Source organism: Dyella sp. 2HG41-7 (assembly GCF_021390675.1).
Lineage (GTDB): Bacteria > Pseudomonadota > Gammaproteobacteria > Xanthomonadales > Rhodanobacteraceae > Dyella_B.
The window spans coordinates 1,263,918-1,725,290 of sequence record NZ_JAJEJV010000004.1 but is presented as its reverse complement, the minus strand read 5'-3'; the positions used below and the strand labels follow the sequence as shown (position 1 = coordinate 1,725,290).

The window sequence follows — 461,373 nt, the reverse complement described above, 5'->3', positions numbered from 1 at the left end:
AGTCATACGAACATCGCCTTCAAGCCCTTGTGGCTTTAACCCTAATGAGAGGGCATTGGCACGTGACATCGTGTTCAAAGATGCGCCGGTGTCAATCATGAAATGGGTATCTACGCCATTTATGCTCACCATGGTAATGGGTTGTCCATCGACCATTTCTACCGGCAACGTACCGAAATCTTTCAAGTGACAATCGGCAGCGAGTGCTTGGCTCGACAACAGAAGCACGCCGACTCCTGCGGCGCAAAAACGCAACAGATTCATCCCCTGTTTCCCTTTAAGCGAACACATGGATCCCTGCGGTAGTTTCGAGGGGTGCCTGATGCCCGTCAAGCTTAGATTTGAGGGCATTGAACGTGCCGCGTGATCCTAGAAATTTGGAGCTACTTAGGATCCGCCTCTAAGAACCGGAGTGAATCAAGAACCGCTTTTCTCAACGGTCTTCAGAAGTTCAGAACTGTCTGCAATAGGTCGGAAGCTGACATTTGATCGATCATTTCTGCCCAATGCTATCGGGCATTTCCCCGATGTTGGGCGGGCGAACATAAGGCCGCGATTGCTCGTCTGATGCGCCGAAGGAGCGATAGTTCAACCGTGCCAGAGTGAGGCTTACGCGATTAGCACCCCCGGCATAACTAGGGTCGTTCAGCTGCACATAGTCGTCCTCCCAAAAACAGACTGGGCAGATGACGTATGAACCAGGAAATGAACCGTCATCTGGCATTGTTAGATGTTCACAGCATGGACACGCAATGCTCATATCTCCCCCAATGATTCTCTGGCTTTTGATGTCCGCTTCGGGTCGGAAGCGGACGTTAGTGAATTACCGAATTTCGACGCGAGCCGCGCCATGCAATAGATCACTCCAGTTCGTGAATGCGGCCCTGCAGCTTTCCCTGCCACACCGGATCCTTCTCGGCAGCAAGCAATTGTTTCAGGGCGGCGATTTGCGCGACATCGAGCGCATTCTTTGCCGACGTCTTGATATCAGGGGCCACGCCAATGCCTTCCCAATCGCTTTGGGTAACGGGATTGATTGGCCGGCCGGAGGGAACGAACATCATGAAATGCGCATTCAGCCGGTGCGGACCGCCAGCATGGGCGCCGCCTCCAGTGGTTTCACCAACCACGGTGGCGCGATGATTGTTCTTCAGCGCGTAGGCGAAATCTTCACAGCCAGAAAACGTATCGTTGCTAGTCAGCAGGTAAATCTTGCGCTTCTCATCGTACTTCGCACCTGGAACGCTGGCCTGCGTCCAGCGTCTTTCGATGCGATTTTCGTCGCGCCAGTAGACATCATTGAGATGAGTGGGCTTGTCATACAAGTAGCTGGCGAACAACATCACGGATTCCGGGTCACCGCCCCCGCAGTGGCGCAAGTCGATGATCAAGGCTTTGGTATCCGAAAGCAGAGCCATTGTCGCGATGATCCGCGGCGCGACCCCTTGTAGTCGCCCGAACTGGTGCAGGTCGATGTAGCCGATGTCACCTTGGAGACGGTCGACGCGGCTGAAACCGAAATTGAAGCGACTTTCTTCGGCCATCTCCGCCGCTTTGTCGACCGGTGAGCCATCCTGAGCCGACTTCAACGGTATCGGATCAGCGAAGTAGCGCACCTCCAGGTGCTTGTCGTGGCTATCGCGTTGCAGTGCCTTGGTGAGTGCGTCTGCGAACCGGTCGGCACTGGTCACTGTGTCGAAATCACCGCGTTGAAGTTCGGCACGCAAATTCTTTTCCATCACCGCCGCCTTGTCAGGAAAGACATACGCGCGATCGAGATTGGCGATCACGCTGTCGATCACCGTTTCGCGGGTAGCTTTGTCTACGGCCATGTCTTTCTGTGGCGGATCGGATGGCCGTTGCATGCCGAATAACGCGAACGCCGTAGCGCCAAGCAGGCCGGCACTAGCCAGCACGGCAATGCGTGCCGCCATGGTTTTTCGTTTTGCCTTCATCTGCGCACTCCTCGTTAGGATTCCCGTCGGTAGCCGACGAACCCAGCGTCACAAGGAAATGTGGAGACATTGTGGGGGCCTGTGTCCTAAAGCTCGAATCGGTAGCCGAGCCCATACACGGAGTGGATCACTTCGGTGCCCGGCAGCACTGCGGCAAGTTTCCGGCGCAGATTCTTGATGTGGCTGTCGATGGCGCGGTCGGCGACATCCAGGTTGTCGCGGCTAGCCAGATCCAGCAATTGCGCGCGCGAAAAAATCACGCCCGACCGCATTGCCATCGCAACAAACAGGCTGTATTCCGTCGGCGTCAGATCGAGTGACTGCGCGCCAATGCGCACGCTGCGCGCCGCTTCGTCGATCTCGATCAGTCTCGCCTCCGCATCCTGCTTGCGCGAGCGCCGCAGAACCGCCTTGACGCGTGCGACAAGTTCACGCGGACTGAAAGGCTTGCAAAGATAGTCATCAGCGCCGATTTCGAGGCCCAACAATCGGTCGATTTCCTGCACCCTGGCGGTAACCATGATGATCGGCACCTCGGAAAATTCCCGCACTGCTCTGCACAACGCAAGGCCATCAAGGTTTGGCAGCATGATGTCCAGCACGATCAGATCGGGCACGCTGAGCCGCAGGCTGACGAGCGCTTCAAGACCATCGGCAATCACGCGCGCCGTGTAGCCCGCCACGGTAACGTAATCGGCCATCACCGAGGACAGGTCGCTTTCGTCTTCGACGATGAGAATGCTTGCACTCATCACGTTTCCAGCTGCAGTACGATCGTGGCGCGCAGACCACCCAGTGGCGATGCGGCGAACAGCAAACTGCCGTCGTGCGCCTCGATGATCTGTCGACTCAATGCCAGCCCGAGCCCTGCGCCGCCGAATTGGCGGTTGCGCGAGGATTCGACTCGGAAGAATCGCTCTCCCACACGATTGAGCAGTTCCGTGGGTACCGCTGGCGCCGAATCGTCGACCATGATGTGGAGCTCTTGACCGAATATCGCGCCACTAATTTCGATGCGCCCACCGGCATCGGTATAGCGCGCGCTGTTTTCCAGCAGGTTGCCGATCACCTGTCGCAGCCGTTCCGAATCGCCATGTACGATGCCGCGCGACGGTACGGCGCTTATCGAGGCGGACAGTGCCGCGATGCGAAATTTCTCGGCATAGTCCGCGAGCACATCCTGCATCAGCAGCCAAGCATCCATCGACACTTTGTTGTATTGGCGCGACCCCAGATCCGCACGTGCCAGTACGTAAAGTTCGTCGACCAGCTTGGTCAGCGACTGCACCTGCCGAAGCATTAATGCAAACGTGTCAGGCGTGGCGGTACGGATGCCATCCTGCAGCGCCTCCATCTGTGCTTGTAACACGGAAAGTGGCGTGCGTAGCTCATGCGATGTATCTGCCACCCACTGCTGGCGATCACGCTCCATATCCTGCAGCCGCATGGCGACCTGATTGAAGGTATCGGCGAGTTCGCCCAGTTCATCGCTGCGGCGTATTGATAGCCGCGTGGCGAATTGTCCCTGCCCCAGCAAGCGTGTGCCGTTGACCAGTCGCTTCACGGGCCTGCGGAAATGCGCCGCCAGCAAAGCAGCTGCAAGCACGCTGAAGAACACACTCGCCCCAGCAAGGATCAATAGATTTCTCTGCTGTTCAATCAGAAAGGCGACAGCTAGCTCGTCATCCGGATTCTGGGACTTGGCGACGACGAGGTAACCGGCAAGCCTACCGTCAACAATGATGGGCCGCTGGATCCGATCAATCGACGCCACGACCACCATGGCTCGGCTAGCGATCGCACCGGCCAGGTAACGTCCGTTGTCGTCCAGCAAGCCGATGCGATAAACCAGGCTTGGCGACCGCAGCGTGGCGCCGTTTTTTTGATCGCCCTGCACGTCCAACAGCGCATCGCGCAACCAGCGCTTCCGCTGCTCCAATGATGTTGGTAAGAACGACCAGTCGTGGTGATACCGATACTGCGTGGACAGCGCGCCCGCCAATTCGTCCAAGTGATCCATATCGTCGTGGGCGGCAGACGGCAATGCGTGGTCGGACAGCTTCCAGCGCACCAGTTCCACGCCGATCGCTGCCACCGCCACGATCGACAACAGCACCGCGAAGAACAAGCGTTTGCCGATAGAGACCCTCAGGCGCATCACCTCATGGCATTGGTCGGCGCAAGCTAGTGGAGATTGAAGTTGCTGGCAAGGCCGAGCCGGGCTGGTCGTATCTGTGCCCGGCATCAGTTGTCCATAATGACCCATCTCTAATCGCCCTGCTCTAACATCCGTTTTAGGCCGAAAGCGGACGTCATCCCTGTAAGAAATCAAAAATCTATGAGTTGCCCAAGATTGCGGCATCTGTAGGCCGATAACCTTCCAAATGAGGCGCGAGTTACTGCGAGACCGGCGCAGACGCCTACGGAAAAGGTCATTAGACATTCTTTGAAGATGTGTCATAAAGTGGCCCAGGGCTACTCAGGGACTAAATGCCGCCTCCATGATTCCGTTGCTTGCCCTCGGTTTCATCGTCTTGCACACCATATCAATTCTGCTGCTGCCTGGGCACGCCGTCGCTGCATCGTATGCATTTCTGGTGGCTGCGCCGCTGTTAGCAAGCGTCAGTGCATTGAGAAGTGGTTTGAAGTTTGGGCTAAGGCTCACCCAAGGCTGGAGCCTGGTCGCATTGAGCATGTTGTCGTGGACGGCGGGGATGTTGTGCAGCCTCTGCCAAGACCTCTTTTTCCACAATTTCAATATTGCCCCTGGCGCAACGATGTTGCTTTACACGCTGTATGGCGTGCCGATTTTCTACGCAGTAGCGACTGTCGGGGTGGAAAGCAGCTCGTACCTTCAGCGCGGAATCGACGCGATTCTTGCGGCGCTGCTCGGTTATCTGTATTTCGCCCTGATGTTTTCATGGACCACCCTGCAGGGCGTATCGAGCCACCAATCTGCGGAGATGATTGCGTTTATGTTCGACATGGAAAACGCATTTCTCACCGCCATGACGGCAACTAGGTTTTTTGCAGCCAATGCGCCTAACCAGCGCCGCCTTTTCGGTGCGCTCGCTTCATTCACGTGCGTCTATGGCATTACCGCTGCGTATTACAACCATCATATTGCGCTTGATATCGCGCCGGACTTCGGCACGGTTTACGACGTAATCATCGATGTACCATTTCTGGTTTTTATTCTTTTCGTTCTACAGATACGACAGCAGGCCGCTAGTGCGCCGAATCCGCCCGATAGCCTGGTACGTTTTGTTCGCATCGGCAGTCCATTATTACTGGCGCTGTCGGTCCTGACGATTGCACTGATGATCATGGTCTTGCATCAGCGGTTCGTACTCGGCGTTGTAGGTATTGTGACCGCCGTGGTTGGGTATGGCCTTCGTAGCATCCTCAGCCAGGTTCAACAGATCGAAGTGGCGGACAAACTTCGCAGCGATCAGAGCATGCTCGCCGAAATGGCGCTGATCGATAGCCTTACAGGCATCCCGAACCGGCGCGCCTTTGAAGAGGCTATCGAACGCGAATGGCGCCTTGCCTTGCGCACTCAGCAAGTTATATCCCTGCTCTTGATCGATGTGGACATGTTTAAACAATATAACGATCGATATGGGCACATCGCAGGTGACGTTTGCTTGCGCAAGGTGGCTGACACGTTGGCGCAAGCCATACATCGCCCAACCGATTTGCTTGCGCGCTATGGTGGCGAAGAATTCGTGCTCATCCTGCCATCCACACCGACCGCCGGTGCTATCGATGTGGCTGAAAGTCTTTGCGCATCAATCAACTACATAAATCTCCCCCAAGAAGACAATCCCGTCAAACACATCACGATTAGCATCGGGATCGCCAGCATGTTGCCCACGAATGACGCACTACCGAGTGAACTAATCAGAGCAGCCGATCACGCCCTTTATGACGCCAAACGCAAGGGGCGCAACCGGTTCGAAGTGGCCACATAAAGGGGTGTCGATCTCAGGGCGATTTGGCATAGGCGCACGGCAACTGACTCTATGACCCGGTGATGGCGGTCTGAGCGGACACGCCGCGAAAGTGGGTAGAGGTCACTCTCGAAATTGATGCGTACGTCACCCTCATTTCTCATTGCTCAGAAGAATGATTCGCTAAATTTCAAGGAACCGTCGATGCCTTTGACAACTTTTGAGTGGATGACAACGAAATCAGCTGTCAGCATCGAAGGTAGCAACGGACAGTGGCGTTCGTTCTAAAGTAGGCTTTTACCTTCCACGATTTGATCGACAGTTGGGAACGTAAGCACTGAAGCTCGGTACGTAGCGTCCGCTTTTGGTCGAAAGCAGACTTTAGACCTCTTGTTGATCGATCTGTTGAGGTGATACATCCACACGAACTTCTTGAGAAAGCACCGCCTTCGCGTACTTGAAGAAGATGACGCCCAACAAAAGCGCTAGTGTTTGGTAAGTCATATACCACGCGGAATGGGAGAACTCGCCTCCACGCAATAGCACCGCAAGCCATATCGAGGCTCCCCCGACGATGCAGATCGCCGACCAGATTCGAACGACGATATATGCCCAGGACCTTCGCGTCATGACGGATACAATGATCAATGCCTGAATCGTAATAGGTAATAGTGCGGTCCAGGCGCCGCCCGCCATCACCGAAATGTTGAACGCCAGAAGACTTCCAACCGTCGCATAGAGAGCCGGCACGTAGAACTTTTCGAATTCAATTTGCATGACATCATGCCCCACGACGAGCGATCACTTATTTTTCGGCAGGTACTTCTTTGACTGGACCAACGCGTTACTCATACGAACCTTCTGGGCGCCATCACGTTAACTGGCCGAAATTCGACCAAGCTCGTTCATCTTTTCAAAGACAGTCGTTGCCTCTGGCAGCCATTTCGGCATAAGTTTGTATGCGCGCCGATAGTCTTGCACTGCAGTGTCAAAGTCGCCTTTCAATTCAAAAACTGAAGCCCTTACGATTTCCATCATCCACGGAAATTTTGCGGATGTTGTCCGCAAAGCGCCAAGATCGGAGGGTTGCAATAGGTGCAATTTCCATCTGCGTATCAGATCGGTCGCGCGCGTATTATCAGTACCATCGAACCTCCAATGGCCACCCCCAATCCATGCCATTGATTCCCTGACATAAACACTCAGGTACGCGCTCAAAGCAAGATTAACATCCATCTTAGTCAACAGATTATTTATCTCTACGACTTTGTAGGGATCACCGAGATTAATGGCGCTTAGGAGATACCACGCAAGCTTGCACTTCTCACACCCAGCGCACCGACTGGTGTTTTTTCTAAATTTCGCCAAGCCAGCTTCAATGCCATGTATGTTCTCCAATAATCGCATCCGTAGAAACATTTGCACGAACACGACCAACGCACAGAAGAGAAAATTTCCCACAGAACCTCACTTCAACTAAGCGCGTTGGCACGCCATTAGCGTCCGCCTTTTGTCGAAAGCGGATCTCGAAAAATTAGGGGACAAGGTGATTTCGCCATCGAAGAAGCAACTTGACTACTTCGGCGTCATGCACCTGATTAGCCTCGAGACCCATATGTTCTGTACTTAACCAATGGAGGTATTCGGCAATATCCTGTCCGCCGGTGGTTGCTTTAAGCCGACGAAATATCTGAGGAACATAGTTTTCGTACTCATCGCGTGCTTGAGGTACGCGAGCCACCCCGATCGGATCCCATACGTAGAAAAGGATCTCGTCGATCCGGCGCAGAAGCTCCTTTTCTTGTGGCGAAAGACTCACTGATTTATCCCTATATCATTTCAAACTGTCTGCTTCGGCTCGAAAGCGGGCCTTAGCCGATAGGCGTTAAATCGCCAGGAAACTGAGAAGCCGCTTTCCAATCAGCATCTGTCAAATCTCGAGTGCTTCTCCACCAAGCTCTGTTCAGATGCGCGAACACGTGGCCGAGATCCATGCGAAGTTCTGTCTCGCCGTATTCCGGAGCGCTCTCGACATCCTTGATCAGTTTTTCAAGGTGCTCCCGAGCGTCTTCGAGTTCATACATGAACGAGGCCCACTCGACGGGTTGAAGCGTTTTGTCGATCATCAAGCGTTCCATTCGTCAGGTGGTTTTATGTTTCGCCAATCACTTTGCATCACAGCCGCACAATAAATCGGGCCACACAATAAATAATTCGGACGTTGATTCCACTAACGCGAATTTGATCATTGTGTGGCGGGAACATGCTGCACCATAAAAACCAACGCGATAAAACCTGCGGTGTAGACGACAATCCAAACGCGCATGACGTTGACCTGAAGCAGAAGACTTGTATCGCCGAGGCTTTCCGGTTCGCGGGTGAAGAGGAATTTGAGTGTGCGAATCGTGGTTCTCATATTGTTATTCAAGAACAACGATGGCTTGCCCATCTCCGCGTATTTAATGGCGTGACTCGCTGCGAGCCGCCGAAACAAAAACCACACAAGCACGAGCCAAGTGATGGCCATGGCGAACAATACGTAGAAAAGCGCGTCGTACGTAAATGGCACTCCTGTCCCCTTTTAATCGATACGCGCGTCACTAAAGACGCCGCATCGGCAACCACGTCCCGCGCCGCAGGCCACTGTGGCCTGCGCCCCTCGTTATCCGACGTAGCTGCCCCTATTCGGGCATACGTTAATGGAAACGGGCTAGCAGTGCCTTCGGCCCACACGCCGCAAGGCAAAACCCGTCAACGGATGGCTTGACCTCGAAGGGGGTCAGCCTTAGCTTGGTCATGTCGCTGCCAATTCAGCGACCGGGCGTAGGACCCCGAAATTCTCCAAGGCGCACGCGCCAAACGGCGCGCTCTTCATGCGCTAACACCCCCGCGTTTATGGCGGGCGTGCCGGGCAGGCTTTGGCCTGGCCGGTCTCTTGGAGAATCGGTTCCTACCCCGGCACGTCCGTCGCCCGCGCTTCGGCGGGCGGCGGTGTCTCCGTCGCGCAAAGGAACGTTCGATGAAAGAAAAAGATCCGGGAGCCTGGCTCACCCTTAGCACCAGTTATTACCCCGCGCCCATCGGCAGCCCGCTTGCGCTGCTGAGCGATGCTTATATGTTGCAGGAGCACGCGCACGGCATCGTCAATATCATCCGCGACGCGGCTCAGCTTTCGCCCTATATGAATATGCGCTCGCTCGCGCATGCGCTGCAGGCGGTGGAAGTGCTGATCGAGATGAGCGCGGGATCGACGGAAGCGGCGCATGTGCGTTTCGAACAGATCGGGGATGCGTGGGTTCCCACCGATTGACGAAGCGCCATTCGCCAGCCTGTATGATGAGCGGCGGCGTTATTCCGAAAATAACGCCACCCTCTTCTTCTACGAGATGTCCCGACGTGCCGCATTATTCCGGCCCCCTGCTCACGCGCCCTGTCGCCGAAACCTTGCTTGCCGCACGCGATGCCGCGGGTGAATGGAATGGTTCGCTGGATTTGGGACGCTCGAACGGCGCCGCCACGCTGCACGCGGAATCGTGGCAATGGAAGGGCCAGCACTACCCGTATCCGCCTAAATTGAAAGACCGCACGATTTATTACTGGGATGGCGATGCGTTTTCGCCGATCTCGCGGTTTTCCGGTTCGCTGATCAAATTGGTGCCGACCGAATGGGGTGCGCCGACGTTCGAAATCGACGGCATCAAGATGCTACCGACGTCGAAAGAATCGCCGGTCGACGATGCGCGTCGCAAAGTAGCGTTGGTGGAACCGCGTGGCAAAGTTGTTTTGGATACCTGCGGCGGCTTGGGTTATTTCGCCGCATGTTGTCTGGAGGCAGGCGTCGCGCGTATCCAGTCGTTCGAAAAAAATCCCGATGTGTTGTGGTTGCGCACGCTCAATCCGTGGTCGCCGGACCCGGATGCGCCCGAATACGGCGGTCGTTTGCAGCTTGCCAATGCCGATGTGTCGCAGGTGATTTCGCAGGTTCCCGATGCATCGGTCGATGCGTTGCTGCACGATCCCCCGCGCTTTGGCATTGCTGGAGAACTTTATTCGCAGGCGTTCTACGATCAACTGGCGCGCGTGTTGCGTCGTGGTGGGCGCTTGTTCCATTACACGGGAAGCCCCAACAAGCTCACCAGCGATCGCGATGTGCCGCGCGAAGTGGCGAAGCGTTTGGAGAAGGCGGGATTCAAGGCGCAGCTTGCATTGGATGGGGTGTTGGCGACGCGGCGCTGACTAAACTACCGAATGGTATGCTCCCTCACCGTCTGCCGACGCCGCCACGTCGCAGGCGGCACGCCATATTCGCGATGAAATGCGCGGCTGAACGCGGTATCCGTCTGATAACCGACATCCTCCGCAATGCGCGCCAGCGTGGCATTACTTCGACTTAGTAAATTGGCGGCGAGCAACATGCGCCATTGCGTGAGGTATTGCATCGGCGTGCTGCCGACCAGCGTATGAAAACGCACGGCGAGCACGGAACGCGATGTCGATGCGGCATTGGCCAATTCATCCAGCGACCATGGGTATGCGGGGCGTTTATGCAAAGCATTCAACGCCGCGCCTACGATGGGATCGCTCAAGCTTGCGAGCCATCCCGTGCGATCGTCGCTCCGCTCGTTCATATAAAGACGCAGCACTTCGATAAACAACACTTCGGCCAGCTTCGCTAATACGCCTTCCCCGCCCGGCCGGGGCGAACGCGCTTCGTTCAACGCATAGCGCACGGACGTTTCCAGCCAGGCGCCGGCATTCGATCCGCGCAGATTGACATGCACCAAGGATGGAAGACCGCCGAGCAACATGTGCGCAAGTCGCGCATCGCACGCCAAATATCCGCAGACGATGCGCGTGGTCGGTCCGCCGCCGCCGTAAGCAAGCATGCGCGGGCGGCGCGACAGCACTTCTTGCAATGGCGAGCCCCGGGCTGGTTGCAGGTTGAGTTCTGAACTCATGCGGTGTGCGTCGCCGCGCGGGAAAACCACCACGTCGCCCGCAATCAGATGCGTCGGTGGCTGATCGTCCATTTCGACGTAGCACATGCCTTCGGTTATCAAGTGAAAGATCACCACGCGCTCGGCGCCAGGCTCAAGCATTGGCGCAACCGTATCGGCGCGCGGGGACTGATAGCACCACGGCGCGGTGAATCGCGCCTGGATAAAAATCGCGCCGATCAGATGCACGACGCGCAGAATTTCCGATAGTGCATCCATGTTCGCAGCACTCACGTAACGTTGGCTTCGATATGCACCTGAATCGGCAATGCGTTTTCTATGGCGCAGGCCATCGGCGAACCGCGGCGGCTTCGGTCCACCAGATCGCACAGCTGCTCGGCGGTCGCGCCATGCGCGTCGATGCGAATATGCCAATGCATTTCGTAAGGACCGGCGAACACGGGCTCGCCGTTGACGTCGGCCATGCCGAGAATGCCGCGCGTATCGGTGCGACTGTGCACCGACACATCCAGCCGCGTCAGCGCAATGCCTTCCGCCGCCGCGTTCATGGCGATGCTAGTGCCAAGGCAAGACGCCGAGCCCGCACGAAATAGCCAGCCCGGCGTCACTTGATCACCGTTGCCGCCCACCTCCGGCGGCATATCGGTCAACACTTGCGTGCCGTGCGGATGGCTGCACACGAAGCGCAAACCCTGCTGCCAATGCGCGGTGGCCGGCGTGTCGTTCTGAAGACCGATGTGAGGCTGTCGTTGCAGCACGGCCCTGACGCGCTGCATAGCCTCGGCAATGCCCTGCACCATGGCGGGACCCTCCACCAAACCCGTGCGTCAACGCGTTCGGCCTAATCCCCTGAGGCGACCGCCGGCATATAAAACATCCGGACGGTTGAGCAAGTCGGAGCGACGCGCGGATAGGACGCTGCCGACCGCCTGGCGCCACAGTACACCCAATTGCACGCCCAGTCAGTCGCCGGGAAGCTGCTTTTTGCCAGGCGAACGGCCGGTTTCTGGTTTGCCAGCGCGCGCCGCAAAGGTCGGCGGGAGGTTCGTGTATGACTCGCTTGCTCAGCTTTATTTATGGCCTAGTTTGCTATCTCGCGTTCTTCGCCACCTTTCTTTATTTGATCGGTTTTGTGGGCAATGTGGCGGTGCCCAAATCCATCGATACGGGATCGTCGACGCCTTTGGCCTTGGCGATCTTAATCGACCTGGCGTTGGTCGCGCTGTTTGGCATTCAGCACAGCGTGATGGCCCGACCGGGCTTCAAAAGCTGGTGGACACGCTGGATACCGCCCACCATCGAACGCAGCACCTATGTGTTGCTGGCTAGCCTGACTTTGATTTTGTTGTTCGCGTTATGGATGCCGATGACGCGTGAGGTATGGCGCGTATCACCATCGTTTGCAGCGCAGGTGCTGTGGGTTTTGTTTGCGCTGGGATGGGTTTTGGTGTTGGCCAGTACGGTGCTTATCAATCATTTCGATCTGTTTGGATTGCGCCAGGTCTATTTGAATCTCAAAAACAAAACCTATACGCAGATCGGTTTCCGTATTCCGCTGTTTTATCGCGTGGTGCGGCATCCGCTACTGCTCGGTTTTCTGATCGCGTTCTGGGCGACGCCGCGGATGACGACGGGCCATTTGCTGTTTACCTTGGCGATGACGACATACATCCTGATCGCCGTGCATTATGAGGAGCGCGACCTTGTCGCAACCTTCGGCGAACGGTATCGCCAATATCAGCAACGCGTTTCGATGTTGATACCGTTTCTCACGCACCAAAAACACTTTGGCGATAAATCGTCGAGGCCAACGCTTCATTCGCATTAGCCATTAATGCGCTACGACACGCGAATAAATTTACGTGGGCCATCGCAGGAATCGATGGCCTACGCCGCTCTCAGGAAACCAGCCGAGACAAACTGTCGCCTGCCTTTCCAAAACACGATGAAAGTGCATTATTTCTTTACTCCTCGACCACTGCCGTTCTGTTTCGGGCTAAACACCTGCCCATTTACGACACTTTCGCGCTTATACCCACAGCAAACTGACGAAAAACGCCGTCTTCAGTACTAACCGTATTCCGCCGATAATTTGTGCTGGAAAAACAGTATTCAAATCGCGCGCGGAAGCTATGCCCAGTACCTATAACTCTTTGCTCGTCGTGGTATCGCTGATGGTTGCCACGCTTGCATCCTTCACAGCGCTCGATTTGGCAAGCCGCATTTCCATGCTGAAGCATTCGGCTGTTCGTCACGCATGGTTGGCCGGCGGCGCGACAGCGATGGGCGTCGGAATCTGGTCGATGCACTTTGTCGCGATGCTGGCGTTTTCGCTGCCAATTCCGCTTGGCTACGATTTGGCGATCTCCGGTTATTCGTTGCTGATCGCGATTCTTGTTTCGTGGTTTGCGCTCTACGTCGTGACGCGCGCGCATTTTGGCGTACTCGATATCGCGGTGGGCGGCGTGCTGATGGGGTTTGGCATCGCCGGCATGCATTACACCGGCATGGCTGCTCTGCGTATGAGCCCGGGCATCGATTACGACCCGACCCTTTTTATGGCGTCGATCGCTATCGCCATTGTGGCGTCGACGGCCGCGCTATGGATCGCCCGCACGCTAAGCGATATTCGGCAGCGCCACATTATCGTCAAGCGCATCGGCGCGGCGCTGGTGATGGGCGTGGCCATTACCGGCATGCATTACACCGCGATGGCCGCCGCCGATTTTATGCCCGGCTCGATTTGCGGCGCCGCTAATGGCGTGGATACGCGCTGGCTCGCCACCACCATTACGCTTTTCACGTTTGCGATTTTAACGGTGACGCTGATTTTGTCCCGCTTCGACGTGCGCACGGAATTGCTTGCCGGATCGGTAACACAGCTCAACGATCAGATCGTGCGCATGGTCAATCACGATACACTGACCGACCTGCCCAATCGCCGAGCGCTGGTGGAGCGCATCGAAACGGTGGTCCACAACGCAAAGCGCGCCGATACGATGTTCGCCGTGCTGTTTATGGACATCGACGGTTTCAAGACCATCAACGATTCGCTGGGCCACTCGACCGGCGACGAAGTGTTGAAGGCCTTCGCGCGGCGCTTGCAACAATGCGTGCGCGACGGCGACACGGTCGCGCGACTCGGCGGTGACGAGTTTGTGGTGCTGATCGAAAATCTGGCATCGCCGGATGAAGCGCAAGACCTCGCGCAGAGCGTGCTCGACCGCATGGGGCGCGGCCATTGGAGCGACGAGCAGCCGCTGCAAGCCGTACCAAGCGTGGGTATCGCTTTGTTTCCGCGCGACGGCGAAAGCGCCGACGCCTTGCTGAAAAACGCCGACGCAGCCATGTACGAAGCCAAGCGCGCCGGACGTGCGACGTGGCGCTTTTTCGAGTCGAGCATGAACGTAGCAGCGATGCGTACGCTGCAGATTCAAAATGCGATACGCGTCGCGCTGGACGAAGGCCATTTCTCGCTGCGTTTCCAGCCTAAATACGACGGTTTGAACAACGAGCTGGTGGGCGCGGAAGCGCTGATTCGGCTGGAACACCCCGAGCTCGGATTGCTGATGCCGACGGAGTTTATTCCTACCGCCGAACGTTCCGGCCTGATCGTACAAATTGGCGAATGGGTAGTTCGCGAAACGTGCCGCCAGATTCGGCAATGGCAAATGGCCGGACTGCCGGAGATGAAAGTGGCCGTTAATCTTTCGCCGAGGCAGATGATTCAGCCCGATCTGATCGACACCATGGTTTCGATCGTGCACGCCGAACACGTGCGCTGCGATCAGATTATTTTCGAAATCACCGAAGCCGTGGCGATGCACGATGCGCCGAAAACGGTCGATATGATCCAGGCATTTCAGGGCGCAGGATTCGAAATCGCCATCGACGATTTCGGCACCGGTTATTCGAGCCTTGCGTATCTAGAGCGCTTCCGCGTCAAGCAGTTGAAGATCGACCGATTCTTTACCAACGGTTTGGACGCGCAAGGCCACGAGGGTCGCGCGATCGTTTCGGCGATTATCGCGCTGGCGCATTCGCTCAACATGGAAGTGGTGGCCGAAGGCGTGGAAACGCCGTCGCAGTTGTCGGAACTGCAAGTGATGGCCTGCGATCAGATGCAGGGTTATTTGCTCGGCAAGCCGCTGACCGCCGGCGCATTCGCCACGTTGCTGGAACAGCAGATCGATATCGAACCGGCGTAACGAGCAGCACACTCTCCTGCTTCGGCGCTGTCATAATCGCAAGCCCGTTTACCGACACCGAGCCGCGCACCATGAAACCGGAAGATCTGCAGCGATTGGTGACCGTCACGATGCCGTACGGTAAATACCAGGGTCGCTTGATCGCCGATTTACCCGGCGCCTATCTCGCCTGGTTTGCGCGCAAGGGTTTTCCGCCCGGCGACCTGGGCAATTTACTGGCGTTGATGCTTGAGCTCGATCACAACGGATTGAAGTCGCTGCTGGATCCGCTGCGTAAACGCGGCTAAGCCACGGTATCGACAAACACGCCGCGTAGGCCGCTGATGCCGCTCTGACTGAAATGGCGCGCGAGTGTTTCCATAAACGATTGCAGGCTTGGCATCGTGCCATCCGAAGGCGCGCTGGCAGACATGCCGGACGACGCACCGAGCGACGTCCATAAGCTTTGAAACACCGAGGTCAGCTGACCGTCGCCACGCGATGTTTGCGACGTGCTGTTCGCGCTGGCGCTCAATGCCTGCGCCAAACTGGAAGACGCCGACGCCATGCTTCGATATTGCTGAATGTGCGGCGATGCGCTTTTCGACAGCGAAAGCGCGTCGATAGATTCGTTGCCAGTCGTCGCGGCATTCTCCGAATCCGCCGTGTTGGCGTTGGGGATCAGCCCAAGTTGCGTCAGAGCGGCGGCGATCGCCGAAGCGAGCGGTTCTGCACTGCCGGAATCCGTCGACGCGGCAGGTGTCGACGGCTTGGCTAGGCTGGATTCCTTTTTGTAATGACCGTAACGGTTTACATAAAGGCCGCTCACCGATGGCGACTGAGTGCTGACGATGCTTGGCAAACTCATAACCGGCAAAGCCCTTTATGAACGGTGAGCGCTCGACATATTACCTCGCCGCGCCAGTCGGCGAGAAACGGCCCGACCCGGGCCCGAAACGGAAGGCTAGGGCCTGTTCGTACTATTTGCGTGGCCCGCGCCGGGAGCTGTTTGCGCGCCAGCCAAGGAAGAGCGAGGGAGTGTACGTCCGTACACGACTAAGCGATGACGCGGGATGGCGGGCAAACAGACCCGGCCCTTCGGGTTGTCGATGAGTGGCCGCCATGCGGCAGCGCGCGGCTTGGCTTGACAGCCAGTCAAGCCGGCGCCGCACACTACCTCCTGTCGGCCACTCATCGACAACGCGGGCTACGTAAATAGTGCGAACAGGCCCTAGAGCTTGCCTGCGGCCGGCCGGACCAACAAGTGCTTCGGGCACGCCCTACCCGCTTTTCGCCGGCCTTACGGTTTGGCGCCCGCCGGCTAGCCCATTAGTCAGCGTTGCGGCGGCGGGGTTGTCATGTATACAGTGTATACATGACTCGCCTGACGACCACCGAAAAGATTCTCAAAGCTGCCAACGCCCTGTTCGAACGCGAGGGCGCCGATGCCGTGACCATGCGTCGCGTCGCCGATGCGGTGGGCATTACGCCCATGGCGATCTATCGCCATTTCCCCAACCGGGGTGCGCTGCTGAAAAAACTCTCCGACGACAGTTTTCAGAGCGTTGCGCACGAATGGAAATCGCGCTCGCGCAGCCGCGACGTGCTCAAGCGGCTGACCGCGTTGATGGAACCTTATTTGGATTACGCGCTGGCGCATCCGCATCTGTTCGATCACGCGTTTTCCGTACGCCGCGACGATGCGCGGCGCTATCCGGAAGATTTTCACGCGCGCCTTTCGCCCACCTTCAATGTCGCGCTCGACGCGGTTATCGAAGGCATGGCCCAAGGCGTGTTGAAACAGGACGATCCGCACGACGTCGCGATGACGATGTGGGCGCATCAGCACGGCCTGATCGCGCTCTATCGCGCGGGACGTTTCAGTTATGACGAGGCGCAGTTTCGCGCCTTCTACTTGCAATCCTTGAGGAGGTTGCTCGATGGCATCAAAGCATAGTTATTCCGCGCTGCTGACGTGGTTGGCAGCGACCGCCCTCTCCGCGCTGTTCTGGTGGTTCGGCAATGGCGTCCATGCGGTGTGGTGGCTGACATGGCTCTCGCCCCTGCCTGTGTTGTGGCTTGCGCCGCGCGTTCGCGCATCAATGGCTGCGTTGGCGTGTTTCGTTGCGTATGCCGCTGGCGCGTTGAGCACCTGGACCTATGTCCACACCTACATTGGGATGCCGTTGCCTTTCGAAATCTATGCCATCGGCATGGGCGGCGTGATGTTGATGTGCTGCGTGATGCTTTACCGTCGATTGTTGATGCGGGGTTATACGTTGGCCGCCGCATTGGCGGTGCCTGCGACGTGGGTCGCCATCGAATACGCCATCAATCGGCTTTCGCCGCACGCGACATTTGGCAATATCGCCTACACGCAGATGGACGCGTTGGCGGTCATTCAAATCGCCGCTGTGACCGGTCTTTGGGGCGTTGGTTTTCTAGTGATGCTCGTGCCCGGCGCGATCGCGCTGCAGGCAACGTCGCAGGCTTCCAAGTACGGTCGCCTATCGGTGGCTGCGTTGACCGCGTTGCTGCTGATCGGCACGTTGTCGTACGGCATGTGGCGTCTTCAGGCGCCCGCGACCGGAACGATGCGCATTGGCTTGGTATCGCTGCAAAAACCGACCCAGGTTCCGTTGAACGAACCCAAGGGGCAAGCGCTCGAAGCGCGTTACCTGGAAGCATTCGGTCGTCTTGCCAACGCCGGCGCGCATATCGTGCTGGCTCCGGAAGGGACATTCGGCACCGCGGATACGAGCATTCCCGCATTTTCTCAACTGTCGAATCAGCGCAATCTGATGGTCGGTTCTGGTATCGATTTTTCCGGCGATCCGCAAGGACATCGCAACATGCTGTTGGTGTTTCGACCTGGCGCCACGTCTCCGGCCACCTACATCAAACACCATTTGCTCCCCGGCATGGACCCGTTTATTCCGGGCGACAACTACACCATGCTTGAAGGCGACCCGCGCATCGGCATGGCGATCTGCAAGGACATGGATTTCCATGACATTGGCGACGCTTACGCCACGCGCCACGCGCAACTGTTGCTGGTGCCTGCTTCGGACTTCACCGTGGACGGCTGGTTGCACAGTCGCATGGCGATCATGCGCGGCGTGGAAAGCGGCTTCGCCGTCGCGCGCGCCGCGCATGCGGGCCGACTTACGCTAAGCGACGACCGCGGTCGTGTCGTGGCGGAAGCGTCCAGCGAGCGACGCGATGCCGAGCTGTTGGGTGATCTTCCGTTGCGCGACACGCACACGCTATATGCGCAATGGGGCGACTGGTTTGCATGGCTCGACGTCGCGCTGTTGGCGGCATGCCTGGTGCTGGCGTTTCTTCCGCGCAAAACGTCTCTGTAAACGGCGTCGTTGGCGTGGAGAAAATCGGGATGCGCACGATGCGCATCCCGATGAGGTGAATCACTTCTTCTTGCTTGTCGTCGTCGCGGCGCAAACCGGCGTCGGCAATGCGGCGTTGATCGCGCTGATATCGAAGCTACCAAGGCCCGTGGTGAAGTCCCAGCCGGGCGTCGCCGCATACAGGAAGTTATCGCCGAGCACGATGTCGTGAAAATCCACGGCAGCCGTGCCGAAGGGCTGGCCAAAGGTCGTATAGAGAATCGGCGCGGCGAAACCTTCGCAATTGTTGTGTGCCGTTTCCATACGCGCCCAACTGCCCACGGCAAGCGGCGACGCCAGACTTGTACCGCCCACGCCGATGTCCTGGCCGTTTACCACCACGTCGGCGGGCGCGATATTCGGGTCGGCATCCATCGCGATATCCGGCACGCCACGCAAGCCGCATGTGCTGCCGGTGGGCGGAATCACGCCATTGGTCCACGGGCCTGGCGATTCCCACAAACTGTTGCCGCCGCCACCCGAGATCCATGCGATCTCCGAGTTGTACGTATAGCCGGCATTGGTCAGCAACGACGTGCCGCCGACGGCGACCACGTATTCCGACGCCGCCGGATATTCGACCGCACTCAACACCACCGGCTCGCCCGCATTCGCCAGCACCTGACAGGATGCGCCACCGTCGCCGGAGGCGGCGAAGAACGTGATGCCTTCGGCCGCGCCTTGTTCAAACGCGAGATCCTCCATCAGCATCGCGCCGCTTAAATACTCCAGCGATTCGCAGCCACCGAAGGACATATTCACGGCCTTGACCTGATTGTCACCGACGATACGTTCGAACGCCGGAATAAGCGCCGCGTCCGCGAGCGAACCGGCATTATAAAAAACAATCTTTTGCAGATTGCCTGCCATGCCCGACGAGGACTGGCTATCCAGATCCCACTCATCGAGTCCCGAGGTATCGGTGGTCTGCAAACCGACCGGCACAACTTGATATGGCACCTGCGGCAGATTGAATTCCTGCTCGTACTGACGAAGGTCCAGCGGCACCTGCGTAATATCGCCTTCAGTCACAATGCCGATCGTCGTATTGCTGCCGGCAGGCGTGCCGCCGGCGTCATAGGCCGTCTGGAACTGCGGGCCGGAATAAGCCGGAGTCGTCAGCGGGTTTTGCGGCAGCGCGAGCTGCGTGCCCATCACGCCGACATTCTGCAACCCGACGACCACGGAGACGATGCTGGCGAGCGACAAAGGAACCTGCGCGGGTTGCGTGTTGGCGAATACATGGCGACCACCCAGATTGAACGACACGAGCTTGGTATTGAACGCGGATTCCACAACCTGCGCGCTACCGTCCGCGCTGACGGCAAGGTTATTGCCGGACACTGTAATATTGGTAAATCCAAGGCTGCTTAAATAATTTTCGACGGCGCTTACATCCGTCGCAGTCGGCGCATAGGTGGCGAGAAATTGTTGAGGCGTAATGACTTGACCGAACTGTGCATTGCCGGGCGTAGAAATCGCCGCAACCAAGGTATCGAGTTGCGCTTTATTGTGTGGCGCCAGGCCGACCACGATATGCATCGACTGACTGATATTAAGCGGAACCGTCACGATGCCCGACGGAATCGGCGTCGCCTGCGTAGCCGTATTAGCCCAAATGTCGCTTGCATAGGCGCCGTGCGGAACCATCAGCACGGTAGCGCCAACCAGAGCGGCAACCGTCAATGCACGATGAAGACGCGTAGAAACGAGACTACTCGAACGTAGCATTTCAAGTCTCCCAATATTAGATAACTATGTTGCGTAATAACTCCCCGTAAATGCGCACCCCTGTCGCACATCACGCGACGTATACAACCGAGCGTGTGCCTGCCACCTAAGCTAGGATCAGAACGGTGAGTTTGATGTGTAAAAAAAACGCGTCACTGCGCGCTAATCGTTTGCGATATCCATACCCACGCGTTATTCACGTATTTGCCGTTTAAAAGAGACCGAATACATGCCGCCATCGACCGTATCGGCAAGGCATGAATAACCAATCTGGCAATTTTGGAAGTCGAAAATGCGCGAACGCCGAGGGCAATAACCCTCGGCGTAGTTATCCGCACTCTCTTTTTTTAAAACGCGACGGCCCGCTACGTATTTTTGATCGTTGGGTTGCCCATCAACATAACGGGTTGGACTTCTTCCATTCTCAAGCCGGCTCTCGAAGGAACGATCAATATCGTCGAATAGATTTTTCCGCCGATCGTTGCTCGAAGAACGTAGGACCAATTTCCCTCAGACTCGAGTCCACGGTGGTTATCGAGAATGGTCATTTGATTAGGAGTGCGTGGATCGATCCTGAGATCGGTGAAGATCCCGACTTTTGGCGCGTTGCCAAGCCACGCAAAGCCTGGCTCTGGTTGATCGAGTGGGATGAACGATCCCGCTGCAGCGGCATCCTGCAACGTCCAAACGATGCGCTGCGGCTGCTTCGTATTTGGGAGGATTTCGACCGATTTGACACCGAGAGAGCACGGTGCGCCTGGTGGTTCCAAATAGACACTCAGCATGACGTCAAGACCGGGTTCCATGATGATCTCCTAACGATGAGAGATGGGTTTACCGTGACTTTCCCACTGCCATCCCTGCCTGCATTGCCCTGGCTTACTTGCCTTTGCCGGTTGCCGCCAGCGCTTTCTGCTGGAAGGCCGGATTGACGGGATAGGCGATACGCTGATGCTGTAGCGCGTCCACCAGCGCCACATCGCGGTAACCGCTGTCCCACAACTGTTGGATCAGGCGCTGTGCGTCGGGCTTTCTGTCCAACGCCAACAACGCTTCCACTTTCAGCGCCAGCAGGCGCGGATCGTTGCGCCCGCTCTTGACGCTTTGCATTGCGTTCAACGCGTCATGGCGCAAGCGTTGTGCGGCTTGCGCATCGACGGTCACGGCCGCGAGCAGCAACTTCCCATTCACGCTTGCCAGCAAGGTGGCGCGGTCGTCGGGTTGTTTGATTAACAGTGGATCGAGCATCGCCAGCGCTGCCTGTGCCTGCGCGAACGCGGCGTCGCTTTGGCCGGCGGCGCGCGATTGCGCGGCTTGCTCCAGTTTAGCTTCCGCGAATTCGCGTTGTACGCCGACGTTCGCCGGATCTTTTTTTGTCAAGGCGGACAAAATAGACAGCGATTGCGCAACCTGTTTCTGAGCGGTCGGCAGATCGCCGCTCAATCGATGGAGCCGCGCCGATTCCGACGAATACCGCGCAAGATCGTCCTGAAAGCTGGCGTTGTTCGGATCGATCGCCGCCAGTTGAGCGGCGATATCGACCGACTGCTGCACGTCGCGCATGCCTGTCTCGATATCGCCCGTGAGCGCCAGCGTGCGGCCGAGAATGGCGTGAACCTTCAGCATGTTCTCGCGCTGATCGTTGTTGCGCGGATCGCGTGCAACCAGCGCGTTCTCGATCGCGTCATCGGCTGTGTACTGGGCAACGGCCGATGCAAGATCGCCATCCATAAGCGCGAGTTTTCCAAGATTATTGTGCGCATCGCCCAATTGATCGGCCCAATCGGTTTTATCGGGTTTCGCCGCCACCAGTTTCTGGCACAGCGCCAGCGTGCTGCGGTACGGAGCAATCGCCTCGTCGAGCCGACCACGCGCTTCGAGCACATGCCCGATATCGTTGTCGATCATCGCCAATTCGTATTGCAGCGTGAGATCGCTGGCATGGTTCGGTTCGACACGCAGCAAAACCGTTTGCGCCGATTCGAAATATTTTTGCGCATCGTCAAGCTGTCCTTGGTACCAATGGACCATACCGACATAGGCCACGATGCGCGCGTAAGCGAGTTGTCGTTCGACGTCATCCGGCGCTTTTTCGGCCAAACCGGCGGCGAGTTTCGATGCGGCTTGAAACGATTCCATCGCCGCGGCCAATTGACCTTGGTCCAGTCGCACGCTGCCGATCTCCTCGAGCGCCTTGGCGCGTTGCGCCAGCGCGCCGTCGGTGACGTCCGTGGTCGGCAACGACTTGAAATACGCCATAGCGTGATCGTTGACCGTTTCCATGATGTCCAGTCGCGACACTTGCTGCAGCTTGTCGTTGAGATCCCCGAGCATAAAACCGACCAGATCTTCCGCCTGCTTTTGACGCCGCACAGCCGCCTCGCTCGCGACGACGGCGGCATGCCGCGCAATCATGGCCATAATCGCTAACGTGGTGGTCATCGCCATCACGATCAGCGCCAGCGTAGCCAGCGCGGCCATGCGTCGATAACGTCGTTTCAGCTCGCGTCGTTTCAACGCATCGAAATCGAGATCAAGCAGACCGGCGATTAATTTCAATTTGGCGTTGGTTTTGCCATCTTTGCCAGACCGCGCATCGGCGGCGATGGGCTCGGTGCGTTCGTCGGTCAATTGGCTGTCGCTGCCCATTCGATAGCGCAGCGCATGCGTAAAACATTCGTCGGCTTCGCGACCTTGAAGACCGCTTGCATTCGGTTCGCCTTCGACGATCAAGCAGAAAATGCGCTCGCTGCGGCCTAGTCGTTTGAACGCGAGCACCTCCTCATCGACCCAGCGCGAAGCGGCCGAGCGCGGCGAGCAGATCACGATCAGGTTTTCCGATTGCGCCAGCGCTTCGTTGACCTTACGGCCGAGATCGGTGGCGCTGGCCAGTTCGTCGCGATCGCGAAAAATGGGTGCGAGGCGTTTTGGAATAACGCCCGCCGCGGTGGTCGCGCCAACCAGCTGTTTCGGCAACGCGTACGTTTCCAGCGCCTTGTGCAGCCAACCCGCCCAGGCTTTGTCCTGGTGGCTGTAGCTGATAAAGGCCCTATATCGAGCGGCCGGCGTCGCGGAAACGGGGGTCATGGCGCACAACACTCCTTTTGAGTGTCGCGTTTTCCCTCGCGGGAATTTCCCCTGGGTGGAGCCAAATCAAGCGCTGCGGGCGGCCATGACCAGTGCTTGAACCTAGGAATTCGCCGACTCTATCATGGTTCCGCGCTGCCGGCGTGAGTCTCTCGCGCCTCGGCGTCCCTCTCGACCAACGCCTTATCGCGCGAGATTGAACCAGCCGAGAACGTGTCGCATCCATGCGTTTGCCTGATCGGGATTCCACACGAACGTCGCCACGCTTTCCGCCGGCATCGAATATTCGAAACGCGTCTGACCTTGTGCGACGGAAACAAGCCGCGCTTTCTCATTGCTATTGACCATCACCAGCACGATCGATCCGTCCGATGCATTTTGAAACGCCACATTGGCGATGCCTTCGTCGTCGAGCATCGTGGATTCCACGCGCACGGCGCCGGGCAATACAAATTTACTAAAGTGCGCGAACGCGTAGTATTCGTCGTTCCGTGTCACCGCACCGGTGTGCGAGTCGATCGTGACCACGCCCTTGCACAAGGCGCAGCCGCCAAAATGCGGACCGTGTTGTTCGTCGAGCACGATATTCCAATACACCACGCCACGCGCCCACTGCCGCGTTCCGGTGACCAGCAATTCGCGCGTAAACCACAATAGCTCGCCGTTGACGGCCGACGCCCAATCGCCGCCGGAACACTCGGTGATGTACGTATCTTTTTGTGGATACGCGCGATGGATGCGACCTTGCGCATATTGGCTGCCGTCGTAGCAATGCCATGCCACGGCGTCGATATAACGCGAGGCGTCAGGGTCGGCCAACATGCTCATCGGTTGATCGGGCTGATTCCAGTTGTGGTCCCATTCCCAGATTTGTGTCTTGGGACTGCGGCTCGCCAGTTTAGGACCGAGATACTGGCCGATGACGCGCGCACGCGTGGCCTCGGGCATTTCCATGCCGGGATACGTCACCGGCACGAAGCCCGGTTCGTTCTGCAAGGTAATGGCGAAAATCGGAATGCCATAACCGAGATACGCGTCGAGATATTTGACGAGATAATCCGCATACGCACTTTCGTACTGCGGCAATAATTCTCCGCCGATCAGATTTCCGCTGGTTTTCATCCATGCCGGCGCGCTCCATGGCGACGCCACGATAACCAGTCCCGGATCGATGGCGAGCACTTGACGCACGGTCGGAATCACATCGTGCACGGTGGGCGTGATGTTGAAATGCTGCAGTCCTGGATCGACTTGGCCGAACGGAACATCGTCCAACGTATAGGGCTTCAACGAGAAATCCGACGCGCCAACCGTCAGGCGCATCATGTTCAAACCGAGATTGGGCGGCGGCCCATACAACTCGTGCAAAAACGCCCGGCGCTGAAAAAAGTTCAGCTTGTTCTGGATCAACCACGCCGACGAATCCGTCATCGCCGCGCCAAAGCCGACCATGGTTTGAAACCGTTTCTGCAGATCGATCACCACATCGGGGGTCGACGCGCCGCGCGGAGTCATGTCGATATCCGGTTGCTGCTGCAACATCAGGCGACGATTCGCCGTGCTCAACCAGAGTTGAACCGTGGGCAGAATCGAGCGCGCCGACGCGGCGACTTGGGGTTTCGCCGCGGGAAGCGTAAAGAGCGGCGCGTTGAGAGCGACCAACGTAACGAGGACGAGCAACGCGACAAAGACGATGGTCGTGCGGTAGGAATCGGACCTGCGCTCGTTCATGGGGCCCGAGTCATCCGTGGCCGTCGGTGCGATTCATTTGGAACATGCAGCTTTCTGGCTCCGGCGAAAAAGGCGACATGCTTTTTCTACATGGGAAACGCGCCATGAGCCAGTCTTGTTTACGCCGACGGTTTCACGAATCGTCACAATCATTCTATCGAACGTGCCGGGTGGGTGATATCGCCATCACCCGGCACGAGAATCGCCGATGTTGCGAATCGGCCGGCTTTCGGCTGAAAGCCGGCCTCAAATACTAGGGCCCTGAGGCTGCCAGACCATATTTCGCGGCGCGCGTCTCGATATTCGGATCAAGCGCCTGTGCAGCGACCAGATCCGCTTTTCCAGCCTCAGCCTGTCCGCTACGGATTTTCGCCAACCCGAGCCCATAGCGCGACCATGCAGAGCGTGGATTTCCCGCTGTGGCTTGCTCGTAGGCTTTGATCGATTCGGGATAATGACCCAACCGCAATTGAACGAGGCCGAGGCTGTCGAGATAGGCTGCATTTTCTCCATCGCGCTTGATCGCCTTGCGGCAATCGTGCAGTGCGTCGTCCAGCATTTGGTTGCTCAGCGCCCTTGCCCAGCAGCGTTCGTTGAGCACCACGCCAAGACCTGAGTCGCTACTGTGCAGGCGAATCCAATCGTCGAGCAAAGGCAGCGCCGAGGCGGGTTGGTCGAGTTCGATGTACATGGCGGCCACCGCACGCGATCGCGACGATCCTGCGGGGGCCAAGGCGCTTGCCGCCGCTACGTCGGCTGCCGCGCCTGCACGGTCTTTGTGCATGAAGTGAACCCTTGCGCGCAGCAGCAAGCCATCGAGATTCTTGGGATCTAGGCTCAAGGCTTTGTTCAAATCGGTGAGCGCCGCATCGGATTGTTTGGCCGCGCCAAACGCTCGTGCGCGAGCGACGTAATAATCGGCCTGATCGGGCGCCAAACGAATCGCCTCATTCAAATCGGTAATGGCCGTCTGCGGTTCGCCGCGAGAAAGATCGGCTTCGCCACGCAACGCAAAGTCGGACGCATTTTTAGACGCCGCGCCGTTATTGTCCGTGGCAGTGCCGGCATTGGATTTGTCGCCGTCGCCCGTCGCATCCGCAAACGCGAACACGCGCCCACCGTTGTAAGTGAAATAGGCCATCTTCTGGCTATTGGAAATAAACATGTGATGGGCAAGGAGATAATCCAAGCCCAGCAGCATGTCGGTATTGATGTCGCCAAACGTGCCATCGATGACTTCCATCTCGCTATGCTGGATGGTTTCCGTGCCGACGGAAAACGAATCGACAGGCACTATCCACGTCTGGACCGTCTTCTGACCGATACCGGACGCGTAGCCTTTTTTCACATTCGGCGCATTGAGGTCCAGACCGGCTCGCTCAGCGGCATGACGGCTTATCAAAGTGGCCATGGAGCCCGAATCGAGCACGGCATGCACTTTCTTGCCGTTGATCATCACGTCGACAAACGTGCGTTGATCGAATCGATCGCCGGACGGTTCGAGCTTGACCATGAAGTAATCACGACCCGTCGCCCAATAGGACAGCGCACTGTTGTCGCAATTATCAACCTTAAAAAAACTCAACTTGCCATGCGCAAAATCGATTTCCAGGTCGGCGAAATCGAACAGATTCGCGCCAAGCAATCCTGTACCCGCGTCCGAACCACCGACGATGAAATCGATATTTTTGAGCGTCGTTCCGAGTATGCCGAATTCCTTGACGTGCGTGTATTGCGCGTTCGCGGAGCCGCCGACGCCGATGAGGCGGAAATTGTCGGGCAAGTCGCGCAGCTTGAGCCCCAGCGATGACGCATTGGCGCGCGACATGTTATTGAAAAACGCACCCGTATCAATAATGAAGTGCGTATCGGTTCCGTTGATTTTCACCACTGTGGTGGCGCGCCCGCCGACCAAGTCCACCGGCAACGTGCCGTAAAGCATCAACTGACATTTAGCGGCGCGCGCCTGGCTTGCGAGCAGCAAGCCGATACCCAGACAACACACACGCAAGATGCCGATTGCCAACCTACCTGCAACGAATCGCTTTTCACCGTTCATAACTATCCCTGAAAAAATGTTTCCGCCGCTATTCGCTCTTACGCACAAATGCCGGGCAGCCGCATTCGATCCGAAAAGGCAGACCGCCTCATCGAGCGAATGTGTCACATATAGAAAGTGATGGCGCAATGCGCCCCGAAATTCCCTTTCATGACCGCCCCTGATTCGGTCGATGCCCCTACAGCATCGTGAGGCGCGAAGCGGTCGCGGTCAAGATTGGGTTTGGCGCGCAAATCCTTGCGGAGCCGATAAAGGCCGCCCATTTGCGGTCAAGACAAATTGTCGCGTTCCAACGCGCGCGAACGATGGATCAATGGGCGAATTCTACTTTCGAGTTCAGGCGCCGATAGCCTGAAGCAGTTGCTGCCGACCGTCTTTCAAAATCTCGTCCGCTAGCGCCGGATCGGCGTCGGCCACAGCGCGCGAAAGCATGAGCAAGCCGACCATTTGACTGAAAAGCCCGATGGCCTTTTTTCTTTTTTCACGTGCATTCTTACCCTCGACCACGCTCGCCAACTGGTCGAAACTCCAGGACAGTCCTTGCGCATACGATTGCTGCGTTTCGTCCCCGAGTCGGCGCACATCGCCGGCAAACGCGGACATCGGGCAACCTGCCTCGATATCGGCGCAATGATCGGGCGACAAGTACCAATCAATATGCCGCTTCAGCGCTTTGGCCGCCCCGCCCTTCGATACGTCGATGTTGGCGATAAGTTGCGCTGCGCCGCCCTCTAGCGCCTTTTCCATCACCGCCTCGACCAGCGCGTCTTTCGATTTGAAGTGGTTATAGAAGCCGCCCTGCGTGAAGCCCGCTGCTTTGGTCAGCTCGGTCAAACCCACGGCGGCCACGCCGCGCTCGCGAAAGAGTTTCTCTGCGGCGGCGACGATAGCTTGTTTATTTTCAACAGCTTGCTGCTTGGAAACGCCCATTTGCCTGCTCCTGTCTAGCGACCTTTCAGGATTTCTATCAAATCACAATGGTGATCACCATTGACAATGATTTGGGATGGGTCCACTATAGCTCATGTCGATGGTGACCACCATTGTGATTGCTATCTTGCCTTAAACCGCTGAGCAGCCGGCGCTGGCAGCGACCTGAAGAGGAAACGACCATGTCCACGCGTTCGCCCGAACAAAACAAAGCGCTGGTGCTGGAAGCCTTCGACACGCTGTTCAACAAACGCGACTACGCGGCGGCCGAACGCTTTTGGTCCGACACGTATATCCAACACAGCGCGCATATCGAGCCGGGCCGCGACGGCCTGTTTAATCTGATTCGCAGCATTCCCAGCAGCCTGCGTTACGAGCATGGGCTGATCTTGGCCGAAGGCGATTACGTCATCGTGCACGGTCGCTTCTCTGGCCACGGCCGCCCCGCGGCCTGGATCGCCGCCGATGTCGTGCGCATCGAGAACGGCAAGCTCGCCGAACACTGGGACGTACTGCAAGACGAAGCCACGCAAGCCGAATCCAAGAGCGGATTGCCGATGTTCGGCAATCGCTTCCCTGCCTGAAATCTTCCACGGAGACATCTCATGAAACTCAATGGCAACACGATCTTTATTACCGGCGGCGGCTCGGGCATCGGCCGTGCGCTTGCCGAAGCGCTGCACAAGCTGGGCAACAAAGTGATTATTGCCGGCCGTCGGCGCAGCCATCTCAACGCGGTGATCGCCGCCAATCCGGGCATGCATGCGATCGAATTGGATGTCGCCGACATCGCCAGCATCGAGCGCGCCGCTAAAACCTTGATCGCCGAATATCCCGACCTCAATGTCTTGATCAACAACGCGGGCATCATGCAATTCGACTCAGTCGACGGAAAAATCGACGACGCGCTGCTGACGTCCACCATTACGACGAATCTGCTTGGCCCGATTCGCATGACGTCGGCGCTGATCGAACATCTTAAGACCAAAAACAACGCCGTAGTGGCTTATACAAGTTCCGTGCTTGCGTTCGTACCGCTTGCCGTCACCGGTATTTACTCGTCGACTAAGGCGGCAGTTCATTCTTATGTGTTGTCGCAGCGTTTCATGCTACGCAATACGGGCGTTCGCGTACTTGAAATCGCTCCGCCGTGGGTACGCACCGAACTCCTGAACAGCCAGGAAGCGGAACAAGCCATGCCGCTCGATCAATTTATCGCCGAAACGATGCAAGTTCTCGGCACCGATGCAGACGAGATCCTGGTCGAAGGCGCCAAGCAGTTCCGCGCCAACGTCGGCCCGGATGAGCACGGCTTCGTCAACGGTTTTAACGAGCAGGCCATTGCGTTGTTTGGCGCTGCGTAATGGTGTTGGTTTGTCGCCCCGACAACAGTCGGGGCGACAATATCCAATCAGTACGACATCGACAACGACGTCATCCAGGTTAGCGACGCTGGCTGTTTCGGCGTCGGAATCGGATTGACCGTATAACTGAGCTGATTGGAAAAATAGACGCCGCGCCGTACGCGGTAAACATACGACAGCGCATAGTTGCGGCTGAAATCCACCGCGCTAAAACCGTTTGCCTGTTGCAAGTGTTCAAACGATTTGCTCAATCGGTTGAACGTATAACTTAACGCGAACGCGTCATTCGGCCGCTCGAACGGGCCTAATACATAGAGTGTTGCGCCGACATCCCCTGCATAAACGTTACGATCGGGCGGCGCATAGTCGGCTTTTGCGTTGATATAAAAACCGCGAAACGGCTGCGCGTTGTCGGTCTGTACCAGTTGATAGTCGCCGACCAGATAATAGGCGTAGTTGTTGTTCGCATAACCGCCGTGGAAATCCGGGAACCGGCTTTCGTTGTAGATCACGCCCTGACGTATCCACATCATTTTTTGTTGGGGCGCGGCGTCGTTCGTGTAGCCAAGCTCATTGATATACAGCGCCTTGGCGTTGGGGATATGCCATTTCAGCCCCCAGAAATTGTTCGCGTCCCAATCCGCTTGCGGTCCATCCGGATCGACGCTGCGCGTGACGCCAAAACGCTCGTAAAAATGTTTGCTGGGCGAAGCTAGACGAACGTTGATCTCGGGGGCCGTCTTATTGAAGATGAAGCCGACTTCGTACGGGATGGAACTACCGACACCCGCGGGCGATGCGGTGGAACTGGTGCCCAAGGAAAACCCGTAGAACTGATTGCCAATCTCGTCGTATCCGTATTGGACCTGCAACCTTCCGTCGTAGAAACGCTGATTGATATAAAGACTATTGATGGCGAAACCGGTCGGGTTTTCTCCTTTATAGGAGAACGCCTGCACATTCGCGTTGAACACGAATAGCGATGCCCCGGCAAATCCAATCCGGGACAAATCGTAGGTGACATTGATATACGTGTTAGCCCGGTAAGTGGGGTCTTGCCCAATATAGAGCTGTGGGCGCGCCCCATGATTCAACATATCGAATGTGCCGCCGCCGAAAACGCCGCCCTGTATCAACCAGCCGTTTTCAGCCAGTTCTGAGCGAAATTTACCCAATTCGGGCGACACGGTATCGCAGGTGCTGATGGCCGGGTTGGTGGTGCCTTGCGGTTGCAAGGTGTCGTACCGATGGCAGGCAGGCACATCGGAATTGAAATTCGCATCGAGCGAATCGGATGGCAATAACAAGGTGGCGCGCGCGCTTCCGCAAGCGGCCGATAAAACAAGGACCAGACCTGCAGCAAACACCGGCGCGGTACGACTAGTCGTTTTTTGAGGCATAACCGTCTCTGGCGCCTTCGTTATTTGACGGGCGCATAAAATGCACATGGATTGTCGTGGGGAAAAAACGGAGCCTCGCTTAGTAACGTAGCGATGCAAGCACGCTATATACAGTGCCAGATGTCATACCTGGTTTAGTAACACGCAACCTGCGTGGCGCGCCGCATGATTAAAGCGAATTGGCTGCCGTGTCAGTTAAAACGATTAGCGTTCAAATGCATTGATAGGCATTTGTCAGCGTCGCGAATCTTTCTACTCAGAAACTCGGACGCCAACACTGAAAAATAAAAGGAAAACGGCGCACTCGGATAATCCAAGCTGCGCCGTTTCGTTATCTCGGACAGTCAGTCCGATGGATACTTCTGTCGCAATAGAAAGAACTACAACTGCATCCACGCGCCTTCATCGGCGGTGCCGTTCGCAGTAACGGTGGAAATCCCTTGCGTTGCGATATCCAGCAGATGCACCGACATATATTCGCCTTCCTGCGGTCCCTGGATGATGTAACGCGTGCGATCGAGCAGGATGTGCGATTCGTCGTCGGACCAGGCGACCGGATAGTAGTACTCGAAGGCCACCGGATGCGTGGTGATCTGGCGAACGGCGCTGCCGTCGGCCGGCATTACAAACACCGCGCCGAATGTACCGTAGCTGGAACCCGGCACATTGACGTTGTTGGAAAATGCCACGTAACGGCTATCGCGCGACCAGACTGGGGAGCTGCCATAAAAGCTTCCGAATTCGGAACCCTTGGTTTTGCCGGTGGTGAAGTCCACCACTTCCATCGCAGAGGTGGAATCCCACGCGTAAACGCCGTGCGTACCATCCGGCGAGATCGACAGATGCGCGACATCGCCAATTTCCAAATGCGAAACGCGCGTTGCTTTACCGCTTGCGACGTCGACGCGGTAGACATCCGAATACGCAGGCGGATTGACGCTCACGACGCCGTAATAATGAACTTCCACAAAAAGCTTTCTGCCGTCGATCGACCACTGCGGCGCCTGGAATACCGCGTCGGTCGGTCCGGGGCAGAACACGACGTGCTGATCGCCGCCGCTGGGCCTTACGAGCGCCAGGCACTGGTTGGTGTCAACGCCGCCGTCGATATAAGCAATCCAGCCGCTGGATCCCCAAACGGGAAGCTGGTGACGGCTCTTGCCCAGCGTAATTTGCTTCAGCTTTCCGCCGCTGCGATCCATGGTGTAGATCTGCGACTCCGTAAACCAATCCGCCGTCGCAACGCGCTCAAAAACCACATCGCCGCCGTGCGGAGACCAGCGCGCGCCAAGATCGAGCGTTCCCACGGTCAACGGCAGCAGCGTCGCCGCCGCGCCTCCGGCGGTCGATGCGCGATACAGCGCCGTGCCGTCGGGACTGTCCGACGTATCCACGTGCGTCTGCGTATAAAGAATTGAACCGCCAGGCGCCTGTCCGGCTGCTTGGACGCTGGATGCGAACGCCGCCACGCTTAAGCCGGCAACAACCAAGGAGAACGTCGCTCTAACGCGACGCGCTAGCTTTATTACTTTCATACGGAATGACCTCTGTGATCCCCTAACTACATCCCCTGTTTCGGGATGCTAGGAATACAGGTGTGAAGCTCTGGGGAAAAAATCGCGGCGTCGACACGTGCTTCATCTTGGTATTTTCTACCGCGATTTTTAGACCTTAACCCTCGATTGGAAGGGTCGTGATGCGTCCTGAATTTCCGCTATTCGAAATGAATCGCATTGGCCCAAACGCGCGCCGATAAAAACCCTTCTTTTGGCTTACAAATCGCGCTGCCTATCCGCAAGCGTCTGCCGTACACGATCCAGGCCGGTATCGACAGCAGTCCAAACGCCCTCTTCGCCCACAACCCGGCAAAAAAGTTCGTTAATGCCGCCCGGCGTGGCGTGCTCCCGCATCAGCGTTTCGAAATCGGAATTATGTCCGTGCAACGAAACAGCGATTTCCGCGAACATCGCCGACACATAATGCTGGGCTTCCGATTGAGCGACGCCGTGCGCTGCGAGCCAATTGCTGATCTGATTCAAATACAGGAAGTGCGCGGCGATCGTCGCTGTCGCGGCGGAGAAATGATCGAACGTCGTTTCATCCCTCGCCTCGACTACGGGACCCAAACGTTCGAACAGACGGCGCGCGAATTCGGTAGCGGGAAACAGAGGCGTGATACCGCGGCGAACCGCAACGGACGGTAACGGAATGGCGCGCGCAATATCTTTTGCAGGCGACGCGAGTTCACGCAGCAATGAAAGCGGAATGCCTGCCATCACACTTATCAGGCTTTGATTTCTAAATTGGAGCGCCGACATCACCGCGCGCGCATCGGCCGGTCGCACACACAAGAGCACGACGTCTGATCGGTCGACAACGGCTTGATTACTGTCCGCGATGCGCACATTCGGATACGCAGCGGCAAGTTTCGAAACAACACGCGCGCTGCGTGGCGAAAGCAAAATCTCCGGCGGATCGCTGCCTTCACTCAAACCCGTAACGATGGCAGCACCGATCGCCCCTACTCCAACAACACCAAGCATCGCGTGGGCTTCCTAATGGGCGTGTGGGCGCCAAGGCGTCGATTATGCGCCAGCTTAAGCGGACAGCGACAATGGCTTGGGCAGCGCAGGGCGGCTATCGGCGCGGCGAGACACAGCCATGCGGCACATCAGCCAGAAGCTGATGTGCCGCCGTGCAAATAGAATGACCGAATAACCGGACTCAAGGCGCGGCATATTTCACGCAATGCGGCGCCGAGATCATCGCGCCCCGTATGCCGCACGCGTTATGCAAGCTTATCCCTGCGGCGCAGCAGGCATCTGGCTGCCCTGATTGGGAACCGCAGGCTGCGCAGGTTGATCGGGCTGCGCTGGTGTCTGCGTGGGCGCTGCCTGGCTTTGAGCGCCAGCGAAATCCACCACCAGACTTACGCGACGATTGGGTTCGCCGTCATCGCCCGTCTTACCTTTCAGCACTTGGCGATTGGACGCCTTGCCATAGCTCACGGTGTGAAGCTGGTCCGCCGACATGCCGGCCGAAACCAGGTAATCGCGCACGGCATCGGCGCGTTTATGCCCGAGCTTCATGTTGTAACCCGCACCGCCCGCGGAATCGGTAAAGCCCTCCACGGTTACCACGGCTTGCGGATAGTTTTTCGACATGATTTTGGCGAAATCATCCAGCAAGGGTTTGTCTTGATCGCGCAGCGTGGAATCGTTGAAGGCGAAGTGGGAAACCGTGTCGACACGAATGCGGCCATTCATCTCAGCAATCTTCGCATCGTACTGAGCGAATTTTTGCTGCATCTGTTGCGTCAGACCGTCGATTTCCTGCTGCTGCTTCTGTTGGTCGGCTTTAATCTGACCAATCGCCGAGTCGAAATCGGCCTTCTTGACGTAACCATTACATCCGCTCAGTGCCACAGCCAGTGCGGTCAGCGACACATAAGCAATACGTTGATAGGAATGCATGAAAAGAATCCTCCTCGATGAAGCGGATGAAAACGGCGGCTTGGTGGAATAAAGGTCTTCTGCCGTGTATTGATCCATGTCATCGATTCGACTCTCTTCTACTGCATGCAGAGCATCTGACCGTTATCCGGGATCTGCCGTCTTCTTATAGCCGCCTTGCGCAGATCGATGACCGCTTTCGCGCGATCGATACGCAGTGAAACAAACGATATGAACCTCAAACACATCACCAGCAAACGCCATGGCGCGAGCCTTAGCGAGCTCGACTTTGCAGCGTTATGTGTTGCCATAGTGTGAACCCGATACACACAAAAACCGCGTAAAACGGTCTAACGGACACGACGGATGCGTTTGGCTTTTTCAAATCGACTTTGCGGCGTCGCGCGATTTCCCACTTGCCTTAGCGGCGTAAATCCAGGCATTTTTCAGCTATCCACGCTTCCTGATGGACTTCGCTCACTCCTGCTCTGCAGCATTTTCACGAAGTGTATGGAGCACGTTTCGCTCGACATGAACGAATGATTGATGAGCAAACGCGCATCAATCTTCAATGGCCTCGATACCTTGTCGCCGGGCGTTTTCCACGGCGTCGCGCATCGCATTCAGCCGTTCAGCCGAGTGACCTTGCCAGTCGGTGACTTCACCGATGATGCGAAGAGGACTGCGCGAACGGTACGATAGGGTGGGATTTCCAGGATATTTCTTATCCGTCAGGTTGGGATCGTCTTCGAAGAAACCGGTCGGTTCTACGATATATATCCGACCGCGCCCCTCGCCTATCGCCAACTCCGCGCCCCACGTCGCGGCGTCCAAGGTCTCTGTCAGATAAACGAAGGCAGCCAATTTTCGTTTGCCAAAATTCGAAGCAAACCCCGGCTCGATCATATCGCCCCGTTGAAGATCAGCCTTTGTGCCGTGGTAATACGTTCGCAAATCGCTCATTGCACTGCTCCGGTTTTTCTGTCGTCGCGACAGGCCGGCAATGCTGAACTATGCCATGGGACTTTCCGCAAGCCCCACCCTGTTGTATATATTGATAACGGGAGGCGCAATGCGCCTTTTTTATTTTTGACGTTCATAGCGGTTCTAACCGCTATGTCGACGCGATCAGCGTCAACCTTCCCCACCTTTCTTTGCTGCGATGAATCGGCTTTCGAGTCGCCGAAGAAACCATCGCACGACGATTCCCACCGCCATCACCGCAGCAAAAGCGCCGTAGCCATAAAGCGCAGGCATCACCTGCTTCCAGATACCGCCGCTTTCCCGCCCAAAATCCCCGACGTTTTGAATAGCAATATCGTCGAATGCGATGATGGCGCTACCATAAGCGAGGCCGAGCGCAATAAATATAACCGCGGCGTCGTAAAGCTTAAGAAGCCAGCCGACGCGATGGCGTTTCAGCACGGACCAATAAATCCACGCCAAAACCAGAAGCCAAGGGCCGAGAAGCAGCAGGGAAAGGTAGCGCATAAAGGGGGAATAATGAGTCCGCGCCCATCCTATAGCGTTTCGATGGAAGGCGGACGGCGCTGTGACATTGCGCCATGCCCGCCCAGCGACGATCAGGAGCGCGACGACGCCGAATTCTTTTCCATACCGGACGGCGTCCAGTGAAACACTTCGTCGATCTTTTTCCCGAACACATGCGCGATGCGAAACGCGACATCCAGCGTCGGAGAATATCGGCCCTGCTCGATCGCCGCGATGGTCTGGCGCGTTAGACCGACACGTTGCCCGAGTTCCGCCTGGGTCATGTCCTGCGCGAGAAAGCGCAGCAGACGTATTTCATTGGTCATCGTGTCAGTGGGCATGCTGCGGCGCCCGGCGATAACCGAGAACGATCAGGATATAGCGCATCGTTTCGCTGCATACAATAAAGAAAAGCGCCGTATTCACCAGTTTCCAACCGGTATCGGTGAACGGCATCACCACACCGACGATAATCAGCCCAGTAAGCATCAGAAAATACGCGGCGCGGCTTGCGCGTGCGTCGATCGCGTGATCGCGTTCGTCGGCAAATAAGTCCTGACCGCGCTCCTGGTATTTGAACATCGCGAAACCGACGAGATAAACCACCGCATGCAGCGTGGCGACAATCGCAAAGCTTCCGATGCGTTGCAGCGGCGTCATGCTGGCGAACGTATCGGGTACGGCGATCAGCAGACCGAAATAAATCAAATAGACCGGACACATGCTCCACAACGACAACCAGGCGCGCTTCTCGATCGGTGACATGGCCCACCCCTCCAGTTAGTCATGTTTTGCTGACATGATGTTAGTTATACATAACATCATGTCAAAGTCAACAGCCATGGGCCGCCTGGCCAAGCCGGGCGCCAGAACGTCCTACTGCTGAATATTCCATTTGACGATGGCCCTGACTTCGCGCTCGAAGCCAAGCACGCTGACTGTCGCCGTATCGAGCATAAGATGCGCACCCAGCGACGGTTTCCCCGTCGTCCAAACCGCGGCCAGCGTGCGCAGAAAATGCGCGTGCGAAAACAATGCGATGTTGCTCGCTCCACCACTCAGCAAGCGATCGATAAGCGCCTGCGCGCGCGCACCGATTTGCGCCGCGTTCTCGCCTTCGGGAACGGGCGACGACCACACCGACCAATCGGGCGCTTCGGCGCGAATATCCGCCGTAGTTAGCCCTTCATAGATGCCGTAGTTCCATTCGTGCAATTGGGGTTCGATCACGGCCTGATCGCCAAGGCCCGCGAGCTCGCACGTGTCGATGGCGCGTTGCATCGGACTCGTCAATACCACATCGAACGTCTGCGTCGCCAGAAACGGCGCCAGCGCGGATGCCTGCTTGCGCCCCTGCTCCGTCAACGCGATATCGGTACTTCCGGTGTGTCGGCCGGATTTGCTCCATTCGGTTTCGCCATGGCGAATCAGCCAAATACGCGTGGTAGGTTTCGACATGGCGCGGATCAACTCTATCGATAAAAAAACGAAGAGCCGTATTGTGCGCTATCGATCCCAGTGCTGTCCCCAAAACACGTGCGGATAATCTGCATCTGACATGCGGCGCAGCCGATACATGCGCCATTGAAAAAAAGCGTGGTGGATATAGTTGCCCCAACGCGGACGACCGCCGCCGAGATACGGAATCTCGGTAAATCCGTCCCAAGGCCCTGCGCCCGCGGCGGCGATTTGCACCTGACCGGCGCTGGCTTTAACAGAGTTGTTACTCCATGTAACGTAGGTTTTCCGTCCGCCCAAGTGCTTTTGCAACGCGCTCGAAGAATGCAGGGGAAACGTACAGCATTGCTGTTTGTTATTAGGCATTAAGCGCACTGGAGGACATTATGAGCAACAAGCCATCAATCGTATTGGTGCATGGCTTTTGGGGCGGAGCCGCTCACTGGGCGAAAGTCATCCTTGAATTGAATCGCCTTGGATATAAGGACATCCACGCTGCCGAGATACCTCTCACGTCTCTCGCGGAAGATGCCGAACGTACGCGCAAAATGATCGGCCAGATTAGCGGCCCGGTAGTGCTAGTTGGTCATTCTTACGGTGGCGCAGTGATCAGCGAGGCAGGCAACCTTCCTAACGTCCACGCCCTGGTTTATATCGCGGCTTTCGCTCCCGATACCGGTGAAAGCCCAGGCGGCATAACGCAAGAGAAATTACCGGAGGCCGCGCCAAATCTCGCCCCCGATAGCGACGGCTATTTGTGGCTGAAGGTGGAGAAGTTCCACGAAAGCTTTTGTCAGGACCTGACCGCCGATGAAGGCCTGGTGATGGCAGTCACTCAAAAGGCTCCACTCGCCAGCACATTTGGCGACAACATCACCGACCCTGCATGGAAGCACAAACCGTCGTGGTATCAGATCTCAAATCACGACAGGATGATCAATCCTGAAAATCAAAAAAAGATGTCCGAAAGGATGAAGGCTCGTAAAGTCATCAATTTAGACGCAAGCCACGCATCCCTTGCGTCGCAACCTGGCAAGGTGGCCGCATTGATTGACGAGGCCGCGTCATCTATCGGCAGATAGTTCGATAAATGTCGACCACTTCGTTGAGTGGTCGACCAAACGCAGCGACGTTGTCTTGAGAAAGAAAAGCGCCGAATGGCGCTTTTCTATTGCAACGTGATGTGCATCAAAGAACTAAATCAGATCAGCATCACTTCGCTGCTTTGCCCTGCAGCTTTTTCACATAACCAAGTTCATTAATGGACGTCTGATCTCCTGGCTTTATACGGAGGCAGTCCTGATACTTTTGAGCCGCGTCATCCAGCTTATGTAGCTCCACCAGCACAAAGCCTTGTCCACGCAAGGAGCGGCAGCGGAGCGGAATTTGTTGATCCGGTGGCGCAAACTCGGCGGCGCCTTCTGCGCTCTTATAGGTCTCCATGGCGGCCGACCAGTTCTTCTGAGTTTGGTAGGTATTGCCAAGCTCGGACAGAAAATGTGAATTGAACGGTGAGAGCGCGAGCGCTTGATTGAGGCTGGCTTGTTCTTTTGTCATGTCGCCGAGTTCGCCATACGCATAGCCGCGAAGGAAGTAAGCAAGCGCCCACGTGGGCTTAGCCAAAACTTCCGCTTCCTGATGATCTTTTGAGGCGGATCCTAGGTAGATCAGCGATTCAGTCATCGTTTCGGCACAATAGATTCGTTTCTTGCTATGCCCGTAGGCCGTTTCGTAGGTTTGAATAATCTGTGCAAGCGGACCGTCGATGGCATCGGCACTCTTGCCCGCTTGGATCTGCTCCATCGCTTGCTGCAAAAGCTTTTCCTGTGCATCGTCGTCGACCGGAGAATGTGCCTGTGTTTTAGTCGCCGATGTGCTGGCTGTCGCCTGCCCATAAGCCATCGACACCCATCCGGATGCCAAGATAACCAACCCCATACGTAAAACGACCGACGCCATAACGTGCCCCTTTCCTTGTCCAATGGATTAGTTCGCCAAACGAAGCAACCAAGTTCTACGGCGAAGTACAAGCGAACGATGTCAGCGTAACCCCATCAAATACGACAGCAACGGCCTTTCAACGAAAGCGGCTCATGTTTAAAGAGCCGATCCATAATCCTGGCCACGCTTTAGATCAAATAGGCACCATTTGCGAAGGCAAAAGATAGAGACTCAATCCCATAAGAGCGATGCCGAGTCCAACGCAAATGAGATTTCGCCAGGTCAGCGACCAATTCGTCGCTACGAACAGCGGATACACAACCGCCCACAACGCGACCATACCGGACAGCCAGACTATGGATTTGCGCTTAGCCAAGACAATCGACCAGATGAAGCCCGCCACCCAGAACAGCGCGCCCAAAGCACCCAAAAGGACGCTAAGCGCAGCGAGCAGATTCTGAAACAAATCGAGACCGTCGGACGGATCTTCCTTCAATTGAAACGCGACCGGCATGATTATCCACTGCGCTTCCGGTTTGCCGTTTTTCGTCGCAGGCGAAAACGACCACTGCGAAATGCTTCGCAACGCCGCCTCGTCCAAATCCGCGTGCCCGCTGGATTTGTCGATAGTCGCGCCAACGGCCCGACCATCTGTATTCACTTCGACTTTTACGAGGACCGTACCTTGCTCTCCGGCATTAACGGCGGCCGGGGGATATTCAATAGGCGCGTGAATCACTGCCGGATCGGTCGCGGCAGCTTGTGTCTGCGCAAAGCTGAGCTGGCTCATTGCAAGCAGACATAACGCTGCGACGAATACTCGCTTCATAAATCCTTTAGTCATTACACGTGCGCGATGAATCATTTCACCTTTTGCGGACATTGTTTCGTCACCCCGCGGCCGAGCCATGCCAGCGCCGTATGTCGGTGAGAAACGCTTCCCTCGATAACCCGCTCTGAAACGCCCGCTTAGGAATAAGCAATGCGTTGCCGGTCGTGCTGACAATGCAGATGACTTCGTCGTTGCTTCGAATAGAGCCGACCATGCGCCAGGTTCTGGAACCGCTCTTTTTGCCGATACGCGTTGACCAGCCCTCGGGCCCGACATCCAGCAACCGCTCTTGGCTTTTGAAAGCGATCTGTGGCCACGCTGCCATGACGACAACGACCGTCGGCAAGATCCATACGTATCGAAGCAGAAACGTAGACAGATGAAACGCGCCGCCTTGGGAATCCAACGTATCCCATGTGATGCCTGCAGCGATGAGCAGGTGCCACCACCCATATTTGGAACGCCACGCGCGCCAGTACCAGCGCCACACTTCTATGCGGCTTGAGCTATAACGAAGGGAATAGGTCGTATCGTTTGTGTCCACCTGTTTTCCCCAGACATGCAAAATCGACCTGTCGATACATAAGAAATGCTCGCTTTGCCCGGAAACGCGCTTTCCGGCTAACACGCCAAGGCGAATATTAGAACCGCCTAGGCCGCGCTCGTATCACTTATCCAGGCACTCAGGTTTGCACGGCCAAAGGAAGGGGCTGTACGGGCGCAGGAGCTTTTTTTCCTTTCACTTTTGCGTCGATAGCGGACACCACCCAGTGGACTCCCGCTCCCATAATGAAAACTGAAACCAAGAAGAAGACATAGTGCAGACTCTTTGGATCGATCGCCCAACCAAAAAAGTGGCGATACCATCCAACAAATCCCATGTGAATCAGGTACACCTCGAAGCTCATCGCTGTAAGTCGCGGCAAATGCCAGGGCAGCCGACCGAGAGCTCCCGCCACACTAAGCGTTCCAAATCCCATGAGGGGTTGAACCAACCAGACATATTTGTCGTTGGATACGAGCAACGTTCCGATCAATAGACACAGAACACCCAGTGGGATTGTGCGAATCAACCAACGGTCGGTCTTCTCCGGATGTTTCGCCAGCATGATGCCCACGTAAGCGCCAATCACAAACGACGCGCTCCACGCGAACGACGTGTACGCCATTCGAAATGGACCCAGATTCAGGTTCAAATAGCGGCTCACGACCGCCAGGACTAGACATACGATGAAACCCGCGACGCCGAATTTGTCGATAATCCGGAAGACAAAAGGAAAAACCAAATACAGCACCAGCAGCGACGGCAAAAACCAAAAATGCGTCGACAGCATCGTGTCCTGGGCTTGGGGCAATAAAAGAATATCTTTCAGCCACCCCGCCCACGTCGTCGGTATGACGAATAGCCGATCCCAGGTGCCAATCGAGTAAACCACACCCTGGTAGGCAAAAAGAAAGACGACAGCCGTCCAATAAGGGATGTAAATCCGGGCGGCGCGATCGACAAAGAAGCGCCCCCATCCTTTCCGATTGCGGGCCGCAGACAATCCCAGGCCTAAACCGCTGATCGCAAAGAAGAGAAAATCGGCCGTCCAACCGAGCTGAAACGGAATCGAGAGAATGCCGTGGGCGGAACGAAGCATCTCCAAAAGCGTCAGCCGCGGCTCGCCAAACTGCAGCCAAAAATGGAAGGACAAGACGCCCACCACCGCCAGCAATCGCGCGTTATCGACCCATTTCAGCTTGGACGTCACCACTAGCCTTCCTTCCCTTTGTTGACACTGCAACTCCCTATATTACCTCAGGAAGTCAATCCCAAACTTAGATTTCTACGATCTTCAGTCAATGCGCGCCAGCGCTCGAACCGAGATTTCCGTCAGACTCGCGATTCAACAAGACTTCAATGTCACGACGGCGTTTTCGCCATTGATTTTTTGCGCCGAAGTTCTCGCGCCGCGAATACGCTAACCAACAGCAATAGCCATATCGCGCCGATAAAACTTCGTATAAACGCCAAAAACGCGTATGCCGCGATGAGGGGATTGGCGGCGCCTCCGATAAACGCATCAACGGTGTACCCGGAAACAAGCTCGCCAATATCCCATTCCAAGAATTGGCATGGATGGATGTCGTTTTCTGCGGTGTTGCAACCAAGCCAATGCGCGCCCTCAATGACCAGCAGGTTTCCAACGATAGGTATCGCAAGAAGCACAAAGAAAACAAGCACGGGGATCGCTAGCCATTTAAGCGCAAGATTGAACGCCCGCAAATTTTGTTTTTTATCCATAGCTCCCCTCAGCCGGTCGGTTATCCGTAACTCTTAAAATGATTTCCGACATGTTCGGTTGTCCGCGATGGGAATCACCGGGCCGAAACCGCGCCATAAAACTATCGCGCCATAAAGCACCCAACAGCATCCCCCCTTACACCCGATGTCACCGGCGGGCTTCCCGAATAGGCGAGCAGGTAGCCTGCTTGCGAGGGGTCAAAATAAAGCTCGTAACCGTCCCCATCATCGGCGACCAATACGCAACGTCGAATCTCGTGGTCCGAAGCTCCGTACACCTGGTCATACGCATCTTGGACTCTAATATCGCGCCAGATCGGCGTTACTAATGCGGCGCGCATCTCCGTAAGCTGGGCGTCTACCCACTCACGCGGCATGGGGTCGCCAAACGCGTCAGGTTGAGTGCTATGGGCGAAGTTTTCGATTTCTAATTCGACGGCAACTCGCAGCGCTACTAAATCCATTTCCTCGCCCCCCTGTAAACCAACGTTAGGTTAAAAAGCGGAAATCCATCGCTCACCGCGTGTGCGGCTCATTACACGTTTGAAGCCTCAGCATTGTCGGGTTCGGCCTGTTTTGCAGCCAACGGAGACACCAGCAACGCGGAAATTTGCGCCGCGCCTAAAAGAACGACAAGGCCAACCGCACAACTCCCAACCCCGTGATTGACGTACGCCATGGCCGTGGCGGCAACGGGATAACTGCCGTTATGAACGTTATAAGCCGTAACGAAGTCGCGCAGGCCGTAAAAAATCTCCGAGACGGCGGCGTAGCGCAACACAAGCGTAAACCACATCCGAGGCGTCATTGTTTGAATCTCCTTACTAAAAATGCCTGACAATTAGGCGACCGCTCACAATCTCAAATGCCCCAAGCGAGCTACATCGCGCCAGGGTGATCAAGCGTCCGATTTGTGGCAAACCACTTCGATGTTATGTCCATCGGGGCCGATAACGAACGCCGCGTAGTAATCGGCGTGGTAGTTCGGACGCAGCCCGGGCGCGCCGTGATCACGACCACCCGCCTTAAGCGCCGCGTGATAAAAATCGTCGACTTGCTGTCGATTCTCGGCGACGAACGCCAAATGGAGATGCGCCGGCTTTTCGTTGGTTTGCAATAAACAAAGAGATACCTTTCCATCCGAGCTGAGCTCGATACCGCCTTCCTTTTCAGAAACAACTTCCAAGCCGAGCGGTTCGAGAGCTTTAAGGAAGAACTCCTTGCTCGCCGCATAGTCAGTGACACCGAATACCACGTGGTCAAACATGATTTCTCCTAGCGAACTATTGATTTTCCAGATCACGGCCAAGCAGCCGCACCATGGGTTTCGCCACTAACACAACGAGAAAACCAAGCAATACATAGGCTAATCCGCCAATGAGAGTATGTGCCGGGTAGTGCTGCACTTCTAAGCCAACCGCCATCTCGATCCAATAGAGAATCCACATGATGGCAAGGACGCCGGACCAGATGACTCCCAAGAGACGGAGAATCAGGACCATTATTCTCTGGTAATCAGGCATGCATCCTCCTTAATGGACAACATAAAAGACCAAGAACGACAGTGGATTTCGGCAATCACCGATATTCGACGCTCCCTCTTCAACTCGGCTCTTTGCTCTCTTCGGTTACGTAGCGTCCAAGCATCGCTTCGCTCTTGGAAAGCGCAAGATCGATGGATCGATTTGCTTCATGCGCGGCAATTTGAAGCAACCGCCTTGCCTCCTGCTCCGCCCCACTCAGATAAGCTTTCAGCGCCAGAAATCGATGCGACAAAGCGGGGCACAACTGCCTTAGATCGTTGGTCAATAGACATTCGTTCAACGGATCGTGTTTTCTCGTTACCATGGCTGAGGAAAAAGCGACTTCCGCCCGGACTTGCGCAATGAGCGTGTTGAATTCGGGCATTGGCTTTTCCCAAGCGCTCAATGCCGCTTCGAAATTCTCCCCAATTTGTTGTGCGTGAAACCAATCGGCGCGATTCTGCGCAGCCTTTAAGCGATACCACAGCGCAATAAGTGGCGTCGGCATCGGCTTGCTTTCCAAGTACTCGATATCCGACTCTTCCAGCTTGTCTGCTGTGGCGCCGAAGACTGAGCGAGAAATGAGCCTAATATGCGCAAGCTCTGGGGCTCCATCGTCTTTGTGTCGCCACCATTGCAGGAGCAAAGCGCCGTCGGATCTGCTCTTACCCGACCTGGGAAGCATATTGGCTAGCGCCATAACGCCGTTCATTGTAGCGAACGCGGATGCGGCGCCCTCGAGTTCTTGCACGTGCACAACCAACGCAATCAGCAACGAGAACACGCAGGCGATTGCGTTAGCTGTCGGCCCCATGATGACCAAGATTATCATTTGACGACGTAAGGAGCGCGCTGGATCGGGTGCAGCGTAGACAAGACCCGAATAATTGTTGCGATTGTTTGGCTTCCAACGTACCAGCCACCGACCTTGCCGTGGATAGCATTCCATAGCCAATACCCGCATCAGTAAAACTTTCATGCCTGAAAGTTTTGCACCGAGAAAATGGCCTCCTTCGTGCACCAAAACGCAAATTGCAAAAAGGATGGACGCCGCAAACCAGGCGAATATTGCTGGGATATGGATTGCATCCGTCACGCCAGTAAGACAGTTCGCCGCAACGACAAATCCAAAGCCCATTAAAAGGTTTTGCGCCAGATATATGACCCATTGCACCAATCCCTCGCCTGCCGGAGTCGCGTGGCGACCGTTACGAGTAGCGCCAGGAGACGCCACTACGCTACTGACGAGAAACGCAGTCAGCACAATGGTGATCGCGTCAAATGCCAAGGGGTCGGAGTCCTGCAAGTGCAGCTGGGACGCGATGGCAAATTGCGACGCCACGGTCAGCACAAGCAAAACAACAAGTTGCAAGAAGGGATACTTTACTGACCCTCGCCGAAACCAGGCAATGACCAGCCCCATAAGGATCAAACTCGCGAACCAGCCGTACCAGAAGTGCGGCATTGTGGCGTCGGAGGTCAATATTTCCGCCGCGTCAATTCGACCGTACGCCGCCCACGCTGCAATGCTCTTTGGCAACCAAAGAGCTATCAGCAGCAAGTACGTCGATGCAAATATGCGCGCGCCTCTCATTGCTCCTCCAATAAAACCAGCACTAAATCCTTTTCTTCTGTCTTTACGACTATGGTGGCGCGATAAGCCCTGCTAGGTTTGGCATCGCAAAAAGCCCCTCACCGATGTCTACGGCAATTCCCCCGGCTCGTACTTATACGTTTGAGAATTCCAGCGCGATGCGATGATCATGTTGTAGCCGTAGACGAGCCGAACGACGATGGTGGAATGTTTGGATTTTTCAGGATAGGCGGTTTGAATGACGCGGGCCGCTGCTTGTGCAACATCCGAATCCGACGTCATCGGCGCATCCAGCGTCAGTTCGGCCTGCAAGAAGCTGTGGGTTTCACTTCCGTGGCTTGAATAGAAGAACGATTTGCCATCCACAAATCCTGCATATTGCACATGGGGCTGCTGAAGGAGCGTGTGCTCGACGTCCACAATGGATTGGAACGTTGTGTGCCCCGCAATCAGCGCCGCTAGCGCTGGTGAGACAAGCGCAAACAGGGCAATCAACCAGACGACGGCAATATGTCCGCGCCACGTCGTAACCGGCGGCAAGCACAGTCCAGCGGGCTTGACGTTGACGACATAGGTTCCCAGCAACAGATCATGCAAACACTGCCGCGTTCGCCGATTGAATAGGAACAGGTAAATATTGCCCGCGACGCCGCCGAACAGAATGATCGAAATCAAGGTCGCGACAAAGGTCGGCGCAGTCTCAAAATCGATGGGCAGGAAATTTAAGAAGAACGGCAACCCAAGCAGGGTATATCGCAATAATGACCGCGGTAGAGAAATACATACACCGCGCCCATCGACAACGCGCAACCCGAACCAACGCTTCGCCAACGTCTGGCCATTGCCGATGCGGCTATTGAGTATGCCGAAATACGAGATCGCGATAATGAACCCGATAATGCGTGCATACGCGCCAAGTCTGGCAAGCGCGTCGAATAGAAATAGGCCAAGCACATAGCCAATGGCGCCGACGATTAACAGGTCGACAAATATCGCGCCCAGGCGCGGCCAGAATCTGGCGAACGTCAGCTGCGGCAGCTCGTGGGTCTGCCCTTCCCCCTGAAACGCTTCCATGTGCCCCTCCCCCTAGGTAACGGGGATTCTGCCGGAAGTCGCGTAAAAACGGGAAGCGACACTTTGCCTCTTCGGCTAAGCGCCCCACCGTTTAGCGTATTTTTGAAGCGCCGAGTTTCTGCAACGCACAAAAGCAGGATTAACGCTTACCTATCGCAAACCACGGCATGGCGCCATACGAATCCGCGACAACCCATCCGCTCGCGGTTAATACCCACGAGCAGACGCTTTCGCTGTTTTGGAAGGCGTTGGCGCCGGCAATCAAAATGGGGACCCACACGAAAAGCGTGAACGATGCCATCTGAACGGTGGAGAGCGTTGCGGCTATTCGCGCGCAGACGCCAATGAGCATGGCGATGCCCGCGGCGATATAAGCAGCACCCGTGAAGCCCGCCCACATCGTGTGCCACGGCAACCACGAAGGCACCAAAACGACCGTCTGTTGAAAATAGCGGAAATGGCCGATACCAAAGTAGATCATTGCCAGTGCGTAGAGGACTCTCGCAATGCGCTCGCCCGTGTCGCCGGTGACGAAATGAAGCGATTGCGGGATTTTCCAGCTTGTCGAAAACCATGCGAACAAAATCCAAGCGGCTGCAACGTAAACCGCGCATTCAGTGCTGCCGTACCAGGGATCTTGCGAGCCGTTGAAAAAATCGGGCACCCGAAATAGCAATAGCCAGGCGAGAAAATAGATAAACAGAACTAACGCCGCTTCGGCGCGCTTCCAAAGCAGACCGATGCCGCAGCCGAGCGTGATAAGCGCGCACAGATATGGCAGCCACGTGTTGCTGGGCGGGTTGAGGTCCAACGGTTGCCAGAGTGCCGCGTGGTGGCCGGTGATCAGGCATTGGATGCCTAGAGCGATCATGGTGACCGCGAAAACGGCGTGGCCTGGGCTTGCTATGCGCATGCGCTGATCCCCCGGTGATTTGGTTCAGTTTATGGGGTTTGCTGGGGAATATTGGGGCCAAATGGCGGGGTTTTGGTGCGGCCAATTTGGGGGGCGACCGCGAAAAAGCCTACGGCTTGCTCAGATTTGTTCGTCATTCCAGCGAAAGCTGGAATCCAGTGCCTTTCGTGCATTGAAGTCGCTGGATTCCAGCTTTCGCTGGAATGACGAGCATATAGGTTGGCGTCCGACGCTTAGATATGACCTAACGCAAAATCCACCGCCGCACGCGCGGCCGCAACCTGCGCTTGAATGCATTGCTCTGGCGTTGCACGCGGGCTATCGGGATAAACCTCGGTGGTTGTGGTGTATCGCGCACCGGTCACACTGGCGCAGAGGCCAAGCTTTTTCAGCGCGTACTCGATCACGCCCGGGGCAACCATCGGCGAGCCGATAATCTCGCCTTTCGCATCCGCGAGCGCGATATGCGTCACCTGCTCCACCGCCGTCAATACAGCTTCCTGGAATGCCGGCTGCGGATTTTCGGAATCGTCGACCAGATAGAAACCATCCGGCACGATATCCGGCTCGTAAACCTTGCCATCGCGCGCAGCGAGCGCAGGGCGGAATTCGGACTCGTCGCTATCGGTGGTTTCGTGCAAATCGATATGCATGATGAAACGACCGAGTAACGGCGCAACCAGTCGCATCAACGCCGCCGATTCGCCAGCGGGGCTATTTGCAACGAACGAACGGTTCGGATCGATGGCGTCAGGATTCCAACGCTGAATGCGCTCGTAGGCCCACGGACTGATGCAGGGCGCGATCAGCACATTGGCGCGCCCGGCATAATCGGCGGCGTGCTGTTCGGCGAAACGCAGCGCGCCGTGCACGCCACTCGTTTCATAACCATGCACGCCGCCGGTGATCAGCATGACAGGAAGATCGTCCCGCCAATCTTTGGTGCGAATGGCGAATAACGGAAAGCTGCCCTGCGCGTAATCCAGCCGACCGTATTCCGATACGTCGAAGCGGGCGCGGAGCCGATTAATGGCGCTGATTACATCGTCTTCGTAGCTGCGATGACGAATCTGCCGCGAAAGCCATTCGGTTTTTTCTGCCTTACCCCAGGCCTGCCCTGCGTGGCCGATGGGATACGTGTCGTTGATGTTTTTCATGCTTATGTCCTGCATTTTCCAAATTTTCGGCAATGGCTATCGCGTTTAGGCCATTCTATCAGCCCGAGTTCTTTCCTTTATAAAACAGAAAATTCCCCTCTCGATCTTTTTTCGGCACAACGATAATCGAAGCCGCCAATTGCTTGGCCATATCTTCCAACATCGCATCGGTCGATGTGAGATGGGTTTTCGAATCTTCCTGATATGTGTACGTAGCGATGGTCAACCCGTTCGAGGTATTCAGAACCCGTACGGCAACACTCGCGCGATTCGCGCGCAATCCGATATGCCCCGTGCGGGAATAATCCTGCACTTCGCCATTGACGATGTAGCGATAGCCTTTGGCTTTGCCATACGCGATCGCCGCGTCGTCACTGTACGAAGCCTTGGCTCCAACGGGCCTGGGCACCGACACGGCATGCAGACCGGGCCTTTCCGAAAGCACGCGAACAAAGATGGCGCTCGCATTGGCGCCGGAGCCGTCGCAATCGGTTTGCTTTGCGATTTGGCAATCCTCGAACATCACCACGCCAAGCGTCGATCCATGGGGAACGTGATGCGTGACGTTGATGGATGGGTCGGAGGCGCATCCGGCTAACAGCGTCGTTGCCATTAGCAGAGCGTAGGTACGCTTGGTCATGCCGACTGTCTCCAAACCCGGAAAGTGCCATCGCTACTGATCGGAAGAGCATATCAAACTGCTCCCTTTCCGCATCCATACGAGCCGCGCGCTTCCTCTCTACGTTCTTACGATTTCACCCCGTTCTGCCGCCGCGAATGGATGAGATGTCGATCCAATTTGCTTGCTATGCTCGGTGCACGGCGCGGGGGCGCCGCATAAGGGGAAAAACGGCATGACGACGCAATCCAAGAGTCCGTCGACTGGCTTTGAGTGGCTCAGCGACGGGTTTAGCGTGGGCTTTCGCCATCCTGGTCCACTGTTCGGTGGCGCCGCGCTGATGGTGGTGGTAACGGCAATTCCATTGCTCATCTCACTCATTCTGCAATTACATTTCGTTGTGCCCGGTACGCAACCATCCTTGAGCACGATGATTTGGGTATCGATATTCCCCATGCTTATCAATCTGCTTCTGGTGCCGCTGCAGGCGGGATACTTGCGCTTGGTCGACGCCGCCGAATGCAACTTGCCGGCGCGGGCCCTGGACATCTTCAAGCCCTATCTAAAAGGCGAAGCGCTACGCTTTATGGGCTATGGGCTGGTAATCATGGCGTTGTATTTCGCGCTGTTCGCACTGGTTGGCGTGGCGATGGGCGGCAGCCTCACAGCCTGGCGTTCGCAAGTGATGATGGCGCAACTTGGTCATCAACCGCCCCCGATGATGCTGCCCAGCGGCTTCTTGATCATGATGCCGATCTTTATGGTGTTCGGCCTCTTTATGCTCGGGTTCTTTGCGATCAGCCTCGGGCAGTTGGCGCTAAGCAAACGCAGCGTGTTTGGTGCGATCGGCGACGGCGCAATCGGCGCCCTCAAGAACTTGCTGCCACTGTTCATGTTTATGCTAGCGCTTGCAATTGGCTGGGTCATCACGATTTTCTGCGTCGGCATCGTTGTCTTTCTATTCGCCGTATTTGCCAAACTCATTGGCGCGTGGCTCATCGCGTTGCTGATTGTTCCGATTTACATCGCGTTCTTGATTATTTTATTCACGTCGATGTATGGAGTGATGTATCACATATGGTGTGACGTGTGCTGCGAAGACACTACACGGGGACCTAGCCAACAGGTAGCCGCTTAAATAGCGCGACAGACTCCGTTGTCGCGTAGAACATGCAGGGTCAGAGCGCGTTTTCGTTTTTGAAATGACGCTCTGACCCCGCTTCATTTTCCCCTTCCTTTTTTCTACTTTGCCGTGCCGGCGACATTTCATGCCGCCGTTGGCGGCGTATAGTCGTGCAGCTGCCTACAGCGAAGGCCTTGAATGCGTCCTGCGTGGCTGAGTAAGCAGCAATGGGGAAAATCGGAATGGGATTTCCCATGTCGGCCAACCGCCTACAACGCTTGTTAGCTGTCATGGAAGTCATATAGACGTCCGTCATCACGCATGACGGCATGATCTAAGCATGTAGTGCAAGGATGTCGGCGGCTGAAGAAAAGGCTTCGGTGGCGTAGCCCATCGTTGCGAGCGGCCTGCGTGCAGATTCGCGGGCTACGCGGTCATCACCAACGATGGAGAGGAAAGCTCGTAGTGCCAACATAACCTTGGGAGGATGTATGGCGACGACTACTTACCAAAACTCCTACTTCACGGCTCGCTTGTGCTTTTTGATTCTCAGTGCAGTGTCTCTGTTTACGTTCACGGTCTCGGCCCAAGAGTGCAAAGGCAACCTGGATGTTGGATGCCTTTCTCCGGGCGCCACGTGTAACGCGAACGGCGTTCAACATGGCATTTGCACGTCGTCCGCCAACCTTCCGAAAGGCGAGAGGGAATGCACCTGCAAATTTGCGGGGAATTTGCCGCCGGTCGTATTGCACCCTAAATACATTATCGCTTCGCTGGTCTACGCGCCGCCGGGATGCGCGGGCGCGACGCCTGGCGCGAAATGCGGCCAAACCGGATTGGTCGACTATTCCTCAGGCAGCTCCATGGGGACGAAGCTCGGCGTAACCAACTCGATGAAGGTCGGCACACAAGTCACTGTCGACGCCGGAACGCAAGCTGAGGGTGCATCGCTGAGTTTTGGATTTACGTTCTCCGAGAACGAAACACAAACCACCACACTTACAAAATCGGCCACCTACGAGGTGAAAGATCCCGGCCCCAACGAAGACGGCGTCGATCACGACCAGGACATGTTTATTATCCTGATCAACCCGACGGTAACGCTGAAGCAGGAAAGCAGCGGCGGCATCAATTGGTCGCCTGGATTCTCCGGGCAAGGCGCCGCGCCGCAGAACATATGGGTAAGCGAGTTACGCAACCCTGCCACGATGAACCCCGACAAGGCGAAACTTTTGAAAGATCTCGGCTTTACGGCCGAGGACTTTAAAACGATTCGATGCATGGACCCCTTCGCCGGTCCCGGGGTCAGAAACGGCCCTGGCGGCGCCGTGCCGGATCCTTGCCAAGAGTTGGTGAACTCAAACAACTCCACCGCTGTCGGCGTCAACACAAGACGCTACCGCGCCACCACCGAGATCATTCCGTACGACCCGCCGCCACAGAATGCCGGGTGTCCGAATGAAATCTATACGATAAAAAACGACTACCAAACCGAAGGTACGCAGACGGATGAAGAGGACTACACCGTCTCTGGGTCATTACAAGGAGGCATACCCGTATTTAGTTCTTTGAAGGTACAAAACACAATGACGTGGACAACCAGCACCTCGGACAGCACCACCAAGGACACCACCCAATCGTTGTCATATACAGCAGCGTGCCCGTCCGCCAACTACAACGGACCACTGGATTTCACGGTCTATATCGACCAGCTGTATGGCACCTTCGCGTTTGTGCCCTTCGACCCCACCACCATGGAATTGATTCATCAAGGAATGGTCACGCACAACAAGAAGCCGGTCGCCGGTCAAGCCGTGACGCTGCAATTCGCCGGTCACACGTTTCACACGTATACGTCTGCGCGCGGCAAGTTTGTGATCACGCGCCTGAAGACGACACCGCTCAAAGGTCACCCGACAGGAACACTTACTGTAGGGAAACATAAGCAGACGGTGACGATTGGGGGAAATGGCGTAAGCGATATCCAGATTTAACGCCGTCGCGAAAGCATCGTCGGAGTGCATTTCTCAAACGAGATAGCGCACTCCGACCCTGCTGCCGGCTATCTTAGATATTGGAAGACATACCAAACGCCAAAAAAACCGATGATCAAAATCGCAACGGTGTAGTACACATTGGTCGATGCTTTTTTAAGCAAATCGGCAATCCCGTCTTTCACGTCTTTTTCGTGCGTTGCGCCAAAGTTAGACACGTCGGGGAACGAGTAGATCTTGTCGATAAGGGGCACCATCTCCCTGGTCGTTGTGAAATCGAACTTCGACGTGACGTAGTTGACGACATCGATGCGCGAGTTCAGTGCTGGCAGTACGAACTTGCCCGCTTTAACTTTCGACTTAAAGCGGTATTCGTCGAACGTCATCTTTGCGCCCAAGGAACCCAGAATAAGCATCAAAAGCGCGAAAAATCCCACGACAATGGCCGTCTTGGTTTGAGAGTTGTCCTTGTCTTTCAGCGATTGTGGATTTGTATCGACCGTGATCTTCGACAAACCGGCGATCCTTCCGCTCGCGCTGAAATTCAATTTGCCCGCCTGATAAAGCGCGCTCAGCCAAACTCTGTCGCCCGGATTCAACAGCGGAAATTTGACATACGCACCGTTGAGCGATTTCTGATAATCCAGCTGCACGGTCACGTCCGAGGGTTCCACGCGACTCACTTTCAAGTCGATAAGCGGCGAATCCTTTCCGAACTGAATAAACAAAGGGGCTACGACCTCGCGCTCCAACAGCGGCGTTCTGCCTGAGTTCTCGATCAGGAGCGTTCCCTTGGATAACTCGCTTATTTCGTTGCCGCGATAATTGACTTGCAGGCCATCGAATTTTTGGCTTGGCCCGATCACCTGCGACGCATCGATCAGCGAAACGCGTAGTTCGTCTTTGGCCTTGATGTGGTCCCATACAACGGGACCTATCACACCCAAGATTCCGACGGCGAGGCTCGCGATGCCCAAGAAATCCCATTTCCGCAGCTTCATAGGCGCGTACTCCGAACGACTGCTTGATCCCCTGCGATGGCGGAGAAATACTCCGATGGCAGTTGGAATAAAAGGGGGCTGGCGGCCTTTCTCGATTGAAAAAAAGCGCGCCACCCTAGTATTCCCAATAAAAATTCGCTCCGACCTTTTTTAGAGCAACGCGTTAATCGGCTTGTATGGATATTTTCGACGCGCGACGCTCGTCTGAAACCGAACGAAACCAGGCGGCTACTCGCGGTGAGAATAAGAGCAACATCGCGAGCAACCCTGCCAGCATTGCAACAAGCACGAGCGGATTCATTGCATGCACATCGGAAAGTGCTTCTGGCCGGGTTGTGTGCACAATGAGCTGGAGAACCATTGCCAACGACATCCACCAAAGGAAAATCGTCCGCACCCAACTAATTCCCCGCCACAATCCATAAATAATCAGCGGCCTGACAACAATGATTGCCGCGTAATGCCATATTCTCAGCAGCGTAAGGGGCTGACCAGACGAGAGCTCCAATCTGAATCCAAGCACATAATCGGCAATCAGAACGATGCATTCGCACGTGAGTACGACGAGGGAAATCTTTAATTCAATGGGTCGCTTCATAGCCGCGCTTCCACTTTCCTTTTTATGAGCCTTGATGACAGAGCAAATCGTCGTTCGACAAAATGCTCGGAGTCAGTCCGTATAGCTCATCGTTCCAACCTCGACCTTCCACGCCGCCTCACCGTCATCCCAGCGAAAGCTGGGATCCAGTGACTCAAGCGCGGAAAGACGCTGGATCCCAGCTTTCACTGGAATGACGATCAAAAAGAAGGTGCAGAAAAAACTGAGACACCACATCCTTTGCGGTAAGTGCGCCCCATCAATTCCCACTCATCCCCTTCCCCTCCCCACTCCCCGCTTTCCCATCCGCCACGCTCTCCGGCGCAGGGCCAAGGTTGTTGGCGAGGAACGTCAGCATGTGTGTATAGAAATCCTGCTTGTTCGCAGGGTCGGCAAGGCCGTGGCCTTCCCATTCGTACGTCACGAATTCGGGAGGGCGGCCGACTTTTTTCAGCGCGGATCGCATGGCGGTGGCGTATTGGATCGGCACACGGCCGTCCAATTCGCCGTGCGCGAGGAATACGGGAATGGTGATGTCGGACGCGCGCGAGATCGGTGAGTTGGCGGTCAAGGCGGCTTTGTCTGTGCCGAGCACGACGTTCAAGTAATACGTGCCGTAATCGCTGCGATGGATGTCGCCCCAGCGATAGAGTTTGGACAGGTCGTAGGGGCCGGACACGCCGATGGCGCAGCGATAGAGTCCCGGTTCCCGTGCCGCGCCCATCAGCGCGGCATAGCCGCCGTAGCTTGCGCCGTAGATGCAGATGCGTTTCGGATCCGCGATGCCTTGTGCAATGGCCCATTTGGTGGCGTCGGTGACGTCGTCCTGCATGGCCAGCCCCCATTGGCGATAGCCAAGCTCCATAAAGTGCCGACCGAAATTCGACGAGCCGCGAAAGTTGACGTGCACCACGCTGTAACCGTGCGACGCCAGCAGTTGGGTTTCCTCGTCGAATGTCCAATCGTCCGCGACGAAGAACGGGCCGCCATGCACGACCACGACCGTAGGCGCCGGACCGTTGACGCCTTGGGCGCGCGTGACGAAGCCATGCAAGCTCAGCCCGTCGCGGGCTTTGAACTCGAACGGTTCCATCGCGGCCATATGGTCGGCGTCCAACCAAGGCCGTGCATGGAACAACAGCGTGGCTTTACTCGTCGTGCGGTCGATCAGATACCACGAGCCATCGTCTTTATCGCTGTAGGTAAACACGATAATCGTGGAACCGTCGGCGGTGCTACTCATCACGCTGACCACGGTGCCGGGAAACGCCTTGACCAGCGCGCGGTGCCACTTCGCGTCCACGCTATCGGGCGCCCAATAACGCGCTTGCGGGATGCCAGGGCCAAACCAGGCGCCAATGGGCTCCATGCCATCCATGGAACGAATGGTGACGAGCGGGTTCGACACTTTGTCGCTCAGCAGCTCGGTGCGCTTGCCGGTGGCGAAATCGTAGCTTTCGATGACATCCGGGCCGTCGGTGCGCTCGCGATCCAGGAAAGCGGTTTTGTTGTCTTCGGAAATACCGAGCGGAATCTCTTCGATATGCGTCGTGTCGCTATCGTTGAGCGAACTCCATTGCCCGTCGTCGCCTAGTACGGAGGTCCGGCTCCGCGAGGTTTTGCTCCACGACCAGGCGAACCGCACTTTGCCGCTGTGATCGACCATTAACTGGGCATCACCCAGCGGGGATTCGCCCATCAATTCGCCTTTATCCACCAAATGGTCGATGTCCAGGCGCCGAATGGCATAGCGGCATTCGTGGTCGTCGGAAAAGTCTTTGCATTCCTCGACCAGAATATGATGTTCGTCACCACGCAACGAACCGGCAAAATCCGACCCTAACGTCTGCGGGTGTTTTTGATGAATATCTACCAGATAAATAAAGGGGTTAAAAACCGGCTGGTGATAGGTCCCCGAGTCGCGATTGGCCGCGATCACCAAATGGTCGGACCCCAGCCACCTCAACGCTTCAATTTCCCCTCGCGTTTTCGAACCGATCTGCGCCACCACGCTCATATCCGAGCGTTTCAAAACCGTGACCGTGGTGCCTTCGTCTTCCCGATGCGATATCGCCAACATCGTTCCATCCGGCGAAATCGCTACCTTTTCGTATTCCGCGCTTTGCAACAACTCAATGGGCTTCTGCGCCCCGTCCGCCATACAGGCGCACGCCACCGAAACCAGCCAACACGCCAGCCAAAAACGTTTCATCGTGCATCCCCCGATGCGGTGAGTCCCCAGACACACAATACCTAAAAATCGGGCGTCGATGTTGGGGGACCCGCCCGCCCTGGCGAATGGGTCTTGATAACGGTAACCAATACGGTTATTCCGGCTTGGTCATATCGGATAATCGCGATACGGACTGAAGGAAATCCCCCCAATAATCTCCGACACGGATTGCCATGAATATCGATTTTCACTACGGCGTGATCTACATCGTTGCGCGCATCGCGGGCTTGGATGTCCCCGCTGCGACCACCGTAGCCCATGCCTGCCAATATATCGACGACTCCACGGTAGACGGCGTTCTTTACTTTTCCGGCGGCGAATCCTATTCGCGCGTTGCAAGCGCGCACTCGCTTTTCGATTACCAAAATGTTTTCGCCGCGCGCGACAAATTAGTGTGGGTACCGTTTCATTTTCTTCCCGGCGGCGAAGGCGAGACGCTCGAAGACAAATCCGTTTGCAGGCCTAACAGCCTTATTGCTCAGGCCATGGTGCGCGAAGGCATTCGCGATCCGCATGCCGAAAACGCGCTCCATCGCTTAGGCGTTACCCTGCATGTTTATATCGATACGTGGGCGCATCAGGGTTTTTCCGGAACGATCAGCAAGCACAATCAAGTGCACAATCTTTCCAGCCATCACATCGATACGAATTCGTGGCTAACACAACTCGAATCGTTTACCGAAGACGTGTCCAATCGAATCAAGTCGGAGACCATCGACCATCTGGAGCGGCTCGGACATGGCGCGGCGCTTCATCTCCCCGATCTGCCGTGGGCCAACTGGCAATACACCAATGGTCACGGCCTTAAGATCGAGCGGGATAATCTTCCCCAGTTTATAGAAGCGGCCGATATGGCGCACCGTGTCGTGCGGGGTTTTCTGCGCGGAAACGCCAACTTTATGGAGGAAGAAGGTCTGCCTGAATCTATCAAGCATGCGTTGGAAGAACTTCTTGGAAGCAATCGGGATGAAAACGCGAACAATCGACTTCATTCGGTGATGAGCGCCGTGGCGAGCGGCGCCATTCCGATGCTTCGCGAACCCGTTCCCGAATACATCGCCAAGGGCGTAGGTTCGTGGAAATATCAAGCAACAGGTATTACCAGCGATAAAGACGATGGCCCCACTAAGCCGGCGTGGTCCGAGAAATTCGAAAGCTCGGACTATCGCAAGTTTCACGATGCGGTGAAGGAACATCTTTTTATGGTGACGCAAACGGTTTTGCCGGCGCATGGCGTGCGATTGGTTTGACTCATCGACCGTTACGGCGCTTGGTACGTGGCGGTGTTGGGATTCGCATGCGCTCACCTCAACCTACGCGCTATCGATTTCTTGCTCGTCATGTCGGCGCATTCAGAATGCATCCATAACGAAATCTGTCCCGCCACAGCTAGCTGTTATCCAAGTTCTTGAGCAAGTCCGATAAGCAGCTCTTCCGGCCCGCGGATGTAGCAGAGCCGATACACGTCTTTGTATTGAACAACCTCGCCCACGAGCTGCGCGCCGTGTTTGAAAAGCCGCAGCAGCGTCTCGTCGATATCGTCCACGGTGAACATGACGCGCAGGTAGCCCAGCGCGTTCACGGGTGCGTTCCGGTGATCGGCCACGGTGGGCGGCGTGAGAAACCGGGAGAGCTCTAGCCGGCTGTGGCCGTCCGGCGTGCGCATCATGGCTATCTCGACGCTCTGATTGCCTAGCCCCGTAATGCGTCCGGCCCATTCGCCTTCGATGGTGGCACGCCCTTCGAGGTCCAGGCCGAGCTCGCGGAAGAATGCGATCGTCGTATCGAGGTCGTCGACGACGATGCCTACGTTGTCCATTCTTTTAAGTGTCACGTGTCCAACCTGCGCGTGATAAGGAAATTCGGTGAAGCCTACCAGCCTGGCTTCGTTTTTCCGTCCGCCCCTTACTACCTTCACATGAGTCGCATAACGCCTCGATGCTAATTTAAACCTATCGTCGACTTCGACCATCCAAAGCACGTAGCCCCGATTTGGAGTGCAAGCGACGAAGCCAGGCGCTACCGGAAAGGCGCCGCGGTTTACATGGAAGGCAAGTACATCGGCAGCGTCCCCACTGCCCTGACATCGATAAGCAGACCATCGCCGCGCAAGCGGACGAGCGGGTTTATGCGCCTGAAATTTCCCCGAGAAAACGTGAGAGCCCCCCGTATGAAAATCAATCAAATCATCGACATCAATCACCCGCAGAAGCGTGGCTTTAGCTTCGCGACCAAACTCACGTCGACCATCGCCATGGTTGCCATGGGTGTCATGACATTTACTGCTGCGCATGCACAGGACACCGATTCCAGAATCGGCGGCAAAGCGCCCGCCGATGCCACTATCGTTGCGCACAGCGATATCGGCATGACCAATCACAGCGTCGCTAACAGCAAAGGCCGCTACACCCTTGCCAGGTTGCGACCGGGAACCTACGTGGTGTCTCTGGAAAGGAACGGCAAAACGCTTGCCAGCGTATCCGGTGTACCGCTTTACGTAGGTGTTGCATCCGAAGTGGACTTTGCTTGCAACGGCGACGAGTGCACGGCATCGATGGCTCGTTGATCGCGCAGATAACGGCACAAAGAAAAGGGGCCGGAGGCAGTGTATGGAATAACTGCTTCCGGCCCCTTTTTCACGACACGGATTACGCGACTAAGTGTTTCCGTGCGTGATGCTTCGGCGTTTGTCGCATGGCCAAGGTTCTCGACGCCGACGAGTGAGCCTTCTTTACATTATGTGTCGATGCCAGGCCCTGGCTAATCGTTGACCGGATTCCGCCGGGGACCAACTGGCAGTGTTTGCCGTCGGCCATGGCGGCGCGTTTGCAATACACGTCTACATAGGCAACCGTGTTTTGGGCGTGGTCCATCAGCAGGACTCGTGTCGCGACGCCAGGGCCGATCGAGTTATCGATGGCAATGGCGACGAACGGTTGTGGCGCCATACCCTGCTTGCGCAAGGCTTCCGAACTTTCGGCCGCACGCTGCGCTTGCATGAACTGTCTGTGCGTGTTGCCGACTAAGGCCTTTAATCCGTATCCCGTGGAAAGGTCGATGGAATACGTCTCGTATTGGCCGGGTGATGCCGTAACGGTGTAGGTTTGAAGGTTAGTGGCGTGGCTTTGGTCTTGAGCGCTGATACTTGTAGCGCACGCCAAACAGACTGCGATGGTGGTGGGGATAAGCAGGAGCTTCATTGGGGGGACTCCTTGCGGACGCAGGTGACCGCAAGGTCATTCTCTGCTCGCAAGAAGAAATAAAACGAACAGAGTTCATTAAAAAAAATGGAGTTTTGGTATCGATTTTCTCGATGCGATTGGCGTCGTGACTAACGACATACAAAGCATCATGACTAATGGCATACGTAGCGATCCGACAATAAAAATACCTGCCATTGAATGGATTTTTTTTGATGAAACCGAAAGTGGTTGCGTAGGAAACAGGTTGTGTCATAACACGTCAATGTTGGGGTTCGCTTTCGCTCACCCCAACCTACGCGTTACTTCTCGTCACTTTCGCGGACCGATGCCTCCGTCAACACGACCTCATACAATTCGAGGCGACTTTTGGTTCGAACCGCCCACCATGAAACGATGTAAGTAGGTATAAGCAGACACAGAAGGCAATAACCTACCCAGTGAACATGATCGGTAATTCCCTTCCAATCACCGAATGACCAATCTTTGAATTGCAAGTACAAAGCAAGCAACAACGGAAGGACGCCAAATTTCTCCAAGCCACCACTAAGCACGCCGGCACGAAAGGTCAATCTGCTTTTTCGGTCGCGCACATAGCGTAGATGGGTGTCAATGACGGAAAGTGGGTAATGGCGTATGGCATCCACGACGTCGTTGTACGGCACCAGTTTCTCGTCCAGTCCGCGCGCAAAATCCGTGTGTTGCTGCTGATAGTCCCGCCAGGCTTGTCGAAGTGCGTTGAGTAAAGCTGTCATTCCGCACAGCAATTCCAGCGCAAGACCAACATATAGCAGGTGCAGTCCAAGCTGATTGCGTAGCGTCAACCCGGCAATCACGCCAAGACCGCCGAATAGAACCATTCCTGCGAGCGCAAATCGAACTAGCTTGTTGATTACGGGGTCATCATCGACCTGTACATACGGTGCTAGACGCGACTCCAACCAAGCAAAGCTAAACGCCTCAGACACGGGTGAAGCCCCTACCGCTTCCGCGACTGATGCAACATCCGTTACGTCACGCGATTCCCCTGCCATAACTCCCCCCTTTTCCCATCAACGTTCCATGCAGAATGCTGGGATTGCCATCCCAGTCTACCTATGTTGATCCCCTTTCACTCTCTGTCAGCTAATTCGCCGACGCAAGTTCGCGTCCGCTGACAGATAACCGATTCGCTTTGTGCGAAGGTTTGTAAGTCGGGTGTGCCTCTGTGCTAAAGACCCCGGCACACCCGACATGGGTGGAGTAGCGCGGATCGCCTGGGCTGGAACCCAAACGATCCGCTGGCCACAACCAACTGATAGGAAGTTGATCATGGTTATCCCCGATCATACGGCACGCGCGTCCCTACGCGCCCCCGCCACGCCGCGTTTACCCCTACTCCACCGCCGCTCATACTGGACGGCGTCGGGACCGACTGGGAACTAGTAGAGAAAGTAGTCGGATTAGTCCTCTACCTAGGCAGGATTTTTCCTGCAGCCCTTCTCGCCATGCGCAATGCATGGCGAGACCTAACGTTATGGATAAACGCCCATGAAAAATGTGCTCGAAGACGGCCCCTACGCAGGGTCCTATGTGGTGCCCGCGGACTATTACGATCAGTTGTGCGAAGTGCGCGACAAAGTGATGTTGATGGCGCAATTGGCAGGCACCGCATCGTCGCTTCGCGATGACACCGCCATATTGCATATTCGCCGATCACTGGTGGGACAGATGTTTGCTGATTTGGGTTTTCAGCTTAACGATGTGTTGGAGAGCATTGCGCATGTCACGCAAATTTCGGGTTTGGTGCAGGCCAATTCGGTGAACTAAACGTCTATTGCGTAGCTAGGCTCAATCACCTCCGCTCCCTTCCCCCCAGATCGCCGCTTGACGCGCGAAAAGAACTAAACAGGGGTCAGAGTGCACTTAACTCTTGAAAGTGCACTCTGACCCCTGTTTTGCTCCTGTTTTGCCGCTGCGCTCAACTATCTCCGCCCCTTCCTCAGACCGCCGCTTGAAGCGAGAAAGGGTTCTGACCCCTTTTTTTTCTTGCCTTTTTTTTCTATAAGTCGTTTTAGACCGGTAGCTCAGATAGGCAGAGCGCCCGCCAGATCAGCGGGAGGCGTGGGAGCGAAACCCACTCGGTAAAGAGCTTTTTTCCAGAGTTCTTTACCGAGTCGATTCCGTTCAAGTTAGTGAGCTATCAACCAACATTTTTTGGCCTCGGCTGCCGTTGCGCGCCATGTAATAAGTTCCCTGTAAGTGGGTCGCACATTTCGAAAGCTTCGTTGCGCCACTTGATCTGCATAAGGTTTAGTTCTGTCTGAGTTTTAACTCCAGAAACAAACCTATGCCCACCAGAGACAAATCCAATGTATTGGCCGCATGAACTTCGTTCAACGACCGCAAATTGAGGCATACCCCCAGTAAACGGGTCCTCGCTTTCTACAACGGCTTCAACGAAGCCGGAAAATATAGATCTACTCGTACCGCCAACGTCCGACTTCTTCCAACGATCTGCGACCTTCCGGACGTAGACAGCTCCCGAACCAAACGCCGCTATTGCGCTAGAGGACGTTGGAAGCGCGAGTGATTTCCGATCGAATTTACCTCCATCAGAGCACTCAAGCTGGCTGACATGGAAATGGCTTGCTTTTCGCAAGCCAGATCTAATGCCATGAACAATTGAAAACGCAGACTTCTGAGCCACAGGAAAATCATCATAAAGACGCTCGACTAAGTCAGCGACTTTTGCGAACCTTTCATCTGGCTGCTCATGACCAGCATACAAAACGCCTGCATCAATTAGCGAAACCACTTGAGATAGGGCAAGGCATGGAAATAAAACGTCTCCATAGAATGCGAATATCTCAGGTTCTTTCTGAGAAGCAAACACCTTTTTACATGAGTTCCAAACCTCGGAGTTAGCCCAGGTAATACGGCTATCGCTCGCGAAATACAAAGCGGATGGACCAGAGCTATCAACCGAGAGCCAAGCCAGAAGTGATGTCACGAACAGAAATCCTTATCTCTATAGATGAGCGACAGAAAAGAGAGGATCAGAGCATTTTTCGTCGATGAAAAAGTGTTCTGACCCCTTTTTTACTCTTCACCGATCACTGGTGGGGCAACTGTTTGCTGATTTGAGCTTCCAACTTAATGATGTGTTGGAGAGCATTGCGCATGTTACGCAAATCTCGGGCTTGGTTCGGGCGAATTAGGTGAACTAGAAAGAACAAAGAGGACCGTAGCGCTCTCCTCTCTTACACATTTTTGCCGCGCTTCTCTTTTCCAAAAATCAACTGCATCCCCCTTTTTGCGATTCGCACGAATAGCCAAGCGACAAAATAGAAGAATGCCCCCGCCGAAAGAGAATTAAGCAGAACTAGCCCGAAGGAAAAATAGGGCAACACACGATTCAAGCCAAGCAAGAAGCTAATTTGATTTAACGGAACACCCAAGATTGCATCGATCACACGACCAGTAGGAGTAATACAGGTCGGCAGATCCATGTTGCACTCGTACCGACCAGCGCGATCGACAAACACCGCAATCACGCAACAAAGGTGCACGAAGCTTATCGTCAGAATGATCCCTATTGCTTTCCACTTACGCATTGCGGGCAGCTCTCTCTGACTGGTAATAGACGCGCTCAAAGTCTGCACGGACCGGGGCGACTAAATCGATAGGAATTCAGAGCACTTTCTCTACTCTAAAAACACTCTTGCCCCTTTTTTCGCCCGCCTTTTTTTGCAACTACCTCCGCCCGCCTCCCCCAGATCGCCGTTTGACGCGAAAAAAGCGCGAGAAAGAGTACTGTCTTTTTCCCCCCACCGCTTTTTTGCCCTTTTTTTGCACCCTTTTTTTCGCGCCTCCACCCAACCTAACCTTCAGCTCAATCTGTCGTCACTTGCAGGATAGACACTGGACACGTATATTTTTGTCCATCTTAACATATTGAGATACATATGGACGGACAAAAGTCTCGTGAGGCGCTGCTCGATTTTCTGCAATATGTGGCGCAAAAAGGCCTTATGGCGCCAGCAACTGCTCGCGCCCGCAAGGCAGCGGTGGGTAAAGTCCTTGGAATTTTGGATGAGCGAGAATCTCGCGACGTAACGTCAATTGACCTCGACGCGGTAATGCAACGATTTGGACATTTGCAAGGCAAGGGATACACGCCGGATAGCTTAGTTACCTACAAAAGTAGGGTTAGATCCGCATTGGATGACTTTGCGAGCTACGTAAAAAATCCACTGGCGTTCAAACCAAACGTGCAGTCACGTGAGCGGAAATCATCAGCATCTCCAAAAACGACTGCGAACTCTCCGAAAAATATTTCAGAAGACCTCACCCCCGACACACCTCGCCAGTCGATTTCGGCAGTTGCGGGCCCGATGGCTAGTAGCATCCTGCCAATTCCGATAAGAGCGGACCTTACGATCTACATCCAAGGCTTGCCATTCGACCTGACTGCCTCAGAAGCGAAGAAAATAGCAAGCGTAGTTCAGGCAATGGCTAACCCTTCGGTCACTTAAAAATTAGCCATAGCCGGCATCGCACAGATCATCTCAGGCTCATAATTTTCGAGGAATTTATGGCAACGCATCCGTATATCTCTGGCGCCGGCAACATTACACAAATGATTGGCTTTCTCAGAAAAAATTTCCCTGCGGTCGTAAACTCAGACACAGTGAAAAAGCTAGGCATTGCACCCCAAAATGAAAGCTACGTAATCAATGCTCTTCAATTCATTGGAATTATAGATGAAGAGAGCAAGAGGACTGATCGGGGTCATAGTGTATTGACTACACATGATGAAGAAGCATTCAAAAGCGCGTTTCAAGGCCTGGTTCGAGAAGCATATAAAGATCTGTTCGATTTACGTGGCAACGACGCATGGACCATATCCAAGGATGAACTCATCGGATATTTCCGAAGCACGGATAAAACCAGCGACGTGATCGGCACTCGTCAAGCAGGCGTGTTTCAAGCATTTCGCGGACTTGCGGGTTATGAACAAGCCAATGCGCCAGGTACTAAAAACAACAAGACTTCAAAGACGCCTACCAAATCGTCAAACGCAAAAACAACCAAATCGGCCAGCAAACCTACCGTAGTGAATACCACGACGCAGGAAAATACTAACAAAAAAGACATGGCGCTTACGGTACGTATTGAAATCAATCTACCGGCGGAAGCCAGCGCAGAGACATACGACAACATCTTCAAAAGCATGAAAGCCAATTTACTAAATGACTAATCCATTCTCATCATTTGAACGCATCGCGCGGAGTGCAAGGCATATAGGCTTTCGCACGCCGCAATCATCTCGCGATGCCCATCCATTCGATGAACGCAATGTCCATCCAGATATCGCGACGGTGTCACTCAAGCTATTTGACGATGGCCATTATTCGCAGGCGACTTTCGAAGCATTCAAGCTTTTGGACAACAAGGTCAAAGACGTATCCGGCATACAGGACAGCGGCTATAAGCTCATGATGGCTGCATTCAATGAAGCCAACCCGAAAATCAAATTGAATGACCTTTTGACAACAAGTGACAAAGACGAACAAATGGGATTCAGGTACGTCTTTGCTGGATCGATGTCGGCAATACGCAACCCGCGGGGCCATGACATAAGAACGGACTCTATTGATCTGTGCCTGGATTATCTTTCATTTGCATCTGTTCTACTTCGAACATTTGAAGCTCGGCGGTCACCTTAATTTAAATGCCGCAGACCAACAATTAACAATATCGCTTGAGCTTTCGCGCTGCTAAATCGCATCTAATTGTGTAAATGCAAAAAAGAGATGCACAAAAGTAACGGCATCCGAAAAGAGATTGAATACCTGCAAAAAAAGCCCGCGGATCTGCGGGCTTTTTGTTGTCAACAATATAATCAATTGTCGCTCAGTTACATATTTCGACGATATTCCCCACCTACATCATAAAGCGCATGGGAAATCTGCCCCAACGAGTTGTACTTCACCGCCTCCATCAACTGCTCAAACACGTTCTTCCGCTCGCGCGCTGTGTTCTGTAGCGTTTTGAGGCTTTCCGGCGCCAGCGAGTTACGTGCTTTACCATACGCCTGCACGTTGTCGATCTGCTGACCTTTCTCTTCTTCCGTCGAACGAATGAGTTCGATTTCGGTGGCGATTTCGCCGCCGTGGTCTTTGGGGAGGAAGGTGTTGACGCCGATGAGTGGCAAACTGCCGTCGTGTTTCTTTTGCTCGTAGTACATGGATTCTTCTTGAATCTTGCCGCGCTGGTACATGGTGTCCATGGCGCCGAGCACGCCGCCGCGTTCGCTGATGGCCTCGAATTCTTTATAGACGGCCTCTTCCACGATATCCGTTAGCGCATCGACGATGTGGCTGCCTTGCCAGGGGTTTTCGTTGAAGTTGAGGCCGAGTTCTTTGTTGATGATCATCTGGATGGCTACGGCGCGGCGCACGCTTTCTTCGGTGGGCGTGGTGATGGCTTCGTCGTAGGCGTTGGTGTGCAGGCTGTTGCAGTTGTCGAACAGCGCATACAACGCTTGCAGCGTGGTGCGGATGTCGTTGAACTGGATTTCTTGCGCGTGCAGGGAACGGCCTGAGGTTTGGATGTGGTACTTCATCATCTGACTGCGTGCGCTGGCGCCGTAACGCTCACGCATGGCGCGCGCCCAGATGCGGCGGGCGACGCGACCGATAACGGTGTACTCCGGGTCCATGCCGTTGGAGAAGAAGAAGCTTAGATTCGGCGCGAAGTCGTCGATGTTCATGCCGCGCGCGAGGTAGTACTCAACGATGGTGAAACCGTTGCTGAGGGTAAAGGCGAGCTGGCTGATCGGGTTGGCGCCGGCTTCGGCGATGTGATAACCGGAAATGGATACCGAATAGAAGTTGCGCACTTTGTGGTCGACAAAGTATTGCTGGATGTCGCCCATCATGCGCAGCGCGAATTCGGTGCTGAAGATGCAGGTGTTTTGCGCCTGGTCTTCTTTCAGGATGTCGGCCTGCACGGTGCCGCGCACGGTTTGCAGGGTTTCTTCTTTAATGCGTGCGTAGGTTTGCGCGTCGACGAGTTGATCGCCGGAAACGCCGAGCAAACTTAGGCCAAGACCTTCGTTGCCTTTGGGCAGATCGCCGGAGTACGTGGGGCGCTTTTTGCCGGCGAAGAGTTCGTCGATACGCTTTTGCGCGGCGGCCCAGCGGGCGTCGTCGGCCTTGAGGTATTTCTCCACGTTCTGATCGATCGCGGTGTTCATAAACATCGCGAGGATGATCGGCGCGGGGCCGTTGATGGTCATGGAGACGGAACTGGTGGGCGCGCTGAGATCGAAGCCGGAGTACAGCTTCTTCATATCGTCGAGCGTGGCGACGTTGACGCCGGAGTTGCCGATTTTGCCGTAGATATCCGGGCGCGGCGCGGGGTCTTCACCGTACAGGGTGACGGAGTCGAACGCGGTGGAGAGGCGCGTGGCGGCGCCGCCCTGGCTTAGATAATGGAAGCGGCGGTTGGTGCGCTCGGGCGTGCCCTCGCCCGCGAACATGCGGGTGGGATCTTCCCCGGTGCGGCGATAGGGATACACGCCGCCGGTGTACGGGTAATGGCCTGGTAGGTTTTCGCGCATGAGGAAGCGCAGCTGGTCGCCCCAGTCTTTGGTTTTGGGCGGCGCGACTTTCGGAATTTTTTGGTGGCTGAGCGATTCGCGGTAGTTCTCGACGCGGATCACTTTGTCGCGCACTTTGTATTCGTTGACGTCTTCGGTGACGGATTTGTACAGCTTGGGCCAGTCGCGCAGCAGGTGCAGGGCTTCGTGGCTGAGTTCGCGCAATGCTGCGTTGTAGCGTTGGCGCAGTACGAGCAGCGTGCGATCGGCGTTGGCGTCGTGCGTGGCTTCGTGGTCGTAGCGCTCCAGCGTTTGCGGGAGTTTGTCGTCGCCGAGTTCTTTCAGCGATTCGTAGTAGTGCTGCGCTTTGCTGGCGAATTCGGCTTCGCGTTCGATTTCGCTGTTGATGCCGCGGCCTTGTTCGGCGATTTCGGCGAGGTAGCGCACGCGCGCGCCGGGGATGAGCACGGTGGCGCGGGGTTCTTTGAGGGAGGTGTCGAGGCTCGGCTTGAAATCGCAGTTGGGCGACTCGGCGGTGTGATCGCTGCCTTTGGCGGCCAGCTTGTTTTGCAGCAGGCGGCACAGGTTGGTGAACATCCAAGTGACGCCTGGATCGTTGAACTGGCTGGCGATGGTGGGATACACCGGCACGTCTTCGTCTTTGAGGGTGAAGGCGGTGCGGTTGCGCTTCCATTGTTTGCGCACGTCGCGCAGCGCGTCTTCTGCGCCACGTTTGTCGAATTTGTTGAGCACCACGAGTTCGGCGAAATCGATCATGTCGATTTTTTCGAGCTGGCTGGCGGCGCCGTAGTCGCTGGTCATTACGTAGACGGGGAAGTCGACGAGGTCGACGATTTCCGAATCGCTTTGGCCGATGCCGGCGGTTTCTACGATCACCAAGTCATACGGCTGCGCTTTGAGGAAGTTGATGCAGTCGTGCAGCACTTCGTTGGTGGCGGCGTTTTGACGACGCGTGGCCATGGAGCGCATGTAGACGCGATGGCTGCGCAGCGCGTTCATACGAATGCGGTCGCCGAGCAAGGCGCCGCCGCTGCGGCGACGCGTGGGATCGACGGCGAGCACGGCGATGCGCATCTGCGGGAAGGCGTGCAGGAAGCGCAGCAGCAATTCATCCACCACGGAGGATTTGCCGGCGCCGCCGGTGCCGGTCATGCCGAGCACGGGGGTATGTTTGCCGGCGAGCGACCACTCTTTGCGCAGGCGCGCGAGTTCGGTGTCGCTGACTTTGCCTTCTTCGATGGCGGACAGCATGTGGCCGATGCTGATTTCGTCATCGATGCTGATGATGCCGGGGACGACGTCGTCGTTCTGCTCACGCTTGGCGGCGGCGTTGCCGGCGCGGTGCATGACGTCTTCGATCATCTCGGCGAGGCCGAGCTTCATGCCGTCGTTGGGGTGGTAGATGCGCTCCACGCCGTAGGCTTGCAGCTCGCGGATTTCTTCCGGCGTGATGGTGCCGCCGCCGCCGCCGAACACGCGAACGTGCGCGGCGCCCTTCTCTTTCAGCATGTCCACCATGTACTTGAAGTACTCGACGTGGCCGCCCTGGTAGGAGGACAGCGCGATGGCGTCGGCGTCTTCTTGCAGTGCAGCACGAACCACGTCTTCCACCGAGCGGTTGTGGCCCAGGTGAATGACTTCCGCACCCTGCGACTGAATGATGCGACGCATGATGTTGATGGCTGCATCGTGGCCGTCGAACAGGCTGGCGGCGGTGACGAAACGCAGCGGAGTGGTTTCGGCCTGCGCAGCGGTGGCAGGGACGTGCTTGGCGGGGGAACTCATGGGGACTCCGAGAACAGGTGTTCTGAGCCGACCATTCTAGTGGGGTTGCCTGTTAAGCGCGCGGGTGGTGGCGGGATTGCGGCGTGGGCGTGGCGGCGCGGCGGGATGGTGACGACGTTGTAATAGGTGTGGGATTCGGAGACGTATAGCGGGGCGTAGTGGATGCCTTGAAGTGGCTGCCTCCCTCTCCTGCGCACCCTCTTACCTCGCGTCACCCCGGCGAAGGCCGGGGTGATGTGAGGTTTTTTTGGGGCTGCGATGTGTGGTTGGAGATTTCTAGGCGAGCCCGAACGGCAAGTTGGGCGATGCGACGATGCGATCGCCGACGTTTTCGCCGCGCACAAAAGCAAGCGTTGCGTCGATAACTTCCGCTGCATCCAAAATGCGGTGATGACCTAAGCCTTGCGTGGTCAGCAGACGCGAGCCGGGCCAATAACGCGCATAGCGTTCGCCCTCTTCCCACGGCACTTCGTGATCGTCCAGATCGTGCACCACCAAACCGGGTTGACCAAGCGACGGCACATGGTGATGCACTTGCAGCTCGCGCGCATGGATGCCGGTGCGTTGGTGGTACCAGGTGAGGAACGGTTCTTTCAAATGCTGGCCGAGATGTACGAAGCGCATAAAGCGATTCGCGGCGGCTTCAATATCGGCGGCGGGGGCAATCAACACCAGGCGATCGGCGCTCCAGTTTTCGTCTTGCGCCAAGGCAACGGCAGCACCGCCCATGGAGTGGCCGATGGCCAGCGCGGCGTGGCCAAAATGCTTACCGATGGCGCGGATGGTGGCGATGAAATCGGGCAGCGTGCAGAGCTTGCCAGTGCTTGCGCCGTGGCCGGGTTGATCGAACGTGACGACGGCGAAACCGAGCGCGCGGAGTTTTTCGATCCACGGCAAATAGCGAAGACCGAAGCTGGACCAGCCGTGTACGAGCAACACATAAGGTTGCGTTTTTGGATCGCCCCACACGTACGTGGTGATGGTTTCGCCGCGAATGCGCAGTTCGCCGCGTTGCATGTCGCTATCGGGCTTGGCGGCGTTTGCGCGAATGCGACTGCTGGCGAAGGGCGTGGCGAATAAACGCGCGGCGCGATCGACGGTGCGCGTGGGCGCGATGCGACCGCCGACGGCGAAACCCAGGCGTACGGCGCCGAGTTTGAAGGCGTGGTTCGACGAACGGCGATGCGTGGAGACGGTTTGACGTGTCATGGCGAGCTCCTGGGGGTTCAGGGCTGATAACTTGCGAAGAGACGATCGAGCGCCGCCCACGTGTGGCGGTACGCGTCGTCGAAACCGAACAGGCTGGCGTCGTGATGCAGGGCGAGCAGCAGCGCGTAGATTTCGAATGCGAGCTGTTCGGCTTGGGTGTCGGTGCGCAGATCGCCGACGTCGATGGATTGGCGCACGGATTTGATGAGCTCATCGCGCCAGCCGGATTGCTGTTGCTTGACGCGCGCGCGCAACGCGCTGTTTTCGCGGCCGTCGTATTCCATCACCGCGCTGATCAACACGCAGCCGCTTTGATGGATGCGGCCCCATTCGCACCAGCGCTCCAGAATCGCGCGCAATCGCTTGAGGCCACGTGGCTGGGTGATGGCGGGGAGCAAGACGAAATCGATAAAGCGTTTGGTGGTGGCGTCGAGCAGCGCGAGTTGCAGTTCTTCGCGCGAACCGAAATGCGCGAATACGCCGCTTTTGGACATGCCCACGCCGAGCGCCAGCGCGCCGATGGAGAGGCCTTCGAGGCCGTCCTGGCGCGCCAATTCGTAGGCGTGGTCCAGGATGAGCTCGCGGGTGGTGGCGCCTTTGCTGGGGGTGGTTGCTGCGTTCATGGCAGGCAAAATAGCACGACCGTTCGTTTTATTTCTAGAGGGAAAGGCGTGTAGAGGGTGTTAACCCGGCCGATGCACCCTCCCTCCCCTGCTTTCGTAGGGGAGGGAGTTGAAGATCTGCTCCCTCCCCTGCTTGCAGGGGAGGGTTGGGGTGGGGTTGGTGGGGCTGGCCGTGCTCTTTTAGGTTTCTCGCGAGTGCGAAGCGACCCCACCCCAGCCCTCCCCTACTTTCGTAGGGGAGGGAGACGGAGATCTGCTCCCACCCCTACTGACGTAGGGGTGGGAGCAACGCCGTCGCAAATATTTCTGCTGTTTCCTGAACAAGCGAAAGCAATCACGTCAACACATCGAAACATGGCTGCGTTTTTCCAACTGTCAGCCACCACGACTGTGGCTGCTTTTCAACAAGAGAGGGACACCATGATCAGCATGACTCGCAAACTGGCTTTGGTTGCAGGCGCTGCCCTTGCATTGGCCAGCGTGAGCTACACGCCGCCGGCTTCTGCGCAGGTAAGCGTTGGCGTCGGCATCAACGTTGCGCCGCCGCCTCCGCGTTTCGAACGTGTTCCGCCTCCGCGTCGCGGCATGATTTGGGAGCCGGGTTATTGGCGTTGGCAACCGCGTTTCCATCGTCACGTTTGGGTGCCGGGCATGTGGGTGCATGCGCGACCGGGTTATCGCTGGTATCCGGGCGCTTGGACGCAACGCGGTCCGGGTTGGTACTGGCGCGACGGGTACTGGGGTCGCTGATTACGCATGACGCAAAAACCTGCGCTTTATCGTGCGATTAAGTGCAGGTTCGCGTAACCCTTGCTGTGTAGACTCACCCACCGATCTGGCTTAACTCGTCAGGTTTTCGAACCACATATCTACTGGGGAAGTACCTATGTCATTGCGTATTGCAGCTGTGCTCGCGCTTGTCGGTATCACGGCGATTACCGCCGGTTGCGTGGAAGAACAACCCGCACCGCGTCCGCGTCGCGTGGTGTATGTCGAGCAACCTGCTCCGCCTCCGCCGCAGGTGGTGGAAGTGATCGCGCCGCAGCCGCCGCCGGTGGAAGTGGTGGAAGAAGTGCCGCCGCCGCGTCCGGGTTATGTGTGGGCACGTGGTTACTGGCATTGGGATGGCGGTCGCTATGTAGCGATGCGCGGTCACTGGGAACCGGTGCGCCCGGGTTATCACTACGAGCATCCGCACTGGGAACGTCACCAGGATGGTTGGCACTTCCATGTAGGTGTGTGGGTGCAGGGCTAAGCGTTCGCTCGCATTCGCATCGAAAAGCGCCCCGCTTCGGCGGGGCTTTTTTTGTGGGCGAAAATTTGCAAGAAATTTGCATTGCAAGTTTCGTTTAACGCGCCGTGGATTCGTCATGGCCGTTACCGAAATGACGATTTGGATCGACATATCCACGCATGCGTTTGCGCAACATCACCAAACGTTTGCGCCGTTGCCGATGTACGCATTGCGTGCACTGAATGGTTATCTGAGCACGCTGCAAACCGACGTTGTAGGGCGAAGCGAATAACGGTCGGGCCGCACGTTGTCATCACTTGTCCTGCACACGTCAACGGCAAAGGTTTTTTGCGATTGGGCCGGCCGGATTACGCAAAAACGCCTGTGTTTTCGCGGCTTTGCTGCGGCGCGTCAGCATCGGTTTTGGGAGTCGTACTAAACTTATGGGGCTAACTCATCACCCCAGCCCTCTTGCTGGGGTTTTGAGTTTTCGGGCGTCAGGTCCTTGGCGGGGCCCAAACGCTTCCATACCAGGCTGCCAACCCCGGCACCGTCATACGTGGAGTCAACGTTCCAATGATTTTTGAAACCCTTGCGAAAACAGGCCATGAAGAAGTCGTCTTCTGCCATAACAAAGACGCTGGCCTGAAAGCCATCATTGCGATCCATAACACGGTGCTGGGCCCGGCACTGGGCGGCCTGCGCATGTGGCCGTACAAGACCGAGCAGGATGCCGTGAACGACGTGCTGCGTCTGTCGCGCGGCATGACGTACAAGAACGCCGTAGCCGGCCTTAACTTGGGCGGCGGCAAGGCCGTGATCATCGGCGATCCGTCGAAAGACAAATCCGAAGCGCTGTTCCGCGCGTTCGGCCGTTTCGTCAACTCGCTCAACGGTCGTTACATCACGGCCGAAGACGTGGGCATCGACGTCAACGATATGGAATACGTGTTCCGCGAAACGGAATACGTGACGGGCGTGCATCAAGTGCACGGCGGTTCGGGCGATCCGTCGCCGTTTACCGCGTACGGCACGCTGCAAGGCCTGATGGCTGCGCTGAGCTTCAAGTACGGCAACGAAGACGTGGGCAAGTACAGCTACGCCGTGCAGGGCGCGGGCCACGTGGGCAGCGAATTCATCAAGCTGCTGCGCGAGCAAGGCGCGAAAGTGTTCGTGACCGACATCAACAAAGACGCCGTGCAGCGCTGCGTGGATGAACTGGGTTGCGAAGCCGTGGGCCTGGACGAAATCTACGACGTGAACGCGGACGTGTACTCGCCGTGCGCACTCGGCGGCACGGTGAACGAGCAGACCATCGACCGCATCAAGGCGAAGATCATCTGCGGCGCGGCGAACAACCAGCTCGCCAACGACGCGATCGGCGAAGAACTGCAGCGTCGCGGCGTGCTCTACGCGCCGGACTACGCCGTGAACGCCGGCGGCGTGATGAACGTGTCGCTGGAAATCGACGGCTACAACCGCGAACGCGCCATGCGCATGATGCGCACGATCTACTACAACCTGGGTCGCATCTTCGAAATCAGCAAGACGCAGGGCGTGCCGACCTACAAGGCCGCCGACCGTCTGGCCGAAGAGCGCATCGAAGCCATCGGCAAGATCAAGCTGCCGCATATGGGCAACGGTGCGCCGCGCTTTGCGGGTCGTATGCGCGGGCAGTAATCGCTGCGTTGCTTGGAATGAAAAAAACCGCCGGGATGCCGGCGGTTTTTTTATGGTTGCGGGATGGTCATTGTGTTGAGGGAACGGCAGACGGTAGCTTCGATTTCATCTGCGCGATCCACACTTGCTGATCGGGACCGTCGCCAAATCTTGCTTTGAAATCGGCGATCGTTTGATCCAGTCCATCGCGCGGCTGTCCTTTTTGAATGTCTGCGCGAAGCAGCCAAGCGCGCTGATCTTCGGGGTGAAGCTGGAGCACGCGATTGGTGACCGTCCAACCCTTGTCCCAATCGTGGGTTGTGTGCACGTAGATATCGGCCAGCGCCACCAAGGCCCAGGCATCATCCGGATTCAATTGCAACGCCTGTTGGTAGTCTTGTATGGCCCTATCGGTTTGACCGGACACTTCGTAGGCGCGGCCGCGCGCTTCGTAACTATTCTCGTCCTGCGGAGTAAGCGCTACCAGCGCATTTCCTTCCGATATCGCCCAATCCATCTGATCTAAGCCGGGCAATTCGAATGCACGGCTTTGACGAACTTGAATGTCATCGGATACGAAGCGAAGCGCCTCCGAGCGATAAATCGCCCCAAAATTGGATGCGCCTCGACTCTCTGCTGCCCAACCCGCTCTCGCAAGCATCCGCTCTGGTGCGGGCTCGGCAAAGAGTTGTTGGTACATCCTCTCCTCTTCAAGAGGATTGCATTGACAATTCTCGACATAGGATTCGCCGCCGGTACGTTCCGATAAAAGCAAGAGCAATAGCGGGTTCTCTTTCGCGTGTCGCTGGGCGCCCGCAACGATACGTGCCGTTTCAGAGGCCGCTCCTTCCCATTTGGGCTGCGCCATCCAAACCAATCGTCCATAGATCGAGAAATTGGCGGGATCGGCCGCGAGACCATGCTTCGCAGCTTCCACTCCATAAGCGACATCGCCGCTAAGGCCAGCGGCCCAAATCATGGTCGCATACGCCGAAGTCAGTTTCGGCTCTATTTGTACTGCTGCATCTAGATCCGTACGCGCTTGCTGGAGTAAACGGTTCATGTCATCGAATGCGGATTGCGGAGTTTTGTCTGCGTACTCGCCGCCTCTCGCATCCCAAGCCATGGATACATACGAGATACCGCTGGCAGCAAGTGCAAACGGACTCTTTGGATCTTGACGCTTCCATGCGTCCATCAATGCGCGATTGGCTTCCGAACTGCCGGAAAAATCGGCGTTGAAGGTCCGGTCCAATACGGCTTGCGAATTCGGTTGGGTGAGCTGTGCGTGCAAGATATTCGCGTAGCGGCGATCAAGCTCCGCGGTGCGTCCGGATTGTATGAAATCACGCGCCTCTTCCCGGCTGACCAGAGGATCGAGCACATAGTGGCAATAGGCGACCGTTGCAGCCTTGGACCAGTTCAGCCCCGGCGGATCGGGATAGGCCAAACACCGCTGCAACGGATCCTCAATCGTTTCCGCCTTTCTGGCGTCCACCATGAACTGCTGAAACTGCGCATCAGTGAAGGGAGGTTTCTGCGGTTCAAAGTGGGTAATCGCGTGGATCGGCAGTGGATGAGGCAACACCGCCATCGGCGGCTGCAGGATTCGAGGCAGTAATAAAGCAAATAGGCCGGCGATGCCGACCAAAGCGACTCCCACCAGCAAAAGCCAGCGCACACGCGTAGTCATATCGTGGATTCCCTGTCGATACGGGAAAACTTACATAGCTAACGGTAAAGGGCAAGCCATCGATCAGCGCCCGCCCAGAGTCCCTGAAAGCGATAGCGCGGCGTGGTTCTGGATCAAAACTGTACTTTTGAGTACTGAAAAATATCGGCCTTTCGGTCTGCGATTTCTTTCGCTTTGCCCGCCAACACCAAACACCAATCCGCAGCACTTCTGCTAGACTTTTCCAGCAAGAAAATACGCGGTAAGGCATTGCTTGCATTGGCAAAGCCGGATTTAGGGGGGCCCGCTCCGCGGGTTAGGAAAATGGGATGCTTTCACGGCCTGGCGTCATCCGGCTGCAGCGCTTTATCTGTTACAAGCGCAGCCGATAAACAGGCACGGGGAAGCTATGCAGGGCTGCAGCGCAGGCTGGTGTGTATGAACGCAATGATGAAAACCGGGATCAGCGACGAGGACATCCTGCTCAGGCTCAAGGATGTGCTGCACGAAACGTTCGAGATCGATCCCGTTCGAGTAACGCCTGACGCGCACCTGTTCACCGACCTGGAGCTGGACAGCATCGATGCCGTGGACCTGGCGATCCAGGTTCAAGACATGACTGGCATGCGCATCAAGCCTGAGGATTTCAAAAACGTTCGCACCGTGGGCGATGTCGTCGCCACCGTGCGGATGCTGCTGACTCGTTGATTGCAGGCAGAGTGCCTTATGCCGCATGCACCAGTCGCCGCGGGAGATTTTCATCCCTGCGCGCTGATTCCCATCTACAACCACAAGGACACCATTGCGGCAACGGTGCAGGCACTGCGCGCGCATGGGCTGCCTGTGGTGATCGTGAACGATGGCAGCGATGACGCCACGCGCGATGTGCTCGACGCGCTGGATTCGCCCGAAGTTCAAGTGATTCACCTGCCGCGCAATGGCGGCAAGGGTCGCGCGCTTTCTTGCGGCATGATTGCGGCGCGCGATGCGGGTTTTTCGCATGCGCTGCAAATCGATGCGGACGGCCAGCACGATGTCGGTGATGTGCCGCGTTTTCTTGCCGAAGGTTGCGCGCATCCCAAGGCGCTGATCTGCGGCCAGCCGATTTACGACGAAAGCGTGCCGCGCGCCAGGCTGTATGGACGCTATGTCACACACGTATGCGTGTGGATGGAAACCTTATCGTTCACGCTGCGTGATTCGATGTGCGGTTACCGTCTGTACCCGCTGGATGCAACGTGTGCCGAAATCGATCGCGCGCCCCTGCCCGCGCGCATGGATTTCGACACCGAGGTGGCGGTACGCCTGATGTGGTGCGGCGTGCCGGTGCGCAACGTGCCGACCCGGGTGATCTATCCGGAAAACGGGCTCTCTCACTTTCATATGCTGCACGACAACCTGCGCATTTCGGCGATGCATACGCGCTTGCTTTTTGGCATGGTGCTTCGCGTGCCGATGTTGTTGTGGCGCAAGCGGCGAAGGAGTGCGGCATGGGCGACCTAACGCAACAGCTCCCTCTCCCCTCCGGGGAGAGGGTTGGGGTGAGGGGCGAATCTTGCGACACGTCTTCATCGTTGCGCTGCGATCCGTTCGGTGCTTTGCCTGATATGCGTTTGTCGCGAGGGCGCCCCCTCACCTCAGCCCCCTCCCCAAAGGGGAGAGGGAGTTGGTTAGCGGTGCTGTTGATAGTGTTGTGTTGCTTCAGCTTTACGTCGCAGGCGCAAAACACAACGTCGTCGGATGTCCTGAAAGACGTGCTCGGCCAATTGAGCAAGCACAGCGCCGTGCGCGCGGCATTCGAGCAGCAGCGCAAGAATCCTGCGTTGATCGAACCACAAAACAGCAGCGGCCAACTGCTGTTCGTCACCGGCCACGGCATGCTGTGGCAAACGCAGAAACCCTATCAGCAAACGCTGGCGTTGACCGGCGCCAAGACGGTCAGCATCGATGCGGATGGGCGCATGCAAACAGTGCGCAACGAACGCGGCGTCAGTCAGATCTCGCAGATGTTGCAATCGATGCTTGCCGGGCAGATCGAAGCGGTGACGCGCCAATTCAACGTCAACGCCAGCGGTACGACGGGCAATTGGACGTTGAGCTTCACACCGAAACAAGCGCGCGTGGCGCAGGTACTTCGCAGCATCCAGCTCGATGGCGGAGCATTTCTGCAAGACATCCGCGTCGATATGCAGGACGGCGGTCAAACGATTATTCACATGACCGACACCCGCGACGCCGGCCCGCTCAGCGAGCTTGAAAAACACGCGCTCGGTTCCCCATGACGTCGCGCAACCTGTGGCTGCGCGCTGGATGTTTCGTGGCGGCGACGTTGCTGGTCGCATTGCTTGGCGCGTGGCTGCTGTTCGGGCGTAGCGGTTCCGCGATTGAAACCGATTTGCTGGCGATGCTGCCGGCCACCGAACGCAATCCGCTAGCGGAAGTAGCGGCGCAACGATTGGCGCATGCCAATGGCGATCGCGTGATTGTGGTGATCGCGAACGCCGACGACGATCGCGCCAAAGCTGCGGCGCGGGAATTGGGGCAACTGCTCGCCAAGGACGATGTTTTCGCCTCGGTCACGGCGGAATTGCCGCCGTTCGATCTGCAGCAACTGGTTACGCCATATTTGGCGCACCGCTTTACGTTGCTGACCGACACAGATCGCCAAGCGCTTTCTCAACCCGGTTACGATCCTGCACGTGCGCTGGCGCAACGCATCAACGCGCCGTTTGACACCGGCGTTGGAACGCGGCTTCAAGACGATCCGTTCGGTTGGTTGCAGCATTGGCTGGATCAGCAGCCGTGGAGTCGTTCGCCGCTGCTGCCGGAAGATAACTTACTGACGGCGCATCGCGACGATGGCACGTATGTGCTGATCACGGCGACGTTGCGCGGCTCTTCCTACGACGATGTCGTTCAACAACGCGCACTGAGTGCGTTGGATCAAGCCGAACGCACGATCGAACACGATCAACCCGATACGCGCGTGCTGCGCACGGGTGCATTGTTCTACGCCGCATCGGCACGTGCGGATGCGGAACGCGATGTGCATCGGGTGGGTTTGATTTCCACCGTCGGCATTGCGCTTCTGTTGCTAATGGTTTTTCGTTCGCCCGGGCCGTTGCTGTATGCGTTTCTCTCCACCGCTATCGGCATCGTCGCCGCCACAACGGTTAGCGTGCTGATGTTCGGCCATATCTATTTGCTGACGCTGGTGTTTGGCGCCGCCTTGCTGGGCGAAGCGGTGGATTACTCCATTCAATACCTGACGGCGCGCGCGAACGCTGGCGATGCATGGCAACCGATAAAAGGCTTGCATCAGGTGCGCATGGCCCTGCTGTTGGCGCTGGGCACGTCGTTGCTTGGCTACGCGCTGTTGGGACTGGTGCCTTTTTCGGCGTTGCGGCAAATGGCCTGTTTCGCGATGACGGGCATGACGGCCGCGTGCCTTAGCGTGTTCTTTTTATTGCCTGCGTTGTTGCAACGTTTCGCCAAGCCCTTGTCCGAGCCCTCGGTCCGCATTGCGCTGGCGTTGCAAGGCGTCGCGTCGCGGCTGGCATCGGGTTGGCGCGGCGTGGCCATCGCGGCGCTGCTGCTTGTGGCGTCGATACCCGGCTGGCTGCAATTGGGTCATGACGACGATGTGCATTTGCTGATCTCCCCGCCCGCGACGTTGATGGCGCAAGAAAAGCAGATTCGCGATATCACCGGCTTGGGCAACGCGACGCAGTTTTATCTCATGCAAGGCGCGGACGACGAGCAAGTCTTGCAACGCGAAGAAGCGCTGGAGCAACGACTGCAAGGGTTGGTTGACGCTGGAAAGCTGCAAGGCTGGCTTGGTCTGGCCGGCATGGTGCCATCGCTGCAACGTCAACACGTCAATCAAGCATCGCTTGCGCCCTGGTTTTCGCAACCGGATCGCATGCGCCAATGGTTGAACGCTACGGGTTTTCGCGACACCGATATCGAACGCTTTATGCAAGCGTGGCCGGGGACGCCGCTGACGTTGCAGGTGTGGTTGAAAACGCCACTCGCCGCGCCTTTTGGTTATTTGTGGATGGGCGACAGCGCGCAACATGGCGCCGCTTCGCTAGTTCTACCGCAGGGCGACGTATCGAGTGCGTTGCTCAAGCAAGCTGCCGACCATCTGCCCGGCGTAACGTTGGTGGATAAAGCGTCTAGCGTTTCGGATCTCTTTGGTCGCTATCGTCGCTACGCCAGCCTTTGGCTGCTCGCGGCGATCATGCTGATCGCGCCGGTATTCGCTTGGCGTTATGGCTTGCGCAGCGTGCCGCGCGTCATGGCGCCGCCGGTATTGGGCATGTTGTTTACGCTCGCCGTGCTCGGCTATCTGCATCATCCGTTGACGCTGTTTCATTGGATGGCGTTGATGCTGGTGCTGGGCGTGGGCGCCAATTACGCCGTTTTTCTGCGCGAGGGCGAGCCGCATGTGACGCATCGTCCTGGCGCAATGTACGCCAGCGTTCTGCTATCGGCGATTACCGCATTGCTGTCGTTTGGACTGCTGGCGTGGAGTTCGATGCCGGCGCTGCGCGAATTTGGACTTACCCTGCTGCTGGGTATCGGCTTCACCGTTTTGCTGGTTCCCGCCAGCGTGGCATCACAAACGTCTATGCGACTTACTTCTGCACGGAGCACCCGCCGATGAAACGCGTTGTCATCACCGGCATGGGCGGCATTACGCCGCTTGGACACGACTGGTCCGAGATCGAACCGCGCTTGCGTCAAGGCGGTAATGCGGTGCGCCGCATGCCGGAGTGGGATTTCTTTGAATCGTTGAACAGCCGTCTTGGTTGCCCCGTCGACGATTTTCAGATTCCCGATTGGCCGCGCAAACATCTGCGCTCGATGGGTCGCGTGGCGCAATTGGCGGTTGCCGCGAGCGAACGCGCGCTGCGCGACGCGGGTTTGCACGGCGATGCCAGCATTGCCGACGGTCGTATGGGCGTGGCCTATGGTTCGTCCGGCGGTAGCGTGGACCCGGTGCGCGTGATGGGTCGCATGCTGGAAACCGGTTCCATGCAGGGTGTGACGGCGACCAGTTATGTGCAGATGATGGCGCATACGACAGCGGTCAATGTCGGCGTGTTCTTCGGTTTGAAAGGTCGCATTCTGCCGACTTCCAGCGCTTGCACATCCGGCAGTCAGGCGATCGGTTTCGGTTACGAAACGATCCAGCAGGGTAAGCAGACCTTGATGTTATGCGGCGGCGCAGAGGAATTGTCCGGCCCTGGCGTCGCCGTATTCGATACGCTATTCGCCACCAGTACGCGCAACGATGAAGCGAATCTGACGCCCCGCCCGTTCGATCGTGCGCGCGATGGTTTGGTGGTGGGTGAAGGCGCCGCGACGTTGGTGTTGGAAGAATACGAACACGCTCGTGCGCGCGGCGCGCGTATCTACGCGGAGATTGTCGGCTTCGGCTGCAATTCCGACGGCAACCATATTACGCAGCCGACCAGCGAAACCATGTCGACCGCGATGCAGTTGGCGCTGAAGGATGCGCAGCTCTCTTCCGGAGCCATCGGTTATGTCAGCGCGCACGGCACGGCGACCGATCGCGGCGATGTGGCGGAAAGCCACGCCACTGCGCTGGTGCTAGGCAAGCGCGTGCCGGTGAGTTCGATGAAGAGTTACGTGGGCCATACGCTCGGCGCGTGTGGCGCGCTGGAATCGTGGTGGGCAGTGCAGATGATGCGCGATGGCTGGTTTGCGCCCACCATCAATTTGCACGAGCCTGACGCCGCGTGCGCGGAACTGGATTACATCGTGGGTTCGGGGCGCGTGATGGGCACGGAGTTTGTAATGAATAACAACTTCGCGTTTGGCGGCATAAATACGTCGCTGATTTTTAAGGCGCTGGGTTGATTCGCATGAATGTGCCAATCCCTTCCAGTCGTCATTCCGGCGAAGGCCGGAATCCAGTAAAGATTGACGTGCGAAGCACACGACATAAAAAGATTTTGTGTGCTTCGCACAACCTATTGAAACTGGATTCCGGCCTTCGCCGGAATGACACTCAGGCGTTGTTGAGGCTAAAGGTGATTTGATGCAGTTTCGCATCGAACAATGGCAAGCCTGGGCACCCGGTCTCGACACCGTCGAGGCCTGGCGTGCGTGGGCGCATCAACCCGTTCGAATCGATGACGACAACGCGCAGCCGTCGTGCGATTTTCTGCCCGCCATGCAGCGGCGCAGGCTTAGCCGATTGGCGCGCATGACCATGCACGTTGCTTGGCCGCTGTGCGCGGAAGGCGAACAACTGCCGTTTGTATTCGCGTCGCGTCATGGCGAAACACCGCGCACGTACGCGTTGTTGAGCGACGTGGCGCAGGAACAACCACTCTCGCCCACGCAATTCGGGTTGTCAGTGCATAACGCCATCGCCGGCCAATGGTCGATTCTGCGCGGGCAACACGGCGAATCCGTGGCGGTTGCTGGCGAAGCCGATACGTTCGAACACGCGATGGTGGAAGCCGCGACGCTGCTGAGCGATGGCGCACGTTCGGTGTTGGTGGTGATCGCCGAAGAACGGCCGCCCGCGGCGTACGACGAGTGGATCGACGACGTGCCGTTTTCGTATGCTGTGGCGCTGCGATTGGGGGGAATCGATTCGACATCGGGCACGCGCGACGGCGAACGTTGGCAGCTGCATCTCGAATCGCATCAGGGGCAATCCACCGTTAGCACGTGGCCGCACGCGTTGGATTTCGTGCGCGCCTTATGCAACGGGGAAAGCAAACTCGACCATGCATGGAAATTGCGTCAATGGATGTGGCAGCGAATTCCGTAAGTCGCTCTAGCGGGAGCAACTATCTCTGGCGGCTGATGGCCACCGGAGCGAGCTTCGTATGGTTCGGTCTGGGCGGCTTGGTACTGCGCATGATCATTCTTCCGTTGCTCGGGTTGTTGCCTGGCGATGCATTGACGCGCCGGCGCCGCGTTCGCATGGCGATCAGCAAAGCGTTTTATCTGCATGTGCAATTTATGTATCGCAGCGCCGTGCTGGAGTACGACTTTCAAGGTGCTGAACGCCTGGGTCGCCCAGGACAGATCGTGATCGCCAACCATCCGTCGTTGATCGACGTGGTGTTTCTGATCGCGCATATTCGCGACGCCAATTGCATCGTCAAAGAAAGCATGTGGCGCAATCCGTTTACGCGCGGCCCCGTGCGCCGCGCGCAATACATCAGCAACAACGGCAGCCCGGAAATGCTCGAACAGGCCGCCGATGCGCTGCGCGAAGGGCAAACCTTGATTGTGTTTCCAGAAGGCACACGCACCGGGCCGAATCAGCCTCCGGTTTTTCACCGCGGTGCGGCGGCTATCGCGCTGCGCGGTGCGCAGGTGATCACGCCGGTTTTTATCTCGGTAAAACCCACCACGCTGACGAAAGCCGAACCCTGGTATCGCATACCGGAACGGCGCGTGCGCGTGACGCTGCGCGTGGGGGCGGATATCGCGCCCGACACATTCAATGCTTCCGCGCCGCTGCCGATTGCTTCGCGTCGGCTCAACGAACATCTGCACAACCTCTTTCTTAAGGAGCTTTCGCTATGAATGCCCTGCAGCAGGACATCGCGCAATTGATCATCGACACGCTCAATCTGGAGGATGTGACGGTAGAGGATATTCCGCCCGATCTGCCCTTGTTCGGCGAAGGACTCGGCCTCGATTCGGTGGATGCGCTGGAATTGGCGCTGGCGTTGCAGAAACGCTACGACATCCGCATCGCTTCCGATTCGAAGGATGCGCGACAGCATTTCACCACCGTCGCCAGCCTTGCTGCCTTTGTGCAGGCACAGCGGGACGCATGCGCAAACTAACCTCCATCCTATTGCCGGTCGTGGGGGTGCTCTACCCCTTCGTGGTGTATTTCGGCATGGACCGCGTGCCGCCGCCGATGTTCGCACTGGTGTTGGGCGCGATCTGGCTGATCCGCGCCCCGAGTTTGCTGAAAGAACCGGGCGGACGCTGGATGCTGACGGCCGCGCTGGTGTACTGCGCGTTGCTTGCGCTGAGCGGCGAGGCTGCATTGCTGCGCTGGTATCCGACATTGATCAGCGCGCTGCTTTTGTGCGCATTTGGCTTGAGCCTGAAGTTTGGGCCACCGCTGGTGGAGCGCATTGCGCGCGTGCGCGAACCGGATCTGCCCGATGCGGCGATCCCGTATACGCGCAAAGTCACCTGGGTGTGGGTGGGATTCTTTGTGTTCAACGGCCTGATGTCCGCCGCACTGACAGTGTGGGCGCCGCTGAAATGGTGGACGCTCTACAACGGCTTGCTGGTGTATTTCATCATGGGCGTGCTGTTTGTCGGCGAGTGGCTGCTGCGCAAGCGACTTCGGGGTGCGACATGAGTACGGCTCGCGATCCCGTTCTTCTGAGCGAACGTCAACACGACGGCGTCTGGACGTTGGGATTGCGCGTGCCTAAGGATCTGGTCTATTTCGGCGGACATTTTCCGAAGGCGCCGGTGCTGCCGGGTGTCGTCCAGATTGCCTGGGCGCTCGCTTTCGCATCCCAGCGCTTCGGCACGCCTCTGCGCTGCACATCGATGGAAGCGCTGAAATTTCAACGATTGCTGCGCCCGGACGATCGTGTGGATCTGACGCTTCGTCATGACGTCGATCGTCACAAAGTACATTTCGCGTACCGCTACGGCGATATCGCCTATTCGTCGGGCCGGTTGGCATGGAGCGCCAAAGCATGAACGAACACGTGGTGCAGGAACGTCACTGGTCCGCGCACAAGGAACGCGGTAGCCTTTTTTTGATGCGACTGACCGCACTTAGCGTGCGTGTGTTCGGGCGTCGCCTGCTCGCGCCCGTGCTTTATTTGATCGTGCTGTACTTTTTCGCATCTGCTCGCAGCGCGCGACGCAATATTCGGCAATACCAAACATATCTGGCCGCATGGAGCGGCGACGCATCGTTGCGCCCGACCTTGGGCCGCGTGTTCGGTCAGTTCATGGCGTTTGCCGACAATCTGTTAGACCGGCTCGATGTGTGGCGCGGTCGATTGCGTTTCGAGCAGGTGCAACTGGTCGATCCTTCGGGCGTACGCGCACGATTGCTGCGTAGCCATCATGGTGGTCGTGGTGAAATGCTGGTGGTCACCCATCTGGGCAACCCGGATGTGTGCCGCGCGATGGCCGAATTGAGCGAGCAAGTGCCGCTGAATGTGCTGGTGCATAACCGTCACGTCGCGCAGTTCAATCGACTGTTGGGCGAAGCCGGCGACCGCAGCATGCGGCTGATTCAAGTCACCGAACTGGACACGGCGATGATGATGGATTTGTCGCAGCGTCTGGACCGCGGCGAATGGCTGGCGATTGCCGGCGACCGCGTGCCGCTGCATGACGGGCGACGCCTCAGCGTGGATTTTCTGGGCCACGCCGCAGCCTTTCCGCAAGGGCCGTGGCTGATGGCAGGCTTGCTGCGCTGTCCTGTCAATCTGCTGTGTTGCTTGAAGGTGCAAGGCCGCTATCGCATCTATCTCGACCCGTTTCTCGATCAGGCGCAGTGGTCGCGCGGCCAGCGCGATGCGACCATTCAGAACTGGGTGCAACGCTACGCGGATCATCTGGCGACGCAGTGCTTGATCGCGCCCCAGCAGTGGTTCAACTTCTACGCTTATTGGCAACCGGCCTCGCCAGCCTCGAACAAGGAGACCGCCGATGCGCACTAGCGGCGTTCTGCAAACGGAAGTCGACGTGCTTGTACCGTTCTTCGACGTCGACTCGATCAACGTCGTATGGCATGGCCATTACGTCAAGTACTTGGAAATCGCGCGCTGCGCCCTGCTCGACGATGTCGGCCACAACTATGTGCAGATGAAAGAATCCGGTTACGCGTGGCCGGTGATCGACATGCAACTGCGCTACGTGCAGGCCGCGCGTTTCGGTCAACGGCTGCGCGTACGCGCCGATTTGATCGAATGGCAGAATCGATTGTTGATTCACTACCTGGTGCGCGACGCCGAGACCGGCCAACGCATCACGCGCGCCAGCACCGTGCAGGTGGCTGTTCACCTCGCCAGCGGCGATATGCAACTGCTATCGCCACAAGTGTTTATCGATGCGGTCGAGCAGCGATTGCACCGCGCCTCTCAACCTTCCACGCCATCCGTCGCGCCATGAATTACGCAAGCCCTACTTACGTCGAAGAAACCCGTATCGGCTTCCATTTCTTGCGCACCTACACGTGGCAGCATCATGTGTTGCGCGTGGCGATCAACGATTTGAAGCGCCTGATCGGCGAGCCGTTGCCGCAAGGCGGGGCTCTGCTCGACGTCGGATGCGGACAAGGCAAATCGTTTCGCCTGCTGCGCGATGCATTTGCGCCGACGCATCTGCTTGGCTTGGACGCCGATCCGCATAGCGTGTCGCTTGCGCAGGCCGAAGCCGATCTCGAAGGCATTCCAGTCGAATTGCATACCGCCGATTGCGCGAAGATTCCGCTGTCGGATGCCAGCGTCGATATCGTGTTCTGCCATCAGACGTTTCATCATTTGGTGGAACAGGAACGCGCGCTCGCCGAGTTCTGGCGCGTATTGAAGCCCGGCGGCTGGTTGTTGTTTGCCGAATCCACCAAGGCTTATATCGACACCTGGGTGATTCGCTGGTTTTTTCGCCATCCCATGGAAGTGCAGAAAAGCGCGGACGAATATCTGGGGATGCTGCGTCAACAGGGTTTTGCGTTTGACGCCAAACAGGTTTCCTTCCCTTATCTTTGGTGGAGTCGATCCAAGGATTTCGGCCTGATGGAGCGCTGGGGCTTGCGCGCGCCGCCGCCGCCCGGGCAACGCGAGGAAACGCTGGTCAACGCCGCGGTATGCAAGCCGGCATGAACACGTATCTTCCTTCTCTGGGCATCGCTTGCAATCTCGGCGTCGGCAAAGCCGCTGTCGCCGAGGCGTTGTTTGCAGGCGACGACCGTTGTATCCGCCCAGCGCAAGGATGGATTCCCGGACATGTTCCGCCGCTGGGCGCGGTGGATGTCGCGCTGCCCGCGATTCCCGAGCCGCTGATCGATCGACGCGACAATCGTAATAATCGTTTGCTACTCATGGCGGCGCTGGAAATCGAAGCCGATATTCGTGCAGCCATAGCGCGTTACGGTTCCGCTCGCATCGGCGTGGTGCTGGGCACCAGCACGACCGGCATCGAAGAAGCTACGCAAGGCATCGACGCGTTTCGCCGCAACGGTACGTGGCCGGCCGATTATCGCTATGCACACCAAGAGCTTGCGGCGCCGGCGGAGTTTCTCGCCGAGTGGTTGTCGCTCGCAGGTCCGTGCTACAGCATTTCCACGGCATGTACGTCGGGCGCTCGTGCGTTGTTGAGCGCGCAACGCTTGCTGCGCCTTGGCTTGTGCGATGCCGTGCTGTGCGGTGGCGTCGACACGCTGTGCCGCTTGGCGATCAATGGTTTTCATGCGCTGGAAGCGGTGGATATGCAGCGTTGCGATCCGTTCTCCAAACATCGTCGCGGCATCAATATCGGTGAAGCCGCCGCGCTGTTCCTGATGACGCGCGAGTCGGCGGATGTGCAGTTGTTTGGCGGCGGCGCAAGTTCCGATGCATACCATATGTCTTCGCCAGACCCGCAAGGTACCGGCGCGTTGAAGGCCATGCGCGATGCGCTTGATCACGCAGGCTTGGATGCATCGCGTATCGACTACATCAATCTTCACGGCACGGCCACCGAGCACAACGACAGTATGGAAAGCCTCGCTGTGGCGAGCATGTTCAGCAACGACGTGCCCTGCTCTTCTACGAAATCGCTCACCGGCCACACGCTGGCCGCGGCGGGTGCGTTGGAAGCGGCATTCTGTTGGTTGAGCCTTTCCGACAAACGCGCGGAACGTCGCTTGCCGCCGCATCGGTGGGATGGCGTGGCCGATCCGTCGCTCCCCGCATTGAACTTCACGCATGTGGGCAGCCACCTTCCCGCAGATGGCCGGCGTTATTTGATGAGCAATTCCTTCGCCTTCGGCGGCAACAATGCGGCGCTCGTGCTCGGGGATGCGGCATGAAGTCTTGGCCGATTGCCGACGTCGTGCCGCACGCGGGCGACATGATTTTGCTCGACGGCATTGAAGACGTGAAAGACGAACGTATCGTCTGCACGCGCATGGTGCGCGCCGGCGACATGTTTGTGGATGCCGACGGTTGCCTGCCCTCGTGGGCGGGTGTGGAATTGATGGCGCAGGCTATCGCGGCTTGGGCCGGCTGTCGGGCGCGCGCTGAGCAACGACCCGTGCAAATGGGCTTTCTGCTGGGAACACGCCACTATGTTTGCAACGTCGATGCGTTTGCGGAAGGAGCGCACTTGCGCGTCGAGGCGGAGCGCTCGTTTCACGACGAACAGGGCATGGCCGTTTTCAACTGCCGCATCGAAGCGCCCGATGGTTACGCCGAAGCTCGGCTGAACGTTTATAGCCCTGCCGATATCGATACGTATTTCAATCAGATTGCCGGGGAGACATCGCATGACTGACACCGTTCTCGTCACCGGCTCCAGCCGCGGCATCGGCCGCGCCATTGCGCTGCGACTGGCGCAAGCGGGCTACGACATCGTTGTTCATTGCCGCAGCCGCCGCGACGAAGCCGAACAGGTTCGCGCAGACATTCAAGCGCTCGGCAGATCGGCGCGCATTCTTCAATTCGATGTCGCCGAACGCGCCGCATGCGTTGCCGCGCTCGAAGCGGATGTCGAAAAGCACGGTGCTTATTACGGCGTGGTATGCAACGCGGGACTGACGCGCGACGGCGCATTCCCCGCGCTTAGCGACGAGGATTGGGATCTGGTATTGCGCACCAACCTCGACGGTTTCTACAACGTGCTGCATCCGATCATCATGCCCATGATTCGTCGCCGTCAGGCGGGGCGTATCGTTTGCATCACCTCGGTATCGGGTTTGATCGGCAATCGCGGTCAAGTGAATTACAGCGCCTCCAAAGCGGGCGTTATCGGCGCAGCCAAAGCGCTGGCGGTGGAACTAGCCAAACGCAAGATCACGGTGAACTGCGTCGCGCCCGGCCTGATCGATACCGACATGACCAGCGACGACGTGCCGCTGGAGGAAATCTTGAAAATGATTCCGATGCAGCGTGCCGGCAACGCGGACGAAGTCGCTGCGGCGGTGCAATTTCTGATGAGCCCTGAAGCCAGTTACATCACTCGCCAAGTGCTCGCTGTCAATGGCGGTTTGTGTTGAACATCGAATGAAAGATGCGCCGCAAGGAATGCAAGCCGTTCTTTGCTGAAACCATTAAAGGGAGAGAAGGTATGAAAGCAAAGGCTCAGATTCTTATTGCGTTGATGCTCGCGATTCCATGCCTGGCATCGGCCAAAGACAAAATCGAACACTATCCGTTTGCAAACGCGGTGGCCGAAGCCACGCAGTCGGGCAAGCTGGATGGCACGGTGAAATTTTATCTGGCTGGCAATCAGCCCAATGGACAGGTCACCGTCGTCAAAGAGAATGTGAGCGTTAACCGCAAGACCAACGCGTTCGGCAAGAAAGATCAGCCGACGTGCGATTGGGCGCTGCAGTCGGCGTTGATCAGCCTGCAGGCAGAAGCAAAGGAAGCTGGCGCCAACGCGGTGGTGGGCATCGTCAGCGATTACGATCAGGAATATCGCGACGGCGAGAAATACGAATGTCATATCGGCTTTCTCATGTCCGGGGTCATCATGAAAGGCAATTTGGCGAAAGTGCAGCCGTAATTGTTTCCTTAAACCGGGGCGAGCGGACGCATACCCTGACCTACGCTGCGCCGCGTCAGGGTGTTAACAGCCGCCTGGGCTACAATTGACGGGCTAAAGCCCCTTTCCCCGGAGTTTCTTATGCGTCCGTTTCCGCTCGGTGAAGAGATCGATCTGCTACGCGAAAGCGTTTCCGCCTTCGCGGAAAAGGAGATTTCGCCGCGCGCCGACCATATCGATCGCGACAACCTGTTCCCGAACGATTTGTGGCGCAAGATGGGCAATATGGGACTGCTCGGCATTACCGTGCCGGAGGAATACGGCGGCAGCGGCATGGGTTTCCTCGCGCATATGGTGGCGATGGAGGAGATCTCGCGCGCTTCCGGTTCGGTCGGACTTTCGTATGGCGCGCATTCCAACTTGTGCGTGCAGAACATTTTCCATAACGGCAACGAAGCGCAGCGCCGCAAATACATTCCCAAGCTTTGCTCCGGCGAATACGTCGGCGCGCTCGCGATGAGCGAGCCGGGCGCGGGATCGGATGTCGTCGGCTCGATGACGTGCCATGCCGAACAGCAAGGCGACGTATGGATCGCCAACGGTTCGAAGATGTGGATCACCAACGGTCCCGATGCGGATGTATTGCTGGTGTATATGCGCACCGCGCCACGCAATGTCGGTAGCCGCTGCATGACGGCGTTTATCGTTGAAAAAGGCATGAAGGGTTTCAGCACGGCGCAGAAGCTGGACAAGCTCGGCATGCGCGGCTCCAACACCTGCGAGCTGGTGTTCGAGAATTGCGAGATTCCGTCCGAAAACATCGTGGGCGAAGTGAACGAAGGCGTGCGCGTACTGATGAGCGGCCTGGATACGGAACGCCTTGTTCTATCCGGTGGCCCGATCGGTTTGATGCAAGCGGCGATGGATATCGCGTTGCCGTATGTGCGCGATCGCAAGCAGTTCAATGCTCCCATCGGCACGTTTGGCATCATGCAGGCGAAGATTGCCGATATGTATACCAAGCTGCAGAGTTCGCGCGGGTTTGCGTATATGGTGGCCAAGGAATTCGATGCGGGCGTCAAATCGCGTATCGATCCGGCGGCGTGCTTGCTCAATGCATCGGAGAATGCGGTGCAGGTGGCGCTGGAAGCGATTCAGACGCTGGGCGGCAACGGTTATATCAACGAATATCCCACCGGGCGATTGCTGCGCGATGCGAAGCTTTATGAAATCGGCGCGGGAACGAATGAAATTCGGCGGATGTTGATTGGGCGGGAGTTGTTTCATGGCAGGCAGTAAGGCCTGCTTTGAATGAGCTTGAAGGGTGCTTTAAGACTTCAACTTTCCTGCAAGGTTGGCCCCTCACCCCGGCCCTCTCCCCAAAGGGGAGAGGGCGTAAAAGGCAATCAGAACCGCAAGCTGTAGTTAACCGTTCCCATCGTGGCGCGCGCATGTTGCGCATCGTATTCGTCCACGCCCATCGATAGATTCGAGCGCGGCGAGAACGTCCAATTCAACGCAAGGCCGGCGACACCGCCGTAACGCGACAAGCCGATACCTTCGATCGGCGAGAACTGCTGCAAAGCAGTGAAGCTGGCATTCGGCAATACGCCGCGCATGGCGAATGCATCCTGCCATAGCAATCGTGCTTGCAAGCTCAGACTGGTGCCGTTGGCCATCAACCATTGACGCGTACCGCGGAAGCCAAGCCCCGCCTGCCACCGTTGAATCGATTGCGAGCCGGACATCAAACCAAAGCCGTCGCCACCGAGTTCGTTGAATCCGTCGCGCTCGACATTGGCGTATTGCAGATTCGCGTACGGCGTGAATTTCCATTTGCCGACATTGAAGCGATAACCGCTTTCGCTGTACGCGACTTGGTAACGGCCGTTACTGAAACTGGAGACACCGGCGGTCTGGCCGCCGAGCAGCAGTTCACGACGCGTATTCTGCCAATCGTTACCAACGCCGAAGCGACCCATCGTGTACCAATCACCGTGCACGAAACCGCCGTAGATCATGCCTTCCAGCGCACGGCTGAAACCTTGGTCGGCGGTCTGCTGCAAGTTGCCCAAACCCTGGCTGTGACTGATCGCGTAACCGACGATGCCGCCGTTACCGAACATCTGGTCGCCGCCTACCATCTGCCCGTTGAGCTGGAATCCCAGGTTGTCGTAACCGCTGCGCGAATAGCTGCCCTGATAACCCAGATTCTGCGACCAGCTTTGGAATTTGCTGGCGCGGCTGAAGGCTTGCGGATTGTCGAGCAGACTGTCGAAGCGATCGGACAGCGCACGCGTATCAGCGTCGATGGCTTCGAACGTCATCGCGGCGCTGGCGGCATACATTTGGCCGGACAGGCTGTCGAGCGATTGCTTCAAAGCTGCTGTGGTTTGCGTCTGCTGAATGCTTGCCGCACCGCTTACGAAACTGCTCGGCAATGCCTGCGCCGCCGAGCCGCTCTGGATAGCGCTGCTGATCGTGTTGAACGCGCTTTGCGTGCGCGCCGCGCCGGCGAGTGTCGCCATCGAATATTGAATGCCGGTAATGGTCGTCAGGTTCGCGTTGGTGACGTTGAGGTACGCATCATTCGGGTCATAAACGAGCGTCGCGTTCAAGACGACCGATGGCGCAGCCAATGGGCTCGTGTTCGAGAATCGACCGGTGAGTCCCTGCGAGGCTGTAAGAACCATGGTCCTCGAATTGATGATGTATCCCGAATCGGCACCGTAAACGTACAACTGCGGACCGCTTGCAAGTGTCGCGCTGCCGGTCACCTGCAACGCCGATCCCAGCGGTACCGCCAGTCGTCCGCCCGTTTGCGTGTAGTTGCCCGTCATGGTCAGGTTGGAACTGCCGACGACCAACGTGCCGTTGCTTACCACGTTGCCGGATATCAACGGCGTCGTGACCCCCGCAGAATTTCCCGTGATGGCCAGCGTGCCGGCCGATCCGATGTTGACGCTCGAATTGAGCGACACGGCATTCAAGGTGCCCCCGGTAACGGTGGTACCGCCCGTATAAGTGGAAGGCTGACTAAGAGTCAGCGTGCCCGGCCCATCCAAGATCAAACCGCCCGCGCCCGAAATGGGATTGTTCCAACTCGACGTGCCGTTGAAACCGACTTCGACATTGCCCCAGTTGAATTGCTGGGGACCGTTTACCGCTGCGCCGACATTCAACACGCCGTAGCCGAATGTGGGATTAGGCTGCGAACCGCCGAGCGGCGTCGCGGTGCCCAGCAATGTCTGCCGCACAAGGCCGTTGCTGAAATACGGATACGCCTGCCATACCAGCGCCGCCGCACCCGACACTTCAGGCGCGGCGAACGATGTTCCTTCGACGATGTAATACGAGGGGTTGGTGGTGGACGCCAATGTGTCCTTGTCGAGCACGATCACATCGCCCGGCGCCGCAAGACAATAATTCATCGCGCTGCCGCACTTGTTCGAATAGCTGTCCAATTGCGTTGGACTGTTGCTATTGAGCGCCACGGCCACTAGCCAGCCCTTTTGCAGATTCGCGTCGGACCCTTGAACCACCGTCGGCAACATGGCGATCGTGCTTGGATTGCTTTGCGAATCGTTGCCCGCGGCAAACACAACCAGTCCGTTGTGTTGTTCGACGAAGGACGAATACGCCTGATCGAACGCTTGATTCAACTGCGCGTTGGTCGTGTCCCAGGTAATGCCGCCCCAGGAATTGTTCATGACCTTTACGCCGGAATTGATCATCTGGCCGGTGACGCTCTGAAAAAACTGCGCATCGGACGTGGTGACCTGCACAGGCGGCGAAGAGCCGTTATCGTCGGGCGCGTTGTCGTCGATGATGCGTGCCGAAACAAGCGTTGCGCCAGGCGCAATACCGCCAGCGAAACTGCCGAACGACTGACCGGCCGCAATCTGCGACACCCAGGTGCCATGGCCGACCACATCGGGAATGTTGACGTTGTTGGTCGACGGGTCGACGTCGATGATTTCTTGTTGAACTCGACCCGCCACCGCGGGATTGTTTGGCATGATGCCGCTGTCGACCACACCGATAGTGACGCCGGCGCCGGTGTATCCCTGGTTGTGCGCGGCGTAGGTGTTTGTCAGCGCAAGCTGTGCATTGATGGGCGGCTGGGGAACATTCGAACTCGGCGACGGCGTTGGCGTAGGCGTCGCCGACGACGACCTGACATTGCTGCTGCCGCCCCCTCCTCCGCATGCGCTCAATCCCAGAGCAAGACTGATCAAAAGCGCCATGTCTCGGCGGCGCCATGCCTGCGTCCCTATTGTCATATCCCTCACCCAGTGAGCCGTGCGTAATGTCTTCACCCTTGTAGGAACGCCATTACTCCCATAACGGCGTTCGCTCATAGCTTATTCGGATGGTTTGTAGGATTGCGAGAAAAATTCGTTCCGCCAAATGCGTGATTTCTCACGAAAAATCCGATTTGCTGCTTTGCATCGTAGGCTGCGATAATTCGCAAGTTATTTCCTCGGCGCCAACCGCCTCAAAGCTCCCCCGGAGATCCCCCATGTCGGACGTCAGCGTTGTTATTGCAGGTGCCAAGCGCACCGCCATCGGTTCCTTTCTCGGCCAGTTCACCGGCGTACCAACCCCTACACTCGGCGCGACCGCTATCCGTGCGGCGCTGGAGCAATCGGGCCTCGATGCCAAGGATGTCGGCGAAGTGATCATGGGCTGCGTGCTGCCGGCCAACCTCGGCCAGGCGCCTGCGCGTCAGGCGACGCTGCAGGCCGGGCTTCCCGCTGGCACCGGTTGCACCACCATCAACAAGGTCTGCGGTTCGGGCATGAAAGCCATCATGCTTGGGCACGACTTGATCAAAGCCGGTTCGGCCGCCGTGGTGGTGGCGGGCGGCATGGAGTCGATGACCAACGCTCCGCACATGGTCAACGCGCGCGGCGGCCTTCGCTATGGCGACGCCAAGCTTGTCGATCACATGGCGTGGGACGGTCTTACCAATCCGTATGACGGCAAGGCGATGGGCGTGTTCGGCGAACTGTGCGCCGACAAGTACCACTTCACCCGCGAGGAACAAGATGCTTTCGCCATCGAATCGGTAAAGCGTTCCCAAGCTGCGCAGCAGTCGGGCGCGTTCGCCGACGAAATCGCGCCGGTCACCGTCGCCGGCAAAAAGGGCGACGTGCAGGTCGATACCGACGAGCAGCCCGGCCGTTCCGACATCGGCAAAATCCCCTCGTTGCGTCCGGCTTTCCGCAAGGAAAACGGCACCATCACCGCGGCAAGTTCGTCGAGCATTTCCGACGGTGCGGCGGCAGTCATCCTGCTGTCGGCCGACGACGCCAAGGCGCGTGGGGTAAAACCGCTCGCACGCATCGTGGCCCATGCCACGCATTCGCAAGAACCGGAATGGTTCACCACCGCGCCGGTTAGCGCGATCAGCAAGGTGCTCGACAAGGCCGGCTGGAAGGTTGCCGACGTGGACTTGTTCGAAGTCAACGAAGCCTTCGCCGTGGTGGCCATGGCGCCGATGCGCGAACTGGGCATTCCGCACGACAAGCTCAACGTCAACGGCGGCGCCTGCGCACTCGGCCATCCGATCGGCGCGAGCGGCGCACGCTTGGTGGTGACCTTGCTCAACGCATTGAAAACGCGCGGTTTGCGTCGCGGAGTTGCCTCGCTTTGCATCGGCGGCGGCGAAGCGACCGCCATCGCCGTGGAGCGTTTGGACTAAGTCTCGCATTGCATCAAACGACCGGTCGGGGGCGTATCGACCCCGGCTAGGTTTAATGCGGCTTAAAAGTTGTTTGTTGAAACCGGTAGCGCAGAAAACGTGAAAGCGCTATTAATAATCTGCCAATTGGCATTCCACGGCTAAGGAGATCCACCATGAAGTTAACGCGTACCCTTCTCGCCTCTGCGCTCGTCGCGCTGCTGGCGGCTTGCAGCAACGGCGCGCAGGACAGCGCACAGGACGCGCAGAAGTCGGCTGATCAGGCCCAGCAAGCTGCTACGCAGGCTGCTGACCAGGCTCAGAAGGCCGCTGCTGCTTCCACGGCTGCCACCCCGGCTGCTGCACCGGCTTCGACCGCTGCTGCTCCGGCTGCGGCTCCGGCTTCGACCGCTGCTGCTGCTCCGGCTTCCACCGCCGCGCCGGCTGCTGGCGATGCGATGAAGGCTGCCGCTTCCGATGCGTCGCAAGCTGCTGGCAAGGCTGCCGATGCAGCCAAGTCCGCTGCGACCGCTGCGAAGGACGCCTCCAAGGGCGGCAAGTAATCCTTCGTACGAAGCTGCATGAAACCGGCCACCTTCGGGTGGCCGGTTTTTTTATGGGCACAGCTCGAGAGCTTCGGTACAGATCGGCAACCCGGCCGGCTATCATCCACGGTTTGCCCCGATGGTTGCATCCGACACCATGAGCGCTCTCCTCTCGCAAATCGATCCCCGCTCGCCCGAGTTTCAGGCAAGCAGCACGCAACTGCGCACCCTGGTCGACGACCTGCATCAGCAACTGTCGCGCACCGCGGAAGGTGGCGGCGCCAAGGCGCGCGAAAAGCACACCGCGCGCGGCAAGCTGCTGCCGCGCGAACGTATTCGCGCACTGCTCGATCCCGGCTCGCCGTTTCTGGAGCTTTCGCCGCTTGCGGCGCACGGCATGTATGACGATGCGGCGCCCGCCGCCGGCATCATCACCGGTATCGGCCGCGTGCATGGCAAGGAAGTGGTGGTGGTCGCCAACGACGCGACCGTCAAGGGCGGCACCTATTTCCCGATGACGGTGAAGAAGCATTTGCGCGCCCAGGAAGTGGCGTTGGAAAACCGCCTGCCCTGCATCTATCTGGTGGATTCCGGCGGCGCCTTCTTGCCCATGCAGGACGAGGTGTTTCCGGACAAGGAACATTTCGGCCGCATCTTCTACAACCAGGCGCGCATGTCGGGATTGGGCATTCCGCAGATCGCCGTAGTGATGGGTTCGTGCACCGCCGGCGGCGCGTATGTGCCGGCAATGAGCGACGAAACCATCATCGTGCGCGAACAAGGCACGATCTTCCTCGGTGGTCCGCCGCTGGTGAAAGCGGCCACCGGCGAAGTGGTAGACGCCGAAGCGCTCGGCGGCGCGGACGTACACACCTCCACCTCGGGCGTGGCCGATCATTTCGCCGAGAACGACACCCATGCGCTGTCGATCGCGCGCGATATCGTTGCCAGCCTCAATCGCACCAAACCTATGCCGCTTGCCGTGCAGCCGCCGGCGGAACCGCGTTACGCGGCGGAAGAACTCTATGGCGTGATCCCGCAGGACACGCGCCGTCCGTTCGATATCCGCGAAGTGATCGCGCGTATCGTCGACGGCTCCGAATTCCACGAATTCAAAGCGCGCTACGGCAAAACGCTGGTGTGCGGGTTCGCGCACATCCACGGCTACCCCGTCGGCATCGTCGCCAACAATGGCATTCTGTTTTCCGAGTCCGCGCTCAAGGGCGCGCACTTTATCGAGCTTTGCAATCAGCGCAACGTGCCGCTGGTATTTCTGCAGAACATCACCGGCTTCATGGTCGGCAAGAAATACGAGAACGCCGGCATTGCGAAAGACGGCGCGAAGATGGTGACCGCCGTCGCGTGTTCGCACGTACCGAAATTCACCGTCGTGATCGGCGGTAGCTTCGGCGCCGGCAACTATGCAATGTGCGGCCGCGCTTACGGCGCACGTTTCTTGTGGATGTGGCCCAACGCGCGCATCAGCGTCATGGGCGGCGAACAAGCTGCAAGCGTGCTGGCGACGGTGAAACGCGACGGCATGGAAGCGGCCGGTCAAAGCTGGAGCGCGGAAAGCGAAGAAGCGTTCAAGGCGCCGATTCGCGATCAATACGAACGCCAGGGCCACCCCTACTACGCTAGCGCGCGCCTGTGGGACGACGGCATTATCGATCCGGCCGACACGCGCCGCGTGTTGGGGCTCGCGATCTCCGCGTCATTGAATGCGCCGATCGAACCGCAGCGTTACGGCGTATTCCGCATGTAGTATTTCTCTGTCGCTCAACGATGAGCGACATGAGGCTCAAGGACGTTTCAGGGGGCAACACATGATCGTTGGCATCGATCTCGGTACCACGCATTCGCTAATCGGCTATTACAGCGAAGAAGGTCCGAAACTTTTCCGCAATGCGCTGGGCGACACTTTGACTCCGTCCGTCGTCAGCGTCGCTGACGACGGCCATATGCTAGTCGGCGCCGCCGCGCAAGATCGGTTGATCAGCCACCCCCAAGCCAGCGTCGCCGCGTTCAAGCGGTGGATGGGCACGGCGCGCGAAACGCAGTTGGGTCCGCGCGTATTCCGTCCGGAGGAGCTTTCCGCGCTCGTATTGCGTTCGTTGCTGGCCGACGCCGAAGCCGCATTGGGGGAGAAAGTCCGGGAAGCGGTGATCAGCGTGCCCGCCTATTTCTCCGACGCGCAACGCAAAGCCACGCGCGCGGCAGGCGAACTGGCCGGCATCCGGGTCGAGCGCCTGATCAACGAACCCACGGCAGCGGCACTCGCGTACGGATTGCAGGAACGCAAGGAAGGCAGCCGTTTTCTTATCTTCGATCTCGGCGGCGGCACGTTCGACGTGTCGGTGCTTGAAATGTTCGAGGGTGTGGTCGAAGTGCACGCCAGTGCCGGCGACAATTATCTCGGCGGCGAAGATTTTCTCGACGCCTTGCAAACGGCCTGCCTCGGCGATCTGAAATTGCGCGGCGACGATTTTTCACCCGTCGAGCGAGGCTTGCTGCGTCGCAAGCTGGAGCTTGCCAAGCGCACGCTGAGCCAACAGCTGGAAGTCCGCATCGAAGGTCTAATCGGCAAGCACGATATTGCGTGGCACATCGATCAAGAACGCTTTGCGCACTTGGCCGATCCGCTGCTGCAACGCATGCGCATGCCGCTGGAACGGGCTCTTCGCGATGCGCATTTGCGGCCCGAGCAGCTCGACGAAATCGTACTGGTCGGCGGCGCGAGCCGCATGCCGCTGATTTCCAGATTGATCGCACGCATGTTCGGCAAGTTGCCGTTGCGCCATGTCAATCCCGACGAAGCCATCGCGTTTGGCGCCTGCGTTGCTGCCGGCTTGAAGAGTCGCAATGCGAAGCTGGACGAAGTGATCCTTACCGATGTTTGCCCTTACACGTTAGGCATCGACGTAAGCCAACGCGGCGAGCAAGGGCATGTACAGCACGGGATCTTTTCGCCGGTCATTCAGCGCAACAGTGTGGTGCCGATCAGTCGGGAAAGCAGCTATTACCCGATAAGCGAACGACAAACCAAACTGACGTTGCAGATTTATCAGGGCGAAAACCCGATGGTGGAAAACAATATCAAGCTCGGCGAGCTGGATATTCCGTTGAATCCAACATTGTCCATCCAGCAAAACGAAGTCATGGTTCGCTTCACGTACGACATCAATGGCGTGCTGCAAGTGGAGGCCACACCCAAGATCAGCGGCTTTCGTCATGAGATCGTATTGCAGCAGAACCCCGGCATGCTTAGCGACGATGACATTCGCACGCGCTTGGCTGCATTGTCGGAACTGAAAATCCATCCGCGTTCGAAACAGGAAAACATCGCCCTGCTAGCCCGCGCCGAGCGTTTGTTCGAAGAGCATCTTTCGGCTCGGGATGTGCTCCAGCAATGGATCACGCATTTTCGGCAAATACTGGAAACGCAGGACCATCGCCTGATCCAGGAGCACCGCCAAAATTTCAGCGGCGCATTGGATTCGCTGGAGACCCAGCTTTGAAGGGCGCGTTCGAGTTGCTCGGACTCCGGCCGGATGCGGATGCCGCATCCGTGAAACGCGCTTATGCGCGCTTGCTGAAAACGACGCGCCCGGACGACGATCCGCAAGCCTTTCAGCAACTGCACGCCGCATACAAAACGGCGCTCGCGCACGCGAACGCACGTCCCTCCCCGGCGCCGGAACAAACTGCGACCGTGACGCGCGCGCATCAAGAAACTACGCAGTCGCCCGCCGAAGCACCCGTTTCGACGCACGCGCCAGCACCATCCACCCAGGCGCCTGCTGCGACCGTCACGGCGCCCCGAGTGGACTTCAACGCGCTGGCCAACGACGTCATTCAAATCGCCGCGGAAGCGGAGAACCCGGACGCTTTGCGCCAGTGGTTGCAAAGTCGCCAAGAGTTCTGGTCCATCCAGGTTAAGCAACACGTTGGTCATCTGGTGCTGCAGCGTTTATTCCAGAAACCGCGCGCGATGGCTCCCGACCGCCTGGATACGTTGCTCGATTTTTTCGATCTGGACCACGTGCTCTCGGGCATCGACCCGATCGCGCTGCAAAAGCTGCGCATCAAGCAGATGATCCAATGGGAGTTGGTCCCCGCCAATTATCCCGCGCTTGCACAACGGATCGGCAAGCAATCCGGCAGCAAGCCGGACGTCGCCTACCTTGCGAAAGATATCGCGTTTTTGCAGCGCCCGTTCGCGTGGCCCCGCGCACTGATCGCGTCGTTGCTTTGGGGCCGCCGACATGAAATCGGCAAGCTGGTCCGCGCGTTGCTGGGCCCTGGCGGCTTCCAGGAACTGCCACCTTCGATCGATCGGCATCACGCGCAATTCTGGTATCAGGCGACGGAAAAAAACGGCCCGATGACCCAGGCCCGATTTGCGGTCGATTCGATTCGGATGCTCATCAAAGCGTTGCTCATCGCTACCGGTGTGTCGACCGTTTATTTTCTGATGAAGGCGTTTCCGCCCGAGTCGACATCCCAAATCGATGTTTCGGCAGAGCGCGTGACGGTAGTTTTCGCGGCGACAGTGGCCTGCGTCTTCGGCATTTGGCTGCTCTACATCGGAAGCGTGTGGTTCGATCGCTGGCAAGGCATGCCGGAGTACGCACCCACTCGCCGTCCGTGGCTCAAACGCCTCGCCATTCCGGCGTTGTGCGTGTTTGGTTTGATTTTGCCCGCATTGGGCGCACCGATTTTATCTGGCGCCATCGTTGTGGTGAGCTTTCTATTCGCCATACGAAAATTCAGACGCCGCACGAACGACAAAGATCATTTTCTCATGCGCATAACCGCTTCGACGCGCGCCATCGTCTGGATCGGCATCGCCACTACAAGCGCCTTGTCGCGCATGCAAGGCATGTCCGATTTGTTTGTTCCCTTTATGGCGATCGTCACATTCGCGATTTTGCTTGTCGATTTCTGGCAGCACCGCGCTTATGTGCACCCCAAACTCGCCGGTCGTTGATCGTGCAGCATAGCGTTCGTCAGATGCGCGCAAGTCACCCATCACGTTTTGATCGATCTTATTTTTCTTAGCGTTCACTCATTCGTGACGAAGGCGCACGCAGCTTAAATACGCGTACCGCCTGCCATGCGACAGCAAGATTCTTGTCATGCGCACCCGTTGAGATGCGCGCCTTCGGCTGCGTTGCAAACGCATCGCGTTTAAAGGGGAAAACCGGCATCGCCGGCCAGCCGAAGAAGCCGCGTAGGGAGCGCGGCTGCGGATCAGCGCAGGGAATGCGTCTCCATCCAACTGGACACAAGGATCAAGTCATGAAAAACCATAGTGAACGTTCTAACGTTGCGAAAACCGCTCTGTCTACCGCCTTGGCAGTCGCTTGTGCGTTCGGTATCGCCTCGACGGCAAGCGCGCAAGGCACGCAGACGCTGGTGATCGAGCCCGATCAAGGACTCACCTCGATCTACAGCCTGATCAACGCCGCCAAGTCGACGCTCGATATGACGATGTACGAGCTGCAGGACACTACCGCGCAGAACGACCTGTGCAGTGCCGTCGCTCGCGGCGTGAAGGTGCGCGTGATCCTGGACGTGAACCTGGAGAAGAGCAACAACACGGCCGCTTACAACCAGCTCCATAGCTGCGGCGCGAGCGTGGTGTGGGCGTACACGAAGTATCACGCCACGCATCAGAAAACGATCACCATCGACGCGGGCACGTCGAACGCGCAAACCGCGATCATGACCCTCAACCTGACGAGCCGTTACTACAGCACCAGCCGCGACTACGCGGTGATCGAAAACGATGCCAACGACATCACCGCTATCGAAAGCACGTTCGCCAAGGATTACGCACACAGCACGGTGACTCCGCCGGTCGGTGACGATCTGGTGTGGAGCCCTACCAATGCGCAGACGTCCTTGCTCAACATCATCAACAACGCTAAGTACAGTCTGTTGGTGGAAAACGAGGAGATGAGCGACAGCGCCATCGTCAATGCCTTGGCGAACGCCTGCACAAACGGCGTGAGCGTGCAGATCGCCATGGTCAACGACAACAACGATTACGCCAGCGAATTCGACACGCTGACCAACGCTGGCTGCAACGTGAGCACGTATCCCGACACCAGCACGGGTTTCTATATTCACGCTAAGGCGATCTTGGCCGACTATGGCCAGACGTCAGCCGTGGCGTTCGTAGGTTCGGAAAATTTCTCCAGCGCATCATTGACGGAGAATCGCGAACTCGGTTTGACCACAACCAACGCAAGCATCATGCAACAGCTCGAAACGACCATCAGCAACGACTACGCGGGCGGTACGCCCTGGTAATCGATGCGGCGGTTATTCGCTAATGATCTGTTCCCTCTCGGGACGCCGAGGGGGAGCAGTTCGCGCGCACTGCAGAGGTTCAGTGTTGTCGCGGACGGAAATGCAACGGCACGGCGTCGCGATGCGCGCTGGCCGGCGGTTTCGGGCCGCACGCACCGCAGGTGCTGCAACCGTCGCTGCAATTGCCGGTGGCTTGTTTCGGCTGCAAATGGCGACCGAACGAACGAACCCATGCCGCGTGCCCAGGTCGGGCGAAATGAATCGACGCCGCGGCAAGCCAACGATTGGTGAGTTGCGGCGCCAGCTTGCGAAACGCGACCAACGCGCTGATCGACACGACCAGCCCGATCACCACGTATTGAACCAGCAAACTCGTGCTCACACGAACAACCTCGCGACTTGATACGTGATCAGCGACGCCGCGTAAGCCACGACAAACATGTAGCTGAACGAGATCGCTACATTGCGCCACGAATTGGTTTCGCGACGAATCACCGCCAGCGTGGACATGCATTGCGGCGCAAACGCAAACCACACCAGCAACGACAACGCCGTGGCCAGCGAGAAGTTTCCGGTCAGCGCATGCGCGAGACCGCCCTGCGCCGCGTCGCCACTGACCGCGTAGACGGTCGCCAGCGTCGCCACCGCCGTTTCGCGCGCGGCGAACGCGGGAATCAGCGACAAACTGATCTGCCAGTTAAAACCCAACGGCGCAAAGATGTGCTGCAGGAATCTGCCGAGATAACCGGCAAAGCTGTAATTGATGGCCGGACCGATCGCACCTGCGGGCGGCGCCGGGAAGGTGGAGATAAACCACATCAACACCGTCAACGCCAGAATCACACCCGTGAGGCGCTTGAGAAAGATCGCGCCGCGTTCCCACAAACCGATGGCGACGTCGCGCACTCTGGGCAAGCGATACGAAGGCAGTTCCATTAGCAACGCGTGTTCGCTCTTATCGCGGCGAACGCGCTTGATGACCCAGCCCACCGCCATCGCGCCGGCGATGCCCGCCACATACAGGGCGAACAACACCACGCCTTGCAGATTGAAAATGCCCAACACGCGACGCGTCGGAATAAATGCGCCGATCAGCAATGCGTACACCGGCAAGCGCGCCGAGCACGTCATCAAAGGCGCGACGAGAATGGTCGCGAGACGATCGCGCGGATCGGTGATGCTGCGCGTACCCATGATGCCGGGAATCGCGCACGCGAAACTCGACAACAACGGAATAAACGAACGCCCGGTCAATCCCACCGACACCATCAATCGGTCGAGCAGGAACGCGGCGCGCGGTAGGTAACCCGATTCTTCCAGCATCAGAATGAAGAAGAACAACACCAGGATCACGGGCAAAAATCCGAGCACCGTGCCGATGCCGCCGAACAAACCGTTGACCACCAGACCTTGCAGCGGACCTTCCGGCAACACGGTCGCCACGTGCGCGCCGAGCCACGCGAACCCTTGACCGATCAGATCGCTCATCGGCTTGCCCGAGGCGTACACCGCCTGGAACACGAGAAACATCACCAAGGCCAAGGTCAGCAAGCCGAATACCGGATGCAACGCCCAGCGGTCGAGCGCGTCGTCGATGCGCGCGGTAGCGCGCGGCATGGCGACCGTTTCCGCCAGCAGCTGACGCACTTCATCGTGCAAGCTGGCGCGGCTTTCGGGATCGTCGGGCAAGGCGACCGGCGCATCTGGCAAATCGCCGTCGACACGTTCGACCAAGGCGCGCGTGCCGCCGCGTTTCACCGCGATGGTTTCCACCACCGGAATGCCGAGACGTCGCTGCAGTTTCGGCACATCGATAACGATGCCGCGATGGCGCGCCGCGTCCATCATGTTCAACGCAAGCACCACGGGACGACCGAGGCGTTTCACTTCCAGTACGAAGCGCAGATGCAAACGCAAATTCGTCGCATCGGCCACGCAGATGATCAGATCGGGCGCCGCTTCGCCGGGATAGTTGCCTTCCAGCACGTCGCGGGTGATTTGCTCGTCGGGGCTGGCGGCGTCGAAACTGTACGTGCCGGGCAGATCCAAAATCTGCATCACGCGGCCGGACGGCGCGGTGAATCGACCTTCTTTGCGTTCGACGGTCACGCCGGCGTAATTCGCCACTTTCTGGCGGCCGCCCGTCAGCTGATTGAACAGCGCCGTCTTGCCGCAATTGGGATTGCCGACCAGGGCGATGCGCAAAGAACCGGCGCTCATGCGACCTCCTGCACCGCGACGCGCGCGGCTTCGGCGCGGCGCAACGCAAAGCGCGTCGAGCCGATCTGGATCAGCAACGGGTCCGCACCCACCGGACCACTCGCCACCAGCTTCACGCGTTCGCCCGCGACAAAACCCAGGTCGCGCAGGCGTTGCGCGATCAGATCGTTGGCATGGGCATCTTCGACTCGTTCAACCACAGCGGACGCACCTTTCGGCAAATCGGACAGGCGCACAGTTGTTACGCTTCTAAATAAGAATGGTTCGCATTGTAACCTCTTTTCGCATATGGTGCAGCGGGGTGCCCAAAGCAAGGGGCTAACGTCCAATCCGCCCGTTCGCAGGCCAAATCATTGGGGCCTGTTCGCACTATTTGCGTGGCCCGCGCCGGGAGCTGTTTACGCGCCAGCCAAGGAAGAGCGAGGGAGTGTACGTCCGTACACGACTGAGCGATGACGCCGGATGGCGTGCAAACAGACCCGGCCCTTCGGGTTGTCGATGAGTGGCCGCCATGCGGCAGCGCGCGGCTTGGCTTGACAGCCAGTCAAGCCGGCACCACGCACTACCACCTAGCGGCCACTCATCGACAACGCGGGCTACGCAAATAGTGCGAACAGGCCCTAGGATGCCGGCAGCCATTGCCTGGATATCCCCATGACCTCCTCCGTACAGATCGCCGACCACGCGGGCATCCGCGAGCTCCGCCTGAACCGACCGGACGTGCACAACGCCTTTGACGACCGGCTGATCGCCGATCTCACCGCGGCCCTGGTCGATGCCGGTAACGATCCGGCCGTGCGCGCGGTGGTGCTGACGGGCGTGGGCGCGAGCTTTTCCGCCGGCGCCGATCTCAACTGGATGCGCGGCATGGCCAAGGCCAGCGAAGCAGAAAACCGGGAGGATTCCCTGCGCCTTGCCGCCCTGATGCGCACGCTACAGTTTCTGCCCAAGCCCACCATCGCCCGCGTCAACGGCGCGGCGTATGGCGGCGGCGTGGGGCTTGTGGCTTGCTGCGATATCGCCATCGGCGTGAACACGGCAAAGTTCGGGCTTACCGAAGTGAAACTCGGGCTGGTTCCCGCAGTGATCTCCCCGTACGTGATCGCCGCCGTCGGTTTGCGCCAGGCGCGCCGCTTATTCCTTACCGGCGAGATTTTCGATGCGGAAACCGCCGCGCAAATCGGCTTGTTGCACGAGGTGGTTGCCGCCGATTATCTGGACGACACCGTGCATACCGTGCTCAAGCAACTGGCTAAGGCCGGGCCCATCGCGCAGCACGAGGCCAAGCAACTCGCCTTCAATATGCATGGGCTGACTGAAGCCGCCGCCGAACGGATCGACCGCGACAACGCCGCATTGATTGCCCGTTTGCGCGTCTCGCAAGAAGGTCAGGAAGGGTTGGCCGCTTTCCTCGACAAACGCGCGGCAAGCTGGACGCATAGCAGCTGACACCACGCTGACAGCAGCGCCGCGCTACGCTATCTCTGCTCGCCGCCATCTATGGGGTTTGCGCCATGAAACGCATCGTCAATATCGCCGATATCGAACTGCAACCCTTCCCGCCCGGCTACGCCCCGACCGGCGACGCCGCGCAACGCTTCGAAGCACGCATTGGGCGCGTGTCCATGCAAATGGGCGCGAAACATCTCGGCTACAACATCACCGCCGTGCCGCCGGGCAAGCGCGCCTTTCCGCTGCACAATCATCGTGTGAACGAAGAGATGTTTTTCGTGCTGGAAGGCGAAGGAGAAATTCGCGTCGGCGCGGAGCGTCATCCGATTCGCCAAGGCGACATCATCGCCTGCCCGCCGGGCGGCCCGGACAGCGCGCATCAAATCATCAATACCGGCGCCGCCGAACTGCGCTACTTGGCGGTGAGCAGCAAGCTCACACCGGAAATTTGCGAATACCCGGATTCCAACAAGTACGGCATCCTGGGCGACTTCGGCGTGGACCAAGACGGCAAGCCGCAAGTGCTGCGCCTGATCACGCGCCAAGGCGAGTCGGTCGACTATTGGGAAGGCGAATAGCGCTCCCCTCGCCGGCGTCGTGCTGCGCTGCGCATCGGCTGAATCGGACAAATCTGCTAGTTTTATGAGCTTTGCAGCTTCTGCGAACCGGTAGGGCCCCCGCATGTTCGAGCGCGTATTGATTGCCAACCGCGGCGAGATCGCCTGCCGCGTCATCCGCACCTGCCGGCGGCTGGGTATTCACACCATTGCGGTGTATTCGGACGCGGACAAAGACGCGCAACACGTGCGCCTCGCCGATGAAGCGTGGCCAATCGGCGGTCCGCGACCGGCCGATTCGTATCTGCGCAGCGACACGATTCTGGAGGTCGCCCAAAAATCCGGCGCGCAAGCGATTCATCCCGGTTACGGTTTTCTTTCCGAGAACACCGCCTTTGCGCGCGCGTGCACGGAAGCCGGCATCGCCTTTATCGGCCCGCGCCCGGAAAGCATCGACGCAATGGGTTCCAAGGCGGCCGCCAAGGCGTTGATGGAACAACACCGCGTGCCGCTGGTGCCGGGCTATCACGGCGACAATCAGGAAACGGATGTACTTGCCGACCACGCGCGCAAGACCGGCTTTCCGCTGATGATCAAGGCCGCCGCGGGCGGTGGCGGCAAAGGTATGCGCATCGTGCGCTCAGAGAAAGAATTTGCGGATGCGCTCGCCTCTGCGCAGCGCGAAGCCGCCAGTTCTTTCGGCGATACGCGCGTGATTCTGGAGCGCTATGTGGATCATCCGCGCCACATCGAGTTTCAGGTGTTCGGCGACACGCAGGGCAACGTTATCCATTTGAACGAGCGCGAGTGTTCTGCGCAGCGTCGCTATCAAAAAGTGTTGGAGGAAACACCATCGCCTTTCTTGAACGCCGAACGTCGCCAAGCCATGGGCGAAGCAGCCGTTGCGGCGGCCAAAGCGGTGAGCTATGTCGGCGCCGGCACGGTGGAATTTATCGTCGCTCAGGACGGCACGTTCTATTTCATGGAAATGAACACCCGTCTCCAAGTGGAGCATCCGGTTACCGAAGAAACGCTGGGGCTCGATTTAGTCGAATGGCAACTGCGCATTGCCGCGGGCGAACCGCTGCCGCTGCAGCAAGAGCAAGTTCATGCGCGCGGCCACGCGATCGAAGTGCGTCTCTACGCGGAAGATCCGGATCAGAATTTCCTGCCCGGCTCGGGCAAGTTGCGCACCTTGCACCTGCCTGCCCCGTCGCGCCACGTGCGTTTGGACGGCGGCGTCATCGAAGGCGACACCGTAACGATTTTTTACGATCCCATGATCGCCAAACTGATCGTGTACGACGCCGATCGCACCCAAGCGCTGCAACGACTGCGCGAAGCGTTAGCCGAATGTGACATCGTCGGGCCGAAATCGAATATCGCGTTTCTCGAACGGCTGGTCAGTCACCCGGTGGTGATCGAAGGCCGCATCGATACCGGTTACCTGGATCGCCACCTTGATGAATTTCTAACTGGCGATACGGCACCCTCGCATCATGTCCTTTTCGCTGCCGCGACTGCCGCTTTGCTTCACGACGAACGCGCCGTACTTGCCGGCGCGGCGCACGGCAGCGATCCGTATTCGCCCTGGTCGCGCGCCGATGCGTGGCGCATCGGGCATGCGGGCAAACGGATCGTCGCGCTTTCGTTACGCGATCAGCGTTATGAAATCGACGCGCATGGTCACGATGGCGACTATCAATTGCAATACGGAACGTCGCACTGCGACGTGCGCGGCGCGCGCATCGATGGTGAAGCACTCAGCGCCCGCTTCGACGGACAAGGCATGCGCTTCGCCGTGCACGCCGACAAAGAGCGCGTGTCGCTTCACGATGCAAACGGCCAGCGACGACACGCGTTTGTCCGCGCCGCGGCGTTTGCATGGGAATCCAAAGCGGGCACCGGCGGCAACCAGATTATCGCGCCCATGCCGGGACGCATCGTGTTGGTAAAAGCCAAAACCGGCGACAACGTCGAAGAAGGTCAGGAGCTGCTGGTGATGGAAGCGATGAAAATGGAACTAGCCTTGAAGGCGCCGCGCGCAGGCACCATTGAAAGTGTGAGTGCAACGCAAGGCGAGTTTGTGGAAGCCGATACTGTGCTTGTTCGCTTCGCATCGTAACCACCGCCCGGTTGCAGGAGCTTCGTATATGAACGCAGACTCTTATGTTCGCCTGGTCGAGGTCAGCCCTCGCGATGGTTTGCAGAACGAGAAAACATTGCTTCCGCCCGACATCAAGATCGCGCTGATCGATCGTTTGTCGTCGACGGGTTTGAAAACCATCGAAACCACCAGCTTCGTCAGCCCGCGCTGGGTGCCGCAGTTGGCCGATGCGACGGAAGTGTTCCGGCATATCCGCAAGGTGCCGGGCGTGTGTTATCCCGTGCTCGTTCCCAACGAGCAGGGTTATCGGATCGCGCGCGAAGTCGGCGCCACCGAGGTGTCGGTGTTCACTGCCGCGTCCGAAGCGTTCAATCGCGCCAACATCAACGCCACCATCGCCGAATCGCTGGAACGCTTCGAGCCGGTATTGGAGGAAGCGAAAGCCGAAGGCGTCCGAGTGCGCGGCTATGTTTCCACCGCGCTGGGTTGCCCGTATCAGGGCGAAGTGGCGATCGCCGACGTAGTGCGTGTTTCCAAGCGACTGTACGAGATGGGTTGCTACGAAATTTCCGTCGCCGACACCATCGGCGTGGGCACGCCCGCCAAGGCGAGAGAAATGCTGCATGCGGTGTCGCAGGAAATTCCCATGCATGCGCTGGCGGTGCATTTCCACGACACCTACGGTCAGGCGCTGGCCAACATCCTTGCGTGTCTGGAAGAAGGCGTGCGCGTGGTCGACACCGCCGTCTCCGGCACGGGCGGCTGCCCGTATGCGAAAGGCGCCACGGGCAACGTCGCCAGTGAAGACGTGGTCTACATGCTGCACGGCATGGGCATGCAAACCGGCATCGATCTGGACCTGCTCGTCGCGACCGGTGCGTGGCTCTCCGCGCAACTCAATAAACCCACTGCCAGCCGCGTGACCAAAGCACGCACAACGGCCGCATGACCTTGCTCCCTCTCCCCTTCGGGGAGAGGGCTGGGGTGAGGGGAAAACCTCGCGATAAAGCGCTCTACTTCGCAAAGCGCTTTTGACGTCGACAACGAAAACCCACACCCCAACCTACGTCACTCCCCGCAACGTCGAGCAAACTGCTACTTTTAGCCGTATGCCCGACTTCACCATCCGCCCCGTCGAGCCGCGCGACAACGCCGCGGTCGCCGCCATCATTCGCACCGTCATGCCCGAATTCGGCGCCGACGGTCCCGGCTTCGCCATCCACGATGCCGAAGTCGACGATATGCACGCATCATACGCGCGCCCGCGCAGCGCGTATTTTGTCGTGGAGCGCGATGGCGTCGTGATCGGCGGCGGCGGCATCGCGCCGCTGGACGGCGGCCATGCGGATATTTGCGAACTGCGCAAAATGTATTTCCTACCCGAAGCGCGCGGCATCGGCGCTGGCGCAAACATGATGCACCGCTGCCTGGATGCCGCTCGCGGTTTCGATTTCAAGCGCTGTTATATCGAAACGCTCACTGGCATGGACGCCGCGCAAAGTCTGTATCGCAAGCATGGCTTCGAGCCGTTGCGCGAACCCTTGGGCGGCACCGGACATTTCAGCTGCGATTGTTTTTACATTCGCGATCTCTAAACGAGGGGCGCCATGGCCAACCGCGATCCACGTATCGACGCCTACATCGCCAAGTCGGCCGACTTCGCCAAACCCATTCTTGAACACTTGCGCGGCGTGGTGCATGCGGCCTATCCCGATATCGAGGAAGGCATCAAATGGAATTGCCCGCATTTTATGTACGACGGCAAGCTGGTGTGTTCCATGGCGGCGTTCAAACAACATTGCGCCCTCCATTTCTGGCATGGCAAAGATGTGGTGGGCGAAACGCATCATGAAGGTATGGGCCAGTTCGGCAAGATCACGTCGGTGAAAGAATTGCCGAGCAAGAAAGAACTGGTCGCCTATGTTCGCAAAGCCATGGCGTTGCGAGACGCCGGTGTGACGAGGCAGCGGTCCGCGCCATCGAAGAAACCGCCGCTCGAATGTCCTGCCGATTTCGCAGCGCTGCTTAAAAAGCACGCGGCGGCGCGTAAACATTACGAAGCCTTTAGTCCCAGCGCGCAACGCGAATACGTCGAATGGATCACCGAAGCCAAGACCGACGCCACGCGCCAGAAACGCATCGCCACCGCACTGGAATGGCTGGCCGAAGGCAAACATCGCAATTGGAAATATCAAAAATGATCCGTATCGCCCGGGCCGAAGATGCCGAAGCCACCCACGCCATCTACGCTCCCACGATCACCGACACCGCCATCACGTTCGAAACGGAACTCCCTGGCGCGGACGCGATGCGCCAACGCATTCTGACTCGCCTGCAGCACTACCCGTGGCTGGTGTGGGAAGAAAACGGCAACGTGCTCGCTTACGCCTATGCCACGCGCTTTCGCGAGCGGGCCGCTTACGATTGGATTGCGGAAACATCGATCTACGTACACGCCGATGCGCGACGTCGCGGCATCGCGCGCAAGCTTTACGCGGTGCTGCTCGATGTCATGCGCTTGCAAGGTATCAATCAGGCCGTCGGCGTGATCACCATGCCCGGTGAGGTGAGCGTCGCGTTGCACGAGTCCATGGGATTCGAACCCGCGGGCGTTTGGCGCGAAGCCGGTTACAAGCTGGGGCAATGGTGGGATGTCGGTGTGTGGCAAAAGACATTGCAGCGCACCACCAATCCGCCAAAACCTGTGCAAGCATTTTCGTCGCTCGCCATATCCGACGCACTGCAGGCGTTGCTCGATCGCTAAGCGATTCGTCAGCCATAAGATCGATAGTTGCGCATTGAACCAAGTCACTCGGGAGACGGGTATGACGATTCGATCCAGTCGGCGCCACGCCTTCGCACTTCATGCTATCGCGACATGGCTTCTTGTCGGGTCGTCAACCGCGTGCAGCACCGGCGTCACCGGACATTTACCGCTCGCCTCCGTGACCGATGCACCGCTCACCGGCCGCACCACACGCTGGGATTACGCCAGTCTCGATCCCGCCTCGCATCGCCTCTATCTCGCGCATCTGGGCGATAGCATCGTCACAGTGTTCGATACGCAAGCGCAAAAAGTGGTGACAGATATCCACAATGTCAGTCACGTGCATGGCGTGTTGTTCGTTCCAGAGCTCGATCGCGTTTATGCATCCGCGACGGGTACGGACGAAGTGGTCGCCATCGATCCCAAGACGTTGACGATCACCGCGCGCGTACCGGCCGGCGATTACCCCGACGGCATGGCGTATGCGCCGGACGTGCACAAGCTCTACGTCTCCGACGAACACGGCGGCACCGATACGGTGATCGATACGCGCACCAACAAGCGCATCGCCACGATTCCGTTAGGCGGCGACGTCGGCAACACGCAATACGATCCGATCACCAAACACATCTTTGCGAACGTGCAAACGCGCAAGCAGCTGGTGGAGATCGATCCGGTCACCGACAAAGTGATCAGCCGAACGGATCTTCCGGGTGCGAAAGGCAATCACGGCCTCTATATCGACCCGAAAACGCATCTCGCTTTTATCGCCTGCGAAGACAACGACAAACTGCTCGTCTTCGACCTGGTTAATCGACGCGTCGTGCAGACCTTCGATGTCGCCAAAGACCCGGATGTTCTGGGCTTCGACACCGCGCTCGATTGGCTCTATGTGGCGGGCGAATCCGACCAGGTTTCGATGTTCAAAGTGCAAGGCCACGCCATAACTTTGCTCGGCACCGCCGTGCTGGGCCCCAATGCGCATGTGGTGGCTGTCGACTCCGCTTCGCACTACGCCTATTTCCCGCTGAAGAATCTGGCGGGAAAGCCGCAGTTGCGCATCATGCAGGCCAAGCCATAAGGCGCGTCGCCCTCGATGTCGAATACGAAAAACCCCTCTCCGCATGAGAGAGGGGTTTTCTCGATCCGGCTTTTCAGTGACTGGCCGCAATGATGCTGAGGATCGCCCCAGTGGCGACAGCCGCCAACAGGAAGTCACCGTTGTCGCTGCGGATGTACTGGTATCCGCGCGGCGGCGGACGCAGGCGATAGCGACGGTAGTCGGTCACCACGTACCTGCTGCCGCGATACGACGGCGGAATGCGTCCGCCCCGCTTGTACCAACCTTCGTGTCGACCCTGGTCGTACATGCCGCGATAGCGTTGCTGTTGCGGCGGCGGCGGTCCGGGGCGATAAGCCTGCGCCATCGCAAATTGCGACGACATCAGCATCGCACTGCAGAAGGCGATGGCTGCTAACTGCTTCTTCATGGCGTACTCCTTGTAAACGTGGCGCTGCACGGGAATCGCACGGGTTCGCGCTCCGGTGGCGATGTCGCAATCCATTGATTTGACTGACATCGCATCGAACGAAACCGCGCTGTCGATACGATGTACAAAGATTGCGTCAACCTTACGAACGCTGCGTGAATGTTCCGTTCGGGGCTCGGCCACCGTTCAGCCTGCCCGGCTGATCAGGGAGCCGGTGCGCTACCATTGCGCTTTTCGTTTTACGGGACGCACCATGCAGCTCAATCAAGTCAAAGCCGTCATCACGGGCGGCGCTTCCGGTCTCGGTCACGCGGTCGCCCAGCATCTGGTGGCGAACGGCGGCCGTGTCGCCCTGTTCGATGTCAATGAAGAAAAGGGTCAGGAAGCGGCCAAGGCGCTGGGCGACAACGCGCGCTTTTTCCGCACCGACGTGACGTCGGAAGAAGGCGTGGTCGCCAATGTCGCCGCCGCGCGCGAAGCGATGGGCGGGTTGAACGTGGTGATCAATTGCGCGGGCATCCTGGGCGCCGGCCGCGTGCTTGGCAAAGAAGGCGCGATGCCCTTGAACACCTTTGCCACCACGGTCATGGTGAACCTGGTGGGCAGCTTCAACGTGGCCAAGGCCGGCGCAGCGCTGATGCAAAGCAACGACGCCGGCGAAGACGGCGAGCGCGGCGTGATCATCAACACTGCCAGCGTTGCAGCCTATGAAGGCCAGATCGGCCAGGCCGCATATTCCGCCTCGAAAGGCGGTGTCGTCGGCATGACCTTGCCGATGGCGCGCGAATTGTCGCGTTTCGGTATCCGCGTGGCGACCATCGCGCCGGGCATCTTCTGGACGCCAATGGTGGATGGCATGCCGCCGCAGGTGCAGGAATCGCTGTCCGCCTCCATCCCCTTCCCTTCGCGCCTGGGCAAGCCGGACGAATTTGCGTCGACGGTGGCGTTTATTCTCGGCAATCGCTATATCAACGGCGAAACCATTCGCCTCGATGGCGCGGTGCGGTTGCAGCCGAAGTAATCCAATACGCAGCGCGAGCAACGTTGGCCATTCGCGCCTTCGCATGCTCGCGCCAGCGTTACACCCTTTTCTCCAAACCCTTTGATCGCACACTTCCCATGAAAGCTTCCGACGTCAAGAAAGGCAACGTAATCGAACACGAAGGCACCGTGTATCAGGTGCGCGATATCGAACGCAGCTCGCCGACAGCACGTGGCGGCAACGTTACGTTCCGTTTCACGCTGTATTCCATTCCGGGCGGTCGCAAATTCGACCTGAGCCTGCGCGCCGACGACGATCTGAAAGAAATGGATCTGGTTCGCCGCGCCGCGAATTTCTCGTACATGGACGGCGAGACCTACGTGTTCATGGATAACGAGGATTACACGCAGTACACGCTCGACGCGGACTTGATCGGCGACAACGGCGGTTACATCGTCGAAGGCGTGGAAGGTTATTACGTGCAAGTCATCGACGACGCGCCGGTGGGTTTGCAAGTGCCGACCAGCGTGATTCTTACCGTGACCGATACCGCGCCGGAACTCAAAGGCGCCAGCGCCACCAAGCGCACCAAGCCGGCCAAGCTCAATACCGGCATCGAAATCCAGGTGCCGGAATACATCACCAACGATGAGAAGGTTTGGGTCAATACGGTGACGGGCGAATTCGCCGGACGCGCTTCGTAAGTTGTCGAGACAACCGGCTGCATCGTTGCGGCCGGTTTGAACCAACACGGAACGGCGCCCTCGCGGCGCCGTTTTTTCGTGCGGCACGCACGCGACATCAGCACAATGGTCAGGCAGAATCGATGCATCCCGGCATCGTTCCCACCATGTCCGCTCAAACCTACTCGCTACGCGCCAGCGTGCTGCAAAGCCTGACTGCGACCAAGCGTCCGGACGTGCCGGCTTGGGTGGTGATACGCAACACCGCCGCCGTGGTGCTTCCGTTGATCGTCGGCATTCTCACCGGCCACGAAGAAGCGGGACTGGCGATCGGCGCCGGCGCGCTCGATACGATGTTTTCCGATCAGCCCGGCCCCTATCGCCAGCGGCTTTGGCAGCTTTTTTTGGCTTCGCTGGCCGCAGGACTCGCTTCGTTTTGCGGTTTTCTGATCGGCGGAGATTTGGCGCTGATTCTGCTGGCCACGGCGGTGTTCGGTTTCTTCGGCGGCTTGCTGGTGGTGTTCGGTGCGGATATCGCGCGCGTCGGCATGACCAGCATGATTCTGCTTGTCATCACCGCCGCATCGCCTACCACGCTCGGCAACGCGTTGAACGGCGCGCTGCTGATTTTCTCCGGCGGATTGCTGCTTGCGCTGTTCTCCATCGCGGCGTGGCCGCTGCAACGTTATCGCCCCGAACGTGACGCGCTGGCCGTCGTTTACCGCGGACTGGCCGCGCTGGCGCAAGAACACAAGCCGAACCAGGAAGATGTCCCTGCGCTCACCGACGCGATGACCGCGCTGCAACGCACGCTGCTCGGCCGTCATCACGCGCGAGGGCGCGCGATGGAAGCCTTCGCCGCGTTGCTGGAATTGGCCGAGCGCTTGCGCCTGGAATTGGTCGCCATGGACGAACTGCACGGCGCCGCGAATATCCTGGCGATGTTTCGTAACGACGCCGCGCGCGTACTGACGGCCATTGCCGACGCGCTGGAAAACGGCGAATCGCCGGAACAGGCCGCGCGCGCCTTGCAAACCTTGCAAGCCAGCGAGACCGCGCTGCTGGACAGCCATGCGCGCGATGACAGCATTGCGGCGCATATCCATGCGCTTTCCGGCCAGCTCGCCGCCGCCGTGCGCAATGCGAACTGGGCCGGCTCGCGCGGCGAACAGCGCGCGGAAACGGCGGAAACACGTTTGCCGCGCGCGCTGCGCGGCAACTCGGCGCTCGGCACGTTGCGTGCGAGTCTCACCGTGCACTCGGTGGCGTTTCGGCATGCGATGCGCTGCGCGATCTGTTTGAGCATCGCCTTGCTGGTGTCGCGCGTATGGCACTTGCCGCACGGCTACTGGCTGCCGATGACGGCCGCCATTGTGCTGCGCCCGGATTTCGCCGCGACCTTCAACTTCGGTTTGTTGCGCGTGGTGGGCACCATTCTCGGCCTGGTGCTGACCACCGCGTTGCTGCACGTCACACCGCACGATGTATGGGCGCATCTGGCCTTGATGGCCGTGCTTTGCATGTCCTTTCGCTATCTCGCCACCGCGCATTACGGCATCGCGGTCGCGACGCTTACCGGTACGGTCGTGATTCTGTTGTCGTTCGAAGGCGTGAATTCCGGCACGGCCGTGATGGATCGCGTCGTCAACACCGTGCTTGGCAGCGGCATGGCGCTGCTCGCATATGTAGCATGGCCGACTTGGGAGCGCGGACGCGCGCGCGCTGCGTTGTCGGACATGCTGGATGCCTATGCGCAATACCTAGTCGCATTGGCGCGCCCGGATCAGCGCCACGCGCATCGCGAAGCGCGCACTGCGGTGCGCACCGTACGCACGAATGCGCAGGCATCGCTCGATCGCATGCAAGCCGAACCGGCTACGCCACCGCATTTGCTGGAATTGGCCAACGCACTTTTCCTCAATGCGAACCGTTTGGCACGCACGGCCATGACGTTGGAAGCGCTGTTGCACGACTGCGACGTTTTGCCCGAGCAGGCGGAGGTGACCCATTTCGTGGAACGCGCCGCATCCCATCTACACGTACTGAGCGTTGCGCTGCGCAACAATCAGGTACCGCCGCCAGCCCCAGAGCTTCGCCCCCTACAGCGCAGCCTTTCCTCGCTATTGGCCATGGCCGAAGACCGCCCCCGCGCGGAGCAGCTTGTTCGCATCAGCGACCGCCTGGTCGACAACATCAATACGCTGGCCTATGTCGTGCGACGCGGCCCGCAGGAATCCACCGCCACCCCGGACGACCGGCGCGTTCATCCCTAGGATTACGGTCGATATCGCCCGCAAGCGTTACACTTGGGGCATGCTAAAGATCGATACCCACGCCCATATCCTGCCGCGGGACTGGCCCAACCTGGCCGCGAAGTACGGCAACGACGCCTTTCCGGTGATGACGCACACCGATGGCCGGCATCGCATCTACAAGGATGGCAAGTTCTTCCGCGAGGTATGGGATTCGTCGTTCGATCCGCAACACCGCATCAACGACTACGCGCGTTTCGGTGTGAATGTACAGGTGATCTCCACCGTACCGGTGCTGTTCTCGTATTGGGCGCCGGGCTATCAAGCGCTGGAATTGCACCGGCACCTCAACGACCACATGGGCGGCATCTGCCAGGATTATCCCAAGCACTATGCCGGCATCGGTACCGTGCCGCTGCAAGCGCCGGATTTGGCGATACGCGAATTGGAACGCTGCATCGACGAACTCGGTTTGTGCGGCGTGCAGATCGGATCGCACTGCAATGAATGGAATCTCGACGCGCCGGAACTGTTTCCGTTCTTCGAAGCCGCGGCGGATCTGGGCGCGGCGATCATGGTGCATCCGTGGGACATGATGGGCGCCGCCACCATGCCCAAGTATTGGATGCCGTGGCTGGTGGGCATGCCTGCCGAGCAATCGCGCGCCGCGTGTTGCCTCGCCTTTGGCGGCGTGTTGGAACGCTTGCCCAAGTTGCGCGTGATGCTCGCTCATGGCGGCGGCAGCTTTCCGTGGACCATCGGCCGCATCGAGCACGGCTTCCGCATGCGCCCGGATCTGGTCGCCACCGACAACCCGCGCAATCCGCGCGAATACCTCAAGCGTCTGTTCTTCGACTCCTGCGTGCACGACCCGCAAGCCTTGCGCTATCTGCTGGATGTGACCGGCGTCGACCGCGTGATGCTGGGTACCGACTATCCTTTCCCGCTGGGCGAGCAGGAACCGGGCAGCGGTATCGAGTCGTTGCGACTGGACGATACGGACCGCGCCCGTCTGTTTCACGGCACCGCTTTGGAATGGCTGGGGCTGCCGCTGCATCGATTCGTTCAAAACCTTCATCCTGAGGAACATGCATGAGATTCATGCGCAACATGTCGGTAATCGCGTTGCTCGCAGTGGCCAGCATCGCCGTGGCGCACGCCGACGACGTCACCATGGCGTCCGGCAGCGTGCACTTCAGCACGCCATCCAATTGGGTGGGGATCATGCAGGTCGATGGCGATCCCGAAGTGCGCGTGTTCCAGGTACCCGATCCGTCCCCTAGCGCAAGCTCCACGCTGGCGCGCGTCAGCGTGACGGTAAAACAGGTGGCGAACATGGAAGACTTCAATCAGTACGTGAGCAACGGGGTCGCCAAGGCCAAGAGCCTTAAAAATTATCAGGCCAGCACCAAGTCGCAGGACGATCAAAACAGCTTTGTTTACACGGCCGACGAAACCGGTGCGTCGTACACCTATGTCGAACGCTACTGGTTCCGCGACGGTCGCGCTATTCAATTGCGTTGCGCGCGCCCCACTACCAGTCAGGCGGGGCAAACCTGGGCGGCGAGCTTCGACAAGAATTGCAGCCAGATCGCCTCTACTTTGAACAGCTAAATTGACGTGTGCCGTCCGCGGCCATCACCACACTCGCACGACGACACACGCATCACGTTGGAATGCTCCGATGTCCACACCTTACGAAGCCACCATTGAATGGGCCCAGGCCCGCGACGCTGCCGATCCGCTGCGCGCGTTCCGCGATGAATTTCTGATACCGCCGCACGAACATGGGGACAGTCAATATTTCTGCGGCAATTCATTGGGGCTGCAGCCGCGCGCCGCGCGCGACGCCGTCAACGCGGAACTCGACTATTGGGGCGAACTTGGCGTAGAGGGCCATTTCAAAGGCCGCTTGCCGTGGATGGATTACCACGAATTCGTGCGCGATCATTTGGCCGAACTCGTCGGCGCGCAGCCCGACGAAGTAGTCGCCATGAACACGCTGGGCGTGAACTTGCATCTGATGATGGTGAGCTTCTATCGCCCCACGCCCGACCGCCACGCGATCTTGATGGAAGCCGGCGCGTTTCCCACCGACCGTTATGCGGTGGAATCGCAAATCCGCTATCACGGGTTCAGTCCGAACTTGTCGCTGATCGAATTGGCCGGCGACGAACCCAACGGCACCATCTCGATGGAAGCGATCGAACGCACGCTCGCCGAGCACGGTTCGCGCATTGCCTTGGTGTTGTTGCCGGGCGTGCAATATCGCACTGGTCAATTCTTTGATCTGAAGAAGATTACCGATCTCGCGCATGCGCAAGGTTGCACGGTAGGTTTCGATCTGGCGCACGCCGTCGGCAATCTGCCGTTGCGTCTGCACGACAGCGGCATGGATTTCGCGATCTGGTGCAGCTACAAATATCTCAATTCAGGCCCAGGCGCAGTCGGCGGCGCCTTCGTTCACGCACGCCACGCACGCGCCACGCTGCCGCGTTTCGCGGGCTGGTGGGGTCACGATAAGAGCACGCGTTTCCAGATGGGCCCCGAATTCGTGCCCACGTCGGGCGCGGACGGTTGGCAGCTTTCCAACCCGCCGATTCTCGCGCTGGCGCCGCTGCGCGTATCGCTGGAGATTTTCCATCGCGCCGGCATACAACGCCTGCGCGAAAAATCGCTGCAACTAACCGGTTATCTGGAATGGCTGGTGCAAACCCAATTGCACGATGTGCTGGACATCGTGACGCCGAAGGACCCTTCCCGTCGCGGATCGCAACTTTCCATTCGCGTGCTTGGCGGCCGTACACAGGGTCGTGCGCTGTTCGACTACCTGATCGACCGCGGCATCATTGGCGACTGGCGCGAACCCGACGTCATTCGCATTTCGCCGGCGCCACTCTATAACCGCTTTGCGGATTGTTTGGCGTTTGCCGAGGCGGTGCGCGCGTGGCATCGCGAAACGGCGTAAAACAGAGGTCGTAAACGAAAGCCGGCACGTATTTTTACAACCGGCTTTGCGGGTGCCTGACCTGCCCGTCGCCCTTCACTACAAAGCGCTCCACCGTCAGCGCCTCGGCGCCCATCGGCCCGTAAGCGTGGAGACGCGTGGTGGAAATGCCGATCTCCGCGCCAAGCCCCAGTTCGCCACCGTCGGAAAAACGCGACGATGCGTTCACCATCACGACAGCGGAACGAATCGCTTGCATAAAGCGCCGCGCCGCATGATCGTCGCGGGTGGCGATGACTTCCGTGTGATCGGAACCGAATCGCTGAATATGGCCGATCGCCATGCCCAGATCGTCGACCACGCGTACAGCGATAATCAAATCGAGAAATTCGGCGGCGTAATCTTCATCGGTCGCGGCGCGCATCCCTTCGATCAACGCACGCGATCGCTCGCAACCGCGCACTTCCACCCCGCGATCCCGCAATGCGGTCACCGCTTTGGGGAGAAACGACGTCGCAACATCGCGATGCACCAGCAACGTCTCCAATGCATTGCAAACACCGGGACGCGAGGTTTTTCCATCGATCAACAGGTTCAGTGCGAGCGCCTCGTCCGCCGATGCGTCGACATACAAATGGCAGACGCCTTTGTAATGCTTGATTACCGGTACGCGCGCGTGCTCGGCGACAAAGCGAATCAAGCCCTCGCCGCCGCGCGGAATGGCGAGATCGATGATGTCGCTGAGTTGCAGCAGTTCCACCATGGTTTCGCGACGAAGGTCTTCGATCAACGTCAACGCGGCGGCAGGAATATCGTGCTTCTCCAACGCGCTGTGCAATGCGGACGCAATGGCCATATTGGAATGCAGCGCTTCAGAGCCGCCACGCAGAATCACCGCATTTCCGGCCATCAAGCATAAGGCCGCAGCGTCGGCCGTTACATTGGGGCGCGCTTCGTAGATCATCGCGATCACGCCGAGCGGTATGCGCACGCGTTCCACTTCCAAACCATTGGGTCTTGTTTCACGGCGCGTCACCAACCCGACCGGGTCGGGTAGCGCGGCGATCTCGCGTACCGCGTTGGCAATGCCTGCCACGCGCGACTCATCCAGGCGAAGACGATCCAACATGGCGCCCTGCACGCCTTTCGCAGCGGCTTGCTGCAAGTCGCGCGCGTTGGCCGCAAGTATTTCGTCGCGATGCGTTTCCAGCGCTGACGCCATGTCGTGCAATAGCTTGCGCTTGGTATCGCTGTCGAGCGCGAACATCGCCTGCGCTGCATCCTTGCAGGCCAAGGCCTGGGTACGAATATCACTCATGCTTCCGATTCTCCTGTCGAAAGTGTGGCGAGGTCGTCGCGATGCACGACCTCCGCACCGTAGCTGTAGCCGAGCAGCGATGCGATATCGCGGCTGTGTCGTCCCACCAAACGGCGTACTTCGGCCGCACCGTATTGGCACAAGCCTCGCGCAACCGGCCGATCGTTCGCATCGACAATATCGATTAGATCGCCTCGATGGAATTCGCCTGCCACATCGAGAATACCCCCGGGCAGCAGCGACGCGCGACCACCTGCCAGCGCGCGCACCGCGCCGGCATCGACGCTGACGCGCCCGCCACCAGCCGGCGCGTGACGCAGCCAGTATTTGCGCGCCTGCATGCGATTGCCAGCGACATCGATCAAGGTGCCGCGCAATCGCCCGGTTTCCAGCGCTTTGACGGTAACAGCGTCGCGACCGCTGAACAGCGCGGTGGGAATACCCGCTGCTGCCGCCTTCTCCGCCGCCTGCAACTTGGTGCGCATGCCGCCGGTTCCCACGCCGGTTCCGCTGCCGCCCGCCATCGCGACGATCTGTGGTGTCAGTTGCGGTACGTGGCCGATGGGCTCAGCTGTCGGATCACGCCGCGGGTCGGCGTTGTAGAGTGCATCTACATCCGAGGCGATCAACAACAGATCCGCATCGACCAACGCTGCGACGATGGCGGCGAGGTTGTCGTTATCACCGAGCTTGAGTTCGTCCACCGCCACGGTGTCGTTTTCGTTAACGACAGGCAATACGCCCAGCATCAACAGCTCGCGCAAAGTTGCGCGCGCATTGAGATACCGACGTCGATTGCGCAAGTCGTCGTGCGTCAGCAACACCTGCGCCACGGGGCGTTCCGACAGGTTTTGCCATAAGGCGATCATCGGCGCCTGACCAAGCGCAGCGAGGGCTTGTCGTGCGGCAAGATCGGGACCCAACGCCGCACGCTCGCGCAATAGCGCACGACCCGCCGCCACCGCGCCCGACGAAACCAATACGACTTCGCGCCCCATCTGATGACTGGCTGTTATGAACGCGGCAAGCGCTTCGGCATAGCGCGGCGTCAATCCGGCACCGTCGGCGGCAAGCAGATTGCTGCCGACTTTCAATACGGCGCGTCGCCAAGTTGGCAATGCATGTTCGGGCAGCACGTGAGTTGTCATACCGACGCACCGTCCTCCGCTATGACGACAAGGTATCCAGGCGACGCTTCAATTCGTCCAGCCGCACATCGTTGCCTGCGCCCGGCGACGTACGCGCGGACAGGCTCGATTCCGGCGTGCGCCCGTGCCCCGCTTCGGAGGCCGCTTGCGCGGCCGCACGATACGCGTCGCGGAACGGAACACCCGCCGCCGCCTGCTCGATGGCGACATCGGTGGCATACATCGCCGGCTCAATCGCGGCGCGCATGACCGGTTCGTTCCACTGCATGCGCGCAAGCAGATCCGGTAACAACTCCAGCGCTGCAAGACCGTGGGTGACGCCGTGGTAAAGCGAGCCTTTCGAAAACTGCAGATCGCGCTGATAACCGGAAGGCAGCGACAGTAACTGCTCGATCTCGCAACGCGCCGCCGCCACAGTGGCGTAGGAAGCGCGCAGCAATTCCACGACATCCGGATTGCGCTTGTTCGGCATGATCGAACTGCCCGTGGTGTACTCCGACGGCAGCGCGACGAAATTGAACTCAGCCGTGGTGAACAACGAAAGATCCCAAGCCAGGCGGCGCGTATCGAGCAATGCGCTGCTCAATGCCTCCATCGCAGCCATTTCGAATTTTCCGCGCGATAGCTGCGCATAAATCGGCGAAACCTGCATGCGACCGAAACCCAGCGCTTGCGTGGTATGCGTGCGGTCGAGCGGTAGATTTACGCCATAACCCGCCGCCGTGCCGAGCGGATTGGCGTCGATCCAAGCGGCAGTTTGTCGTGCGCGCCAGGCGTTATCGATAAAACCTTCCGCAAAACCCGCAAACCACATCGCCGTGGACGACACCACCGCGCGCTGCAAATGCGTGTAGCCTGGCATGGGCAGCGCCGGCTGTGCAGCGCGCTGCAAACAAACCGCGGCGACGGCGCGGCAATGAGCTTCCAGCAACGCGACCTTTTCCTTCAACCACAAGCGCGTCGCCACCAGAATCTGGTCGTTGCGGCTGCGCCCCGTGTGCACGCGGCGACCTGCGTCGCCAAGACGCTCGGTGAGTCGCGCTTCGATGGCGGAATGGCCGTCTTCGTAGTGTTCGTCGAGCACGAATCGGCCGGCGCGAAAATCCTCCGCAAGCGCATCCAATTCGCGCTTGAGATCGTCCATCTCTTTCGCGCTGACCACGCCGATATTGGCGAGACCTTCCACGTGCGCCTTGCTGGCGCAGATGTCATGCAAGAAAAATTCCCGATCCAGCAGCACGTCGTCGCCCGCGAGAAACTTCATGATCTTCGCGTTGGTTTCGACGCCGGCTTTTTGCCAAAGGAGGTCGCTCATAGTGAATAGTCTCGTTTTTTAAGCCCCCTCTCCCCTCCGGGGAGAGGGTTGGGGTGAGGGGTCAATCTTGCCGCGTTATTGGGTAAAAAGCTGAAGTGATCTAAAGGATTGCCTCGAGATATTCCGGAGATTCGAGGCAAGCTCAGCCCCTCACCCCAGCCCTCTCCCCGGCGGGGAGAGGGAGTTACGACGTCGGTATTGCGGTGTATTCGTCCACGCTGATAGCGCGATTGATGTTTTGCATGGCCTGCGTCGCCGCACCCTTGAGAAGGTTGTCGAGCGTCGCGACGACCACGACGCGCTTGCCGTCGGCGGACATGGCGAAGCCACCGATTTCAGCGTGATGCTTGCGAGCGATCTGGCTCACCCAAGGCGCTTCGTCGAGTACGCGCACGAGTTTTTCGTTGTCGTACGCATGGTGGAAACGCGCTAGGACCTCCTCGCGCTTGAGCGCACGCGACAGATAGAGGTTGGTCGTTACCGTCAAACCGCGGAAGTGCGGCGCGACATGCGGCATAAATTCCACAGGAATGCCGAGATGACGGCTGGCTTCCTTTTCATGCATATGCCCAGTGAGCGAATACGGCATCAAGTTGTCGCGCAGCTTCTCTGGATTGTTTTTGTCGGACGGCGTAGTGCCCGCGCCCGAATAACCCGAAACGCCGAAACAAACGGGCGGTGCGGCCAGCAGATCTTTCAGCGGCGCAATGGAAAGCTGGATCGCGGTGGCATAACAGCCTGGATTGCTGATGCGCTTTTCGCCGCGCCATTTCCCGCGCGTGAGTTCCGGCAACCCGTAATACCACGCATCGTTGAACCGATAATCCGCGGAAAGATCCACGATCACCGGATCTTTGCCGGCGGCGTCGAACGCTTCCACACATACCGATGCTTTGCCGTTGGGCAACGCCAGCACGACGATATCGGCATCCAGCGCCGGCAAATCTTCATGCGCGGGCGAACTGTAACGCAGATCGCCCTGGTAGCCGTCGACATGCGCATCGACGCGCTGTCCATCCAGTTCGCGCGACGAAACATAAGCAAGCTCAAGCGCCGGATGCGCCACCACCAGGCGAATCAATTCGGCGCCGGTATGACCGCGAGCGCCGACGATGCCGATGCGTTTTTTCGATGTCGACATAGCTGCTAATCCACCAAAGTCGGTTGACGCACGGCGCAATGCGCGACGCAGCGTGCGATCGTGTCGAAACCGTCCAGGCCGTACCAGAACACTTTCCAGCGTTCCTGCTTGTAACAACCGTCCGATTCCGCGTAGTAGAACTGGTTGATCTGATTGCCGTGCCTCGAGCGCCAGAACAGGCTTGGATTTTCCTCGCGCATCACCAACCAAACGGCGCGACCGAGACCTTCACCTTGCGCATCGTCGAGCACGGCGAATTTATCGAGATAGACCATGCCTTCCGCCTGGGTGAGGATCATGGCGGCGCGATAGTTTTCGCTCACGTAAATGCGGTACGGCATAGTGCGCGAGAAATAATCGTCCACCAATTTGCGGCCAAAACTCGATTCGATCAGTTCGCGCATGCGCGCCTGATCCACGCCGTCCCAGCTCTCGAAGCGAAACACTTTCTCGCCTCGGCGCACCAGCGTTCCGGAGCCTTTGTGCGTGAAAAGTTCTTTAGCCAGCTCCGACGGGCGCGTGATTGATACCGACGACGTCAACGGCAAACTCTGCAGCAGATCGGCAATCTGATCGATCTTGACGCGCATGCCGCCGTTGATCCACGGCTGATCTTTCAGATGCTCGTACTCCGTGCTCAGGTTGATGGAGTCGATGATATTGCCCTTGTCGTCGAGCAAGCCGCCCGTGCCGGTAAGGAAAATAATCTTGTACGGCTGCAACACACGCACCAGTTCGTTGGCGGCGAAGTCGGCATTGATATTGAGGAACTGACCTTCGTTCGTTTCGCCGAGGCTGGCGATGACGGGGATGGAGCCGGCGCGCAAGCTGGCGTCGATCGGCGCCAGATTGATGCTGTCAACCTTGCCGACCATGCCGTACACGTCTTTATCCAGATAGCCGGACATAAATACGCCGGACGGAACCGACGTGGCGCGCGTATTCATCGCCTGCAAGGCTTCCACCAGGCGAAGGTTTTCCTGCTGAAAAACGCGGCGCACGATACCGAGCGCCTGCGGCGAGGTTACGCGCAAACCGTTGACGGTCTGCTTGGTGATGCCGGCGGCTTCCAGTTCCACATCGAGCTGCGGACCTGCGCCGTGCAGAACGATGGGCGTCAAGCCAACCTGCTGCAAAAACGTCAGCGACGACGTCAAATCCGCCAATTCGTCGCGCAGCACGGCGCCGCCCACTTTCACCACCGCAAAGCGTTTGGCGTCAAGTTGAGAAAAACGCTTCAGGTACTGCTGGATTTCCTTGGCGCTGCCCATGGCGGAGAGCAGACGCACGATGGTCTGACGAGTGGTTTTATGCGCTTCCACGGTTCACGATCTCGTAGATGGTTTCTGCGTACTTTTGTAGTTGATCCAGGGCGACCCATTCGTCGGCGGTGTGGGCCTGCGCGATATCGCCGGGGCCGTAGACGAACGAAATAAATCCGCCCTGCGAAAACAGCGCCGCTTCGGTCCAGAAATTCACGGCGTTGCCGACGGGAATGCCGAGCTCGTCGGCGATATCGCGGGCCGCAAGGCGACGCGTTTCGGCCGTGGCGGTATCACCAGCCGGCAGCGAAACGCCGCGAAACAGTTCCGTGTACGTGACAGGCTTCGGCTCGACCAGCGTGCGGAAATTTTCCAGCAACGTATCCGGATCCATGCTTGGCAACGGACGATAACCGAATCTCACATCGGCGCTGGGAGCAATCATGTTGGCTTTGATGCCGCCTTCGACGCGACCGATATTGAAGCGCAAACCGGTGAGTCCGCCGAAACGCTCGTGCGCCTGGCGATCGACGTAATCGAGCGCCGCAGCGCCCCAACGTATCGCTTGATGCACGGCGCTGTCGCTCGGACGCTGCTCGCCCGAGGCATGACCGGCCTGCCCCGCGAAACTCATCTGCACCGAATGGATGCCGCGATGCGCGAGCACCGCTTCGCCGCGCGTCGGCTCGGCAACGATCACCGCCTCGTACGTGTGGCCTTCATGCAGGAACGCGGCGATGCAACGCGGATCGTTGGCTTCTTCGTCGGTCGAAAACAGCAACGCCAGATCGCCATCGCACGCGTTCGCCACCGCAACGAGCGCGGCCGCTGCGCCTTTGATATCGCAAGCGCCTAGGCCGATCGCGCGATCTTCCGTCACTTCAAGCACGTGCGGATTGCGTGTCCAATGCGGCGAATCCGGCACGGTATCCAGATGCACGTTGAACAAATACTTCGGCTTGCCGCGCACGGCGTACAGCGTGACTGCGCCAGCGCCGTGATCGGTCACCTTGACGAAAAATCCGTGCAGATGATCGCGCAGATAATCGAAGATGCCGCCCGTGTCGATCGCGCGTGGCGGGTTGCGTGTGTCGAACGACACAAGCGCGCGCAAATGCTCGAGCGTTGCGTCGAGCAACGCCGAGCCTTTCAACTCCGAACTTTGAGTTCCCAAAGGGTTACTCATCGGTTGACCTCGGCCCACAAGGTGCTGCTCATACCAAACAACTTGATGAAACCTTCCGCTTCCTCGACGCCCCAGTCGGCCGCCTGCGCATAGGTGGCGCCCTTGGCGTTGAGGATGTGCTTGGATTCGATCGCCACGGCGGAGACGATCGCGCCGCTGGTTTCCAGCGTCACGTCGCCGTTGACGGTCGATTGGCTGGATGCGAGGAAGGCTTCCAGATCGGTCTTCAACGGATCGTGGAAGAAACCTTCGTAAACCAACTCCACCCACTTGCGCGCCACGTCGGGCTTGAAGCGATTTTGCTGCTTGGTGAGCACCGCTTCTTCCAGCGCGCGGTGCGCGACAAGCAATGCGGTAAGACCGGGCGCTTCAAAAATGATGCGGCCTTTCAAGCCGATAGTGGTGTCGCCCGTGTAAAGGCCGCGACCCACGCCGTACTGCGCCAGCAGACTGTTGAGTTTGGCGAGCAGCTTGTGACCATCCATCTTCTCGCCGTCCAGCGCCACCGCTTCGCCGTTGACGAAGCTGATCTTCAAGCGCAGCGATTTGGACGGCCATTCGGAACGCGGTTTGCACCACGCCACGGCGCCCTCGCCGGGCGCTTGCCAGCGATCGATTTCACCGCCGGACATGGTGACGCCCAGCAGGTTTTCGTTGATGGTGTAGGCCTTCTGCTTGGCGCGCACGCCGAAGCCTTTGGCTTCCAAATATTTCTGTTCGTACGCGCGCACTTCGGTGTGTTCTTTCTGGATCTCGCGGATCGGCGCCACGATTTCGTAATCGCCCTGGGCCTTCACGGCCAGATCGAAACGCACCTGATCGTTGCCCATGCCGGTGCAACCGTGCGCAATCGCTTTGGTGCCGAGCTGCGCGCAGCGCTTGAGCGCCGCATCCACGATGAGGTAGCGATCGGAAACCAGCAGCGGATACTGACCCTGATAGCCCTCGCCCGCCCACACGAACGGCTTGACGAAGCCGTTCCAGATCGCCGGACCGCCGTCCACCGTGACATGGCTGGCCGCATTGAGTTCTTTGGCGCGCGCTTCGATAAAAGCGCGCTCTTCGGCATCGACACCGCCGGTATCGGCGAACACGGTATGCACGGCCCAGCCACGCTCCTGCAGGTAGGGGATGCAGAAGCTGGTGTCGAGACCACCGGAGAAAGCCAAAACGATATCTTTGCTCATGATGCTTGGATCCAAAAGAAAGGTTGTTTACACGGATTCGATGACAATGCGCGGTTCGCAGCGCACGGGGAAATTGACGGAGTTGGCAATAAAGCAGGCGTGATGCGCATCGTCGTGCACGCGCTTGGCGACGTCGGCATCGCTGTCCGCGCTGACAGTGACGCGCGGACGAAGCACCACTTCGGTAAAGCGCCCGACCTGACCTTCGTCGAGCAAGTTGCCGACGGCCTCGTCGACATAAGCGGTCACGACAACGCCCGCCGCTGCTGCAAGATGCAGATACCAGAGCATGTGGCAGCTCGATAACGCGGCAACCAGAAAATCTTCCGGATTGTGTTTCGCGCCATCGCCGCGAAACGCGGCATCGGACGAACCAGCGATCACAGGCTTGCCCGCGACGCGAACCTCATGCTCGCGACCATAGCCTTGATAGGTTTTGGTGCCCGTGCCGTGGTTGCCGGTCCACACCACTTCGACCGGATACTGGTGCTGCTTACCCGCCATGTCGACGCTCCTCCGCTTCTTGCATCAGTTCGGCCAATTCCTTGTCGCGACGGCCGCCGCGATCAGCCAATCCCTTCAGAACGCCTGCGCGATTGGCGTCGGGATGGTTCTGGCTCAGCTTGAATTTCCCTACGATGCGCTCGATGTCGATCTCGATGCCCACGATCATCTGCAGCATCTTTTCGATGTGATCGTCCGGCGCATCGCCGACATGCCATGGCTTGGGTTGCGAGGCTTCGTGACGATCGGTCAGCCGTTCCAGCAACTGCCGCAACCACGCTTTGTCGTTCACGACGCGAAGACGACCATGCACATGCACCACCGCGTAATTCCACGTGGGCACTTCGCGACCGGTTTCGTGTTTGCTGGGATACCAGTTGGGACTGATGTAACCGTCTGCGCCCTGAAAAATCACCAATACTTCCGCGCCATCGGCGTTCGCCAATTCGTTGCCGCGCGCGACGTGCCCGTGCAACGAACCATCGCCGATCAATTCGAATGGCAGATGGTTCGCAACGAATCCGTCTGCGCCGTGCATAACAACGGTTCCGAACGGATAGTCGCGCATTAGCGCGTGCAACACGTCGGCGCGCGTTTCGTGGAAAGACTTGGGCAGATACATCGCGCGCCCCGACTCAGCGCTGACCGAGCAACGACGCCATCACCGCCTTCTGCACGTGCAGGCGGTTTTCGGCTTCGTCGATGGCGATGCATGCAGGCGAATCCATCACGGCATCGGTGGCTTTGATGTTACGGCGCAACGGCAGGCAATGACTGAAAACGCCATTGTTGGTGAGCGCCATCTTCGCTTCGTCGACGATGAAATGCTTGTGCGCATCGCGAATCGGCTTTTCGCCTTCCCAACGACCAAAGAACGGCAGCGCGCCCCAGCTCTTGGCGTAGACCACATCGGCGCCGCGATACGCTTCTTCGATGTTGTGGCTGACTTTGAGCGAGCCGCCGTTTTCCTTCGCATTCTGCTCGCCGAAGGCCATATAGCGCTCGTCCAAGACGTAATCCGGCGTCGGGCAAAGCAGCGTCACATCCATGCCCATTTTCGTGGCGATCAGCAGCGCCGAATTGGCGACGGCGGTGTTCAGCGGCTTGGGATGATAGGTCCACGTGAGCACGTATTTGCGACCAGTGAGATCGCCGAAGCGCTCTTTCAACGCCAGCGCGTGCGCAAGTTCCTGACACGGATGCGTGATCGTTTCCATATTGATCACCGGCACGGTGGCGTATTGCGCGAATGCCTTGATAACGGCGTCTTCGCGATCGACCGACCAATCCTGGAATTTCGGAAACGCGCGCACGGCGATCAGATCGACATAGCGGCTCAGCACACGCGCCACTTCGGCGATGTGTTCTTCCGCTTCGCCGTCCATCACCACGCCGGGGCGAAATTCGATCGGCCATGCATCTTTGCCTGGCGACAGCACGATCGCGTGACCGCCGAGATGGAACGCGCCCAATTCGAAACTCGTACGCGTACGCATCGAAGGATTGAAGAACAGCAGCGCCACCGATTTGCCAGCAAGCTGCTGACCGCGCGGCGAACGCTTGAACGCGGCCGCTTGTTCAAGCAGCGCGTCGATTTCGGCGCGGCTGTAATCCTGGGTGGTGAGAAAATGACGAAGCGACATCGTTGACTCCAGTCAGAAAAGCAAAAAACCCGGCGCAAAGGCCGGGTTTTGTCGTCGTACTACACATGCAACGTGGCGACAGCCTACCCGGCCAGATGTCGGTCCAGCGGTCGGCGCGCACGCGACGTCATGCCAGCGGCCATGCGGGCGCTGGTGAGTACAGTGGCGGTATAGACGGCTGAAGACATGAGGGTTCCGGGCGGTTGAACGTTCATCATGACTGGATTTTCGCTGCTATGCAACAGGAAAGGAACGCATCTGACAAAAAAGAAAAAGCGACCGCGCCAGCAGCGACGGTCGCTTCGAGATCAACCTCAGACCGATTAGTCGGCGGGCGACACGCTCACCCGCACCCGCAGGCGCTCGCCCGGGTCGTAGCTCAGGCGCGACATATAGACGTCGCCGTGATAGCGATACTCCACGTCGTAACCGATGATCTGACGCTGTTCTGCAACCTGGGTGACCGGCTGGCACACCGTTTGGTCGCTGGTATACGTCTGGCCGCCGCTGGCGACCGAATTGCCGACCGCGCCGCCGACCACCGCACCGCCCACGGTCGCCGCGGTATTGCCGCGACCGTGACCGATGGTGCTACCCAGCACACCGCCGACCACCGCGCCCAGCACGGTGCCGATGCCCTTGTTGCTCGGCGTCTGCTGCACCACCTGCTGGTCGTAGCACTGCTGGCTCGGCGTCGCCGTGCGGGCGACGCCGTAAACCGGATCCACGCGCAACACGTCGGCCCACGCATAGTGCGCATTGTCCGGCCCGGCAGAGCCAGGCGGAGGCACCGGAGGCGGATAACCCCCTTGCTGCGCCATCGCGCCCGTGGACGTCATGATCAGCGCCAACATAGGGATCAACAGCATTTTTTTGTTCATGGACAACCTCCAAGCGAGGAACGAGGGCGCTTTGGGGCGCATAGCGAAATTCCAACAAATTCACGCTGAATCCACGCTTAGAACCGCCGTAACTTAGTGCCGTGAATCAGGGCCCTTAGGGAAACCTTTAGGTTGGGGTCGAATTGTCTACAGGCCGTTCATCAGGACATCCGATTCAATCACGTCGGCGCCCTCGAATCTGGGCGCCCTCGACCTTGATAAGATGGGGGGCTTATTGACCCGATTGCGACCACCCGGAAACACCCACCATGCCGATCTCGCTCTACAACAGCCTCAGCCGCCGCATCGAGCCTTTTTCGCCGCTCGATCCGAACCGGGTGACGGTGTATCTGTGCGGGCCTACGGTCTACAACTATGTGCATATCGGCAATGCGCGCGGTCCGGTGGTGTTCGATGTACTGGTCAAACTGTTGCGCCGGCATTACTCAAACGTGGTCTACGCCCGCAACATCACGGACGTGGACGACAAGATCAACACCGCCGCGATCGAACAAGGCGTGCCGATCGGCACCATCACCAACCGTTTCACCGAGGCGTATCGCCAAGATATGAGCGAGCTTGGGATTGCGCCGCCGGACATCGAACCCCACGCCACGGCGCATATCGGTCAGATCATCGAGATGATCCAGACGCTGATCCGCAACGGCCACGCGTACGAAGCGGAAGGCCACGTGTTGTTCGACGTAGGTTCCTACTCGGCTTATGGCGAATTGTCCGGTCGCGATACCGACGAGCTGATCGCCGGTGCGCGCGTGGAGGTGGCGCCCTACAAGAAAAACCCCACCGACTTCGTGCTGTGGAAGCCGTCGACGCCGGAACTTCCCGGCTGGGACAGCCCCTGGGGTCGCGGTCGCCCCGGCTGGCATATCGAGTGCTCAGCCATGAGCGAGGCGCATCTGGGCCCGACCATCGACATCCATGCCGGTGGCGTGGATTTGTTGTTCCCGCATCACGAAAACGAAATCGCGCAGTCGACCTGCGCGCACGGCGGCAAAGTGTTCGCGCGCTGGTGGCTACATAACGGCATGCTCACTTTCGACGGACGCAAGATGTCCAAGTCGCTAGGCAACGTTCTGCATGTGCATGAACTGCTGAAGAAGCACCCGCACGAAGCGTTGCGTTTGCTCTTGATGCGCGGGCATTACCGTCAGCCCCTGGATTGGTCGGACGCCGTGCTGACGCAATCGATCAGCACGCTCGACGGTTGGTATCGCGTGCTGCGCGAGCTGAGCGATATCGAGATCGATACGACCCAGCCTCTGGCGGTGCCCGAAGGCGTGGAAGCCGCGCTAAGCGACGATCTCAACACGCCGCAAGCGCTGGCCGAACTGGCGATACTCGCCGATGCGGCGCGACAGACACCAAATGCTTCCACCAAAGCCGCCCTGCTTGGCGGCGGCGCCGTGCTCGGCTTGTTGCAGCAAGATCCGGAGACCTGGTTCAAGCAAGCCGGAGGCAGCACGGTGGATGCCGCGCATGTCGAAGCTCTGTTGGAAGAACGCCGCGCTGCGCGCGCCTCGCGCGATTTCGCACGCGCAGACGCGATCCGCGACGAACTCAGCGCCTTGGGCGTGGTGATCGAAGATGGCGCCCAGGGCACGCGCTGGAGCGTTTCCAAGCACTGATAGCGCGGTTCGGGCCGAGTAAGCCCGAACGCGCGATAATGAACCTATGAATACGACCACCCAAGCCAGCGCCGCCCAGGCTCAGCAGGAAATTGCCGACGAATTCGCTTTCTTCGGTGACTGGACGGAGCGCTACCAATACCTGATCGATCTCGGCAAACAGTTGCCGCCGTTTCGCGACGAATGGAAGACCGAGGATTATCGCGTGCACGGCTGCCAGTCGATGGTGTGGCTGGTACCGAGCGGCGATGCATCGAACATGCACTTCGACGCCACCAGCGATTCGGCCATCGTCTCCGGCTTGATCGCCCTGGTATTGCGCGTGTATTCGGATCGCTCGGCCGCCGAGATCGTCGCCACGGAACCTGCGTTTATCCAGCAGATCGGCCTTGCCAAACATTTGTCGCCCACGCGTTCGAACGGCTTGGCGGCGATGTTGGCGAGATTGAAGGCATACGCCGCAGCGGAACTGGAAAAGCAGAAATAAAACGCATCAACAAAAAGCCCCGCACCAGGCGGGGCTTTTTTTATCCGGCTAACGCCAGACGCGCATCAATCGCCCATCTGCTTCTGCAGATGTTCGCGACGCTCCTGCGCATCGAGCGACAAGGTGGCGATCGGGCGGGCGTCCAGACGCTCCAGACCGATTTCCTCGTCGGTTTCTTCGCAGAAACCGTAGCGACCTTCCTCGATACGACGCAGCGCTTTGTCGATCTTGGAGATCAGCTTGCGGTAACGATCGCGGGTACGCAGTTCCAGCGAATTTTCCGTTTCGCGGGTTGCGCGCTCGGCTTCGTCGCCCACGTCGCGAACTTCGTCGCGCAGGTTTTCCATGGTCTGACGCGACTCCTCCACCAACTGCTCGCGCCAGATGCGCAGCTTGTTGCGGAAGTACGCGAGGTGACGAGGATTCATGTACTCCTCGCCGGCTGCAGGACGATAACCGGGCGGCAGGTCGATATTCGTGGTGAGCGGCAGCGCGTAGCGGCCGTCTTCGCGGGTTATGCCATTGTCGAGCGTTGTAACGGAACTATTCATTGAGGACTGCGAGGTTTTCTGTTTCTTGGTCGGGGAATGTTGCGCGGTGGCGTTCGCAACACGCGGTGCCGTCGGTCCGACGGCGCTCGCTACCTTGCCCACAATGGGCCGGGAGGCGGGTGATGATACGTGTTTCGGTGTTGCAGTTTGTGTAGCCGGCGTGGGCTGTTTGTTTGACGCCGCGGACTTGGCCGGCGCGGGAGCCGGTTGCAGTGCGGGCTTGGCAGCAGATTTCTTCTCGGCAACTTTTTTGACCGGCGCGGGTTTGGCGGCAGGAGTGGCGTGCTTGGGCTCAGGCTTCTTGGGCTCCGGCTTGGCAACCTTCTTGACCGGCTCGACCTTCTTCGGCGCAGGCTTCGCGACGGGCTTGGCGACAGGTTTCTTGGCAGGCGCCTTTTTGGCGACCGCTTTGACCGGCGCTTTCTTCACCGCCGCCTTTTTGACGGGCGGGGCCTTCTTTGCAGACTTGGCGGCGACAACCTTGGCCTTGCCAGCCTTGGCTTCACTACCCTTACCCGCAGCCTTTCCGTGTGCAGCTTTCTTGGCGGCGGACGAATTACGCGTGGTTTTCGCCATTTACCTTCACCATTTTGGCCTTGGCGGCCGGGTGTTATAGCCCAATACCCTTCACATCGGCAACCGCCCTTCTGGAATACTTATGGCTTTGGCTGCCACAGGCGGTTTCGGCGACGTGAATGCCGTGAGTCGATTGATTATTTCCTTGCTCAATCTGTACAAGCGCTTCGTGAGCCCTCTATTAGGACAGCGTTGTCGCTTTTACCCCAGTTGCTCCGATTATGCACGCGTTGCGGTCACTCGCTTCGGTCCCTGGCGCGGCAGCCTGCTGGCCGGATGGCGGATACTACGCTGCCAACCGTTGTGTACCGGCGGCAACGACCCGGTCCCTGAGCACTTCCACTTTTCTTCCTGCCGCGCACACGCCAGGGAAACTGTAGACAGGGAAGAATGAGCGCGTTGTTGTCCATGTTATTTCCCCATTCCACCAGGAGCTTCACATGTCGAACGATTGGCTGATCAAGAACGCCGAACTGGTCAACGAAGGGCGTCGATTCCACGCCGATCTGCGCGTGAAGCACGGTCGCATCGAAACCATCGCCGACAGCCTGGACGCCCGCCCGGGCGAGCAGGTGGTCGACGCCACCGGCCTGTGGTTGTTGCCGGGCATGATCGACGACCAGGTGCATTTCCGCGAACCGGGCCTGACCCACAAGGCGGACATCGCACACGAGTCGCGCGCGTGCGCGGCAGGCGGCATCACCAGCTTTATGGAGATGCCCAACACTAAGCCGCCGGCGCTGGATCGGGATTCGCTGGAGGCCAAGTACGCGCGCGCGGCGGAAGTCTCGGCCGTGAACTACGCCTTCTATATGGGCGCCAGCAACAACAACCTCGACGCCATCCGTGCGCTGGACCCCAAAAGCGCACCTGGCGTAAAGGTTTTTATGGGCGCGTCGACCGGCAATATGCTGGTGGACAATCCCGAAACCTTGGACGGCATTTTCCGCGAGTGCCCCACGCCGATCATCACGCACTGCGAAGACACGCCGATGATCGACGCGCTACACGCCAAGGCGCGCGAAAAATACGGCGAGAACATTCCCGCGCGCGAACATCCGCTGATCCGTTCGCGCGAAGCGTGCATTAAGTCGACGCGACTGGCGATCTCGCTCGCGCAAAAACACGGCACCCGTTTGCACGTACTGCATATTTCCACCGCCGACGAACTCGCGCTGTTCCAGCCCGGCCCGCTCAAAGGCAAAAAGATCACCGCCGAAACCTGCGTGCACTTTTTGCACTTCAGCGACGAGGACTACGAACGCCTCGGCTTTCTGATCAAGTGCAACCCGGCGATCAAAACGGCCGCCGATCGCGAAGCCATTATCAAGGCCGTAGCGGAAAGCCGGATCGATGTGCTGGCCACCGACCACGCGCCGCATCTGCTGGAAGAAAAAGCCGAGCTCTACGACAAGGCGCCGTCCGGCCTACCGCTGGTGCAGTTTGCGCTGCAAGCGGCGTTGCAACGCGTCACCGAAGGTAAGCTGACGCTGGAGCGCGTCGTGGAAGCCGTGTGCCATGCGCCGGCCACGTTATTCGACGTCAAGGACCGCGGTTTTCTGCGTGAGGGTTATGCGGCGGATCTCGTGCTGGTCGATCCGCGCAAGCCGCATACCGTGCGTCGCGAAGAAGTGCTGTCCAAATGCGGCTGGTCGCCATTCGAAGGTTATACGTTCAGCAGCTCCATCGCGGCTACGTTCGTCAATGGACAGCGCGTGTGGGATGGCTCACACGTGAACGATGCGGTTCGTGGCGAACGCCTGGCGTTCAATCGCTAGGGTTCAACGTTCGCGCCGGCCGCATTCGGCCGGCGCGAAACGCTCAGTGCAATTCGGCAATGGCCACGCGCACGGGACCGTCGTTGCCGGAGCGTCCTAACACCATCACTTGCGTGTCATTGGCGGCCAGCGTGCGGTCGCCCTGCTTGATGCGCGCCGAAACGGCGAAATCCACGCCGCCGGCCAGATCGGCCGGCTCGTAACTCAACACAAACGGCACGGGCGACACACCGACCGGCGAAATGCGATCGGTCGCGATCACGCGAGCCGGCGCATCCTTTTTGCTGACGTCGGACAGGGTGACTTCCAGATAGGCATCGGAAGGCGGTTCCTGCGCGAGACGAAAGTCCACTTCTCCGCTCAGCGATTTCATCAGCGTTTGCGCTTGCGCCGGCGCATGTTTGCCAAAGTGCGGCATCCAACTGCAGCCGGCAAGCAGCAGCGCGCTCAGCATGAGCGCTCCGTAGCGAATCTTCATGGGTACTCCTGTTCTGCCATCGTGCGGATCATAGCAACCGACGATGCAGCGGCGTCGAATTAGGCGCGCCCGTCACCGTAGCCGCCAGGCACGCCTTTGCTGGCGTACGCCACGGCGTCGTGCGGATGCAAACTTTCCTGGTGCTCCAGGCGCACATGGAAATCGGCGATGCGATTGTCCGCATCGAGCACGCGTTGAATGCGTCGCGCGGCGTCTTCGCAAAACATCAAGTTGCTGCCGTTGGCCAACGCAAAAGCCTGCTCGTCTTCGCGCTTCACCGCGGTTTGCACCGGCGTGCCGAGCGCTTGCTCGACTTGATTGAGCACATGAATCAGATCGAGCGGCGCGCCGTCGACAAACCGCACCAGCAGACGCGCCACGCTGCGCTGCGCATGCGGAGTGGCCACGATGCCTTTCTCGCTGCCAAGCCAGGCCAGCACGGCGGAATGATCCAACGGCTGCTTGGCGTCGAAATCTTTGGCGAACTGTTCTTGAATCAATTGGCGCGACAACGCCGCCGACGCCGGACACGTGGAGGAATAAACCACCTCGGTGCCGAGTTCGAGCCGGAAGCCGTCTTCGCACAGGCTCGCTTCGAGCGAGACCGGGTACGCGCGCCAACCGCTGTTGTCGCTGCGTAAGGCCGCGCGACGCACCAGTTGATCGAAACGAATGCTGAGGCGTGCGCGATCCGACAGCTCTTTGTGCGAATCGAGAAAGGCGTGCAACAAGTCTTGTAGCGTGTTCGCATCCACCGGACGCGAACTGAGATATTCGTCGACCAGCAGATACAGACGCGACATATGGATGCCACGCCGATCGGGCCGAGTGAGGTTCACAAAGGCGCCGACCTGCGCGCTGGCGCGTTGCACGGTGCCGTCGCCCGCGTCAAACAGCACCGGCACTTCGATGCCGTCCATGCCGACCCAATCCAAGGCTCCGGCCAGATGCGGCTGTGCCTGGGTGGCGACATCGGGCATCAGGCGAACGGTGTTTTCGTGGGTATGCATGGGTGTTCCTTAGATCGCTCCTCCCCCTTAGTGTCAGGGAAGGCTCAAAGCGTTGTGCGGGTATACCGCGACCAGATTAACGCCTATGTTGGGGCAGCTTGCCGCGTCGCAACAGGTACCATCCAAGAAACAATGTGTATCGCCCGTCACGCGGCGATCTGTTGCTGCCAACGCTGGGCAGCCCGCCAGGCGCGAAGCGTGGCAAAAAAGCCGGTACCCGATGCGCCCTGTTGCAGGACGCCCAATGGCGCGCCAGCGCGTGCGGCTTTGCGCATCAGGCGCTGCCCCTGTCCTGCCTCCAACGACCGGAACACGCTGAGCGGCCCGCCGAGCAGAGGCGCCTCGGCCCAGGCCGTTTGCAAGTCGTCCAACTGGGCCTTGATGGCTTGATCGCGGGCAGAGCTCGGCACACGCAGGTTTGCGCGGCTGAGACCGAATCGGGCCAGGCGCGACATCGGCAGCGGCAAACGATCCCGTTCTGCGTCGTCTTCCAGGCGACGCAATGCGTACAAGAGATGGTTCAACGTGGCGACACGCTCGGCACGCATCGGCGACGCATCCTCCCCGTACCACCATGCGGTTTCCAGCACCGCCAACGCGCCATGCAGGACCGACGCGGCGTTGAGCTGCGCGCTGAAATCGACGGCGGTGCCTTCTTCCAACTGCGCCATGGCGGCCAGCACGGGAGCCAGCCAGCGCACCTTGGAAATCGCGTGCGCACGTTCGTCGTCGAACAGAACGCGCGTCAGCGGATGCCGACCGCCGGTCTCGGCCGCACCGTTCAGTTCCTCCGCCCACCAATTGAGTTTCGTGGCGGCGACGTGCGGCTCGCGAATGCCGTAGGCCGCCGAAAGCAGCTCCTGCTCCAGCGCGGCGAGCGCGACATGCCCGGGATATTTGTTCGGTTCGACAAACGTCAGCGCCATGCGCTGTTGCGGTTGCACGGCCAGCCATTTGTCGATGTAGCTTTGCAGCGCGCCGTGGCCGGTTACTTCGTCGCTCACGCGGGAACCTTCAACTTCAGCAAGTCGATCAATTCGCGCGGATGCGCAATAACGATGTCTGCGTCCCATGCATGCGGATCGCCGCCATCGAGATAGCCCCACTGCACGGCGACGGTGTACAGCCCAGCGGCATCGCCGGCTTGAATGTCGCGTCGATCATCACCCACAAATACACAGCGCGCAGGATCGAGCCCGGCGCGTTCGCACGCCAGCAAAACTGGCGCGGGATCAGGCTTGCGCACCGGCAGCGTATCGCCCGACACGACAGCGCAAACGCGATCGGCCCAGCCGATCTGCTTCACCAGATCGTCGGTGAGATAGCCCGGCTTGTTGGTGACGATGCCCCAGGCGATACCGTTGCTTTCGAGCGCCTCCAGCATCGCGTCGACGCCCTCGAACGGACGCGTGTGACGCGACATCATGCTGTGATAAAGCTCGAGATAACGCGGCATGCGCTCAAACAGCGACTCGTCCGTTTCATCGAATGCGCAGCGCAAGATAGCGCGCGAACCGCGCGATACGACCGTTCGCACGGCAGCATACGAAGGTACCGCTGCGCCGACTTCGCCGCAGTAAACGGCAAGCGCCGCATGCAGATCCGGCGCGCTATCCAGCAACGTGCCGTCCAAGTCGAACAACACACCTTGAATCGATTCGGGTAACGGCTTCATGCAGGTTTACGTGCGCAGAGTAAGTAATTGATGGCGGTAATACGGCTCAACCAAGCTTTGCGGTTGAGCGGGTTGTAGCCGAGGCCGCTGATGTCTTCCAACTCCAAACCTTCGTTGCGCAGCAAGCGCGCGAGTTCGGAAGGTTTGAGGAATTGCGCGTAGTGATGGGTACCGCGTGGCAGCAATCCGGCGATGTATTCGGCGCCGAGAATGGCCGCACCGAATGCCGCGGGCGTGCGGTTGAGCGTGGACATGAAAAGACGCGCACCCGGCTTGAGCATCGCCGCGAGATCGTGCACCAACGCCGCAGGATCGGGCACGTGCTCGATCATTTCCATACAGCACACGGCATCGAAGCTGGCCGGTTCCGTTTCGGCAAGTTCGGCGGAGGATTGCTTGCGGTAATCGACCTTAAGATTGGATTCATGCAAATGCAGTCGCGCGATCTCGATCACTTTCAAACCAAGATCGATGCCGACGACATCGGCGCCGGCACGCGCCAGGGCTTCGCTCAGCAGACCGCCGCCGCAACCCACATCGGCCACGCGCGCACCGCGCAATGTGACACGAGCTGCGACATATTCCGCACGCACGGGATTGAGATCGTGCAACGGACGCGACTCGCCATCCGGATCCCACCAGCGCGAAGCGAGTTTGTCGAAGCGCGCGATTTCTTTGTGGCTGACGTTTTCAGTGGCATGCATGGCGAAAAACTCCGGGGAATCAGCCGAATTTAATAGGTGTTCCATTCGTAAACCGTGACGTCCCAGCCGCCGCTAGTATGCGCCGGATCGCGATGTACGATCTCCCGCGCCGCGTCCATCGATTCGGCGCGCAACAGATAAGCGCCGCCCGATTTATCGCTGAAGCCGCCGGTCATTTCGAGGCTCCCGTCGTCTCGTAGCGACTGCAAAAACTCGCGGTGTTGCGGAACGACCGCAGGATCGCATTGTGGCCTGCGCATCATCATGACGAGATAGCGATTCATGCCGGATCCAACGCCGCGATGCGTTCGCGCCACGCGTGGGTACGCGCCAAAATGCCGGTCATATCCATATCCACCAGTTCGCGATCGGCCAGCTTGCGCTTGCCGGCCACCCACACATCGGTGACTTGATGACGGCCGGTGGCGTAGATCAATTGCGATACCACGTGGAATAGCGGCTGAGTTTCCAGATCGCTGAGCCGCACGGCGGTCAGGTCGGCTTGCTTGCCGACCTCGATCGAGCCGATATCCGCATCCAGACCCAAGGCCTTCGCTGCTTGGATGGTCGCCGTGCGCAGCGCATAACCCGCATCGAACGCGGCGGCATCTTCAGCGACCGCTTTGGCCAACAGCGCTGCTGTGCGCATTTCGCCGAACATGTCCAGATCGTTGTTGGAGGCGCAACCATCCGTGCCGAGCGCAACGTTTACGCCGGCCTTGCGAAGTTTTTCGGTGGGACAAAAACCGGATGCGAGCTTCAAATTGGATTCGGGGCAATGCACCACCGACACGCCCGCTTCGGCGCACGCGGCAATTTCGCCATCGGTAAGCTGCGTCATATGCACGGCGATCAAACGGTCGTTGATCAAGCCGAGTTTTTGCAGACGTTGGAATGGACGCAGGCCGGTGTTCTTGCGCTCGTCTTCCACCTCGTGCGCGGTCTCGTGCAAATGCAGGTGCACGGGAATATCGAGCTGGTCGGCCAGCACACGAATGCGCTCGAACGATTCGTCGGACACCGTGTACGGCGCATGCGGCGCAAACGCGGTGCGAATCAAAGCGTCGTTGCGGAAGGAATCGTGCGTTTCGCCGGCGCGTTCGAAATATTCGTCTTGCGTGCGCGCCCAGGCGGTCGGGAATTGAATGACCGGCAATCCCACCACCGCGCGAAACCCATGCTTGCGATAGGTGGCGCCCATCGCATCGGGAAAGAAATAATTTTCGTTGGTGCAGGTGGTGCCGCCGCGCAACATCTCGGCAATCGCCAGCTCCACGCCGTCGCGCACGAATTCGGGCCCGATCACCTGCGCCTCGACCGGCCAGATGTGTTGCTGCAGCCAGACCATCAACGGAAGATCGTCCGCTAGGCCACGCATCAACGACATGGGATTGTGCGTGTGCGTATTGATCAGGCCGGGAATCAGCACGTGTTCGCCCAACGTCACATGCTCGCGCGGCGCATAAGCGCTGCGGGCTTGTTCGGTCGGCAAGATGGCCACGATGCGATGCGCATCGACCGCCACCGCATGATGCTCCAGCACCACCCCATGCGGCTCGACCGGCACGACCCAGCGGGCTTCGATAAGTAAATCGACGGACTGCGGCGCGTTCTGGCTCGTCATGATGGCGTTCTGTGGGAGGAGGATATGAAGCGGGGCGGCACATCTTACGATGCCCGCCCCGATGTGCTCGCCCGTCGCTGCGGCGAAAGCCGACGCGTTATTTCACGCGGCTGACGTATTCGCCCGAGCGGGTATCGACCTTGACGGTTTCGTCTTGATTGACGAACAACGGGACGCGAACCACGGCGCCCGTTTCCAGCTTGGCCGGCTTACCGCCGCCGCCGGAGGTATCGCCACGCAGACCCGGGTCGGTCTCGACGATCTTCAGTTCGACGAAGTTCGGCGCCTGCACGGAAATGGGACGGCCGTTCCACAGCGTCACCACGCACTCTTCTTCGCCCTTCAGCCACTTGGACGCATCGGACATCGCGGCCGCATCGGCCTGGTGCTGCTCGAACGACTCCTGGTGCATGAAGTGCCAGAACTCGCCGTCGTTGTAGAGGAACTGCATGTCGGTATCGACCACGTCGGCGCCTTCGTACGAGTCGCTGGACTTGAGCGTCTTTTCGGTGGTGCGGCCGTTCAACAGGTTGCGGATCTTGATGCGGGTGAAGGCCTGGCCCTTGCCCGGCTTGACGAATTCGGCGTCAGTGATGATCCAAGGATCACCGTCGACGATGATCTTCAAACCGTTTCTGACGTCGTTAAGACCATAACTGGCCATGCACTTCACTCCAAATAAGGAAACCGCTGCCATCAGCGGCTAAAATAAGTCGTTTCAAGGCCGATCGGCCCGTATTGAGCCCCCTATGATAACCGGAAGCCCTGGCGCCCGCATTACATCGCCTGCCCACGCCGATTGGCGTCAGCTATGGCGCGACGCCGTCACCGACGGCCGCGAGCTGCTGGATCTACTTGGCTTGAACCACTTGGCCGATCGGCTACCTGCTGAGGACGCCGGCTTTGCGTTGCGCGTGCCGAAGGGCTTCGTTGCGCGCATGCAGCCGGGCAATGCCCGGGATCCGCTGTTGTTGCAGGTGCTTCCTCAGCTCGCCGAGTTGGATGAGGTGGCGGGTTTCGCGAAGGATGCGGTCGGCGACATGGCGGCTCGTGAGGCCCAAGGCGTACTGCACAAGTACGAAGGGCGCGCCTTGCTGATTGCGAGCGGAAGCTGCGCGGTCAATTGCCGATATTGCTTCCGTCGACATTTTCCCTACGGCGACGAGATGGCGGCAGCGGGGCAATGGCGCGAGGCGCTGGAACACGTTCGCCGCGACGCCTCGATCAACGAACTTATCCTGTCGGGCGGCGACCCTCTTTCGTTGGCGACCGCCAAGCTGGAAGAACTGACGCGCGGCCTGGCGGATATCCCTCATATCACCCGCCTGCGCATTCACACCCGCCTGCCCGTGGTGCTGCCCGAGCGCATCGACGCAGCCTTTATCGAATGGCTGCAGGCGCTGCCTCTGCAAAAAGTAGTCGTACTGCACGCCAATCATGCGAACGAATTCGACGGCACGGTCGACGCCGCCTGCATGCGCCTGCGGGACGCGGGCGCCACGATGCTCAATCAATCCGTGCTGCTGCGCGGGATCAACGATGACGCCGATGCGTTGACCGCCCTGTCGGAGCGCATGTTCGCCGCTGGCGTACTGCCCTACTACCTGCATCAGCTCGATCGCGTGCAGGGAGCCGCGCATTTCGAGGTAACGGACATCCGCGCGCAATCATTGATCGAGACAATGCGCGGCCGCCTCCCCGGTTACCTTGTGCCCAAGCTGGTCCGTGAGGTCGGCGGCGATCCCTCCAAGCGCCCGGTGTAAACGCGCGCCTTGGGCTTTCCAAGCGATAAGGTCTACGCTGCTTGTCTACAAAGGCCTTTCAAACACCTGGGTCGAACCTAAGTCGTTGTCCACCCATGCACTTCGTCACCAATGCACAAATTGCCGCTAGCGAGCCTGAACGGAATCCGTTAAAACAGTTCGATAGTGCTGGCTTGCCCTCGGACGCCTTCCGTGCGAGCAGCCTAATAAAAGGAAGCACCGCGCACCCATGAAGACAGACTCCGTTATCAAGATTCTCTTCATCGAAAATTCTGTCGAGGACGCGGAACACATCGTCACGTTATTGCGCAACGCGGGCACCGCCGTTCGGCCCGCTCGCGCCACCACGCTGGAACAGATCCACGCTGCGCTGGAAGAACTCAGCCCCGACGTGGTCCTTTACAACCCCACCGTCAACGGCCTGGCCCTGCGCAGCGTCGCCCAGCAGATCGACGCCAGCTCCCGCGATATCGCGCTGGTCGCCTGCGTGCCCAAGATCGACGATCAAAGCGTGGCGGAGATGTTCCAGGACGGCGTGCAGGGCGTCGGCTCGCGCAGTCAGCCCAAACAACTCATCACCGTGATCAAGCGCGAGTTCGATGCGCTGAATACCCGCCGCCAGGTGCGTCGACTGGAAGCGGCGCTGCGCGAATCGGAGCGCCGCTGCGACGCACTACTGGATTCCTCCAACGATCCCATCGCATACGTGCACGAAGGCATGCACGTGCGCGCCAATCGCTCCTACCTGGATACGTTTGGCTACGCCGACTTCGACGATCTGCTCGGTTTGCCAGTGCTCGATCTCATCGGTCCTTCCGACTCGGAAGCCTTCAAGAATTTGCTGCGGGCGCTTTCGCGCGGCGAGAAAGCCGAATACCGACTCGAATTGCACGCACGCCGCGCCGACAGCAGCACGTTTCCGGCGACAGCCGAATTTGCGCACGCCACGTTCGAAAGCGAGCCTTGCCTGCAGATCGTGTTTCGTCGCCAGCATATCGATCCGACGCTGGTGGAGCAGTTGCAGCGCGACGCCGTCACGGGATTGTACAATCGCGCGCGCACGCTGGAGAGCATCGACAACGCGGTAGCCGCCGCCAGCGAAGGCCGCAAAGGCCAGACCTTGTTGCTGGTCGAGCCGGATAACTGGGCGCCGATCGTCAACGGCATCGGCCTAGGCAAGGCGGATGAATTGCTGGCCGCATTCGCGCACCGCGTGAGCATGCAGCTGGGTTCGGAAGATATCGCCGGTCTGTTGGCCGAACATACGATCGGCGTGATTCTGCACACCGAAAACGACGACGCAATCCGCACCTGGATCGATGGCTTGCGCCGCGCGATATCAAGCGAGATTTTCGATCTCGGCACGCAATCCATCACGTTGTCCGCAAGCATCGGCGGCAGCCTGCTCGGCGAAAAGAACGCCAACACCGACATGCTGCTCAACCAAGCGAGCCAGGCGTTGCGCAGCGCGCAGAGCCAGGGCGGCAACCGCAACGAACTGCACGATCCGGCCGCGCGCGAAAAGGCCGACGCCGAACGCGAACGCAACTGGCTGAACCTGTTGCGTCAGGCGCTCGCGCAAAACGAATTCGTGCTGTATCACCAACAAACCATCAGCCTGCAGGACGCCGAGGGCGACTATTCGGAAATCCTGCTGCGCATGAACGGCCCGCAAGGCGAGGTATCGCCCGGCTTCTTCATGCCGATCGCCGAAAAATACGGCCTCAACGCCGAGATCGATCGCTGGGTGCTCAACCAGGCGATCAATGCGCTGAAAGCGCGCGATCGGTTGAACATTCCCACCACGTTCTTCGTCAAGCTCACGCCCGACTCCATGCAGCAGCAGGCCAATCTGTTGCCGTGGCTGGATCAAACGCTCAAGCAAGCCAACCTCAAGCACGGTCGCCTGGTGTTGGAGATGACCGAGAGCAAAGTCGTGACCATGCTGCGTCCCGCGCAGGAATTCATCACGGCGTGGAAAAAGCTCGGCGGTTTCTTTGCGCTGGAGCAATTCGGCTCGGGCCTTAATTCCTTCCAGCTGCTCAATCACATCCATGCGGACTATTTGAAGATCGATCGCAGCTTTATGGCCGATCTTCCGCAGCATCCGGAAAACCAGAAAAAGATCACCGAGATCTGCTCGCAGTCGCACGAGATGAAGCGCCTGACGGTGGCCGAATGGGTGGAAGACGCCGCCAGCACATCGCTGCTGTTCGCGTGCGGCGTGGATTTCGTGCAAGGCAATTTCTTGCAGGAACCGCAGCCGCTGGTGGTGAATATTTAGCGCTACGCTCGCGCCATCGGCGAAACAAAAAAGCCCCGCATTCGCGGGGCTTTTTGTTGCATCTCGCTATACGCCGGATTAGTCGGCGCTGGAAGCGGAAGCGCCGATGTCTTCCTTGATGCGCGCTGCTTTGCCTTCCAAGTTGCGCAGGTAGTACAGCTTGGCGCCGCGAACCTTACCCTTGCGCTTCACCTGCACCGACTCGATGGTCGGGCTGTGCGCCTGGAACACGCGCTCCACGCCGGTACCGTGCGAGATCTTGCGCACGGTGAAGGCCGAATGCAGGCCGCGGCTGCGCTTGGCGATGACGACGCCCTCGAACGCCTGAACGCGCTCGCGGTTGCCTTCTTTCACCTTGACGTTGACCACCACGGTGTCGCCAGGGCCGAACTCCGGCAGCTGGCGGGTGATCTGCTCGGCTTCGAACTGTTCGATGATCTTGTTCATGACAACACCTGTCTTTTCTCAATGATTGCGACCGTCATCGGTCGCATCGTTTTGCCGTCGCTGCGTTTGAGCATGCTCACGGCGGAATTCATCCAACAGCGCTCGGGATTCCTTATCCAGCGCGCGCTGCGCCAATAAATCGGGACGCCTCAACCAGGTTCGTCCCAGCGACTGCTTCAGACGCCAGCGGCGGATGGCCGCGTGATCGCCGGAAAGCAGCACTTCCGGTACATCGCCCAGTGCGTCGTGCACCGGTTTTGCATAGTGCGGACAGTCGAGCAAACCGTTCGAGAACGAATCCTGCTCGGCCGATTGCGCGTCGTTCAACGCGCCGTCTTGCAAGCGGCCGACCGCGTCGATGATCACCGCGGCGCCCAGCTCGCCGCCGGACAGCACATAATCGCCGATGGAAAGCTCCTCGTCGACCTCGTGCGCCAGCAGACGCTCGTCCACACCTTCGTAACGTCCACAAAGCAAAGCGATGCGCGGCATCTTCGCCAGCGCTTCCACCCGGCCCTGCGTCAGCCGCGCTCCTTGCGGACTGAGGTAAATCACATGCACCGGTTCCGGCGCCGCCTCGCGCATGGCCTTGAGGGCCGCGCGCAAAGGCTCGATCAGCATCACCATGCCGGGACCACCGCCGCAGGTGCGGCCATCCACGGTACGGTAATTGTCGGTGGCGTAATCGCGCGGGTTCCAGGCTTCCACCTGCAGCAGCTCGCGTTGCTGCGCGCGTCCTACGACACCCACCGCGGCGCACTGGCGCATGAAGTCCGGAAACAGCGTGACGACATCGATGCGCATCGGACCCTCAAATCCCACTGATCAGAATTCAGGGTCCCAGTCCACCACCATGCGTCCACTGGAAATATCCACCGAACGCACGTAAACACCCTGGACGAAAGGAACCAGCCGCTCGCGCTCGCCGTCCCTCACCACCACTACGTCGTTGGCGCCGGTCGCGAACAGGTGACTGACGCGTCCTAACGCTACGCCTTCCGTGGTGACGACCTCGAGGCCTTCGAGATCGACCCAGTAATACTCATCCTTGCCGGGCGGCGGCAGCAGCTCGCGGGCGACATAGATGTCTTGCCCGACCAGCGCTGCAGCGCCATCACGATCGTCCACCTCCGGCAATTTGGCGATAAGCCCTTTGCCTTGAGGCCGACCTTTGACACCTTCGATCTCCGTTTCCTGACCCGGCGCCGTTGAAAGCAGCCAGGGCTGGTACTGGAAGATCTGCGTGCGCGGCTCGGTCCAGGATTCGACCTTCAACCAGCCTTGCACGCCGTACAACCCGACGATGCGTCCGACCAGAACGCGCCGGCCGGATGCCGTCATGCTCAGGCAGCCTGCTTGGCGGCTTCCTTCAACAGGGAAGCAACCTTGTCGCTCAGCTGAGCACCCTTGGCCACCCACTCCTGCACGCGCACGACGTTCAGCTCAAGGCGCTTGTCCTTGCCCGAAGCGACGGGGTTGTAGAAGCCCACGCTCTCGATATTGCGGCCGTCACGCGCGCTGCGCGAGTCGGTCACGACGACGTGGTAGAACGGACGGCCCTTGGCGCCGCCGCGCGAAAGACGAATCTTAACCATAGTAAAAAGCTCCAGAATTGCCGGCGTGTCCGGCAAGCACGCCCTATGCTGGACGCGGTAAACGCGACATTTTAATGAAATTCGTGGAAAAAGGAAGGGGTTAGCGGTTCAGGAACCGATGTCCCCGGCTCAGCGCATCGGCGGTAAACCACCACCCATGCCGCCCATGCCCTTCATGGCGCCGCGCATCTGCCGCAGCAAGCCCTTCGAGCCGCCCTTGGAGAGCTTGGACATCATCTTTTCCATCTGCATGTACTGCTTCAGCAGGCGATTGACGTCCGCCGGCTGCGTGCCCGAACCACGCGCCACGCGGGCGCGACGCGAGCCGTTGAGCAGGTCCGGATGGCGGCGTTCTTTCTTGGTCATCGAACTGATGATGGCGATCATGCGCTTAATTTCGCCGTCGTTGACCTTGGATTTGACGTTGTCCGGCAAACCGGCGACGCCCGGCAGCTTGTCCATCAGGCCGGCCAAGCCGCCCATATTGTTCATCTGCTCGAGCTGGTCGCGCATGTCGTTGAGGTCGAAGCGCTTGCCCTTGATGACCTTCTGCGCGAGCTTCTGCGCTTTTTCCTGGTCGACCTTGCGCTCCACCTCTTCGACCAGCGACAGCACGTCGCCCATGCCGAGAATGCGCTGCGCCACGCGGTCCGGATGAAACGGTTCCAGCGCGTCGGTCTTCTCGCCCGCGCCAAGGAACTTGATCGGCCGGCCGGTGACATAACGCACCGACAACGCCGCGCCGCCGCGCGCATCGCCATCGGTTTTGGTAAGCACCACGCCGGTGAGCGGCAGCGCTTCGGAAAAAGCTTTCGCGGTGTTCGCGGCGTCCTGGCCCGTCATCGAGTCGACGACGAACAGCGTTTCGATCGGCGTTACGGCAGCGTGCAGCGCCTTGATTTCCGCCATCATCGCTTCGTCGACGTGCAAGCGGCCGGCCGTATCCACCAGCAACACGTCGATCACTTCCTTGCGCGCCGCCGCGATCGCGGCCTTGGCGATGTCGACCGGATTCTGACCGCCTTGCGACGGGAAGAACGACACGCCGACCTGCTCGGCCAGCGTGCGCAACTGTTCGATAGCGGCCGGACGATAGACGTCGCAGCTCACCACCATCACGCGTTTCTTTTTGCGCTCGGTGAGGAAGCGCGCCAGCTTGGCGACGGTGGTGGTTTTACCCGCGCCCTGCAGACCCGCCATCAGCACCACGGCAGGCGGCTGCTGCGCCAGATTCAATTCGGTGTTCGAGGTGCCCATCAAGGCCGTCAGCTCATCGCTGACGACCTTCACCAGCGCCTGACCCGGAGAAAGGCTCTTGAGCACTTCCTGGCCGACAGCGCGCACCTTCACGCGTTCGATCAACGCCTGCACCACCGGCAAAGCGACGTCGGCCTCTAGCAGGGCGATACGCACTTCGCGCAGCGATTCGCGAATGTTTTCCTCGGTCAACCGACCGCGGCCGCGCAAGCGGTTGACGGTGGTGGAAAGGCGTTGGCTGAGCGATTCGAACATGGCGGCGACATGGATAAAGCAATTGGACTGACAAATATACCAGACCCGCCCCTTGGCTTAGCGGGACGCCGGTTGTGCCTTGATCCACGCCGCCATGTCGTGAATGACCCGCTCATCGACGTGTCCCGCCTTGGCGTAGTCGGCGGGCGACGGCGGATTCCCCGCCTGCATGTAGATATGGCCCAGCCCCGGGTATTCGACCAACTTCACGCGCGGATCGTGCGCAAAGGCGGCTTGCCAACGACTGAAATCGTCCTTCGGCGTGACTTGATAGTCGTTCGTGCCTTGCATGATCAGCATCGGCTGATGCAATCCCTGCGCCGTCGCAACCGGATCGTAGTCGCGCAGGCTCAACCAATAACTGGCTGGCGCATGAAAGAAATCGCCGGACGGCGGATGCTTGGCGTCCGCGTGCGCGAGCGTGTCGCGCGCCTGCACGAGCGGCGCGAGTTTTTCGTTCAGCAATTCCGGCGACGCTCCTTGCTGCGCACCGATATACCGTGCCTGCCGAATGATCGTATCCATGTCGAACTTTGCGGCAGCGGACATCAAAACGATTCCAGCCAACTGCGGATCGCGCTGACCGATGCGCGGCGCCATCACCGCGCCCAAGCTGTGGCCGACGACGAACACACGATGCGAATCGATAGCAGGTTGCTGGCCGAGCGCATGCAACGCAGTCAACGCATCGTCGGTCACTTCGTCATCCACCGTGATCGACTTGCCGACGATTTCCTTGCCATAGACACGCGTGCGTTTGTCGTAGCGAAGCGACGCGATGCCCTCGGCGGCCAATCCCTGCGCCACATCAAGGAACGGCTTGTTCGGACCGATGGTCTCATCGCGGTCATTGGGACCGGAGCCGGCTACCAGCAATACCACCGGAAAGGGCCCCGCGCCTTTAGGCAGGGTCAATGTCGCCGGCAACGGGCCGAGTGGCGACGGGATTTCCATGTCGCGCGACGCGAAGCTTGCTGATGAATTCGTTGCCATGTTCAGCTCCGTTGCAGACGTAGCGAAAACACTCGCCACACCGATTGCGACCGCACACATCATCCAATTGAACTTCGACATGATTCGCTCCTTGGTCATGGGTTTTTCTTTTCGATACGCCTGTACACGACATACGAGTACGCGGGCGGGATAAGAACGATCGATGCGACCACCACAATCAGCAACGTGAGTGAGCTGCCCGCGAACGCCATGGCGACCATCGCCAGTCCGGCCAACATGAAAAGCCATCCGCCCATGCGATGCGTGCGCTCCCACACCGCGTCGCTAGCGAGCGTCCACGGCGTGCGGATGCCGATGAAGAAGTTTTTGCGCAATTTTCCCATGTAATTGCCCATCACCATGAGCAACGCGCCCGCCGCGAGCATGCCTACCAAAGGCATCCGCACCGTATGACCGGCCGCGTTCAATAAGACGCCCAATCCGGCGACAAGTACGACCACTTGCGTCGCCAACATGATGGTGCTGTACACCGCGACAAACGGTTTTATGTCGTAGCCGCGCGGCGAAATGACTGGCAACAACACGGCCAACACGGCAATCAGAGCGATGATGATCATCGGCGTGCCGACCGCCCATTGCGGCGACATATAGCCGTTGATCTGACCTTGCGCGTTCCAATGCGTGGGAACGCGCGCCGGCATATGCGGATACAGCCACAGGAATGCGGCGAGCAAAACCACTAGAAAAAGCGTGGATAACAAGAGCGTGCGTACGGGTGTCATCGTTTACCTCCTCGCGTCCCGGCGGCTGGAAACAGATCGAGCACCATGCGGGTCAGGTCTTCCATCACGGTGCTGTTGAGCGAATACACAATGAATTGACCGCGCCGCTCCGTACGAACCAGATCGGCGTGCTTAAGCACGGTGAAGTGGTGCGACAGCGAAGCGCCGGTGATGTCGAAGGCCTCGCCAATTTCGCCCGCGCTCATCGGCCCGCTCTGCAATTGCTTGAGGATGGCGCGACGCGTTGGATCGGCGAGTGCTCGAAAGACGGCTTGCTGCTTCATCACGGGGTCAGTTCCTTTGGATAGATAGATATTTAGATATTTTTCTAAATATTGCAAGTGCCGGTCGATTTGCCGCGTTCACCCCCTACCCGGCCTGTGCCACACTTGCACGCCATGCTGCCCGCCCTGTCCATCTTCGCCATCGTTTGCTACCTGCTCGCCAGCGGGTTGGTGACGCGTCCGCTGTTTGGCGGCAATGCGATTGCGCCGGCCAAATACGCGCGCCCGGCGTTGGCGATCGCCACGGTTGCTGTGCTCGCGCATGCGACGTGGTTGCTGGCCACGCATCGCGGCGCACTGGATCTGCATTTCTTCGCGGCGCTGTCGTTGGTGGCGTGCATGGTGTCGGCGCTGACGTTGGCCGTAAATCTCACCCGCCCGGTAGCAGCGCTTGGCGTGATCGTTTTTCCGCTTAGCGCCTTGCTGTTGTTTGTCGATAGCTTTCTTGCGCCGCCCACCGCGCCCATCACGATGGATTGGCACATCAAACTGCACGTGACCGTGGCGCTACTGGCGTTCGGCGTGTTGTCGATTGCAGCGGCGATGGCCATCCTGCTCGCTATCCAGGAGCGCGCATTGCGGCATCGTCAATTGGGTCCGTGGTTGAGCGCGCTGCCGCCGCTTACGCTGACCGAATCTTTGCTTTTCCGTTTGATCGGCGCCGGTTTCGCGCTGCTCACGTTGACGTTGCTTACGGGCATTCTGTTCGTGGACAACCTGTTCGGCCAGCATCTTGTGCATAAAACAGTGCTGTCGATTATCGCGTGGCTGGTATTCGGCGCCCTGCTCTACGGTCGCTGGCGCCACGGCTGGCGCGGGCGCAGCGCGGTCAATCTCACGCTGATCGGCATGAGCGTGTTGGTGCTGGCGTTCTTCGGTTCGAAGTTTGTGCTGGAAGTGATCTTGCACCGCGCGGTGGATTGAAAAGCTTTTAGCGGCAGGCGTCGATCGCTTGCGACAAACGCTCCACGCCGATCACTTCCATATCGCCCACCTTTCCCTTCTTCGGCGCGTTGGCTTTCGGCACGATGGCGCGTTGAAACCCGTGATGCGCAGCTTCTTTCATGCGCTCGTCGCCATTGGGCACGGGGCGTATTTCGCCAGATAGCCCCACTTCGCCGAACGCGATGGTTTTTTCCGGCAACGGCCTATCGCGCAAAGACGAAAGCACCGCGAGCAGCACCGGCAAATCTGCCGCGGTTTCCTGCACGCGAATGCCGCCGACGACGTTCACGAAAACGTCCTGATCGTACGCAGCGACACCACCATGTCGATGCAGCACCGCCAGCAACATGGCCAAACGATTTTGCTCAAGTCCCAGCGCAACGCGTCGTGGATTTCCCAACGATGATTGATCAACCAGCGCCTGCACTTCCACGAGCAACGGGCGCGTACCTTCGCGCGTCACCATCACGGCGCTGCCCGACGTCGGACCGCTGTGCGCGGAAAGAAAAATCGCTGAAGGATTGGGCACTTCGCGCAGGCCCTTTTCGGACATAGCGAATACACCGAGTTCATTGACGGCGCCAAAGCGATTCTTGAACGCGCGCAACACTCGAAAACGGCTGCCGGACTCGCCTTCGAAATACAGCACGGCGTCGACCATATGTTCAAGCACGCGCGGACCCGCGATGCCGCCTTCTTTGGTGACGTGACCGACGAGGAAAACGGATGTTCCGCTTTCCTTCGCGAAGCGCGTCAACTTGGCCGCCGATTCGCGCACCTGGCTCACCGAACCGGGCGCCGCCGTCAGCAGCTCGGTCCAGATCGTTTGAATGGAGTCGATCACCAGCACGCGAGGCCGCGTCGCAGCCACTTGATCGAGAATGCGCTCGATACCGGTTTCGGCCAGTGCATGCAGCGGTTGCAGCGGGAGATCGAGTCGCTGAGCTCGCGCCGCGACTTGCGCCAACGATTCTTCGCCGGTGACGTACACACTGGAAAGTTTTTCGCCGAGCTTGCCCAGCATCTGCAGCAGCAAGGTCGATTTGCCGATGCCGGGATCGCCGCCGATCAAGACCACCGAGCCGTCGACCAGACCGCCGCCAAGTACGCGGTCCAATTCGCCGATACCCGTCAGCGTGCGCGATTCGGCTGTAACGAGAACTTCCGTAAGCGGCGTGACGCGCGGCACGCTATTAGCTGCGCCCGCATAACCGCTCTGTCTTGCGGCGGCGATGGATTTTTGCGCCGGTTGCACCACGAATTCCGAAAGCGTGTTCCACGCCCCGCATTCCACGCACTGGCCCTGCCACTTGTTGTGCTCGGCGCCGCAGTCGGCGCAAACGTAGGCGGTCTTGGCTTTGGCCATGAGAGTTACACGCGTGGAATCGATAGACGGAGCTTAACGTGCAGCGGTCGCACGCCGCGAGACGTGACGTTACTGATCATCCTCGACGAACAGTACGCGACGCGTCATGCCGCATGTCAGGTCGTAGCTAATCGTGCCCGATTGCGCCGCGACGATCTCCACGGGCAACTCCGCTCCCCACAAGGTCACGCGATCGCCCACTTTGACGTTCGGCGCATCGCGCAGATCCAAGGTAATCAGATCCATCGATACGCGGCCAACCAGCGGCACGAGCCGATCGCCAACCAGCACCGGCGTGCCGGCTGCCGCGCTGCGCGGATAACCGTCGCCGTAACCCACCGCCGCCACGCCGACGGGCATGTCTTCGGGGCATTCCCACAAGCCGTTGTAGCCGATGCGTTCACCCCGTTTGATGTGATTGATGGCGATCAAGCGTGTGGAGAGCGTCATCGCCGCACGAAAACCGAAGTCGGCGCCGCTTTTGCCATCCACCACTGAGAGGCCATACAGCAAACCTCCGGTACGCACCCAATCGCCGCGGGCATCGGGCCAACCCAACACCGCGGCAGAATTGGAAAGCGAACGCGGGCCAGAAAGATCGCGTGTCGCCGCTTGAAAACGCTCGATTTGCAGACGCGTTCGATCGCCATCGAAAACTTCCGATTCGGCGAAATGCGTCATCAGGCCGATGTCCGGATCGATACCCGGCATCGTCGCGAGTTGCGCATGTACCGCCGCGGCACGCTCAGGCGCAAAACCAAGTCGATGCATGCCGCTGTCGACTTTTAGCCAAACACGCAAGCGCCCGCGTGTTGGCGACGCCTCGGACAACCATCGCAGCTGACTTTCGTGATGGATGGCTGCGTCCAGTCCAAGGCGCTGCATTTCGGAGATATCGCCGGCCTGATCGGGACCGGACAGCACGACGATGCGCTGACGATGACCCGCCGCGCGCAAGCGCAAACCATCGCCCATCGACGCCACAGCAAACGCATCGGCGGCGCCATCCATCGCACGCGCGACGCGTTCCAGGCCGTGTCCGTAGGCATCGGCTTTGACCACCGCCATGACTTTCGCAGGAGCGGCCATCTCGCGGATGCGCGCAAGATTGTGGCGCAGCGCGCCGAGATGGATGGTGGCAACCGTCGTTCTGCTCATAGCCCGATTAGAGTGAAGTTGGCCGAATCATGCAAAGGGAAGCGCGCCCAGAGCGCGTTCGCCCCGTGGGCACAGCGCTTAGGTTATCGATGGCCGCGCCCCGGATCGGGGCAAGAATATGGCAATGCGCGGGCAACACCGGCCTAGAAATGGCCGGTGTAGCTGTCGGGGCTGTAATTCTCGAACTTGGTGTAATGCCCCAGGAACGTCAGCTTTACCGTATCGGTAGGACCGTTACGCTGCTTGCCGATAATGATCTCGGCGAGGCCTTTGTCCGGCGATTCTTTGTTGTAGTACTCGTCGCGGTAAATAAACATGATCACGTCCGCGTCCTGCTCGATAGCGCCCGATTCGCGCAAGTCCGACATCATCGGTCGCTTGTCCGCGCGCTGTTCGAGCGAGCGGTTCAACTGCGACAGCGCAATCACCGGCACGTTGAGTTCTTTGGCAAGACCTTTCAACGAACGCGAAATTTCCGAAATTTCCGTCGCGCGGTTTTCTTTGTTGCCGGGCACCTGCATCAGCTGCAAGTAGTCGATCACGATCAAGCCGAGGCCGCCGTGTTCGCGCGCCAGGCGTCGCGAGCGCGAACGCATTTCCACCGGCGAAAGACCCGGTGTGTCGTCGATAAAGATTTTCGCTTCGGACAGCAGTGCGATGGCGTTGGTGACGCGCGGCCAATCTTCCTCGGCCAGATCGCCGTTGCGCAGATGTTGCTGGTGAATGCGCCCAACCGACGAAATCAAACGAAACGCCAGCTGCGAGGCCGACATTTCCATCGAAAACACCGCGACCGGTTTCTTGGCGCGCAGTGCGGCGGCTTCCGCGATATTCAGCGAAAACGCCGTCTTACCCATCGAGGGACGCGCCGCGACGATGATCAAGTCCGATGGCTGCAAACCGGACGTGAGATTGTCCAGATCGGTAAAGCCCGTGGAGATACCGGTGAGCTGGCCGCGATTCTGGTAGCGCTCGTGCAACAGGCGGAACGCATCCTTCACCGCTTCGCGCATGGATACGGTGTCTTTCTTGCCGCGCGCACCAGACTCGGCGATGTGGAACACGCGCTGTTCGGCGTTTTCCAGAACTTCTTGGACGGTCTGACCTTCCGGTCGATAACCGTCTTCAGTAATCGCCGTGCCCGCATCGATCAGCTGACGCAACACCGATTTTTCACGCACGATGTCCGCGTACGCAATGATGTTCGCCGCGCTCGGCGTGGCGTTCGCCAGTTCGACCAGATAGCTGGCGCCGCCCACCATTTCGGCCAGGCCGTTGGCCTCGAACCAATCGCCCAGCGTGATCGCATCGCAAGGCATGCCTTTGTTGGCAAGCTCCGTGATGGCGCGCCAGATCAGACGATGATCCTTGCGATAGAAATCCTGCTCGGTGAGTTTGTCGGCGACGCGATCGAGCGCGTCGGCCGCCAGCATCAATCCGCCAAGCACCGCCTGCTCCGCGTCGATGGAATGCGGTGGTACCCGCAGTGCCTCGATAGCGCTGTTGTTATTGCTGTGTTTGCGATCGGGCACGAAGGACATGGACCTTCCCTGTAGCAAGGAAATCGCGCAAAGCCACGCAGGCAGACACGAACCAGGAGGATACGCGGCGGCGTCTCACAGTTCGAGACAATAAGTCTGTGGATAAGCTGTGATGTATTGGGGATAAGCGAAAGCGCTTCGTCCCCAAAAAAAACGAGCGCCCTGCGGCGCCCGTTTTCTGATGCCAGATGGCGGATCGGCTTACTTTTCGCCGACCACGATCACCTTGACCGAGCCCTGCACGTCGGCGTGCATGCTGATCACGACGTCGAATTCGCCGATGTGGCGGATCGGGCCTTCGCCCTGAATCACTTCACCCTTGTGGATGTCGTGACCGGCAGCCTGCAGTGCGTCGGCGATCTCGCGCGGACCGACCGAACCATACAGCTTGCCTTCGGGGCTGGCGTTGGCGGCGATGGTCACCGTCACGTCGGTCAGCTTGTTCTTGCGCGCTTCGGCGTCGGAGAACAGCTTGTTGGCCTTGGCTTCGTATTCGGCGCGGCGAGCTTCGAACGCGGCGAGGTTGTCGGCGTTCACGCGCACGGCCTTGCCCTGCGGCAGCAGGTAGTTGCGGCCGTAGCCCGGCTTCACCTTGACCTTGTCGCCGAGGTTGCCGAGGTTGCGCACCTTCTCAAGAAGGATAAGTTCCATGGGTTGTTCCTCAATTCGTTAGCACCGGTGTGGCCCGATGCAGCCGTGGACGGTTGTCCGAAGTGTTGCGCCTTCTCTCCAATCGATTTCGCGATGGAGAGAAGGTTGAAGCTTGTTCTTCCCTTTTTGGAGAAGAACCCGCGACGCGATTAGACGTCGTGGTTGTCGGTGTACGGCAGCAGCGCCAGGAAGCGGGCGCGCTTGATGGCCGTGGCCAGCTGACGCTGGTAGCGAGCCTTGGTGCCGGTGATGCGGCTGGGAACGATCTTGCCGTTCTCAGTGATGTACTGGCGCAGCGTGTTGAGATCCTTGTAGTCGATCTCTTTGACGTTTTCGGCCGTAAAGCGGCAGAACTTGCGGCGGCGGAAGAACTTGGACATGGGTCTGGGCTCCTGGATCAGTCTTCGTTATCGACGTCGTCGCTATCGGCGCGACCTACGCGGCGGTCGTCGCCATCGTCGTCGTCACGGCGGCGGGAAGACTTCGCGTCGTCCTTTTCCTTGCTCTTAAGGATGAAGGACTGCTCGGTGTCGGCCTCGTCGCGCTTGATGACGAGATGACGCAGCACGGCGTCGTTGAAGCGGAAGCCCGACTCCAATTCGTTCAACGCGGTCTGATTCACTTCGATGTTGAGCATGACGTAGTGAGCCTTGGCCAGGTTCACGATCGGGTACGCCAACTGACGGCGGCCCCAGTCTTCCAGGCGGTGGATCTTGCCGCCGTCGGCCGTGATCAGCGCCTTGTAACGCTCGATCATCGCCGGAACCTGTTCGCTCTGATCCGGATGGACCAGGAATACAACTTCGTAATGACGCAAGGTCATTGGAGAAACTCCTTATGGGTGCGACCCTTACGGGCCATCGCAGCCTCCCGCCGATGCGGTGAGGCAAGGGACTGTCCGCACCTGTTTGGCGAAGACAGAAGCGGAAGTGTAAGCGGGATCAATCAGTCAGCGCAACTAGCTGATCTGAATAGCATTGGTTTAGGGAGCCGGAAAGACCGGCTTCAGCTGACCGTGAAGCTCTCGCCGCACCCGCATTCGCCGGTGGCGTTGGGGTTGTGAAACACGAAGCTGGCGTTGAGGCCCTGGCGCTGAAAATCGATCACCGTACCGTCGACCATCGGCAGGCTTTTGGTGTCCACGATCACCGGCACGCCATCGATCTGGAAGGTCTGATCGTCGGCGTCGGCGGTCTCGGCCAAATCCACCACGTAGGCGAAGCCGGAGCAGCCAGTGCGCTTCACGCCAAAGCGCACGCCCGCAGCGGCTGGCGATTGGGCCAGGAACTGACGCATGCGTTGGTTGGCGGCGGGGGTAATCGAAATACTCATATCGACAGCGTTTCTATTTGGGCACTTATGCACGGCTTGAAGGTCGCAGTGCAGGCAATGGCTACATTATCATGCCCGCTTGCCCTCACGTGCCTTAACAAATGGGCGCATTCCTCAGGAGTTTCAATACATGACGGTGGTCAGCGTCAAACAGGCCCTTTCCGGCAAACTCGAAGCCGGCAGCACCGTAACCGTGCGCGGATGGGTGCGTACCCGTCGCGACTCCAAGGCGGGCCTGTCGTTTGTGAATATCAGCGACGGTTCATGCTTCGACCCCATTCAGGCTGTCGTGCCGGCCACCCTCGGCAATTACGAAAACGAGGTCAAACACCTCACGGCCGGCGCCGGCGTGATCGTCACCGGCACCCTGGTGCCTTCGCAGGGCAAAGGTCAGACGTTCGAGCTGCAGGCGAACGACGTGGTCGTTACCGGGTTCGTCGACGATCCGGAAACCTACCCCATCCAGCCCAAGCAGCACTCGATGGAATTTCTGCGCGAAGTGGCGCACCTGCGCCCGCGCACCAATTTGTTCGGCGCGGTGACGCGCGTGCGCCACACCATGATGACGGCCATCCATCGCCATCTCACCGAACAAGGCTTCTTCTGGATCAACACGCCGATCATCACCACGTCGGACGCCGAGGGCGCCGGCGATATGTTCCGTTTGTCCACGCTCGATCTGGCCAACCTGCCGCGCGACGACAAGGGCAAGATCGATTTCCGCAAGGATTTCTTCGGCCGCGAAGCGTTTCTCACCGTGTCCGGCCAGCTCAACGTCGAAGCGTATGCCTTAGCGATGAGCAAGGTTTATACGTTCGGCCCGACCTTTCGCGCGGAAAACTCCAACACGCCACGCCATCTCGCCGAGTTCTGGATGGTGGAGCCGGAGATCGCGTTTGCAGATCTCTCGGCTGACGCGGATTGCGCGGAAGCGTTTCTCAAGGCGATCTTCAAAGCCGTGCTGGACGAACGCGCCGACGATATGGCGTTCTTCGCCGAACGCGTGCAGCCGGATGCAATCAGCCGTCTGGAAACGTTCATTGCGCAACCGTTCGAACGCATCGACTACACCGATGTGATCGACATCCTGCAGAAATCCGGCCAGAAGTTCGACTTCCCAGTCGCCTGGGGCGTAGATCTGCAAACCGAACACGAACGCTATCTGGCCGAGAAACACGTCGGCCGCCCGGTGGTGGTGATGAACTACCCTGAGCAGATCAAAGCGTTCTACATGCGTCTAAACGACGACGAGAAAACCGTCGCCGCGATGGACGTACTCGCCCCCGGCATCGGCGAGATCATCGGCGGCAGCCAGCGCGAGGAACGCCTGGACTACCTGGACCGCCGCATGGCCAAGTTCGGTCTCGATACTGCCACCTATGGCTGGTACCGTGACCTGCGCCGCTACGGCACCGTCCCCCATGCAGGCTTCGGCCTCGGCTTCGAGCGCCTGCTGGTGTACGTATGCGGTTTGGCCAATATCCGCGATGCCATCCCCTATCCACGCGCGGCAGGGACTGCCGAGTTCTAAATACTTTTTGCCTATGCGTCTCAAACTGCTACTCACATTCCTGTTTCTTCTGCCGCTTGCGGCGTGTCACAGCGTCAAGCTGCCCACGATTCCGCTGCCGACCGACTTGCTGTCGCAAGGGCCGCCGCCCAAAACGCTGGCCGATGCGAAGAAAGCGCTCCAAGGCGCAACGCCGTGCTGTACGACGTTTGCGGATTTCTCGTACCAGAATCAGTTGCCCTGGCGTCCGCAGCAATACCCACTTGGCGTCGGCAGCCCGGTCGTGGCGATCAACGGTTCGCGCAGTTATTTCCTGGCCTTCGTACTACCGCCGGATGTAAAACTGCCTTACAAAATCGGCGTGAAATCCGAACTCATTGGACGTTCGGTCACGGGCGCCAGCTACTTGTTCGCGCCAACCATCGTGCAGTTGGACGAAGCGTTTCAGCCGATCGATTCGCAAGACGTCAAGCTGTGCGAATACATGGGCTGGAGCAATAGCGACAGTGGCGCGTTCGGCAGCGTGGAAGTGACCGACAAGCGGGCGCGTTACCTGGTGGTCTACAGCTCCGATAAGCAGCAAAACAGCAACACCTACTGGGAACAATCTGCCAGCACGTTCTCAACCAGCAGCAGCACCACCCCCGCAGCAACGACCGTGGGCGGCAGCTATAAGATCCAGCACGGCCCCGATGGCGTAGTCTGGGTAGGGCTGATGGACAAGAGCTATTCAGCGGCGGTGAACAAGGCCGTTTGCGGCAAAGCTCCGCAAGGCGACGGCCTGCTCAACTCGTTGCGCGCAGACCTCACTAAAGCCAGTCGGAGCAGTCCTTGAGTCTCGTCGTGGCCTACATCGGTTTGCTGTTAGTGGGTCTCGTCTGCTTTATCACGCATGCGGCGCTGCCGTTTCGTATCGCCAAGCATCTGCGCGACGATTACCCCCAACACTGGAAAGTGATCGTCGACACTGGCAGCGCGCAAGCCGCGCGTGGCCCGCAATTGTGGCTACGCATGCAACATGTGCTGCGCTCGCCGGCGATTGCCGCGATTGACGATGCGGCGATCACGCGTCTGTGGCGCACGTGGCGATACAGTCAATGGCTGGCGTGGGCATGCTGGATTGCCGCGCTCGCCTTGCAATGGCATAGCCGCGTTCATCCTTAATCGGGAGATCACATGGATTTGAATCTGAGTGGACGTCACGCGCTGGTGTGTGGCGCGTCGCAAGGCATCGGTCGCGCAACAGCCATCGAGCTGGCCGAACTCGGCGCCGACGTGACCTTGTTGGCGCGTTCCGCCGATCGCCTCGCCGCGCTCGCCGACAGCCTGCCGCGCACGCACGCCGCGCAGCGCCATGGTTGGCGCAGTGTCGATATGCAAGATTCGGATGCGCTGCGTGATGCGGCTTCCAGTGTGGTCGAAGAAAATCCCGTGCACATCCTGATCAACAACACCGGCGGACCGCCGGGCGGCCCCGTTCATACCGCCGAGCCGAGCGCGTTCGAGAGCACGTTTCGCCAGCACGTACTGGCGGGTCAGACGCTGCTGCAAATCGTGCTAACAGGCATGCGCGATAGCGGTTACGGCCGCATCGTCAATGTCATTTCGACATCGGTGAAAGAGCCCATCCCGGGCCTTGGCGTGTCCAACACTGTGCGCGCCGCGATGGCCGCCTGGGCCAAGACGCTGGCTGGCGAATTGGCCGCGGACGGCATCACCGTCAACAACGTGTTGCCTGGCTATACCCGCACCGCCCGACTGGACGGCTTGCTCGCGGCGCAAGCGCAAAAAAGCGGACGTAGCGAACAGGAACTGGCCAAGGAAATGGCGGCGGCCGTGCCTGCGCGTCGCTTTGGCGAGCCCGGCGAAATCGCCTCGGTCATCGCCTTTCTCTGTACGCCCGCAGCGGCGTACGTCAATGGCGTGAGTATTGCCGTGGATGGCGGACGCACCAAAGCACTAAGCTGACAATGCGCGGCGGTGCGCGCATACGGAAGCGTCCGGTGCAATTCGGGCGCTCACGTTCTAAGCTTGCAAGGATGCCAAGCACACGCCTCGCCAATCTGATTGACGGTCGCCTGCAGGCGCCTTTGGACGATCGCTGGCTCGACGTCCACGAGCCGGCAACCGGCGCAGTTTTCGCACAGTGTCCTGATTCGAGCGCGGCGGATGTCGATGCCGCCGTCCATGCTGCGCAAAAAGCCGCACCCGGCTGGGCTGCCACGCCTGTCGAAGAACGCGCACGACTTCTGCATCGTCTCGCCGATTTGATCGAAGCGCGACTCGATGAATTCGCGGAGCTTGAATCGCGCGACAGCGGCAAACCGGTTGCGCTCGCCAAGCGCCTGGATATTCCGCGCGCCGTTTCCAATCTCCGTTTTTTTGCTTCGGCGGTGGTCGGTTGGGAAAGCGAATCGCACGCGATGGAAACCGGGGCGATCAACTACACGCTGCGCCGGCCGTTGGGCGTTGTCGGCTGCATCAGCCCGTGGAATCTTCCGCTGTATTTGTTCACATGGAAGATCGCGCCCGCGCTTGCCAGCGGCAATGCGGTGATCGCCAAACCATCTGAAGTCACACCGTGTACGGCTGCGTTGCTCGGTGCATTGAGTATCGAGGCAGGCTTTCCACCCGGCGTGTTGAATATCGTGCAAGGGCGTGGCGCCGGGACCGGTCAAGCGATCGTCGAGCACCCCGCCATCAAAGCCGTCTCCTTTACCGGCAGCACACGTACAGGCGCGAGCATCGCCGCGACGGCTGCACCGCAATTTAAAAAGCTGTCGCTTGAACTCGGCGGTAAAAATCCCGCCATCGTGTTCGCCGATGCCGAACTCACCGACGAACATCTGGACACCATCGTCCGCTCGGGCTTCGCCAATCAAGGCGAGATCTGTCTTTGCGGATCGCGTCTGCTGGTACAACGATCCATCTACGACCAGTTTCGCGAGCGCTATCTGGCAAAGGTGAAAGCGTTGCGCGTTGGCGATCCGCAAGACGCATCGAGCGACCTCGGCGCGATGGTGTCGAGCGAACATTTCGACAAAGTGATGCGCTGCATCGCACAAGCACGCGAAGAAGGTGGACAAATTCTTTGCGGCGGCGATGCCGTGAAACTCAACGGACGATGCACGGACGGCTGGTTTATCGCGCCCACGGTCGTCGAAAGCTTGTCGAATGACACGCAAACTAATCAGCAGGAAATTTTCGGCCCTGTCGTTACGCTGATTCCGTTCGACGACGAAGCGGAAGCGATCGCCCTGGCCAACGGTACCGGCTACGGTCTCGCCGCATCGCTGTGGACGCGCGATCTATCGCGCGCGCATCGCATGGGTGCGCACTTGGAATTCGGCATCGTCTGGATCAACTGCTGGCTGCTGCGCGATCTGCGCACGCCGTTCGGCGGCAGCAAACAATCCGGCATCGGCCGGGAGGGCGGCGGCGAAGCGCTGCGCTTCTTCACCGAGCCACGCAATATTTGTATTCGTTATTGAGGAACGTGCCTTGAGCAGCCCACTGCAAGACCTGATCGACAGCAACCGCCGCTGGTCCGCCAGCATGACGCAAGCCGATCCGAAATTTTTCGAGCGGCTCGCCACGCAGCAATCGCCGAAGTATTTGTGGATCGGTTGTTCCGATTCGCGCGTTCCCGCTACGCAAATCGTGGATTTGCCGCCGGGCGAAATCTTCGTGCAACGCAATGTCGCCAATGTGGTGTCGCATACCGACCTGAATTGCCTGAGCGCCATTCAGTTCGCGGTGGACGTGCTGAAGGTCGAGCACATCATCGTGGTCGGGCACTACGGTTGCGGCGGCGTGCAAGCTGTGCTGGACGAACGCCGACTGGGCCTGGTCGACAATTGGCTGCGTCATGTCGGCGACGTGGCGCACAAGCATAACGACACGCTCGCGTCGCTGAGCTCGATGCCTCTTCGCAACACGCGCCTGTGCGAACTCAACGCCATCGAGCAGGTGATGAATGTTTGCCAGACCACCGTCGTGATGGATGCGTGGGAACGCGGCCAGGGTCTTTCCGTGCATGCGTGGTGTTACAGCCTTTCCAACGGTCATATGCACGATCTGGGCATGCATGTTTCTTCCCGCGAATCGCTGCGCCCCAACTACGAGGGAGCCTTGCAGTTGCTGATGCGCCGCGCGGGAGAATTGCGATGAGCGACGTGGTTCGCACGCAGACGGCGCCGGCTCCGGTCGGCGCGTATCCGCACGCACGACGGGTCGGCAACTTGTTGTTCCTGTCCGGCGTGGGTCCGCGCGAACCGCATACGAATCGCATTCCCGGCAATGTCTACGACGTCGAAGGCCGCTTGATGAGCTACGACATCGAGCAACAGTGCCGACAAGTATTCGCCAACGTGCGCGCTGTGCTCGAAGCGAGTGGCGCGCGCTGGGAAGATCTGGTCGATGTCACCGTGTTCCTGACCGACATGTCGCACGACTTCCCGACCTACAACCGCCTTTACGCCGATTACTTCAAAGGCGTGGATGCATGCCGCACCACGCTCGGCATCACATCGCTGCCGACACCCATCGCGATCGAGCTCAAATGCATCGCCGCCCTGCCACCAGCGACGAACTGACATAAAAAAACCCGGAGGGCGGAGCCCACCGGGTTTCGTGCCTACTGATTGGAGCTGTAACGATTACTTGCCAGCGGTGCTGCTGGAGGCCGGAGCGCTGCTGTCGCTGGAACCCGATTCGCTGCTCGCCTTCTTCGACTTGTGCGACTTGTGGCTGCTGCTCGACTTGTGGTGAGCGGCGTGCTTGGTGGTGGTCGAAGCGGAGCTCGACGCTGCGGCCGGGGCAGCCGACGACTGGTCTTGAGCCAGCACGGAACCGGAGAGGGCGACACCCGCCACGAGCAGAGAAGCGATCGCAAGTTTACGCATCATGATCATGAGCCTCGAGATTTTGGTCGCCACGGACCCGGCCGGAACCCGGCAATCGCGGGCGGCGTGACGGCTTAACAATGCAACTTTCTCGGCATACCGGAACTGAACGAGGTTCAGAAAATCGGTAGCGAATTAAATAAGGGCATCATCCGACGCTTGGGGTCGGCTTCCCCTACAGTCAGGCTAGACAATGCCGCAATAACTCACGAATGGTGTGCTGCACCATCTGCGCTTTGTCGCCGTCCCACGCGAAGCTCTCTTCATCCATGTACTGACACTGCGCCAGCTCAAGCTGTACCGCCTGGATGCGTTCCGCGGGCTGTCCGTAATGCCGGGTGATGTAGCCGCCCTTGAAACGTCCGTTGACGACAAAATCGTAACGCTCCTGGGCTTCCATCACGCTAGTGAGGTCCCATTGGAGGTCCGCGCTGCAGCTCTCGCCATCGGCGGTGCCCAGATTGAAATCCGGCAACCGACCTTCGAAAAGCATCGGCACCCGACTACGGATCGAGTGGCCATCCCACAACACGACGGATCCAAATTCATCCTTGAGGCGAGCTAACTCCCCTGCCAGCGCCTGGTGATAAGGCCGCCACCAGGTCTCGATGCGCTGACGGATTTCCTCCGCCGTTGGCTCTTGTCCTTCCAAATAGAGCGGCTCGCCATCGAATCCGATGGTAGGTGCAAGCCCTGTTTCGCGTCGCCCCGGATACAAGGCGTGACCGTCGGCAGGACGATTGAGGTCGATGACATAACGCGATGCGACCGGCTTGATCACGCTGGCGCCCAGTTCATCGGCCAACGATTCGTACAGGCGCGCAACGTGCCAATCGGTATCGGGCGCACGGCGCGCTTGCGGATGCAGCCGCGCGGCCAATTCGTCGGGGATGTAGGTGCCGTCATGCGGCAAACTGATCAGCAACGGCGCGTAGCCGCGGGTAAGCGTAAAGGTCTCCATCCACGGAGTTTGACCCGTTCGCGTTCAATGCAGCAACAGCAATTCCTCGGCGGCCGTGGGATGAATCGCGATAGCCGCTTTCAGATCGCGCCAATAAAGTCCTTTTTGCAGCGCCACCGCAAAACCTTGCAGCAATTCGTCGCTACCCGGCCCCAGCACGTGGATGCCGACGACGCGGCGGTCGTCGCCCACACATACCAGCTTCACGACGCTCTGTTCCGAACGTCCTGCCACCATCCAAAGCAAAGGTGTGTAGCGACCGCTGTGCACGCTCACCGCGCTGCCGTAACGCGCCCGCGCTTGCTGTTCGGTAAGGCCCACCGTGCCCAACGGCGGTTCGGAAAAAACCACGCTGGGTATGGCGCTATCGTCGAATCTTGCATCGGCATGGCCGCCGATCAACCGATCGACCAAGGCACGCCCGGCTGCAACAGCCACCGGCGTCAGTGCGCGCCGATCCGTGACATCGCCGACGGCGTAGAGGCCGGGCACGTTGGTGTTCTGAAACGCATCCACCCGCACATGTCCCTGTTCGTCGCGCTCCACGCCGAGGACTTCGAGGCCAAAACCTTCGCTGTTTGGCGCGCGCCCCACCGCCCACAACACGGTGTCGTAAAGGCCGTGCTGAGCACCATCCGTTGTTTCCAGTGTGATCTGTCCGGGTTCGCCGTGCGCTGCTCGGATATGAATGTCGCGTACGATACGAATGCCGTGCGCATGCATGTGCGTCGCCAGTGCTTCGACGAGTTCGCGATCGAAATCCGCCAATAGATTTCCGCGCACCAGCAAATCGACCTCGCAGCCCAGACCGTTCAACACGCCTGCGAATTCCACCGCCACGTATCCGCCGCCAACCACCGCGACGCGTCGCGGCGGCGCATCGAGCGCAAAAATATCGTCCGACACGATGCCCAGTTCGACGCCTGGAATAGCGAGTCGGCGCGGACGCGAACCAGTCGCTATCACCATGTGCGCAGCGCTGGCCTGAAACCCGTTGGCTGTGACAACGGAGTCGTTGGAGGTCAGACGCGCTGCTTCCGTCACTACATGAATACCCGCCGTATCCAGGCGCGTCGCATAACGCGAACGAATGCCGGCGATATACCGATCGCGCAAAGCGCGAAAGCGCGCCCAATCCAACTGCATCGGCGTTGCACTGAAACCGATTTCCGCACCGAGGCGATGCATGTCGGCGATTTGCGCCGCATACCACATCGCCTTCTTCGGCACGCAACCGCGATTCACGCAGGTGCCGCCGAGTGCATCCGGATCGAACAACGCAACGCTCGCGCCCAATCGCGCCGCATGCTGCGCGACGCTCAATCCGCCAGAACCTGCTCCCAGAACGATCAGATCGAAACGTTCGCTCATGCGTGCTCCTGATGTGACGCGCTACAGATGAAAGCGCGCTGGTGCGTAAGGGGTCGGATCGATAACAGGCGTGTTGCCTTGGATTTGTGCGGCGACCAATTCGCCCGTCGCTGTCGACATGCTGACGCCGAGCATGCCGTGTCCCGTGGCCAGATGCAGATTGGACCAACGCGTGCTCGACCCGATGATCGGCACTTCGTCGACGCTCATTGGGCGCCATCCCCACCAGGATTCCTGCAATTGCGGACCTTCCGGATCGTGCAAGCCCTGAGCCGCGCCACGACGCAACGCGTCGACGCGCGCGCGATTGAGTCCCTCCGAATAACCGGAGAACTCCATCGTGCTGCCCAATCGAAAGCCACTATCCCAAGTGGTGACGCAGACCTTCGCTTCGCGCAGCACCATGGCATGGCGCGGCGCGCGTGCCGGGCGCGTATACGTCAGCGAATAGCCTTTGCCCGGTTGCATCGGAATACGCAGGCCCAGTTGTTTGCCGAGCAGCGGCGACCAGGCGCCAAGCGCCAGCACGACGCGGTCGCCGGTAAAATCGCCCAGAGACGTACTGACGCCCACGATCTGTCGCCCGTTGGTTTCCAAGCGTTCGATTTTTGCGCCGGTCTCGATCATGCCGCCTTGTTCGCGCACCAGCCGCGCCAATTCCGCGACGTAGCGATCGGGGCGCAAACGCGCATCGTCCGGGTGAAACAAGCCACCCAGCACGCCTGGCTTGAGCGCCGGCTCCATCGCTTCGACTTCGTCGCCGCGCAATCGCTGCACCGCAATGCCCAAACGATCCAGCACCTGCGCGTGATGCTGCTCGTCGTCGTCCCTTTGCGCCGCACTGCGATAGACGTACAACAAACCGGCTTCTTCAAACTCGCAGTCGAGTTTTTCGTTGCCTACAAACTCGGTCAATAGCTGCCGCGACCGCTGCAGAATCGCCAGCCTCGCCTGGGTAGCGCGCTCGAAGTCGGACCAATTGCAATGTCGGGCGAACCCCATGAGCCAACGAAAGCGCGGCCCGTCGAAGCGGGGGTTGAGGTACAGCGGCGCGTCGGCGCGGAGCACAGAACGCAAGGCCACGCCCAGCGTGCCCGGCATGGTCAGAGGCGCAGCGTGGCTCGGGGTGATGGTGCCGCAGTTGCCGTGCGAGCTGCCGCAACCGGGCGTGCCCTGCTCCAGTACCCGCACGCGGGCTCCGCCTTTGAGCAGATGCCATGCGCAGGAAAGGCCTATCACGCCGCCGCCAAGAATCAATACGTCGCTACGAGAGGTCGTCATCAGGTCATTGTAGCTGGCACAAATTGGTACTTGCGTGGGTTCGAACTTCGTCGCAGGCTGATGCCGCGACCCCCATCGTCCGCCCAAGCCCATGCGCCCAATGAATGTGATGTGCCTGCTTTGCACGATCGTGCTGTTGGCCTCCACCGACGCACGCGGGCAAACGTCCGCGCCAACTGCGCGGGAAGTGGTTACTAAATTCGGCTCCGCGCCAAATGGTCTGGCGCGCTACAACTATCTTGTGTCGGTGATGCCCTCGCTCAGCAACGAGGACAAAACGCTGGCTCAACAGCTGCTCGCAACCGTCGAAAGCGAGCTTGGCTTGTACAACGAAGCCTTGATGACGTTTCCCTTCGACAATCGCATCGCCCCGCCAAAAGGCGCGCTAATTCCGCACACCGACGTATGGGAAGCAGCGGACGCGGCCGACGCGGTCGTGGAACTTGCCGCCAAGCGCAACATCGTCATGATCAACGAAGCACATCATGACGCGCACACTCGTGAATTGACCTTGGCGCTGCTGCCTCGGATGCGCGCGCTCGGCTTCCAATACTTTGCTGTGGAAGCGCTAAGTCCGAAAGACACCGAGCTGATGCATCGAGGTTATGTGACCGATACGTCGGGCAGCGAGTATTTGCTCGAGCCGCTGTATGGGGAAATCGTCCGTCAAGCGATACGGCTTGGCTTCACCGTCGTGCCCTACGACGCGGACAACACAGCCTTCGCAGATCGCGATGCGGCACAGGCGCAAGGACTCTACGAAAAGATATTCGCCAAAGATCCTCACGCCAAACTGTTCGTCCACGTCGGTTATTCCCACATCGACAAGACACCGGGCAACTTGGGTAGCGGCATCCAGCCTATGGCGATGCAGCTAGCGCGTTTGACGGGCGAAGATCCGCTTTGCGTGGATCAAACGCAATTTCGCGATGTTGCGGTGGGCGGCATCGACTACGGTTTCTACAACACCGTCGCAAGCCATTTTCGGCTGAACAAACCATATGTGCTGCGCGATCGAAGCGACAATGTCGTTTGGAGTTCCGATCCGAAGCGCGTGGATGTCACCGTCATACTTCCGCCAGCGGCCGAACGCGATCTCGACGAGGTGGGCATGATGACCAGCGACGCGTTGCATCATGTCGTTGTGCTACCGCGTCCGCCGTTCGACATCGATCAAAGGCCGTCATGGCTGACTCTCGAAGGTCAGCGCATCCCTTACCGGATCAGCACAGACGCTTGCCAAGACCATATTCCCTGCTCGATCGAGGCGCACTATGCGAACGAGCCCGACGACGCCACGCCGGCCGACCGATACACCTTTTTGAGGAACGGCCAGCACAACGATCTCTTTCTCTACCCAGGCCACTATCGATTGCGCGCCTGGGATGCGAGCGGCAAGACTTTGTCTCAGCAGGAAATCGACGTCGCCAAACGCTGATGGAGCCCGATTGGCCCGCTTCGGCTCTTGCGCATTTAAAATTACACGTGTAATTTCTGTTTCAGACTACATGTGTAATCCAACGAGGCCGCCATGTCTCCCCCCATCATCGCCATCAGCGATGCCGAAAGCCGCGTCATGGAAGCGCTGTGGCAGCAGGCGCCGCTGACGTCCGAGCAAATCGTCGCCGCCATCCAATCCAGCAGCGACTGGCACGAAAAAACCATCCGTACCCTGCTCAACCGTCTGCTCGGCAAGGGCGCGGTGGAAGCGACGCGCGACGGACGGCGTTATCTCTACCAACCCTTGCTGACGCGCGCGCAATGGCAGTCGCAAGAAAGCCATAGCCTGCTCGATCGCGTGTTTGGCGGTCGCGTCGCGCCGTTGCTCGCGCACTTCAGCCAGCACGAAAAACTTTCCGCCAAGGATGTCGCCGAGCTGCGCAAGATGCTCGACGCCATCGAGCGAAAGGAGCGCTGACATGAACATGATGTTGCTGCGAATGCTGCTCACCGCTTCGTTCGGCTTGGCGCTCGCGTTGCTGTTGCGCAAGCCGATGCGCCGCATCTTTGGCGCAGGGCCGGCGTTTACGTTGTGGTGCTTGCCGCTGCTCCTCGCTGCCATGCCATGGATCCCGGCGTCCTTCGAAACGCCCGCACTGCAGCCCATCATCGCTGCACTGCCTTCACAGACCTACATCACGCCGGACGATGCGCCTTCCGTAATCTATGCGTGGCTGATTGCCGTGTGGTTGCTCGGCGTGGCATACGGGATCGTCAATCTGACATTTCGATATGTACGCCTGGCGCGCGCATGCGGGCCGATGCCCGAAATCATGCAGCGCCGACTCACACGCGAATACCCATCGCTACCGATGCGCCGCGTGTGTCTGCACGTTGCGGGTCCCGCAGTGATGTGGGCGCCGCGCGCACGTCTTCTGCTACCTGCGGATTTCTTCGAACGTCAGGATGCCGAGGCGCGCGAGATGGTGTTGCGCCACGAATGCACGCATCTGCGTCGCGGCGATGCGTGGTGGAGCCTGCTGAGCGAATGCTTGCTGATCCTGCTTTGGTTCCATCCCCTGGCTTGGTTTGCGTTACCACGTTTCCAACTCGACCAGGAGCTTGCCTGCGACGAAAACGTGCTGCGCGCCTCGCCTCGTTACGAAGCACCTTACGCGCGAACGCTGATGCGCAGTACCGGCGTCGATGCGCAACCCGCGATGATCCCTTGGCTCGCAGAGTCACAATTGAAGGAGCGCCTCACCATGATCAGCCGTCCTCCACGCAGCAGTTGGCGCCGCCGAATCGGCTACGTGACGCTGGCTTCTCTTTTTGCCAGCAGCGCCCTCTTGGCCCAAACCAGCACCGCGCCACCGGTCGATCGCACCGCTGCTCAGGACATCGATTACAACGCAGCACAACGCCCGATGTATCCGCAGGACGCTATTAAAAACCGTGAGCAAGGCATGGTGCTGTTGAAAGTGCTGGTGGGCGCGGACGGGGTTGCGCGCCAAATCAACGTCGATCCCAAAACCCAGGCCTCGCCCGAACTGACCAAAGCCGCTAGCGACGCGGCTATGAAATGGCGTTACAACCCGAAGATCGAAGGCGGCAAAGCGGTGGAAAGTTGGGTCACCGTGCCCGTGATGTTCAGCCTTGCGCCGTTGCCGCCGCATCCGCCCGGACCGCCGCCGCGTCCAGGTACCGTGCCGCCACCGCCTCCGCCGCCGGGCATGCTGCCTCCGCCGCCGCCCCCGCCGCCGGGAGGGCCAAGTTCTTCCAACTCCTAAAAACTTCCCTGCAAGCTATTGATTTGCTATAACCTCGGCGCAAACATCGCCGAGGTTTTTTTATGAGCCTGGCCAGTACAGGGGATTGGCATAAACACAGTCTGTTCGCTCACGCTTTGCGGCTGAGCGTGGTGTTTATTGTGCTGAGTTTGGCCGCTTGCGGCACCGCGCCGCGGCGCGAGGCAACTTACAAAGCATCGGAATCGGCGCTCGCCAACGAGCCAGCACGCGCGCCCGAGAACTCCATCGGCACCGCCAACGACGTGCTGTTCCGCGCGATGGCGCTGGTCGGCACGCCGTATCACTGGGGCGGTAATACGCCGAGCGGTGGCTTCGATTGCAGCGGCCTGGTGGGCTACATCTATCGAAATGCCGCCAATATCCAACTGCCGCACAGCTCGCGCGAGATGGCCTCGGTCAGCGGCGAGAAAGTCCGACACATGGACGATCTGATCAGCGGTGATCTGGTGTTCTTCTCCATCGATGGCGGCATCAGCCACGTCGGCGTCTACGTCGGCAAGGGCCGTTTCGTGCACGCGCCAAACAGCGGCGGGACGGTGCGCCTGGACGATATCGACGGCCCCTACTGGCGCGATCATTTCGCCTACGGCAAGCGATTGCTGGACTAAAAGCACTCCGCGAAAAGCCCCCGATACGGCGGGCGACTCCTCTTAACGATCTTTCCGGGCCATCTTCACAGAAATTATATTGTGCACAATTAAATTTGATGCTATCTTTTTCGCCATGAAGAAAACCACCGACCCGTCCCTGCTCCTCGACGAACAGCTTTGCTTCGCGCTGTACGCCGCGTCGCGCCGCATGACCGCGGTGTATCGCCCGTTGCTGGACGCATTGGAGCTCACCTACCCGCAATACCTGGTGATGCTGGTGTTGTGGGAACGGGACGCGCTAACCGTGCGCGAACTCGGCGACCGCCTGCAATTGGATTCGGGCACGCTCACGCCGCTGCTGAAGCGGCTTGAGCAAGCCGGCCTGGTCGGTCGCCGTCGTCGCCAAAGCGACGAGCGCGAAGTGGAAATCACGCTGACCCAAGCGGGCCATAACCTGCGCGAGCGCGCCGCCGAAGTGCCGCGCTGCCTCGCCGATCGACTTTGCATGTCCGTCGACGCCTTTACGCGTCTGCGCGACGAACTCAAAACCCTGGCGAATCGACTCGCCTCCCCCAACGACCCACGAGAGTAAAAGCCATGAGCAACCCCACCAAAGTTCTCTATACCGCCACAGCCACCGCCAAGGGCGGCCGCGAAGGCCACATCCACAGCAGCGACGGCGTGCTGGATTTCGATCTGAAAGTGCCGAAGGAACTCGGCGGCCCGGGCGGCCACGGCAGCAATCCGGAGCAATTGTTCGCGGCCGGCTACGCAGCCTGCTTCGAAGGCGCGGTGCGTTACGTCGCACGCGAAAAGAAGGTTGCGTTGAAGGATGCATCGGTCACCGGCCACGTCGGCATCGGTCCGCGCGATCCCGCCGGTTTCGCCATCGCAGTGAAGTTGGAAGTGAGCTTGCCCGGCATCGATCACGCCGTGGCGCAAGAACTGGTCGATATCGCGCATCGCGACATCTGCCCGTATTCGCACGCTACGCGCGGCAATGTGGATGTGCAGATCAGCCTGGTTTGATCGAGGCTTGAAACGACAACGGCGCCACAAGGCGCCGTTGTTTTAAGCCAATTCGTTCGCGCTTAGTGCGCTTCCGCACCCGGCGGATGCGCATGACCGTGCTGAATTTCTTCTTCCGTCGCGTCGCGCACTTCTTGAATTGCAACGTCGAAGCTCAGCGTCTTGCCGGCCATCGGATGGTTAAGATCCACGTCGACCGTGCTCATGCCAACTTTGTGCACCGTCACCGCGCGCTGGCCGCCCTGCTTGAGCGACAACACTGTGACCATGCCCGGCTTCAAGCGATTGCCCTGTTGGAAATACTTCTTCGGCACGCGCTGGATCTGACCGTCCTGGCGCTCGCCATAGCCTTCGGAAGGCGGAATCTCCACCTGCAGCGTATCGCCGGCGCCGTGTTCTTCCAGCGCCTTTTCCAGGCCCGGGATGAGCTGGCCGTGGCCAAGCAGTATCCACAACGGCTGCCCGCTCTCGTGCGAGCTTTCAACCTTCTCGCCGTCCACGGTAAGCGTGTAGTGGAACGCGATGACCTTGTCCTTCCCAGCCTTCATTGCCTGTCTCTCGATCGAAGTCAAAGAAGCCATTCTATCAGCTACCGAAGCGCACCCCACGCGCCTCGGGCCCCAGCCAGACGAGCAGCGCCAGCAACATCGCTACGCCGGCGATCCACAGCGACATCACCAGCGGCAAGCCGGCGCCCTGCGAGGCCAGCCAGGATTGCGCGGTGGCAGTGCCGGCGGCGAGCAGATTGCCCATCTGATAGGCAAATCCGGGCAAGGTGCCGCGCACGGCGTCCGGCGAAAGCTCGTTCAGATGCGTCGGCACCACGCCCCAGGCGCCCTGCACCATCACCTGGATCAAGAACGCGCCGATGCCCAGCAACAGCAACGAGCCGCCATACGTCCATAGCGGAATCACCGGAATGGCCAGCAAGGCGGCGATGATCATCGCGCGACGACGACCGATACGCTCCGACCATGCACCGAAATAGATCCCGCCCACCAATGCGCCCAGATTGAGCATCGCCACCAGCACAAACGCCGCGCCCGATCCGGTCGGCAAATGCAGATTCACTTCTTCGAACGTGTGATACATGTCCTGCGAGCCGTGGCTGAACATATTGAATGCCGCCATCAGGCACATCAGATAAATCGCGAGCTTCCAGTGACCGCGCATCGCCTCGCCGAGGCTGCGTTTGCCATGCGTGGCTTGCGTGGCTTCCCACGCCGGCGATTCGGGCACGTTGCGACGGATGTACAACACCATCAACGCCGGCAGCGCGCCCACTACGAACAAACCGCGCCAACCGATGTGATCGATCAGCAACCAATTCACCAGCGCGCCCAGGAAAAACCCGCAGGGATAGCCGCTCTGCAATAACCCCGACACCAGCCCGCGCGATTTCGGCGGAATCGACTCCATCGCCAACGACGCGCCGATGCCCCACTCGCCGCCCATCGCCACGCCAAACAAAAAGCGCGACGCCAACAACAACGTAATCGTGGGCGCAAACGCCGTGGTCAATTCGAACAGCGAAAACAGAATCACATCGATCATCAGGATTGGACGACGACCGAAGCGATCTGCCAATCGACCGAACAGCAAAGCGCCTACGGGGCGCGCCGCCAGGGTGAGAAACACACCTAGCGTCACTTCGGTGCGGTCGACATGAAATTCCTTCGCAATGCCGACGATGACGAAGGTAAAGAGGAAATAATCGAACGCGTCCAGCGTCCATCCCAGGAAGCTCGCCAGCACGGTATGCCGTTGCTCGTGATTCAACTCACGCAAGGCGGACAGAACGGACATGCAGCACTCCCGGTTGGCGACTGCGGGAGGCTAACACGGGGCGGTAGGCCAAAAAGGGCTGAATTCCCGGCATACGACCCGCAAACACCGAGGCGACGAGCGCTTTCTTCATGTATACTTAGCAAGTTGACCGCGCCCACATGGCGCACTTTCACTTCTCAACAGCAACGCGGTTCTGCATGAAAGCTCCGGGTTGCACAGGAGCAATTTCATGTCTTTCGAATCGCTGGGCTTAGCCCCTGCGTTGTTGCGCGCGCTTGCCGAACAGGGCTACGCCGAACCCACTCCGATCCAGGCCGGCGCCATTCCGGTGGTGCTGGAAGGCCACGATCTTATGGCTGCCGCGCAAACCGGCACCGGCAAGACGGCCGCCTTTTCGCTGCCCTTGCTGCAGCGTTTGTCGAGTGTGCAAACCAAGGGTCCGCGCAAGCCGCGTGCGCTGGTGCTCACGCCCACGCGCGAACTCGCCGCGCAAATTAACGACAACGTGCGCGACTACGGCAAACACTTGCACGTGAGCAGCACCACGATCTTCGGCGGCGTCGGCATGGGCCCGCAAATTCAGGCGCTGCGTCGCGGCACCGATATCGTCATCGCCACGCCGGGTCGATTGGTGGATCACATGCAGCAGCGCACGATCGATCTTTCCCAGATCGACGTACTGGTGCTGGACGAAGCCGACCGCATGCTCGACATGGGCTTTCTGCCGTCGCTCAAGCGCATCGTCGGCGCGCTGCCGAAAAAACGTCAGACGCTGCTGTTTTCGGCCACCTTCGCGCCGGAAATCAAATCGCTGGCCATGCAGTTCATGCAATCGCCGCATGAAGTATCGGTCACGCCGGCCAACACGGTCGCAAGCACGGTGAGCCATCAGGTGCATCCGGTCGACGCATCGCGCAAGCGCGACCTGCTGCTGCACGTGCTTAGCCAGGACAGTCGCCGCCAATCGCTCGTGTTTAGCCGCACCAAGCACGGCGCCGACAAGCTCGTGCGTCATCTGGAACAATTCGGCCTGCGCGCCGCGGCGATTCACGGCAACAAGAGTCAGAACGCCCGCACGCGTGCGCTGGCCGATTTCAAGAGCGGCCGCATCACCGTGCTGGTCGCAACGGACATCGCCGCACGCGGCATCGATATCGATCAGCTTCCCATCGTGATCAATTTCGATCTGCCGATGGTGGCGGAAGACTACGTGCATCGCATTGGCCGCACCGGTCGCGCAGGCGCCAACGGCCTGGCGCTTTCGCTGGTCAGCCACGAAGAATCGGGCTTGCTACGCGATATCCGCAAGCTGTTGAACCAGGAAATCGCGATCAACGAAGTGCCCGGTTTCGAGCTGTCCGCGCCGCTGCGGCTGGATGCACACGCACCGCGCCCGAAACCGGGTCAGCGTCAACCGCAATCGCGTTCGCCGCGTCAAGGCAATAACGGGCATCGTCCGCACGGCCATGCGCAGCAAGGCAAAAACAACGGCGCTGGCGAACATGCGATGGGCAATCGCAAACGCCGCCGCCCGCGCGGCGGCAAACCTGCGACGGGAACGCAACGCTAATCGATTGCGTTCTTACGCCTATCGTTCGCGTCGACGCGTGAACGATAGGCGTCACGCATCCGGTCGAATACGTGCGGTGAGGATGTGGTCCTCCCACACGCCGGCGATCTGCAGATAACGCTTGGCGTAACCTTCGCGTTCGAATCCCAGCGAGGCCAGTAACCTTGCGCTGCGTTCGTTGCGCGGCAGATAGTTCGCCATGACGCGATGCAGATTCAACGCGCCGAACGCCCAGGCGGTACTCGGCTCCAGAATCTCCCGCATCAAACCTTGTCCTTGCATGCGCGCGGCCACGCCGTATCCGACGTGACATGCCTGAAACGCGCCGCGCACGAGGTGGGCGAAGTTGCACGTTGCAAGGATCGATTGCTCGGCATGATCGAACGCCATCAGCAGATAGCCGCGATCCTGCCGAGCGAGCTCGCGACTGTCCGCGATCGTTCTCGCGCAATGTTCCAGCGTGTAGTACTCGTTTTCGCGCAACGGTTCCCACGGGGACAAATGAGCGCGATTTTCCAGGCGATAATGCAGCAGTTTCGGCGCATCAGCTTCGTCGGCGATACGAATACGTGCACGTGGTGTTTCCAGATACGGCGGTTCGATCACGACGATTCCACCTTAGCGCTCTTGATCGGTGGGACGCATCAGTACTTCGTTGATGCACACATAGTCCGGTCGCGTCACGCAGAACAAAATCACGTCGGCGATATCTTCAGACTGCAATTGACGCATGCCGCTCGCGACGGTGTTGAGTGCCTGTTTCACGGACGCGTGGCCGATGTGATCGCGCAATTCTGTATCCACTAAACCCGGCTCGATCACGCTGACACGAATATTGTCTTTATAAACCTCGCGTCGCAGCGATTCGGAAAAACCCACTACGCCGAACTTGGTCGCCGCGTAAGCCGCCGAATTGGGATTGGCGACACGCCCGGCCACCGAAGAGATATTGACGATATGCCCCTCGCGCCGCGCGCGCATGCCGGCGAGCGCGGCCTGCGTGGAAGCGATAAGGCTGAGCACATTCAACTCCAACATTCGGCGCCAGCGCCCTAGATCCGCCTCGGCGACTGGCTCCAGATACATCACGCCGGCGTTGTTGACGAGGATATCGAGTCGGCCGTAATGCGTCTCCGTTTCTCGCACGATGCGTTGGGCCTCGGCTTCCAAAGCAAGGTCCGCCACCAGCACCAAAGGGTCCGCACCCAGTCCAGCCAGCTTGGTAGCGAGCTGATCAAGGCGATCCTTGCGCCGCGCCGCGATCGCCACCTTGGCGCCTTGTTCGGCGAGGGCCAGCGCGGTCGCTTCGCCGATGCCCGACGACGCCCCCGTAACCAACGCAATGCGATCTTTCAGACGGTTTTTCATGCGGGCTCCCGATGGTTATCCATTCCATAAACAGTATGGCGGCTCCGGGCTGTTACAATAGGCGCCTTCCTACGCATGCCCGCGCGCGTGCCACCTCGAGGTTCCCCCATGTCGTCCCCGTCTCCTGACTCCGCTCCGGCCGTTGCTGGCTTCTCTTCGCTTGCGCTCGCGCCGGAGGTGCTGCGTGCGTTGACCGATGTGGGCTACGAATCGCCTTCGCCGATCCAGGCGGCGACCATTCCGCCGTTGCTGGAAGGCCGCGACGTGCTGGGACAAGCGCAAACCGGCACCGGCAAAACCGCGGCCTTCGCGCTACCGATCCTTTCGCGCATGGAAATGCGCCCCGGCAAGCCGCAAGCCTTGGTATTGGCGCCGACGCGCGAATTGGCCATCCAGGTGGCCGAAGCGTTTCAGCGCTACGCCGCGCATATGCCGGGGTTTCAGGTGCTGCCGATTTACGGTGGCCAAGGTTACGGTCCGCAGCTGCATGCGTTGCGTCGCGGCGTGCATCTCGTGGTTGGTACGCCGGGTCGCGTGATCGATCATCTGGATCGCGGCACGCTGGATCTTTCCGAACTTCGTTTCATCGTGCTCGACGAAGCCGATGAAATGCTGCGCATGGGCTTTATCGACGATGTCGAGAAAGTGCTGCAAGCCACACCGCCGCAGCGCCAGGTGGCGTTGTTCTCCGCCACGATGCCGCCGCCGATCCGCAAGATCGCCCAGCAGCATCTGAAGGAACCGGTGGAAGTCACCATCAAAGCCGCCACCACGACGGCCGCCAATATCCGTCAGCGTTACTGGTGGGTGAGCGGCATGCACAAGCTGGATGCGATGACGCGCATTCTGGAAGCCGAGCCGTTCGACGCGATGATCATCTTCGCGCGTACCAAGCAGGCGACCGAAGAATTGGCCGAAAAACTGCAGGCGCGCGGTCTTGCCGCCGCCGCGATTAACGGCGATATCGCACAGCCGCAACGCGAACGCGTGATTCAACAGCTTAAGGACGGCAAGCTCGATATTCTCGTCGCCACCGACGTCGCCGCACGCGGCCTGGACGTGGAACGCATCAGCCACGTGTTGAACTACGACATCCCGTACGACACCGAAAGCTACGTGCACCGCATCGGCCGCACCGGCCGCGCGGGTCGTAGCGGCGAAGCGATTCTGTTCGTCACGCCACGCGAAAAAGGCATGCTGCGCGCGATCGAACGCGCCACGCGCCAGCCGATCGATGAAATGAAGCTGCCCACCGTGGAAGCGGTTAACGATCGTCGCATCGCGCGCTTCAAGCAAAGCATCAGCGACACGCTCGCCATCGGCGGTCTGGAGCAATTCCAGCAGCTGATCGAGCAGTTCGAGCAGGAACACAATATTCCGGCCGTTGAAATCGCTGCGGCTTTGGCGCGCATTGCGCAAGGCGATCGCCCGCTGCTGCTTGAGCCGCCGGCGAAACGCGAATTCAGCAAAGAGCGCGAACCGCGCGAAGCGCGCGCACCGCGTTCGCACGACGGCGATTCGCGTCGTCCGCAACGCGAGCCACGTCGTCATGAAGACGATCAACGTCATGCCGGTCCGCGCCAGGTTCGCGCGCACGCCACCGAATCGGGCAAGCGCACCTATCGCATCGAAGTCGGTCACGAACATGGCGTGAAGCCCGGCAATATCATCGGCGCCATCGCCAACGAAGCCGGACTGGACGCGCAGTACATCGGCCGTCTGAGCATTCGCGGCAATTACAGCCTGATCGACCTGCCCGACGGGATGCCGGGCGAAGTGTTTCAGCATCTGAAAAAAGTCTGGGTGAATCAGCAGATGCTGCACATCAGCGAATGGGACGGCAACGAGGACGACGCCGGTTCGCAACCGCCGCGCAAGCCTTCGTTCAAACCGGCCCATGCGCGTGGCCACGGCGGCAAGCCGCGTCCGCACGGGCATGGCGGCGGTAAGCCGCCGCGTCGTAAGTGATAGGTTGAACTTGCCGTCACGTTCACCTTACCCAAATGTCATTCCGGCGAAGGCCGGAATCCAGTTTGGATACTCGTGCGAAGCACACAAAACCTTTTATGTTGAGTGCTTCGCACTCCGTAATTTGCACTGGATTCCGGCCTTCGCCGGAATGACGTGAGCCTTGTTCATACCTGCCGGCAATGTTTGGCTAACTCGCCTCGAACGATAAATCGTTTCACAATGCGCAACAGTCCGTTTCCCGCCATCGCCGTTAGAAACTGATTTATCGGGCCATACTTGTACAGCCATGAACACGTTGCCCAGCCTCTACATTTCCCACGGCTCGCCGATGACCGCCTTGCATCCGGGCCAAGTGGGAGACCGCTTAGCCGAGATCGCGGCCAACCTACCGCGACCGAAAGCAATCGTGATCGCCAGCGCGCACTGGCTGGCGCGCCATCCCCATGTAGGTGGCGCGGCGCATCCGGAAACCGTGCACGACTTCTACGGTTTTCCGCAGGAATTGTTCGACATTCGGTATCCAGCGCCCGGCGATCCCGACGTGGCGGCGCAGGTGATGCGGCTGCTCGACCAGGCGGGTCTTTCGCCTCAGCTCGACAACCAGCATGGTCTCGATCATGGCGCGTGGGTGCCGCTGCGTCTGCTGTATACGCACGCGGACATCCCAGTCGTGCCGCTGTCGATCCAACCGCATCTTGGACCGACGCATCAGTATGCGGTCGGCCGTGCGCTTGCGCCGTTGCGCAACCAAGGCGTGCTGGTAATCGGTTCCGGCAGCATCACGCACAACCTGCACGATTTTCGCGCGGGTTACAGCGATGCGAACGAAGCGCCGTATGTGCGCCCGTTTATCGACTGGATCGAACAACAGATCAAAGCCGGCGATATCGACGCCCTGCTCGACTATCGCCGTCAAGCGCCGTTCGCCGAACGCGCGCATCCCACCGACGAGCATCTGCTGCCGCTTTACGTGGCGCTCGGCGCTGCCGGCGAACATGCCGAAGGACAACGCATCGATGCCGGCATCGATCTCGGCTTTCTCGCCATGGACATCTATCGTTTCGATACCACGCAGGCCGCCGTCACTGCACGGTGATCGTGCCCACCATCATCGGGTGGATCGAACAGTAGTAAGCGTAAGTGCCGGGCTTTGAAAAAGTCACGCCATAAGTGTCGCCAGTATCCAGCGCTTTGGACGATACGAACTGCGCGCCAGCGCTGGTGATCACGTGCGGCTCCTCGTCGCGATTGGTCCACGTCACGCGCGTGCCGACGGGAATCGTAAGCATCTTCGGCGCAAACGCGAAATTTTGAATGGCGATTGCGTATGCTTTGGCGTTCGGCGGCGTGGCGTCCGCGGCGGCGCCGGAATGCGTGAGACAACCCAGCATCAGCGCGATCGACAGCGTAAATCCGGAACGAGGTATCGCGCTCATGACAGCGCCTCATCCGTCACGGCGAGCGCGCTGCTGGCCTGCACATGCCGCACATCGCGAATGCCCAGATAGCGATGCAGCGCATCCGGCTTCACGCTTTGCAGCGGTCCAGGCGCAGGCCCATCGCCGGGTGCGGGTTGCGGATAAGCGGTCGAACGCGCGGTGTAGAAGGTAATCGTGCCTTCCACTTTCTGCTGGATCTGATGGATATGTCCGTTCAATACCGTGACGGAACCGAACCGACGCAAATACGATATCGCTTCCGCACTGTCGTCCGTGCCCCATCCCCACTGCGGATAAAGCGACCACAGCGGCATATGCGCAAACACCACGACAGGCGTTTCGGCGGATAGGCCCGCGAGGTCGCTCTTCAGCCACGCCAACTGGTCGGTACCTAGCGAACCCAAGCCTCCCGCTTTGAGATTGAGCACGTTGATCAAGGCGACAAAGTGCACGCCGTTCTGATCGAAGCTGTACCAGCCGCCCTCGTGCTGCTTTTCGCCGAAGCGGCGGAAAAACTCCGCGCCGTTGTCGCCGATCACATCGTGTTCGCCGGGTACGTAGAACGTGCGACTGACGCGCGCCTGCTGCATCAAGCCGGCCAGCGTGTCGAATTCCTCCGGCTTGGAAAGATGCGTCAGGTCGCCGGTATGCAGCAAAAAGGTGGGCCGCTCGTTTTGTGTATTGATCAACGCCAACGAACGGCGAAGCGTTGCGGCGACATCCGGATTGGGCGCTTTGTGAAAACCGATATGCGAATCGCTGATCTGCACAAAGCTGAAAGTAGCGTCTTTTACATTGGGCATGGCATCGCCCAGCGGATGCGCGTGGAGCACCCCGCTCTTCATCAGCCACAACGTGCCTGCCCCGGCCCAAGCCATGCATTTAAGAAATTGGCGCCGGCCGTCGGCGTGGCTGTCATCGGTTTCGTGTGTCATCGGTCGCTCCACGTGGTAGGGGCCGCCCACGGCCGCCCTCACCTGCATTACCGGCACGGCGACCGGCCTATTCCGTGTTTTTCGCGTTGGGAATAAAGTCGCGGCCATCGCGGTACTACTTCTTATGCCGTCCGAAACCCACGCCACCCTGCCAGGCACCCAAAACGCGCGCTTCGAAGCGTGCGTGCTACCGCATCTGGACGCCGCCTATAACCTGGCGCACTGGTTGGCGCGCAACGATGCGGATGCGCAAGACGTGGCACAGGAGGCGATGCTGCGAGCCTTTCGCTACTTCCACAGCTTTCATGGCGGCGACGCACGCGTGTGGCTCCTCGCGATTGTGCGCAACACGTTCTATTCGCTGCGGACGAACGCAGGGCCTGACGACCTGCACGAAGCGTTCGACGACGATGTTCACGCGCTAATCGACGAAACACCCTCGCCGGAAACGCGCGCGCTCCTTTCGATCGACGTCAGCTCATTGCAGACAGCGCTGGAAAATTTGCCGCATCCGCTGCGCGAAGCGATCGTGCTGCGCGAACTGGAAGAATGCTCGTACAAAGAAATCGCATCGATTACCGGACAGAAAATCGGCACGGTGATGTCGCGGCTCGCGCGCGCCCGCGAACGCCTGAAAGTCGAACTGACCCGCCATTCCACGGAGGCACGCCGTCATGATGTGCAATGACGCCAGGCTGCTTCTGCACGCCTATCTCGACGACGAACTGGATGCCGCGCAAAGCGTGGCGATTACCCGGCATATGCAAAACTGCCCGGCGTGCACGGCGCGCTATGCCGACTACACGCAAATTCGCAAAGGGCTCGCCCAAGCTTCGCTCTATCGGCGCGCGCCCGATGCCTTGCGCAAGCAATGGTCCAGCGAGACGCCCGCATCCGTCGTCGCAAAGCCACCCACTCAGGCACGACGTCTATCCGTTCCGCTCGCCATGGCCGCAGGATTTGCGGCGGCGTTGCTGCTCGCCGCGCCGCTTTGGTTCTACAGCCAGCAACATCCTTCCGACGACACGACAGCGCTGGTGGACGATGCCATTTCCAGCCATATCCGTTCGATGCAGCCGCAGCATCTGATGGACGTGGTGTCGACCGATCAGCACACCGTCAAGCCATGGTTTGCCGGCAAGCTCGATTTCTCACCGCGCGTAAAAGACCTTGCGAGCGAAGGTTTTCCGCTGGTGGGTGGTCGGCTGGATGCATTGGACGGCCACACCGTCGCCGCGTTGATCTACAAGCGTCGCCTGCATGTAGTCAATCTTTACCAATGGCCCACAACTACCGCCGCCGAGCAGGAAGCGACGCAGTGGCACGGTTACACCGTCATCCGTTGGACGAGCGATCGCATGCGCTTTGTCGCGGTTTCCGATGTAAGCGAGGACGATCTGAAGCAGTTCGTCCTCGCATTCCAGAACGATGCGGCGTCGCCACAGATACGCTAGCGGTTACCGCTTACGCCGAAGCAATCAAACCTCACAGGTCGCCGCTAAACGTATCGCACTGATTGAGGTCGCCGCTTTGCAGGCCGGTCTTGAACCATTTGACGCGCTGTGCCGACGTGCCGTGCGTAAACGAATCCGGCACCACGGTTCCGCGCGCTTCGCGCTGCAAGGTGTCGTCGCCGATCTGGCTGGCTGCATTGAGCGCCGATTCCACATCACCCGGTTGCAACCACTGCAGACGTTGTTGCGTACGATTCGCCCACACGCCGGCAAAGCAATCGGCTTGCAGCTCCTGTCGCACCGACAAACCGTTCGCACCTTCCATCGGAGCGCCTTGACGTTGCATCTGGCTCACCTTGGCGAAAATACCAAGCTGGTTTTGCACGTGATGCCCCACTTCATGCGCAATCACATACGCGCGCGCGAAATCGCCGCTGGAATGAAAACGCGTGCCTAGCTCGCGGAAGAAATCCAGATCCAGATACACCTTCTGATCGCCGGGGCAATAGAACGGTCCCACCGCCGTCGACGCGGCGCCGCACGCGGTATTCACGCCACCGCTGAAAAGTTCGAGCTTGGGATCGGTATAGGTTTGCCCCATGCCGGAAAAAATATCGCCCCAGGTTTTTTCCGTGGAGCCCAGCACGCGACTGACAAACTCTTTCTGCTGCGGATCGACCTGTACCGGCTGACTTGTGGGCGCGTTAGCACCCGGTTGGCCACCCGATTGATCGAGCAACGCCAGTGGATTCTTGAAGAAGATCCAGCCCAGCAGCGCCAGGATCAAAATGCCGCCGATGCCCATGCGCCCGCCGCCAAAACCGCGGCCGCCGCCACCGCCGCTGTCGACTTCGACATTTTGGCTTTCTTCACCCTTCTGCCAGTCCATACATCCCCCGACTCATGGCGTCGCCGTGTGGGCCGACCAACCCCCACAGCATCGCACCAAACCGCTACAGTGGCATCACTTTTCCGCCCGAGAGACACATGATTCAGAACCTGCCCGCCCTGGTCGTGCTACTTACCGTCCTGCTGCAGTTTGGAACGATGTACGCGGTCGGCCACGCGCGCGGCAAATACCGTATCGAAGCGCCTGCGACGAGCGGACATCCGGCTTTCGACCGCGCCTATCGCGTGCAGCTCAATACGCTGGAAAGCACTGTCATGTTTCTACCCGCACTGTGGCTGGCCACGCATTACGGCTACGTGTTGTGGGCGGGCGTCGCCGGTTTGGTTTGGATTGCGGGGCGCGTGTGGTACGCGTTCGCATACCTCGGCGACGCGAGCAAGCGAGGGGGAGGTTATATGGTCGGCATGGTGGGTTGGGCCGCATTGATGGTCATGGGCGCGCTCGGTTTTGGCCGCGCATTGATCGCCGGTTGACGCAAAGGCTTCGATGACCGAGTCACCGCTCGCACCGGATCAACCGATCGCGCCGCCACCGCTGCCCAAAGCGCCGGGCGTGCTGCAAGCGCTGGGTTTGGTCGCGCTCTATTTTCTGCTGCAACTCGTGGCCGGCGTGCTGGTGGGTTTTATCGCGGGCTTGCTGGAGAAACTGCATAACCCCGGCCTGTCGCACGCCGACATCAGCAAGCATGTGATGGATGCGTTTCAACAACCCGACAACAACGCCATGCTGGTGGTGATCGGATTGCCGCTGATTGCGCTCGCGATGTTTTGGTTGGTGCGTCGTATGTGGCCTACATTGTGGTCGCGCGCGACACCACCGGGCTTCGGACTCACCGCACCTGTATCTGCACGTTGGTATATCACCGCATTGATCGTGGGGCTCGTCACGCCGCCGCTGGGTGCGCTTATGACGCAGCTGCTTGCGAACGGTCACGAAGTCTCGCAGAACGTCGAAGAACTCAGTCGCCATGCGTCCAGTCAATTGCGCTTGCCGCTTGCGCTGGTTGCGGTGACGATCGGTCCGATGATCGAGGAGCTGATGTTTCGCGGCGTGCTGCTTTCGGCGCTGATGCGCCGTCTTTCGATGTGGGCGTCCATCGCCATCTGCGCCCTGTTATTTAGTGCCGTGCACTTGGGCGGATTAAATTTTCAGTGGTACGCCTTGCCCAATTTGACGCTGCTAGCCGCGCTGCTGTGCTGGCTGCGGCTGAAATCCGGCTCGCTGTGGCCGGCGATTCTGGCTCACGGGATGTACAACCTGTTCGCGCTGGTGGCGTTGTTTTCCACCGCAACGTAAGGTTTAAACGGAAACGCCGAACGCTCGCAGCAAACGAGCCGTCTCGAACAACGGCAAGCCCACCACACCGGAATAGCTGCCTTCCAAATGTTCGATCAAGGTAGCGCCCCTGCCCTGGATCGCATAGGCACCAGCTTTGCCGAAGGGTTCGCCGGTGGCTACATAGGCTGCGATCGTCGCTTCGCTCAATGCAGCGAAACGCACACGCGAAATACAGACGTCGCCCTGCTCTTGCCTCGCGGAAACCATCCAGACCGACGACATCACATCGTGCGTGCGGCCGGAAAGGGTTTGCAGCATCTCGACGGCATCGTCGGCATCTCTGGGTTTGCCGAAGACGCGATGATCCAGAACGACCTCCGTATCCGAGGCAATCACCAACGCATCGGCACTTGCTTTGGAAGCAAACGATTGCCATCCCGCCTGCGCTTTGTCACGCGCCACACGTCGCACGTAATCGACAGGCGCCTCGTCCGGAAGCGGAACCTCTTCCACATCCACATCGAGCACGGAAAACGTCACGCCGAGTTGCCCTAGCAGCTCGCGCCGTCGCGGCGATTGGGAGGCCAGATAAAGCATCGTGTTTGCCCTTCGCTGCCTGCGACACGGCGTGTTCGCTTCTACAGCGTCAGGTAATAATCGCAAAACTCCGGATCGCGTTTCCAGCCGAGCGATTCATACAGCGCTTGCGCAGGCGCATTGCTCTGCGCCGTCTGCAACCACAAGCTCACGGCGCCGAGCGTGCGGGCATGCTCGGCTGCCGCAGCGAGCAAGGCTTTTGCGACGCCGAATCGACGCGCTTCGGACGCCACGAACAAGTCGTTGAGCAGATAAATGCGCACCGCGCGCACCGACGAAAACATCGGAAACAGCTGGGTGAATCCCAGGCCGTTACCCTTGTCGTCGCATGCGAGAAGAACGATCGACTCGTTGTTCGCGAACCGCTCCGCAAGAAACGCACGCGAGCGCGCTAAATCTTCCGGCTGTTTGTAGAACTGTCGGTATCCGTCGAACAACGGCACCAACGCATCCAGATCGCGAATGCTCGCCTGGCGAACCTCAAAACGCATGACAACTCCCGTGACCAGATCGTAACGCCAGCGACGCGTCAACAACCGCACTACGCGCGATGGTACGGATGACCGGCCAGCAACGTGGTAGCGCGATAAAGTTGTTCGACAAGCACCAGCCGCACCAGCATATGCGGCAGCGTAAGCGGGCCCAATGACCACTTTTGATCTGCCCGGGCTAACACTTCCGGTGCGTGGCCATCGGGACCGCCAATCAGAAAAGCCAGATCGCGTCCGGCCATGCGCCATTTTGCGAGTTGTTCGGCGAGTTCTTCGCTGGACCATGTTTTGCCGCGACCATCCAGTGCAATCACATGGATATCGCGCGGCAATGCGGCGAGGATGGCGGCGCCTTCGTCGAGCATCGCGCGCGCATCGTCGCGGCCTTTGCCGCGTAGGCCGGGCTTCAGTTCGATCAATTCGAGGGGCAAATCGTGGGAGAGCCGTTTACGGTATTCGGCAAACCCCTCTGCAACCCATGCGGGCATGCGTTCGCCGATGGCGATCAGGCGGGCGCGCATGCCGATTTTTTTAACCTGTCGCCAGGGCGGCCTCGCCCGCAGCGTCGCGATCGCCGACGGTCCACAAGCGTTCCAGCCCGTAGAACTCGCGAATGCGCGGCAGCATGACGTGCACGATCACATCGCCCAGATCCACCAGCACCCACTCGGCTTCCTGTTCGCCTTCGACACCCAGCGGCATCACGCCCGCCTGTTTGGCGAACTTGACGACTTCGTCGGCGATGGATTTCACGTGGCGTGCCGAGGTGCCGGAAGCAATCACGAGCAGGTCGGCGATAGAGGTTTTGCCGCGTACATCGATTTCTCGGATGTCCTTGGCCTTAAGGTCTTCAAGGGCGGCGATGACGGTCTTGCGCAGGGTGGCCGTGTTGACGGCCTTGGAATGTCGAACGGTGGTCAAGAGTTGGGGCCTCATGGCGTATCTGCAGCGCAGGAGTGCGCGAGTGCAGTATATCCGCCTTGTTGTGACGACAAGTCAAGCGATGTTTGCTCCCTCTCCCTCCGGGGAAAGGGTTGGGGTGAGGGATGAATCTTGCATTCGGTCCGCATCCAAAGCGCCGATTTTTTTGGAGTCTGGGGCAAGCCTTGATCCCTCACCCTGGCCATCTCCCAGAGGGGAGAGGGAAAAAGGTTAGGTGCGGGACAGCAGCCGCCCGCCCATCACCATGTTCGCGATGATTACGATCGCCACGGCGAGCGCGTGCATCAGCAGGTCGGACGCGGCGGCGTCGAAGTTGTGAATGATCTCCAGCAGGCTCGCCGAGGCGGCGGCGCTGGCGAGGCCGATCATCACGGCGGTAAGCACGGGCCGCAGCGGACAGGCGCGCCGGATCAGCCAGATCATCAGCCCGGAAAGCGGAACCGAGAAGCTGATGATGAAAATCAGGCAGTCGTTGGCCTCGTGCAGATTCAGCACCGGCATGCCTGGAATATGCGCCCTGAGGCAACCCAAACCGCTGGCGCCGATCCAGACCAACGCGCTCGGCACCGGCACCCAAGCCCAGGCGATGGAACGCCCCGGCACGGCGAGCACGAACGAGGCCAGCGCCGCGGTGATCGCCGTGACGACGGCGGCGCATGCGGCCACACCCAGATCGGGCGCGGCGTGCCAGCGATGCAACATCGTGGCGGCGCCGTTGCGCATGAACAACACCGCCGCCACCACCGCCACCACCAGCAGCCAGCCCATCGCACGCCGCCACGGCGGCAGCAGACGCCGCACGGGCGTCAGCTCCGCGCCAAGCGCGTCGATCAGGGATTCATGGCGTGCAGCATCGGACATGACGGTTCAGGATTCTCCATGCAGGCGATCGCGCAGCGTTTTCAGCGCGCGATGCAGGTTTACTTTGAGCGCGCCGGTATTGCGCCCGGTTTGCTCGGCGGCTTCGGCCAGCGAGCGTTCTTTCAGGCCAAGCTGCTCCACGGCCTCGCGCTGCCCCGGCGGCAGCGTCTCGATGGCTTTGCGCAGACGCTGTGCTTCCTGCTCGCGCTCCGCGCCGGCGCTGGCGTCGTCGCGTTCGGCATGTGTGTCGAGCGCGAACTCGTCATGTACCTCGCGTCGCTCGCGCCGTCCATAACCGCGCAAGGTGTCGATCGCACGACGCGCCGCGATGGCGGACAGCCACGCGTCATACGAACGCGACGGATCGAAGGTATGCCGCACGCGGTGTACGGTGAGCAGAGTTTCCTGCACCACATCGTCCAGCGTATCCACCGCCACGCCCTGCCGGCGCGCAACGGCGCGGATCAGCGCCACCGAAGCGTTCAGCACGCGCGTGTAGGCGCGCTGGTCGCCCGCTTGCGCGGCGGCCATCCATGCTGCCCGCTGACGGTCAGCTTGATCGCTGGCACTCATGGATTCGGTCGACACGGTCCTACGGCTACCTACGCTCCTCGGCGGAAGCTGGCGTAGTAGTACCCACGGGCCGTCAAAGGTCAAGACTGGGTGCATGATGGCCGGCGTCAGTTATCTAAAAGGCGATTCGCCCGAACCGCGCCGCCGGTTACTTGTAACCGCCCCGTGCGCCGCAGCGAATATCTCACCAACACGGAACTCGATACCTCCTATGATCCTGTTGACCCTCGCTTTCCTCGGTGGCGTCCTCACCATTCTCAGCCCCTGCATCCTGCCGGTGCTGCCCTTCGTTTTCGCGCGCGCCGACCGGCCTTTTGCACGCAACGGGCTACCGATGTTGATCGGCATGGCGCTTACGTTTGCGTTGGTCGCGACGTTGGCGGCCGTGGGCGGCGGCTGGGCGGTGCGTGCCAACCAATTCGGACGCTACATCGCGTTGGCCGTACTGGCGGTGTTGGGTTTGACTTTGCTCTCTGCGCATGTCGCCGAATGGATCAGCCGCCCGTTCGTGAAACTGGGAAATCGGCTGAGCGAGCGAGCCGAAGCACAGCAGGATTCGCCATGGTCCGCCGCAGGTTTGGGCGTGGCGACTGGCTTGCTTTGGGCGCCGTGCGCAGGGCCGATCCTCGGCTTGCTGCTGACCGGCGCGGCGATACAAGGCGCAAGCGTGCAGACAACCTTGCTGCTGCTCACCTATGCGAGCGGCGCGGCCGTGTCGCTCGCGCTGGCATTGGTGATCGGCGGTCGCGTGTTCGCCGCGATGAAGCGCTCGTTGGGCGCAGGCGAATGGGTACGTCGCGCCTTGGGTGTGCTTGTGTTGTGCGGCGTGGCGGCGATTGCGTTGGGCGTGGACACCGGCTTGCTGACGCGCGTATCGCTAGCGAGCACCGGCGGCATCGAACAAAAGCTGATCGACGCGGTGCGCCCTGCGCCCGTGCAAGCGGAACCCGCGCCAAAAACGGATGCGCCGCTACCGGTGGAAGGCGAACTTCCGTCGCTCGCCGGCGCCACGCAATGGTTCAACAGCGCACCGCTAACGCCGGAGTCGCTACGCGGCAAGGTGGTGCTGGTCGATTTCTGGACGTATTCCTGCATCAATTGCATTCGCTCGCTGCCGTACGTGAATGCGTGGGCTCAGAAATATCGCGATCACGGCCTTGTGGTCATCGGCGTGCATGCGCCGGAATTCGCGTTCGAAAAAGATCCCGCCAACGTCGCCAAGGCAATCAAGGATTTCAAACTGACTTATCCCGTGGCGATGGATAACGACTACGCCATCTGGAAAGGTTTCAACAATGAATATTGGCCGGCGCATTACTTTATCGATGCGCATGGCCAAATCCGCGCGCATCATTTTGGCGAAGGCCAATACGCCGAAAGCGAAGATGTGATCCGTCGTTTACTGAGCGACGCGGGCTACAAAGATCTACCCGGCGGCCATGTGCAGCCCGGCGCATCCGGCGCGGAAGCGGCGGGGTCCAACGATATGAGCCGCTCGCCGGAAACCTATGTCGGGTACGAGCGCAGCGACGGCTTTGCAGGCGGGCAGATCGCGCACGACGACAGCTTTCGCTACAAAGCACCCAGCACGCTTGCAGCGAATCAGTGGTCGCTCGACGGTAGTTGGACAGTGATGCCGCATTACGCAACGCTCGATGCATCGAACGGCAGCGTCGTATATCGCTTCCGCGGCCGCGATTTGCATTTGGTGCTTGGACCTGGCGAAGACGGCAAACCCGTGCGATTCCGCGTCACGCTCGACGGCAAAGCGCCCGGCGACGATCACGGCAGCGATATCGATGCCGACGGCAACGGCACGATCGATGGACAACGCCTCTATCAACTCGTGCGCCAAGCGCATGGAACCGGCGAGCGCACTTTCGAAATCACCTTCCTCGATCCGAACGCGCGCGTTTACGCGTTTACGTTTGGTTGAGCGCAACGATGCATACGCAGGAGATGAGCATGACATCCGCATTCGACAGCAAAAGCATGGATCGTCGCCGATTTCTGATCACCGCCTTGGGCGGCGGCGCGGCGATCGCCGTCGGCAGCGTGTCGGCCTTGCGACTAATGGGACGCAACGGAAGCGACCCCGCGGCAGCCGCAACACCCGCTGCCGACAACCGCGTTCAAATGGTGCAGCTTGCTTGTTTCGCGGACGATGACGGCCATCGTCTTGGAACGTGCGATGTGCGCAAGCTGGTGCTCACCGATGAGCAATGGCACCAACGCCTTTCCGACGAGGCATTCAACGTGATGCGTCGCGCAGGCACCGAACGCGCCTTCAGCGGCCCACACGAAAGGCCGCAGAGCAAAGGCTTGTACCGCTGCGCCGGGTGCGATACCGCTTTGTTTAAATCGTCGACGCAGTTTGATTCCGGCACGGGCTGGCCGAGCTTTTTCCGGCCGATCGCACCTGAAAACGTGATCGAGAGCCACGATACGAGCTTCGGCATGGTACGCACCGCCGTTACGTGCGCGGGTTGCGATAGCCATCTTGGTCACGTCTTCGACGACGGCCCGGAACCGACAGGTTTGCGTTACTGCATGAATTCGGTGGCGATGCGGTTTGTGGCGTTTCGGGTGAGTTGAAAACGTTCTGTCGTCTACGGCGTTGCACGATACGGCGCCAATAACGCCGGATCGTCGAACAATCCCCCCGGCAACAGATAACGCGGATCGCGCCCTTCGGCGAGCAACTCGCGAATGCGTGTCGCAGATACTTCCAATGGCGTTACCGCCAGCTCGATCACGCGACCGGCGGATTGCGCACGGATCACGGAGGGATCATCGGTACGACGCGCGGCAACTGCGCGTTCGAGTTCCACAGGAATGCACGCGTCGACGCCTGGGCGATTGATAACGCCGATGTGCGTGAGATCGAACAGATCGCGCCAGCGATGCCAACTGCGCAGTCCTGCAAAGGCATCCGCGCCGAGCAACAGCACCAGCGGCCGCTCGCCGAATTCGCGGCGAAACTCGCCCAATGTATCGATGGTGTAAGACGGCCCGCTGCGATCCAGTTCGCGTGTATCCAGCGCAAGTCGCGATTGTCCGCGCAATGCGGCGCGCAGCATGTCGACGCGTTGTGTCGCCGTGGCCGTGGGCGCCGCGCGATGCGGCGGCACATTCGCCGGCATCAACCGCACTTCGGCATCGAGCAGCTCGGCGGCTTCCCATGCCACGCTCAAATGACCGATATGAATCGGGTCGAAGGTTCCGCCAAAAAGGCCCAACGGTTTCATGTCAGCGCCTGCGCGGCGCGCGGTTCGGCCATCGCGGCGATCAAGCGCTGCGCCTCCAACCAGGCATCGCCGGTTTCACGACCTTTGGCGATGCGATCGATGCGTCCGGCTCGCGCCAGGCATTGCATCCAATGTTCGCGCGGCGCGCGACGCAGGGCCTTGCGAAACAGTTGCTCGCGAGCGGGCCACAAACGCTCTGCACGCGCTTGCGCGCCGAAGTCCTGCGCGTTGGCAAGACGCATGGCGAGCTGCAATTGATTGACCAGCCAACCCATCAGCGCGATCAATTCGTCGCCTTCCGCGCGCAAGCCTTCAAGAATACGCAGCGCGCGCGCACCGTCGCCGCCCAACGCGGCATCGGAGAGTTTGAAAGCGTCGTAGCGGGCGCTGTCGGCGACCAGATGTTCCATCTCGTCCGCGCTGATTTTGCCCTGACCATGCAACACGACGAGTTTGTCGATTTCCTGCGCGGCGGCGAGCAGATTGCCTTCCACACGCTCGGCCAACAAACCCAGGGCATCGGGTGTTGCGGAAAGTCCGCGGGACGCCAGACGCGCGCCGATCCACGCTTCCCATTCGTTCGGTCGCGGCGCATTGAAAATCACCACGCATCCGGCGCTATCGACGTGCTTCGTCCATGCACCCTCGTGCTTGTTGCTCCACTCCACGGCGGTGATGAGCAAGGTCACATCGGAAGGCGGATTGGCGCAGAACTCGATGATCGCTTTTGCGCCTTCGACGCCAGGGCGACCGGTCGGCAGGCGCAGATCAAGCAAGCGACGCGTGGCGAACAGCGACATGCCGGCCGCGGAGCGGGCCAGTTCGTCCCAATCGAAATGCGCGCCAACGTCGAGCACCTGGCGTTCGGCGTAACCGAGTTTGCGCGCCTGCGCGCGCAGCGCATCGGCGGCTTCCAGCACCAGCAGTTCTTCGCCAGCCAGAAGGTAGACGGGGCGCAGGCTGTCTGCGGCGAGCGCCTTCTGCCACTGTGCTTGGTTAAGCGGCATGTGAAATCAGTCGATCGGCGACGGGTACTGCGTCGGCTGTTGCGTGGTGCTCGCATTCGCCGGCAACGGCCCAACCGCCTTCGCCGCTGCCGTTTCGCCATGTTTTCTGACGGCCTGCAGGCGGAACAACACGGCCTGCACGGCATCGTCGATCAAGCTGGTCTGGATCTGTTCCATCTGCGACTGCGTACCGATCGGCTGGCCGGCGTCGTAGCTGAATTCGCGCTGCAGATCGATGGACTGATTCGGCATGATGACCTTGCCCTCCGAATCCGACGCCGTAAACACCACATGGAAGCGCACGGCGAATTCGGTCACCTGAGCAACGCCGTTGACGGTCAACATCTGCACGTTGAAGTTTTGCGCCGGCACGCGCAGTTCGGCGATGCCGGGGCCGCTGTTGTCTTCCAGCGTTACGTTGGATGCCAACAGTGCACGCGCCAATTTGCGCTGGAAATCGCCGTTGCCGCTTACCGTGAGATGCACGCGGTCCATGCCTTGTGGCAACGCGGCGCTCCCACGCAGGTGAAAACCGCAGGCCGCCAGAGCAAGCACGGGAAACAGCGCGATCAGTTTCAGCATGCGGTGGTTCATGAAATCATCCTGCGACGATGTTGACGATCTTGCCGGGCACCACGATTACCTTGCGCACCGTCTGCCCTTCCAGGAAGGCTGCCACATTGGGTTGTGCGCGCGCCAGCGATTCCGCTTCTTCCTTGGAAGCATTGGCGGGAATATCGATGGTGCCGCGCAGTTTGCCGTTGACCTGAACGGCCAGGGTAAGCGTATCGCGCACCAGCGCCGCCGGGTCCGCCTTCGGCCACGACTGGTCGTCCAGCACGGCTTGGATATGGCCCAACGCCTGCCACAACGTATGACTGACGTGCGGCACGACCGGGTTGAGCAGCAGCACCATGGATTCCAGCGCCTCGTGTCGCACGGCGCGGCCCTGATCGCTTTGATCGGTGAATTTGCCGAGCGCGTTGAGCAGCTCCATCAACGATGCGATGGCGGTATTGAACGCATGCCGCCGACCGAAATCGTCGCTCACCTTCTGAATGGTTTCGTGCAATTGACGACGCAGCGCCTTCTGACCGGCGTCCAGCGCAGACGGATCGACTTCGGGGTGATCGGGCTGATTGACGTGCGTGATCACCTCGCGCCAGAAACGGCGCAGGAAACGCGCCATGCCTTCGACGCCCGCTTCGCTCCATTCCAGCGATTGCTCCGGCGGCGCGGCGAACATGGAAAACAGACGCACCGTATCGGCGCCAAATTTCTCCACCATCGCCTGCGGATCGACGCCGTTGTTCTTGGACTTGGACATCTTTTCGATGCCGCCGATATGCACCGGCTTGCCGTCCGCCTTCAAGGTCGCGCCGATCACGCGCGCTTTTTCGTCGCGCTGAATTTCCACGTCGGCGGGATTGATCCAATCCTTCGAACCATCCGCATGTTCGCGATAGAACGTTTCCGCGATCACCATACCCTGGCACAGCAGATTGGTGGCCGGTTCGTCCGACTTCACCATGCCCGCGTCGCGCATCAGCTTGTGATAGAAGCGGAAGTACAGCAGATGCAAAATCGCGTGCTCGATGCCGCCGATGTATTGATCTACCGGCAGCCAATAATTCGCACGCTCGTCCACCATGCCGTTCGCGCCGGGGCTGGTGTAACGCGCGTAGTACCAGCTCGATTCCATAAAGGTATCGAACGTGTCGGTTTCGCGTTCGGCCGGACCACCGCACTGCGGACAGGTGGTCTTTCGCCATGCGGGATCGGCCTTGATCGGCGATTGCACGCCGGAGAACGCAACGTCTTCCGGCAACACCACCGGCAGCTGATCTTCCGGCACCGGCACGGCGTCGCACTTGGCGCAATAGATCACCGGAATCGGGCAACCCCAATAACGCTGGCGGCTCACGCCCCAATCGCGCAAGCGCCAATTGACGCGGCGTACACCGTGGCCGTTGGCTTCGAGTTTGTTGGCGATGAAATCGAAGGCGTCGCGATAGTTTTTTCCATCGAGATCGCCGGAATTGATCACGCGCATATCGGCGCGCGTCTTGTCCGAATACCACTCTTTCCAGTGCTGCGAGTCGTACGCTGCATCGTCGCCGCTGACAGCGATTACTTGCTTGATGGGCAAGTCGTACTTGTGCGCGAATTCGAAATCGCGCCCGTCGTGACCAGGCACGGCCATGACCGCGCCGGTGCCGTAACCCATCAGCACAAAGTTGGCGACCCACACCGGCACTTTGTCGCCGGTGATCGGATGGATGGCGAACAGGCCCGTGGCCATGCCGCGCTTTTCCTGCGTTTCCAGTTCGGCTTCCGACACGCCGCCATGGCGCAGCTCTTCCAGAAAGGACGCGAGCTTCGGATCGCTTTTCGCAGCCTTCAACGCCAGCGGATGTTCGCCGGCGATCGATACGAAGGTCACGCCCATCAGCGTATCGGGACGCGTGGTGAACACCGTGAGCGGTTCCGCCTCACCTTCAACGGCGAAGTGAATTTCCACGCCTTCGCTACGACCGATCCAGTTGCGCTGCATGGTCTTCACCGCATCGGGCCAGCCCGGCAGCGTATCCAGACCATCGAGCAACTCTTGCGCGTAGTCGGTAATTTTCAAAAACCACTGCGGAATTTCGCGCTTTTCCACCAACGCGCCGGAGCGCCAGCCGCGGCCGTCGATCACCTGCTCGTTGGCGAGCACGGTCTGATCGACCGGATCCCAGTTCACCACCGCGTTCTTGCGATAGGCCAGGCCCTTCTTCATCAACCGCGTGAACATCAGCTGTTCCCAGCGGTAGTAATCCGGCCTACAAGTAGCGAATTCGCGCGACCAGTCGATGGCGTAACCCAGCGACTTGAGCTGGTCGCGCATGTGGTCGATGTTTTTGTACGTCCACTTGGCGGGCGCGGTCTTGTTCTTGATCGCTGCGTTTTCCGCCGGCAGGCCGAACGCATCCCAGCCCATCGGCTGCAGCACGTTTTTGCCGTTCATGCGCTGATAGCGGCTGATGACGTCGGCGATGGTGTAGTTGCGCACGTGGCCCATATGCAACGCGCCGGAGGGATACGGCAGCATCGCCAAGCAGTAGAACTTCGGGCGGGAGGGATCCTCCTTCACCTCGTACGCGTGTTGCGCGTTCCAATACTGCTGCGCGGCGGATTCCACCGCCTGCGGGTTGTAATCGTGGTTGGAACCCTGGTCTTGATTGTCCTGCATGATCCGGCGCCGTTGATACGTATTCGGCAGCGCAGGGCGTCCATCGCCGTACGCCGCGTTGAACGCGCCAGACTAGCAGAAACGAGCCGACGCTTGGACGCAGGACTCCCTCCCCTGCTTCGCAGGGGAGGGAGTCGCTACGGAGCAGGGCAAGTTGTCGGTACATTGCCAGTCGCAATGGCCGGGGCGACGGTCGCGATTTGCCCCGCCAGTGTCGACAAGGCGTGTTGGTGAGCCGCCACCAAGCCCTCGTAGCCCTGCCCCACGCTTTGATTGATGCGGCTGTTGCAGGTGAGCACCGTCTGCCCTTTCAGCGCACGCACGGTCCAGGTCGCCTCGACCAGCGCGTAATTGCCCGGCGACGAATCGAATCGGCGCAGATCGACCTTGATGCGCAGCACTGGCTTGCCGTCCACGCCGATGCCGCTGCTGATGTCTTGCGCATTCATCTGGCGCGACAGGTCGACCGACAGCGCGCCGCGCACTTCATCGGCAAGCGGCGCGATCCAACGCTCGCCATCCAGCATGGCGACCGACTGGCCGCCCTGGCGCACCACCAGCTGCGGCACGTCGTCCTGCGCGGGAACGCCCACCGGCATCAACTCGAACTGAAAGTTCGCGACCGGCCCGACGTTCGTCGTTTGCACATTATCGGGCGGCGGAATCAACGTGTAGTAATGCACGGGCGCGGATGAGCACGCCGCCAACGCAGCCGCCGCGCAGGTCGCCATCAGAGTTCGCATACGAATCATGGATGGCTCCCTTGCTGCGGCGGGTTGGTAGCGGGGCTGGCATTCGGCGGCGGTGCATCTTTGCCGCGTCCGCGGATCAGCGCACTGGGATGGGTATTGAGGTAATCGGTCAACGTGCGCAACGAGCGCGCCATGCGCTGCAATTCCTCCAGCGTACCGGCCAGGTTCTGCTGCAGCGGCGAATCGGCCGACAGCGCGTTGTTCGCAACACCCAGGGTTTGATTGGCGCCTTTCAGCGTTTCCTGGAAGGCCGGCAACACATTGCCGTTGACCTGCTTGATCGTCGCATCAAGGTCGGCCAGCGTGTGATTGAGGTTGTTGCCGATGGCGTCGAACGGAATCTTGTCGAGCTTGTCGACCATCTCCGCCACCTGCTCCTGCAATTTGTCGAAGCTGCCCGGCATGGTGGGAATTTCGAGCGGGCGCGCATCCGGGTTGTACTCGACCTTCGGCGCCTTAGGCACGATATCCATCGAAATATAGAGCTGCCCCGTCAACAGATTGCCGACCTTAGCTTGCGCACGCAGACCTTGCGCGACCAGCACGCCGATCATGTGCGACATGTCGTCGTTGTCGCCCTTGGCTTTGGCGAGCGCCTCCAGCTTCACGTGCGCATGACCGAGGCGGTCCGGGTAGACCACGGCGCCGACGTAGATCGGGAATTTGCCAGTCTTTTCGTCGTAGTCCATATGGATGGATACGACATTGCCGAAATTGATACCGCGGAATTCCACCGGCGCATTCACCGACAAGCCGCGCAGCGGTTGATCGAAACGCATGCGGATGTAATGCGGCTCGCCATCCGGCGGCGCCATCGCGGCGCCCTGGGTATCGAACAGCGTAAAGGCTGCATTCTCGTCAGCGGTCTTCTCATCCGGATGCGGACCCGGCGCATCAAGAAAAGCCACGCCGCCGGCAAGCACCGTCGCCAGCGATTGCGTGTTGAGTTTCAAACCGTCGGCGCTCAGCGACACATCCACGCCGCTGGCATTCCAGAAGCGCGATTCCGTCGTCACAAATTTATCGTACGGCTTCTCGATAAAAATCTGCACCGACACGGCCTTGCCGTCGTCATTGAGCTTGTACGACGCCACGCGCCCCACTTGAATGCGGCGGAAGTAGACCGGCGATCCGATATCCAGCGAGCCCAAGTCGGCCGAGTGCAGGTAAAAACTTTTGCCGCGCGAGTCGTGCGTGACGGACGGCGGCGTTTCCAATCCGACAAAATCGGTTTGCGGCTGGTTGGACTTGCCCACGTCCACGCCGATAAACGAACCCGACAACAACGTATCGATGCCTGACACGCCGCCCAGACCGATGCGCGGGCGCACCACCCAGAAACGCGTGTCGGATACCGCGATGTTTTCGGCGCTCTTTTCCAGTTCGACCTTGATGATCACCTTGCTGTGATCGGAACTCAGATGAATGCGCGTGACCTTGCCGATCACCACATCCTTGTATTTCACGATCGTCTTGCCCGGCTCCAACCCTTGTGCCGATTCGAAGCTGATGCTGATAGTCGGCCCTTTTTCCATCCAGGCGTTGACGACCAGCGACAACCCGACCAGCGCCGCGATCACCGGCACCAGCCAGATCCACGACGCGCTGACGCGACGCCGCCGCACCACCGGTTCGGGTAGATCGCCACCTACGTTGGGTTGGTTTTGATCAGTCATCCTCGTCCTTGCAATCCCAGATCATTCGCGGATCGAAACTCATGGAGGCCAACATCGTCAGCACCACCGTGAGACCGAAATACACCACCCCAGGCAGAGGCTCCACCTGGCTGAAGAAACCGAACTGCACCAACGCGGTAAGCAGCGACACCACAAACACGTCCAGCATGGACCAATAGCCGATAAATTCCACCAGCCGGTATAGCATGGACCGTTGTCGACGCGCCCAATTGGTGCCGCGATGGACGCTCAGCAGCAGCGTGCTCAAGACCAGGAATTTCATCATGGGCACCACGATGCTGGCCGTGAAGACGATCACCGCAAGATCCGGCGATCCCTTCACCCACAGCTCGATCACACCGCTGAGAATGGTGTTGTCGTCCACATCGCCCAGGCTCACGGTGCGCATGATCGGCAGCAGGTTGGCGGGAATGTAGAAGATAAACGCGGCGATCAACAGCGCCCACGTCTTCACACAGCTGTTGGGTTTGCGCCGATGCAGCGGACTTTCGCAACGTGGACACGCCGCATGCTCCAGGTGCGTGTCGCGGCACACCAGGCCGCACACATGGCAGCCGATCACGCCGAGTTCGTGCGCACGCGGTAAGGAACTCACGGCGAAGACTCCGGAATCTTGTCCCACAGCTGGCGCACGTCGATGCCCGCAAAAACGGTGATCAAGATCGCCAGCACCGCGTAAGCGAATACGCCTGCATCAGGGTTCACATCGAAATACAGGTGCGCTTTGACGATCGACACCAGCACCCCCAGTACAAACACTTCGCTCATCGTCCAAGGGCCGATGTAATGCAACAGCACCATCAACCGACGAAACCCCGGCGCACGTCGGCCCAAGCGCCCATAAACGAGCAGCCAGCCGAGCACCAGCATTTTCACCAAGGGAAAGAAGAACAGCGTACCCGCCGCCAACACGGCGACCACCTGCGAGTGCTCGTGCCACATCATGATGATGATGCCCCAGAGCGTGGCGTGAATTTCTTCGCCATTGAGCCCCAAGGTGATGATTGGCCACACATTCGCCTGCACGAACACCACCATCACCGTCACCACCAACGCAAGCATCGCGTTGAGACTGATCGGCTGATGGCGCTCCAGCACCGCCTGGCAGCGTGCGCAACGCGCGGCCTCGCCGCGCCTCAGCCGCCGGCGGCGATACACCGTGTCGCAATGCTCACAGATCAGCAACGTCGACGTGGGTGCCTGGTGCGTGTGATCCATGCTGGCGGGGGGCGTGCTCATGCGAACAATTCTCGCAAATCCTTAAGCGGCGTGCGCGCACTTGATATGCTCCGTACAGCCCCGATTTCTGAGGGGTTAAATATTCCGGAGCCCACTGTGAACGCAGCTGTTTCCCCGCACATTTTCGACGTCGATCAAGATAACTTCGAAGCCGAAGTGCTCCAGGCCTCGCTCAAGACGCCGGTGCTGGTGGATTTCTGGGCCACCTGGTGCGGCCCCTGCAAGACGCTGGGCCCGATGCTGGAAAAACTGGCGACCGAATACAACGGCGCGTTCCGACTGGGCAAGGTCGACGTCGACAAGAACCAGGAATTGGCCGGCGTCTTCGGCATCCGCAGCATTCCTACCGTGATGCTGGTGAAAGACGGCCAGATTCTCGATGGTTTCGCCGGCGCCTTGCCGGAGGGTCAATTGCGCGAATTTCTTTCACGTCACCTGCAACCGCAGGAAGGCGAGATCGAGGAAGAGGACGTCGCGGAAGATCTCCCATCCGAATCGCCGGAGCAGGCGATCAATCGTCTGCAACAGGAAATCGCCGCACAGCCCGACCGCGCCGAATTGAAACTCGATCTGGCGACCGCACTCGCGCATGCCGGTCACGTCGCCGCGGCGGAAACCGAACTCAACAGCTTGCCGGCGAACCTCGCTACCGATACGCGCGCCGTGCGTTTGCGCAGCCAGCTCGACTTGGCGCGCTCGCTCGAAGGCACGCCTTCTTCGGATGTGCTGGAGCAGCGCATCCACGCCAACGCCCAGGATTGGGAAGCGCACGATTTGCTCGGCTTGCGCTTGTTGCTCGGCGACGATCCGTCCGCCGGCCTGGAACACTGGTTGCTGATCCTCGAAAAAGCGCGCGATTGGCGCGAAGGTCAGGCCAAGAAGCGTCTGCTGGCTGCGTTCAATACGCTCGATGACGCGGAATTGGTCAGCCGCTATCGCCGGAGGATGACGTCGCTGCTGTTCTGACGTCGGGCGTTTAGGCCCAACACATCCATACGCATAAGTATGGTAGCCTGCCGGCTCCTTCTGAGGGGCCTTCATGCGCGCATCCACTTTCCGGCGACTGCTCAATCTGTGGCCGCCGTTTTTGTTCAGCGGGATTCGCCTGCTCTGCCTAGACGACGATTACACCGAAGCGCGCGTGGTGCTGCGACTGCGCCCGTGGAACCGCAACTACGTGCGCACGCAATTCGGCGGCAGTCTGTTCGCGATGGCCGATCCTTTCTGGATGCTGCTGATTCTTCACCATCTGGGCGGCGACCATTTCGTGTGGGACAAAGCCGGTAGCATCGATTTCGTGGCGCCCGGCCGCGAAGACGTCTACGCACACTTCAAACTCGAACAAAGCATGCTGGACGAACTTCGCGCGGCCGCCGCCAACGGCGAGAAAGTTTTGCGTTGGTTCGATGTATCGATCCAAACGGCCGCAGGCGAAGTCGTTGCCGTGGTACGCAAGCAGATCTACGTGCGACTGAAACCACGGCATCGCTGACGATCACTCCTGCTGAAAGCGCGCAATCTGTTCGAGCATCGATTCCGCTTTTTGCACGCTGCCGCCGGCGAGACTGTTGTCCAGAAAACGCCGATATCGCGTACGGCGAATCAGCCATGCGGCGAGCGCGACCAAGCCCACCGACGCGACGCCGGAAAGCAGCAGATAGCCCGTCAAATTGGGCGCGACGACAGTGGGATCGACGCCGGCCGAAGCGATCGCCATCAACACCATCGGTATCCACGCGAACGACCACGTCACGGCGTAGAGCGGCGCTTCGACGCGTACGCGCCAGTCGCGGAGGCTCGCGATGCGCTGCTGAATGTCCAGCACGGGCGCCGCGAAGTCGATGCGCTTGATCAGATACATATTTCGCGCGGCCGTGACGATCATCAGGATGCCAAACGCATGCACCGCCAAACCCCACATAAGGAAATGGGGCACCGCCACGCGCGGGATCCAGAACGACACCGCGATAAACGCCAACATCGCGCCCGCAAGAATCTGTACCGCCTGCCCCCAAAACAGCGACTGCAGTCCGTGCCGCACCTTATCCAAACGACTCTCCGTCAGCAGCCGCAGATTCAACGCCTGCTGCTGTTCCAATTGGCGATGCATGGTCTGCCAAGCAAGCTTCATGTCGTCGAGTTCCATGGTCATGCTCCTGCGGGCACGACGCCCGTCATTTGTTGGCGTAATTTCTGTTTGATGCGACTGATCTTGGTCGCCACATTGGTTTCGCTAATGCCGAGAATGTCGGCGATATCGCTGTAGCTGCGATCTTCCAAATACAAAAGAATCAGCGCGCGATTGAGCGAATCGAGTTGATCGATAAATCCGTGCAAGGCGATCAGGCGCTCGTCCGCCTCGGGAATGCCTTCGCTGCCGCCGATGGTGTCCAAGTGACTGGACTCCAATGGCTCGAAGCGCTCTTCATGGCGCGGCGTGCGCCGCACATGCGAGATCGCGACATTGAGCGCCACGCGATACATCCAGGTCGAAAACCGCGCGCGCGTTTCGTCGAAGCTGCCGAACGAGCGCCAGAGCTGCACGCAGATTTCCTGCGCGAGGTCGTTGCGGTCGTCCGGGTGGCGGGCATACATGGACACCACCTTCAGCACGATCCGCTGGTGTTCCCGCAGCAATATCTCGAAGGCTTGCTGTTGTTGCCGTCCGCGCATGGCTGTTCCCCGTGGTTATTCCATGATTCGCAGATCGCAAATAAAAATCACAGGCCGGGCTTCAACCGCTCCCCTACAATAGGGGCACCCTTCCCTGTTCGGCTTTGCCATGGCTCCCCTGCGCCTTAAACGCTATCTCATTACCGGCTTGCTTACCTTCCTGCCGTTGTGGGTAACCTGGTTGGTGTTCAAGTTTATTGTCGGCTTTCTGGCCGACCTGGGCGCCCCGCTCGTGGCAGCCTTTATGGGCGCCGTGGGCTGGGTATCGCCACAAGCGGCCGAGCAGCTGAGCCATGGCTGGATCACTTACGTCCTTGCGCTGGTGCTTACGCTGATCGCGCTGTATGTGCTCGGATTTCTCGCCACCCGTGTCATCGGCCAGCGACTGCTGCACGCGTTCGACAATCTTCTGCAGCGCATTCCACTGGTGCAGACCATTTACGGCGGCACCAAGAAACTGACGACCGTGCTGCAAAACAAACCAAGCGGCGTGCAGCGCGTGGTGCTGGTGGACTTTCCGCGCAAGGGCATGAAAGTGGTCGGTTTCGTTACACGCGTGATGACCGAAGAAAGCACCGGCCGCGAGATGGCCGCGGTCTACATTCCCACCACGCCGAACCCTACCGGCGGCTACCTGGAAGTGGTTCCCATCGATGAAGTGACGCCCACCGACTGGACCATGGATCAGGCCATGGCCTTCATCATCTCCGGCGGTGCGGTTGCGCCCGATACGCTGCCAGCGTCGCCCGCTTCGCTGTCGTCACCATCATCGGAGGAAGGCGCATGATCGCGCGTCGTGCATGGTTCGCGATGTGCCTAGGGTTTTTCGCCCTCAACGTACACGCCGCCGGATTGCACGACAGCGACTGGATCACGCCGGCCGAATCGTCCCACTTCCGCACGACGCCAAGTTACGCCGATACACTCGCGTATTTGCAGCGTTTGCAGAAAGCCGCGCCCGACAAGATCAAACTGGAAACCTTCGGCATCACGCCGCAAGGCCTGCCGATGACCGTGGTGATTGCGAGCACCGATGGCGACTTGTCGCCCGATGCCGCGCGCGCAGCGCACAAACCGGTCGTACTGGTGCAAGCCGGCATTCATCCGGGCGAGATCGAAGGCAAAGACGCGGGTTTGATGTTGCTGCGCGATATCGCCGTCACCGGTAAATATCCGCATCTACTCGATCATGTCGTGCTCGTCTACATTCCGGTCTTCAGCGTGGATGGACACGAACACACATCGCCGTACAACCGCATCAATCAAAACGGTCCAGACAGCATGGGCTTTCGCGGCCAGGCGCAATACCTCAACCTCAACCGCGACTACATCAAGGCCGATGCGCCGGAAATGCTTGCGTGGTTGAAGCTCTGGCAGACATGGCTGCCGGATTTTCTGATCGACGTGCACACCACCGATGGCGCGGATTACCAATACGACCTGACCTGGTATACCGAGGATCCGCATAAGCTCGATCCAGTCATCGCCAACTGGCAGCACACATTGCTGGTGGATCGCGCGATACCGACTTACGAAAAACTCGGGCATCTCGCTTCGATCTATCTGGAGTTCAAGGACGGCCGAGACCCGCGCAAAGGCATCGAGAATTTCGGCTCCGGTCCGCGTTTTTCCACCGGCTACGCCGCGTTGCAAAACCGTCCGGGGTTACTGATCGAAACGCATATGCTGAAATCGTACGCGGTGCGCGTGCATGCCGTTTACGACCTGCTGCGTGTCGTGCTCGGCGATATCGACAGCGAGCCGGCATCGTTGCTCGCCGCAACGAGCCAAGCCGACGCCAATACCGTGGCTCGCGCTGGAAATGCGCAGGCGCAAGTACCACTTACCTTCAAGCTCGATCCCCATGCCACGCCGTTCGAATTGAAGGGTTACGCCTTCGCGCAAACGCATAGCGATGTCTCCAACGACACCTGGATTCAATACGATCCGACTAAACCCGTTACCTATCGCATCGATAACTGGAACGGTCTTCTGCCGGATATTTCGTTCACGCCGCCGGCCGCATACGTCGTGCCTGGCGAATGGAAAACGATCATCGAAAAGTTAGACGCGCATGGCATCGCCTATCGGCGCATTGGCCACCCGATGAAAGAGGTGGACGCGACGGCCTATCAGCTCGATCAACCCAAGTGGGCAAACGAGCCGTTTGAGAGTCACCTGATGCTGCAGAGCTTCAATCTGCATGCGCAGCCGGTCGAGATTACGTTATCACCTGGTTCGGTGATCGTGCCGATGAATCAGCGCGCCGCGAATGTCGCTATCGAATTATTGGAGCCACAAGCGCCAGATTCATTGCTGCGCTGGGGCTATCTCAACGCCATCTTCGAACAAAAAGAATACGGCGAGCAGCGTGTCTTGGAAAAACTCGCGCGCGATATGCTGGCGAAGGATCCCGCGCTGAAAGCCGAGTTCGAGAAGAAGCTGCATGACGATCCGAGCTTCGCTGCCAACAGCCGTGCGCGTTTGAGTTTCTTTTACGACCGATCGCCTTGGTACACGGTGCAACGTATCGGCGTTTATCCTGTGCTGCGCGTCGATGCCGCGCAGATGGCGAATATTGCGACCAAGTAAAAGCTCCTCGCAAAAGTAACACCGTGGGTCCCCTCCCATACGTGTAGTAAGGGGAGGGTCAGGGTGGGGTGAAGTCAACCTCGCGGCAAGCTCAGACAACCCCACCCCAGCCCTCCCCTGCAAGCAGGGGAGGGAGCCAGAATTGGCTAGGCTGTTACTACCTCAAAGGGACGCATCATCTCGTTCGCTTCGTGTTCGAGCAGGTGGCAGTGCCATGCGTAGCGGCCAGCGTAGCCGTCGAAACGCACAATGATGCGCGTGATCATCCCGGGCCACGCCTGCACCACGTCCTTCCATCCGGCCTCGCCCGCAGTCGGCGGTTGCGCCGGACCCGTGTGACGCACGGTTTGCGAATCCAGCCAAGCGCCCTGGTCGAACGGCTGACGATCCAAAATCTGAAACCGCACCATATGCAAATGGATCGGATGCGAATCGTCGGTGAGATTGATCAGGCTCCAGATTTCCGTACTGCCAAGCACCGGCTTTTCCGTCACCGGCTCGTGCCAGCGCTTGCCGTTGAGCAACATCAGCATCGGCTCGGCGACGCAATCGGCGTAAGAATCCAGCGTCAATAAGCGTTGATTGGTGGCCGAGGATTCGGCCGTGCGCGGCACGTCGCGCAATACCGCGGGCACCACGCTGGTGTCTTGGACGCGTCCATTGCCGATACGAAACTGCAGAATCGGAAGCGCGTCGTTCATCAACTCGATCTGCTGCCCCGCCAGCGCGGCGAAATCGATAACGATATCCGCACGCTCACCCGGCGCGATAAACACGTTGCGCTGCGTCACTGGAGCTGCCAACAATCCCTGATCGCTGCCAATTTGCACAAACGATTGCGCATTGCGCAACTTCAAATTGAAGAAGCGCGCATTGGAGGCATTGAGTACGCGGAATCGATAACGACGCGGTTGTACGTCGAGATACGGCGACAGCGCGCCATTGACCAGCATGGCGTTGCCGAATACTTCCGAGACCCACGGCGCTTCGCTATTGCCTGAAACGGGGTAATAAAGCTGCCCATCCGGCGTCAGCAAACGATCACTCAACGTTAGCGGAATTTCTTGCTCGCCTCGCGGCAAGCCGAGCGATTGTTCGTGCTCGTCGCGAACGACCACATTTCCGAACATGCCCGCATAAATATTCAGGCGATTGATGCCCATCGCATGATCGTGATACCAGAGCGCTGCGGCATCCTGCTTATTTGGATAGGTGTGTAATCGCGATTTCCCGGGCACATACCAATCTTCAGGATAGCCATCGCTTGCGGTCGGCACGCACGCACCATGCACATGCACGATCGCGCGCACCTCGGGCTTGTCTTTCTCCGCACCGTGAATACGGTGATCGATCGGCAGAAAGTGTTTCGTCGGCAGCGCATTGAGCCAGTCGACGCGAAACGCCTTGCCGCTTTGCGTTTCGATCGTCGGCCCCGGCATGCAGCCGCCGTACGTCCAGACACGCGTCGGCGGTAATTCGCGATGCAGGCGCTGTTCGGTTTCGCGCATGTCGACGCGTAGCACGTCGCCACCTGCGCGCAACACAGGCGGTATCGGCAACGGATCGACGAAGAGTTTAAGTTGATTCGGATCGAGCAAGCGCGGCACTTTCGCTTGATCGGCCACCATGTGTTTGCACAGCGCACCACCGCCCATCTTGGGCATGGCTTGCATATCGTGCGCACGCAAGCGTGTGACGCCTGCGCCGAGACCTAATGCGGACCATTTCAGAAAATCGCGGCGGGAAGAAGGCACGTCACGCTCTCTCGCAAAGAAACATCGCCGTAGCATGGCTCAGCAAAAAGCATCGCCCCAAGGTATGGGGCGATGCTTCGCAGTACGCGAAGGCTAACGGATGACGCAACGTGGCATTACCACTTTTTGCCAACGGGCTCGCCGGTGCTTTCATCCAAGAACAAGCGACGGTTTTCCGGGTGCGGATCGTCGAAGTCGAACATGCGATTCAACGTGCCCGCCAAGGCATCGAAGGAACCGCCGCCCAGACGCTGGCCGTCCAACCAGTTGTCTTCGATAAAGCGCGTAACGGAACTCTGATCGCTCACGCCGTGATCGACGTAGTTATGGCGCGCCCACGGCGACACCACCATCATCGGCAGACGCGGACCGTAACCGCAGCGACCTTGCACCGATTTACCGTTCGAATTCACACCAGGCAGCATGCCGCGTCCGTTGCAGACGCCCGTGGCGTTGAGCGCATCCTGATCGGTTTGCGATGCGTTCGCCTGCGGACCTTGCTGATGGTCGTACCAGCCATCGGAGTCGTCATAGGCGATCACAACGGCCGTGTCGCGCCATTCCGGCTGTTTCTGCAAGAAGTTGATCACGTGCACGATAAATTGCTGTTCGTCGAGCGGATCGGAGTAGCCGGCGTGACCGTCCTGATAACCCGGCGCCTTGAGGAAGCTCACCGCCGGCATATTGCCCGCCTCGACCGCCGCGTAGAAATCGCTAAGGTCGTATTGATGATTCGCCGCATCGCCGTTGTGACCGATCATCGCCACCGACGTGGGGCGCGCATGCGTCGGGTTGGCGGTACTTGTGTAGTACTGGAACGGCTGATGGTGCGGAATGTAGTCGGCCTTCACCGTCTGCGTGACCGTCGACAACGTGGTGCGTTTGCAGCCGGTGGTGCCGTTGGCGTTGACGGTGCTCAGATCGAAGCCGCCTTCAAAGAAACCCCAGGTGATGCCTTTGGCGTTGAGCAGATCGCCCACGTTTTTGCCGCCCAGATGCACGCGCGCACCGCTCGACGTGGAGCACACGTCGTCGGTCGGATCGGCATCGCTCACTAGCGTGTAGCCGCCTTGTCCGTCAGCCACTTCATCGCCACCGGCAGCGAGCGATTCGGTGATGCCGTTGGTCTGGCCCGAAATCAGATTGATCGCGCCCGGCGTCGACGGACCGAAGGTAGTGCCGTAGCTGTTGTCGCTCATCGCAAAATGCTGCGCGTAGTGCCACAACGCAGTGACGGTGTTGCCGTCGTAGTAACCCATCACTTGACCGTTGCTGTCTTGCGCAGTGGTGCCGCCCGGCAGCGTTTCGCCCGTACCGGTGAATGCCGGAAACAGATCCATGGCGCCGTTGTCGAACGCCTGTTGCTCCGGCTGGTAATCGTGATCCTGATCGGCAGTGGCCGCTTGCGCGCGCGACAGACGGAACGGATTGATAGCGCCCGTGCCGTTCGCCGAATTGGCCGCATTGGGATTGTTCGTCAGCAACTCGCGGTTCAAGCCGTTGACCTTCGGCGTAAACGGCGAGGCGTAGAACGGCGGTTCACCCGAGGCGTTCGCCGCATAAGGATAGGTGCCGAAGTAGTGATCGAACGAAACATTCTCTTGGAAGATCACCACCAGATGCTTGATCGGCGTCGCCGTTCGATCGTGGTTGTGCCCATGATTATGGGCGTCGTTAAAAGCAGGGTCTTGAGCAGAAGACGCGACAGACAGGGTAAGCAGACAAGCGGCAAGGCCAACAGCAAGACGGGTGCGCATGGCAGTCTCCGGTGGACAGTCGATGGGCACGCTTCCCCTGATAGCGTGATCATCGGAACGGTACGAACTGGCGATGACACCCTCATAACAGCCATGCGACGAGCCGTCAGAAATATCGGGAATGCCGCACAGACGGCCTTCCCCGCCGCCTACCCCACCCCTGACCTTTGACACTGGGTCCTTCCATGACCAATGGCATAGCGTGGGAGGTCATGGCCGCTATGGGGCAATCCACGCGACGGCCAGCATGACTAAGGGGCGCCTACGGGCGATTCAATGACTCATCCAGAGGGAAATACATGACCAACAAGCATTTGAAGCCGCTGCTGCTGGCGGCGAGCGTGACCTTCGCCTTGGCCGCCTGCGGCAAGCAGGAACAAGCCGCCGCGCCCGCCCCCGCATCCACCGCACCCGCTCCGGCTGCCACCACAGCCAGCGCTGCCAAGCCCACCAGCGTATTCGACGCCAGCGAGCTCGATAGCGGCATCAATGCCTGTCAGGACTTCAACGGTTTCGTGAACGCGAAGTGGGTCGCCGCCAACCCGATTCCGAACGATCGCACCAGCTGGGGCGCGTTCCATCAGTTGGCCGAGAAGAGCCTCAACACGCAGCATGACATTGTCGACGACGCGTCCAAGAACGTCGCGCAGGCGAAGGCTGGCTCGATCGAGCAGAAGATCGGCTACCTGTATCAGGCCGGCATGGATCAGGACGCCATCAACAAGCTCGGCTACGACCCGATCAAGCCGAAGCTCGATAAGATCGCTGCGCTGAAGTCGTCGTCGGATGTCGCCAAGTACATTACCGACGCATTCGCCGAGGGCGACCAGCAAGTGTTCAACTTCGGCTCCGGCGCCGATTTCAAGGACGCCAGCAATCAGATCGGCTTCGCCAACCAGGCCGGCCTTGGCTTGCCCACGCCCGACTATTACACCGATGCGAAATACGCCGATCTGCGCACGGCGTACAAGGCGTATATCGCCAAGTCGCTGACGCTCGCTGGCGTGTCGGATGCCGACGCCAAGAAGCAGGCCGATGACGTGCTGGCGTTTGAAACCAAGCTCGCTGGTTCGTCGCTCTCGCCGACGCAATTGCGCGACACGGACAACGAATATCACTTCGTCACCGTGGCCGAAGCGGACAAAGTCACCCCGCACTTCAAGTGGGAAGATTTCTTCAAGGCGCAGGGCGTAACGATCGACAACGGCTTCTCGCTGTCGCAGCCGAAGTTCTTTACCGGATTCGACAAACTGCTGGCGTCGGCGCCGGTTTCGCAATGGCAGGCGTATCTGCGCTTCCACACGATCGACGACGCGTCGCCGTACCTTAGCACCGCGTTCCAGGACAACCGTTTCGATTTCTTCGGCAAGACGCTTTCCGGTCAGCCTGAGCAAAAGCCGCTGTGGAAGCGCGTGCTGGGCACCGTGAACGTGTCGATGGGTCAGGCGCTCGGTCAGCTTTATGTCGCCAAGGAATTCACGCCGGAAGCCAAGCAGCGTGCGCAGGAATTGGTCACCAACGTGCGCGAAGCGTTGAAGGATCGCATCCAGCATCTGGATTGGATGAGCGACGCCACCAAGCAGAAGGCGCTCGACAAGTGGAACAAGTTCCTGCCCAAGATCGGCTATCCCGATCACTGGCGTAGCTGGGACGACCTCACCATCAAGCAGGGCGATTACTACGGCGACGTGATGGCCGCCGCCAAGTTCAACTATCAGTGGGATATCGGCCATATCGGCAAGAAAACCGACCGCACCGAATGGGGCATGACGCCGCAAACGGTTAACGCCTACTACGACCCCAGCACCAACACCATCAACTTCCCGGCCGCGATCCTGCAACCGCCGTTCTTCTATGCCAACGGCGATGACGCGATCAACTACGGCGGCATCGGCGCGGTGATCGGTCACGAATCCAGCCACGGCTTCGACGACCAGGGCGCGCAGTTCGATGGCGACGGCAACAAGGCCGACTGGTGGACGGCGCAGGACAAGTCGCAGTTCAAGGCGCGCTCCGGCAAGCTGGTGGATCAGTTCAACGGCTATGCGCCGCTGAAGGACAAGCCCGATCTGCACGTCAATGGTCAGCTGACCTTGGGCGAGAACATCGCCGACCTGGGCGGCCTCAATGTGGCTTACGACGCGCTGCAAGACGCGCTGAAGAAGAACGCGACCGAAGCGCAGCAGAAGATCGACGGTTATACGCAGGATCAGCGCTTCTTCCTGAGCTGGGCGCGCGTATGGCGCAACAGCACCCGCGAGAAGCAGGCGGAGCTCTATCTCAACATCGATCCGCACGCACCGGCATCGCTGCGCGCCATCGGTGCGCCGTCCAACATGCCGGCCTTCGCCGACGCGTTCCAGTGCAAGACAACCGATCCGATGGTTCGCGCTGGCGATAAGCAGGTGAAGATCTGGTAAGTCCCACGGTCGCGGTCTGACAGGCCGCGATGCAAAACCCGAAGCCCCGCACATCTGTGCGGGGCTTTTTTTATGCCCCGGGATTGAGCTTCACATTGTCGCAATAGCGTGTGATAATGACAACGATTCGCATTTACTACCACGCCAGTTGAGGCGGCAAGCGGGATTGGGACGCATCGCGCATCCCAAGGAGCCAGCCAACAACCCGTTCTGGTCCCTCCCCACTTGCCGACACGCTACCTATGCCCGCCAACTTCCGTGCCTCGCCCCTGCAAACCGCCCTGCTTCTTGCTCTCGCGCTTCCCGCCGCCGCTCAGGCGCAGTCGGTAGGGGCATCCTCCGACGACACGCCTCCGCCGCAAACCACCCCAACCACGTTGAGCTCGGTACATGTCACCGGCAGCGTTGTCGGCAACGACTACCAAACCGACACCTCCTCCGTGGGCGCCAAAGTGCCCACGTCGCTACGCGATATTCCGCAGACCGTAGTCGTGGTGAATCGCGATCTGCTCGACGCGCAAGGCGCGACATCCTTGCAAGATGCGTTGCGCAACGTCCCCGGCATCACCATCGGTGGCGCGGAAGGCGGACAGATCGGCAACAACATCAATCTGCGCGGCTTTACGGCGCGCACGGATATTTATCTGGACGGCTTTCGTGATCCCGGTCAGTACTATCGCGACGTGTTCGATCTGGATGCGATCGAAGTATTGAAAGGCCCCTCTTCCATGTTGTTCGGACGCGGCTCCACCGGCGGCGTGATCAATCAGGTAACCAAGGAACCGGAACTGAAACCCTTCGGCGAAATCACCGCTACCGTGGGCACCAGCGATCGCTATCGCATGACCGCGGATATCAATCAGCCGATTTCGGATACCGCCGCGGCGCGCGTGAACATCTACGGTCAAAGCATGCAAACCACGCGCGATGTGTTGAAGAATCAGGATGGCGGCATTGCGCCATCGATACGCTTCGGCATCGGCACGCCGACGCAAATCACCTTATCCGCGTTGATTCAACGCAATCACGACATGCCCGATTACGGTTTGCCGCCCGTCAACGGTCACCCCGCCGACGTGAATCCCAAGAACTGGTACGGCTTGACCGACGATCGCACCAATCAAAGCGTGAACGAATTCAACGCGCGCCTGGAGCATGTGTTCTCGGACCATTTGAGTGTGCGCACACGGCTCGAATACAGCCAATACACCACGGATGCGCGCGAGACGGCTGCCAACAGCGTCGTTACGGCCAATGGCGTCACGCTCAATAAAACGCTGGGCAATCCGACCAACCTGCCACTGCAGGATTTGTATGCGCAACTCGCCAGCCACGATCGCGTGATTCACGACACGACGCTGGACAGTCAAACCGATCTGGTTTCCAAGTTCGACACGGGAAACCTGCAGCACACCCTGGTCACTGGCGTTGAGCTTGCGCGCGAAACCTACAACAACCAGGCTTACACACGCACCGGCTTGCCGTTGCTATCGCTGCTCGATCCCGTCGAGGAAAGCACGCCCGCCAACGTCAAGACGACGCGCGGCAATTATGCGCAGTCCACCGCCAACACCATCGGCGTGTATGCCAACGACACCATCAAGCTCAACGATCAGTGGATGGTGGTTGCCGGCGTCCGCCGCGATCGATTCGATGCGCATATCAGCAACACCGTATCGCTGCCGTCGTATGCGCAGCAGACAGTGTCGTTCACCAGCGTACGTGGCGGCGTGATCTATCAGCCGAGCGAAAAGCAGTCGTATTACGTGTCGTACGGCACGTCGTTCAATCCTTCGCTCGAACAGCTCACGCTGACGAACGGCACGCAGAACCTCGCGCCGTCGAAAGACTACTCCTATGAAATCGGCGGCAAGTGGAATCTGCTGGAAGACACGCTCGCCATCAATGCCGCGCTCTACAACCTCGAACAGACCAATGCACGCACGCAAACATCTTCGGGCGAATACACGTTGGACGGCAATATCCGCGTGCGCGGCGCCGAGCTGGGCGTTGTCGGGCATCTCACCAAAAACTGGCAGATCTTTTCCGGTTACGGTTATATGGACGGCCGTATCGTGAAAGCGCTGGACGGCACGCAAGGCAACGTGCCGGCCAATACCCCGCGCAATACGTTCACCACGTGGAGCACGTATACGTTCTCCGAACACTGGGACGTGGGCGGCGGTCCGACCTATATGTCGCAGCGCTTCGCCGCCAATACCAACGCCGTGAGCGTCGGCGGTTATACGCGTTGGGATGCGACGCTGGCTTATCATCAACCGCGTTACGACATCCGTCTGAACGTATTGAACCTCACCAACAAGCATTATTTCGACGCACTTATTCAGTCGGATGGTGGCCGTTCGGTGCCGGGTATTGGACGAACGGCGATGGCGACATTCGCATATAAGTTCTGACATCGGATCACGCGAGGACTCCGTATGCTGGTTCACATTCCCGGTTTACTCCATGCCGAGCAACTGGCGCACTTCCGTCGACAGCTCGATGCTGACAACGCACCATGGGTCGACGGGCGCGTGACGGCGGGGCACCAAGGTATTCACGTCAAGCAAAACCAGCAAATCGCCGAAGGCTCGCCGCTGGCGGTCGAGCTTGGCAACACAGTGCTAGCCGCGCTGGAACGACATCCGTTGTTTATCAGCGCGGCGCTGCCACATCGCGTGTATCCGCCGATGTTCAATCGCTATCAAGGCGGCATGCATTTCGGCAGTCACGTCGATGGTTCCGTGCGATTGTTGCCGGGTACCGGCGACAAAATTCGCACCGACCTTTCCGCTACGCTTTTTCTGGCCCCGCCGGAAAGCTACGACGGCGGTGAACTGCTGATCGAAGATACGTACGGTACGCAAACCGTGAAACTTGCGGCGGGCGACATGATCCTCTACCCCGCCAGCAGCCTGCATCGCGTGAATCCGGTGACGCGCGGCGCGCGTCTAGCCTGTTTCTTCTGGGTGCAAAGCATGGTGCGCGACGATGGGCAACGCACCATGTTGTTCGATCTCGACAACGCGATTCAGCGGCTTACTGCAACGAACGCAGACGAAGCTGCGCGCGTAAAGCTTACCGGCGTGTATCACAACCTTTTGAGGATGTGGTCGGAAGTTTGACTATCCGCCACGTTCCGGATTCTCTCACCAGCACGGTGATGCGGGATTGCGATTCCCCTTCTGATCGAGCGTGACCGTTCCGCAAGTATCTTTCTTCTGCAACGTTGAGAGGGGTATCGCCTCGACGACGTAGCTAGTCGCAGAGGGCGCCGCTTGAAATTGAATGGTGTAATTGGCGCCGCTTTCACTGGTTGAGTCGCAGCCAAGCGTCGGCAACGCAGTAAGCGCCGTCGCCGCAGCCGTAGATCCCGATGCAGGTTGGACTTGGTTATAGCTCAAGTTGGTGGTGTAGAAGCGCTCCATGTAATTGGAGTGCTCCGTCAAACACCCTTCAGCCGCAACGCGATTGGTTTTGATCACGTGCTGCATATACGACGGATACGCGATCGCCGCGAGAATCGCGATGATCGCCACCACGATCATCAACTCGATCAAACTGAAACCGATCTCCGTATCAGCGCCGCGCATACGCTCACGCCGATGCAACGAATCGAATGACAGATCGCGCAATTCCTTGCCGCCGTTACTTGGATTCATCGCTCCGCCCCTCATTGGTTCACCACTTCTTGCCAGGATACACGCGTGCCGTTGGCGGTCGAACCCGACGTCATCAGACTGGACGTACTGCCGTTGTCGAAGCTCATCAACATGTCACCGCCGACGAAGATCGGATTGTTCGGCAGCGCGCTGAAGCCTACGCCCGCTGACGCCATGGTTACCGTCTTGCCGCCATAAGTGAACGTCACGGTGCCGCCGCCGCCCAGGAAGAATGGGTTCGCTGGATCGGTGCCAGTGAAGGGATCGACCGCCATCACCCAACCACTACCGGACGGGTTGCAGATATCGGTTACCACTGGAATGCGCGTGGTGCCCAACAGAACATTGCCTTGGAACTGGTTGGGCGTGACCATGCGCTCGCCCTGCGCAACCAATGCGCCATTCGTTCCGGTCGGCGCCTCCAGGTTCATATACCAGCCAAGCTTGCCGCTCATATCGCTCGGTGTCGGCATCGGTGTTACGGCGCGCTGACCCAAGGTCGGTGGGGTCGCGGTTGGATCGCCGTTCACCTGATAAATGATCGAACGCTGCACCAAGCTGCTCACCGTTGCATTGCTCGTCGGCGAGGAAGAGCCACCCGGCTGAGCAATCACGCCATACCAGCTTTCAATTTGCTGATTGCTAAGGTCGTTGCTGCTGAGGTATTGACCCGTGCCGAAGAACACCCACACGTTGGCGGTGTTGGGATCTTCGCCCGCCAACATACCGGCCGTGATCGGTTGTGGGTTGCCGCTGGAATCCAGGGGCGTGTCGAACACCACGGTGCCCGTCGTACTCACGGTACCGAGGACAGACGGGTCGGGATTGTAGTTATTGCCCTTGGTGGCGCCCAGCGGGAACCGCCACACCTGTCCCTGAAGATCGCCTGCATAAGCCTCGGTGCTGATGCCATTGCTTGGGGAATCCATCCAAGCAACCGGCGCGGCGAGGCCATTCGCCGCGGTGCTGATACGGCTGCTCGCCGAGTGCACGCTGAGCGTGCCTGTGGCCAGATCGAACTCCAGCAATCCCGCCGAGCCGGCGGCGCTGTTGTAGCCGTTGCCGATTAACACCTGCCAATCGGAATTGGTGCCGTCTTGCACCTTGGCGATCGTTGGCTTGCCGACCATCTGGCCGATGTAGTTGCTGTTGGCTAACCCGTCGCCGGCCGAACGCTCCCACAAAGGCGTGATGTTGGACGGATCGGTAATGTCCAACGCGTAAACGGCTTCGGCAGGGCCGCGGCCGGTGGTGCCGACGAGGATGGTGTGCCAAGCATAACCATTGATCGTCGCAAGGCCAGGCAGATAGGCGTCCGCGATCGTCAATTCGCCGTCATTGAAATACACGTGCGGCAAGGTGGTGGTTCCGTAGTTGGGATCAGCCAGGCTCGCAATATTGTTTCCTGGCGTGGTCGTGCCGCCCGCCGCGATCACCGCACCCGGCAAGTAGGCAAACTTCTCAGCGCCCGTGGTGGCGTCGAACGCGTGCAACATGCCGTCGTTGGCCGCCACGAACACGAGAGTCTCGCGCGCGGAAGGTGAGTTGGTCACGGCGTTGCCGCTGGCGTCGACCGTGCTTTGCGCCCAGGCTCCGAACGAATTGTCGCCAGTCGTCGCGGTGCTGCTGATGCCGGTAAACGACTGACCCTCGAACTCATTCGGATTGGGTGCGCCGGCATACACGGGCTGCGAGTCGACGATATCGCCCAGCACGGAGGTGCGGTCGCGGTAGTTGCCGTTGTTTTTCTGCTCAAGCGTGTTGTCGCCACGCAGATAACTCACCATCGTTGCTTGTGCCGCTGCCGAACTGCCAAGCGAGGCAAGCTGCGCGCTCGACAACGCGGGGGGCGCGCCGGTGGTGCCGTTGTTCTGGAATGCCACGAACGTACCAGCGCCAGACGTCGACGGCACGTAAGTCTCGATCGTACGACTCGAATAGGTGTTGACGGTGTTGCTGCTGTCGGTCAACTGAGCGGCCGCGCTCCATGTTGGCGTGGTGGAAATCGCACCGGTAGTCGAGTTGATCGCAAGCGCCTTCAGATCGCCGGTCCATTTGACGGTGAAGTAATTCGCCTGATACGCCACCGTACCGCTGGTGAGCTGGGTGGAGTTGGCCGCCAGGCTGGCGCCCGTACCGGCGCGCTCTGAAGCGCGTTGCAAGGCATCGGTCAGACCGCTGATAAACGTCGCTGGGCTGGTTGCGGAATAGAAACCGCCGTGTCCGTTGACACCCGCATGTTCCAGATCGGCGATGTTGTAGATCGAATTCGCCGCAGGTGTCGGCCACTTGAAGTTGGTGAGCGTAAGGCCACCGTCGGCAGCACTGAAGACGTCACTGACGGTGGGTGGCGAATCGTTATTCGATGCCTTGCCGGAAATGCCCTGCGGAGTAAAGCCCAAGCCCATGGTGAACGTGGTCATATGCTGCCAGAACGCCGGATCTTCCGAATTGGTCGGCACTTCGTTCGGATAGCCCGTCCCGGTTTGCAAGTCGTTTTCCCAGTAGTACATCGCCACGTCGGCGAGCGACGGACTGCTATCGCTCGTCGCGCCACCAGAGTAAGGCGCTGCGGGCGAGCTGCCGGCAACCGTGGGCCATGTCAGACCGTTGGGTCCGTTTATCGTCGGCCACGCGGCGCTGCTGGCGCCCGCTTCGGATGACGATGAGTAGCTGTCGTTCCAGAAACCATCGGTGGTCAAAATGGTGTACGACTGACGACAGGCGATCGTGCTCGGTTGGTTGGTCGTCCCATAAAGGGGATCGTTTTTCATCACCGTCCAAGGCTGCGATGTCTGGTAATACTGGCCGACGCGATCCAAGGCTGTGCGCAAGGGCGTACCGCCGCCCGCGCTCTCGCCAAGGATCCAGGTCCAAAACGATGCCTTTTGGGTGCCACTGGTGCCGTCGCCAAAGGGTTGCACTTCGGCCAAGGCGTTTTTGCTGTTACCACCGCCAGCGCCAGAATCGTTGAACGCATATTGCAGCGATGGCAGGCCGGAGGTGTTGTTGCCGTTGATCGAGGCGAAGCCCACGCGGAATGTCGTGCCTACGGTGTTAAAGGCCGTAATCAAGCCGCTCTTGGCCATCAGAATACGGGTGTGATAGTACGAGTACCAATTGGCGACGTTCGTCTCAGTGGTGGCACTGTCGTCGCAGTTGCTCGATGTCATTCCGGCTGATGCCGCCAACAGGCAGGTGCCGCTGTTGCCTACATAGTGACTCGTGAAAGTGCCATCCGAGTTTTTCACCGTATAGGTAAAGAAGGAATACGTGGTCGTTGTCGACGGCGGCGTGCAAAGTCCGGTGCTTGAATTGAGCTTGTCCGAACCGTTGCACGTTGGCGCTGCGGTCAGGACCGGATTCGGCGTGCAAAGAAACGTAGTGGAGCTATAGGTGTCTTTACCCTGACAAGTAGGTGTTGCGGTCGTATTCTTGTTCTTGTTGGAGACACAGAGGCCAGAGTTCTTGCCGCTGGTTTGCAGCGTGTAGTTAAAGGGGCAACTGGCCGTATACGGCTGCTCCACACAGGTGCCATTGGTCAGCGTATATCCAGCCTGGCAATTGATCGGCGCATATGGGGTGCCGGCCGTCTGTACGTTGAACGATTGCGAATAGGTGATGTTGCTCGGCGCGCAAAACGCGTTCGCCGCGTAGCAGGTGTTGTTGTTGCTTGAATCGTTTGCACCCGTGTACGAAGACAAATCCACCGTGCCGTTGCTCGTATGGAAACCATCGATCGGTGCGGCGTTAAAGCTCGATGCGGGATACAAGGTTCCGTTAACCTGCGGCGGCGGCGAGTACGTGATGGTCGGGTTGTAGTAAGCACCGTTGACGCTGGAGCTGGTCAATTCGGCGGCAGTAGGCGAACCCGGTGTCGCGCCGAGATAGGAATAATCCGGCATGACGTCCCAGTTCATCGAACCCGAGTCGTCGAGCATCAGCGTCACGTTGGGTGGAATCACCGGCTGCAAAGTCACCGGCTGCTGATCTACGGTCACCGTGGGCGTGGTGGCGGAAGCTGCCGGCGTGTAAACCACGCCGAGCGTCCATACAACCAACACCGTGCCCAGCAACTTGCGGGCTGCGGCACTCCAACGGCGAACGGTTTGTCGATTCGTGTTCATCGCGGTTTAACCCTGAAATTGGACAGCTCGTCGCCGTTCGGCGACATGCATGGAGCGTGGTGCTATCACTGCTTGATGACGGCCTGGAGCGTGACGACCGCACGGTCACCCACCACAGCGGGGTCGCCACTGCGCGCGGTAATGCGGTAATACACATTCGTGCCCGAATTGCCCTGTACACCGTAATTGCGCGAATTGGCGGTGTCGCCAAAGCCGGTGCTGGTTTTCTGGTTGATCCAGTTGCCCATGTTCTCCACCACATACTGAGGCTGGCTGGCGGACACCGTGCTGGCGGTGTAACTGCCGGCAGTTTGACCGGTGGTAACGGTGTGAATGGCCGTTGCGGGCAACGTCGAATCAGTAAACGGATTGGGCAGGCACGTAACGCCACCAGCCTGACAGTTGTGCCAAATAAGCGTCGGCGTCGTGGAAATCACCGCGCTCGCCGCGCGAATCGCCGCTTCGGCGCTTTGGAACGCCACTTCGCGATCGTAAAGATTGGACGACATTTTCTGCTGCATGATCGTCCCTCGCATCGCGGCAAGTCCGACCAGAGAAATCAATATCAGCAGAAGCAATGCCACCACGAGCGCCATGCCACGTTGCGAGCGCGCACCGGACGAACGGAAATGAATAGGCGACGAATAAAAAGTGATTGACGTTTTCATGTCATTGCACTCGATTGCGCACCGTGGTGGTGGATGTGAACGACCGATTGAGCGCATTCGTTCCAGTGGTGTCGACGCGCGTGTTGGTGCTCAGCATTTGAAGCGTGATTTGCGCCGAATTGACGATGGCCCAATTGGTCACGTTCGTTGCCGTGGTGAACGACGTGCCAGGGGGCTGCAAGTACGCAATCTTCATGCTGTTGACGTTACGCACCATTTCCTGCGGCGTCGCCGTCACGCCGCCGGCGCTAGCCGTTGTGTCGAGTCGATAGAGCGAATTGGTGTTGGCCCCATTCTTGCCGATGTACCAAACCACGGACGTGAGCACGGCAACGCGCGAATTGGCTGGAAACGTGTATTGGTTGCCGGTTGCCGGACCGGTGCAAATGGTCGGGTAACCCAACCCCTTCGAACAGTTGCCGGGGGTGGCGTTACCGCCGGAATCGTGGACCACGTTTTGGTCGGAGTTGTACTTGGTGATCTGCATGATCGTGGCGTGATCGAAATCGCAGACCATGATCAGATCGCCCGTGGCCAACTCGGTGGTTGCGGCATTGATTTCAAAACTGGCGGCGCTGCCCGATGGCACCTTCGACACGACAATGTCGGTATTGGCGGTGCTGAGCACATGCACCGAACTGTTTTTGGTCGGCGCGCCGGCGCCGGTAATACCCGTCAGCGCCGGATCGGTGGTGGCGTCGTCGTACCCCAGCAACGCGTCATTCCAATTGGCGTACCAAGGGTCCGGCGGATTGACGACGTTGGCGACGCGTCCGCTGCTGGTATCGCAACCGGTATTGCCGGCATCGCGGATATCGCGCGCCAGCATTTCGAACGCAGTGCGCGATTCATCGCCCACTTCGCCCAGCGATTCGTTCGTGCGGTAGGTTTGTTGTCCGGCGAGAAACACGCTGGTCACACCACCGATCACGATCAAGCCCAGCAGCATCGCCACCATCAGTTCTATCAGCGTAAAGCCGAGCGGACGTCCCGAAGAACGCGTCGTGCGATTTTTTCGTTGCTTGCCAATCATGGGGCGCTCGCTCATAGCATGGCCTGGGTAACAACTTGCTGCGTATTGCTGCCGCTGTCGCCGCCACGACTGTCATCGAACTGGATCGTGACAGTGCAGTACGCGGTGTACGTACCCGGCGCGGCCGTGCACGAGATTTTGCCCGTGGTGCTGGCGATGCTGCCGATCGGCGCAAGTTCGGTTTTGCACCAGGTATTGAGCTGCGCGGTCGCCAACGTGGAACCCGCCGCCGGACAGTTGTTCGCCGCGATGGCAGTGCCTGTGTTGTAGTTGCCTGCAACGGCGTTGGCGATATCGGCGCGCATCGCGTCGAGAATCGAGTAGCTGGCTACCGTGGCCATGCTGCGCACCATCGCGCTGTTGTTGGTGGACAACGAGCGCGCCTGCAAGGCCGCGATCGCCAAAAAGCCGATGGAAAGAATCAGCACGGCGATCATGACTTCGATAAGGCCGACGCCGGCCTCGTAACGACGGCCGTGGCGTGCGGACGAGCGTTGCTTCCGGTGGGTCGTCATGGGCAAGTCCCGGTGGTGGACGTGGTCGTGATAATCGAACCGGTCGCCATCCAAATTTGAACGTGGTTGTTGCTTTTCAGCGCAGCAACGCAAATGTCTGCCAGCGGAACGTTGGCGGTGCTGCTGTCGTAAATCGTGGTCGGCGTGCTTGGCAGATAGGCCAGTCCATCGCCGTGGAAACGGACGGCGACGATGTCGCCGTGCAATACCACGGGCGTCGCCAGGTCCGACGGGGTGGCCATCACTTGCGACGTGGCCCCCGTGACCGTATTGGTCAGCACAAAGACAGCGCCGCTGGCCGTGGTGCACGCGTTGCCAAGCGCGTCGGTCGTTCCAGTAGTGTTGTTGGTAGCGAGATCGCTGCAAAACTGGGTATCGGCATTGCGCTTGATCGCTTCCATGCGCGCGGCATTCAGCGAACCAACCAATTCGTTGGCGACAGTCGTAAGCCGGTTCGTGTTGATGATGTTGTTGAAGCTGGGTATGGCGATCACAAACAGGACCGCGGCCACAGCCACCGTGATCATCAGCTCGACAGTCGTAAACCCGTCGACGGGCCTCGCCGGCCCGCGTCGTTGCGACATTCGCATGAAATTTCCCCCTGCACTTGGAGGCAAGTCTACTCTTGCCCTATCACCGTGCCAGTCTATTACGTCAATAAAACCAGGCATTTCCGACAAATGGTACGTTTTTTCTGACAAACGGCCAGGCAGTGTGAAAGCGATCACACTGACGCGTGCCTTGCAGGGACGTGGTCGGTGGCCTGCCTCGCACGCATTTCGTCGCCCCGAAACGCGTTCTAGGTGAGCGACGTGGGCGGGCAAACAACACGCGGCGGCTGCGAATGCGCGGCGACGCAGCCGTCAAGGTTTCTTCCGCTTTGCGGGAAGCGGATAATCGACCCCCTTGTATCGATGCGGTTGCTCAAGAACTGATGTTTCTACCCGGTCAACGTTGGATATCCACCGCCGAGCCTGAGCTTGGCCTCGGCACCGTGCTGCGCGTCGAAGGGCGTGGGGTGCAGGTCCTGTTCGCCAAGTCTGGGGTATTGCGCCCTTATGCGATGGATTCGGCGCCGTTGGTGCGTGCCGAATTTCGGGCGGGGCAGCGTGTGGCCGGCAAAGGCCTCGCGTTCCTGGTTGAGCGTGTCGAGGAGCGCGAAGGGCTTTTTGTCTATCGCGGCGAAGGCCGTGAACTGCACGAGGGGCAGCTGGACGACGAGCAGAGCGTCAGCCAGGCAGACGACCGGTTGATCGGCGGCCGCACCGATCCGGTTCATCACTTTGAACTGCGCCTGGAGAGTCTCAAGCGGCGCGCCGATGCACGACGTTCCGCAAGCTGGGGCTTGAGCTCCTCGCGTATCGGCCTGGTGCCGCATCAGTTGCGCGTGGCGGGCATTGCCGCGTCGCGGCATCCGCCGCGCGTATTGCTTGCCGATGAAGTGGGTCTGGGCAAAACCATCGAAGCGGGCATGATCATCGCGCGACAGATCGCGACGGGTCGTGCATCGCGTGTGCTTGTGCTGCTGCCCGATACGTTGGTGTATCAATGGTTCGTGGAGCTGCTGCGCCGCTTCAACCTCAGCTTTGCGATCTATGACGAGGAGCGTTGCGAGGCGCTGGAGCAATCCGGCGGCGCCAGCAACCCGTTCGAAGACGAACAACTGGTCATCGCCGACTTCGGATTTCTGGAACACAACCCCAAGCGCGCCGAGCAATTGCTGGAGGCTCCGTGGGATTTGCTGGTGGTGGACGAAGCCCATCACTTGGCATGGACGCCCGAAGCATCCAGTCCGCGCTATGCCCTGGTGGAAGCGCTGGCAGCCGCCACGCCCGGCGTCATTCTTCTTACGGCCACGCCAGAGCAGCTGGGTCGCAGTGGTCACTTCGCGCGTTTGCGCTTGCTCGATCCGCAGCGCTACCACGATTTGAATACCTATCTGGCCGAGTCGGAACGCTTCCAGGCGCTGTCGCACATCGCCGACAAGTTGCTGGAACGCGCGCCGCTCGACGCTTCTGAGTTGGCGTCCTTGCAGCAGGCGTTCGAAGGCGACAGTTCGTTGCAGGCGTGCCTCGCCGACACGACCAAACCCGAACACAGTCGCGAATTGCTTGCTGCGCTGATCGATCGTCACGGCACCGGCCGCTCGATGTTCCGCAATCGTCGCGCGAGCATCGGTGGTTTTCCTAAGCGTATTCCCGAATGGGAATTGATCGATACGGACCGCGTGGACGAAATCACGCGCCAGGCATTGCTCGCGGAATTCCATGCCGATATTCAGCAACCCTTGCCGGTGCTGGAAATGGATTACGCCAACGATCCGCGCATCGACACGCTTGTCGCCCTGCTCGATCGTTACCCGCAAGATAAATTCCTGCTGATCTGCCGCAGCCAGGCGAAAGTTCTGGCGTTGGAAGAAGCACTGCGCACACGCACAGGGGCCGGCATCGCACGCTTTCATGAAGGCCTCGGCATCGTGCAACGCGACCGCAACGCAGCCTACTTTGCCCAGCCGGATGGCGCGCGCTTGCTTATCTGCTCGGAGATCGGTTCGGAAGGTCGCAACTTCCAATTCGCGCATCGATTGGTGCTTTGGGATCTGCCGCTGGACCCGGATCTGCTCGAACAGCGCATCGGACGCCTCGATCGCATTGGTCAAAAGCGCGACATCAGCATCCACATCATCGCGGCCGTCGATAGCGCACAGCATGTGCTTGCGCGCTGGTACGACCAGGGCGTAGACGCTTTCCGTACCAGCCCCGCCGATGGTCGCGAATTGTTGCGGCGCTTTGGCGATACGCTGGCGCAGCTGGCCGAAGAGCACGCACGCAGCGACGATCAGCGCGATCAAGAACTGGAAGTGCTACTTGCCGAAACGCGCGCGGCTCACGAGCAAATGGCCGAATTGATACGCGCTGGCCGCGATCATCTGCTTGAGCTTGCCGCCAGCCGCGATCCGCATACCGACGAACTCGCGCAAGCATTCCGTCGCGAAGATAACGATCCATCGCGCGATGTTTTTCAGCAGCGATTGCTCGAATCGTTCGGCATTCACACCGAAGAACTCAGCGCCAACGTCTTGCTGCTCGATCCTCAATACCTTTCCACCGACGCCCTGCCCGGTTTTGCGGAAGGCCCCGTATCTGTGACGTTCTCCCGCGACACGGCGCTCGCCCGCGAAGATTTGCCGTTGTTGCGCCTGGATCATCCGATGATGGCCAGCGCCATTGATCTGACGCTTTCCAGCGAACGCGGCAATGCGGCCTTTATGGTCGACGATGGGTTGCCGCCGCGTAGCGCATTGCTGCAAGCCGTGTACGTACTGGAATGCGTAGCCGACCGCAGTCTGGATGCCGAGCGTTTTCTGCCGACGCAACCGATCGTCGCCACCATCGACACCAAACTTGTGGAGCGCGAAAACTTTCAACCGAGCGAGCCTGCGCTACGCCGAGCCGGCGAACGCAATATCGAAGTGCCGCGTTATCGCAAATTTCTCAACAAGCTCGTTCCGCCGATGCTCGAAAAAGCCGAGGCAATTGCGGCGCTTCGCGCGCAGGGCAGCATCGCCGACGCGATTACGGATGCACGAGAAACACTGGATGCCGAAATCGCCCGCCTGCATGCATTGCGTGCAGTCAACCCATCGATCAGCGAATCGGAAATCGCTAGCGTCGAAGAAGAGCGTTCCGCCCTGCTCAACACCTTGCCGCAGGCGCGCCTGCGGCTGGACGCTGTTCGATTTGTCGTAAGCCCGGACTTCCTCGCCTTACGCTAGAGCCATCACACCATGCTGGCATCGGCGGCGACCGACATGCGCCTGCCGATGCCGAACCCCCAATACGCCACACTCAACAGCAGCACCCACGCCGCGCCCACATACAGTGCCACACGCGTATCGGGGCTGTAGCCGAGCATCACCAGCACAAACATCAGAAACGCCAAGCACACCGCGCTGCTGAGCGGCCAGACGCGCAGCGGAAACTTAGTCTTGCCAAAGCGTCGGCGGAAGCTGAAATGCGCGATCAACACCATGCTCCACGTCCACACCGTGTTGAACGAGAGGATCGACATCATCATCGCGAAGATGCGTCCTGGCACCAGATAATTGAGCAATACGCCGATGATCATGCATGCCAGGCACGCGAGCACACTGCGCGTCGGCACGCCATGCTCGTTCACTTTGCCCAGCAACGCAGGCGCCTGCCCTTTGTGCGACAGGCTGTAGAGCATGCGACTGCCACTGAACATGGTGCTGTTGAAGCCTGAGAGCGCCGCCGTGATCACCACGAAATTAATCACCGCCGCCGCTTGGTGAATACCCAGTTTGGCGAACGTGGTGACGAACGGACTACCCTGCGTACCGAGCTGATCCCACGGATAAATCGCCATGATCACCAGCAGCGCGCCGACGTAGAAAATCATGATGCGCCAGAGCACGGAATTGACCGCGCGCGGAATATTGCGCTCCGGATTCGCCGCCTCGCCCGCCGCCATGCCGATGGTCTCGATGCCGCCGAACGCGAACACCACAATTGGCAGCGCAAGCACCATGCCCTCGAATCCCTTGGGGAACCATCCGCCATGGCTCCACAAATTGCTGAATCCAACGGGATGACCACCGTTGCCCCAACCGAACCAGATCATGGCTGCGCCACCTAGGATCATTAGAACCACCGTCACCACTTTGATCATGGTGAACCAGAATTCCATTTCACCGTAGACGCGCACCGCCATCAGGTTGAGCGCGCCGATCATCGCCGCGCTGCCGAACACCCAGATCCATTGCGGCCAATCGAGGTGCCATGTCTCCAGCAACCATTGCTTCATATAGACGCCGACCGCCGTGCTCTCGGCCATGCCCACGCCCACCATCAGCAACCAGTAATTCCAGCCCGTGAGGTAACCGGCGAACGGCCCGAGGTAGCGATGCGCGTAACTGCTGAACGAGCCGGCGACCGGGTCATGCACCGCCATTTCGCCCAGCGCGCGCATGATGATGAAAATCATCAAACCGCCAAACAGGTAGGCGAAGACCACGGATGGTCCCGCCATTTGGATCGAGTTGGCCGAGCCGAGAAATAGGCCCGCGCCAATGGCCATGCCCAGCGCCATGAAGGTGATAAGGCGCGAAGTCAGTCGGCGCTGCAAATGGTGCGACATAAGGTGGCTCGTCAGTGGATAAGGTTCAGCGCATCAACCTGCGCCGGGGTTTGATCGGAAACTTGCCGCGCCAGTACTCGATCATCAGGAAGCCGCCGAGCATACCGCCAAGATGGGCGAAATGCGCGACGTTCGCCTGCCATCCGCCGACGCCCAACACCAATTCCACCACGCCGTAGCCAATCACGAACAACCACGCCGGAATCGGAATCGGCAGAAAGAACGGCAACAGTTTCTCGTTCGGATAAAGCATACCGAACGCCAGCAGCACGCCGAAGATGGCGCCGGATGCACCGAGCGTCGGCTCGAAGCCATGCGTGAAGTAATTCACCACCAACAATTGCGTCAGCGCAGCCGTCAAAAGGCACACGAAGTAGTAAAGCGTGAAGTTGCGCGGGCCCAACGTGTCTTCGATCTGACCGCCGAACATGTACAACGCGAACATGTTGAAGAAAATGTGCTGATAGCCGCCATGCATAAAGGCGTAGGTAACAAGCTGCCACACTCGAAAACCCACCGCGACGACGCTGCCATCCGACAATTGCTCCAAGCGGTCCGGCCCCCATGGCCAAAGCGCGAAATGCGCCACGATCACTTCGCCCACCATCCGCTGCAACACGAATACGGCGATGTTGGCGATAAGCAAATAGAGCGTGACGGGAGGAAGGCGGGTGGGCATGAAAGCGCTCGGGGAAAACCGCGCCTAGTATCGGCTACGCCCGGCCCAATAAAAAAGGCCACCAAAGGTGGCCTTTAAAGTCGTCATTGCTGAAAAAATCAACCGTTATGCGTGGTCGAATCGATTTGGGCCATCGCATCCGGGCGGCGAGCGCCCGCGAAATGCTTGGACCAGTAGCTGTCGCTGAGGTTGTCCACGCGCACCGACTCGCCACGACGCGGCGAATGGATGAAGCGTCCGTCGTTGAGATAGATGCCGACGTGCGAAATGCGGCCCTGGCCATGACGGCCCGCGGTGCGGAAAAACACCAGATCGCCCGGCTGCATGTCGTCCCGACGAACGATGTGACCAATCAGATATTGCGAAGCCGAGTTGTTCGGCAGCTGCAGACCCAGCGCACGCTCGAAGACATAGCGAACGAAACCGCTGCAATCGAAGCCTGTGGAAGGATCGCGGCCGCCGCGTACGTAGCGCACGTGGCGCAACTGCATGGCCAGACCGATCAGCATGTCGCGCAAATCCTGGCTGGTCTTGGCGTCGCTGAACTGAGCAGCGTCCGGGGCGGCATCGGCGTTGTCGGACGCATCGGTCGATGCGCTCTTGGCGGGAGCCAGCGCAGCGATCGGCAACTGAGTGGGAACCACGGATTGAGCCAGGGACGGCGCGGGTGCAAAGGCGGCCAGAGGGCTCAACAACGCAGAGGAAAGCTTGGCGGAAACCTGGGCCTGAACGTTACTGTCGGTGGTGGCGGCGTAGGCAGAGCCTGAAAAGCACAACGCCGTGGCAAGCGCGGCAAGTACAAGTCGCGTATTGGGCATTAGTAGATCTCGGGCGGTTACCGATCCGGCCGTCGCCCCCTGCGGCGACCGTGACGAAGCAGTGAAAGTAACAAAGCAACGCCGCTGACATGTTCGGATGAGGTTAACTGAACCCTGTCGTTCGGAAAGTCCGTTTTGGCCCCGAGACTTTTATAACCGCATGAATTAATTAAATATTATCTGGCGATCCAGGCATTTGGGCGGGTTAACGCCTGACATTCCTTCACAACCTGATGCGTGAAATTGGGCGAACGCTCACACTCCAGGGTAAGAACGCCTACCAAAAATCGCGCTGCCGATCCGAACTTCGGTGGCGCCTTCGGCGATGGCCAGCGGGAAATCGCCGCTCATGCCCATGGATAACCGTGGCATGTCATGGCCTTCGGCAACACAACGGTCACGCAGCTCGCGCAACCGACGAAAACAGGCTCGCACCTCCTCCGGATCATCTGAAAGGGTGGCCAGCGTCATCAAACCCCTTACGCGCAGCGACGGGAAAGCCTGCAAGCGCTCAAGGAAACCTGGCAAGTCCTCCTCGGCCAAACCTTGTTTCGTTTCCTCGCTGGCAGTTTTCACCTGGATCAACACGTCGATCTGGCGCCCTTCTATATCGAGACGGTGATGTAGCGCTTCGGCCAGTTCCAGCCGATCCAGCGATTGCACCTCGCTGGCCAGCCGCGCCACGTCTTTGGCTTTGTTGGTTTGCAGGTGGCCGATGACCACCCATTCGATAGCCTCACCCGCAAGCGCAGCCGCTTTTTCGCGGATCTCCTGCACCTTGTTCTCGCCGAAACGATGTAGCCCCAAGGAGAGCGCGGAGCGCACCACGTCGGGACCAAACGTTTTGCTGACTGGCAACACCGACACCTCAGCCGGATCGCGTCCGGCCGCGCGGCATGCGTCATCCACGCGGCGCCGAACGTCGGCCCAGTTCGCCGCCAAGGACGAAGTATCGATCACCAATCAGCTCCGGCTGCTCTGCTCGAAATGACGCGCCACCACCTCGGCCACCACCATCGACACCTTTTTGCCAGTCGGAATGTGGATGAATTCGTTGGGACCATGCGCGTTGGAATGCGGCCCCAGCACGCCGGTAATCAGGAACTGCGCCTGCGGAAACTTCGCGCCCAGCATGCCCATAAACGGAATGGAACCGCCCTCGCCCATATACGCGGCGGGCGCGCCGAAGTAGTGCAGCGACGCTTCGGCCACGGCGTGCTCCAACCACGGAGAAAGCTGCGGCGCATTCCAGCCGCTGCCGTCCTTCTCCAGCTTAAAGCTGACCTTCGCGCCATACGGCGGATCTTTTTCCAGCAACTGCTTGACGAAATCGCCCGCCTTGGCCCCGTCCAGCGTGGGCGGAACGCGCAGGCTGAGTTTCACGGACGTTTTCGGACGCAACACATTACCCGCGCTTTCCAGCGGCGGCATGCCGTCTGCGCCCGTCACGGCCAATTGCGGACGCCACGTGCGATTGAGCACCAACTCGGTGAGATCTTCCGTCACCGGATGCATGCCCGCCACAAACGGGAATTTTGCGTAGATTTCCTTCCCCAAAATGCCCGACGCGGCCTTGGCTTGATCGATGCGCTGCTGCGGAATCTCCGCATACAACTCGTTCGGCTTGATACGTCCGGTTTGTGGATCTTCCAGACGCGAAAGCAGTTCGCGCAGGATGCGGAAACTGGACGGCACGACGCCGGACGCATCGCCCGAATGCACGCCTTCTTCCAGCACCTGCACGGTGAGTTCGCCGCCGGTCATGCCGCGCAGCGATGTCGTCAGCCACAACTGATCGTAATTGCCGCAACCCGAATCGAGGCACACCACCAGCGACGGGTTGCCGATGCGCGGCGCGAGATGATCCACGTAATACGGAAGGTCGTAGCTGCCGGACTCTTCGCAGGCTTCGATCAGAATCACGCAACGTGCGTGCGGAACGCCCTGCTCTTGCAGCGCAAGCAGTGCGGCGAGCGAACCGAAAATCGCGTAGCCGTCATCCGCGCCGCCGCGGCCGTAAAGCTTGTCGCCTTTGAGCACCGGCGTCCAAGGTCCCAAGCCTTCCGACCAGCCGGTCATTTCCGGTTGCTTGTCGAGATGGCCGTAGAGCACGACGGTATCGCTGTTCTGTCCCGGCACTTCGATGTAGATCAGCGGTGTGCGGCCTTCCAACCTCACGACTTCCAGCGTGGCGCCGGGCAGCGACGAAAGCTTGCTGCGCGCCCAGGTTTCCATCAGCTTCACGGCGGCATCCATGTGACCGTGCGTGACCCAATCCTTATCGAACATCGGCGACTTGTTAGGAATCCGGATGTACTCCATCAACTGCGGGACGATCTCGGCATCCCAAAGGTCGCTGACGTAGCGGGTGATGCGTGCGGTATCCATGCGGACTCCATCGAAAAAGGTGAGAAGACGATTCTAACAGTCTGTGTTTGGAAGGCAGACCTCAGGGTCTGTTCCCACAGCCGCGCTGGTTTCTCCCCGACGCAACGCTGGCGCAATCCAGTCGCTTAACCACGCGCTCCGCCCACTGGGCTGGCGTGCCGGCGGCAGCGCAAAGTGACGAAGCGGCGTGGACGCGCCGCTTACGTCATCTATGGAGAAACTTCATGTTTAAAAAGCTCGTCGCCACGGCCGGCCTGATGCTCGCCTTCGCCTTGCCCGCATTCGCCGCCACGCCCGTCAACGTCAACACCGCCGACGCCGACACCATCGCCAAAGCGCTGGACGGCGTCGGCCTCGCCAAGGCGAAAGCCATCGTGGCGTTTCGCGAAGAGCATGGCCCGTTCAAGAGCGTGGACGACCTGACCCAGGTCAAAGGCATCGGTCAGGCCACGCTGCAACGCAATCACGACGCCATCCTGCTGTCCGGCGAAGGCGCAAAACCGAACGCGGATGCGCCGGACAAGCCCAAGCACGCCAAAAAGGCAAAAGCCGCCAAAGCGCAGGCCGCTGCCGAGTAACCTGGCGAATCGCACGATACGGCCGTCAACGGCCGTATCGTCGCCCGCCGCTTGCGCTACACTCCGCGCGCTAATCCGAATCCACCACTGTCGCCATTCTTCATGATTCTTCCGCGCTACCGTATCGACGCTTCCACGATTCGTGGCGCCGGCAAGGGACTTTTTCTGGAAGAAGCCGTTGAAGCAGGCCGGATTATTACGGCGCCGGACGCCATCGAGCAGACCTTCCGCTTGAACGACCTGCTCGCCAAGCCCGACCAGATGTACGCCAGCGCCCGCTGGTTCGAAGATCGCTACACCTTCTCGCCTGACTGGCCGGACGAGTGCTACATCAACCACAGCTTCGCGCCGACCGGTTTGTGGCACCTGGGCTTTGTCTTCGCACAGCACGATCTGCCAGTCGGCACCGAAATCACCGTCGATTACCGCCACCTGCTGCCTCCGGGCCAGGAAGAGGACTTTATCGACACGGCTACTGGTGAGAAAATCGTGGGGCTGTCCTGGGACGAGAGTCTGATGACGACGACTCGCGCCCTGGCCAGAGTGTTGGACAGTGCAAGCAACTGATCGGCGATGATCGATATTCCTACCTTCCAAACCGAACGTCTGCGCCTCACGGCGTTGACCGAGCGTCATTTCAACGACTACGCCGCCATGCTCGCCGATCCGGAGAGCACACGCTGGATCGGCGACGGTTTACCGCTCGACCGCACCAATGCCTGGCGTTCGCTCGCCATGCTGATCGGCCACTGGCAATTGCGCGGTTACGGCATGTGGGCGCTGGAGCTGAAATCGACCGGTGAATTTATCGGCCGCGCGGGATTGCTTCACCCCGAAGGGTGGCCCGATATCGAAATGGGCTGGATGCTCAAGCCCGATTATCGCCATCACGGTTACGCTACCGAAGCAGGCCAAGCGGTCTTGGATTTCGCCTGGAACCATCTGCATCTGCAACGCGTGATCAGCCTGGTTCGCGTGGGCAATGAAGCCTCCGATCGCGTCGCCGAACGTCTGGGCGGTGAGCACATCGAAGATATCGATTTCTTCGGCAGCGACAACCACGTCTTCGCCTACTACCCGCCGCATCGCGAAATTCGCCGCGCTATCGCATGACCACGCTGCGCCAGGTGCCCGACGATGCCTTGATATCGCAGGCATGGGCGAATGGCGCGGGCACGACGACGGTGATCGCGAGCGGCCCAGACACCGATTGGGCATGGCGATTGAGCATTGCCGACATCGCGCAGGCGTGTGATTTCTCCGCTTATCCCGATACGCAACGTCAGTTCGTCGCGCTCGACGCACCGGTGCAGTTGCATTTCGAGAACGGTCGAGAGCTGTCGCTGCTACGCCTGCAAATCGAGCGCTTCAACGGCGCCGATGCGCCACGCGTCACGCTTCCAGATGGCCCGACGCGCGCCTTCAACTTGATGCTGCGTGGCGACGCGCAAGGCGAACTGATCGCGCGGCCATTGAACGGTAGCATGTGGTTGCCCGCGCGCGCATCGTGGCGCTGGTTCGTGCATGTTTTGAGCGGTCGCGCGGAAGTGAAAACCGACCACGAAAGCATCGAAGTGAGCAGTGGCGCGAATCTGTGGATCGATGCGCAACCCGGCGAACGCGTGCGTATCGAAGGTGGCGGCGAGTTGATTCTGGTGCAACTCGCCGCGCGCTGAATTCCATCGAAAAGTAGGTTGGGGCTCGCGATGAGCCCCAACCTCTAGCACGCTTACTTCGACACTACGCTACGCGCAACTTCCGCCAGCGCAAACAACCGCGCCGTACGCATCCAGCCGATCGCCAGCACGATCAGCTGACTCAATATCAGCGCAAGCAAGAAGTCGAACGCGCCTACCGGCGTGACGCGAATGCGCCAGAAGCCAAACACAAAGGCGACTGCGAGACCCACAACCGTCACGATCAGATAGAACAACAGCGTCTTCACCGGCTGCCGGAACAATTGCTTGAAGCCGCGTCCCAATGCACGCGTTGCGGAGCGCAACGAGGTATCGGCGATAAACGCGGCACGTGCCGACTCGACGATCGACTGCACCAGCACAAAGACGATCAGCAGCACCCAATGCACCACGCTCATCGCGTGATCGACTTGCGACTCCAGCACCGCCTTCTCGGCGCTTTTGTCGACCATATGCGATCCGCCGATTGCGACGACCAGAACCAGTGCATAAGGCAGCAGCGCCCACAGCTTCAAACGAAACATGCGTCCGTATTCGACAAATCCGTTTTGCAGCAGCGGACCAAACCCGAGCACACGCCCGGCCCGGCCGCTACCGACAATCATGCCGGCCAAAAAGGGCGACAGCAGCAAGGTCGTCGCTTGCCCAATCGCCATGGTCGTCCCCAACCACTGCGGATGGTCGGCGAAGCTGTCGATGACGTCGCTGAACATAAGATCGTTGAAATGCTGCGCCCATTCGGTGGCATGCACCGACGTATCGAGCAGCCCGGCGAGCATGCGCCAAAACGGCAGCGCCACGATCGTCGCCGGGATCAACATGATCAACAGCCACAGCAGCAACAGGCGCCATTGAATAGCGGCGCGCATGCTGGAAAACACAGACCCAAAACTTGCGGAACGAGACATGGTATCGGCCCTCACATGGTCGCGAGCAGGGAGTAGAAGGTCTGCAGCAGCGCTGCCACATCGGCGGTCCAGCGTTTCGACGCCGCACCGTTCGGTTCGGTCGTCACGCTGTTGTTGAGCCGATTGCGATCCAGATAGTTGTGCTGATCCGGATCGAGTTCCGCCGATACGACTTTGCTGGGCTTGTCGAATACAAAACGCGCCCAGCGACGGTCGTCGTTCCACGTTACATCTTCGTGCGAGCCATCTTCGAACGTCACGCGCAGCAACTCCGGCGCAGCTACGCCATCGCGCGTAACCGTTACGGTGCTGTGCCAGGGGAAAGGACCGGGCGCACCAGGCTTTGCATCGGGGTGCGCTTTCTTCCAATCGCTGCGCGTTTTGTCGATCTGTTTGTCGAGGTCGGCGGCTACGACTTCTTCGCGTTTGCCATCCTTCCAGGTGACGCCCGACTGCGGCGTGACCTCGTACGAATCGATATCGGTCACTTGGTCGTCGGTGAACGAGGTGCCGTAGACGTACTGACTGAATATGGCGTCCACATCCTTGGCGTCGCCCGAACTATCGATCAGCGCAGCGCGGAAATCGGCGACGGAGGGATGACGGAAATGCCACCGTTGGTAGTAGAGGTGGAAAGCGCGTTCGAGTGCGGGCCTGCCGAGGCGTTCTTCCAAATCGTGCATCGCCGTCGACGTGCGCGAATAGACCGTGCCGTAGCTGGTACCCGATAGGCGATCCCAGCTGTTTTGCGCCAGCGGATCGTTCGGTTGGAACAACATCGCCGTGACGCGTTCGAAGGCGAATCCGGTGAGATGCGGCGTGATGCCCAGCCATTTGGTGAACGGCGTGGCGAGCACCAAATCCTGCTTGCGCTCGCGCAGCATGCGGTTATCCCAATATTCGTTGAGGCCTTCGTCCAGCATAGGCTCTTCGAATTCGTTGGACGCAAGAATGCCGTAGAAGTAGCCGTGGCCGAATTCGTGGATGTTCACGAAGTCGCTGGCCATTTGAGCCATCGTATCGGGCTCGACCTCTTTATAACCTTCGGAGGTAAAGAACGTGGGGTACTCCATGCCGCCCGCTTCTTGCGCGTTGTAAGGCGGAATCACCGCCGTCAGCGTTTCGTACGGATAGGCGCCTAGCGTTTTGGAGAAATAGCCGATCGCGTCGATGCTCGACTTTAATGTCGGCGCGGCGCTGGCTTCGTACTCCGCCGGGTAGATCACACGCACCGCCACTTTCGGACTGCCTGGACCTTCGTACGAACCGTCCATGGTCTTGAAACCTTTCGCGGCTACCCAGGCGAAATCGTGCACATCGCCCTGCACAAAGTGATACGTCGTTTTACCGTTCTTTTGCTCGGGCGCGCCTTCCAGCTTGCCGACCGCGCCAACGGTGTAATCACTGGGAACCGTCAGATGTACGTCGTACAAACCGAAGTCCGCGTAAAACTCGCTGCTGAAGTGGAATTCGTGGACATTCCAACGCACTTGCGTCGCGCCGCGCTCGCCGGGCAACTCAAGCACGCCGATCTTCGGAAACCACTGGCCGACAAGATTGAAATCGCCCCACCAACCGGTGCGCTCAACCACGCGCGGCAATTGACTGAGAAAGTCGATATCGAGCGCCAGCGTAGCGCCGGGCGCCACGGGTTGCGCCAGATCGATGCGCACCACGGTTTCGTCGGTTGCCGGACCACCGTCGGGATGTACGAAGCTCCACTTCAGCACGGCGCCATTCTGCTGCACGTTCTGCAGGCGAATACCACCCCACTGACCCTTCTCAAGCACCGCGTTGCCGCGCGAACGACCATGCGCTGTCTGTACTTTGCGCTCGGTAAAGAACGTGCTGCCTTCGTTCTGGAACGCATTGAGATAAAGATGGAAATAGACGCTGCGCACTTCGCGATCACTGCGATTGCGCCAGGTCATATGTTCTTTGCCGGCGACGGCATGCTTGTCGGCATCGAGATCCGCATCGATGGTGTAGCTCACCACGCGATCGGACAGCGTCGCTTCGTTGCCCGTGCGCTCGCCGCCCCACGCATTCGCTGCGCTTTGCGTGGTGATCATGGTGTCGTGCGCGGGTGCGAAGGGAATCTCCGCTGGGACAACGGGGGCCGCATTGGCCGTTTCCACCTTTCCTGCTGGCGTGGTCTGCGCCAGCGCCTGACACGACCACAACACCACGCACGCTGCGAGCCAGGGCCCGCCTCTACCGATTGACAACCTCATCATGGTCTCCCCTTCCGATGATCCGTCGAGCCTGACCCAAGCATACAGGGCTGACATCCGCCAGAGGTCATGATGTGCTGCCATCGGCAACCGAGCTCCCTTTCGCCGATCTGACATGGCAAAGCTGTGCGGACTGCGCCGCACGCGCTAAGCTTCATCGATGTGGAAACCGCTGAAAATCATAGAAATACCGCAATGCCTCAGGTCTGAGGGAGTCATTCGATCATGCGCATTCTGATTGCCGAAGACGATCCTTCCATTGCTGCAGGCGTGAGCGCGGCCCTGCGTCAGGGTGGTCACGCCGTCGATCATGTCGCCGACGGCATGCGCGCCGATGCGGCGCTTAAAGACACGCCGTACGATTTGCTGGTGCTCGATCTCGGGCTACCGGGACTGGATGGCAGCGAAGTGCTGCAACGCGTGCGCCGTCGCGGCAGCGGATTGCCGGTGCTGGTGATCACTGCACGCGAGGGTCTGCGCGAACGTGTGCGCGTGTTGGATCTCGGCGCCGACGACTATCTGGTCAAACCGTTCGCGCTGGCGGAATTCGAAGCGCGTGTTCGTGCGTTGTTGCGACGCTACACCACGCAAGGGGCACCGGAAATTACGTTGGGTCGACTGCGCCTCGATCTTCCCGGACATCGCGCCTGGGTCGACGACAAGCCGCTTGAACTCACCGCACGCGAATTCGGCTTATTGGAAGCGCTCGCCGCGCGTCCCGATCGCGTCACAAGTCGCGCGCAACTGATCGAAGCGCTGTGCAGCTGGGATCAGGAGCTCACCGATAACGGCCTGGATATCGCCATTTATCGTCTGCGCCGCAAACTCACCGACTCGGGCACGCAAGTACGCACCATTCGCGGATTGGGCTATTTGCTCGAAGAAGTGAAAACCGCATGAGCCAGCGCCTGCTGTGGCGCGAAGGTCGCCAGAGCCTGCGCAGGCGTCTGTTGACCACGCTGCTGGTGCCGCTCACTGCGCTGTTGCTGTTGAACAGCCTTATCACGTATGTGGGCGCGCTGATTTACGCCAACCACGTGCATGACGTGAACCTGGTCAACGATACGTTGACGCTCGTGCAAATGATGGCGAACAAAAGCCCCGACGGTCGCGTCACGCCGCAAGCGCAGTTCTTGTTGGAATACGAACCGGAAGGCCGAAACTACTTCAGCGTGTTCAGCGCGAAACACGGTTTGGTTGCGGGCAATCCAGCGCTCAAACCGGCGGGCGGTCTTTTTATCGACGGCGTCAAACCGCAGCTCTACAACATTCAAATCGAAAAACACTCCATGCGCGCGACGAGCATTCAAATGCTCAATCCGCGCGAACCGGACGACCAACTGGAAGTAACCGTTGCCGAAACGCTGCGCGATCGGCATCTGGAAGCGCGGCAAATTCTGCTACTCAGTATTCCCGCACAAGCCTTGCTGATCATCGCCGCGTTTCTCTTGGTATGGATGGGCGTGCGCACCGGTTTACGCCAACTCGAACCGCTCACCAATCAGCTAGCGAACCGTGAACACGATCTGGCGCCGATCGGCGCGGCGGATGTGCCGGCGGAAATTCTGCCACTCACGCGAACCATCGACGGACTGTTTGCGCGCCTGCGCAGCATGCTTGCCTTGCACGAACGTTTTATCGCCGACGCCGCGCATCAATTACGCACGCCGCTGGCTGGCTTGAGCGTGCATGCCGAGCGCGCGCAGGCCACATCCGATCCGGAAACAATTACCGATGCACTCAATCACATCCAACGATTGATCCTGCGCGCCAACCGCACGTCCAGCCAATTGCTAGCGCTTACGCGCGCGCAAACGGCAGGGCACGAAGCGGGCGATTCTGAAAATTTGAATCTTGCGCTGCTGATTCCGGAACTAGTCGGTCAACGCGTGCACGAAGCGATCGCTGCCGACATCGATCTGGGATATGACGGCCCTGCGGGTCCGTTATGGATAGACGGTGATCGCCATCGCTTGCAGGAAATGCTGGACAACTTGATCGACAACGGCCTGCGCTACGCCGGACGCGGAAGTCTGATGACGGTTTCACTGGTTCGCGAAGGCAATGCCATTTGTCTTGCCGTGGAAGACAACGGTCCTGGCGTGCCGCCGACATGGATCGAGCGTCTTGGCGAACGCTTCTTTCGCGTACCCGGCAGCGAAGAACAAGGCAGCGGACTTGGCTTGGCCATCGTGCAGCGCATTGCGGAATGGCACAGTGCGCGCGTGCGATACATCTCCGGCAGCCAAGAACGCGGATTGCGGGTGGAAATTGTTTTTCCCACCGCGCAGATCGACGCAATCCCATCGCCCCCCGCAAAGAAAGGTTTGGCCTGAATGTAGGCCCGGACAACATTCCCAGTAATGACAAACATCAAATGCTGGGTTTCCCATCCCAGCCTAGGCGTCCGCGAATCGTTTGACGTATTACGCATAACGTAATACTATTCGCGTAATGGCCATTCAATCCTTCGCCTGCAAACAAACGCAAACCTTGTTCGAAGGTGGCCACCCGCGCAAATTCCGGGCATTTGAAGGCGCTGCCATTCGAAAGCTCACACAATTGGACGTTGCGTTGACGCTAGACTTTCTTCGCTCTCCGCCCGGCAACATGCTCGAAGCCCTGAAGGGCGATCGCAAAGGTCAGCACAGCATACGCATCAACGGCCAATTTCGATTGTGCTTCGCATGGACACAGGCAGGCCCTACCCACGTTGAAATCGTCGACTACCACTAAGCAGGCATCGCCATGACCAAACCCATCAACCGCATGCGCCCTGTGCACCCAGGCGAGATTCTTCGGGAAGACTTCCTGGCGCCCGTCGGCATGAGCGTCAACGCTCTTTCTCTGGCGCTGGGCGTGCCTGCCACCCGCATGCATGAAATCGTCAACGAACGCCGCGCCGTCACCGCCGACACCGCCGAGCGGCTCGCCCGCTACTTCGGTGGCGATGCGGCAAGTTGGCTGGCGCTGCAAGCCACTTATGACCTCAAAACGTTGCCCACGCACGACGACATCATGCGTCGCGTGATTCCGCGCACCTCCAACGGCTAATGCGCGGGCTAGGACAACAATCCACGCTTCGGAACATTCATGGCTGCGGAATTTTCATCCCGGCCTACTGTGATTGCCGGCCGACACAATCAATGCGCCTGCAACGAACTCCCAAGCGGCGCAATGTGCTCCACAACATTCAGCACCTCACGAATCTGACAACTCAAATCCGCAAACAAATTCCCCAGGCTCGTGCGGCGAATCGTCATCAAGGAATCGTCATCCGGGTCAATAGGCGCCACGTTGCAAAACTGCGCCAACAAAAACAACCGATCGCGCGCCTCGCGCAATTGGTTGTAATCGCCTTGGGACATCACAAAGCCTCCCTCGGAGGGAAGATCGATCAAGAAGTTTTTCATCGGCTTTAGTCCAAACGTGTAGGTCGCGCCACACATTGCGCGTGGCGCGAAGGGCTACAGGAAAAATCCTGCCTATGTAGAGGGGTTTTCTTACTGAGAACTCTACAAACGCCCACTTAGGCCCGACGCCGTCCAGTATGAGCGGCGGTGAAACAGTGAAGTACGCGGCGTGGCGGGGGCTCGCGAATGCGAGCGTGCCGTATGATCGGAAATAACCATGATCAACTCTCAGATAGTTGGTGGTGGCCAGCGGATCGTTTGGGTTCCAGCCCAGGCGATCCGCGCTGTTTCACTCATGTCGGGCGTGTCGGCTTCTTTAAACCGGATGGACACGCCCGGCTTACAAACCTTCGCACACATGTAGCGTGGTTATCTGTCAGCGCATGCGGACGAATTGCTGTCGGCATTACCGACAAATGGTTGCACGTTGATCTCGCTTCTACCGCTCAGATCACTTGCGATTTGTGGCGCGGCATCTCGTTTTTTTGTATGACGTGACGTTGCTGGGATTGGCTTCCCAGCCAATTTCCGCGTGTTGTGCATCGCGCATAAAAAAACCGGCACCCGAAGGTGCCGGCTCAACCATCAAGAAACGATACGTTGTTGTTACCAGCCGAAAGCCATACCCGCGCCTACCGACACGTCGCTGCCCGAAGCCGATCCACCGAACGAGATGTTCAAATTCGGCTTGATCTGGCGGTTGTAACCCACCGCGATCGCGGACTGGCCGTTCTGGAAACCGACGCCTACGCCGAACTTGTTCGGCTTTCCGTTTGTAGGATTACTACGAAAAAATATCGGACAACATGCATCGCATTGCGCGACGCATAAAAAAAGGCGGCGCTGAGCGCCGCCGTGTTTGTCAGCTTCCCCTGCATGGGAACATCGACAAAAACTTTCTTTTGTAGTGTTGAAACAAAACGTTTTCGCGAGGGTGGCCCCTCACCCCGACCCTCTCCCCGGAGGGGAGAGGGAGAAAGGCGGGTTACATCGCTTTCTTTGCCTTGGTCAGACACTGATCGAGCAGCACGATGGCGAGATCGATTTCTTCGTAGCTGATATCCAGCGACGGCGCGAACGTGATCACGTTCTTGTACCAGCCGCCGACATCGAGCACGAGGCCGATCTTCTTGCCGTTGTGTTCGAGATCCCCAGCGAGGCCGATGTCGACCATCTTGTCCAAGAGTGCTTTGTTCGGCGTGAATCCATCGTCAGTGCAAATCTCGGCGCGCATGGCCAAACCCAGACCGTCGACGTCGCCGATTTCCTTGTGACGCTTCTGCAAATCTTTCAGCGCTTCGAGGAAGTAAGCGCCCTTCTCCGGCACGGTCTTTTCGTAGTCCAGCTCGTAACCCATCTTGATCACTTCCAAACCGAGCGACGTGCCGAGCGGATTGGAGTTGAACGTGGAGTGCGTGGAACCCGGCGGGAAGATGGTCGGATTAATCATCTCTTCGCGCGCCCACAAACCGGACAGCGGATTGAGACCGTTGGTCAGCGCTTTGCCGAACACGATAATGTCCGGCGTCACGCCGAAGTGCTCGATCGACCACAGCTTGCCGGTGCGCCAGAAACCCATCTGGATTTCGTCGACGACCATCAGGATGCCGTACTTGTCGAGCACCTTCTTAAGGTCTTTGAAGAAATTGCGCGGCGGCACGACGTAACCGCCGGTGCCCTGGATCGGCTCCACGTAGAACGCGGCGTATTCGGCCTGATTGACCTTGGGGTCCCACACGCCGTTGTATTCGGTTTCGAACAAGCGCTCGAACTGACGCACGCACGCGTCGGAATACTCTTCCGGCGTCATGCCCTTCGGGCGACGGAACGGATACGGGAACGGAATAAACATCGCGCGCTCGCCGAAATGGCCGAAGCGGCGGCGATAGCGATAGCTCGACGTGATCGACGACGCACCGAGCGTACGGCCGTGATAACCGCCTTCGAAGGCGAACATCAGACTCTTGCCGTTTTTATAGTTGCGCACGAGTTTGAGCGAATCTTCCACTGCCTGCGCGCCGCCGACGTTGAAGTGCACACGACCCTTGAGGCCGAACTTCTGCTGTGCGTCCACCGCGATGGTCTTGGCCAGTTCGATACGCGTCTGGTGCAGATACTGGCTGGCCACTTGCGGCAACACATCGATCTGACGCTTGAGCGTGTCGTTGAGGCGCTTGTTGCCGTAGCCGAAGTTGACGGCCGAGTACCACATCTGCAGATCGAGGAACGGCACGCCGGCGGTGTCGTACATGAAGCTGCCTTCGCCGTGACGGAAGATCTTCGGCGGATCGACGTAGTGCACGGTATCGCCAAACGAGCTGTATTGCGCTTCGTCGGCCAGCAACTGTTCGTCGGGAATCACGCTGGTAAGGGCGCTTTTGTCGAAAACATTCATGGAAGAAAACCTGATAGAGATAAAACCGTGCGGCCGATGATGACCGCGCTTTGATTTTTCGCGCTAACCAAAGAGCGCATGTTTTTTTGCGCAAGCGCAATCGCTGACTTTTGCTATCGATGCGCTTGGGGAAGACGCAACTTAGAAATTTGAAACAGCCGGCAGTACACGACGCTCGTGTTCGGCCAGCAAGCTGCCATCGAGCAAGCGCGGCAACAGCTCCAGCGCATCCTCGAAGCCGGTGATCGGCACGTACGGAATGCCGGCGGCGCGGCAATGCTCGATCAGGCGATGCTTGGCGAAAACAAAGTCCACGCGATCGGCAGCGCAGAAATCCGATGCGCCGTCGCCGATCAACAACGTTTTGCCACCCGTGTTGCGCGCCTCACCCACGCACGCGCATTTGCACGTACCGCTGCGGCAGCCTGCGGCTTGGAACGGTGAAGTGAGTTGCCACTCGCGCGGCGGCGTGGCCGGCGCAAGATGGTTGGCCGCCAGCGGCAGGTGATCCAGCCCGTAGCGACCGAGAATGCGATGAATGGCGTAGTCCAGACCGTCGCTGACGACGCGGATCGGCGTCTGCAGTTGGGTGGCTTGCGCCACGAAGGCCGGGAAGGCGTGGTCGATCCACAGGCCGTCGAGGTGCTCGTCGAGTTCCTCGGACGTCATATCGAGCAAGGCTACCTGCCCGCTCATGCAATCGCGCGAACCGATGCGGCCGGCGCGCCAATCCTGCTCCAGGGCTTCCCAACCGGGACGGCCGAAACGATCCAGCAGCGAGTCGATAACGTCTTCGACGGAGATGGTTCCGTCAAAATCGCAGAGGATGTTCCAGGCGGTCACGCGGCCACTCCAACATAAATGTGTCATGCATCTTGGCCATCGACCCCTTTCGGTCCCCTTTCTGGAAAAGACAGCTTGCCGCCAGCAAGGCAAATTAGGGGGGCGAACCGTTATGCTTACCCTTTGCGTGCTTCACCTACGGTCCACAGCTCGTGCACGATTCCGCACCGCGCCATGATGCTTCGCCTGCCCTCCGCCCGTTGATCGCCGGGCTGCGCCTGCTTCCTGCACTGGCGCTCACCGTTCTGGCCGGCTGTACGGCGGCGCCTTTGCCGGATTTGAAACCGCCGGTGCCGCAGACCTGGCGCAACGCACCCACAGCCGCCACTGAGGCCCCGGCGAAGCCGGACCTGCAAAACTGGTGGACGGCCTTCAACGATCCGGCATTAAACGCGCTTATCAAACGCGCCCTGGATAAGAATCTGGATGTAGCGGCCGCGTCCGAGCGCCTGCTTGCCACCCGCACGCTCTATCGCCACGCGGACGACAAGTACTTGCCCAGCCTGCGGCTCGATACCAACCAGGTGATCGAGCCCGACGCCAGTGCCTCGTATTTCATCGTCGGGTTCGATGCGCTGTGGGAAATGCCCCTGTTCGGCGCGCTCAAGAGCACACACCGCGAGGCCGCCGGCAATCTCGATGCGGCCCGGGCGGCGCTGCAAGGCACCTATGTCACCCTGGTCGCTGAAGTCGCCCGTTGCTGGATCTCGCTGCGCTCGGCGCAGGAACAGGCGCGGCTGCTGACGTCCGAGCGCGATGCGGATCAGGAAAAACTGCGCCTGGTGCAGGTGCGTCAGGGACTAAAGCTGGCCTCACCGACCGACGTAGCCACGGCACAAGCGGAGCTCGCCCGTGCCGAGATGGCGCTGACCGAACCGCAGCGCGCCATCAATGCGAACGCCCAACAGCTTGCCGTGCTGCTCGGCCAAAGCGAGCCGGACCCGGACTGGCTGGACGAAGGCGGCACACAGCCTCAACTCGGCGACTGGCACATCCCGGTCACGCCCACTGACTTGTTGCGCACGCGCCCTGAAATTGCCGCCGCCGAGGCGGAGGTGTTGCGCGCCGCCGGCGACGCAGGTGTCAGCCACGCGGACGTGTATCCGCATATCGGCCTGGGCAGCTCCTTGGATTGGTCGGTGAACCTGCTGCATCACCATCGGCTGATTCGCTCCGGCGAAGGTATTTTTTCTGCCGGCCCGGTGGTGGACATGCCGCTGTTCGACTGGGGCATGCGCCTGGCGCAAGCGCACGCCAAAGATCACGAACTGCGCGCAGCCGTATTTGCCTATCGGCAAGCTGTGCTGCAGGGCGTCGCGGAATCGGAAACCGCCATGGGCGATCTGCATCAGGCGCAGTTGCGCGAGACGGCGGCCGAACAAGCCGCGCAAGCGTTGGACGGTAACGTCACCGCGCTCGGCAAACGCCGCAACCTCGGTTTAAGCAGCACGCTTGAAGTCCAGGAAGCCACCCTTGCCCAGCAAAACGCGCAGCTCGAATTGGTGTCCGCGCGCGCCGAACGCGATCTGGCGTACGTATCGCTCTACAAAGCAATGGGTGGCGCACCGCTTCCGCCGGTCGACGTGGCTGCGGATTACAAGGCGCTCGGAAACAAACAAGGGGCGCAGTAATGGTCGCCCTTGCGCGCAAAACCCTGGTGCATGAGTGGCGTCGTTTTTTACCGGCGATCCTCGCCGTGGGCTTCGCCAGCTTGCTGCAATTGCTGCAGGCGGCGTTGGTGCTGGGCATCTTCGGCAGCGCCAGCGTGTATATCACCGGCTCGTCCGCCGATTTGTGGGCGGGCTATCCGGGTACGCAAAGCGTCAATCTCGGCCGTCCGATCAGCGAAGACATCGCGATGCGTCTTCGCATGGATCCCGACGTCACCGCCGTGGAACCGTTTCGTTGGGTGGATGCCGATTGGCGCGGTCCGCGCGACACGGGCGGCGTGTCCGTTTTCGTGTCGGGGATCGATCCGCGTCCTGACGGCATGATGTTTTCGCACGCATTGCCGCCCGCGCTGCGTGCCCGATTGAACGAACCGGGCGCGGTAATCGTCGACAAAGCGGACTTGGATAGCCTTGGCGTGAACATCGGCGACACCGCCGCGATCAACGGCCAGCGCGTGCGCGTGGTTGGCGTAAGCAGCGGATTGCGCGCGTTGGGCGGCGTCAACATCGTTTCGTCGCTGGAAACTGCGCGAGTACTCGATATCGCGCCCGACGATGCCGGCATGATGACGTACTTCGTCGCCAAGCTTCGCCACGGCGTAAAACCGAAAGCGGCGGCGGATCGCTTGAACGGCGCGAGTTCGTTTGGCCCGTATACCGTTTGGACGGCCAAAGAATTCGCGCGCGAATCGCAGTTGTATTGGATGTTCGACACCGGCGCCGGCGCGGGCGTGTTGTTTCTGGCGGGCATCGTGTTCTTGGTCGGCGCGGTGATCACCAGCCAGACCTTGATCGCCGCCGTGATCGGCTCGATTCGCGAATACGCCACGTTGAATGCGCTAGGTGTGGGGCGCGGCTCGTTGCGCAAAGTGGTGATGGAGCAGGCATTCTGGGTCGGCGCTTTGGGATTGATTTGCAGCATCGTGATCGGCGCGATTCTGCTGGTCATCGCACGCGCGCGCAGCGTACCGATGGAAATGCGCCCGCTCACCGCGCTGGCGTGCCTGGCGTTGAGCATGGCGCTGGCGATCGTGTCGGGCCTGGCTTCGGTGCGCAGCTTGCGGCGCGCCGATCCTGCGAGCTTGTTGAGATAAGCATGTCGACGATGACGCAGACATCTCCCGCCATCACCCCTGCGCTGCAGGCGCGCGGCGTGCGCAAAACGTTTGTATCCGGGCGCATTCACAGCACCGTGCTGCACGATCTGACGCTGGATGTGCACGCTGGCGAACTGACTTTGATCTCCGGCCCATCCGGTTGCGGCAAAAGCACCTTGCTCGCCATCTTGAGCGGCTTGCAGCCCGCCGATGCCGGCGAAGTGCGCGCGCTGGGTCAGGTGCTCGACGGCTTGAGCATGCGCGCGCTGGAACACTTCCGCCTGCAACACACCGGTTTCGTTTTTCAGGGCTTCAATCTATTTCCGGCGCTCACTGCGTTGGAACAAGTCGAATTGCCACTGAGCTACATGGGACTGCCCCCGGGGACCGCACGCCGCCGCGCGATCGAATCGCTGGAAGAAGTGGGCCTTGGCCCGCGCATGCGTTTGCTTCCCGCCGAACTTTCCGGCGGCGAAAAGCAACGCGTCGCCATCGCCCGCGCGCTCGCCAAGCAACCGGAATTACTGTTCGCCGACGAACCCACCAGCGCGCTGGATGCGGCGAACGGTCAAATCATCATCGATATCCTGCACCGTATTGCCCGTACGCACGGCACCACGGTGCTTTGCGTCAGCCACGACCCGCGCCTAGTCGGCCATGCGGACCGCGTGCTGGCGATGGAAGACGGTCGCATTCTGAGCGACCATGTGCCGCCTGCGTCAGCCATCACGGCAGGAGCAAAGGAACCCACTGCATGACTCTGCGTGATCTTCGCCTGCCGTTGACCTTGCTTGTAGCCGCTCTGGCAGGCTGCTCACAAGGCGATGCGCCTGCGACCAACAACGCCGCCCCGTCCGCTTACGCCGCCGTGGCGCGTGGCCGCATCGATATCGAAGGCGGACTGCTCAAGCTCACCATGCCGAGCGAAGGCGTCGTCGCGCAGATCGGCGCGCACGAAGGCGATCACGTCCATAAAGGGCAAGTGCTCGTTCAACTCGATCAGGAACCCGCCAAGCTAGCGCTGGATTCGGCGCTGGCCGAACAACAACAAGCCACCGCGCAGATCGGTTCTTTGGACGTTCGCGCCAAGTCCGCCGCGCTGCGCGCATCTCGACTTGAGCAAGCCGCCAAGGCCGGCGCCGGCGATATGCAGAGCGCCGACGATGCGCGCGATGCCGCAAACCAAGCCGAAGCGGCGTTGACCAATGCACGCGCGACAGTCGCGCTAGCCGAACAAAAAGTATCCGGTGCGCGTTACCAATTGAGTCTGCGCACCTTGCGCGCGCCATCCGATGGCGAAGTCGTGCAACGCGCGGTGCAACTTGGCGCGTCGGTATCGCCCGCTTCCGGGCCTGTCTTTTCGGTCCTGCCGGATTCGCCGCGCATCGTGCGCGCCGAACTCAACGAATCCTTTGTCGGCGTCGTGCATGACGGCATGGCCGCCGAAGTGGATGACGACAGCGGCAGCGGCATGGCGCCGTTGAAAGCACACGTGCTGCGCATTGGCAACGTGTTCGGCGCCAGCACGCTGGAAGACGACCCGCAAGTGCGCGCCAACACGCGTTCGGTGGAATGCGTGCTGACGCTGGATCAGCAACCGTCTACGCCGCTGCGCATCGGCCAGCGTGTGCTGGTGAAATTCGCGCCGAAATAATCCTGCGCGGAAAAACGATCAGCGATCGTCCCGCGTCCAGATCAAGCCGTCCGATTCACGCACCGGAAAGCGGTGAATGGGTTCGTATGCGGGCGGACAGGTCGGCTCGCCGGTGCGCAAATCGAAGCGCGCGCCATGACGCGGGCATTCCACTTCATGACCGATGATTTCTCCGCCAGCCAATTCGCCGCCGTCGTGCGTGCAGATGTCTTCCACCGCATAAAGATCGCCGTCCACATTGAACACCGCGATGGCGGTGTCGCCGTCCCATACCACTTTAAATTCGCCGGGCAACAATTCCGAGCGCGTGCCCACTTCCACCCATGCTTCGCTCATGGCGCGAGTTCCTTGATCATTAATTCGAAACGCAGATCGTCGCGACGTGGAATGCCGAAACGTTCTTCACCATAAGGGAATGGCGAGTATTCGCCGGTGCGGCGATAACCGCGCCGCTCGTACCAAGCCATTAGGTCGACGCGCGCATCAATCACTTTCATATGCATGGCGCGGCACTGCCACGCCTGATGCGCGTGTCGCTCCGCTTCTGCCAGCACCAAGCGCCCCAACCCGCTGCCCTGACGCGGCGGGTGGACCGCGAACATACCGAAATACGCGGCGTCGCCGTGCTTCTCGATATGGCAGCAGGCCAGCAATTCGCTGTCGATCGACGCCAGCAGAACGGCGCTGTCCGGAGCGGCCAATACCTCCGCCACATTGGCCACGTCGACGCGTTGGCCGTCGATCAGATCGGCTTCGGTGGTCCAGCCTTGACGGCTGGATTCGCCGCGATACGCGGATTGCACCAAGGCGACGATCGCGTCGATATCGGCTTCAACCGCCTTGCGGAAAACAGGAGTGATCACGGCATTCATCGGGCCATGATAATCCGCACGACGATTCGACCAAAGCTCCCGCGCTTACGGAAGCATCGGCGAACCGGCATGGCCATCGTAAAAACGCCTGCCCGGGCGATAAACGTGGAGTTGGCATACATCGAAATTACGCGCCACGATCCGGCGACCATCGGAAAGCACAGTGCGCAAGTCGCGCAGGCAGCCGTCGTTGTCGTAGAACCGCAGCGTGACGGCAAGCTGGTAATCAAACTCGAACTGCCCCATCGGTGCGGTGAAATCTTTTTCGACCCAGCGATTGCTGCCGGCCGGAGCCATGGCAAACGAGTCGATACGGCTGTGCGTATCGTTGCGCACCTCGATGGTATGCACTGAATCGGCCAGCGCGACGGCGGGTATAAGGGTCAGGCATAGGATGGCCAAACGGGAACGCATGACAACCTCCTTTTCTATAGGCACAGCAACCCCTTGGCCGGCATGCCTGGGCACGCGGCTGCGCGAATCGCTGCGATGGGGAGCGGAGTTACGGAAAGGGAGATGCGCGTGGAGCCAAAACGGTTGCAAGGCGCGGCGTGCAACCGATTCGATGCCGCCCGTATCTCTATACTCAATGGCGCCTGTTCGGTGCGCCCCTTACCTGGAGTAAACGATGGACGGCAACACTCTCATCCCGGTTGTGCTCTTCCTTAGCATTGCCGTGAGCATCTGCTACGTCGTCAAACAATTGGTCCAATCGCGCTTGCGCATCAAGATGCTGCAAACCTGCAATTCGACGGAATTGGTGGAATCGCTGGTGATGAGCGATGCGCGCCGCGATCAACTTACGGCGCTGCGCTGGGGGCTTTTGTCGATCACGGAAGCGATCGGTCTGGGACTGGTGCAGCTCATGGGCTGGACGTACCCGTACTTCAGCGTCCCTGCCATTCTGCTAGGCGCTTTTGGATTGGGTTCCCTGCTGTATTTCTGGTTTGGGCGACGTTTCGGTTGATCGGCGCGCAGGCAGGGAATCGCCAGTATGGTCATCACTCTTTCCGATCGAACGCATTGACCCACAAGGATCGCCAGCTCGTGGAAGCCGTACTCTCGAACGCGCCCGGCGCGTTCGAGAAGCTTGTGCGCGAGTATCAGGGTCTGTGCTGGCACATTATTTACCGCATGGTTCGTCATCCGGAGGATGCGCGCGACTTATGCCAGGATACGTTTCTGCGCGTGCACCAGAATCTGCGCCAGTATCGTTACGAAAGCGCGCTCAAATCCTGGATCGGCCGCGTGGCTTATACCGTGGCGCTGCGTTATCTGGAACGAAAGCGCATTCCGATGTTCGACCCCGGCGAAGACAGCGAAGGCATGGATTTCACGGACAAAGTCAGCGACGGTTTCGATCTGGAAGCCGCCTACGCCGATAGCGACATGGCGGCGCGCCTGCACGCGGCCATCGAAACGCTGCCACCGCTGCAACGCACGGTGCTTACGCTCTATCATCTGGACGAACTACCCATCGACGAGATCGCCGATATCACCGGCTTGGCTACCGGCACGATCAAAAGCCATCTGTTTCGCACACGCCTGCGTTTGCGCGAACAACTCGAAACGGCGTACGGAGTTTCATCATGAATCGCGAACCACCATCAACCAACGATGACCGCATGGAACGCGAATGGATGCTGCAGGAGCGCGCCGTTCGAGCGGAACGGCTCGGGCTGGACGATAGCGACGACGAAGCGTTGCGACGTTATCGCGTCGTCGCGCGCGCGTTGCGGCAATCGCCTGATGAGAACCTGCCGCCCGATTTTGCCAGCAAGGTTGCCATGGAAGCGCGTCGCCGCTCCGTGGGCGATACGCGATTGGAGCAGTATCTAATCTTTGTGTTGCTCGGCGTGCTGGTGGGCGTGCTGATGGGCGTCGTGGCTTGGTATGCCAACAGCTGGAAGCAGGTGATGCCGCTGCTCTCTCAACCTTGGTTGGCCGCCGCCCTGGGCGTTATCGTGTTGCTTGCTGCAAGCAGAGCGCTTAGCGTTCCGCATCGCCATTCCGACGCCGACCGTATGTAGGTTGGGATACCAATCCCGGCCTACGCGTCCTCGAAGGTACTACAGCAGCAATTTGCGGACCTTAAGCAGCGCCGTAATAAACGCATCCACTTCTTCGCGCGTGTTGTAGAACGCCAACGACGCACGCAGCGTCGCCGGTACGCCATAAAACTGCATCAAGGGATGCGCGCAGTGATGACCCGAACGCACGGCGACGCCTTCCAAATCGAGCAGCGTCGCCATGTCGGTGGCCTGCGCGCCGTCGACCAGGAACGAAATCACCGGCTCTTTCTCTTTGGCTTCGCCGACAATGCGCACGCCCGGAATCTCGCGCAAACGCTCGGTGGCGTAGGTCAGCAACTCGTGTTCCCACGCGCGAATCGCGTCGAAACCGATGGCCTGGTAATAGTCGATGGCCGCGCCAACGCCGGCAAAACCGGCGATATTCGGCGTACCGGCTTCGAATTTATGCGGCGGCTCGGCAAACGTAGTGCCGTCGAAACGCACTTCGCGAATCATCTCGCCACCGCCGAAAAACGGCGGCATAGCTTGCAGATGTTCGCGCTTCGCCCATAGCGCGCCGGTGCCCGTCGGCGCGAGCATTTTGTGACCGGTCAGCGCATAAAAATCGCAGCCGATGGCTTGCACGTCGACCGGACGATGCGGCAAGGCTTGCGAACCGTCCACCACCAAGGGAATCCCGCGACGGCGGCATTCGCGCGCAATCTCGCGCACAGGGTTCACGGTGCCCAAGACGTTAGAAACATGTCCCACGCAAGCCAGCTTCACTTCCGGCGTGAGCAGCTCGTAAAACTTTTCCAAAATCAGTTCGCCGCGCTCGTCGATCGGCGCCGCCTTGACCGTTGCGCCCGTGCGCGCCGCCACCAATTGCCACGGAACGATGTTGGCGTGATGCTCCATCACCGTGGTGAGAATCGCATCGCCGGGTTTCAGACGCGGCAGCGCGTAGCTGTACGCCACCAGGTTCATCGCTTGCGTGGTGCCCGACGTCAGCACCAGATCGCTGCTGGAGCTGGCATTGATAAAGGCGGCCAGCTTATGGCGCGCATTTTCGTATGCGGCCGTCGCCTCCTCACCCAGCAGATGCACCGCGCGCGCGACGTTCGCATTGTGCTCGCGATAGTGACGATCCACCGCCTCGATCACCTGCCGCGGCTTCTGGCTGGTATTGGCGTTGTCGAGATACACCAGCGGTTTGCCGTGCACGGTGCGCGACAGCAGCGGGAAATCCGCGCGGATGCGCTGCACATCGAAATCAACGGGAGGATGACTAGGCTTGGCGTTCATAAGATCGATCAGGGCAGATGAGCGAGCAACGTGTTGGAAAAGTGATCGCGCAGCGTGTCGTTGGGGAGCGCCGTAAACACCGCGCGGCAGAAAGCCGCCGTAAGCAATGCGCGCGCCTCACCAAGGGGCAGACCGCGCGAGCGCAGATAGAACAACGCGCGCTCATCCAGCTGACCGACCGTTGCGCCGTGCGCCGCCTTCACTTCGTCGGCGTAAATTTCCAGCTCGGGCTTGGTGTCGATCTCCGCTTGCGCGGAAAGCAGAAGATTCTTATTGCTGAGGCTGGCGTCGCTACCATCGGCGCCTTCAGCCACCACAATGGCGCCACGAAACACGCCGCGCGAACGCTCGTCGGCGACGCCGCGCCAGATCGACTCGGACGCAGTATTGAGCGCCTGATGACGAATCGACAGTTGCGTATCGACATGCTGGCGACCACGCAGCACAAACACGCCGCGCGTATCCAGGCGCGCGTGATCGCCGCGCAATTCCGCATGCAAATCATGACGAACCAGGCCGCCGCCGAGTTCAAGCGTATGCAGCACAGTCTGCGACTTCGCACCGAGATGCATGCTGCCGCGACGAATCAACACGCTATCTTCGGCCGCCTGCTGCAGCAACGCGTGCTGAAGCTTCGCGCCGTCGCGCACCACGATATCGCTGACCAGCGTACCCAGATGCTTGTGCGGCGCCGTCGCCAGATGATGCTCGATCAGATCGAGCTCGGAACCCTCGCCCAGCTCGATAACATTGCGCACATGCCACGCAAGATCGCCTTGCGCAGGCGTGCCCGCGAAACAAATGTGCACAGGTTTGCCGACACGCACGCCCGGTGCGACACGCAACACGACACCGTCACCCGACAACGCAGCATTGAGCTGCGCGAACGCGTCGCTCACTTCGCGGTAATGACGGCTGAGCGCAAAACGCAGCGGCTCGGGATCTTTTTCCAGCACTTTCGAAAGCGGCTGCAACGACAGCCCCGAAGGCAGCGCTTCAAGGCGCGACAAATCGGCGCGAAAAACGCCGTTGACGAACACTAAGCGAGGGCCATCGATACCCGGCAGCGCCAAAGCATGCGGATCGACGTTATGCGCCGTCGCCGCCGCATCGCCCAATGCAAAACGACGCTGCCCCAGCGCACGCAGCGCCGTGTATTTCCACGCTTCCGCACGCGTATCCGGCATGCCGGCCGCCACGAAGGCTGCGAGATTTTCGCGCCGCGCCGCGTCCAGCCACGCCAACCCGCTACCAGGCAGGCGCAGGTTATCGGCGTCGCGCAGGGCGTCGATAAAAGGCACGGATGCCGACGACTGACTCATGCACGCGCCTCGGTCGTCAGAGCCGGGTCGCGATCGGCCACCCACGCGTAACCGTGTTCTTCCAACTTCAGCGCCAGCGTCTTGTCGCCGCTTTCGACAATGCGACCGTCGGCCAACACGTGCACGAAGTCCGGCTCGATGTAGTCGAGCAGGCGCTGGTAGTGCGTAATCACAAGGAAGGCGCGATCCGGTGAACGCAATGCGTTTACACCTTGCGCAACCTGCTTAAGCGCGTCGATGTCGAGACCGGAATCGGTCTCGTCGAGAATCGCCAGCTTCGGCTCCAACACGGCCATCTGGAAAATTTCGTTGCGCTTCTTTTCGCCGCCCGAGAAACCTTCGTTGACGGCGCGATGCAGCAATTCGTCGGATATCTGCATGATCTTCAGCTTCTCGCGCACCAGCTTGAGAAACTGCATCGAATCCAGTTCCGGTTCGCCACGCTGCTTGCGCTGCGCATTGAGCGCCGCGCGCAGGAAATAGGTGTTGTTTACGCCAGGAATTTCCACCGGATACTGGAACGCCAGAAACACGCCAGCTGCCGCGCGTTCTTCCGGCTCCAACGCAAGCAGATCGCGCCCTTCGAAGATCACGGAGCCTTCCGTCACTTCGTAACCGTCGCGACCGGACAGCACGTTACCCAGCGTCGACTTGCCGGCGCCGTTCGGGCCCATGATGGCGTGCACCTCGCCCGGGTTCACGGTGAGCGTGAGACCTTTGAGAATGTCCTTGCCCTCGACGCGGGCATGCAGGTTTTCGATCTTCAGCATGTTCTGTTCCTGTTGTCGCATCGCTATCGAGCGTGCGATTGAATTCTCGTTACATCGATGAAATCGAATCGGCGCACGCGTCGCCGTTCCGCACATCGTTATCCGACTGCACCTTCCAGCGAGATTTCGAGCAGCTTCTTCGCCTCGACCGCAAACTCCATCGGCAGCTCGCGGAACACCTGCTTGCAGAAACCGTCGACGATCATCGACACGGCGTCTTCCTCGCCGATGCCGCGAGCGCGGCAATAGAACAGCTGATCGTCGGAAATCTTGGACGTGGTCGCTTCGTGCTCGACCACCGCCGTGGGATTTTTCACTTCCATATACGGGAAGGTGTGCGCACCGCACTTCTTGCCGATCAGCAGCGAATCGCACTGCGTGTAGTTGCGCGCACCGTCGGCGCCCTTCTCCACTTTCACCAGGCCGCGATAGCTGTTGGAACTTTTGCCCGCGCTGATGCCCTTGGACACGATCTTGGATTTCGTGCCCTTGCCGATATGGATCATCTTGGTGCCGGTATCGGCTTGCTGGCGATGATGCGTCAACGCCACCGAATAGAACTCGCCGACCGAACGATCGCCGCGCAACACGCAGCTCGGATATTTCCAGGTGATCGCCGAACCGGTTTCAACCTGCGTCCAGGAAATCTTGGAATCGTCGCCGCGGCAATCGCCGCGCTTGGTGACGAAGTTGTAGATGCCGCCGCGGCCTTCTTCGTCGCCCGGATACCAGTTCTGCACGGTCGAGTATTTGATCTGCGCTTTTTCCAACGCGACTAGCTCCACCACTGCGGCGTGCAGCTGATTCTCGTCGCGCATCGGCGCGGTGCAGCCTTCCAGGTAGGACACGTAAGCGCCGTCTTCGGCAATGATCAACGTGCGCTCGAACTGACCGGTGTGGCCAGCGTTGATGCGGAAGTACGTCGACAATTCCATCGGGCAACGCACGCCCTTCGGAATAAACACGAACGAGCCGTCCGAAAACACCGCCGAATTCAATGCGGCGAAGTAGTTGTCGCCCGTCGGCACGACGCTGCCCAGATATTTCTGCACCAGTTCTGGGTATTCGCGGATCGCTTCGCTCATCGAGCAGAAGATCACACCGGCTTCGGCCAGCTCTTTACGGAACGTGGTGCCGACGGAAACCGAGTCGAACACCGCATCCACCGCCACGCCGGCCAGCTTCGCCCGCTCGTGCAACGGCACGCCGAGCTTGTCGTAGGTTTCGAGCAGCTTGGGATCGACTTCGTCGAGCGATTTCGGTTTGTTTTTCGGCGAGGCGTAATAACTGATCGCCTGAAAATCGATCGGCGCGATCTTGAGCTTGGCCCAGTGCGGCGTGGGCATGGTCAGCCAATGGCGATACGCCTTCAGGCGCCACTCGGTCATCCACTCCGGTTCGCCCTTCAACGCCGACAACTGGCGCACGATGTCTTCCGACAAACCCGGCGGCAGACTGTGCATTTCGATGTCGGTAACGAACCCGGCTTCGTAGCGACGGCCGAGCGCGGCGGCGACTTCAGCGTTGTCGCGCAGCACGGCGGGGCTATCGTTTTCGATGGTCATGATGCTGTCCTGCCTTTCAATTCGGTAAGCGCAACGGTGGTCACCGCCGGCGGCGCCACGGGGCGCAGCATGTCGGCCAGACTCATCGTGCGCAGCGCGTTATCCAAAACGTGATTGATGCGTTGCCAGCTGCCGCGCACGCCGCATTGCGCTTCGCGTTCGCACTGGCCGTCGCCCATGCTGCATTCGGTCATGCCGAGCGGCCCTTCCATCGCTTCCACGATCTCGGCCAGGCTGATCTGCTGCGCGGGGCGCGCAAGGCGATAGCCGCCGTTGACGCCGCGAAACGAATCCACCAAGCCGGCGTGTCCTAGCGACTTCAGCAATTTGCTGACGGTGGGCAGCTCAAGATGGGTTTCCTCGGCGATCTGCGCCGTGCTGAGGACATCGCTCGGGTGCGCGGCGATGCACGTCATCACCACGGTGGCGTAGTCCGTCAGTCGGCTGACACGAAACATGGGCAGGGGAAGCCGCGTCTTTAATCCAGACTAAAATGGTACAGATTAGGGGCTTGGCGGTCAAACCAAAGAGGTATTTACCGCCCTTGTCTTTGCACCATCGCGGCGCAAGCCACGCACCAGAATGTGCCCAATTGCTCCTCCGCCGCGCTGGGCCATCCGTCTCCCATGGCGTCGCTATGCGGCCTCCCAGCACCCTGGCGGACTTGGCACGCAATCTGCTGTACCGCAACAAATACGCCCCTGGAGCCGCAGCGCATGAAATGGGTCACCGCGATCATCAAACCCTTCACGTTGGACGATGTGCGGGAGGCGCTGGGCGAGGCCGGCGTGCAAGGCATGACGGTGACGGAGGTGAAGGGCTTCGGCCGGCAGCGCGGACATACCGAGCTGTATCGCGGCGCGGAGTACGTCGTGGATTTTCTGCCCAAGCTGAAAGTGGAAATCGCCGTCGCCGACGATCAGGTCGAACTGGCGATCGAAGCGATCACCCGCGCCGCGCGCACCGGCAAGGTCGGCGACGGCAAGATTTTCGTGAGCGATCTGGAACAGGTCATCCGCATCCGCACGCAAGAGGTGGACGCGGATGCGCTTTGACGTGCGTGACATCAAGGGGAAACCGAACATGCTTGTGCGTCGGCGCAATGCGAAGTGGCTTGTCGCGGGCTTGAGCTTGTTCACCGCGCTGCCGGCGCTTGCGCAAACGACAACGCCCACGCTCAACAGCGGCGACACCGCATGGATGATCGTCGCCAGCGCCTTCGTGCTGATGATGACGATACCCGGCGCCGCGCTGTTCTACGGCGGCATGGTGCGCGCCAAGAACCTGCTTTCGGTGATGATGCAGTGTCTGGCGATCACTGCGCTGGTGACGGTGTTGTGGATGGTTTACGGCTATTCCCTCGCCTTCAGCACCGAAGGCATGCATGCCGGCGTCACCAACTGGCACTCCTTTATCGGCGGCTGGGATCGCGCGATGCTCGCGGGGCTTACGCCGTCGACGCTGTATCAGACCGTGCCTGAAAGCGTGTACGTGATGTTCCAGCTTACGTTCGCCATCATTACGCCCGTGCTGATCATCGGCTCCTACGCGGAACGCATGAAGTTCAGCGCCATGCTGTGGTTCACCGGTTTGTGGGTGACGTTCGTCTATCTGCCGATTGCGCACATGGTCTGGAGCGGTCCCGGTTCGCTGCTGGGCGATCTGGGCGTGCTCGATTTCGCGGGCGGCACGGTGGTGCATATCAACGCGGGTATTGCCGGTCTGGTGGCGTGTCTGGTGATCGGCAAGCGTCGCGGCTTTCCGCACACGCATATGCCGCCGCACAATCTCGGCTACACGGTGATCGGCGCGAGCTTGCTCTGGATGGGATGGTTCGGTTTCAACGCCGGCTCGGCCGTGGCAGCGAACGGAAGCGCGGGCATGGCCATGCTGGTGACGCAGATCGCCACCGCCGCCGCGACCATCGGCTGGGTGGCGATGGAATGGGCCGTGCACAAGCGCGCCAGCGTGTTGGGCGCTGCATCCGGCGCCGTCGCGGGCTTGGTCGCCGTCACACCCGCAGCGGGCACGGCGGGCCCATGCGGCGCGTTGCTCATCGGCTTCGCCGCCGGCGCCGTGTGTTTTTTCACCGCCACCAAACTCAAACACAAGCTCGGCTACGACGACACACTCGACGTGTTCGGCGTGCACGCCATCGCCGGCATCATCGGCGCGCTGCTGACCGGCCCGTTCGCCGCCGCCAAGCTCGGCGGTTTCGGCACGGTCACTTCGCCGATGCTGCAATTGTGGATTCAAGCCAAAGGCGTGGGCTTCACCATCGTGTGGAGCGGCGTGTTGAGTTGGGCGATCTTGAAGCTGGTCGATCTGGCGATTGGTTTGCGCGTCGGTCCCGAGCAGGAGCAAGTGGGCCTGGATATCGCCGAGCACGAAGAGCGCGCGTACAACCTCTCCTGATAAAGGACTCCCTCCCCTGCTTGCAGAGCCTGCCCCGGAATGATTTTGTCCGGGGGGAGGGCTGGGGTGGGGTTGCACGAGCTTGCCGCACGCTTGATGGACTTCACCCCACCCCAACCCTCCCTCACTGCACGTAGGGAACGGAGCAAATCGTCGTGTAACCATGCGTTCGCCGCTTGCAGGCTCTAAGCTCTCTTGGTGTCCGCAACGAATCTCCACATGGAAAGCATGACCGATCGCACCGCCGCCCGCCTGGCCTGGACGCGCACGTCTCTTGGCGACCCTTCGCTCGATCTGCAACCCGCATCGTCCGATGCGAGTTTTCGCAGCTATTGGCGCACGCATTACGACGGTCGCAGCTGGATCGTGATGGATTCGCCGCCCGCGAAGGAAGATCCGCGCCCGTGGGTGAAGATCGGCGCGCAGCTCGCTGATGCGGGCCTGCATGTGCCGGCGGTGTATGCACACGATTTCGAACAAGGTTTTCTGTTGATCGAAGATCTCGGCAATCGCCTCTACTTATCCGAGCTCAACGATACAAATGCCGACGCGCTGTATCGCGATGCGATGAATGCGTTGCTTTTGATGCAAACACGCATGGCATACCGCGATTTGCCGCCCTTCGATCGCAGCGTTTTAGCGCTCGGGTTGGAAGTGATGCCGGAGTGGTTTCTAAAACGCCATCTCGAACACACGCCCGACGGCACGGAACAGCAAGTGCTGGAAGCGGCGTTCGAGGTCGTCATCCAAAACGCCGAAGTACAACCGCGCTGCTTCGTGCATCGCGATTTCCACAGCCGTAATCTGCTGGTTGTCGACGACAACAACCCAGGCGTGATCGATTTCCAGGGCGCGCTAGCCGGCCCCATCACGTACGATCTCGCGTCGCTGCTGCGCGATGCATACATCGCCTGGCCGCGTGCGCGTGTGGAATCCTGGGTGGAGTCTTACCGGCTACGTCTGCGCGATGTCGGTGCGATAGGCGACGATGTCGGCGCCGAACAGTTCCTGCGTTGGTTCGATCTCACCGGCCTGCACCGTCATGTACGCGTGTTGGGACAGTTCTATCGTCTTTGGTATCGCGACGGGAAACCGGGTTATCTGACGGATGTGCCGCGCGTTTATCAGTACGTGATATCCGTGGCGCGCAGCTATTCGGAACTCCACGCGTTTGCGGATTTGATCGAATGCCATGCAGAAGGTCGCGACCTCACTCAGGTGCGCCGCGCATGAGACACGCCTTGATCTTCGCCGCAGGATTGGGCGAGCGCATGCGTCCGCTGACCGATCGCACGCCCAAACCGCTATTGACCGTGCAAGACAAACCGCTGATCGTCTGGCACTTGGAAAAGCTGGCCGCGATCGGTGTGCATTACGTAGCGATAAATACCTCGCATCTGGCCGATCAATTTCCCGAAGTGCTCGGCGACGGCGCGCGCTGGGGTTTGCGCATTCGTTATGTCTACGAGGGCCCGACGCCGCTGGAAACTGGCGGCGGCATGCTCAACGCGCTGCCATTCCTGGGCCCGGAGCCGTTTATCGTGCTCAACGGCGATGTATGGACGGATGCCGACTTCCGCGCACTCCCCGCCGAACCCAAGGGCGTTGCGCATCTGTTGCTGGTGGACAATCCGCCGCATCACGCGCAAGGCGATTTCGCGCTGGACGAACACGGCAAGCTGCACAACGACGGCAACCATCGATTGACGTACAGCGGCATCGGCGTCTACCGCCGCGCGGTGCTGGACAACTGGCCCGCGATCGTCGGCGACGCGGCGGCGAATACGAAACCGCCGCGCTTCAAACTTGCGCCGTTGCTACGCGTTGCGATGGACCAAGGCTTGGTGAGCGGAAGCCACCATCACGGTGTATGGGCCGACGTCGGCACGCCGGAACGCTTGTCGTCGTTGAACGCCGCATCGTTGTGAATGTCTGGCGCGGATGATGCGATAGCTGGCGCAGGAACAATGCGTGCCGGCGGCGCGGGAATCTGCGCGCTATCGGCCGATTCCTGCGAAAGCGCCGCATCCTGCGCTTGCTTGGTCATCATGATGATGCTGATGCGTCGATTGATGGGGTCGCTCGGATTTGCTTTGTCGAACGGCACAGACGCGGCAAGACCCACGACACGCGCGATCTTTCCGTCTTCCAAACCGCCATCGAGCAGTGCGCGTCGCGCGGCATTGGCGCGATCGGCAGAAAGCTCCCAGTTGCTGTAGTGATCGGCGCCGTTATAAGGCGCGTCGTCGGTATGACCGGAAATGCTCGCCTTGTTCGGCGCCTGATCGATAAAGCCCGCCAACTCATGAAGAATGGCGACCGTATACGGCTTCAGCGTCGCGCTGCCCGTGTCGAACATCGGGCGATTCTGTTTATCCACGATTTGGATGCGCAGTCCCTCGGGGGTGATATCGAGCAGCAGCTGATCCTTGAAAGGCTCCAGCGCCTGACTTTTCTCGATTGCCGCATGCAACTGCTGCATCAGATTTTCCAGGCGCTCCTTTTCGCGTTCTCGCGCCAGCTTTTCCACATCCGGCGGAGCCGCGGCGGCAGATTGCATCGCCGCGCGACGATCCTTGCCCGGGCCATGCGGAATATCCATGGCCCCGCCGAGTTTGATCGCACTGTCGCTGGCGCCACCGGGCCCCATCTTGCCGGGCGGCGCGATGGTGGCGTTGCCCGGCGCCATGCTGGGATTTTTGAAATACTCGGAGATGGCGGCGCGTTGTTGTTTCGTTCCCACGCCGATCAGCCACATGACGAGAAAGAACGCCATCATGGCCGTGACGAAGTCTGCGTAAGCAACCTTCCACGCACCACCGTGATGACCGTGCTTTTGGCGCTTCGCACGGCGCACCACGATCATCATTTCGCTGTCTTTCTTGGTCACGCCGGCGCTCCGGCGCGTGCACCTTTGAGGTGCTCTTCGAAATCCTGGAAGTTCGGGCGCATCTGCGGCGACAGTGTCTTGCGCGCAAATTCCACGGAGATCTTCGGGTTATAGCCGCGCAGCGAGGCAAGCAGCGCAACCTTCACGCATTCGAATGCTCGGCCATCTTCATTGACGCGAGCTTCCATCGCGGCGCCAAGCGGGCCGATAAACCCGTAGCAAAGCAAGATGCCGAGGAAGGTGCCGACTAGCGCGCCCGCGATGTGTTCGCCGATCTGCGAGGTATCGCCGCCCAGTTGCGACATGGTGGTAACGATACCAAGCACGGCCGCGACAATACCGAACCCCGGCAGCGCATCGGCCATCTTCGTCACGGCTTGCGCGGGCGCTTCGGCGTCGTGGTGATGCGTTTCCAACTCCACGTCTAGCAGTTGCTCCAACTCGTGCGGGTTCATATCGCCGCCTACCATCAAACGCAAGCAGTCGGTGATGAATTCGATCAGGTGATGCTCTTTCACCAAGCGCGGGTACGCGGTGAAGATCGAGCTCGAATGCGGATCGTCGATATGCGATTCCAACCCAAGCAAACCTTGTTTGCGGATCACGCCGAAGATGTCGTACAGCAGCGACAACAAATCGATGTAGTCCTGCTTGCCATACGTAGCCCCTTTGAAAAGGGACAAGACGTTGCGCAGCGCTTCCTTGACGATCTTCGACGAATTGGCGGAGAGAAACGATCCGACGGATCCGCCAAGAATGATCATCAACTCATACGGTTGCCAAAGCGCGAGGATCTGCCCGTGCGAAAGCAGGTATCCGCCCAGCACGCAGGCAACCACGACAAAGGAACCGATCAGGACAAGCATGTGGACTCCACCACGTCAGGACACCATGTCCCGTCCTTCTTATCGGCCACTGCGAGTCGAAGTTAAGGTAAAAAAATCTCAACACTTTCAATGCGCATCACACGCAATTTCCTGTCACGAAAGTGACAAACCGCGTCACCTCTCTTCACACTTTATGTGACGCAACAAACAAAACGGCCCGCATCTGCGGGCCGTTTGTTCGAAGCGGGACGGAACGTTGTCCTTAAGGACGACGCGCCAACTCCGGATTCTCGCGCGTCACCGGCATCAGGTCCTTCTTCGATACGCCCAGCCACAGCAGAATCGGGCTGGCGACGAAGATCGACGACAACGTACCGATCAAAATACCGATCAGCATGGTGATCGCGAAACCGTGCACCGACGGACCGCCGAAGAAATACAACGCCGCCATCGCGATACTGGTGAACAACGACGTGATGATCGTTCGCGACAACGTGCTGTTGATCGAGCGGTTGAGCACTTCTTCCGAATCGGCTTTGCGCGACGAACGGAACAACTCGCGGATACGGTCGAACACCACCACTTTGTCGTTGATCGAGTAACCGATCACCGCCAGCACCGACGCCAGCACGGTGAGATCGAACTCGCGCTGCACCAGCGAGATCACGCCCAGCGTAACCAGGGTGTCGTGCAATTCGGTCAGCAGCGCGGCGATGGCGAAGCGGCGTTCGAAGCGAATCCACAGATATACGCCGATGCCGATCATCACGAAGATCGCCGCCGTCGTACCGTCGCTACGCAACTGATCGCCCACCTGCGGGCTCACATAGCTGCGGCCCGCAACTTTAGCGTCCGGGCGCGTGGCCTGGATCGCCTTGGCCACGTCAGCGGCGATCAGGTCGAGGTTAGGTGCCTTGCCTGCCTGCTCTACGTAGTGCTTGTCGTCTTTAACTTGGAAGCGGGCCAAAATCTGGCGCGTACCGCCCACGCTCTGCACGACCGGGTTTTCGATGCCGCCGTTGGTCAGCGCCGTGCGTACGTCTTCCACGGACACGGGGTTGTCGTACGTCAGCTCGGCTTCGATACCGCCCTGGAAGTCCAGGCCGTAGTTCAGACCGCGGGTTGCGAGCAGCGCGATGGACGCGACCATCAGCAACACGGCGATGCCGATGCTGATCTTGCGGAGACCCAGGAAGTGGACGTTGCTGTTGTGACTAAAGATTTCCATGAGAGTCTCCGATTACACCGACAGCGTCTTGAGCTTGCGGCCGCCGTGAATAAGCGCGGTGATCGCGTGGGTAACCGTCACCGAGGTAAACATCGAGGTGAGAATACCGATCAGCAGCGTCACGCCGAAACCGCGGATCGGGCCGGAACCCATCGTGGTCAGCGCCAGCGCAGCGATAAGGTGGGTCACGTTGGCGTCGAGAATAGTCGCCCATGCTTTTTCGTAGCCGGCGCGGATCGAAGCCAGCGGCGTGGAGCCGTTACGCAGTTCCTCACGCACGCGTTCGCAGATCAGCACGTTGGCGTCGATCGCCATACCCAGTGTCAGCACGATACCGGCGATGCCCGGCATGGTCAGCGTGACGCCGATCAACGACATCACCGCCACCAACACAACCAGGTTGAAGAAAAGCGCGATATCGGCCACCAGACCGAACAGCTTGTAATAGATCGCAGCGGCCAGCAGCACCAGGCCCAGACCCAGCAACACGGCCTTGAGACCCTTCTCGATGTTGTCCTGACCGAGGCTCGGGCCGATCACGCCTTCGGAAATGATGTCCATGCGCGCCGCAAGCGAACCGCCCTTAAGCATCAGCGCCAGGTCCGACGCAGCCTTATTGCTGGCCAAGCCGGTGGTTTGGAACTTGTTGCTGAAAACGCCGTTGATCGTCGCGTAGTTGATCACTTGATAGGTGGTCTTGGGCGTGCGCACTTCCTTGCCGTCCACAACCTTGGCGTCGGTGGTGTTTTCCACGTACACCACGGCCATCGGCTTGCCGACGTTGTCGCGCGTGAAGTCCAGCATCTTGGCCGCACCGGCCGAATTGAGCGTCACGTTCACGGCGGGCGAGCCGGTCTGCTGATCGTTGCCGGACGTGGCATCGACCAGCTCGTCGCCGCTGGCGATGATGGTTTTGCTGACGAGATACGGTTCGCCACGCGGGCCATAGTACAAATGCGCATCCGGCGGAACGTTGCCGGTCTTCGCCGCATCTTGCACGGCAGGATCGCGCCCGTCGCCCAGACCGGCGACGTATTGCAGCGTTGCCGTGGCGCCAATCACCTTCTTCGCCTCGGCAGGATCTTGCACGCCCGCAAGTTCCACGGAGATGTGATCCGTTCCCTGCGCCTGAATCACCGGCTCGGACACGCCCAGCGCATTGATGCGGTTGGTCAGTGTTTGAAGGTTCTGGCGAATCGCATTCGTTTGCAGATCGCGCAACTTGTCCGGCTTGATCACCGCATTGAGAACGAAACGATCGCCGGTGTTCGCGCCATCGGTGATCGCCAGATCCGGGTATTCGACAGCGATCGCATCGGAGGCGGTCGAACGCGTGGCCGCCGAATTGAGCACCACGTTGACGCCTTGCCCGCGCGTTGCGTTGCGCGTCACGGAGATGAAGGAGATCTTCTTATCCTTGAGCAGCGCGGCAATATCCGTCGTATACCGGGTTTCCTGCCGATCGATGATGTCGTCCTGGTCGACCGCCATCAGGAAGCGCACGCCGCCTTGCAAGTCCAAACCCAGCGGCATCGCGCGACCATTGATCGTGGCCAGCCACTTCGGCACCGTCGATTCAAGATTGAACGCGACCGTGAAGTTGTCGCCCAACGATGCCTTCAGCGCGTCGGCCGCGCTCTTCTGCAAATCGCCGTTGGAAAAACCCACGACCACGTAGTCGCCGCGACTCGCATCGTGCTTGAGCGTTTCGTTGACGTACGGAATCTTGGCCGCCTGCAGCGCAGAGGTGATCTTCTCCTGCACGGTGGGATCGAGCGTCTGACCTTGGCTCGCCGAAACCTGCACGGCTTGCAACGGCACGTACATATTCGGCACGGCGTACAGGACGCCTAGCACCAGTACGATGGCAACTAGAAAGTATTTCCAGCGTGGAAAATCACTCATGCCTTGCATCCAATGATCCGCGGCGCGCGGCTGCGGAAGTAGCGAGAATTAGGAATTGAAAAAAAGCGTGCCGATCAGGCCGACTTCAACGTGCCCTTCGGCAACACTTGCTGCACGGCGCTCTTCTGCAGCTTGATCTTGACGTTCGGCGCGATCTCGACCGTGATGAAGGTTTCGCCCACATCCTCGACGCGACCGGCGATGCCGCCGTTGCTGACCACTTCGTCGCCCTTGGCGAGGCTCGACACCATTTGGCGATGTTCTTTCTGCCGCTTCATTTGCGGGCGGATCATCATGAAATACATCGCGCCAAACAGCACGATCATCATGATCAGCATGGAAAAGCCGCCATTGGCTGCGCCAGGCGCTGCCTGCGCCAGCACGAAAGTCGTCGGAAAAGTCATCTGTTAATCCCGCAAGTTGTGGCTGCGACTGGAGTTTTCGCCGCGCGCCTAAATAAAGACATTGGATTATGCCATGCGCCCCAGTGCCGTGCACGGTACGCAAACCCCTTCCCGAGGCCTTGGCATGTGGCCTTGAGACAAGCTTTGCAAGCCGGGGTTCGCTACTCCCCCGCCCCCTGCCGCCGGGCGTAGAACTCGGCCACGAAATCCTCCAGCGAACCGGCCGCGATGGCCTCGCGCAGTCCGGCCATCAGGCGCTGGTAGTGATGCAGGTTATGGATGGTGGCCAGCTGAGCGCCCAGGATTTCGTTGCAGCGGTCCAGATGTCGCAAATAGGCGCGGCTGAAGCCCTCGCGGCAGGCGTAGCACTCGCAGCCTTCCTCGATCACCCGGGTGTCGGTGGCGTATTTGGCGTTGCGGATGCGCAGCGTACCGTGCGAGGTAAACAAGAAGCCGTTGCGCGCATTGCGGGTCGGCATCACGCAGTCGAACATATCGATACCGCGCCGTACGGCCTCGACAATGTCTTCCGGGCGGCCGACGCCCATCAGATAGCGCGGCCGATCCTGCGGCAACAGCGGCACCGTGAAATCCAGGGTGTGATTGCGTTCCGCCTCGGGCTCGCCCACGGCCAGGCCGCCAATGGCATAGCCGTCGAAGCCAATGTTGATCAAGCCCTCGGCCGAGCGCCTGCGCAAGCTCTCGTAAACGCTGCCTTGCACGATGCCGAACAACGCGTTCGGATTTTTCAAATCGTCGAACCCGCGACGCGAACGTTCGGCCCAGCGCAGGCTCAGTTCCATCGACTCGGCCGCCACTTTCTCCGTGGCCGGATACGGCGTGCATTCGTCGAAGATCATCGCGATATCCGAATCCAGCACCGTCTGGATTCGCATCGACTCTTCCGGCGACAGAAACACCTTGGAGCCGTCTACCGGCGAAGCGAAGGTCACGCCCTGCTCGGTGATCTTGCGTTTGTGCGCCAGCGAAAACACCTGGAATCCGCCGGAATCGGTGAGGATCGGCGCCTTCCATCCGATAAAACGATGCAAGCCGCCAAACTCGCCGATGATGTCCAGCCCCGGGCGCAGAAATAGATGGAAGGTGTTGCCGAGAATGATCTGCGCGTCGATCTCGACCAAATCGCGCGGCGTCATGGCCTTGACCGAGCCGTAGGTGCCCACAGGCATGAACGCAGGTGTTTCCACCGTACCGCGGTCGAAAGTGAGGCGGCCGCGGCGCGCGGCGCCGTCGGTGGCGAGAAGGTCGAAATGCATGGAAGTCATCCGTGCATTATGACATCTCTCCCCCATCGCCCCGGCAGGAGGGGAAAAGGGTCACATGCCCTGCGGCAAGATCAGCATGGCGTCCCCGTAGGAGAAGAACCGATATTCCTCCTCCACCGCATGCCGATAAGCGCTGAGGATGAACTCCCTGCCCGCCAGCGCCGAGACCAACATCAACAAAGTCGATTGCGGCAGATGGAAGTTGGTGATCAACCCATCGATGCTGGTGATGCGATAACCGGGAAAAATGAAGATCTGCGTTTCGCCGGCGAACGGACGCAATTCGCCTTCCACCGTTGCGCTTTCCAGCGCACGCACCACGGTTGTTCCCACTGCAATAACACGACCGCCATCGCGGCGCGTGCGATGAATCTGCTCAACCAGACTCGCACCGACATTGAGCCATTCGCGGTGCATCTTGTGATGCGACAGATCGTCCGCGCGCACCGGTTGAAACGTGCCCGCGCCCACATGCAAGGTCACGTATCCGAAATCGACGCCAAGCGTGCGTAGTTGCGTAAGCATGTCGTCGTCGAAATGCAGACCCGCCGTCGGCGCGGCGACCGCCCCAGGCTCGCGCGCATACACCGTCTGATAGCGTTCCATATCGCTCGTGTCGGCGTGCCGCGAGATATACGGCGGCAAGGGCATCTCGCCTAGCTTCTGCAGCAGCCGCTCCAGCGGCTCCGGCGATTCGAAGCGCAGATGGAAAAAACTTTCATCGCGCCCCAGCACCGTGGCATGACTGCCATCGGCCAATACGATCACCGTGCCTTCGCGCGGTTTCTTGCTGACGCCCAATTGCACGATCGCTTCGTGCGCGCCCATGACGCGCTCGATCAAAATCTCCACCGCGCCGCCGCTCGGCTTGTTACCGTACAAGCGCGCCGGCAACACGCGTGTATCGTTGAAGACCAGCAAGTCGCCTTTACGCAGCAGCGAAGGAAGCTCGCGAAACATCCGGTCCCGCCACGTCCGCGTCGGCACATTGAGCACCAACAGGCGGCTGGCGCTACGCTGGGGAAGTGGCGCCTGGGCGATCAATGCCGGCGGCAAATCGAAGTGGAAATCGGACTTTTTCAAGATTGTGCGCGGCCGGACATGGAGCACAATTATCGCGCAGTGTCTTTCATCTTAGAAACCGGCCGAAAAACGCTCATCAAGGATGCCCATGCCACGCCTCGCCGTTTCCTATGCTTTAGCCGCTTTTGTCGCTATGCAGGTCAGCGCTGCTTTCGCGCAGTCCAACCCGGCCTATCCGCATGAACAGCCCGATCTTCACGCTTTGGCGGCCGCTCCGGACGAGACACAACTGCGGAACACCATCACTACTCTGGTTGAGTTTGGAACGCGCCACACCCTTTCCGACACCATGTCCAAGACGCGGGGCATCGGTGCGGCGCGGCGTTGGGTCCACTCGCGCTTTGAGGCGCTTTCGCATGAGTGCGGCGGCTGCCTGGAGGTCGTTACGCCTTCCGAGACCGTCACCGGCAAGCGCATACCCAAACCGACCGAAGTGATGGACATCGTCGCCATCAAACGCGGCAGCAGCGATCCGCAGCGGGTGATCCTGGTGACCGGTCATTTGGATTCGCGCGTCAGCGACGTGATGGATGCGACCAGCGACGCGCCTGGCGCGAACGACGATGCTTCCGGCGTGGCCGCGCTGATGGAAGCGGCGCGCTTGCTGTCGAAGCAGGACAATCGCGCCACCCTGGTATTCGCGGCGCTTTCCGGCGAAGAACAAGGTCTTTACGGCGGCAAGGTGCTTGCCGACTACGCCAAGGCCCACGGCTGGCGCGTCGAGGCAGACCTCAACAACGACATCATCGGCAACAGCCGCGGCGAAAATGGCGCCAGCGACAGCACGAGCGTGCGCGTATTCAGCGAAGGCACGCGCAGCACGGAAACGCCCGACGAAGCAAAAATACGCAATTACGCCGGCGGCGAAGTCGATTCGCCGTCTCGCAATGTCGCCCGGTACATGGCATCGCTCGCCGATCAATACCTGCCCGATTTTCACGTGCGCATGATCTACCGCACCGACCGCTACGGCCGTGGCGGCGATCAAGTGCCGTTTCTCGAAGAGGGATATCCCGCCGTGCGCGTGACCGAAAGCCATGAGGATTACACACATCAACATCAAACGCTGCGTACCGATCATGGCATCACGTACGGCGACACGATCAACGGCATCGACTTTCGCTATCTCGCACGCGTGACGGCGTTGAACACCATCACGATGGCGGCGATGGCGCGCGCTCCCGCACCACCCACGCAGGTCGGCATCCGTGGTGCGGTCGCTACCGACACTACGCTCAAGTGGCAGAAAGTAGCTGGCGCGGCGAGTTATCGCGTGCACTGGCGCGACACCACGGCGCCGCAATGGCAATACAGTCGAATCGTTGGCGATGTCGATCAAACCGTGCTCAAAGACGTCGTGATCGACGATTGGTTCTTCGGCGTATCGGCCGTATCGAACGATGGTTACGAAAGCCCCGTGGAGTTTCCCGGTGTGGCAGGCAGTTTCGAACCGCTCACACCGAAAAAGACAGCGCAGTAATGTACAAACGTGCGTCGCGCTATCGCGACGCACGCACCGTCATCACAACCAACCTTTTTGCCGCGCCAATCGATACGCCTCGATGCGATTGGCCGCACCCAATTTGCCGATCGCCTCAGAAAGATAATTGCGCACCGTGCCGTGCGACAGATTGAGTTGCGTCGCGATGTCGCTGGCGGATTGACCTTCACCGGCCAGACGCAACACCTGGCGTTCGCGGTCGTTTAGAGGATCGGCTTCGGACCACGCTTCAAGCGCCAACTGCGGATCGATCGAGCGTCCGCCGCGATGCACGATGCGCAAGGCTTCGGCAAGATTCTCCGCCGGCGCGTCTTTCAGCAAATAGCCCGAGACGCCTGCGTCCAACGCACGGCGCAAAAAACCGGGACGAGCGAAAGTGGTAACGATCACGCATTTCACCGGCAACTCATGCCGGTGAATGCGTTGCGCCAGTTCGAGGCCGGTGATGCCCGGCATTTCGATATCCGTCACCAAAACATCCGGCTTGAGCCGCTGCACTTCGCGCCAGGCTGCCTCGCCGTCCGGAACGGAACCGAGCACTTCGATATCGGATTCGAGATTGAGCAAGGCCGATAGCGCGCCACGCACCAATGCCTGATCTTCGGCCAGTAACACACGGATCATGCAGCGGTCCCCATATAACCTTTCTGTGACGTTCCTGCCGAACCTTCTCCGGCTTTTTGTCCTTGCAGCGGCACGCTAATCAGCAAGCGCGTGCCGCGATGCGGCGGCGAGTCGATCTGCAACGTTCCGGCAATCGAGCGTATGCGCTCGCACATGCCGCTGACGCCGTTGCCGTGCGCGGCGAGACCGCCTTTGCCGTTGTCGCTGATCTGCATGTCCAGTTTTTCTGCAGTCCGGGTAAAACGAATGCTGGCTTCGGTGGCGCCAGCGTGACGATGAATATTGGTCATGGCTTCGCGGATAACCAATGCGAGCGTGCGCTCGATATCCTGCGGTAACGCGTCAGGCAAATTGCCATAGTCCAGATGCACGCCGGACGATTCCAACAAGAGACGCGACGACGCAAGTTCTGCGGCCAGATCGGTGGAACGAATGCCGGTGACCGCGGCGCGCACTTCCGCCAACGCATGGCGCGCCACGCGCTCGGCCTCCTCCAGTTCGCGCCGTGCGCCGGCGCTGTCGCGATCGAAGAGTTTGCGCGACAGCTCAAGCTTCAACGTAATCAACGACAGCGTGTGCCCCAGCAGGTCGTGCAAATCGCGGCCGATGCGTTCGCGCTCGGCTGTCGCCGCCAGCCGGCGCACTTCGTCGTGCGAAAGCTTGAGCTCCGCATCCTTGTCGTCGCTGATGCGCTCTGCAGCCGTGACCAATCCAACGATGAAAGACACTAGCGGGATCGAAAAGACCGCCTGCCACGGATAGTGAAGAAGCCACGCCTCGGCCAGACACGCGGCATTGAGCGCTGTAATCGCCAACAGGTACATGCGGAAGCTGAGCATGCAGCCACGCAGCAAGATGCAACCGAATACAAAATAAGTCAGCCCACTGGGATACCAAGCCAAGAGCGCCATGGATAGCGCATTCATGCTCAGCGCATAGAACTTGACGGCGCGCCGAGACGATACGATGCACTTGGCGTACAGAAACAGGAACACGGGATAGGTCGCCAGCGTAAACAGCGCCCAAGTCCACGTGTAGCGATCGAACATCGGCGTGATAAAAATCCACACCGACCACAGCAGATGCACGCCATCGACCCACGGCGACCTGCCTTTGCGAATGCCGTTCGCAGCGAACGAGTCGGGGGCTGGCTTAAACCAACTTCGAATCAGTGTGATCATGGCCCGCCCCGAAACGTCGATGACATGCATCGTACTTCAACCGTAGCGCCTCAGCCGGCGAGCGGCGATAACGAAGAACACGATGGCGAAGGCGATCAGCATGCCGATGTGTTTCCAGATGCTGCCTTCGGCCAGCCCCAGGGCGATCAGGCCCAGCTGATCCAGGTGATAACTCGGGTAAATCGGCGCCATTTGCTGCAACACGTGCGGCAACATCGTAATGGGAACCCATAAACCTGACAGAAAAGACATCGGCAGATAAATCAAATTGAGCATGCCCGGTGCGCCCTGCCCTTTGATCAGCGTGCCGACCAGCATGCCGAGTGCGCAGAACGGCAGCACGCCCAGCGCGCCCATCAACAACATCATGCCGACCTGAGCCAACGACAACGTGACGTGCCCCAGCGTTACACCCATCACAAGCAACAGCACGATCACCACCGTCGCCGCCGCCATCGCCATCAGCATTTTACCGAGCAAGTACGCGCCGGGCGGCATGGGCAAGGCGCGCTTGTAAGTCAGCAGACCGCCGTCGCGCTCGATCGCGAGCGACACGCCGAAGCCGAACAGGCCCGGACTCATCACGCCAAACACGCCGTAGCTCACCAGCAGATAGCGCGCCGCATCCGCGCCTTCGGAGCCGCGCATCACGATGCCGAACAACAGATAGAACATCGAAGGAAACAGCGTGATCGGCAACATAAAGCCCGGTGCGCGCATGTAGCGAATGCATTCGGCGCGCGCTTCCGCGAGATATGCGCCTACGACGCGGCCGAAACTCATGCCGGCGGTCGGCGCCGCGGCATTGACGGAAATCGATACGGTGTTCATTACGCGGCCTCCTGTTGTTCGTTTTCGTCGCGCGTGAGTTCGGTGAATGCTTCCGCAAGACCTGCGCGCTGCACTTCCAGTTCGCTTAGCGCGGCATCCGCATCGAGCATGCGACGAAGCACATGCTCTGCAGCGCTCGTGCTGATGCGCACGCGAGTACCGTCGCGCTCCGCCGATGCCACTTGCGGCCAACGCGCAATGGCATCGACATCGAGGTCGGTGACGCAGCGAATACGCGTGAGCGGCACATGTGCGCGCAATGCGTCGACGCTGCCTTCCGTGAGCACGCGACCTTTCCCCATCACGACGACGCGCTGCGCGAGCGCTTCGGCTTCTTCCAGATAGTGCGTGGTCAGCACCACCGAACATCCTTCGGCGACGAGCGCGCGCATCGCGGCCCACAATTTGCGCCGCGCATCGATATCCATGCCGACGGTGGGTTCATCCAAAAACACGAGCTCGGGGCGTCCGCACAATGCCAACGCAAATTGCACGCGACGCTGCTGGCCGCCCGACAGCTTGCCGTAAGGCCGCTTCAAAAGATCGGCGATGCCCGCTAGCGCGGCGCTTTCGTCGATCGAACGAGGATTGGGGTAGTAACTGGACACGACGCGCAGCAACTCGCCCACGCGTAATGTGGGCGGCAACATCGCCGTTTGCAGCATCACGCCGATGCGGCGGCGCGCATCGATCTCCTGCGGGTCCATGCCGAACAATTCCGCACGGCCGCCATCGGGACGAATCAGACCGAGCAACAAACCGATGCTGGTGCTTTTGCCGGCCCCGTTGGGCCCCAGCACCGCGAGCAGTTCGCCGCGCTGCAACACAAGATCGACACCATCGAGTGCGGTGACATTTCCATAACGTTTCACAACGCCGCTGAGACGGGCTACGACATCAGATTGGGTGTGCATGGTGGGCCTCCTTGCACTGCAGCGTAGGCTTGGCAAGCCGATTTCAGCAGTAGCCCACGTCAGCGATCGGGCATGACAGACGTCATCCAGGGGGTACCGGGCACCCCTGCCCCCAGGGTATCCTGATAGGCGTGCGCCGGCGTTTTCCCATACGCGGCGCAGTGCGAGCGGGCGCATCGCGCCCCTTGGGCGCCTAGCCCTTCCACGCACGCAAAACTTCCTGCCGGCCTGCTTCGCGTTGGGCGCGAGGCGCTGGCAGATTCGAGGAGAGTAGTCATGGGTGTCACCGATCAGCTGCGCGAATTGCGCGAATTTGGCGGCAAGCCGCGGACCACAGGCCTGGACGATGCCACCATCGAGCGCATGGCCGCGCTGGATCCGCAACTCGCGCAAGCGATTTCCGAAGCGGTTGCGCGCCATCGCGCGTTGCGCGCCGAGCTGGGCGATTTCCTGAAATTGGATGAAGCCGAGCAACTGGCGCAGGCGCAAAAAGATTTCGTCAATTTCTATCCGGACGATGCGATCAATCCGTATCTGCCGGCTGCCGCGCGCGGCCCCTGGGTGATCACGATGAAAGGCGCCGTGGTGCACGACAATGGCGGCTACGGCATGTTGGGTTTCGGCCACAACAATGCCGCCATCGACGAAGCGCTGGCGCGTCCGCAAGTGATGGCCAACGTGATGACGCCGAGCGTGTCGCAGATGCGTTTCACGCAGGCGATGAATCGCGAACTCGGTCGTCATCGCGGCACCAATCCGTACACGCGTTATCTCTGCTTGAATTCCGGCTCGGAAGCGGTCGGCCTTGCATGCCGCATCGCGGACGTGAATGCCAAGATGATGACCGACGCGGGCGGACGTTACGCCGGTCGCACCATCAAACGCATCGCGGTGAAAGGCGCGTTCCACGGCCGCACCGATAAACCGGCGCTGTATTCGGATTCGTCGCGCCGCACATATGTGCAGCACCTGGCGAGCTATCGCCACGAAGATTCGGTGATCACCGTGGCGCCTTACGATCTGGCGCAATTGGAAGCTGCATTCGCCGACGCGGACAAGCACGGCTGGTTTATTGAGGCGATGTTCCTCGAACCCGTGATGGGCGAAGGCGATCCGGGACGTTCGGTGACGCCGGCGTTCTATCAAGCCGCGCGCGAGTTGACCGAATCGCACGGTTCGCTGTTGTTGATCGACTCGATCCAGGCGGGCTTGCGCGCGCATGGCGTGTTGTCGATCGTCGATTATCCCGGCTTTGAAAAGCTGGCGCCGCCGGATATGGAAACCTTCTCCAAGGCGCTCAACGCCGGTCAATATCCGATGTCGGTGCTGGCCGTGGGCGATCGCGTCGCCAACTTGTACCGCAAGGGCATCTACGGCAACACCATGACCGCCAATCCGCGTGCGCTGGATGTTGCGCTGGCGACGATGGATCAACTGACCGACGACGTGCGCGCCAACATTCGTGCTCGGGGCAAGGAATTCGTCGACAAGCTCAATGCGTTGAAGGACGAATTGGGCGGCCTGATCACCAAGGTTCAAGGCACAGGTTTGTTGTTCTCGTGCGAGCTGGCGCCGCAGTTCAAATGCTACGGCGAGGGTTCCACCGAGGAGTACATGCGCGAGCGCGGCATCGGCGTGATCCACGGCGGCGCCAATTCGCTGCGCTTCACCCCGCATTTCAACATCACCGGCGCGGAAGTGGATTTAGTGATCGCTCATGTTCGCCACGCCTTGCTGGAAGGCCCGCGCAAGCGCGAAGCCCAGGCAGCCTGATCGAAAAACCGGACCTTCGGAACGGGGAACATAAAGCGTTGCAAAACGCCTATGTTCCCCGTTTTGCTATCCCCGTTCCCCTGCCTCTTCACACGACATAGACTGCCTCCGCCGGGACCACCACCGGCCCCACCACCAGGAGGAAGCATCATGTCCATGCGTTTCAGCCTGCTCGCCGCGAGCGCCGCGCTGGTTTTCGCCACTGCCTCGTTCGCCACCACCCCGCAAAGCACTGCCGCGTCCGGCAAGACGATGTCGTCGTCCCAGCAGAAAATGGCCGATTGCAGCCACGCCGCCAAAGGCAAGACCGGCGCCGACTACAAGAGTTCGGTCAGCGCCTGCATGAAGGGCGACACCGCCGCAGCCGCACCCGCCGCCGACACCAAGATGACCTCGCAGCAACGCATGTCCGCATGCGCCAAGGAAAACGCGGGCAAGAAAGGCGCCGATTACAAGAGTGCCGTCAGCGCCTGCATGAAATCCCATTGATCCGCTAAAACATCGAGGCTCATCGAATGTTCAAGGCGTCGCCGCATGGCGGCGCCTTTTTCGTTTCCGGCTATGCTTGCCGCACTTCCCGCTTCCATGACATGTCCGCATGAAGATCGTCGAAGTTCGCCACCCGCTGATTCAGCACAAGCTGGGCCTGATGCGCCGCGCCGGCATCAGCACCAAGGAGTTTCGCGAGCTGGCCTCCGAAGTCGGCTCGCTGCTCACGTACGAAGCGACCAAGGATCTGGAAACGGTCGACGCGCAGATCGAAGGCTGGGCAGGTCCCGTTCGCGTGCAGCAGATCAAGGGCAAAAAGATCACCATCGTGCCGATACTGCGTGCAGGCTTGGGTATGTTGCCCGGCGTACTCGAATTGATTCCCGCCGCGAAAGTCAGCGTGGTCGGTTTGCAGCGCGATGAACACACGTTGCAGCCCACGACATATTACGAAAAGCTCACCGGTCGGATGGATGAACGCATTGCGCTCATCGTCGATCCGATGCTCGCTACGGCGGGAACGCTTGTTGCGACCGTGGACATGTTGAAAGCCGCCGGATGCAAGCGCATCAAGGGATTGTTCTTGGTCGCCGCGCCGGAAGGTTTGAAGCGGATCGAAGCGGCGCATCCGGATATCGAAATCTATACCGCATCGATCGATGAGCGGCTCAACGAGCATGGCTACATCTTGCCTGGGCTTGGCGATGCGGGAGATAAGATTTTTGGGACCAAGCAATTACCTGGGTAATTGCTCTTCCTCACGAAGGCCCGAAGCAATCCACCTCAGAAAGACCCGCTATCTCCTCAGCGTCATTCCGGCGAAGGCCGGAATCCAGTCAAATAACGGTGTGCGAAGCACACAACCTAAAAAAGGTTTCGTGTGCTTCGCACTGCATATTCAAACTGGATTCCGGCCTTCGCCGGAATGACATCGCGCTAAAGAACTCCCCTCGCAGTTAGGGTTTCAGCGCCGCGCAAATCGATCCGTCGCCTCAATCAACTCATGCGCTATGCCCGGCTCGAACGCCGAATGCCCGGCATCCTGCACGATGCGCAAATCCGCCTCCGGCCATGCGCGATGCAGATCCCAGGCGCTGCGCATCGGGCACACCACGTCGTAGCGACCTTGCACGATCACGGCCGGAATGCGGCGGATGCGATCGACATTGCGCAGCAGTTGATCGTCGTGCTCGAAAAATCCGCCGTGCACGAAGTAGTGACATTCGATACGCGCAAACGCCAGCGCAAATTCGTCCTCGCCGCTGCTGCTGATAAACGCGTCGTCTTGATATAGAAAACTCGTCGCGCCTTCCCACACGGACCAGGCGCGCGCCGCATTCAATCGAACTTGCGGATCGCTGCTGGTCAATCGGCGATGATAGGCGCTCATCAGATCGCCGCGCTCGGCTTCGGGAATGGCCGTCAGATACGTTTCCCATGCGTCGGGATACAACGCATCGCAACCTTTCTGATAGAACCACTCCAACTCCCAGCGCCGCAGCATAAAGATGCCGCGCAACACCAGCTCGCTCACCTTGTCCGGATGCGTTTGCGCATACGTGAGCGCCAGCGTCGAACCCCACGAACCACCGAACACTTGCCAGCGATCGATGCCCAGATGCTCGCGCAGTCGTTCGATATCGGCGACCAGATGCCAGGTGGTGTTGTCCTTCAACTCCGCATGCGGCGTGGATTTGCCGCAACCGCGTTGATCGAATAACACGATGCGGTAAATGGCTGGATCGAAGAATCGCCGGCACTTGCTGTTAGTGCCACCGCCCGGGCCGCCATGCAGGAAAACCACTGGCTTGCCGTGCGGGTTGCCGCTCTGCTCGTAATGGAGCGTGTGCAGCTCGGAAACCTTGAGCTGCCCGACATCGTACGGCTCGATTTCGGGATACAAGGAGCGGCGGTCGTGGGTCATGATTCGGCAGCCTGGCGATGGGGGACGTACATGGTACGAGCGAGCGCCAGACAACCCAAGTTTCGTTAACGCAAACCGCCGCGAATCTCTCCCTCCCCTGCTTGCAGGGGAGGGCTGGCGTGGGGTTGCGTGAGCTTGCCGCAAAGCACGAGGTCATCGCGAGGTTCGCTTCACCCCGCCCCAACCCTCCCCTACTACACGTAGGGGAGGGAGCTAGGTTTACGCAAACACCTTCCCAGGATTGAGTATCCCGTTCGGATCAAACGTCGCCTTCACGCCACGCATCAGCGCAATCTCCGCCGCGCTCCGCGTGCTTTCCAGATACGCGCGCTTCACCAGCCCGATACCGTGTTCGGCAGAGATACTGCCGCCATGACGCTGCAACGCTTGCGCGAGCAACTTGGTGACGTGCTCGCACTGCGCGATGAAATCCGCGTCGGAAAGCGACGCCGGTTTCAGCACGTTAATATGCAGATTGCCGTCACCGATATGGCCGAACCACACCACGTCGATATGCGGATATTCGCGCGCGAGCAGCGATTGAATGTCCTGCAGAAAATCGGGCACTGCGCCGATACGCACGGAAATATCGTTTTTATACGGCTTATGCGACGCAAGGCTTTCGGTAATGCCTTCGCGCAAACGCCAAAGCGCGGCGGCTTGCGCTTCGCTCTGCGCCATCACGCCGTCGCTGATCCAACCTTGCTCGACGCCTTGCTCGAACACTTCCAGCGCGATGTCTTGCACGCGCTCATCGACCGCATCGAATTCGGTGACCACGTAATACGGATGGTCGCCATCGATCGCACGCTGCGCGCCATGCGCAAGCACATGCTTCAACGCGATATCAGTGAAGAATTCGAAAGCTTGCAACGACAGGCGTGATCGAAATAACGCGAACACCTGCATCAACGCATCCATATCCGGCAGCGCGAGCAGCATGACTTGCGAAGCCGGCGGCGGATCCGTCAGCCGCAGCGTCGCTTCCACCACGATGCCCAACGTGCCTTCCGAGCCGATCATCAATTGGCGCAGGTCGTAGCCGCTGGAGTTCTTGATCAGGCCGCGATTGAGATCCAGCAACTCGCCGTTGCCGGCCACCACTTTTAGGCCGGCAATCCATTCGCGCGTGTTGCCGTAGCGAATCACCCGGATGCCGCCTGCGTTGGTCGCGATATTGCCGCCGATGGAGCAGGAGCCGCGAGCGGCGAAATCCACGGGGTAGATCAGGCCATGCTCGCGCGCTGCGCCATGGACCGCTTCCAGCGCAATGCCAGGCTGCACGGTCAGCGTGCGGTCGACGGCGTTGAAATCCAGCACCTGGTTCATACGCGCCAGGCTCACCACCAGCTCGCCCTGCGCCGCCACAGCCCCGCCAGAAAGGCCCGTGCGGCCACCGGACGGAACCAGCGCCACGTTGCGTTCGTTGGCCCAGTGCACGATGCCCTGCACTTCCTCGATGGACACCGGCAAGGCGATGGCCAGCGGCGCCGGGGCCCAGCGCCGGGTCCAGTCGCGGCCGTAGTGCTCCAGATCGCCCGGATCGGTGAGCAGGCGCAGGCCGGGCAGGCGGCTGGAGAGATCGGCGAGGACGTCCTGGTTCATGGCGACTCCGGAAGGAAGCCTCCAGGGTGCCAGCGCTTATCGCAGGCGTCTAGTGCTGCAACGCGACAAAATCTGGCATAGTGTTTGGACATCCAAACGCGGTGCGATCATGAAGACTTCGTTCCCCAAGCAAGACATCAAGGTGCTGTTGCTCGAAGGCGTCAGCCGCACGGCGGTCGAAACGTTCCAGCGTGCGGGTTATAGCCAGATCGAATATCACGCCAAGTCTTTGCCTGAGGACGAATTGAAAGCGCGCGTCGCCGACGCGCACATCATCGGCATCCGATCGCGCACGCATCTCACCGCCGAGGTGTTGGACCATGCGAAGCGGCTGATCGCGGTGGGCTGCTATTGCATCGGCACGAATCAAGTGGATCTGAGCGCCGCGGAAAAACTCGGCATTCCAGTATTCAACGCGCCCTATTCCAACACGCGCAGCGTGGCGGAGCTGGTGATTGCCGAAGCCATCATGTTGCTGCGTGGCATTCCGCAGAAAAACGCACTTTGTCATCGTGGCGGTTGGACAAAATCGGCCGCAGGCAGCTTCGAAGCGCGCGATAAAGTGATCGGCATTGTCGGTTACGGCCATATCGGCACGCAGGTTGGCGTACTGGCGGAAAGCCTTGGCATGCGCGTGATCTTCCACGATATCGAATCCAAGCTTTCGCTCGGCAACGCGCGCGCGGCGGACAGTCTCGACGATCTGCTGGAGCGTTCCGATGTGGTGACGCTGCACGTGCCCGAAACGCCGACCACGAAGATGATGATCGGCAAAAACGAGCTGGCGAAAATGCGCCAGGGTGCGGTGTTGATCAATGCTTCGCGCGGCACTGTGGTGAACATCGACGCATTGGCCGATGCCTTGCGCAAAGAACATATCGGCGGCGGCGCCATCGACGTGTTTCCGGTCGAACCCAAAGGCAACGACGATCCGTTCGTCTCGCCGCTGCTCGGCATGGACAACGTGATTCTCACGCCGCATATCGGCGGTAGCACGCTGGAAGCGCAGGAAAACATCGGTATCGAAGTCGCAAGCAAGCTCGTGCGCTACAGCGACAACGGTTCCACATTGTCTGCGGTCAACTTCCCCGAAGTGACCTTGCCCGAACATCCGGACAGCCGCCGCCTGCTGCATATTCATCGCAACGTGCCGGGCGTGCTTTCCCGCATCAACGAACTGTTCTCCGCCGGCAATATGAACATCAACGCGCAGTTCCTGCAGACCAATGTGGAAGTGGGCTACGTGGTGATCGATATTTCCGCCGAAGCTGAACAAGCCTCCTCGCTGAAGGAAAAACTGGCCGCGATCCCCGGAACCTTGCGTACCCGCGTGCTTTTTTAATCTAGGCATACGGGGGCCAGCACCTTGTCCGGCCCCGTTCTGAACACCTCAACTCAAGCTCAACCGCAGTGATGCCGATACCTCTGATAACTCGGCATCACTTTTTATTGCGGTTTTTCCCTATGAGCTTTCGATTTAAAGATCTACGTATCGCGGCACGCCTGACATTGTTAGGCGTCGTTATGTTGGCAGCCACCGTGATCGTCGGTTACGGCGGCTGGCGCGGTTTGGTTCGCACGCACGATCTTCAGGTTCGTTCTACCGAAACGGCGGCCAAATTCGCCGCGGCTGTCGATACGGCGCGCGTCGCGCAGGTGGATTTCAAGAAGCAAGTGCAGGAATGGAAGGACTTGCTCTTGCGCGGCGCAGACGCCGATAAATTCAAGAAATATCACGACCAGTTCGCTGAACAGGCGCAGGCGGTCAATAAAGACCTCGCTTTGCTCAAGCAACAAATGAGCGAGCTAAGTCTCGACACGCACGGCGTGGACACGGCAATTGCTACGCACGAAGAACTTGGCACGAAGTACCTCGCCGCCATCCAGCATTACGACGCAAAAGACGAAAAGAGCGTCCATGTTGTCGATGGCCTGGTCGCCGGTATCGATCGCGCACCGACAACGGCTATCGATGACCTCGTGGCCGGCATGAAGAAAAATGCGGAAACCGCTTCGAAGCGCATCGACGAAGAAACCAGCGAAGCGTTCAAGCAAGCGAGCACCTTATTGTTGTCGGTTGCGCTGTGCGCGACGGTGACGGGTGCGGCGTTTATCTGGCTACTCGCCTACAGCATTACCGCACCGCTGGGACGCGCCGTAAAAGTGGCGCAGGCCGTCGCCAAAGGCGATCTTTCCACCGACGTCGTCGCCGACAGTCACGACGAAACCGGCAAGTTGCTGTCCGCGCTTGGCGTGATGAACCATCAATTGCGCAACGTAGTGAGCGTTATTCGCGATGGGTCGACAGAGATATCCGCATCGACGCGGCAAATTGCGACGGGCAACCAGGATCTCTCCGCACGTACCAGCGAACAGGCCGCTGCGCTCGAAGAAACCACCGCGTCGATGCAGGCGCTCACCTCCAGCGTCAACAGCAACGCCAAGCGCACGCACGAAGCAAGCCAGTTGGCCGAATCGGCATCGGGTATCGCGCGCGAAAGCGGTGCGGCGATGTCCGAAGCGGTGAGCGCGATGACGCAAGTTCAAGACGTCGCCAATCGCATCACGGAAATCACCGAAACGATGGACCGCATCGCCACGCAGACGCACATCCTGGCGCTCAACGCAGCGGTGGAAGCGGCGCGCGCCGGCGAAGCGGGCAAAGGCTTCAATATCGTGGCCGCCGAAGTGCAATCGCTGGCGCGCAGCTCGCGCACCGCATCGAGCGAAATTCGCGCGCTGATCGAAGAGTCGGTGTCGATCATCGGCAACGGCACGCAGATTATCGCCCGGGCCGAATCCATGGTCGGAAAACTGCTTGAGAGCGTAGACAACGTCACGCACACCGTCGAATCCATCGCCACGCAGAACATGGAACAAGCCAGCGGCATTCAACAAGTGAACCGCGCCGTGCGTCAGATGGATGAAGTGACACAGAACAACGCGGCGCTCGTCGAAGAAGCTGCCGCCGCTGCCGATACGGTGCAGGTTCGTGCGCGCGCCTTGGTGGAGAGCGTGGCGTTCTTCAAGCTCACCGAGAAGGAAGCCGCTACCGATCCGGCAGAACAAGTTTCCAGCCAACCGCGCCAGGAGGCGGTGCGCTTCGGGCAGTTGCAAGCTGCCTGAAAGCGCACCTTCCCACGGCGCATTATCGGCTCAAGGTTACTTGGCGCGCTTGGCCGGCGCGCTCCGCTTAGTTGACGGCTTGCTTGATTTTGCGGCTTTCGTAGCGGCCTTTGTCTTTTTAGCGGACTTCTCCGGTTTCGCTGCGTCGCCTTGCACTTCATGCTGCCGCTGCACGCGAATCTGCTCGCGAAACGCCGCGGCGTAGGATTTCAACTCGGCTTTCTGCTTGGCGGTATAGCCCGCTTTTTGATCGAGGTGCTGCTCCATGCGTTGCAGCAACTCGTAGTCGTGATAATCGCGATACGGTTTGAGGTCCAAATCTACCGGCACTTTGCTCAAGCGTTCGTCGCCGATTTTCTTCACGTATTTCTGCATGAAGCGGTCATAGGCCTTCCAGGTGATGCGCTGCGCATGTACCGCTGCCTCTTCCGCGCGCGTGGCGATCTGATGGGCGTGCAAGTAGTGCAGTCCGAGTTGATCGATCAGCGTTTTCTCCACTTCTTCGTGAAGAATCAAAAACCGATCCACGTCGATCGAGCGACCGCGAAACGTAAACGACTTCGGCAAATGGCGATCGATATAGATGGTTTTGCCGTCCTGGCTGTAGCCGGCGAGATAAGGAATGTCATGGTTGCGGTCGAGCTTTTTCACTCGGCGCAAGACGGCGTCGAGCGCGCGATCCATCATCAGCGACGACATGTACCAATCGGGCGCCTTCAGTTTGACGTGCGGGGCATTCGGGTGACAGGTGTTCGACGGCATAACGCGAGCTCCTTCCTGCGCAGTGGGGTCACTGGCGCTGAGACTAGCGTGTCATCGTTCGAAATGGCGACGGAAAGCCGAAACGAAAAACGGCGCCCAGGGCGCCGTCGATCTGTTCTGCGAATTGGTCGGGGCGGCCGGATTCGAACCGACGACCCTTTGCCCCCCAGGCAAATGCGCTACCAGGCTGCGCTACGCCCCGACTGACTCAGCAAAGAGAGAAATTGTATCAGTACCGGCAGCTAGGCCGATAGAGATAGCTCAGCGCCGCAGCAGAGCGAGCACTTCTTCCAGCTCCATGCGCACCTGACGCACGATCTGGTGCGACATGCTGGCTTCCATGCGGGCCTGCGGACCTTCCAGACGCGCGCGCGCACCGGTGATGGTGAAGCCTTCGTCGTACAGCAAGGAGCGGATCTGACGGATCATCAGCACATCGTGGCGCTGGTAGTACCGGCGATTGCCGCGACGCTTGACCGGATTGAGCGCAGGAAACTCCTGCTCCCAGTAACGGAGCACGTGAGGCTTCACCCCGCACAGGTCGCTGACTTCACCGATGGTGAAGTAGCGCTTGGCCGGGATGGCGGGCAGCTCGGTGTTATTCCCCTGATCCAGCATAGCCCTCGACTCTCACCTTGAGTTTTTGTCCTGGCCGGAACGTCACCACCCGGCGGGCGGAGATGGGAATCTCTTCGCCCGTCTTGGGATTACGCCCCGGTCGCTGGTTCTTTTTTCGCAGATCGAAGTTGCCAAATCCTGACAGCTTGACCTGCTCTCCCCGCTCCAATGCCTCGCGGACGACCTCGAAATAGGCGTCCACGAATTCTTTGGCTTCACGTTTGTTAAGGCCCACCTCGAGGAAGAGGCGCTCTGCCATCTCCGCCTTTGTCAGCGCCGCCATCTTACCCTCGCAATTTTGCCTCGCACGCAGCCGCTAACGCCGACACTGCATTTTGAACACAGCGGTCGGCGTCGTCGTCGGTAAGCGTGCGGGAAGCGTCCTGCAAAATCAAGCCCATAGCGAGACTCTTTCGGCCCACTTCGACCCCTTTGCCACTGTATCGATCAAACAGGCGCAGCTCTGCCAAAGTCGAACCCAGGGTGCCGCGGACCGTCTGCTCAATGTGTGACCAGCTTACCTGTTCAGGAACGTCAACGGCGATGTCCCTGCGGACGGCCGGGAAACGTGAGATTGGTAGCGACTTGGGCAGGCGACGCGCCAGCAGCGGCTCCAGGGCCAATTCCAGGACATGCACGTCCGACCCGAGGTCGAGCGTTTTGGCCAGCTGCGGATGGACGGCCCCCAGGTAACCAACGGTTTCGCCATCGCGCGTGACACGCGCGGCGCGCCCGGGGTGCAGCCAGCCCGGCAGCTCGTCGGCATGGACGGCCCAGCGCTGCGGCTCGCCGCCCCAGGCGATCAGGGCGTCCAGATCGCCCTTCAGGTCGAAGAAGTCGAGCGGGCGCGCGGCTTCGCCCCACTGCTCCGCGTGGGCGGCTCCGCAGGCCACGATGGCGAGCTTGGGCGTTTCGGTGGGCGCGTCTTTGCGGGCAGCCGCCTCGCCGCCGAGCTGGAAGGTCCGACCTAGCTCAAACAAACGCACCCGTTCCTGCTGACGGGCGCGATTGTGCGATAGCGCGACGATCAAACCGGGCAGCAAGGAAGGACGCATCACCGCCAGATCGGCGGAAAGCGGATTGGCCAACGGGACCAGCTGGTCGGTCATGCCCCAGCTTTGCAACACGTCGTTGCCAATGAAGGCGAGGTTCACGGCTTCGTAATAGCCGCGCGCAGCGAGCTGCTCGCGCACGGCCAGTTCCATCAGACGTCCTTCCGGCTCGATCGCCAGCGTCAACGCGCCGCCGGGCGTATGCGTCGGAATATTTTCGTAACCGTGGATGCGCGCGACTTCTTCGATAAGGTCTTCTTCGCGCTCGATGTCGAAGCGTCGGCTCGGCGCCGTGACGCGCCAACCATCGGCCACCGCCTCGACGTGCATGCCGAGCGCCGTAAAAATGCGCGCGACTTCCTGATCGGGAACGTGCAAACCGAGTACGCGCGCCAGTCGTGCGCGACGGAGCAAGATCGGCTTTGGCGCGGCCAGACCGTCGGGCAGCGTCACGTCCAGCAACGGACCCGGAACACCACCGGCAATATCGACGATCAAACGCGTCGCATATTCGATGGCAATGCCCGGCAGTTCGGGATCGACGCCGCGCTCGAAGCGATGCCCCGCGTCCGTGTGCATGCCGAGCTTGCGGCTGCGCCCGATGATGGCCGATGGAACCCAGTGTGCGGCTTCCAGAAACACGTTGCGCGTCTCGTCGGTGACACGCGTTTCCGAGCCGCCCATGATGCCGCCCAAGGCGACAGCGCGCGCGCCGCGACCGCCGCGGCTGTCGGCCACGACCAAGAAATCGTCGTCCAACGTCACTGTACGTCCATCGAGCAACGCCAACGATTCCTTTGGCTGTGCCGCACGCACAACGATGTCGCCTTCCAGCTTATCTTTGTCGAACGCATGCATCGGCTGGCCGAGTTCCAGCATCACGTACTGCGTGACATCGACCAGAAAACTGATGGGACGCAAACCGCTACGACGCAAGCGTTCGGCCATCCACACGGGCGTCTGGACTTTGGCGTTCACGCCGTCGATGACGCGTCCCGCAAAGCGCGGCACGCGCGCGCCGGCTTCCAACGCGATGGTCATGGCAGCGTCGCTCTGCGGCGGCACCGGCGAAGCGTCGAGCGGAACGACTTCGCTGCCAAGCGCGGCGGCGACGTCGAACGCAATACCGCGCACGCTGAAGCAATCGGCGCGATTGGGCGTGAGTTTGATCTCGATCGATGCATCAGGCAGCCCGAGATACGCGGCGAGCGGCGTGCCCACCGGCGCATCGGCGGGGAGCTCGAGCAGACCCGATGCATCGGGATCGACGCCAAGTTCTTTGGCCGAACAAAGCATGCCGAACGATTCCACGCCGCGCAGCTTCGCCGCCTTGATGGCAATGCCGCCCGGCAGGTTTGCACCGACCATAGCCAACGGCGCAATCAAACCCGCGCGCGCGTTGGGTGCGCCGCAAACGATTTGCACCGTGCCTTTGCCGGCATCCACGTCGCAAACCTGCAGGCGATCGGCTTCCGGATGTTTCTTTGCGCTGACGATGCGCGCAACAACAACGCCGTCGAGCGATTCGCCTACGATCGCGACGTCTTCGACTTCCAGACCGATCGCGGTCAGCGTCGCGACAAGTTCATCGCGCGAGGCGCGCGTGGGAACGTGATGACGCAGCCAATTTTCCGAGAATTTCATGCGTATCGATTCCTGCTGCGGTTACGCGAATTGCTTGAGGAAGCGCAGATCGTTCTCGAAGAACGCGCGCAGATCGGAAACGCCATAACGCAACATGGCGAAGCGCTCGACACCGAGGCCGAAGGCGAAGCCGGTGTAACGCTCCGGATCGATGCCGCAGTTCTTGAGCACATTCGGATGCACCATGCCGCAGCCGAGCACTTCCAGCCAACGCGTGCTGCCGTCTTCGGCATCCCAGCGAATATCCACTTCGGCCGACGGTTCGGTGAAGGGGAAATAGCTGGGACGGAAACGCATTTCGAAATCGCGCTCGAAGAACGCACGAATAAATTCGGCGAGCGTGCCCTTCAGATCGGCGAAGCTGGAGGTTTCATCCACCAGCAAACCTTCGATCTGATGGAACATCGGCGAATGTGTTTGATCCGAATCGCTGCGATACACCTTGCCGGGCGCAATGATGCGGATCGGCGGCTGCCGACCGATCATCGAGCGAATCTGCACCGGAGACGTATGCGTGCGCAGCAGGCGACCGTCGCCGAAGTAGAACGTGTCGTGCATCGCGCGCGCCGGATGGTGCGGCGGGAAATTGAGCGCTTCGAAGTTGTGCCAGTCGTCCTCGATTTCCGGACCATCAGCACGTTGATAGCCGAGGCGCGCAAAAATCGCCGCGATGCGCTCGAGCGCGCGCGTAATCGGATGAATGCCGCCGCGCTCGCCATCGCGACCCGGCATGGTGATGTCGAGCTTTTCGGACGCGAGGCGATGATCGAGTTCGGCCTGCTCCAGCGTTTGCTTGCGCGCAGTCAACGCATCGGCGAGACGCTCTTTCACGCGATTCACTTCCGCGCCGCGCGATTTGCGCTCGTCGGGCGACAACGTGCCGAGCGCTTTCAGCGCGGCCGTGACGACGCCGCTTTTGCCGAGCAAACTCACGCGCAGCGCGTCGAGCGCTTCCAGCGTGTCCGTTTTGTCGATTTCGGCCAGCGCCTGCGTGGCGCGGCTGTCCAGATCTTCCATCGATGCGATCTCGCTTCTGCCCCCTCTCCCCTTCGGGGAGAGGGCTGGGGTGAGGGGACACTCTTGCGTCGGTTCCCATTCGAAGCACGCTTCGATTGAAGCTTGAGGCAAGCCTTCGCCCCTCACCTCAATCCTCTCCCCGGAGGGGAGAGGAGGCCCATGCAAAGAGCATTTCCCAAACAAAAACGGGGAGAAGGCTTAAGGCCTTCTCCCCGCTTGATTCACATCATTTCGTCAGTGGCTGACGATCAAGCGGCCAGACTGGCCTTCGCCTTTTCCGCGATGGCCCCAAACGCCTTGATGTCGTGCACGGCGATGTCGGCAAGCACCTTGCGGTCCACCGTGATACCGGCCTTGGCAAGACCGTTGATCAGGCGGCTGTACGACAAACCGAACTGACGGGCAGCCGCATTGATACGCACGATCCACAGGGCGCGGAACTGACGCTTCTTCTGCTTGCGGCCGATATACGCGTACTGACCAGCCTTGATGACGGCCTGGTTGGCGACGCGGAAGACCTTGCGACGGGCGTTGTAGTAACCCTTCGCGCGGCCAATGATTTTCTTGTGACGACGACGGGCGGTAACGCCACGCTTTACACGAGCCATGGTTTAGTCCTCCGCCTTAGAGATACGGCAACATGCGTGCTACACCTTTGGTGTCGCATGCCTTGACGTGGTTGGTGGCGCGCAGGTTGCGCTTACGCTTGGTCGACTTCTTGGTAAGAATGTGCGACTTGAACGCATGGCCGGCCTTGAACTTGCCGGACGCGGTCTTGCGAAAACGCTTCGCCGCCGCGCGATTGGTCTTGATCTTGGGCATGGAATGCTCCTTGATGGGGCTGAACCCCGGTTTCTGACTGATCTGGCGGCAACCTCGGGGGCTGCTCTTTCCGTCCTGCCATGATCGGTGCACGACCCTTCCTTGCGGGTCGAACGAGAAAGTTTACGTGAAACAAGGGCCCGACACCAGAGGCCGGCGACCGAAAACCCAAACGAAACGGCGACCCGCAGGCCGCCGTCCGCGCAAGCCACGAGGCCCATCGGGCCTGGGCCTTACTTCTTTTTCGGGCCGATCATCATAACCATCTGGCGCCCTTCCAGACGCGGGAAGGACTCCACCACCCCGTTCTCGCCCACGTCCTCTTGGATGCGCTTGGCGAGTTCCTGGCCGAGGTCCTGGTGGGACATCTCGCGGCCGCGGAAGCGGATGGTGACCTTGACCTTATCGCCCTCTTCCAGGAAGCGAAGCATGTTGCGCAGCTTGATCTGGTAGTCGCCCACGTCCGTGACCGGACGGAACTTCACTTCCTTGATCTCGACCTGCTTTTGCTTCTTCTTGGCAGCCTGAGCCTTCTTCTGGGCTTCGAACTTGAACTTGCCGTAGTCCATGATGCGGCAGACCGGCGGATCGCCGTTCGGCTGGATCTCGACCAGGTCGAGCCCCGCTTCCTCGGCAGCGCGGAGTGCCTCGTCGCGGGTCAGGATGCCGAGCTGCTCGGAATCCGGCCCGATCACACGTACGCGCGGGACGCGGATCTCATGGTTGCGACGGTTGCCCTTAGTTTCTGTGGTGGCGATACCACTATCCTCCAGAAGATGTTTCAGATTGGCCGGGCGGCATCAGCGCCGCATCTCGGTCTCCAGGCGTTCGATGAAGCTGGCAAGCGGCATGCTGCCCAGATCTTCGCCCGAACGTGTACGCACAGAAACGGCACCCGATGCCTTTTCGCGATCGCCGACCACAAGCAGGTAGGGCACTTTCTGAAGCGTATGTTCGCGGATTTTATAGCCGACCTTTTCGTTGCGCAAATCGGCCTGTACACGGAAGCCTTTCTCGACAAGGGCTTGCGTCACCTCGCGAACATAGTCGGACTGGGCGTCGGTGATGCTGAAGACCTGCGCCTGCACTGGCGCCAGCCAGGCGGGCAAATTGCCGGCGTGATGCTCGATCAGGATGCCGATGAAGCGCTCCATCGAGCCCACGATCGCCCGGTGCAGCATCACCGGATGCTTGCGCTGGCTGTGTTCGTCCACGTACTCGGCGCCGAGACGCTCGGGCATCATGAAATCGACCTGCATGGTGCCGACCTGCCAGGCGCGGCCGATCGAATCCTTCATGTGATACTCGATCTTCGGGCCGTAGAACGCACCCTCGCCCGGCAGTTCTTGCCATTCCACACCCGCCGAACGCAAGGCGGCGCGCAGCGCATCTTCGGCGCGATCCCACACGTCGTCGCTGCCAATGCGCTTGTCGGGACGCAACGCAATTTTCAATGCGATGTCGTCGAAGCCGAAATCGGCGTACACCTTCATGGCCTGCTGATGGAATGCCGTGACTTCGGATTCAATCTGTTCTGCCGTGCAGAACACGTGACCGTCGTCCTGCGTGAAAGCGCGCACGCGCATGATGCCGTGCAACGCGCCCGACGGTTCGTTGCGATGGCAGCCGCCGAACTCGCCGTAGCGAATGGGCAGATCGCGATAACTGTGCAGGTTCGTGTTGTAGATCTGCACGTGGCCCGGACAGTTCATCGGCTTGAGCGCATACGTGCGCTTCTCCGATTCGGTAAAGAACATGTTTTCCTGGTAGTTGTCCCAGTGACCGGACTTCTTCCACAGGCTCACGTCCATGATCTGCGGGCCGCGCACTTCCTGGTAACCGCTGCTGCGATAAACGCCGCGCACGTACTGCTCTACTACCTGCCAGATGGCCCAGCCGTTGGGGTGCCAGAACACCATGCCCGGTGCTTCTTCCTGCTGATGGAACAGATCCAGCGCCTTGCCGATTTTGCGGTGATCGCGCTTCTCGGCTTCTTCGAGCTGATGCAGGTACGCCTTCAGATCTTTGTCGTTCAACCACGACGTGCCGTAAACACGCGTCAACATGGCGTTGTTGGAATCGCCGCGCCAATACGCGCCGGCCACTTTCATCAGCTTGAACGCGCGCAGTTTGCCCGTGTTGGGCACATGCGGGCCGCGGCACAAATCCGTGAACTCGCCTTGCGAGTAGAGCGAAAGTTCTTCGTTCGCGGGAATGCTTTCGATGATCTCGGCTTTGTACGCTTCGCCGATGCCGCGGAAAAACTTCACTGCGTCATCACGCGATTTCACGCTGCGCGTGACCGGTAGCTGTTCTTTCACGATCTTTTCCATCTCCGCCTCGATCTTCACCAGATCGTCGGGCGTAAACGGGCGCTCGTAAGCGAAGTCGTAATAGAAGCCGTTGTCGATCACCGGACCGATGGTGACCTGCGCGCCGGGGAAAAGGCGCTGCACGGCCTGCGCGAGCAAATGCGCCGTGGAGTGACGAAGAATCTCCAGCGCCTCCGGGCTTTTTTCCGTGACGATTTCAAGACTCGCGTTATGGTCGATGGCGAAACTGGCATCCACCAGCTTGCCATCCACTTTGCCGGCGAGCGTGGCCTTGGCGAGGCCGGCGCCAATGGAGGCAGCCACATCTTGCACCGTGACGGGATGGTCAAAGGGACGTTTGCTGCCGTCGGGTAGCGTAATTTCGATCATGGTTTTCAGACCTGTGACGTCACATCAGTGGACGCGCTTTTTTTGAAGAGTCCGGCCATGGATGGCCGGTTTTTCCTTGCCCGTCTGGACGACGGGCAAAAATAAAGGCGCCACGCGCGCCCTTTTTGCGAACACAAGGCGTGGCAGGTATCAGTGCTGGAAGCTCGTAGTTGCCATGTCGCACGCTCGGCCGGCGCGTTGGCGCGGGCCACCTTGTCCTCACGTATTGGGATGTGAACGCTAGTTTAGCGATCCGGTCGTGTCAATTTAGCCACAACGAGCCAGCTATACAATACGAACCTCACCTCAAGGATATTGCGATGCGTGTACTCGTCACCGGCTCGGCCGGCTTTATCGGCGCCGCCCTCACGGAACGCCTGTTGGCTCGGGGCGATCAGGTTTATGGCATCGACAACCATAACGATTACTACGATCCGACGCTGAAAGAAGCCCGCCTGGCGCGTTTCGCATCGCATCCCAACTACACGCATCTGCGCGCCGACTTGGCTGATCTTGAGGCCGTGAATCGCGCGTTTCACGAGTTCCAGCCACAACGCGTCGTGAATCTCGCGGCGCAGGCCGGCGTGCGTTATTCGCTGAAGAATCCGCACGCTTACGTGCAAAGCAATTTGGTCGGTTTCGTCAACGTGCTGGAAGCATGCCGCCACAACAAAGTGGAGCATTTGGTCTACGCCTCGTCCAGCTCGGTCTACGGCGCGAATCGCAAGCTGCCGTTCGCGGTGGAAGATCCCGTCGATCACCCGGTGAGCTTGTACGCCGCCAGCAAGAAGGCGAACGAATTGATGGCGCACACCTATAGCCACCTGTACGGACTGCCGACCACGGGATTGCGCTTTTTCACGGTGTACGGACCATGGGGACGCCCGGATATGTCGCCGATCCTGTTCGCCGACCGCATCGTGCGTGGCGAGCCGATCGACGTCTTCAATTACGGCAATCACAGTCGCGACTTCACGTACGTGGACGACATCGTCGAGGGCGTGATCCGCACCTTGGATCACGTGGCCGAACCCGATCCGATGTACGACGCGACCCAACCGAATCCAGGTACGTCGGGCGCACCGTATCGCGTCTACAACATCGGCAACGACCAACCCGTGCAACTCATGCGCTTTATCGAGCTGATGGAGCAAAACCTGGGCCGCACGGTGGAAAAGCGTCTGTTACCTATGCAACCGGGCGATGTCCCGGATACCTGGGCGGACGTATCGGCACTACACCGCGACGTGGGTTACGCGCCGAATACGTCGATCGAAGAAGGCGTCGCCAAGTTCGTGAAGTGGTATCGCGATTATCACCACGTCGCCTGACGCTTACGCTTAGAAAGGCTTCGCCAAAACCAGAAAGAGCACGCCCAGCAAAACCAGCACGGGCAGCTCGTTCATGAGCCGCAAGGTGCGCGCGGACGGCAACGCGCCACCTTGTTCGCTGCGCTTGAGCATGCGCCCGGACCACACGAAGTGCGCCAGCAGCAAAACGACCAAGCCGAGTTTGGCGTCGATCCAGTGGCCGCCGCTGGTGATATCGGGCAAGGTTTGCGGAAACACACGCCATCCCTGCCACAACGTCAATCCGAACAGAAACGCGATACCGAACAGGTTGTGGCCGAAGCGATACAGGCGGCGCCCCATCAGCTGCAGCCGCGCTTTGACCGCGGCGTCGCCGCCCGCTTCGGCAATATTCACCAGGATGCGCGGCAGATAAAACACGGCCGACATCCAGGCGATGACGAACAACACGTGAAACGTCTTGACCCACAGATAGATCATTTCCGACTCCCGAATCGCAAACAAAAACGGCGTGCCATAAAGCACGCCGTTTTATCGGGAATTGGTGGGCGGTACAAGGATCGAACTTGTGACCCCTTCCATGTCAAGGAAGTGCTCTACCGCTGAGCTAACCGCCCATGTGCTCGCACGATGGACCGCGCGAGCCGCGTAGTCTACCCGAAGACCCTGATCAGCGCAAAGCCTGCTCGCGCAACTGATGAATGCGGTCGCGCAACCGGGCCGCCTCTTCGAATTCCAGGTTTTCCGCGTGCTTGCGCATATCCGCCTCCAGGCGCTTGATCATCGCATTGGCCTGTTCGGCATTCAGATTCGCGTACTCGGCTGTGGGCTCGGCGACGGCGGCGGCGCGGCCGCGCGAGGACTTGCTGCGCCCCCTGCCCGGCACTTCGCTGCGCGCGCCTTCCATGATGTCGGAGATGCGACGCACGACCGATTGCGGCGTAATGCCGTGCGCTTCGTTCCACGCCACCTGCTTTTCGCGGCGGCGATTCGTCTCTTCCATGGCCGCCTGCATCGAGCGCGTGATCTCGTCCGCGTAAAGAATGGCTTTTCCGCGAACGTTACGCGCCGCGCGGCCGATGGTCTGAATCAGCGAACCGGTCGAACGCAGGAAGCCTTCCTTGTCGGCGTCGAGAATCGCAACGAGCGACACCTCCGGCATATCCAAACCTTCACGCAGCAGATTGATGCCAACCAGCACGTCGAATTCGCCCAAGCGCAGATCGCGGATGATTTCGACGCGTTCCACCGTTTCGATATCCGAGTGCAGATAGCGCACCTTCACATCGTGCTCGCTCAGGTATTCCGTGAGGTTTTCCGCCATGCGTTTGGTGAGCGTCGTCACCAGCACGCGATCGCCCATTGCAATGCGCTTCTTCGCCTCGCTGAGCAGATCGTCGACCTGCGTGCGCACCGGCCGCACTTCCACTTCGGGGTCGACCAGACCCGTGGGGCGCACCACCAACTCCACGATGGCATCGCCGGATTTTTCCAATTCGTAGGGGCGCGGTGTCGCCGACACGAAAATCGTGCGCGGCTCGCGCAGCTCGAATTCCTCGAAACGCAGCGGACGGTTATCCATCGCCGAAGGCAGGCGGAAGCCGAATTCCACCAACGTCTCCTTACGCGAGCGGTCGCCTTTGTACATCGCGCCAAGCTGCGGCACGGTGACGTGCGATTCGTCGATCACCAGCAACGCATCCGGCGGCAGATAATCGAACAACGTCGGCGGCGGCTCGCCCGGCGCGCGACGCGTAAGGTGCCGCGAATAGTTTTCGATGCCCTGGCAATAACCCACTTCGGCCATCATCTCGATATCGAAGCGCGTGCGCTGATCCAAGCGCTGCGCTTCGACCAGGCGATTTTCTTTGTAGAGAAACTCAAGCCGATCTTTCAGCTCGACCTTGATCGTCTCGATCGCGTTCAACACGCTTTCGCGCGTGCTGGCGTAGTGCGTACGCGGGTACACCGTATAGCGCGGCACTTTGCGGATGGTTTCGCCGGTGAGCGGATCGAACAGCGAAAGATTTTCCACTTCGCCGTCGAACAATTCGATGCGCAACGCTTCGGTTTCGGATTCGGCGGGAAACACATCGATAATTTCGCCGCGCACGCGATAGGTACCGCGGCGCAATTCCATTTCATTGCGCGTGTACTGCAATTCGGTCAATTGACGAATCAGCGCACGCTGATCGATGCGCTCGCTACGCGCCAGAATCAGGCGCAGCGAAAGGTAGTCTTCCGGATCGCCCAGACCATAAATGGCCGAGACGGTCGCGACGATCAACGAATCTTTCCGCGACAACAGCGCCTTGGTCGCCGCCAATCGCATCTGTTCGATGTGATCGTTGATCGACGCGTCCTTTTCGATATAGGTATCGGACGCGACCACGTACGCTTCCGGCTGGTAGTAGTCGTAATAGCTGACGAAGTATTCCACCGCGTTGTGCGGAAAGAATTCCTTGAATTCTCCGTAGAGCTGCGCCGCCAGCGTTTTGTTCGGCGCAAGCACGATGGTGGGGCGCTGCACCTGCGCGATCACGTTCGCGATGGTGAAGGTTTTGCCGGAGCCAGTGACGCCTAGCAGCGTCTGCCCCGCCATGCCGGCTTCGAAGCCATCGACCAGGCGCTTGATGGCATTGGGCTGATCGCCGGAGGGTTTGTAATCGGAGACGAGTTGGAAGCGGTCGTGGTCGGTCATACGGATACTCTGCGGGCGCCGAAGCAGATTTTAAACGGTACGTGCTGACACAAGTTGTCAGCAGGGTCGTACGCATGCCCTCCTCTTTCGCGGTTGGCACGGCCGAAACTGGACCTAGCATCGTTCGGATGATGCCAAAACGCGATAACGAACCTGCAATGAGTGGTCAACATGGATTCGGACTGATCGAACAGATCATGACCTTGGTGCTACTGGCGGTACTCGCCGCGATGGCCGTGCCCGCTTTTCATCGGATGCTGGAGGGGCACGAATTGCGTGTCGCCCAGACCGATTACATCGTGGCCTTGCAGCATGCACGCAATTTGGCGGTGAACGAGCAGACGCGCGTTATTTTCTGCCCCAGCCAGGATGCTCTTACGTGCAGCGGGAGCAAGTCATGGGGCAACGGCTGGTTAATCGGCTTGGTCGACTCCAAGAAGAAGACGCAGATGGCAGGGCCGCCACGTTATACGGGTCGCGGATATCGCGATGCGCTGACGGTCGCTAGCAACTCGTCGCGAAATTACGTCTGGTTTGGCCCTGATGGCAGCTCAGTGGGCACTGAGCAGAGTTTCTTTTTCTGCGTAAAAGACGATCCGCAGCGAATTTTGTCGGTAGTCATCAGCAAGGTTGGACGCGTCAGAGGCGAGTCACTGCAAGACACAAATAAGTTTCAGTGCCCGACGACCAACTAAAGAGAGTTATAGCAACACCGGCCTATCTGGCAACTCATCCGGCCGCGCCTTCCCGTGACTGGGGAAATGCTTCGCAAGCAACGCATGCACCTCGGAAATGCCACGCAATGCACCCGCACGCCATTGCCCTGCCGCGAAGCTTTCCTGCATCGCTGCGCAGATCGACACCCACTCTTCGGGTTTCACGCGACGCGCGATACCGCGATCGGCCACTACTTCGATGCGATGCTCGGACATCAGCACATAGATCAACACGCCGCAGTTGTGTTCGGTATCCCAAACGTTGAGTTGACCGAAAATCTGGCGCGCACGCGTGCTTGCATCCAGACCCTCCCAAACCAGCGGCAATGGAAGGCGCGATTCGACTGCGAATCGCACTTCGCCAAGATGGGTACGCTCGCCGTCCGCGACTGCCTCGGTCATATCGTCGAGCAAATCAGGCGGAAAACGCCGATGGATCGCAAACCAGCCCTCAAAGGCATTCATCAACAGTCGTTGATTACGTGAAGGCATCTCACCAGCTCCCCGAGGCGCCGCCGCCACCAAAACTGCCGCCCCCACCGCTAAAGCCACCGCCGCCACCAAACCCACCGCCTCCGCCGAATCCCCCGCCCCCAAAGCCACCGCCGCCGAAACCGCCCCAGCCACCCCCGCCGATCGATCGGCCGGCGCCGGCCGGCAGCAGCATAAACAGACTGCCGAGCACACCGCCCAAAATGCCAATGCCGACGGATGCGAGCATCCACAACAAACCGCCAACGACAAGTCCACCCAAAGGCGCACGAACCAGCGCAGGCGCGCGGCCGAATATCCCGCGCAAGAAGATCACCGCAAAGATCGCCAGGAAGAAAATTCCCTGATAACTCCGGCCGTGCTCAACGTCGTTGCCACGCACGGGCGGCGGCAAGGGCTCGCCGTTGATCAGTTGCGTCAACGCACCGATCGCATCGCCGATGCCGCCGAAATAATCGTTGCTGCGAAATTTCGGCGCGAGGTATTCGCGAATGATGCGCGCCGCCGCAGCGTCAGGAATTGCGCCCTCGAGGCCGTAACCCACTTCGATGCGAACGCGACGGTCGTTTTTCGCAATCAGCAGCAACACGCCGTCGTCGACGCCTTTGCGTCCCAGCTTGTTCGCTTCGGCGACGCGCAGGGAGTAATCATCGAAATCATCCGGCTGCGTGGTGCCGACCATCAGCACCACCAACTGCGCGCCTTTCTGCTTTTCCAGCGCAGTGAGTTGCGTATCGAGCTGATCGATCTGCTGTGCGTTCAACGTGCCGGTGAGATCGGTCACGTGACGCGTCAGTGTCGGAACGGCCGGCTGATCGTCGGCATGCGCGGTCCAGGGCGATAGCAACGCTATCGCCAGTACCATCCATAGGCGCACCCAGCGCCGCATCATGTCAGTGTGCCGAGGTCGCGGGAGCCGGCGTGCTCGTGCCGAAATCCACCGTCGGCGCCGTGGAAATCGCCTTCTCGTTTTCCACGCTGAAGTTCGGTTTCACCTGGTAGCCGAACATCTTCGCGGTGAGATTGTTGGGGAACGTGCGGATCATCGAGTTGTATTGCTGCACCGCCTGAATGTAGCGATTGCGCGCCACGGTGATGCGGTTCTCGGTGCCTTCCAGCTGCGCTTGCAGATTCTGGAACACGCCGTCCGCTTTCAGATTCGGATAGTTCTCGCTGACCGCCATCAAGCGGGATAACGCGCCGGTAAGTTGACCTTGCGCGGCCTGGAATTTGGCCAGCGCGTCCGGATCGTTCGCCAACTCAGGCGTGATTTGAATGCTGCCCACACGCGAACGCGCGTCAGCGACTTGGGTAAAAATCTTTTCCTCGTGCGCCGCGTAGCCCTTTACGGTGTTCACCAAATTGGGCACCAGATCGGCGCGACGCTGATACTGGTTGAGCACTTCGGACCACTGCGCCTTGACGGCCTCATCCTGCTTTTGGATCGAGTTGTAACCGCAGCCGCTCAACATCACGGCAAGCAGCAGCAACACGAGCATGCGTAGACTTTTCATCGGAATGCTCCTTCCAGTGAGCTTTCATTGCAGCACCGGCATGACGCCGATGCAATCGTCGATCTTTCTGAAACGCGGCAGCTCAAAAAAACCGTGGACCAAGGATCAACCCCCAGCACAAGGCCACCAGCACCAACAGCAGAAATACCGCCGCCGAACCCATGTCTTTGGCGCGGCCCGCCAGCTCGTGAAATTCGGGGCTGACTTTGTCCACCACCGCCTCGATCGCGGAATTCAGCAACTCCACCGACAACACCAAAATCACCGGTGAGACGAGGGCTATTTTCTCCAGCGCCCCGTTGCCCGCCCACAAACCCACGGGCACCAGGATGACAGTCAGCATGGCCTCCAGCCGAAACGACGCCTCGTAGCGCCAGCAGGCGCGCAGACCGTTCATCGACCATCGAAAAGCGCGCCACAACTGGCGCGGATCGCCGCGAAATCCGTTACCAGGCATAGGTCGGGGAACTCACCAGCGGGGAGATAACGGTATTTTTCGGCATGGAGAGCACCACTCCGGGTAGGCGGCAACAGGCGCGACATGATGCCATAAGCCAGGGAATACGCCGCTTCCCCGCAAGACTTTGCTTGCCGCAATGCAACTTCAAGCAAATGACGAATCGGTTACCCTTCCGCGACTGTGCCTTGCTAAAGGTGCGGAAAAATAGGTCGATTTCGACCTTGTAGTACACCTTTTCGGAAATACCCTATGCAGACCCAACCCGTTTCACAAACCCGGTCGTTCACCACCGTTTTCTTGATCGAAATGTGGGAGCGCTTCGGCTTCTACGGCATGCAGGTGTTGATGGTCACCTTCATGATGAAGAAGCTGGGTTTTATCGATACAAAAGCCAACCTGGTGTGGGGCGCGGCGGCGGCGCTTATTTACGCGACCCCGGCGATCGGCGGTTGGGTTGGCGACAAACTGTTGGGAACCCGTCGCACGATGCTGATCGGCGCGGTCGTGCTGGCGGTCGGTTACGCAATGCTGTGGATCCCTTCTAATAACGCTTACGTAACGTATCTCTCGCTCGGCGTGATCGTGGTCGGCAACGGCTTCTTCAAACCCAATGCCGGCAATCTGGTCCGCAAGATTTACGAAGGCGACGAAACGCAAATCGATAGCGCCTTCACCATGTACTACATGGCGGTGAACATCGGCTCGATGATTTCCATGACCGCCACGCCGTGGATTCGCAATTACATCGGCGAACAATTCGGCGACGATCTGGGCTGGCACACCGCGTTCGGCGTTTGCTCGATCGGCCTGGTGCTCGGCCTGATCAATTTCTCGCTGATGAAGCGAACGCTGTCGCATATCGGTTCGCCGAGCGACGATCAGCCGGTCAGCCTCAAGCGCGCTGCGGCTGTTGCGCTTGTTTCGCTGGCGACGGTTTTTATCGCGGCATTTATCTTGCAGAGCGAGACCATTGCAGAATGGTGCGTCTACACGGCGGGTGTCGTCATCTTAGGCATTTTCGTGCACCTGATTCGCGGCAGTCGTTCAAACGAGCGCGCTGGCCTTACCGCTGCGCTGGTGCTTACGGTGCAGACCATTTTCTTCTTTATCTTCTACGCGCAGATGGCGACGTCGCTGAATCTTTTCGCTCAGCGCAACGTCGATCTTTCGTTTAGCGTCTTCGGGATTCATTTGTTCAACTGGATTCCCGAGCAATACCAGAACTTGAACTCGATCTGGATCGTGCTGCTTAGTCCGGTGTTGGTTTTTATCTACAACTCGCTCGGCAAGCTCGGCAAAGATCCTTCGATCGCCGCGAAATTCGCGTGGGGTTTCGCCGCGGTCGCGCTGGGCTTTTTCATGTACGGATTCGGCGCGAGCTGGGCGGTGAACGGTCAGGTGTCGTCGTGGATCATGGTCTGGGGTTACGGCCTGTACTCGCTCGGCGAATTGCTGGTCAGCGGCCTTGGCCTAGCGATGATTGCGCGCTATGTTCCCGATCGCATGGGCGGCTTCATGATGGGCGCGTATTACGTCGCGGTCGGCATCTCGCAATATCTCGGCAGCGTGGTGGCGAATATCGCGCATATTCCGGACAACATTACCGATCCGTTGCAGTCGCTGAGCATCTACACGCACCTGTTCAACATTCTCGGCTTCGTGGGCATCGGCTGCACCGCCATTGCGGTCGGCATTCTGCCGCTGATGAACAAACTCTCCGCCAGCCATTCGGACCCGGCCACCAACTATCACCCGCTGCCCGCCGTGCGCAGCGAGGAATTCAATACGCCATGATCTGCCTGCGATCCGCCGTATCATGCGGCGGATCGCAATCTCTCCGGGCTGGTCATGGCGCAACTTCAACTCAAGCAACCGATTGGACCGTTTGCGCTGACGCGCACGCTCGCGTGGCTGCGTTTGTGCGCGATTGCCGGCCAAAGCATGGCCGTGATGGTGTGCTCGTGGTGGATGCATATCGATATCCCCACGCTGTCGCTGTTGCTCGGCATCGATATGCTTGCCGTCTTCGCCGTGTTCGCCGCATGGCGCACCCGCCAGCCTTGGGCTGTGCATGAGTGGGAAACGGTGTGTCACATCGTCGCAGACACGCTCGTTTTGAGTTATCTGCTCTATTTCACCGGTGGCGCAAGAAATCCCTTTATCACCTTGCTGTTGGTGCCCATCGCGCTGGGCGCGGCGGCGTTGTCGGTACGCGCGGTGCTCGCCATTGCAGCGATTGCCGGCGCCGCGTACTTCGTCTTGGTGCGCTGGTATGTACCGTTACCAATAAACGACTCGATGAGTAGCGATCACGGCTTCTCGTTGCATGTGGCAGGCATGGGCGTGAACTTCGTGATCACAGCGTTGCTGCTCGGTTTCTTTATCAATCGACTCGCCACCGCCGTGCGTCAGCAACAACAGGAAGTGCAGCGCATCCGCGAACGCGCGTTGCGCGATGAAGGCATCATGGCGATCGCCACGCAAGCGGCCGGCGCCGCGCACGAACTCAATACGCCGCTGTCGACCATGCGCACGCTGCTGCCCGAATTACGCCGCGAACACACGGCGGACGCCGCGCTGGACGACGATCTGGAATTGCTGGAAGGCCAAGTGGAACGCTGCCGAACCATCCTGCGTGAGATGGTCGCCTTCGGCAAAGCGCAGTTGTCGCAGGCGCCCGAGCAGATTGCGCTTTCCGCTTTTATCCACGGTTGCCTCGAACGCTTTCAGCTATTGCGCCCCGAAGCGGAGCTGGAGCTGCACGTATCGCCGCAACTGGACAATCTCGTGCTGCGCACGCCGCCTGGCCTGCGCCATGCATTGCTCAACTTGCTCAACAACGCCGTCGATGCGTCATCGCTGCGAAACTCCAACCATGTCGCCCTCGAAGTTCGCCGAGTCGACGATTGGCTGGAGTGGATCGTGCGTGATCGCGGTCCTGGGTTTGCGCCAACCGGCGCGGCCGCCGCCATCGGGGAAAGCGACAAACAGAGCGGCCTGGGTATCGGCCTGGCGCTGGCCGAAGCCACGGCCGAACGGCTCGCTGGCGAATTGATCGCCACGAATACGGAATACGGTGCGGAAATGCGCCTGAGATTCCCGCTTTCCGCCGTTTCGCTGCGTTAGCAAGGTAAACTAGCCGGGCAGATAGTTCGGAAGCAGCACATGAGTTCCCCAAATCCAACCGGCGCGGCACGCCCACTGCTCGTCGTCGATGATGATGCCACCTTCGTGCGCGTGCTCAGCCGAGCGCTCGCGTCACGCGGCTTCGAAGTGATTAGCGCCGTCAACGCCGACGAAGCGCGCGCCCTCACCCGACGTCATCAGCCGAAACATTGCGTGCTCGACTTGAAGCTCGGCGAAGAAAACGGCTTGCGCCTGATTCCCGAGCTGCACGAACTCATGCCCGATATGCGCATCCTGCTGCTGACCGGCTACGCGTCGATCGCCACAGCCGTCGAAGCCATCAAGCGTGGTGCGCACGATTATCTGGCCAAGCCCGTCGATGCGGATGCCGTGGTGCGCGCGCTGCTCGAAGGCGACAGCCCTCACCAGGGCGAAGACGAAGTGCTGGATGCGCCGGAAGCGCCTCTCGCGCTACGTCGCCTGGAGTGGGAACACATCCAGCGCGTGCTTACCGAATGCGACGGCAATATCTCCGAAACCGCGCGACGCCTCGGCATGCATCGCCGCACCTTGCAGCGCAAACTCAGCAAACATCCGGTGCGCGAGCGTCCGCAAAGCAGCAACTGAAACGCTGTCGCTAATTGTTCGTTGAAGCATCCGCCGACGATGTTGCGCTTGCCGGCGGATGGTTCGACGGATCCGGCTCGTCATCGTAGAGCGCCACGTGCGCGATACCGTCCGCGCCGATCCAGCCGCGATACATGCCGTCGGTATTGAACGGTATGGCAATGTTGCCGTTCGTATCCAGCGCAATTGCGCCGCCGCTACCGCCCATCGATGGGATTTCCTGATTGATCACTTCGGCCGCCGCGCGCTGCACGGGTTCCTCAAGCATGGAAACGCGCATGCAGATTTCGTGCGCGGCCACGGTGCGCATGTAGAACTCGCCCCAACCCGTGCCGGAAACGGCGCACTGCGCGTTGGCGTAAGTACCCGCACCGATGATGGGCGAATCGCCAACGCGTCCCCAGCGCTTGTCGACCATGCCGCCGGTGGATGTTCCGGCCGCGAGATGCCCTTCCTTATCGAGTGCGACCGCGCCCACCGTACCGAAGTGATGGGTCGGGTCCGAACCGGCGCGCGCGTGCTTTTCCGCATCGTCCTTCAAAACTTTCTGCCACTGTTGCCAACGCTCCTCCGTGCGGAAGTACGAGGGGTCGACCAGCACGATGCCTTGCTCTTTCGCAAACGCTTCGGCGCCATCACCGACGAGCATGACGTGCGGCGAATGGTCCATCACGGCGCGCGCCAGCAGAATCGGATTTTTGACCCGATGCACGCCAGCGACCGACCCAGCCCGTAAGGACTCGCCGTCCATGACCGCGGCGTCCAATTCGTTCTTGCCGTCGTGGGTGAACACCGAACCTTTGCCGGCGTTGAAGTTGGAATCGTCCTCCAGCACGGCGATGCTGGTTGTCACCGCATCGATCGCAGGCTTGCCTGCTTTAAGTTGTGCATAACCCGCTTCCAACGCCTTCGTCATCGCCGCGCGCACCGCTTTTTCCTTGGCCGGCGTCATGTCGCGCTTGATGACGCCCGCGCCACCATGGATTACCAAAACCGGTGTGGTGGCGTGGCTCACCAACGCCATTCCGAAACTGAGCAATGCGACAAAAAGGCGACGGGACATCCCATCATTCTCCCCAACGGTGTTGCAGGGGGATCAGTATAGCGAGCTGCTCCAACCCAAAATGCGGCTTTCGACCGCTATCCGCGTCGAAGCATGACCTGTCTAGGTTTATGGCCCCGTACGCCTTCACATGGCGTGGCACGACATCGATCCGTCGTATCCTAGGCAACTGGCTCTCCCTGTATGAAGGCATCCCATGGACAAGGTTTACGCAAGCGCGACACAAGCTCTGGATGGTTTGCTGTTTGATGACATGACCATCGCCGCAGGCGGCTTCGGTCTTTGCGGCATTCCCGAGAATCTCATCGGTGCCCTGCTGGCGGCAGGCACGAAGGGGCTGACGATTGTCGGCAACAACGCCGGTGTCGACGATTTCGGCATGGGGCCGTTGCTCAAGACGCGCCAGGTCAAGCGCGTGTATGCGTCGTATGTCGGCGAGAACAAAGAGTTCGAACGGCAGGTGCTATCCGGCGAACTGGAGTTGCACCTTGTCCCGCAAGGCACCCTGGCGGAAAAACTGCGCGCCGGCGGCGCCGGCATTCCCGGGTTCTACACGCGCACCGCGTTTGGCACCAAGCTGGCGGAAGGCAAGGAAACCAAGCGCTTTGGCGAGAAGGAATATGTGCTGGAAGAGGCGATTCACGCCGATCTGTCGATCGTGAAGGCGTGGAAGGGCGACAAATCCGGCAACCTGGTGTTTCGCAAGACCGCGCGCAATTTCAATCCGATGATCGCGACATGCGGCAAAATCTGCGTGGCCGAAGTGGAAGAATTGGTGGAAGTGGGCGAGCTGGAACCGGATCAGGTCCACGTGCCGGGCATCTACGTTGATCGCATCGTGCAGGGCGAAAAATACGAAAAGCGCATCGAATTCCGCACCGTTGCCGGCGCAAATACCGGCAAGGAAAGCCCCATTCGGATGGCGATGGCGCAGCGCGCGGCGAAGGAACTGCGCGACGGCTTCTACGTGAATCTCGGCATCGGCATTCCCACGCTGGTCGCCAACTTTATTCCTGCCGGTATGGATGTCACCCTGCAATCGGAAAACGGTTTGCTCGGCATCGGCCCGTTCCCGGATGAAGCGCATATCGATCCCGATCTGATCAATGCGGGCAAGCAAACGATCACTGCACTGCCGGGCTCATCGTATTTCTCCAGTGCGGAATCGTTTGCGATGATTCGCGGCGGCCATATCGACTTGTCGATTCTCGGCGGACTGGAAGTATCTTCAACCGGCGACATCGCGAACTGGATGGTGCCCGGCAAGATGGTCAAAGGCCCCGGCGGCGCGATGGACTTGGTGAGTGGCGTGAAGCGCGTGGTGGTATTGATGGAACACACCGCGAAAGACGGCTCGCCGAAGATCAAGCCACAGTGCGATTTACCGTTGACCGGCCAGCAAGTGGTCGACTTAATCATCACCGACTTGTGCGTATTCCAAGTCGAAAAAGGCAAAGGCCTTACGCTGATCGAACTGCAGCAAGGCGTGACGGTGGATGACGTCAAGGCAAAAACGGGTTGCTCGTTCGACATCGATCCTTCGCTGCGTTGAAGCTCTTTGCTCCCTCCCCTGCTTGCAGGGGAGGGCTGGGGTGGGGTTACACAATCTAGCGACCAAGCAACGGATTTGCTTCATGCGAAACGAATGGATGCGCGCACGCCAATTGCGTCTTGCGAGCACAGATGCGGAATGGTGCTTATGGCGCCATCTCCGCCAAAAGAACTTGGCAACCCATAAATTTCGTCGCCAGCAACCTATAGCTGGCTACATTGTAGATTTCGTTTGCTTGCCAGCCATGCTGATCATTGAAATCGACGGCGGCCAGCATGTGGATGCCGCCGAATACGACGGCAAGCGAACGCAGGTCTTGGAGGCACGCGGCTATCGTGTATTGCGGTTCTGGAATGACGACGTGATGGTCAGAACGGATGCCGTGCTGGAGGAAATTTGGCGGCATTTGGTTGCGCGCTAAAGAACGAGCAACCCCACCCTAACCCTCCCCTGCAAGCAGGGGAGGGGACAGATTGCGGGAAATCGACGCTTACCGCGAAACCTGCTGCGTCTGCGGAAACCGAATTTCCGCGACATATCGATTGCCGCCCTGCACATGCAAACTCAGCGGCCACGAAAAACGTTCGCTGATACGTTGCGCAATAGCGTATTCAAAACCTTGTTGCCCAGGCCCCGGCGGATGCTGTTCCGCGCCAGCTGTGGCGCTGACGTTGACGATGCCAGGCATCACCGTCACCTGCACGACGCCCTGCCCCGTGTACTGACTCGCGTGTCGAATCAACTGCCAGCACAACACCGCGAATACGCGCGGCGAACCGTGCAAGGCGAACGTTGCCGGTTCTTCCAGGCGCAATTCGATCGGATGGCCGTGCAACATTTCGCGCGCGTTGGCGAGTTCTTCGCGCAGGACGTCGTTCACCACGAAATCCACTTCGCCCTGACCGTTGTCGGCTTCGCGCGCAAGAATCAACAAGGCTTCGACCAAGGCTTCCATCTCACGCGTGGCGCGGCGAATGCGTTGCACGGAACGCTTACCGAATTCGCTCAGCTCCGATTCGTCGGCCAACATGTCCGTCGACATCTTGATCACCGTCAACGGACTGCGCAGCTCGTGACTCGCATCGCGTGTAAAGTTGCGCTCGCGTTCGTTGTAACCGGCGATGCGACTGGCGAAGTTGTGGAACCCGCGCGCCAACGTGGCGATATCGCTGTCCGCTCGTCGCAAACGATCCGGCTGTAACGCAGTAAGATCCGCCTGCCCTTCTTTCCAATTTCCCACCCATTGCGCAAGCGTGCTGACCTGCCGCCATGCGCGTTCCATGGCGAGCCAGGTCAACATGCTTACGATCACAATCAGCAGCAGCACGGCACTGGCCGGCGCCACGTTGTAATACCCCATTAGGCAAACCACGGCCACCGCCACGAGTTGCATGCCGAAAATCAGCAGCAACCGGCGTTGAAATCCCCCACGCGCGCGAACGGCGCGCGTAGATGTGGCCCCCGTCGAGGTCATGAATGGTTGTATCGGGCGATTACGCAATGTGGCTTATAGGAGTCGACTCTGCATCCAAATCGGCAAGGCGATAACCCGCCGAATGAATGGTGTGAAGCAACGGACGATCGAATGGCTTGTCGATCACCCGGCGCAAATTGTAAAGGTGGGAACGTAACGTGTCCGAATCGGGCAAGGTATCTCCCCAGATTTCCCGCTCGATATCGCGACGGCTGACCACGCGAGGCGACTCGCGCATCAGGATCGCCAGCAGCTTCAGGCCGATCGGCGACACCGTAAGTTCCTGGCCCGAACGGGTCAGGCGCAGGGTGGCGGTATCCAGGGTCATATCGCCCACGGTCAGCACTTCGCTCGATACCTGGCGACGGTCGCGACGGATGAGGGCGCGCAGGCGGGCTTCCAGCTCGCGCACTTCGAAGGGCTTCACCAGGTAGTCGTCGGCGCCGGCTTCCAGGCCCACGAGCTTGTCTTCCAGGGTGTCGCGCGCGGTAAGCATCAGTACCGGGGTCGACTTCTTGGCGTCGCCGCGCAGCTTGCGGCAGACATCCAGGCCGTCGATGCCCGGAAGCATCAGGTCCAGCACCACCACGTCGTAGCTGTTGGAGACCGCCAGATGCAGTCCGCTGACGCCATCTTGAGCAAAATCAACGGAGTAGCCGCGTCGCTCAAGAAATTCGCCCACCATTTCCGCGATCTGACGGTTGTCTTCAACCAACAGGATCAGCCCCGCATGTTCGTCACGTGAACTCATGTTCGCCTCGCCGCTGTAGGTGTCTTCACATTTGTGAAGGCTAACAATTGGGGTGGTAAGAGGGATGTGAATTTCAGTGAACGAAACCGTGTTGGCCGTTTCATCACAACAAAGGTTTAAGTTTCGGCCAGATTGTGTTCAGCACGATCGGCTCGCCGGCGGCCACGGGATGCAGGCCGTCTTCCTGCATCAGCGCGGGGTTCAAGGCCACCCCGTCCAGCATAAAAGGCACCAAGGCCGTGTGCTTTTCGCGCGCCAGATCGGCGTAAACGGCGCGCAGACCGTCCCGATACTGCGGCCCGTAATTCACCGGCATTTCGATACCCAGCAGCAACACTTTGGCGCCGCTTTTCGTGGCCGCGTCGATCATGCTTGAGAGATTCGCCCGCAACTCGTTTAACGGCAGGCCCCGCAAGCCATCGTTGGCGCCCAGTTCGATCACCACGACGCGAGGGTGGTACTGCGCCAGCAGCCCCGGCAGGCGATTGCGCCCGCTTACCGACGTATCCCCGCTGATGCTGGCATTGATCACCGTCCAGCCCGGCTCCATCTGCTTGAGACGTACTTCCAGCAGATGCACCCAACCGGCCTCTACGGGAATGTTGTGCGCGGCGGACAAGGAGTCGCCCAGCACGACCAACGATTTCGCAGGCGCGTTTTCCGTGGGTGACGCCTGTACCGCACTGAAACTCAAAAGCAGCAAAAGCGAACATAGGAAACGACGCATGAGTGGTTCTCGTCCTGTAGATGAAAGACATGTGCTTGCAGTGCGCGATGTTAGCAAGTCGGTGAACGGTCCCGAGGGACGGCTCGATATTCTCAGCAATGTCGCCATGGAAGTAAGTGCGGGCGAAAGTTTTGCAATCGTCGGCGCATCGGGCTCGGGCAAAACCACCCTGCTCGGCTTGCTTGCCGGATTGGACACACCGACGCGCGGCAGCATTCATCTGGACGGCCATGCGCTGGAACAGCTCGACGAAGAAGCGCGCGCCGATTTGCGTCGTCGCCTGGTCGGCTTCGTCTTCCAATCGTTTCATTTGCTGCCGGCATTGACCGCTGAGCAAAACGTGATGTTGCCGCTGGAACTGGAAGGCCAGCCGGATGCGCGCGAAAAAGCGCGCGCTGCGCTGGAAGCCGTCGAACTCGGTTCGCGCCGCAAACACTATCCCGCGCAGCTTTCCGGCGGCGAACAACAACGCGTCGCCATTGCGCGCGCTTTCGTGCATAGCCCGCGCGTGCTGTTCGCCGACGAACCCACCGGCAATCTGGATCGACGCACGGGACGCCACGTGTGCGACCTGCTGTTTGCGCTCAATCGCGATCACCACACTACACTGATACTCGTCACGCACGATCTACAACTGGCGGAGCGTTGCATGCGGCGCGCGGAATTGCAGGAAGGCCGCCTGGAGCCGCTGACATGAGGATTCTGCTCCTCGCATTGCGCAGTCTGCGCCGCGAATGGCATTTGCCGGAGCTGCGCACGCTGGCGGCATCGCTGGTGCTTGCTGTTGTCGCCTTGGGCGTGGTGGCGACGCTTACCGCGCGCATGGAACGCGGCGTACTGGCTAGCGCCGCCGAATTGATCGGCGGCGATCTGGGTGTATCCGCACCGCAAAACATTCCCGACAAATTCGCCGTTGCGGGTCGCCAGCGCGGCTTGTCGATCACGCAAACGGCAAGTTTTCCGAGCGTTGCCTTCGCGCAACAACAAAGCCAATTGCTGGATGTGTTGGCGGCCGATAACGCGTATCCGTTGCGCGGCACGCTGCTGATAAGCGATTCATCAGGCCGGCAAATCGTCAGCCACGCACCGGCTGCTGGAAGCGTGTATCTCGATCATCGAGCGCTGGTGGCGTTGAACAAGCGCGTCGGCGACAGCATCCAACTCGGCGGTCGCGATCTGCGCATTGCCGGCGAGCTGATGCAAGAGCCCGATGGCGGCGAATTGGTAGCGATGGCTCCGCGCGCCTTGATGAGCCTGGATGATGCCGAACAAGCCGGATTGCTCGGCGTTGGCAGTCGCGCTCGTCACAGCTTATTGCTCGCCGGCGAGCCCGCCGATGTTCAGCGCTGGCGCACATGGGCGCAATCGACCGCGCTTCCGCAAGGCGGCGAGCTCATTACGCCGGAGCAAACGCAAGAACGCATGCGCAGCGCGTTCGATCGCGCGGGCGCATTTCTACGACTTACTGCATTGTTGTCTGCCTTGCTGTCAGGTGTAGCGATTGCGCTGGCCTCGCAACGCTATGCAAGACGTAAGACAAGCGAAGTATCGCTGCTTCGCGCTCTTGGCACCTCGCGCGCGCGCGTCTTTACATTACTGATCGGCACCATGGCCGGCTTGGCGATACCTGCGGCGTTTTTGGGTGTCGTGCTGGCACTCGCCCTTGCGCAAGGCGCATGGATGTTCGCCAGCCAGCTTTTCGTCGGCGTGCCAACGGTGTTGCCGATTCTGCCCTCGCTTGCGGCGGCCGGCATGGGCATTGCGGTGCTGGTCGGCTTTGCGCTGCCGCCGCTGGTGCGGCTTGCCGATATACCGCCGGTCGCGGTGTTCCGCGCCAGTATGGCGCGTCGCATTCGTCGCTTCGATGCGCTTTACCTCATTCCCGTCGTCGTGGCGCTCGCGTTGATCTGGAATCTCAGCGGATCGGCCACACTTGCCGGCATTCTCGCCGTCAGTCTGCTGGGCGTTGCAGTGGTCGCCGCATTGCTTGCCGCATTGTTGCTGTGGCTCGCGCGACGCATCGCGCCGGGCGGTCACCCCGCGTTGCGTCTAGGCATGGCGGCGTTGGCGCGGCGACGCGGGCTGAGCATCGTGCAAGCCACTGCGCTCAGCATGGGGCTCACCGCGCTCTTGCTGTTGGCCGTCGTGGCGCCGTCCTTGTTGGATGGTTGGCGCCAGGAACTGCCGAGCGATACGCCGAATTGGTTCGTGCTGAATCTGCAAGACGACCAACGCGACGATTTCAGCAAGGCGCTACAACGCATCGGCGCCAATCAACTCAACATGATGCCGTTGGCGGTGGGCAAACTTACCGCCATCAATGGCCATCCCATCGACACGATGACGTTCAAGGACGAACGCGCGAAAGAATGGAGCGATCGCCAGCTTCGCCTGTCCTGGTCGAACGATTTGCCGCCGTCCAACACCGTGATCGCAGGCTCCTGGTTTGAACCGCATCCCTCGCAGCCAGAAGTGTCCGTGGATACGATGTGGCGCGATATGTATGCGCTCAAGCTGGGGGACACGATGCGTTTCGACGTCGGCGAAGGCCAGGTGGATGCACGCATCGCCAGTTTCCGCCATGTGGATTGGACGTCGTTTCGCGTGAACTTCTTCCTGCTGATGGACCCCACTCACGCAACGGCTTTGCCACATACGTGGCTGGCCAGCTTCTATCTGCCGCGCGGTCACACCGAGGAACTGGCAACGCTATCGCGCGACTATTCCAATCTCAGCCTGGTCGATGTCGATGCGTTGCTCGACCGCGTGCGCGAAATCGTGCAACGCGTGACCGGCGCGGTGCGTTGGGTGCTGGGTTTCAGTCTGCTTGCCGGCGCGCTCGTATTGGCCGCTGCGTTGGCCACGAGCGGACAGGAACGACGTCATGAAGCGGCTCTTTTGCGCACGCTGGGCGCGCGACGCAATCTGCTGCGCATTGCAGCCGCGTGCGAATTTGCGTTGCTCGGATTGATTGCCGGCGTCACCGCCGCACTCGGCTCGATGGTAGGCGGATGGTGGCTGGGACGCAGCGTGTTTCATCTGAAGGATTTCATGCCGCATCCGGTGCCGCTTGCGTTGTCCGCCCTTGCCGCAGCGATTGTCGTGATGTTGCTTGGACTGGCCGGCACGCGGAAAGTGACGCATACGCCACCCATGCGGTTGTTGCGCGCGGAGTAACGCCACCAACCATGCGACGACAACGCGGTAGGATGCCCACTTCCTTCCCATCCAAGGCGAGCCATGTACACCCTTTATTACTCACCCGCTACTGCGAGCATGGTTGTACATCAGGCCCTGTTGGAAATCGGGGCGGACTATCGCCTCGAACTGGTCGACTTCGATCAGGACGAACAACACGGCGCGGCGTATCTCAAGCTCAATCCCGGCGGCAAGGTGCCGACGTTGTTGATCGACGGCCGGCCGGTGTACGAGTCGGGCGCGCTGCTAACGATCCTGGCGGAGCGACATCCCGAAGCGAAACTGATCCCGCCTGCGGGAACACCCGAGCGCGAAGCGTGGCTGCAATGGTTGGTTTTCCTTTGCAACGCGTTGATGCCGGCGTATCGGCTCTGGTTCTATCCGCAGGAGCTCGGCAACGACGAACACACGCCCGAACTTCGCGCCGCCCTGCAACGCAAAATTGCCAAGGTTTGGGATCATTTGGAAGCGCATCTTGCCGCGCACGGCCCGTATTTGCTTGGCGCGAATTTCTCTGGCGTGGATTTGATGCTCACGATGCTGATGCGCTGGTCCCGCAATATGCCGCGTCCAGCAACAGAATGGCCCGCGCTCAAACGATTGGCCGACTTAGTGCGCGCGCGTCCGAGCTGGAAAAAATTGTATGAGCTGGAAGGTTTGAGCGAATGGGCATGACCGCCAGCGCTGCCGCAAGCAGCTGGCTCAACCGCCTCAAGCACGAATGGTTGCTGTGGTTGTTCGCTGCGCTTGCGTTGGTGCTTGGCGTGATCGATCCGCAACCGTGGACACGCTACCAGCGTTGGCTGCAATGGCCGACGCTGTGCGGGTTGCTTGGCTTGCTGATCGCAATTCAAGGGATTCGCGATAGCGGCCTGATCCAACGTCTTGCTGGCGCATTGGTCGCACGCCTGCACTCGTTGCGCGGCGTTGGCTTGTTGTTGGTGAGCATGACGGCCGTGCTGTCGATGGTGCTTACTAACGACGTCAGCCTTTTTCTGATCGTGCCGTTGACGGTCGCGATTGGCGGTATGTCGAATCTGCCGATTCTTCGCATGGCGATTCTGGAAGCGCTCGCCGTCAATGCGGGTTCCACGCTCAGCCCCATCGGCAATCCGCAAAACCTGCTGATTTGGCAGCACACGCAGATTCCCTTCATGCAATTCGTCGGCAGCATGTTTCCTGTCGCATTGGCGATGTTTGTGCTGGTTGCGGCGCTGACTTGGATTTGGCTGCCGAAAGAACGCGTGCAGCTCTATGCGGACCGGCTCGATGGTCACCCGGTATCGGCGTCGTTGGCGCTGCTTTCGTTCGTGAGCCTTGCGATGATGGTGCTGATGATGGAGCACGGCCACGCACCGCTGGGCGCGTTGTTGCTGGTGGCTCCGTTTGCGCTGTTTTCCTGGCGCAGTCTCGTGCGCATCGACTGGTTTCTGATGGCGACGTTTGCCGCGATCTTTCTTGGCCTGGGACATTTCGCCGATCTCGCGATCGTCGATCGCGCGATCGGCAAGATCGATTTCAATCAGCCGCTGGCGCTTTATCTCAGCGGCATCGTGAGCTCTCAGCTCATTAGCAACGTACCGGCGACCGTGTTGCTGCTCAACCGCGTACCGGATGCGATGGCGCTTGCGGTCGCTGTGAACGTGGGCGGTTTCGGCCTGGTTATCGGTTCGCTGGCGAACCTGATCGCGCTGCGCCTAGCAAAACAGCCGCATGCGATGCGGCTGTTTCACGAAGTATCGGTGCCTTTTCTGCTGGTTTGCGCACCGTTCGTGTATCTGGCGGTACGTCTGTTGGCGTGAGCCGATCAGTCGTCTTCGTCGTGCGGCACGCTTACCTTGCCGCCGATATCGCTATGCGTGACATCGCCGCTGCCCTTGGCGCCGACGATGAAATTGCCTCGCACATCTTTGACGACCAAGTCGCCTGAACCGATCGTGCTGACATTCACGCTGCCGCCGACATGTTCCAGCGTCACATCGCCGGAGCCGACGGTACCGATGGTGGCGTCCCGTTGAATGCTGCGTGCGCGCACGTCGCCGGATCCTACCGAACCGACGTGCAAGCTGCCGACGTCGGACAACTCGATATCGCCCGAGCCGCTCGTAATCGACACGTCGCCGCTGATGTGATTGACGTGCAGATCGCCCGAGCCGGTTTGCGCGTTCAATTGCGCCAAGCCGCTGACGTAGGCGTCGCCCGAGCCTGTATTGAGCGTGACGGGCATGTTCGCGGGTAGCTGCGCCTGCAAATCCAGATATTCGTACGAGACGCCAAAGACGCCCACATTGAACGAATGATGGCTGCCGACTTCGATGATGAGCTGGTCGCCTTCGCGATGCGAGGTGACTTGCAGGTTATCCAGCGCCGATTGCGAGGAGGCGCAGGCGCGACCGGTGATTTGCAGGCCGCCGCTGTTGTTGCCGCCAACCAAATGCAGGTCGTGACTGTGCAATTCGATTTGCACGCCGCGTACGCCAGCAAGGTTGTCTTGCAGGTTTCGGGGTGCGCTGTAACGACATTCCCCCGCGGCGGCAGCCAGCGGCAGGGTGAGTAAGGCCAGCAAGACGAGGGCGTGACGCATAGAAAGATCTCCGGGCAGTGTTCGAAAGTCTTAGATGCGAGGTCTGGCGATTTGGTTGAAATGGCCTGACGCAATAATCCCCGCTGGTCGCGAGGTTGGCCCCTCACCCCAACCCTCTCCCCGGAGGGGAGAGGGGGTAAAACCGCTACGGCTCTTCGGCTTTCGCTCGCAGCCAGAGCGCTTCCTGCTCGGCCAGGTTCAGCGCGGACAGCGGCTTGCCGTCCTGCGCGGTCAGCTGCTCCATCCGCCGGAACCGCCGTTCGAACTTGGCGTTGGCGTGCTTGAGTGCGCGGGCGAAATCCACCTTGGCGTGACGGGCCAGGTTGACGGCGACGAACAGCACGTCACCGATCTCGTCCTCCAAACGGGAGGCGTCGGCGCCGGCCTGGAATTCGGCATCCACCTCGGCCAGTTCTTCGTGCAGCTTGGCGATCACCGGCCGATGGTCGGGCCAGTCGAAACCCACGGTGGCGGCGCGCTGCTGAAGCTTCTGGGCGCGCTGCCATTCCGGCTGCCCGCGCGACACGCCGGCCAGCACGCTCTCGTCGTGAGCGGCGCCTTTCTCGGCGCGCTCGCTGGCTTTGATCTCGTCCCAGGCGCGCTTTTGCTCGTCCAGGTCGGCGTAGGTGACATCCCCAAAAACATGCGGGTGACGGCGCAACATTTTTTCGCTGATCGCGTGCGCGACGTCGTCGAAATCGAACAGCCCCTGCTCTTGCGCCATCTGCGCGTGAAAAACCACCTGCAACAGAAGATCGCCTAGTTCGTCGCGCAGATCGTGCCAATCCTGGCGATCGATCGCGTCGGCGACTTCGTAGGCTTCCTCGACGGTGTAAGGCGCGATGGTGCTGAAATCCTGCTTCACATCCCACGGGCAACCGCGTTGCGGATCGCGCAGGCGCGCCATGATGGCGAGCAGGTCCGCCAGACTGTGGCGCGTGGCCGTGCTCACGGCAGGCCCGCTTCGCGCAAGCGCGCCGCCCAGTCGATATCGACGTCGCCGACAGCCAGGAATTCCGGATTGATCAGCGATTCGCCGCGGTTGTAATGCAGCGGTTTGCCGGTGAGATCGAGCACGGCGCCGCCCGCTTCTTCCAGTACGCATTGCGCCGCTGCGGTATCCCATTCGCTGGTGGGGCCACGACGCAGATAGACATCCGCCGCGCCGCGCGCGATCAGACAGAACTTGAGCGACGAACCGAGTGCGTGCAGTTGATATTCATCACCCAGCAAACGGCGCAGCGTGATTTCCGCCGAACCGCCGTGCGAGCGACTTCCAGCAGCGACCGGCGGGTTAGCCAAACCGCGCGTGGAAATGCGCTCCCACTCGCCGCCTTCCTGCACTTGCCACCATGCGCCGTGCCCGCGCGCAGCGGCAAACAATTCTTCCGTCACCGGCGCCAACACCACGCCCAACACCGGCTTGCCGTCGTCGATCAACGCAATATTGACCGTGAATTCGCCGTTGCGCTTGACGAATTCGCGCGTGCCGTCGAGCGGATCGACGAGCCAATAACGCGACCATTCGCGACGCTGCTCCCACGGCAGCTGACTCGCTTCCTCCGACACCACCGGCAACGGCGGATCGATCTTCGCCAAACCTTCGGCGATGACGCTTTGCGCGGCGAGGTCCGCGGCGGTGAGCGGCGAGCGGTCGTCTTTCAATTCGACGTCGAAATCTTCGCGATAGATCGCCATGATGGCGTCGCCGGCGCGGCGCGCAAGCAAGCCAATATCGAGCAACAAGCTGTGGTTGGGTGTATCGCTCACGTTCGTTTCAAGCGTCCGGCAAGGTATTCGCGCGCCATAAACAGCGCGGCGATGGAACGGCCTTCGGTGACATCGTCGCGCGAGACCAAGGTATGCAATTCGGAGAGTTTCCAGGGAACGACTTCAAGCGGCTCAGGCTCGTCGCCAGGCAGACGTTCGGGATACAGATCCTGCGCCAGCACCACGTGCGCCATATGCGTCATATACGACGGCGACAACGAGAGGTTATGCAGGATGGTGAGCTTGCGCGCGCCGTAGCCGACTTCTTCTTTCAGCTCGCGGTCGGCGCCCTGCTCGACCGTTTCGTCTTGATCGAGACGACCTTTTGGCAAGCCGAGTTCGTAACGTCCCACGCCGGCGCCGTATTCGCGGATCAGCAATACGGTATCGTCGTCCTGCATCGGCACGATGATCACCGCGCCCAAACCGTGCGCTTTGAGGCGTTCGTAAGTGCGGTGCTCGCCGTTGGAAAACTCCAGATCCAACTGCTCGACGCGCAGAAAGCTGCTGGTGTCGAGATCGCGCGTGGCATGGATGATGGGATAGCGTGGCATCTTGGGGATTGTACCTTGTGTCAGTGACCGCCCGACGAACCTAGCCGCTGCAAGGCTTGCGCGTGGATTGCCGCAGTGCCGGCAAGCACGCTGCGCGTGTCGAGATTCAGAGGCTTGCCTTCCAGATCGGTGAACACGCCACCGGCTTCGCGCACGATCACGGCAAGCGCGGCGATATCGAGAATGTTCACATCCGATTCGATCACCAGATCTAGGCCGCCGCGCGCAAGCAGGTGGTAGTGGCAGAAATCGCCGTAGCCACGGATGCGGTTGCTGTCGCGAATCATCGCCCCGAGCGCCTCCCAGCGTGCGTCGCACGTCAACGTTTTGATGTTGCCAGTCGAAATCGATGCCTGCGCCATCTCCGTGGTGGACGCTACCTTCACGCGTTCGCCGTTGAACCACGTGCCACCACCTGCACTTGCCCACATGATCTCGCCATAGATCGGCGCGCTCGATACACCCAGCACCAATTCGCCGCGATGCATCAGCGCAATCTGCGTGGAGAAAAACGGCGTGCGCCGCACGAAACTTTTGGTGCCGTCCAACGGATCGACCAGCCACAGCAGACCGTCGCGATCGCCGTCCAAACCGAACTCCTCGCCGTAAATCGCAGCGTCCGGTAACGCGGAAGCAAGGATCGCGCGAATCGCCTGCTCGGCTTCGCGATCGGCAATTGTCACCGGCGTGGCGTCGGATTTGATCTCCACATCCACGCCGCGATGCCAGTAGTGGCGAATGATGTCGGCGGCCGCTTCCGCTGCGTCGCGCGCGGCTTTTAGCGCCGCATCCCATCGTTGATCGTTCATGATTTCCCTGGTGCAGCGTTCAATTGGGCCAAACCGCCACGATAGCGGAGTTCGAGCGTGCCGTCCGCTTTCGGCGTGCCGAAGCTGTGCAACCAGCGCAGCAAGGCCGGATCGCGGTTACGTGGCTTGAGGTTTATTTCCATATCCCAGCCGAGAGGACTCAAAGATAGCCGTCCAGCCGTCCGCAGTGGACCGCTGCTGTCGTCGTGAAGCGATGCCTGGATGACGCCTGATTGGCCTTGGATATCCAGCAACATCGTCCCTAGCGGCACGTCGCCATGCGTGGTGTGCAGGGACGCTTGGGACCACGTACCGCTGGCATCGATCTGCATGGGCCAGCCGCTCTGCAATTGCGCCTTGGATAGATGCAAATCCATCCGACCTTGCGGCTGTCCCCGCAACCAGGGCTGCATGCCGAGCATCGCCATGTCCACTTGCACGTCGACGTGGCTGAAATCCGTTCGCGTGGCGGAAATGCGATGCATATGCCCACTCACGTGCAACGGTGGTTGATGCACGTCCACATCAAGCCGGATATCTCCGAACAGGGCGCGTCGAGAAAGTGTCCAGGCGACGCTGTCGAGATTCGTCCCGCCAGCCACCGAAACCCGCTCTGCATGCCCTTGCCAGAGCGTTCCGCTGACTTGCTCGAACTGCACTCCACGCCACTGGGATTCCACCAGAGGCAAGGCCAGGCGCGCCGGCATAAACCACACCAGCAACCCCATGGCGAGCGCGCCAGCTACCAGAACCGCAAGCCAACGCTTCATTTAACCGCTAAATCCAATACGAGACCCTCCGATGCTTGAGCAGCACCGCTGCTACCCCGATCATAGCCGGATGACCGATCACCCCGACGCCAACGCCGCCCTCGCCCAACGCGACCTCCGCCATATCTGGCACCCCTGCACCCAGATGCACGATCACGAGCACGTGCCGATGGTGCCCATCGTCCGCGGCGAAGGCCCGTGGCTGATCGACGCGCAAGGACGGCGCTATCTGGATGGCATCAGTTCCTGGTGGACCAACTTGTTCGGCCATGCGAATCCGCGTATCGCCGCGGCACTGGCTGATCAGGCAAAAACGCTGGAACACGTGATTTTTGCCGGTTTCACGCACCCCGTCGCCATCGAGCTGGCCGAGCGGCTGGTGGACATCACTCCGCAAGGTTTGGACAAAGTTTTCTTCGCAGACAACGGCTCCGCCGCAATCGAAGTGGCGTTGAAGATGAGCTTTCACTATTGGCTCAATCAAGGTCACGGCGAAAAGACGCGCTTTATCGCGCTTACCGGCAGTTATCACGGCGAAACGCTCGGCGCGCTTTCGGTGAGCGACGTGGCGCTGTATCGCAAAACGTATGCGCCGTTGTTGCTCACACCGATTCTCGCGCCTTCGCCCGATACGTACGAAGGCGAGCCCGGCGAATCCCCTGAGCAAATCGCGACACGCCGTCTGGAGCAAATGCGCGAGCTGCTCGAACGTCACGCGCACGAGACGTGCGCGGTGATCGTCGAACCGCTGGTGCAATGCGCGGGCGGCATGCGCATCTATCACCCCAGTTATCTCAGCGGATTGCGCGCGCTGTGCGATCGCTACAACGTGCATTTGATCGCCGATGAAATCGCGGTGGGCTTCGGCCGTACCGGCACGATGTTCGCGTGCGAACAAGCGCGCATCGCGCCGGATTTCATGTGCCTGTCAAAAGGCTTGACGGGCGGCACGTTGCCGCTGTCGGTTGTGATGACGACGCAGCGTGTATACGACGCGTTCTATGCCGAATACAGCGCCGGCAAGGCGTTTCTGCATTCGCACAGCTATACCGGCAATCCGCTCGCGTGTCGCGCGGCGCTGGAAACGCTTGCGATCTTTCGCGACGAGCCCGTGCTCGAACGCAATCGCACGCTTGCAGCGCATCTGGCACGTCGCTTGGCGCCGCTGCGCGACCATCCGCACGTCGCCGACGTAAGGCAACAAGGCATGATCGCTGCGGTGGAATTAGTGGCCGACAAAGCGACGCGAAGTCCATTCCCCGCCGAAGAACGACGCGGTTTGCGCGTTTATCTTCATGGCTTGGAAAACGGCGCGTTGCTGCGGCCGCTAGGCAACATCGTCTACTTTATGCCGCCTTACGTGGTGACCGAGGCTGACATCGATCATCTTGTCGATGTGGCCATCGAGGGTATTGAGTACGCCGTTCGCGGGTAGATCCGCCATGCAAGACGATGAGTCGCTCCGGCTTTTGCCGGAGCGACTCACGCGACGCAAGCGTTGCGATCAGTAACCGTTTCCGCGCACTGCAATGGCCGGATCCAGCTTTTCCAGCGCCGGCCCCAGCCTCGTTTCGCCAGTCGCATCGATTTCCGACTTGTCGTATGAGCGGCCCGTAACGGGCAAACACCCGTCCTTTTTCGGCGGAATCAAGCTGCCGGTATCGCGTATGCAGTTGCGGTCGCCTGGCTTGATCGGCGAACGCGGTGCAGCCTTCGCGTGCGACGAGGCGTCGCTGGAAGGTTGATCGGCCGCAGGCGCGGATTGAGCATTGACCGACAGCGCCGTCGCCAACCCAAACGCCAGCGCGACAGCCGTTAACATCGACTTGGACATGGCAACCTCCTTGCTCGCGATTGGGGGAAAATAGCGAGCCTCCAAGGGTTAGACCATGCTGATACCAGGTTCGGTTCACTGCAAGCGCCAACGGTGAATTAGCCGTTCAGATGGCTGAATACCCGCCTCAACACGCGGTATGCTGAACAATCGTTGCGAATCGAAAGCTTATGCGTACAACCCGTATCCATATCGATCAACCGCTGGCGCAAACCGCCGAGCTGCCTTTGCCTGCGCAGGCCGCCGAGCACGTCGCGCGCGTGCTACGCATGAACGCCGGCGATACGCTGACCGTTTTCAACGGCGATGGTTACGACTACGCCGCCACGCTGATCAGCGTCGGCAAACGCGATGTGACGGTGCGCATCGACAGTCGCGAAGAAGTTGCGAACGAATCGCCGCTCAAACTTACGTTGGCGCAAGGTGTTGCGCGCGGCGAAAAGATGGATCTCATCGTGCAAAAGGCCACCGAGCTCGGCGTCGCCAGGATCGTACCGCTGTTCACGGAACGCTCCGAGGTGAAGCTCGATGCATCGCGCGCCGAAAAGCGCTTATTGCATTGGCGTGCAGTCGCCGCGAGCGCCTGCGAACAAAGCGGCCGTGTTCACGTGCCGGAGGTGACGGCGGCGCAGTCGTTGCAGTCGTGGCTGGAAAACCTGCCCAACGACGATGCGCAACGCATGGCGTTATTGCCAGAAGGCACGCTCCGTGCGCGCGACGTGCCGTTCGGCGTATCGGGTGGATTGCTGGTGGTCGGACCCGAAGGCGGTCTTGGCGATCGCGACGTTTCCGCGCTGCGCGATGCGGGATTCAAAGGCTTGCGGCTTGGCCCACGGATACTGCGCACGGAAACAGCGGGGCTCGCTGCGCTCGCGGCGTTGCAGGCGCTGCACGGCGATTTCTAGTCGCTTGAGGTTCGCCTCGGCAAATCGGCCGAGGCGACGATCGATCAGCTCGCTTGTGCGAGCAATTCGAAGACTTCGTTTTCGATCCCTTCGAGATCCGGAATCACGGCAATGTCATCGCGCACCAACACCTGCGCTTTCACACCGCGCGGCAACGGCTTGCCGTCGTGGGTGGGGATGATCAGTTCGGAGTTGAGCGTCGTCAGGCGCGGAAAGCCCTGCGTCAACACCGCGACGAACGGTAGATCGGCGTTATCGCCCAGCGCCTTGAGCACCGCCACGCGCACGCTGAGTTCCGCGTCGCCTTCCTGCGCACCCGCAAGCTTGGTAAACGAAATCAACGGCACGCGCCAACCGCGCCATGCGATGCGTCCCAGCAACCATTCAGGGGCACCTTCGACCGGCTCGGGCGTGGCGAGCGTAATCACTTCGGCCACGGTGGCGTTGGGCAGCAACAGACGCAGGTCGCCGACCGGCACCAGCACGCAGCGGATTTCGCGCGGCAGATCTTGTTCGCTCATTGGAAATCCTCCATCAGGCGTACCGCGAGCTCCTGCGGCGAGCCGGAAAAACTAGCCAGGCGTTCGGCCATCACGCCGTGGACCATGTCTGCGTAGTGATCGTTGGACGACGACTCCACCCACACCTGTCCACCGCGATCGTGAATCGCCTGGGCGCCGGCGACGGCGTCCGTCGCGTGACCCGCGAAAACAATCGCCAAAGCGTTGCGACCAAAAATGTTTGCCGCCATCGTGAAGCTGGTATCGATGGAGGGCGAATGTTCGTTCGTATCGTCGTTGGCCGCGTTGAGTTCGACACGGCCGTCGCGCGTAATGCGCACTTGCTGCCCGCGCGGCACAACCACGACTTCGCCGACGCGCGCGCGCATGCCCGCCGTAGCGACCTTCACCGGCAACGGGCAACTCGCGGTCAACGACGTGACGAGTTGTTCGGCGGCGCCATAGCCTTGGTGCTGCGTCAGCAGAATTGGCAATTTGAAGTCACCGGGCAGCGCAGCGAGAAACGACGCCAGCGACGCATCGCTATCGCGCGCGGCACCGATCACCAGCAGCCGTGCGAAAGCCGTATCCAATTCGTGCAGGCGCGTTTCGAACGCTTCGTAATCCTGCTTCGGCGCGATCGCTTCTTCGATCGATACCAGCTCCAGGCTCATACCGAGTTCGATCGGCGGGGGCGTGCCTTCCTCGTGTTCGATATTGGGCGCCAGATAGTCGGCGGCGCTTACTTTTTCGACGCCGAACGACTTCTTTTCCGTGGATGCAGGGGCGCTGGTCAAATGTTCTTCTTCGACAAAACCCCATTCCGGTGCGGAAGGGCCCGGGGTCTGTTGCGCCAACGATGCTTTTTCAATCGCCGGTGGCGTCACGTCCTCGTCCCACGAAGCGAGCGAGAGGTGATCGAGATTGATGTCGTATTCAGGCGTTTGAGCGCGAACAGGCTCGACGGGCGAAACAGGCGCTGCCTCTTCGACCGCCGCGGCTTCGACGCGTTCTTCTTCGCCGAAGTGCCCATCGTGCAGCGGCGCCAATTCGTCTTCCGCGCGATACTTCAGGCCGGAACCAAACTCGTGTTCGACATGGTCGGTGGCTTCCTGCGAAGCCAGCAACGCTTCCAATTCGGCGGCCAGTGTTTCTGATGTTTCAGCAGGCTGATCTTCCACGCCCTCCACCGAAGCGTTGGCAACAGCCGCTTCTTCAGCCGGATCCGACGCCATGATGGGCTCGGCATGCGGCTCGTCTTCGAGCGGTACGTCCGGCGTTTCCACCGCTTTCGCATTGTCTGGACGCGGTGGATCGATACTGTTGTGATTGAGCGCCTTGGCGGCCAAATGACGCGCCCAGCGCGCACGATCCCATCCATCCAGAGCGCGGCTCGCTTGCGCGTCGTTGAACACGACCGAGATATCGCCCTCGCCGATCAAATCGTAGATGCGGTCGAGTGCAGCGTCGTCCACAGAGTCGTCTAGATTGACCACCAGTACGTTGAGGCCAGCCTGTCGCAGGCTGGTTTCGTCGAAACTGCTGACCGGACCTTCATGCACGATCTTGGCACCATGCTCGGACAGCGCGGTGCGCAGATGACTACCCAGCTCAGCATCGTCGAACAGCAACGCTACCGCGATGAGTTGCTCACTCATTCACCGGCTCCTGCGCACGCTGTTCCAATACTTCGCTGATCTGAGCAAGCAGTTCGGCCTCTTGATACGGTTTGCCGAGGTAACGATCCACGCCGATGTTGAACGCGCGCTGGCGATGCTTTTCGCCGGTACGCGAGGTGATCATGATGATCGGCACATGACGCCAACGCGGATCGGCCTTCATCTGCTCGGCCAATTCGAAGCCGTCCATACGCGGCATTTCGATGTCGAGCAGCATCAGATTTGGTACGCGTTCGTGCAGTTTTTCCAACGCGTCCAGACCGTCCTTCGCGGTTTCCACTTCGTAGTCGTGGCGTTCGAGCACGCGGCCGGTGACTTTGCGCATAGTGATCGAATCGTCGACCACCATGACCAGCGGATGCACGCGCTCTTCTTCGAACGCCGGCGCGATCGTGGCGTGATCGACACCTTCCGCCAGACGCTTTTCGCGACGCGCCAGACCGTGACGCACCAGCGGCGCCAGATCCAGAATCACCAGCACCGAACCGTCGCCCATGATGGTGGCGCCGAGAATGCCGGGCACCGAACTCACCTGCGGACCGACGGACTTCACCACGATTTCGCGCGAACCGATCACCGCGTCGATGCGAATGGCGGCGCGCAGATCGCCTGATCGCGTCAGGAGCAGAGGAAGTTGTTCTTCGTCGCCCGCGAAGCCGGATGCCAGACCCAGCAATTCGGAAAGATCGTAGATGCCGTAGTCTTCGCCGTTGTATTCGAAGCGCGGGTTTTCCTCGCTCATGCGCTGCGCCAGCTCGTCGGGGCTGATGCGCGCGACGCCTTGCACCGACGTCATCGGAATCGCGAACGACGACTCACCGATACGCACCAGGATCGCCTGCGTCACCGCGAGGGTGAACGGCAAGCGCAACACGAAGGTGGTACCTGCGCCTTGCAACGATTCGATGGCGAGCGAGCCACCGAGCGACTTGATCTCGTTGGCCACCACGTCCATGCCCACACCGCGACCGGCGAGCTGCGTGACGGTGCTGGCGGTGGAGAAACCGGTCTGCGTGATCAGCGCGAGCAACTGGTCGTCGCTCAGACGCGTTTCGTGACGCAGCAGGCCGCGTTCGATGGCGCGATTGCGAATGGCCTCGCGGTCGAGGCCGCGGCCGTCGTCGCTGACGCGCACCACCACCTCGGTGGATTCGCGCGCAACGCGAATGCGCACGGCGCCTTCTTCGGATTTGCCGGCTTTACGGCGATCCTTCGGTTTTTCGATACCGTGCGCGACGGCGTTGCGCAGCATGTGCTCGAACGGCGCCTTGATGCGGTCGAGCAGGTTGCGATCCATTTCGCCGTGCGCGCCTTCCACGTACAACTGCGCGCTCTTGCCTTCTTCCTGCGCGGCCTGACGCAGCGTACGACGCAGGTTCGGCACCATAGTGTCGAACGGCAACATGCGTGTGCGCAGCAAACCTTCCTGCAGTTCCGAACTCACGCGCGACTGCTGAATCAGCAGCGTTTCCGCCTGACGGGTGAGCTCGTCGAGCATGCTTTGAATCGACACAAGGTCGGATACCGACTCGGCCAGCGCGCGCGAGTACTGCTGCAATTGCGAGAAGCGGTCGAGTTCGAGCGGATCGAACACGCCGATGCCGGCCTCGCGGTGTTCGCGCTGGAAGCGCGCGATGATCTGCGCTTCGGTTTCGATTTCGAGCATGCGCAGCTGACTGCGCAGACGCGACACCGTTTGTTCCAGTTCGACCAGGTTGAAGCGATAGGCCGAAACCTGCTGCTCCAGGCGCGAGCGATAAATCGCCACCTCGCCCGCGTTGTTGACGAGGTTGTCGAGCAGATCGGCGCGTACGCGGATCTGTTCCTGCGCGGTGCGTGCGTTTTCTTCCGGCTGCAGTTCGTCGTCGTCGGGCAGCAGCGACGGCAATTCCACCGGAGCGATCGGTTCCGCGCCGGCCGCAGGGGCGGGCGCTTCGGCAGCAGGCGTTCTCGCTGCGCGCTCGTCGCTTTGCAAGCGATCGATCATGTTCTGCGGATACGCAATCGCCTTGCCTTGCGATACGCGCTGAACCAAACCGTGCATCTGGTCGAACGCCGCTTCGAGCGTACCGATCAGCGGAACGGTGCGCTGCGGATCGATGCCCTGCGAACGTTCAAGCAAACTTTCGATGGCGTGGCTGAGGTCGCCCACCGGCGTGACGCCTGCGATACGCGCGCCACCCTTGAGTGTGTGCAACGCACGCAACAGACCCGCCATATGCGAAACATCGGCCGGTTCGGCGTGCCACTTCGCCAGCACACCGTCGGCGTCGTCGAGAATTTCACGCGCTTCTTCGCTGAAAATTTCCAGCAAGTCCGGATCGATGTGGCTGAAGCTCATTAGTTCGCCGGCCGGGACGTATTCGGCTACTTCCGGCACAACGTCTTCGGCGACGACCTCTTCCTGATGCGGCTCTTCGTGATGCGGGGCTTCGGCTGCAGGGGCTTCGGCGACTTCTTCGGCCTCGGGCGCTGCAGTCGTTTCTTCGACGTGCGCTTCTTCGTGCGCGGCGGGTTCTTCCACCGGCGCTTCGTGCAGTTCTTCGATCGACTCGTTGGCCGCTACATGGTCGACATCCAACAGATGCTCGACCGGAGCAGGCGTTTCGGCCGATTCGACCGACTCGTCGTTCGCGTGCTGTTCCGGCTCCAGCGCTTCAAGGCTGGCAAGCAGGGCGGCGAACTCATCGTCTTCGGCGCTGGGTTCGTGCGCACGATGCTGTTCGACCGGCGCGTCCTCGCCCTGCTCTTCGGCTTTCAGCGCATCGAGCAGTTCGGCGGTGTAGTCGTCGGTTGCCGGCGCTTCTGCGAATTCTTCAACCTCCGGCAACGCAGGTTCGGACGGTTCGTGGCTGTGCACCTCGGCCGGGGGCTCGAACGACGCGGGCTCTTCGGCGTGCGGTTCGAACACCACGTGCGCCATCTGCGGTTCGGGCTGATGGTCGCGCAATTCGGTAAGGCGCGCGATCAGTGCGGACGCATCCGGCAACTGCGGATGCGGCGCATCGAATTGCGCCATCACTTCGTCCACCACGTCCGCGCTTTGCTGCAGCAAGCGCACACCTTCGATGGAGAGCGGCTGCGCGGCGGCGCGCAGACGCTTGAGCAAACTTTCCAGCGGCGAGAGCAGCTGAATCAGCAGCGGAATGTCGACCATCGCGATGGCGCCGTGCAAGGTGTGCACGGCACGCAGCAAGCCGTCTTCGACCGGCAGCTCGCCTTCGGCGAACATGACGGCGTTGCGGATCGTCTGCAGATACTGCGCGACTTCGCTGCGCAGAATTTCCAGCAACACCAGATCGACCGGCGGCAATACCGGCGCTTCGATGGTCTCGGCGATATGCACCGGCTCCGGCGCGGGCTGTGCGGCCGCCACGGAGTGATCGGTATGCGTCGCGACCGGAATCAGCTCGGCCGACGTGCGCGGCACGCGACGGCGCACCGTATGACGGATGGTCTGCATGCCGCTGGCGGAAACGAACTGCTCCACACTCGCCTGCTCGCCGGCGGATAGCTGATCGGCGGCTTGCATGATGGCGCTGAGCGGCGCGGTCGGCAGCGTGCCGTCGCGCAACATGGCGTGAAGCTGCGGCAAGGCTTCGATGGCGTGACCGATCAGCGCCTGCACACCTTCGTGCGGTTGGATGGTGCCATCGAGCACGCGGTTGAGCATGTTCTCCACGCGCCAGGCGAATTCGCCCAGCACGCTGGCGCCGACGAGTCGGCCCGAGCCCTTCAGCGTATGGAACGAACGACGGATAGGCGTGAGTTCGGCCAGCTGCGTCGAATCGGCCAGCCACGCTTGCTGTCCGTGACGCAGATTGCCGATTTCTTCCTGCATTTCTTCCAGGAATATCTCGCGGATATCGTCGTCGATGCCTTCCGTGCTGGCCTGGAAGCCGGCCGTCGCGGCAAGCGGATCGATGCCGGAAACCTGTTCTTCGATTTCCTCTTCGATCTCCACCCAATCGTGGGCGTCGTGCGTTTCCTCGACGTCGAACGCGTGAGCGTGCGATTCGGTTTCGACCAGATGCAGGCCGGTGACATCGTGCGCGGCCGGGGCGATCGATTCGTTGCCGCCGACAAACAACGCGGTTGCGTCTTCGCCATGCGCGACGGTGACCGATTCGTTGAGTACGGGCGCATGCGCTTCGACGTGTTCGTCGTGCTCGCGCTCGGGCGCCACTTTCGCCAGCGGAGGCGGCCAATAACCCAGGCCACCCAAGCTGTGCTCGGCAACATCCAGCACGTGATCGAGACCGCCGCGATGTTCGCGCGCGGCTTCGAGGTAATACTCCAACGCGGCGATCGCGTCGGCGAGCTGATCCATTTGCGCCGTGCTCGGAATGCGCTTGTCGATGCACAGCTCGTTGCCGATGAACCGGCCGACGCCTTCGGCAATCTGCGCGGAACGCGGCGACGTAAGCATGCGCATCGCGCCGGCCACTTCGTCCATGCATTCGGGCATGCCGGCGAGTTGATCGTGCTGCCAACCGGATTCGACGAAGGCGACGATGCCGTTCTTTACCTTGCCGGTGTTGGCGACGGCCTCGCTCATCAGCGTCGCCAGAATGTGCCGCGCTTCGCTACGCGGCAACATGGTCATGGCTTGTTCGTCGGTCGCCGTATTCTCCGCGCCGAGGCTTTCGATGTGATCGTCCAGCGACGCTTCGACATAGAGCAGCGCGCCGGCAACGTCGAGCAGCGAGTCCTCGTCGGGACTGCGCATGCGATTGGCGACTTCTTCCAGCACGCGACGCTGTTCGTTGATCACGCGACGCGGCACGTTGAGCGCAAGCATGCCAAGCGTGTCGCCGACGCGCTCGAGCACTTCGGCTTGCGTGCCCAGCTGCGCCGGATCGGCATCGCTTTGGCGCAGGAACAGATCGAGCGCTTCTTTCACGCGCAGCAAATCGTCCTTCAGCGCGCGCGCTACCGAATCGAGCAATGCGCGGTTGTGACCGGCCATGGAGCCGCGTGCGTGCTCCAGTTCGGTCGCATCGGGCATGAGGCTGTCGAGACTGTAGGTCTGCGCCAGTTGCACCATTTGCGGACTGCGCTGTTTGGATTGCGCAACGATGTACAGCAGCTTGCGGGCGAGATCGTCCGCGTCGCCGCCCTGCAGGCTGTCTTCGCCGTGCTCAAGCAACTGGCGGATGCTGCGATCGACGCGACCGATCAATTGGCGCACGTCGGCCGCGTAATTCTTGAGCATGCCCTGGTCGAGACCTTCCAGCACGCCTGCGGCGATCAACCACAAGCGGCGACCGGGAATGGTGACGCAGCGTGAGGCAATCGCATTGAGCGTATTGCGCATGCCGGCGAGCTGTTGCGAGCCGCCCTGGCCGCGGAACCACGCCAACAATTGTTGCTGGAAGCGCAACCGCAATTCGGCGATTTCGCTCTTGCGCTGATGCGCATCGCTGCTGACCGCGGCGACGGGTGCGTGCGGCGGAAGTTGCGCGTTGAGGTTGGGCGTGAACAGCGCCGATTCGCTCAACGCATCTTGTTCGCGACTGGCGCGCAATTCGTTGAGCAACGGCAGCAGCACCACCGGCACGTCGCGGTGTCCGCTGGAGAGGCGTTCGAGGTAGTCCGGCAGTTGCATCAGGCCGCGCATCAGCGCGGCGTAGGCGTCTTCGCGGTTGTGTACGTGGTCTTCGAGCAAGGAGATGGAGAGCGTTTCCATCTCTTCGGCGACCATCGCCGCGCCGTACAGCTCGACCATGCGCAAGGTGCCCTGCACTTGGTGCAAGTTATCTGCGCAGCGGCGCATAACGTCGCGGTCGCCTGGATTGTCCACGTAGGACTCCAGCGCCTGTCGCGCGAGCGCAAGCGTCTCGTCAAGCTCCGGCTTGACCCACTGCAGCGTGGTGAAATCGATGTGGTCTTGAAGTCTCATGCGCCCCCCTCAGCGGCTGTGTCCTTTCGCATCACAACCGTCGAGGTTGCCCTCTTGTAATGGTCCAGTGCCAACCTGCCTCAACCCGGCAACTTAAAGTGCGCCACCGAACGGCGCAAATCGCTTGCCAACTGCGCCAGGTAACCAATCGATTCCGCCGTCTGGCTTGCGCCCTGCGACGTTTGCGACGTGATTTCCTGAATTGCATTCATGGATTGCGAAATATCCGTCGCCGCGATGGATTGCTGACGCGCGGCGGCGGAGATGTTTTGAATCAGAGCGGACAAATCGTGCGAAACGCGTTCGATGTCGCCCAGCGCGCTACCGGCGTCCTCCGCTTTGCGCGCACCGGCCACCACTTCGGCGGTGGTTTGTTCCATCGAGTTCACCGCTTCGTTGGTGTCGGACTGAATCGTCTGCACCAGCGTTTCGATTCGCTTCGTAGCGCTCGCCGAGCGTTCGGCGAGTCGCTGCACTTCGTCCGCCACCACCGCGAAGCCTCGACCTGCTTCACCGGCGGATGCGGCCTGAATTGCTGCGTTCAAAGCGAGGATGTTCGTCTGCTCGGCAATGTCGTTAATCAGTTCCACGATGGAGCCGATTTCTTGCGAGGACTCACCCAATCGCTTAATACGCTTGGAGGTTTCCTGGATCTGATCGCGGATCGAGTCCATGCCCGAAATCGTTTCGCGCACCACTTCGGCGCCGCGCGAGGCGATTTGCACCGAGCGTTCGGCCACGTCGGCGGACTCGGCGGAGTTCTTGGACACATCGTCCATCGAACTCGCAATCTGGTTGATCGCGGTGGTCGCGTTGCTGATGCGATGCGCCTGGTTCTGAGCGGCGTCCGCCAGATGGCGTGCGGTGGTCTGCGTTTCCTGCGCCGAGGACGACACCTGCTCGGAGGTTTCGTTAATCGTCGTCACCAGGGTGCGCAACTCGTCGATAGCGTAGTTCACCGAGTCGGCGATCGCGCCCGTGATGTCTTCCGACACCGTGGTTTTTACCGTCAGGTCACCTTCGGCGAGCGAACCCATTTCGTCCAGCAGGCGCATGATGGCCTCCTGGTTACGCTGGTTAAGCTCGGTACTCTCGCGGAAGCGGCGACGCTGGTCGGTGATCAACTGAATAACCAGCAAGAAGGCGAAGGCCGCGGCGCCCAACGCACCGATCACGCCCCACCACACGTTCGGGAACAAGCGGCGCAGCGGCAACTGGCCGATCTGCTCGGCGAGGTCGTTCGCGCGCAGCAGCACGTTCTGCGAGTCCAGCGAAGCCTGGTTGCCTGCGTTCTTCACTTCGGCCAGGTTGTTGGCGGCGGCGACCAGCTTGGCGACCGGATCGCTCAGCTTGTCCCAGTCCCCCTGCATCTGCGCCAGAATCTTGCGCGCATTGGCGTCGCCCAACTGCTGCACGCCCATGCTCTGGTTGCCCTGCAGCAGGCCCTTCAACACTTCGCCGTAGTTCTGCGCGTCGCGGGAGAGGCCGTCGGCAGACGCTTGCGCCGATTCGCCGCCCTGCAACACTTCCTGCACGCGGCGGATAATGCGGTCTCCCGTCAACATCTGACGCGAAGCGCCCAGCATTTCGTCGGCGGTGCTGCCTTTGCGCTGCTGCAGGATGTTGACCACCTGCTCCATGTTGGAGTTGAGCAGCGGCAATTGCTTGGAAAGATCGTCGGCGCGCTGCGACGAATCGAGCACGACCGCCTTGTTCGACAGAATCTTGCCGATGTCGCCGTCGAGCTGTTTCCACGCATCGGCCAGCTTGCTGACGGAGCGGCCGGTGGTGGTGGCGTTTTTGTCGGAATACGGCTTCATGCCGGTCTTGGCGTCGCCATTGACCAGTCGTTGCACCGCCGAATCGATGGTGTCGCGCGCGTTCTCAAGCTCCGCGAACGAGTCGGAGTTACCGCCGGAAGCTTCCAGCGCGTACTTTGCCGTCTGCTGCGACAACACCTGGATCTGCGTGGTCAACGCAATTGCCTGGCGGTCTTCGCTGTTCTTGAAGTTCAGTAAAACGAAGTCGACCGCGGCAAAGCCGATAAATGCCACCAGCAAGACGATCAGGATGGTGTATCCCCGTTCCTTGCCGACGCCCCCTGTAGTGCTCATGATCTCACCTCATCCGTCTACCGCACCCACACGCCGCGCGTGCAGGCCAAAAATTCGAAGCATCGCCCCTGCGCCGGCCACCACCCGCTTTGGCTCGGCTGCAACCTTCATGCCGCCGCCTGACGAAAATCAGGTGCGCGTACCAACTTACCCATGCTGAACAGCGCCAGGCGCTGCCCGTCCACATCCACGCGATCGTCGACGAAGCGCGTCAGGCGCGGATCGTCTTCCTGCTCGGCGACGCGACGCTGTTCGGCGTCCACGGTGCGCTGTCCGAACACTTCGTCCACCAGCAGCGCCACGTTGCCGTTGCCTTGGCGCACCACCAGCAGACGCGTGCGCTCGGAGTGCTGCGTGCGTTCGCTAAACAGAAAACGCGCCATATCGATAACCGGCATCAAATTGCCGCGAACGTTCGCCACGCCCAGCAGCCACGGCTTGGTGCCGGGCACGGGGGTCAGCGGTGGAACGGCCAGCAATTCGTTGATCTCTTCGATCCCGCTGACGAACAGGCGACTGCCCGCGCGGTAACCGATGCCGCGCCACAAACCCGGCGCTTCGAAGCGCTCTTGCGTACCGGACGCATGCGCAAGCGAAAGCCGCTCGTAGCGAGCCAGAATTTCGAAAGGCGACTGGGCGAGGACCGGAGCGTTCATGCTCACCTCACGCCGCGTTCGGCAGCAGCTCGTCGATGCATGCCAGCAGTTCCTTCTCGTTCACCGGTTTGGTGATGAAGGCCTTGGCGCCCTGACGCATACCCCACACACGATCGGTTTCCATCGACTTGGTGGTGATGATCACGATCGGAACGCCCGCGGTCGCAGGGTCGCGCGTCAGCGTGCGCGTCGCCTGAAAACCGTTCATGCCGGGCATGATGACGTCCATGATGACAAGGTCGGGCTGCGTCACGCGCACCCGCTCGATGCCATCTTCTGCATTGTTGACGGCGTCGACGCGATGACCGGCCCGTTCCAGCAGCGTGGTGAACACGCGCACGTCGGTCGGTGAATCGTCGATGATTAAAATATTGGCCACGGCTCCCCCTTCAGAGCTGTACTTCACGTGCTTCAAACCGTGCTGGCGACATGTCGATGGATGGCACCGAGCAATTCATCGCGCGTGAATGGCTTGGTGAGATATTGTTCGGCACCGACGATGCGACCACGCGCTTTGTCGAACAAACCGTCCTTCGAGCTCAGCATGATCACTGGCGTCGAACGGAACTGCGGATTGTTCTTGATCAGCGCGCACGTTTGATAGCCGTCCAGCCGCGGCATCATGATGTCCACAAAAATGATCGCCGGCTTTTGGTCGGAGATCTTAGCCAACGCCTCAAAGCCGTCGACAGCGGTCAGTACCTCGCAACCTTCCTTTTTCAGCAAGGTTTCCGCCGTACGGCGGATAGTCTTGGAGTCATCGATAACCATGACTTTCAGACCGGCCAGGCCGTTCGTACCTATGTTCAAGTTCACTTAACCCCCCTGCTGCCTGCCCCAGGCTCAGGTACAACACCCAGCGCGCGGAACGGCCGGCACCGAATGCGAATGAAAAATCCTGCGTAAACACGTCAATGGCGCCCGATCTTCGCCGGGACATCCGTCGTTGCTGTTTACTGCCTAGCATAGTCCTCCGTCAAGGAAAAAACGTTACAGCAACAACTCTTAACGCGAAAATCGCGATAACAAATGTGAAGAGGCGTCCCGCCCGGCCCCACGATCGGACAAGGGCTTGTCTCTTCCGTCCCACCCTCCCTACCTTGTGAGGCGGGGACGACCTCGGCGAACATGCACACCCCACCCCGTCGTCAGAATCGCCATGCCCCGTTCGGTCGCCGTGCTGATGGATCCCATCAGCAGTATCAAGATCGCCAAGGACACCACCTTCGCCCTGTTGCTGGAAGCGGCCCGCCGCGACTACCGGCTCTACTACATGGAACAGGGCGATCTAGCCCTGCGCGATGGCGCCCCGTGGGCGCGTCTGCGTCCGCTGACCGTCAAGGATGACCCGTCCGGCTGGTTCACCCTGGGCGATGCACGCTGGACGGACCTGCGCGAGCTGGACGTTGTACTGATGCGCAAAGATCCCCCGGTCGATGCCCAATTCCTCTACGACACGATGGTGCTGGACGTCGCCCAGCACGGCGGCGTGCAGGTCATCAACGACCCGCAAGCCCTGCGCGACTGCAACGAGAAGATCTTCGCCATGCACTTCCCTCAGTGCATGGCGCCCACCCTGGTGGCGCGCGATCCGGCGGAACTGCGCCGATTCGTGGCTGAGCACGGCGACGCGGTGCTCAAACCGCTGGACGGCATGGGCGGCCGGGGCATCTTTCGCGTCCAATCGGGCGACAAGAACCTCAACTCGATGCTGGAAACGCTGATCGCCGGCGGTCCGCACGGCGAAGGGCGTCACTTCGCCATGGCGCAGAAATTCATCCCGCAAATCAGCGCCGGCGACAAACGCATACTGATGATCGACGGCGAACCGGTACCGTACGCGCTTGCGCGCATTCCCCAAGGCGACGAATTTCGCGGCAATCTCGCGGCGGGCGGACGCGGCGAAGGCGTGCCGTTGAGCGACCGCGATCGTTGGATCGCCGCCGAAATTGGCCCCGAGCTGCGCCGTCGCGGCCTGCGCTTTGTCGGGTTGGACGTGATCGGCGACTACCTGACCGAGATCAACGTCACATCGCCGACCTGCGCCCGCGAACTGGACCATCAGTTCGGGCTTAATATCGCCGGCATGTTGTTTGACGCCATCGAAAGCAGGCCATCCCAAGCGTGAATGCCGTTGCCCAACGCCCCGGCGACAACAAGATCGGGGCTACCTTTATTTTTTCGCTGCTGGTCCACGGCTTGCTGCTGTTCGGCATCGGCATCGGCTATGTGGCCACGCGTCCGGCGCTGCCGACGCTCGACGTCACCCTGGTGAATGTCGCCAACAACGAATCGCCGGACAAGGCCGACTTTTTGGGGCAAGCCAACAACCGTGGCGGTGGCGACAGCGACAAGGCCAGTCGGCCCTCGCAGCCGTTCTCGGGATTGTTGCCTCTGCCAACCCAGGGTACGGCGCCGCAAGTGGTCGCGGCTGCGACGCCCACGCCGCAACAGGCGACCGACCAACGCATGCTCACCACGTCCGGGCAATCCAGTTTCGCCGTGCGCAGCGATACCGCCAAAGACGCGCGCGACACCCCGGACACCGCCAGCGACAGCGAAGCGCGCATCGAACAACAAGCCGCGCAACTCGCCGCCGAAGTGAGCAAGCAAAGCCAAGCCTACGCCAAACGACCGCACAAGAAGTTCATCTCGGCGAGCACCAAGGAGTACGCCTACGCCGCCTACATGCACGGCTGGGTCAATCGCATCGAGCGCGTCGGCAACTTGAATTACCCCGAACAGGCGCGCGAACAGCAGGTGCATGGCGACGTGATTCTTACCGTCGGTCTGAATCGTGATGGCAGCGTTTACAGCATCGACGTTACCCAAAGTTCGGGGCACGACGTGCTCGACAAAGCCGCCATCAACATCGTGAAACTTTGCGCGCCGTTTCCGCCGCTGCCGCCGGACAGCAAAGAAAAAGTGGATATCCTGTACATCTCCCGCACGTGGCAGTTCCAACCGGGCGACGTGCTCAAAACACGCTGAAAGCGCAGCAGCGCGCGCATTACCAGCAGTCGTAACGCTGTCGTAACAGCGTCGCGCGCGATACTGAACGCCCGTTTTTTGCCGCAGACGCGACACCGCGCAGCGCTTACAATGGCCCCATGCAGATGAAGACGCCCCAGTCCCTTGCCGGCCAATTCCTGATCGCCATGCCCAGCTTGGCCGAGCCCCCGTTTTCGCGCGGCGTGGCGTTTGTCTGTCAGCACGACGAAGACGGCGCGGTCGGCCTGCTGGTCAATCAGCTTTCCGAATATCGCTTCGGCGACGTGCTCGCGCAGATGAAACTCAACTGCAATGATCCCGAACTGGCCGATGCGCCGGTGTTGATCGGCGGTCCGGTGCAGCAGGAACGCGGTTTCGTTCTGCATCGCGAACACGGGCATTGGGAATCGAGCTATCGCATCAACGGCGACTGGTCGGTCACCACGTCACGCGACATCCTGGTCGCCATGGCCGCTGGCGAAGGCCCGCGTCTGGCGCTGATGGCGCTGGGTTATTCGGGCTGGAGCGCAGGCCAGCTCGAGCAGGAATTGAAAGACAACACTTGGCTCACCGCCGATGCCAGCGAGCGCGTGGTGTTCCACACACCGCTGGAGGAGCGCTGGAGCGCCGCGGCCGGCCTGGTCGGCATCGACCCGTTGCAACTTCCTGGCTACGCGGGCCACGCATGAGCTGCGTGCTCGGCTTCGACGTCGGCAGCAAGCTTATCGGCGTCGCGGTCGGCAATCGTGTCACTAGCAGCGCACGCGCCATCACCACCATCCCCATGCGCAACGACGCGCCCGATTGGGCCGCGCTGGATACGCTGCGCGGGGAATGGCTGCCGGATACGCTCGTCGTCGGTTTGCCGCTCACGCTCGAAGGCGAAGAACAAGCCGCCAGCCAACGCGCGCGCCGCTTTGCCGACCGCTTGCACGAACGCTATCGCCTTCCGGTCACCTTCGTCGACGAACGTCACAGTTCGCGCGAAGCCGCGCAGCGCTTTGCCGAAGCGCGCGCCGCAGGATTGAAACGCCGCAGCGACGCCGCGCAGATCGATGCCGAAGCTGCTGCCGTGATTCTCGAACGTTGGCTGCAGGATGGAGCCAACGCAGCATGATTCCGCCTTTTACGCCAACAACAAAAACACTCACACGGTCACCATGATCCCACGCCTGCGCCACCTCACCACGCTGGAAAACCTCTCGCGCGATTGCATCGAACGGCTGCTCGACCGCGCCATCATCATGCGCGACGCGTGTGCGCACGGCACGCGCAAACTGGATCTGCTCAACGGGCGCACGATTCTCAATCTGTTTTTCGAACCGTCCACGCGCACGCGCACCTCGTTCGAACTGGCCGCGCGTCGCTTAGGCGCGGACGTGATCAACTTCGATATCGGCTTCTCGTCCACCGCCAAAGGCGAAGAGTTGTTCGACACCTTGCACACGCTCGAAGCGATGCATCTGGACGCCATCGTGGTGCGCCACAAAGTCTCCGGCACGCCCGACGAACTCGTGCGTCACGCGATGAGCGGCGTCTCGGTGGTCAACGCGGGCGACGGCAATCGCGCGCATCCCACACAGGGTTTGCTCGATGCGCTGACCGTTCGCCAGCATCGGCCGGACTTCAGCCAGCTGACGGTGGTGATCTGCGGCGACGTGAAACATTCGCGCGTCGCGCGTTCGGACGTGCACGCCTTCACCAAGCTTGGCGCCAAGGAAGTCCGCCTGTGCGGCCCGGCTCCGCTAATGCCCGACCAGGAAGAATTTCCGGCGTGCAAGTTTTATGACAACTTCGACAAAGCGATCGAAGGCGCGGACGTCGCGATCATGCTTCGCCTGCAAAAAGAGCGCATGGCCAGCATCGACCTACCTGACGAAGCAGCTTATTTTCGCGAATACGGCTTGGACAGCCGACGCTTGGCGACGGCGGCGCGCGGCTGCATGGTCATGCATCCCGGACCGATCAACCGTGGCATCGAAATCGCGTCGGAAGTGGCCGACGGACCGCAGTCGCGCATCCTCGAACAGGTGGGCAACGGCGTGTTCGTGCGCATGGCCGTGCTGTACGAAATGCTGGCGCGCTGATCCGACATCGCTACCTTTTCCCCGCAACGAAGGGACATACACCGCGCATACAACCCGTCAACGCGTCAAAACGGGCATAATGTCGCGGTAAAACAACACTGTTGGGGATGAATATGCGTATGACCAAGCGCGTGCTTGCGCTGGCGATGTCCGGCTTGATGCTGGCCGCCTGCTCGCACAAGGACAAGGATGCCCCTCTGGCTTTCGTGCCGGCGGACACCCCCTATGTCATGGCCAATCTCGATGTGCTGGACAGCGACACGCGCCAGGCGATCTTCGCGCAGGTGGATGCGGAAATGCCTGCGCAAGTGGCGCAGATGAAAGCACAGGCCGACCAGGTCGCCGCCAACGATCCGGACATGGCGAAATACCTGCGCACAGTTGCCAGCGAATTCGACGGCAAGACCACCGAACAGTTGCTCCAGGAAACCGGCGTCGATCCCAAGGGTTACATGGCGCTCTACGGCGTCGGCCTGTCGCCGGTATTGCGCATGCAGCTGGCAGATGCCAACGCGTTCAACAGCTTTGTCGCGAAACTCCAGAACGACTACGGCAAGAAGTTCGATGCCGTAACCATCGGCACGCAGAGTTACCAGCGTTACGCGGCGCCGGCATCGCATCTGCAGTTCATCATCGCGGTCGTCGGCAAGCAGGCCGTGCTGGCGGTGTTGCCGGAAGACGCTTCGCAGCCTCTTCTGCGTCAGGCCTTGGGCCTTGATCGCCCGAGCAAGAGCTTGCAAGACACCGATCGCCTGACCGATCTGGCCAAGTCCAAGGACTACGCAAAATGGGCGGTGGGCGAAGTTGATTTCACCCGCCTGCTGCCGCTTGCGTTCGGCGGACAGGATCCGCTCGCTCAAGCACTGATGAAAACGCGCGCCGAAAGCGAATCGGCCAAGACGGGCGAACCGGTCACCAACCTGCTGCAGGTTCCGGCGAGCTGCCAGGCCGAAGCGTCCCGCATCGCCGCCCGCATGCCCAACATGAGCTTGGGTTACACCACGCTGGATGAAAAGCATCGCGACATGCGTTTCGACGTCTCGCTGGCCAGCGACATCGTCAGCGCCTTCAGCGGACTGAAAGTCGAATTGCCGGGCCTGGGCGCCGATCACACCGCACCGTTCGAGATGAGCGTGGCGCTGCCGATGGTCCAGATGCGCGCATTCTGGAGCGCGCAGGCCGACGCCGTCGCCGCCAAGCCGTTTACCTGCCCCCTGCTGGAAAATCTCAACGAGACCTTCAGCAACCTCGGCGACAGCATGCAGAAAGCGGCCGTGCCGCCGATCGGCGATTTGCTCGGCCTGCATATCGCCATCGATAGCTACGCCGCCAATCCCAATGGCGGCATGCCGAAAGTGGCTGGTCGCGTGGTCGTCGGCACCAACAATCCGGCGGGCCTCGTGGCGATGGCGCAAGTCACCAGCCCGTTGCTCAGCGGCCTCAAGCTCAGCAACGACGGCAAACCGGTGGCGTTGCCCGCTCAGCTCACCAACGCACTGGGCGAATCGGGTTGGGCGGCGCTGGGCACCAAATCCGTCGGCATCGCCGTCGGCGCCAATGAAGACAGCAAATTGGCGGACGTCATGACGCAACCCGGCGGCGACGCCGGCGACCTGCTGCGCTTGCATCTGGACGGCGACATGTACGGCAACTGGATCCATATGCTGGAACAGCGCGCCGAAAACGCCGCGGCGATGAGCGCCACGATGAATCCCAGCGGCGCCGATCCGCAGAACGACCAGAAGAGCGCCGACGCAGCCGTCGCCAGCACCAAGGCGCAATTTGCGGCGATGGAGTCGGAAGCCGCGCACATCAAGGCCATTGGTTCGCGAGTGCGGATGGAAGACAAGGGCCTGGTCATCACCACGCATACCGAACTGAAGTAATCGGTAACCAGAGAAGCAACAAAAAAGGAGCCGCAAGGCTCCTTTTTTCTTGCAGAAACGACGCGTTTCAGCGCCGCAAGAATCCGCCGCCGAGGCCGTTCTGGTTGGAGCGATCCTCTTCGAGCTCCACACCTTCTAAACCTTGCGACAAGGTATGTGCATCGCCACCCTGCGCCAGCTTGATGCGCAAGCGCACTTCGTTGGAGCTGTCCGCGTGGCGCAATGCGTCTTCGTAGCTGATTTCGCCAGCGTGATAGAGCTGCACCAGGGACTGGTCGAAGGTCATCATGCCCAGGTTGGTGGATTCCTTCATCACTTCCTTCAGCTTGTGGATCTCGCCCTGGCGGATGTAGTCCTGCACCAGCGGCGTACCCAGCATCACTTCCATCGCGACACGACGCGCCTTGCCGTCGGGCGTAGGAATAAGCTGCTGCGCCACGATTCCCTTGAGGTTCAAGGACAAATCCATAAACAACTGCTGGCGACGATCTTCCGGGAAGAAGTGCAGGATGCGATCGATCGCCTGGTTCGCGTTGTTGGCGTGCAAGGTGCACAAGCACAAGTGACCGGTTTCGGCGAAGTTGATCGCGTACTCCATGGTCTCGCGCGTACGCACTTCGCCGATCAGGATCACGTCGGGCGCCTGACGCAGCGTGTTTTTCAGCGCGTTTTCCCAACTGTCCGTATCGATGCCCAGCTCGCGCTGCGTGATGATGCAGCCTTCGTGCTTGTGCACGTATTCGATCGGGTCTTCGATGGTGATGATGTGGCCGGTCGAATTCTGATTGCGATAACCGACCATCGCCGCCAGCGAGGTGGATTTACCGGTACCGGTCGCACCCACAAAGATGATGATGCCGCGCTTGGTCATCGCCAATTGCTTGATGACCGGCGGCAGGCTCAATTCTTCGATGGTCGGAATCTTCGACTCGATCCGGCGCAGCACCATGCCTACGCAGTTGCGCTGGTAGAAGCACGACACGCGGAAGCGGCCCACGCCCTGCGCGGAAATCGCGAACTGGCATTCGTGCGTCTTTTCGAACTCCTCGCGCTGCGAGGGCGTCATTACGTTGATCACCATGTCGCGCGACTGCTGCGCCGACAACGGGCTTTGCGTGATGGGCACGATGCGTCCCTGCACCTTCATCGACGGCGCCACACCGGCCGTGATGAACAGGTCCGACGCTTTCTTGTGGACCATCAATTTCAGGAACGAGGTGAAGTCGAATTCGCTGCTCATAACGTGCCCCCATGGGAACTGCCGGGAACGGAAACGGGAAACGAAAGAGCGGTAAAAGCGAACAAAAAGTGTGCCGCTTCGATACCTCTACGTCTGCCCCTTTCCGTGTTACTTGAACACTTCCTTGTTCTTTGCATAACCGATCGCCTGCTGACGCGCGATCAAACCGCGCTTCACCAGATCGAGCAGGTTTTGATCCAGGGTCTGCATGCCGTACTGCTGGCCGGTCTGGATCGAGGAATACATCTGCGCAACCTTGTCCTCGCGGATCAGGTTGCGGATGGCGGGTATGCCCACCATGATTTCGTGCGCCGCCATACGGCCGCCGCCCACTTTCTTCAGCAGCGACTGCGAAATCACCGCGCGCAGCGATTCCGACAACATCGAGCGCACCATCGGCTTTTCGCCAGCCGGGAACACGTCGATGATGCGGTCGATGGTCTTAGCCGCCGAGCTGGTGTGCAGCGTGCCGAACACCAAGTGGCCCGTTTCCGCAGCGGTGAGCGCCAGTCGGATGGTTTCCAGGTCGCGCAACTCGCCCACCAGGATGAAGTCCGGGTCTTCGCGCAGCGCCGAACGCAGCGCCTCGTTGAAGCCGTGCGTGTCGCGGTGCACTTCGCGCTGGTTGACCAGGCACTTTTGCGAGGTGTGCACGAATTCGATCGGGTCCTCGATGGTGAGGATGTGACCGTATTCGTTCTTGTTGATGTGATCGACCATCGCCGCGAGCGTGGTCGACTTGCCCGAACCGGTCGGGCCCGTCACCAGAATCAAACCCTGCGGTTGCTCGATCAATTCGCGGAAGATCTTGGGGCAGCCCAAGTCGTCCAGCGTCAGCACCTCGGAAGGAATGGTACGGAACACCGCGCCCGCGCCGCGGTTCTGATTGAACGCGTTGACGCGGAAGCGCGCCAGACCGGGAATCTCGAAGGAGAAGTCGGTCTCGAAGAATTCTTCATAGTCGCGGCGCTGCTTGTCCGACATGATGTCGTAAATCAGCGAGTGCACTGCTTTGTGATCCAGCGCCGGAATATTGATGCGGCGCACGTCGCCGTCCACGCGAATCATCGGCGGCAGGCCCGCAGACAGATGCAAGTCGGACGCCTTGTTCTTCACCGAGAAGGCAAGCAGTTCGGCGATGTCCATCGGATGTTTCCCCTCAACCGATCGTCTATATGGAAGTGCATGCCACAAACTGGACGACGGTAGGTCATCCGGATAGACGTTCCGGCGCGGCTTGCCAGCCCACCATTCCCCCGATCCCGTGCAGCCACTCCGATACTACTCGCGACACGGGGCGGCCAGCCAGTCTTGCTCTTGCCTAAATGCGGGCCTAAGCACAGAAAAAGCCGGAAACGCGAACAGGGAACGGGAAACATCGCGATTGCAGCGGGTTATGTGCCTGCCGTTGTTTCACGTTTTCCGGATCGCCATGCTTGGCGCTGCGCCACCGGCTGCCTTACACCGCCCGATCCCTATTCCCCGTTCCCCGACGTCCAGTAAGGTATAAACCCCCGCATGACCCGGACTAGCTCACTGCAATGACACGTATCGCATTCATCGGCGGCGGCAACATGGCGCGCAGCCTGATCGGCGGCCTGATCAAGACCGGCGTGCCCGCCGCCAACCTGCGCGTCGCCGAACCGCAGGCGCAATCGCGCGAAAGCCTCGGGCGCGATTTTGGCGTCGCTACCTTTGCCGATAACCGGCAAGCCGCGGCGGACGCCGATGTGCTGGTGCTTGCGGTGAAACCGCAGATCATGCCGGCCATCCATGCAGAACTTCGCGATACCTTGCAGCGCAACCGGCCGCTCATGATTTCCATCGCGGCCGGCGTGCGCATTGATCAACTGGAGCGCTGGTTCGGCAATTTGTTGCCGATCGTCCGCTGCATGCCCAACACGCCGGCGTTGATCGGCGCAGGCGCCACCGGCTTGTGCGCCAATCTTCGCGTAACGCCCCAGCAGCGCGAACAAGCGCAACATATTCTGGACGCCGTCGGCACCACGCGCTGGATTCACGACGAAGCGCAGATGGATACCGTCACGGCGATCTCCGGTTCCGGCCCCGCGTATTTCTTCGCGCTGGTCGAAGCGCTGGAAGACGCCGCCGTGGCGCAAGGGCTGCCGCGCGAGACGGCACGCATTCTCGCAGCCCAAACCTGCCTGGGCGCTGGCCGCATGCTGGTGGAAAGCAACGAAGCGCCATCGACGCTGCGCCAACGCGTCACCTCACCCAACGGCACCACGCAGGCCGCGCTCGAAAGCTTCGGCGCCGACCAGCTTCCGCGCGTCGTCGCGCGAGCGGTGGCCGCCGCCACACGTCGCGGCGAAGAGCTTGCCGCTGCTCTGGATAAGGAATAATCGATGGAATATCTGCTCAAAGCGTTAGCGATGGTGATCCAGGTTGTGTTCGGCGCGGTCGCAACGCTCTTTCTATTTCGCTTGCTGGCCGAAGCCAATCGCGCCGACTTTCAAAATCCGCTTAGCCAGTTTGTCTACCGCTATACCAATCCGGTGCTGGCGCCCATGCGCCGTGTATTGCCGAATTGGCGGCGCTTCAATTTCGCTGCATTGCTGGTGTTGTGGTTCACCTTGATGCTTGAGCGCGTATTGATCTACGCCTTGTTCGGTCTCGATCCGTCGTGGTCGGGCGTGCTGGTGCTCTCCATCGCCGATGTGATCGACTTTGTGCTGCTATTCTACATCGTGGTGATTTTCGGCTGGTCCCTGCTCAGCATGTTTTCCGCCGACCCGTACCATCCCTTGATCCGCCTCGCCGGAACGATCGTGCAACCGGTGCTGCGTCCGCTGCGCGGCAAGCTGGTGGTGGGAAATATCGACTTTTCGCCGACGGTCGTGGTGATCGTCTTACTGCTGGCGCGCATGCTGTTGGTGGCGCCCTTGTTGGATTTCGGTAACGAATTGGCGCGAATGGGGTAACGCGTATGCGCAAGCACTCGCTCTTGCTATGCCTGGGCCTTGCATCCGGCGCATGCGGAGCGGCGCCGTCTGAACCGCCGCAGGTGATCGTGCATGGCACTGTCACCACCGCAAGCGGCGAACATCCGGCGTGGCTTACGTTGATGTGCACGCAAGGATCGGGCGGCGCACTTTCTTTGATGCTGGCGTTGACCAGCGACAACGCCCCCGAATTTCCCTTCGATGCATTCGAGGGTCCCGGCGCGCCGGCATCGCACCAACCGAGCGCGCAGTTCCGCATAGGCCAACAATCCTTCGCACCTGTCGCCGTATCCGGTTGGTACAGCGCTGAAGGTCACGGCGTGTTTGTGTTCGGCGCCAGCACGACGTCGAAACGACGAAATTCCGTGGTGCGCGCGGCCGCGTTGCTGAGCAAGCCGGGCGTCACGTTTACGTGGATTCAGAACAGCAACAACATCCAGACCCCGCCGTTAGTGGCGCATTTCCAGCCGGATTCCACGCAAAGCCGCGCGCTCATGCGCATGGCGGCGCCGTGCCTGCCGAACGCGAAGCAACCTCAACGCTGACGGGCGACCCAATCGGCCATCACGGCATGAAGGGCGTCCAACCCGTCGAACAGCGCAGCAGGCCCTGGCTGCAGAATGATCGGCGATTTGATTTCATGCATATCGCCGTGCAGCACGGCGGGAATCGCCTTCCATCCCGGTCGCTCCGCGACGCGCTCGGGGCGAAAACGCTTGCCGCACCAGGAGCCGAGAATGATGTCCGGCGCGCGTTTTATCACCTCGCTGCCGTCCGCCAATATGCGGTGCTTAGCCAGCGATTCGCGCGCAAGCTCGGGGAATAAATCTTCGCCGCCGGCGATGCCGATCAATTCAGCTACCCAACGAATGCCGGTGATGATCGGCTCGTCCCACTCCTCAAAATAAACCTTCGGCCGCTTCGGCCACGCCGCCGCGGCCGCGCGCACTTGGGCGAGATGCGCTTCGGCGCGCTGCGCGTAACGCTCGGCTTTTTCGTAGGCGCCAACCATCGCACCGAGTCGACGAATGTACGCAAGAATGCCATCCACGCTGCGATGATTGCTGATCCACACCTCGATGCCCGCGTGAATCAACTCGCGCGCAATATCCGCCTGGATATCGGAAAAACCGATCACCAGATCCGGTTCGAGCGCGAGAATTTCTCCGACCTTTGCGCTGGTGAAAGCCGATACCTTCGGCTTCTCCTTCCGCGCGCGCGGCGGACGAACGGTGAAGCCGGAGATGCCGACGATGCGGTCTTCTTCGCCCAGCGCGTAGAGAACCTCGGTGGGCTCTTCGGTGAGGCAGACAATGCGTTGCGGAAAGGAATCGTTCTGTGCCATGCGACCAATACGTTAATGCCCGAACACCGTAACCATTACCTTGCGCTGATGCGGATCCACCCGGTGTTCCCAAAGGTAAATCCCCTGCCACGTACCCAAATGCGGTTTGCCGCCATGCACAGGAAGGGTCAGGCTCACGCCGGTAAGAATGGCGCGCACATGCGCAGGCATATCGTCGGGGCCTTCGGCGTCGTGTTCAAAGATCGAATCGCCGTCCGGCACCGCGCGGGTAAACCAACGTTCCAGATCGGAGCGCACCGCCGGATCGGCGTTCTCGCTGATCAAAAGCGAGCAACTCGTATGCGTCGTAAACACGTTCACGATACCGGTCTGCACGCCGCTGGCGGATACCAGTTGCATCACTTTGTCGGTGATTTCGCTGAAACCGCGGCCGCGCGTGTGGACGGTGAATGCGTTTTGCGCAACATGTTCCGCAGGCGTGGCTCGGCTCATGGTGCGCTCCTTAGGGGTACAACAGCCGACTGGTCCAGGTTTGACCGTGACGATCCCAGCGCATGCGCTCGTGCAACCGGAAATTGGCGCCGTACCAGAATTCGATCATATCCGGCTCCACCACGTAACCGCCCCAGTGCGGCGGACGCGGCACGTCGCGATCGGCATACTGCTGCTCGAAGTGCGCCACGCGCTGCTCGAACGTCTCGCGGGCGGGCAGCGTTTGCGATTGCAGCGATGCCCACGCGCCGATCTGGCTGCCGCGCGGACGGGTGGCGAAGTATGCATCGGATTCTTCGGCGGACATTTTGCGCGCCAAACCCTCCACCCGCACCTGCACACCTTCGCGCAACCGCTTCCAGTGGAAGCACAGCGCCACCTGCGAGTGGGCGTTCAGCTGCGTGCCCTTGTCGCTTTCGTAGTTGGTGAAGAAGCGGAACCCACGCTGGTCGACCCCTTTCAGCAGTACGATGCGCGAGCTGACACGGCCTGCGGCATCGACGCTGGACAGGTTCATGGCGGTCGGCTCGGGGTCGCCGCTGGCGACGGCCTGGTCGAGCAGTGTATTGAAAGTGTCAAGAATCTCGGGCTTGAGCATGGGATGATCTGATCCATTTTTCGCAGGCGTCACCGGCCCTGTCTGTTCGCAGCCCATAGGGACGGCGGTGAAGGCAGACTGGCCGTCTGTCGAGCCGACGGACCGAAGGGATGCGGACAGACAGGGCCGGCCCCAACAGATTGATTGTAAACGACGGGGTGATATCCAGAAGGCCCATTCGGCGTGCCGCGCGTCTTGGCAAGACGGCCAGTCTTCCCGGCACCACGCAACACGCCGAATGGGCCTTCTGGATATCATGACGCCTGCGAAAAATGGATCAGAGCATCCCAGGGCTTGAATCGTGGCAGGTGCACGTCATGATGTCGCGATGAAGGATGATGCTAGCACGCAGAATCAGGCCCTAGCCGGGCACCTGCTGGATCATTACGCCGGGCGCATCGCGCGAACGCACCGGCCGTATGTGCTCGGACTCTCAGGTTTGCAAGGAAGCGGCAAGAGTACCTTGGCGCGTGTGATCAAAACGCAAGCCGAGCACCGCGACTGGCCGACCGAAGTGCTTTCCCTGGACGACTTCTATTACTCGCGCAGCGAACGCGAGGCGCTGGCCCATCAAATTCACCCCTTGCTGCGTACCCGCGGCGTGCCTGGCACGCATGAGATCGAACTGCTGCTGTCGGTTTTGCTTGCCCTGCCCCACGCCTCGGAAAAATTCCCCGTAACCTGGCCGCGCTTCGACAAGGGACGCGACACGCGCATGCCGCCGTCCAAATGGCCGAGCGTGACCCGACCGCCCCGTCTGGTCGTGGTGGAAGGCTGGGCGCTGGGACTGCGCCCGCAACTGGAAAGCGCACTGGAAGAACCGGTCAACGAATTGGAACGCACCGAAGACTCGGATGGAAGTTGGCGCCACTGGGTCAACAAACAACTGCGCACCTATCAACCCCTTTGGCGCAAGCTGGATGCGCTGATCGTGCTGCAAGCTCCGAATTGGGAAGTCGTGCGCGACTGGCGCAGCGAAACGGAAAAAGCGCTGCTGGCGCGTGGGGCGCCGCTGGCGATGGACGCGCAGGCCATGAAACGCTTCCTCGCTCACTTCGAACGGCTCAGCCGGCATGCACTAGCGACGTTGCCTGTCCTCGCCGATACCTGTGTGGAGTACGACACCCATCATCGCGTATTGGGTCTCAACCACAGTTGATCTGTTAGGCGACGCGCGCCGCAAACATAACTTGCGCGCGAACAACACACGACACTTTCCGCATCGGCTCGATACTTTTCGGAAAAGTTCTATTGCCCGAATCGGCGGCCCGACCATAATCGATCCACAGCAAAGTCCCGCACGACGCCGTACGGAAATCACACGGCCGGCCACGTATTTTGTCACTACACCAAACGCCGAAACTCTTCCCTTAGCACGAGCGTAGGTCGCTGCAACGCTGCCGCTTATTCGCAGCGCCACCAGCGCCGACGAACCGTATTCATTGAGCTGCGCAGCATCATGTCCACGAAATTGGTCAACGAAAAAAAACCGTCCAGCGAACGCATCATCCGCGTGGTTATCGCAGACGACCATCCGCTGTTGTTGGCGGGCCTCACCCACGAACTCCAAGATCAGCCTGATCTGACCATCGTCGGCTCGGCCGCCAATTCCACGTCCCTGATGGATCTGCTGGAGAATCAATCGGTGGACGTGATCGTTTCCGATTACGCGATGCCGGGCGGCCGCCATGGCGACGGCATTACCTTGTTCGGACTGCTGAAGCAGCGTTACCCGCAAATTCGCCTTATCGCCCTAACGGTGATGAACAACGCCAATGTGATCCGTTCGTTGCTTGCGCAAGACATCAATTGCATCGTAAGCAAAGCCGATTCGCTGGAATATCTCACCACCGCGCTCTACGCCTCGCTTGCGGGCAAGCGCTATTTATCGCCCAGCATCGAAACCGTGGTGCACCGGCATAGTATTCACGGTGGTGCGTCCGCATCGCGCACACGCCATTTGTCGACGCGTGAATTGGAAGTGGTGCGGCTTTTCGTATCCGGATTTACCATCAGCGAAATCGCCGAACATCTCAACCGCAGCAAGCAAACGGTAAGCACGCAAAAAATGAGCGCAATGCGCAAACTCGGCATCACCCGCGATGCCGACCTGATCAAATACGGCATCGAAGAAAATCTCACGTCGCAAACAGCCGAGACGCACGCCCGAAGCATCGCGTCGGTGCTATCCGGCGGAAATCAATCCTGACGCGCCGGCAAGATGGACGATTGCATGCTTCTTAGCATCTGCGCGTAACCGTCGCGCGCATCGGGCCACATCATGGAAAAGCCGGAGGCTCGAAGCCGAGCATTGCTGAGCCGCTTGCTGCCCACTGCGGTGGGCGCCGGCCCTTCGGGTACGGGCGGCGCACCGATTTTTGCGGCGAGATCGTCGTAGAAAACGTGCAGCGGCAAAGGCGTGTCATCAACACCGACATAAACCTGCTCCGCGTGGGGCAACGCCAACAGATGCGCGATCGCCGCGGCCGCATCATCCACATGGATGCGATTGGCCCAATGCGGTGCCGTGCGCGGCGCCCTCGCCTGGGCCGCCATCAATCGGTCGAGTAACTGCGTGCGTCCTGGCCCGTAAAGCCCCGCTAGCCGCAACGCGACCGACTCCGTCGCGCGCGCCGCCAGCATTCGCTCCGCCTCCCACAAGACCTCGCCGTTGAAGCTCAACGGTGCGGGCGGCGTGGACTCATCCACCCAATCGCCGCCGTGTTCGCCATAAACGGCGCTGGAGGAAACCAACAACGACCTGCGTAGTTCAGATGCGTCGAGCGCATTGAGCACGTTGCGCAATCCGTCGAGAAATACGGCGCGATAGCGTTCCTGTTGGCGCGCGTCCGGCGCCGGCGCAAAGACAAGTTGGGTGATGTGCCTCGGTAACGCGATCAAAGTCTCAGGCCGGGTCAGGTCCGCCGACAGCCAACGGATCGCTCCACCATCTTCCGGCGGATGCCGGCGAATCGCATAAACCTCATCGCCGCGCGCCAGCAGCGAACGCGCCACACGCTCGCCCAGATCGCCGCAACCGGCTATCAAAACACGTTCGGACATCCATTCACCTGTAGGGGCTCGATTTCGTTCCCCTGCTACTATCCTCACATGAATCCTTCGCGCAACCTCTTTCTGATCGGGCCGACGGGCGCCGGCAAAACCTCGATCGGCCGCCAGCTTGCCGCGCGTTACCACATGCCGTTTCTCGATCTCGACCAGGAAATCGAACGCGTGACCGGCGTTTCGGTCAACACCATCTTCGACGTCGAGGGCGAAGCCGGATTTCGCCGTCGCGAGCGCGCGTTGCTCGACGAATGTAGCGATCGCAGCGGCGTGGTGCTGGCGAGCGGCGCGGGCGCGGTGCTCGACCCGGACAATCGCCGCAGCCTGCGTGAGCGCGGTTATGTGGTGTGGTTGCAGGCCACCGTGTCGCTGCAATTGCATCGACTTGCACACGATACGTCGCGCCCGTTGCTCGCCGACGCTGATCGCCATCGCAAACTGGAAGCCATGGCCGCCGCACGCACGTCGCTTTATGAGGAGATCGCCGATCTCATCATTCCGCCCGGCCACGAGCACGAAGGCGTTGCCTTGGCGAGCGAGCGTTGTTTCACATTGATCGATAAAACCTGGAATCGAGGGGTGCTCTGACTCATTTTGCGTAGGCGTCACCGGCCCTGTTTGTTCGCAGACCACAGGGCCGTTGGTGATGGCAGACTGGCCGTCTGTTGAACCAACGGACCGAAGGTATGCGGACAAACAGGGCCGGCCCCATCGCATTGATATACTAAGTGGGGTGATGCCCAGAAGGCTCGCACGCAGTGTTGCGCGCCTTGAACAGACGGCCAGTCTGCCCTACGCCGCGCAACACTGCGTGCGAGCCTTCTGGACATCATGACGCCTACGCAAAATGAGTCAGAGCACCCCAACCGCATGATGAGCACGACCACGCCGCAAGAAACCATCACCGTTACGCTCGGCGAACGCAGTTATCCCGTCTGGATCGGCCGCGGCTTGTTGGACGATCACGCACGCTGGCGCGCTGCGCTGCGCGGGAAACATGCGATGGTAATCAGCAACAGCACGGTCGCGCCGTTGTATCTGGAGCGGGTTGCGCGTGGACTGGATGGTTTGCACTGGTCCTCGTTCCTACTCGACGACGGCGAAGCGCACAAAAGTTTCTCCAATGTCGGTTCGGCGCTGGAAGCGCTGAGCAAGCTCGGCGCAACGCGCGATGCCTGCGTGATCGCATTGGGCGGCGGCGTTGTGGGCGATCTTGCGGGCTTCACGGCAGCATGCTGGATGCGAGGGATCGATTTCATTCAGATGCCAACCACCTTGCTGTCGATGGTCGATTCATCTGTCGGCGGCAAAACCGGCGTCAATCTACCTGCTGGCAAGAATCTCGTCGGCGCGTTTCACCAGCCGCGCGCGGTCGTGGCCGATATCGGTACGCTGGATAGCCTGCCCGCACGCGAATATCGCGCCGGCATGGCGGAAGTCGTCAAAGGCGCGGCGATCGGTGATGCGCCGTTCTTCGGATGGCTGGAGCAAAACGCCGCCGCCTTGGCCGCACGCGAAGAAACAGCGCTTATCCAGGCGATTGCGACCAAGGTTCGCTACAAAGCCGGCGTCGTGGCGCGCGACGAAACCGAACAAGGCGAGCGCGCCCTGCTCAACCTCGGGCATACGTTCGGGCATGCGCTGGAAACGGCCGGTCGATACACGACCTTGCTGCATGGCGAAGGTGTCGCGGTAGGCATGGTGCTGGCAGCGCGGCTGTCCGAACGGCTCGGCATGAGCGCGACTGACGACACGCAGCGCCTTGTGGGCCTGTTGGCGGCGATCGGGTTGCCGACCACCGTTCCAGCCGGCTTCGACGCCGATCATCTGTTGGCTTTGATGCGGTTGGACAAGAAGAACACGGCCGGCACGTTGAGGCTGATTCTGTGGCGCGGCATCGGGCGCGCGGAAATCGTCTCGGGTGTCGACGAAGCGGATGTGCTTGCCCTGCTGCGCGAGGCGTGCGTCGGGCGCTGACGACCGGCCGACGCCATTTCCCTACCCTTCCTCAACGGCCGATAAGGGCTTCGTGCGGTCGCCCTCGCTAGCAAGCCGCCTCCCATCTAAAATGACCGATCTGCGGCGTTGTGGCCGTATCGTTAACCAGGGACGCCATGCGCCTCTATTTGCAAACCATGCCAGCCTCGGCCGAACCGCCGCGCTATGTCCAGATCGTGCTGGAGCAGGATCTGCTCGGCGGCTGGACGCTTTATCGCGAGTCCGGCACGCAAGGCGGCCGCGCCACGCTCAAGCGCGACCAATACCTGGAACGCGACGAAGCCATCGCCGCCTTCGAAAAAGTGCGCGATGCCCAGCTCAAGCGCGGCTATCGCGTGATGTTTGCCCAGGGGCTCGATGGCCCTCACGGACGCCGATAAATCATGGATACCCCCCTCAAGAATGATCGCTTGCTGCGCGCCCTGCGCCGCGAGCCCGTCGACGCCACGCCGGTTTGGGTGATGCGCCAGGCGGGCCGTTATCTGCCCGAGTACCGCGCCACGCGCGCCAAGGCCGGCAGCTTTATGGCGCTGGCCCAAAATCCCGAGCTGGCGTGCGAAGTCACGCTGCAACCGCTGGAACGCTTCGACCTGGATGCGGCGATTCTGTTCTCGGACATTCTCACCATTCCAGATGCGATGGGCCTGGGCCTATCGTTCGCGCAAGGCGAAGGTCCGCAGTTTGCGCGACCGGTGCGCACGCGCGCCGACGTGGAACGGCTCGGCGTGCCGGATATGGAAACCGAGCTGCGTTACGTGATGGACGCCGTGCGCGTGATCCGCCGCGAACTCGCCGGCCGCGTGCCGCTGATCGGGTTTTCCGGCAGCCCGTGGACACTGGCCTGTTATATGGTGGAAGGCGAAGGTTCGCGCGATTTCGCCACCGCCAAAGCGATGTGTTGGAACGATCCGGCTTTGGCGCACACGCTGCTGGATACCTTGGCGCGCTCCGTTTCCGCCTATCTCATTGCACAAGCCGCTGCGGGTGCGCAGGCGTTGATGGTATTCGACACCTGGGGCGGTTTACTGGGTCCCACGGCGTTTCGCGAATTCTCGCTGCGCTATCTGTCGCAAGTCGTGGCCGCGCTCAAGGCGAACGTCCATACGCGCGATGTACCGGTAATCCTTTTTTCGAAAGGCGCGAATGCGCATCTCGTCGAGATGGTCGATACCGGCTGCGCCGCGCTCGGCGTGGATTGGACCATCGACATTGGCGACGCACGCCGCGCAGTCCATGGAAAAGTCGCGCTGCAAGGCAATCTCGATCCCGCCGTGTTGCGCGCTAGTCCCGATGTGATTCGCCGCGAAGTCCATCGTGTGCTCGACAGTTACGGCAACAACCCGGGGCACGTGTTCAATCTGGGGCACGGCGTGACGCCCGAAGTCGATCCCGAACACGTCAAGGTGTTGGTGGACGAGGTGCACTCGTTCAGCCGTTTGCTTCGCGCGACATAAAACGCATGCGTCCCTGTCGGCGGCGACAGGGACGCACATATCGAATTACGCGTGCATATCTTCCAATTCCATGCCGCGCGTTTCGCGCACGGAGCGCATCACGAATAGCAGCGACAGGAACGCGAACAGCGCGTACAAGCCATACGCAAACGTAAGACCCAGTTCCGCCAGCCACGGGAATGTGCTGGTAATGACGAAGTTCGCAATCCACTGCGCGGCCGCCGCCACCGCCAACGCAATCGCGCGAATGCTGTTCGGGAACATTTCACCCAGCAGCACCCACACCATCGGTCCCCAGCTGAGGCCGAAACACACGACATAGGCATTCGCGGCGACCAGCGCAACGATGTTCCAAGGCGCCGGCAAACTCAGCGTCGCGCCGCTACCGGTCGCTTGCGAAAAACACCAGGCCATCATCGCCAGCGTAATCGCCATGCCGCCCGAACCGATCAGCAGCAGCGGTTTACGCCCGATCTTGTCGACCAAGGCAATCGCCACCAGCGTCACCAGCACGTTGACGATCGAGGTGACCACCGTGATCGAGAACGAATCCGCCTCGCTGAAACCCACCGAATGCCAAAGCGTGGACGAGTAATAGAAGATCACATTGATGCCGACAAACTGCTGGAACACCGAAAGCAGAATGCCCACCCACACAATTGGCAGCAAACCGGCGCGAGGACCGCGCAAGTCGCGCAAGCTCGGCCGATATTCCACTTTCAGGCTATGCGCGATGTCGTTGATCTTGGCATCCAGCGCGTGATCGCTGTGCAGATCCAACACCTTCGCAAGCACCACACGCGCTTCGGCCGGACGTCCGCGCGCCACCAGATAACGTGGCGACTCCGGCACGCCCAGCACCATCACACCGTAAATAAGCGCGGGCACCGTGGCGACCAGGAACATCCAGCGCCACGCTTCCAAGCCGAACCAAAGTTTCTGCGCGGCGCCGCCTGCGGTGCTGGCAAGCCATGCATCGCTCAACAACGCGACGAAGATGCCGAGCACGATCGCCAACTGCTGCATCGAACCCAAGCGACCACGCACGTTCGCCGGCGACACTTCGGCGATATAAGCCGGCGCGATCACCGACGCCATGCCGACGCCGATACCGCCGATCACGCGCCAGAACATCAAATCCCACACGCCGTGCACGAGGCCGGAACCCAGCGCGCTCATCACCAGAAACAACGCCGCAACTTGCATGGTGCGCACGCGCCCCAATCGATCCGCCAGCGGACCCGCGTACCACGCGCCAACCGCCGAGCCCAACAACGCGCACGACACTGCAAAACCGATTTGACCGGCGCCCAGGCCAAATCCATGCCGCACCGCATCAACCGCGCCATTGATCACGGCCGTATCGAAGCCGAACAAAAATCCGCCGATCGCCGCCGCAGCGGCAATCAACACGACTCGCGCCGTGGTGCGTGCTTCTTCCCCTTGTCCCGCGCTTTTCTCTGTATTGGTGTTTATATGCATCGGAATCATGCTCCCCGCATGATGGTTTCAAGTCGTGGACGATTCTGCGTACCGTCCCCTCTCCTTGTCCGCCTGAATACGTATGCAAAACCCGTTAGGGCCTGTTCGCACTATTTGCGTAGCCCGCGTTGCCGTTGAGTGGCCGTCAGGTGGTAGTGTGCGGCGCTGGCGTGACTGGCTGTCAAGCCAAGCCGCGCGCTGCCGCATGGCGGCCACTCAACGGCAACCCGTAGGGCCGGGTCTGTTTGCCCGCCACCCGGCGTCATCGCTCAGTCGTGTACGGACGTACACTCCCTCGCTCTTCCTTGGCTGGCGCGCAAACAGCTCCCGGCGCGGGCCACGCAAATAGTGCGATCAGGCCCTAGCTTCCTGCGCCGGTGAAACTATCACGCTCCGTAGCTTCTGGTTCGGGCGATAAGTGGTCGAAGAAGCGTCGGACCTCCCCGACATCCCGCGTTCGCGGCATCGGCGGCAAACTATTGAGAAACAACTTGCCGTAACCCTTGGTGGTCAGACGCGGATCGCACAACACCAGTACGCCGCGATCATGGACATCGCGGATCAGGCGTCCCGCGCCCTGCTTGAGCGCAATGACAGCCGAAGGAACCTGCCACCCCATAAACGGGTTGATGCCCGCCTGCTCCAATGCTTCCAGGCGTGCCTGCAACACCGGATCGTCCGGGGCGGCGAACGGCAGCTTGTCGATCATTACTACCGACAAGGCTTCACCGGCGACGTCGACGCCTTCCCAAAAACTGGCCGCGCCAAGCAGTACGCCGTGGCCACTGGCACGGAAGTCTTCCAACAACTGATGACGCGGCGCGGTGCCTTGCACGAACAACGGCCAAGGCACGCGATCAGCCAGCAAATCGGCGGCTCGACGCAAGGCGCGATGCGACGTGAACAACAGGAAGGCCCGGCCGTTGGATGCTTCCAACACCGGCATCACCGCGTCGATCACGCGATCGGTGTAATCGCGCGCAGCCGGATCGGGCAAGCCTTCCGGCATGTAGCACACCGCTTGCTGCGCATAGTCGAAAGGACTTTCGAGGCTCAATGTCTGCGGATCGTCCAGACCAAGCTGCCGCGCGAAGTGATCGAACTGTCCTGCAACCGACAACGTTGCCGACGTGTGTATCCACGCCGCATGCGTGCGCTCGCGCATTGCGCGTAACGGCCCGGCGAGATCGAGCGGCGTGGCATGCAGCGCGAATCCGCGCGGAAACAATTCGTACCAGCGCACATCTTGTTCGGAATGTTCTTCGATGATGCGGTCGAGACGTTCCGTCAAACTCGCTGCACGCTCGTGCACATTCATAAAGCCGCGCGAACGTTCGGCCTGCGACGCGAGCACATCGGTCAATGCGGCGAGCAATTCCGCCAGATCGCGCAGACCCGATTGCACGCCATCGCGCTGCAGAAGTTCATGGAACGAACCGCGCGTCGGCAATGCATCGAGCGTCAAGCGCAGTTTGCGCACGGTTTCCTGCAACGCCTCAACGGGTTCGAGCAGCAAGCCGATAGCGCCGGTGATGCCGTCGCATTCCGCCAACGCATCTTGCGCCAGCTCGGTGAGTTGGCGCGCGCTCAAACTTTGCGAAAAGAACTGCCCAGCCAATTCGGGAATCTGATGCGCTTCGTCCAGAATAAACGCCTGCGCACCGGGAAGAATTTCGCCGAAACCTTCCTGCTTCAACGCAAGATCGGCGAACAACAGATGATGATTCACCACCACCAGGTCCGCTTCCTGTGCTTCGCGCCGCGCAGTCACGACGTGGCAGTCGTCGTAGAACGGACATTCCACGCCCAGGCAATTTTCCGGCGTGGAGGTGACGCGTATCCACAGCGACGAATCTTCCGGCACTTCGGCCAGTTCCATGCGATCGCCGCGACGCGTGCGCGCCGACCATGCACGAATCGCCGCCAAATGCTGCGCCTGAGTGCGATCGAAACTCGCTCCTTCGCGCACTGTTTGATCGAGTCGATACAGACACAGGTAATTGGCACGGCCTTTCAGCAACGCGGTTTTCAGTCGAGCACCCAACACCGAACGCACTTTCGGCAGATCGCGGAAGAACAACTGATCCTGCAGCGCCTTGGTTCCGGTCGAAACGATCACGCGCTCGCCCGACAACAGGGCCGGCACGAGGTACGCATAGGTTTTGCCCGTGCCTGTGCCAGCTTCGGCGATCAGGGTTTCGCACTCGGCAATGGCGTGCCGGACCGCACGCGCCATCGCCTGCTGCGCTGGACGGGGTGCGAAGTTCGGCAACTCGCGGGCGAACGGGCCGTCGGCGCCAAGCAACGCGCCGATGTCATCGTGGTCGGTCATGCCGTCAGTATCGCGCAGCATCGACGTACGGGGAACCGGTGTAACCTCCCGCCTGCAGACGCGAATAGCTGCGGAAGTGCGTTGCCACATCACCGCCATAAGGAGCTAAGCCATGAACGTCGAATTGCAGATGCTTGCCTGGAGTGTCGTGCTGGGCCTGGTACAAGTCATGATCGCCGCCACCGGCATGCTTGGGCAGCGGGGGTTGGGTTTCGCCGCCAGTCCGCGCGACGCCGGAGGCTCGTTAGTGGGCGTAGCCGGGAGACTGGAGCGCGCACGCGCCAATTTTATGGAGACCTTCGCGCTGTTCGCTGCGGTCGTGCTGGCCGGGTATTTACTGCAACGGCATACCGCGGCGACCGTCCTCGGCGCACAACTTTATTTCTGGGCGCGCCTGGTTTATGTGCCGGTCTACGCGTTGGGCATTCCGTATCTGCGCACGGCGATCTGGACCGTCAGCATCGTCGGCATCGTGATGTTGCTGACGCCGCTGTTCTAGGGCCTGTTCGTATCGGCCGCGTCGACGACGCGGCCGATACGCTCGCTTTCTATCGCGACCATCGCGTCGCTTAGCTTCGCAATATCGCAGTGCCGATCGACGCCGATGCGAAACAGCAATTCGCCTTCCGCGCTGCGCGAGGAATGGATCGAATCCAGATTTATGTCGCGCTCTTCGAACACCGACAACAACGCACGCAACGAACCAGGCTTATCCAACGGAAGAAACACGCTGATGTAGCGCGGCTCGTGCAAATCGGCCAGCAAATAGCCGAGACGTTCGAACGCGTAGCTGCCTTCGGCCAGCGCTTGATCACCGACATAGGCGCGGCTTTCATCGAGCAGTTTTTTCCGCAATTCTTCTCGCGCCGCATCGTCGCCCCTGCTTACGAGACGGCACAACGCTCCCATATGCGTCGCCAATCGCTCCAGCATCGGTTCGACGTACGGGTTCTCGAATTGGATGTCCTGATAAATGGTGGGATTGCTGGCAAGAATGCGGCGCGTCACCGCGTTGTCCAATTCGTAGCCCACCGAACTGAAGGGACGAATGCCGTCGAGACCGCCCACTGCCGGCGCCAGATCGCGCAACACCGCGCCTTGCGCCATATGCGTCGCGTGCACCATGCCTTGTACCAGCGCCATGACGCGATCGTGCCGATCCGCATCGGCGCGCACGCATTCGGCTTCGGTCGCGGCAAGAAAACGTTCCAGCCATGGCCGCCATGCATCCAGACGCGCTTCGCACACTACCATCGCTCGGCCGCGCAACGTGGGCGACTTGGGCGCGGCGCTCATCGGATGCAAGCCGACGACTTCCGCGTGCGACGCCAGCATGGCAGTGACCGGCGCCACTTTGATGGACGTGATATCCATCCAAAGTTGCGCGCGACCGATACCCGCAGCCTGTTTCGCGTAGTGGCGGATGACGGTGGGCGTTTGACGAATCGGCGCGCAGAAAATCAACACGTCGACCGCTTCGATCAACGCGCGCTCGGTCAGCACCGTATCGCCGCTTGGGTCTCGCCCAACGACGTGCAAACCCATGCGATCTTCAAAAAATCGACGGAGCCAGCGTCCGTAAGAACCCTGACTGCCGACCAGTCCAATCCGTGGTTTTTCGTGACTCATCGATTACATCAGAGACGCTGCACGCCGGCTTCGTGGCATTCGCCCAGACCTTTGCTCGCTTCAGCGACACCGGCGGAATCGTTCGCGCGTGTGCGGATTTCCAGCACGGTTTGCCAGTTGCGCGCGCACAGCGGGCCTTGCTTGGAACCCAGCGTCCACGACTGACGCGCCAATTTCTCGGCCAACGAATAGTCGTTCATGTAAATCGCCACTTCCGCACGATCCTGCAGCACCGCAGGCGCTTCGGGATCACGCTTCAACGCCATATCGAGCTTGGTCGCCGCTGCGGGATATTGGCCGTTACGAATATCGGCATGCGCACCGTCTTGCAACGCGGCGATTCCCGGATCGCTCAACGGATGCACATTGATCACCGATTTATCGCGTTCGCCGGCAGCCTGGATGTCGGCCACCATCGCCGCATTGGATTTGATCGGCGACGGCTTGTCCGCTTCCGGCGAATTTTGCGCGCAGGCCGCAAGCAGCAGAACGGGAACGAACGGTGCGATAAGGCGTAGCGAACGACGGAGCGACATGGTCATTGTTGGGTACTGACATTAGTGGGGGCGGTGCCGGAGGGCGCTTGCGCACTCTGGCCGGAGCCGAAGAGGTTACCGATTTTTTGCCAGAAACACCCTTCCGAATCGGTGGAAAGCGTACCGGCAATCACCGGCACCTGCTTGGCGCCCGAGCACTGCGGGTCGCTGCGCTTGCCGTCGGCAGGATTGATCCACGCCATTTCCAAGCCTTCGCCGGGCGCTGCGGACAGCGGTACGGTGGGCAGCTTGCGGAACAATTCCTGCCACGCACGCAGCGCGCCGGTGGCGCCGAACAAGTGGCTGGGCTTGTTGTCGTCGCGTCCCATCCAGAACACGCCCAGGCGATCGCCGGTAAAGCCCGCGAACCAGCTGTCGCGAAGTTCGTTGCTGGTGCCCGTCTTACCCGCCGCATGCAGATACGCCAGGCTGGATTCGGCCAAGGAGTGCGCTGTGCCATACGTCGCCACTTGCTGCATCGCCCAGGTCACCAGGCGCACGGCGGGCTGATATTCGCCCTTGCCGCTTTCCACTTCGTAGCGCTTGATCGTGTGGCCGTTGCCGTCGACCACGCCGCTGACCGAAAGCAACGGCAGCGCATGTCCGTCGGACGCCAGATACTGGTAGAGCTGCGCTACCTGGATCGGCGCCAGATCGATCGCGCCAATCAGGAGCGACGGGCCGGGTTGGATCGGTTCCAATCCGAACGAATCCAAAAACGCCTTGATGCGCGGTACGCCTACTTCCAGGCCCATATGGATGGTGGCGAGATTCCACGAATACGCCAGCGCGTCCACCATCGGCACCATGCCGTGGCTTTGGTTGTCGTCGTTATGCGGCGTCCACGGCGTGCCGTCGGGTTGGCGCATGCTGATCGGCGAGTCGTCCAATGGTGTGGCGAGATTGAATCGATCGGGCTGCGTTAGCGCGACCAGATAGACGAACGGCTTGATGGTGGAACCGATCGGTCGGCGTTCGTCCAGGGCGCGATTGAAGCCTTGCTCGTCCGCAAACTTGCTGCCGACCACGGCGAGCACGCTGCCGGTTTTGGAATCGGTAATCACCGCGGCGGCCTGCGTATCGTCGCTGCGTTTGCCCAGACCCTTGATCGCCGTATCGATCGCCTGCTCGGTGTAAAGCTGCGTGGCCGGATCGAGCGTGGTGAAGATCGACAAATTGCCTTGTTTAAGCGTGTCTTCGTCGAAATCGTTGGTGATCTGCTGTCGCACCAACTCCATAAACGCCGGGAAGCGATCGTGCGGCAGCTGGCCGTCGGCAATCACACCGAGCGGCGTGGCTTGCGCGGCGTGCGCTTGCTGCGGCGTCAGCAATCCTGTGGTCACAAATTGATCCAGCACCAGATTGCGGCGCGCCAGCGCGCGATCCGGATAGCGACGCGGATCGAGCTGGCTCGGTCCTTTCACCAAGCCGACCAGCATGGCGATTTCCTGCGGACGCAAATATTCCAGTCGGCGACCGAAATAAAACTCGGACGCGGCGGCGAACCCATGCACCGCTTGACTGCCCTGCTGACCGAGAAACACTTCGTTGATATACGCCTCGAGAATGCGCGATTTGCTGTAGTGCATCTCCAGCAGAATCGACATCAGCGCTTCGTTCAACTTGCGCCCCATCGTCTGTTCGCGATTCAAGAACAGATTGCGCACCAATTGCTGCGTGAGCGTGGACGCACCTTGCACCGTGTGCCCGGCGCGCAGGTCGGCGAACGCCGCGCGAAGAATCGCCGTGAAATCCACGCCGATGTGATGCTTGAAATCGCGATCTTCAACCGCCTGCAAACCGCCGATCAGCAAGGGCGGCACGTCGTTCAATTGCACGAAGCGACGATCTTCTTGCTTGGCGCCGTACACTGTGGCGATGCGGCCCGGATCCAGATGCGTTTCGTTGATGGATTTGCCGGCGCCTAGATCCGTCACCGACTGCACGATGCCACTGCCGAGCACCACGCGAATATGCTTGGGCAATTCGCCGCCATCTGGGCCGGCGTAGCCGCGCGACGAAATGAAGTAGACGTTGCCCTTCTTCGACCAGCTGCCCGGCACATCGCCACGACCGTCGGCGACGTAGCCGGAGAACGTAAGGTCGACTTCCAGCGCGGCCGGTGTCATCGGCACATCCGGCGCAAGCCGCAAAGGCTGCGAATAGACGCGTGTCGGAACGGCGAAGACCAGATCGCTGAAACGATCCTGCACGCGTTTATTGAGAATCAGCGAGTACGGGAGCAGAAACCCGAAAAACAAACCCGTGCAGACCCAGAACGGAATGCGCACCCACGGCCAGATAGCGCTTGCGATCGATCGAATTCGGCTCAGAAAGTCCAACGCGGGGGTTCCAGTGAGTGGAGGGGCGGTACGGCAATGCTAGGGCCTGTCACCCAGCGGCCAGATGAACGCAACCTTGCTGCAAATGACGCCGCACGGCCCGGGAGGGGCTTTTCTACGGGCAATTCACGCGAACCCTCACGGATGCCAGCAATCGACATCCGGCCGGAAGGGGCGCGGCTGAACGCCGAGGATGCGCGTCACTTCCGTATTGTCGGCGATGAGATCGCTCTCAAGACGGCTCAACGGACCACGCAAACGCCCGGCGCTGCGGCGCGCGAGGTGCAGCAGCCATCCGGGCACCGGCAAAAGAAGCGTGTCGACCGGCAAACTGCGGCGCACACGCGCGAACATTTCGCTCACCGGCAACCTTTCGCCGCCGCCGATCGGAAGAATCTTTCCCGCCGACGCCGCGATATCCAACGCCGCTAGCGCCGCGTAGGCAAGGTCTTGCGCATGCACCGGCTGACGCATGCCGCGCCCTGCCGGCAACGGAAAAAGCCGCGTGCGCATCGCGCGCTGGGCAATCGGAGTGAGGCTTTTATCCAAGCCGGCGCCGTAGATCAGCGTGGGTCGCAGCACCGTCCATTCGCTGCCGTGTTTCGCACAGGCTTCGGAGACCGCGTTTTCGCCGTCGCGCAGCCGCTGCGAAAGTTCGCGTTCGGCAGGCACTTCGGAAACGCGCTTGCTTTCCGCGCTCATCGAACTGGTCACGACGACGCGCGGCGCGTGCGGCAGCGACGCGCGGCCGAGCCAATGCGCGAACGGATGCAACGGGCCGAAGCTGAAAATGGCGGAGATATCGTCGACCGCCGGCACCGCGTCGGGCAGATGTCCCGTCAGCCACGTCTCCCCGTGCGTCGACGCGCGAGCGGAACGGCTTATCGCAACGACGGGCTCACCGCGAGCAGCAAGCAGCGGCAGCAGAAACTGCCCGATCTGGCTGCTCGCGCCAAACACCAATACCGTCATCGACCGCCCTGCATGCGAGCGAGAAGCTGCTGCACACGCTGATCGTTCGGCGACAACCGGCGTCCTTGTTCGAGCGAGCCCGCGGCGTTATTCCGGTCGCCGCTGTCGAGCTGTTGTTCGGCTTGGTCAAACCAGGCCGACGCCAAGCGTTGACTGGATATCGCCAATACCGTGTCGCCGGGTGACAGATTGTCCAGCGCATCGAGCAGACTGCCGGCTTTGGCGAGATTGCCGCCGCGCAGCGCATCGTTGAATTGACGCTGCACCAGACCAGGCAATGCCTGCAGGCCGGACAAGGCTTCAGGATTGTTGCCGTCGATCGACAGTGCGCCGCGATAAAGGTCGTACGCGCAATTGCCCGGCGGCGACATGATGTCGCCGCGCGCCGCCGCTTGTCGCGCACGCTGCACCATATCGGCCACTTGGATTTGCTGCTGTCCCGTCAACGCCACGGGCGGCGTCGTGTCGCCTTCGTCGTCCGAACGTTGATCCGACTTCGTCGCCACATCGGCTTTCGCAATCGTATTGGTCGGGGGCATGTGCTGCGGCGAGGGCTGCACAGGCTGCGATGCAGGACGTTGCAAGCGCGCACGCGCGGCGATCAGATCGGCCGATTGAGGCGCAAACGCTTCGGCTTGATCGAGCAACTGCTTCGCGTGATCGGCGTCGCCCGCGTCGATCGCTGCATTCGCTTGCACGATCAACGCTTCGGCCACCTGACCCAGCCCGGCTTTTGCCTGCGCATTATTCGGATCGATCGCCAACGCCGCTTTGTAATGCGCCAACGCGGTGTCGTTGCCGTCGCCGCTGATGCGTCCTGCACGCAACGCATCGTTACCCTCGTTGATGGCATCGGTAAGCGCATTGCCCGCTTGCGCCTGCTGTGCGGAAAGCGATGCGCGCAGCGTCGGCAGTTGCGAATTGTTGGGCGAAATCGCAGCCAGTCGATCGACTTCAGATGCCGCCGTGGCGACATCGTTGGCGGCCAGCGCTTTTTGAATTTGCGCGGCCATCGCATCGCCGACTTGGTCCAAGCCATGTCGCGCCACCGCGTTATCCGGTTCAGCCGAAAGCACGCGCTGGTAAAGCGCGGCGGCGCCGTCGGGACCATCGAGCTTGTCGTCACTGAGCGCTTGCTGGGCTTGCGTGATCAACGTATCCGTGTGACCCGTCGACACTTGTGCTTTGGCGATAGCTTCGGAGAGACGATCCACATCGCTGCCGCCACCAAGCAATTCGCGCGCATTGGTCAACGCGTCGCTGGCTTCACCGATTTTGCCTGCCTGCAACGCGGCATCGGCGCGCGCGATTTCCGCACGGCCTACGTCGTTGAGACCCTGGCGCGCCGAATCGTTGTCCGGCTCCAGCGCGCGCGCAGCTTCGAACAACTCGCGCGCGCTGCTGCCGTCGGTGCCGTCCAGATGTCCTTGCTGCAAGGCGACTTGCGCACGATGAAGCACATTGTCGAAATCGGTGCGCGGCACCATGCCGCGCAAACGGCTTTCGTTGATCCACATACCCGCGACGACCGCCAGCACCACCGCCACGCCAATCAGCAGCGGTATTTTCCAGCGGCGCGGCGGCCGCGGATCGTAGTCGTCTTCCGGCGGCTGGTTGTGATGATTGCGCTGATAAATGGGCTCCACTCTGATCTGTGGCAGTCCATCGTCGAGATCGACACGCGGGAGCGGGCGATCCAGTTGATCCAGATTGCCCAGCGTCGGTTCGGTACGCCCGGGATTGCGCGGGTCGTTAGGAGTGCGGTTTCCGCTCATATGCTCGCGAGCTCAAGTCGATATGTTCAGCTTAGCATTGCGGTGTGGACACGGATTGACAGCGAAAAGTTGCGTTCAGGAACGTCATTTTTCCGCGCACACGCGCGGTAAAGGCACGAAAAATGCTGCGTCAGCCCGCCCCCACCCTTCGCGCCTCCACCACATTGGGCAGCGCCGACAGGCGGTCCAGCAAGGTGGAAAGTTGCTCGAAGTCCCGCACGCGCAGGGTGTAATGCATTTCCACCTCGGCAGTGCGCGCAAACAGCCGGCTGGAGGACGCAATGATGCCGACGTTGGCGTTGCTGATCACGCCCACCACATCCTTTTGCAGCCCTTTACGGTCGTAGCCGTTGAGCTGAATGGTCACCTCGTAAGCCTGCGCAGAGGCGCGCCCCCAGCTGACGTCGATCACTCGATCCGGATCGCGCCGCGCCAGTCGCGCCAAGCTGGCGCAGTTGGCGCGATGAACCGAAATGCCGCGCGTACGGGTGATGAACCCCCGCACCGGATCGCCCGGCAACGGCTGGCAACAATGCGCCAGCACGGTAAGTAAATTGCCGACGCCTTCGATTGTGATGGCGCTGTGATCGAACACGGTCGGTCGCACCGGCGCCACGGGCACGCTGGGCAATGTTTCGGCCGGTTGCTGCGACTCCTGCAACACGCGCGCCACCTGCCCGCCGCTGATTTCGCCGAGGGCGAGTCCGATCAGCAATTCGTCCTGCGTTTGCAGATGGAACAACGGCGGCAATTTGGCGATATCGACATCCGGTAGCGCCAGCCGTTTCAACTCGCGCTCCAGCATGGTGCGACCGGCCGCGAGATTGGCCTCGTGCGCGCTGCGACGAAACCATGCCCGCACTTTGTCGCGCGCGCGGCTGGTGTGCAGATAGCCGTGATGCGGCGACAACCAGTCGCGTCGCGGCTCGGCGATTTTGGTGGTGAGAATCTCCACGCGATCACCACTGTGCGGTTGAAACGTCATCGGCACGATGCGTCCGTTGACCTTGGCGCCGCGGCAACGATGACCGACTTCCGTGTGCACGTGATACGCGAAATCGAGCACGGTGGCGCCGTGCGGCATGTCGACCACTTCGCCGCGCGGCGTCAGCACGTAGACGCGATCTTCGAGCAGCTCGGTTTGCAATTCGGCGGCAAGCTCGCCGTCGTCGTTGCGCGGTTCGAGCAGCTTGCGCATCCAGGCGATTTTCGCTTCGAAGTCCGCATCGCCGCTGCCGCCTTCCTTGTAACGCCAATGCGCGGCGACGCCCAGCTCGTTGGCGCGATGCATCTCGTGCGTGCGTATCTGCACTTCCAGCGTTTTGCCGTGCGGGCCGATGACCGCGGTATGCAGCGAACGGTAGCCGTTGCTCTTGGGACGCGCGACGTAATCGTCGAACTCGCCGGGCAAATGCGGCCACAGCGCATGCACGATACCGAGCGCGGCGTAACAATCGCCGACGCTATCGACCAGCACGCGCACAGCGCGAATGTCGTAGAGATCGGAAAATTCCAGCGCTTTGCGCTGCATTTTTTTCCAGATCGAATAAATGTGTTTGGGACGCCCCGCCAGATCCGCGTTGATGTCGGCCATGCGCACGGCCTCGCCCAGTTCGGCGAGCGCCTCGCGAATAAATTCCTCGCGATCGCCGCGACGCTCGTCGAGCAAGGCGGCGATGCGTCGATAGGTATCGGGCTGCAGATAACGGAAGGCGAGATCTTCCAGCTCCCATTTCAACTGCCAGATGCCGAGTCGGTTGGCGAGCGGCGCGTGGATATCGCGCGTGAGCCGCGCCAGTTCCTGACGCTCCGCTTCGGGCAAGCTGCTCGCGGCGCGCATGCGCGCCAACTGACGCGCCAGCAGCACGAACACCACGCGCACATCGCGAATGATCGCCAGCAGCAAACGGCGCAATCCTTCGGACCCGCCTTCCGGCGGCCGCTGCGCATGCAACGCCCATACGCGTTCCGCCGCCGTCTGGCCGGCGACCAGGCGCTGCAACTCTTCGGGCAAGGACGACGCGCGCTGTTCCCAAACCAGCGGATGTATGCGCGCGATTTCGAACCACAATCCGGCTGCCTGGGTTTGCGCATCGCACCCAAGCATGGCCAGCAGATCCAGCACGTCGCCGCACTCGCGCTCGTTGACGCCGTTTTGCGCGCACACCGACAGCGCGTCGGCCAGTACCGGGGGCAAGCTGCCAGCCCGTGACTGCCACGCCGCCAGATGTCCTACGGTGGTAGTGGCGTGAACCATGGTTTCTGTGCGTTCGGTGCGAAGATCGAGCATAGCTCAACCGTGCGAGGCGGGCATCGCACGCGCTTGCCCTATCCATATGCCCTGCGGAACTAGCGCAGCGCTTCGAGCGCCTTCGCCAATCGTTTGGCCGACACCGGTTCGGCGGTCTTCAATTCCTGCGCGAACAGCGATACTCGCCATTCCTCGATCAGCCAACGGAGCTCGTCCAAGCCTTCGTCGCCGGCAGCGCGATGATTGAGGTATTCGCGCCAATACGGCATCACCTGCAGCATACGTTGCTGATCTTTGGTCGGGTCCTGGCGCAAGCGCTCCGCGCGCAGACGCATCGCTTTCAGATAGCGAGGAAAATGCGCCAGTCTGGCCGTCGGCAGCTCGCGCAGAAATCCGGGTGCAAGCAGCGCATCGAGCTGTTCGCGCAGATCGTCGTAGCTGGCGCGGGCAAAGCCGATCAGTGGCGGTTGCAGCCACGGTTTCATCTCGGCCTGTGCGTCGATAATCGGTTCGGCAAGTTTCAGCCGTTCCACTGCACATGCAAACAGTTCGCGCGACGCGTGCGTGTGGAGCCGTTCGAACGCCGCGGCGCTGCGCACGTTGAGGTCCTGCGTTTGCAGAAAGTCGTCGAAGCCGCCTTCCACCACATCCTCGCGCAAGCTGTCGACGCTGCCGAGCGGCGCATATTTCAACGAAACAGGATTGGAGATTGGCAGACGTCGACGCGCCTGCTTGATGTCGCTGCCAAGTGCATTTCGCAGCAGTCGTTCCACGCCTTTGACATGCGCAAGGCGCGCTTCGTCGTGACGTTCGAAGACGCGCAACGCGACCGCTTCGCCAAGATCGACCAGCGCGGGAAACGCCAGCAATCCACCATCGGAACGCACTTGCTCGGGAATCTCCTCGAAATCCCAGCTAGTGACATCTTCGCGCGTGAGTTCGATATCGGTCTTGCGCGAGAACGCCTCGCGCGCCTGCCCTTCCCACTGTCCGCGCAGCAGCGCGAGATCGCGACCGGTCGCGAGCGTGCGGCCTTTTTCATCGTGCAAGCGGAAACGCATGGCGAAGTGCGCCGCCAATTCAACGTGCGCGAAATCGGCAGCATCGATCTCAACGCCCGTGGTCCGACGTAGAAAAGTAGCGAGCGCCTTGGTTAGCGATTCATCGCGCGGCGCTTCCGCTTCGACAAAGGCACGCGCGAAATCCGGCGCAGGCACAAAATTTCGCCGCATTGCTTTGGGCAGACCGCGAATCAGTTCGGCGACTTTCTCGCCGAGAAGACCGGGAACGAGCCATTCGCAGCGTGCTGCTGGCAGCGCATTGAGCATCGCCAACGGCAAATGCAAGGTCACGCCGTCGGCTTCGTCGCCGGGCACAAAGCGGTATTCCAGGCGATAGCGTTGCGGTGGAATATCGAGCGCAGCGGGAAACGCTTTCGGGTCGAGCCCGGCGCCGCCCACCATCACATCGTCGATCGACCAACGCAGCGCCGCCTGTTCCGCAGGTCGCGCATGGCGATACCACGCATCGAGCGCGCGAGTGCTGGCGATCTCCTGCGGCAGCTTGCCGCGGAAGAAATCCACGAGTTCGTCTTCGTGACGAATCAACCCTTCGCGCCGCTGACGCGCTTCGATGCCATGCGCGTCTTCCAGCACGCGCTGGTTGGCACGCACGAAATCGGCGCGCGCTTCGATATCGCAACGGGCGAGCGCCTCGCGCAAAAATATCTCGTGCGCGAGCGCCGGGTCTTGGTGCTGGAATGTCACCGCCCGGCGCTCGACCAGCACGAGTCCAAACAGGCTCACTTGTTCGTACGCTACCACCGTGCCGCGCTTGCGCGACCAATGCGCGTCGCGACATGTACTGCGCAACAGATGCGCGGCTTCCTGTTCGATCCACAACGGCTCGACGCGCGCGCACATCATGCCCCACACGCGACCGCCGATATCGAGAATTTGCGCGGCGAAGATCCAGTTTGGCGGCGTTTTGGCGAGCGCCGAACCGGGAAACACTTGGAAACGGCGTTCGCGCGTGCTGCGGTAAACTCCTTTTTCGTCTTTGTGGCCGGCTTGCGTGGGCAGTCCTGCCAACAAGCTGCGATGGATCGATTCGTAATGTCGCTCGGCCTCACTTTCACTCCCTCTCCCCTCCGGGGAGAGGGCTGGGGTGAGGGGCTGGGGCTCGCGAGAACTCACACCCTTGCGGTGCTTCTGCGAAATCTTTGCCTGTGTCTTTGAAACATTTCGCGAGGTTGCCCCCTCACCCCGACCCTCTCCCCGAAGGGGAGAGGGAGAATGTGCGGTGGCGTCCAGTTTCCAACCAAGCTCCTGCACCACCAGCAACAACTGCCGGTGCAACTCGCGCCATTCGCGCATGCGCAAAAAACTCAGAAAATGCCGCGAACACCAGTCGCGCAATTTCGATTGCGTGAATTCTTCGTGCGCACTGTCGTATTCGCGCCACAGATTCAAAACACCCACAAAGTCGGATTTGGGATCGGCAAACGCCGCATGCGCCGCATCCGCCTGCTGGCGCGCATCCGCCGGGCGTTCGCGCGGATCTTGAATGCTGAGGAACGCCACGATGATCAACAACTCACGCAGACTGCCCAACGTCTGCGCCTGCACCAGCATGCGCGCAAGCTGCACGTCGATCGGCAAACGGGCGAGCGTTCGACCGATTGACGTGAGCTCGCGTTTCTCGTCGATCGCGCCGATTTCCGCCAGGCGACGATAACCATCCGCGACGACGCGCGGATCGGGCGATTCGAGGAATGGAAATGCGTCGACGTCGCCCAATTGCAGCGACAGCATGCGCAGGATGACGTTGGCAAGCGAAGAGCGCAGCAATTCCGGATCGGTATACGCCGCGCGCGACGCGTAATCGGCTTCGTCGTAAAGGCGATAGCAAATGCCGGGTCCGACACGGCCGCATCGCCCCTTGCGCTGATCGGCGGCGGCTTGCGCGATCGACTCCACATGCAGGCGCTCGAGCTGACTGCGTTGGCTGTAGCGTTTCACGCGCGCCGTGCCGGTATCGATCACATAGCGAATGCGCGGCACCGTCAGCGAGGTTTCGGCGACGTTGGTGGCCAGCACCACGCGCCGCTTCGGCCCGGGCTTGAACACACGATCCTGATCGGTCGCCGACAGACGCGCATACAGCGGCAGAATTTCCGTTTCGCGATATTGCCGGCGCGACAACAATAAATGCGTATCGCGAATCTCGCGCTCGCCGGGCATGAATACCAGCACGTCGCCGCGCGGATCGTCGTGCGTAATTTCATCCAGCACCGCGGCGATATGCTCGGCGCTGCCCTGCTGCATATCGGTATTGCGCTGCTGCCGGCGCGCGGCCAGTTCGTCGACGGAACGCCACCGCACCTCCACCGGATACGCGCGCCCTTCCACCGAAACGACCGGCGCGTCGCCGAAGTGCTCGGCAAAACGCGCTGTATCGATGGTGGCCGAGGTGACGATGATCTTCAGCTCCGGCCGCTTGGCCGCGAGGCGTTTGAGATAGCCGAGCAGAAAATCGATATTGAGGCTGCGTTCGTGCGCCTCGTCGATGATCAGCGTGTCGTAGGTCGATAACCACGGATCGCCCTGCGTCTCCGCCAACAGAATGCCGTCGGTCATAAACTTGATCAGGCTTTGCTCGGATACCTGATCGTTGAAGCGCACCTGGAAGCCGACTTTGTCGCCGACCTGTGTTCCGAGCTCCTCCGCCACGCGACGCGCGACCGAGCGCGCGGCCAGACGACGCGGCTGCGTGCAACCGATGATCCCGGCTTCGCCGCGCCCCGCCGCCAAGCACAGCTTCGGCAACTGCGTGGTTTTGCCGGAGCCCGTTTCGCCGGCGATCACGACAATTTGATGTTCGCGTATGAGCTTGACGATCTCGTCGGCGCGCGCGGTGATCGGCAGCGATTCGTCCAACCGGATCTCGGGCTTGCTTTGCGCACGGAGCTGCCTCCGCGCGGCCGAGGCGGCGATATCGGCGGCTAGCGCCTCCAGCTTCTTCGCGTCCGGCCGGCGCGACAGTCCGCGCCAGCGGCCAAGCAATCGGCCGAAGTCGCGGCTGGTTACCGCGTCCAGCGATTTGCGCAGAGCGCGCAGGCGGGCATCGGGCGAAGCGGAGGGGGTATCGGGCGTCACGTTACTCATGCAGTCGTACATGATAGCCGGTGACTATCGTCGGCATCAGGACTATTCATTTCCCCTCCCCGGCGGCCATGGCTAAGCTCAATGCTCGGGCTTACAGAAAGGAGCAAATCATGGCCACCAGCATCGGCATCGCCAAGAAAGATCGCGAAGCTATCGCCAAGCAGCTGTCCAAGCTACTGGCCGATACGTATTCGCTGTATCTGAAAACCCACAGCTTCCACTGGAACGTGACGGGGCCGCATTTCAACAGCCTGCACACCATGTTCGAAACCCAGTACAACGCGCTGTGGCTGGCGGCGGACGAAGTGGCCGAGCGCATCCGTACCCTGGACGTGTTCGCACCGGGCTCTTACAGCCAGTTCGGCAAGCTGACCACCATCAAGGAAGAATCGGGCGTGCCGGATTGGAAAGAGATGGTTAACCAGCTCGTAACAGGACACGAAATCGCCGCCGCCACGGCACGCGCGACGATCAAGGCGGCCGACGCCTCCGGCGACGAAGGCACGGCGGATATGGTCACCGGACGCCTGAAAGAGCACGAGAAAACCGCGTGGATGCTGCGCTCGCTGCTGAAGTGAAATCGCCCTTTCGCTCCCTCGCCGCCACGGTAAGGGAGCCGTACCCCTGACCTTGCGCTGACCCACACCCTCGTATTTTATTGAGCCGACTGCCGCGAATTGGTTAAGCTCGCGAAGTTCATGCGCCTCGAGAAAGAGGTGACTTACGGGGATTTTCTTGAGCGCCGCACCTTCTCAACCCAAAACCTGGCCATCGATCGTTACCGCCATCTTCCTGGCGTTCTTGGTCGCCGCGCTCAACATCGGCCTGTGGTGGTGGAGCAACCGCCCGCACGGTCCCGAGGATTGGCACGGCAAGATCAACGGTTTTTCGATCTCCCTGTTTCAGCGTTATCAAAATCCCTTCACGCAAAGTTTTCCCAGCGACGACGAGATCGACGGCGATCTGACGTTGCTGCATAAGTACACCGATCACATCCGCACCTACTCCACCCAGTTGACGCCGCAGATCTTTCGCCTGGCGCAGAAGGACGGGCTGAAGGTGATGGCCGGCGCGGAAATCGACACGCGCCTGGACAACAACGAAAAAGAGCTCGATACGCTGATCGCGCTGGCGCATCGTTATCCGGACACCATCGATCGCGTGATCATCGGCAACGAAGTGTTGTTCCGTAACAACGTGCCCGTCGACAAAATGATCACGTATCTCGACCGGGCGCGCGCGCATATTCGCCAACCCGTATCGATCGCCGAACCGGACTACATCTGGTTGAAGTATCCGGAACTGGCCGATCACGTGGACTTCATCACCATCCACTTGTTCCCGTTCTGGAACGGTATCGATCGCAATAGCGCGCTTGGCGCGGCCGAAGGCGCGTACACGTCCATCAAGCAACGCTTCCCCAACAAGCACATCGTGGTGGGCGAAATCGGCTGGCCGTCCAACGGCGACCATCACGAGCGCGCCTATCCGTCCATTTCCAACGAAGCCATCTTTATTCGTGAGTGGCTGATCTGGGCGAAGCAGAACAACGTCGACTACTACTTGCTCGAAGCCTTCGATCAGCCGTGGAAAGAAAATCTCGGCGAAGGTCGCACGGGCGCGTACTGGGGCATCTTCAACGCCGATCGCCAGCCGAAGTTCCCGTTCACCGGCCCGGTGACGGAAGACACCGGCTGGCCGTGGAAAGCGCTGGCCGCCAGCTTGCTGGCGCTGATTCCGATGATATGGTTCGGCATCCGCTACGCGCGCTTCAAGCTGACGGGGCGGTTGTTCTTCGACGTGCTGATCCAGTTGGCCTGCGGCCTGATCGTCTGGTCGGTCACGCTACCGTTCAACTTCTACCTGAGTTGGGTGGACTGGAGCATGTTGGCGCTCTTGTTCCCGGCGCAGGTGGCGATTCTTGCGATCCTCTTGATCAACGGTTTCGAGTTCACCGAAGTACTGTGGCGGCGCAAGTGGGTGCGCCATGCCGGCTTGCTTGAGCCCGATCCGGTCGACAAGCAGCCGTTCGTCTCCATCCATCTGGCGTGCTACAACGAGCCGCCGGAGATGGTGATCATCACGCTCGATTCGCTCGCCGCGCTCGAGTACGAAAACTACGAAGTGCTGGTGATCGACAACAACACCAAAGATCCGGCGGTGTGGAAGCCGGTGCAGGAATATTGCGAAAAACTCGGTTCGCGCTTCCGCTTCTTCCATCTCGAGCCGTGGCCCGGTTTCAAAGCTGGCGCGCTCAACTTCGGCTTGAAGGAAACCGATCAACGCGCCGATGTGGTCGCGGTGATCGACGCCGATTACGAAGTGCGCGCCGATTGGCTGAAAGCCCTCACCGGTTATTTCCACGATCCGAAAGTAGCTGTGGTGCAGTGTCCGCAGGCGCATCGCGACTTCGAGCACAACCGTTTCCGCCGCATGACTGCGTGGGAATACGACGGCTTCTTCCGCATCGGCATGCACCATCGCAACGAGCGCAACGCGATCATTCAACACGGCACCATGACGATGGTTCGCCGTTCCGCGCTGGAAGGCACCGGCGGCTGGTCGGAATGGACGATTTGCGAAGACGCCGAACTCGGTTTGCGCCTGATGCACGCCGGTTACGAACTCGTCTACGTCGACGAACTGATGGGCAAGGGCCTGACGCCCGCCGACTTCAAGGCATACAAGAGCCAGCGTTATCGCTGGGCCTTCGGCGCCATGCAGATTTTGAAGGGCCGCTGGAACTGGATGACGAAGAAAGGTCCGCTCAGCGGCGGCCAGCGCTTCCACTTCCTCACCGGATGGTTCAGTTGGTTCGCTGATGCGCTGCACCTGATCTTCACCTTGATGGCGATCTTCTGGACCGCCGGCATGGTGGGATTGCCGCATATCTTCAGCCTGCCGATGCAGCTGTTCTTGATACCGGTGATCGGCTTCTTCTTCGCCAAGGCGATTTTCGGCGTCGTGCTCTATCGCGCGCGCGTTCCCTGTGGCTGGTACGACACCCTCATGGCTTCGCTCGCCAGCATGAGTTTGAGCCACGCGATTGCGCGCGGCATTCTGCACGGTCTCACGCGCGAGAAGACCTCATTCGTGGTCACGGCAAAGAGCCGGCGCCTCGGCGGCAGCAATTTCGCCGCATTTGCGCCGGTGCGCGAAGAAATGCTGATGTTCCTCGCGCTGGCGCTGTGCGTCGTCGGCATGGCGATGAGCCCGGCCTCGCGCTTTATCGAAGGCCAGTTGTGGATATTCATCCTGTCCGCGCAGTCGATTCCGTATTTTTCCGCACTGGTAGGCGCTTGGATCGCGCACCGTTCGGGCGATAAAGCGGGCTAGCAAGCCCTCTCCCCTTCGGGGAGAGGGTTGGGTGAGGGGTCAATCTTGCGAGAAACGTATCGCGCACACCACGCTTCGACGGAATTCTTGCGCAAGGTTGTCCCCTCACCTCGATCCTCTTCCTCGCTCCTCAAAGCGCGGCCATCCATGGCCGCTCTCCGCGTCCCATAAGGGAGAGGAAGATAAGGCGGACAGCAAAAATAAGAACCGCCTTAATGCAGGATGCACGCGCGCCTCGCTAAGCTGTCACTTGCGATGCCGAGACGAGGATGGAACCCTAACGCATGCGCCGGATCCGCTGTCTGAGCCTGCTACCGCTGTTGTTGGTTCCTGCGCTAAGCCATGCGGGGGTGCAGCTCGTGGTGGATGGCGTGGACGATCCGCTCAAAGCCGCCGTGGTCGCCGGCGTCAGCTTGTCGCAATACGCCACGCGCGATGTCAGCGACGCGCAAGTGCATCGTCTCTTCGACCGCGCCAACAACACGGAAGTGGCCAACGCGCTGCAGCCTTACGGTTACTACGCGGCGCACAGCACCGGCACCATCAAACACGTGGGCAAGGACTGGCAAGTCACCTTGCATGTCGTACCGGGCGAACCCGTCAATGTCACGTCCGTCGACATCCAGTTGGATGCCGTAGCGGCTGCATTGAAGCCCGTTCGTTCGGCGCGACGCACGGTCGAGAAGCTCAAAGGCCAGCGACTGGACGATGCCGCCTACGAATCCGCACGCGACGGCCTGAACAACGCTCTGACCGCAAACGGCTATCTCGACGCAAAATTGACCGTGCATCGCGTGGAAGTGCATCGCGGCGACCGCACCGCGGCCATCCATTTGGCGTGGGAAGTGGGCCGGCGTTATCGGTACGGCAAAGTGGATTTCGAAGGCTCGCAATTCCACCCTGGCTTTCTGGATCGGTACGTCCCGTTTAAATCCGGCGATTACTTCGATCAGAACCAGTTGCTGTCTTTGCAACAAGCTTTGAACGGCGCGGACTATTTTTCGGCCGTCAACGTCATGCCCGAGATCGATTCCGCGAAGGACGGCGTCGTCGATGTCAAAGTGCAGTTGCTGCCGGCCAAACGCACGATTTACACCAGCGGTTTGTTCGTCGGCACCGATACCGGATTCGGCATTCGCGGTGGCATGGAGCGGCGCTGGGTCAACAAATATGGTCACAAATGGAAAAACGACATTGTGCTCGCGCAGCGGTTGAAAACCGTAACGAGCCAATACTCCATCCCGCTGCCCGGCGACAATCAGCGTAGCCTCAACTTCGGCATCACCTATCGCGACGCCAATACCGTTACCTCGCAATCGCGCACACTGGAGCTGGTCGCCAACGAAACCGAGCTTTGGCACGAATGGGTGCGCACGGTCGGCTTGCACGCGCTCACCGGCACCTTCAGCGTCGGCAAAACGCCCAACGAGCCAGAAAGCACGCCGGGCGTCGAACATGGTCACAGCACATTGATTTATGCGGAAGGTTCGTTAAGCCGCAAAGTCGCGGACAATCTCGACTTTGTACGCCGCGGATGGTCGTTGAGCTTCGATGCGCGCAGTACCGCGAGCGACTTTCTTTCCACGGCGCGCTTCAGCGAACTTTCTGCGGACGCCAAATGGATTCGCGCGTTCTGGCGCAACAACCGCCTGATCTTGCGTGGCGATATCGGTCATGTGTGGACCAGCAACTTCGAAGCGCTGCCACCGCAATTGCGATTCTTTGCAGGCGGCGATCAGTCGATTCGAGGATTTCCGTTCCAGGCTCTAGGCCCGCAGAACAGTTACGGCCGCGTGATCGGCGGTGACAGTCTGGTTATCGCCAGCGCGACCGTCGAGCACTACTTCACTCCGCGCTGGGGTATCGCCACCTTTGTGGATGCCGGCAATGCTTTCAATGGCACCGCCGTGCATCCCAAAATAGGCACAGGCGTTGGCGTGCGCTGGCGCTCGCCGGTGGGCATGGTTCGCGTGGACATCGGCACGCCCATTAACGACGCGCAGCGTCACGGCATCGAATTGCACTTGGTCGTCGGGCCGGACTTGTGACATCGCGCATGACTACGACACCGCCCTCGCCCCGCCCTCGCCGCCGATGGTTACGCATCGTCGGCATTGTCGTGATCGCGTTTATTGTCGCGATCGCGAGTAGCGTCGGCTGGTTGATCGCCACGGGATCGGGGCTGCGTTTTGCGCTGACTGAGCTGGAACGTCTTACGAACGGCGCCATCCAAGTGCAGCAAGCGGAAGGGCGAATCATCGGACCCATCGATATCGCGCAACTTCGGTACAACGATGGCGAAGGGACCGATGTCGTTATCACAGGCGTCCATTTGGAATGGAATGTCGCAGCCCTGCTCTACAAACGTTTGCACGTTATCGCGCTGAGCGCCGAACGCGTGAATGCCTCGCTACCGGCACCGCAAGCATCGTCATCGTCAAGCGGCTTTACGTTGAAGCCGCCGATCGAGCTGGTACTGGATCGCGTGCACGTCGGCCCCGTCGCACTTTCGCAACAAGGCAAGCCACTGTTCGCGTCCAATCAGCTCGACCTTTCCGGTCGCTGGACCAACGACGGCCTCGATATCGAAAAACTGATGTTGCGTGCGCCTGACGGCCATATCGACCTGGATGGACAACTCGGCATTGGCCGTCGCTATCGCGGCAAAGGTCATGCGCAGATAGCGTGGAAAATCAATGACACCGACTATGCCGGCGAACTGACCGCACAAGGCGACGGTCGCAATGCGCAGCTGCAAGTCGCATTGACGCAACCGATGGCTGCGCAGCTTCAACTCGATATGAGCCAGCGCAAAAACAATGCGTGGAAGGCCAAGCTCGACGTGCCCGCGTTCGACCCGAAACCGCTGCTGGGCAATAGCTCGCTCACACGCCTTGGCGTGAATCTGCAAGGGAGTGGCGACAAGCAGAGCGGAACGTTGAACGGGCAACTCGATCTCAATGCGTATCGCGTGATGCTGCAGCCTTTGCAGGCGAGCTTCGACAAGGATTTCAAGACGCTTACGCTGCAGCAGCTTCAGCTTGCTTCGCCGCAGATCAAAGGGCTCGTCAATGCGTCGGGCACAGTGCAACTGGATGCGCATCCGGTTAGCGCCGACCTCACGCTTGATTGGAAAAACCTCGAACTGCCTGCCGATCTGGTTGGACAAGTGCTCGACAGCCAAGGCCGCCTCGCCGTGAAAGGCAGCGCAAACGCGTATCACGCCGAGGGCGATGTCACCGTCGGGCCGCCGGGCAAACCGGCGAAGCTGGCGTTGAATCTGGATGGCACGCCACAGCAAGTTGCGCTGCACACGCTGAGCCTGCTGCAACCGCAAGGCAACTTCACGACGAACGGCACGCTGACCCTGCAACCGGAGCTCGCGTGGCAGCTTCAAGCCAAGGCCAGCAAATTCGATCCCGGGCAATTGCTGGCCGGCTGGCAAGGCTCGCTGGACGCCGACTTCAGCACGCAAGGAAAGCTCGCCAAAAACAGCCCCGACATCACGCTGGACTTGCGCAAGCTGGAAGGACAACTTCGCCAACGCCATCTTCGCGGCAACGGACATTTGCATGTATCGCCGAACGAAGTCGTCGACGGGACGCTCGATCTCGCCTCCGGCAACAGCACCGTCAAGTTGCAAGCGCGACCGGGCGAGAGCAACGATGCGAACGTCACCCTGGCGATCGCCTCGCTGGGCGATTGGCTGCCGCAAGCGGGCGGTCATCTGGACGGCCAATTCCGCGTGCGTGGCAAGATTCCCAAACTCGCCGTCAACGGCACGCTGCAAGGCCAAACCCTGACGTGGCAAACGCAACGCATTCAGCAACTGCAATTGCAAGCTGACGTGCCGGATATCAGCACCATCGGCGGAAAGCTGGAACTCGATGCGAGCAACGCCGAGATCGGTAGTCTCACATTCCGGCAACTTCGATTGAACGGTCACGGCACGTCGGCGCAGCATCAACTCACATTGGATGCGCAAGGCACGCAGCTGTCCGCATCGCTTGCGCTTAGCGGATCGCTGAAAGGACAAAACTGGAACGGCGTGCTGTCGTCGCTGGTGTTGGACGTGCAAGGTTTACCGCGTTGGCGTCAGCAGCAATCTTCGCGCTTGAGCTGGAACAACGGCAACGCCAGCGTCGGCGACATTTGCTTGACCGCAGGTGATCCCCTGCTCTGCGTCAACGGCGCCATGGACAAGGCCGGTAATCTCGACGCCGGCTATCGTCTGCATGCGGTACCGCTGACCTTGATTATCGACGCAGTCGGCAACAAAGATATTCCGTTTACCGTCGAAGGCACGCTGGAAGGCAACGGCAAACTCCATCGCAGCGTGGCGGGCGCGCTTTCGGGCAACGCAAGCATTACCTCGCCGCAAGGTCGCGTCACTTACAACGAGCAACCGGATCAGCCGTTGCTCGTGTACAAAGCGCTGGCGGTGAATGCCAACTTGGCGCCCGGCAATCAGCAAGCCACGGTGCACGCCGCGATCAACGGCTCGGGTCGCTTGGACGGCCAAGTCAACATCACCGGTCCCCAGCAGACATTGACGGGACAGATCGGCCTGCACTTGGACAACCTGGCCTTTGTCAGCTTATTTACGGAAAGCATCGCGAACGTCAAAGGCCGTATCGACGGCGACTTCAGACTCGGCGGCACGGTGCCTCAACCTGCCATCACCGGGCAAGCCAGCGTTAACGGATTCGCTGCGGAAGTGCCCGATGCAGGCTTGAAACTAACCGACGGCCGCATCGTCGTCAGCGCAGTCGATGCGCAGCAGTTACGCATCAACGGCACAGTGACATCAGGAAAAGGTGCGGTGGCGATCGACGGCACGGCGGGACTCAACGCGCAGACGCCCACCGCCATCACACTGAAAGGCAGCGCGTTTACCGCCGTCGATATTCCAGCCGCCAATGTGGTCATTTCGCCCGATCTGCTCGTTCGCTGCGACACGCAAGGCATCCAAGCTACTGGATCGGTCGTGCTGGACAAGGCCAACGTCAATCTCGACAAGCTGCCTGGTAACGGCGTAAACAAAGCATCGTCCGACATCGTCGTGGTCGATCAGCCACAGCCAGCCTCCAACAGCGGTCCGACACCGATCAACGCATCGATCAAAGTCGATCTTGGTCAGCACACGCATCTCGCAGGCATGGGCCTCAACGGCAATTTGAGCGGCGTACTCACGGTGGACGAACGTCCTGGTCGTCAAACCACAGGTCAAGGCCAAATTGCGGTGAGCGGCACGTACAAAGCGTACGGACAGAATCTGCAGATTCAACAAGGCCAGCTGCTGTTCGCCAGCACGCCGATCGACAATCCCGGCCTCAGCATCAAAGCCGTGCGCAGCCTGACGCCCAACGCAACCATCGATCAAGGACAAGAAGTGGGATTGCAGATCAGCGGCACCGCGAAACGCCCGGTGCTCACCGTGTTCTCCAACCCGACGATGGATCAATCCGACGCGCTTTCCTACCTCGTCACCGGCAAGCCTTTGTCACAAGTGAGCGGTGGCGACACCAACAAGGTGAATGCCGCCGCGCAAGCGCTTGGCTCGGCCACGGGCAACCTGCTCGCCAAAAGCGTCGGAAGCAAACTCGGCATCTCCGATATCGGCGTATCCAGCAGCGACGCCTTGAACGGCAGCAGCGCGTTCACCGTCGGCAAATACCTCTCGCCGCGACTGTACTTAAGCTACGGCGTCGGTCTGTTCGAACCGGGGCAGGTCATCACCTTGCGTTATCGATTGAGCAGACGCTGGAGTTTCGAGGGCCAAAACGCCACCGACTTCAATCGCGCAAGCCTCAACTATCGCATCGAGAAATAGGCGAGCGCTCGCGGCACGTTACCGCTTATGCGCCGAACACGCGCACGCTTCCGGGTGATAGCGCCCCGTCGGCTCCACCGTTCCCTGACGCCCGTACATATCGTGAGGACGCACCCAATCGCCCAAGCTGTGATGGGGGCCGTGCTCCGCCCTTCCGTTTGGCATCACATCGAGAAACGGATAGATGCCGAGAAAGATTTCGCAACCGCGTCCGAACACGGAGTACGTGTGAAAAATGTCACCGTGCTCATCCTTGTAAAACACGCTGTCGCCTGAGAGATCTTCCAGGCCAGGATCGGTTTCGCGGAAATTGTAGAACGCGGTTTTCGTCGCCACCTGCTCCGGCGTGAACGACACGTTGAAGTCGTAGTTGAAATCGCTGCGATAGGACGAAACAAACGGAAACTGCCAGCCCATGCGCCGACGCATGGCTTCGATCTCGTCGATCGGTGCGCGCGCGATCGCCACGTAAGATACATCGTGGTTTTGCAAATGCACCAGGGTGCCTTGCAAATGATCGACCTCGAAGGCGCAACCCACGCAATGATGTTCCTGCCCCGGACCCATCATGTAGTGCTTGACGAACAACTGGCTTCGTCCGTCGAAGAGATCGGATAGCGTTACTTTTCCATCTGGGCCTTCGAACTCGTAGTGCTTTTCCACCTTGACCCATGGCAGTGCGCGACGCTCCGCATTGAGTTGATCGTTGGCCCGCATATGCGCTCTTTCCTTCGCCATCAATGCTTGGCGAGCCTCCAGCCACACTTCCCGCGATACGACATCGTGCTTCATCGTTGCATGCTCCGTTTGGTTAGTCCGCGCTCACCGCCGGCTCGCCAGCCGGCGCCCGCGCGGTACGCAGAAACAACGCGCCCAGCAACGCGCCTAACGCTGCGAAACATGCGCCGACCAGAAAAGCCCATTGATAGCCACCGGTGAGCGCCACGCTTTGGCCGGCGCCCGCGACCGTCAACACTTGCGTGCGCCAAGACGCGAGACTGGCGAGTACCGCTAGACCTAGCGAACCGCCCATCATGAATGCGGTGTTGACGACACCGGAAGCGAGACCGGATTCCGATGGCCCTACATCGCTCATCGCCGCCAATAACACGGGATTGAACGCCACGCCTGCGCCGATGCCGAGCAAGGTCATGCCAGGAAGAATGTCGCGCACAAAGTGACCATCCACAGACGCATGCGCAAACAGCAACAATCCAAGGGCCGCGAAACCGAGACCTACTGCAAGTGGACCGCGAATGCCAAAGCGCATCACGACCTTGGCGGAGATGCCCAGCGAAAACATCGCCATGATCAAGTTCGCCGGCAAAAATGCGAGCCCGACTTCCATCGGCCCGTAGCCGAGCACAAGCTGCATATACAACGCGGACAAAAAGAACCACGCGAACATCGCCGCCGCCCACAACACGCCGACGATATTGGAGATCACTAGATTGCGCAGACGGAACAGACGCAACGGCATCAACGGCACGTGCACGCGCGCTTCCAACCACAGAAACGTCGCCAGGAGCGCGGCGGCTATCGCCAATTGCGTCAATGTGCGCGGCGCTAGCCAGCCGACTTGATTGCCGTTGACGATCGCATACACCGCCAACATCAATGCCGCGGTGACGGTGACAGCGCCCCATACATCCAGATGCCGCGAGGCCGCGGTGCCCTGCGCATTGGGCAGCAACCGCAACGACGCCAACACCACGCCAAAACCAATCGGCAGATTCACCAAAAACACCCAGTGCCAACTCAGGCTACTGGTCAGCACGCCACCCAACATCGCGCCCAAGCTCCCGCCACCTGCGCAGACAAAACCGTACACGCCCATCGCCTTGGCGCGATCTTGCGGTTCGGTAAATAAATCCATGATCAGCGACAACGCGACCGCCGTCACCACCGCACCGCCGAGACCTTGCACACTGCGCGCAACGACCAAAGCAAATTGTGTCGTCGACAGTCCGCAGGCAAGCGACGCCAGCGTGAATACGCCGATGCCGATCAAGAATAATCGGCGATGCCCATACAGATCGCCCAGGCGTCCACCCAACAACAGAAAGCCGCCGTAGGTCAGCATGTACGCATTGACTACCCAGGCCAACGCGGTATCGCCGAATTTCAGGTCGGTCTTGATGGACGGCAGCGCGACATTCACGATCGTGGTGTCCAGCACGATCATCAGCACACCCAGGCACAGCACCACCAGCGCAAGCCATCGGCGATCCGGATGCATGGAAACGTGAGCGGGGCGTTCGGAATGCGACAGAGTCATAAGCCGTCCTGAGGAAATGATCGTAAGAATCTACTCTCTTAGTACGTCGAACGAGTGGCGTGCAAATCGACATTCGTCGCGGGCCTTTGCGCACAACGATCGTCGCCGGGGCGAGGAGCCTTACAACAGCAAAGCTGGTCAAGCCGGGGCCTAGTGGCGTTGATCATCCGCAAGTCGCTGGGCCCCGGCTTTTGCCGGGGCGACGGGTGGGATTTACGGGGGTCGACATGCTGCGCTGCGGTTTGACACACTTCATTTAGATCGATCAAATCCCAGTCGATATGCGCTCCCCATCAGCGCTCGCACAACTCCCACAGGGGTGACAGATGCCCGGCCTCATCGCACGTTCCTCGCAGCGAAAGCTCCTCCTTCTCGCGCTCGCTTTCGGCGCCACCATCGCGAGCGCACATCAGGACGATACGTTCTATACGTCCTTCGAGCCCGGGGAACCCGCACCGCGGGCAAGCTCCGCAGCCATTTTCAGCGTCGACACCGGTAGCGGCCCATCAGCGGACAACGCTTACAGCGCCAAGCCCGGCGTCGGCTTCACGGGTTTGCACTCCTTGCATTACCGCGGTCACGACGGCGGCAAGCAGGAAACTGCGATCTTCGACGTGGATGTTCCAGTGCAGGCGAACACACAGCTTTCCTATGTGTTGTTTCCGTGCATCACGAAAAACGACCTTGCCGACCCCGCCACCTATGTTGCCATCGATCTGGTGTTCGACGACGGCACGCGCCTGTCTCAAACAAACGCGCAAGACCAACACCGTATTCCCGCCAACGCGCATGCGCTCGGCAAAAGTCGGACGGTCTACGTCAACCAGTGGAACAAGCTGACGATCGACGTGGGCAATGTGGCTGCAGGGCGACATATTCGTCGCATCGAGCTCTCGCACGAAGGCCCGGCCGGTGACTTCGAGGGGTTTCTCGACGATCTGCGGATTGGCCCCGCATCGACACCCCTCGCGAACGAACACCCCAGCGACTACGTCTACACGTTGCGCGGAACGAACTCCAGCGACGCGTTCTCGCGCGGTAACAACATCCCGGCGGTTACGTTGCCACACGGCTTCAACTTTTGGGTGCCGGTGACGGACGCCAGTTCGGATTGGATGTATCAGTACCAGCAACGCAACGATGCCAGGAATCGACCGCGCATCGAAGCGTTCTCGCTGTCGCACGAACCCAGCCCGTGGATGGGCGATCGCCAAACGTTTCAGATCATGCCTGCGGCCGTCGCCAGCGGCGCACCCTCGGGTAATCGTGCGAAACGTGCGTTGAGCTTCAGTCACGATCACGAAATCGCGCATGCGCACTATTACAAGGTTACGTTCGACAACGGCATCGCCGCCGAGATGACGCCGACCGATCACGCTGCGATGCTTCGCTTCACCTTTCCTGGCAGTCGCGGACAGCTGGTTTTCGACAACCGCACCGATCAAGGTGGCATCACGCTCGACGCGGCGCATCGCAGTTTTAGCGGCTATTCCGATGTCAAAAGCCGGCTTTCCACCGGCGCGACGCGCCTGTTCTTCTATGCCACCGTCGACCATTCCGTCCAAGGTAGCGGACGTCTGACCGGAGAAAACCGAGATCACGTCACGGCGTGGTTGGGATTTGATACCGCGAAAAACAAAACGGTGAACGTGCGCATCGCGACGTCACTGATTAGCCTCGAACAAGCCAAGCACAACCTTGCGCTCGAAATCGCGCCTCAAGAAATTTTCGACGACGTGCGCGAGCGCGCCCAACGCACGTGGGACAAACAACTCGGCATCGTGAACGTACAAGGCGCCAGCCATGGCGAGCTCGTCACGCTGTATTCCAATCTCTATCGCCTTTTCATGTATCCGAACTCGGCGTACGAAAACACGGGCACGGCAAGCCAGCCCGTTTATCGTTATGCCAGCCCGTTCTCGCCTGCCGTCGGCGAAAACACGCCCACGCAAACCGGCGCGCGCATTGTCGATGGCAAAATATTCGTCAATAACGGCTTCTGGGATACGTATCGCACATCCTGGCCTGCGTACGTTTTGATGATGCCGCAACAGGCCGGCACGATGATCGACGGCTTTGTACAGGAATATCGCGACAGTGGATGGATCGCGCGCTGGTCGTCGCCGGGCTACGCCGATTTGATGGTCGGCACCAGCGCCGATGTCGCGTTTTCGGATGCGTGGTTGAAAGGCGTGCACAACTTCGATGTGCGCTCCTTCTATCAAGCGGCCTTGAAAGACGCCACCGTGGTGAGCCCTAATCGCGGCACCGGGCGCAAAGGTCTGCAACGCTCCATCTTCAACGGTTACACCGATTTCGATATCAAGGAAGGATTCTCCTGGTCGATGGACGGCTATATCGCGGACTTCGCCATCGGCAACTTGGCCAGCGCACTGGCTACGGAAAGCGACGCGCGAGATTCGTATCGCGCGCACTACGCGGAAGACGCCGACTATTTCCACGATCGCGCCTTGGACTACGCAAACCTGTTCAATCCCGATATCGGCTTCTTCGTCGGTCGCGATGCGCAAGGCAACTGGCGCTATACGAAACAGAACTTCGACCCCTATCGCTGGGGCGATGACTACACCGAAACGGACGGCTGGAACATGGCTTTCCATGCGCCGCAGGATGGCGCGGGTCTTGCCGCGCTCTACGGCGGCCGCAAGGCGCTTGCGGCGAAGCTCGATGCGTTCTTTGCAGCGTCGGGCATTTATCACGTCGGCGGCTACGGCGAACCGATCCACGAAATGCTCGAAGCGCAAGCGGTGCGCATGGGCCAATACGGCCACAGCAATCAGCCTTCGCATCACATCATTTACATGTACGACTACACCGGCGAGCCGTGGAAAACACAGGACAAAGTCCGCGATGTGCTGTCGCGCTTGTATCTCGGGAGCGAAATCGGCCAGGGCTACGTTGGCGATGAAGACAACGGCGAAATGTCCGGATGGTGGTTGTTCAGCGCGGCCGGCTTCTATCCGCTGCGTATGGGCACGCCGGAATACGTGATCGGCGCGCCGTATTTCCCGCATATGGATATCGCGCTGGAAAACGGCAAGCACATCGTCATCAACGCATCAGGCGTCAGCGATACCAATCGCTACGTGCAAAGTTTGCTCGTAAATGGTCAGCCCTGGAACAAACTGACGCTACCGCATGCACTGCTTGCGCAAGGCGCAACGCTCGACTTCACGATGGGCCCCAAGCCTTCGACGTGGGGTAGCGACGCACAAGCGCTGCCGCCGTCGCTGACGAACGCCGGCAAGCCCGCGCCGATGCACGATCTGCTCGGTCCTGGACAAAGCGAATCAAGCAGCGAACCGGCGATCCAGAATCTCGATGCGCTGTTCGATCACACCAGCGATACCGAAACGCAGCTGCCTGCACCTTCGTCCACGGTGAGCTGGCATTTCCCGCAACCGCACGTGGTGGCGATGTACACGCTCACCTCCGCCAAGCAAGCGCCTGCTCCATCAACGTGGGCGCTGGAAGCGTCCGACGATGGAAAGCATTGGATTGCGCTGGATATCCGGCAAAGCGAACGCTTCCCGTGGGCGCTGCAGACGCGTGCGTTTGTCATTCGTCAGCCTGGGTCTCATGCGTATTATCGGATTCGGTTCGAAAGCCAAGCACTCGAAGCTTTGTCCGAAATAGCCTTGCTTGGGCATTGACGCGACGTTGCTCCCTCTCCCCTCCGGGGAGAGGGTTGGGGTGAGGGGTCAGCCTCGCCTTACTCCTTATTGGTGTGTAAAGCACCAAATAAGCAGCTTGAATGTACCTCTACACGTCCCCGCAAGCCTTGTCCCCTCACCCGACCCTCTCCCCAGAGGGGAGAGGGAAAAAGCCGACGCCTAGCCCAAAAGTCATACTCACAAAGCCCGACCCAGCGGGCTAAGGTGAGGAACTCGTTCCTCACCCAAGGTGATCGCCATGCAGCGATTGAAGTGGATTCTTACCGCCGCGATGCTCAGCAGCGCCGCGGCCATGGCGGCATCGCCGGAAAACGCGGCGCCCGCTAAAACCGGCCATGCGGATATCGGCATCGATCTGAAAGGCGTGGATCACGCCATTAAGCCCGGCGACGATTTCTTCGGATACGCCAACGGCACGTGGGTGAAGAACACACAGATTCCGGCGGATCGCTCCAGCACCGGCACCTTCTTGCAGGTATATCAGCTGGCGGAAAAGCAAACCTCGCAACTGATCCGCAACGTCGCGCAAAGCCATCCCGCGGCCGGCACTAACGACCGCAAGATCGCCGACTACTACGCGGCCTACATGAACGAGGCGAACATCGAAAAGCTCGGCGTTACGCCGCTGAAATCCGCGTTCGATCATATCGACGCGATCAAGACGCGCGACGATCTTGCCGGCGTACTCGGCAGCGAATTGCGCGCCGATGTCGATCCGGTGAATGCGACGAACTTCCACACCGAAAATCTATTTGGTCTGTTCGTAACGCAAGGTTTGGAAGATCCCTCGCACAATATGGCGTACCTGTTGCAGGGCGGTATCGCGATGCCGAGCCGCGACTACTACTTGTCGCAAGACAAGGACATGGTCGCCACGCGCGCCAAATATCAGACGTACGTGACGTCGCTGCTGAAGCTCTCGGGCGCCGCCGATGCCGACGCGCAAGCGAAAGCCGTGATTGCGTTGGAAACTAAAATCGCACAGGCACAAGAAACGCTGGTGGATAGCCAGGACGTGCACAAAGCCAACAACGTCTGGTCGATGAACGATTTTTCGAAGAAGGCGCCGGGCCTGAACTGGGACGCCTACTTCAAAGCCGCCGGCCTGGATGGTCAGAAACAAATCGACGTATGGCAGCCTTCCGCCACCACCGGTATTGCCGCACTGGTTGGCAGCGAACCGCTTGAAACCTGGAAGCAGCTGCTGCGCTATCACGCGCTGGACGATGCAGCGCCGCTGTTGCCCAAGGCCTACGCCGATCTGCACTTCGATTTCTACGGCACCACGCTGCAAGGCACGCCCAAGCAACAAGATCGCTGGAAGCGCGGCGTCAGCGCCACTAACACCGATCTGGGCGATGCCGTCGGCCAACTTTATGTGAAGCACTACTTCCCCGCATCGGCGAAGGCCAAAGCGGAAGACATGGTGAAGAACATCGTCGCTGCGTTCGACGAGCGCCTCGACACGCTGGCGTGGATGACGCCTGCGACGCGCGCCAAAGCGAAAGAAAAGATCGCCACCTTGCGCGTTGGCGTGGGTTACGCAGATAGCTGGCGCGATTACAGCAAGCTGGATATCAGCGCGACCGATCCCATCGGCAACCATAAGCGCGCCGATGAACTGGAATATCACCATCAGCTCGCTAAACTCAGTCAGCCCGTCGATCGCGCCGAATGGTGGATGACGCCGCAGACGGTCAACGCCGTGAATCTGCCGCTGCAGAATGCGCTCAACTTCCCCGCCGCGATTCTGCAACCGCCGTTCTTCGATCCGAAGGCCGACGCCGCTGCCAATTACGGCGCTATCGGCGCAGTGATCGGCCACGAAATCAGCCACAGCTTCGACAACACCGGCGCCGATTTCGACGCGCAGGGCAAGATGGAAAACTGGTGGACGCCGGCGGACGCCGCGCACTTCGAAGAAGCTACGCAGAAGCTGGTGAAGCAATACGATCAATACGAAGCACTGCCGGGTCTGCACGTCAACGGCCAGCAGACGCTGGGTGAAAACATCGCCGACGTTTCCGGCCTCACCGCCGCCTACGCCGCGTATCACAAATCGCTGGGCGGCAAGCCTGCGCCCGTGATCGACGGATTGACCGGCGATCAGCGCTTCTTCCTTGCCTTCGGTCAAGCCTGGCGCTCCAAGATTCGCGACGCCGCGCAACGCCAGCGCCTCGCGACCGATGTGCATGCTCCGGCGGAATTCCGCGCGCAGACCGTGCGCAATATCGACGGTTGGTATGACGCGTTTGATGTGAAGCAGGGCGAAAAGCTGTACTTGAGTCCGGATCAGCGCGTGAAGATCTGGTAATCGCTTTCTGCCTCGTAAAAAAAGCCTCATCATTACAGGTGAGGCTTTTTATTTGCGTTGCAACGCGCCGCTAAGCGACGCGGTCCAGAACGACTCAGTCGACGCCGAGTCCACCGATGCCCGCCATCGCATGTCCATCAAAGCCGGCAAGTTCGGCAAAACGCTTGCCACGGTCGACGTAATCGTGGAATTGATCGAAGCTTGGCGCACCGGGCGAAAGCAGCACAACGCCTCCCGCAGGCGTGATGACTTGCGCCATCTCGACGGCGTCACCTAGTTTGTCGACATCGCCCAGGGGTATTTCCGATTTGGCGGAGCGCAGCGCCGCAGCAATGCGAGGACCGTTCGCGCCTTGCGTCACGATACGTAGCGCTGAGCGCGTTGCAACGGCTTGCACGAACGGAGACCAATCCAGGCCGCGATCATGCCCGCCGACGATCACTGTCACTTCGCGACCGTGCAGGCTGTCGAGTGCGGCGAGGGTTGCAAGCGGCGTTGTGCTGATCGAATCGTTGATCCACACCAACCCATCGCGCTCGCCCAAGGGTTGCAAGCGATGCGGCAACGCCTGGAAATTGGAAAGCGCGGGTGCTGCAGCAACCGCGTCGAAACCCGTAATTTCCAATGCCGCGAAGGCTGCGCAGGCGTTCAGTGCGTTATGCAGACCTGGAACGGAAAGTTGCTCCAGCGCGATCACCGATGCGTCGCCACGCCGAATAAATCCTTCGGCGACATGCCATCCTTCGGCGTTACCGAACAGCTTGCGATTCGGATGCGCCACCGTCTTCTCCAGCAACGGCGCTTGTTCGGCATTAACCAACAACTGCCGCGCGGCATCGGCCAATTTAAGCTTGTCGGCGACGTAGCGTTCGCGCGAACCATGCCAATCGAGATGTTCTTCGTACAAGCTGGTGACGACACCCAATTCCAACGCACCGGCTTCGCCGGTCTGGAAACTGGATAGTTCGATGGCCCACACATCGGCTTGTTGATCGAGCAGCTCCAACAAGGGCATGCCGATATTGCCAGCCAGCGCGGTGCGAACACCCAGCGCGCGCGCCAAATGCGCGATCAATGCCGTCGTTGTGCTTTTGCCCTTCGTGCCAGTGACAGCAATCACCCGCGCTTGCGGATTTTCCGCAAACCACAGCGCGGTTCCGGACGTAAAGCGCGTGCCTTGTGCTTGCGCCGTGAGAATCGCCGGCTTGTAGGCTGAAATGCCCGGCGATTTCACCACCACATCGTAGGCGCTTAGCGCCACCGCATCAGGGTCGTTCGTGTAGACGCGCAGTGCAGTATCGAACGCTCGCGCGTCGGCGCCTTCCGCTTCACTGCAATACAACGCCAGCGAAGCATCGGGAAGACGTTGGCGCAATGCGCGAATCGCGGCGCGCCCCTCGCGACCGAAACCCCAAATGGCGATGCGCTTTCCGGCAAGCTCGGCAATGCGCATATCAGCCGATCGCCGCCAGTGCGGCTTGCAAGCGCGTCGGCACGCGATGTTCGCCGGCAGGTTGCAGCCAAGGCTCCAGCGCCAATTCGGCAACATCGAGCTGCGGCAGAATTTCACTGCGGAAGCGCGCCACCAGCGCGTCTTCCTGCCACTCCGGCCGTTGGCTCAGCACATACATCGCCGCGCGCGCTTCGGCGCCCTCGCCCACGCATTCGAATGGTTTGTGATCGCGATATTCGAGCAATGCGTCGAAACCGGCCGCTTGCGATTCGTCATCCAGCAAATTGCGACCGAAGATAGCGAGCAGACGAGGCTTCGGTAGAAACGGAGCCAACGCGAGAAACACAAAGTGACACTTCGGGCACTGACCGCACCAACGATCAGCCGGCTTCGGCCCCAGAATTTTGAAGTTGCGGTTGCAGCTGGAGAACACGTCAAAATACGGCGTGAGTTTCGAGAACGCGCGCGTGATCGCCAATTCGGAATACGGACGCAGCAGCGAAAAATAATCGAGGTCCGCCGCGACGTGCGTATGCAGCCAATCGTTGAGCAGGCGTTCGAACGCGTAGCCCTTGCTCCACTGATGATTGACCTGTTGCCCTTCGTATTCCAGCGTTGCAGCCGACGCGGAGCGTTCGTTTGCGAACGCAATGCTGTCGTAGCCATAAAGAACGGCCGCGACAGCCAGAATCGCCGAATTCACCGCCGTGACGGGAATATGGCCATTCCAAGCGCCGAGTCGATTCAATTCGAACAAGCCAGGCGCGAGTTCGCGTTGAATATTCAGCGTGGGCAGTCCGGTGCGCTCCGCACACGCTGCGATAAGCGGCGAGTTGCCGACCCACACTGCCGTCGCTTCGCCACCGATCTGCTTGATAGCTTCCACGGCGACGAGAGAATCTTTGCCGCCGCCGATCGGCACCAACGTGCGTTGCGGAAGATGCAATGTCGGCGCTTCGATTTTGCCGGACGGTTCGCCGGATCGCGGGAACGCAATGCGCCCGCGCAAATCCAAGCCGTTGCGATAGGCGAATTCCGCCAAGCCATGCAGATACAACGCATCGAGCAGGTCTGCCGTGGCGTCGTCGAGCGGACCGTCGGTCACCTCGATCTTCGGTGGAACGCCTGCTTTGTAATAACTGACGCCCGCGATGTAATGCAGCAGCGCGAGCGCGGCGTCAAATGCTTGTTTGTGTGCAGGCGTCACGTCCGGCGCGGCAGGAAAACGCACGCGCTCGATCAACTCTTCGCCCTGGTCGAAGGCATACACCAGCTCCGCCACGCCGTTGGCGTAACTGCGGCGTACGAAGCGGAAGACCTGGGTCAGGCGAGGTTGGATCGGTTGGGTCACTCAAACACTCCGGTATGCGGTGCTCTACTCCCCCTCCCCTAAGGGGAGAGGGAGTAGAAGGCGGCGAGATCACTCAATGACGATCTCTTCCGCCTCATCCCGCAGATTGTAAGGCGAAGACATCACTTTTCCGTAGGCGCCCGCCTGAGCGATCAAAATCACGTCGCCTTCGCGCGCTTCGGGCAAGCGCCGGTCGGAGCCGATCACGTCGCCGCTTTCGCAGATCGGGCCGACGACTTGATAAAGCGCTGTGGCCTGCTCGTCGAGGCGGGTCAGGTTCACGATTTCGTGCCAGGCGTCATACAGCGCGGGGCGAATCAGGCTGTTCATACCGGTGTCTACGCCCAAGTAACGCCACGAACCCTTGCCCTTCTGCTGCGTCACGCGCGTTAGCAGCACGCCCGCATCGGCCACCAGGTAGCGGCCCGGCTCCATCCACAGTTTGTAATGCGGATAGGCTGCTTTGACTTTACGCAGCACTTCTTCCAGCGCCGAGATGTCGAGCCGCGCCTCGCCCGGATGCGACGGCACGCCGAGGCCGCCGCCGATATCGAGGAACGCGACGCTGCCGATGCGTTCGGCAAGGCTGGCAAGCTGGCTGTAAACCTCGCCCCAGTGTTTGTCGTCCAGAATGCCGGAGCCCAAATGCGCATGCAGACCGCGCACAGTGACGCCATGCGTGTCGGCAAGACGCAAGAACTGATCGATTTGATCCACCGGCAAACCGAACTTGCTACCGCTGCCGCCAGTGCGCACTTTTTCGTGATGGCCCAATCCGCGACCAAGATCGATACGCAGCACGATCTCGCGACCGCGGAATACCTCGCCCCAATGCTCTAGCGGATACAGCGAATCCAGCGACACGGTGGCGCGCGTGGTGAGCGCCCAGGCGTAATCCTCGCGCGGCGCGAAGTTAGGCGTGAACAATAACGGCGCCGATTCGGGAACCACCGCCATCACCGCTTTCAGCTCGCCCGGCGAAACGCATTCGAAGCCGTAGCCTTCTTCCGCAAGCGCGCGAAGCAACGCCGGATGCGTATTGGCTTTCACCGCGTAATGCAGGCGATCCACCGAGGTGAGCGTTTTCAATTCGCGCGCCTGCTTGCGTACGGTCGGCAAGTGGTAGACGTAGCGCGGCGTCGCTTCGGCGCCGAGCGCGAGCAACCGGCCGCGCGATTCCGTGCGCCACCATGCGTCGCTCGCGGCAACGGTTTCGCCGCTGCCGTAAAGATTCTGCCAACTCGGACCGAACAACGCACTGTCGTCGGTACGCAAGGCACCGGCAGCAATCAGCATTTCGTGCAGGCGCGGTATCAGTTCGTCAACCACGCTCTCGTCTACCACGAACGTGAGGTTGAGATTGTTCGACGACTGCGAAATCAAATGCACGCGCAATTGACCAAATTCCGCCAGCACGCCGGACAACGTATGCAGCATCGAACGCATGCCGCGACCGACCATGGTAATGGCCGCACACGGCGCGATCACTTTAACGCGACAGACCTTGGCAAGATCGCTCGCCAACGCCGCCACGGCATCGGAGTCGAGCAGATTTTCGGTGGGATCGAGCGACACGGTCACGTTGGTTTCGGCCGAACTGATCAAGTCCACCGACAAGCCGTGCTGCTTAAACTGCGCAAACACGTCGGCAAGAAAACCGACCTGCTGCCACATGCCCACCGATTCCATCGATATCAGCGTGATGCCTTTGCGCGCGCTGATCGCTTTGACGCTCGGCGCATGCTCGCGCACTTCCGGACCGATCACCGTGCCTTCCAGCTCGGGACGATTGGTGTCTTTGATCAACATCGGCACGCGCGGTTCGCGCAATGGCGACAAGCAACGCGGATGAAGCACTTTCGCGCCGGTCGAGGCGATTTCCTGGGCTTCTTCGTAATCGAGTTTTTGCAACAGGCGCGCACCCGACACTTGGCGCGGATTGGCGGTGAACATGCCGGCGACGTCGGTCCAGATTTCCACGCGCTGCGCTTTGAGCAACGCGCCGAAATACGACGCCGACGTATCCGAACCGCCGCGACCGAGCAACACCGTGCGGCCTTCCGATTCGCGCGCGATAAAGCCTTGCGTAATGAACACCTCGCCGAGCTGCGCCAAGCGTGCGTTCAACGCGGGATCGGGTTTGGCTTCGACCATCGCCGAAAGCAATTTGGTGCGTTCGTTCTGATTTGGCAACGCAATCGCGGCCAAACATTCGCGCGCATCCACCCATTGCGTGGGCAAACCGCTATGCGTAAGGAACGCGGCGCCGAGCGCGCTGGACATCAGCTCGCCGTGCGCTTGCACCAATGCCGACCATGCAAGCTCGCCCATCACAACCGGGCCTTCTTCGGCCAGCTTCGCCAGGTCGCGCAAACGCGCGTCCAAGGTGCCCGGAACCGCCAGCTGCATGTGATCGAGCAAATCGTAATGACGTTGCGCGATCGCTTTGGCAGCCTCGATACGTTTGCCTTTGTCTTCCTGCGCGCACAGTTGTTTGAGTGCGTCGGTGATGCCGGTAAGCGCGGACACGACCACCAGCACGCGCGCGCCTTCGGCACGACGGGTGGCGACGAGTTCGCGGATGTTTTGCCAGCGCGGCAAGGTGGCGACACTGGTGCCGCCAAACTTCATCACGATCCAGGGAGCGCCGGCAGAAAGCGGCGCGGAAGCATTCGAGGTCACGGTTTCTCTGTCAGGGTTGCGGGAAAGTTATTCCCGCCAGTGTTGCGCCGCATCAGCCGGAATGCAACCGGTGATTGGGAATATGGATTTGGACGGCTAAATGCGGGTAGTACGCGCCTAATCAGAAACATCCGAGGGCCTGAAACCAACGCCCCAGCATTGGCCGGGGCGTCGTATTTCAAGGCATTTGGCTGGGTTCTGTTATTCCACCAATACTGGAATCTTGCCGATCTTCGCCTGCCACTCGCGCGGCCCAGTCTTATGCACCGACGTACCGGCCGAATCCACCGCTACGGTCACGGGCATATCTTTGACCTCGAATTCGTAGATCGCTTCCATGCCCAGATCTTCAAAAGCCACCACTCGGCTGGCCTTGATGGCTTTGGACACGAGGTACGCCGCGCCGCCCACAGCCATCAAATAGATCGACTGATGCTTCTTGATCGCCTCGATCGCGGCCGGGCCACGCTCGGCCTTGCCGACCATGCCCAGCAGGCCGGTTTGCGCCAGCACCTGTTCCGTGAATTTGTCCATGCGCGTGGCGGTGGTGGGTCCAGCAGGGCCGACCACTTCGTCTCGGACGGGATCGACCGGGCCGACGTAATAGATAAAGCGACCGGTGAAATCGACGGGCAACTTTTCGCCCTTGTTCAACATATCGACCATGCGCTTGTGCGCGGCGTCGCGACCGGTGAGCAGCTTGCCGTTGAGCAGCAGCACTTCGCCGGGTTTCCAGCTTGCGACTTCTTCGCGCGTGACCGTATCCAAATTCACGCGACGACCCTTGGAGGAGTCGTAGGTGAGCTTCGGCCAATCTTCCAGCGACGGCGGATCGAGCATCACCGGGCCAGTGCCATCGAGAGTGAAGTGTGCGTGGCGCGTGGCGGCGCAGTTGGGAATCAACGCCACCGGTAGATTCGCGGCGTGCGTGGGGTAATCCTTCACCTTGATATCGAGCACGGTGGTCAAACCGCCCAGGCCCTGCGCGCCGATACCAAGCGCGTTGACCTTCTCATAGAGCTCCAGGCGCAGTTCTTCAGCGCGATTCGTCGGGCCGCGAGCGATCAGATCCTGAATATCGATCGGCTCCATCAACGCCTCTTTCGCCAGCAGCATCGCCTTCTCGGCCGTGCCGCCGATGCCGATGCCCAGCATGCCTGGCGGGCACCAGCCCGCGCCCATGGTCGGCACGGTCTTGAGCACCCAGTCGACGATGGAGTCGGACGGGTTAAGCATCACGAACTTGGACTTGGCCTCCGAGCCGCCGCCCTTCGCCGCCACGATCACGTCGACGGTGTCGCCCGGCACGATCGAGACATTGACCACCGCGGGCGTGTTGTCCTTGGTATTGCTGCGCTTGCCGGCCGGATCGGCCAGCACGCTCGCGCGCAATTTGTTGTCGGGGTGGTTGTACGCGCGGCGCACGCCTTCGTTCACCATGTCTTCCAGGCTCATGGTGGCGTCCCAACGCACATTCATGCCCACCTTGAGGAACACGGTGACGATGCCGGTGTCCTGGCACAGCGGGCGATGCCCTTCCGCGGCCATGCGCGAGTTGATCAGGATCTGCGCCATCGCGTCCTTCGCGGCAGGCGACTCCTCACGCTCGTAGGCTTTGGCCAGGTTGGTGATGTAGTCGACCGGGTGGTAGTAGCTGATGTACTGGAGCGCGTCGGCGACGGACTGGATCAGATCGTCTTGCTTAATGAGGGTCATGGCGGCTGCTTCGACTGGAGAACGGCCCCGAAAGCCTTGCGTCTCCGGGGCATAACCGCCCTATTGTGCCGCATTCAGGCCTGGGGTTAGAAATCCGACCCTCCTCGCGGCCGAATCGGCCCTCAAAAATAGGGCTTGGTCCTGAGGGCATCGGCGCTGTTCCCGCCCAAATCCAAAGACTTGCCAAGTCACGGCTCAAGCCGAAGTACGCCATCGCTGCAACCATAAAAATTTTGCAAAGGTTACAGAATCACTTCAACGAATCCGATGACATGACTTTCGTGCTGGTAGGGATTCGCATACGCAAAACGTTTGCTCTGTAGAGCGAGCGTATTCGCGCATCACACATCTGGTCGACAACCGCCTGATGAACTTTCATGGCGTCGAAGCACGTTAACCGCCGTTATCGGCCCATAACTTGTGTTCACGACGACATGCATTTCAGGCACTTCCAGGTATGTGTGCAGCGCTATATGGTCGCTTGAGCGGCTCGATGCTGATCGTCAGGGGAGACGGACGACAGTCGCTGGGAAGACGAAATATCAACCACATGCACAACGGCTTTCGTTCGCATGACGTGAACATGCATGGGCGCACGCCACTGTGCTCACCTGGGAGGAGCAACATGTTTTCCAAGCTGCATCGCAAGTCGCTTTCGCTGTCCCTTAGCGTGCTGTTGACCGGCGCAAGCGCCGGCGCATGGGCCGCAAAAGCAACACCCGCTGTCGATGCGGGCATGGCGCCGACGAATCAAACCGCGCACGTCACCCTGATTTTGAAGCTGCACAATCAAGCCGCGCTGGAAGATTACATTCGGCAAACCGTCACGCCCGGCAGCGAGCACTATCAGCAATTTTTGACCACCAGCCAGTTTGCGCAGCGATTCGGCGCCACCAGCGACGAGATTGCGCGCGTGCAGGCCTATCTGCAGAAACAGGGATTGACCAGCGAGGTATTGCCGAGTCATTTGGCTATCCGCACCAGCGGCAGCTTGGGCCAATTCAGCACGCTGTTCCAAACCTCGATTCACAACTATGTGTCGCGCGAGAACGGCCATCGCTACCACAAGCCCGCTTCCGCGCCGCAGCTTCCTTCCGAACTCGCCGGTATTATCGATGTGGCGACCGGCTTGAGCGATGAGAAAGTTTATCGTCCGCATCACGTGTCGTCGCCATCTTTCGCATCGAACGGCGCACCCAAACTGCAAGCGAATGCGTTCAGCAACAAAAAGTCCGGCGGAACCAGCAGCAATCCCACGGCATCCGGCATTCCGGGCGAATACACCGTCGGCGATGTCGCGAATTTCTATGACATCAACCCGCTGTATCAACGCGGCGTGGTTGGCAATGGCTCAACCGTCGGTATCGTCACGTTGTCGGATTTTTATCCCAGCGATGCGACGACATATTGGTCTGACATCGGCTTGACCACCAAGTCCAACCGCATCACGCAAGTGCATGTGGATGGCGGCGGCGCGATCGACGGCGGCAGCGGCGAAACGTCGATCGACGTGGAACAGTCGGGCGGCGTGGCGCCGTTCGCCAACATCGTCGTGTACGACGCGCCCAATACCACCGCCGGATATGTCGATGCGTTTGCGCAAGCGGTGTCGGACAACACTGCCGACAGCATTTCCACCAGTTGGGGCTTGCCTGAAATCTTCAACTTCGCGGCGCTGAACGTAAACGGCGCGAGCAACACCGACACCACCGATGCCGGCGATTTGCGCGCGTTCCATGCAATCTTTCTAGAAGCCGCGATACAAGGACAATCGCTGTTCGCCGCATCGGGCGATTCCGGTGCGTACGACACAGTACGCGATCTTGGCGCCGGCACCGGTGTTGGCCAATACACAGCGCCGCTCACCGTCGACTCGCCCGCATCCGACCCTTTCATCACCGCCGCAGGCGGTACGACAACACCGTATAGCTACGCGTTCGGCATGGGTCCGACTGAATCGGTGGCGCAGGAAAGCGTGTGGGGTTGGGATTACCTGCAGAACTATCTGGACACGTACATCGGCAAGGGCGTGTACAACCTGTTCTCCACGGGCGGCGGCGGCGGCGTGAGCGTGTACTGGCGCACGCCGTTCTATCAGGACTTCACGCCAGGCATTCGTCGCAGCGAATCGAAACAGTCGCTGGTCTACAACGATCCCGTCGCGGGCCCGACCACGTTGTTGAAATTACCCGGCCATTTCGCGGGCCGCAATGTGCCGGATATTTCGCTTAACGCTGACCCGGAAACCGGCTATCTGTTCGTATCCACGGTGGACGGCGGTCTCGCCGCCGGCGAAGGCGGCACGAGTTTTGTGGCGCCGCAGCTCAACGGCATTACCGCGTTGTTGATCCAAAGCTCGGGACATCGCGTCGGCTTGTGGAATCCGCAGGTGTATGCGCTGCAGAACATCTTCGGCTACGGCAAGTACACGCCGTTCAAAGCCATTCGTACCGGCGACAACTGGTTCTACAACGGTTCACCGCATTACAACCCAGGCGCGGGTATTGGTGCACTGGATGTCGCCAATCTGGATGCGTTCTTCCGTAGCGGTTTTTAATATTCACTAGCAATCTAAAGCCTTCTCCCGCCTTGGGAGAGAAAGCAGAGCAAAAAAAGAGCCGGGCATTGCCCGGCTCTTTGCTCACTTCCCTATGCACATCCGTGTGTGCCGACGTGGATTAGAAATTCCAGCGCAAACCCACATTGGCCGTCCAACCGCTGGTGCCGTAGTTGTTCAACGCACCTTGGTAATCCACTTCGCCATACAGCGCGAGGTTCTTGGTGAACTGGCTGGTGACGCCGCCACCCAGGCGATAACTCGCACCGGCGCGGCCACCGGCGAACGTGGCTTGCACGTCTTGCCAATCGGTGCTGGTGACATCCACCCGCTGACGACCACCGACACGGTTGATGTAGTCGGCACGCAGGTACGGCGAGAACTTTTCATCGTCGTGCTTGGTGAGGCGTGCACCCAGGCGATACGTCGCTTGACCGGTGTCGCCCAAATTCACCTTCAGACCGTCCGGGTCGGTGACGCTGTTGAACACCAGCGACTGATACGTCATCTGCGCTTGCGGCTCTAGTTCATAGCCTTGACCCAGCGCAAACGGATAACCACTTTCGATCGATGCGTGCCAACCGTGCGCACGAATCGTGGCGACATCCGAACCACGCAGATTCGTGCTCACCTTGCCGCGATAGCTTTCGCCACCGACCACCGTATCGAGGTAGAAGCCGTTGTCTTGCTGCCAGGTCAACCAGGCCGAGACGCCGCCAGCATCGTATTTGGCGCTGCTGCCGCCGATGCTGGTGGCTTTGGGTGTGACCGTGGTGGTGCCTTTGTCGGCCGCCACGCCAAAACGCAGGCTGCTCTTGTCGCCGGTCCAACCCACAATGCTGCCGCCCAGCTGGAGCATGTTGGTTTGCTGGTCGAAGTCGTAACCGTATTGCTGGAAGTTGCGATCGGAGTTGTAGTTGTAGTGCGTACCGATGTAGCGCGCGAACATCTCGCCGCCGTGGTCGCCGTTGTCGCTGGCTTGCACGTTGCGGATTTCGCCCAGGCGCTGGTGCAGGGTGTCGATCATTTGGCCGCCGTAGCCGAGCAACGCGGCGCCTGACGACACGTACGAGCCGACCTGCGGGGCGACAGCTTTGCGGCTGACGATGTCGTCGGTCGGATCAGGACTCGGCGTCGGCGCGGGAGTTGGCGTCGGCGCGGGAGTTGGCGTCGGCGTCGGCGCAGGAGTCGGCGTGGGCGTGGGCGTCGCCGTTTCCAGCGCGTTCGCCAGGCGGTAATCCCAGTCCAGCGAATCGCCACTCGGCAACACGCTTTGAGATTGATCAGTGTCACCCGGGCCGAACGGATGCAGCGTATACATCCACGGGCCGACTGCCACATAACCCGGTCCGGCGAGCTTGAATGCATCTGGTGTCGAGGTGCCGTGTACCTGCACGAGCGAAATGCCTTCGTTGTTGTCGTTGATGCCGTTGCCGTTGAGGTCGGTGGTGGCACCTGCGCCTGAGCCGTGCACTATGAGGTAAGTGGTGCCGCTGGCGGAGCCGGCAGTATTAGCCAGGATGCCACCCACGCTGGCGGACCCCACCGAGTCAGCCATAACCCCCATGCTTTCAATGCTAGCGGCGCCACCACCGCCAGTCTGCGGCGGTGTTGTAGAGGAAGGGGCACCGGTAATCAACAATCGGTCGGTTTGTTGATTGTTCAACGTACCACCTTCATTGAGCACAGTGTTCAGTTCGACGTGACCACCGTTGCCAACATAGTTGCCGTGAATGCTGAGCGCACCGAATGCGCCGCCCGGTGTGCCTGCGCTACCCGGTGCGATGGCTCCGCCGGAGTTGTTGGTGACATCGCCAAACACAGTACCGTAGCCGGCCAACATTCCGCCGACTCCCACCGTCGTGGCAGGCGTGAACAGCGACGTATAGGAATGAGCCAGACGCAGCGTGCCTTCAGTGACGGTGACGCCCTGACTAAAGCTACCTACGCCATCCATCGTCCAGTCGGTCGCACCGATGCCGCCGTTTTGTACCGTCAGTGTCTGGAATTTGAGGAATTTGTTGAAGCTGTCGGAATTGGTGCCTTGCAGGATAAGGTCGTTTTGGTTGGTGCCATAGCCGGCGTAATCGCCATTCACAAAACCATTAAGCACCGAACCGGTGTCTAGCGTGACGATGTTGTGATCGCCATTGCCGTTAAACGCGATCGCCGTCGTAGCGATTCCCGTGGGAGCAGTACCCGTGATCGTGCCTGCGTTGTAGATCGTGTTCGTCACGCCGTAGCCTGAAGAACCCACGATGCCAAAGGCACCACTGATCAAACCCGTATTGACCACACCCAAACCTGATCCGCTGGTGTAGACACCTGCGTCCCCTCCCAAAATGGTGCCGGCGTTATTGACTTGCAGGAGCAAAGCGCCGCCCGAAGAATTAATCGAACTGACGCCGTAGGTGCTGTTCTGGATCACAGCCCCAGCGCCGTTATCAACAACAATGAGTTCCGGCGTGGACGTCTGCGCCCACACCGGCGCAACAGCCAGGGCAGACAGCGTCGCGAGCGCCAACGCCGTGCGGCGACGTGAGTGGGATTTTCCGCGCGCGCGGCTCAATTCGGAAGCCGCGACCCACGAGTGAGTCGCTGCATTCCATACGATTCGATAGACCTTGTTCATGGGAGTGCTCCAGTAGAGATACGTTTTGCGCACAAACCGACCCTGGCTTCTTAAGAAAGAGCCTTGAATCGACCTTCCGCGTTGAGTTGTCGCGTCGTGCTTTTCGATGTGTCGCCGGCGCATGTCGCAAGCTGCGACTGAGCGATGCCGTTGACGGCGCGCGCTTTATTCATTTCACGCGCACGCAGGTCGCGGTGTACTGCGATGCGTTCTGTGTCGAAAGTAATGCTAGAGATCGAAGAATGTGCGAGATATAGGACTAAACCTAAAAACGCGGTTTTATCGGGGTTTTATGCCCGTTGTTCAGATTTGCGTAGGCAACGCCTTCACAACGTTTGAGGCGCGCGAATGAAGGAAACTTGCGATATCGATTGCTAGAATGTCTCTTCATCTCGCCACATCCGAAGCCCATGTCCTTCAAACGCCGCTTCATGCAACTCGATGTGTTTTCGCGCCAACCGATGAAAGGCAATCCGCTTGCTGTCGTGATCGATGGCGATGGTTTGGATGAAGCGACGATGCGCGCTTTCGCGCGTTGGACGAATCTTTCCGAGACCGCGTTCTTGTTGCCGCCAACGAATCCGGAAGCCGACTATCGCGTGCGGATTTTTACGCCGCGTCAGGAACTGCCGTTTGCGGGACATCCAAGCGTTGGCAGCGCGTATGCAGCCATCGAAGCGGGACTTGTCGACGCCGGCAAAACGAAACTGATCCAGCAGTGCGCGGCAGGATTGTTGCCAGTTTCGATCGAAGGCCACGGCGTTGAACGAATCATTCATGTGCAAGCGCCAGTCGCACAGGCGCTCGACGTCAGTGTCAACGTGCGCAACGCGATCGCCGAAGCATTGACTGCGACGCTGAATGACGAACACATCAAGCTGATCAACATTGGACCGCATTGGTGGGTATGCGATTTGCTCGACGCCTCGCGCGTGCGAACGTTGGAACCCGACTTCGCAGGCATTCAACGTTTGTGTGAGCAGCACGCTGTTATTGGCGTCAGCGTGTTCGGCCTGGAAAATACCGGTTCTGCGCAGATGGCCGTGCGTGCTTTCTGTCCCGCGGACAATATTCCGGAAGACCCCGTCACCGGCAGTGCGAATGCCGCGATCATGGCGTTTCTCTTGGATGGTCGCGACACGCGCTACGGCCATCGCTACGTCGCCAGCCAGGGCCGCGAAATCGGGCGCGACGGTTACGTAACCGTCAAGCACGACGACGCCACCGGCACGATAACCATCGGCGGTCAGTGCGCGACGGTGATCCGAGGCGAACTCGATCTAGCGTAATGGGAACGCGTGGGCGCGCCGCTGACACCGAAATCGGATAAATCGGCGCTTGCCGGATCGCTCCGCCGTTGCCATGCTCTGGGTTTCCACAGTAGGGGCTTATCCATGACGTCACCGGTTACGGGTTATCAGCGCAGCCTCCGCCTGCGGGACGCGGCGTTGGTGGTGATCGGCGGCATCATCGGCGGCGGCATTTTTCTCAACCCGGGCATTGCCGCGCAACGCACGGAATCGGGACTGGCTCTGCTTTTGATGTGGGTGGGCGCCGGCGTGCTGACCTTGATCGGCGCGCTGTGTTACGCCGAGCTGGGCGCGCGGCGTCCGCATGCGGGCGGCAGTTACGTCTACTTGCGCGAAGCCTTCGGTCCGCTGGCGGGATTCCTGTTTGGCTGGACCATGTTGCTGGTGATCTATTCCGGATCGAGCGCGGCGGTAGCGACGATTTTCGCCAGCTACGCCGCCGCGGTGTTCGGCTTGCCGGCGGGCATGGCCACGCCGTTGGCGATGGGTGCGTTGGCGATGGTCGCAGTGATCAATGTGTTCGGATTGAAGTTCGGCGTGCAGATGCAAAACCTGTTCACGCTGCTGAAGCTGCTGGCTGTTGCCGTACTGGTGGTGTGCGGGTTGTTTCTTGCTGGCGTCGGCAGCGGCACGCCATGGCTGGCGGTGGACCCCGCACGCAGCGATGTCGGCTTTATGAGCGCCGCGCTACCGGTGTTGTTCGCCTACTCCGGCTTCACGTATCTCAATAATCTGGCCGGCGAAGTGCGCGAACCGCAACGCACACTGCCCCGCGCTTTGCTGCTGGGCATGCTCGGTGTGATTACCGCCTATGCGCTTGTGAACGTGGCGTACCTGGCGGTGCTCGGCCATGACGGCCTGGCGCACAGCCGCACGCCCGCCGCTGATGTCATGAACAAGGTGTTCGGTTCGGCCGGCGCCAAGTTGATTGCTGTCGGCATCGCGATTTCTACGTTCGGCTTTTGCAACATCACCTTGGTGTCCGGCGCGCGCGTCTTGCAGGTGATGGGCGCGGATGGCTTGTTCTTCGCCAGCGTGGGGCGGCTGCACCCGCGGCACCACACGCCCAATCTGGCGCTCTTGCTGCTGGTCGGTTGGTCGATTCTGCTGGTGCTGTCAGGCAGCTACGGCCAACTGCTGGATTACGCCACCTTCGGCGACTGGCTAGCCTGTGCGGTCGGTGTCGGCACATTGTTCTGGTATCGCCGTCGGCAGCAGGGCGATGTCCCGTTCCGCGTGCCGGGTTATCCGCTGCTGCCTCTGATTTTTATCGCCACGATCGGACTGGTGGTGGTGCAAAGCCTGCGTACAAGCTTGGTGAATACGGGCATGGGCTTGCTCATCATGGCCGCCGGCATTCCCGTCTACCTGATCTGGAGACGCTTGTTCAGCCCTGTTCGCCCCTAAATTCTTGCGCCAATGCCACAATGTGCTGATAGGCATTGAGAGGACACGACCTGATGGCGCAAGACCACGCCGCGTCGCCCAACAAAGCGGACATCACATCGGTGGCGGTCCGCACGGGCATCGACCTGCAGATCAATGGCGAGCGCTTTCGCCATACCGGCGATCCTCAGATGCCCTTGCTGTGGTATCTGCGCGACGTGCTGCGCCTTACAGGCACCAAATACGGCGGCGAACACGGCGAAGGCGGCGCTGACCTGGTGCTGGTGGAAGGCAAGGCGACATCTGCCATCACTACGCCGATGAGCAAGCTTGAGGATAAAAAAGTCGTCACGGTCGAAGGTCTGGCCGATGCCAAAGGTGGATTGCATCCGCTTCAACAAGCCTTTATCGACGAAGACGCGATCGGCTGCGGTTACTGCACGGCAGGTTGGCTGATCGCATCGATGGATCTCTTGAATCGCGTCAAAGACCCTTCCGATAACGACATCGATACCTTGCCCAACCTCTGCCGTTGCGGTTGCCAGACGCGCGTACGCAAAGCCGTCAAACGCGCTGCCGCCGCGATTAAGCAAGGAGCCAAGGCATGAGCGGCGAGGTGAAGATTTCCCGCCGTCGTTTTCTGCAAGTGTTCGCGGGCGCCGCCGGCGCGTTGATCGTCGGCATTCGCGCGGCGCACGCTGAAGTGCCGACACCGTTGGATATGCTCGGCGATGCGCTGTACGACTTTGGTCTCTATATACGCGTCGATGCCGACGGGACGGTGCTGATCGGCACACGCGATCCGGAAACGGGCACCGGCGTCGCCACGTCGCTGTCGCGCATCATCGCCGACGAAATGGATGCCGATTGGCAGCATGTGCGCGTCGTGCCGCTCGGTTTGGGCGTTGCCAACGACAACGGTCGTCCGCGCTGGCTGTACGGTCAGCAAGCGGGCGGCACCGGCAATTCGATGCCGCGCGCATGGCGCGATCTGCGTTCGGCCGGCGCGCTGGCGCGTCGATTGCTGATGCAGGCTGCCGCGCAGCAACTCGGCATTCCAGCCGAACGTTTGCGTACCGAAAAAAGTACCGTGATTGCGCCGGATGGACGCCGCCTCGGTTACGGCCAACTGGCCGCTGCGGCCGCAAAACTCACGCCGCCGACCACGCCCGTTGCGCTCAAGACGCCCGATCGTTTTACATTGATCGGTCAACCGGCCGGCGATGTCGATGCGCGCGACATCGTGACGGGACTGACCCCGTATTCGCTCGATCAGCATTTCGGCGACGCGGTCGTCGCCGTGCTGTCGCATTGTCCGTGGCCCGACGGTCAACTTGCCGGACTCGACAGCAGCGCCGCGCTCGCCATTAAAGGCGTGTTGAAAGTCATCGAGCTCAAACCCGATCCGTCCTCGCCGCCCGGCGAAACGGTGATCGCACCGGCCGTGGCGGTGATTGCGGATAGCACGTGGACGGCCATGCAAGGCCGACGCGCGCTGAAGCTTTCGTGGAAGCCCGGCGCCAGCGGCCGAGAAAGCACCGCCGCATTGGAACAAGAAGCTACCGCGCTGATCAACAGCGACGCCGCGCCCACCACACGCGTACGCGACGACGGCGATGCCGACAAAGCCGGGCGCAAAGCCGCGCGTCGGATCGAAGCGACCTACGTTCAACCATGGCTCGCCCATACGTGCAGCGAGCCGATGAATTGCCTGGTGCGCCTGGATAAAACCAGCGCCGTGCTCTACGTGCCCACGCAATCGCCGCAACAAGCGTGGACGGTCGTGCAACGCCTCACCGGCTTGGCGCCGGACCAGATCGATATCCGCGTGTCGCGCATCGGCGGCGGTTATGGTCGTCGCCTCGATCACGACTATGTCGCCGAAGCCGTATTGCTCGCCAAGGAAGTCGACAAACCGCTTCAATTGTTCTGGCCGCGCGACGAAGATCTCGCGCACGATTACTACCGCTCCGGCACGGTGCACAAATTCAGCGCCGTCGTCGACAACAAGCGCCACATCGTCGCGTGGAACCAGCGACTGGCAAGCGCCTCCGCGCTGACCGGACGCGGCGTGCCGACGGATCACCTGTGGACGTCCGAAGTCGGCATGAACCAACTGCCGGCCGGCCTCGTTCCGAATTATCGCAGCGATTGGTTTGGGCTGAGTTCGTCGCTGCCGCGCGGCCCGCATCGCGGCATGCCGGACATCACCAACGCGTTTGCGGTGAACAGCTTCGTCGACGAAATCGCACACACGCTAAAAGAAGATCCGCTGGTCACGCAATTGCGCTTGATCGGCGAACCGCGACTGATTCCGCTGCAAGGCGGCGGTGCGATCGATACGGCGCGTCTGGCCAATGTCTTGAAGCTCGTGGCCGATCGCATCAGCTGGAAAGATTGGCTGCATACCGTGAACGGCCTGGGCCTAGCGTGCTGGTATGTCGATGGCGCGTATGTCGCGCACGCCATCGAGGTATCCATGCAAGGCGAGAAACTCACCATCGAGCGCGTGGTGTGCGCCGTCGACGTGGGTCGCATCATCAATCCGATGGGCTTGGAAGGCCAAGTGGCGGGCGCTACGTTGGATGCGCTATCGAGCGCACTCAATCTCGCCATCACCGTTAAAGACGGCAAGGTGCAGCAGACCTCGTGGAAGGACTATCCGCTCGCCACCATGGCGCAATTGCCGCGTTCGGTTGAGGTGATCACCGTGCCAGGCGAAGGCGATCCTGCCGGCGCGAGTTTCCTTGCGATGCCGACCACCGCGCCTGCGCTAGCGAATGCGGTGTTTCGCGTAAGCGCCGTGCGCGTGCGTCGATTGCCGCTGATGAAAGAACTTTTGCGCTTGCTCTAACGCTTTCACTCCCTCTCCCCTCCGGGACGCGGGGAGCGGCCATGGATGGCCGCGCTTTGAGGAGCGAGGAAGAGGGCTGGGGTGAGGGGCAACCTAGCGAGAAACTTTCAATTCGTCATTCCGGCGAAGGCCGGAATGACGTGAGGCAAGCGGCTAACTATTTGCACGCGCCAACAACGCACGTCTTCGCTCCAAACTCTCAGGCGGCCAATACGTCTCCCGGTCGTAATACGCCTCCATCACAGGAACACCTGGCGGTATCACCACCCACGGCTGCTTCGACTGCGTATAAATATGGATATCCGGCGGAAAACGATCCGGATCGTCCAGCGTCCCGACGCGAATAAATCGAATCGATTCGCCGGCTCCGGAATACGTGCTCCATAACGCAATGCGGCATTGAGGACATCGCGCAATGTTCTGCCCTCGCCCACTGTAGGACGGCGTATGTATCACTTCGACTTCGCCGGAAAGCAGCGTGACACGCTCTGCCTCGATCATCGCATTGAGCACAAACGCACTGCCCGTCTCGCGCTGACACCATCGGCAATGACAGCAATGCACGAAGAGCGGCGTGCCCGTCATGCGATAACGCACGAGTCGGCAATCGCAACCGCCTTCAAAGTACGTTGCATCGTCGGACATCGGACGTACCTCCGAATGCTTAATGGAATTGATCGCTGGCTGGCACCCACGAACGTGTCGACGCAGGCGCAGGCGCCGTCAACGGCTTCACCGGCGTCAACGCTGATGGACCGCAATTAGGCGGCAACGGTCCGCCGCTGACGCGCGCCGCGGCGCATTCGGCGCTGTTATCCAATTCCACCGGCGTGGCCGGCGCTGGCGCGCTGGCGGCGGGTGCGGCCACTTTCGGTATCGACGCATTCTGCGTGGGCAGATTCAGGCGGTCGTACATCTTTTGCGGCAAAGGCACGGCGGGCGGATCGGGGTTGTGACAACCGAACAACGCCACCGGCACCAACGGCATCACCGCGCATTCGATACGCACCCCCTTGGGCAAATTGAAGGTGTGCTTGATCGTGGTTTTTTCCGCAGCGTGACGCAACGCGGTGTCGACGGTGCTCTCGCCTTCCGGCGTCCAGTATTTATCGAACACGGTGGAGCGATACTTCGGCAAGTTCGTGTTGTGCGACATGATCTCCGTGTCGCCGCGCGGTTTGAGCTGGATATACGTGCCGTTGGGTGAACCCGGCGTACCGCCACCTTGCTCGCCAGTCGTGTTGTTACCGTTGCCGACGGATGGTGAAGGTTGCGTTCCCTGCGCACTGCTTTGCGATGGCGATTGAACGACGCCGTTCGGCTGACCGGGATTCGCCGTCTCGCTGCCTTCCGGCGTTGCATTGGGTGCGGTGCTGGTGCTTGCGTTGCCTTCATTCGCCTGCGCGCTGGAAGGCGCCGTGCTTGGTGCGGGCGACGAGGTCGCCGCCGCGGCTTTTTCGCTGCTTTGCGCCTCGGAAGGTTTGGCCTCCGTTTGCGGCGTCGACGGCGTGACGGCAGGCGTCGGGCTCAATTGCGGACGTAGCGAAACTTCCGGCACCGCAAGCTTGGGTGCTTCGATATTCAATGACGGCGCGGCAGGCGTTACGTTCGGCGTCGGCGCCGCCGTAGGTGTGATCGGAACAGGCGCAAGTTCCGCTTGTTCCTGCGGACGAACGACTGGCCCCAACACTTCTTGGGACGTGCGCGGCACATTCGGTGTCGACAACGCCGTAGCCGACGGTTGCAGATTGACGGCCGGCGCGACTTGTGCCGGCATCGGAATGGGTTGCAGCGTCGGTGCGGGCGGCGATGCCGCAACCAGGTTCGGTTGCACGGCGGCCACGCTCGGCATCTGCACAGGCGCGAGCGCCGGCTGTTCGACGGCCACGTGCGGCGGCGTCGCCGTTAATGCCGATTGCGCAGGCTGCGTTGGCAGCGCGATCGATGGCAACGGCGGCAGCGGCTGCGTGCCTTCTGCTTGCGGCTTGCGCGCGGGTTCGGGCTGAAATTGCGGCGGCGTGGGCTGCGGCACCTGCACGGCCTGCAAGGTCAGCGGCGGTGGCGGCAATCCGGCCGGCGTGGGTTGTTGGATCGTCGGCGGCGACGGTTTCGGCAAGGTGATCGGCGGCAACGGCGCTGCGACTTTTTGCGGCTTTTCAGCCGCGGGCGGTTGCGTCTTCGCCACCACCGGCTCTTGTTTCGGTGCGGGCTCGGGCGGCTGCGTTACGGCGGCGACCGGCGCCGCGGTCGATGTTTCATGCGTCGCGTGTACCACCTGCGACGTGTTTCCGCGATGCGTTGGCCCATGCTCTTTCGGCGGCACGCCGCGCACCGGTGGCGGCGGAGGCGGCTGCGGTTTGTTGTTGATGATGCGCACGAGCAACGGATTACCCTTGGGCTCCGGCGGTGGCGGCGGCAACTCATAAGGCGAACCGAGGATCGCGCCGAGCAGAAAGATCACATGCACCAGCAACGCGCCGATGACGCCGGCCAATTTCAGCAACCGATCGCGCGGCCGGTCGCGCAGGCGACGCCGATAAACGATCGCCCACGTCGCCGCGTCGCGCGGTGACTTGATCACAATGGCCGGCGTGGGCGAAGCAGGTTTATCGGGCGGCGGCGTGGACATAGGCCGCCAGTGTAGCGGGCGGCGTGGCATTTCTTGATGCGCGGAATCGTCCTCGCCCTATTCCGCCTCCATAGGAACGCCGAGCTCTTAGGGCTTTGGCCCAGAACGTTGCTTCTGCGCATCAACGGCGCGCATTGGCGTGTCGACCGGACAGCCATACGGCAACGGCCTGCCGGCTTGGTAGTCGGCAATGCACGTGGCGATATCCGGTTTGGGCGTGGGCGTGCCTTTCACCAGCGGCGCCGGCGCCATGTTCAAACGTTCGTCGCCGTCGGTGGGCGGTGGCGGCGCGGGAGGAATGCCGCAGTTGGGGATGGGAACGCCCAACACCTTTTGGCACTTCAAGTGAATGCCGTGCGGCAGATCGACGTCTTTCGTATTGCTCTGGCTGCCGTTCAATTTGCGCATCAAACCGCCGACGAAGGATTCGTGCGGCGGCGGAAAATATTTTTTAAATGTATTCGGCGCGGACTGATAAGCCGAACCGACGCGATGCTCCATGATCTCGGTATCGCCTTGCGGCGCATGCTGCACGTAATCGGCTGATGGCGCCGTCGGCGCGCTGGACGCATTGGCCGGCAGCACGATGCTTCCCGTGCGATCGAACAACACGGGAAGCGGCGCCGACGTAGCAGGCGCAGGTTGCGGTGTCGATGTTGGGATATGCACCGACAACGCATTCTTCGATACCGGTTCGCGCGACGGATGCGGCAGCGGCGGCGTCACCGGCGGTGGCGGTGCGGCCAGCGGCTTGCTCGTGCTGCGCGTAATGAAACGGATTTGAATCGCCTCATCGGCGTGCACCTGCGCAACGCGCCCTTCGCGTAACCGCGGTTTCATCTCGTACCACACCGCCGCCACAAAAAAGACGTGCAGCACCAGCGCGATCGTCAACGCCACCCACAGGCGGCGCAGATCGCGCGGCGGCTTGCGCCAGCGCAACTCGTGCAGCATGGCGCGGGTGGGTCCGTCGAGCGGCGCCAGTCCTCGGTTGGAATCGGGGGGAGGCGAAAACCAGCGGTGATGCTCGACCTGATCGGGGCGTTCGATAATTCGTCCTCCGTGGCGCGCTCTGCCGCGTCATGCGGCAGTCGTGCAGTGTTGGCGTGCCTCTCACAGACCGTTGATTGGCCTCGCGGTTCCACACGCCATTACGCAACGTTAACGCTTGTCGTCAAGCTGTCTCTGCAGTGCAGCTTGACCATCCGAGCCAATGGGAGAACGCTAGCGAACGCGGCAGTGCGACGCCCCGAGAAACGTCCTTGCCGCCTCCCCGCCATGACCGCCCTGCGTCCCGCACGCAAAGGACGACCATGACGGCCCGCCATCACAGCCGCTACGCGCGGTGTCGTGCGGTGCCGCAGGTCACGCACGACATCGAGCCTTACGTAGAGGAGGGTCGCATCGTGTCCTACAACACGGAAAATATCCGCAACATCGCGCTCGCCGGTCACGCCGGCGTCGGCAAAACCACCTTGTTCGAAGCCTTGCTGCATGCCGGCGGCGTCATTCAGAACATGGGATCGGTAGAACGCGGCAGCACGCAATCGGATACCGATCCACAAGAAAAAGCCCGTGGACATTCCATCGACAGTTGCATCGCCGGCATCGATCGCAACGAGTGTCATATCAACCTGATCGATACGGCCGGCTACCCGGATTTTCGCGGCGGCACGCTCTCCGCCTTTGCCGGCGTGGAGACCGTCGCCGTGATCGTCAATGCGTCCAACGGCGTCGAGCACGGCACGCGCCGCATGATGGAGCACGCGCGCGAGCGTGGGCTTGCGCGTGTGCTGATCGTCAACAAAATCGATGCCGAAGGCGTCGATCTTCCCGCGCTCGTCGAGACATTGCGCGAAGAGTTCGGCAGCGAATGCCTGCCCGTGAATTTACCGGCCGAACAAGCTAGCAAAGTGCTGGATTGTTTCTTCCATCGCGACGGCGCCACGGATTTTTCGTCGCTCGCCGAAGCGCATCAACAAATCCTCGACCAAGTGGTGGAAATCAACGAATCCACGATGGGTGCGTATCTGGACGCCGGCGAAGAAGCCTTGACGCCGCAGCAATTGCACGACGCATTCGAGCAATGCTTGCGCGAAGGGCATCTGGTTCCCATTTGCTTTGTCAGCACACGTTCGGGCGCGGGTGTCGGCGAATTGCTGGATGTGTTCGATCGCTTGCTGCCCAATCCCACCGAAGCTAACCCGCCGCCGTTCCGCAACGGTCAGAACAAACAGCTTGCGGTGGACCCCAACGCCAACGCGCATGTGATCGCGGATGTCTTCAAAGTGGTGAACGATCCGTTCGTCGGCAAGCTCGGCATTTTCCGCGTATGGCAAGGCACCATTCGTCGCGACAGTCAGCTTTTCATCGACGACAGCCGCAAAGCGTTCAAGGTGGGTCATTTGTTCCGACCGAACGGAAAAACGCATGTGGAAATCGATCAAGCGATACCGGGCGATATCGCCGCCATCGCCAAAGTCGACGACATTCACTTCGACGCCGTGCTGCACGATTCGCACGACGAAGACAGCATCCATCTCGAACCGCTGCACTTTCCTCAACCGATGTTCGGCTTGGCGCTGGAACCGAAACACAAAGGCCAGGAGCAAAAACTTTCTCTCGCGCTATCGCGACTGAGTGAAGAAGATCCGTGCTTTCGCATGGAGCATCACAAAGAACTCAACGAAACGGTGATTCGCGGTCTTTCCGATTTGCATTTGAAGATTGCGCTGGAGCGCATGAAAGATCGGTACGGCGTGGAAGTCGTCACGCATCCGCCGCGCATTGCGTATCGCGAAACGATTGCCGGTTCGGCCGAAGGACATCACCGTCACAAAAAGCAAACGGGCGGCGCAGGACAATTCGGCGAAGTGTTTCTCCGCGTCGATCCCCTCGAACGCGGCGCAGGATTCGAGTTTGTCGACGCCGTGAAAGGTGGCGTCATTCCCGGGCAGTATCTCCCCGCCATCGAAAAAGGCGTGCGCCAGGCGATGGAAAACGGCGCAGTCGCCGGATTTCCGCTGCAAGATCTGCGCGTCACCGTCTTCGACGGCAAATATCACCCGGTCGATTCCAAGGAAGTCGCCTTCGTCAGCGCGGGCAAGAAAGCGTTTCTCGATGCCGTGAGCAAAGCGCGACCGATCGTGTTGGAACCTATTGTGGATGTCGAAGTGGCGATTCCCGAGCTCAACGTGGGCGACGTGACTGGCGGACTTGCCAGCAAGCGCGCGCGCATCATGGGCACGGATGCCAAACGCGGCGGCGAACTCGTGATCAAGGCACAGGCGCCGCTGGCCGAACTCACCGATTACCCCACCGAATTAAAAGCCATGACAGGCGGACGAGGTCGGTACAGCCTCGACTTAAGCCACTACGAGCCGGTGCCGCCACCGGTCCAGCGCCAGCTCAGCGAGGCCTGGAAACCCAAACTGGACGAAGACTGACGTCGCCCTCGCATTCATGAACCGAATGGCTGGGCGACGTTGCAGTCGCCCGGCCTGATCCCAATGTGCTTAATTAACCGATCCACCGCGTACGCATCACGCTAGCGTCGAGTGGTTTTTCGATACACGCAGAAAGGAGGGCCGCATGAGCCGAGCCTTCGTAAAAGACGACGACGGCGATACCCCCGAGGTATTGCCCGAACTGCCGCAAAGCACGCATCCCAACTATGTGACGCCGCGCGGCCTTGGCGCATTGCGCGGGCGAATGGCGGCCGTCGCCGCGCGCCTGGACGCCATGAAAACCAGCGAACAAGATGCGTTGTCGCAACAAAGCGAACGCGCGGCGCTCGAGCGCGAATTGCGCTATTTAAGCGCGCGCGTCGCCAACGCCATTGAAGTGGATCTGGCCAAGCAACCGCACGATCGCGTCGCGTTCGGCGCCACCGTCACCGTGGATACCGACGAAGGCGAACAACGTTGGCAGATCGTCGGCGAAGACGAATCCGACGCCGAGCACGGCTTGGTGAGCTATGTGTCGCCGTTGGCGACCGCGCTGCTTGGCGCACGCGTGGGCGACGAGGTGCGCTGGCAGCGGCCTGCGGGCGATGTCACGATCGAAGTGGTCGCCATCGCGTATTTGTAAACACGGCGACCGAAAAAACAAAGGCGGCAGCGTTACTACGCTGTCGCCTTCTGTTTTCAGGCTTTGCCGCGCTTGGGCTTGAGCAAAGTGCCCGTGCACTTGGGCGAACCGCACAGGCACACCCATTTCTTTTTGAGGCGCGCGGTGTGCGGCACTTCCAGCACGATGCCGTAGTCGTAGGTCAATTCTTCGCCCGGCTTGATGTTGCGCTTGGCTTCGATCACGACCCTGTCTTTGCGCAGATCGCCGCTTTCGGCTTCCAGCACGAAGGCTTGGCAATTGGGCGTGCAGCTGTGATTGATCCAGCGCGCCTTGTTGCCCTTGCGGTTGGCGTCGATGATGTATTCGTCGTTGAGCGTGAACAGGAACGTGTGTCCCGTTTCGCCACCGTCGCCGTACATGGCGTCGGCGTCGTCATGGGTCATCAACGTGCCTTTGTATTCGATGATTTCCTCGCCCTTCTTGATGGGCGCGACGGCAAATACGCCATTGCCGTGGATAGGTGAGCGGCGAGCTGCAATGCGAGGGGACATGGATATCCGGAATTTGAGAAAGACAAGGAGTGCAACCGCTAATGATGCCCGCTCTGTGTGACGATGGGAACCGCGCCATAGCTATCGAACACCAATAACGAAGCGCGATGTGCTCCCTCTCCTGCGCGCAGGGGAGGGAGCAACTCGAGACGAGAATCGCACCGTGCGCGTCATCGCGAACAAAACGACGCCCCGTCATCTCGCCGCCATCGTTTGGTACAACTCTTTTCGTTTCAAACGTTTCCCGTAGTGCGGACACCCATTTCACCCGCCCGATTCCCTGCTATATTCAAACAATCGTTTGAGGTACTTCCATGAAACGACTGCTCCACGGATTGGCCCTTGTCGCCTTCGCTACCCTGCTCTCCGCCTGCGGCCCGCAGCGGCAGAGCGTGTTTCCGCCCACGATCACCATCCAGCAAATGCGCGTGCAGCCCGATGGCGCCTGGCAGCTCACCGTGCGCTTTCAGAACAACAGCTACACCGGCATGAATTACCAATCGATCGAAGGCCAGATGGATATCGCGCAAGGGATTCCAGTGCGCGTGCACGCCGCGTTCGACCTGGATGTGCCGTCGTTCGCGGGCGATGTGGTGCAGGTGGAGGTGCTGCCGACTCCCGCCATGAGCCAGGCGCTGCAAGCCATCGCCGGCAAAGGAAGCGCCGGGCAGCTGCCCTACACGCTCCGGGGCGTGGTGCATTGCGCGCCTAATCTGGAAGACCACCCGGACAACAAGAACCCGCGCGATTTTCCGTTCACCAGCAATTCCTTTCTTTCGCCGGTACCCGGCGTGCCCAACACTTTTCGCTAGTCCGCACTTCGAAGGATTCCGCCATGACGCTCTACAAGGCCCCGCTTGACGACCAGCGCTTCGCCCTCTTCGACGTATTGGGCGCCGAAGCGGTTCTTACCCAACTGCAAAGCGGCGACGGTCACACCCGCGACCTGCTCGACGCTGTGCTGGAAGAGGCCGGCCGCTTGAGCGAACAGGTGCTCGCACCCACCAACGCGCCGGGCGACGAAGAAGGCTGTCATTTCGACAAAGCCACGCGCACCGTCACTACGCCGAAGGGTTTCAAGGAAGCGTTCAAGCAATTCGCGGAAGGCGGCTGGGCCGGCCTCACCATGGCCGAAGATTTCGGCGGCCAGGCGTTGCCGTCGGTGTTGGGCATCGCCACCACCGAACTGTTCCAGTCGGGCAATCTGTCATGGAGTCTGTACCCGCTGCTGTCGGAAGGCGCCTGCCACGCGCTGGAACTGCACGGCACGGACGAACAGAAACACACCTATCTCAAACCCATCGTCGCCGGCCAATGGACCGGCACCATGTGCCTGACCGAGCCGCAGGCCGGCTCAGATCTTGGCTTGCTCAAAACGCGCGCCGAACCGGGCGCGGACGGCAGCTACCACATCACCGGCACCAAGATCTTTATCAGCGCGGGCGAGCACGATCTCGCCGAAAACATCATCCATCTCGTGTTGGCGCGCTTGCCCGACGCGCCGGCCGGCAGTCGCGGCATCTCGATGTTTATCGTCCCCAAATTCAAAGTGAAGGCGGACGGCACGCCTGGCGAGCGCAATAACGCCTACGCCGGCGCCATCGAACACAAGATGGGCATCCGCGGCTCGGCCACCTGCGTGATGAATTTCGACGACGCCGAAGGTTATTTGATCGGCCAACCGAACAAAGGTTTGGCGGCGATGTTCACCATGATGAATGCGGCGCGCCTGTCGGTCGGCGTGCAAGGTTTGGCGTTGTCCGAGCGCGCGTGGCAGAACAGCCTCAACTACGCGCGCGAGCGTTTGCAGTCCCGCGCGCTGTCCGGCGCAAAATTCCCCGACAAACCCGCCGACAATCTGCTGGTTCAGCCGGACGTACGCCGCATGCTGCTGACGCAACGCGCGTTGGTGGAAGGCTCGCGCATGCTGTTGTTGTACGCCGCATTGCAAACCGATATCGAAGCGCGCGGCGCCGATGAAGCGTCGCGTCAGAAGGCCAGCGAGTTGCTCGCCTTCCTGATTCCGATCGCCAAGGGCGTGGTCACCGAACTCGCGCAGGAATGCACCAAGGAAGCGTTGCAGGTTTACGGCGGCCACGGCTTTATCGTGGAAAACGGTGTGGAGCAATTCGTGCGCGACGCGCGCATCATCACGCTGTACGAAGGCACCACTGGCATCCAGGCCGCCGATTTGCTCGGGCGCAAAATTCTGCAACTCAAAGGCGTGGGCCTGCAGCATTTCCTCGCCGAGATCGGTGCGTTCTGCAAGCAACATGCGACCGACGACGCCATGCGTCCGTTTATCGGCCCGCTCGGCGTGATGGCGAAGGAATGGGGCGAGCTTACGCTCAAACTCGCGCAGCGCATTCAAACCAATCCGGAAGAACTGGGCGCCGCAGCCAACGATTACCTCTACTACAGCGGCTACATCACGCTTGCCTATTTCTGGGCGCGCGCCGTAGCGGCGAGTGCGAAGAGTTCGCAGCAGGCATCGTTCAAGCAGGCCAAACGCGACACGGCTGCGTTCTATTTCGCACGCATCCTGCCACGCACGCAAATGCACAAAGCAGCGATCGAGGCTGGCATCGATAGTCTTCCCGCGTTGGTGTAAAGCTTCATCGACGATACAAAAACGCCCGGATCATCCGGGCGTTTTTATTTTGTCTCCACGACACCGACGCCGCTCTCGCTAACGGCATACGGCAGCGCCACATGCCAACCCGCGTCGATTAAGGCTAGGCTACCCAGGCTTATCCAACGGGGAGCCACCATGAAGTCCAGTCGTACCGCGATTGCTTTGCGCGGAGCAAAACCCGCGTTGCTTGCTTTGCTGCTTAGTCTGAGCGGCGCCGCATTGGCCATGGACGATACGCCGGCGCAGCAATACCCCAACTATCCCAGCGAAACGCCCGCCAACTTCAAGCCGGCCACCGATGGCTTGGACTACATCGAGCGCGACGTAAAAATTCCGATGCGCGACGGCGTCAAGCTCAACACCGTGATTCTTATACCGAAGGGCGCGCATCACGCCGGCATCGTTATGACGCGCACGCCTTACGATGCGAAAGAACTCACGCATCACGTGATGAGCGGTCATCTCGAACCGATGCTGGAAGGCTACGACAACGCCGCCGACGTGATCGTGGAAGATGGCTATATTCGCGTGATTCAAGACATCCGCGGCAAATACGGCTCCGACGGCGATTACGTCATGAACCGGCCCGTGCACGGCCCGCTCAATCCCACGCCCGTCGACGATGCGACCGACACCTACGACACCATCGACTGGCTGGTGAAGAACGTGCCCGAGTCGAACGGCAAGGTCGGCACCATCGGCATTTCCTATGACGGTTTCGAACCGCTGATGTCGATCGTCAATCCGCATCCGGCACTGAAAGTGGCGGTGCCGATGAATCCGATGGTGGACGGCTGGATGGGCGACGACTGGTTCCACAACGGCGCATTCCGCCAGCAGAATATGTCTTACATCTACGAGCAGACCGCCAGTCGCGACAACAGCTTCAAGTGGTGGACGAACTATCACGACGAATACGACCTCTTTATGCATTACGTCTCGGCCGGCGAACTCGGTCGCGCATACGGCATGGAGCAGATTGGCTTCTGGAACAAAGTGATCGCGCACCCTGCGTACGATTCGTTCTGGAGCGATCAGGCCGTCGACAAGCTGCTCGCCGGACAGCCGCTGAAAGTGCCGGTGATGCTGGTGCACAGTTTGTGGGATCAGGAGGACATCTACGGCGCGTTGGCTGTCTATCGCGCGATCAAGCCGAAAGACAAAAACGGCGACATGGTGAAACTGGTGATGGGTCCGTGGCATCACGGCCAGGAAATCGATGAAGCCAGTTCACTCGGCGCGATTCGTTTCGGCAGCGACACCGGCAAATATTTCCGCGAACACATTCTGCGTCCGTATCTTGCGCAATATCTGAAAGATGGCGCGCCGAAGGCGGATCTCGCAGCGGTCACCGCGTATCAAACCGGCAGCAATCAGTGGCAGCGCTTGAGTCACTGGCCGCTCGCCTGCGATGAAGGTTGCAAGGCGAAGAGCCGTCCGCTGTATCTGCAGGCGGACCAGAAACTCGGCTTCAATGCGCCGACCGGCAGCGGCGCGTACGACGAATACGTCTCCGATCCGGCGCATCCCGTGCCGTTCCGCGCGCGTCCGATCCAGCCAATGGGTTACGACAACGGCCTGACCTGGTCGGAATGGCTGGTGGACGATCAGCGTGAAGCCTCCGGCCGCACGGACGTCGTCACCTATGTATCGGATGTGCTCACGCAGCCGTTGACGATCGCCGGCGCGCCCGTGGTGCATCTAGTGGCTTCCACCAGCGGAACGGACAGCGACTGGGTCGTGAAATTGATCGACGTGTACCCCGATCAGGTGGCCGAACAGCCGGCGATGGGCGGCTTTCAACTGGGCGTATCGATGGATATTTTCCGCGGGCGCTATCGCGAAGGGTTCGACAACCCCAAGCCGCTCGCCGCGAATCAGGCGCTGACATATAAATTCGATCTGCCCGCCGCCAATCACGTATTCCTGCCCGGACATCGCGTGATGGTGCAGGTGCAATCGAGCTGGTTCCCGCTGTACGACCGCAACCCGCAGACCTTCGTGCCGAACATCTTCTGGGCCAAGCCCGGCGACTATCAAAAGGCCACGCAGCGCATCTATCGCTCGGCGGATCAGGCAAGTTACATCTCGCTGCCGGTCATCGGCGGCTAAGCTCGCAAAGGCTCCCTCTCCCTACGGGGAGAGGGACATACGTCGCGCGTCATCAGCCAAAGGGACTTCCACCCGCAACCCTGTTGGGTGTAGAACCGACCCTACCCGTTCAAATCGACCGGCTCGACGCAATGAGCGACAGCAACTTTCTTATTCGTCTGGCCGAGGATGACGACGACTTCATTCTCGGCCTCGTTCCGCGCTTCGTGGATTTCACGCTGCCTTCCTGGCGCAAGCGACACGAATGCATCGAAGGCATCCGCAAGGACCTCAGCCACCAGCTGGATGACCAACCGACCAACAGCTTCGTCTTTGTCGCCGAAAACGACGACGGCGAGCGGGTCGGCTTCGTGCATCTGCAAAAGACGCAGGATTTCTTCACCGGGCGCACCAATTGCCATATTTCCGATCTGGCCGTTGCGCCGCGTCATGAGGGCCAGGGCGTGGGCAAGGCGCTGATCGAACACGCCGAGGCGTGGGCGCGCGAACACCAATGCCAGCTCGTGACGCTCGCCGTGTTTCCCGGCAACGAGCGCGCACGGGCGTTGTACGAAGCGGCGGGCTACAACCTCGATCTGCTGCGGATGGCCAAGCCGGTGCATTGAGCCTTTCTCCCTCTCCCCGACGGGGAGAGGAATCAGAAGTCGATGCATGCCTTATGTCACTGTCACCTGCGCGTAAGATGCGTTGTGCTGGCGATCAGTCGACGATGGGGCTCACGATGCAAGGGGACGCTTCACAACTTTCCATGACTCGCCGCGAACTGCTGCGCCTGATCGGTGTCAGCGCCGGCGGCGCGGCGATGTATCAGGCGATGAGCCGCCTCGGCTTCGCCGCGGAATCGCCGTACAAAGGCACGCCGCTTCTGCATGGCGCGCCGCGCGGAACGTCCGTGGTGATCTTGGGCGCAGGGCTGGCCGGCATGGTCGCGGCGTACGAATTGCGCCAGGCTGGCTACAAGGTCCAAATACTCGAATACAACCATCGACCCGGCGGCCGCAACTGGACGTTGCGCGGCGGCGATACGTACACCGAACTCGGCGGCTACACGCAACATTGCCAATTCGATCGCGGGCTCTACATCAATCCCGGCCCGTGGCGCATTCCGTATCACCATCGCGGCTTGCTCGATTACTGCAAAAAACTGAACGTGCCGTTGGAGCCGTTCGTGCAGGTCAATCACAACGCGTATCTGCACAGCACCAAAGCGTTCGACGGCAAGCCGCAACGTTTCCGCACCATCAATGCCGATTACCGCGGTCACATCGCCGAGCTGCTCGCCAAGGCGACGCAACAAAGCAAACTCGACGCGCAGATCACCAAGGAAGATCAGGAACTGCTGCTCGAATCGCTACGCCAATGGGGCGCGCTCGACAAAAATTATGCGTACATCCAAGGCCCCGGCGCCAGCAATCGACGCGGCTACGCCAAATCGCCCGGCGGCGGTCTCTCGGCCAAGCCGACGGATTCGCAACCGCTGCAACTGCACGACGTACTGAATTCGCATCTGTGGGAAGGTCTAACCGACGGCGACAATTTCGAATTCCAAACCACGCTGCTGCAGCCGGTTGGTGGCATGGGGCGCATCGGCGAAGCGTTCGGGCATCAATTGGAAGGCGTGATTCGCTATAACGCCAAAGTCACCGCCATCCATCAGGACGATCACGGCGTAACGGTCAGCTATGTCGATGCGCGCCATCCCGACAAAACCTCGACGGCGCAAGCCGACTGGTGCATCTGCACGATTCCGCTTTCGATTCTCAGCCAAATTCCGATGAACGTGAGCGCGCCGATGGCCGATGCAATCGGCGCGGTAGCTTACGCGGCCTCGGTGAAAGTGGGCTTGCAATTCAAGCGACGCTTCTGGGAAGAAGACGACGATATCTACGGCGGCGTCACCGCGACGGATCTGCCGATCAACACGATTAGCTACCCGAGCAACGATTTCAACAGCAAAGGAAAAGGCGTCTTGCTCGGCATGTACGCCTACGGTTTGACCGCTTACGAATTCACCGCGATGACGCCCGAAGAACGCGTGCGCAGAGCGGTGGAATACGGTGCGCAGATCCACCCGCAATACAAAACCGAATTCGAAAACGGCGTGGCCGTGGCATGGCATCGCTCGCCGTTCACCATGGGCTGCTTCGCCGCATGGTCGGACGATTTGCGCGCCAAGCATTACGAGAACCTTTGCCAGATCGACGGCCGCATTGCGCTTGCAGGCGAACACGCGTCGTATTTGCCTGCGTGGCAAGAAGGCGCGGTGACATCGGCGCTGGATCTCATCACACGACTTCATCAGCGTGTCGTGACGGGAGGTGCGGCATGAAGCGCGCATTCTTTATCGCGGCAACGCTGCTAGCGTTTGCGAGCTGCCTGCACGCCCAGAGTTCCGACACCACGCTTTACACGTACGACACGCTTAAAAGCGCGAACGGCGAGCAGATCTTTCATGCCATCTGCCAGGGTTGCCACATGCCCGACGCGAAGGGCGCGATAGGCGCGGGGGCGTATCCCGCGTTAGCGAACAACCCCAAACTCGCCTCGCCGCAATACATGACTGCCGTGGTGTTGTTCGGCCGACACGATATGCCTTCGTTCGGGACGAAGCCAGCGACGCATGGAAATTTCTTCCGCGACGCCATGCTGACCGACGAGCAAGTCGCCGACGTCGTCAACTACGTGCGCACGCATTTCGGCAATCACTACACCAACAGCATCACCGCGGCGGAAGTGGCTGCGATGCACCCGCAAACCACCGCATCGACGCCAACGTCGCACTGAACCCTTCGACAGTGGCGTGTTTGCGCATGGCCAGTCGTCCCCGCAAGCGCCGGGACGACGAATGGATGCTCAAACCAGCGCCACTGGCGCGCAGGCGTGCACTCACGCACAGGACAAATGCCTCGATCCGATAGGACAAATTTGTCCGTGCGGTTCAAGCGGCGTTCCAGCAAACGCTGCCGCCCTTCTTCGACGTATTGAGCTAGGACAAAAGTGTCCACCCGGCGCCGAGACCGCCTCACGCTTTCCCCCTAAAAACAAGCGCCTGTGCGATGCGCCGAACTGGCATCGTCCTTGCCCCTTTCTCGTCATGAATGGCGATGTGAGGCCGAGCGACCCGGCGTCGGTGTCCGACGTGGCGTGTTGCCTTGCCCGCTATCTACGAGCCAATCCGCTCGCAGGAGATACCAAGGAGGGCATTGCGCAATGGTGGTTGGGGCTGGCTCCCGCATCGACCGACGTTGTGGAACGTGCGCTTGCGCTGTTGCAAGACGCCGGTGCGATCGAGGCGGTGCGCGCGCTCGATGGTCGCGTGCGTTTCCGAAGAGTGTCTATCGATTCGGCGGGGGATGCGTGTCTGGATCAATTCATTGCGTTGCAATCCGGCATCGGGCTCAAGCACTGAGACGATGTCCGCGACCCTCTTGTTTACCGCTGCCCGGGTGTTCTCCCGACTCGGGCCCTTCGATGTTTCAACGTCAGCAAGGTAATCACTATGGCGACGTCCTATAGCTATCCCGGCGTGTACGTGCAGGAACTGCAAAGCGCCTCCCATCCGATTACTGGCGTACCGACTTCCATCACGGCGTTCGTCGGCTACACGCAGAGCGGCATCGACAATCGCGCGCAAGAGATTTTCAGCTTCGGCGATTACGAACGCTTGTACGGCGGCCTGGCTTCCGGTAGCGAGCTCAGCTACGCGGTGCAACAGTTCTTTCAGAATGGCGGCGCGCAAGCGTACATCGTGCGAACGCCTGCGACATCGCTGGGCGCTGCGGCGGCGAACGTCGTCTTCCAGTCCTTTACGTTCCAGGCGCTAAGCAGCGGCACCGCGGCGAACGGGAATTTGCTGATCGACATCGACTACATCGGACTCAACCCGAATACCGGATCGGGCGGCCAGAAAACGTTCAATCTTACGGTGACCGATCTGGCGGGCGGCACCACGGAATATTTCCCGTCCGTCTCGTATGACAACACGCAAAGCAACTGGGTGCAGACGGTCGTCAACGATCCGGACAACGGCTCGCAACTCATCAACATGGCGACACCTACTTCCGCGCAACTCACGGCGATCGAAGCGCTGGCGTCCATGTATCAAACCGGCTTCGTCGGCGCGGCGGTCACACCCTACTCGGTCGCCAGCACGCTTTGCGGCACGACGAACGCGACCGGCACCGCCGCGATCACGACCGGCAGCAGCAGCGTGGTGGGTACCGGCACGCACTTCACCACCGATCTGAAGTTCGGTCAGTGGATCACGTTCGGCTCCGACGCCACCAATACGCCGTATCGCATTCTTTCGATCAGCAACGACACCAGCCTCACGCTGGCGGGGAACTACACCGGCGCCAATGAAGCCGCATCGACGATTGTCGTCGCCAATTCCACCGTGCCGGCGAATGATTACGGCCTGATGCTAGGCACGACCGATCCCGCTACCGCTCCAGCCGGCTTGCCGATCACGGTGAAGGTGATTCCCAGCAATAGTCAGATTCCGATGACGTTGAGCGGCCTGGCGACGCAGATACAGCAAGCCTTCAACGCCGCGCTGGCGGTGCAAATGCCGGGCGCTTCCGTGCAGGTGAGCGTGACGCAATTGCCCGCTTCGCCGTCGACGCAAGCATTGCGTTTCAATGCGTCACTGCCCGGCTATCCGGATGCGGTGATCAGCATCGCCGATCCTTCCGGCGCTTCGCCGCTGAAACCTTGCGCCGCCCTGCTCGGACTTAGCGGCGGCACCGCGAACGTGGCGCACTACGCGCTGGGAACCGGCAACAACGCCTGGGCGCAGCAGACCACATCGACCAAAGGCGCCGACGGCACGGGCTTGCCTGCGACTTTGGACATCATTGGCGATCAGGCTTTGTTTACCGGCATCTATGCGTTGCAGAAGGTCGATCTTTTCAACTTGTTGTGCATTCCCGATGCAACGCGCGCCAACAAGGGCGATCCTTCGGCGCTGGATCCCAATATCAACACCAGCGCGATCTACAGCGCGGCGATCGCCATGTGCGATCAACGGCGCGCATTTTTGTTGATCGATCCGCCACCGAACGTCGTCAGCGTGGCCGCCGCCGTGGATTGGAAAAGCAGCACGTTGGGCGTGGTCGATCCGAACGGCGCGGCGTTCTTCCCGCGTCTGCGCCTACCCGACCCGTTGAACAACTACCAATTGCGTACGTTCGCGCCGAGCGGCGTGGTAGCGGGCGTGTACGCGACGACCGACGGCAGTCGCGGCGTTTGGAAAGCGCCGGCCGGCACCGCCGCCGTACTCAATGGCGTGCAAAGCATGGTCTACAAACTCACCGACGCCGAAAACGGCGTGCTCAATCCGCTGGGCCTCAATTGCTTCCGCAATTTCCCCGTGTACGGCTCGGTGTTGTGGGGCGCGCGCACCTTGGTCGGCGCGGATGCGATGGCCAATCAATGGAAATACGTGCCCGTGCGACGCACCGCGCTGTTCATCGAGGAAAGCCTTTATCGAGGTACGCAATGGGTCGTATTCGAACCCAACGACGAACCGTTATGGGCGTCCATACGGCTCAACGTCGGCGGCTTTATGCAAACGCTGTTTTTGAAAGGCGCGTTTCAGGGCAGCACGCCGGCGCAAGCGTATTTCGTCAAATGCGACAGCGAAACCACCACGCAAACCGACATCGACAACGGCATCGTCAACATCCTGGTCGGCTTTGCGCCGCTCAAGCCGGCGGAATTCGTGGTGATCCAGATCGAGCAGATCGCCGGGCAATCCTCCTGATCGTCGTCATCGAACACCTGTCTTTGCGGAGATGAGTCATGACCGAGTTCACTGTGAATCCCCAGCGTTTCGATCCGTACAAGAATTTTAAGTTTCGGCTGAAGTGGGATGGGCGTTACGTCGCCGGCATCAGCAAAGTATCGGCGCTCAAACGCACGACGGAAGTGGTGAAACACCGCAACGGCGGCGATCCAAGCACGAGTCGCAAGTCGCCCGGGCGTAGCGAGTTCGAAGCGATCACGCTCGAGCGCGGCGTTACGCACGACACCGATTTCGAAGCCTGGGCCGCCAAGGTTTGGCAAGTGGGCGCCACGCTGGGCAGCGAAGTGTCGCTGGCGGATTTTCGCAAAGATGTGATCTTGGATTTCTATAACGAAGCCGGCCAGCTCGCCATCAGTTACAAGATCTACCGCGCTTGGGTGTCGGAGTATCAAGCGTTGCCGGATCTGGATGCCAACGCCAACGCCGTGGCGATCCAGCACATCAAGCTGGAAAACGAGGGCTGGGAGCGCGATACCTCGGTCACCGAGCCCACCGAACCCACGTACAACTCCACTGCAGCTTAAGAGCCTGTTTAGTGTCTCGGCGTGGCCCGCGCCGGGTTTGTTTGCCTGACGGGCAAGGAGGAACGAAGGCGTGTATGTCGATACACAACTGAGTGAGGACGCGGCACGGCGGGCAAACAAACCCGGCCCGAAGGGTTGCCACGGTGCGTCCGCCATGCGGCAGCGCGCGGCTTGGCTTGCCAGCCAGGCAAGCACTGCGCCACGCACCACCACCTGGCGGACGCACCGCGGCAACGCGGGCAACGCCGAGACACTAAACAGGCTCTAAGAGGCGCATCATGCTGACTCTTTCTGGCGAACGATTGCTGGCTGCCTGTGAGCAGGCGCAGTGCGAACACGCGCTGCTTCGGCCCATCGCGCTGCTGGCCGCGACCTTGCCGGAATACGAACGCGATCGCTTGCTGAACTTGCCGATGTCGCAACGCAATCGCTTGCTGCTGCAACTTCATCGCATCAGTTTCGGTCCGACGCTGGATGGCTATGCCGATTGCCCGCAATGCGGCGCCGGCATGGAATTGAGCCTTTCGATCGGCGAACTTCTCGAAAGCTTGAGCGACGATCCGACGACAACGTGGATCGAATGGATGGATGCGGCGCAACCGCGCTCCTTGCGTCAGGTCACGACCGCCGATCTGCTCGCGTCCACTTATCTGGCAGACGGTGCGCTCGCCGAAGAACATGTGCTTCGACGCTGCCTTGGCATGGACTCGTCGTCGAATCAGGCGCTATCTGACGAATCGTGGCAGAGAGCACGCGCGTTTTTCGACCGATTGCACGCCGACAGCGAACTGCGCTGCGCCCTGCTTTGCCCCGAGTGCCAGCACGAGGCGATGTGGGACGTCGACCTCGGCGATTTCATATGGCGCAAAGCGCATCACGCGGCACGTCGCCTGGTCGTCGACATCCATACGCTGGCCATGCATTACGGCTGGCGCGAGTCGGATATCGCCGGCATGAGCCCTGCACGACGCGACGCTTATCTGGAGTTGCTAAGCGCATGAGCGATCTATTGCGCCGCCTGATCTCTCGCGCCCGCGACGCCTCTGCAGGCGCCGCGCACCGTATCAAGCCGTTGCTGTCTCCACGCTTTGCCCATGCGCAAGCCAACAGCCATGAGGAGGCGCTTCGCGCGACGACCATCGAAGCCAGCGCGCCGACGCGCGTGAATCGCAACGTCGACGCGGTGGATATCGATACGAGACTGACGCCGATCCAGCCCGAAGTAACGTCCCGTTTCCAAGCTGAAAACGGTGTGCGCCCGACGCGGCCTATCGAGCTATCAGCGAGCGAAACCGTGCAGAAGCGTAACGTTGTTACGGCATCGCCAGCGCGAGACACGCCATCACACGTGTCATCGGAAGAAACAGCGGACGCCGGGACGAAACAAAACGTCATTCAACCCCTACTACCGACCGCGCTCCCTCGCGCGCCGGTGCAGCAACGCTCGCCGCGACCGGTAGCGGAGACGCCGCATATCGAGCGAGCGCTTATGCACGACACGCCCGCCATCGAAGAACACTCGCAGACGATCACCATCTCGATCGGACGCGTCGAAGTGCGCAACGCCGCAGCGCCTGCGCCGTCTGCGCCGCGCAAACCGCCGTTCCGCCCTGGCGTGAGCCTCGACGCCTTTCTGAGTCGCGACCGGAGCGGCGATCGATGAGCAATTACCTCGCCGTCGGCGGTGTGAGTGCGGTGTTGCGTTGGCTGCTTGCCGATGCGCTGACCAGCGGCGGCCCGAGCGTGATTCTGGGTGGCAGCACGGCGGGCATTACCGCGACATCGCCCGATCTCGTGCCGGTGGGTGCAGACGAACAACCTGGCGTAAATATTTTTATGTATTACGCCAGCCTCAATCCCGCGATGCGCAACGTGGACCTTCCTTCGCGCAATGCGTACGGCAACGCGATCAGCAATCCACCGCTTGCGCTCAATCTGCATTACCTCGTCACCGCTTACGGCAGCAAGCAATTCGATCCGGAAATTCTTTTGGGCTGGGCGATGAAAGTGCTCCACGACACGCCGGTCGTTCCGCGCCAAACCATTCAAAACGCGCTCGACGCGTTGCTGCCGGGCGGCACGCACGAGGGTTCGTTGATCGACGGCAGCATGCTCGCCAACCAGATCGAACATATTCGCATTACGCCGGAAACACTGACGACGGAAGAAATCTACCGTCTGTGGACGGCGTTCCAGACGAACTATCGCCCGACCACCTCCTATCAAGTATCGGTGGTGGTGATTCAAGACACCAACACATATGCATCCAATCTGCCAGTGCAAAAGCGTTCGGTGCTGGTGCTTCCGTTGCAGTCGCCGGTGATCGACAGCATCACGCCGAGCGGCGTTGCGGCGGGCGGCACATTGACGGTGCAAGGAAGCAACTTCGTCGGCGACGCCACCAGCAACACGCTGGTGTCGTTCGATGGCGCGCAAGGGATTGCACCCGCTACCTTGCAGAGCAAGATACTGCGCGTGGTGTTGCCATCCACGTTGCAAGCCGGTACGCGGTTGTTGCGCGTGCAACGCACCGTCACGTTCCCGACGTCGTCGAAACCGCATTCGGGCTTCAGCTCCAGCCCCATGCCGTTCCAACTGCTACCAACCATCACCAACGCTGCGCCCAATCCCGTGGCGCAAACCGGATCGGTCACCGTCACCGTTTCGCCCGCCGTCGGCAGCATGCAGCAAGCGACGCTGTATATCGGCGATATCGCCATTCCCATCGATCAGCGCCCCACCAGTGCGCCGCCGACGTCCACCACGCTGGTGTTTCCGCTCACCAACAACGTGCCGGTCGGCAACTATCCGTTGCGCATTGAGATCGACGGCGCGCAAAGCAAGCTGACGCTGGACACCACCACCGGCAGTCCAACCTTCGGGCAGTACGTGCCGCAGTTGCAGGTGACGCCATGAACGACACGCGCGCGCCCGCCGCATCGCCCGAGTCGTTGCCGCAAGCGTTGGAACGGGTTTATCGCCGGCTCGTAGCGAGTGTCGGCGAACCGTCGCCAGCCATTCCGGCCGCGTCGGCGCTCGCTAACGATCTTGCGACACCCGAGAACCGGCTACATGCCTTGCAAACTATGTTCGCGCTCAGCGCGTTCGAGCGCGATCTGCTAGTGCTGTGCCTGGGCGCAAGCATCGAAGCGCGATTCCTCAGCGCATGCGCGGCCCTACATGGCGATACCAAAACCCATTGGCCGACGTTCGGATTGGCGCTGGCCACGCTGGGCGATCCGCATTGGAGCGGGATCAGCCGTGCTCATCCGCTGCGCTACTGGAACTTGATCGACATCGTTCGGCCATCCGGCGCCTATGCGTCGCTGCTGCACGCGCCGCTGCAAATCGACGAACGCATCCTGCATTACTTGTTAGGCGTGCCGGCGATCGACGAACGATTGGAAGCGTCGATGCGCCCGCTCTCCACCGTTGCCGACACCGACAGCGATAACCCGCGTTGGCAGACGGTCATCCGAGATGGGCTGCGGCACTGGCTGGGTGATGCGGAATATGGAAAAGCTGTTTTGCTATGTGGTGGGCGCGGCGCATCGCGCGACGCAGCCTTCAGTGCTCTATGCCGGGAAGCGGCACTGAATCCCTATAGCTTGAACGCGGCCGATCTCCCCGTCACAGCCGAAGATCGCGATCTGCTCGCCCGATTGTGGACGCGCGAAGCCGCCTTGCAGCACGCCGCGCTGCTTGTTCGTTGCAGCGACGGCGACAACATGCCTGCGCTTGCCGCGTGGCTCGAACGCATTCAGGCGCCGGTCGCCGTCGACACGCCCTCGGGCTCGCCTGCGGAACAATTGCCCGGACTTCGTCTCGATGTTCCATCGCTGTCGGCGGAAGAACGCAAATCCGCATGGATCGAACAATTGGGCGACGTATCGCAGCAACTGAACGGAACGCTGGACCGCATCGTCGAATATTTTCATTTCGACACGTCGACCATTCAATCTGCCGCCGCCATCGCGCGCGAAGCGCCGCTTGGCGATGAGGAAGCCTTAGGGCATGCGGCATGGCGCATTTGCCGACAGCAAGGACGCCGCTCGCTGGACAATCTCGCGCGACGCATCGAGCCGTGCGCGGAATGGTCCGATCTGGTACTGCCATCGACGCAAACCGAAACGCTGCAGCAGATCGCCATTCACATGCGTCAGCGCGCCGTGGTTCACCAGCACTGGGGATTTGCCGACCGCTATAGCCGAGGCCACGGCCTCAGCGCGTTGTTCGCCGGCGGCAGCGGTACGGGAAAAACCATGGCGGCTGAAATTCTCGCGCGCGAACTGGATCTGGATCTGTATCAAATCGATCTCGCGGCCATGGTCAGCAAGTACATCGGCGAGACGGAAAAAAATCTGCGCCGCGTGTTCGATGCGGCGGAGGAAACCGGCGCCGTGCTGCTGTTCGACGAATGTGACGCGTTGTTCGGCAAGCGCAGCGAAGTGCGCGACAGCCACGACCGTTACGCCAATATGGAGATCGCCTATCTGCTCCAGCGCATGGACAGTTACCGCGGCGTGGCGATTCTCACCACCAACATGCGCCACGCGCTGGACTCCGCGTTTGTGCGTCGCATCCGTTTTATCGTGCAATTCCCCTTCCCCGACGCGCCTTCGCGTGCGCGAATCTGGGAAGGCATCTTCCCGCGAAGCGCGCCCGTCGAACCGCTCGATTTTGAACTGCTTTCGCAGTTGAACGTTTCTGGCGGCGTTATCCGAAACATCGCGACCCATGCAGCGTTCCTCGCCGCGGAGGCGGGCACGTCGATCGGCACGCAACATATTCTGGCTGCCTCGCGCCAGGAGTACGCGAAGATGGAAAAGCCCTTGACCGCGGCCGAGACAAGGGGATGGTCATGAACAAATCATTCCGCACGGCCGTCGCACAATCGCATGTTACGCCGAATCCCGCGCCGTCGCATACCGCCGTGCATATCGACATCGGCACGCTCAGGCTACACGGCTACAACGACGCGCAGCAGCGTCGCTTCCTGCACTCGCTTGAGACGCATCTGCTTCACCTGGCCGGCGAACCCAGACAGTGGGCGATGTTCGCTTCGCAACACATCGCGGAATTGGCGGTCGTAAAACCGCGCAACGGTAGCTCACCGGAATCCGCCGCGCGGCAAGTCGCGCAACGCGTGTTCGAACTTTGCGCGCAAAGCGATACGGAGGATCGTCATGGCTAACGTGTCGCCGCTGCTGCGCAAGGGGGCCATCCTCACGCTCGATCCGACGCTGGGCGTTCCGCTCGGCTCGATCATGCTGCAGTACAACCCCGACACCCTTACGCGCTCGCTCAAACCGCAGAGCGTCGGCGACGAACCGGATCGCACTGAGATTCTTCGTCTCAAAGGGCCGCCGATCGAATCCATCAAGTGCGAGATCGAAATCGACGCGACCGATCAACTCGCCGCCAGCGATCCGACGGCCATGTCGCTGGGTATCCAGCCGCAATTGTCGCTGCTGGAATTGCTGGTGTATCCAAGCAGCGGCACGCTGATCGCCAACGAAGTGCTTTCACTGATCGGCACCATCGAAATTCTGCCGATGGAATCCGCGCTCACGGTCTTCGCGTGGAGCAATCAACGCGTGACGCCCGTGCGCATCACCGACATGGAGATTACGGAGGAGGCCTTCGATCCGCAGCTCAATCCGATCCGGGCCAAGGTGTCGCTGGGCCTGCGCGTATTGAGCGTGAACGATGTCGGCTTCCTCACGCCGGCCGGAGCGCTGTATCTGGTTTACCAGACCAGCAAAGAAGCCATGGCGCAGATGGGATAAGGGCACGCATATGGATCAGGCACTCGCTTCCCTCGTCACCTCCGCCGCCGGCACCGGCGCACCCACGCTGACGTCGAGCCGCTATTACGGTTCGGCAACGTTGCCGTACACGCTGCCCAATGGCACGCAAGTGAGGTACCTGGCGCGGCGCATTCTGCCGCAAGCGAATATCTATCAAGCGCTGCAGAGCTATGTCGTCGTGGAAGGCGACCGGCTCGACAACATCGCGGCGAAATTTCTCGGCGATCCGCTGTTGTTCTGGATGATTTGCGATGCGAACAACAGCACCGATCCGGATGCACTCACCGCGCAAGTCGGGCGCAGCATTCTGATTCCGCTTTCATCCAGCATTCCGCCAGGAGCGCGCTATGGCTAGCCCGCTCTATCTGACGCTGATGGCCGGGCCCTGCGTCGCGTTGCCGGTGCCCAAGCCGCTGATCGACGCCTTGGTCTCGGCGGAAGTCACCGAGTCCGCCACCGGCAAAAGCGGTTTCCAGCTGACGTTTACGCTGGCCGACAATTCGATCCTCGAAACTTTCTTTTTGCTTGCCGCGTCGTCGCCCATTCCGCTGTTGCGCGTCGTGCTGATGGCGAACTTCGGCGGCCTGCCGCAAATCGTAGTGGATGGCATCGTGTTGCATCACGAAGTCGTGCCCGATGCGATGAAGGGGTCCTCCAAATTGGTAGTCACTGGCCAAGACCTTTCCGCACTGATGGACCTGATCGACTTCAGCGGCCTGCCCTATCCCGGCATGGGCCCGGATCTGCGCGTGCTCACCATTCTTGCCAAATACGCGGCGTTCGGCGTGGTGCCGGAAGTGATTCCGATGCTGATTCCGGATATCGAAGTGCCGATCATTTCCACGCCTTCGCAGAAGAGCACCGACCTCGCATACATCAACCAGTTGGCCAGAGACTGCGGTTACGTGTTCTACATGGTGCCCGGCCCGTTGCCCGGCATGAGCCAGGCGTATTGGGGCCCGATGATTCGCATCGGCATGCCACAGCAATGCCTCAATGTAAATCTGGATTGTTGGACGAATGTCGAAAGCCTCAACTTCAAATACGAACCGCAGCATTCGGTGTTGCCGATCGTGTTTTCGCAGGATCAAACCACCAAGCTGGTGTTTCCGATTCCGATTCCGCCCATCACGCCGTTCAATCCGCCGCTCGGCATCGCAGTGCCGATTCCACAGAAAGTGGAACAGCTCGACGACACCGCGAAGCTCCCGATCGGCCAGGCCATCATGCAAGGCATGGCGCGCGCGGTGGAAAGCGCGGACGTGATAACGAGCGAAGGCTCGCTGGATGTCCTGCGTTACGGCGACATTCTTCGCGCGCGCAGTTTGGTGGGCATGCGCGGCGCGGGCATCGCGTTCGACGGCATGTACTACGTGGATAGCGTGACGCATCACCTCAAACCCGGCGAGTACAAGCAGAACTTCGTGCTCAAGCGCAATGCGCTGATCGCGAACACGCCGGTCGTGCCTTCGTTTCCGTTTTGAGTGGAGCACGTATGAGCAAGAAGTCGGGCAAGTTTCTGGGCAAATATCGCGGCACCGTGATGGACAACGTCGACCCGATGATGATGGGACGCTTGCTCGTGCAAATCGCCGACGTCTCCAACGTGCTGCCTTCCACGTGGGCGATGCCATGTCTGCCGTTCGGCGGCATTCAATCGGGCATGTTCGTCACGCCCGCCATCGGTTCCGGTGTGTGGATCGAATTCGAGCAAGGCAATTCGGATTATCCCGTGTGGGTCGGCTGCTACTGGGGTTCCGCGGCGGAAGTGCCCGCGCTTGCACTGGCCGGTCCGCCCGGTTTGCAAGCGATGGTGATGCAGACCACGTTGCAGAACACGCTGATGATCAGCGACGTGCCCGGCCCCACCGGCGGCATCATGTTGAAAACCACGGCCGGCGCGATGATTTCCATTTCCGAAGTCGGCATCGTGATCAGCAACGGCCAGGGCGCCACCATCATGATGGCGGGCCCTAGCGTGACCATCAACGAAGGCGCGCTGGTGGTGACCTGACATGCCTGGCTTCCTTATCCAGCAGGGCGCAATGGTGCAATGTGTGCACGGCGGACTAGCCATGCCGACAGTGCCGAATGCGGCCGTGATGTTGAGCGGCATGCCCAGTTGCCTGGTGCCGGAACCGTGGAGCGTGATCGCTTGCCCTGGCGTTCCGGCCGTGCCGATCCCGCCGTGCGTCACCGCGATGTGGACGGTGGGCACCGTGCGCGTGACTTCGTTCGGTCAACCCTTGGTGGTTCAAAGCGGTATCGCTCAGTGCATTCCGACCGGCACGCCGCTGTTGCCACCATCCGCCACACAAGTGCGCGTCACCGCGATGTGAGCCAACTATGACAAACATCGCATTCCCCTACCAGCTCGACACCACCGGCCACACCGCACAAGTGGATGTGGCGCAGCACGTCGCCGACATGATCGAACAGATCCTGTTCACCTCGCCCGGCGAGCGCGTGAATCGACCCACGTTCGGCAGCGGCACCGCGCAATTGGTGTTTGCGCCGAACAGCGATGTGCTCGCCGCGGCGCAGCAGAACGTGATTCAAGCGAGCCTGCAGATGTGGCTGTCGGACCTGATCCGCGTGCAGTCGGTCACTGCGGTGGCCGACGACGCCACGCTGCAGATCACCGTCGTCTACACGCTGTTGCAAACGCAGCAGCAACAGACGCAGCAATTTGTTTACGGCAGCGGTACAGGAGCGAGCTCATGATCTACTTCTGCTCGCAGAAAAATCGCCGCGATCTGGTGCTGCGCAGCGCGCTGCTCAACGGCATCGATTATCTGGAAGTCATCAGCGATCATCCCGGCTGCGGCAAGCAGCTTGCGGTAACCTTCCTCAAGGATGCGCGCGGATTGCATCTCACGCCTGGCAATGTCGTTATCACTGGCGACACCGTGCTGCGGGTGACGGCCGTCGACGCCGCTACGGACGACGATCCATATCTTGTTGTGATCGAACTCGACCGTACGGGCGATTTCTCACCTTACACGTTCTCGCTGGTGGACATGCCGGACGGCATCGATCCTCCTGCGGGGCTCGATCCGCAACTTTCGACGCTGACTTTTTCTTTCAAGGCGGATTGTCCGTCGCCGGTCGATTGCCGCACGGAGCCGTGCTGTCCGACGCCGACGATCGCACCACCGGACATCAACTACCTCGCGAAGGACTACGCAGGCTTCGTGCAAGTGATGCGTGATCGGATGGCCGTGCTGGTGCCCGGCTGGACCGAAACGCATGCGGCAGATATCGGCATCGCGATCATCGAATCGCTGGCTTATGCTGCCGATCATCTGAGCTATCAGCAAGACGCGGTGAGCACGGAAGCTTATATCGGCACCGCGCGCAGCCGCATTTCGCTGCGTCGGCATGCGCGTCTGGTCGATTACGCCATCGGCGAAGGTTGCAATGCGCGCACGTGGATTTGTCTCGAAACGTTGATCGATCCATTGACCGTACCGAAAGGCACCGCCTTCTACGTACGCACGCCGGGCGAAGCAGCCGTGGTAGATCCGCTCGATCTGCGCCATGCCGACTTGCTGCTAAACAGTACGCAACCGATCTTCAGCAGCCTTTGCGATGCGACGCTTCGCCAAGAGCAAAACGAGATTCACTTCTACACCTGGGGCGACAGCGATTGCTGCCTGCCCGCGGGCGCTACACAAGCGACCTTAGTGAACACCCTCGCGACGCTCACCGTCGGCACAGTGCTGGTGTTCGAAGAAGTGATCGGCCCACAAACGGGAGATCCCGACGACGCCGATCCCATGCATCGCTGGGCCGTGCGCCTGACGAGCGTGCGCATCACGAACGACAGCGGCGCACCCTTGTACGATCCGCTCAACGGCACATTGATCACGCAAGTAACCTGGTCCGGCGATGACGCGTTGCCGTTTCCGCTTTGCCTCTCGTCGACCTACATGGGCGACAACGGTCCCGTACAACAATTCGACGTCAGCGTCGCGCGCGGCAATATCGTGCCTGCCGATCACGGCATACCGATACAGAATGACGTGCTTGGCGTGGTCCCCGATCTTCCGCCCGCGCCGCAAGTAGAAACCAGTTGCGCGTGCGATACCGAAACCGTCGCGGCTTCAGCGTTGCTGCCGCCGCATGCGCGTTTTTATCCGCAACTGACCAGCTTGCCGCTGACCTTCTCGCATACATACGACGCCACGGCGCCGGCGAGCGCGTTTGCCGCGGCAGGTCCCGATACGGCCACACCGGCGATTGCCGTCTACAGCGACGACGGACGCACCTGGACCCCGACGGAAGACATCCTGTCCAGCCGCTCGAACAGCAACAACTTCGTGCCAGAGATCGAATACGACGGATCGGTGTTTTTGCGCTTCGGCGATGGTCAGTACGGCGAGGCGCCCGATCCGGGACTGCAATTGACGGCCGATTACCGCATCGGCAACGGCAGTATCGGCAATGTCGGGCACGACACCATCGCGCACATGATCGGCAATCCCAAGCAAATTCGCAGCGTGCGCAATCCCCTTGCGGCGACGGGCGGCGTCGATCCGGAAAGCATGGAACATATTCGGCAGTACGCGCCGTTCGCATTCGAGACGCAAGAACGCTGCGTCACCGAAGACGACTACGGCACGATGGCCGCCACCTTTCCAGGTATTCGGCAGGCGCGTGGCACGCTGCGCTGGACGGGCAGCTGGTATACCGCATTCGCTTCGGTGGAACCGGTCGGCGCGTTGACGCAACAACTCATGCGCGACACCCGACACCGACTCGACCTGCTGCGCATGCTCGGTGTCGATGTCGCCGTAGACGCGGCGAAGATCGTCGGACTGAATATAGTGTTGCGCATTTGCGTCGCGCCCGATCACTTCCGCGGCGATGTCTATGCAGCATTGATAAAACTGTTCATCACCGGCGATCAATGCAACGGGCAACCCGGCTTGCTCAACGCCGACAATTTCGTGTTCGGCGAAACGGTATACGCCAGTCCGTTTATTTCCGCCGCGCAATCGATCGATGGCGTGGTATCGGCAACGCTCGCGACATTCGGCCGTCTGGACCAACCCTGGGTAGATGGCGTCGCGCAGGGCTACCTAAGCCTTGGCCGTCTGGAAATCGCCTGCTGCGACAACGACCCTAATCACCTCGACCGCGGCGTCTTCGCGCTGCAACTGGATGGTGGCAAATGAGCGTGTGCCCTGCCACGACAGAACAACTGTGCGGCTGCTGCACGGGCATTTCGCTGGAAACGCCGGAATTCATCGGCAATCGCCCCGCGTTGCCTGCAATCGCCTACCGCGTGGGCCGATACGCGACCTTCGACGCCAGCATGCTGGCGTGTTTGTCGCCGGCTGCTTTCGAACCCATGGGCTTGTTGCGCACGCGGGAGAGCAGCGATTACACGATCGCCTTGCTCGACAGCTGGGCGGTGGTGCTGGACATTCTTACGTTCTATCAGGAGCGCTTCGCCAACGAAGCGTACTTGCGCACAGCGATCGATCAACGCTCGGTGATGGAGTTATCGCGATTGATCGGCTACGTGCCGTCGCCGGGCGTCGCCGCGTCGAGCGTGCTCGCGTTTACGCTATCAGATGCCCCCGGCTCGCCCGATAACGTGACGATCCCCGCCGGCACGCGCGTGCAAAGCGTGCCAGGGCCAGGACAATCTCCTCAGGTTTTCGAAACCAGCACGGACTTCACCGCGCTGATCGATTACAACGCGTTGCCGGCGCAAACCACGGTGCCCTGGCAGCTCGCGGGAAGCGACACGTTTACCTGGATCAAGGGAACGGCCAACAACATCAACGTGGGCGACATGCTGCTGTTTGTTCGCGCACAGAACGGCGTGCCAAGCGGAACCGGACCTGGCGATGCGCACTACGTCGTTGCAGTCAACATCGACAACACCGGCGGCAACACGCAGGTGTCGTGGGATGCGCCATTGAACAGCGATTTCCCGGCTGGACTCGTCGCACAAGACGTTTGCATTTATATCTTCCGAAAGAAAGTCTCCCTATATGGCGCGCAAGCGCCCAACGCCGCTTCGCTGCCCTATTCGGCCGTCGAATACGTGGGCGGCTCGCCGGGATCCGCGGGCTATGACTGGGATTTCGACCAATACGAGTACGGCAGCAATCAGCTCAGCCTCGATGCATCCTACGCGGGACTGACCCCTGCATCCGGCGCACCGCAATGGATCGTGCTGACCCGAACGAGCGACGTCGTGGTGTTCCTGCAGATTACGGATGCGGCCGACGGCAATCCCAATCTCTACACCCTCACCACGAAAGTCACGCAGCTTACGCTCACCTTGGGTCAGGTGATTACGCCGGCCGGCACCTATGCGCTGGACGACATCCTGTCGTATTTCACCGAAGAAACGCGCGCCACTACAGCCTATGTGCAAAACGCGCCGCTTTCGCCGACCGGTTTGCCGCTGACACAATGGAGCGGTGCCTATACGTTGTCGTCGGGAATGCTTGCGCCGGTTTCCGGCAATTCGGTCACCGTCACCGGTGGACAGTTGGTCGTGCCAGGCCAACCGATCGGCCTTTCCGGCAAGCGCGTGCGCATTCAAGTGCAACCTGGCGCAGGCGCCAGCTTCACGCCAGAGCAATCCAGCGCGGCACTGACGGTAGCGGACAATCAGATTTTCCTTGTCGATGCGTACCCGCCGCAACCGAACAACGGCGGCACGCCGACATGGTCGGTCATCACGCTGAGCGGCGTCGCCGGCACGCTGCTTGTGGACGATGCGTACGTGCAACTGCAGTCCGCCGACAAAAGCGATCCTGTGACGAGCGAAGCTGCGCAGGTCACGGCAACGCAGGTGAATGGCGATCTCACCGCCATCGGTTTAGAAGACGCCCTGCAACGCATTTACGACGCCAAAACAGTCAACGTAAACGCCAATGCCGTCGACGCCACGCATGGCGAAACGGTGCAAGAACTGTTGGGGTCCGGCGACGCTACCAATCCCGCGCTTACGTTTACGCTCAAACAGAGCCCGCTTACGTATGTCTCGTCCACCGGCAGCAACGGCACGCAGTCGACATTGCAGGTCTGGGTGAACAATCTCCAATGGCACGAGGTGCCGAATCTACTCAGCGCTGGCCCGGCCGATCGCGTCTTTGTAACGCGCGTGAATGCGAACGGACAAACGGTCGTGCAATTCGGCGATGGCACGAACGGTGCGCGCACGCCGACCGGTCAGATGAATATCCGCGCGGTCTATCGCAAAGGCATTGGCAGTGCCGGCAACGTGATGGTCGGCCAGCTTTCGCAAGCGCTGGATCGGCCGCAAGGTTTGAAAACGGCGACTAACCCCGGCGCCGCATCCGGCGGCGCCGACCCGGCCACCGCGGACGAGGCGCGCGCGCGTGCGCCGTTGCCCACGCTCACGCTCGGCCGTGTGGTGTCGCTGGAGGATTATCAAAACTACGCGCTGAACTTTGCCGGTGTCGCCAAGGCCACCGCGTCGTGGACGTACTTCAACGGCAGACGCGGCGTATTTCTCACCGTCGCCGGCGCGGAAGGCGCGACGTTCCAACCGGATGATCCGGTCATCTTGCATCTCATTCAGTCGCTGCAGATGTACGGCAATCCGTACGTGCCGTTGCAAGTCGTGTCGTATGTACCTGTGCCGTTCCAGATCGCGGCGAACGTACGCATCGACACCAACGACTACGACGCCAAAGCCGTGCTGGCGCAGGTGTGGCAGAACCTCAGCAACGCCTTCGCTTTCGATAACCGACAGCTCAGCCAGAACGTCGCAGCCAGCGAAATCATGGAGATCGTGCAGCGAACACCCGGCGTGATCGCCATGCAACTCACGGCGCTGTTCGTTTCCGCCGATCCAACCGGCGTCGTGCCTGCGCAGCTGTGCGCGGCCGGCGCGCAACCGCCGCTGGGCGCGCAGATGCTGCAACTCGATCCGGCTTGCCAGAACGCTTTCGGAGCATGGACATGAGCCTCGACGCTGCCGGCCTGTATGCACTGATGCCTGCGGTCTATCGTACGCGCGACGCTGCGAATGGCGGACCGCTGCAAGCATTGTTCAAGGTGCTGGCGCTGCAGGCGGGCATCGTCGAGGAGAACATCCAACAACTCTACGACGATCAGTTCATCGAGACCTGCATGCCGTGGGTCATTCCCTATCTCGGCGATTTGATCGGCTATAACAGCATCTATCAGATTGCGGCGGGCATCGACAGTCGCGCAGAAGTCGCCAATACCATCGGTTATCGCCGCCGCAAAGGCACGCCCATCGCGTTGCAACAGGTGGCGACGAACGTATCCGGTCGACCGGCCGTAGTGGTCGAAGAATTTCGCCGCGTGATCACCACGCAAAGCATGCGCTTGCCGCGACCGCACCATGTGGCGTGCCTGGACCTGCGCCGCAACGACGTGCTCGACAATCTACGCGACACCGCGTTCGACCACAGCAACCGCACGCTCAATGTGCGTCGTATTGCGCCGCGCGTGCGGGATGTCGCCATTCCCGATCCGGCGCCGCTCGATATCGCCCTGCACGGCGGCGGACGCTTCAACGTGCCGGATATCGCGGTGCATCTGTGGCGCTGCCAGCCGTGGTATGTCGATCACGCTCCGGCTTTCACCGTCGATGCGCGCCGCTTCAAGTTCAATGCATTGGGCCTGGACGCGCCGCTGTTTTCGCTGCCGCCAACGTATCCGGCGTTTACGCACATCAACACGCGGCTGGACGTGCCGCAACCGATTCGGCGCGGCGAGTTCCAACGCCAGCTCTCGGAATTCTATGGCCCCAGCTTGATGCTGTATGCCGACGGCACACCGATACCCGCCTCGCAGATCTATAGCGCGAACCTCGCCGACCACCCAAACGGTTCGTGGTGCAAGGTCGCTGCCGGCAAGATCGCGATCGATCCGGAACTTGGACGCATCCAATACGCCGCCGATCTCACGCCGCCACAATCGCTGCGCGTGAGTTTTACCTATGGCTTCCCTGCAGCGATGGGCGGCGGCCCCTACGACCGCACCGCCACGCTCGGCCAGGAAATGCCGACGCAGCATCCCGAGCAGGCGCAGTTCTTCGCACAGGTGGGTACGGCGACGTTCCCCGATCTCGCGACTGCGGTTGCGCAGTGGAATCTCCAACCGGCGGGTTCCATCGGCATCATCGTGTTGCCCGGGTTCGAGCGCTATGCGATCGATCTCACTGGCGCGAATGCGATTGCGCTTGCGTCGGGCAGCACGCTCGCCATCGTCGCTGGGGTGCCGGCGCCATCCGGCGGCGCGCGCGACATGATCTGGAATCGTGCGTGCGTCACCTTGCTTGGCGACATCGACATCCAGGGGTTGCCGCCGCCCGTGATGCCCGAAGGCGAAACGGCATTGCCGGGGCAACTGATACTCAATGGCTTTTGGATCGAGGGGCAGCTGGCCGTGAGCGGCAACGCTGTGACCATGCAAGTTTCCGATTGCACGCTGGTGCCCGGATTGGGTGCGGCCAATCCCGGTTTGTCGCAGTGCGAACCGAGCGTCGTGGTCGACAACGACACCACGCTCTGCATGTCCCGCTGCATCAGCGGCCCCATCGCGGCGAATGTCGCCGGAAGCGTACGCGTGTGCAACAGCATCGTCGATGCGAACTCGCCGTGCTGCGTGGCTTATGCGGGTTCAGACGGCTATTCGGCGGGCGCCGATCTGCATGTCGAAGACAGCACGATCATCGGCAAGGTTCGCACGCGCACGCTGCAACTTGCTTCCAACACGATCTTTTTCGCGCGACTAGGCCGGCACGATCCCTGGCCGGCTGCGCTGTGGTGCAGTCGTCGGCAAGCGGGTTGCGTGCGTTTCTGCTCGCTGCCGCGCGAAGCGATTACGCCGCGACGTTACGAATGCCTGCCGCCCGACGCGGATAGCACGGCGACGTTCGCGCCCAGTTTCGTCGCGTTGCGCTATGGCCACCCTGCCTATGCGCTGCTGAGCGGCGATACGCCGGTCGCCGTCTGGCGCGGCGCGGACGACGGCTCGCAGATCGGTGCGTATCACCAGATTCAAGAAACCGAAGCAGTATCGAACGTGCAGATTCGTACGCCCGAATATCTGCCGGTGATGCTTGAAGCGGGTATTTTTCTGCACCCCTCGCAGCCGGTGTTGCGCCCTGCTCCACCGCCGTTTGGTTACTACTTCCGCGCACCGAGTTGCTGCGGCGACGACGATGACGACGCCGCGAATCTGCCCGGTATTGGTTCGAACTTGCTATAGGCCCATGTTCATGACGAAGAGGTACAGGCCATGAAAGGTGATTTCAGCCGGATTCGCTTCGAGCCGAACAAGCACTACACGGACGTGCTCGATCAACAAGGCCGTGTGGCCTACGATGCGGACCACAACGAACAGCGCTTTATCGACGGCCATCGTCGCACGGCGCAAACCATCGATACGATCGGTCCGTATGGCGCGCCGATGCAGGACGCGGGCTTCGCCATTAGCGTCGTGGGCGGAAATCTGCAGATCGGCCCCGGTCGCTACTACGTGCAGGGTTTGCTGTGCGAAAACCCCGAAGCGTTGGATTACGACCAGCAACCATACCTGCTCGACAGCAGCGACGCCGGCAACCCGACATTTTTGCTGGAAGAACTATTGCGCCAGAAGAACGCTTGCCTGCGCGTTTATCTGGAAGTGTGGCAGCGCATGGTCACATCACTGGACGACGATTGTCTGGGCGAACCGGCGTTAGGCCAAGCGGATACGACGGTGCGCATGCAAACAGTGTGGCGCGTAGTGGCAAAGCTGCTCGTACCGAAAATCAAGTCGACAGATAGCACAAGCGATAACACGGCAGCGAACACCTCGCTAACGCTGCGCAAAGCGGTGCTGCAAGCCCGTGAAAACTTGAATGCCGTCTATCTCAATACCGGGACGCCTGCGGCTACAGCGAAAAACTCCGTGCCGTTCGACCCCACGCTCGGCGATATCTCCGCCACGCAACAGACGACTGCTTGCAGCTGCGCAGCAATGTACAAAGAATTGCCGCTCGCGCATTTCGGCACACTGTGCGCCGGACTCGCCGACAACGGCGGCGATTGCGGCTGCCAGCCGATTCCCGCTGCCGGTTACACCGGCCAGGAAAATCAACTTTACCGCTTCGAGATCCAGCAAACAGGTTCATTAAGCACCGCCACCTTCAAATGGTCGCGCGAAAACGCATCCATCGTCGTCGCCGTGCTTGGCGTAACCGGCAACAAAGTGACGGTGAGCAGCCTCGGCATGGATGCCAATCTTGGTTTCCAGGAAGGCCAATGGGTCGAGATCGGCGACGACAACGATCTCTTTGGCGAAATACCGAATCAACCCGGCAAGCTTTATCAGATCCAGAGCATCGATCGTCCGTCGCTCACGCTTACGATGACCACGACGGTGCAACCGGTGGATACCGCGCGCCACGCGCGTATGCGCCGCTGGGATCAAAACGACGCCACCGCCGGCGCCGACGGGCAGCCGTTATCCGACAACTGGATCGACATCGAAAACGGTATCCGCGTGCGCTTCGGCAAAGGCGACTATTTTGCGGGCGACGCATGGGTGGTTCCGGCACGCAGCGCTACCGGCGATATCGATTGGCCGCCATGCGGCAGCAATGGCGATTGCTCTCAGCCGCCGCATTACACCCAAGTGTACCGTGCGCCGCTGGCATGCATTCATTTAAACGATACGTTCAACCGCGACGCACTCTACCTCGACGCGAGCGTCGGCACGTACGGCGGCCGCTTCAAGGTGGACGATTGCCGGCGTCTCTTCCCTACGCTCACCGACATTGGTAATTTGGCCAATGCGAACTCGCTACATATCACTGGCATCAACTGGAACAACGATCGCTTCATGACCTTCGATACGTTGATCCAGCAGGGCCTGAGGGTGACGTTCGATCAGCCGCCCGATAGTCCGCTTACGCCGGCGAATTTCATCGTCACGTTCGAAATGCCGATGCTGGCGCAGGCGGAGTACGGCACGATGCAGCAGGCATTCGCACTGGATGCGATGAAGGTGGCGACACCGGCTCCCGCCACATCGCCCACACCGGCGCCCACACCGGCGGCCTCGTCGCCTTCACCTGCGTCGGGCGCCAACACGAACTTGATCGCCGACATTAAATTCCATGTGTTGCCGACGCCAACCACGATACGCTCACCTTTCATTGTCGATTCCAGCGTGGCGACCAGCGGCAACGACGTGGTGTGGACGTTGCCCATCAGTAACGTGAGCAAGAATCAGATCACGGAAATGGAAGCGATCAATGCGGCGTTGACGGCATCCGCCCGACAAGGCCTGCCCGCGCGCGTTCGCGTGAAGCTGCCCGGCCATGCGCTTTATGCGACGACGTCGGCGGGCAACCAGCTTTACCTGGATGGACAGGTGTTCGGCGTCACCGTCGGCTCTTCCAGCAATCTTGCCGTCAACACGCAGTACATCGATCTGCAGTTCCCCAGCGGCAACGACGTGCGCGCCAGCGATTTCGAAAGCTGGTTTTATCTTTATCCCGCGCTGTCCGTACAGAGCGTGAGCTTTACCTATAGTCAGATCACCGTCGCCGATCCGAACGGTTCCGTCGTCGTAACCAGCACCACGCCCACCGCTACGACCCAACCGGTGGTGCAGCAGGCGACGATCGCTTTGAACTATCCAGCGCTGCAAGCGACCACCGTGCAACTGGCGATGTCGGGCGATGCCACCGTTGCCAGCGTCCCCGCATCGGTAACGGTGCAAGCGGGCGACAGCAGCGTCACCGTGGATGTCACGCTGCAAGGCGTTCCGCCCAACGCGAGTACGGAGTCGTTCACGCTCACGGCGTCGCTGCCTTCGGCCTTGGGTTTCGCAACATCGCAAACCGCGTCGTTCAGTGTCACTGGCACGGTCATCTACACGTAGTCATCGGGAGCCCGCCATGCGCGCCGTGTGGTCGTTCTGGAGCAAGCCTTATCAAGCCCGCAAGGGGCGAACATGGCGCGAACCGCATCATCATCTGCTCGCGTGGGGTTTGTCGTTGCGGCAAGCGAGCAAACACTATCCGGACACCATGTTGGTGACCGACAAGGCCGGCAAGGCGCTGCTGATCGACAAACTCGGCTTGGATTTCAAACACGTCAGCACGGATTTGGAAGCGTTGCGCGACGCGGACATCGGCTGGTGGGCGCTTGGCAAGCTGTACGCGTACAGCTTGCAGGATCGCCCGTTTATCCATCTGGATACCGATGTCTTTCTATGGAAACCGTTGCCATTGAGCGTGGCGCAGTCGCCGGTGTTCGCACAATCTCCGGAGTTCCATTCCGGTGTTGGCGCGGAGTGCCTGCCGGCAAAAATTGAAGCCGCGTTCGCCCACCACGGCTTGTCGCTGCCGCCGGAATGGGAGTGGTCGCGATCGCTCGGCGAATCGTCGTTCCGCGAAGAAAACTGCGGCATTCTCGGCGGCCAGCGCCACGATTTTCTGCGCTATTACGCGCAACTCGGTTTGCGCATGGTGCGCGACCCGGCGCACGCGCGCGCATGGCAGGAACTGTCCAACAAAGATGGCTACAACATGATGATCGAACAATTCATGCTGTCGGCTTGCCTGGATTACCACCGCATCCATCCGCAGTCGCCGTATCGCGACGTACGCGTCAGATATCTGCTGCCCAATTGGGCCGACGCGTTCGATCCCGCAAAGATCGCGCAGGTTGGATACACCCACCTGTTGGGCGACAGCAAAGCGGACGGCGCGGTGATGCAACGCTTGGAGCGTCGCATGGAAAGCGAGGACCGCGAATTCTATCGGCATTGTCTGTGGCTCGGGCAGCGCATGGCTGGCACGTGACATGGACAAGCGCCCTGCCAAACCCGTCGGTGATGTGGTGCGCCCAGCAAGCGCGCGCAAACCATCGAGCACAGCGCGCAACTCGGCGCCGAATTCGACGTCGCGCACGAAGGGACCGCAAGCAAGCAGCAAAGCCGCGCCGCCATCATCCACGCATATTCCCTCATTGGCGCCCAACGAACGCGGCGCGGGTCGCCCGTTGAGCCCCGAACTGCAATCGCATTTCGGTACGCGCATGCACACCGACCTCAGCGACGTGCGCATCCACACCGACGAAGCCGCTGCACGCTTGGCGGCCGACATGCGCGCAAAAGCCTATACGGTAGGCAAAGACATCGTCTTCGGCGCGCAACGCTATCAACCCGAAACACGCAGCGGCGAGCGTCTTCTCGCGCACGAATTGGCGCACACGGCGCAAGCAAGCGACACGGCCGCGCAGGCGGTGAGCAAATCCACGGATGAAAGCGAACGCGACGCGGATCGTGTAGCGGACACCGTAACGCGCGGAGACCATGCAACGCCGCGCGCCAAAGCAACCACCACCGTTCAGCGCCAGCCGCTGAACGACACGGATGCCCCAAAGCACGAACCTCTGCTTGATCGCATGTTGGACAAGGCGTCGCCCTTTCTCGCCGCGTCGACTGGTTCGACGACGTTGAACAACTTCGACACCGGCAAATCCGATCTCAAGCCCAACCATCTCGCCGAGCTGCGAAAAACAGCGCAAACCATTGCCGTGCTACTGCGCCAATATCCGAATTCCACCATCACCATCATCGGCCATACCGATACGGTGGGCACCGAAGCGCGCAACCTCGCACTCGGCCAGGCCCGCGCCAGCGCGGCGGCCGACGCGCTGGAAAAATTCGGCGTGCCTGCCGCCATCGTCAGCACGGTCAGCGCGGGCGAAGGCCCTCCGCAAGCGGTGAAAACCAAGGATGAAGTACCCAACGCGCAAAATCGACGCGTGGAGGTGCGCTTCGATCCGAAAGCTTCTCCCGTACCCAACATCGTGCCCAAGCTGGAACCGAAGAAGCAGGAGACGCCGAGTATTTTTACGCAACCGCCTCCGCCGCCGATGATCGATTTGCGTATTCATCCGAAGGACGACGACAGCAAATATCCGCCTGGCCCGTACCGCCACGACGACGCGCCGCCCGGTATGTGGAAACCGATTCCGCCAGCGCCGAAAGGCACCGGGCCGAAATCGCCTCTGGATGTGATCGGCGAAAAGATCATCGATCCCGTGGTCGATGGCGTTGCGCACGGTTTGTCCAAAGACATGCGCGACAAAATCAAGCAAGCCGCACGCGACGCGGTGAAATCGGGCATAGCCAAAAGCGCGCGCGCGGCAGCCGAAGCTGCCGGCCTGAAGGACCCGAAGGGATTGGACGCGATCGAGAAGGCCACCGAAGCGGCAATCCAAGAGAAGGGAACCGGTGGGAGCAATGCACCATGATTTTCTCGGACGCTCCGGTCGGGTGAGCCATGGGCGAACGAACACGCGCCCCGGCAAAACGCAACGCATCGGCTGCAAAAAGCGCTGCATTGCCATCCCGGCGCGCTCGTCGCGCACCGGGTGCTTCCGTCGATGAAGCATGCGCGACAACGACAAACCCTATTGCGCCCGCTTCGCTGACAAGCATCCCGACGTTTACGCCAGGAGATGCCGATACTCCGCCGCATCCCGCACGTCTCCCCGACAACAGCCCGCATCCGGTCAAGCGCAACGCGCTGCATGCGACAACGCAAGAACAACGTTCGCCATTGCGGAATCTGGCGACACCCTCCATGGACGCCACATCGATCGCTCTGCCGGTTGCAGTGCGGCAAGCCTTATCAAGCCCAGGTCGACCGCTCGACCATGTCACACGACAAGCCATGGAAGCGCATTTTTCGCGCAAGAGGATCGCATTTAAGCAAGCAAGGGACGCCGACATTTCCGACATGCCCGAAACGATCTGGGTGAGCCGACCCGGCAATAGCAGTGAACAGGAAGCCGATCGGCTTGCACGCAACGACCACAACCCAGCGGCATACGGAAATCCGACGACTTATCAAGCCCCCGACTTTAGCCGCATCCGGCTGCATACCGACCTGCAGGCCGCACGCGCCACACGCGAGCTCGGCACGCGTGCGTTTGCATACGGCCAACATATTGTGATCGATGGCGCGCATTACGCGCCCGGCACGCCCGGCGGCATGCTGCTGCTCGCTCATGAATTGGCGCATGCGCTGCAAGCGGGGCCATCGAGCATCTGGATATTGATGCGCGACACGCCTTCCGACCAAAGCGATACCAAGGGCACAACGCTGGAAGGCGGCGTATCCATGAGCGTCACCATGGATGGCCTGCGCTTTCAATTCACCAACGTCACACTGAAGGAGGGATCGCCGCGCCTGCAGTTGCTAGCGCTCATTCTCCGCCGCCTGGTCGGCGAACAATACAAGACCGGTCTGGAGAACACCGTTTCCGACAAGCTCAACATGCCCTCGATCGAAGCGAGCGGCCTGCTCAACATCAACGCACCCTCTTCCCCTGGAAAGAAAGTTACGCAAATCGCCATCGATCTTGGCGCGACGACGGATCTGCTCAACGTTCTCAAGGCGCTCCAACTTCCTACCACGCTTACCAGCACCCAGACCGATCTAATTGCCAAAGGCCTCGCCGCCGTCGACGCGTGGGAGAAACTGAAAGAAGGTTTCCCCAAGTGGTACACGCTATGGATCTTCAAGCGCGAAATGTCCCAACAGGGCGAACTGCTCGAAACATGGCAGAACGCACGCAAAGACACTAGCAGCGCCGGGGACATGCAGCGCATCAATGCGCTGAACAGCATCGAGTCGGCGCTGATCGATCATGCCAACCTCGTCGATATCATCCGTGCCGACGTAGCGCTTGCCAATGAAGCCAACAAGCCAACCAACGAATTGTTGGTCAAGCGGGATCGCGAACACGCCGCGGCCACGTACGCCGCGATGTTCAACGTGCAGCTCTCTGCCGACCACCCGATCACTGCGGCACCCGAGTCGGTCAACGTAAACGTCGTCGCCAATTTCCTCGGCTACCTCCATACGCAAGAAACCGTTGCAGCGAACGCCGCAGGCGACGACTCGAAGGCCCACGACGCTCGCACGCAATTGCTCGGTCGCTATGGCCGCTTTGTATTACGCGCCTACGGTCACGAAGGAGACGAGCAAATACTCAAGCACCCGGCACGCGCTAATGCGCCACCGTGGGATGCCGTGCTGAGCGACGCGCCGCCTCTGTCGCCACCGCTCTACGAGGCTGCGCTGGAAACCGACCACGCCTTCACCATGCAATTGCAATGGCAACATTGGACTGATGCGATGGTGACCTACAGCTATATGTGGGAATTCATCCGTGTGCCGGATTCCAAGCTTGGCGCGCCCGCTTTCGACGCGACCCAGGCAGCGGGAGAACGGCCGAGCGCAAGCAAAGTGTTCGGCACGCGATGGGCAAGAGCCAGACGCTACAACGCGGCCGATATCGAACGCATTCACCACGATCTCGGCGACAAGCCGTGGGGCCAGGCCGCGGAAGACTTGGTCGAAATTGGTAACGCGCTTCGTTACGTCGGCACGGTCGTGCACTTTATTTTGGACAAACTCACCGAACCCGCCTACGTCGCGCGCTATGTATTTCCAGGCGCCGGCTTGTATATCGTGCGCTGTCGCGCGATTCCCATCGTGGACGACGATAAGGAAATCAAGCGTCAGCCGAGTGTCGCCTACTTGCCCGTCGTCGCGCGCGACCCGGACGAAATGGCGATCGCCGAAGTCAACGAGGCCAATCGATCCCAATTCCAGGCAAACCTGCGTATCGCGGAGATTCAGAGCCTGCTCGCTTCACCTTTCCCGCCGGAAAATGCCGAAGCGCTGAAGCGGGAGATGAAGGACTTGCAATCGATGTTGCTCGCGCCCACCGAAGCGCTGCATCAACGTGGCGATGTACTCGATGCACAAATCGCGGCGCTGCAGAAGCGTCTCGATCTGCGCAAGCAAATCGCAGATATTCAGGCCCTACCGGAGACACAGCGCGATGCGGCTCGACTCGCCGAGCTACAACGGCAACTGGTCGCAGCAGGTGGCGAATCAGGCAGCAAGTACTTTGAAGAACGCGAGTTGGAGTCGCTGCGCAGTCAGCGAGACGTCAACAAAAATCTGCAGGACATGGAAGCGGACCGGACCAAGAACGAAACCGGTTTTCGGTTCTCGCCGGTCGTCAGCTTCGTCTCCGATGTGGGTCAAAGTCTGCAACTTGCGGTCGAAATGTTCGATCGCGGCGAGCACGACGGCGAGTATCAGGTTTTCATCTCCGACCTCACCACGCCCGACAGCGGCAAAGCGTTGGGAACCGCGCCGGCTACCGACAAAAATCCGCGCGTGCAAGCCATTCGCAACGGCCTGAAGAAATTGCTCGAGGAAAGCAGCGATTACGGCCGTGGACGCGTCGCCTTCAGTATCGACGGCGTCACTTATTTCCAGCGCATCGAAGCGGGCACCGGCCGCATGTTGACGGAAGCGGCCGACAATGCGGCAACGGTCGCATCGCTGGCGGCGATCGCCCTCGCGCCCATTACCGACGGCGCAAGTCTCTTTCTGCTGTTGCCCATTGGCGCTGCGGGCGCCGTTACGTCGGCGTATCGCCTCTATCAGCGCTACGACGAAAACCGGCTGCGCCTGGATTTCGCAGCGGTCATGGACGTCGTCAACATCGTTGGCGGCGTACTGGGGCTGGCGCAGGCGGCGACACCGCTGCGCGCCGTGCGTCTTGGCAAGGTGCTAGCGGTGATGGGCGTCGGCATGGATGGCGCAGGCGTCATGATGATGGGTGCGGGCATCATGGTGCAGCTCGATGCGTTGCAATCGTTGCCCGAGCACGAACGCGCGGCGCGCATGTTGGAAATTCTCGGCGGGGGGATGATGCAACTAGGCATCCAAGTCGGCGGTGCGGTCATGCATGCGCGATATCAGTCCCATCGCAGCGCAGCGGCCGGTCAGTCCGGTGAACATCTGACCGCCAACGAAGAGCCGGGCTTCCATCCCGCTTCACCTGAAGAATTGGCGGCGGCCGAAGCAAAGGCGAAGGCAAGTCCGCCGCCTTCGGGCGCATCCGATCGCAGCATGGCCGGCAGCGGCGGTCCACCCGGCGACAAGCCGCCTCCCGCCAAAACGCCTGCGGGAACGGGAAAACCCGCGTCTGCGAAGTCGAAAGCGTCGCCCGAACGTCTGTTCGAGCTATTGCAGCAAGGTGTGGATCGCTCGCGTCCGCCTCCGCTTCCCGACGCAGCTGTGAAGAGTCCGCCCAAGTCCGGTGAATATCAGCGCGGATTGATGACCGCGGACGCCGCGTATGCGGCATACAACAAAGCTCTTGCCGTATCGACCGGACGCGAGGTGGCGATCTACCACAACCCGGACACGGGCGAATACCGCATCATGATCGGCAGCGAAACGGGCGTGCGTGCGCCGGAAGCCGCGGGATGGAACGCGCTGGTTCACTACCATCCGAACGAAGGCAATGCGCTGACGTTCCGCTTGCCTGCACCGCAGGATTTCCGCGGATTGATGTTCCGCTTCTTCGCCGAAGGCGTCGCTGTAAGGGAATTTATCGAATTCACCATACCGGGCGTGGGCCGCGGCCGTACGGAATACGGTATCGAACCGGGCGTCGCCGAACCCTACTACGTGCGCATCAACCAACCCGATGGTACGTCCCGCACGATACGCTTCGCCAACGATGGCCACTATTCGGCGTATTGGGGCGAGCGCACCGTCGCCGTGCCGGAAGGCTCGCCCGTGTACGACGCGATGATCCGCGACATCGAGTCTTACATTCGCTCCATTCGCGGCAACGAGCCGCCCGAGTTCGGCCCGCACGAAAAAACCACCAGCGGCGACACCGGCTCGGCGCCTGCCGCCACCGATAAGAGCGTCGCCAAGAGCAAGACGGCCCAGCAGGCGACCGGTGCCATGCAATCGGGCACCGGCGATCTTACCGACGAAGGTGTCGCGTTCATCCGCAGCCGCTTCAAGACCGTAAGCGAGGGTCGCGGCAAGAAAATCGAACTTGCATCGCTCACGGATGCGCAGATCAAGGAGCGCTTTCCCAATCAATCGGCATGGCTGGAAGCGATCGTCACGGCGCAGGCACGCAGCGATTGGCTAGGTCGCAGCACGCCGACCGATTTCGCGCTGACCGATCCCACGCAAAATTTCAACGACGTCGCCGCGAAACTCGATACCGCCATCGCGAAGGGCAAGACGGGGCATTCTCTGCATAAGGACATGCTCGGGTGGAACGTCAAGGACTTCGTCGACGAAATGCTGCGTCAAGGCGATCCTACGTTGACCGCTGCGTACAACGCATGCGAACACAACACCAACCCCGACGTGGTCAAACGGTGGCAGGAATTCAAAAACTCGACCAAGAAGGGCGATATGTGCGGTTTCTTCCTGGGCAAGGTCGGGTCGAAACGGCCGGATATCGTCGAAGTGATGCTCAGCCAGAACGAAATCCACATTACCGACGCCAGCTTCGCGTACGGCGACCCTATTCACAATTTCAAGAGCGCCTTCTACAAAGTTGTGATGGAACGCCTGATCAACGTCACCACCGTAACGTCCACCGACTATCGATCGCCGCTGAGACAAACGCCGATTTAATCTCCGCCTAGGAAGAAAGAGAATCGGCGTTTCCGATCGCCGCTCCTCTGCCTCGAAAACGTTCCGGCGCAATATCGTGTTTGCGCATCAGCGCAAAAAAAGCCCGGCGATTTTTCTTGGCATCCATGGCCGCGCGAGTGATGTTTCCGGCATTCAGCGCAAGCAAACGTTCTATGTAGCTCTTTTCGAATGCCTCGACCGTCCGTGCCTTGGCGACGCGAAACGATTCGACACATTCTTCGTAAGTGACGTCGCATGGCAGCTGCAGGTCTCCCGCGCCGATAAAGGAACTCTGACAGAACAACACGGCCCGCTCGATCACGTTGTGCAGCTCGCGCACGTTGCCGGGCCAGTCGTAACTGGCGAGCTTGCGCAGCGCCTGCGCGGTGAGGCTTGGGGCCGTGCGGCGATGCTCGTGACAGCAATGGTCGATGAAGTGGCGCGCGAGTTCGAGAATGTCGTCGCGCCGCTCGCGCAATGCAGGCAACGTAAAGTTCAATACGTTCAGACGGAAGTAAAGATCGCTGCGAAACGCGCCCTGCTCCACCATCGCGGCAAGCTGATGATTGCTGGCTGCGATCACACGCACGTCGGCATGACAATTGGCGCAGCTTCCAACGGGGCGATATTCTTTTTCCTGCAAAAAGCGCAGCAATTTGGTTTGCGCGCCAAGCGGCAGCGAATCGATTTCATCGAGGAACAGCGTACCGCCTTCGGCTTCGCGCACCAGGCCGCTGCGCGCCGCATGCGCGGAGGTGTAGGCGCCGCGCGCGCAGCCGAACAGTTCGCTTTCCATCAATTCGGTGGGAATGGCGCCGCAGTTGACGGCCACCAGCGGGCGCGAGGCGCGCGGTGAGAGGTAATGCACGGCACGCGCGAACACTTCCTTGCCAGTACCTGTCTCGCCGAGAATCAATACGCTGGCGTCGCAGTTGGCGATGATCGGCAATGCCGACAGTTGCTTCATGAAGCTGGCGCTGGACCCGATCAACTGATGCGCGCGCGCGATGTTGATCACGGCCGATTCGTCCAAATTGGGATGCGCCAGCAAAAAGCCGGCGGCGCGTTGCACGCGCGTGCGCAATTCGGCGTCCGCATAGGGCGAGGAGATGAAGTCGAATGCGCCGGCGCTCAGCAGTGCGGCGATCTGTTCCGAATCGAGGTGTGCGCAAACGACAACGATGTTGCAGGCCGGCATGGCGGTACGCCATTGCGCAATCGTCGCGATCGCCAGCGCAAGCACGTCCGATTCGACCGGCATCACCACGAGATCGCACAGCAGCGGTCCGGCAAGCTGCGGTTGCCACGCTACATCTATACCCAGCGGCGACAGCGCGCGCAACGCATCGTAGGCATGGCGCGCCAATGCCTCGTGCTCCCCAACTTTCACAACCCCGCAAGTCAGCGTTTCCATGGATATGGCCCCGTGGCACGCATACCGCCTGGACGGATCCTGCTGCACAGACACTTCCGTGATATCGGCGCTACCGCGGTGCGCACTGGACGCGCACGCGTACGCCGCCCCACATCCTATAGTTGTCAGCCGACGATCACCCCGGGAAACAATGCAACGGCATCCACTTTGATACTGCGTGCAGACAGTTTCGCGAACGCAGTTCGCAGAAATATACGCCGAAAATATGACGTTCGCTCGCGTGGATTTGCTACCGAAAGCTGTCTAATTCATCGCTTACACGACATCTATTGAAGAAAAAGGCGCAAAAAAACCCCGCTCGAACGAAGCGGGGTTTTGTTTTTGCAGCTGCCTCGAACGATCAGTTCTTGGTCGCGCTGGCCGCTTCCGCGGTTTCGGCTTGCTCGCGCTCGGCCAGACGCTGGCCGACGCGGTCGATGTTCTGCAGCGACAGCAAGTGCGCGTAGATCCAACCCAGCGTACCGTCGAGAAGGAAACGATGTGCGGTTTCCGCATCGAGCTTGCGCAGCTTCTCCTCGCTGACCACGAACAGGCCGTTAAGATTGATGACGTTGCCGTTGCGTTCCATACGAATATTGCGCGGCTCCAGAAGATCGTGCTTGCGCAGGTCTTCCACGAACTGCTTGGTGCGCGCGACGTGCTGCTGGAATTCGCCGAGGAAGTTCACGGCGTTCTTCAACATGTCCGTTTCGGTGCCGTCTTCTTTGAAGAGACGTTCGCCTTCCTTATCGTTGAAGCCTTCGTAGCCTTCGTCGAGGAATACGGTGAAATCTTCGCCTTCCGCACCGACCGGCTTTTCGGCCAGCACGAACGGATAGCGGCGCACGAACGCCGGAATGTAGACGCCCATTGCCCACGCGCCTTGCGCGTCGATAAACAGGTTTTCGTTCTGGCGCAGACCCAAGAGAGCCATCGGACCGGTGTTGTCGATGTCCTGGCCGGCGAAAAGGATCGGAATGTCGCGAGCGGCGATCGGAAATTCCGTGCAGGTGAGCGGCACGGAGTGCACGCTGTGCGCGAATTTCAGGTTCTGCAGCCCCTTGATGCGCAGATCCTTGTGGACGGTGCGGTTGAGCGGAACAGGACGCTCGTAGAAAAGTACTTCAGCCACGTTACTTACCTCTGCCCCGCCGTGCCGGGGTCGCCACGTTCGGCTCCCCCTCCCAAACCCGGCGCCGGGTCTACAGATGAACACTCACTATATCAGCGCCGACCGCGCCGGGCGAATCGACGAGGATTGCTTGTTTTTGGGACCGTATCGGCCTTTGCGGGGGCCACGCAGGGGCCTTTGTGCATGCGTTTTGCAATCAATTTGTTCTATGCTGCGGAAAAATCGAGCACCATTGCATTGATGGGACGCTCTTTCGCTCACGGTGAAGGACGCAACGCATGCTTATGGAAGTGCCAAATCGGGCCGACCTCAACTCGACTCGTGTGCTGTCGCTGGACGCCGCTGGCCGAATCCTCGACTGGATCAGCTGGCAGGATGCCGTCTGCCTGTACGTCCGCGACGCCGTGGCCTGGACCCTCGGCGACCCCTGTCTGACCGTGCACGGGGGCCATAATCGCCTGCTCGGCGCGCAAAGCCATATCGATCTGCACCCCATCGTGGCCAGCCGCGGCCATTGCAGCAATCACGCCCTCGACCCCGCGCCTGCGCTGACGAACGTGGCCTTGTTCAACCGCGATCGCTATCTGTGCATGTATTGCGGCGTGCGCTTCTCGCGCGGCGAGCTGACCCGCGACCACGTGCTGCCGCTGTCCAAGCGCGGTCGCGACGAATGGGAAAACGTGGTCAGCGCCTGTCTCGCCTGCAATCTGCGTAAAGGCAACCGCACCCCGCAAGAAGCCAATATGCCGCTGCTGGCGATCCCGTATCGGCCGAGCTGGGTGGAACATCTGATTCTGTCGAACCGCAACATCCTGGCCGATCAGATGGAATTCCTGGTCAGCCACCTGCCCAGGCATCGCCGCGAAGCCCTGGTCTAAGGCCTAATTCCTACTGTTGTGCCCCTCCCCTCCGGCGAGAGGGCACAATAGGCCGATGATCGATCTGTCCCGTTATCCCCATTTGTCTTCGATCCAGACACCGGCCGATCTGCGCCGTGTGCCGGACGAAGAACTCCCCGCCGTCGCCGACGAATTGCGCCGCTATCTGATTGAAGCGGTCGCCAGCTCCGGCGGCCATTTCGGCGCGGGTCTCGGCGTGGTGGAGCTAACGGTTGCGCTGCACTATGTGTTCGACACGCCACACGACCGGTTGATCTGGGACGTCGGCCATCAGTGCTATCCGCACAAGATCCTTACCGGACGCCGCGACCGCATCACCACCATCAAAAAGAAAGGCGGTTTGGCGCCGTTTCCGCGCCGCGAAGAGAGCGAGTACGACACCTTCGGCGTCGGCCACTCTTCAACCTCGATTTCCGCGGCGCTGGGCATGGCGATCGCCGCGCAGCGTCGCGGCGATACGCGCAAGTTCGTGGCGGTGATCGGCGATGGCGCGATGACCGCCGGCATGGCGTTCGAAGCACTCGATCATGCCGGCGACTTGGGCGCGAATTTGCTCGTGGTGCTCAACGACAACGGCATGTCGATCAGCGAAAACGTGGGCGGCCTCGCCAAGCGCCTGGAAAAACGCGACGAAAGCGTGTCGGTGCCGAGCACCATGTTCGAAGAACTGGGCTTCGATTACACCGGCCCGATCGACGGACATGACGTGCCCAAGCTGCTGGAAATTTTGCGCACGTTGAAACAACAGCCGGGTCCGCAGCTGTTGCACGTGATCACGACCAAAGGCAAAGGCTACGCGCCGGCGGAACAGGCGCAGATCGAATATCACGCTGTGAGCCCGTTCGATCCCAGCGCTGGCGTGGTGAAGAAAACCGGCCCGACCAAACCGACGTACAGCGACGTTTTCAGCGATTGGCTTTGCGACATGGCTGCTGCGGATGAGCGCTTGTTTGGCATCACGCCAGCGATGCGCGAAGGCTCAGGGTTGGTGCGTTTTTCGCAGGAATATCCCGAGCGCTACTTCGATGTGGCCATTGCCGAACCGCACGCCGTGACGCTTGCTGCCGGCATGGCCTGCGAAGGCGCGAAGCCGGTGGTGGCGATCTACTCTACGTTTCTGCAGCGCGCGTACGATCAAACCATCCACGACGTGGCCTTGCAGAATCTCGACGTGACATTCGCGGTCGATCGCGCGGGCGTGGTCGGCCCTGATGGCGCCACGCATGCGGGCAGCTTCGATCTGAGTTTTCTGCGTTGTCTACCGAACATGGTGATCATGGCGCCCTCCGACGAGGATGAATGCCGCAGCATGCTCACTACCGGTTTTCGCCACAGCGGCCCCGCCGCCATTCGCTATCCGCGCGGCGGCGGTCCTGGCGTGGCCGTTCGCGATACGTTGGAAACGCTACCCATCGGCAAAGCGGACGTGCGCCGCCGCGGACGGCGGCTGGCGATTCTCAGCTTCGGAGCAATGCTCGCCCCCGCGACGGAAATTGCCGCCGAAATCGATGCGACGCTGGTCAATATGCGCTTCGTCAAACCGCTGGACGAGGCGCTGATCATCGAATTGGCAAAGAATCACGAGGCCTTCGTCACCCTCGAAGACAACGCCGTGGCCGGCGGCGCGGGCGCGGGCGTGGCCGAATGCCTTGCTGCGCATGGCGTCACCCTGCCCATCCTGCACCTGGGCCTGCCCGACCTGTACCTGGAACACGGCAGCCGCGAAGAAGTGCTGAGCGAGGCCGGGTTGGACCTCCCCGGCATCCGCAAGGCCATCCGGGCGCGCTTTCCGCAGGCGATTTCGCCGAATCAGGCGAGCGCGTGAGCCTCCCAGTCGTGTTTTCCTGCCGGGAAACGCGAAATTTGGCCCCCCTAGGGCCTGTTCGCACTATTTGCGTAGCCCGCGTTGTCGATGAGTGGCCGTCAGGTGGTAGTGCGTGGCGCCGGCTTGACTGGCTGTCAAGCCAAGCCGCGCGCTGCCGCATGGCGGCCACTCATCGACAACCCGAAGGGCCGGGTCTGTTTGCCCGCCATCCTGCGTCATCGCTCAGTCGTGTACGGACGTACACTCCCCTCGCTCTTCCTTGGCTGGCGCGCAAACAGCCCCCGGCGCGGGCCACGCAAATAGTGCGAACAGGCCCTAGTTACCGCCGCCTAAGGGAGAATGGCGGGTTATGCAATATCCTTAACGTTTTCCCAAGGATTGAGGAGCCGTTTGGCCCGTGACTGAGTTCATCGTCCGACTAGCCCAATTCTGCCGTCGCTACGCCCTTCTGGTTGCGCTGTTCTTCTTCGCTTTGGCGGGGGTCGGCATCTGGATCGCCGCGCACCGGTTGAGTGTGGATACCAACACCGACAACCTCTTCGCCAGCACGCTGCCGTGGCGTCAGCACGCGGCTGCGTTCGATCGCGAGTTTCCGCAATTCAACAACGTGCTAGCCGTCGTGGTTCGCGGCGCGACCCCGGAGGAATCCGACGAAACGGCCGAGCAACTCGCCAAGGCTCTGCAAGCGGACAAGAAGCACTTTATCGACGTGAGCAGGCCCGACGCCGATCCGTTCTTCCGCGAAGAAGGCTTGCTGCTGCTCGACCCGGACGATCTGGGCAAGATGCTCGGCTCGCTGATGAATGCGCAGCCGCTGCTCGGCCCGTTGGCAGCCGATCCGTCGGCGCGCGGTTTGTTGAACGGCGTGTCGCTGATGGCGGCGGGCGTGCGCATCCAACATGCCGATCTGTCGCCGTACAAGCCTGCGCTGGATCAACTGCGCCAAGTGCTCGACAACGCGGCGGACGGCCATCCCACGCCGCTGTCGTGGCAAAGCCTGCTCGGCTCGGATATCACGCAACAACCGCAGAACGTGCGCTTTGTGCTCACGCATCCGGTGCTCGAAGACGGATCGCTGCAACCCGGCCTTGCCGCCACGCAGACGCTGGAAAGCATTGCGAGCACATTGCCGGATGTGAAAGCCGGTCGCGTCCATGTGGATTACACCGGTTCCGTCGCGCTGGCCGACGTGCAGTTCGGCGCGCTGACTAAGGGCATTGTCGCCAGCACAATCGTCAGCTTGTTTTTGCTGGCGCTGTGGTTGTACCTGGCGATGCATTCGTTCCGCCGCATCATTCCGATCCTCCTCACGCTGCTGGTCGGCTTTGCGTTGACCACCGGTTTCGCCGCGCTCGCCGTCGGCACCTTGAACGTTATTTCGGTGGCGTTCGCCGTGTTGTTCGTCGGTTTGGCGGTGGACTTCGGCATCCAGTTCGCGGTGCGCTTGCGCGAACAGCGCATGCTGCACGGTGACATCAATATCGCGCTCGCCGAAGGCGCGCGCGTATCGGGCAATCAGATCGCCGTGGCCGCCGCCGCAACGGCGTGCGGCTTTCTTGCGTTCTCGCCCACCAGTTTCGTCGGCGTGGCGGAATTGGGCACCATCGCGGGCGTCGGCATGGGCATCGCGCTCGTGTGTACGCTCACGCTGTTACCGGCGTTGCTGAGCCTGATGAAGCCTACGCGCCAGAGCAAAGAACTCTCGCTGCCGTTCGGTCCCAAGCTCGACTCGTTCCTGCATCATCACTTCAAGCCGGTGCTGATCGTGTTCGCGCTACTCGGCATCACAGGTTTGATCGCCGGCGCGCGCATGCCGTTCGACGCCAATCCGCTCAACACGCAGGACCCGAATTCCGAACCAATGCGCACGCTGCGCAGCCTGGCCGACAATCCGATCACTAACCCTTTCAACATCAACATCATGGTGCCCAACCTGGACACCGCGCGCACGTTGTCGGACAAATTGTCGAAGCTGCCGGAAGTGTCCAGCGTGATTTCCGCGGCCACCTTCGTGCCGGTCAATCAGCAAGCGTCGCTCGATCAGCTCAATCAGGCGCAGGTGTTGATGTTGCCGTCGCTGGATGTGGATCCTTCGGCGCCGCCGGTGACGCCGCAAGCACTGCGCTCGGCGATCGCCGACACGCTGGATGCGATCAACGACGCCAAACCGGAAATGACTGCCGATTCGCCGCTGCACGGCATCGAAGCCGCACTGCAAAAGCTCGCCAAGGCGCCGGACGATCGCCTGATGATGATGAACGCATCGGTGAGCCGCTTCCTGCCCAAGCAATTGGACAGCCTGCGTGATGCATTGAACGCGAAAAATGTCACGCTGCAGTCGCTACCCGATTCGATCAAGCGCGATTGGGTCAGCCCGAACGGACAGGTGCGCATCCAGGTATCGCCAACCGTAAATGAGCAGGACACGTCCGGTTTGCGCAAGTTCGTGGAAGCCGTGCAGCGCGTCGCGCCCGATGCCGGCGGTCCCGCCGTCACCACCATCGCGTCGGCCGACACCATCATGCAAGCGTTCAAGCAGGCGGCTGTGCTAGCGATCATCGCCATTGCCGTCGTGTTGATGCTGGTGATCCGCCGCTTGAAGGATGCCGGCATCGTGTTGCTGACGTTGGCGATGTCCGCCCTGCTCACGGCCTTGCTTGCGCGCATGCTCGGCATGGCGGTGAATTACGCGAACATCATCGCGCTGCCGCTGCTTCTTGGTGTCGGCGTGTCGTTCAACGTGTATTTCGTGATGAACTGGCGCGCAGGCATGCGCCGCTTCGTGAGCTCCGCATCGGCGCGCGCTGTGCTGTTTTCGGCGCTCACTACGGGCACGGCGTTCGGTTCGCTCGCGCTATCGCACGATTTGGGCATGGCAAGCATGGGCCGCATGCTGTTGGTGAGTCTGGTGGCGGTATTACTTGCCACGTTTATCTTTTTGCCAGCGCTGTTGTATGCGATCAAACCGCCCAAGCAAATCAGCGGAAGTGGACACTAACGCTGCATTCTGCTCACTGCATCACACGCGAAACTGATGCGTTACCGATTGTTGACGCGTGATTTATAACTCGGGTGGTAAAGCTTTCACGCTTGGCATTTTGGCCAAGCGTCCACCTGAGGAAACCACGATGGCAACCAATGCTACGGTCAATCCAAGCCATGCTATGGCTGGTGCAAAGATCACGCTCACAGGTGACGACACCATTAACAAGGTAAGCGAGATCGACTTTAGGCAAAACAATTACCACCACGCCTCCGCGGTTCAAAACGCAGGCAATCAAAAGCTCGAGGCGACCATTCCCAACGACTGCCCGGTCGGCGGCATGGATCTGTTTGGACTGGATAAAAAGGGGCATGACCTAGGCAAGATCGGCCGCGTTATCGTCGATCCGTCCAGGTAATCGGCGCGAGATTCAAGCGCGCATCTAAATCAAGCGAACCATGACTGAAGTTGTCCGACATCGCGCCGGACAACTTCAGTTCGCGCGTCAGAACGGAACATTGAACGCCACGCCGATCGTGCGCGGCGTCGACATCTGCACCAGCATGGGGCCGCCGACCGAAGCGAGAAAATTCACCGCTTCGTCGTTAAGCGTTCCAATCGGCACTTGCCGATTGAACGCATTGCGCACATAAAAATCGATATTCGTGCCGTTGCGCAGATTCACTCCCGCATTGAAATCCAGGAACATAAAACCCGGCAGCTTGAAATTCGGATCGCTCACGTCGCCGTCGAAACCAGCATTGCGATGACTTGAGCCGCGCATCGTCGCCCCGACATAGGCCGCCGTCCCGACTATCGTGAAGTTGTATTTGCCGTTCACGGTACCCGCCCATCGCGCCGAATACGGCAACGGCGCATTCGGCTGAATACCCAGCTGCGGTGCGCCGTTATTGGTAAACGCATCCGTATAACTGCCGGACGCGCCCAACTGCCACGGACCCTTTGCATAGCTGGCCTGCATCTCGAGGCCCTTGATGCGCGCATCGCCGGCATTTTGAATAATGGTATTGCCCAGCGTGTACGTGTACAGCTGCATGTGATGCCATTCGATGTCATAGCCGCTAACGCCGACATTCAAATGGCGGTCGAGATAGCTGCCCTTGTAACCGAGTTCGTAGCTTTCCAGATTGTCGGAGCCGAACGTATTTGTTGCCGTAGGATTAGGCACCAGTAACGTGCTTTGCAGTGGAGCCTGCAATCCACCGGGTCTATAACCGGTGGACGCGCGCAAATAATAATTGTCCTTGTCAGTGGGCCGCCAACTCAGCGTAACTATCTTGGTGACATCCTGGTCGTTCACATGCTCGCGAAAACCGCCAGGACTTCCCGCGAACGGACCTTCCTCGACATTGGAAAGATGCTGACTGTTGCCGCTGGCTCGCGCGCCCACGGTTAAGTCGAGCGTCGGATTGATATGCCAGGTGAGATCGCCATAGCCGGCGAATTCGGTAAACCTGGCATTGACGGCTTGCGCGATCAGCGGCGTCACACCCGGCGGTGGCGCATTCGCGCCTTCCAATACGTATTGCTCCCAGACATCCTCGCGGTTAAGCCACATGCCAAACAACCAATCGAAGGTCTCGTTCTTGCGCGAGGTGAAGCGAATTTCTTGCGAGGATTTGTGTACGGTGTATTGCGAATCGACATACAGCGAACTCAGCGGCTGAAAAACACCGAACAACGGACCTATTTCGTTTAGTAGACCCAGGAACGAATCCGGATAATCCTGCACGCTGTGATTGACGAACTTCTGATAAGAACTGATCCAGTCCACCGTCACCCAATCGAAATCGTAGCCCGCGTGGAAGGAATAGAGCTGCAGCGTCTGCGTAAACGGCTCGCGATGATTGAGCGCGCGATTGTAGGGACCGCCAGATATCGGCTGGCCTTGCAGATTGAAATCACCCATCGACAACCCATCGGCCATTGCTTTTTGCGCCATCGCGGTAACGTTCAACGTCAGCTTGTCGATGGGATCGACTTCAAGCTGTATGCGCGCGCCTTTCGTATGCGCGCGATCGGCGCCGCCTGCCGGCGTTTCGCCCACTGCTTGATAGACACCGGTGGTGTGCTGATCCACCACGGATGCGCGCAACGATGCTTTGTCTTTGACTAAAGGAAGATTGACCGAAGCGTGTTCGGAATAACTTATGCCGCCACGATTCGTATTGGAAACGTCGCCGCCTACATTCCCAGAGAAACCACTTAAATCTGGCTTGACCGTCACATACTTCACTAATCCGCCCATCGAACCGGCGCCGTACAACGTGCCTTGTGGCCCATATAAAAATTCGATGTGATCGAGATCGAGCAAGGCCGGATCGAAAACGAACGTCGCTGCAGCGGCATAGACGGTACTGCCGCCAACCGGCACATCGTCAATATAGAGCGACACCGTGGGACTCGTCTGGTTGCCGGTCGACACCCCGCGCATCACCAACTCGCCCTGCCCCGTGCCGCCCGCACTCGCGAAAAACACACCGGGCTGATACGACACGTAATCGTTGAGGTTCTTCGCACCCAGCTGCTGCAGCGTCGCCGCTTGCACCGTATCCACGTGCATTGGAACTTCGCGTTCCGGTTCGCGACGACGATTCGCCGTCACCATCACTTCGCTTAGCGTGACAGCCTGCTTGCTGCTGGAAGGTGGTGTAGGCGCCGTACTCGACGATGCCGGCTGCGTTGATGTTTGCGCCATCGCAGCGGGTGCAATCGTACTCGCCACAAGCAAATGAATCGCGTACGGCAAACAACGCTGCACGCGCAAACGGCGGGTGACAACACGACGACAGGTATTCATGGCGGTGTGTCCGGAGCAAACGTTATCGTTCTCGTGCCCGGATGCGCCGATAGACCGGGCCCCTTAATAACGGCTGCAGTCTACGCCGAACTTCAAGAAGAATGACAACCGAAGCTGACTCACAACATACGCCCGAGGCTGACGCGGTCTCGCTGCTCCAGATCACGCGCAGTCGAAAGCTCCACGAAACCTGCGCCGCCAAGCAACGCGCGTACCGCATCGCCCTGATTCCAACCATGCTCGAATAACAACCAGCCACCTGGAACAAGGTGAAGATGCGCGCCACGAATAATGCGGCGAATATCGTCGAGGCCATCGGCACCCGATGCCAACGCGCCCATGGGTTCGAATCGCAAATCGCCCTGCTCCAGATGCGGATCGGCGCTTTCGATATACGGCGGATTGGAAACGATCACGTCAAAGCGACGATCGCTCAACGGCGCAAACCAATCGCCGTGCACGAAGCTGACGTTGCCAAAGTGATGCCGTCGTGCATTGCGTTGCGCGACTGCAAGCGTCTCTGCGTTTACGTCGGTGGCGACAATCGCTGCATTGGGACGTTCGCGCGCAATCGCCAGCGCAATCGCACCCGATCCCGTACCGAGATCTAGCACGTTGCACGCACCATCCATCGGCACGCGCTCAAGCGCCAGCTCGACCAGCAACTCAGTTTCTGGACGCGGTATCAGCGTATCCGGCGTCACTTCCAGATCGAGCGACCAAAAGCCGCGCCTACCCGTAATGTACGCAACCGGCTCGCCGGCTTCGCGCTGCTCGATCAAAAGTGCGTACGCCGACATGTGTTCGGTCGACAGCGCATCGGTTGCGTGCGCAATGAGCCAACTGCGCGGCTTGCTCAAGGCGTACGCAAGCAGCACTTCGGCGTCGACTCGACTATCGAGTCGACGCGATGCCTCGGTCAATGCGCTTCGCACATCAAGCATCGTGCGAACCATCGGTGGCGGGTTGCGCAGGCGATGGCGGCGCGGACGCGTTCGACTCGCGTTTGCGCCAATAACCGCCCTTTGTCCATGCGTCGAACGCCCAGCGCAGCCATCCAATCAACGCGTTGGCCAACCATAACGCCCAGGCGAGCATGGCGATCTTGTAGAACCACAACGATATGCTGAACACGCCGCCACTCGGCAGCGTCTTGTCAGCTTGATCTGCGAACCAGTGCAACTCCCACGCGGAGGAATCGTTGCCGGCGACATGCATGTCCGGCAATCCGAGCAATCCCTTCGGCACCGCGGAAATCAATACGATCAGGGCCAACACGGTAACTGCCGCCATCGCCGCTTGCAGCAAATTGAATGCCTTGGTCGAAAGTCCCGCAACCGCCGTCTCGTGACGTGCACGCAACCCGAGCGCGATCAACCAGAGCACCACAAATGCGAACGCGCTCCACGCAAAAGCCGAAAAACCCAGACCAAGCAATAGCCAGTGATGGAACTTTAGCGGCGTAGGGGCATAGCGCGCGAGCAACCACGCCGCGAGCAAAAGTACCACCACTTGCGACCAGTACAGCACCGCAGGCCCGACCGAAGGACCCCACGTCCACAACACCCAGCGATCCTGCGGCAGTTGCAATCCCAGGGAAATATTCGCGGTTGGTGCGCCTAGCGCGATGGCGGAAGTCCTGGTGAGTAACCCGATGCCCTGCGGTTCGCGCAACTGCAGCGAATAGTTATGTTTACCTGGCAGCAACGGCAAGCTCAGCTTGCCATCGCGCACCGCGAGGCTCAGCGACTCGCCATCGCGCGTCGCGCTCAGCAACGTCGCGCCGGAAGGTAACGCAATCTCGTGCTCACCGCCGCGCGTGCTGCGTGCCGCCAGATCGAGCGTGGTCTCGGTGGCGCGATCGCCGACATTGCTACTCGCGGTCACCGTATCGAACGCCAGGCTGTCGCCACCTACTGTGTTGGGCTGACTGATGGCGACATTGAGCGACTCATTCGGCAACGGAACAAAACTAAGTCCGTCGCTGTTGTCGTTGACCGGCAATCCCTTGGTTTCGACGTGCCAGATCGGTGCGACAGCGAGCTGCCAAATTTCGGTCCGCTCGCCCAACGCAGGCGCCTTGAGCTGCATGGTATCGGCGTGATCAAGACGACTATTCCAGCTCACCTGATTCACGCCAGCATTGAACGTGACACTGATGCGTCCGTCGCGCACGTGGTCGCCTTCGCCCAGAGGATGTTCGCCGGCAAGTAGTGGAATATCGGTGGTAAAGCCCCCGTCGCTGGGAGCCATGCGTTCAACAGTATTGCTAACGGTCCAATCCACGCCAAACAGAATGCGACGCGTCACACGAACATAAGGCGGAAACGTTTGTTGCGAAAGCGGAGCCTGTGCTCCGTCGGTGGACGTGCGCACGCGATTGAGTGTCATGCTATCGCCCAGCAAACGACCACCCTCCACTCCATCCAGCGACCACCCTTGGCCATTGAACGAAAGCCATTGCGGACGCAGTGTGAAATTCAACGTTGCGCTATCGACCGGTTGAAGGCGATAACTCAACACGACGTGATGCACGCCCGCTTCCAACCGCACGAACGACTGATCGTCGCGTTTGACCAACGTTGCATCGGCACGTCCGTCGACAGTGACATCGGCGAGCTGCATGCTCGTTCCCGCCTGCGGCAGCGGCACCGCCACCGGTGCGCCAACGTGCGTTTCCATATCCAGCGTCGCCTGATCGTTCGCCACGCGCAAACTGGCGACAGCGACCACCGCGCAATTCGGCGCGCATTTGGGCGCCTCCAGCAAACGATTGCGCAACTCGCTCAGCACATTCGGATTCGGCGTAGCTTGTGCGTGAACGAAATGCGGCGCACAGGCGAGTGCTAGACACGCTGCCGCCGCACGCCATGGACGCCAGCCCGAAAGCGGTGAACTTGATGGCTTGATCAAATCGCGCGCCATCCGACCAAGCAGCACGATCAACAACGCCAGCATCGCGACGCGCAGCAGGCGAACCAGCCAAGCCGGCGCAATGATCAGGCGCATCGTTTGCTCGGGCGTCACCGGTCCCGACCAAGCCAGTCGATAGTTGTTATCCAGATCCCAGCTCGGCTGACCAGCGCCCGCCTGGATGGTGTTGTGGCCGCGCTCTTCACCCACGAAGTCCATGCTGGCCATTGATTGGCCCGTCACGGTGACGCTGGCAAGCGTTTGGTTCGCCCGAACCGGCGCAACGCTCGCTTCTTCAACCGCGGGAGCCGCGGCTGGCGCAGGCGGCGGCGGTTCCTTGGGCGCAGCCTCGCTGACAGCCTTTTGGGGCAATACATCCTGGCGATACATCGCAGGCCTCACCTCCTGCTTCTTTGCGTTGCCTATCTGCACGACGGCATTCAGCGTCGCGTCGCTGCCCTGGCTTTCAAGCTGCGGATGCAATGCAGACTCCAATTGCGTTTTGGCGAACGGCAGCGTCCACAACACGGTCAACGCCAATGCCAAGGACGCGATGATCTGCGAAACCTGACGCAACCTGCCGACCGGCAATGCGCGCATCAGCAACGCAAAGGCCAACGCGAGAGCGAGTACCCAGCGCGGCGCACCCGCCTCGTGTTGCGACAGAATCAAAAACAACGCCGCCAGCACTGCCCAACGCCAGCCGAGCAATCGCCCGGCAAGCAATGCGATCAGTGCGACGACGAACAGATCCAGCAAGCTCCATTGCGCGATCCACGAATCCGGCGAGCGATCGACGCCGCTTGCGCCAATCAGCCGATAACCGTAGGGAAGATGCAATACGCCATCGATGTCTTCCATCGGCGCGAGCCATCCTGTGCTCGGCAGCGAACCATGGCGATCGTCGATGCGAAGTCCCGCATGCATATCCAAATTCGCATCGCGCAATTCGACGCCGCTATGTCCGCCGCCTTGTTGCGTGACGAGCATCGGCGTGTCGTCTTGTTCCGCGCGC

Annotated in this window: 417 protein-coding genes and 2 tRNA genes (2 of these 419 running past the window's edge); 196 read left to right on the top strand and 223 right to left on the bottom strand. The window is 60.1% G+C overall.

Features of this window, described 5'->3' with window-relative positions; genetic code table 11:
• The 4 genes from L0U79_RS09045 to L0U79_RS09030 all read right to left on the bottom strand — a co-directional run.
• Positions 1 to 264, bottom strand: the start of a protein-coding gene (locus L0U79_RS09045; RefSeq protein WP_233841763.1) for an aspartyl protease family protein. The gene continues 1,497 nt to the left of window position 1, outside the view; the window shows 264 of its 1,761 coding nt (coding positions 1–264); the start codon lies at positions 262 to 264; its stop codon lies beyond the left edge, outside the window.
• A gap of 596 nt (positions 265 to 860) precedes the next feature.
• The gene (locus L0U79_RS09040) at positions 861 to 1,955 is read right to left on the bottom strand and encodes a S41 family peptidase (RefSeq protein WP_233841761.1); all 1,095 of its coding nucleotides are present in this window, start codon (positions 1,953 to 1,955) and stop codon (positions 861 to 863) included.
• Between the two features lie 86 nt (positions 1,956 to 2,041).
• A complete protein-coding gene (locus L0U79_RS09035; protein ID WP_233841750.1) occupies positions 2,042 to 2,707 on the bottom strand; it encodes a response regulator in 666 nt (221 codons plus the stop codon).
• Entirely contained in the window at positions 2,707 to 4,113 is a 1,407-nt protein-coding gene (locus L0U79_RS09030) for an ATP-binding protein (protein WP_233841740.1), read from the bottom strand. Before L0U79_RS09030 ends, L0U79_RS09035 begins: the two co-directional genes overlap by 1 nt.
• Positions 4,114 to 4,456: 343 nt before the next feature.
• On the opposite strand from L0U79_RS09030, the gene L0U79_RS09025 reads away from it, so the two are divergent.
• Complete coding sequence (locus L0U79_RS09025) at positions 4,457 to 5,929, top strand: diguanylate cyclase (RefSeq protein ID WP_233841722.1); 1,473 nt, start codon at positions 4,457 to 4,459, stop codon at positions 5,927 to 5,929.
• A 360-nt stretch (positions 5,930 to 6,289) separates the two neighbouring features.
• Here the strand turns inward: L0U79_RS09025 and L0U79_RS09020 are convergent, their stop codons facing one another.
• The 4 genes from L0U79_RS09020 to L0U79_RS09005 all read right to left on the bottom strand — a co-directional run bounded on the left by L0U79_RS09020 (position 6,290) and on the right by L0U79_RS09005 (position 8,477).
• Positions 6,290 to 6,685, bottom strand: coding sequence for a hypothetical protein (locus L0U79_RS09020; protein ID WP_233841720.1), 396 nt, complete (start codon positions 6,683 to 6,685; stop codon positions 6,290 to 6,292).
• 757 nt (positions 6,686 to 7,442) lie between these two features.
• Entirely contained in the window at positions 7,443 to 7,727 is a 285-nt protein-coding gene (locus tag L0U79_RS09015; protein WP_233841718.1) for a hypothetical protein, read from the bottom strand.
• A gap of 52 nt (positions 7,728 to 7,779) precedes the next feature.
• Complete coding sequence (locus L0U79_RS09010) at positions 7,780 to 8,034, bottom strand: hypothetical protein (protein WP_233841710.1); 255 nt, start codon at positions 8,032 to 8,034, stop codon at positions 7,780 to 7,782.
• A 119-nt stretch (positions 8,035 to 8,153) separates the two neighbouring features.
• Entirely contained in the window at positions 8,154 to 8,477 is a 324-nt protein-coding gene (locus tag L0U79_RS09005) for a hypothetical protein (RefSeq protein WP_233841703.1), read from the bottom strand.
• Positions 8,478 to 8,927: 450 nt separating this feature from the next.
• On the opposite strand from L0U79_RS09005, the gene L0U79_RS09000 reads away from it, so the two are divergent.
• Positions 8,928 to 9,218, top strand: a complete 291-nt coding sequence (locus L0U79_RS09000) for a hypothetical protein (protein WP_233841695.1) — start codon at positions 8,928 to 8,930, stop codon at positions 9,216 to 9,218.
• An 86-nt stretch (positions 9,219 to 9,304) separates the two neighbouring features.
• Complete coding sequence (locus tag L0U79_RS08995) at positions 9,305 to 10,144, top strand: MnmC family methyltransferase (protein ID WP_233841688.1); 840 nt, start codon at positions 9,305 to 9,307, stop codon at positions 10,142 to 10,144.
• Positions 10,145 to 10,149: 5 nt separating this feature from the next.
• Here L0U79_RS08995 and L0U79_RS08990 read toward each other — a convergent pair whose 3' ends face one another.
• Entirely contained in the window at positions 10,150 to 11,124 is a 975-nt protein-coding gene (locus tag L0U79_RS08990) for an AraC family transcriptional regulator (RefSeq protein ID WP_233841686.1), read from the bottom strand.
• An 11-nt stretch (positions 11,125 to 11,135) separates the two neighbouring features.
• Entirely contained in the window at positions 11,136 to 11,666 is a 531-nt protein-coding gene (locus tag L0U79_RS08985; RefSeq protein ID WP_233841684.1) for an OsmC family protein, read from the bottom strand.
• 251 nt (positions 11,667 to 11,917) lie between these two features.
• Here L0U79_RS08985 and mddA point away from each other — a divergent pair, with 251 nt between their 5' ends.
• The 3 genes from mddA (at position 11,918) to L0U79_RS08970 (ending at position 15,361) form a co-directional block, all read left to right on the top strand.
• A complete protein-coding gene (mddA, locus tag L0U79_RS08980) occupies positions 11,918 to 12,694 on the top strand; it encodes a methanethiol S-methyltransferase (protein WP_233841682.1) in 777 nt (258 codons plus the stop codon).
• A 304-nt stretch (positions 12,695 to 12,998) separates the two neighbouring features.
• Positions 12,999 to 15,074 (top strand): EAL domain-containing protein, encoded by a 2,076-nt coding sequence (locus tag L0U79_RS08975; protein WP_233841680.1) that lies wholly within the window; start codon positions 12,999 to 13,001, stop codon positions 15,072 to 15,074.
• A gap of 71 nt (positions 15,075 to 15,145) precedes the next feature.
• Complete coding sequence (locus L0U79_RS08970; RefSeq protein WP_233841662.1) at positions 15,146 to 15,361, top strand: DUF3820 family protein; 216 nt, start codon at positions 15,146 to 15,148, stop codon at positions 15,359 to 15,361.
• Here L0U79_RS08970 and L0U79_RS08965 read toward each other — a convergent pair.
• A complete protein-coding gene (locus L0U79_RS08965) occupies positions 15,358 to 15,921 on the bottom strand; it encodes a hypothetical protein (protein ID WP_233841654.1) in 564 nt (187 codons plus the stop codon). The genes L0U79_RS08970 and L0U79_RS08965 overlap by 4 nt on opposite strands.
• A 507-nt stretch (positions 15,922 to 16,428) precedes the next feature.
• On the opposite strand from L0U79_RS08965, the gene L0U79_RS08960 reads away from it, so the two are divergent.
• Together L0U79_RS08960 and L0U79_RS08955 are read left to right on the top strand one after the other, a co-directional pair.
• The gene (locus L0U79_RS08960) at positions 16,429 to 17,010 is read left to right on the top strand and encodes a TetR/AcrR family transcriptional regulator (RefSeq protein WP_233841652.1); all 582 of its coding nucleotides are present in this window, start codon (positions 16,429 to 16,431) and stop codon (positions 17,008 to 17,010) included.
• Positions 16,994 to 18,418 carry a nitrilase-related carbon-nitrogen hydrolase gene (locus L0U79_RS08955; RefSeq protein WP_233841650.1) on the top strand — a complete coding sequence of 475 codons (1,425 nt, stop codon included), beginning with the start codon at positions 16,994 to 16,996 and terminating at the stop codon, positions 18,416 to 18,418. Before L0U79_RS08960 ends, L0U79_RS08955 begins: the two co-directional genes overlap by 17 nt.
• A 60-nt stretch (positions 18,419 to 18,478) precedes the next feature.
• Here L0U79_RS08955 and L0U79_RS08950 read toward each other — a convergent pair whose 3' ends face one another.
• From L0U79_RS08950 to L0U79_RS08925, 6 genes are all read right to left on the bottom strand, one after another.
• The gene (locus tag L0U79_RS08950) at positions 18,479 to 20,188 is read right to left on the bottom strand and encodes a S53 family peptidase (RefSeq protein ID WP_233841642.1); all 1,710 of its coding nucleotides are present in this window, start codon (positions 20,186 to 20,188) and stop codon (positions 18,479 to 18,481) included.
• Between the two features lie 365 nt (positions 20,189 to 20,553).
• On the bottom strand, positions 20,554 to 20,994 hold the full coding sequence (locus tag L0U79_RS08945; protein ID WP_233841640.1) for a hypothetical protein: 441 nt from the start codon (positions 20,992 to 20,994) through the stop codon (positions 20,554 to 20,556).
• A gap of 73 nt (positions 20,995 to 21,067) precedes the next feature.
• Complete coding sequence (locus tag L0U79_RS08940) at positions 21,068 to 23,275, bottom strand: toll/interleukin-1 receptor domain-containing protein (protein ID WP_233841638.1); 2,208 nt, start codon at positions 23,273 to 23,275, stop codon at positions 21,068 to 21,070.
• A 183-nt stretch (positions 23,276 to 23,458) separates the two neighbouring features.
• Entirely contained in the window at positions 23,459 to 25,006 is a 1,548-nt protein-coding gene (locus L0U79_RS08935) for a glycoside hydrolase family 30 beta sandwich domain-containing protein (protein ID WP_233841624.1), read from the bottom strand.
• Between the two features lie 253 nt (positions 25,007 to 25,259).
• Positions 25,260 to 27,065: an aspartyl protease family protein gene (locus tag L0U79_RS08930; RefSeq protein WP_233841622.1), complete on the bottom strand. Its 1,806-nt coding sequence runs from the start codon at positions 27,063 to 27,065 to the stop codon at positions 25,260 to 25,262.
• A gap of 336 nt (positions 27,066 to 27,401) precedes the next feature.
• Entirely contained in the window at positions 27,402 to 27,995 is a 594-nt protein-coding gene (locus L0U79_RS08925) for a TetR/AcrR family transcriptional regulator (RefSeq protein WP_233841620.1), read from the bottom strand.
• 182 nt (positions 27,996 to 28,177) lie between these two features.
• Here L0U79_RS08925 and L0U79_RS08920 point away from each other — a divergent pair, with 182 nt between their 5' ends.
• Both L0U79_RS08920 and L0U79_RS08915 read left to right on the top strand, forming a co-directional pair.
• Positions 28,178 to 28,579: a nuclear transport factor 2 family protein gene (locus tag L0U79_RS08920; protein WP_233841614.1), complete on the top strand. Its 402-nt coding sequence runs from the start codon at positions 28,178 to 28,180 to the stop codon at positions 28,577 to 28,579.
• Positions 28,580 to 28,600: 21 nt separating this feature from the next.
• Positions 28,601 to 29,359: an SDR family NAD(P)-dependent oxidoreductase gene (locus L0U79_RS08915; RefSeq protein ID WP_233841612.1), complete on the top strand. Its 759-nt coding sequence runs from the start codon at positions 28,601 to 28,603 to the stop codon at positions 29,357 to 29,359.
• Positions 29,360 to 29,406: 47 nt separating this feature from the next.
• On the opposite strand, the gene L0U79_RS08910 is transcribed toward L0U79_RS08915, so the two are convergent.
• From L0U79_RS08910 to L0U79_RS08870, 9 genes are all read right to left on the bottom strand, one after another.
• A complete protein-coding gene (locus L0U79_RS08910) occupies positions 29,407 to 30,759 on the bottom strand; it encodes a carbohydrate porin (protein WP_233841600.1) in 1,353 nt (450 codons plus the stop codon).
• A 380-nt stretch (positions 30,760 to 31,139) separates the two neighbouring features.
• Positions 31,140 to 32,294, bottom strand: a complete 1,155-nt coding sequence (locus L0U79_RS08905; RefSeq protein ID WP_233841593.1) for a hypothetical protein — start codon at positions 32,292 to 32,294, stop codon at positions 31,140 to 31,142.
• A gap of 237 nt (positions 32,295 to 32,531) precedes the next feature.
• A complete protein-coding gene (locus L0U79_RS08900; RefSeq protein WP_233841591.1) occupies positions 32,532 to 33,302 on the bottom strand; it encodes an NAD(P)-binding domain-containing protein in 771 nt (256 codons plus the stop codon).
• A 255-nt stretch (positions 33,303 to 33,557) separates the two neighbouring features.
• Positions 33,558 to 34,232, bottom strand: coding sequence for an OmpA family protein (locus tag L0U79_RS08895; RefSeq protein WP_233841589.1), 675 nt, complete (start codon positions 34,230 to 34,232; stop codon positions 33,558 to 33,560).
• Positions 34,233 to 34,772: 540 nt separating this feature from the next.
• Complete coding sequence (gene arr / locus L0U79_RS08890; protein ID WP_233841587.1) at positions 34,773 to 35,174, bottom strand: NAD(+)--rifampin ADP-ribosyltransferase; 402 nt, start codon at positions 35,172 to 35,174, stop codon at positions 34,773 to 34,775.
• Between the two features lie 171 nt (positions 35,175 to 35,345).
• Positions 35,346 to 35,702, bottom strand: a complete 357-nt coding sequence (locus L0U79_RS08885) for a hypothetical protein (RefSeq protein WP_233841585.1) — start codon at positions 35,700 to 35,702, stop codon at positions 35,346 to 35,348.
• Positions 35,703 to 35,794: 92 nt separating this feature from the next.
• Positions 35,795 to 36,028, bottom strand: a complete 234-nt coding sequence (locus L0U79_RS08880) for a helix-turn-helix transcriptional regulator (protein ID WP_233843879.1) — start codon at positions 36,026 to 36,028, stop codon at positions 35,795 to 35,797.
• Between the two features lie 4 nt (positions 36,029 to 36,032).
• Complete coding sequence (locus tag L0U79_RS08875; RefSeq protein ID WP_233841583.1) at positions 36,033 to 36,467, bottom strand: DUF2178 domain-containing protein; 435 nt, start codon at positions 36,465 to 36,467, stop codon at positions 36,033 to 36,035.
• Positions 36,468 to 36,578: 111 nt separating this feature from the next.
• Positions 36,579 to 37,160: a histidine phosphatase family protein gene (locus tag L0U79_RS08870; RefSeq protein WP_233841581.1), complete on the bottom strand. Its 582-nt coding sequence runs from the start codon at positions 37,158 to 37,160 to the stop codon at positions 36,579 to 36,581.
• A 386-nt stretch (positions 37,161 to 37,546) separates the two neighbouring features.
• On the opposite strand from L0U79_RS08870, the gene L0U79_RS08865 reads away from it, so the two are divergent.
• The gene (locus L0U79_RS08865) at positions 37,547 to 38,242 is read left to right on the top strand and encodes an alpha/beta hydrolase (protein ID WP_233841579.1); all 696 of its coding nucleotides are present in this window, start codon (positions 37,547 to 37,549) and stop codon (positions 38,240 to 38,242) included.
• A gap of 130 nt (positions 38,243 to 38,372) precedes the next feature.
• Here L0U79_RS08865 and L0U79_RS08860 read toward each other — a convergent pair whose 3' ends face one another.
• The 13 genes from L0U79_RS08860 to L0U79_RS08800 form a co-directional block, all read right to left on the bottom strand.
• Positions 38,373 to 39,119 (bottom strand): hypothetical protein, encoded by a 747-nt coding sequence (locus L0U79_RS08860; RefSeq protein WP_233841572.1) that lies wholly within the window; start codon positions 39,117 to 39,119, stop codon positions 38,373 to 38,375.
• 175 nt (positions 39,120 to 39,294) lie between these two features.
• The gene (locus L0U79_RS08855) at positions 39,295 to 39,984 is read right to left on the bottom strand and encodes an energy transducer TonB (RefSeq protein WP_233841570.1); all 690 of its coding nucleotides are present in this window, start codon (positions 39,982 to 39,984) and stop codon (positions 39,295 to 39,297) included.
• 7 nt (positions 39,985 to 39,991) lie between these two features.
• Positions 39,992 to 40,477 carry a YcxB family protein gene (locus L0U79_RS08850; protein ID WP_233841568.1) on the bottom strand — a complete coding sequence of 162 codons (486 nt, stop codon included), beginning with the start codon at positions 40,475 to 40,477 and terminating at the stop codon, positions 39,992 to 39,994.
• 139 nt (positions 40,478 to 40,616) lie between these two features.
• Positions 40,617 to 41,687, bottom strand: a complete 1,071-nt coding sequence (locus L0U79_RS08845) for an acyltransferase (RefSeq protein ID WP_233841566.1) — start codon at positions 41,685 to 41,687, stop codon at positions 40,617 to 40,619.
• A 152-nt stretch (positions 41,688 to 41,839) separates the two neighbouring features.
• Positions 41,840 to 42,220 (bottom strand): hypothetical protein, encoded by a 381-nt coding sequence (locus L0U79_RS08840; protein WP_233841564.1) that lies wholly within the window; start codon positions 42,218 to 42,220, stop codon positions 41,840 to 41,842.
• 535 nt (positions 42,221 to 42,755) lie between these two features.
• Positions 42,756 to 43,001, bottom strand: a complete 246-nt coding sequence (locus tag L0U79_RS08835) for a hypothetical protein (protein ID WP_233841561.1) — start codon at positions 42,999 to 43,001, stop codon at positions 42,756 to 42,758.
• 117 nt (positions 43,002 to 43,118) lie between these two features.
• On the bottom strand, positions 43,119 to 43,487 hold the full coding sequence (locus L0U79_RS08830) for a VOC family protein (protein WP_233843878.1): 369 nt from the start codon (positions 43,485 to 43,487) through the stop codon (positions 43,119 to 43,121).
• Between the two features lie 16 nt (positions 43,488 to 43,503).
• Positions 43,504 to 43,743, bottom strand: coding sequence for a hypothetical protein (locus L0U79_RS08825; protein ID WP_233841553.1), 240 nt, complete (start codon positions 43,741 to 43,743; stop codon positions 43,504 to 43,506).
• 79 nt (positions 43,744 to 43,822) lie between these two features.
• The gene (locus tag L0U79_RS08820) at positions 43,823 to 45,337 is read right to left on the bottom strand and encodes a M50 family metallopeptidase (RefSeq protein WP_233841546.1); all 1,515 of its coding nucleotides are present in this window, start codon (positions 45,335 to 45,337) and stop codon (positions 43,823 to 43,825) included.
• Between the two features lie 108 nt (positions 45,338 to 45,445).
• Positions 45,446 to 46,411, bottom strand: a complete 966-nt coding sequence (locus L0U79_RS08815; protein ID WP_233841544.1) for an RDD family protein — start codon at positions 46,409 to 46,411, stop codon at positions 45,446 to 45,448.
• A 139-nt stretch (positions 46,412 to 46,550) separates the two neighbouring features.
• The gene (locus L0U79_RS08810) at positions 46,551 to 47,324 is read right to left on the bottom strand and encodes a DoxX family membrane protein (RefSeq protein ID WP_233841542.1); all 774 of its coding nucleotides are present in this window, start codon (positions 47,322 to 47,324) and stop codon (positions 46,551 to 46,553) included.
• A gap of 233 nt (positions 47,325 to 47,557) precedes the next feature.
• Positions 47,558 to 48,481, bottom strand: coding sequence for a M14 family metallocarboxypeptidase (locus L0U79_RS08805; RefSeq protein ID WP_233841534.1), 924 nt, complete (start codon positions 48,479 to 48,481; stop codon positions 47,558 to 47,560).
• Positions 48,482 to 48,539: 58 nt separating this feature from the next.
• Entirely contained in the window at positions 48,540 to 49,121 is a 582-nt protein-coding gene (locus L0U79_RS08800; protein ID WP_233841527.1) for a hypothetical protein, read from the bottom strand.
• A gap of 274 nt (positions 49,122 to 49,395) precedes the next feature.
• Between L0U79_RS08800 and L0U79_RS08795 the strand changes: the two genes are divergently transcribed.
• Together L0U79_RS08795 and L0U79_RS08790 are read left to right on the top strand one after the other, a co-directional pair.
• Positions 49,396 to 50,238 carry a hypothetical protein gene (locus L0U79_RS08795; RefSeq protein WP_233841525.1) on the top strand — a complete coding sequence of 281 codons (843 nt, stop codon included), beginning with the start codon at positions 49,396 to 49,398 and terminating at the stop codon, positions 50,236 to 50,238.
• A 476-nt stretch (positions 50,239 to 50,714) separates the two neighbouring features.
• Positions 50,715 to 52,217, top strand: a complete 1,503-nt coding sequence (locus tag L0U79_RS08790; RefSeq protein WP_233841523.1) for a hypothetical protein — start codon at positions 50,715 to 50,717, stop codon at positions 52,215 to 52,217.
• A gap of 68 nt (positions 52,218 to 52,285) precedes the next feature.
• Here L0U79_RS08790 and L0U79_RS08785 read toward each other — a convergent pair whose 3' ends face one another.
• The 3 genes from L0U79_RS08785 to L0U79_RS08775 form a co-directional block, all read right to left on the bottom strand.
• Positions 52,286 to 53,332, bottom strand: coding sequence for a hypothetical protein (locus L0U79_RS08785; RefSeq protein ID WP_233841515.1), 1,047 nt, complete (start codon positions 53,330 to 53,332; stop codon positions 52,286 to 52,288).
• A gap of 49 nt (positions 53,333 to 53,381) precedes the next feature.
• Complete coding sequence (locus L0U79_RS08780) at positions 53,382 to 53,816, bottom strand: hypothetical protein (protein ID WP_233841513.1); 435 nt, start codon at positions 53,814 to 53,816, stop codon at positions 53,382 to 53,384.
• 259 nt (positions 53,817 to 54,075) lie between these two features.
• Positions 54,076 to 56,028, bottom strand: a complete 1,953-nt coding sequence (locus L0U79_RS08775; RefSeq protein WP_233841505.1) for an alpha/beta fold hydrolase — start codon at positions 56,026 to 56,028, stop codon at positions 54,076 to 54,078.
• A gap of 194 nt (positions 56,029 to 56,222) precedes the next feature.
• Here L0U79_RS08775 and L0U79_RS08770 point away from each other — a divergent pair, with 194 nt between their 5' ends.
• A complete protein-coding gene (locus L0U79_RS08770) occupies positions 56,223 to 57,299 on the top strand; it encodes a DUF6765 family protein (RefSeq protein ID WP_233841503.1) in 1,077 nt (358 codons plus the stop codon).
• A 146-nt stretch (positions 57,300 to 57,445) separates the two neighbouring features.
• Here L0U79_RS08770 and L0U79_RS08765 read toward each other — a convergent pair whose 3' ends face one another.
• On the bottom strand, positions 57,446 to 58,021 hold the full coding sequence (locus L0U79_RS08765) for a VOC family protein (protein WP_233841501.1): 576 nt from the start codon (positions 58,019 to 58,021) through the stop codon (positions 57,446 to 57,448).
• Positions 58,022 to 58,219: 198 nt separating this feature from the next.
• On the opposite strand from L0U79_RS08765, the gene L0U79_RS08760 reads away from it, so the two are divergent.
• A complete protein-coding gene (locus L0U79_RS08760; RefSeq protein ID WP_233841484.1) occupies positions 58,220 to 58,615 on the top strand; it encodes a carboxypeptidase-like regulatory domain-containing protein in 396 nt (131 codons plus the stop codon).
• A gap of 82 nt (positions 58,616 to 58,697) precedes the next feature.
• Here L0U79_RS08760 and L0U79_RS08755 read toward each other — a convergent pair whose 3' ends face one another.
• On the bottom strand, positions 58,698 to 59,249 hold the full coding sequence (locus L0U79_RS08755; RefSeq protein ID WP_233841482.1) for a hypothetical protein: 552 nt from the start codon (positions 59,247 to 59,249) through the stop codon (positions 58,698 to 58,700).
• A gap of 302 nt (positions 59,250 to 59,551) precedes the next feature.
• A complete protein-coding gene (locus tag L0U79_RS08750; protein WP_233841480.1) occupies positions 59,552 to 60,283 on the bottom strand; it encodes a hypothetical protein in 732 nt (243 codons plus the stop codon).
• 496 nt (positions 60,284 to 60,779) lie between these two features.
• Between L0U79_RS08750 and L0U79_RS08745 the strand changes: the two genes are divergently transcribed.
• Positions 60,780 to 61,058 (top strand): hypothetical protein, encoded by a 279-nt coding sequence (locus L0U79_RS08745; protein ID WP_233841478.1) that lies wholly within the window; start codon positions 60,780 to 60,782, stop codon positions 61,056 to 61,058.
• Positions 61,059 to 61,431: 373 nt separating this feature from the next.
• Here L0U79_RS08745 and L0U79_RS08740 read toward each other — a convergent pair whose 3' ends face one another.
• On the bottom strand, positions 61,432 to 62,241 hold the full coding sequence (locus tag L0U79_RS08740) for a hypothetical protein (RefSeq protein WP_233841476.1): 810 nt from the start codon (positions 62,239 to 62,241) through the stop codon (positions 61,432 to 61,434).
• A 250-nt stretch (positions 62,242 to 62,491) separates the two neighbouring features.
• Entirely contained in the window at positions 62,492 to 62,740 is a 249-nt protein-coding gene (locus tag L0U79_RS08735) for a hypothetical protein (protein WP_233841474.1), read from the bottom strand.
• 456 nt (positions 62,741 to 63,196) lie between these two features.
• Between L0U79_RS08735 and L0U79_RS08730 the strand changes: the two genes are divergently transcribed.
• The 3 genes from L0U79_RS08730 to L0U79_RS08720 are packed head-to-tail and all read left to right on the top strand — an operon-like array spanning position 63,197 to position 64,960.
• Positions 63,197 to 63,766, top strand: coding sequence for a hypothetical protein (locus tag L0U79_RS08730; protein WP_233841472.1), 570 nt, complete (start codon positions 63,197 to 63,199; stop codon positions 63,764 to 63,766).
• Positions 63,767 to 63,825: 59 nt separating this feature from the next.
• Positions 63,826 to 64,491, top strand: coding sequence for a DUF5343 domain-containing protein (locus L0U79_RS08725; protein ID WP_233841470.1), 666 nt, complete (start codon positions 63,826 to 63,828; stop codon positions 64,489 to 64,491).
• Positions 64,484 to 64,960 (top strand): TIGR02391 family protein, encoded by a 477-nt coding sequence (locus L0U79_RS08720; protein WP_233841469.1) that lies wholly within the window; start codon positions 64,484 to 64,486, stop codon positions 64,958 to 64,960. The genes L0U79_RS08725 and L0U79_RS08720 overlap by 8 nt, the downstream gene beginning before the upstream one ends.
• Before the next feature lie 191 nt (positions 64,961 to 65,151).
• Here L0U79_RS08720 and L0U79_RS08715 read toward each other — a convergent pair whose 3' ends face one another.
• The 3 genes from L0U79_RS08715 to L0U79_RS08705 all read right to left on the bottom strand — a co-directional run bounded on the left by L0U79_RS08715 (position 65,152) and on the right by L0U79_RS08705 (position 70,475).
• Positions 65,152 to 68,643, bottom strand: coding sequence for a methylmalonyl-CoA mutase family protein (locus L0U79_RS08715; RefSeq protein ID WP_233841468.1), 3,492 nt, complete (start codon positions 68,641 to 68,643; stop codon positions 65,152 to 65,154).
• Between the two features lie 276 nt (positions 68,644 to 68,919).
• Positions 68,920 to 69,852 (bottom strand): alpha/beta hydrolase, encoded by a 933-nt coding sequence (locus tag L0U79_RS08710; RefSeq protein ID WP_233841467.1) that lies wholly within the window; start codon positions 69,850 to 69,852, stop codon positions 68,920 to 68,922.
• 17 nt (positions 69,853 to 69,869) lie between these two features.
• Positions 69,870 to 70,475 carry a TetR/AcrR family transcriptional regulator gene (locus L0U79_RS08705; protein ID WP_233841466.1) on the bottom strand — a complete coding sequence of 202 codons (606 nt, stop codon included), beginning with the start codon at positions 70,473 to 70,475 and terminating at the stop codon, positions 69,870 to 69,872.
• Positions 70,476 to 70,895: 420 nt separating this feature from the next.
• Between L0U79_RS08705 and L0U79_RS08700 the strand changes: the two genes are divergently transcribed.
• From L0U79_RS08700 to L0U79_RS08685, 4 genes are all read left to right on the top strand, one after another.
• The gene (locus L0U79_RS08700; RefSeq protein ID WP_233841465.1) at positions 70,896 to 71,225 is read left to right on the top strand and encodes a hypothetical protein; all 330 of its coding nucleotides are present in this window, start codon (positions 70,896 to 70,898) and stop codon (positions 71,223 to 71,225) included.
• A 136-nt stretch (positions 71,226 to 71,361) separates the two neighbouring features.
• A complete protein-coding gene (locus tag L0U79_RS08695) occupies positions 71,362 to 71,730 on the top strand; it encodes a hypothetical protein (RefSeq protein ID WP_233841464.1) in 369 nt (122 codons plus the stop codon).
• Positions 71,731 to 71,845: 115 nt separating this feature from the next.
• Positions 71,846 to 72,001 carry a hypothetical protein gene (locus tag L0U79_RS08690; RefSeq protein WP_233841463.1) on the top strand — a complete coding sequence of 52 codons (156 nt, stop codon included), beginning with the start codon at positions 71,846 to 71,848 and terminating at the stop codon, positions 71,999 to 72,001.
• 284 nt (positions 72,002 to 72,285) lie between these two features.
• Complete coding sequence (locus L0U79_RS08685; RefSeq protein WP_233841462.1) at positions 72,286 to 73,389, top strand: Glu/Leu/Phe/Val dehydrogenase dimerization domain-containing protein; 1,104 nt, start codon at positions 72,286 to 72,288, stop codon at positions 73,387 to 73,389.
• 67 nt (positions 73,390 to 73,456) lie between these two features.
• On the opposite strand, the gene L0U79_RS08680 is transcribed toward L0U79_RS08685, so the two are convergent.
• Positions 73,457 to 75,061: a tetratricopeptide repeat protein gene (locus L0U79_RS08680; RefSeq protein WP_233841461.1), complete on the bottom strand. Its 1,605-nt coding sequence runs from the start codon at positions 75,059 to 75,061 to the stop codon at positions 73,457 to 73,459.
• A gap of 174 nt (positions 75,062 to 75,235) precedes the next feature.
• Between L0U79_RS08680 and L0U79_RS08675 the strand changes: the two genes are divergently transcribed.
• The 18 genes from L0U79_RS08675 (at position 75,236) to L0U79_RS08590 (ending at position 90,073) form a co-directional block, all read left to right on the top strand.
• On the top strand, positions 75,236 to 75,748 hold the full coding sequence (locus tag L0U79_RS08675; protein WP_233841460.1) for an acyl carrier protein: 513 nt from the start codon (positions 75,236 to 75,238) through the stop codon (positions 75,746 to 75,748).
• Positions 75,749 to 75,766: 18 nt separating this feature from the next.
• Complete coding sequence (locus L0U79_RS08670) at positions 75,767 to 76,543, top strand: glycosyltransferase family 2 protein (RefSeq protein ID WP_233841459.1); 777 nt, start codon at positions 75,767 to 75,769, stop codon at positions 76,541 to 76,543.
• A gap of 173 nt (positions 76,544 to 76,716) precedes the next feature.
• A complete protein-coding gene (locus L0U79_RS08665; protein ID WP_233841458.1) occupies positions 76,717 to 77,322 on the top strand; it encodes an outer membrane lipoprotein carrier protein LolA in 606 nt (201 codons plus the stop codon).
• Entirely contained in the window at positions 77,319 to 79,709 is a 2,391-nt protein-coding gene (locus L0U79_RS08660) for an MMPL family transporter (protein WP_233841457.1), read from the top strand. Before L0U79_RS08665 ends, L0U79_RS08660 begins: the two co-directional genes overlap by 4 nt.
• On the top strand, positions 79,706 to 80,929 hold the full coding sequence (locus tag L0U79_RS08655) for a beta-ketoacyl-ACP synthase (RefSeq protein WP_233841456.1): 1,224 nt from the start codon (positions 79,706 to 79,708) through the stop codon (positions 80,927 to 80,929). Before L0U79_RS08660 ends, L0U79_RS08655 begins: the two co-directional genes overlap by 4 nt.
• Positions 80,930 to 81,110: 181 nt before the next feature.
• Complete coding sequence (locus L0U79_RS08650) at positions 81,111 to 81,854, top strand: beta-ketoacyl synthase chain length factor (RefSeq protein ID WP_233841455.1); 744 nt, start codon at positions 81,111 to 81,113, stop codon at positions 81,852 to 81,854.
• Positions 81,855 to 81,889: 35 nt separating this feature from the next.
• Positions 81,890 to 82,621, top strand: a complete 732-nt coding sequence (locus L0U79_RS08645; RefSeq protein WP_233841454.1) for a lysophospholipid acyltransferase family protein — start codon at positions 81,890 to 81,892, stop codon at positions 82,619 to 82,621.
• Positions 82,618 to 82,887, top strand: coding sequence for a phosphopantetheine-binding protein (locus tag L0U79_RS08640; protein ID WP_233841453.1), 270 nt, complete (start codon positions 82,618 to 82,620; stop codon positions 82,885 to 82,887). Before L0U79_RS08645 ends, L0U79_RS08640 begins: the two co-directional genes overlap by 4 nt.
• Complete coding sequence (locus L0U79_RS08635) at positions 82,875 to 83,420, top strand: hypothetical protein (RefSeq protein ID WP_233841452.1); 546 nt, start codon at positions 82,875 to 82,877, stop codon at positions 83,418 to 83,420. Before L0U79_RS08640 ends, L0U79_RS08635 begins: the two co-directional genes overlap by 13 nt.
• Positions 83,417 to 83,773, top strand: a complete 357-nt coding sequence (locus L0U79_RS08630) for an acyl-CoA synthetase (RefSeq protein WP_233841451.1) — start codon at positions 83,417 to 83,419, stop codon at positions 83,771 to 83,773. The genes L0U79_RS08635 and L0U79_RS08630 overlap by 4 nt, the downstream gene beginning before the upstream one ends.
• Positions 83,770 to 84,750 carry a glycosyl transferase gene (locus L0U79_RS08625; RefSeq protein WP_233841450.1) on the top strand — a complete coding sequence of 327 codons (981 nt, stop codon included), beginning with the start codon at positions 83,770 to 83,772 and terminating at the stop codon, positions 84,748 to 84,750. Before L0U79_RS08630 ends, L0U79_RS08625 begins: the two co-directional genes overlap by 4 nt.
• Positions 84,740 to 85,201, top strand: coding sequence for an acyl-CoA thioesterase (locus tag L0U79_RS08620; protein WP_345778428.1), 462 nt, complete (start codon positions 84,740 to 84,742; stop codon positions 85,199 to 85,201). Before L0U79_RS08625 ends, L0U79_RS08620 begins: the two co-directional genes overlap by 11 nt.
• Complete coding sequence (locus L0U79_RS08615; RefSeq protein WP_233841449.1) at positions 85,198 to 85,911, top strand: class I SAM-dependent methyltransferase; 714 nt, start codon at positions 85,198 to 85,200, stop codon at positions 85,909 to 85,911. Before L0U79_RS08620 ends, L0U79_RS08615 begins: the two co-directional genes overlap by 4 nt.
• The gene (locus tag L0U79_RS08610; RefSeq protein ID WP_233841448.1) at positions 85,908 to 87,098 is read left to right on the top strand and encodes a beta-ketoacyl-ACP synthase; all 1,191 of its coding nucleotides are present in this window, start codon (positions 85,908 to 85,910) and stop codon (positions 87,096 to 87,098) included. Before L0U79_RS08615 ends, L0U79_RS08610 begins: the two co-directional genes overlap by 4 nt.
• On the top strand, positions 87,095 to 87,562 hold the full coding sequence (locus L0U79_RS08605; RefSeq protein ID WP_233841447.1) for a hotdog family protein: 468 nt from the start codon (positions 87,095 to 87,097) through the stop codon (positions 87,560 to 87,562). Before L0U79_RS08610 ends, L0U79_RS08605 begins: the two co-directional genes overlap by 4 nt.
• Complete coding sequence (fabG, locus tag L0U79_RS08600) at positions 87,555 to 88,283, top strand: 3-oxoacyl-ACP reductase FabG (protein WP_233841446.1); 729 nt, start codon at positions 87,555 to 87,557, stop codon at positions 88,281 to 88,283. Before L0U79_RS08605 ends, fabG begins: the two co-directional genes overlap by 8 nt.
• Positions 88,284 to 88,354: 71 nt before the next feature.
• Positions 88,355 to 88,795, top strand: coding sequence for an excinuclease (locus L0U79_RS08595; protein ID WP_233841445.1), 441 nt, complete (start codon positions 88,355 to 88,357; stop codon positions 88,793 to 88,795).
• A gap of 120 nt (positions 88,796 to 88,915) precedes the next feature.
• Positions 88,916 to 90,073 (top strand): isovaleryl-CoA dehydrogenase, encoded by a 1,158-nt coding sequence (locus L0U79_RS08590; protein WP_233841444.1) that lies wholly within the window; start codon positions 88,916 to 88,918, stop codon positions 90,071 to 90,073.
• A 107-nt stretch (positions 90,074 to 90,180) separates the two neighbouring features.
• Here the strand turns inward: L0U79_RS08590 and L0U79_RS08585 are convergent, their stop codons facing one another.
• On the bottom strand, positions 90,181 to 93,021 hold the full coding sequence (locus tag L0U79_RS08585) for an autotransporter serine protease (protein WP_233841443.1): 2,841 nt from the start codon (positions 93,019 to 93,021) through the stop codon (positions 90,181 to 90,183).
• A gap of 275 nt (positions 93,022 to 93,296) precedes the next feature.
• Between L0U79_RS08585 and L0U79_RS08580 the strand changes: the two genes are divergently transcribed.
• The 6 genes from L0U79_RS08580 (at position 93,297) to L0U79_RS08555 (ending at position 101,323) form a co-directional block, all read left to right on the top strand.
• Positions 93,297 to 94,481 (top strand): acetyl-CoA C-acyltransferase, encoded by a 1,185-nt coding sequence (locus tag L0U79_RS08580; RefSeq protein WP_233841442.1) that lies wholly within the window; start codon positions 93,297 to 93,299, stop codon positions 94,479 to 94,481.
• Positions 94,482 to 94,636: 155 nt separating this feature from the next.
• The gene (locus tag L0U79_RS08575) at positions 94,637 to 95,023 is read left to right on the top strand and encodes a hypothetical protein (RefSeq protein WP_233841441.1); all 387 of its coding nucleotides are present in this window, start codon (positions 94,637 to 94,639) and stop codon (positions 95,021 to 95,023) included.
• Between the two features lie 139 nt (positions 95,024 to 95,162).
• Positions 95,163 to 96,770, top strand: a complete 1,608-nt coding sequence (locus L0U79_RS08570) for a carboxyl transferase domain-containing protein (protein ID WP_233841440.1) — start codon at positions 95,163 to 95,165, stop codon at positions 96,768 to 96,770.
• A 61-nt stretch (positions 96,771 to 96,831) separates the two neighbouring features.
• Entirely contained in the window at positions 96,832 to 98,523 is a 1,692-nt protein-coding gene (locus tag L0U79_RS08565; RefSeq protein WP_233841439.1) for a molecular chaperone HscC, read from the top strand.
• A 50-nt stretch (positions 98,524 to 98,573) separates the two neighbouring features.
• Positions 98,574 to 99,995, top strand: coding sequence for a hypothetical protein (locus L0U79_RS08560; protein WP_233841438.1), 1,422 nt, complete (start codon positions 98,574 to 98,576; stop codon positions 99,993 to 99,995).
• Between the two features lie 311 nt (positions 99,996 to 100,306).
• Positions 100,307 to 101,323, top strand: coding sequence for a phospholipase D-like domain-containing protein (locus L0U79_RS08555; protein ID WP_233841437.1), 1,017 nt, complete (start codon positions 100,307 to 100,309; stop codon positions 101,321 to 101,323).
• Between the two features lie 79 nt (positions 101,324 to 101,402).
• Here L0U79_RS08555 and L0U79_RS08550 read toward each other — a convergent pair whose 3' ends face one another.
• The 3 genes from L0U79_RS08550 to L0U79_RS08540 are packed head-to-tail and all read right to left on the bottom strand — an operon-like array spanning position 101,403 to position 103,779.
• A complete protein-coding gene (locus L0U79_RS08550; RefSeq protein ID WP_233841436.1) occupies positions 101,403 to 101,705 on the bottom strand; it encodes a DUF6587 family protein in 303 nt (100 codons plus the stop codon).
• Entirely contained in the window at positions 101,702 to 103,543 is a 1,842-nt protein-coding gene (locus L0U79_RS08545; RefSeq protein ID WP_233841435.1) for a ferrous iron transporter B, read from the bottom strand. The genes L0U79_RS08550 and L0U79_RS08545 overlap by 4 nt, the downstream gene beginning before the upstream one ends.
• The gene (locus L0U79_RS08540; protein ID WP_233841434.1) at positions 103,540 to 103,779 is read right to left on the bottom strand and encodes a FeoA family protein; all 240 of its coding nucleotides are present in this window, start codon (positions 103,777 to 103,779) and stop codon (positions 103,540 to 103,542) included. Before L0U79_RS08540 ends, L0U79_RS08545 begins: the two co-directional genes overlap by 4 nt.
• A 418-nt stretch (positions 103,780 to 104,197) precedes the next feature.
• Between L0U79_RS08540 and L0U79_RS08535 the strand changes: the two genes are divergently transcribed.
• From L0U79_RS08535 to L0U79_RS08500, 8 genes are all read left to right on the top strand, one after another.
• Positions 104,198 to 104,992: an enoyl-CoA hydratase-related protein gene (locus tag L0U79_RS08535; protein WP_233841433.1), complete on the top strand. Its 795-nt coding sequence runs from the start codon at positions 104,198 to 104,200 to the stop codon at positions 104,990 to 104,992.
• Positions 104,993 to 105,057: 65 nt separating this feature from the next.
• Entirely contained in the window at positions 105,058 to 105,573 is a 516-nt protein-coding gene (locus tag L0U79_RS08530; protein WP_233841432.1) for a cupin domain-containing protein, read from the top strand.
• A 103-nt stretch (positions 105,574 to 105,676) separates the two neighbouring features.
• Complete coding sequence (locus tag L0U79_RS08525) at positions 105,677 to 107,677, top strand: acetyl/propionyl/methylcrotonyl-CoA carboxylase subunit alpha (protein WP_233841431.1); 2,001 nt, start codon at positions 105,677 to 105,679, stop codon at positions 107,675 to 107,677.
• Between the two features lie 28 nt (positions 107,678 to 107,705).
• Entirely contained in the window at positions 107,706 to 108,608 is a 903-nt protein-coding gene (locus L0U79_RS08520; RefSeq protein WP_233841430.1) for a hydroxymethylglutaryl-CoA lyase, read from the top strand.
• A gap of 160 nt (positions 108,609 to 108,768) precedes the next feature.
• Positions 108,769 to 109,254 (top strand): GNAT family N-acetyltransferase, encoded by a 486-nt coding sequence (locus L0U79_RS08515; RefSeq protein WP_233841429.1) that lies wholly within the window; start codon positions 108,769 to 108,771, stop codon positions 109,252 to 109,254.
• 12 nt (positions 109,255 to 109,266) lie between these two features.
• Positions 109,267 to 109,860 (top strand): YdeI/OmpD-associated family protein, encoded by a 594-nt coding sequence (locus L0U79_RS08510; protein ID WP_233841428.1) that lies wholly within the window; start codon positions 109,267 to 109,269, stop codon positions 109,858 to 109,860.
• Positions 109,857 to 110,423, top strand: coding sequence for a GNAT family N-acetyltransferase (locus L0U79_RS08505; protein ID WP_233841427.1), 567 nt, complete (start codon positions 109,857 to 109,859; stop codon positions 110,421 to 110,423). The genes L0U79_RS08510 and L0U79_RS08505 overlap by 4 nt, the downstream gene beginning before the upstream one ends.
• Positions 110,424 to 110,484: 61 nt before the next feature.
• On the top strand, positions 110,485 to 111,507 hold the full coding sequence (locus L0U79_RS08500; RefSeq protein ID WP_233841426.1) for a YncE family protein: 1,023 nt from the start codon (positions 110,485 to 110,487) through the stop codon (positions 111,505 to 111,507).
• Positions 111,508 to 111,580: 73 nt separating this feature from the next.
• On the opposite strand, the gene L0U79_RS08495 is transcribed toward L0U79_RS08500, so the two are convergent.
• Complete coding sequence (locus tag L0U79_RS08495) at positions 111,581 to 111,916, bottom strand: RcnB family protein (protein WP_233841425.1); 336 nt, start codon at positions 111,914 to 111,916, stop codon at positions 111,581 to 111,583.
• Between the two features lie 253 nt (positions 111,917 to 112,169).
• Here L0U79_RS08495 and L0U79_RS08490 point away from each other — a divergent pair, with 253 nt between their 5' ends.
• The 6 genes from L0U79_RS08490 to kynU all read left to right on the top strand — a co-directional run bounded on the left by L0U79_RS08490 (position 112,170) and on the right by kynU (position 118,801).
• On the top strand, positions 112,170 to 112,937 hold the full coding sequence (locus L0U79_RS08490; RefSeq protein ID WP_233841424.1) for an SDR family NAD(P)-dependent oxidoreductase: 768 nt from the start codon (positions 112,170 to 112,172) through the stop codon (positions 112,935 to 112,937).
• 98 nt (positions 112,938 to 113,035) lie between these two features.
• Complete coding sequence (gene yeiP / locus L0U79_RS08485; RefSeq protein ID WP_233841423.1) at positions 113,036 to 113,602, top strand: elongation factor P-like protein YeiP; 567 nt, start codon at positions 113,036 to 113,038, stop codon at positions 113,600 to 113,602.
• A gap of 146 nt (positions 113,603 to 113,748) precedes the next feature.
• Entirely contained in the window at positions 113,749 to 115,854 is a 2,106-nt protein-coding gene (locus L0U79_RS08480; protein ID WP_233841422.1) for an FUSC family protein, read from the top strand.
• A 40-nt stretch (positions 115,855 to 115,894) separates the two neighbouring features.
• Positions 115,895 to 116,929 (top strand): amidohydrolase family protein, encoded by a 1,035-nt coding sequence (locus tag L0U79_RS08475; protein ID WP_233841421.1) that lies wholly within the window; start codon positions 115,895 to 115,897, stop codon positions 116,927 to 116,929.
• Positions 116,926 to 117,447: a hypothetical protein gene (locus tag L0U79_RS08470; RefSeq protein WP_233841420.1), complete on the top strand. Its 522-nt coding sequence runs from the start codon at positions 116,926 to 116,928 to the stop codon at positions 117,445 to 117,447. Before L0U79_RS08475 ends, L0U79_RS08470 begins: the two co-directional genes overlap by 4 nt.
• A gap of 70 nt (positions 117,448 to 117,517) precedes the next feature.
• Positions 117,518 to 118,801 (top strand): kynureninase, encoded by a 1,284-nt coding sequence (kynU, locus tag L0U79_RS08465; RefSeq protein WP_233841419.1) that lies wholly within the window; start codon positions 117,518 to 117,520, stop codon positions 118,799 to 118,801.
• 34 nt (positions 118,802 to 118,835) lie between these two features.
• Here the strand turns inward: kynU and L0U79_RS08460 are convergent, their stop codons facing one another.
• From L0U79_RS08460 to L0U79_RS08410, 11 genes are all read right to left on the bottom strand, one after another.
• The gene (locus L0U79_RS08460; protein ID WP_233841418.1) at positions 118,836 to 120,098 is read right to left on the bottom strand and encodes a glutamate-5-semialdehyde dehydrogenase; all 1,263 of its coding nucleotides are present in this window, start codon (positions 120,096 to 120,098) and stop codon (positions 118,836 to 118,838) included.
• Positions 120,095 to 121,246, bottom strand: a complete 1,152-nt coding sequence (gene proB, locus L0U79_RS08455) for a glutamate 5-kinase (protein WP_233841417.1) — start codon at positions 121,244 to 121,246, stop codon at positions 120,095 to 120,097. The genes L0U79_RS08460 and proB overlap by 4 nt, the downstream gene beginning before the upstream one ends.
• 19 nt (positions 121,247 to 121,265) lie before the next feature.
• Positions 121,266 to 122,561, bottom strand: a complete 1,296-nt coding sequence (gene argH, locus L0U79_RS08450; protein WP_233841416.1) for an argininosuccinate lyase — start codon at positions 122,559 to 122,561, stop codon at positions 121,266 to 121,268.
• 184 nt (positions 122,562 to 122,745) lie between these two features.
• Positions 122,746 to 123,702 (bottom strand): N-acetyl-gamma-glutamyl-phosphate reductase, encoded by a 957-nt coding sequence (gene argC / locus L0U79_RS08445; RefSeq protein ID WP_233841415.1) that lies wholly within the window; start codon positions 123,700 to 123,702, stop codon positions 122,746 to 122,748.
• Between the two features lie 5 nt (positions 123,703 to 123,707).
• Positions 123,708 to 124,973, bottom strand: a complete 1,266-nt coding sequence (locus L0U79_RS08440; protein ID WP_233843876.1) for an acetylglutamate kinase — start codon at positions 124,971 to 124,973, stop codon at positions 123,708 to 123,710.
• 37 nt (positions 124,974 to 125,010) lie between these two features.
• Complete coding sequence (locus L0U79_RS08435) at positions 125,011 to 126,150, bottom strand: acetylornithine deacetylase (protein ID WP_233841414.1); 1,140 nt, start codon at positions 126,148 to 126,150, stop codon at positions 125,011 to 125,013.
• Positions 126,147 to 127,337: an argininosuccinate synthase gene (locus L0U79_RS08430; RefSeq protein ID WP_233841413.1), complete on the bottom strand. Its 1,191-nt coding sequence runs from the start codon at positions 127,335 to 127,337 to the stop codon at positions 126,147 to 126,149. Before L0U79_RS08430 ends, L0U79_RS08435 begins: the two co-directional genes overlap by 4 nt.
• 27 nt (positions 127,338 to 127,364) lie before the next feature.
• On the bottom strand, positions 127,365 to 127,841 hold the full coding sequence (locus L0U79_RS08425; RefSeq protein ID WP_233841412.1) for an OsmC family protein: 477 nt from the start codon (positions 127,839 to 127,841) through the stop codon (positions 127,365 to 127,367).
• Positions 127,831 to 128,463: an FMN-binding negative transcriptional regulator gene (locus tag L0U79_RS08420; protein WP_233841411.1), complete on the bottom strand. Its 633-nt coding sequence runs from the start codon at positions 128,461 to 128,463 to the stop codon at positions 127,831 to 127,833. The genes L0U79_RS08425 and L0U79_RS08420 overlap by 11 nt, the downstream gene beginning before the upstream one ends.
• Before the next feature lie 13 nt (positions 128,464 to 128,476).
• Positions 128,477 to 129,484, bottom strand: coding sequence for an N-acetylornithine carbamoyltransferase (locus L0U79_RS08415; RefSeq protein ID WP_233841410.1), 1,008 nt, complete (start codon positions 129,482 to 129,484; stop codon positions 128,477 to 128,479).
• Positions 129,485 to 129,807: 323 nt separating this feature from the next.
• Entirely contained in the window at positions 129,808 to 130,365 is a 558-nt protein-coding gene (locus tag L0U79_RS08410) for a glycine zipper 2TM domain-containing protein (RefSeq protein WP_233841409.1), read from the bottom strand.
• 269 nt (positions 130,366 to 130,634) lie between these two features.
• Here L0U79_RS08410 and cysS point away from each other — a divergent pair, with 269 nt between their 5' ends.
• Positions 130,635 to 132,011: a cysteine--tRNA ligase gene (cysS, locus tag L0U79_RS08405; protein ID WP_233841408.1), complete on the top strand. Its 1,377-nt coding sequence runs from the start codon at positions 130,635 to 130,637 to the stop codon at positions 132,009 to 132,011.
• 46 nt (positions 132,012 to 132,057) lie between these two features.
• Complete coding sequence (locus L0U79_RS08400) at positions 132,058 to 132,498, top strand: SufE family protein (protein WP_233841407.1); 441 nt, start codon at positions 132,058 to 132,060, stop codon at positions 132,496 to 132,498.
• A 65-nt stretch (positions 132,499 to 132,563) separates the two neighbouring features.
• Here L0U79_RS08400 and dksA read toward each other — a convergent pair whose 3' ends face one another.
• Positions 132,564 to 133,625, bottom strand: a complete 1,062-nt coding sequence (gene dksA, locus L0U79_RS08395; RefSeq protein ID WP_233841406.1) for an RNA polymerase-binding protein DksA — start codon at positions 133,623 to 133,625, stop codon at positions 132,564 to 132,566.
• A gap of 82 nt (positions 133,626 to 133,707) precedes the next feature.
• Between dksA and yidD the strand changes: the two genes are divergently transcribed.
• Entirely contained in the window at positions 133,708 to 134,019 is a 312-nt protein-coding gene (yidD, locus tag L0U79_RS08390) for a membrane protein insertion efficiency factor YidD (RefSeq protein ID WP_233841405.1), read from the top strand.
• A 46-nt stretch (positions 134,020 to 134,065) separates the two neighbouring features.
• A complete protein-coding gene (locus L0U79_RS08385; RefSeq protein ID WP_233841404.1) occupies positions 134,066 to 135,403 on the top strand; it encodes a dihydroorotase in 1,338 nt (445 codons plus the stop codon).
• Between the two features lie 43 nt (positions 135,404 to 135,446).
• On the opposite strand, the gene L0U79_RS08380 is transcribed toward L0U79_RS08385, so the two are convergent.
• From L0U79_RS08380 to efp, 8 genes are all read right to left on the bottom strand, one after another.
• A complete protein-coding gene (locus L0U79_RS08380) occupies positions 135,447 to 135,881 on the bottom strand; it encodes a YbaY family lipoprotein (RefSeq protein WP_233841403.1) in 435 nt (144 codons plus the stop codon).
• A gap of 59 nt (positions 135,882 to 135,940) precedes the next feature.
• Entirely contained in the window at positions 135,941 to 136,891 is a 951-nt protein-coding gene (gene folE2, locus L0U79_RS08375; RefSeq protein WP_233841402.1) for a GTP cyclohydrolase FolE2, read from the bottom strand.
• A 146-nt stretch (positions 136,892 to 137,037) separates the two neighbouring features.
• Positions 137,038 to 137,895 carry a squalene/phytoene synthase family protein gene (locus L0U79_RS08370; RefSeq protein ID WP_233841401.1) on the bottom strand — a complete coding sequence of 286 codons (858 nt, stop codon included), beginning with the start codon at positions 137,893 to 137,895 and terminating at the stop codon, positions 137,038 to 137,040.
• Complete coding sequence (gene gph / locus L0U79_RS08365) at positions 137,892 to 138,566, bottom strand: phosphoglycolate phosphatase (RefSeq protein ID WP_233841400.1); 675 nt, start codon at positions 138,564 to 138,566, stop codon at positions 137,892 to 137,894. The genes L0U79_RS08370 and gph overlap by 4 nt, the downstream gene beginning before the upstream one ends.
• Positions 138,563 to 139,270 (bottom strand): bifunctional 2-polyprenyl-6-hydroxyphenol methylase/3-demethylubiquinol 3-O-methyltransferase UbiG, encoded by a 708-nt coding sequence (gene ubiG / locus L0U79_RS08360; protein ID WP_233841399.1) that lies wholly within the window; start codon positions 139,268 to 139,270, stop codon positions 138,563 to 138,565. Before ubiG ends, gph begins: the two co-directional genes overlap by 4 nt.
• 29 nt (positions 139,271 to 139,299) lie before the next feature.
• Positions 139,300 to 139,554, bottom strand: a complete 255-nt coding sequence (locus L0U79_RS08355; RefSeq protein ID WP_233841398.1) for a YciI family protein — start codon at positions 139,552 to 139,554, stop codon at positions 139,300 to 139,302.
• The gene (locus tag L0U79_RS08350) at positions 139,551 to 140,894 is read right to left on the bottom strand and encodes a TRZ/ATZ family hydrolase (protein ID WP_233841397.1); all 1,344 of its coding nucleotides are present in this window, start codon (positions 140,892 to 140,894) and stop codon (positions 139,551 to 139,553) included. Before L0U79_RS08350 ends, L0U79_RS08355 begins: the two co-directional genes overlap by 4 nt.
• A gap of 97 nt (positions 140,895 to 140,991) precedes the next feature.
• Positions 140,992 to 141,558: an elongation factor P gene (gene efp / locus L0U79_RS08345; protein ID WP_233841396.1), complete on the bottom strand. Its 567-nt coding sequence runs from the start codon at positions 141,556 to 141,558 to the stop codon at positions 140,992 to 140,994.
• An 85-nt stretch (positions 141,559 to 141,643) separates the two neighbouring features.
• Between efp and epmB the strand changes: the two genes are divergently transcribed.
• Together epmB and L0U79_RS08335 are read left to right on the top strand one after the other, a co-directional pair.
• Positions 141,644 to 142,657: an EF-P beta-lysylation protein EpmB gene (gene epmB / locus L0U79_RS08340; RefSeq protein ID WP_233841395.1), complete on the top strand. Its 1,014-nt coding sequence runs from the start codon at positions 141,644 to 141,646 to the stop codon at positions 142,655 to 142,657.
• 229 nt (positions 142,658 to 142,886) lie between these two features.
• Positions 142,887 to 144,941 carry an EAL domain-containing protein gene (locus L0U79_RS08335; protein ID WP_233841394.1) on the top strand — a complete coding sequence of 685 codons (2,055 nt, stop codon included), beginning with the start codon at positions 142,887 to 142,889 and terminating at the stop codon, positions 144,939 to 144,941.
• A 78-nt stretch (positions 144,942 to 145,019) separates the two neighbouring features.
• Here L0U79_RS08335 and rplS read toward each other — a convergent pair whose 3' ends face one another.
• From rplS to L0U79_RS08295, 8 genes are all read right to left on the bottom strand, one after another.
• Positions 145,020 to 145,388, bottom strand: a complete 369-nt coding sequence (gene rplS, locus L0U79_RS08330) for a 50S ribosomal protein L19 (protein WP_233841393.1) — start codon at positions 145,386 to 145,388, stop codon at positions 145,020 to 145,022.
• A gap of 18 nt (positions 145,389 to 145,406) precedes the next feature.
• Positions 145,407 to 146,192 (bottom strand): tRNA (guanosine(37)-N1)-methyltransferase TrmD, encoded by a 786-nt coding sequence (trmD, locus tag L0U79_RS08325; protein WP_233841392.1) that lies wholly within the window; start codon positions 146,190 to 146,192, stop codon positions 145,407 to 145,409.
• A 21-nt stretch (positions 146,193 to 146,213) separates the two neighbouring features.
• Positions 146,214 to 146,729, bottom strand: coding sequence for a ribosome maturation factor RimM (gene rimM / locus L0U79_RS08320; protein ID WP_233841391.1), 516 nt, complete (start codon positions 146,727 to 146,729; stop codon positions 146,214 to 146,216).
• Between the two features lie 2 nt (positions 146,730 to 146,731).
• Positions 146,732 to 146,983 carry a 30S ribosomal protein S16 gene (gene rpsP / locus L0U79_RS08315; RefSeq protein WP_233841390.1) on the bottom strand — a complete coding sequence of 84 codons (252 nt, stop codon included), beginning with the start codon at positions 146,981 to 146,983 and terminating at the stop codon, positions 146,732 to 146,734.
• Between the two features lie 129 nt (positions 146,984 to 147,112).
• Positions 147,113 to 148,495: a signal recognition particle protein gene (gene ffh, locus L0U79_RS08310; protein WP_233841389.1), complete on the bottom strand. Its 1,383-nt coding sequence runs from the start codon at positions 148,493 to 148,495 to the stop codon at positions 147,113 to 147,115.
• Between the two features lie 57 nt (positions 148,496 to 148,552).
• On the bottom strand, positions 148,553 to 149,488 hold the full coding sequence (locus L0U79_RS08305) for an alpha/beta fold hydrolase (RefSeq protein ID WP_233841388.1): 936 nt from the start codon (positions 149,486 to 149,488) through the stop codon (positions 148,553 to 148,555).
• 95 nt (positions 149,489 to 149,583) lie between these two features.
• Complete coding sequence (locus tag L0U79_RS08300) at positions 149,584 to 150,231, bottom strand: SdpI family protein (RefSeq protein ID WP_233841387.1); 648 nt, start codon at positions 150,229 to 150,231, stop codon at positions 149,584 to 149,586.
• Positions 150,228 to 150,515: an autorepressor SdpR family transcription factor gene (locus L0U79_RS08295; protein ID WP_233843875.1), complete on the bottom strand. Its 288-nt coding sequence runs from the start codon at positions 150,513 to 150,515 to the stop codon at positions 150,228 to 150,230. The genes L0U79_RS08300 and L0U79_RS08295 overlap by 4 nt, the downstream gene beginning before the upstream one ends.
• A 114-nt stretch (positions 150,516 to 150,629) precedes the next feature.
• On the opposite strand from L0U79_RS08295, the gene ccsA reads away from it, so the two are divergent.
• Positions 150,630 to 151,439: a cytochrome c biogenesis protein CcsA gene (ccsA, locus tag L0U79_RS08290; RefSeq protein ID WP_233841386.1), complete on the top strand. Its 810-nt coding sequence runs from the start codon at positions 150,630 to 150,632 to the stop codon at positions 151,437 to 151,439.
• Positions 151,440 to 151,446: 7 nt separating this feature from the next.
• Here ccsA and radA read toward each other — a convergent pair whose 3' ends face one another.
• From radA to L0U79_RS08255, 7 genes are all read right to left on the bottom strand, one after another.
• A complete protein-coding gene (gene radA, locus L0U79_RS08285; protein WP_233841385.1) occupies positions 151,447 to 152,826 on the bottom strand; it encodes a DNA repair protein RadA in 1,380 nt (459 codons plus the stop codon).
• A 69-nt stretch (positions 152,827 to 152,895) separates the two neighbouring features.
• A complete protein-coding gene (alr, locus tag L0U79_RS08280) occupies positions 152,896 to 153,984 on the bottom strand; it encodes an alanine racemase (protein WP_233841384.1) in 1,089 nt (362 codons plus the stop codon).
• Positions 153,985 to 154,127: 143 nt separating this feature from the next.
• The gene (locus tag L0U79_RS08275; RefSeq protein WP_233841383.1) at positions 154,128 to 155,525 is read right to left on the bottom strand and encodes a replicative DNA helicase; all 1,398 of its coding nucleotides are present in this window, start codon (positions 155,523 to 155,525) and stop codon (positions 154,128 to 154,130) included.
• A 201-nt stretch (positions 155,526 to 155,726) separates the two neighbouring features.
• Positions 155,727 to 156,176 carry a 50S ribosomal protein L9 gene (gene rplI, locus L0U79_RS08270; RefSeq protein ID WP_233841382.1) on the bottom strand — a complete coding sequence of 150 codons (450 nt, stop codon included), beginning with the start codon at positions 156,174 to 156,176 and terminating at the stop codon, positions 155,727 to 155,729.
• Positions 156,177 to 156,325: 149 nt separating this feature from the next.
• Entirely contained in the window at positions 156,326 to 156,556 is a 231-nt protein-coding gene (gene rpsR, locus L0U79_RS08265) for a 30S ribosomal protein S18 (protein ID WP_074552179.1), read from the bottom strand.
• 17 nt (positions 156,557 to 156,573) lie between these two features.
• Positions 156,574 to 156,999, bottom strand: coding sequence for a 30S ribosomal protein S6 (rpsF, locus tag L0U79_RS08260; RefSeq protein ID WP_233841381.1), 426 nt, complete (start codon positions 156,997 to 156,999; stop codon positions 156,574 to 156,576).
• Between the two features lie 182 nt (positions 157,000 to 157,181).
• Positions 157,182 to 157,508 (bottom strand): iron-sulfur cluster assembly accessory protein, encoded by a 327-nt coding sequence (locus tag L0U79_RS08255; protein ID WP_233841380.1) that lies wholly within the window; start codon positions 157,506 to 157,508, stop codon positions 157,182 to 157,184.
• 130 nt (positions 157,509 to 157,638) lie between these two features.
• Between L0U79_RS08255 and asnS the strand changes: the two genes are divergently transcribed.
• The 7 genes from asnS to L0U79_RS08220 all read left to right on the top strand — a co-directional run bounded on the left by asnS (position 157,639) and on the right by L0U79_RS08220 (position 163,613).
• Positions 157,639 to 159,039: an asparagine--tRNA ligase gene (gene asnS / locus L0U79_RS08250; RefSeq protein ID WP_233841379.1), complete on the top strand. Its 1,401-nt coding sequence runs from the start codon at positions 157,639 to 157,641 to the stop codon at positions 159,037 to 159,039.
• Between the two features lie 13 nt (positions 159,040 to 159,052).
• Entirely contained in the window at positions 159,053 to 159,853 is an 801-nt protein-coding gene (locus L0U79_RS08245) for a MalM family protein (protein WP_233841378.1), read from the top strand.
• A complete protein-coding gene (locus L0U79_RS08240; RefSeq protein ID WP_233841377.1) occupies positions 159,850 to 160,182 on the top strand; it encodes a hypothetical protein in 333 nt (110 codons plus the stop codon). Before L0U79_RS08245 ends, L0U79_RS08240 begins: the two co-directional genes overlap by 4 nt.
• Positions 160,183 to 160,194: 12 nt before the next feature.
• Positions 160,195 to 160,986, top strand: coding sequence for an SDR family oxidoreductase (locus L0U79_RS08235; protein ID WP_233841376.1), 792 nt, complete (start codon positions 160,195 to 160,197; stop codon positions 160,984 to 160,986).
• Positions 160,987 to 161,057: 71 nt separating this feature from the next.
• The gene (locus L0U79_RS08230; protein ID WP_233841375.1) at positions 161,058 to 162,509 is read left to right on the top strand and encodes an aldehyde dehydrogenase; all 1,452 of its coding nucleotides are present in this window, start codon (positions 161,058 to 161,060) and stop codon (positions 162,507 to 162,509) included.
• 10 nt (positions 162,510 to 162,519) lie between these two features.
• Positions 162,520 to 163,188, top strand: coding sequence for a carbonate dehydratase (can, locus tag L0U79_RS08225; RefSeq protein ID WP_255682722.1), 669 nt, complete (start codon positions 162,520 to 162,522; stop codon positions 163,186 to 163,188).
• A complete protein-coding gene (locus L0U79_RS08220; RefSeq protein ID WP_233841374.1) occupies positions 163,185 to 163,613 on the top strand; it encodes a Rid family hydrolase in 429 nt (142 codons plus the stop codon). The genes can and L0U79_RS08220 overlap by 4 nt, the downstream gene beginning before the upstream one ends.
• Before the next feature lie 63 nt (positions 163,614 to 163,676).
• Here L0U79_RS08220 and L0U79_RS08215 read toward each other — a convergent pair whose 3' ends face one another.
• From L0U79_RS08215 to L0U79_RS08200, 4 genes are all read right to left on the bottom strand, one after another.
• On the bottom strand, positions 163,677 to 163,925 hold the full coding sequence (locus L0U79_RS08215; RefSeq protein ID WP_233841373.1) for a hypothetical protein: 249 nt from the start codon (positions 163,923 to 163,925) through the stop codon (positions 163,677 to 163,679).
• Positions 163,926 to 164,103: 178 nt separating this feature from the next.
• Complete coding sequence (hutG, locus tag L0U79_RS08210; RefSeq protein WP_233841372.1) at positions 164,104 to 164,883, bottom strand: N-formylglutamate deformylase; 780 nt, start codon at positions 164,881 to 164,883, stop codon at positions 164,104 to 164,106.
• Between the two features lie 24 nt (positions 164,884 to 164,907).
• Entirely contained in the window at positions 164,908 to 166,254 is a 1,347-nt protein-coding gene (gorA, locus tag L0U79_RS08205) for a glutathione-disulfide reductase (RefSeq protein WP_233841371.1), read from the bottom strand.
• A 21-nt stretch (positions 166,255 to 166,275) separates the two neighbouring features.
• Positions 166,276 to 167,535, bottom strand: coding sequence for an FAD-dependent oxidoreductase (locus L0U79_RS08200; protein ID WP_233841370.1), 1,260 nt, complete (start codon positions 167,533 to 167,535; stop codon positions 166,276 to 166,278).
• Positions 167,536 to 167,626: 91 nt separating this feature from the next.
• On the opposite strand from L0U79_RS08200, the gene L0U79_RS08195 reads away from it, so the two are divergent.
• The 6 genes from L0U79_RS08195 (at position 167,627) to L0U79_RS08170 (ending at position 172,405) form a co-directional block, all read left to right on the top strand.
• A complete protein-coding gene (locus tag L0U79_RS08195) occupies positions 167,627 to 168,973 on the top strand; it encodes a hypothetical protein (protein WP_233841369.1) in 1,347 nt (448 codons plus the stop codon).
• A gap of 93 nt (positions 168,974 to 169,066) precedes the next feature.
• Entirely contained in the window at positions 169,067 to 169,453 is a 387-nt protein-coding gene (locus tag L0U79_RS08190) for a BlaI/MecI/CopY family transcriptional regulator (RefSeq protein WP_233841368.1), read from the top strand.
• Position 169,454: 1 nt separating this feature from the next.
• The gene (locus tag L0U79_RS08185; protein WP_233841367.1) at positions 169,455 to 170,765 is read left to right on the top strand and encodes a TonB family protein; all 1,311 of its coding nucleotides are present in this window, start codon (positions 169,455 to 169,457) and stop codon (positions 170,763 to 170,765) included.
• Between the two features lie 62 nt (positions 170,766 to 170,827).
• Positions 170,828 to 171,394 (top strand): C40 family peptidase, encoded by a 567-nt coding sequence (locus tag L0U79_RS08180; RefSeq protein WP_233841366.1) that lies wholly within the window; start codon positions 170,828 to 170,830, stop codon positions 171,392 to 171,394.
• A gap of 115 nt (positions 171,395 to 171,509) precedes the next feature.
• A complete protein-coding gene (locus L0U79_RS08175) occupies positions 171,510 to 171,968 on the top strand; it encodes a MarR family transcriptional regulator (protein WP_233841365.1) in 459 nt (152 codons plus the stop codon).
• 5 nt (positions 171,969 to 171,973) lie between these two features.
• On the top strand, positions 171,974 to 172,405 hold the full coding sequence (locus L0U79_RS08170; RefSeq protein ID WP_233841364.1) for an organic hydroperoxide resistance protein: 432 nt from the start codon (positions 171,974 to 171,976) through the stop codon (positions 172,403 to 172,405).
• A 62-nt stretch (positions 172,406 to 172,467) separates the two neighbouring features.
• Here the strand turns inward: L0U79_RS08170 and L0U79_RS08165 are convergent, their stop codons facing one another.
• Both L0U79_RS08165 and L0U79_RS08160 read right to left on the bottom strand, forming a co-directional pair.
• Positions 172,468 to 172,953, bottom strand: coding sequence for a peptidylprolyl isomerase (locus L0U79_RS08165; RefSeq protein WP_233841363.1), 486 nt, complete (start codon positions 172,951 to 172,953; stop codon positions 172,468 to 172,470).
• Positions 172,954 to 172,990: 37 nt separating this feature from the next.
• Entirely contained in the window at positions 172,991 to 174,211 is a 1,221-nt protein-coding gene (locus tag L0U79_RS08160) for an MFS transporter (RefSeq protein WP_233841362.1), read from the bottom strand.
• Between the two features lie 211 nt (positions 174,212 to 174,422).
• On the opposite strand from L0U79_RS08160, the gene L0U79_RS08155 reads away from it, so the two are divergent.
• Positions 174,423 to 175,763, top strand: coding sequence for a DEAD/DEAH box helicase (locus L0U79_RS08155; protein WP_233841361.1), 1,341 nt, complete (start codon positions 174,423 to 174,425; stop codon positions 175,761 to 175,763).
• A gap of 51 nt (positions 175,764 to 175,814) precedes the next feature.
• Here the strand turns inward: L0U79_RS08155 and L0U79_RS08150 are convergent, their stop codons facing one another.
• Both L0U79_RS08150 and L0U79_RS08145 read right to left on the bottom strand, forming a co-directional pair.
• Positions 175,815 to 176,369 (bottom strand): GNAT family N-acetyltransferase, encoded by a 555-nt coding sequence (locus L0U79_RS08150; protein WP_233841360.1) that lies wholly within the window; start codon positions 176,367 to 176,369, stop codon positions 175,815 to 175,817.
• 12 nt (positions 176,370 to 176,381) lie between these two features.
• Complete coding sequence (locus L0U79_RS08145; protein ID WP_233841359.1) at positions 176,382 to 177,131, bottom strand: SDR family NAD(P)-dependent oxidoreductase; 750 nt, start codon at positions 177,129 to 177,131, stop codon at positions 176,382 to 176,384.
• Between the two features lie 108 nt (positions 177,132 to 177,239).
• On the opposite strand from L0U79_RS08145, the gene L0U79_RS08140 reads away from it, so the two are divergent.
• Positions 177,240 to 179,099: a DEAD/DEAH box helicase gene (locus L0U79_RS08140; protein ID WP_233841358.1), complete on the top strand. Its 1,860-nt coding sequence runs from the start codon at positions 177,240 to 177,242 to the stop codon at positions 179,097 to 179,099.
• 289 nt (positions 179,100 to 179,388) lie between these two features.
• Entirely contained in the window at positions 179,389 to 180,198 is an 810-nt protein-coding gene (locus L0U79_RS08135; protein ID WP_233841357.1) for a class III extradiol ring-cleavage dioxygenase, read from the top strand.
• On the opposite strand, the gene L0U79_RS08130 is transcribed toward L0U79_RS08135, so the two are convergent.
• Complete coding sequence (locus L0U79_RS08130; RefSeq protein ID WP_233841356.1) at positions 180,185 to 180,538, bottom strand: cupredoxin family copper-binding protein; 354 nt, start codon at positions 180,536 to 180,538, stop codon at positions 180,185 to 180,187. The genes L0U79_RS08135 and L0U79_RS08130 overlap by 14 nt on opposite strands.
• Positions 180,535 to 181,476, bottom strand: coding sequence for a metallophosphoesterase (locus tag L0U79_RS08125; protein WP_233841355.1), 942 nt, complete (start codon positions 181,474 to 181,476; stop codon positions 180,535 to 180,537). Before L0U79_RS08125 ends, L0U79_RS08130 begins: the two co-directional genes overlap by 4 nt.
• Positions 181,477 to 181,600: 124 nt before the next feature.
• On the opposite strand from L0U79_RS08125, the gene L0U79_RS08120 reads away from it, so the two are divergent.
• Together L0U79_RS08120 and L0U79_RS08115 are read left to right on the top strand one after the other, a co-directional pair.
• Positions 181,601 to 182,164, top strand: a complete 564-nt coding sequence (locus L0U79_RS08120) for a sigma-70 family RNA polymerase sigma factor (protein WP_233841354.1) — start codon at positions 181,601 to 181,603, stop codon at positions 182,162 to 182,164.
• Entirely contained in the window at positions 182,151 to 182,930 is a 780-nt protein-coding gene (locus tag L0U79_RS08115) for an anti-sigma factor (RefSeq protein ID WP_233841353.1), read from the top strand. The genes L0U79_RS08120 and L0U79_RS08115 overlap by 14 nt, the downstream gene beginning before the upstream one ends.
• 31 nt (positions 182,931 to 182,961) lie before the next feature.
• On the opposite strand, the gene L0U79_RS08110 is transcribed toward L0U79_RS08115, so the two are convergent.
• Entirely contained in the window at positions 182,962 to 183,819 is an 858-nt protein-coding gene (locus L0U79_RS08110) for a neutral zinc metallopeptidase (protein WP_233841352.1), read from the bottom strand.
• Positions 183,820 to 183,920: 101 nt separating this feature from the next.
• Between L0U79_RS08110 and L0U79_RS08105 the strand changes: the two genes are divergently transcribed.
• Complete coding sequence (locus L0U79_RS08105) at positions 183,921 to 184,313, top strand: MAPEG family protein (protein ID WP_233843873.1); 393 nt, start codon at positions 183,921 to 183,923, stop codon at positions 184,311 to 184,313.
• Positions 184,314 to 184,326: 13 nt separating this feature from the next.
• On the top strand, positions 184,327 to 185,136 hold the full coding sequence (locus L0U79_RS08100) for a CPBP family intramembrane glutamic endopeptidase (protein ID WP_233841351.1): 810 nt from the start codon (positions 184,327 to 184,329) through the stop codon (positions 185,134 to 185,136).
• Between the two features lie 3 nt (positions 185,137 to 185,139).
• Here L0U79_RS08100 and L0U79_RS08095 read toward each other — a convergent pair whose 3' ends face one another.
• From L0U79_RS08095 to L0U79_RS08070, 6 genes are all read right to left on the bottom strand, one after another.
• Positions 185,140 to 185,715: a Maf family protein gene (locus L0U79_RS08095; protein ID WP_233841350.1), complete on the bottom strand. Its 576-nt coding sequence runs from the start codon at positions 185,713 to 185,715 to the stop codon at positions 185,140 to 185,142.
• A 41-nt stretch (positions 185,716 to 185,756) separates the two neighbouring features.
• A complete protein-coding gene (locus tag L0U79_RS08090; protein WP_233841349.1) occupies positions 185,757 to 186,206 on the bottom strand; it encodes a GNAT family N-acetyltransferase in 450 nt (149 codons plus the stop codon).
• Positions 186,207 to 186,256: 50 nt separating this feature from the next.
• On the bottom strand, positions 186,257 to 186,727 hold the full coding sequence (gene rlmH, locus L0U79_RS08085) for a 23S rRNA (pseudouridine(1915)-N(3))-methyltransferase RlmH (protein WP_233841348.1): 471 nt from the start codon (positions 186,725 to 186,727) through the stop codon (positions 186,257 to 186,259).
• A gap of 10 nt (positions 186,728 to 186,737) precedes the next feature.
• Positions 186,738 to 187,127, bottom strand: a complete 390-nt coding sequence (rsfS, locus tag L0U79_RS08080; protein ID WP_233843872.1) for a ribosome silencing factor — start codon at positions 187,125 to 187,127, stop codon at positions 186,738 to 186,740.
• 231 nt (positions 187,128 to 187,358) lie between these two features.
• The gene (locus L0U79_RS08075; protein ID WP_233841347.1) at positions 187,359 to 188,009 is read right to left on the bottom strand and encodes an NrsF family protein; all 651 of its coding nucleotides are present in this window, start codon (positions 188,007 to 188,009) and stop codon (positions 187,359 to 187,361) included.
• Between the two features lie 6 nt (positions 188,010 to 188,015).
• Positions 188,016 to 188,582 carry a sigma-70 family RNA polymerase sigma factor gene (locus L0U79_RS08070; RefSeq protein ID WP_233841346.1) on the bottom strand — a complete coding sequence of 189 codons (567 nt, stop codon included), beginning with the start codon at positions 188,580 to 188,582 and terminating at the stop codon, positions 188,016 to 188,018.
• A gap of 211 nt (positions 188,583 to 188,793) precedes the next feature.
• Between L0U79_RS08070 and L0U79_RS08065 the strand changes: the two genes are divergently transcribed.
• Both L0U79_RS08065 and msrB read left to right on the top strand, forming a co-directional pair.
• Positions 188,794 to 190,518: a cytochrome c biogenesis protein DipZ gene (locus tag L0U79_RS08065; RefSeq protein WP_233841345.1), complete on the top strand. Its 1,725-nt coding sequence runs from the start codon at positions 188,794 to 188,796 to the stop codon at positions 190,516 to 190,518.
• Positions 190,519 to 190,547: 29 nt separating this feature from the next.
• Entirely contained in the window at positions 190,548 to 191,177 is a 630-nt protein-coding gene (msrB, locus tag L0U79_RS08060; RefSeq protein WP_233841344.1) for a peptide-methionine (R)-S-oxide reductase MsrB, read from the top strand.
• A gap of 14 nt (positions 191,178 to 191,191) precedes the next feature.
• Here msrB and nadD read toward each other — a convergent pair whose 3' ends face one another.
• The 8 genes from nadD to L0U79_RS08020 all read right to left on the bottom strand — a co-directional run bounded on the left by nadD (position 191,192) and on the right by L0U79_RS08020 (position 199,757).
• Positions 191,192 to 191,830: a nicotinate-nucleotide adenylyltransferase gene (nadD, locus tag L0U79_RS08055; protein WP_233841343.1), complete on the bottom strand. Its 639-nt coding sequence runs from the start codon at positions 191,828 to 191,830 to the stop codon at positions 191,192 to 191,194.
• Positions 191,827 to 192,837, bottom strand: a complete 1,011-nt coding sequence (holA, locus tag L0U79_RS08050) for a DNA polymerase III subunit delta (RefSeq protein WP_233841342.1) — start codon at positions 192,835 to 192,837, stop codon at positions 191,827 to 191,829. The genes nadD and holA overlap by 4 nt, the downstream gene beginning before the upstream one ends.
• Positions 192,838 to 192,843: 6 nt before the next feature.
• Positions 192,844 to 193,431: an LPS assembly lipoprotein LptE gene (lptE, locus tag L0U79_RS08045; RefSeq protein WP_233841341.1), complete on the bottom strand. Its 588-nt coding sequence runs from the start codon at positions 193,429 to 193,431 to the stop codon at positions 192,844 to 192,846.
• Positions 193,432 to 193,435: 4 nt separating this feature from the next.
• The gene (gene leuS / locus L0U79_RS08040) at positions 193,436 to 196,069 is read right to left on the bottom strand and encodes a leucine--tRNA ligase (RefSeq protein ID WP_233841340.1); all 2,634 of its coding nucleotides are present in this window, start codon (positions 196,067 to 196,069) and stop codon (positions 193,436 to 193,438) included.
• A gap of 137 nt (positions 196,070 to 196,206) precedes the next feature.
• Entirely contained in the window at positions 196,207 to 196,821 is a 615-nt protein-coding gene (locus L0U79_RS08035; RefSeq protein ID WP_233841339.1) for a PqiC family protein, read from the bottom strand.
• On the bottom strand, positions 196,818 to 198,497 hold the full coding sequence (locus tag L0U79_RS08030) for an MlaD family protein (RefSeq protein ID WP_233841338.1): 1,680 nt from the start codon (positions 198,495 to 198,497) through the stop codon (positions 196,818 to 196,820). Before L0U79_RS08030 ends, L0U79_RS08035 begins: the two co-directional genes overlap by 4 nt.
• Positions 198,490 to 199,113: a paraquat-inducible protein A gene (locus tag L0U79_RS08025; RefSeq protein WP_233841337.1), complete on the bottom strand. Its 624-nt coding sequence runs from the start codon at positions 199,111 to 199,113 to the stop codon at positions 198,490 to 198,492. The genes L0U79_RS08030 and L0U79_RS08025 overlap by 8 nt, the downstream gene beginning before the upstream one ends.
• A complete protein-coding gene (locus L0U79_RS08020) occupies positions 199,110 to 199,757 on the bottom strand; it encodes a paraquat-inducible protein A (RefSeq protein WP_233841336.1) in 648 nt (215 codons plus the stop codon). The genes L0U79_RS08025 and L0U79_RS08020 overlap by 4 nt, the downstream gene beginning before the upstream one ends.
• Before the next feature lie 96 nt (positions 199,758 to 199,853).
• On the opposite strand from L0U79_RS08020, the gene trxA reads away from it, so the two are divergent.
• Together trxA and L0U79_RS08010 are read left to right on the top strand one after the other, a co-directional pair.
• Positions 199,854 to 200,723, top strand: coding sequence for a thioredoxin (gene trxA / locus L0U79_RS08015; protein WP_233841335.1), 870 nt, complete (start codon positions 199,854 to 199,856; stop codon positions 200,721 to 200,723).
• A gap of 73 nt (positions 200,724 to 200,796) precedes the next feature.
• A complete protein-coding gene (locus tag L0U79_RS08010; RefSeq protein ID WP_233841334.1) occupies positions 200,797 to 201,249 on the top strand; it encodes a DUF4442 domain-containing protein in 453 nt (150 codons plus the stop codon).
• Between the two features lie 3 nt (positions 201,250 to 201,252).
• Here the strand turns inward: L0U79_RS08010 and L0U79_RS08005 are convergent, their stop codons facing one another.
• Together L0U79_RS08005 and L0U79_RS08000 are read right to left on the bottom strand one after the other, a co-directional pair.
• On the bottom strand, positions 201,253 to 201,903 hold the full coding sequence (locus L0U79_RS08005; protein ID WP_233841333.1) for a hypothetical protein: 651 nt from the start codon (positions 201,901 to 201,903) through the stop codon (positions 201,253 to 201,255).
• A gap of 2 nt (positions 201,904 to 201,905) precedes the next feature.
• A complete protein-coding gene (locus tag L0U79_RS08000; protein ID WP_233841332.1) occupies positions 201,906 to 202,430 on the bottom strand; it encodes a sigma-70 family RNA polymerase sigma factor in 525 nt (174 codons plus the stop codon).
• A 109-nt stretch (positions 202,431 to 202,539) separates the two neighbouring features.
• On the opposite strand from L0U79_RS08000, the gene L0U79_RS07995 reads away from it, so the two are divergent.
• Both L0U79_RS07995 and L0U79_RS07990 read left to right on the top strand, forming a co-directional pair.
• Positions 202,540 to 203,217 (top strand): DUF502 domain-containing protein, encoded by a 678-nt coding sequence (locus L0U79_RS07995; RefSeq protein WP_233841331.1) that lies wholly within the window; start codon positions 202,540 to 202,542, stop codon positions 203,215 to 203,217.
• A 23-nt stretch (positions 203,218 to 203,240) separates the two neighbouring features.
• A complete protein-coding gene (locus L0U79_RS07990) occupies positions 203,241 to 205,022 on the top strand; it encodes a M14 family metallopeptidase (protein ID WP_233843871.1) in 1,782 nt (593 codons plus the stop codon).
• Positions 205,023 to 205,168: 146 nt separating this feature from the next.
• Here the strand turns inward: L0U79_RS07990 and L0U79_RS07985 are convergent, their stop codons facing one another.
• Both L0U79_RS07985 and L0U79_RS07980 read right to left on the bottom strand, forming a co-directional pair.
• Positions 205,169 to 206,776, bottom strand: coding sequence for a multicopper oxidase (locus L0U79_RS07985; RefSeq protein ID WP_233841330.1), 1,608 nt, complete (start codon positions 206,774 to 206,776; stop codon positions 205,169 to 205,171).
• Between the two features lie 116 nt (positions 206,777 to 206,892).
• Entirely contained in the window at positions 206,893 to 208,533 is a 1,641-nt protein-coding gene (locus tag L0U79_RS07980; protein ID WP_233841329.1) for an alkaline phosphatase family protein, read from the bottom strand.
• Between the two features lie 299 nt (positions 208,534 to 208,832).
• On the opposite strand from L0U79_RS07980, the gene L0U79_RS07975 reads away from it, so the two are divergent.
• From L0U79_RS07975 to L0U79_RS07965, 3 genes are all read left to right on the top strand, one after another.
• Positions 208,833 to 210,953, top strand: coding sequence for a M13-type metalloendopeptidase (locus L0U79_RS07975; RefSeq protein ID WP_233841328.1), 2,121 nt, complete (start codon positions 208,833 to 208,835; stop codon positions 210,951 to 210,953).
• A 242-nt stretch (positions 210,954 to 211,195) separates the two neighbouring features.
• Positions 211,196 to 213,370 carry a TonB-dependent siderophore receptor gene (locus tag L0U79_RS07970; RefSeq protein ID WP_233841327.1) on the top strand — a complete coding sequence of 725 codons (2,175 nt, stop codon included), beginning with the start codon at positions 211,196 to 211,198 and terminating at the stop codon, positions 213,368 to 213,370.
• Between the two features lie 24 nt (positions 213,371 to 213,394).
• A complete protein-coding gene (locus tag L0U79_RS07965; protein ID WP_233841326.1) occupies positions 213,395 to 214,081 on the top strand; it encodes a Fe2+-dependent dioxygenase in 687 nt (228 codons plus the stop codon).
• Positions 214,082 to 214,105: 24 nt separating this feature from the next.
• On the opposite strand, the gene L0U79_RS07960 is transcribed toward L0U79_RS07965, so the two are convergent.
• The 6 genes from L0U79_RS07960 to L0U79_RS07930 all read right to left on the bottom strand — a co-directional run bounded on the left by L0U79_RS07960 (position 214,106) and on the right by L0U79_RS07930 (position 221,545).
• Entirely contained in the window at positions 214,106 to 214,618 is a 513-nt protein-coding gene (locus tag L0U79_RS07960) for a type IV pilin protein (RefSeq protein ID WP_304488650.1), read from the bottom strand.
• Positions 214,619 to 214,629: 11 nt separating this feature from the next.
• The gene (locus L0U79_RS07950) at positions 214,630 to 218,745 is read right to left on the bottom strand and encodes a PilC/PilY family type IV pilus protein (protein WP_233841325.1); all 4,116 of its coding nucleotides are present in this window, start codon (positions 218,743 to 218,745) and stop codon (positions 214,630 to 214,632) included.
• A 65-nt stretch (positions 218,746 to 218,810) separates the two neighbouring features.
• Entirely contained in the window at positions 218,811 to 219,413 is a 603-nt protein-coding gene (locus tag L0U79_RS07945; protein WP_233841324.1) for a PilX N-terminal domain-containing pilus assembly protein, read from the bottom strand.
• Position 219,414: 1 nt separating this feature from the next.
• On the bottom strand, positions 219,415 to 220,446 hold the full coding sequence (locus tag L0U79_RS07940; protein ID WP_233841323.1) for a prepilin-type N-terminal cleavage/methylation domain-containing protein: 1,032 nt from the start codon (positions 220,444 to 220,446) through the stop codon (positions 219,415 to 219,417).
• Between the two features lie 11 nt (positions 220,447 to 220,457).
• On the bottom strand, positions 220,458 to 220,961 hold the full coding sequence (gene pilV, locus L0U79_RS07935) for a type IV pilus modification protein PilV (protein ID WP_233841322.1): 504 nt from the start codon (positions 220,959 to 220,961) through the stop codon (positions 220,458 to 220,460).
• Positions 220,958 to 221,545, bottom strand: a complete 588-nt coding sequence (locus tag L0U79_RS07930; RefSeq protein WP_233841321.1) for a GspH/FimT family pseudopilin — start codon at positions 221,543 to 221,545, stop codon at positions 220,958 to 220,960. Before L0U79_RS07930 ends, pilV begins: the two co-directional genes overlap by 4 nt.
• 350 nt (positions 221,546 to 221,895) lie before the next feature.
• On the opposite strand from L0U79_RS07930, the gene rapA reads away from it, so the two are divergent.
• Complete coding sequence (rapA, locus tag L0U79_RS07925; protein ID WP_233843869.1) at positions 221,896 to 224,736, top strand: RNA polymerase-associated protein RapA; 2,841 nt, start codon at positions 221,896 to 221,898, stop codon at positions 224,734 to 224,736.
• A 5-nt stretch (positions 224,737 to 224,741) separates the two neighbouring features.
• Here rapA and L0U79_RS07920 read toward each other — a convergent pair whose 3' ends face one another.
• From L0U79_RS07920 to L0U79_RS07900, 5 genes are all read right to left on the bottom strand, one after another.
• Positions 224,742 to 226,121, bottom strand: a complete 1,380-nt coding sequence (locus L0U79_RS07920; RefSeq protein ID WP_233841320.1) for an amino acid permease — start codon at positions 226,119 to 226,121, stop codon at positions 224,742 to 224,744.
• 25 nt (positions 226,122 to 226,146) lie between these two features.
• Positions 226,147 to 226,800 (bottom strand): rhomboid family intramembrane serine protease, encoded by a 654-nt coding sequence (locus tag L0U79_RS07915; protein ID WP_233841319.1) that lies wholly within the window; start codon positions 226,798 to 226,800, stop codon positions 226,147 to 226,149.
• Positions 226,801 to 226,898: 98 nt separating this feature from the next.
• A complete protein-coding gene (locus tag L0U79_RS07910) occupies positions 226,899 to 227,618 on the bottom strand; it encodes a C40 family peptidase (protein ID WP_233841318.1) in 720 nt (239 codons plus the stop codon).
• Positions 227,619 to 227,873: 255 nt separating this feature from the next.
• Positions 227,874 to 228,575, bottom strand: coding sequence for a YggS family pyridoxal phosphate-dependent enzyme (locus L0U79_RS07905; protein WP_233843868.1), 702 nt, complete (start codon positions 228,573 to 228,575; stop codon positions 227,874 to 227,876).
• Between the two features lie 6 nt (positions 228,576 to 228,581).
• On the bottom strand, positions 228,582 to 230,006 hold the full coding sequence (locus L0U79_RS07900) for a M20 family metallopeptidase (protein WP_233841317.1): 1,425 nt from the start codon (positions 230,004 to 230,006) through the stop codon (positions 228,582 to 228,584).
• A 224-nt stretch (positions 230,007 to 230,230) separates the two neighbouring features.
• On the opposite strand from L0U79_RS07900, the gene L0U79_RS07895 reads away from it, so the two are divergent.
• The 4 genes from L0U79_RS07895 to L0U79_RS07880 all read left to right on the top strand — a co-directional run bounded on the left by L0U79_RS07895 (position 230,231) and on the right by L0U79_RS07880 (position 232,260).
• Complete coding sequence (locus L0U79_RS07895; protein ID WP_233841316.1) at positions 230,231 to 230,584, top strand: helix-hairpin-helix domain-containing protein; 354 nt, start codon at positions 230,231 to 230,233, stop codon at positions 230,582 to 230,584.
• A gap of 102 nt (positions 230,585 to 230,686) precedes the next feature.
• On the top strand, positions 230,687 to 231,151 hold the full coding sequence (locus L0U79_RS07890; RefSeq protein WP_233841315.1) for an SET domain-containing protein: 465 nt from the start codon (positions 230,687 to 230,689) through the stop codon (positions 231,149 to 231,151).
• A gap of 6 nt (positions 231,152 to 231,157) precedes the next feature.
• On the top strand, positions 231,158 to 231,697 hold the full coding sequence (locus L0U79_RS07885) for a GNAT family N-acetyltransferase (protein ID WP_233841314.1): 540 nt from the start codon (positions 231,158 to 231,160) through the stop codon (positions 231,695 to 231,697).
• The gene (locus L0U79_RS07880; protein ID WP_233841313.1) at positions 231,694 to 232,260 is read left to right on the top strand and encodes a HutD family protein; all 567 of its coding nucleotides are present in this window, start codon (positions 231,694 to 231,696) and stop codon (positions 232,258 to 232,260) included. The genes L0U79_RS07885 and L0U79_RS07880 overlap by 4 nt, the downstream gene beginning before the upstream one ends.
• Positions 232,261 to 232,313: 53 nt before the next feature.
• On the opposite strand, the gene L0U79_RS07875 is transcribed toward L0U79_RS07880, so the two are convergent.
• Together L0U79_RS07875 and L0U79_RS07870 are read right to left on the bottom strand one after the other, a co-directional pair.
• Positions 232,314 to 233,189, bottom strand: a complete 876-nt coding sequence (locus tag L0U79_RS07875) for a hypothetical protein (protein WP_233841312.1) — start codon at positions 233,187 to 233,189, stop codon at positions 232,314 to 232,316.
• 11 nt (positions 233,190 to 233,200) lie between these two features.
• Positions 233,201 to 235,426: a M1 family metallopeptidase gene (locus tag L0U79_RS07870; protein ID WP_233841311.1), complete on the bottom strand. Its 2,226-nt coding sequence runs from the start codon at positions 235,424 to 235,426 to the stop codon at positions 233,201 to 233,203.
• Positions 235,427 to 235,648: 222 nt separating this feature from the next.
• Between L0U79_RS07870 and L0U79_RS07865 the strand changes: the two genes are divergently transcribed.
• The 4 genes from L0U79_RS07865 to L0U79_RS07850 all read left to right on the top strand — a co-directional run bounded on the left by L0U79_RS07865 (position 235,649) and on the right by L0U79_RS07850 (position 238,477).
• Positions 235,649 to 236,323: a response regulator transcription factor gene (locus L0U79_RS07865; protein WP_233841310.1), complete on the top strand. Its 675-nt coding sequence runs from the start codon at positions 235,649 to 235,651 to the stop codon at positions 236,321 to 236,323.
• Positions 236,320 to 237,759 carry a sensor histidine kinase gene (locus tag L0U79_RS07860; RefSeq protein ID WP_233841309.1) on the top strand — a complete coding sequence of 480 codons (1,440 nt, stop codon included), beginning with the start codon at positions 236,320 to 236,322 and terminating at the stop codon, positions 237,757 to 237,759. The genes L0U79_RS07865 and L0U79_RS07860 overlap by 4 nt, the downstream gene beginning before the upstream one ends.
• Before the next feature lie 118 nt (positions 237,760 to 237,877).
• The gene (locus L0U79_RS07855) at positions 237,878 to 238,159 is read left to right on the top strand and encodes a type II toxin-antitoxin system RelE/ParE family toxin (protein ID WP_233841308.1); all 282 of its coding nucleotides are present in this window, start codon (positions 237,878 to 237,880) and stop codon (positions 238,157 to 238,159) included.
• Between the two features lie 12 nt (positions 238,160 to 238,171).
• Positions 238,172 to 238,477, top strand: a complete 306-nt coding sequence (locus L0U79_RS07850) for a HigA family addiction module antitoxin (RefSeq protein ID WP_233841307.1) — start codon at positions 238,172 to 238,174, stop codon at positions 238,475 to 238,477.
• 89 nt (positions 238,478 to 238,566) lie between these two features.
• Here the strand turns inward: L0U79_RS07850 and L0U79_RS07845 are convergent, their stop codons facing one another.
• The 3 genes from L0U79_RS07845 to L0U79_RS07835 form a co-directional block, all read right to left on the bottom strand.
• Positions 238,567 to 238,836 carry a hypothetical protein gene (locus L0U79_RS07845; protein ID WP_233841306.1) on the bottom strand — a complete coding sequence of 90 codons (270 nt, stop codon included), beginning with the start codon at positions 238,834 to 238,836 and terminating at the stop codon, positions 238,567 to 238,569.
• A 985-nt stretch (positions 238,837 to 239,821) separates the two neighbouring features.
• On the bottom strand, positions 239,822 to 241,231 hold the full coding sequence (locus L0U79_RS07840) for an aminotransferase class III-fold pyridoxal phosphate-dependent enzyme (protein WP_233841305.1): 1,410 nt from the start codon (positions 241,229 to 241,231) through the stop codon (positions 239,822 to 239,824).
• 141 nt (positions 241,232 to 241,372) lie between these two features.
• Positions 241,373 to 242,074: an HAD-IB family phosphatase gene (locus tag L0U79_RS07835; protein ID WP_233841304.1), complete on the bottom strand. Its 702-nt coding sequence runs from the start codon at positions 242,072 to 242,074 to the stop codon at positions 241,373 to 241,375.
• A gap of 152 nt (positions 242,075 to 242,226) precedes the next feature.
• Between L0U79_RS07835 and L0U79_RS07830 the strand changes: the two genes are divergently transcribed.
• The 4 genes from L0U79_RS07830 to L0U79_RS07815 are packed head-to-tail and all read left to right on the top strand — an operon-like array spanning position 242,227 to position 246,495.
• The gene (locus L0U79_RS07830) at positions 242,227 to 243,705 is read left to right on the top strand and encodes an efflux transporter outer membrane subunit (protein WP_233841303.1); all 1,479 of its coding nucleotides are present in this window, start codon (positions 242,227 to 242,229) and stop codon (positions 243,703 to 243,705) included.
• Positions 243,705 to 244,838, top strand: a complete 1,134-nt coding sequence (locus L0U79_RS07825; protein ID WP_233841302.1) for an ABC transporter permease — start codon at positions 243,705 to 243,707, stop codon at positions 244,836 to 244,838. The genes L0U79_RS07830 and L0U79_RS07825 overlap by 1 nt, the downstream gene beginning before the upstream one ends.
• Positions 244,839 to 244,849: 11 nt before the next feature.
• On the top strand, positions 244,850 to 245,599 hold the full coding sequence (locus tag L0U79_RS07820; protein WP_233841301.1) for an ABC transporter ATP-binding protein: 750 nt from the start codon (positions 244,850 to 244,852) through the stop codon (positions 245,597 to 245,599).
• The gene (locus L0U79_RS07815; RefSeq protein WP_233841300.1) at positions 245,596 to 246,495 is read left to right on the top strand and encodes an HlyD family efflux transporter periplasmic adaptor subunit; all 900 of its coding nucleotides are present in this window, start codon (positions 245,596 to 245,598) and stop codon (positions 246,493 to 246,495) included. Before L0U79_RS07820 ends, L0U79_RS07815 begins: the two co-directional genes overlap by 4 nt.
• Positions 246,496 to 246,513: 18 nt before the next feature.
• Here the strand turns inward: L0U79_RS07815 and L0U79_RS07810 are convergent, their stop codons facing one another.
• The 3 genes from L0U79_RS07810 to L0U79_RS07800 are packed head-to-tail and all read right to left on the bottom strand — an operon-like array spanning position 246,514 to position 247,781.
• Entirely contained in the window at positions 246,514 to 246,831 is a 318-nt protein-coding gene (locus L0U79_RS07810) for a non-heme iron oxygenase ferredoxin subunit (RefSeq protein WP_233841299.1), read from the bottom strand.
• Positions 246,828 to 247,367, bottom strand: coding sequence for a GNAT family N-acetyltransferase (locus tag L0U79_RS07805; protein WP_233841298.1), 540 nt, complete (start codon positions 247,365 to 247,367; stop codon positions 246,828 to 246,830). Before L0U79_RS07805 ends, L0U79_RS07810 begins: the two co-directional genes overlap by 4 nt.
• A 45-nt stretch (positions 247,368 to 247,412) precedes the next feature.
• Positions 247,413 to 247,781, bottom strand: a complete 369-nt coding sequence (locus tag L0U79_RS07800; RefSeq protein ID WP_233841297.1) for a hypothetical protein — start codon at positions 247,779 to 247,781, stop codon at positions 247,413 to 247,415.
• Between the two features lie 214 nt (positions 247,782 to 247,995).
• Between L0U79_RS07800 and L0U79_RS07795 the strand changes: the two genes are divergently transcribed.
• From L0U79_RS07795 to L0U79_RS07785, 3 genes are all read left to right on the top strand, one after another.
• Positions 247,996 to 248,334 carry a hypothetical protein gene (locus tag L0U79_RS07795; protein WP_233841296.1) on the top strand — a complete coding sequence of 113 codons (339 nt, stop codon included), beginning with the start codon at positions 247,996 to 247,998 and terminating at the stop codon, positions 248,332 to 248,334.
• Positions 248,335 to 248,414: 80 nt separating this feature from the next.
• Positions 248,415 to 248,960: a sigma-70 family RNA polymerase sigma factor gene (locus L0U79_RS07790; protein ID WP_233841295.1), complete on the top strand. Its 546-nt coding sequence runs from the start codon at positions 248,415 to 248,417 to the stop codon at positions 248,958 to 248,960.
• On the top strand, positions 248,957 to 249,397 hold the full coding sequence (locus L0U79_RS07785; protein WP_233841294.1) for a hypothetical protein: 441 nt from the start codon (positions 248,957 to 248,959) through the stop codon (positions 249,395 to 249,397). Before L0U79_RS07790 ends, L0U79_RS07785 begins: the two co-directional genes overlap by 4 nt.
• A 39-nt stretch (positions 249,398 to 249,436) precedes the next feature.
• Here the strand turns inward: L0U79_RS07785 and L0U79_RS07780 are convergent, their stop codons facing one another.
• The 5 genes from L0U79_RS07780 to L0U79_RS07760 form a co-directional block, all read right to left on the bottom strand.
• Positions 249,437 to 250,684, bottom strand: a complete 1,248-nt coding sequence (locus L0U79_RS07780) for a cysteine desulfurase (RefSeq protein ID WP_233841293.1) — start codon at positions 250,682 to 250,684, stop codon at positions 249,437 to 249,439.
• 8 nt (positions 250,685 to 250,692) lie between these two features.
• Positions 250,693 to 252,006, bottom strand: coding sequence for a Fe-S cluster assembly protein SufD (gene sufD / locus L0U79_RS07775; protein WP_233841292.1), 1,314 nt, complete (start codon positions 252,004 to 252,006; stop codon positions 250,693 to 250,695).
• Positions 252,003 to 252,776 carry a Fe-S cluster assembly ATPase SufC gene (gene sufC, locus L0U79_RS07770; RefSeq protein ID WP_233841291.1) on the bottom strand — a complete coding sequence of 258 codons (774 nt, stop codon included), beginning with the start codon at positions 252,774 to 252,776 and terminating at the stop codon, positions 252,003 to 252,005. The genes sufD and sufC overlap by 4 nt, the downstream gene beginning before the upstream one ends.
• A gap of 98 nt (positions 252,777 to 252,874) precedes the next feature.
• Positions 252,875 to 254,341 (bottom strand): Fe-S cluster assembly protein SufB, encoded by a 1,467-nt coding sequence (gene sufB / locus L0U79_RS07765; RefSeq protein WP_233841290.1) that lies wholly within the window; start codon positions 254,339 to 254,341, stop codon positions 252,875 to 252,877.
• The gene (locus L0U79_RS07760; protein ID WP_233841289.1) at positions 254,338 to 254,799 is read right to left on the bottom strand and encodes an SUF system Fe-S cluster assembly regulator; all 462 of its coding nucleotides are present in this window, start codon (positions 254,797 to 254,799) and stop codon (positions 254,338 to 254,340) included. The genes sufB and L0U79_RS07760 overlap by 4 nt, the downstream gene beginning before the upstream one ends.
• 258 nt (positions 254,800 to 255,057) lie before the next feature.
• Between L0U79_RS07760 and L0U79_RS07755 the strand changes: the two genes are divergently transcribed.
• From L0U79_RS07755 to murU, 4 genes are all read left to right on the top strand, one after another.
• A complete protein-coding gene (locus L0U79_RS07755) occupies positions 255,058 to 255,396 on the top strand; it encodes a P-II family nitrogen regulator (protein WP_233841288.1) in 339 nt (112 codons plus the stop codon).
• Positions 255,397 to 255,424: 28 nt separating this feature from the next.
• Positions 255,425 to 256,756 carry an ammonium transporter gene (locus L0U79_RS07750; protein WP_233841287.1) on the top strand — a complete coding sequence of 444 codons (1,332 nt, stop codon included), beginning with the start codon at positions 255,425 to 255,427 and terminating at the stop codon, positions 256,754 to 256,756.
• A gap of 219 nt (positions 256,757 to 256,975) precedes the next feature.
• Entirely contained in the window at positions 256,976 to 257,989 is a 1,014-nt protein-coding gene (locus tag L0U79_RS07745; RefSeq protein WP_233841286.1) for a phosphotransferase, read from the top strand.
• Complete coding sequence (gene murU, locus L0U79_RS07740; protein ID WP_233841285.1) at positions 257,986 to 258,684, top strand: N-acetylmuramate alpha-1-phosphate uridylyltransferase MurU; 699 nt, start codon at positions 257,986 to 257,988, stop codon at positions 258,682 to 258,684. Before L0U79_RS07745 ends, murU begins: the two co-directional genes overlap by 4 nt.
• Here murU and motB read toward each other — a convergent pair.
• The 7 genes from motB to queA all read right to left on the bottom strand — a co-directional run bounded on the left by motB (position 258,618) and on the right by queA (position 266,379).
• Entirely contained in the window at positions 258,618 to 259,625 is a 1,008-nt protein-coding gene (motB, locus tag L0U79_RS07735) for a flagellar motor protein MotB (RefSeq protein ID WP_233843867.1), read from the bottom strand. The genes murU and motB overlap by 67 nt on opposite strands.
• A gap of 17 nt (positions 259,626 to 259,642) precedes the next feature.
• Entirely contained in the window at positions 259,643 to 260,512 is an 870-nt protein-coding gene (gene motA, locus L0U79_RS07730) for a flagellar motor stator protein MotA (RefSeq protein ID WP_233841284.1), read from the bottom strand.
• A gap of 223 nt (positions 260,513 to 260,735) precedes the next feature.
• The gene (gene secF / locus L0U79_RS07725; RefSeq protein WP_233841283.1) at positions 260,736 to 261,701 is read right to left on the bottom strand and encodes a protein translocase subunit SecF; all 966 of its coding nucleotides are present in this window, start codon (positions 261,699 to 261,701) and stop codon (positions 260,736 to 260,738) included.
• Between the two features lie 12 nt (positions 261,702 to 261,713).
• Entirely contained in the window at positions 261,714 to 263,606 is a 1,893-nt protein-coding gene (gene secD / locus L0U79_RS07720; protein ID WP_233841282.1) for a protein translocase subunit SecD, read from the bottom strand.
• 74 nt (positions 263,607 to 263,680) lie between these two features.
• Positions 263,681 to 264,010: a preprotein translocase subunit YajC gene (gene yajC, locus L0U79_RS07715; RefSeq protein ID WP_233841281.1), complete on the bottom strand. Its 330-nt coding sequence runs from the start codon at positions 264,008 to 264,010 to the stop codon at positions 263,681 to 263,683.
• A 161-nt stretch (positions 264,011 to 264,171) separates the two neighbouring features.
• Positions 264,172 to 265,296, bottom strand: a complete 1,125-nt coding sequence (gene tgt / locus L0U79_RS07710) for a tRNA guanosine(34) transglycosylase Tgt (RefSeq protein ID WP_233841280.1) — start codon at positions 265,294 to 265,296, stop codon at positions 264,172 to 264,174.
• A 51-nt stretch (positions 265,297 to 265,347) separates the two neighbouring features.
• Positions 265,348 to 266,379: a tRNA preQ1(34) S-adenosylmethionine ribosyltransferase-isomerase QueA gene (gene queA, locus L0U79_RS07705; protein WP_233841279.1), complete on the bottom strand. Its 1,032-nt coding sequence runs from the start codon at positions 266,377 to 266,379 to the stop codon at positions 265,348 to 265,350.
• Between the two features lie 88 nt (positions 266,380 to 266,467).
• On the opposite strand from queA, the gene L0U79_RS07700 reads away from it, so the two are divergent.
• Positions 266,468 to 267,859 (top strand): M20/M25/M40 family metallo-hydrolase, encoded by a 1,392-nt coding sequence (locus L0U79_RS07700; protein WP_233841278.1) that lies wholly within the window; start codon positions 266,468 to 266,470, stop codon positions 267,857 to 267,859.
• A gap of 42 nt (positions 267,860 to 267,901) precedes the next feature.
• Here the strand turns inward: L0U79_RS07700 and L0U79_RS07695 are convergent, their stop codons facing one another.
• Genes L0U79_RS07695 through L0U79_RS07680 form a run of 4 tightly spaced genes read right to left on the bottom strand, consistent with a single transcriptional unit; the run spans position 267,902 to position 271,430 of the window.
• On the bottom strand, positions 267,902 to 268,504 hold the full coding sequence (locus tag L0U79_RS07695; protein WP_233841277.1) for a response regulator transcription factor: 603 nt from the start codon (positions 268,502 to 268,504) through the stop codon (positions 267,902 to 267,904).
• On the bottom strand, positions 268,501 to 269,685 hold the full coding sequence (locus L0U79_RS07690) for a sensor histidine kinase (protein ID WP_233841276.1): 1,185 nt from the start codon (positions 269,683 to 269,685) through the stop codon (positions 268,501 to 268,503). The genes L0U79_RS07695 and L0U79_RS07690 overlap by 4 nt, the downstream gene beginning before the upstream one ends.
• 36 nt (positions 269,686 to 269,721) lie before the next feature.
• Positions 269,722 to 270,516: an ABC transporter permease gene (locus tag L0U79_RS07685; protein WP_233841275.1), complete on the bottom strand. Its 795-nt coding sequence runs from the start codon at positions 270,514 to 270,516 to the stop codon at positions 269,722 to 269,724.
• On the bottom strand, positions 270,516 to 271,430 hold the full coding sequence (locus tag L0U79_RS07680; protein ID WP_233841274.1) for an ABC transporter ATP-binding protein: 915 nt from the start codon (positions 271,428 to 271,430) through the stop codon (positions 270,516 to 270,518). The genes L0U79_RS07685 and L0U79_RS07680 overlap by 1 nt, the downstream gene beginning before the upstream one ends.
• 276 nt (positions 271,431 to 271,706) lie before the next feature.
• Between L0U79_RS07680 and L0U79_RS07675 the strand changes: the two genes are divergently transcribed.
• From L0U79_RS07675 to upp, 3 genes are all read left to right on the top strand, one after another.
• The gene (locus tag L0U79_RS07675; RefSeq protein ID WP_233841273.1) at positions 271,707 to 273,203 is read left to right on the top strand and encodes an aminotransferase class III-fold pyridoxal phosphate-dependent enzyme; all 1,497 of its coding nucleotides are present in this window, start codon (positions 271,707 to 271,709) and stop codon (positions 273,201 to 273,203) included.
• Positions 273,204 to 273,353: 150 nt separating this feature from the next.
• On the top strand, positions 273,354 to 273,692 hold the full coding sequence (locus L0U79_RS07670) for a PsiF family protein (protein WP_233841272.1): 339 nt from the start codon (positions 273,354 to 273,356) through the stop codon (positions 273,690 to 273,692).
• A gap of 109 nt (positions 273,693 to 273,801) precedes the next feature.
• The gene (upp, locus tag L0U79_RS07665; RefSeq protein ID WP_233841271.1) at positions 273,802 to 274,440 is read left to right on the top strand and encodes a uracil phosphoribosyltransferase; all 639 of its coding nucleotides are present in this window, start codon (positions 273,802 to 273,804) and stop codon (positions 274,438 to 274,440) included.
• 216 nt (positions 274,441 to 274,656) lie between these two features.
• On the opposite strand, the gene pip is transcribed toward upp, so the two are convergent.
• Together pip and L0U79_RS07655 are read right to left on the bottom strand one after the other, a co-directional pair.
• Positions 274,657 to 275,616, bottom strand: coding sequence for a prolyl aminopeptidase (gene pip / locus L0U79_RS07660; protein ID WP_233841270.1), 960 nt, complete (start codon positions 275,614 to 275,616; stop codon positions 274,657 to 274,659).
• Positions 275,617 to 275,835: 219 nt separating this feature from the next.
• Positions 275,836 to 277,221 carry an FAD-binding oxidoreductase gene (locus tag L0U79_RS07655; RefSeq protein ID WP_233841269.1) on the bottom strand — a complete coding sequence of 462 codons (1,386 nt, stop codon included), beginning with the start codon at positions 277,219 to 277,221 and terminating at the stop codon, positions 275,836 to 275,838.
• 109 nt (positions 277,222 to 277,330) lie between these two features.
• Between L0U79_RS07655 and serA the strand changes: the two genes are divergently transcribed.
• Positions 277,331 to 278,563 carry a phosphoglycerate dehydrogenase gene (gene serA, locus L0U79_RS07650; RefSeq protein WP_233841268.1) on the top strand — a complete coding sequence of 411 codons (1,233 nt, stop codon included), beginning with the start codon at positions 277,331 to 277,333 and terminating at the stop codon, positions 278,561 to 278,563.
• Positions 278,564 to 278,745: 182 nt separating this feature from the next.
• Positions 278,746 to 280,347, top strand: coding sequence for a methyl-accepting chemotaxis protein (locus L0U79_RS07645; RefSeq protein ID WP_233841267.1), 1,602 nt, complete (start codon positions 278,746 to 278,748; stop codon positions 280,345 to 280,347).
• Positions 280,348 to 280,383: 36 nt separating this feature from the next.
• On the opposite strand, the gene L0U79_RS07640 is transcribed toward L0U79_RS07645, so the two are convergent.
• From L0U79_RS07640 to thrS, 10 genes are all read right to left on the bottom strand, one after another.
• A complete protein-coding gene (locus L0U79_RS07640; RefSeq protein WP_233841266.1) occupies positions 280,384 to 281,109 on the bottom strand; it encodes a hypothetical protein in 726 nt (241 codons plus the stop codon).
• A gap of 125 nt (positions 281,110 to 281,234) precedes the next feature.
• Positions 281,235 to 281,311 (bottom strand) — tRNA-Pro (locus L0U79_RS07635).
• 59 nt (positions 281,312 to 281,370) lie between these two features.
• A complete protein-coding gene (locus L0U79_RS07630; RefSeq protein ID WP_115477489.1) occupies positions 281,371 to 281,727 on the bottom strand; it encodes a MerR family transcriptional regulator in 357 nt (118 codons plus the stop codon).
• The gene (ihfA, locus tag L0U79_RS07625; RefSeq protein WP_126674889.1) at positions 281,708 to 282,010 is read right to left on the bottom strand and encodes an integration host factor subunit alpha; all 303 of its coding nucleotides are present in this window, start codon (positions 282,008 to 282,010) and stop codon (positions 281,708 to 281,710) included. Before ihfA ends, L0U79_RS07630 begins: the two co-directional genes overlap by 20 nt.
• A gap of 1 nt (position 282,011) precedes the next feature.
• Positions 282,012 to 284,423: a phenylalanine--tRNA ligase subunit beta gene (gene pheT, locus L0U79_RS07620; RefSeq protein WP_233841265.1), complete on the bottom strand. Its 2,412-nt coding sequence runs from the start codon at positions 284,421 to 284,423 to the stop codon at positions 282,012 to 282,014.
• Between the two features lie 21 nt (positions 284,424 to 284,444).
• On the bottom strand, positions 284,445 to 285,440 hold the full coding sequence (pheS, locus tag L0U79_RS07615) for a phenylalanine--tRNA ligase subunit alpha (RefSeq protein WP_233841264.1): 996 nt from the start codon (positions 285,438 to 285,440) through the stop codon (positions 284,445 to 284,447).
• A gap of 248 nt (positions 285,441 to 285,688) precedes the next feature.
• The gene (gene rplT / locus L0U79_RS07610; RefSeq protein ID WP_128898432.1) at positions 285,689 to 286,048 is read right to left on the bottom strand and encodes a 50S ribosomal protein L20; all 360 of its coding nucleotides are present in this window, start codon (positions 286,046 to 286,048) and stop codon (positions 285,689 to 285,691) included.
• Between the two features lie 16 nt (positions 286,049 to 286,064).
• Entirely contained in the window at positions 286,065 to 286,262 is a 198-nt protein-coding gene (rpmI, locus tag L0U79_RS07605) for a 50S ribosomal protein L35 (protein ID WP_019467379.1), read from the bottom strand.
• Positions 286,263 to 286,495: 233 nt separating this feature from the next.
• Positions 286,496 to 287,020, bottom strand: coding sequence for a translation initiation factor IF-3 (gene infC / locus L0U79_RS07600; protein ID WP_284358162.1), 525 nt, complete (start codon positions 287,018 to 287,020; stop codon positions 286,496 to 286,498).
• Positions 287,021 to 287,062: 42 nt separating this feature from the next.
• Positions 287,063 to 288,964: a threonine--tRNA ligase gene (gene thrS, locus L0U79_RS07595; protein WP_233841263.1), complete on the bottom strand. Its 1,902-nt coding sequence runs from the start codon at positions 288,962 to 288,964 to the stop codon at positions 287,063 to 287,065.
• A 320-nt stretch (positions 288,965 to 289,284) separates the two neighbouring features.
• Here thrS and L0U79_RS07590 point away from each other — a divergent pair, with 320 nt between their 5' ends.
• Positions 289,285 to 290,295, top strand: a complete 1,011-nt coding sequence (locus L0U79_RS07590) for an NAD-dependent epimerase (protein ID WP_233841262.1) — start codon at positions 289,285 to 289,287, stop codon at positions 290,293 to 290,295.
• Positions 290,296 to 290,304: 9 nt separating this feature from the next.
• Here L0U79_RS07590 and L0U79_RS07585 read toward each other — a convergent pair whose 3' ends face one another.
• From L0U79_RS07585 to uvrB, 3 genes are all read right to left on the bottom strand, one after another.
• A complete protein-coding gene (locus tag L0U79_RS07585; protein WP_233841261.1) occupies positions 290,305 to 290,754 on the bottom strand; it encodes a CopD family protein in 450 nt (149 codons plus the stop codon).
• Positions 290,755 to 290,816: 62 nt separating this feature from the next.
• Positions 290,817 to 290,891 (bottom strand) — tRNA-Val (locus L0U79_RS07580).
• A gap of 53 nt (positions 290,892 to 290,944) precedes the next feature.
• Complete coding sequence (uvrB, locus tag L0U79_RS07575) at positions 290,945 to 292,975, bottom strand: excinuclease ABC subunit UvrB (RefSeq protein WP_233841260.1); 2,031 nt, start codon at positions 292,973 to 292,975, stop codon at positions 290,945 to 290,947.
• A gap of 158 nt (positions 292,976 to 293,133) precedes the next feature.
• Here uvrB and L0U79_RS07570 point away from each other — a divergent pair, with 158 nt between their 5' ends.
• Positions 293,134 to 293,670, top strand: a complete 537-nt coding sequence (locus L0U79_RS07570) for a GspH/FimT family pseudopilin (RefSeq protein ID WP_233841259.1) — start codon at positions 293,134 to 293,136, stop codon at positions 293,668 to 293,670.
• A 6-nt stretch (positions 293,671 to 293,676) separates the two neighbouring features.
• Here the strand turns inward: L0U79_RS07570 and L0U79_RS07565 are convergent, their stop codons facing one another.
• The 4 genes from L0U79_RS07565 to L0U79_RS07550 form a co-directional block, all read right to left on the bottom strand.
• Positions 293,677 to 294,183: a TPM domain-containing protein gene (locus tag L0U79_RS07565; RefSeq protein WP_233841258.1), complete on the bottom strand. Its 507-nt coding sequence runs from the start codon at positions 294,181 to 294,183 to the stop codon at positions 293,677 to 293,679.
• A gap of 1 nt (position 294,184) precedes the next feature.
• Entirely contained in the window at positions 294,185 to 295,072 is an 888-nt protein-coding gene (locus L0U79_RS07560; protein WP_233843866.1) for a YgcG family protein, read from the bottom strand.
• A 4-nt stretch (positions 295,073 to 295,076) separates the two neighbouring features.
• Positions 295,077 to 295,697: a LemA family protein gene (locus tag L0U79_RS07555; protein WP_233841257.1), complete on the bottom strand. Its 621-nt coding sequence runs from the start codon at positions 295,695 to 295,697 to the stop codon at positions 295,077 to 295,079.
• 82 nt (positions 295,698 to 295,779) lie between these two features.
• Complete coding sequence (locus L0U79_RS07550; protein ID WP_233841256.1) at positions 295,780 to 296,154, bottom strand: diacylglycerol kinase; 375 nt, start codon at positions 296,152 to 296,154, stop codon at positions 295,780 to 295,782.
• Between the two features lie 252 nt (positions 296,155 to 296,406).
• Here L0U79_RS07550 and L0U79_RS07545 point away from each other — a divergent pair, with 252 nt between their 5' ends.
• The 3 genes from L0U79_RS07545 to L0U79_RS07535 are packed head-to-tail and all read left to right on the top strand — an operon-like array spanning position 296,407 to position 299,910.
• Complete coding sequence (locus tag L0U79_RS07545; RefSeq protein WP_233841255.1) at positions 296,407 to 297,951, top strand: oligopeptide:H+ symporter; 1,545 nt, start codon at positions 296,407 to 296,409, stop codon at positions 297,949 to 297,951.
• A gap of 54 nt (positions 297,952 to 298,005) precedes the next feature.
• On the top strand, positions 298,006 to 299,283 hold the full coding sequence (locus L0U79_RS07540) for an ATP-binding protein (RefSeq protein WP_233841254.1): 1,278 nt from the start codon (positions 298,006 to 298,008) through the stop codon (positions 299,281 to 299,283).
• A 39-nt stretch (positions 299,284 to 299,322) separates the two neighbouring features.
• On the top strand, positions 299,323 to 299,910 hold the full coding sequence (locus L0U79_RS07535) for a response regulator transcription factor (RefSeq protein ID WP_233841253.1): 588 nt from the start codon (positions 299,323 to 299,325) through the stop codon (positions 299,908 to 299,910).
• Between the two features lie 10 nt (positions 299,911 to 299,920).
• Here L0U79_RS07535 and L0U79_RS07530 read toward each other — a convergent pair whose 3' ends face one another.
• Complete coding sequence (locus L0U79_RS07530; protein WP_233841252.1) at positions 299,921 to 300,973, bottom strand: isoaspartyl peptidase/L-asparaginase; 1,053 nt, start codon at positions 300,971 to 300,973, stop codon at positions 299,921 to 299,923.
• 196 nt (positions 300,974 to 301,169) lie between these two features.
• Between L0U79_RS07530 and L0U79_RS19255 the strand changes: the two genes are divergently transcribed.
• Together L0U79_RS19255 and L0U79_RS07515 are read left to right on the top strand one after the other, a co-directional pair.
• Positions 301,170 to 302,525 carry a 3-oxoacid CoA-transferase subunit B gene (locus L0U79_RS19255; protein ID WP_304488649.1) on the top strand — a complete coding sequence of 452 codons (1,356 nt, stop codon included), beginning with the start codon at positions 301,170 to 301,172 and terminating at the stop codon, positions 302,523 to 302,525.
• A gap of 82 nt (positions 302,526 to 302,607) precedes the next feature.
• Entirely contained in the window at positions 302,608 to 302,946 is a 339-nt protein-coding gene (locus tag L0U79_RS07515) for a DUF559 domain-containing protein (RefSeq protein WP_233841251.1), read from the top strand.
• Between the two features lie 69 nt (positions 302,947 to 303,015).
• Here the strand turns inward: L0U79_RS07515 and L0U79_RS07510 are convergent, their stop codons facing one another.
• From L0U79_RS07510 to L0U79_RS07500, 3 genes are all read right to left on the bottom strand, one after another.
• A complete protein-coding gene (locus L0U79_RS07510) occupies positions 303,016 to 303,999 on the bottom strand; it encodes a HAMP domain-containing sensor histidine kinase (RefSeq protein WP_233841250.1) in 984 nt (327 codons plus the stop codon).
• 19 nt (positions 304,000 to 304,018) lie between these two features.
• On the bottom strand, positions 304,019 to 304,750 hold the full coding sequence (locus L0U79_RS07505; RefSeq protein ID WP_233841249.1) for a response regulator transcription factor: 732 nt from the start codon (positions 304,748 to 304,750) through the stop codon (positions 304,019 to 304,021).
• 103 nt (positions 304,751 to 304,853) lie between these two features.
• Positions 304,854 to 305,477, bottom strand: coding sequence for an arylesterase (locus L0U79_RS07500; RefSeq protein WP_233841248.1), 624 nt, complete (start codon positions 305,475 to 305,477; stop codon positions 304,854 to 304,856).
• On the opposite strand from L0U79_RS07500, the gene L0U79_RS07495 reads away from it, so the two are divergent.
• From L0U79_RS07495 to L0U79_RS07480, 4 genes are all read left to right on the top strand, one after another.
• Positions 305,476 to 306,174 (top strand): ATP-binding cassette domain-containing protein, encoded by a 699-nt coding sequence (locus L0U79_RS07495; RefSeq protein ID WP_233841247.1) that lies wholly within the window; start codon positions 305,476 to 305,478, stop codon positions 306,172 to 306,174. The two genes, L0U79_RS07500 and L0U79_RS07495, sit on opposite strands and share 2 nt — an antisense overlap.
• Positions 306,171 to 308,654: an FtsX-like permease family protein gene (locus L0U79_RS07490; protein ID WP_233841246.1), complete on the top strand. Its 2,484-nt coding sequence runs from the start codon at positions 306,171 to 306,173 to the stop codon at positions 308,652 to 308,654. The genes L0U79_RS07495 and L0U79_RS07490 overlap by 4 nt, the downstream gene beginning before the upstream one ends.
• 63 nt (positions 308,655 to 308,717) lie before the next feature.
• Positions 308,718 to 309,350: a glutathione S-transferase family protein gene (locus tag L0U79_RS07485; protein ID WP_233841245.1), complete on the top strand. Its 633-nt coding sequence runs from the start codon at positions 308,718 to 308,720 to the stop codon at positions 309,348 to 309,350.
• Positions 309,341 to 310,477 (top strand): SLC13 family permease, encoded by a 1,137-nt coding sequence (locus L0U79_RS07480; protein ID WP_233841244.1) that lies wholly within the window; start codon positions 309,341 to 309,343, stop codon positions 310,475 to 310,477. Before L0U79_RS07485 ends, L0U79_RS07480 begins: the two co-directional genes overlap by 10 nt.
• 5 nt (positions 310,478 to 310,482) lie before the next feature.
• Here L0U79_RS07480 and L0U79_RS07475 read toward each other — a convergent pair whose 3' ends face one another.
• From L0U79_RS07475 to L0U79_RS07450, 6 genes are all read right to left on the bottom strand, one after another.
• Entirely contained in the window at positions 310,483 to 311,259 is a 777-nt protein-coding gene (locus L0U79_RS07475; RefSeq protein WP_233841243.1) for a DUF4097 family beta strand repeat-containing protein, read from the bottom strand.
• Positions 311,260 to 311,404: 145 nt separating this feature from the next.
• Positions 311,405 to 312,211 carry a nucleoside triphosphate pyrophosphohydrolase gene (gene mazG / locus L0U79_RS07470; RefSeq protein ID WP_345778427.1) on the bottom strand — a complete coding sequence of 269 codons (807 nt, stop codon included), beginning with the start codon at positions 312,209 to 312,211 and terminating at the stop codon, positions 311,405 to 311,407.
• Positions 312,208 to 313,029 carry a 3'(2'),5'-bisphosphate nucleotidase CysQ gene (gene cysQ, locus L0U79_RS07465; protein ID WP_345778426.1) on the bottom strand — a complete coding sequence of 274 codons (822 nt, stop codon included), beginning with the start codon at positions 313,027 to 313,029 and terminating at the stop codon, positions 312,208 to 312,210. The genes mazG and cysQ overlap by 4 nt, the downstream gene beginning before the upstream one ends.
• Positions 313,026 to 313,583: an ADP compounds hydrolase NudE gene (gene nudE, locus L0U79_RS07460; RefSeq protein ID WP_233841242.1), complete on the bottom strand. Its 558-nt coding sequence runs from the start codon at positions 313,581 to 313,583 to the stop codon at positions 313,026 to 313,028. The genes cysQ and nudE overlap by 4 nt, the downstream gene beginning before the upstream one ends.
• A 20-nt stretch (positions 313,584 to 313,603) precedes the next feature.
• Entirely contained in the window at positions 313,604 to 314,392 is a 789-nt protein-coding gene (locus L0U79_RS07455; RefSeq protein WP_233841241.1) for an inositol monophosphatase family protein, read from the bottom strand.
• Positions 314,389 to 315,162, bottom strand: a complete 774-nt coding sequence (locus L0U79_RS07450) for a type II secretion system protein N (RefSeq protein ID WP_233841240.1) — start codon at positions 315,160 to 315,162, stop codon at positions 314,389 to 314,391. Before L0U79_RS07450 ends, L0U79_RS07455 begins: the two co-directional genes overlap by 4 nt.
• A 70-nt stretch (positions 315,163 to 315,232) precedes the next feature.
• Between L0U79_RS07450 and L0U79_RS07445 the strand changes: the two genes are divergently transcribed.
• On the top strand, positions 315,233 to 316,597 hold the full coding sequence (locus L0U79_RS07445; protein WP_233843862.1) for an adenosylmethionine--8-amino-7-oxononanoate transaminase: 1,365 nt from the start codon (positions 315,233 to 315,235) through the stop codon (positions 316,595 to 316,597).
• 69 nt (positions 316,598 to 316,666) lie between these two features.
• On the opposite strand, the gene L0U79_RS07440 is transcribed toward L0U79_RS07445, so the two are convergent.
• Entirely contained in the window at positions 316,667 to 316,996 is a 330-nt protein-coding gene (locus L0U79_RS07440) for a hypothetical protein (RefSeq protein ID WP_233841239.1), read from the bottom strand.
• A 170-nt stretch (positions 316,997 to 317,166) separates the two neighbouring features.
• Here L0U79_RS07440 and L0U79_RS07435 point away from each other — a divergent pair, with 170 nt between their 5' ends.
• Complete coding sequence (locus L0U79_RS07435) at positions 317,167 to 317,901, top strand: 16S rRNA (uracil(1498)-N(3))-methyltransferase (protein ID WP_233841238.1); 735 nt, start codon at positions 317,167 to 317,169, stop codon at positions 317,899 to 317,901.
• 44 nt (positions 317,902 to 317,945) lie between these two features.
• Here L0U79_RS07435 and L0U79_RS07430 read toward each other — a convergent pair whose 3' ends face one another.
• The 7 genes from L0U79_RS07430 to L0U79_RS07400 form a co-directional block, all read right to left on the bottom strand.
• A complete protein-coding gene (locus tag L0U79_RS07430; protein WP_233841237.1) occupies positions 317,946 to 318,422 on the bottom strand; it encodes a chemotaxis protein CheW in 477 nt (158 codons plus the stop codon).
• Positions 318,419 to 320,059 carry a chemotaxis protein CheB gene (locus tag L0U79_RS07425; protein WP_233841236.1) on the bottom strand — a complete coding sequence of 547 codons (1,641 nt, stop codon included), beginning with the start codon at positions 320,057 to 320,059 and terminating at the stop codon, positions 318,419 to 318,421. The genes L0U79_RS07430 and L0U79_RS07425 overlap by 4 nt, the downstream gene beginning before the upstream one ends.
• Positions 320,052 to 325,982: an Hpt domain-containing protein gene (locus tag L0U79_RS07420; protein WP_233841235.1), complete on the bottom strand. Its 5,931-nt coding sequence runs from the start codon at positions 325,980 to 325,982 to the stop codon at positions 320,052 to 320,054. Before L0U79_RS07420 ends, L0U79_RS07425 begins: the two co-directional genes overlap by 8 nt.
• A gap of 80 nt (positions 325,983 to 326,062) precedes the next feature.
• The gene (locus L0U79_RS07415; protein ID WP_233841234.1) at positions 326,063 to 328,096 is read right to left on the bottom strand and encodes a methyl-accepting chemotaxis protein; all 2,034 of its coding nucleotides are present in this window, start codon (positions 328,094 to 328,096) and stop codon (positions 326,063 to 326,065) included.
• A gap of 107 nt (positions 328,097 to 328,203) precedes the next feature.
• Positions 328,204 to 328,752, bottom strand: coding sequence for a chemotaxis protein CheW (locus L0U79_RS07410; RefSeq protein WP_233841233.1), 549 nt, complete (start codon positions 328,750 to 328,752; stop codon positions 328,204 to 328,206).
• A gap of 7 nt (positions 328,753 to 328,759) precedes the next feature.
• On the bottom strand, positions 328,760 to 329,131 hold the full coding sequence (locus L0U79_RS07405) for a response regulator (protein WP_233843861.1): 372 nt from the start codon (positions 329,129 to 329,131) through the stop codon (positions 328,760 to 328,762).
• Positions 329,132 to 329,163: 32 nt separating this feature from the next.
• Positions 329,164 to 329,568, bottom strand: coding sequence for a response regulator (locus L0U79_RS07400; RefSeq protein WP_345778425.1), 405 nt, complete (start codon positions 329,566 to 329,568; stop codon positions 329,164 to 329,166).
• Positions 329,569 to 329,911: 343 nt separating this feature from the next.
• Here L0U79_RS07400 and gshB point away from each other — a divergent pair, with 343 nt between their 5' ends.
• The 6 genes from gshB to L0U79_RS07370 all read left to right on the top strand — a co-directional run bounded on the left by gshB (position 329,912) and on the right by L0U79_RS07370 (position 335,716).
• A complete protein-coding gene (gshB, locus tag L0U79_RS07395) occupies positions 329,912 to 330,880 on the top strand; it encodes a glutathione synthase (RefSeq protein WP_233841232.1) in 969 nt (322 codons plus the stop codon).
• Entirely contained in the window at positions 330,877 to 331,743 is an 867-nt protein-coding gene (locus L0U79_RS07390) for an energy transducer TonB (RefSeq protein ID WP_233841231.1), read from the top strand. Before gshB ends, L0U79_RS07390 begins: the two co-directional genes overlap by 4 nt.
• Before the next feature lie 125 nt (positions 331,744 to 331,868).
• On the top strand, positions 331,869 to 332,432 hold the full coding sequence (locus tag L0U79_RS07385; RefSeq protein WP_233841230.1) for a YqgE/AlgH family protein: 564 nt from the start codon (positions 331,869 to 331,871) through the stop codon (positions 332,430 to 332,432).
• A complete protein-coding gene (ruvX, locus tag L0U79_RS07380; RefSeq protein ID WP_233841229.1) occupies positions 332,429 to 332,860 on the top strand; it encodes a Holliday junction resolvase RuvX in 432 nt (143 codons plus the stop codon). The genes L0U79_RS07385 and ruvX overlap by 4 nt, the downstream gene beginning before the upstream one ends.
• Positions 332,861 to 332,903: 43 nt before the next feature.
• Complete coding sequence (locus L0U79_RS07375; protein ID WP_233841228.1) at positions 332,904 to 333,830, top strand: aspartate carbamoyltransferase catalytic subunit; 927 nt, start codon at positions 332,904 to 332,906, stop codon at positions 333,828 to 333,830.
• Positions 333,831 to 333,943: 113 nt separating this feature from the next.
• A complete protein-coding gene (locus tag L0U79_RS07370; protein WP_233841227.1) occupies positions 333,944 to 335,716 on the top strand; it encodes a hypothetical protein in 1,773 nt (590 codons plus the stop codon).
• Positions 335,717 to 335,783: 67 nt separating this feature from the next.
• On the opposite strand, the gene L0U79_RS07365 is transcribed toward L0U79_RS07370, so the two are convergent.
• On the bottom strand, positions 335,784 to 336,956 hold the full coding sequence (locus tag L0U79_RS07365; RefSeq protein ID WP_233841226.1) for a PilT/PilU family type 4a pilus ATPase: 1,173 nt from the start codon (positions 336,954 to 336,956) through the stop codon (positions 335,784 to 335,786).
• Between the two features lie 108 nt (positions 336,957 to 337,064).
• Positions 337,065 to 338,102, bottom strand: coding sequence for a type IV pilus twitching motility protein PilT (locus L0U79_RS07360; RefSeq protein ID WP_233841225.1), 1,038 nt, complete (start codon positions 338,100 to 338,102; stop codon positions 337,065 to 337,067).
• A gap of 395 nt (positions 338,103 to 338,497) precedes the next feature.
• Here L0U79_RS07360 and proC point away from each other — a divergent pair, with 395 nt between their 5' ends.
• From proC to L0U79_RS07345, 3 genes are read left to right on the top strand one after another with little or no spacing between them, the layout of a single operon-like run.
• A complete protein-coding gene (proC, locus tag L0U79_RS07355) occupies positions 338,498 to 339,319 on the top strand; it encodes a pyrroline-5-carboxylate reductase (protein WP_233841224.1) in 822 nt (273 codons plus the stop codon).
• 3 nt (positions 339,320 to 339,322) lie between these two features.
• Positions 339,323 to 339,898: a YggT family protein gene (locus L0U79_RS07350; protein WP_233841223.1), complete on the top strand. Its 576-nt coding sequence runs from the start codon at positions 339,323 to 339,325 to the stop codon at positions 339,896 to 339,898.
• 5 nt (positions 339,899 to 339,903) lie between these two features.
• Complete coding sequence (locus L0U79_RS07345; protein WP_233841222.1) at positions 339,904 to 340,464, top strand: hypothetical protein; 561 nt, start codon at positions 339,904 to 339,906, stop codon at positions 340,462 to 340,464.
• On the opposite strand, the gene L0U79_RS07340 is transcribed toward L0U79_RS07345, so the two are convergent.
• From L0U79_RS07340 to pdxH, 3 genes are read right to left on the bottom strand one after another with little or no spacing between them, the layout of a single operon-like run.
• Positions 340,455 to 341,264, bottom strand: coding sequence for a cobalamin-binding protein (locus L0U79_RS07340; protein WP_233841221.1), 810 nt, complete (start codon positions 341,262 to 341,264; stop codon positions 340,455 to 340,457). The genes L0U79_RS07345 and L0U79_RS07340 overlap by 10 nt on opposite strands.
• 12 nt (positions 341,265 to 341,276) lie before the next feature.
• Entirely contained in the window at positions 341,277 to 341,717 is a 441-nt protein-coding gene (locus tag L0U79_RS07335; RefSeq protein ID WP_233841220.1) for a secondary thiamine-phosphate synthase enzyme YjbQ, read from the bottom strand.
• Between the two features lie 10 nt (positions 341,718 to 341,727).
• Positions 341,728 to 342,372 carry a pyridoxamine 5'-phosphate oxidase gene (pdxH, locus tag L0U79_RS07330; protein ID WP_255682630.1) on the bottom strand — a complete coding sequence of 215 codons (645 nt, stop codon included), beginning with the start codon at positions 342,370 to 342,372 and terminating at the stop codon, positions 341,728 to 341,730.
• Positions 342,373 to 342,643: 271 nt separating this feature from the next.
• On the opposite strand from pdxH, the gene L0U79_RS07325 reads away from it, so the two are divergent.
• Positions 342,644 to 343,474 carry a kinase gene (locus tag L0U79_RS07325; RefSeq protein WP_233841218.1) on the top strand — a complete coding sequence of 277 codons (831 nt, stop codon included), beginning with the start codon at positions 342,644 to 342,646 and terminating at the stop codon, positions 343,472 to 343,474.
• A gap of 300 nt (positions 343,475 to 343,774) precedes the next feature.
• Positions 343,775 to 344,524: a response regulator transcription factor gene (locus L0U79_RS07320; protein ID WP_233841217.1), complete on the top strand. Its 750-nt coding sequence runs from the start codon at positions 343,775 to 343,777 to the stop codon at positions 344,522 to 344,524.
• Here L0U79_RS07320 and L0U79_RS07315 read toward each other — a convergent pair.
• Positions 344,515 to 345,378: an NAD-dependent epimerase/dehydratase family protein gene (locus L0U79_RS07315; RefSeq protein WP_233841216.1), complete on the bottom strand. Its 864-nt coding sequence runs from the start codon at positions 345,376 to 345,378 to the stop codon at positions 344,515 to 344,517. The genes L0U79_RS07320 and L0U79_RS07315 overlap by 10 nt on opposite strands.
• Positions 345,379 to 345,426: 48 nt before the next feature.
• On the opposite strand from L0U79_RS07315, the gene L0U79_RS07310 reads away from it, so the two are divergent.
• The 4 genes from L0U79_RS07310 to hemE all read left to right on the top strand — a co-directional run bounded on the left by L0U79_RS07310 (position 345,427) and on the right by hemE (position 348,833).
• Positions 345,427 to 345,969, top strand: coding sequence for a shikimate kinase (locus L0U79_RS07310; protein WP_233841215.1), 543 nt, complete (start codon positions 345,427 to 345,429; stop codon positions 345,967 to 345,969).
• A 285-nt stretch (positions 345,970 to 346,254) separates the two neighbouring features.
• Positions 346,255 to 347,358, top strand: coding sequence for a 3-dehydroquinate synthase (aroB, locus tag L0U79_RS07305; RefSeq protein ID WP_233843860.1), 1,104 nt, complete (start codon positions 346,255 to 346,257; stop codon positions 347,356 to 347,358).
• 137 nt (positions 347,359 to 347,495) lie between these two features.
• Entirely contained in the window at positions 347,496 to 347,759 is a 264-nt protein-coding gene (locus L0U79_RS07300; RefSeq protein ID WP_233841214.1) for a WGR domain-containing protein, read from the top strand.
• Positions 347,760 to 347,762: 3 nt separating this feature from the next.
• A complete protein-coding gene (gene hemE / locus L0U79_RS07295) occupies positions 347,763 to 348,833 on the top strand; it encodes a uroporphyrinogen decarboxylase (RefSeq protein WP_233841213.1) in 1,071 nt (356 codons plus the stop codon).
• Positions 348,834 to 348,878: 45 nt separating this feature from the next.
• Here hemE and L0U79_RS07290 read toward each other — a convergent pair whose 3' ends face one another.
• Positions 348,879 to 350,315: a sugar porter family MFS transporter gene (locus tag L0U79_RS07290; protein ID WP_233841212.1), complete on the bottom strand. Its 1,437-nt coding sequence runs from the start codon at positions 350,313 to 350,315 to the stop codon at positions 348,879 to 348,881.
• Positions 350,316 to 350,676: 361 nt separating this feature from the next.
• The gene (locus tag L0U79_RS07285; protein ID WP_233841211.1) at positions 350,677 to 352,647 is read right to left on the bottom strand and encodes an ATP-dependent DNA helicase; all 1,971 of its coding nucleotides are present in this window, start codon (positions 352,645 to 352,647) and stop codon (positions 350,677 to 350,679) included.
• Positions 352,648 to 352,759: 112 nt separating this feature from the next.
• Between L0U79_RS07285 and L0U79_RS07280 the strand changes: the two genes are divergently transcribed.
• Positions 352,760 to 353,146, top strand: coding sequence for an MAPEG family protein (locus L0U79_RS07280; RefSeq protein WP_233841210.1), 387 nt, complete (start codon positions 352,760 to 352,762; stop codon positions 353,144 to 353,146).
• On the opposite strand, the gene L0U79_RS07275 is transcribed toward L0U79_RS07280, so the two are convergent.
• The 7 genes from L0U79_RS07275 to hrpA all read right to left on the bottom strand — a co-directional run bounded on the left by L0U79_RS07275 (position 353,143) and on the right by hrpA (position 366,318).
• Complete coding sequence (locus tag L0U79_RS07275; protein ID WP_233841209.1) at positions 353,143 to 354,276, bottom strand: prephenate dehydrogenase; 1,134 nt, start codon at positions 354,274 to 354,276, stop codon at positions 353,143 to 353,145. The genes L0U79_RS07280 and L0U79_RS07275 overlap by 4 nt on opposite strands.
• Positions 354,277 to 354,284: 8 nt before the next feature.
• Complete coding sequence (locus tag L0U79_RS07270; RefSeq protein WP_233841208.1) at positions 354,285 to 354,818, bottom strand: tetratricopeptide repeat protein; 534 nt, start codon at positions 354,816 to 354,818, stop codon at positions 354,285 to 354,287.
• Positions 354,815 to 357,154 carry a penicillin-binding protein 1B gene (gene mrcB / locus L0U79_RS07265; RefSeq protein WP_233841207.1) on the bottom strand — a complete coding sequence of 780 codons (2,340 nt, stop codon included), beginning with the start codon at positions 357,152 to 357,154 and terminating at the stop codon, positions 354,815 to 354,817. The genes L0U79_RS07270 and mrcB overlap by 4 nt, the downstream gene beginning before the upstream one ends.
• A gap of 138 nt (positions 357,155 to 357,292) precedes the next feature.
• The gene (locus L0U79_RS07260) at positions 357,293 to 358,126 is read right to left on the bottom strand and encodes a hypothetical protein (protein WP_233841206.1); all 834 of its coding nucleotides are present in this window, start codon (positions 358,124 to 358,126) and stop codon (positions 357,293 to 357,295) included.
• Positions 358,123 to 359,901, bottom strand: coding sequence for a hypothetical protein (locus L0U79_RS07255; RefSeq protein ID WP_233841205.1), 1,779 nt, complete (start codon positions 359,899 to 359,901; stop codon positions 358,123 to 358,125). Before L0U79_RS07255 ends, L0U79_RS07260 begins: the two co-directional genes overlap by 4 nt.
• A 130-nt stretch (positions 359,902 to 360,031) precedes the next feature.
• Entirely contained in the window at positions 360,032 to 362,158 is a 2,127-nt protein-coding gene (locus L0U79_RS07250) for a bifunctional (p)ppGpp synthetase/guanosine-3',5'-bis(diphosphate) 3'-pyrophosphohydrolase (RefSeq protein WP_233843859.1), read from the bottom strand.
• Between the two features lie 92 nt (positions 362,159 to 362,250).
• Complete coding sequence (gene hrpA / locus L0U79_RS07245) at positions 362,251 to 366,318, bottom strand: ATP-dependent RNA helicase HrpA (RefSeq protein ID WP_233841204.1); 4,068 nt, start codon at positions 366,316 to 366,318, stop codon at positions 362,251 to 362,253.
• A gap of 110 nt (positions 366,319 to 366,428) precedes the next feature.
• On the opposite strand from hrpA, the gene L0U79_RS07240 reads away from it, so the two are divergent.
• From L0U79_RS07240 to L0U79_RS07225, 4 genes are all read left to right on the top strand, one after another.
• Positions 366,429 to 366,896: a Dps family protein gene (locus L0U79_RS07240; protein ID WP_233841203.1), complete on the top strand. Its 468-nt coding sequence runs from the start codon at positions 366,429 to 366,431 to the stop codon at positions 366,894 to 366,896.
• Between the two features lie 157 nt (positions 366,897 to 367,053).
• The gene (locus L0U79_RS07235) at positions 367,054 to 369,654 is read left to right on the top strand and encodes a glycosyltransferase (RefSeq protein ID WP_233841202.1); all 2,601 of its coding nucleotides are present in this window, start codon (positions 367,054 to 367,056) and stop codon (positions 369,652 to 369,654) included.
• Positions 369,655 to 369,938: 284 nt separating this feature from the next.
• The gene (locus tag L0U79_RS07230) at positions 369,939 to 371,702 is read left to right on the top strand and encodes an outer membrane protein assembly factor (RefSeq protein WP_233841201.1); all 1,764 of its coding nucleotides are present in this window, start codon (positions 369,939 to 369,941) and stop codon (positions 371,700 to 371,702) included.
• Positions 371,703 to 371,710: 8 nt separating this feature from the next.
• On the top strand, positions 371,711 to 375,487 hold the full coding sequence (locus L0U79_RS07225; RefSeq protein WP_233841200.1) for a translocation/assembly module TamB domain-containing protein: 3,777 nt from the start codon (positions 371,711 to 371,713) through the stop codon (positions 375,485 to 375,487).
• 18 nt (positions 375,488 to 375,505) lie between these two features.
• Here the strand turns inward: L0U79_RS07225 and L0U79_RS07220 are convergent, their stop codons facing one another.
• Entirely contained in the window at positions 375,506 to 376,279 is a 774-nt protein-coding gene (locus tag L0U79_RS07220) for a thioredoxin family protein (protein WP_233841199.1), read from the bottom strand.
• 19 nt (positions 376,280 to 376,298) lie between these two features.
• The gene (locus L0U79_RS07215; protein ID WP_233841198.1) at positions 376,299 to 377,765 is read right to left on the bottom strand and encodes a DHA2 family efflux MFS transporter permease subunit; all 1,467 of its coding nucleotides are present in this window, start codon (positions 377,763 to 377,765) and stop codon (positions 376,299 to 376,301) included.
• A gap of 326 nt (positions 377,766 to 378,091) precedes the next feature.
• Here L0U79_RS07215 and L0U79_RS07210 point away from each other — a divergent pair, with 326 nt between their 5' ends.
• Together L0U79_RS07210 and L0U79_RS07205 are read left to right on the top strand one after the other, a co-directional pair.
• The gene (locus L0U79_RS07210) at positions 378,092 to 381,439 is read left to right on the top strand and encodes a GH92 family glycosyl hydrolase (protein ID WP_233841197.1); all 3,348 of its coding nucleotides are present in this window, start codon (positions 378,092 to 378,094) and stop codon (positions 381,437 to 381,439) included.
• Between the two features lie 259 nt (positions 381,440 to 381,698).
• Positions 381,699 to 383,774, top strand: coding sequence for a M13 family metallopeptidase (locus tag L0U79_RS07205; protein ID WP_233841196.1), 2,076 nt, complete (start codon positions 381,699 to 381,701; stop codon positions 383,772 to 383,774).
• Positions 383,775 to 383,868: 94 nt separating this feature from the next.
• Here L0U79_RS07205 and murD read toward each other — a convergent pair whose 3' ends face one another.
• The 4 genes from murD to L0U79_RS07185 all read right to left on the bottom strand — a co-directional run bounded on the left by murD (position 383,869) and on the right by L0U79_RS07185 (position 390,976).
• Positions 383,869 to 385,227 carry a UDP-N-acetylmuramoyl-L-alanine--D-glutamate ligase gene (gene murD, locus L0U79_RS07200; RefSeq protein ID WP_233841195.1) on the bottom strand — a complete coding sequence of 453 codons (1,359 nt, stop codon included), beginning with the start codon at positions 385,225 to 385,227 and terminating at the stop codon, positions 383,869 to 383,871.
• A gap of 1 nt (position 385,228) precedes the next feature.
• Positions 385,229 to 386,578, bottom strand: a complete 1,350-nt coding sequence (murL, locus tag L0U79_RS07195; RefSeq protein WP_233841194.1) for a UDP-N-acetyl-alpha-D-muramoyl-L-alanyl-L-glutamate epimerase — start codon at positions 386,576 to 386,578, stop codon at positions 385,229 to 385,231.
• Between the two features lie 69 nt (positions 386,579 to 386,647).
• A complete protein-coding gene (locus L0U79_RS07190) occupies positions 386,648 to 389,260 on the bottom strand; it encodes a bifunctional aspartate kinase/diaminopimelate decarboxylase (RefSeq protein WP_345778424.1) in 2,613 nt (870 codons plus the stop codon).
• A gap of 201 nt (positions 389,261 to 389,461) precedes the next feature.
• Positions 389,462 to 390,976 (bottom strand): fumarate hydratase, encoded by a 1,515-nt coding sequence (locus L0U79_RS07185; RefSeq protein WP_233841193.1) that lies wholly within the window; start codon positions 390,974 to 390,976, stop codon positions 389,462 to 389,464.
• Positions 390,977 to 391,601: 625 nt separating this feature from the next.
• Here L0U79_RS07185 and L0U79_RS07180 point away from each other — a divergent pair.
• Positions 391,602 to 393,533, top strand: coding sequence for a S53 family peptidase (locus L0U79_RS07180; RefSeq protein WP_233841192.1), 1,932 nt, complete (start codon positions 391,602 to 391,604; stop codon positions 393,531 to 393,533).
• A 121-nt stretch (positions 393,534 to 393,654) separates the two neighbouring features.
• On the opposite strand, the gene L0U79_RS07175 is transcribed toward L0U79_RS07180, so the two are convergent.
• Positions 393,655 to 396,165 carry an autotransporter outer membrane beta-barrel domain-containing protein gene (locus L0U79_RS07175; RefSeq protein WP_233841191.1) on the bottom strand — a complete coding sequence of 837 codons (2,511 nt, stop codon included), beginning with the start codon at positions 396,163 to 396,165 and terminating at the stop codon, positions 393,655 to 393,657.
• A 410-nt stretch (positions 396,166 to 396,575) separates the two neighbouring features.
• Between L0U79_RS07175 and L0U79_RS07170 the strand changes: the two genes are divergently transcribed.
• The 4 genes from L0U79_RS07170 to L0U79_RS07155 all read left to right on the top strand — a co-directional run bounded on the left by L0U79_RS07170 (position 396,576) and on the right by L0U79_RS07155 (position 401,715).
• On the top strand, positions 396,576 to 397,454 hold the full coding sequence (locus L0U79_RS07170) for a PhzF family phenazine biosynthesis protein (protein WP_233841190.1): 879 nt from the start codon (positions 396,576 to 396,578) through the stop codon (positions 397,452 to 397,454).
• A 105-nt stretch (positions 397,455 to 397,559) separates the two neighbouring features.
• Complete coding sequence (locus L0U79_RS07165; protein ID WP_233841189.1) at positions 397,560 to 398,882, top strand: amino acid permease; 1,323 nt, start codon at positions 397,560 to 397,562, stop codon at positions 398,880 to 398,882.
• A gap of 53 nt (positions 398,883 to 398,935) precedes the next feature.
• Positions 398,936 to 399,469, top strand: a complete 534-nt coding sequence (locus tag L0U79_RS07160; RefSeq protein WP_233841188.1) for a 2Fe-2S iron-sulfur cluster-binding protein — start codon at positions 398,936 to 398,938, stop codon at positions 399,467 to 399,469.
• Complete coding sequence (locus tag L0U79_RS07155; RefSeq protein WP_233841187.1) at positions 399,466 to 401,715, top strand: molybdopterin cofactor-binding domain-containing protein; 2,250 nt, start codon at positions 399,466 to 399,468, stop codon at positions 401,713 to 401,715. Before L0U79_RS07160 ends, L0U79_RS07155 begins: the two co-directional genes overlap by 4 nt.
• A gap of 153 nt (positions 401,716 to 401,868) precedes the next feature.
• On the opposite strand, the gene L0U79_RS07150 is transcribed toward L0U79_RS07155, so the two are convergent.
• The 3 genes from L0U79_RS07150 to L0U79_RS07140 form a co-directional block, all read right to left on the bottom strand.
• The gene (locus L0U79_RS07150; protein ID WP_233841186.1) at positions 401,869 to 402,360 is read right to left on the bottom strand and encodes a GFA family protein; all 492 of its coding nucleotides are present in this window, start codon (positions 402,358 to 402,360) and stop codon (positions 401,869 to 401,871) included.
• 19 nt (positions 402,361 to 402,379) lie between these two features.
• Positions 402,380 to 404,344: a hypothetical protein gene (locus L0U79_RS07145; protein ID WP_233841185.1), complete on the bottom strand. Its 1,965-nt coding sequence runs from the start codon at positions 404,342 to 404,344 to the stop codon at positions 402,380 to 402,382.
• Positions 404,345 to 404,431: 87 nt separating this feature from the next.
• On the bottom strand, positions 404,432 to 405,298 hold the full coding sequence (locus L0U79_RS07140; RefSeq protein WP_233841184.1) for a hypothetical protein: 867 nt from the start codon (positions 405,296 to 405,298) through the stop codon (positions 404,432 to 404,434).
• Positions 405,299 to 405,750: 452 nt separating this feature from the next.
• Between L0U79_RS07140 and fusA the strand changes: the two genes are divergently transcribed.
• Both fusA and L0U79_RS07130 read left to right on the top strand, forming a co-directional pair.
• On the top strand, positions 405,751 to 407,790 hold the full coding sequence (gene fusA / locus L0U79_RS07135; RefSeq protein ID WP_233843857.1) for an elongation factor G: 2,040 nt from the start codon (positions 405,751 to 405,753) through the stop codon (positions 407,788 to 407,790).
• Between the two features lie 145 nt (positions 407,791 to 407,935).
• Entirely contained in the window at positions 407,936 to 408,433 is a 498-nt protein-coding gene (locus tag L0U79_RS07130) for a GreA/GreB family elongation factor (RefSeq protein ID WP_233841183.1), read from the top strand.
• Between the two features lie 56 nt (positions 408,434 to 408,489).
• On the opposite strand, the gene L0U79_RS07125 is transcribed toward L0U79_RS07130, so the two are convergent.
• A complete protein-coding gene (locus L0U79_RS07125) occupies positions 408,490 to 408,966 on the bottom strand; it encodes an SET domain-containing protein-lysine N-methyltransferase (protein WP_233841182.1) in 477 nt (158 codons plus the stop codon).
• A 314-nt stretch (positions 408,967 to 409,280) separates the two neighbouring features.
• Between L0U79_RS07125 and L0U79_RS07120 the strand changes: the two genes are divergently transcribed.
• The 27 genes from L0U79_RS07120 (at position 409,281) to L0U79_RS06990 (ending at position 446,371) form a co-directional block, all read left to right on the top strand.
• Positions 409,281 to 409,778: a hypothetical protein gene (locus L0U79_RS07120; RefSeq protein WP_233841181.1), complete on the top strand. Its 498-nt coding sequence runs from the start codon at positions 409,281 to 409,283 to the stop codon at positions 409,776 to 409,778.
• Positions 409,779 to 409,801: 23 nt separating this feature from the next.
• Positions 409,802 to 411,577 (top strand): acyl-CoA dehydrogenase C-terminal domain-containing protein, encoded by a 1,776-nt coding sequence (locus L0U79_RS07115; RefSeq protein WP_233841180.1) that lies wholly within the window; start codon positions 409,802 to 409,804, stop codon positions 411,575 to 411,577.
• A 159-nt stretch (positions 411,578 to 411,736) separates the two neighbouring features.
• Complete coding sequence (locus tag L0U79_RS07110) at positions 411,737 to 413,713, top strand: CocE/NonD family hydrolase (protein WP_233841179.1); 1,977 nt, start codon at positions 411,737 to 411,739, stop codon at positions 413,711 to 413,713.
• Between the two features lie 131 nt (positions 413,714 to 413,844).
• The gene (locus L0U79_RS07105) at positions 413,845 to 414,318 is read left to right on the top strand and encodes a GNAT family N-acetyltransferase (RefSeq protein ID WP_233841178.1); all 474 of its coding nucleotides are present in this window, start codon (positions 413,845 to 413,847) and stop codon (positions 414,316 to 414,318) included.
• Between the two features lie 116 nt (positions 414,319 to 414,434).
• Positions 414,435 to 416,042, top strand: a complete 1,608-nt coding sequence (locus L0U79_RS07100) for a flavin monoamine oxidase family protein (protein WP_233841177.1) — start codon at positions 414,435 to 414,437, stop codon at positions 416,040 to 416,042.
• Positions 416,039 to 416,497 carry a cytochrome c gene (locus tag L0U79_RS07095; RefSeq protein WP_233841176.1) on the top strand — a complete coding sequence of 153 codons (459 nt, stop codon included), beginning with the start codon at positions 416,039 to 416,041 and terminating at the stop codon, positions 416,495 to 416,497. The genes L0U79_RS07100 and L0U79_RS07095 overlap by 4 nt, the downstream gene beginning before the upstream one ends.
• 322 nt (positions 416,498 to 416,819) lie before the next feature.
• Positions 416,820 to 417,122, top strand: coding sequence for a hypothetical protein (locus L0U79_RS07090; RefSeq protein WP_233841175.1), 303 nt, complete (start codon positions 416,820 to 416,822; stop codon positions 417,120 to 417,122).
• A 90-nt stretch (positions 417,123 to 417,212) separates the two neighbouring features.
• Positions 417,213 to 419,477, top strand: coding sequence for a phage tail sheath C-terminal domain-containing protein (locus L0U79_RS07085; protein ID WP_233841174.1), 2,265 nt, complete (start codon positions 417,213 to 417,215; stop codon positions 419,475 to 419,477).
• Positions 419,478 to 419,515: 38 nt separating this feature from the next.
• Entirely contained in the window at positions 419,516 to 420,043 is a 528-nt protein-coding gene (locus tag L0U79_RS07080) for a phage tail protein (RefSeq protein ID WP_233841173.1), read from the top strand.
• A 278-nt stretch (positions 420,044 to 420,321) separates the two neighbouring features.
• Positions 420,322 to 421,044, top strand: a complete 723-nt coding sequence (locus tag L0U79_RS07075) for a hypothetical protein (protein ID WP_233841172.1) — start codon at positions 420,322 to 420,324, stop codon at positions 421,042 to 421,044.
• Positions 421,041 to 421,706, top strand: coding sequence for a hypothetical protein (locus tag L0U79_RS07070; protein WP_233841171.1), 666 nt, complete (start codon positions 421,041 to 421,043; stop codon positions 421,704 to 421,706). The genes L0U79_RS07075 and L0U79_RS07070 overlap by 4 nt, the downstream gene beginning before the upstream one ends.
• Positions 421,703 to 422,959, top strand: a complete 1,257-nt coding sequence (locus tag L0U79_RS07065; protein WP_233841170.1) for a DUF4255 domain-containing protein — start codon at positions 421,703 to 421,705, stop codon at positions 422,957 to 422,959. Before L0U79_RS07070 ends, L0U79_RS07065 begins: the two co-directional genes overlap by 4 nt.
• Positions 422,956 to 424,908, top strand: a complete 1,953-nt coding sequence (locus L0U79_RS07060) for an ATP-binding protein (RefSeq protein WP_233841169.1) — start codon at positions 422,956 to 422,958, stop codon at positions 424,906 to 424,908. Before L0U79_RS07065 ends, L0U79_RS07060 begins: the two co-directional genes overlap by 4 nt.
• Positions 424,905 to 425,237 carry a hypothetical protein gene (locus L0U79_RS07055; RefSeq protein ID WP_233841168.1) on the top strand — a complete coding sequence of 111 codons (333 nt, stop codon included), beginning with the start codon at positions 424,905 to 424,907 and terminating at the stop codon, positions 425,235 to 425,237. The genes L0U79_RS07060 and L0U79_RS07055 overlap by 4 nt, the downstream gene beginning before the upstream one ends.
• The gene (locus tag L0U79_RS07050) at positions 425,230 to 425,832 is read left to right on the top strand and encodes a hypothetical protein (protein WP_233841167.1); all 603 of its coding nucleotides are present in this window, start codon (positions 425,230 to 425,232) and stop codon (positions 425,830 to 425,832) included. The genes L0U79_RS07055 and L0U79_RS07050 overlap by 8 nt, the downstream gene beginning before the upstream one ends.
• Positions 425,833 to 425,842: 10 nt before the next feature.
• Complete coding sequence (locus L0U79_RS07045; RefSeq protein ID WP_233841166.1) at positions 425,843 to 426,208, top strand: LysM domain-containing protein; 366 nt, start codon at positions 425,843 to 425,845, stop codon at positions 426,206 to 426,208.
• Positions 426,201 to 427,337: a hypothetical protein gene (locus tag L0U79_RS07040; RefSeq protein WP_233841165.1), complete on the top strand. Its 1,137-nt coding sequence runs from the start codon at positions 426,201 to 426,203 to the stop codon at positions 427,335 to 427,337. Before L0U79_RS07045 ends, L0U79_RS07040 begins: the two co-directional genes overlap by 8 nt.
• Positions 427,338 to 427,348: 11 nt before the next feature.
• Positions 427,349 to 427,867, top strand: coding sequence for a phage baseplate assembly protein V (locus L0U79_RS07035; protein ID WP_233841164.1), 519 nt, complete (start codon positions 427,349 to 427,351; stop codon positions 427,865 to 427,867).
• 1 nt (position 427,868) lies between these two features.
• A complete protein-coding gene (locus L0U79_RS07030) occupies positions 427,869 to 428,192 on the top strand; it encodes a hypothetical protein (protein ID WP_233841163.1) in 324 nt (107 codons plus the stop codon).
• Positions 428,193 to 428,199: 7 nt separating this feature from the next.
• Positions 428,200 to 428,577, top strand: coding sequence for a GPW/gp25 family protein (locus L0U79_RS07025; RefSeq protein ID WP_233841162.1), 378 nt, complete (start codon positions 428,200 to 428,202; stop codon positions 428,575 to 428,577).
• A complete protein-coding gene (locus tag L0U79_RS07020; protein WP_233841161.1) occupies positions 428,574 to 431,033 on the top strand; it encodes a baseplate J/gp47 family protein in 2,460 nt (819 codons plus the stop codon). Before L0U79_RS07025 ends, L0U79_RS07020 begins: the two co-directional genes overlap by 4 nt.
• Positions 431,030 to 433,813 (top strand): putative baseplate assembly protein, encoded by a 2,784-nt coding sequence (locus L0U79_RS07015; RefSeq protein WP_233841160.1) that lies wholly within the window; start codon positions 431,030 to 431,032, stop codon positions 433,811 to 433,813. The genes L0U79_RS07020 and L0U79_RS07015 overlap by 4 nt, the downstream gene beginning before the upstream one ends.
• Positions 433,810 to 436,092 carry a hypothetical protein gene (locus tag L0U79_RS07010; RefSeq protein ID WP_233841159.1) on the top strand — a complete coding sequence of 761 codons (2,283 nt, stop codon included), beginning with the start codon at positions 433,810 to 433,812 and terminating at the stop codon, positions 436,090 to 436,092. Before L0U79_RS07015 ends, L0U79_RS07010 begins: the two co-directional genes overlap by 4 nt.
• A 30-nt stretch (positions 436,093 to 436,122) precedes the next feature.
• Positions 436,123 to 438,756, top strand: a complete 2,634-nt coding sequence (locus L0U79_RS07005; protein WP_233841158.1) for a DUF6519 domain-containing protein — start codon at positions 436,123 to 436,125, stop codon at positions 438,754 to 438,756.
• Positions 438,757 to 438,772: 16 nt separating this feature from the next.
• A complete protein-coding gene (locus L0U79_RS07000) occupies positions 438,773 to 439,681 on the top strand; it encodes a DUF6734 family protein (RefSeq protein ID WP_233841157.1) in 909 nt (302 codons plus the stop codon).
• 1 nt (position 439,682) lies between these two features.
• The gene (locus L0U79_RS06995) at positions 439,683 to 441,140 is read left to right on the top strand and encodes a DUF4157 domain-containing protein (RefSeq protein ID WP_233841156.1); all 1,458 of its coding nucleotides are present in this window, start codon (positions 439,683 to 439,685) and stop codon (positions 441,138 to 441,140) included.
• Positions 441,141 to 441,628: 488 nt separating this feature from the next.
• A complete protein-coding gene (locus L0U79_RS06990) occupies positions 441,629 to 446,371 on the top strand; it encodes a DUF4157 domain-containing protein (RefSeq protein WP_233841155.1) in 4,743 nt (1,580 codons plus the stop codon).
• A 7-nt stretch (positions 446,372 to 446,378) separates the two neighbouring features.
• On the opposite strand, the gene L0U79_RS06985 is transcribed toward L0U79_RS06990, so the two are convergent.
• Both L0U79_RS06985 and L0U79_RS06980 read right to left on the bottom strand, forming a co-directional pair.
• On the bottom strand, positions 446,379 to 447,785 hold the full coding sequence (locus L0U79_RS06985) for a sigma-54 dependent transcriptional regulator (protein ID WP_233841154.1): 1,407 nt from the start codon (positions 447,783 to 447,785) through the stop codon (positions 446,379 to 446,381).
• Between the two features lie 361 nt (positions 447,786 to 448,146).
• Positions 448,147 to 448,917, bottom strand: coding sequence for a SapC family protein (locus L0U79_RS06980; protein WP_233841153.1), 771 nt, complete (start codon positions 448,915 to 448,917; stop codon positions 448,147 to 448,149).
• A 278-nt stretch (positions 448,918 to 449,195) separates the two neighbouring features.
• Here L0U79_RS06980 and L0U79_RS06975 point away from each other — a divergent pair, with 278 nt between their 5' ends.
• From L0U79_RS06975 to L0U79_RS06960, 4 genes are all read left to right on the top strand, one after another.
• Positions 449,196 to 449,795, top strand: a complete 600-nt coding sequence (locus L0U79_RS06975; RefSeq protein ID WP_233841152.1) for an HNH endonuclease — start codon at positions 449,196 to 449,198, stop codon at positions 449,793 to 449,795.
• A 55-nt stretch (positions 449,796 to 449,850) separates the two neighbouring features.
• Entirely contained in the window at positions 449,851 to 451,641 is a 1,791-nt protein-coding gene (gene dxs / locus L0U79_RS06970) for a 1-deoxy-D-xylulose-5-phosphate synthase (RefSeq protein ID WP_233841151.1), read from the top strand.
• A 397-nt stretch (positions 451,642 to 452,038) separates the two neighbouring features.
• Complete coding sequence (locus L0U79_RS06965) at positions 452,039 to 454,639, top strand: MMPL family transporter (protein ID WP_233841150.1); 2,601 nt, start codon at positions 452,039 to 452,041, stop codon at positions 454,637 to 454,639.
• 58 nt (positions 454,640 to 454,697) lie between these two features.
• Complete coding sequence (locus L0U79_RS06960; RefSeq protein ID WP_233841149.1) at positions 454,698 to 455,042, top strand: hypothetical protein; 345 nt, start codon at positions 454,698 to 454,700, stop codon at positions 455,040 to 455,042.
• Positions 455,043 to 455,129: 87 nt separating this feature from the next.
• On the opposite strand, the gene L0U79_RS06955 is transcribed toward L0U79_RS06960, so the two are convergent.
• From L0U79_RS06955 to L0U79_RS06945, 3 genes are all read right to left on the bottom strand, one after another.
• Positions 455,130 to 457,445 (bottom strand): TonB-dependent receptor, encoded by a 2,316-nt coding sequence (locus L0U79_RS06955; RefSeq protein WP_233841148.1) that lies wholly within the window; start codon positions 457,443 to 457,445, stop codon positions 455,130 to 455,132.
• A 119-nt stretch (positions 457,446 to 457,564) separates the two neighbouring features.
• Positions 457,565 to 458,389 (bottom strand): peptide chain release factor N(5)-glutamine methyltransferase, encoded by an 825-nt coding sequence (gene prmC, locus L0U79_RS06950; RefSeq protein ID WP_233841147.1) that lies wholly within the window; start codon positions 458,387 to 458,389, stop codon positions 457,565 to 457,567.
• Positions 458,382 to 461,373, bottom strand: the 3' portion of a protein-coding gene (locus tag L0U79_RS06945; RefSeq protein WP_233841146.1) for a hypothetical protein. It continues 1,142 nt past the right edge of the window; the window shows 2,992 of its 4,134 coding nt (coding positions 1,143–4,134); the start codon falls outside the window, past its right edge; it ends in the stop codon at positions 458,382 to 458,384. The genes prmC and L0U79_RS06945 overlap by 8 nt, the downstream gene beginning before the upstream one ends.

Excerpts from the sequence above, each read along its gene's own strand:
- L0U79_RS09040 (WP_233841761.1), bottom strand. The coding sequence starts at position 1,955 with ATGAAGGCAAAACGAAAAACCATGGCGGCACGCATTGCCGTGCTGGCT.
- L0U79_RS09035 (WP_233841750.1), bottom strand. The coding sequence starts at position 2,707 with ATGAGTGCAAGCATTCTCATCGTCGAAGACGAAAGCGACCTGTCCTCG.
- L0U79_RS09030 (WP_233841740.1), bottom strand. The coding sequence starts at position 4,113 with ATGCGCCTGAGGGTCTCTATCGGCAAACGCTTGTTCTTCGCGGTGCTG.
- L0U79_RS09025 (WP_233841722.1), top strand. The coding sequence starts at position 4,457 with ATGATTCCGTTGCTTGCCCTCGGTTTCATCGTCTTGCACACCATATCA.
- L0U79_RS09020 (WP_233841720.1), bottom strand. The coding sequence starts at position 6,685 with ATGCAAATTGAATTCGAAAAGTTCTACGTGCCGGCTCTCTATGCGACG.
- L0U79_RS09010 (WP_233841710.1), bottom strand. The coding sequence starts at position 8,034 with ATGATCGACAAAACGCTTCAACCCGTCGAGTGGGCCTCGTTCATGTAT.
- L0U79_RS09000 (WP_233841695.1), top strand. The coding sequence starts at position 8,928 with ATGAAAGAAAAAGATCCGGGAGCCTGGCTCACCCTTAGCACCAGTTAT.
- L0U79_RS08990 (WP_233841686.1), bottom strand. The coding sequence starts at position 11,124 with ATGGATGCACTATCGGAAATTCTGCGCGTCGTGCATCTGATCGGCGCG.
- L0U79_RS08985 (WP_233841684.1), bottom strand. The coding sequence starts at position 11,666 with ATGGTGCAGGGCATTGCCGAGGCTATGCAGCGCGTCAGGGCCGTGCTG.
- mddA (WP_233841682.1), top strand. The coding sequence starts at position 11,918 with ATGACTCGCTTGCTCAGCTTTATTTATGGCCTAGTTTGCTATCTCGCG.
- L0U79_RS08975 (WP_233841680.1), top strand. The coding sequence starts at position 12,999 with ATGCCCAGTACCTATAACTCTTTGCTCGTCGTGGTATCGCTGATGGTT.
- L0U79_RS08970 (WP_233841662.1), top strand. The coding sequence starts at position 15,146 with ATGAAACCGGAAGATCTGCAGCGATTGGTGACCGTCACGATGCCGTAC.
- L0U79_RS08965 (WP_233841654.1), bottom strand. The coding sequence starts at position 15,921 with ATGAGTTTGCCAAGCATCGTCAGCACTCAGTCGCCATCGGTGAGCGGC.
- L0U79_RS08960 (WP_233841652.1), top strand. The coding sequence starts at position 16,429 with ATGACTCGCCTGACGACCACCGAAAAGATTCTCAAAGCTGCCAACGCC.
- L0U79_RS08955 (WP_233841650.1), top strand. The coding sequence starts at position 16,994 with ATGGCATCAAAGCATAGTTATTCCGCGCTGCTGACGTGGTTGGCAGCG.
- L0U79_RS08950 (WP_233841642.1), bottom strand. The coding sequence starts at position 20,188 with ATGCTACGTTCGAGTAGTCTCGTTTCTACGCGTCTTCATCGTGCATTG.
- L0U79_RS08945 (WP_233841640.1), bottom strand. The coding sequence starts at position 20,994 with ATGGAACCCGGTCTTGACGTCATGCTGAGTGTCTATTTGGAACCACCA.
- L0U79_RS08940 (WP_233841638.1), bottom strand. The coding sequence starts at position 23,275 with ATGACCCCCGTTTCCGCGACGCCGGCCGCTCGATATAGGGCCTTTATC.
- L0U79_RS08935 (WP_233841624.1), bottom strand. The coding sequence starts at position 25,006 with ATGAACGAGCGCAGGTCCGATTCCTACCGCACGACCATCGTCTTTGTC.
- L0U79_RS08930 (WP_233841622.1), bottom strand. The coding sequence starts at position 27,065 with ATGAACGGTGAAAAGCGATTCGTTGCAGGTAGGTTGGCAATCGGCATC.
- L0U79_RS08925 (WP_233841620.1), bottom strand. The coding sequence starts at position 27,995 with ATGGGCGTTTCCAAGCAGCAAGCTGTTGAAAATAAACAAGCTATCGTC.
- L0U79_RS08920 (WP_233841614.1), top strand. The coding sequence starts at position 28,178 with ATGTCCACGCGTTCGCCCGAACAAAACAAAGCGCTGGTGCTGGAAGCC.
- L0U79_RS08915 (WP_233841612.1), top strand. The coding sequence starts at position 28,601 with ATGAAACTCAATGGCAACACGATCTTTATTACCGGCGGCGGCTCGGGC.
- L0U79_RS08910 (WP_233841600.1), bottom strand. The coding sequence starts at position 30,759 with ATGCCTCAAAAAACGACTAGTCGTACCGCGCCGGTGTTTGCTGCAGGT.
- L0U79_RS08905 (WP_233841593.1), bottom strand. The coding sequence starts at position 32,294 with ATGAAAGTAATAAAGCTAGCGCGTCGCGTTAGAGCGACGTTCTCCTTG.
- L0U79_RS08900 (WP_233841591.1), bottom strand. The coding sequence starts at position 33,302 with ATGCTTGGTGTTGTTGGAGTAGGGGCGATCGGTGCTGCCATCGTTACG.
- L0U79_RS08895 (WP_233841589.1), bottom strand. The coding sequence starts at position 34,232 with ATGCATTCCTATCAACGTATTGCTTATGTGTCGCTGACCGCACTGGCT.
- arr (WP_233841587.1), bottom strand. The coding sequence starts at position 35,174 with ATGAGCGATTTGCGAACGTATTACCACGGCACAAAGGCTGATCTTCAA.
- L0U79_RS08885 (WP_233841585.1), bottom strand. The coding sequence starts at position 35,702 with ATGCGCTACCTTTCCCTGCTGCTTCTCGGCCCTTGGCTTCTGGTTTTG.
- L0U79_RS08880 (WP_233843879.1), bottom strand. The coding sequence starts at position 36,028 with ATGACCAATGAAATACGTCTGCTGCGCTTTCTCGCGCAGGACATGACC.
- L0U79_RS08875 (WP_233841583.1), bottom strand. The coding sequence starts at position 36,467 with ATGTCACCGATCGAGAAGCGCGCCTGGTTGTCGTTGTGGAGCATGTGT.
- L0U79_RS08870 (WP_233841581.1), bottom strand. The coding sequence starts at position 37,160 with ATGTCGAAACCTACCACGCGTATTTGGCTGATTCGCCATGGCGAAACC.
- L0U79_RS08865 (WP_233841579.1), top strand. The coding sequence starts at position 37,547 with ATGAGCAACAAGCCATCAATCGTATTGGTGCATGGCTTTTGGGGCGGA.
- L0U79_RS08860 (WP_233841572.1), bottom strand. The coding sequence starts at position 39,119 with ATGGCGTCGGTCGTTTTACGTATGGGGTTGGTTATCTTGGCATCCGGA.
- L0U79_RS08855 (WP_233841570.1), bottom strand. The coding sequence starts at position 39,984 with ATGTCCGCAAAAGGTGAAATGATTCATCGCGCACGTGTAATGACTAAA.
- L0U79_RS08840 (WP_233841564.1), bottom strand. The coding sequence starts at position 42,220 with ATGGATAAAAAACAAAATTTGCGGGCGTTCAATCTTGCGCTTAAATGG.
- L0U79_RS08830 (WP_233843878.1), bottom strand. The coding sequence starts at position 43,487 with ATGTTTGACCACGTGGTATTCGGTGTCACTGACTATGCGGCGAGCAAG.
- L0U79_RS08825 (WP_233841553.1), bottom strand. The coding sequence starts at position 43,743 with ATGCCTGATTACCAGAGAATAATGGTCCTGATTCTCCGTCTCTTGGGA.
- L0U79_RS08820 (WP_233841546.1), bottom strand. The coding sequence starts at position 45,337 with ATGAGAGGCGCGCGCATATTTGCATCGACGTACTTGCTGCTGATAGCT.
- L0U79_RS08815 (WP_233841544.1), bottom strand. The coding sequence starts at position 46,411 with ATGGAAGCGTTTCAGGGGGAAGGGCAGACCCACGAGCTGCCGCAGCTG.
- L0U79_RS08810 (WP_233841542.1), bottom strand. The coding sequence starts at position 47,324 with ATGCGCATAGCAAGCCCAGGCCACGCCGTTTTCGCGGTCACCATGATC.
- L0U79_RS08805 (WP_233841534.1), bottom strand. The coding sequence starts at position 48,481 with ATGAAAAACATCAACGACACGTATCCCATCGGCCACGCAGGGCAGGCC.
- L0U79_RS08800 (WP_233841527.1), bottom strand. The coding sequence starts at position 49,121 with ATGACCAAGCGTACCTACGCTCTGCTAATGGCAACGACGCTGTTAGCC.
- L0U79_RS08790 (WP_233841523.1), top strand. The coding sequence starts at position 50,715 with ATGGCGACGACTACTTACCAAAACTCCTACTTCACGGCTCGCTTGTGC.
- L0U79_RS08780 (WP_233841513.1), bottom strand. The coding sequence starts at position 53,816 with ATGAAGCGACCCATTGAATTAAAGATTTCCCTCGTCGTACTCACGTGC.
- L0U79_RS08775 (WP_233841505.1), bottom strand. The coding sequence starts at position 56,028 with ATGAAACGTTTTTGGCTGGCGTGTTGGCTGGTTTCGGTGGCGTGCGCC.
- L0U79_RS08770 (WP_233841503.1), top strand. The coding sequence starts at position 56,223 with ATGAATATCGATTTTCACTACGGCGTGATCTACATCGTTGCGCGCATC.
- L0U79_RS08765 (WP_233841501.1), bottom strand. The coding sequence starts at position 58,021 with ATGGTCGAAGTCGACGATAGGTTTAAATTAGCATCGAGGCGTTATGCG.
- L0U79_RS08760 (WP_233841484.1), top strand. The coding sequence starts at position 58,220 with ATGAAAATCAATCAAATCATCGACATCAATCACCCGCAGAAGCGTGGC.
- L0U79_RS08755 (WP_233841482.1), bottom strand. The coding sequence starts at position 59,249 with ATGAAGCTCCTGCTTATCCCCACCACCATCGCAGTCTGTTTGGCGTGC.
- L0U79_RS08750 (WP_233841480.1), bottom strand. The coding sequence starts at position 60,283 with ATGGCAGGGGAATCGCGTGACGTAACGGATGTTGCATCAGTCGCGGAA.
- L0U79_RS08745 (WP_233841478.1), top strand. The coding sequence starts at position 60,780 with ATGAAAAATGTGCTCGAAGACGGCCCCTACGCAGGGTCCTATGTGGTG.
- L0U79_RS08735 (WP_233841474.1), bottom strand. The coding sequence starts at position 62,740 with ATGGATCTGCCGACCTGTATTACTCCTACTGGTCGTGTGATCGATGCA.
- L0U79_RS08730 (WP_233841472.1), top strand. The coding sequence starts at position 63,197 with ATGGACGGACAAAAGTCTCGTGAGGCGCTGCTCGATTTTCTGCAATAT.
- L0U79_RS08725 (WP_233841470.1), top strand. The coding sequence starts at position 63,826 with ATGGCAACGCATCCGTATATCTCTGGCGCCGGCAACATTACACAAATG.
- L0U79_RS08720 (WP_233841469.1), top strand. The coding sequence starts at position 64,484 with ATGACTAATCCATTCTCATCATTTGAACGCATCGCGCGGAGTGCAAGG.
- L0U79_RS08715 (WP_233841468.1), bottom strand. The coding sequence starts at position 68,643 with ATGAGTTCCCCCGCCAAGCACGTCCCTGCCACCGCTGCGCAGGCCGAA.
- L0U79_RS08710 (WP_233841467.1), bottom strand. The coding sequence starts at position 69,852 with ATGACACGTCAAACCGTCTCCACGCATCGCCGTTCGTCGAACCACGCC.
- L0U79_RS08705 (WP_233841466.1), bottom strand. The coding sequence starts at position 70,475 with ATGAACGCAGCAACCACCCCCAGCAAAGGCGCCACCACCCGCGAGCTC.
- L0U79_RS08700 (WP_233841465.1), top strand. The coding sequence starts at position 70,896 with ATGATCAGCATGACTCGCAAACTGGCTTTGGTTGCAGGCGCTGCCCTT.
- L0U79_RS08695 (WP_233841464.1), top strand. The coding sequence starts at position 71,362 with ATGTCATTGCGTATTGCAGCTGTGCTCGCGCTTGTCGGTATCACGGCG.
- L0U79_RS08690 (WP_233841463.1), top strand. The coding sequence starts at position 71,846 with ATGGCCGTTACCGAAATGACGATTTGGATCGACATATCCACGCATGCG.
- L0U79_RS08685 (WP_233841462.1), top strand. The coding sequence starts at position 72,286 with ATGATTTTTGAAACCCTTGCGAAAACAGGCCATGAAGAAGTCGTCTTC.
- L0U79_RS08680 (WP_233841461.1), bottom strand. The coding sequence starts at position 75,061 with ATGACTACGCGTGTGCGCTGGCTTTTGCTGGTGGGAGTCGCTTTGGTC.
- L0U79_RS08670 (WP_233841459.1), top strand. The coding sequence starts at position 75,767 with ATGCCGCATGCACCAGTCGCCGCGGGAGATTTTCATCCCTGCGCGCTG.
- L0U79_RS08660 (WP_233841457.1), top strand. The coding sequence starts at position 77,319 with ATGACGTCGCGCAACCTGTGGCTGCGCGCTGGATGTTTCGTGGCGGCG.
- L0U79_RS08655 (WP_233841456.1), top strand. The coding sequence starts at position 79,706 with ATGAAACGCGTTGTCATCACCGGCATGGGCGGCATTACGCCGCTTGGA.
- L0U79_RS08650 (WP_233841455.1), top strand. The coding sequence starts at position 81,111 with ATGCAGTTTCGCATCGAACAATGGCAAGCCTGGGCACCCGGTCTCGAC.
- L0U79_RS08645 (WP_233841454.1), top strand. The coding sequence starts at position 81,890 with ATGGCCACCGGAGCGAGCTTCGTATGGTTCGGTCTGGGCGGCTTGGTA.
- L0U79_RS08640 (WP_233841453.1), top strand. The coding sequence starts at position 82,618 with ATGAATGCCCTGCAGCAGGACATCGCGCAATTGATCATCGACACGCTC.
- L0U79_RS08635 (WP_233841452.1), top strand. The coding sequence starts at position 82,875 with ATGCGCAAACTAACCTCCATCCTATTGCCGGTCGTGGGGGTGCTCTAC.
- L0U79_RS08630 (WP_233841451.1), top strand. The coding sequence starts at position 83,417 with ATGAGTACGGCTCGCGATCCCGTTCTTCTGAGCGAACGTCAACACGAC.
- L0U79_RS08625 (WP_233841450.1), top strand. The coding sequence starts at position 83,770 with ATGAACGAACACGTGGTGCAGGAACGTCACTGGTCCGCGCACAAGGAA.
- L0U79_RS08620 (WP_345778428.1), top strand. The coding sequence starts at position 84,740 with ATGCGCACTAGCGGCGTTCTGCAAACGGAAGTCGACGTGCTTGTACCG.
- L0U79_RS08615 (WP_233841449.1), top strand. The coding sequence starts at position 85,198 with ATGAATTACGCAAGCCCTACTTACGTCGAAGAAACCCGTATCGGCTTC.
- L0U79_RS08610 (WP_233841448.1), top strand. The coding sequence starts at position 85,908 with ATGAACACGTATCTTCCTTCTCTGGGCATCGCTTGCAATCTCGGCGTC.
- L0U79_RS08605 (WP_233841447.1), top strand. The coding sequence starts at position 87,095 with ATGAAGTCTTGGCCGATTGCCGACGTCGTGCCGCACGCGGGCGACATG.
- fabG (WP_233841446.1), top strand. The coding sequence starts at position 87,555 with ATGACTGACACCGTTCTCGTCACCGGCTCCAGCCGCGGCATCGGCCGC.
- L0U79_RS08595 (WP_233841445.1), top strand. The coding sequence starts at position 88,355 with ATGAAAGCAAAGGCTCAGATTCTTATTGCGTTGATGCTCGCGATTCCA.
- L0U79_RS08590 (WP_233841444.1), top strand. The coding sequence starts at position 88,916 with ATGCGTCCGTTTCCGCTCGGTGAAGAGATCGATCTGCTACGCGAAAGC.
- L0U79_RS08585 (WP_233841443.1), bottom strand. The coding sequence starts at position 93,021 with ATGGCGCTTTTGATCAGTCTTGCTCTGGGATTGAGCGCATGCGGAGGA.
- L0U79_RS08580 (WP_233841442.1), top strand. The coding sequence starts at position 93,297 with ATGTCGGACGTCAGCGTTGTTATTGCAGGTGCCAAGCGCACCGCCATC.
- L0U79_RS08575 (WP_233841441.1), top strand. The coding sequence starts at position 94,637 with ATGAAGTTAACGCGTACCCTTCTCGCCTCTGCGCTCGTCGCGCTGCTG.
- L0U79_RS08570 (WP_233841440.1), top strand. The coding sequence starts at position 95,163 with ATGAGCGCTCTCCTCTCGCAAATCGATCCCCGCTCGCCCGAGTTTCAG.
- L0U79_RS08565 (WP_233841439.1), top strand. The coding sequence starts at position 96,832 with ATGATCGTTGGCATCGATCTCGGTACCACGCATTCGCTAATCGGCTAT.
- L0U79_RS08555 (WP_233841437.1), top strand. The coding sequence starts at position 100,307 with ATGAAAAACCATAGTGAACGTTCTAACGTTGCGAAAACCGCTCTGTCT.
- L0U79_RS08545 (WP_233841435.1), bottom strand. The coding sequence starts at position 103,543 with ATGAGCGCCGGTTCTTTGCGCATCGCCCTGGTCGGCAATCCCAATTGC.
- L0U79_RS08535 (WP_233841433.1), top strand. The coding sequence starts at position 104,198 with ATGACCTCCTCCGTACAGATCGCCGACCACGCGGGCATCCGCGAGCTC.
- L0U79_RS08530 (WP_233841432.1), top strand. The coding sequence starts at position 105,058 with ATGAAACGCATCGTCAATATCGCCGATATCGAACTGCAACCCTTCCCG.
- L0U79_RS08525 (WP_233841431.1), top strand. The coding sequence starts at position 105,677 with ATGTTCGAGCGCGTATTGATTGCCAACCGCGGCGAGATCGCCTGCCGC.
- L0U79_RS08520 (WP_233841430.1), top strand. The coding sequence starts at position 107,706 with ATGAACGCAGACTCTTATGTTCGCCTGGTCGAGGTCAGCCCTCGCGAT.
- L0U79_RS08515 (WP_233841429.1), top strand. The coding sequence starts at position 108,769 with ATGCCCGACTTCACCATCCGCCCCGTCGAGCCGCGCGACAACGCCGCG.
- L0U79_RS08510 (WP_233841428.1), top strand. The coding sequence starts at position 109,267 with ATGGCCAACCGCGATCCACGTATCGACGCCTACATCGCCAAGTCGGCC.
- L0U79_RS08505 (WP_233841427.1), top strand. The coding sequence starts at position 109,857 with ATGATCCGTATCGCCCGGGCCGAAGATGCCGAAGCCACCCACGCCATC.
- L0U79_RS08500 (WP_233841426.1), top strand. The coding sequence starts at position 110,485 with ATGACGATTCGATCCAGTCGGCGCCACGCCTTCGCACTTCATGCTATC.
- L0U79_RS08495 (WP_233841425.1), bottom strand. The coding sequence starts at position 111,916 with ATGAAGAAGCAGTTAGCAGCCATCGCCTTCTGCAGTGCGATGCTGATG.
- L0U79_RS08490 (WP_233841424.1), top strand. The coding sequence starts at position 112,170 with ATGCAGCTCAATCAAGTCAAAGCCGTCATCACGGGCGGCGCTTCCGGT.
- yeiP (WP_233841423.1), top strand. The coding sequence starts at position 113,036 with ATGAAAGCTTCCGACGTCAAGAAAGGCAACGTAATCGAACACGAAGGC.
- L0U79_RS08480 (WP_233841422.1), top strand. The coding sequence starts at position 113,749 with ATGTCCGCTCAAACCTACTCGCTACGCGCCAGCGTGCTGCAAAGCCTG.
- L0U79_RS08475 (WP_233841421.1), top strand. The coding sequence starts at position 115,895 with ATGCTAAAGATCGATACCCACGCCCATATCCTGCCGCGGGACTGGCCC.
- L0U79_RS08470 (WP_233841420.1), top strand. The coding sequence starts at position 116,926 with ATGAGATTCATGCGCAACATGTCGGTAATCGCGTTGCTCGCAGTGGCC.
- kynU (WP_233841419.1), top strand. The coding sequence starts at position 117,518 with ATGTCCACACCTTACGAAGCCACCATTGAATGGGCCCAGGCCCGCGAC.
- L0U79_RS08460 (WP_233841418.1), bottom strand. The coding sequence starts at position 120,098 with ATGAGTGATATTCGTACCCAGGCCTTGGCCTGCAAGGATGCAGCGCAG.
- proB (WP_233841417.1), bottom strand. The coding sequence starts at position 121,246 with ATGACAACTCACGTGCTGCCCGAACATGCATTGCCAACTTGGCGACGC.
- argH (WP_233841416.1), bottom strand. The coding sequence starts at position 122,561 with ATGAGCGACCTCCTTTGGCAAAAAGCCGGCGTCGAAACCAACGCGAAG.
- argC (WP_233841415.1), bottom strand. The coding sequence starts at position 123,702 with ATGTCGACATCGAAAAAACGCATCGGCATCGTCGGCGCTCGCGGTCAT.
- L0U79_RS08440 (WP_233843876.1), bottom strand. The coding sequence starts at position 124,973 with ATGGGCAGCGCCAAGGAAATCCAGCAGTACCTGAAGCGTTTTTCTCAA.
- L0U79_RS08435 (WP_233841414.1), bottom strand. The coding sequence starts at position 126,150 with ATGAGTAACCCTTTGGGAACTCAAAGTTCGGAGTTGAAAGGCTCGGCG.
- L0U79_RS08430 (WP_233841413.1), bottom strand. The coding sequence starts at position 127,337 with ATGAGCAAAGATATCGTTTTGGCTTTCTCCGGTGGTCTCGACACCAGC.
- L0U79_RS08425 (WP_233841412.1), bottom strand. The coding sequence starts at position 127,841 with ATGGCGGGTAAGCAGCACCAGTATCCGGTCGAAGTGGTGTGGACCGGC.
- L0U79_RS08420 (WP_233841411.1), bottom strand. The coding sequence starts at position 128,463 with ATGTATCTGCCCAAGTCTTTCCACGAAACGCGCGCCGACGTGTTGCAC.
- L0U79_RS08415 (WP_233841410.1), bottom strand. The coding sequence starts at position 129,484 with ATGTCGCTTCGTCATTTTCTCACCACCCAGGATTACAGCCGCGCCGAA.
- L0U79_RS08410 (WP_233841409.1), bottom strand. The coding sequence starts at position 130,365 with ATGAACAAAAAAATGCTGTTGATCCCTATGTTGGCGCTGATCATGACG.
- cysS (WP_233841408.1), top strand. The coding sequence starts at position 130,635 with ATGCCGATCTCGCTCTACAACAGCCTCAGCCGCCGCATCGAGCCTTTT.
- L0U79_RS08400 (WP_233841407.1), top strand. The coding sequence starts at position 132,058 with ATGAATACGACCACCCAAGCCAGCGCCGCCCAGGCTCAGCAGGAAATT.
- dksA (WP_233841406.1), bottom strand. The coding sequence starts at position 133,625 with ATGGCGAAAACCACGCGTAATTCGTCCGCCGCCAAGAAAGCTGCACAC.
- yidD (WP_233841405.1), top strand. The coding sequence starts at position 133,708 with ATGGCTTTGGCTGCCACAGGCGGTTTCGGCGACGTGAATGCCGTGAGT.
- L0U79_RS08385 (WP_233841404.1), top strand. The coding sequence starts at position 134,066 with ATGTCGAACGATTGGCTGATCAAGAACGCCGAACTGGTCAACGAAGGG.
- L0U79_RS08380 (WP_233841403.1), bottom strand. The coding sequence starts at position 135,881 with ATGAAGATTCGCTACGGAGCGCTCATGCTGAGCGCGCTGCTGCTTGCC.
- folE2 (WP_233841402.1), bottom strand. The coding sequence starts at position 136,891 with ATGCATACCCACGAAAACACCGTTCGCCTGATGCCCGATGTCGCCACC.
- gph (WP_233841400.1), bottom strand. The coding sequence starts at position 138,566 with ATGAAGCCGTTACCCGAATCGATTCAAGGTGTGTTGTTCGACTTGGAC.
- ubiG (WP_233841399.1), bottom strand. The coding sequence starts at position 139,270 with ATGCATGCCACTGAAAACGTCAGCCACAAAGAAATCGCGCGCTTCGAC.
- L0U79_RS08355 (WP_233841398.1), bottom strand. The coding sequence starts at position 139,554 with ATGAATCGCTATCTCGTCATGATGATGCGCAGGCCACAATGCGATCCT.
- L0U79_RS08350 (WP_233841397.1), bottom strand. The coding sequence starts at position 140,894 with ATGACGAGCCAGAACGCGCCGCAGTCCGTCGATTTACTTATCGAAGCC.
- efp (WP_233841396.1), bottom strand. The coding sequence starts at position 141,558 with ATGGCCAGTTATGGTCTTAACGACGTCAGAAACGGTTTGAAGATCATC.
- epmB (WP_233841395.1), top strand. The coding sequence starts at position 141,644 with ATGATAACCGGAAGCCCTGGCGCCCGCATTACATCGCCTGCCCACGCC.
- L0U79_RS08335 (WP_233841394.1), top strand. The coding sequence starts at position 142,887 with ATGAAGACAGACTCCGTTATCAAGATTCTCTTCATCGAAAATTCTGTC.
- rplS (WP_233841393.1), bottom strand. The coding sequence starts at position 145,388 with ATGAACAAGATCATCGAACAGTTCGAAGCCGAGCAGATCACCCGCCAG.
- trmD (WP_233841392.1), bottom strand. The coding sequence starts at position 146,192 with ATGCGCATCGATGTCGTCACGCTGTTTCCGGACTTCATGCGCCAGTGC.
- rimM (WP_233841391.1), bottom strand. The coding sequence starts at position 146,729 with ATGACGGCATCCGGCCGGCGCGTTCTGGTCGGACGCATCGTCGGGTTG.
- rpsP (WP_233841390.1), bottom strand. The coding sequence starts at position 146,983 with ATGGTTAAGATTCGTCTTTCGCGCGGCGGCGCCAAGGGCCGTCCGTTC.
- ffh (WP_233841389.1), bottom strand. The coding sequence starts at position 148,495 with ATGTTCGAATCGCTCAGCCAACGCCTTTCCACCACCGTCAACCGCTTG.
- L0U79_RS08305 (WP_233841388.1), bottom strand. The coding sequence starts at position 149,488 with ATGGCAACGAATTCATCAGCAAGCTTCGCGTCGCGCGACATGGAAATC.
- L0U79_RS08300 (WP_233841387.1), bottom strand. The coding sequence starts at position 150,231 with ATGACACCCGTACGCACGCTCTTGTTATCCACGCTTTTTCTAGTGGTT.
- L0U79_RS08295 (WP_233843875.1), bottom strand. The coding sequence starts at position 150,515 with ATGAAGCAGCAAGCCGTCTTTCGAGCACTCGCCGATCCAACGCGTCGC.
- ccsA (WP_233841386.1), top strand. The coding sequence starts at position 150,630 with ATGCTGCCCGCCCTGTCCATCTTCGCCATCGTTTGCTACCTGCTCGCC.
- radA (WP_233841385.1), bottom strand. The coding sequence starts at position 152,826 with ATGGCCAAAGCCAAGACCGCCTACGTTTGCGCCGACTGCGGCGCCGAG.
- alr (WP_233841384.1), bottom strand. The coding sequence starts at position 153,984 with ATGAGCAGAACGACGGTTGCCACCATCCATCTCGGCGCGCTGCGCCAC.
- L0U79_RS08275 (WP_233841383.1), bottom strand. The coding sequence starts at position 155,525 with ATGTCCTTCGTGCCCGATCGCAAACACAGCAATAACAACAGCGCTATC.
- rplI (WP_233841382.1), bottom strand. The coding sequence starts at position 156,176 with ATGGAACTTATCCTTCTTGAGAAGGTGCGCAACCTCGGCAACCTCGGC.
- rpsR (WP_074552179.1), bottom strand. The coding sequence starts at position 156,556 with ATGTCCAAGTTCTTCCGCCGCCGCAAGTTCTGCCGCTTTACGGCCGAA.
- rpsF (WP_233841381.1), bottom strand. The coding sequence starts at position 156,999 with ATGACCTTGCGTCATTACGAAGTTGTATTCCTGGTCCATCCGGATCAG.
- L0U79_RS08255 (WP_233841380.1), bottom strand. The coding sequence starts at position 157,508 with ATGAGTATTTCGATTACCCCCGCCGCCAACCAACGCATGCGTCAGTTC.
- asnS (WP_233841379.1), top strand. The coding sequence starts at position 157,639 with ATGACGGTGGTCAGCGTCAAACAGGCCCTTTCCGGCAAACTCGAAGCC.
- L0U79_RS08245 (WP_233841378.1), top strand. The coding sequence starts at position 159,053 with ATGCGTCTCAAACTGCTACTCACATTCCTGTTTCTTCTGCCGCTTGCG.
- L0U79_RS08235 (WP_233841376.1), top strand. The coding sequence starts at position 160,195 with ATGGATTTGAATCTGAGTGGACGTCACGCGCTGGTGTGTGGCGCGTCG.
- L0U79_RS08230 (WP_233841375.1), top strand. The coding sequence starts at position 161,058 with ATGCCAAGCACACGCCTCGCCAATCTGATTGACGGTCGCCTGCAGGCG.
- L0U79_RS08220 (WP_233841374.1), top strand. The coding sequence starts at position 163,185 with ATGAGCGACGTGGTTCGCACGCAGACGGCGCCGGCTCCGGTCGGCGCG.
- L0U79_RS08215 (WP_233841373.1), bottom strand. The coding sequence starts at position 163,925 with ATGATGCGTAAACTTGCGATCGCTTCTCTGCTCGTGGCGGGTGTCGCC.
- hutG (WP_233841372.1), bottom strand. The coding sequence starts at position 164,883 with ATGGAGACCTTTACGCTTACCCGCGGCTACGCGCCGTTGCTGATCAGT.
- gorA (WP_233841371.1), bottom strand. The coding sequence starts at position 166,254 with ATGAGCGAACGTTTCGATCTGATCGTTCTGGGAGCAGGTTCTGGCGGA.
- L0U79_RS08200 (WP_233841370.1), bottom strand. The coding sequence starts at position 167,535 with ATGACGACCTCTCGTAGCGACGTATTGATTCTTGGCGGCGGCGTGATA.
- L0U79_RS08195 (WP_233841369.1), top strand. The coding sequence starts at position 167,627 with ATGCGCCCAATGAATGTGATGTGCCTGCTTTGCACGATCGTGCTGTTG.
- L0U79_RS08190 (WP_233841368.1), top strand. The coding sequence starts at position 169,067 with ATGTCTCCCCCCATCATCGCCATCAGCGATGCCGAAAGCCGCGTCATG.
- L0U79_RS08185 (WP_233841367.1), top strand. The coding sequence starts at position 169,455 with ATGAACATGATGTTGCTGCGAATGCTGCTCACCGCTTCGTTCGGCTTG.
- L0U79_RS08180 (WP_233841366.1), top strand. The coding sequence starts at position 170,828 with ATGAGCCTGGCCAGTACAGGGGATTGGCATAAACACAGTCTGTTCGCT.
- L0U79_RS08175 (WP_233841365.1), top strand. The coding sequence starts at position 171,510 with ATGAAGAAAACCACCGACCCGTCCCTGCTCCTCGACGAACAGCTTTGC.
- L0U79_RS08170 (WP_233841364.1), top strand. The coding sequence starts at position 171,974 with ATGAGCAACCCCACCAAAGTTCTCTATACCGCCACAGCCACCGCCAAG.
- L0U79_RS08165 (WP_233841363.1), bottom strand. The coding sequence starts at position 172,953 with ATGAAGGCTGGGAAGGACAAGGTCATCGCGTTCCACTACACGCTTACC.
- L0U79_RS08160 (WP_233841362.1), bottom strand. The coding sequence starts at position 174,211 with ATGTCCGTTCTGTCCGCCTTGCGTGAGTTGAATCACGAGCAACGGCAT.
- L0U79_RS08155 (WP_233841361.1), top strand. The coding sequence starts at position 174,423 with ATGTCTTTCGAATCGCTGGGCTTAGCCCCTGCGTTGTTGCGCGCGCTT.
- L0U79_RS08145 (WP_233841359.1), bottom strand. The coding sequence starts at position 177,131 with ATGAAAAACCGTCTGAAAGATCGCATTGCGTTGGTTACGGGGGCGTCG.
- L0U79_RS08140 (WP_233841358.1), top strand. The coding sequence starts at position 177,240 with ATGTCGTCCCCGTCTCCTGACTCCGCTCCGGCCGTTGCTGGCTTCTCT.
- L0U79_RS08135 (WP_233841357.1), top strand. The coding sequence starts at position 179,389 with ATGAACACGTTGCCCAGCCTCTACATTTCCCACGGCTCGCCGATGACC.
- L0U79_RS08130 (WP_233841356.1), bottom strand. The coding sequence starts at position 180,538 with ATGAGCGCGATACCTCGTTCCGGATTTACGCTGTCGATCGCGCTGATG.
- L0U79_RS08125 (WP_233841355.1), bottom strand. The coding sequence starts at position 181,476 with ATGACACACGAAACCGATGACAGCCACGCCGACGGCCGGCGCCAATTT.
- L0U79_RS08120 (WP_233841354.1), top strand. The coding sequence starts at position 181,601 with ATGCCGTCCGAAACCCACGCCACCCTGCCAGGCACCCAAAACGCGCGC.
- L0U79_RS08115 (WP_233841353.1), top strand. The coding sequence starts at position 182,151 with ATGATGTGCAATGACGCCAGGCTGCTTCTGCACGCCTATCTCGACGAC.
- L0U79_RS08110 (WP_233841352.1), bottom strand. The coding sequence starts at position 183,819 with ATGGACTGGCAGAAGGGTGAAGAAAGCCAAAATGTCGAAGTCGACAGC.
- L0U79_RS08100 (WP_233841351.1), top strand. The coding sequence starts at position 184,327 with ATGACCGAGTCACCGCTCGCACCGGATCAACCGATCGCGCCGCCACCG.
- L0U79_RS08095 (WP_233841350.1), bottom strand. The coding sequence starts at position 185,715 with ATGCTTTATCTGGCCTCCCAATCGCCGCGACGGCGCGAGCTGCTAGGG.
- L0U79_RS08090 (WP_233841349.1), bottom strand. The coding sequence starts at position 186,206 with ATGCGTTTTGAGGTTCGCCAGGCGAGCATTCGCGATCTGGATGCGTTG.
- rlmH (WP_233841348.1), bottom strand. The coding sequence starts at position 186,727 with ATGCGCGCCCGCCTGATCGCCATCGGCGAACGCATGCCCGCATGGGTT.
- L0U79_RS08075 (WP_233841347.1), bottom strand. The coding sequence starts at position 188,009 with ATGTCCGATGCTGCACGCCATGAATCCCTGATCGACGCGCTTGGCGCG.
- L0U79_RS08070 (WP_233841346.1), bottom strand. The coding sequence starts at position 188,582 with ATGAGTGCCAGCGATCAAGCTGACCGTCAGCGGGCAGCATGGATGGCC.
- L0U79_RS08065 (WP_233841345.1), top strand. The coding sequence starts at position 188,794 with ATGATCCTGTTGACCCTCGCTTTCCTCGGTGGCGTCCTCACCATTCTC.
- msrB (WP_233841344.1), top strand. The coding sequence starts at position 190,548 with ATGACATCCGCATTCGACAGCAAAAGCATGGATCGTCGCCGATTTCTG.
- nadD (WP_233841343.1), bottom strand. The coding sequence starts at position 191,830 with ATGAAACCGTTGGGCCTTTTTGGCGGAACCTTCGACCCGATTCATATC.
- holA (WP_233841342.1), bottom strand. The coding sequence starts at position 192,837 with ATGCCGCTTAACCAAGCACAGTGGCAGAAGGCGCTCGCCGCAGACAGC.
- lptE (WP_233841341.1), bottom strand. The coding sequence starts at position 193,431 with ATGAACCACCGCATGCTGAAACTGATCGCGCTGTTTCCCGTGCTTGCT.
- leuS (WP_233841340.1), bottom strand. The coding sequence starts at position 196,069 with ATGCAGGACAATCAAGACCAGGGTTCCAACCACGATTACAACCCGCAG.
- L0U79_RS08035 (WP_233841339.1), bottom strand. The coding sequence starts at position 196,821 with ATGATTCGTATGCGAACTCTGATGGCGACCTGCGCGGCGGCTGCGTTG.
- L0U79_RS08030 (WP_233841338.1), bottom strand. The coding sequence starts at position 198,497 with ATGACTGATCAAAACCAACCCAACGTAGGTGGCGATCTACCCGAACCG.
- L0U79_RS08020 (WP_233841336.1), bottom strand. The coding sequence starts at position 199,757 with ATGAGCACGCCCCCCGCCAGCATGGATCACACGCACCAGGCACCCACG.
- L0U79_RS08010 (WP_233841334.1), top strand. The coding sequence starts at position 200,797 with ATGCGCGCATCCACTTTCCGGCGACTGCTCAATCTGTGGCCGCCGTTT.
- L0U79_RS08005 (WP_233841333.1), bottom strand. The coding sequence starts at position 201,903 with ATGGAACTCGACGACATGAAGCTTGCTTGGCAGACCATGCATCGCCAA.
- L0U79_RS08000 (WP_233841332.1), bottom strand. The coding sequence starts at position 202,430 with ATGCGCGGACGGCAACAACAGCAAGCCTTCGAGATATTGCTGCGGGAA.
- L0U79_RS07995 (WP_233841331.1), top strand. The coding sequence starts at position 202,540 with ATGGCTCCCCTGCGCCTTAAACGCTATCTCATTACCGGCTTGCTTACC.
- L0U79_RS07990 (WP_233843871.1), top strand. The coding sequence starts at position 203,241 with ATGTGCCTAGGGTTTTTCGCCCTCAACGTACACGCCGCCGGATTGCAC.
- L0U79_RS07980 (WP_233841329.1), bottom strand. The coding sequence starts at position 208,533 with ATGCGCACCCGTCTTGCTGTTGGCCTTGCCGCTTGTCTGCTTACCCTG.
- L0U79_RS07975 (WP_233841328.1), top strand. The coding sequence starts at position 208,833 with ATGACCAACAAGCATTTGAAGCCGCTGCTGCTGGCGGCGAGCGTGACC.
- L0U79_RS07970 (WP_233841327.1), top strand. The coding sequence starts at position 211,196 with ATGCCCGCCAACTTCCGTGCCTCGCCCCTGCAAACCGCCCTGCTTCTT.
- L0U79_RS07965 (WP_233841326.1), top strand. The coding sequence starts at position 213,395 with ATGCTGGTTCACATTCCCGGTTTACTCCATGCCGAGCAACTGGCGCAC.
- L0U79_RS07960 (WP_304488650.1), bottom strand. The coding sequence starts at position 214,618 with ATGAATCCAAGTAACGGCGGCAAGGAATTGCGCGATCTGTCATTCGAT.
- L0U79_RS07950 (WP_233841325.1), bottom strand. The coding sequence starts at position 218,745 with ATGAACACGAATCGACAAACCGTTCGCCGTTGGAGTGCCGCAGCCCGC.
- L0U79_RS07945 (WP_233841324.1), bottom strand. The coding sequence starts at position 219,413 with ATGAAAACGTCAATCACTTTTTATTCGTCGCCTATTCATTTCCGTTCG.
- L0U79_RS07940 (WP_233841323.1), bottom strand. The coding sequence starts at position 220,446 with ATGATTGGCAAGCAACGAAAAAATCGCACGACGCGTTCTTCGGGACGT.
- pilV (WP_233841322.1), bottom strand. The coding sequence starts at position 220,961 with ATGACGACCCACCGGAAGCAACGCTCGTCCGCACGCCACGGCCGTCGT.
- L0U79_RS07930 (WP_233841321.1), bottom strand. The coding sequence starts at position 221,545 with ATGTCGCAACGACGCGGGCCGGCGAGGCCCGTCGACGGGTTTACGACT.
- rapA (WP_233843869.1), top strand. The coding sequence starts at position 221,896 with ATGTTTCTACCCGGTCAACGTTGGATATCCACCGCCGAGCCTGAGCTT.
- L0U79_RS07920 (WP_233841320.1), bottom strand. The coding sequence starts at position 226,121 with ATGTCGCACCATTTGCAGCGCCGACTGACTTCGCGCCTTATCACCTTC.
- L0U79_RS07915 (WP_233841319.1), bottom strand. The coding sequence starts at position 226,800 with ATGCCCACCCGCCTTCCTCCCGTCACGCTCTATTTGCTTATCGCCAAC.
- L0U79_RS07910 (WP_233841318.1), bottom strand. The coding sequence starts at position 227,618 with ATGCCCAATACGCGACTTGTACTTGCCGCGCTTGCCACGGCGTTGTGC.
- L0U79_RS07900 (WP_233841317.1), bottom strand. The coding sequence starts at position 230,006 with ATGGATACCGCACGCATCACCCGCTACGTCAGCGACCTTTGGGATGCC.
- L0U79_RS07895 (WP_233841316.1), top strand. The coding sequence starts at position 230,231 with ATGTTTAAAAAGCTCGTCGCCACGGCCGGCCTGATGCTCGCCTTCGCC.
- L0U79_RS07890 (WP_233841315.1), top strand. The coding sequence starts at position 230,687 with ATGATTCTTCCGCGCTACCGTATCGACGCTTCCACGATTCGTGGCGCC.
- L0U79_RS07885 (WP_233841314.1), top strand. The coding sequence starts at position 231,158 with ATGATCGATATTCCTACCTTCCAAACCGAACGTCTGCGCCTCACGGCG.
- L0U79_RS07880 (WP_233841313.1), top strand. The coding sequence starts at position 231,694 with ATGACCACGCTGCGCCAGGTGCCCGACGATGCCTTGATATCGCAGGCA.
- L0U79_RS07875 (WP_233841312.1), bottom strand. The coding sequence starts at position 233,189 with ATGTCTCGTTCCGCAAGTTTTGGGTCTGTGTTTTCCAGCATGCGCGCC.
- L0U79_RS07870 (WP_233841311.1), bottom strand. The coding sequence starts at position 235,426 with ATGATGAGGTTGTCAATCGGTAGAGGCGGGCCCTGGCTCGCAGCGTGC.
- L0U79_RS07865 (WP_233841310.1), top strand. The coding sequence starts at position 235,649 with ATGCGCATTCTGATTGCCGAAGACGATCCTTCCATTGCTGCAGGCGTG.
- L0U79_RS07860 (WP_233841309.1), top strand. The coding sequence starts at position 236,320 with ATGAGCCAGCGCCTGCTGTGGCGCGAAGGTCGCCAGAGCCTGCGCAGG.
- L0U79_RS07855 (WP_233841308.1), top strand. The coding sequence starts at position 237,878 with ATGGCCATTCAATCCTTCGCCTGCAAACAAACGCAAACCTTGTTCGAA.
- L0U79_RS07850 (WP_233841307.1), top strand. The coding sequence starts at position 238,172 with ATGACCAAACCCATCAACCGCATGCGCCCTGTGCACCCAGGCGAGATT.
- L0U79_RS07845 (WP_233841306.1), bottom strand. The coding sequence starts at position 238,836 with ATGAAAAACTTCTTGATCGATCTTCCCTCCGAGGGAGGCTTTGTGATG.
- L0U79_RS07840 (WP_233841305.1), bottom strand. The coding sequence starts at position 241,231 with ATGAATGTTTTCGACAAAAGCGCCCTTACCAGCGTGATTCCCGACGAA.
- L0U79_RS07825 (WP_233841302.1), top strand. The coding sequence starts at position 243,705 with ATGGTCGCCCTTGCGCGCAAAACCCTGGTGCATGAGTGGCGTCGTTTT.
- L0U79_RS07820 (WP_233841301.1), top strand. The coding sequence starts at position 244,850 with ATGACGCAGACATCTCCCGCCATCACCCCTGCGCTGCAGGCGCGCGGC.
- L0U79_RS07815 (WP_233841300.1), top strand. The coding sequence starts at position 245,596 with ATGACTCTGCGTGATCTTCGCCTGCCGTTGACCTTGCTTGTAGCCGCT.
- L0U79_RS07810 (WP_233841299.1), bottom strand. The coding sequence starts at position 246,831 with ATGAGCGAAGCATGGGTGGAAGTGGGCACGCGCTCGGAATTGTTGCCC.
- L0U79_RS07805 (WP_233841298.1), bottom strand. The coding sequence starts at position 247,367 with ATGAATGCCGTGATCACTCCTGTTTTCCGCAAGGCGGTTGAAGCCGAT.
- L0U79_RS07800 (WP_233841297.1), bottom strand. The coding sequence starts at position 247,781 with ATGCGTTCCCGTTTGGCCATCCTATGCCTGACCCTTATACCCGCCGTC.
- L0U79_RS07795 (WP_233841296.1), top strand. The coding sequence starts at position 247,996 with ATGGACGGCAACACTCTCATCCCGGTTGTGCTCTTCCTTAGCATTGCC.
- L0U79_RS07785 (WP_233841294.1), top strand. The coding sequence starts at position 248,957 with ATGAATCGCGAACCACCATCAACCAACGATGACCGCATGGAACGCGAA.
- L0U79_RS07780 (WP_233841293.1), bottom strand. The coding sequence starts at position 250,684 with ATGAACGCCAAGCCTAGTCATCCTCCCGTTGATTTCGATGTGCAGCGC.
- sufD (WP_233841292.1), bottom strand. The coding sequence starts at position 252,006 with ATGAGTCAGTCGTCGGCATCCGTGCCTTTTATCGACGCCCTGCGCGAC.
- sufC (WP_233841291.1), bottom strand. The coding sequence starts at position 252,776 with ATGCTGAAGATCGAAAACCTGCATGCCCGCGTCGAGGGCAAGGACATT.
- sufB (WP_233841290.1), bottom strand. The coding sequence starts at position 254,341 with ATGACCATCGAAAACGATAGCCCCGCCGTGCTGCGCGACAACGCTGAA.
- L0U79_RS07760 (WP_233841289.1), bottom strand. The coding sequence starts at position 254,799 with ATGTTTCGTGTCAGCCGACTGACGGACTACGCCACCGTGGTGATGACG.
- L0U79_RS07755 (WP_233841288.1), top strand. The coding sequence starts at position 255,058 with ATGAAATGGGTCACCGCGATCATCAAACCCTTCACGTTGGACGATGTG.
- L0U79_RS07750 (WP_233841287.1), top strand. The coding sequence starts at position 255,425 with ATGCTTGTGCGTCGGCGCAATGCGAAGTGGCTTGTCGCGGGCTTGAGC.
- L0U79_RS07745 (WP_233841286.1), top strand. The coding sequence starts at position 256,976 with ATGGAAAGCATGACCGATCGCACCGCCGCCCGCCTGGCCTGGACGCGC.
- murU (WP_233841285.1), top strand. The coding sequence starts at position 257,986 with ATGAGACACGCCTTGATCTTCGCCGCAGGATTGGGCGAGCGCATGCGT.
- motB (WP_233843867.1), bottom strand. The coding sequence starts at position 259,625 with ATGATGATCGTGGTGCGCCGTGCGAAGCGCCAAAAGCACGGTCATCAC.
- motA (WP_233841284.1), bottom strand. The coding sequence starts at position 260,512 with ATGCTTGTCCTGATCGGTTCCTTTGTCGTGGTTGCCTGCGTGCTGGGC.
- secF (WP_233841283.1), bottom strand. The coding sequence starts at position 261,701 with ATGGAAATCTTTAGTCACAACAGCAACGTCCACTTCCTGGGTCTCCGC.
- secD (WP_233841282.1), bottom strand. The coding sequence starts at position 263,606 with ATGAGTGATTTTCCACGCTGGAAATACTTTCTAGTTGCCATCGTACTG.
- yajC (WP_233841281.1), bottom strand. The coding sequence starts at position 264,010 with ATGACTTTTCCGACGACTTTCGTGCTGGCGCAGGCAGCGCCTGGCGCA.
- tgt (WP_233841280.1), bottom strand. The coding sequence starts at position 265,296 with ATGACTTCCATGCATTTCGACCTTCTCGCCACCGACGGCGCCGCGCGC.
- L0U79_RS07700 (WP_233841278.1), top strand. The coding sequence starts at position 266,468 with ATGCCACGCCTCGCCGTTTCCTATGCTTTAGCCGCTTTTGTCGCTATG.
- L0U79_RS07695 (WP_233841277.1), bottom strand. The coding sequence starts at position 268,504 with ATGATCCGTGTGTTACTGGCCGAAGATCAGGCATTGGTGCGTGGCGCG.
- L0U79_RS07690 (WP_233841276.1), bottom strand. The coding sequence starts at position 269,685 with ATGATCACACTGATTCGAAGTTGGTTTAAGCCAGCCCCCGACTCGTTC.
- L0U79_RS07685 (WP_233841275.1), bottom strand. The coding sequence starts at position 270,516 with ATGAACACCGTATCGATTTCCGTCAATGCCGCGGCGCCGACCGCCGGC.
- L0U79_RS07680 (WP_233841274.1), bottom strand. The coding sequence starts at position 271,430 with ATGCACACCCAATCTGATGTCGTAGCCCGTCTCAGCGGCGTTGTGAAA.
- L0U79_RS07675 (WP_233841273.1), top strand. The coding sequence starts at position 271,707 with ATGGGTGTCACCGATCAGCTGCGCGAATTGCGCGAATTTGGCGGCAAG.
- L0U79_RS07670 (WP_233841272.1), top strand. The coding sequence starts at position 273,354 with ATGTCCATGCGTTTCAGCCTGCTCGCCGCGAGCGCCGCGCTGGTTTTC.
- upp (WP_233841271.1), top strand. The coding sequence starts at position 273,802 with ATGAAGATCGTCGAAGTTCGCCACCCGCTGATTCAGCACAAGCTGGGC.
- pip (WP_233841270.1), bottom strand. The coding sequence starts at position 275,616 with ATGACCCACGACCGCCGCTCCTTGTATCCCGAAATCGAGCCGTACGAT.
- L0U79_RS07655 (WP_233841269.1), bottom strand. The coding sequence starts at position 277,221 with ATGAACCAGGACGTCCTCGCCGATCTCTCCAGCCGCCTGCCCGGCCTG.
- serA (WP_233841268.1), top strand. The coding sequence starts at position 277,331 with ATGAAGACTTCGTTCCCCAAGCAAGACATCAAGGTGCTGTTGCTCGAA.
- L0U79_RS07645 (WP_233841267.1), top strand. The coding sequence starts at position 278,746 with ATGTTGGCAGCCACCGTGATCGTCGGTTACGGCGGCTGGCGCGGTTTG.
- L0U79_RS07640 (WP_233841266.1), bottom strand. The coding sequence starts at position 281,109 with ATGCCGTCGAACACCTGTCACCCGAATGCCCCGCACGTCAAACTGAAG.
- L0U79_RS07630 (WP_115477489.1), bottom strand. The coding sequence starts at position 281,727 with ATGCTGGATCAGGGGAATAACACCGAGCTGCCCGCCATCCCGGCCAAG.
- ihfA (WP_126674889.1), bottom strand. The coding sequence starts at position 282,010 with ATGGCGGCGCTGACAAAGGCGGAGATGGCAGAGCGCCTCTTCCTCGAG.
- pheT (WP_233841265.1), bottom strand. The coding sequence starts at position 284,423 with ATGAAATTCTCGGAAAATTGGCTGCGTCATCACGTTCCCACGCGCGCC.
- pheS (WP_233841264.1), bottom strand. The coding sequence starts at position 285,440 with ATGGAAGATCTGGACAGCCGCGCCACGCAGGCGCTGGCCGAAATCGAC.
- rplT (WP_128898432.1), bottom strand. The coding sequence starts at position 286,048 with ATGGCTCGTGTAAAGCGTGGCGTTACCGCCCGTCGTCGTCACAAGAAA.
- rpmI (WP_019467379.1), bottom strand. The coding sequence starts at position 286,262 with ATGCCCAAGATCAAGACCAATCGCGCGGCGGCGAAGCGTTTTCGCAAG.
- thrS (WP_233841263.1), bottom strand. The coding sequence starts at position 288,964 with ATGATCGAAATTACGCTACCCGACGGCAGCAAACGTCCCTTTGACCAT.
- L0U79_RS07590 (WP_233841262.1), top strand. The coding sequence starts at position 289,285 with ATGCGTGTACTCGTCACCGGCTCGGCCGGCTTTATCGGCGCCGCCCTC.
- L0U79_RS07585 (WP_233841261.1), bottom strand. The coding sequence starts at position 290,754 with ATGATCTATCTGTGGGTCAAGACGTTTCACGTGTTGTTCGTCATCGCC.
- uvrB (WP_233841260.1), bottom strand. The coding sequence starts at position 292,975 with ATGACCGACCACGACCGCTTCCAACTCGTCTCCGATTACAAACCCTCC.
- L0U79_RS07570 (WP_233841259.1), top strand. The coding sequence starts at position 293,134 with ATGAGTGGTCAACATGGATTCGGACTGATCGAACAGATCATGACCTTG.
- L0U79_RS07565 (WP_233841258.1), bottom strand. The coding sequence starts at position 294,183 with ATGCCTTCACGTAATCAACGACTGTTGATGAATGCCTTTGAGGGCTGG.
- L0U79_RS07560 (WP_233843866.1), bottom strand. The coding sequence starts at position 295,072 with ATGCGGCGCTGGGTGCGCCTATGGATGGTACTGGCGATAGCGTTGCTA.
- L0U79_RS07555 (WP_233841257.1), bottom strand. The coding sequence starts at position 295,697 with ATGAAAAGTCTACGCATGCTCGTGTTGCTGCTGCTTGCCGTGATGTTG.
- L0U79_RS07550 (WP_233841256.1), bottom strand. The coding sequence starts at position 296,154 with ATGCCTGGTAACGGATTTCGCGGCGATCCGCGCCAGTTGTGGCGCGCT.
- L0U79_RS07545 (WP_233841255.1), top strand. The coding sequence starts at position 296,407 with ATGCAGACCCAACCCGTTTCACAAACCCGGTCGTTCACCACCGTTTTC.
- L0U79_RS07540 (WP_233841254.1), top strand. The coding sequence starts at position 298,006 with ATGGCGCAACTTCAACTCAAGCAACCGATTGGACCGTTTGCGCTGACG.
- L0U79_RS07535 (WP_233841253.1), top strand. The coding sequence starts at position 299,323 with ATGAGTTCCCCAAATCCAACCGGCGCGGCACGCCCACTGCTCGTCGTC.
- L0U79_RS07530 (WP_233841252.1), bottom strand. The coding sequence starts at position 300,973 with ATGTCCCGTCGCCTTTTTGTCGCATTGCTCAGTTTCGGAATGGCGTTG.
- L0U79_RS19255 (WP_304488649.1), top strand. The coding sequence starts at position 301,170 with ATGGACAAGGTTTACGCAAGCGCGACACAAGCTCTGGATGGTTTGCTG.
- L0U79_RS07515 (WP_233841251.1), top strand. The coding sequence starts at position 302,608 with ATGCGAAACGAATGGATGCGCGCACGCCAATTGCGTCTTGCGAGCACA.
- L0U79_RS07510 (WP_233841250.1), bottom strand. The coding sequence starts at position 303,999 with ATGACCTCGACGGGGGCCACATCTACGCGCGCCGTTCGCGCGCGTGGG.
- L0U79_RS07505 (WP_233841249.1), bottom strand. The coding sequence starts at position 304,750 with ATGAGTTCACGTGACGAACATGCGGGGCTGATCCTGTTGGTTGAAGAC.
- L0U79_RS07495 (WP_233841247.1), top strand. The coding sequence starts at position 305,476 with ATGAGTGGTTCTCGTCCTGTAGATGAAAGACATGTGCTTGCAGTGCGC.
- L0U79_RS07500 (WP_233841248.1), bottom strand. The coding sequence starts at position 305,477 with ATGCGTCGTTTCCTATGTTCGCTTTTGCTGCTTTTGAGTTTCAGTGCG.
- L0U79_RS07490 (WP_233841246.1), top strand. The coding sequence starts at position 306,171 with ATGAGGATTCTGCTCCTCGCATTGCGCAGTCTGCGCCGCGAATGGCAT.
- L0U79_RS07485 (WP_233841245.1), top strand. The coding sequence starts at position 308,718 with ATGTACACCCTTTATTACTCACCCGCTACTGCGAGCATGGTTGTACAT.
- L0U79_RS07480 (WP_233841244.1), top strand. The coding sequence starts at position 309,341 with ATGGGCATGACCGCCAGCGCTGCCGCAAGCAGCTGGCTCAACCGCCTC.
- L0U79_RS07475 (WP_233841243.1), bottom strand. The coding sequence starts at position 311,259 with ATGCGTCACGCCCTCGTCTTGCTGGCCTTACTCACCCTGCCGCTGGCT.
- nudE (WP_233841242.1), bottom strand. The coding sequence starts at position 313,583 with ATGCCACGCTATCCCATCATCCATGCCACGCGCGATCTCGACACCAGC.
- L0U79_RS07455 (WP_233841241.1), bottom strand. The coding sequence starts at position 314,392 with ATGAACGATCAACGATGGGATGCGGCGCTAAAAGCCGCGCGCGACGCA.
- L0U79_RS07450 (WP_233841240.1), bottom strand. The coding sequence starts at position 315,162 with ATGAAGCGTTGGCTTGCGGTTCTGGTAGCTGGCGCGCTCGCCATGGGG.
- L0U79_RS07445 (WP_233843862.1), top strand. The coding sequence starts at position 315,233 with ATGACCGATCACCCCGACGCCAACGCCGCCCTCGCCCAACGCGACCTC.
- L0U79_RS07440 (WP_233841239.1), bottom strand. The coding sequence starts at position 316,996 with ATGTCCAAGTCGATGTTAACGGCTGTCGCGCTGGCGTTTGGGTTGGCG.
- L0U79_RS07435 (WP_233841238.1), top strand. The coding sequence starts at position 317,167 with ATGCGTACAACCCGTATCCATATCGATCAACCGCTGGCGCAAACCGCC.
- L0U79_RS07430 (WP_233841237.1), bottom strand. The coding sequence starts at position 318,422 with ATGAGCGAACAAGATCTGCCGCGCGAAATCCGCTGCGTGCTGGTGCCG.
- L0U79_RS07425 (WP_233841236.1), bottom strand. The coding sequence starts at position 320,059 with ATGAGTGAGCAACTCATCGCGGTAGCGTTGCTGTTCGACGATGCTGAG.
- L0U79_RS07420 (WP_233841235.1), bottom strand. The coding sequence starts at position 325,982 with ATGAGACTTCAAGACCACATCGATTTCACCACGCTGCAGTGGGTCAAG.
- L0U79_RS07415 (WP_233841234.1), bottom strand. The coding sequence starts at position 328,096 with ATGAGCACTACAGGGGGCGTCGGCAAGGAACGGGGATACACCATCCTG.
- L0U79_RS07410 (WP_233841233.1), bottom strand. The coding sequence starts at position 328,752 with ATGAACGCTCCGGTCCTCGCCCAGTCGCCTTTCGAAATTCTGGCTCGC.
- gshB (WP_233841232.1), top strand. The coding sequence starts at position 329,912 with ATGCCCCGTTCGGTCGCCGTGCTGATGGATCCCATCAGCAGTATCAAG.
- L0U79_RS07385 (WP_233841230.1), top strand. The coding sequence starts at position 331,869 with ATGAAGACGCCCCAGTCCCTTGCCGGCCAATTCCTGATCGCCATGCCC.
- ruvX (WP_233841229.1), top strand. The coding sequence starts at position 332,429 with ATGAGCTGCGTGCTCGGCTTCGACGTCGGCAGCAAGCTTATCGGCGTC.
- L0U79_RS07375 (WP_233841228.1), top strand. The coding sequence starts at position 332,904 with ATGATCCCACGCCTGCGCCACCTCACCACGCTGGAAAACCTCTCGCGC.
- L0U79_RS07370 (WP_233841227.1), top strand. The coding sequence starts at position 333,944 with ATGCGTATGACCAAGCGCGTGCTTGCGCTGGCGATGTCCGGCTTGATG.
- L0U79_RS07365 (WP_233841226.1), bottom strand. The coding sequence starts at position 336,956 with ATGAGCAGCGAATTCGACTTCACCTCGTTCCTGAAATTGATGGTCCAC.
- L0U79_RS07360 (WP_233841225.1), bottom strand. The coding sequence starts at position 338,102 with ATGGACATCGCCGAACTGCTTGCCTTCTCGGTGAAGAACAAGGCGTCC.
- proC (WP_233841224.1), top strand. The coding sequence starts at position 338,498 with ATGACACGTATCGCATTCATCGGCGGCGGCAACATGGCGCGCAGCCTG.
- L0U79_RS07350 (WP_233841223.1), top strand. The coding sequence starts at position 339,323 with ATGGAATATCTGCTCAAAGCGTTAGCGATGGTGATCCAGGTTGTGTTC.
- L0U79_RS07345 (WP_233841222.1), top strand. The coding sequence starts at position 339,904 with ATGCGCAAGCACTCGCTCTTGCTATGCCTGGGCCTTGCATCCGGCGCA.
- L0U79_RS07340 (WP_233841221.1), bottom strand. The coding sequence starts at position 341,264 with ATGGCACAGAACGATTCCTTTCCGCAACGCATTGTCTGCCTCACCGAA.
- L0U79_RS07335 (WP_233841220.1), bottom strand. The coding sequence starts at position 341,717 with ATGAGCCGAGCCACGCCTGCGGAACATGTTGCGCAAAACGCATTCACC.
- pdxH (WP_255682630.1), bottom strand. The coding sequence starts at position 342,372 with ATGGGCTGCGAACAGACAGGGCCGGTGACGCCTGCGAAAAATGGATCA.
- L0U79_RS07325 (WP_233841218.1), top strand. The coding sequence starts at position 342,644 with ATGAAGGATGATGCTAGCACGCAGAATCAGGCCCTAGCCGGGCACCTG.
- L0U79_RS07320 (WP_233841217.1), top strand. The coding sequence starts at position 343,775 with ATGTCCACGAAATTGGTCAACGAAAAAAAACCGTCCAGCGAACGCATC.
- L0U79_RS07315 (WP_233841216.1), bottom strand. The coding sequence starts at position 345,378 with ATGTCCGAACGTGTTTTGATAGCCGGTTGCGGCGATCTGGGCGAGCGT.
- L0U79_RS07310 (WP_233841215.1), top strand. The coding sequence starts at position 345,427 with ATGAATCCTTCGCGCAACCTCTTTCTGATCGGGCCGACGGGCGCCGGC.
- aroB (WP_233843860.1), top strand. The coding sequence starts at position 346,255 with ATGAGCACGACCACGCCGCAAGAAACCATCACCGTTACGCTCGGCGAA.
- L0U79_RS07300 (WP_233841214.1), top strand. The coding sequence starts at position 347,496 with ATGCGCCTCTATTTGCAAACCATGCCAGCCTCGGCCGAACCGCCGCGC.
- hemE (WP_233841213.1), top strand. The coding sequence starts at position 347,763 with ATGGATACCCCCCTCAAGAATGATCGCTTGCTGCGCGCCCTGCGCCGC.
- L0U79_RS07290 (WP_233841212.1), bottom strand. The coding sequence starts at position 350,315 with ATGCATATAAACACCAATACAGAGAAAAGCGCGGGACAAGGGGAAGAA.
- L0U79_RS07285 (WP_233841211.1), bottom strand. The coding sequence starts at position 352,647 with ATGACCGACCACGATGACATCGGCGCGTTGCTTGGCGCCGACGGCCCG.
- L0U79_RS07280 (WP_233841210.1), top strand. The coding sequence starts at position 352,760 with ATGAACGTCGAATTGCAGATGCTTGCCTGGAGTGTCGTGCTGGGCCTG.
- L0U79_RS07275 (WP_233841209.1), bottom strand. The coding sequence starts at position 354,276 with ATGAGTCACGAAAAACCACGGATTGGACTGGTCGGCAGTCAGGGTTCT.
- L0U79_RS07270 (WP_233841208.1), bottom strand. The coding sequence starts at position 354,818 with ATGACCATGTCGCTCCGTCGTTCGCTACGCCTTATCGCACCGTTCGTT.
- L0U79_RS07260 (WP_233841206.1), bottom strand. The coding sequence starts at position 358,126 with ATGACGGTATTGGTGTTTGGCGCGAGCAGCCAGATCGGGCAGTTTCTG.
- L0U79_RS07255 (WP_233841205.1), bottom strand. The coding sequence starts at position 359,901 with ATGAGCGGAAACCGCACTCCTAACGACCCGCGCAATCCCGGGCGTACC.
- L0U79_RS07250 (WP_233843859.1), bottom strand. The coding sequence starts at position 362,158 with ATGGTTCACGCCACTACCACCGTAGGACATCTGGCGGCGTGGCAGTCA.
- hrpA (WP_233841204.1), bottom strand. The coding sequence starts at position 366,318 with ATGAGTAACGTGACGCCCGATACCCCCTCCGCTTCGCCCGATGCCCGC.
- L0U79_RS07240 (WP_233841203.1), top strand. The coding sequence starts at position 366,429 with ATGGCCACCAGCATCGGCATCGCCAAGAAAGATCGCGAAGCTATCGCC.
- L0U79_RS07230 (WP_233841201.1), top strand. The coding sequence starts at position 369,939 with ATGCGCCGGATCCGCTGTCTGAGCCTGCTACCGCTGTTGTTGGTTCCT.
- L0U79_RS07225 (WP_233841200.1), top strand. The coding sequence starts at position 371,711 with ATGACTACGACACCGCCCTCGCCCCGCCCTCGCCGCCGATGGTTACGC.
- L0U79_RS07220 (WP_233841199.1), bottom strand. The coding sequence starts at position 376,279 with ATGAAGCACGATGTCGTATCGCGGGAAGTGTGGCTGGAGGCTCGCCAA.
- L0U79_RS07215 (WP_233841198.1), bottom strand. The coding sequence starts at position 377,765 with ATGACTCTGTCGCATTCCGAACGCCCCGCTCACGTTTCCATGCATCCG.
- L0U79_RS07210 (WP_233841197.1), top strand. The coding sequence starts at position 378,092 with ATGCCCGGCCTCATCGCACGTTCCTCGCAGCGAAAGCTCCTCCTTCTC.
- L0U79_RS07205 (WP_233841196.1), top strand. The coding sequence starts at position 381,699 with ATGCAGCGATTGAAGTGGATTCTTACCGCCGCGATGCTCAGCAGCGCC.
- murD (WP_233841195.1), bottom strand. The coding sequence starts at position 385,227 with ATGCGCATTGCCGAGCTTGCCGGAAAGCGCATCGCCATTTGGGGTTTC.
- L0U79_RS07185 (WP_233841193.1), bottom strand. The coding sequence starts at position 390,976 with ATGACCCTCATTAAGCAAGACGATCTGATCCAGTCCGTCGCCGACGCG.
- L0U79_RS07180 (WP_233841192.1), top strand. The coding sequence starts at position 391,602 with ATGTTTTCCAAGCTGCATCGCAAGTCGCTTTCGCTGTCCCTTAGCGTG.
- L0U79_RS07175 (WP_233841191.1), bottom strand. The coding sequence starts at position 396,165 with ATGAACAAGGTCTATCGAATCGTATGGAATGCAGCGACTCACTCGTGG.
- L0U79_RS07170 (WP_233841190.1), top strand. The coding sequence starts at position 396,576 with ATGTCCTTCAAACGCCGCTTCATGCAACTCGATGTGTTTTCGCGCCAA.
- L0U79_RS07165 (WP_233841189.1), top strand. The coding sequence starts at position 397,560 with ATGACGTCACCGGTTACGGGTTATCAGCGCAGCCTCCGCCTGCGGGAC.
- L0U79_RS07160 (WP_233841188.1), top strand. The coding sequence starts at position 398,936 with ATGGCGCAAGACCACGCCGCGTCGCCCAACAAAGCGGACATCACATCG.
- L0U79_RS07155 (WP_233841187.1), top strand. The coding sequence starts at position 399,466 with ATGAGCGGCGAGGTGAAGATTTCCCGCCGTCGTTTTCTGCAAGTGTTC.
- L0U79_RS07150 (WP_233841186.1), bottom strand. The coding sequence starts at position 402,360 with ATGTCCGACGATGCAACGTACTTTGAAGGCGGTTGCGATTGCCGACTC.
- L0U79_RS07145 (WP_233841185.1), bottom strand. The coding sequence starts at position 404,344 with ATGTCCACGCCGCCGCCCGATAAACCTGCTTCGCCCACGCCGGCCATT.
- L0U79_RS07140 (WP_233841184.1), bottom strand. The coding sequence starts at position 405,298 with ATGCTGCACGAGTTGCGCTGGCGCAAGCCGCCGCGCGATCTGCGCCGC.
- L0U79_RS07130 (WP_233841183.1), top strand. The coding sequence starts at position 407,936 with ATGAGCCGAGCCTTCGTAAAAGACGACGACGGCGATACCCCCGAGGTA.
- L0U79_RS07125 (WP_233841182.1), bottom strand. The coding sequence starts at position 408,966 with ATGTCCCCTCGCATTGCAGCTCGCCGCTCACCTATCCACGGCAATGGC.
- L0U79_RS07120 (WP_233841181.1), top strand. The coding sequence starts at position 409,281 with ATGAAACGACTGCTCCACGGATTGGCCCTTGTCGCCTTCGCTACCCTG.
- L0U79_RS07115 (WP_233841180.1), top strand. The coding sequence starts at position 409,802 with ATGACGCTCTACAAGGCCCCGCTTGACGACCAGCGCTTCGCCCTCTTC.
- L0U79_RS07110 (WP_233841179.1), top strand. The coding sequence starts at position 411,737 with ATGAAGTCCAGTCGTACCGCGATTGCTTTGCGCGGAGCAAAACCCGCG.
- L0U79_RS07105 (WP_233841178.1), top strand. The coding sequence starts at position 413,845 with ATGAGCGACAGCAACTTTCTTATTCGTCTGGCCGAGGATGACGACGAC.
- L0U79_RS07100 (WP_233841177.1), top strand. The coding sequence starts at position 414,435 with ATGCAAGGGGACGCTTCACAACTTTCCATGACTCGCCGCGAACTGCTG.
- L0U79_RS07095 (WP_233841176.1), top strand. The coding sequence starts at position 416,039 with ATGAAGCGCGCATTCTTTATCGCGGCAACGCTGCTAGCGTTTGCGAGC.
- L0U79_RS07085 (WP_233841174.1), top strand. The coding sequence starts at position 417,213 with ATGGCGACGTCCTATAGCTATCCCGGCGTGTACGTGCAGGAACTGCAA.
- L0U79_RS07080 (WP_233841173.1), top strand. The coding sequence starts at position 419,516 with ATGACCGAGTTCACTGTGAATCCCCAGCGTTTCGATCCGTACAAGAAT.
- L0U79_RS07075 (WP_233841172.1), top strand. The coding sequence starts at position 420,322 with ATGCTGACTCTTTCTGGCGAACGATTGCTGGCTGCCTGTGAGCAGGCG.
- L0U79_RS07070 (WP_233841171.1), top strand. The coding sequence starts at position 421,041 with ATGAGCGATCTATTGCGCCGCCTGATCTCTCGCGCCCGCGACGCCTCT.
- L0U79_RS07065 (WP_233841170.1), top strand. The coding sequence starts at position 421,703 with ATGAGCAATTACCTCGCCGTCGGCGGTGTGAGTGCGGTGTTGCGTTGG.
- L0U79_RS07060 (WP_233841169.1), top strand. The coding sequence starts at position 422,956 with ATGAACGACACGCGCGCGCCCGCCGCATCGCCCGAGTCGTTGCCGCAA.
- L0U79_RS07055 (WP_233841168.1), top strand. The coding sequence starts at position 424,905 with ATGAACAAATCATTCCGCACGGCCGTCGCACAATCGCATGTTACGCCG.
- L0U79_RS07050 (WP_233841167.1), top strand. The coding sequence starts at position 425,230 with ATGGCTAACGTGTCGCCGCTGCTGCGCAAGGGGGCCATCCTCACGCTC.
- L0U79_RS07045 (WP_233841166.1), top strand. The coding sequence starts at position 425,843 with ATGGATCAGGCACTCGCTTCCCTCGTCACCTCCGCCGCCGGCACCGGC.
- L0U79_RS07040 (WP_233841165.1), top strand. The coding sequence starts at position 426,201 with ATGGCTAGCCCGCTCTATCTGACGCTGATGGCCGGGCCCTGCGTCGCG.
- L0U79_RS07035 (WP_233841164.1), top strand. The coding sequence starts at position 427,349 with ATGAGCAAGAAGTCGGGCAAGTTTCTGGGCAAATATCGCGGCACCGTG.
- L0U79_RS07030 (WP_233841163.1), top strand. The coding sequence starts at position 427,869 with ATGCCTGGCTTCCTTATCCAGCAGGGCGCAATGGTGCAATGTGTGCAC.
- L0U79_RS07025 (WP_233841162.1), top strand. The coding sequence starts at position 428,200 with ATGACAAACATCGCATTCCCCTACCAGCTCGACACCACCGGCCACACC.
- L0U79_RS07020 (WP_233841161.1), top strand. The coding sequence starts at position 428,574 with ATGATCTACTTCTGCTCGCAGAAAAATCGCCGCGATCTGGTGCTGCGC.
- L0U79_RS07015 (WP_233841160.1), top strand. The coding sequence starts at position 431,030 with ATGAGCGTGTGCCCTGCCACGACAGAACAACTGTGCGGCTGCTGCACG.
- L0U79_RS07010 (WP_233841159.1), top strand. The coding sequence starts at position 433,810 with ATGAGCCTCGACGCTGCCGGCCTGTATGCACTGATGCCTGCGGTCTAT.
- L0U79_RS07005 (WP_233841158.1), top strand. The coding sequence starts at position 436,123 with ATGAAAGGTGATTTCAGCCGGATTCGCTTCGAGCCGAACAAGCACTAC.
- L0U79_RS07000 (WP_233841157.1), top strand. The coding sequence starts at position 438,773 with ATGCGCGCCGTGTGGTCGTTCTGGAGCAAGCCTTATCAAGCCCGCAAG.
- L0U79_RS06995 (WP_233841156.1), top strand. The coding sequence starts at position 439,683 with ATGGACAAGCGCCCTGCCAAACCCGTCGGTGATGTGGTGCGCCCAGCA.
- L0U79_RS06990 (WP_233841155.1), top strand. The coding sequence starts at position 441,629 with ATGCCCGAAACGATCTGGGTGAGCCGACCCGGCAATAGCAGTGAACAG.
- L0U79_RS06985 (WP_233841154.1), bottom strand. The coding sequence starts at position 447,785 with ATGGAAACGCTGACTTGCGGGGTTGTGAAAGTTGGGGAGCACGAGGCA.
- L0U79_RS06975 (WP_233841152.1), top strand. The coding sequence starts at position 449,196 with ATGCTTATGGAAGTGCCAAATCGGGCCGACCTCAACTCGACTCGTGTG.
- dxs (WP_233841151.1), top strand. The coding sequence starts at position 449,851 with ATGATCGATCTGTCCCGTTATCCCCATTTGTCTTCGATCCAGACACCG.
- L0U79_RS06955 (WP_233841148.1), bottom strand. The coding sequence starts at position 457,445 with ATGAATACCTGTCGTCGTGTTGTCACCCGCCGTTTGCGCGTGCAGCGT.
- prmC (WP_233841147.1), bottom strand. The coding sequence starts at position 458,389 with ATGCTTGATGTGCGAAGCGCATTGACCGAGGCATCGCGTCGACTCGAT.